Source organism: Francisella orientalis FNO12, from assembly GCF_001042525.2.
GTDB lineage: Bacteria > Pseudomonadota > Gammaproteobacteria > Francisellales > Francisellaceae > Francisella > Francisella orientalis.
In genome coordinates this window covers 1-461,373 of record NZ_CP011921.2, presented here as the reverse complement: position 1 = coordinate 461,373, position 461,373 = coordinate 1, and the positions used below count along the sequence as shown (strand labels likewise).

Sequence of the window (461,373 nt, the reverse complement as noted above, 5' to 3'; positions counted from 1 at the left end):
TATCATCTTTTTTACCAACCATTGGTATTGGCAAGAACTCTTTTAGCTTATCATTAACAGCTACAGGACCAGCACCTGGACCGCCACCACCATGAGGAGTTGCAAAAGTTTTGTGTAAGTTCATATGAAGAACATCAAAGCCCATATCACCAGGACGAGCTTTACCCATGATCGCATTCAAGTTCGCGCCATCATAGTACAATAGACCACCTGCTTCATGGACTTTCTTAGCTATTACAGCAATATTTCTTTCAAATACACCTACTGTTGATGGATTAGTTAGCATGATACCAACTGTCTTTGGACCAAGTACTTTGTCTAATGCTTCTAGATCAATATCACCACATCTCTTAGTTGGAATCTCAATAACTTTTAAACCACAAACTTTTGCAGTAGCTGGATTAGTACCATGGGCAGCATCTGGTACGATGATTTCATCACGTTCGAAATCACCACGCTTGTGATGATATGCTTTAATCATAGCTACACCTGCAAACTCACCTTGAGCACCAGCCATAGGAGCTAATGATACGCCTGTCATACCAGTTAGCTCTTTGATTAAGTCTTGTAAATCATATAGACATTCAAGAGTACCTTGTACACTTTGAGCACTTGCATAAGGGTGTCTTTCTAAAAATCCAGCTAATGAAGCATACTTATGCGCAGCTCGCGGATTGTATTTCATAGTACAAGAACCTAATGGATAAAAGTTTGTATCTATACAAAAGTTCTTGCGTGAAAGTTGTGTATAGTGTCTAACAACATCTAGCTCAGCTTGCTCTGGAAGTATTGGTTTCTTAGTACGTAGCATATCTGTAGGGATATTTGAAACATCACCTTTTTTGCTAGGCATTACAGATGGCGAGTTTTTACCTCTAGTTTTTTCAAAAATAACCATTTAAATTAACCTCCTATCCTAGCTAAAACTTTTTTAGTAGCTTCTATATACTTTTTGATATCTTCAGATGTATGAATCTCTGTAGCACAAACCATAATAGAGTTAGCTAAATCACTATGATACTCACCTAAGAAGTAACCTGCATCTATACCTTCTTTTTCCATCTCTGTAACAAAAATTTCAGCATTTACAGGTAAATCAATAACAACCTCATTAAAGAATATATTATCAAATCTAGCATTTACTCCATCTAGTTTAGATAATTCATTTGCTAGCTTAGTAGTATTTTCATGAGATATACTTGCTACTCTTTCTAAACCTTCTGCACCTAGTAAGCTCATATAAATAGTCGCAGCTGTTACCATTAAGCCCTGGTTAGTACAGATATTTGAAGTAGCTTTCGCACGACGGATATGCTGCTCTCTAGCTTGTAGAGTTAAGCAAAAACCTTCATTACCGTCTAAGTCAACTGTTCTACCAACTATACGACCTGGCATTTGACGTACATGAGCCATCTTACAAGTCATAAAACTAAAATATGGTCCACCAGAAGCTAAAGGTACTCCCAGAGGTTGACCTTCACCACATACTATATCAGCACCATTTTCACCCCATTCTGCAGGTGATTTTAATATTGCTAGTGACATAGGATTAGTCACGGCAATAACCAAAGCACCATGCTTATGTGCCCAATTTGTAATCCCATCAACATCAGCTATTTGACCTAAGAAATTAGGACTTTGGATAACTACAGCTGCATAATTGGTATTCGCAAAATCTTCCAACTTAGTAATATCTGTCTTACCATTTTTAGAATCAAGATTAACGATATCAAACTCAATACCTTGATGCTTTGTAATAGTTTCTAATACTCTTAAATAGGTTGGGTGCAAAGCTTCAGCAATCAAAATCTTTTGGGATTTAGCTTTTTTATTTGAGCGAATCGCCATAAGTACAGACTCTGCCAAAGCAGTCGCTCCATCATACATAGATGCATTTGAAGCATCCATACCTGTTAAGCCAGCCATCATAGTTTGGAACTCATATATAACCTGTAAGCCACCTTGAGAAGCCTCCGCCTGGTATGGCGTATATGCTGTATAGAACTCTCCCCTGCCAACAATATCCCATATAGCAGATGGTATATAGTGACTATATGCCCCAGCTCCTATAAAGTTTGTATTATGATGATTTTTATTAGCTCTTTTTCTCATTTGATTTGCTAGTTGAATCTCATTGATTCCATCTTTAATCTTAAAAGTATCTGCTCTTAACTGGGCTGGAATTTCATCAAATAACTGATCTATAGAGCTTACACCTATAGTACCAAGCATTTTTTCTATCTGCTCAGGTTTATGTGGAATAAAAGACATATTTCCTCCATGTCTTCGTATATAGAATTTTATAAAGGACTAAATAGAAACTCTAAAAGTCTATAATTAGTCTTCAAGAATTTTTGCATAAGCATCTGCAGATAATAGATCTGCCAGCTGAGATTCATCAGAAATTTTAAGTTTGAATAACCATCCATCTCTATATGGTGCATGATTTACTTGAGAAGGATCATCACTTAGAGATTCATTCACCTCAATAACCTCACCATCAAGAGGAGCATACACATCAGAAGCTGCTTTCACAGATTCAACGACACAAGTATCATCACCAGCTGAGAAGTCCTCTCCAATTTCTGGTAACTCAACATATACTAAATCACCTAATAAAGACTGCGCATGTTCAGTAATACCTACAGTAACCTCATCACCATCTACTTTTACCCACTCATGAGATTTTGTGTATTTTAATTCATTAGGAATATTTGACATTTTATACCTCCGTATTGACTACGATTAATTATTGTTGTGAAAATATTTATTTTTTAAATCAAAGATTGCCCATTCTTGACAAACTTTGCCTTAACTAATTCTACCTCTAGTTCCTTACCGCGTATATTGACGACCGGATTGGCACCTTCTTTAGGTACATAAGCTAATGCTATAGCTACTTTAAGAGTAGGTGAAAAACTACCACTTGTTATATACCCTTTTTCGCCATTATCAAAATCAATCTCTTGACCCGCTCTAAGCACTCCTTTTGACTTTAGAACAACTCCTGTCCACTTAGTAGTTATACCATGTGACTTTTTCGCAAGATATGCTTTTTTTCCAATAAAATCTCTATTCTCATCAGATAAATCAACACTCCAACTGAGACCTCTCTCTAGAGGAGTTGTAGCTGTATTCATATCTGATCCATATAGGTGCATTCCTGCCTCTAAGCGCAAAGTATCTCGAGCACCTAACCCTGCCGGCTCAGCACCATTTTCTAATAAATTATCCCAAAAATCTGCTACTTGATCTGCTGGCAGCATTATTTCAAAACCATCTTCACCAGTGTAACCAGTACGAGCAAACATCCAATTACTAAAAAACTTAAATGTAAAAGGCTTTAGCTTAGCTATTTCTTCTGCGATCTCTGTAGTTACAGTATGCTTAACAATCTCTACTGCTTTTGGGCCTTGTACAGCAACTATCGCAAGATTTTGTTGTGGCGTTATTGTAACATCTAAATCTTGAGAGTTCTCTTTAAACCATGCTACATCTGACTCTCTATTGCCAGCATTGACAACTATTCTGAAATTCTCTGAATCAATCTTATATGTAATAAGATCATCAACGATACCTGCTTGATGATTTAGCATACAGCCATACTGTGCTTTGCCTGCTTCTAGCTTAGCAACATCATTAGCTAAGATATGACGCAAGAACTTTTCGGCATCTTTACCTTGAATATCAACAGCTAGCATATGTGATACATCAAAGACACCACAGTTCTCTCTAACATTATTGTGCTCTTGAATTTGTGAACCATAGTTAATTGGCATTGACCATCCAGAAAAGTCTACCATTTTAGCATTTGCTGCTAAGTGTGATTCATAAAGAGGAGTTTTAAGCATTTTCCCACCTAAAATTAGACTCGATAAGCAACACTATACATTTTTTTTAGCTAATTATAAGCATTTTATTTCAAAAAAATCTAATATTAATCATCAATCACTTTGATATATAATTTACCATCTTTTGCTCTCTCTGGTCCATGTATATCTGTATCAAATCCTGGCAGCATTGATCCTATCTTCTCTAACATCAATAAGAAATCTAATATTACCTTAGATTCTTCAGTAACTTTTTCGCCTGGGAATATCACTGGTATACCTGGTGGATATGGTAATATCATCACGGCTGAGGTCTGTCCATATAGCTCTGCTAACGGGACTTTTTTGACTTTACCTTTTAGTAATTTCTGAAAAGCTCTATGAGGATTAAGTTGCTGTTCAGGTAACACATTAAAGGCATGGTACATAAGATTAGGAAGATTAGCTTCTTTCATATACTGGTGTAATCTTTCACTAACTTCTTGGATTCTCATATCTTTATAGAACTTAGGATCTTCAGCATATAATGTTGGTAGCATCTTCTCAACTAATGTATTTTCATCATACATTTGTTTGAATTTATTAAGTACCGATATTAGCCTTACTGATTTTGCTTTTGTAGTGCCTAAACTAAAGATAAACAACAATGAATAAGGTCCTGATTTCTCAACTACAATATCATGCTCATCTAAAAACTTAGCTACTATATCTGCTGGTACACCCCAATCTTGGACATCATTATCTTTTATACCTGGAGTTAAGATTGTTATCTTAATCGGGTCTAATGAAAGAAAATCTCCATCTATATTTTTAAATCCATGCCATTTATCAGCATTTCTTAATAACCACGCCTCTTTATTAGAAATATTATCAGGTTGCCAAACATCAAAGAACCAATCACCAGCCTCTGATCTAAGCTTGACTAGCTCTCGTCTAAAATCTATCGCTAGATTAATAGTTTTATCGATAAGATTATATCCCTGCTCACCCTCCATCATTGCTGCTGCCGTCTCAACACTAGCAACTATTGGATAAAAAGGAGATGTTGAAGTATGCATCATATATGCTTCATTTAAAACTTCATCGTTATAATCACCTTTTATGTGCAACATTGATGACTGACTGAAGGCCGCTAAAAGTTTGTGAGTGGATTGTGTCTCAAAGATTATATGCTCTGGCTTTGGTTCAATCTGCATCGCAGACTTATGCTTATAGATTGGATGAAATATCGCGTATGGTATCCAAGCACTATCAAAATGTAACTTTTTAACATCTAGTTCATGATGAATAGTATCTGTATTATATAAAATACCATCATAAGTTGAATTTGTAACAACAGCATATTCAGGCCATTTATCTGCAATGCTACTATTATCAATTTTTTCTTGGATAGTTTGGTGCTGAAATTCTTCTTTAGGTATACCACCAATTATGCCATAAGCATTTCTTGTTGGTTTTAGATATATTGGATTAACATCTACCATCATCATTAGGTGTGTAACTGATTTATGGCAATTTCTATCAACAAGAATTGTATCGCCATCGGCAACACTATACATACCTACTATTTTATTAGCTGTTGATGTTCCGTTAGTAACAATTAACGATCTATCAGCTTGGAAAACTTTTGCGACATACTCTTCGGCATCTTTATGAGCCTCAGAATGATCTAATAAACTTCCTAGCTCTTTCATTGAAATAGATAAGTCTGTCTTAAAAATATTCTCGCCATAAAAATCATAGAATAATGCGCCTACTGCCGAACGCTGAAAACCGTAGCCTCCTTGGTGACCTGGAGTACAGAATGATGAGTTAAACGATTTAGAATATTTAAACAACTCATAAGTTAAAGGTGGCAAAATATCATTGAAGTAGTTTGTAATAGTTCTATGAATAAAATCAGAATCCTCACCAGCTAAAGCATCATACTGTAAAAAGTTAATATTTAAATTAAAATCACGTAAATTAAGTTTGATACTTTGGCTATAATCAGAAACCACAAATACTGGTAGTTTAGTGTTAAGATGAGCAATATTATGAAATGCTTCAATACTAAAACTAGTTCTATCAAGCACAATACAACATATTCTTGAATTATCCTCAAGAATCTCTACAACCTCAGATAAATCATCTACTGTTAAAGTATGATATTCATAACTTTGTAAATCTTTTTCAATCTTTAGTAAGAACTTTTCTTTATAGGATTTTAAAGTGTCTTTATATACAAATACAATTGTCTTCATCAGCTTTACCACTTATAGACTATATACTTATGCAGTATACTAAAAGTGAATCAGATAAAAATATTTTTTACTAATGAAAATCAATAAATAATGATTTAGTTGGCATGTTCAACTAATTCTAACTCGCCATCTACTAATCTATAGATTTTATTCATACGACTAGCTAGTCTCTCATCATGTGTGACAATTACAAAGCTAGTTCCAAAATCATCACTAAGCTGCTGCATCAAAGCAAATATACTTTCAGATCTTTGACTATCTAAGTTTCCTGTAGGCTCATCTGCTAAAATACAGTTAGGATTGGTAACTAATGCTCTAGCAATGGCAACTCTTTGGCGCTCACCACCCGAAAGCTCAGCAGGCTTGTGATGTGCACGATGTTCTAAACCAACTTTTGTTAGAATTTCATTAGCAAGCTTTATTGACTCTTTTTTTGTATACTTTTTGGTAATAGCTAATGGAATCATTACATTCTCAATAGCTGTAAATTCCGGCAACAAATGATGTAACTGATAGATAAAGCCTAAATGCTTATTTCGCATCTTTGCACGCTTATTAACAGATTGATTATCAAATCTCTCGCCCATAAGCATTACTTCACCTGAGCTACACTTATCTAGTCCACCCAAAACATTTAGCAATGTTGTCTTACCTGATCCTGATAGACCCAATATAGCAACCTTCTCTCCTTTATTAATTTCAAGGTTTACATTTTTTAGTATAGCTATATCTGTTTTGAATTCTATGTAACTTTTTGAGACATTTTTACAACTTAAAACTATATTACTCATATCTAAGTGCCTCCACTGGTTGAACCTTAGAAGCACTCCAAGCTGGATAAAGTGTAGCTAAGAAACTTAAAAACATAGAAACTAAAGTAACCTTAAATGCATCAGACCACATAAGCTCCGATGGAATATAATTAATTAGATACACGCTAGCACTCAAGAATTGTCTCCCTGTAACATGCTGAATGAAATTAACAATCTCTGTGGCATAAGTCGATAGTAAAATTCCCAATAGAACTCCTATAATCGTACCAATTAAACCAATTATAAATCCTTGGTAGATAAACACCGTTATAATTTGTCTTGATGACATCCCCATAGTTCTAAGGATTGCAATATCACTTCGCTTATCAGTCACAACCATAACCAAAGAGGATAATAGGTTAAATATAGCAACCGTAATTATCAGCAATAGGATAAAGAACATCATTGTCTTTTCCATTTTTAAAGCATCAAAGAAAGATTTGTTCTCATCAGTCCAATCACGAGTGAAATAATATGGAGCTATAGCACCATCATTAAGCTTATTTTTTACAAGTGGCGCATCATAGATATTTTTTAGACCTAGCTGAAGAGATGATACTGAATTACCAGTTTCAAATACTTTTTGGGCATTTTTAATATTAATCATCGCATAATAAGCATCATATTGATAACTTACTAAGAATATACCTGATACTGTAAACTGTTTAATTCTAGGAATCATTCCAGCTGGTGTTAAGCTTATTTTAGGAACTATTAAAGTAACTTTATCTCCTATGCTAACACCTAAACTATTTGCTAGTGCACTACCTAAAACAATATTATAGCCCTCATTATCATCCAATGATGATAACTTACCTTCTATGATATGATCACCAATTGGTAACACCTTAGTTTGATATTTTGGTTCTATACCTTGTATCTGTACAAAAGCAGTTGTACTACCACCATTATTTGCACTTAACAATCCTTGAGACTCCACGATAGGAGCTACTGCTGTAACACTAGGCGCACTTTTCTCAACTTCTTTTGCTAATTTTGGCCAATCAGTAACTTGCCCACCCATTTGATATACTTTCAAAGGTGGTACCATCATCAAAATTCTATTTTTGATTTGCTGATCAAAACCATTCATCACAGACATTACTGTAATCAAGACAGTAACTCCCAAAGATATACCCAAAAAAGATATAGCAGAAATAATAGATATAAACCGATTACGCTTCTTAGCACGGATATATCTTAACCCTATAAAAAGAGGAAGACTTCTAAACATTTAAGCTTTGTTTTGCAAATAAAATTACCATGTATAATAACATATTAAGGAACTAAAAACATTTGAAATAACCATAGCCAAATTTATCAAAAAAATTATCTTGGTATCAATTTTTGATTAGCCTTGTTAATTTTTACTAATTGTTGAAATATTTATATTGCTATATTATATGCCTCATTGACAAAAAGACATGTAAGTGAATAGATATGAGAAGAAATTTTAGATCTCAATTTTGTGCTTTACCAATATATTTAGGTGGACTAACTATAGCTTACATAATAACAGCATCGATAATAACTAATTTGTTGTTCTAAATATGGCTGGCTTAGTTAGATTTTGATTTAGAAAGGTTTATGTTGATCCTCCCCCACACAATAGGACACATAAAACTATATAACGAGTCTATGCACAACTAACTTAAAGACTAACTCCGCCAGCTGTATTTAAACTTCTTCAAAGAAAGTAAATATTCTAAATAACAAGATCAAGATGAAAAATTGAAAAAAGGTTTGACGATTACCTACTTTCACCTGGGCGTTGCCAGACTATCATTGGCGTGAGACCGTTTCACTTCTGAGTTCGGAATAGGATCAGGTGGTTCCAGACTGCTATTATCGTCAATAGCCACATATGGTACTCTCATTAATTATTATGTCAACTCTATATTCAAAAGTTTTGTTAAAAAACAAATATCTCTAAATATCACTACCAATAATATAACCACCTATGATTAATGGTATTTCATCACCACAATCTTCATAAGGTTTGATTTCTCCGCTCGCAAATTTTGATTGAAGCTCTTCGTTATCAATATATTCAGTATCAAAATCAACATACACAGAACCATGTAGATGATTGAACTCATGTTGAAATATTACCGCAGCTATAGAATCTAACTTACCTGTAATCTTCTTACCATGCTTGTTATATGCCTCATACTCAATCTCTTTATATGTTGTAAGCTTACCTCTTTTTTCTCCTAAAGCACTTAGACAACCATGCCAAAAACTGACTCTCTTTTTAGACGCTTTTGTAATCTTAGGGTTTATAAATACTTGATAAGGAACATTGTCAAAACTTAATGGATATCTTGCATTAGAGCCATCAAACTCTATCATAAATATTTGATAATAATAGCCAATTTGATTAGCTGAAGTCCTATACCATTACCTTGCATTTTCTCACACATTTCAGCGATAATATTCTGTATTTCAGAACTTTGAATATCTGTTACAGGTTTACATTTTTGATATAAAACTTCATTATTTATGTCATTATATTGTATAAATTGTGATTTCATTTTAAAAACTACTTTTCCTAGCTTTATTTAACTACAGATGCTAAAGGATTGCCATACTTTTTAAGATACTCTTTAGCTATCTCTTGTGATCCCAAATAATTTAGGTGATGACTATCCATATATACTGGTATACCATTTAAGGAAGTCTTACAATAGTGGCTATTACACAAGACTTTTTTAGGATCTATCAAAACTAGTTGAGGATACTTAGCTTTAAGTTTATACATTAACTCCTCAAACTCTTCTTGCTGATCTTGCACATATTTCAATCGAAGCTCACAATGATGAGGATCAAACAGTAAAATGAACCTAGTAGTTGAAACAATACAGTAGTTATTAAAACCTTTTGGTAGTTTTGGAGTATCTAGTATCACCACAGGAATTGCATTATTCTCAATTATTAGCTTTATTGATTCTTCGATACCTGATATATAGGGCTCATTATTTTTCTCAGACCAATCACCACCCAAAACAACATATTTAAAAGACTGTTTTTTTATCAAGTCTTTCAACGCATTGTTTCTATCGATCATTGATACTCCTAATTCTGTATTAGGAAGATTTTCTATAAAAGGAGTACTTCTTTGAGATACTAAGTAGGCACTTTTATGAATATTTGACAACCACACACCTAACATTGGAAACTCTGCACGAGCGTGAGAATCACCAATAAATAGTATATTTGTATCTTTATCTTGCGAAGCATCGCCTATTAAACATTTACTTTCCGGAGGTAACATTTTTGATGTAAACTCTGATGATGCATTTTGTAAAAAACACTTATTCTCATCAACTCTCTCAAAACCATAAATACCATTTAATTTACGAAGATCTACAATTGGTGGTAGAATATTAACAGCAAAGTTTTTGACATATTTAGTACATAAGGCAAATGAAGACGCTAAAAATATTGGAAGTATCCACAATACAACCAATGTTTTAGAAAACGACATTTTAAATCTATATCTAAAAGGTTTCTCTACTAAGAAATAAGTCAGTGTCGCTAAGCCAAAACTAGAGATAAGAATAATAGCCTTGATAAAGTAAGTACTATCAATACTCAGATAATTAACATAAGCAATTATCGGCCAATGCCATAAATATAATGAATATGATATTAAGCCAATTGCAACCAATGGTTTAAGTGAGAAAGCTCTGTGTATGAAAGAGACATTGTTATTATTTAAGCCTACATATATAAATAAAGTTGCCCCAAGACAAGCCTCTATCATACCCAAACCTGGATAAAATACTTTTACAAAAAGTATAGGTACTAGCATCAATACAACAGATATTAATCCCAAGATATTTGCAGTCAACTTGCTTAGAGTAATTTCTTTATTGACTGAATATATTGCCAAAAAGCATCCAAACAATAACTCAAATGCTCTTGTAACTGGAAAATAATAATACTCTGAACTATTTTAAAATATTAAAGAGACTAGCGATAAAATAGTTAGAAGCACACAACCATATAATAACTTCTGATGTGTAGTCATTTCAGCTCTATTTTTGAACTTAACAGGAATATAAAATACCGCTATCAAAAATAATGACCAAAATATGTAAAACTGCTCTTCGATTCCTAGAGACCAAGTATACAATAGAGGTATCAATTCCGAATCAGTACTAAAGTAGCCAAAATTTAGTGAGCTAAAGAAATATAAATTTGAAAATGATCCCAAAGCACTAACTAGCGACTTAGAGTAATCTCTTAAATCTTGAGGTAATAAAATTAACCACGCAAAAACTGTTGAAAATATAAGCACCACAATAAATGCAGGCAAAATACGCCTCATTCTTCTAAGATAAAAGGCCTTGATAGAAAAAGTTTTATTTTCTAGATCACGAATAATGATGATGGTTATTAGAAAACCTGAAATAACAAAAAATATATCAACCCCAAGAAAACCTGATTTAACCCAGCTAATATCTAAATGGAATAACACTACAGCCAATACTGCTAATGCTCTAAGACCATCTATATGCTTATAATACTTCATTATAAAAATCTACTTTTAATCCAGCCAATAAGTATAGTACAAAAATCCAATCAAAGTAATAACTTTGAACCAATCCGTTTGAAGAGTATTTTGCATTTTAGGACAAATTTATAATAGTCTATAAGACTATATTATCACGGTAGGTACCACCTAATAATCTTAACCAATTTGTGAATTTTTATTCAATAAAATAATAAAAATATCACTCTAATGATAAAAAATATTCCAAAGGAGATGTTTTTAAACTATCATATATAAATAATTATTCAAAATAATGGAATATGAAGCAGTTTATAGGTGTATTTTTGATTATTGGTTCGACTATAGGTGGTGGTATCATAGGTTTACCTATTGCTGCTGCTAACTTAGGATTTGTGGGAAGTTTATTGGCAGTATGTTTAGTATGGCTAATAATGACATTTACAGGATTATGTATATTAAAAATATCTTATAACCTCTCAGTTAAGCACAATACATATTTCTCACTATCTACCAAATTCTTAAACTTTAAAGGAGCTAAGGTTACTGTTTTTGGAGGTTATCTATTAATACTATATTTAACACTGACCACTTACATATCTGGCATTAGTTCATCCGTAAGCTTATACTTTGCACAAAACAGTAATTTAAGTTACTTATTATCTGGTGTGATTCTAGTATTTATACTAGGTGGAGTTACAACTTATAACTCTAGAATTATAATCAAGAGTAATGTTATATTTGTCATAGCTAAACTCTCTCTTATTATCATAGCTATATTTCTAATTTTTTATCCTACAAGCAAAATTAATATTAGTATTGATAGCTATCCTATTAGATCAATAGGAGTATTTTCATTCTTATTTGTATTATTTAATGCTTTTGGTTATCACTTTATTATCCCAAGTTTAGTAAAGTTTTATGATAAGCGTATTTCTTTTAAATCTTTTGTTGTGTTACTTATCTTTAGTACAACAGTCATAGCGCTGATTTATATAGCATGGATTTTGGTAATATTCTTTACAATACCAGTAGAAGGTAGTCATGGAATGATGAGTATTTATAATAGTAAAAATCAGCTTATAGCTTTTAATAATAGTATTAGCTTTTTCACTCAGTCATACACTATTAGCAATATGTTAAGCGCTTTTCAATTAATATCTATGATAGGCTCTTTCTGTTGTATATCTATAGGTGTAATCAATGCTTTAAAAGATGCTTTTGGACAAAATGCTTACATTAAAGTCTTAATCTGTACTTATTTACCACCACTAATTTTAATGAGTCTTTCTCAAAATATGTTTTTAATTGCAATGTCATTAGCAGGGATATTAACATTCTATATTGAGGTATTTGTACCAATTTTAGGAGTTAGAAATTATTATAAAGTGTCTAATAAGATAAAAAAACAAATCTTTATTTGCAAATCAATATTCAAAGCTTTTAGTTAGATCTTGAGACAGGTTTAATACAGACAATATTCATTAAGAATTTTATCTTCTATAATATTTTGAAGTTTTTCTTTCAAAGACTTAATAAAATCTTTATAAATAACATCATTACTTTTTAAATGTAAATCTATTGTTTATATTTTTAATACCCACCTATAAGGTGGGAGAGAGTTTTAAATCTTATCCCATCCCATCCACTACAACTTTCCAACCTAATGGTTAATACTACTTATTCATCAAATTAACAAACTTATTTTTTCGCCTCTTCAATATGCTCTTGTGATGAAGCTACATTATCTGTAAGTTTTTGAACTTCTTTATATGCGATATTTGCTAAGTTATCATCTGGATCTGTATTTATAAAACCTAATCTAGGTAGTACCTTAAATGTATACGCTTGCCTACTTAGCTGCTTAGTTTTATTAAAATCTATCGTAATAGATGATACTTTGGGTGGTTTGACTCTTAGTATTATAGTTCTATCTTTGGCATCAATTTTGATATCAGATTTATCAATATTTATCGATAAAGTAGCAGATGCTTTATATCTATATTTTGCAGTATTTTCTACTAATGTACCATTATCAGAAACATATAAAGAATTACCACTGACTGTGACTTTTAATGTAGATAATTAACCGATTTTTTGAACGCTAACAACTGTTGGAACTATCTCATTATCCTTCTTGATTCTAACAAATGATGCTATGATTATCAGTATTGCGATAATGAGGGTATATTTTAGAAACTTAGACATAAACAACTCCTTCAGAGAAAAAGTAAAGCTAGAACAATTAATATTATCTGTATCACTACATATCGCATTTTTTACCTCTGTAATTTTTTATATTATTTGCCCAAGTGTTACGCGCCCTTGTAGCGTTCCATTATATTTACTCGCAAGAATATACACAAATGTCATTGCTAAACTTTTCTTTGGATTCTACGATCAAGTCGTAGAATGACAATCTTTTTACTAAGCCCTAACATATTCCACTAGTCGTCATACTACGGCTCCGACCGTAGTATCCAAAAACCAAAATGTGAAATTAAATCCACTATGCTAAAATACTAGCATACAAATCTAACCATCTAGGATTAAACTTATTTATTAAGTCTAGTTTCCATTTTCTTTGCCAAGTTTTTAATCTTTTCTCACGATAAATAGCGTCTGTTATATTATTAAACTGCTCATAATATACTAGCTTTTTGACCTCATATTTTTTGGTAAAACCATCAGAATAACCCTACTTATGCTCGTAAACTCTTTTGATTAAATTTGATATTACACCTATATAAAGTGTTCCATTACATTTACTCGCAAGAATATACACAAATGCCATTATCAAGCCTTTCTTTGGATTCTATGGTCAAGCCGTAGAATGACTTTATATGTTTTAAACCCCACTCAAACTAACCGTACTTCCCTCAGCTATTAACCTACTAATATCATTAACAAACTCATACACCGAGAATGGCTTTCGAAAATATTCAAACTTAGCATCAACATCATCTAGAGATACTTTTATCTCTAAGACATTTTCTCTTTGAATATCAGTAGTAGCGATATTTTTCTTTAGGTTATCTAATACTTTTTTTAGGTTAGTTGAATTTACATTTTGACTTCTTAAATTCAGCTCAACTTTACTAAAATTCTCATCAATATATTGTGATATTGGTTGTACCTTATCAACACTTAGCTTATTGCACTCTCTTTGATTATCGCGGCTAACTTTACCCTCTACTACAACCACATCATCAACCTGAATATTATCTTTAACTGCAGCAAATACATCTTCACCAATCAAACAATCTGCTCTATCAAACTCATCATCAATATTAATAATATATAGAATTCTACCAGTCTTAGTTTTTCGTCTAGCTGGTGGTGTTATCATACTTGCAATAATTCTTACAGAATTACCATCCATGCTTGGTTTTTGGATTTTCTCAAGATCACTAAAGCTAACATGATTACGCCAATGACTTTCACCATCAATAATATGCCCTGAGAAATACATTCCTAATGCTTTTTTCTCATTAATCAAAAGCTCTCTAAGATTCCACTCTTCTACAATACACTCTCTTTCAAGCTCTGTATCAGTATCACTCTCTTGTTCTGTAAAACCGAATAAATCATTTTGCCCAGCTGCTGCCATTTCATTCACATAACCCGCATTTTTAATAGCTTTTTCAATAGAATTGAAAGCTGTTGCTCTATTTTTAGATATATCCTTGATAGCTCCTGCACAACATAATGCTTCGAGTGCTTTTTTATTAACCTTACGCAAATCTACTCTACGAGTTAAGTCAAAAATAGAACTACACTTACCACCTGCCTCACGCTCATTAAGTATACTTTTGATTGCTTCACCACCTAGACCTTTGATAGCTCCTAGACCCAATAAAATCGTCCCTTTTAAAGCTGCAATACAGTCATAGACACTCTTATTTACATTTGGTGCTAAAACCGTGATACCCATATTCTTAGCATCTAAAATAAATTTAACCAACTGATCTGTATTACCCATATCACCCGACATAAGAGCTGCCATATACTCATCAGGGTAATGAGCCTTCAGCCAAGCTGTTTGGTATGCAATCAACGCATAAGCCGCAGCATGAGATTTGTTGAAACCATAACCAGCAAAGGCTTCCATTTGGTCAAATATCTCATCAGCGAGGCCAGCTTCAATATTGTGATATTTAGCAGCACCTTCTTTAAAAATTTTACGCTGTTGCTCCATCTCTTCTGGCTTTTTCTTACCCATTGCGCGACGCAATAAATCTGCTCCACCTAAAGTATAACCAGCTAGCTTCTGCGCCATTTGCATTACCTGCTCTTGATAAACTGGTATACCATAAGTTTCTCTAAGCACTTCTTCTAGTAATGGATGTAAATAGATAGTTTGCTTTCTACCATGTTTACGATCTACGAATGTTGGAATATTCTCTATCGGACCAGGACGATATAGGGCTACTAGGGCGATAATCTCCTCAAAATTTGAAGTGCCAAGATCTTTGACAATCTGTTGCATCCCTTGTGACTCTAGCTGGAATATACCGATAGTTTTACCAGCCTGTAGTAGTTTAAATGTCTTTTCATCATCAAGAGGAATATCAGAGATATCTAGAGATGATTGATTAGTTGGTCTTTTAGCATTGATACTTGCAATAGTATTTTTGATGATTGTTAAGTTTTTCAATCCCAAGAAGTCAAACTTCACAAGACCAACATCTTCAACATCGCCCTTATCAAATTGGGTAACTATATCTCCACCTTTATCTTCACAATATACAGGAGCAAAATCTGATATCACAGTCGGGGATATCACAATACCCGCCGCATGCTTACCTAAACTTCGTGGTAGACCTTCTAATTTTTGAGCTTTTTCAACAATCTCAGCAACTTCTTCATCTGCCTGCATTTCATCGTATAGAGGCTCACCTTCATGAAGAATCTTCTTAAATGTAGTACCCGGCATTTCTGGTATTAGCTTAGCAATCCTATCTCCAAAACCAAAACTCTGTCCCATTACACGCACTACATCTCGTACCACACCTTTGGCAGCCATAGTACCGTAAGTAATAATTTGCCCAACGCTTTGTTTACCATATTTCTGCTCTACATATTTGATAACTCTATCTCGACCTTGAATACAGAAATCAATATCAAAATCTGGCATCGATACCCTTTCAGGATTTAGAAATCTCTCAAAAAGCAACCCATACGGTAAAGGATCAATATCAGTAATAAGCAGTGAATAAGCTACTAATGAACCAGCACCAGAACCACGCCCTGGACCTACTGGGATATCATTCTCTTTTGACCATCTAATGAAATCTTCAACTATCAAGAAATAACCAGGAAATCCCATATCACAGATAATATCGATCTCGCGTTGCAGTCTATCTTTGTAAACTTTTATAATATGCTCATGTTTATCAACTGGTCTGTTTTCTATAATTTTTGCTAAACGTTTATCTAAACCTTGATAGCATAGCTTTGAAAAGTACTCTCTCTCCGTCAAACCATCTGGAATATCAACAGTTGGCAAACATGGTTTACCTAGATAAAATGTTACATTACACCTTTTTGCTATTGCTAAAGTATTCTCTAACAACACTGGTAGCTCTGAGAAAGTTTGATACATCTCATCAGCTGATTTTAGATACTGCTCTCTTGTAAATTTAGATTTGCGCGACTCATCAAGGATCGTTGTTTTTTCATTGATACAAGCTCTGATTTCATGAATATCATAATCATCTGACTCCAAAAATACCGTCAAGTTTGTCGCTACTGCTATGAGATTATGCTCACTTGCAAATTCGAGTGCTTTCTCGTTGTATAAGCCCTCATTTTCATACTCAAGTTTGTGAATTTCAATAATATAACTATCTCTACCAAAAATTGCGATATTTTCACTAATAATTTCTTCAGCCTTGATATTATCTTTAGCTAAAACAGCTTTGCCTAGCTCACCATTCTGACCACCATTTAGACAGATGATATTTGCCAAATTTATATCTTTTAGCCAGTCTTTGGGGATTAATGGTATTGAACCAAACCTATCAGCCTCTTGATATGCTTTTGAAACTAGATTAACTATATTTTGATAACCTTGATTATTTTCTGCTAATAGTACTAAATCACATACGCCAAATTCTGTATCAATCTTTAGCTCTACGCCAAAGATAGGCTTAATCCCATTTGATAAAGCTTGCTTATAAAATTTAACCGCAGCAAATAAATTACACACATCGGTTAATGCTACTGCGACAATACTTTTATCTTTTGCTCGAGCAAAAAGATCTCCTAAACGAACTGTACTATCAACAACAGAATATCCTGTATGGACACGAAGATGAGAAAACATTTTAGTCACTTATTATTTATAAACTTAGCTACAAATATTACTATAAATAACATTTAAAATCATACCTCTTTGCTATAATAACTTAGTTAATGCACATACTTTATAGCAATTGCTAAGGCTAAAAATAAATTGCATAGCTTTTTTCATTAATCTAAAATCTCTAAAATATTTTCTATATAAAAGTAACAATATATATAAACAAAAAATATTCTTTACTGATACGGATTTTTAAAATACTATTTTTGGCTATCGCCATCATATCTGTAGTAGCCTACGCAAAACCTTTTTTCAATGCTAAATATTTGTCTGATCAAACCTTTAAAAGTATAGAGGATCCGTCTTTAGGCCTCATAAGAAAAAATCAAGTCAGTACTTTTAACAACAAAACCCCGCGCAACTTGTTCACTAACTTTTATTATAAGTCTTTGGGATCTTTGATTGGTTATCATCAATACTACTATGATGCAATAAATTGTATCTCTCCCCAAAATATTAAAGTTAATGACCATACAATTAGTGAACAAGATATCAATGTTAATAAAATGCTTGTAGCACTTCTAAAAACCAACTTTAAACTTCAAGATGTACCTAACAAAGCAACCGGTAACAAACTAGAGATAACCCTAGGCACAGGTGCCGAGAAGCAAACTTTCTACTTGGCAAAAAAAGAAAATGGTGATTGGTACTTTACTCAAGAGAATTTTGATAACAGTAAAACAACTGAAAAATTTATTGAATATAGACAAGAAAAGAACTTTACCATAGATAATATAAAAGATGTCTCAATGCCTATATTATCATATATGAGATTTATTTTTGGAGTCAACCAAAGTTATCGTTTTGACATCCGAGATGCTTTTGCAACTATGGACATTCAATGGGTACCTCAAAATATTAGAGAAGGTTATGCTTCATTTGTTGCCTTTAGTATGAATAAAATATTCAAAAATGCTGATATAACCTTTAGAAATATTCCAGGAGAAGTTCTTCCTGGTAGTAATCTTGTAATGATATATACATCTCCTGAAGTTGGTAAAAGTATATACCTTGAATACGTCAAAGATACCAGTACTGGTAAATATAGCTGGATATTTACCAAACAAACTTTATTAAATGCTGTTGATACCTACCTAAATGATTCGATTGACTCTCCTAGAGACCATTTAAGTTACAGTTTGCATTATACCATCTGGGAAAACATCCCAACTCTTTTGACTGCATATAATCAATTTATATACAGTATGATTATAGGTATCATCTCACTAACGTTATTTTACATCTCTTATAAGCTAGCATTTTGTCTTCTAAGTCCAGTCTTTAGAATCCTTAGTAATATATTTGAAAACAAAGACTTCAAAACCATCAAAAAACTTAATATCGCAATATCATTGATGATATCTATGTATATTGGATATTTCTTCTTTTTTAACTCAATGATTATCTTTGTAGATACCTGTTATTATATTGATCTTGTATTTAGAATTGTGTACGGCATTGTCATTATGTTCTTATGTACAGAAATAGTGAATGTGTTGTGCTCTTTTACAATATCTTCTTACAAAAAAGTCAAAGATCCAAACAGATCAGCAAGATTTGCCTTTGCACCGATTATCGCAAACAAGATAATTAATCTAATTATAATTCTAATTATTACAGGATTCATTATCCAAGAGCTTGGAATTGATATGATTCATTTCTTAGTAGCTCTTGGGATTGGTGGTCTTGCTATTGCTCTAGCTGGTAAAGACACAATTGAAAATCTATTTGGCTCAATAATACTAGCTATAGAAAGACCTGTAAAAATTGGTGATTGGGTAATTATAAAAGATAAAGAAGGAATAGTTGAGAAAATTGGCCTAAGAAGTACTACTATTAGAACATTTGAGGATTCGGCATTAATTATCCCTAACTATGCTTTTGTAACATCACAAATCAATAATATGGGTGAGAGGATATATAGAAGATATATGACCGCTCTTGAGGTTGATGAATTAACACCTACCGCTAAACTTAGATCCTATGTTGATGCTATCAATGAGTTAATCAAGAATACTTCACATATGAGAAAAGAAGGATATTACGTAAGAGTAAATGATCTAAAACCCGCATCTATAAAAATATTAGTCTATGTTTTCTTTATCTCTGCAGATTGGGGAGAAGAGCTAGAGCAACGAGAACAGTTCATTATGAGTATGTTAGACTTAGCTGAAGAGATTGGTGTCAAACTAGCACCATCACAAAAAAATTCAGTTTGATGCTAATTATTCAGACTAAATCATACCCTAAAGTTTTTATTAAATAAGTATGAAAATAAAAAATCTTTTATTCAGCATAATTCTTTTTTTGATAGCTAACCAAGTGTTAGCAAATACTGAGCTTGATACTAATATTAAATCAGATTCCAAAAAACTTGAAAAAGATACCGAGAATCTTTATAGATTACCGCCAAACTACTATAACATTAACGATCTTGACGATATAATCAAGAAGACTTTTAAACCATCAATATATGTCGCGATTAATGGTGGTTGGGGGCAACAAACCAATATGTCTAAAGGTGGTGGAACTGTAGTTGCTAACTTAGGATATAGATTTAGTGAATCTTATGCTGTGGAGTTTATATACCAAAATTTTCTTGTTAGCCAATACAATACGACTCAGGTTAATAACTATTTTGCTGGAGCTGCGAAATACTATTACAAAATAAATAATTATGTAACTGCATATGCTGCTGCCGGACTTGGAATTGGACACACAAGTATTAATGGTATAGCTAATCAACGTAATGCTCCAAATAGCTATTTAGATACAAATAATACATAGGGAGGATTTGCAGTCTTCCCAGTTGGAGTTATGTTTCCAATCAAGTATGTCGATAATCTTAGTCTAAAAGTATCTTATACCTATACAATATCATTTACTGGTGAATCACAAAACTTCGTAACATCTGGCTTATAGTACTCATTTTAAATGATTATGCTTTTTTAGATTAGACTAAATAAATTCTTATAATGAAGAAATTATAATCCTCAAAACCACTATATTTCGCTGAGTTTAATATGTCAAATAACTAACAGAATAGAAATTATTATTTTCTATCTTTTTCAACCACAAAAACTATAATAATCTTCAGCAATAATGCTAAACTAAAACTAATCCTCAAAGCCAAAAGTATAAAATGATAATTTGACATATTTAAAATGTGCCTTCAGAAATCCCCATATTGACATACACAATGCTACTGAAAATGTTATCATCGCAGCAGCAGTACCATGCCCTTTGGTAATATTACTCATAGCAGCACCTGTAGCCATTGGTATAAAAAAGCCTAAAAAATAACATATTAAATGCAAAGTTGTCACAGTACTATATGATGATATTTCTAAAAAACTTTATAGCGCTATAAAGATAAATATAATAGCCAAAATACCTAGATTATAGCGTTTCTTATGACTACTATCTGCCTTAAAAGCGATAACTAAATATCCCAAGAATATATAGTAAAGATGTCACTAAAAATACTATGGTAAAGACATCTATAGACATATTTAACTCATCAACTAACAAACCTTTAAATGAGCTCATCAAGACACCTAGATAAAAAGAAAAGAGTATCGCTACAATCATTACATTTAACAAATATCTAGGCTGAGATAGTGCATGAGCAAAGCCAGAGAGTATTTTAGAAGCTGAAATTACGATTTTCCTTTGATCATCAGCAGTTAATATTTTTATTGAAAATATAAATAATACCATTTCAATTGTTGCCATACAAAAATAAGCTGCTCGCCAAGAAATCGGAATCAATAACAAAGCTAAGTATGTACTAACTATAGGTGCAACTATTATCATTACTGATAAAACCGAATATGCTTTTTTCATTTAGCTATTATTGTCAGCATTACGTGATATTAATGCCCTAGCAATAGATGAGTAACATCCCATGCCAAGCCCTAAACTCACAAAACCAACATATACAGCATAGATATTATCTGATAATCCCAAGCAAATTAAACCAAATATAGACAAGCTCTGTGAAAAAAATAGTACTCTCTTTTCTGTAAAAACATCTGTTAAAGTCGCAAATAAAATCGCAGAAATACTAAACATAAAAAAATGATAGGCTCATGGCTATCTGAGTTACGTAATCAGACAGACTTAAATTAGATGCTAATGATGGTGTCAGAGTCATTGAAATTGTTAGAGTCATATACCCAACGTATGTCAGAAAGTATGCCAATAAATTCTCTCTTTTGATACCACTTATCACACGCATTAGCTTTACGGCAGAACAAAACACTTGATACGATTATATACTATTTAAATTTATAAGAGTTTATTTTCTAAAGCTCTGTTTATCAGATATTTTATAGTCTAAGAAGTTGCTGATATGATTCTTTTTGTCTTTAAATACAAAATTATTATATACAATCATATACATTAGAACCTTTCTAACATAATGACGGGTTTCACCAAATGGAATATTCTCTATCCAAATGGTTGTCGGAACTTCTTTATTATTCAGCCATTTAGCAACATTTCCCGGACCTGCATTATAAGCAGCTATTCCTAATACAGGATTTTTATCAAAGAGCTTCTCTAAGAAATATAAATTAGCTGTACCAAGCTTAATGTTATTCTCAGGTATAAATATTTGACTAGCCATGCTTTCAGACTCATCGCCTATTAGAGGTAACTTATATTTCTTTGCAATAAATTTGGCCGTAGGCTCTGTTACTTGCATTAGTCCCTTTGCACCTGCCCATGATCCTGCTTCAACATCAAACAATGACTCCTTACGCATTATCGATAATACCAGATCTTGGTCTATACCAAATTCTTTAACATTCTTCTTAACTGTATCTAAAAATGCTTTCGGAAACAACATATCAATATTATTGTATTTACCAATTACAGCTATATTAAATATTGCAGCATAGTACATTTTATTATCTTCTGCCAATCTAGCTAACTCTTTGATCTGTGTAATATCTTTATTCTTAAGTTTATTGCGTATCGTCCACTTCCAAAGACTTGTAGAATCCTTAAATTGCTCAATCTGATATAAATCAATTGCCTGTTGAATAGCCTCTTCAGATTCAAGTTTTTTAGCTTCGCTACTATCTAACTTATCAGCATTATCATTACCAAAATTATATGGCTTATCAAGCTTGTCAGATGCTAGGAATGAGTAATAATCTAGAGGAGTCTTAGTTAAATTTACATATATCTCATCCGCTTTTGCTTTTTGACCTACTTGTTCATAACTATATGCTAACCAATATCTCCACGCTTCATCTTGCTGAGATTTCTTAGGTAATTGATTATATGTTTGTATATAATCTTTGAAATTCTCGTTATATAAATCTACTCTCAGCAACCATTCCCATGCTGTGGTATCAAGATATCTTTTATCGACTCTCGCTAACCAATATTTAGCTTGTGGTGATTGTGATCTAGCAAAACTAACAGCTATAGCAGAAATAGATTGTTGCTTAGCTTCATTACTAAGATATCTTTTATTTTTTAAACTATCCCATATTTTTGCATATTGCTCAGGATTCTTTTTAACTAAATTAGTCGATATATTGATGAAGATTTTGTCAAAGTTTCTATAATTATGGAATCTATTTATAAAACCATCCAAATTACTAGGATTTTTTGTAGCATTTTGCCATGCTGATATATAGTTCACATAATCTTTATTATTTTTGACATATGTATTGAGTAACCACAAACTATCATCGAACTTATTAGCAAAAGCCAGAGTATATGCCTTTGTAATTAGATACTCTTTTGATTTATCTTCAGAGTTATCCCAATACTTTTGCATATCATTACATGCTGATGGCATATAGACACGATTTTGCCAAAGCTCTCCATATTCATTTATAGCTTTAGACTTATTACCTGACTCATATTCAGCCTGCATTGACCAACATTTGCCTGATATACCTAAGTCTCCACTATAATATTTCTGAAAATGTTGCCAATCTTTTTTATTGGCATAGTAGTTTGCTAAATCATCTCTAAGTTGACTACTCCAGTAACTGTTTTGATTCTCTTTGAGATAATCATCTATTGTTGCTATCTCAAAGATAACAGGATCTATAGCTATTTCTTTACATTGAAGATACGGATATATGCTTGTATCTTTAAGCTTTGTTTTTAGATAATAGTATAACTTATAATCTTTTTTGTCTAAAGCTTTTATCGCTTGTTGTGAATACTGTATCTGCTGGTTTGTAATACTATAACCAATACCTATTGATAAGAATGCTATACTTCCTATGATAAACTTTTTTTTACTTAACACTTCTAGATATACAAAATTTATTTTGTTAGAAATACTAACATTATTAACAATAAAACCCAATATTATTACTAGACAAAGTTACTTCCTAAAATCAAATTCATTCGAAACATTTGTATTTAGTAAGTCACTCAGTCTTAATTTTTTATTATCCTTTAGAATAACATTATTATATACGATCATATTAACCAAAACCTTTCTTACATAATGACGGGTTTCACCAAATGGAATATTCTCTATCCAAATGGTTGTCGGAACTTCTTTATTATTTAGCCATTTAGCAACATTTCCCGGACCTGCATTATATGCTGCAATAGCTAGAACTAAATTACTTTTAAATAAACTATCTAGAAAATCTAAATTGGCAGAACCAATTTTAATATTTATGTAAGGATCAAATATTTCATCTGATGAATTATTGATGTTATAGCCTAATCTATATTTATAGATATGAAATTAACCGTAGGAACTGTAACTAGCATCAATCCCTTTGCACCCACATATGACTTTGCTTCAATTTCAAATAAAGATTCTTTTCTTATTATTGAGTAAATCAAAGCTTGTTTCAAATCATATTTACTAGATTGCTCCTGCACAATCTCATCAAAAGCATCTAGATATAGTAAATGTACATGATTATCCAAACCCATCACATGCATACTAAATATTGCTTGATAATACATCCCATATAACCAAGCTAATTGCGCTAAAAGAGGTATTTCATTTCTATAGCCATCTGAAAACTTTTTACGAACTATCCATTTCCAAAGTTTTACAGAATCTTTAAACTGAGCCATTTTATGTAACTCTATAGCATGTTTAACATTTTCATCTGATTCAAGTTTCTGAATTTCAGAATAAGATATACCACTAAAATTATTATCACCATAACTATAATTTATATCTAAAACATCAGCAGATAGATATGAGTAATAATTATATGGAATTTTAGCTAGCTCAATATAAATCGGCTGAGCTTTATCAGGCATACCAATTTTCTGATAACTATAAGCTAGCCAGTATTTCCACACTTTTGCTTGTTGTACTTGTTTTGAACTATTAAGATAATCTTCTATATAACCACTGTAGTTAGAATTATATAAATCAACTCTTAAAATCCAATCCTCCGCAACTTTAGAAATATGCTTTTTATCAATTTTCCATAACCATTGCTTAGCATTACTATCATGATTTTGTGCAAGAGCAACTCCTATTTTCTCATCTATCTGTTGTTGCGCTTGATAACTTAGCAGCTTTCTATATCTTAACTTTTACCAAACCTTAGCCATATTTCAAAACATCAATTTTTACATTATTACTGGCAATATCCAAAATCACATCTGTAAACTTTGGATATTCATGATATTTTTTTATAAAACCATCTAAATTGTTAACACTAAGATTATAAGTAACGTACTTCCACTGATTTATGTAATTAGCATACTCTTGATCCTGTTTAACATATTTAGCCAAAAGCTTTGACGAATCATTAAAATCATTAATCAATGCCAGATTATGTGCTTTATCCAATATGCACCGCTTTTCTTTTGGAGTATATTTTTTGACATCTTTATCCAATCCCACACACTCTGGTGCATTAAATTTATTTTTTGCCAATACTTAGCAAAATTCCTGATAGCCTTATTTTTATCTACCTTACTCTGATTATCTGCAACTCAGCACTGGCCTACCGTTTGCAAATCGCCATCATAATACTTTTCAAACATTTTCCAATTTTTCATTTTAGCATAATATATTGCTAAGTCATCACATAGCTCAGATGCTCAATACTCATCCTTATGAGCTTTGAAAAATTGCAGGATTTGTTGTTGAGAGAATTTATCAGGATGTAAAGATATCTCTTTATAATTTAAGTAAGTTTTAGTTTTTTGATCGGTAATGTTGTTTTCATTTTTAACTATCAAATAATCTTGATAGTTTTTTTGTTGTAGCAAATCTATAGTTTGCTGAACATTTTTGATCTGCTGTTCTATTAAGCCATAGCCGTAATTCGATATCAATATTAATATTAACGCTCCAAGTTTATGCTTAAACTTTAAGATCATAACTATTATTTTACTCTATCAACTAATTTCATCACAAAATCAGCTGATCTATTTGCAGCCATTTTAACAAACTCATCAAAGTTCTCTGGAGCATCGCCATCAGCCGTATCTGAGATACTTCTTAGTATGAAACTAGGGATATTCATTTCATTACAAATAAGATTAACGCTAGCTCCTTCCATCTCTATAGCTTTTGCATCAAACTCTTTAACCACGAAATCTTTTCTTTCAGCAGAATGGACAAACTGATCTCCAGTAGCGATTAATCCAGTATGTAAATTTAAATTAAGCTCTTTTGCGATTACTTTAGCTTGTTCTAGTATCCGTGCTGAAGTAGCAATCTCAACTTCAGAAATAGGAATCTTACCATAAGGATGGCCAAAAGCTGTAATATCAACATCATGCTGAACTGTTGCCGTTGCAGCAATCATATCACCTACTTGCAAATCTTGAAGCCCACCAGCTACTCCTGTAAATAGCAATGCATCCACGCTAAAATGCTCTATCATTATCGTTGCTGTTAGACTTGAGAAAACTTTACCAATCTTACTATGAGCTATAACAAGCTCTATGCCATTATAGTTAGCAACATAATATTTATTATTTGCATAATCTACAGTTTCATATTTTTCTAATTTTTGTAATATCGGCTGGATTTCAATTTCCATAGCCCCTAATATCGCTATTTTTTTCATTCTATACTCTCTATATCTATTTTTGTTATCTTTCTAAAACCTTGTGGTAACAATACGCCACCACCAGACGACTTATCTGTATAGTATGTTTCAAAGTTTCTATTATCAATACGAATAAACCTCTTACCTGCATTGAGAGTAAGCTCTTGCTCTGGTTTGAATAGCTCTATAAATTTAAGCTTATCTTTTTTATCTAGTTTAATTATAGTTTTACCCTTACCTTTTTTAAGGACTGCAAAGCTTTCAAAGTCACGAATAATCGCCCTACCTTGCGAACTAACTGCAAGCATCTTGAAATCTTTATCATACGGTATAAACTTAAAGACATCATCAGCATCAAAGATATTTTTACCTGTAATTTTATTTGCTATCAAATCTTCAGCTGGTATCACGAAGCCTTTTCCGCTAGTACTTGCAATTAAGAAATGCTCAGCAACATTAGCAAACTCTATATTAATAATCTCATCCTCTTTATCTAAAGGAATATATGCGGTTATATGCTCACCATAGCCTCTAGCTGATGGAAACTTATCAACATACATCGAATATGCTTTACCAAGCTTAGTAAAGAAAACCAATTTAATATTACTATTGCCAGAGGTTGCCAAATATGGTTTATCTTCAGGCTTATAACTTAAGCCTTTAGGATCGATATTATCACCTTTAGCGCATCTTACCCAACCAGCTTTTGATAAGATAACAGTAACTCTTTCACTAGGCATCAGATCTTTCTCTTCTAGAGCTTGGGCTTTATCAGCTTGAACTATTTTAGAGCGTCTACTATCACCAAAATCAGAAAGAATTTGTTTTAATTCTTTTTTCATTAAGTTTTTAAACTTAACCTCACTATTTAGATACCCTTCAAGTAACTCTTTTTCTTTTTGTAACTCTTTCTGCTCTTTTTTAATTTCAATTTCTTCAATCTTTGCTAATTTACGTAGCCTAATATTCAAAATTGCTTCAGCCTGAATTTCAGAAAGTGCAAATCTACTCTGAAGCTCTAAACTTGGATCATCATAATTTCTGATAATATTAATAACTTCATCAATATTTAAAAAGGCTATCAGCATACCTTCTAAGATGTGTAGCCTATCTAGAACCTTATCCAAACTAGTTTGTAATCTTCTGCGTAGTGTATACCTACGATACTCTAACCATTCATTAAGTATATCTAATAGATTCTTAACCTGAGGTCTATTGTCTAGACCAATCATATTCATATTTACACGGAAACTTTTTTCAAGATCTGTAGTCGCCAATAGATGCCCCATTATTTTTTGAATATTCTTCTTTATCGATGCTGAATATAGGACTATTTTAACGGGCTCTTTATCATCTGATTCATCTTGGATATTTTTAATCCAAGTAATCTTTTGTTGCTTAAGCTGATTAGCAATTTGCTCCATTACCGAAGCACTAGATACCTGATGAGGCAATCGAGTAATTATCACATTACCATGATTATCATACTCATATACAGCTTGCTGACGTATAGAGCCATTACCAGACTTGTATACTTCAGCGATCTCTTCTTTGCTACTAATAATATTAGCACCACCGGGATAATCAGGAGCATCAATTATTTCTAATACTTCTTCAATACTAGCTTTAGGATTAGACAACAAATGCAAGCAAGCATTTATCACTTCTGTAATATTATGAGGAGGTATATATGTTGACATCCCCACCGCAATTCCCATTGCCCCATTTAGGATGATATTTGGTACTTGTGCTGGTAAGAGTTTTGGCTCATCCATTGTACCATCAAAGTTTTTAACCCAATCAACAGTACCTTTTTTTAGCTCATCTAATAATAATACTGCATATTTAGATAAGCGTGATTCTGTATATCGCATTGCCGCAAATGATTTTGGATCATCAATTGAGCCCCAGTTACCCTGCCCATCAATAAATGGATAGCGATATGAGAAATTCTGTGCCATCAACACCATTGCTTCATAACAAGCACTGTCACCATGAGGGTGATACTTACCCAACACATCACCTACTGTACGTGCAGACTTTTTATATTTAGATAAATGACTTAAGCCAATCTCACTCATCGCATAAATAATACGTCTCTGTACAGGCTTAAGCCCATCAGAAATATGAGGTAGAGCTCGATCTAATATCACATACATCGAATAATTTAAATATGCTTGTTCTGAAAACTCCCCTACAGACTGAGTACTTTCTAAGCTCGATAATAAATCCATTTTTATAGAAAAATATAAATATTTATCGATAAATTATATATCAACAAGGCGATCTATACTAGACAAGTAGTATATTGGTATACAAAGAAATAGTTTCTTAGCTTTTTTGCCTTCTCAGATAAGCTATTGTTTCTAGCTCTTTTGAGAACACAAACTTATTCCTTTGTAAAAAATCTAATGTTTTAAGTATGTCTTTAAATCCAGAAAGGACCCAAGCCTGAATACTATAATCAAATACAGTTTTTGCTTTTAAATATCTACTAACACCAGCTCGACACTCTTGCGTAAGAAAATCTGTAGCGGGAAATTTAATAACAATAACCCCTCTCTTATCATACACAGCCACCTTGGCATATCCACCAAGACTTGATAACTGTTCTTTGATTCCTTTAAAGTCTTCCCAAGCTAGCAGCATCTTCTCAGTAGCTTCTTTCTCCATATACTTTATTGACTTAGAGTTATAGCTTTGTTTCAGACTATATGACTCTTCTTTTAGTTCATTATATTTTTCTAATAACTCTTTGTAACGCCTGTCTAAAGTGAGGTTTGCTATTTCTAAACTATCATTTTTATTTGAGATTTCGACTTGTTTTTGTTTTATCTTATTTATGCTTTTTGATATTTCTTTATCAATATACTGCTTTATATTACTACGTAAGCTATAAGCAAGCTTATCCTCTTTAATACCTGATTCTTTGAGAGTAGATTTGATAGCTTCTAGCAACTCGTCTTTAACAACAGTAGTTACTGTCAGCTCCAGCTCTAATTCTCCAGTTGTAATAGCTTGCTTTCTATCATTTTTATATAAAGTAACCTTCTCAACTAAATCAATAATGGAAACACCTTCACCAATAAGCTTTCTAACTTTATTGACTGTGATTTCTTCATTCTGTGAGCGTAAAAGTTCACATTTTTGATTCACGAGCTTTTGAGTTACTTGTTTTGTCATTTTAGCTTCTTTCTTCTTCTCTTAATGTTAGAACTTCGTAACCATCCTTCGTAACTAAGATTGTATGCTCCCACTGAGCTGATAGAGATCTATCTTTTGTTACAGCTGTCCAACCATCTTTTAACACAGATACGGCTCTTTTACCAATATTTATCATTGGCTCAATTGTAAAAATCATACCCTCTTCAAATTTAGCACCTGTGCCAGCTTTACCATGATGCATTACATGTGGAGGCTCATGAAAGCTTGCACCTATTCCATGACCGCAAAAAGCATCAACTATAGAATAGCCATATTTTTTAGCATGCTTTTCTATTACAGCGCCAATATCGCCAAAATGATTACCAGGCTTAACAACTTCTATACCTTTCCAAAGACATTCGTAAGTAACTTCAACTAATTTTTTAGCCATCCCCGAAGGTTCGCCAATCATAAACATCTTACTAGTGTCACCATGATAGTCATCTTTTTTTACAGTAATATCTATGTTTAAAATATCGTCATTTTTTAATTTCTTATCAGCAGGAATTCCATGGCAAACTACATGATTTATAGATGTACAGATAGATTTAGGAAAACCGTGATAATTCAATGGTGCAGGATAAGCATCCTGTTCTTTGACTATATAGTCATGACAGATCTGATCTAACTCAGCTGTTGTTATCCCTTCTTTTACATAGGGAGTTATCATTTCCAAAACTTCTGCTGCTAATTTACCAGCAACCCGAATCTTCTCTATTTCATCTGGAGTTTTAATTATTATTTTACTCATATATTACAACTACTTTTTTCAAAAAATCTAGATACCTCATTATAAACTATCAGTTAATGAATATATAGATACCAAAAACGATGTTAGAATTATTAGCATAAATAAATACATCGCATAAATATGAGAATCAGAAAAGCACAAGATACAGTTGCCGAACTCTTTAAAGAATTACCCACCCTAGACTTGCTAGTTTCATAGCTCTTACTGAAGAGGTTGGTGAATTAGCTAATGAAATAATGCAAAAAGAAATTTATGGAGAAACTAGTGGTAATGACAAAATAAGCTCTGAACTTACTGACGTATTTATAAGTTTATTAGAATTAGCCAATATCTATAATATAGATTTAGAGATAGAATTTGATAAAAAAATCAAAAACTTAGAACCTCAAGTCAATCAATGTCTAGCGCTAAAGATCTTCTTCAATCAAAAAGGACGAAGCTTGACTAATAGTGTTTCAAATATACCTAGTGAGTTTTAAATATTTTCTTCTAAATTGTATCTTTTAGCGCTGTTTTATACTATAATCTATCACGTAAGGAATAGAGAAATTTTTATTAACAGTAAATTTTTCATATTATTTAATTTCAGTTTTTGTTTAATCCCTTAAATTGTTATTTCATAAGTCCATACGGTATAAAATAGCATTGAATATGCTAGAACTAACTAACAAATAACTAAAGAGAATAAAAATGGATAATAAATCACAAGGTACAGTAAAGTTTTTCAACAACCAAAAAGGATTCGGTTTCATCTCTCCTGAGAATGGTGGCAAAGATGTATTTGTACATATTTCAAAACTTAATGGTGAAACACTTGCTGAAGGTCAACAAGTTACTTTTGAAACTCAAGAAGGTAGAAAAGGCCCTGAAGCTATAAATATTGAGGTACTATAATGCCAAGTATTAGAGTAGATGAGCGCAAACCATTTGATATAAGCCTAAGAAACTTCAAGCGTGCTTGCGAGAAAGCTGGTATCAAGCAAGAGCTTAGAGATAGGCAGCACTACGTAAAGCCAACTGAGAAAAGAAAAATAGCAAAACGTCAAGCTGTTAAAAAAGCTAGAATTGCTCAAAGAAGAGCTTACATCTAATTATCTATTAATTTCCCAATCTTTTTTATTTAAAATAAAAACTAATCTTTCTTGAGAAGTATCATTCTCATAAAGTTTAGCTCCTAACTTTATTACTGCTTTTTGAGAACGAATATTTTTATACCATACATCAAAAAATATATTTTCGATAAAGTTAAATGCATAATCTAACATTAGTTTTTTAACTTTTTTATTAAGCTCTGTACCCCAGTATTGCTTAGCACAAAACGTATAACCTACTTTTATTGATTTTTTAATATAGTCATACTCATAATATCTAGTAGAACCTACCAATTCGTTGTTATAAAAAATTAAATAGCAGTTTTGAGGATTTTTTAAACCATCATTAAAATACTTTTAAACCAATCTACTTGACTACCTGATTTATCATTATGCTGAGCCCATATTTCAGGATCTTTGGCTATATTGTATAACCTATCGAAATCTCCTCTAATCATTATTTCAAGTCTAATATTTTCAGATAACAAAGATTTATTAAAATCCATAATGAATACCTTTTATATGAAACAATCCTAGGGAATGCTATCAGAATTTATAGCATTACTATTCTACAGTAACAGACTTAGCTAGGTTTCGAGGCTGATCTACATCTGTACCTTTAATTATAGCCACATGATAGGATAAAAGCTGAAGTGGTATGGTAAATACTATTGGCGCACTAAAATCATGTCCGCCATCTAACTCCAAGACGATACTATTATCAAAGCTAACCTTATCTTTTATTACCTTATCTACAAAAAGAATTAGCTTTCCTCCTCTAGCGTGAACTTCTTGAAGATTAGAAAGAGTTTTGTCCAATAAATCATCATTAGGTACCATAGCAACTATTGGCATATGTTTATCTACTAATGCTAGCGGTCCATGTTTTAGCTCACCTGAGGGGTAAGCTTCAGCATGAATATAAGATATTTCTTTAAGTTTTAAAGCGCCCTCTACTGCTATCGGGTAATACAATCCCCTTCCTAAAAATATTGTATGCTCCTTATCAGAGAAGTATTCACTTATCTCGTCTATTTCAGGATCTAATTTCAATGCACCCATAACTAATGCACGGATGTTATTAAGTTCTTCAGTATATTTTACTATTTCATCGTCTGACAAACTTCCCTTCAATTTAGACATTACAAGTGTAAATATTGCCAATGCTACTAACTGTGTTGTAAATGCCTTTGTTGATGCAACACCAATCTCAACACCTGCTTTTGTCATAAAAGCAATGTCAGACTCTCGAACTAAAGAGCTATTTGGCACATTACAAATACACATACTACCAATGTAGTTTTGCTTTTTACTTTTTCTCAGAGACTCTAAAGTATCCGCAGTTTCTCCAGATTGTGAGATACTGACAAATAATGAGCCATCGACGACTATATTATCTCTGTATCTAATTTCACTAGCTATCTCAACACTACATGGGATTTTTGCATACTTTTCTATCCAGTATTTTGCCGCCATTCCAGCATTATAGCTAGTACCACATGCAACTATACTTATATGTTTAGTTTTCTCAAATAGCTTTTGAGCCTCTCTATCAAAATTATCCAAACTAATCTCACCATCATTTAATGATGCCATTATAGTATTTGATATAGCTTCTGGTTGCTCATATATTTCTTTAAGCATATAATGCTTATAACCATCTTTAGTCGCACTTGAAGATGAGTAGTTATATTCTTTAACTTCTAAATTCTTAGATATTCCTTTACTATCAAAGACTTTAACATCTAGTTTAGATATAATAGCTATATCGCCCTCATCAAGATAAGAGAATCTATTAGTAACTGGTAATAGTGATAACGTATCAGATGAAATAAAATTCTCATCAATACCCACTCCTATAACTAGAGGAGAGCCTGAACGCACAACTACAATCTTATCAGTAAATTTTTGTGAAATTATTGCTAAGGCATATGCTCCTTTTAAAAGCTTAGTTATAATCTTGATATTATCAATAATAGATTTAGAATCATTCCATTCTCTATCTAATAGATGCGCTACAACTTCAGTATCCGTATCTGATTTAAAGAGATAACCCTCACTAATTAATGATTTTTTTAATTCAGCAAAATTCTCAATTACACCATTATGTACTATGCAAAATTTCTCCGAAGCATGTGGATGAGAATTTTCTTTGGAAGGTTTACCATGAGTCGCCCATCTAGTATGAGCAATACCGATATTACCCTTAAAATTTGATAAGCTGTGAACTGCTTTTTCTAACTCAATAACCTTACCTACTTCTTTACATATATCTATCTGATTATGATCATCAATGACTGCCAAACCAGCAGAATCATAGCCACGATACTCAAGTTTTTTCAAACCTTCAATCAAAATATTTGTAACATTTCTTGTAGAATTGGCACCTACTATCCCACACATAATATATACCCTATTTTTTACTTATCGTCTTTTTTGACAGGTCTCTGCCAAGTATCAATATGACGCTGCCTTGCTCTTGAAATAGCAAGATTATCAGCTGGAACATCTTTTGCAATAGTTGATCCAGCACCAATAGTTACACCAGGACCAATATTAACTGGAGCAATTAACTGTGAGTCAGATCCGATAAACGCATAATCTCCTACTGTTGTTTTATGCTTATTAACCCCATCATAATTACAAGTTATTACACCTGCTCCAATATTACAATTAGCTCCGATTTCACTATCACCCAAATATGTCAAATGAGAAGCCTTTGATCCTTTTCCTAAAATAGTTTTTTTTGCTTCAACAAAGTTTCCAATAACAGCACCTTCCTTGACATCACATTCTGGTCTAACTCTTGCGAAAGGCCCAACAATAGCTCCTTCTCGGATAATAGATCCATCAACCATACTATTAGCTTTTACTTTAACATTATCTTCTATAGTACAGTTTTTTAGAATACAGTTTGCTCCAACTACAACATTATTGCCAAGCTTCACATGCCCTTTAATGATTACATTAACATCTAACCAACAATCTTTGCCAACCTCAAGTTTACCGCGTACATCTATCCTACTAGGATCAGCGACACTTACTCCTTTTGACATAATTACTTCAGCAATATGTTTCTGCCACTGTCTTTCAAGTTGTGCAAGTTGCACTCTATCATTAACACCCTGTATTTCAAATTCTTCAACAGGGTGAGTTACTGTTATAGAAATATTATCTTCTCTTGCCATTGCTACTATATCAGTAAGATAATATTCACCTTGCGCATTCGTATTACCTAAATTAGGCAACCATTTCTCCAAGTGATCTCTAGAGACACAATATATGCCTGTATTTATCTCTTTGATCTGGCTTTGTCCATCAGTGGCATCTTTCTCTTCAACAATATGACTTACTGCTCCAAACTTATCTCTTACAATACGACCAAGTCCTGTCGGATTGTTTACAACCGCCGTAAGAACAGCTAGATCATTACTTGCTGATTTAATTAAATTAGCTAAAACTTCTGTAGATATTAATGGCACATCACCATACAAGATTAAGACCTTGTCTTCTTTAATTTGGGGTAAGGCTTTTAATACTGCATGTCCTGTACCTAACTGTTCTTTTTGCTCTACAAAAGTTAAGTTTTTATCAGTTAATTCTTCTTCGACCATATCTTTTAAATGCCCTGTAACAACAATAATATTATTAGGCTTTAAAGGCTCAACGCGATTTATAACATGTCTGATTAAAGTTTCTCCAGCTAAAGTTTGTAAAACTTTTGGCTTATTAGAGTTCATTCTCGAACCCTTTCCTGCAGCTAAAATAACAACTGATAAACTCATAATAAAAAGCTCCTTATACCCCTATACACCACATTCTTCCATTAAAACTGTGATAATTTGATAATGATCTTCTAGCATTTTATCATACATACTACCAATAACTGAATCTATAGATATCCACTTAACCTGATTAGCATCATCGGCCGCGTAAATGCTAGGTAAATCAGCCCATTCCTCAAATATAAAAACTCCAACATGACTTATTGTTATTCCTCGAACAGAGCGATCAGGATAGTCAAAGACTTTTTCACATCTTTTTGCCAAAGATAATTGTTCAATACTAAGATCTATATTTGTTTCTTCAAACAATTCTCTTATTATTGCTTGAGATATAGTTTCATCGCACTCCAAAAACCCACCTGGCAATGCCCATAATCCCTTACCAGGAAATCCTTTTCTTTGAACAAGAAGAATATAATTATTTACTATAACTAGAGCATCTACAGTAACTATATTTGGTTTATATGGCGCATTTCTCCATGAATATTTATAATCTATAACATAGCTATTTTCAGCAACCAAATCTTGATATGTTACACTTTGCATAAAAGCATTTAATAACTTAAATGTTCCTTGATTTGGTGTTGAACTACACATATACTCATCAAGAATTTCACCTTTATAAAAATATTCTCTAAACTCTGTAGCATTATAGTTTTTATAATTATCTACTGGTATATATCCCCACTCTGGAAAACTTTTAATATAATAACTAGAGTCATCTTTAATATGTCCAACTATAGCTATAGTTTCACCTGACTTAGCATGCTTATAGACATTTTGGCGCAAAGACTCTTCCCATTTTTGCTCTTGGTAGAAATAATCTGCTAGCGGCTCAATTTCAACTAAATTTAAATCAATATCCACTACTTTTAAATCCTCTATAATCATTTGCTTTCTAAACTCAAATGAAAATGGATTCTTCATATTTGGAGCATTAAATGAGCTACCTACATTTATGATAATCCTCTTACTATGCTTCAATGCTACTTGTATATTATGCAAATGACCTTTATGAAAAGGCTGAAACCTTCCAATAAAAACTGAAATATCATACATAACTACCACCTATATATTTAGCTCTTCGGCTTGAGTCTGGCTATCATAGACACTATCATCAGATGGCGCAGTAATCTTAGTATAATCTTTCATCTGATTTTGAATCTGATCAGTTTCATCTTGCTGTATAGATTTATCAATAGTTCTATCATAAGAACCAAAACCAAACTTACTTTTTTTAGTAGAACCTAGAAGTCCACCCAAACTTGACTGTCCCTTACTAGAATTAGCATCTGATACTGCCATTTCTGCTTCTGCTTGTTTTGCAATTTGTAAATTATTATCACTTTTTAATTCTGTATTATTTAACTCTTTACGAATATCGCTTAATAATCTTACACCCTCTGAGATATGGTCAGGCGCTTGAGTCTGTCCATCACCAGTAAATACCGCATTTATCTTAACTAAGCTTGAGAGTTCATCAATTTTGCGTGCTTTAATAACGAAATTTATATTTTTTTGACTATCTTTAACTGTTATCAAATGTCCTGATAATACCTCATCTTTCTCAGAAGTTATTGTGTAAATACTAGGAAGGCCTTTAAAGTAATCATCCAAAAGATTAATAGTTATAGATAAAGGCTCTCTAAACACTAGTTTCAATGAGCCTGAATCATCATAAACAACACTTATAGAAACTTTCGATATTTGATCACTAATGATTTTAGCCATATCAAATTTGACAGTGTAATTCGGAGGCAACATTTGTTGATAAGCCTTTGGAACTTGTGATCTAGGATACTTATTATCTCCATCGGGCAAGTTAAGTGCCGGTTTAATTTTTTCACCATTTAAACCAGTAGGAATTATTAATGAAGGTTCTTCTTTAACTTGAACTTTTGCATATTCATATTTTCTGTTTCTAAATATATCCCAGCTAAAGCTTTCATTAGAAAGACTCTCAGCCGAGAAATCATTATCCACATCATTAGTCGCACAGTTTTGCAATAACAAACCAAGACTCACTAAAATGAGTATTTGGAAATTTTTCTTCATCTGCAAATATTTAATAACTAGCTAATTAAATTAACTAAACATTATAACACAGTGCTATACTAATAATTAATAAAAGCTTCAACTGTAAAAAATAAATGAAAAATAAACTTTTTATATTTCTACAACATATTATTCCTCAATCTTTAATATCAAGATTAATCAGCAAACTCGCAGACTCAAAAAATAAACCTTTTAAAAATTACTTAATAAATTTAGCTATCAAAAAATTTAAAATAGATATAAGTGAAGCTAAAGAAAGTGATATTAGCAAATATTCTTCTTTCAATAACTTTTTCATAAGGGAGTTAAAAGATGGATTAAGGCCTATATCCTCAGATAAAAAGGTCATATCATCGCCTGCAGACGGTGTTCTGAGCGAGTTTGGAGATATCACTGATGGTAGTTTAATCCAAGCTAAGGGAAAAACTTTTTCACTGAAAGCATTGATAGCTGACAGTTCAACAACTGATTTCACAAAATTTGCAACGACCTATCTATCTCCAAAAGATTACCATAGAGTCCATATTCCTATCGATGGTAAACTAACAAAAATGGTTTATATCCCTGGTAAGCTTTTTTCAGTAAATCAGATCACTGCTCAAAATGTTGATAATCTATTTGCAAGAAATGAAAGATTAGTTTGTTACTTTAATACTGAAATTGGTGAAGTTGCTGTAATTTTCGTCGGTGCTTTACTTGTTGCTGGTATCGAAACAGTATGGCACGGCAAAGTAGCTCCAAGCTACTATAAAGATATACAAACTTGGGACTACAACAATGACATTTTTAATATAGAGTTCAAAAAAGGCGATACTCTTGGCTGGTTCAACTTTGGCTCAACTGTCATCGTACTGATGCCAAATGAGAATATATTATTCAGTCAGAGCCAAAATAATGTAAAGGTATCTGTTAATCAAGATTTAGCTTTGATTGCTGAATAGAGATTCATATTTATCCAACAACGACTAAAAATATTAGTCTTGTTAATTCTATTTGACTTACACTCATTCACATACGCTATTTCTTTACTTTGTCCAAAACGATCATCATCAAACCGAAATCTAGCTGGTAACTTAATATCAAATCTTTTTGCCCATTTTCTGATTGTCACGTGTTTAAAGCCTAATACTTTTTCAGCTTCTTGATAACTCAAACCTTCTCTCTGACATTTCAACAAAACTTCCTTCGCTGAACAGTTAAATTTATTTTTTACAATTTGCTCAAAATTTCCTGTATATTGATTTGCCATATAACGAGTCTCCTATTAATAAAATGAAACACAAATCGACCCTATAACTTCGTTATATTACCTAGTTTATTGCTGTTAAAAAACCTTTTATACAGCAAATTTAGAAGTTTAATTTTATTAATAAAATCATGTGATTTATAAGACACTTATTTTTAAAGAACTTTTAATAAAATAGATCCAAAAGTATTCAACCTTTAACCTTTAACCTTTAACCTTTAACCTTTAACCTTTAACCTTTAACCTTTAACCTTTAACCTTTAACCTTTAACCTTTAACCTTTAACCTTTAACCTTTAACCTTTAACCTTTAACCTTTAACCTTTAAAGTATTTATAAATCTAACCCAAAGGAATAAATCCAAGTAATAAGTATTTTGTGTACACGCATTTCTATCCATATACTTATTGCCATTAGCATCTAATTTAGTTGGACATTCATGTTTAACAACGCAAGACATTAAAATCATTGAAAGCGCTGCGATAACTGTTATTCTAAGAATATTTTTCTCATAATAATTCTCCTATCTTATTGTTGAGATTGCTTATCTGCAGGCATAGGTTCATATGTAGATACACATGATGCTAATACACAAGATACCAAAATTACAGTTAATAATTTCTTCATACAAACTCTCATTACAAATTTAATAAAATCTAATTAAATACAATATTAATCAGACTACACTTAAATTTATACCATACTAAATATTAAGGGTTTATATGCAGCATTTTATATTTTTTTATTAATTTGACTGTTTAACTTTATATTTACATATCAAATAACTATAACTTCAAAATCAAAATTCTCAAAATATCTCTAATGGATCTTAACCATATTTTAATAACAATTCTAATGGCTTCAATTCCACTAATATTTGCAATAACAATTCATGAAGCCGCACATGGATTTATTGCAAAATATAGAGGCGATGATACTGCATATAAATTAAGAAGAGTAACATTGAATCCAGTATCGCACATAGATCCAATAGAGACAATCATAGTACCTGGATTGATGCTAATAGCATCTTTTGCTTCAGGATTTCCTTTTATATTTGGTTGGGCTAAGCCAGTACCTATAAATTATAACAATCTCAAAAATCCAAAGATTGATATCGCTATAGTTGCAATTGTAGGCCCTTTAGCTAACTTTTTAATGGCAATAATATGGGCGATAGTAGCAAAATATGTAACTCTACATCCTTATATTCAAGGAATGGCTTTTTATGGCATAATGATCAATGTTATATTAATGGTTTTAAACCTTTTACCAATACCTCCTCTTGATGGTAGCAAAGTTCTGACATCCTTTTTACCTAAAGATATAGCCTATAAATATAATAATTTGCAAAAGTATGGTTTTTATATTTTATTAGCGCTAATATTAATTCCAGTTAATGGTTTAAATCTATTATTTTTTATTATGAAAGCATTTATATGCATAATAATAAATATTATTCAAGCAATTGTATTCTAATTAAATATTTGTATTTTTAATGTTTTATAAATTACATCTTAAACTAAATCACACAAAACTTTGAACAAAATTTGGTTTAATTATACTAGTTTAGTAAAATACTGATTAAGGTATATAATATTTTGATGCAAATGCTTAACAATAAACTTTTAAAATTTTTTTGTTATTACTAATATCACTAAGTTATTATAAAAATATATTTGGGTATGTTAGTACCCCTCCTCAAACACCTACAATTGTAAAACCTCTACATTTATAACTGATATCCAAAGTTTAGATGAAGTTAATGAACAATTACAAATCGATGTCATATTTAGATTCAAATGGAATGACCCAAGATTAAAATTTGACAAAAATGAAGAAAAAACTTCATACAAATTATATCAGGGAGATTTTCAATATGATGAAATTTTTGAAAGATGGAGACCACAAATATCTATAATTAATGAAGTTGGATCTCCTCAAATAAAAGCCAGACAAATAAAAATTTATCCTAATGGAAATATTATATATACTGAACAACGCACATTACATCTTGAAACGCCTATGCAACTTGAGAAATTCCCATTTGATAAACAAACCTTAAAAGCATATATAATACCATTTTGATATAACTCAAGCGAAGTAAAACTAGTAGTCGAACCAAACCATCAATTTACAGTACAAGACTATGTGAGAGACCATCTAAATGTAAATATAGCAGAATTTTGCCAAGAAACTAGATATATTTTCAAGGTTTGCGTTTCCAATTACCTATATTTTATTTATATTCACGCTATATATAATATATCTTCGCTAACTTATTATTAAAATATCTTAATGCTCTTAAATAAAGATAAAAACGCAAATATTAATACCTTCAAATAAAGTGTGCCCTATAATCTATCGAGTCTTACAAAGAAAATATTCTTAACTTTAGAAAAGTCATCATAAGATATTTATAAGTTATTCGTTCGAATTTTCTATCATACAAACACAAGTAAGATTTATTACGCTATCTATATTTCTAAAAGAGTAGCTAATTGTAGTAGTCCTACAAACATCTTTGAGAGAAAATATTCAGTAGTTGTAGCTTAGCAATCACATAAGCAGTGAAGACAATTATTCAACATTTTTTTCAATATCTAAGACTTTAAATCTTCTAGAATTACGATAGCTAGAAAATGATTCTTTTGAATATTATAAGACCTAGTACAATCTCGCTGTAAATTAGGTTCTAAGCCTAGTACTTTCTTAAGCTACAGTATCTATCTTATAGGTAAAAATAAAGCAAATTAGTATTGCTTATATAGTTCTAATTCTAGCTCAAATTATTTGGTAATATTTTCTACTGCTTTATTTTTATCACAATACAAGCACATCTTGTATATTTTTTTGTAACTATAAGTTAATAACTTTCATCAGCTAGTCCTTTATATAAAGTTGAATAACTAATGACATAATTTTAGACACTATCTTAGCTTCGATATTTTCATCTTTAAAAGCTATGTTAGATATAAGTGATAAATATAAATATCAGGAGATTATAGATGAAAGTTGCTGTTTAATATAGCAGTAATAGTTTTAAAAATCATGATGTCTATAAATGCAAAAAGCCCCATATTTCTATGAGGCTTTTAAAATGCTTATCACGATAAGTCTTTAATGTAATAAGATGGCGATTACCTACTTTCACCTGGGCATTGCCAGACTATCATCGGCGTTTTGTAGTTTCACTTCTGAGTTCGGAATGGGATCAGGTGGTTCCTACAAGCTATTATCGCCAAAACTGTGTTTTGGATAATATATCTTATAAAGATATTTAACAATTCAGCATAGAAATAGACTTAAGTCTCTCGGATCATTAGTACTGGTAAGCTTCATACATTGCTGTACTTCCACACCCAGCCTATCAACGTCGTAGTCTCCAACGTTCCTTACTGATTTTCATCAGAGAGATCTAATCTTGAAGGAGGCTTCCCGCTTAGATGCTTTCAGCGGTTATCCCTTCCGAACATAGCTACCCGGCAATGCTTCTGGCGAAACAACCGGAACACCAGTGGTTCGTTCACTCCGGTCCTCTCGTACTAGGAGCAACTCTTCTCAAATCTCTAACGCCCACGGCAGATAGGGACCGAACTGTCTCACGACGTTCTGAACCCAGCTCGCGTACCACTTTAAATGGCGAACAGCCATACCCTTGGGACCTGCTTCAGCCCCAGGATGTGATGAGCCGACATCGAGGTGCCAAACTCCTCCGTCGATATGAACTCTTGGGAGGAATCAGCCTGTTATCCCCGGAGTACCTTTTATCCGTTGAGCGATGGCCCTTCCATACGGGACCACCGGATCACTAAGACCTACTTTCGTACCTGCTCGAGCCGTCACTCTCGCAGTCAAGCGCACTTTTGCCTTTATACTCTTGGTACGATTTCCGACCGTACCGAGTGCACCTTCGTACTCCTCCGTTACTCTTTAGGAGGAGACCGCCCCAGTCAAACTACCCACCATACACTGTCCTCGAATCTCTCCTGAGTTAGAACTTCAAATACTCAAGGGTGGTATTTCAAGGATGACTCCACAGCTACTAGCGTAACTGCTTCAAAGTCTCCCACCTATCCTACACATAAATATTCAAAGTCCAGTGCAAAGCTATAGTAAAGGTTCACGGGGTCTTTCCGTCTAACCGCGGGTACACTGCATCTTCACAGCGATTTCAATTTCACTGAGTCTCTGGTGGAGACAGTGTGGCCGTCGTTACGCCATTCGTGCAGGTCGGAACTTACCCGACAAGGAATTTCGCTACCTTAGGACCGTTATAGTTACGGCCGCCGTTTACTGGGGCTTCGATCCAGAGCTTCGCTTGCGCTAACCCCTTCAATTAACCTTCCAGCACCGGGCAGGCGTCACACCCTATACTTCATCTTACGATTTAGCAGAGTGCTGTGTTTTTGATAAACAGTCGCAGCCACCTGGTATTTGCAACCCCCAACAGCTTAGAGAGCAAGTCTCATCACCATCAAGGGCACACCTTCTTCCAAAGTTACGGTGTCATTTTGCCTAGTTCCTTCACCAGAGTTATCTCATAGCCTTAGTATTCTCTACCTACCCACCAGTGTCGGTTTACAGTACGGTCGCTTATACAATATACTTAGAAGCTTTTCCTGGAAGCATGGTATCAATAGCTTCGTCAAACAAGTTTGACTTCGTCTCGTATCTCAGATCAACAGAACACCGGATTTGCCTAGCATTCCTACCTACATACTTTCACCTGGACAACCATTCGCCAGGCCTACCTAACCTTCTCCGTCCCTCCTTCGTTCATATAAGCGGCACAGGAATATTAACCTGTTTCCCATCGACTTCACTCTTCAGCTACGCCTTAGGGGCCGGCTTACCCTACGTTGATTAACATTGCGTAGGAATCCTTGGGTTTTCGGCCAATAAGAATCTCACTTATTTTACGTTACTCATGTCAGCATTCGCACTTCTGATACCTCCAGCATGCTTCTCAACATACCTTCATCAGCTTACAGAACGCTCCCCTACCAATATACTAAATATATTCCGCAACTTCGGTGCATAACTTAGCCCCGTTAAATCTTACGTGCAGGCCGACTCGACCAGTGAGCTATTACGCTTTCTTTAAAGGGTGGCTGCTTCTAAGCCAACCTCCTGGCTGTCTGGGCCTTCCCACTTCGTTTCCCACTTAGTTATGACTTAGGGACCTTAGTTGGCGGTCTGGGCTGTTTCCCTTTCCACTGCGGACCTTAGCACCCGCAGTGTGTCTCCCGTGATTAAACTTCATCGTATTCTGAGTTTGCATCGAGTCAGTAAGGTCGTAAAACCCCCATTGTCGAAACAGTGCTTTACCCCAATGAGTTATACACGAGGCACTACCTAAATAGTTTTCGGGGAGAACCAGCTATCTCCGTGCTTGATTAGCCTTTCACTCCGATCCACAGCTCATCCCATACTTTTGCAACAGTATTGGGTTCGGTCCTCCAGTTGGTATTACCCAACCTTCAACCTGGCCATGGATAGATCGCGCCGGTTTCGGGTCTACTCCTAGCGACTTATCGCCCTATTAAAACTCGCTTTCGCTACGGATCCCTTATTCAGTTATCCTCGCCACTAAAAGTAACTCGCTGACCCATTATACAAAAGGTACGCAGTCACATGACTAAATCATGCTCCTACTGCTTGTATGCAAGCGGTTTCAGATTCTATTTCACTCCCTTTATAAGGGTTCTTTTCACCTTTCCCTCACGGTACTAGTTCACTATCGGTCATTCAGGAGTATTTAGCCTTGGAGGATGGTCCCCCCATATTCAGACAAGGTTCCACGTGCCCCGTCCTACTTGTTCGCATGCTTAGTTCCACTGTGATTATTTCGTATACGGGACTATCACCCTCTATCGTCAAGCTTCCCAACTTGTTCTACTATAATTACAGCTAAATCATACCAGGCTCTTCCCACTTCGCTCGCCACTACTATGGGAATCTCAATTGATTTCTCTTCCTAAGGGTACTTAGATGTTTCAGTTCCCCTCGTTCGCTCTACACTCCATATCGAGTGAGTACCCAGCTTATGCCAGGTGGGTTCCCCCATTCGGAAATCTCCGGATCAAAGCTTATTTACCAGCTCCCCGAAGCTTATCGCAGATTAACACGTCCTTCATCGCCTCTGAATGCCAAGGCATCCACCGCTTGCACTTATTTTCTTAAGTCTATTTCTATACTAAATTGTTAAATATCTCTATCTTCGCGTAAATAAGTATGGTGGAGCCAAGCGGGATCGAACCGCTGACCCCCTGCGTGCAAAGCAGGTGCTCTCCCAGCTGAGCTATGGCCCCAAAATTACTGGTGGGTCTGAGTAGACTCGAACTACCGACCTCACCCTTATCAGGGGTGCGCTCTAACCAACTGAGCTACAGACCCATATTCTATTTACACTAAAATATATTACCTACAAACACTATGCTAAATCACTTGAATATGTAATTAGAGCTTATTTCTATTTTTTCGTATTTTCGTTAAGGAGGTGATCCAGCCGCAGGTTCCCCTACGGCTACCTTGTTACGACTTCACCCCAGTTATGAATCACTCCGTGGTAAACGCCCATTCGTTAAGCTATCTACTTCTGGAGCAACCCACTCCCATGGTGTGACGGGCGGTGTGTACAAGACCCGGGAACGTATTCACCGCAGTATTCTGACCTGCGATTACTAGCGATTCCGACTTCATGCAGTCGAGTTGCAGACTGCAATCCGGACTAAGAGTACCTTTCTGAGTTTCGCTCCAGCTCGCACCTTCGCAGCCCTCTGTAATACCCATTGTAGCACGTGTGTAGCCCTGGTCGTAAGGGCCATGATGACTTGACGTCGTCCCCACCTTCCTCCGCCTTGTCAGCGGCAGTCTCAATAGAGTACCCAACTTAATGATGGTAACTATCAATAGGGGTTGCGCTCGTTGCGGGACTTAACCCAACATTTCACAACACGAGCTGACGACAGCCGTGCAGCACCTGTCACTGCGTTCCCGAAGGCACCAATCTATCTCTAGAAAGTTCGCAGGATGTCAAGACCAGGTAAGGTTCTTCGCGTTGCATCGAATTAAACCACATGCTCCACCGCTTGTGCGGGTCCCCGTCAATTCCTTTGAGTTTTAGCCTTGCGGCCGTAGTCCCCAGGCGGAGTACTTAACGCGTTAGCTGCGCCACTAGATCCTTTACACCGAATCCAACAGCTAGTACTCATCGTTTACAGCGTGGACTACCAGGGTATCTAATCCTGTTTGATCCCCACGCTTTCGTCCCTCAGTGTCAGTATTGGTCCAGAATGTTGCCTTCGCCATTGGTGTTCCTTCTGATCTCTACGCATTTCACCGCTACACCAGAAGTTCCCTATTCCTCTACCATACTCTAGTTTGTCAGTATCAAATGCAGTTCCAAGGTTGAGCCCTGGGCTTTCACATCTGACTTAACAAACCACCTACAGACCCTTTACGCCCAGTAATTCCGATTAACGCTCGGACCCCCCGTATTACCGCGGCTGCTGGCACGGAGTTAGCCGGTCCTTATTCTTTGGGCAACGTCCTTCCTGCAAGCTATTAACTCACAGGCTTTCCTCCCCAACTAAAGTGCTTTACAACCCTAGAGCCTTCTTCACACACATGGCATTGCTGGATCAGGGTTTCCCCCATTGTCCAATATTCCCCACTGCTGCCTCCCGTAGGAGTTTGGGCCGTGTCTCAGTCCCAATGTGGCTGATCATCCTCTCAAATCAGCTATGGATCGTAGCCTTGGTAGGCCCTTACCCCACCAACTAGCTAATCCAACGCAGGCTCATCCATCTGCGGCAGCGCAAAGGCCACCTTTAATCCGCAGATATTATGCGGTATTAACAGTCGTTTCCAACTGGTATCCCCCACAGATGGGCAGATTCCTACGCGTTACTCACCCGTCCGCCACTCGTCAGCATCCGAAGACCTGTTACCGTTCGACTTGCATGTGTTAAGCATGCCACCAGCGTTCAATCTGAGCCAGGATCAAACTCTTCAGTTTAATTCTCAAATTCTGACTCTAACTACTGATACTCAAATTCTTTAACAAAGTGTTTGTATATAATATATCTCTTAAATATCTTAGAAGCCTTAGCTTCCTACCGTTGACATCACCCGTCAGCCGGTGAAGACATATAATACGCATCACTCATCCAAAATGCAACTACTTTTTTCAAAAAAATTAAACTTTTTACAACTTTTTTTATCTAAATATAAAATCATCTATAAAAACCAACGCCTATATACCATTTTTATACACTCTATATCACGTTTTAACGCTTTTGGGACAAATATACAAATATCTAACTTTTCTAAAAAAAATAATACTTTTTATCTATTTATTGCACTTTCAATAAATGTGCTGAATCTAAACACCTCTGTCTCTGTTAATCTAATTACTTATATCAATATACATATCTGCTATATTAACAATTTGATTTAACCAACTTTGGCGATTAGTGATATTATAAAACTCAAAGCAAAACAATAAAGTAAAGAGACATAAGTATTAGATATAACCTCTACTCTTTTTACAAATCTATATATGAAAAATTAGGCAATACAACACTTCCAATAAAAGAAGCACAGGTGCAGCTTAAAAAATAACAATAGAAATATTATTATATATAAAATTTGAAGGGCAAGTTTTGATTAGATTTAGACATAGACACTTCTAAACTTAAATGACTCTTAACCTCAAAGCAAACTAAAAATACGGTTATCACAATTACTTACTAAAAGATATATCTACAACATACTCCTGTCATTAGCTTTTAGCTAATTGCCCTATATAAGAATATTAATCTAAAACCGTTCTATATTTATTTAGCACAAATAATTAAAACACTCTCTATACCGTCAACTTCATAACAAAAGACAAAGCCCAATAGAAGTGATTGCAAAAAATTGAAGACATAAAAAAAGCGACCCAAGTCGCTTTATATTTATTAGTGGTGGGTGCTGAGGGGTTCGAACCCCCGACCCTCGCCTTGTAAGGGCGATGCTCTCCCAACTGAGCTAAGCACCCGATTTTGAAAAGATCGAAAACTTTGGATGGCGGAGAGGAAGAGATTCGAACTCTCGATAGGGTTTAACGCCTATACTCCCTTAGCAGGGGAGCGCCTTCAGCCGCTCGGCCACCTCTCCTAAACCATGTGATAGGATATTATATATATATAAAATAGTGTGTCAAGAGCACATTCGACAATTTTTTGTAGTATCTACTATTTTACCAATATTAATACTAAACAAACTTCAGAAAAAACTTTATAATACGAATATTATTTTAGATATTCATAACCACTAAAAGCACAATAATCATGAGAAAAATTTTAGTTACTAATGCGCTGCCATATGCAAATGGTGATCTTCATTTAGGCCATATGCTTGGATATATACAATCAGACATCTGGGTTAGATTCCAAAAATTACAAGGTAATAAATGTATATTTGTCTGTGGCAGCGATACACACGGCACTCCAATAATGCTTAAAGCTAAAAGCTTAGGTATCACACCAGAAGAACTTGTTGAAAAATACTCAAACAATCACCAAAAAGATTTTTTAAGCTTCGAAATTGAGTTTGATAATTATCATTCAACTCATAGTCCAATAAACAAAGAAATTGCTGAAGATATCTACGATAAGCTGAATGCTCAAGAACTCATATCAAAAAAAGAAATAGCTCAAGCGTATGATCCTGAAGCAAAGATGTTTTTACCAGACAGATTTGTAAAAGGTACTTGTCCAAAATGTAAGGCTGAAGATCAATACGGAGATAGTTGCGAGGTTTGTGGTGCAACTTATGATCCAACAGAACTAATAAACCCAAAATCAGTAGTATCAGGAAAAGCACCAATACAAAAAAATTCTGAACACTTCTTTTTTGATTTACCCTCTTTGGAAAAAAATATCAAAGATTGGATAGAATCCAACAAACTACTCCAACCAGAAGTAGCTAACAAACTAGCAGAATGGTTTGAGCAAGGCTTACAAAGTTGGGATATCTCGCGTGATGCTCCATACTTTGGTTTTGCAATACCAAGTACAAATGAGCAAAAATTCTTCTATGTCTGGTTAGATGCTCCGATGGGATATATTGCAAGTTTTAGAGATTACTGTAACAAAAACAATGTTGATTTTAATGAATTTTGGGGAGATGACTCTTGTGAAAACGAGCTTTATCATTTTATTGGTAAAGATATTATTTATTTCCACGCATTATTTTGGCCAGCAATATTATTATCTACAGGCTACAAAACTCCTACAAGTGTCTTTGCTAACGGATTCTTAACTGTAAATGGCAAAAAAATGTCAAAATCTCGCGGTACATTTATCCAAGCAAGAACTTATCTAGATAATTTAGAGCCTAGCTATTTGAGATACTATTTTGCCTCTAGATTAACATCACGCATTGATGATATAGATTTAAACCTTGAGGAATTTGTCACCAAATCAAATTCAGATATAGTTGGTAAGGTGGTAAATATAGCAAGCCGTTGTGCTGGCTTTATATACAAAAAATTTGATGCCTCCTTATCTGAGGATATTTTTGATCAAGAGTTAGAAATTGAATTTAGTAAGAATCACGATGTCATTACTCAAGCTTTTGAAAAAAGAGAGTTTGCTCATGCTGTGAGACTAATAATGACCTTAGCTGATAAAGCAAATCAATTTATAGACCATCATAAACCATGGCAACTAGCAAAAGAAGAAGGACAAGAACAAAAAGTTCATCAAGTATGTTCACAAGGAATTAATATGTTTAAGGTGCTTGTTGCATATCTTAAGCCAATTATGCCTTCAATTGTTAAAAATGCAGAGACTTTCTTAAATATAGGGCTATCAAAATGGAGTGATGCTCCTGTATTCCTAAAATCTCACAAGATAAACAAATTCAAACCATTAGCAACTCGTATTGAAAAAGAAAAAGTAGACAAAGTTTTAGAGGATACAAAAAAAATGTTAGAAAATGAACAAAACCAACAACCCAAAGAAGAACCTAAACTAGATATCGCTGCTGAATGTACTTTTGATGATTTCATGAAAGTTGATTTACGCGTAGCTAGAATTGCTGAAGCCTCACATGTTGAAGGCGCAGACAAACTACTTAAGCTAATATTAGATCTAGGTGGTGCTACAAAACAAGTATTTGCAGGCATAAAATCATCATATAAGCCAGAAGATTTGGTAGGCAAACATACCGTAATGATAGCTAACTTAGCTCCTAGAAAAATGAAGTTTGGAATGTCAGAAGGTATGGTTCTAGCAGCTGGTGATGGCAAAGGAATATACATACTGGAACCGCATGAAGGTGCTCAGCCTGGTATGCGTGTTAAATAAGCTAAGTATTTAGTAATGAAAAAATCCTACTATAATATTTTAATAATTTTTCTATTATTCTTTTTAGCATTATTAAATTATATTGACAGATCTACTCTAAGTATTGCAAATACAGAAATTGCTAATGCTTTTAATATAACACCAACAGAAATGAGAATATTGTTATCAGCATTTATATGGCCGTATGCTATCGCTAGTCTACCGGCGAGATACATGGTTGATCGTCTTGGTGTAAATAAAGTAACGCTAATAAGTATGGTTGCATGGTCTGTAGCTTGTGTATTAGGAGGCTTAGTAATAGGGTTTTATTCAATATTACTAACACGGATATTACTCGGTCTCGCAGAAGCCCCCTTTTTCATAGTTGCTACTAGAATAATACAACATCGTTTTCCAAGTTCTCAAATGGGACTAATGTCATCAATAGTTGCTCTAGGTCCTAGATTAGCAAACATCCTAGCACCATTAATCCTAGTTGGTTTAATGCTACTGATTAGATTGGCGAGGTATGTTTATTTTGCTAGGTATTATCGGATTGCTAGCTGCGTTAGGTTGGAAACTTCTACATACAGAAGAAACTACTCAATGTAGACCAACTTACAAAAAGACTCAAAAGGTTTCTATCTCTGATGCGCTAAAGAATAAGAATGTAGTTTTTTATGTATAGGAAATCTATGTTCATCTTACGCTTACTGGTTATTTCTAACATGGTTACCTTTTTATTTTATTAAAGTAAAACACCTAAGCCTTTCTCAAATGAGTATAGCAACATCTATATCTTTTATTTCAGGAATGGCTTCAGTAATGTTAGGTGGTATAGTATCCGATCTTATGATAAAAAAAGGATTTACAGCAGTATTTTCACGATTAACACCTATAATCATCGGATGTCTAGTTGCATCTATAGCAATCTTAGCACTACCATTTATAGACAACATCTTTATTACTGTATGTGTAATTAGTGTTACTATTTTCTGTTTGGGGCTACGGATATCTCCAACATGGGCATTAGTCGCTGATATCTCTCCATATAGCTTAGTAGGAACAATTGGTGGATTACAGAATTTTGCTAATTTTGTTGGTGCTGGACTTACCCCGCTTATTACTGGGATAATACTACAATCAACAAATGATAATTTTATATTTGTATTTATATTTAGTGGGGTTATTTGCTTACTTGGCTCATTTATATATATGCTTATTCGTAATAGTAGAGTTCAAACCCAAATAATTTAGTACTCTAACGTTTTTACTCTACCTTTGGTTATATTTGTAATTTCGTCTAAGAAGATAGATTTTTCGGATGTACATATCTTGATAACTTTGGATATCAAATTAGAATAGTTCTCTTTTATAATCTGAATATTATAGCGATTTAGTAGATTATCGATATTTGCTGTTTCTGAGTAATCATATTCTATTAAAATTTCACTCTGCGGCTCTACATCGATAATTTTGGCTAAAGCCAACCCTTCTTTAACGGCCTGCCCATACGCTCTAACAAGTCCACCCACACCAAGCTTTGTCCCCCCCAAATATCTTACGACCACAATCAAAACATTTGATATACCAAGACCTTGAATATGTGAAAGTATTGGCTTACCCGCCGAACCATTTGGCTCACCATCATCACTAAATCTAAGCTGATTATTATCTACCAAAGAGTATGCCCAGCAATAATGATTAGCTCCAGGATAAATAATCTTTGCATTATCTATTGCCTCTAGCACTTCTTCGTGACTAGCTACCTTGTAGACAAAAGATATAAAGGAGATTTTTTTATTGGTGAAATTTCAAACTCTAAATTTTCAAATATAGTTTTGTAAGAGTTCATATTTAACTATCTTATTAATATTCAATATCTATGACATCTAGGATTAGAGATCTATTTCTCCAGCACCTTGTCTTAAAATCTGATATGGCAACTCAAGCATTTCCACAACTGTAGTTGACTCATAACCACAATAATCCGACTCTATAACCACATCTATATAATTCATAACTTCATCATCAATAACTGAGCAATCGGTAATAACATGATCTTGCCCAGGTAAAATAAAGCTCCCAATCACTAATGGCTCACCAATTTCTGCTGATATTGCCTGAAGAGCATAATGCTCACTTACCCTTATACCGACTGTATTTTTAGATTTAGTAACCAATAATGATGATACCTTTTTTGTTGCATTTAAAATAAAAGTAAAAGGTCCCGGTGTATATCTTTTTAGAATTCGATAAGCGCTATTATCAACTTTTGCATATTCAGATATTTCCGATAAATCCTTACAAGATAAAGTAAAATTATGTTTTCCGTCTAATTCACGTATTTTGATGATCTTATCTATAGCCTTTTTTGATTTCATCCTACAAGCTAAAGCATATCCTGAATCAGTTGGTACAGCAAGAACACCATCATTATCCAAAATATTAGCTATCTCTTTTAATTCAGCAACATTATTACCATAACTATATAGTTCAATTAATTTCTTCATTATCTTAACAACAAGAGTTATACTTTTATGACATTATACAACTCTTAACATTAATACAAATGAATAAAATGATTAATGATTTGCTACCAGCAATCGTATTTTTTACAGTTTATAAGATCTATAATATTTTTTATGCTACTGCTGCACTGATTATAGTTACAGTTGCTCAAGTAATTTGGGAGTATATTGCTCATAGAAAAATTGCTAAAGCACAAATTTTAATAGCTGTACTTGTTGTAGTATTTGGTGGAGCAACTTTATACTTCCATAATGAAGAATTTATCAAATGGAAAGTTAGTATAATCAACTGGCTAATAGGAATTGGCTTGATAATATCAACATACACCATGAAAGAAACTCCAATGCAAAAAATTCTCAAAGAAGCTGTAGAGTTAAAAAGACATAAATGGAGAGAAATTAATAATATGTGGGGTGCTTATTTTACAGTATTGGGGACTCTTAACTTATTTGTTGCTTACTTTTTTTCAACTAATATATGGATGAACTTTAAACTTTTTGGTCTTCTTGGTATAACCTTTATTTTCTTAATAATTCAATCTATTTATTTATCAAAACATATCAAAAGATAATTTTAACATTTAATTTGCATTGGAATAATTATCAACTGTATAATTGATACATTACAACGATGTATAAATAATATGAATCAGGAAAGCTTAAATATAAATAAAGAACCCAATCCAGCAAATAGGATCTGTAAATATCGCAATATATTTGGATGTATTTGCCTAATTGCTATACTAGCTATATTTTTTATTACTGAATTAGCTATATTAGTTGGTATTTTTTTGACTTTCGCAGCCTTTTATATATTGATAGCTGGATGTGTAGCGGCCTATCTAATATATCTAGGAATAATGAGATTATCAAAATATCTCAAAGAAAAAAAATAATTTTACTCTACTTTAACTAATCCCGCCGCATAGGTACGCGCACCAATTAGACCGACATCCGTATTCATAATTATATGAACAGGGAAATCTTTCATCATACTAGACATTCTACCTTTATCTCTAAACTTCTCTAAAAACTTACTTTCTTTGATTTGTTTAATAAGTCTAGGTGCAATACCTCCCGCAATGTACAACCCTCTAAAAGGTAAACTTGATAATGCTAAATTACCTGCCACTGATCCATATATACTTAAAAATATATCTATAGTTCTCAACGCAGAGGGTTCTCTATGCTCTATGGCATACTTAACAATAACTGCTGCTTTATCAGAATCTGATACGCTAAATAATTCTCTTCGTAGTGATTGACACTCTAGCTGATCATATAAAGGATTACGTACAACATACTTATATATATTGAAAATGCCATAGCCACTGCAAAATCTCTCTGGTGATATACGATGAAAAGTTCTACGCATAAATCTAAAGAGTTGAATTTGCTCATCATCAACTGGTGAAAAGTCAACATGACCACCTTCTGTTTTGTACACTCTAGGATTATGATCTTTATCATAACTAACTAGACACATACCTAGGCCTGTACCAGCACCGACCACAGCACATAATGTTTTATCATCTTTTTTACCGTCTTGAAGGGTAATGAGATCTTTTTCTCTATCTAAAGATTCTATACCATAACCTATAGCTTCAAAGTCATTTATAACTTTGACTTTACTTTTATCTATCCCAAGACCTTCTGAGATATACTGCTCTGAGACTAACCATGGCAAATTTGTTACTTGAACTTCTCCATTTGCGACAAATCCAGCAACAGCAAGACACACAGAATCAATCTGCCCCACTAGATCAACTTCTAGTAAAAACTTATCAATAATATCAGACAAACAATTAAAGTTCGCTCCTTTATATTTTCTAATAGCAATGCTCTGTGTTAAACCATCTTCTAGAAGAGAAACCTCTAACCTAGTATTAGTTCCACCGATATCTCCAGATAATATATACATAGTCACACTCCCTCCCTTATTTAATGGTATCTTGCCAATACAAATACTTGATATTCTGCTATAATGAAATTATATCTTAATATTATGATTTTAGTTTAAATGTCTAAAGAGAATAAAACAACAGATTTCGGTTTTACAGAAGTACCTTGGGAAGAAAAACAAAAAAAAGTTGCCAGAGTTTTCCACTCTGTAGCAGATAAATATGACTTAATGAATGATTTAATGTCTTTTGGTATTCACCGTATCTGGAAAAAACAAACTATCGCAAAGACTGGGGCGCGCAAAGGAGATAAAGTCCTTGACTTAGCAGGTGGAACTGGTGATTTAGCATATAAATTCTGTCAAATGGTAGGTTCACAGGGTAAAGTAGTTTTAAGTGATATCAACTCATCAATGTTAGAAGTAGGTAAAGAGAAACTTACTAATAAGGGGTGTGTAGGTAATATCGAATATGTTCAGGCTAATGCTGAATGTCTTCCATTCCCTGATAATTATTTTGACTGTATAACAATATCTTTTGGTTTGAGAAACGTAACTAACAAAACTAAAGCTCTAGCATCAATGTGTAGAGTACTAAAACCAGGAGGAAGATTACTCGTACTAGAATTCTCAAAACCTATAGTACCTATGCTATCTAAGGTTTATGATGAATATTCTTTCAAAGCTTTGCCTTTTTTAGGCAAAATCATCACTCAAGATGCTGAAAGTTATAAATATCTGGCTGAATCAATCCGCAAACATCCAGATCAAGAAACGCTAAAACAAATGATGTATGATGCTGGATTTGATAATGTTGAATATCAAAATATAACTGGTGGAATCGTAGCGTTACATATTGGATATAAATACTAAGATGATTCAAATAATAGATAGAGCCCTAATATTATTATCTAAACTTGACCCACAAATGAGTAGCTTGCTACTACCCCTTAATAATAAAACATTAAGGGTAGAGATTATTGACATTGATTTTGCGGTTACATTAAAAGTTGAGAAATCAAAAATCCATGTAACTGATGAGCATTCTAAAAATGTGCTAAAAGGTAAACTTGCTTATATTCTTGAATTAATATTTAATAAAAATCTCCAAGAACTTATAATTGCTAACAAGCTTGATTATCAAGGTAGTCTTAAAGACCTAAATGAGTTTAATAAGTTCATAAGCGCTATTGATATTGATTTAGTTTATAAGATATCTGAGATTGCTAGCCCAGAATTTTCAGCAATAATAGCCAAACCTTTTACTAAAGCGAAAGAATACCTTAAAACATCACGTCAAGAAACTATAGTTTATATTAAAGATTTTTTAACTGAAGAAAAAAGAACATTAATATCACAAAATGAGATAAATATTTTTTATCGTCAAGTTCAAGAGCTAAAACAAACTACTGACAGAATAGAAGCCAAACTAAACTTATTACAAGGCTTATACAATGATTAGAAAATTTCTAAGACTTATATATATTTTTTATATTATAAATAGATACTACCTTCTCAATGAACCAATCCGAGCAACTAAGATAAAAAGTCTTAGGCTTATACTTTTAATAAATCCATTTTACTATTCTCCTAGAATACGCAAACTAGAGCATGGCGTTAGGATTAGAGAGGCACTAGAGAAGCTTGGACCTATATTTATTAAGTTTGGACAAGCGTTATCTGTACGTGCAGATCTCCTTCCTCCTGACGTTATAAAAGAAGTCTCTAAGCTTCAAGATAACGTGCCACCTTTTGATAATAATATTGCATCTCAACAGATTGAAAAGGCCGCAAAAAAGCCTATAGATGAAATATTTAAAAGCTTTGAAAGTGCTCCGCTGGCTTCTGCTTCGGTTGCTCAAGTTCATGGTGCAGTACTTCAAAATGATGAAAAAGTCGTAGTTAAAGTATTACGACCAGGTATAGAAAAAATCCTAAAACTTGATACTTCTTTGATGCTTTTCTTTGCAACACTACTTAGCAAACTAAAAGAAATTAAGCGTTTCAAGCCTATTGAAATTGTCAAAGAAATTAATCAAAGTTTCTTTGATGAGCTTGATCTAGTGCGCGAAGCATCTAATGCATCTCAAATACGCAGAAACTTTGAGGGCTCAACTATCCATTATGTACCTAAAATATACTGGGAATATACTAGCTCTACAGTTATGGTTATGGAACGTGTCAGTGGTGTGAAAGTATCTGATATCGAAACCCTCGATGCTTTAGGAGTAGACCGTCGCCTGTTAGCACAGCGTGGAGTAGAAATATTCTACTCTCAAGTATTTGATAACTGCTTCTTCCATGCAGATATGCACCCTGGAAATATGTTTATAGATGTCACAAATCCAGCAGATCCAAAATACATATCTATCGACTTTGGTATTGTTGGCACACTTAATCGCGATGACCAGCGTTATTTAGCAGGTAATTTTTTGGCTTTTTTTAAACGTGATTATCGTAAAGTAGCCGAACTACACATAGAGTCAGGTTGGGTCCCCAGTGATACGCGTGAAGATGTACTAGAGTCTGCTATTAGAACAGTTTGTGAACCGATTTTTGAAAAACCTATGAAAGAGATTTCACTAGGCTATACTTTGATGCAGCTATTTGCTGTCGCTCGTCGTTTTAATATGAATATACAACCTCAACTTACATTATTACAGAAAACTCTATTTCATGTTGAAGGCCTTGGACAAAAACTATGCCCAGAACTTAACATATGGGAAACATCTCGTCCAATATTAGAGAAATGGATGAAAGAACAAATGGGTTTGAGAGGTTTTTACCATCGTTCGCTAGAAAATATGCCTAGAGTTAGTGATAAGCTACCAGAGCTACCACGTATGGTATTTGATATATTACAACATACACAGATGAATTTAAAAACATCATCACCTAGCCAGGTTAGTGAAACTAAAGAGCCAAAGAAAAGGCACCGATTTGCATTGGGTGCAAGTATTGTGTTAATAGCTACAGGAGCTATAGCAAGTGTAACTAAAGATACTAACTCTCTGACTAAATTAAAGAGTTTAATTACTACTCACAGTACAATCATATTGATAGCAGGTGTTGTTTGTTTAACTTATTATATTTTCAAAAAGGAGAAATAGATGTCTGATTGTATTTTTTGTAAGATAGTTACTGGCGAGATTCCATCAAAGAAAGTTTATGAAGATGAAAATGTTTTTGCTTTTCACGATATCAATCCAGCTGCTGACATTCATGTTTTAGTTATTCCAAAAAAACATATAGCTAGCCTAAATGAGCTAACAGAGCAAGACGAAGAGCTTATGGGTAAATTTATGTTAAGCATTCCTAAGGTTGCTAAGCTTCTAGGTTTGAAAGGATTTAAAAGCGTTTTTAATACAGGTAAAGAAGGTGGCCAAATGGTTTTTCATATTCATGTTCATATTCTAGGTGGTAAAATCAAACTCAAACTTCCTGAGTAGACTTTACTCAACTAATATCATCACTGGTGGTGGAAATGAGCTACTTGAGAAACTGTTTATCTCATGTAAACCACTAGCAAAACTTATATTTATTAATCCTATAACTGAAAATACTGATAAAATTAACTTTTTCATTTTAATATCTTTTTTGTAAACTTTTCTAATTTATAAGAATATTATTACATGACAATTCAACTTTGTTGAATATATTGATTTTATTATTTGAATAAGTTTTTATTATTGGTAGGTGTTTTCAAATCACCAGCTAAATTAGTCGGGACGGACGAGAGTAACTATAGATATTTTATCAATTTGACTACCTTCTTATATAGTTCCTATAAATTCTCTAATCGTTGCCCCTGTCGTTAACACATCATCAAAAACTAAAAGATGCTTAGCTTTTATTGGCTGGTTGAGTTTAAATACATTTTTTATTTGTGAAGCTCTTTTTTGTTTGGATGACTTAGCTTGTGGCTTTGTATATTTGATACGCGAGTAATTTGAAAACACTGTTTTAATATCAGCATATTCTGCCAATTCGCTAGCAAGAAGCTCAGATTGATTAAATCCTCTGTAGATATATCTAAGTCTGTGTATTGGTACTGTAGCAATGGGATCTACATCTTAGAAATAGATATTTGCCATTTTATCCCACCATTTCTGCATAAGCTTATTGAACACCTGTGTCACTAACAAATCTTTTTGAAACTTAAATTTTTGCAATAAATATCTAACTTCTGTAGTATAACTAAGTAGACGATAGTAATCATACTCAATATTAAAATCTAACTTGTACCTCTGTGTATTCAAGTCTTCTTCTAGATTATGTAAACAGTAATTACAAACTATATCTTCCGCTGACTGTCTACATAATAAACTATTCTGAATAGAGAGTATTTGCAGTATTTTTGTTATAATCTTCATACAAATATGTTATTGCGATCACTTATGTTTAATTATAATCTCTTCTTAAATAGAATATCCAACAGAAAGTTATATCGACAATCTTTTATTAAAAATGAGATAGCTCATAGACTACTCAAAAGACTTGACTTCATAAAGCTTAATCCATCAGATATCTTGATAACTGGGTATCGTGATGATGATTATTTAAACAGTTTACAAAGTCGCTTTCCTAATGCAAGAATACATAAAAACCAAGATAAGATCCAATCTTTCGATATAATTATATCAAATAGTATTATCCATCTAACCGATAATTTAGCTCAAGAATTAGATGACTACTATGAGCTACTAAATGATGATGGTATCCTGTTATTTTCGACCTTTGGTAATAAATCTTTTACTACCATGAAAAAAGCTTTTGCAACTATTAGTAAGTCAAAGCATACAAATGATATGATAGATCTTCTAACATGGGGTAATACCTTACAAACTAGCAGATACAAAACCCCTGCTATCGAATCAGATCTTATTACATTTACTTATGAGAACACTAATACTGTCTTTGAAGATATTAGACATCTCAATGAGCCTCTAGCAGATACAAATATGCATACTTGTTTGACTGGTAAAAATATGTGGAATACTTTTATTAATAAATTTAAGCAAAACCTACAATTAGAAATAGAAGCTCTATATGGTTATGCAGTTCGAAAGAGTGAAAATAATAATACTGCTCTACGCGCAAATCCTAACAGGATAAGTCTTGACGAGCTCAAAAAGCAAATAACTGAATTTAAGAAAAACTAAAATACTTCTACTTAACAATACATGATAGACATGGATGATAGCTGTTGCCAGTCATAATCAGGACATTTGGTAGGTTTTTTAAGAGGCTGACAATATGTTCTCCATGTACCACCACCATAAGTCTTCATTATTAAACATTTTTTATAACGCTTTTGTTCTCCATCTAGTAATCCCACTGTAGTTATCTGTTCGATAGGATAACCATCCTTTAGTTTATATTTGAAATTACCATTATCATCTTCATCTATATCATTGAAAGACTCTTCAATATCCTTAGGAGTACTGATACTTTCAAGAAGTCCATCATAATCATAGTTTTTTGGCTTATAATCCTCATAATAGTTTTTAACATTTTCATTTATATAATCACCTGATGATTTTTCTGAATATGTATTATAGGATTTATCAAATTTCTGATCTACTTTCTGCATTTGATTACTATTAACTATATCGCTCGCTTTACTCAAAGTATTACTTGTTATACTTCTAAGAAACCCATCCTTTTCTTTTCTAGATTTTTCTTCTAATTCTTTATTAAAAGCATCAATCTTTTTTTTAGTTTCAGATGGTGTACTATCTGCTAAAATAGCATTTGCCTCAGCAATTAGCTTGTCGTAATTATCATCGCTTGTATCAACCAGACTACTTAACGCATCTCCATAATCATTTGCCTTAGGAACATTATCATCAGCCTGATTTGTTTTACTAATCGGAGTGTTATTTGATGATGCAGATGCCGTATTAATTGCTGAGTCGGTATTTATAGATGTTTTTTGAACATAGTCTCGTAATGGATTATCACTCGTATCTACATCAACTGCTTGATTAGCTTTAGCTGTAATAGTATCGGCAAAAGAACTACCAAAAAATAAAGATACCACAATAAAAGAAGATAAAATCTTTACTTTCATAATCAATTAAAAATATTTTTCCTAAGCAAAGTATATTAGATATTAAACATATAAAAAAGAGCTTTCAACTAAAGATACTAAATAACGATTTGTTCCTCGTGCAATTCGATATTATAATGTTCTAAAATCTGCTGTTTTATAAATTCTATAAGCTGCAATATATCCAGACCTGTTGCATGATCGTTATTAACTATAATTCCACCATGTTTAGGAGATATCTGCGCACCACCAATTTTCTTACCTTTCAGTCCTAGTTCTTCGACCATAACACCTACCGGTACATTTGCCTGAGGTCTTTTAAACACACTACCAGCAGTTGGTTTTTGAGGTAAATTTAATAATCTACGTGAATAAATATCATCAAGTTTTGCCTTAATATCTTGCTTAGACTTCGGTTCAAACTCAAACTCTGCCGATAATATACAAATATTTTTGAGATACTTAAACATAGAGTACCTATAACCATACTCTATATCTTCTTTGAGATATTTTTTTATTTGTTTAGTTTCAAGATCCAAAACTGTAACACTTTTAACATAAGTATATATCTCATCACCATAAGCGCCTGCATTCATAATCAGTGCCCCACCCACGCTAGCTGGAACATCATAAAAAGTTTCTATACCACTTAAACCTGCTTGATAAGTTGCTAATGCAAGATCTTGTAACAAAGCACCTGCCTGTACATCAAGACAATTACCCGTAATAGTGCAAGAGTTAAAATTCTTACAAAAAACCACAAATGCAACATCATCATAATACTCTTTTGATAAAATAATATTACTGCCATTACCAAGAAAAAATACTTGATCATGCTTGTCTATTATTTGCAATAATTCTTGTTCACTACTTGGAAAATAAACATGCTTAGCATAAGATTTAATACGATATGTATTATACCGCTCTAAAGATATATACTCTGACATTTGCTACCTAAATATTATCATCTAAAATCTCAATATGCATAAAATGAGACATATTTTCTATAAGGTTATTATACCCTCTAAAAATTTGATGAGCATTATTAATAGTTGAAAACTCATTCAACAACGAACCTGCCATCAAACAAGCCATGCCCGCACGCAAGTCTTTGACACTCATTACAGCAGAACGTATATTTCTCAAATCATTAATAGGATTAATCTTTATTAGATTATTGTCTATTGAAATATTAAAACCCATCTTACGAATTTGATACACATAATTAATTCGCTCAGGATATACAGTATCCTGAATAGTACTTGAACTATTTGCCATAAATAGCATAACTGCATATATTGGCTGTAAATCGGTAGGAAAGTGCGGAAAAGGAGCTGCGATTATATCATCACCTTTTATAGAACTATCTTTACCAAAAAACTTAATACTACGACTAGACTGATTATACTCCCACTTAGCTCCTATACTAATAAGCTTCTCAAGAGGTTTTTCTATACTATAAGTATCAGGAGTATTGATATTGGTGATTGTAACATTTGTTTTGTACAGATATGCCATAGCAGCATAAGTCATAGCTTGGATTCGATCAAAGATTATCTCAAATTTACACCCTGATAATCTCGATATACCTATAACTCTAATTTTTCTACTATCAGTATCAAAATAAATATTAGCACCACTCTGATTTAGATAATCAATTAAAGTAACAACTTCTGGCTCTAATGCAACATTCTCAAGTACAACTTCTGAACTACCTATGACAGCATACATAACTAAGTTCATAGTTGCTCCGACAGAAGGAAAAGGCATCTTAAACTCAGCATCTTTTTCTTCTTTATAGATAACATCTATATAATCATCAGCTAATTTAACCTCGGCTCCTAGAGCCTCTAATCCATTAAGATGTATATCAAACGGTCGCTTCTCACTAAAGCTACACCCCCCAGGGAAACCAATCCTTACACGGCCTTTTTTCTTCAGCATAGAGCCTAACAACATTAATGAACATCTAGTTTTAGATGTCATCTCACCACAAAGCTCTAAAGGCTCATTTGAGATAGAACTAGTATCAATAGTTACACTCTCGCCTTTCTCAACAACATTTGCGCCAACATTTTCTAATATTTCTTTAGCTCCTTTATAGTCCAAAAGAGTTGTGGGTACATTAGAGAATTTGGTTTTAGTATCAGGAATCAAAGCTGCAAAGATCAAATGCAGAAGAGCATTTTTTGCACCACTAATATTAATCGTTACTTCATCAGCAATTTTATTTAGTTTTTTTACTCTTACTGCCTTCATCTTTTGTTCTCTTATTTTTTCTATCTGCAAAAGGATTTTCTGACTGCTTAAATTCAAATACTATAGGAGTACCACGAAAATCTAAAGCCTCTCTAAAGAAATTTTCTAAATATCTCTTATAAGAGTTAGGCAACCTATTAACTTGATTACCATGTATAACAATAACTGGAGGATTATGCCCACCCACATGAGCGTACTTCAGTTTGATTCTAAATTTGCCAACCATTGGTGGTGAATGCGCCTCTACTGCAAGTTGCATCAGACGAGTTGCATCTGCTGTAGTTACTTTCTTATTCGCACAAGCATATGCAGTATCTATAGACTCAAATACATGACCAACATTTGTACCGTGCAATGCTGAAATAAAGTGAATATCAACATAGTTCTCTAAGAAAAATAATTTTCGCTTCAAATCCTGTTTGACTTGATTACGATCTTCCTCAGTCATGCCATCCCATTTATTTATAGCTAACACAAGCGCTCTACCATTCTTGATAGCAAAATGTATCAAACTCAAATCCTGATCTGAAATTCCTTCTCTAGCATCTACTACTGCAACTACAACATTTGAGTCTTGTATAGCCTGTAGAGTTTTAATCACTGAGAATTTCTCTAGAGTTTGCTTGACCTTACCTCTTTTACGTACACCTGCTGTATCTACGATAGTATATTTATGTTCATGGCGCTCAAATGGAATGCTAACACTGTCAATAGTAGTACCAGGCATATCAAAAACCACAACCCTATCTTCTCCAAGCATCCTATTTGTAAGAGTAGATTTACCCACATTAGGACGTCCAATAAGTGAGAAATGTATACCGTGACGAAGTTGTTCTTTATGTTCTTGTGTTTGAGTATAATCTTGATAAAATCCATTCAAAGGCTTTTTAAGAAACTTATCAAGTAACTTTTGAGTATTTCTTCTGTGAGCTGCTGATATTGCAAAAACCCTCTCAAAGCCTAGCTCATAAAATTCTGCCATTGCTGATTCTTCTTCAACACCGTCAACTTTGTTTACAACGACAACAACTCTTTTGTCTTTTTGACGCAAAAGATTGGCAACGTACTCATCTCCAGATGTCAAACCTGACCTACCATCAACGACAAAGAAAACTAGATTTGCTTCATCTATAGCCATCTGTGACTGTTTTGCCATAAATTCATCAAAGCCAGCATCATGATCTGATATACCACCGGTATCAACTACCAAATAATCCAAGTCATCATACTTAGCTTGACCATATTGACGATCACGAGTTACTCCCTCAAAATCAAAAACCAATGCATCACGAGAGTTTGTTAAAACATTAAAAAGTGTAGACTTGCCAACATTGGCTCTACCAACTATTGCAACTAAAAAAGACATAATTACTCTATTATCTTAAATATTATAAATTTATAACCAATCTTACTCTATTTATCGTTTTTTATAAAGCTAAAGCTTATATTAAACATATACAGATAAATCTATAGTAAATGTATTCATCTTCTGACCATTATATAAACTTTGCCAAGAATACTCTGGACCAACCAAAACATTATCATCAAACAAAGATCTTTGAGTAGATATTAGTATTTGATCTTTAATACCAGAAGCTGTCTTGAATGTTCCTACACCTGCTGACAATGGCATAGGTATATTATCGGCATTATATGAATGCCCATAACTGGCGTTAATATTCTGTCCCTTACCAAACAATTTCATAGTATAAGCAGCCTGCACTGTAAATGCTCCTGCATAAGCATTACTATAGCCATTATACTGTGTACTTTGTGTTGTAGTCGTAGCCCAACCAGCACCAAGATTTAGACTCCCAGGTAAAAAAGGTATACTCTGGAAACTTACTGCCGTATCAATATTAAACTCACCTACACGACTATTTATAAAATTAAATCGACTACTAGCACCTCTAATATCATGTATATAGCCTAAGTTAAAACCAATTTGTGCTAGATTTTCAATTTTTACAGCATCAAAATATGCTAAAGAAAAAGTAGCATAATTCTCCGCATCAAAAAGCGTAATGTTAGCATTTGATGTATCTCCACGATAGTTAACAGCAGCATTGGTTACCCTATTTGGTCTAAACATGTTAGCAGTAATACTATTTGTCCATGGCCCACCACCACCGTATGATCCAACAGAAGGTCTATATTTACCAACAGATACAAACATCGGTGTCGTATCAAGATTACCAAATATAACAAAAGCATCCTGAAGATCATAGTTGTTATTCTGATCTGCAACAAAATCCATATTTGCAGTTACATAATGACCAAGATTTGCCAAAAAATATAGTGTCGCGCTAGTTAAATATACGTTCTCGCCATTACCATTAAAAGTTCCACCAGATCTTGTTGTTATATTACTGCCATTCCATGCCTGAGCATCCGTTTGAATAAATCCACCGAAAAAAATCGCATAATCATCAAAAAAAGCTCTTTGTCTAAGAATACTTGATGCAAAAAGGTTACTAGGTAACTGTCCAATTGGTACCGTGTTATTACTTGAAAATGAACCCACATAAGTAACTTCACCTTGTGTAGTAATTTTAACTTGATCTCCGACATCGACCTGATCGCTATCGCTATTAGCAGGGGCTCCGATAACCATTTGCTCTTGCAAATATTGCTCTCTAACTCTTACATTTTTATCAAAATCACCAAATTCAACATTTGTATTTTTTTGTTGAGAGCTCAATCCAATAGCAACTTCGCTACTTTCTTGTTTATTTAACTTATTAATTTCCGCTTGCAATAATTTAATTTGATTAGCAAATTGCTCAACTTCTTGCTGACTCAACTGCTGTTGCTGATCAAGATGCTGATTCTGATCGTCAGCATAAGATATACTAAAAAATAAAAATACTAATACGACAGCATATATATTTTTCTTAAACATTCATAAAAATATTTTATACGTATACTGCCATATCCAGCGTTATAGTATTCATATGCTCGCCGCTATACAATCTTTGATAAGAATACTCTGGACCAAATAAAACATTATCATCGAAGTATGCTCTCTGGGCAGAGAAAATAAGCTGATCTTTAATACCTGTAGCTATTTGACCAAATGATGGTGAAGCATTTGAAGTGCTCATTGGAATAGCTTGAGCATTATAAGTCTGACCATAAGTCGCGTTAAAGTTAGTATTTCGACCACCAATCATAGCTGCATAGTTAAGTGCTCCATACCATGCACCAGCCAATACATTACCCGTACCGATACCATTAAACTCTTCTGAATTTGTTGTACTTGCCCAACCAGCACCTATCTGGAAAATACCTCCGAAGACACTATAACTTAAGTTCCCGTCAACGTTTAAAGCACCTACAGTATCTCCTGCACGGTTAAGTGCTTTCAATGAATCTTGAATATTGCTATTTTGTGCTCCAGCAATATTATATACATAACCAACGTTTAAACCAGCCGCTAAATTTGGTGTCCAACTATCTGCATAAAACACACCTGCCGAGAAGTTAGCATGCCTATCATCTGAACCAAACACAGCAACCGCAGCGTTCCATACGCTATCTTTATAGTTGATAGAAACGTTTGTAGGTGATCCTGGTTCTAAGAAACCTGTGACACCACTAGTCCAAGGACCACCACCACCATAAGAACCAACTGTCAGTTTATTTCTACCAGCTGTAACAAAGAATGGCGAGGTATCAAGATTACCAAATATAACAAAAGCATTACCTAAACCAAAGCTTCCAGACTCATCTGTATCAAAGTCAAACTGCGCTGTCACGTAGTGGCCTAAATTTGATAAGAAGTATAGCTTAGCATTTGTCAGATATATGTTCTGCCCATTACTAGAAAGTCGATTATTACTAGGATCCCACTTAGAAATACCACTACCCCACCATGCTTGAGCATCTGCTTCAATAAAACCACCAAAGAATACAGAATAATCATCAAATTTTTCTCTTTGACCTAATAGCGTAGATGCAAAAAGGTTAGAAGATATCTGTCCGATAGGAATACTGTTGTTACCGGAGTATGAACCTAAATAAGTTACCTGACCCTGTGTTGTAATTGCAGGACCACCACCAACGTCAATACCACCATTTGAGCTAAAGATACCTCCAGCAGGTTGATCGCCTAAATTAACAATTGAATCACTAGCGCTCACATTCTGCATAATGTCAGATGGATTACTATCTGATACTAAAGCTTTACTTAAATCTCTACTCTCACCATTGCCGCCAAGAGAAGTAGGAGTTTGATTACCATCGACTTTTGAACTGTAAGTAGTGAATGATGACTTGCCATTAGATGTATTTTTTAAACTGCCACCATCTTGTGACTTCAATTGCTGTAACTGACCTTGAAGCTGCTGAACTTGCCTTTGTAAACTTAGTAACAATTCTCTTTCATTGATATTACCACTAGACTGCTGCGAAGAACTTGCTGTGCTAGAAGCTGAATTTGCACTACCTTGAGATGCTTGTTGACCAAGACTTTGATCTCCAATACTTGTTGCTCCCAAAGGCCCACCTTGTGAAACTACTTGAGGAGAGTCTTCAGAATAAGCATAACCATAGCAAGCTAGTAAGCTGCCAACCAACATACAAGTTTTCTTCAATCTACTTACCACAATGAATCTTCCTCTAAAGAAATTTTAACCAGCGACACAGAAAAATCTTCTTGAGAATAGCATAATTTTATAACTAGTTTCAACAATTTTTATGCATTAAAATCAGATAGTGTTTATCAATTTTAGATAGGCATGTATGGAGCGTATGTTGGTGTCCAAGAAGAGAGATTAATTAATCTCTCTACTTCACCATCAAACTCATCTTCAGTAAGATCTTCTAGATCTACATCTACACCATGGACATTTTCCAAAATAGCCTGCTTAGCTACTGCTTTTATTATTTCCTTCGTTACCTCTACCAAGTCAGATATCTTAGCAAGTAACGGTTGTGTTATATCCTCATTGATAACCATCGGTGAAAGTTCACTTAAACGATAACAAGCTGCTCTTATCATACCTTTAGTTAGCACTCTAGCGTACACCGCAACTGAACCTAAGCCTAAACCTGGGAATATAAACGCATTATTACCCTGAGATATACGATACTGACAACCATTATAAGTAACATCTGGAAATGGACTACCCGCTGCTATCAATGCTCTACCTTCTGTCCACTTGATAATATCTTCAGGTAATGCTTCACATAGTGATGTAGGATTAGACAAAGGCATAATAATTGGATAATTATTATTTTTAGCCATTGTTTTAATAATCTCTTCAGTAAATGATCTTGGTTGACCAGACGTTCCAATTAAAATATCACACTTAGTGTTTTTAACAGCCTCTTCTAGTGTTATGTAGTTTGGATCTTCAACTTTCCAACTATCAATCTCTTCACTAGATTTAACAAAAGGTTTTTGCTCTGGTGTAATTCTCTTAGCTCTTAATTTATCGCAAATCAAACCGTACCTATCAACTAGATAAATACTTTTCATAGCTTCCTCTATAGAGACTCTCGCTCTATCTGATATTACATCCGCAAGCTGTATTGCAATACCGCAACCCGCACTTCCGGCACCAAATACAACTATTTTGATATCACATATACTACTTAGAGCTTCTTCAACTGTTAATTCGCCCGCTGCTATTCTTTTGCCATTTGCTGTCTTAACAGCTGCAATACAGTTTGCAGCGGCAACAATACCCGTACCTTCTATATCATCATTAAATGTACATAGTTTATCTTTATATTTCTCAAGAATACGAGTAGCATTATCACGTCCAATGTCTTCCCAATGCAAGAAGACATTAGGGAATCTTGCTTTAACTTGAGTTACAAACTCATCGATGAACTCATCATAAGTCTCACCTGAAACTCTAGGTAACCTAATACCCAAATAACCTTGAGCATTCAACAAAGAATCATTATTTGTGCCCATATCAAGCTGAACTGGCAATACTCTCGCTGGATCTATACCACTAGCAGCAACATACACCATGATCTTACCAATGCCAATATTCATACCGCCAATACCTTGATCGCCTATACCAAGAACCGCTTCACCATCTGTAACAAGCACTAAGTCAATACTGTTGTACTCATATCTTTCTAAAATCTTAGCAATGTGTTTTTTATGACTTATAGATAAGAAAAGTCCACTTTGCTTCCTAAAGGAACTACTATATTTTTGTACCGCCTCACCTACTGTAGGCGTATATATAATCGGCATTATTTCTTCAAGATTTTCTCTGACAAAATGATAAAAAAGAGTTGTATTTAGATCATGCAATCTATTCAAAAAAACATACTTCTCTAGTGCATTTGGCTTGAGTTTTAACTGTCTTTTTACCCTAGCTGCTTGTTCATTAAGACTCTCAACCTTCTCAGGAAGATAACCAATAAGATCAAAAGCAATTCTCTCTTCTTGACTGAAGGCAACATCTTTGTTCAAAACACGATTATTTAACAACTGCCTACCAGTAAGATTTGTTTCAATCGCAAAAACCTTACCAATTTTATTTCTTAATTTTCTAACTCTTTTTTCACCTGCCATGACTAAACCACTCAATAAAATTTGTACTACACGATAACTCTAAATATCTAACAGATAAGTATCTATCAGTAATTGCTTTTTTTCAACAAAAAATGAATACTATACGTTATTATACTCCTAAATAAAATAACTTTAAACCTTCTTTTTATAATGAAAATTATTACAAACTTAAACAAAACTAATAATTCTTTAGCTAAAGCTGTAGCCATAGGGTCATTCGATGGTGTTCACTTAGGACATCAGGCAATTATACAAAAGCTTATATCTATTGCTAAAGAAAACGATCTAGTACCTTATATTATGTTTTTTGAACCTCTACCTAAAGAATTTTTTCTGAAGGAAATAGCTCCTACAAGAATATATGACTTTAGAAATAAGGTTATCAATCTCCACAAAATGGGAATCGAACATATAATTTGTCACAAATTTAATCAAAGGTTTGCGAATATTGAAGCAAAAGACTTTATCGAAGATTTTCTTGTTAGAAAATTAAATACTAAGCATATCATAGTAGGAGATGATTTTAAATTCGGTAGAAATCGGATTGGCGATTACGCTTTACTAAAACAATATTCTCTAACCCATGATTTCACGGTAGATAGAATTTCTACTCTAAATCTTGATAACCACCGTATAAGTAGTAGCCAAATTCGTCAAGCTATTGCCGAACAGGATATTGAACACGCTAATAAACTAATAGGTAGCTCACTAAAAATTAATTCAAGAGTTTTACATGGACAAAAAAATGGTAGAAAAATTGGGTTTCCTACTGTAAACCAGAAACTCCTAAAGAACTCTGTCCTTAAAGGAGTATATTTATCAAAAATTTATATAGATGATCAAGTATTTTTTGGTATTAGTAATGCTGGAACTAGACCTACAATAAATGGTAAAAATAATCTTTTAGAAACACATATTTTTAATTTTGATGAATTTATATATGGCAAACATATAACAACCGAAATTATTGCTTTCATCCGACCTGAAAAAAAATTTAATTCGTTTGATGAACTAAAAACCCAAATATATAAAGATGTCGAGATTGCAAAAAAATATTTTTTCAATTAATTACACAAATTTTTCTTTTAGTCTAAAAATATTAACTAATTTAATTTCTTTGACTAGATAACAAATAAATATAATCATAAACTAAGACATCAAATGAAAAACTCTATTTCGCAACCAACATCATGGATATATTTTATCAGCTGCACTTCTACCCTTTAATGGTGGTTATATCAATGCAGCAACACTAATAAGTTTTCTACAAAACTCAGTAGGTTATGTAACAGGTAATTTAACATATGCTGGTGTATTTTTATCTAATGGAGAGTTTTTAATATTTGCAAGAATGATCTTGCTAGTTATCTTTTTTTAGTAGGTACTATAATTAGTGGATTAATCATAAAAAGTCCTCATTACAATCAAGACTACAGCTACCCTACCAACTTAATATTACAACTACTTCTAATTATTATTGCCATTTTATTTTTAAATTCACATCTAAGCTACTGTGAATATATTCTTGCTATGACAATGGGATTACAAAATGCTATGACAACATACTATGGCTCGGCAATAATTAGAACTACTCACATGACAGGAACTACTACCGACTTAGGACTACCTATTGCTTATAAAACAAAAAATAGAAAAATTGCCACATGGAAACTTAAACTATACATAATATTAATATTATTTTTTTAACAGGTTCTTTTATTGGGACTTTAGCTTTTTAAAATTTTCATGGTAATGCTCTGTACTGCTCTATACTTATTTATTCAATAATGATTATCCTCTATAAAAAGAACCATCAAACAAACTAATTACTATCTATGTTTTTTATGTAATTTATCTATTAACATAATCATCTTTGTACTTTATAATTTAAGCTTAAGTAATTTTAATTTCAAACATAACTTATTTAAATACCTAAGGAATCCAAATGAGTGACTATAAAGACACCTTAAATCTTCCCAAAACTTCTTTCTCAATGAAAGGCAACTTAGCTAGCAAAGAACCAATGATCCTCAACAAATGGGAAAAACAAGGTATTTATAAGAAAATTAGAGAGCATTTTGCTGGTCGCGATAAATTTGTATTACATGATGGCCCTCCATATGCTAATGGGAGCATACATGTTGGGCATACTGTTAATAAAATCCTAAAAGACATAATCGTCAAATCGAAAACATTGAGCGGTTTTAATGCTCCTTATATTCCAACTTGGGATTGTCATGGCTTACCAATAGAATTACAAGTCGAAAAGAAATACGGCAAAGCTGGTCAGAAAATATCTGAAGATGCTTTTAGAAAAGAGTGCCGTAAATATGCAAAACAACAAGTAGAAATACAAAAGAAAGACTTTAAGAGACTTGGTGTATTAGGTCAGTGGGAACAGCCTTATTTGACTATGGACTTTAGCTATGAGGCTAATATGATTAGAACATTAGCTAAAATAATCGAAAACAAACATCTAACAAAAGGATTCAAGCCTGTTCACTGGTGTACTGACTGCGGATCCGCACTTGCTGAAGCTGAAGTCGAATACAAAGATAAAATCTCACCAGCAATTGATGTTAAATTTAAAATCAAAGACAAAGAGAAACTTGCTAAAGCTTTTGGTTTAGAATCTTTAAACCATGATGCTTTTGCAATAATTTGGACAACTACTCCATGGACATTACCTGCTAATCAAGCGATTGTTGTCAATAATCAACTTAACTATAGTCTAATAAAAATCGAAGACTTTTATATTATTTTGGCAGAGAATTTAGTGGAGCAAACACTCAAAAGATATACCATTGAAAACTCTCAGGTTATAGCTAGCACAAGTGGAGATAAACTGATCGGTATTATTGCAGAACATCCCTTCTATAGCCGCCATGTACCTATCTTACATGGTGACCATGTAACTGATGATTCAGGTACAGGGATGGTTCATACAGCACCTACTCATGGTGTTGAAGATTTCACTCTCGGAAAAGAGCATGATTTATCCATGGAGATTTTTGTAAAAGGCAATGGTTGCTATAGTGAAAACACTAAACTATTTGCTGGCGAATTTGTATTTAAAGCAAATGATAGAGTTATTGAACTTCTTGGCGAGAAAAAGCGTCTAATGAGCTTCGATAAACTTAAACATAGCTATCCTCATTGCTGGCGCCATAAAACTCCTTTGATATTCAGAGCTACACCTCAATGGTTTATTAGCATGGAAAAAGAAGGTTTACGAGAAAAGGCTATAGAGGCAATTAAAGAAACTAGCTGGGCCCCTAGCTGGGGACAAGCTCGTATAGAGGGTATGATTAAAGATAGACCAGATTGGTGTATATCTCGTCAAAGAGCATGGGGCGTACCACTACCATTATTCATCCATAAAGAAACTGAAGAACTACATCCTAATACTATTGAGATACTTCACAAAGTAGCTCAAAAGATAGAAAAAGGTGGTATTGAGGCATGGTTTAATGCTGATGATAATGATTTCTTAGCTGAGACAGATGCATATAAACGTGTGAAAGATACATTGGATGTATGGTTTGACTCTGGTTCATCAAGCATGTGTATTTTAGATATAGACAAAGGTTTAAGCTACCCTGCTGATTTGTATTTAGAAGGTTCTGATCAACATCGTGGCTGGTTCCAAACATCTCTATTAGTGGCTATGTCTGCCAAAGGTAGCCAACCTTACAAGAAAGTTTTTACCCATGGTTTTGTAGTTGACGAGCATGGACGTAAAATGTCTAAATCTCTAGGTAATGTAACTTCACCTCAAGATATTTATAATACCCTAGGTGCAGATATACTTCGTCTATGGACAGCATCTACTGATTACAAGAGCGAAATGGCTGTTTCTGATCAGATTCTAAAAAGAACTGCAGATACTTATCGTAGATTGCGTAATACTGCTAGATTCTTATTATCAAACTTAGAAGGCTTTAATCCAGAAACAGATATTATTGAGTTTGACAAACTAGTCAAATTAGATCAATGGGCAATAGCTAAAACAAAAGAATTCCAAGACAAAATAATTGAAGCTTACGATAAATATCAAACTCATACTATAGCTCAATTGATCCACCACTTTTGCTCTATTGAAATGGGTAGCTTCTATCTAGATATTATCAAAGATAGACAATATACTGCAAAAGCAGATGGTCATCCGCGTAAATCAGCTCAGACTGGCATATATCATATAGTACATGCTCTAGTAAGGTGGATGTCTCCTATACTTTCATATACAGCTGATGAGATTTGGGAAGCTACGCCAAAAACAACAGATTTACCTATTCAACTTTGTGAATGGTATACTGATCTAAAATCATGTAATGATCAAGATGAATTAAATCTAGATTTCTGGGCAAAAATTCAAGAAATACGCTCAGAAGTCAATAGAGTACTTGAAATTAAAAGAAATGAAGAAGTAATTAAAGCATCATTAGAAGCAGAAATTATAATATATGCAGATAATGATAATTATAAACTTCTAGAGAAGCTTAGCAATGAACTGAGATTCTTACTTATATCATCAAAAGCAAGTCTGAGAACTATTGAAGAAAAAACAAATGACTCCATTGAATCAAATATCACTGGTCTAAATATTGAAGTGAATAAGATTGAAGAGCCAAAATGTGAAAGATGTTGGCATCGTAGTGCTACTGTAGGTCAAAATCAAGAATATCAAGATATCTGCAGTCGTTGCGTTGAAAATATTACTACTGAAGACGGAGAATCACGTGAATTCGCTTAAACCTAAGCTTAAATATTTTATCCTGGCAATTGCTATTATAATTGCTGATCTATACACAAAGTATTTGGCTAATACACAATTAGAATTTGCCCAACCTGTAAAAGTAACTAGCTTCTTCAATTTTACTTTATTATACAATCATGGCGCTGCATTCAGCCTACTAAGTAATGATCAAACATCATGGCAAATGATTATGTTTGCCACTATTTCATTAATCGCAGCGATCATACTTATATATCTAATCATCAAACAACCTACTAGTGCAAGACTTAACTTAGTTTCATTCTCACTTATATTAGGAGGAGCACTGGGTAACTTCTATGATCGAGCTTTTCAAGGTTATGTCATAGACTTTTTAGATTTTTATATTGGTAATTACCACTGGCCATCTTTTAACATAGCTGATTCAGCAATAACATGTGGAGTAATACTTCTCATCTTTGCATCATTATTTACTAAAAAGTCATAGCGTTTTCTTATAGTTAGTATAAAATTGTCGAGCTTTAAACTCATTACCTCCATAAGAGATACTATATACAGTTTGACCCATTTTTGAATCTTGCTCCATTATAACTCCCATATACTTCATATCAGGAAGAGGTTTATTAAGTTCAGCGATAACAGTAGCTGTTTGAGGCAGCTTCTCATTTATCATAACTGTATAGCCATTATCTTTAAGATACTCTACTAGCTTCTTATATCTGTCATCAAAATCTTTACCATCTAAACAAATAACTTGATCTGGATAATTTGCAACTAAAAATCTAGCACCATCAATATCATTTGTATGCTTACTATAACTAACTTCTTTGGCTTTACTATACCTTGTTAACTTATCGTAGTGATCAATATTATCCTGAATATCTTCTTTTATAGTACAAGAGGTCATAGACAAACCTATTAAACAGACCACAAATATTTTTCTATACATTCTAAACTCAAAACATGAGAACCCTACTAAATTAATTATAACTCTAAAACATCTGTTTTATAAGCTTTTGATATACATAAAAACAATATCCATCAGCATGCTTTATTTATTTATAAAATATTCATACAATATAAAGAAAAAATTCTAAGATAACTATGTCTAAAGGTTCTAGTACTAAGAAATGGATTCAAGAGCATACTTCTGATTACTATGTAGCTCAAGCCAATAAACTTGGCTATCGAAGCAGGGCTAGTTTCAAAATTCTTGAAATACAAGATAAATATAACTTATTCAAGCAAAACATGTTTATAGTTGATCTTGGAGCTGCTCCAGGAGGGTGGTCAGAACAAGTAATAAAGTTTATAGGCAATAATGGTAAACTTATTGCTCTTGATTTACTTGAAATGACTCCTATTGCTGGTGTCGAATTTATCCAGGGAAACTTTTCTAGTGATGAAACTTACGAAAAGCTAAATCAACTTATAAATAACAACAAGATTGACTGTGTAATATCTGATATGGCCCAAAACCTAAGTGGAAACAAAACCTCTGATCAGGCAAGATCAATTTACCTTCTTGAACTTGCTCTAGACTTTGCGACTACAAATCTTAATAAAAATGGCTCTTTTGTTGCAAAGGTTTTTCAAGGTCAAGGAAGTGATGAGTATCTTAAATTAGTGAGAGAATCTTTCAATAAGGTAGTTCAATTCAAGCCCAAATCATCAAAACCCAAATCAAGAGAATTCTACGTTGTGGCAACTGGATTTAAAGGGTAAAAATTAGATATCATGCTTCCACAACTCCAGCATTTTATTTGCCACAACTCTATTAGCCTTCGCAGTGGGATGGCAATAGTCCCAGCATAAATATTTCTCAGGGTCTCCAAGTATGTCTATATCATATTGAATATTACCCAAAGAATCCGCACCACCATAACTATCAACACAAGCATCAGTAACATTTTCAAATCCATATTTTCTTGGAGAATCAATACAATCATTTAATAAGGTAAAAAAGTCAAAAAGCTTAAGATTAACACTTGGAAAAAGCATTTGAAGCTCTGCCACACGATTTCTTAATAATCCATTTTGCAAATTTATATTAGTTTTCAAATATGACTTAAAAAATTTACCAACCCAGTTAGAAAGATACTCTTTGTATCCTGGTGCTCTAGTTACATCTGGAATATTCCACAAGATTATATTTTTAGCACCCATTTTTATAACTTTACGGACAATTTTATTTAAGTCTCTAGCTACTCTAAATTTTGGCATTAGATTTATATATGGTATTTCATTATATACCATAAACATGAAGTTATTTGCTCCACCATTGACAATAACCAAATCATCAGCAGCAAAACGACCTTCTTCATTCTCAAATCTAGCAACTTGATCAGATACTGCAAACGAATGATAACGTAATAGAGATGAAGGATTAACTCCATGGGTCAATGCCCCACCTATTGCATAATTCTTATGTTTAATTTCTTGCATTTTTTGATCTTTAGCCAAGATTTCAGCCAAAACCTCTGTTGAAACAAGCCCATTTGAAAATCTGCCATCATGATATGGTTTACCTGGTATATCTAATGTCTTCATAATATTACCATTATCCAAAAGGCTATCACCAAAGACTACAATTCTACCTATTTGTTGCATACCTAATCCTTATACTCAAAAAAATTAGCCATCTAGTGGGCTATTATTAAACCATTATCCCTAATTCTCAAACTTTCTAAAGCATGATGAAATTCATTTTTTATATCATCTTGGTATTCTTTTATAAGAGTATGATTATGTACTTTTAGCATCTCATGATAAGCCTGTATCCCTAAAATATGATTATTGATGCAAAACATTCGAGCTTTACAATAATCTATTGTGCTTATAAGTTCAGCATCCTTAGGTAGCTCAACTATCATATCTTGATGATAAAATAATAAACTTAGATAGTTATGAAACGGATTCATCCATGGTTTCTTTATTAAAACCTCAACATTACGTACACCTACTGCAAACCCCTTAGGACCTCTCTCTACTCTTCCACCAAGGGCTTGAGCTAAAATTTGATGTCCAAAACAGATACCTATAATCTTTCTATTATGTTTGTAAAGCCTCTTTATTTCAGCTTTTAACTTAATAATCCAACCAAGATCATCAAAAGCAGTAGCCTTACTACCTGTAATAATAAAACCATCATAAATATCATAATTCTCTGGATATTCTTGGATAGTTACATCATAAATATCAAAATCAACAACCACAGACAATTTAAAAAAAAGATTAGCAAACATCTCAGGGTAATTACCACCTGCAACCCCTCGTCGATGCTCTGGAATATGGTCTGTTTGTAATATTGCTATTTTCATCTTAATTTTATTAACTTATTAATGCATCAAATAATATTTTTTTAAATTCTTCTGTTATCTCAAAAGTATAGCTATGATTCTTTGAATCCCCTCTGGCACCCTTTATTATCAGAAGATTACCATCTTTAGAAATATTATTGATATTAATCACATTAATCTTTTCACTATCTAATATCTCAGCTTTACGCTTCCAGTTATCTCTATATCTAGTGATAGCACTACGATATGATCCTGATATTTTATTTTCTAAAACTTTTTGAATAAACTGTTGAGCACCTTCGGGTATCTCTTCTGCGAACTTTTTAAGTTCATATAAAGTTCTTACATCTTCAATAATGCCTTTATTTGATAATTCACGAATGTTATCTTCAGCATCTGCTATTTTTAGACGCATCGATATCCAACTATTATCCCGACCTAGGACTTTGGCTATATCAGACTTTTTAACATTCTTATTTTCAATCAAATCTCTTAATGCATCAGACTCTTCAAACGGTGATACATTCTCTCTTTGATCATTTTCTAAAAGCTGTAATAAAATAATACTAGCATCAGACTCTTCTTGTCTTACAATACACGGTATAGTTGTCAAACCTGCTTTTTGACTTGCTAAATACCTTCTTTCTCCAGCAATTATATGATGTACTCCATCATCTTTTTTAGCAGTAACAATAATTGGCTGAATAATACCATTTTCTCGAATACTTTCCGCAAGAGAATCAATATTATTAAATGTCTTTCTTGGCTGATTAGCATCAGGTTTAACAAGATTCAAAGGCAATTCAAAAAGTTGACCTACTTTGCTTGCTTGATCACTAAGCTCCTGTAATTGCATAGCTCTAAGAATATCTTTTTTTTCTTGGGCTACTGCATCATGAATTTTAGGATTAGTTTTACGGTTCATTAAAGAAACTTTCTTAACCATTATTTTTCTTCTCCAAAAAACTCAATTATTTCTCTAGCGAGTTTTTTAACCTGAATATGTACTTTGCTTTGTTTCGCATAATCACCAACATATACTCCTTCAGCTTCAGCCTCAATGAACTTAACACTTTGAGAGACATAAGCTTCAAAGAAATTTCCATCTTCTTCAAAAAATTCTAGTAAGCTCTTTGCCATATTTGATTGCATTTGCACTCTATTGGCAAAAAACTTGTATGGCTTCTCAGCTGTTAAAGCCAAATCTTTAGCTTCTATCAAACCTGACAAATCCATACCACTTGGAGAACACGGTATAACTACTAAGTCAGATAGCAGTGCTGACTTCAAAGCCGCTGTTTGAAAATTAGGTGGCGTATCAATAACAACAAAATCTAAATTCTGTTTTAATTCCATAACTTTTTCTCTTACATTTTTCTCGTCAAGGTTATAAACAAAATCACTAGCATCACTTTTTTTTGTCATCCACATGTATGCATCTGGTTTATCTTTATCCATATCAACTATAGCAACTTTGTAGCCTTGCTCTTTTAGGCCACACGCAATATTAATTGCTGTTGTTGTTTTTCCTGAGCCACCTTTTTGTTGCAACAAAGACACAACTTTTGCACATTTTTGATTCATTTAAAAAAAACCTTAAAATATATAAATTAACTTATTATATAGAGTACTCAAGAAATTATAGTCTATATTTGCTTGCTATAAAACCAACTTTTATACATTAACTATTGATAAGCTGACTGTTTTCTTATATTTTATTAATTCACTTGCGAGTATTCATAGAAATACTCTTTTTATACAAAATTATTTCAAAGGTTAAAAATGGCAAAAAATTTAGTAATTGTAGAGTCACCAGCCAAAACGAAGACTATAAAAAAATATCTTGGTAACGATTTTAATATTTTAGCATCATTTGGACATGTTAGAGAAATACCTTCTAAAGATACCTCTATTGATGTAAATGATGACTTTAAAATCAAGTTTACAACAAGTGAAAAAAGCAAGAAACATTTAGATGCTATCAAAAAATCTGCAAAAAATGCCGAAAACATATATCTTGCTACCGACCCAGATAGGGAGGGAGAAGCCATATCTTGGCATGTACAAGAAGTACTCAAAAATGCGCGCTTACTAAAAGATAAAAATGTTTATCGTGTCACATTTAATGAGATTACAAAATCAGCAGTAACAAATGCCATAGAGAATCCAAAAGAACTTTCTATGGATTTAGTTAATGCTCAAAAAGCTCGGCAAGCATTAGACTTTCTAGTTGGTTTTAATTTATCGCCTTTGCTATGGCGCAAAATAACTAGTGGATTATCAGCAGGAAGAGTCCAAAGCCCCGCTTTGAGAATGATCGTTGAGCGTGAAATAGAGCGTGAAAACTTCATAAAACAAGACTATTGGAGTTTAACTGCTGATGTTTTTAAACAAAAACAAATATTTGCAAATTTAATAGAGTTTAATAAAACTAAAGTAGAACAATTTACTTTTACTGCTGAAAAAGATGCTGACAAAGCTAAATCTACCATTGTTAAAGATGCAAACGGATTTTTGATAGTTGAAGGAATTACAGAAAAGAAAACTAGAAGAAACCCCTATCCTCCTTTTATAACATCGACACTTCAACAAGAAGCTTCAAAGAAATTAGGCTTCACTGCCCAAAGAACAATGTCTACAGCTCAGAAACTTTATGAAGGTATTGATCTTGGTAATGGTGAATCTGTGGGTCTTATATCTTATATGAGAACAGACTCAACCAACCTATCCAATGATGCTCTAAATGACATAAGAAACATTATTGAGTCTAAATTTGATAATGACATGCTACCATCTAAGCCTAGAATTTTTGGCAAAAAGTCACAAAATGCTCAAGAAGCTCATGAAGCTATCCGTGTAACAGCTGCAAATAGAACTCCTGAATCAATCAAGCAACACTTAACTTCAGACGAGTTTAAACTGTATAGCCTAATATATAATAGAACTATTGCTTGCCAAATGAAGCATGCAACATTAAATAGCGCATCTGTTGATTTAATAACAGAAAACACAAAGCACAAATTCAGAGTTACAGGAACTGTCATTGTCGATGCAGGATTTTTAAAAATCTATAATGTTGAAAAAGATGAAGATGAAAAAGATGAAGATGATGAGCAAACTTTACCGAAGTTTGAAAAAGGTGAAAAAATACCATTAAGTGATATCATAATAAAGGCTCACTCAACTGAACCTCCCCCTCGTTACACCGAAGCATCTTTAGTTAAAGCTTTAGAAAAACATGGTATTGGCAGACCATCGACGTACGCCACTATCATTTCAACATTACAACAAAGAGACTATGTAGAGGTTGATAAACGTCGCTTCATACCTACAGACAAAGGTCGTATTGTAAATAAATTCTTAACCGAGTATTTTAAAAAATATATTGAGTATTCTTATACGGCAGGACTAGAAAAAGAACTTGATGGAATCGCCAATCATAAAAACAATTATTTAACCGTACTAAACAACTTTTGGAAACCTTTCATTGAAAGAATCAATAAAATCTCTGAAGGTATATCTCGTAAAGATGTAGTCCAAGAGGAACTTGATGAAGATTGCCCTGAATGTGGTAGTAAATTATCATCTCGCTTAGGTAAAAATGGTAGATTTATTGGTTGTACAAACTACCCTACCTGTAAATACACTCGTCGCATTGATAATGATGGTAAAGAAATAGAAAAAGAAGAACCTACTATTGTCGAAGGTAGAAAATGCCCAGAGTGCGAATCTGATCTACACATCAAGCAAGGACGTTATGGTAAGTTTATTGGCTGTTCTAATTACCCAACATGTAAACACATGGAACCTCTCGAAAAACCTAAAGATACCGGTGTATTATGCCCTAAGTGCAATAAAAATCACATTGTTGAGAAAAAATCTCGCAAAGGCAAAGTATTTTATGCTTGCTCAGGCTTCCCTAAATGTAAAAATGCTTACTGGTATCCACCAATAAAAGAAGAATGTCCAAAATGTAAATCCCCAATACTTTTACATAAAACAACTAAAAAAGATGGTGAACAAAAAGCATGTCCAAATACAGAATGTGATTACGCTGTACCTTGGGAAGAAAATAATTAATACAAATATTTACATCAGCAAAATTTAAATTTTATAGTTTTCTTGAAGCCAAGCATAATCAATAATTTATAGATAAACCCCCTTAAATAGATAATATTTTAGCCTATTATGTATAAGCAGTATACCTTGCCATCTTGAATTTATTTCAACATGATAAAAATAATTAATCCTTTTAAATTTTAAAATATAGTTTCAACAATATTAATTAAGCCAAAACCTAAATCCACATAGGTGGAAATATAAGAGGTAATATTGTTATACAAAATATACTAACAAATATTAATGTTCCAACTACTATATAGCTTACAACTGACACATCAGTATTCTGCTTAGATTGTTTTACAAAAATAGATACGCAAAAGCCAAATACAAACACGCAACCAAATAATCCTAGCGATGTTTTAAACATAGCATTTAACATGCCATCTATCATTCCAGCTGTTAGCATCATCACAAATATACAGTGATAAGGGTTAACACAAATATCTATACGTTTTTTAAGTAAATTTTTAACCGCAGTAATAATAACTATAATCGCAGCAATAAAAGCTGGAATACCCCATTGCGACCATATTTCTAGTAGTAAATTATGAGGATATCCATCTGGTCGCTTAGTAATTGCAAGGTAATTCCATTGCCCTACTCCTCCAGTAAGAGGATGTTCTACACCTATCTAGAATGCTTTATTCTATAGAGGAATCCTGCCACTAAAACCTCCTCTAATAAGATCTGCTGATGACTTAATATTAGTATTATCAACCGCTGATATAAAATGAGTATAGAACAAGTCTAGTAAACCTCCACAAACCAAAGTTAAGCTAAGTATCAAGACAACTATCTTAAAATACTTACGAGCAAAAATAAAAAGCAAAGGTATTATTAGAATATACTCAGCGAATATTGTTCTAAAAGCATGATTTATCAACACAAACTAAACTATAGTTAATGCTATAAAAGAACCTATCTTGTAAATAGGTCTTAAATCAATAAACCATGGTAATAATAACAAAGGTAAAAACCAACTAAAGTAATTATCCAAAAATCTTGGATTTAGACAATTATATATGAATAATAAAACTTTTTGGATGCTACCTGCAACCACAGCTCCATAGACCGAATAATTAGCCAATGATAGCTGTAAAAATAACGCTCCTCCGAAGAAAATTAAAGAGAGCAATATAATCACATAAAAATATTGTATAGACTTAAAATTATCTCTCACATAACCTGAAATAAACAATACACAGATAAATTGTAAAAATGTTACGCTAACACCTTTGAATGCAATTGAAGGAGAAATAGCAAAAGCCGAAGATACAATACCGAATATAAAAAACATGAAGATTGAATATCTTACTAGATTGCCAAAGCTCAAAAATACTTGTATAAGTTTAGAAAGACTTTGCTTATTAAGCAAAATAGCGACACTAGCAATACAAAGCGTATAGAAAAAAATATAATATCTATCTAAAAACAGATAAATATTCGCACTAAAAGTATCATTAAAATAATGAGTAATCTTACCCCCTGATGACACCGGCACTAAATTTAGTGGGGTATATTTCATAAAAGGCATTAAAAATACTCAAAATAGTGAAATAGCAAGAAAATAAAATATACAGTCGTTAAAATTAATCTTTTTGACAAAGTTTTTCACAATTAATTCTCGTGTTAGAAACTCATGTTAATAAGAAATATTGTAGTATTTGAAATTACTAGAAAAATTTATTTAATCTCAATTGTAGACTTAGCTAGTTCTGAATTATCAGATTTATTAACAACCGTAGCAGTCCAAGTACCATCACAAACCTTATCATCACTAAGAACACTCTGATTGTCTACAGTATAGTCTTGAGCATCTTTAAACTTTGTAATAGGGAAAGATGTACTATAGCAGTTAGTATCTTTAGGTGCTCTCCATGTTAAATAAATAGTGCCTTGTGGTGCACCATTCCAATTTGTTATTATCTTTGCCTCAATTTCATGAGACTCCGACTGATAGTTCAAGTTCAAAGTGGCTGTTGGTTTATCTTCTGAGTTATCTTGAAGATCTTCTTGATCAGGATTATCAAGATTATCATCAGGATTAACTTGTATTGAATCATCCGAACTATACAGCTTATCAACAAATGAGTTATATGTACTACATCCAGCTAAACTCGCAGTTATTAAAGCTAATAGTAAAATCTTTTTCATTATATTCTTATCCATTACTTTTTAGTTTCCTTTTTGCTCAATGACTATCTTATCTTTAAGTTGTTGAATTTCTTGATTCGTTTGCTCAAGATTATCTTGAGTTTGCTTTATTTGTTCTTCTAACTTCTGAGATTTTTCTCTATAAATAGATGCTTTTTTAGTATAGCGCTTAAGTCTTTTTTGAATATGTACAGAATCTTGGGCAGATTTCATTAACTGTGCTTTTAATTCTTGTTTTTTAGCTAATGCTTCAGCTGTATTCTCTTTACTAAGTTTAGCATGCTGAGCCTCCATCTTATCAATCTCTTGCTGTTGCTTATCCAATAAACTCTCATATTTATTAGATAGCTTCTCATATTTATCAGCCTTCTGCTGAACCTTAGCTATTTCCTCTTGGAGGACCACAGTCTGCTGCTGTATTTGTTGCTGATTTTTTTTTGTAACTCAGCTAATTTTTCTGTATGTGAAGTACAAGCTGTTAGCATCAAGGCCATTAAAGAATTTAAGCAAATTAATAAAGTTGATAGATTATTTTTCATATATTAAGTTTATCTGTATAGTCTTATAAACATATATTTTATCAGCTAGACACCTTAAGTAAAGAAGATTAACAACTCAAGATAACAAATATATATATTATTTTGATTTAGACTGAAGCTCTACAATTTGTTGAGCTATTTTAGATGCTTGGTTAGCTTGAGTTTGTGAAGTAGCTTTTAGATTATTTATCTGCGATTGATATCCATTTGCAAGAGTTCGATACTCATTTATTTTCTCATCAATTTTAGCTTTTTGGAGAGTCTTTTGTACTAATTCTTTATTAACAGCTATTGCATTATCATTATTTGGATCACTAAAGTTACTATACGCTTTCTTGAGATCACCGATATCACTGCCTAATTTATCTGATTCTTTCTGTAAATCATCTGCTTGTAACCTATACTTGACTATTTTAGTTTGCAGACTATCGATATTAGCAAGATTCTGAGATGCTTGCTCGCTCAATTGTTTTTGAGTCTGCTGAAGCTGTTAGATTTGTTCTGCACTACATAGATCCACAAGAACTAAGACTTAGTACTGCCAGCAATACCACAGATGCTATTAAAAAACCTTTTTCATAAAACTTATTACCGTTATTATTCCAGAATAATAAAGTATAGCAAAAAGTGCTATTTAATAATAATCTGATTTTCTAAATTAAAGAGTAGATGTTTAAAAGAATTCAGTCAATTTTCAGGATGACTATACAGTGATTGAATCAGAAGCAATTACTTGCTTATCAAAAAGAACGTTTGCTATCCATTTACCACTACAATACTTATTACCCTGTTTAATTTCCACAGTAGCCCAAGTTTTATCATTCTTCTCAGCATACTTAGTGATAGGGAAACTAGTATCATGGCACTTAGATCCTTCTGGAGCTTGCCACTGCAATCTTACACTTCCTTGAGGGTTGTTATTATAAGTAGTATAGATAGTAGCTTTGATATCATCTTGGTTAGTTTTCTTTAGCTTGATCTTAGCCGTAGGCGCTGTGCTCGCAGAAGCTTGAACAGCTGTTGCATCTGAAGCTTGTGGTGCTTGATCTTGAGCAGTAGGCTTATCACCTGATACTGTAGAACAACTAGCAAGACCTGTAATAGACAACGATAAAAGACTAAGTTTAATTATTTTTTTCATAAAATATTACTCCTTTTACAAGTTATATACTCAAAGTCGATTATAACACTAATTACTGTTAAATAAATAGCCGTTTATCAAATAATTATGCAACTGACACTACGATTTTCATTAACAAGTAAATTATATGTCTTACAAGCAGTATCACTTGCCATAAAATCAACACTTCTACCAGCCTTTGCTAGCTTATTAATTATCTCTATTGGAGGTAATAATTGCCTCTTCCCTGTACCAATAATGATGATCTCTGGACTTGTTGATAACACAAGATCAAGATGACCTTGATTAATGCTGTTAATATCACTAATTTTATCTTGATATTCTAACACCTCTGTAGAAGATAGAATCAAAGGATGATTATACTCACCAATATTGAGGATAATTCGCCCATCAATATATTCTTTAAAAAAAACAGGTGCTTGAATTTTTTCTTCTTGTAAAGTCATCATAGCAAAATAACCTTGATTATAATAATATAGTTAGCATATACAAATTATAACTTATCAGTATCATATCTAAACATTATTTTGAGGCTATCATGAATTCAATACTAGAAGAATCTAATTTACCTAAACTTGCTGAGTTTAAAACTGATGAAGTCAAGCCAGCAATAGACTATCTTTTTGAGCAAGCTGAAAACCAACTTCAAAAAGCACTGCAAGAGCAAAATTCTAGCTGGCAAACTATATTATCACTAGAAGAAGACGATGAGAAAATTAGTCAGGCATTTTCTACAATTGCGCATATGAATGCTGTTTGTAATTCTAAAGAATTACGCGAAAGCTACGAATACTCTGTAACCAAACTTACAGAGTACTATACCAAGCTTGGACAAAATAAAGATTTATACAATTTATATAAACAAATCCAAAATCACGATCTTAATTCCGAGCAAACACAAGCTATAAAAAAAGCTATTGTCGGATTTGAGCAATCAGGCGTAAATCTTGACGAATCAAAAAGAAAAAGATTGCAGGAGATCTCGCAAGAGTTAGTCCAGCTAACTACAAAATTTGAAAATAATGTCTTAGATGCTACTATGGACTGGCTCTACACCACAAATGATGAGAAAGAGCTAAAAGGTCTATCTCAAAATACTATTGAATCAGCAATAAATAAAGCTAAACAAAAAAATATTTCTGAAAAATATGCATTAGGAATAGATATTCCAACATACCTAGCAGTATTACAGCAAGCTGACAATCGTAAACTACGTGAGAAATTCTATAAAGCATATTGTACTAGAGCATCAAAAGAAGCAGATAACAAAAACTTCAATAATAATGACAATATTGAAAAAATTCTAAAACTGCGTGCTGAAAAATCGCAAATACTTGGTTTTGATAATTATGCAGAGAACTCTCTATTTACTAAAATGGCTGAATCTCCAAACCAAGTACTTGAGCTACTTAATAATCTTCTTGAAAAATCATTACCTCAAGCAAAGAAAGAACTTAATGAACTACGTAGATTTGCTGAAGATGCGGGACTAGTAGATGCTCTTCAACCATGGGATACAGCATATTATTCTGAAAAACTCAAAAAAGCTAAATTTGACTTCACAGAAGAAGAGCTTAGAGAATATTTCCCATTAGAGAGAGTTTTGGAAGGACTATTCAATATACTTAATAAAATCTATAATTTAGAAATCACAGAAAATACAAACTATACAAAATATGTTGCGGAGCAACAAACTTTCGATTTTTTCAAAGATAGCAAATATATTGGCAGTATAATTTGTGATTTTTTTGCTCGTGATAATAAGCGTGGTGGCGCATGGATGGATGGTTCACGTACAGCATTTATCAAATTAGATGGCTTAGTTCAAAAACCAGTCGCTTATGTTAATTGCAATTTCTTACCACCGTCTAAAGATGGTGCGAACTTAACTCATAGTGATGTCGTAACATTATTTCACGAGTTTGGTCATGCTCTTCACCATATCTTATCACGTGTAACTATTGCTTCAATTTCTGGAACTAACGGAGTTGAATGGGATGCTGTGGAATTACCCAGCCAATTCATGGAGAATTTCTGCTGGTGTGAAGAAGGACTAGCACTTATATCTGGATCACGCGATGGTAAAGCCCTTAGTAATAAACAAATTAATAAACTTGTAGGCACTAGACATTTTCAATCTGCATTGATGATGGTTAGACAACTTGAGTTTGGTATATTTGATATGAATATCCACTATAAGAAATTAACTACCGCGACTGAAGTCCAAAATGAGCTAGATAGTATCAGAGAAAAAGTAAGCTTGCTTAAAACTCCTAGCTACAATAGATTCCAAAATGGATTTTCGCATATTTTTGCTGGTGGTTATGCTGCTGGATACTATAGCTACAAATGGGCTGAAATACTTTCTTCAGATGTGTTTTCACGTTTTGAAAATGAAGGAATCCTTAGTAATGAAGTTGGTAATAACTTGTTAGAAAACATAATTTCAAAGGGTTCTTCACGTAATGCTATGGATAACTTTGTAGCATTTATGAGGCGTAAACCAAATGAAGAAGCCTTGCTTCGACATAGTGGAATTAATTAAAGTAACAAAGCTAAATGTAGCTATAGATCTTTAATCTGCCAATAACATTTATTCGTACAATATATATCACAGTTATAAAACTTCTAGGAATATGAAAACAATTGAAATAGGTAATAAAGCTGAAGAGCAAGCCTCTAAATTTTTACGAACTAAAAACTTACAAATTCTAGCTCAAAATTTTAAAGCCTTACCTTATGGTGAGATCGATATAATTGCACTTGATCAGAACACTCTTGTATTTATTGAAGTAAAATTTCGTAGCAAAACAAAATTCGCTAAAGCTGAAGAAATGCTAACTTACAGTAAACAGCAAAAACTTATTAATGCAGCAAATATTTTCTTACAACTGAATCCTAAGTTTGAAAACTACGAATGTCGATTCGATTTAATAGCAATTAACAAAGAAGATATTAACTGGATAAAGAATGCTTTTATCTTAAACTAAAGCTTTTGAGAAAGTTCTATAAAGCTTTTTAGCTTGTAATAACTGATAAGCATCTGTTTTTATCATTTAAGTAATACATACAGAATATCCTTCTCTTGCTGCTTGAATCGCTGTTGAAGCTCCAATATCTCTACTTGATCCAGTACTAGTAAAACCTTGTTATCCATACTCATACTAAATTTTTCTATGATTATTAAAGAATATACATACAATTAGGTTTTTGAAATACTTTTCAAATATCACATTTTATTTTTTATCAAGATACTAAAGTTTTTGTGACATTATTATTCTATAGGGAATAAAACTTTTAGGAGTACAAAATGGACAAAAAATATCTTTTACTGTTTAACATAGAAGTTCTTTATAAAATTTTACTAAATTATGCAAACTTAGAAGAAAGTATATGTTTTATTGAGTTAAATGAGCTATTAGAGAAAAAGAACTTCAAACTAATTACAACCTCTGAACTAGATTTAGAAATTTCTCATATCCTCTTTCAAAAATATAAATATGTTATTAGTAAACAAAGGGAAATACAAATACAAAAAGGTATTGAGCAAAAAGTTATAGAAGCAAATACTTTTACTTCTCTATAGGAGAGTTTCAAAGAAGAATATTCTAATTTTATTATTACTATTAATGTGCTAGTTATGGATAGAGAGAAAATTAATAGTGATTATCGTCACTGCTTATCTCCTTTTGAAATTAATACAAAGATAACAAACCACAAATCATATGTGTTTTGCTCTTTTGAGTCAATATATAGATATATAAACTATAGCAGAATATCTATAGAAAATATTTTTATAATTTCTGATAATAAACATTTTAAAGAATTCATTAATAAAGAATATAATGGAAAGTGCCAAACATATAGCTGCCTAAAACAAATTATTAGGAAACTTTACTGTTCAGAAAATTAAATCTCTCGACTATAATTAAAGCTCCTCAGAAAGAGTAATTAATTTTTTAGCCTGTAGTAATTGATATTCATCAGTCTCATCATTAAGGTTAAGATTTAGATGCCCTACTTTTCTGCCCTTACGTGGCTCCTTGTTATAGCTGTGAATCTTAACTTTATCAAGCGCTGCTAAATCTTTTGTAGCTGGCATACCACCAATACAATTTAGCATAACCGTCTTACGACTAGTTGTATCACCCAAAATCAATCCAGCGATAGCTCTAACATGATTTTCAAATTGTGAGGTAATTGAACCATCAATACTCCAGTGTCCACTGTTATGCACTCTAGGAGCTATCTCATTAACTATTAACTCATCACCCTTAACAAAAAACTCTATCGCAAGTGTGCCAACATAGCCAAACTCTTTAACTAAAGTTTTTGCAACGTGCTGAGCTTTGGTTTGTAAAACATCATTTTCAAAAGGAGCTTCCGATTCAACTATAATACCTTGTTTATGAATATTTTTAGCTAATGGATAAAAAGCTATATTTCCTTTAATATCCACCGTACATATTTGTGAAACTTCATAATCAAAATCGACAAAAGCTTCATAAATAAGACCATCTGAAGCATTTTTAAGAGCACCCCAAGCTTTTGATACATCTTCTTGAGATTTCATCACAAACTGACCTTTGCCATCATAGCCAAATCTACGTGTTTTGACTATAGCCAGTAATCCATAATCTTGTACAGCTTTTTTAAGCTTGTCTAGACTATCAATATTTACAAATTTAGCAGTAGCTATACCATGATCTTGCATAAAAGATTTCTCAAGTAATCTATCTTGAGAGATAGCAATAGCTTTCGCAGATGGATATACATTCACATCATGATTAATTGCTTTAATAAGCTCGTGAGATATATTTTCATTCTCAAAAGTTATTACATCAAACTGTTTTGCCCATGCAACAACATCATTAACTTGTTCTAAATCAATATCTGTAACACTTTTTACAACCTCTTCGGCGCAATCTCCTGTCTTGCCTAGACAATGAAATTCTAAACCTAAAGGCGTACCTGCTATACTTAGCATCCTTGCAAGTTGACCTGCGCCAATAATACCTATTTTCATACTATTGCTCCCTAGGGTTAGGATTATCTAGAACTGATTGAGTTTGATCTACTCTAAACTTAGTTAACGCTTGACCAACTTTTGAATCTACATGTTGCAAAATACTTGCAGCAAAAAGAGCGGCATTTTTTGCCCCTGCTACACCAATAGCAAAAGTAGCAACCGGAATACCTGTTGGCATCTGCACGATTGATAGTAAACTATCTTTTCCACTTAACGTGCTAGATTTCAAGGGTACACCTAGCACTGGCAGATCTGTTTTAGCAGCAACCATCCCTGGCAGATGGGCCGCACCACCAGCACCTGCAATTATTACTTTTAGGCCTCTAGACTTAGCTGTCTCAGCATAATCGAACATTTTGTCAGGAGTTCTATGAGCTGAAACAACCTCACACTCATAACTGATACCTAGATTTTCTAAAATATCACAACACTCTTTCATTGTACTCCAATCAGACTTAGAGCCCATGATTACACCAACATTTATACTCATATATCATCCCTCCACATTAAAGCTAAATGTCATGCTAAATTCATTCAGCACTGTTGCTTTTATATTAATTGAGCTATTTCTTCCAATTATTAATAACTTCAATCCAGGCTGTACTCTCTAGTGCCTGTACTTTTTCTTTTAAGCTTTCTGCTATATCATCTTTTGTTACATCACATTTTAACTGTAAGACTATATCACCACCATCAACCTCTTCACTTACTTGATGAATCGTGCATCCCGATATACTATCTCCAGCATCAATAACTGACTGATGCACTGCCAAATCGATTAATCCTGCGTGCTTTGGCAATAACGATGGATGAATATTTAAAATTTTACGCTCAAAAGCCTTTATAAATACTGGACTTAAAATACGCATAAAACCAATTAGTAAGATTAGGTCTGGATTGTATTTCTCTATTTCTTCGACAAGAAGCTTATCATAAACCTCTCTTGATAGACCTTTTGAAGCTATGAATTTATTAGCTATATTCTGATTTTTTGCTCTTTGTAAAATATAGGAATCTTGCTTATTAGAAATAACCAAACTTATTTCAGCATCTATTTGCTTATTCGCTATAGCATCCACTATAGCTTGCATATTAGTCCCTCGTGTAGAACCTAATACAACAATTTTAAGCTTAGACATTTCTAAAGCTCCTGATACTTATTACCACGTAATAAATTCATATGCTTAATGCGCTTATTGATAAGCTCTTTAGTGCCAATATCAGGACGATGAAATAACTTACCATAGATATTTTTGACAGCGTTTTCTGCTTTTTGCTCTGCTTCTGCTATCGTATTACCTAAACCTAATACTGCTACTGCTCTAGAACCTGTACCAATTAGTTTACCATCTCTAAAATCTACAGATCCTAAGAAAATTTCAACATTATCAGGGCATTTTGATATATCTATCTCAAAGTTTTTGACTGACTGATTCGGATACCCTAATGGTACTAGATATTTACATACACTAGCTTTATTTTTAAATTCAGCTTTTATCTTATCAAGAGTACCTTTAGTTATTGCTTGTACTATCTCAACAAAATCTGTTTCAAGTAAAGTTAGCAAATTCATAGCCTCTGGATCACCAAATCTAGCATTATATTCAATAACTTTGGTGTCATCTTTGGTAGCCATAAAACCACCGTATAAAATACCTTGATAAGGTTCGCAAAATTTGTCACTCAAGGCTTTTGCAACTTTCTCATTTATCTCTTTTGCTCTAGTTATATCAGAATCTGATAAAAATGGTAAACTATGATTAGCATCTGAATAAGTACCCATACCACCAGTATTTGGGCCTTTATCGTCCTCATGTGCACGTTTGTGATCTTGTACAGCTGGCATATTAATAAAATGCTCACCATCAGTGAAAGATATCAAAGAGAATTCTTGACCAACAAGCTTCTCTTCAATCACAAATTCCTTACCTGCATCTATCAATGACTGACAATGTTTAAGAGCATCGCTCATTGTATGTAAATGATCCCTCCATACAAGAACTCCTTTACCACCCATCAAACCATCTGCTTTTATAACAAACTGATTTCTATATTCTTTGAGAGTCTCTTCTACACCATCCATAGTTGAGAACTTCCTAAAGAAAGGGTTTGCACCTATATCATAGTCACGGATTAGGTCTCTTGTGAAACCTTTTGATGTTTCAAGTTGAGCAAGTTTCTTAGTTGGACCAACCACGCCTATACCATTTGCTTTAAGAGTATCAGCAAGACCAACTTCAAGCGGTGCCTCTGGACCAATAATAGCTATATCAATACTCTCTGATTTTGCATACTCAAGAACTGCTTCACAATCACAGATATTACCAACTTTATATCCTTGAGCTATTCTATCAATACCAGGATTTACCGCTGTGCTTATACAAAAAAGCTGATTCTTAATAGCACTTCTTTTAACTGCTTCAGCTATTGCATGCTCTCTACTTCCTGAACCTATTAAAAGAATATTCACTTGACTCTCCGTATTTAAATAATCTGTAACATTTTTTGCGATTCTATGATTAATATTTTCTATATCCTCTGGCACTTCAAACTTCTGCCCAGTTATCATCTCAAAGAGAGTTATATATTTTTGAGATAGCTCTACCACCAGCTTCTGTGGTGATTGTGGTAAGATATCATCATTGTATGGATCACAGTTTTTTGCAAACCATAATCTAAAAAATTCTTTGTCAATATTTTCTGGCTCTTCACCATTTTCAAATCTTTCAATATAACTATCTTTTAGCCAAAATCTTGAGCTATCAGGTGTATGAATCTCATCTATCAGAATAATTTCGCCAGTCTTTTCATCAACTCCAAACTCATACTTTGTGTCAGCTAATATCAAACCATGTTCTAGGGCTTTTTGCTGACCAAATTCAAATAACTCTAAAGCTTTTTGCGAAGCATAATCCCATTGCTCTTGAGTTAACCAACTCTCCTTGACAATATCATCGGCAGAAATTGGTCTATCATGGTCTTGCTCTTTCGTTGTAGGTGTTAGAATATTTTGTGGTAGTTTTTGATTCTTTTTCAAACCCTCTGGGAGAATATTACCACAGTAGTTACGACTACCATTTTTGTAATGAGTCCACAACGATGTTGAAGTTGAACCAGTTATATAGCCTCTAACCACAAACTCAATTGGTAGCACTTTTGCTTTTCTTGCTACTACGACATTAGCATCTGGAGATGCTATAAAATGATTTTTGACAATATGAGCAGTTTCTTTGAACCACCAAACTGATGATTGAGCAAGAATCTGGCCCTTAAATGGAATGAATCCCAACGATCTATCAAAAGCTGACTGTCTATCAGTTGATATCAAAATACTTTTATCATCAGTAAAGTACATATCTCTAACTTTACCAGTGTATTTATCTTTGATACCCAGATCTGTTGATTTTAAAACATTTTGTATATTATTGATGATGATTTGTTTATCAATCATTAGATAATTTCCACCTTGCCTGTATTTGTAATCTTACCTATTTGATATAGTTTTGTATTTGTGTGCTCTTTAGCTAACTCTTTCATCTTATCAAATTGATCTTGGCTGGCGATTATAGTCATACCTATACCCATATTAAATGAGCGATACATCTCAAATTCACTAATATCGCCAATTCTTTGCATAACTCTAAAGATAGCTGGAGTTTCAAAGCTATCTTTAACAATCTCAGCACCTAACCCTTGTGGTAAAACTCTTGGAATATTCTCTATAAATCCACCACCCGTAATATGTGCCATACCTTTGATATCAATACAATTATCCAAGAAATCGTGGATAATATTAGTATAATTAACATGCGGCTCTAGCAATACATCGCCAATAGTTCTGCCATCTAGCTCTGGATATGTATCAGTGTGCTTGTTGCCAGCTACATCAAAGAATAATTTACGTGCGAATGAATATCCGTTCGTATGCAATCCTGATGAACTAAGACCAAATACTATATCACCTTCTTTGATATTCTCGCCATTGATAACTTTATTTTTATCAACGATACCTGTGATTACACCCACCATGTCAATCTCACCAGCTTGGTACACCCCTGGCATTTCAGCAGTTTCACCACCAACTAAAGATACACCACACTCAGCACACGCCTTTGACATACCCTTGACAAGCTCTTCCATAATCACAGGATCAAGCTTATCGTGAGCAACATAATCTAAAAAAGTGATTGGTTTAGCGCCCATCACGACAATATCATTTGTCGCAGCTGAGAAAAGATCATAACCAAGATTTTCAAACTTACCACACATTACTACAACTTTAGTTTTAGTTCCAACACCATCTATTGATTGTACTAAAATAGGATCATCATAGTTATTGATGATATTTTTTAATGAATAAAGTGATCCAAAACTCCCTAAGCCTGTCAAAACATTCTTTGTAAATGTTTTTTTGACATGTTCTTTCATTCTATTAACAGCTTCATTACCTGCTTCAATATTTACGCCAGCATCTTCATATTTTAAGCTTGCCATGTTATTTCCTTTCTACATAAATTAGTATCCCCGAGCAAGCGGGAATCTTTTCAATTCAACCCATTGGTATAGAGATACCCGCCTACGCAGGTATGACTACCCATCATAAAATCAAATCTATAAGCTACCTATTTAACTCCTGAGCACACTGAAAAGTATTATAAAGAAGCTCTGTAATAGTCATAGGTCCAACACCCCCAGGTACCGGAGTAATCGCAGAGACTTTATCTTTCACTGCCTCAAAATCAACATCACCCACAATTTTACCATCAACATGATTAATACCAACATCTATAACTACAGCACCATCTTTGACCATGTCAGCTGTGATAAAACCTGGCTTACCTACCGCCACGACCAAGATGTCTGCTTTGGTTGTATGAGACTTGAGATCTTTGGTAAACCTATGACACGTTGTAACAGTTGCTTTGGCATTTAATAATAACTGAGAAACAGGTTTGCCGACTATATTACTAGCCCCAACTACTACTGCATGAGCGCCTTCTGTCTGTATACCATACTCTTTAAGCATAGTCAGGATACCTTTAGGTGTACAAGACTCTAGACACTTTTTGTCTCTAAGCTGTAGTCTACCAATATTTGCAGGATGAAAGCCATCCACATCTTTTTCTGGCTTGATCGCATAGATAACTTTTTGTTTATTAATATGAGTTGGTAACGGTAATTGCACTAGAATAGCATGTACACTAGAGTCGTTGTTTAGTTTGTCAATCAATTCTAATAACTCTTGCTCAGTTGTTACTTCAGGAAGTGTTATAACTTCTGAATTTATACCTACTTTTTCACAGGCTTTTTCTTTTGAGCCCACATAAGTCTTACTAGCAGGATCATCACCAACAATTATTGCTACTAACTTAGGAACTATACCTGTTTGTTCTTTGTATTCTCGAAGTTGATCAGCCAATCTCTCTTTTAGATCTATAGAAAGCTTTTTGCCATCGATTAAAGTCATTTTTTGATTACTTAATTTAATGAATAAAAAAGATATTAGATATGATATCAAATTCAGTAGAATCTTTGGAGCTTTTTTAGAAATCTTTTTATAAAAATAAATTAAGAAGTAATTAAATATCTTTAGGGTTTTATTTTTTGGAGGCAACTCCCTATTTAACATCCAATAATATATATATGCGGTACAATAACAACCAAAAGCTACTCCAAAAATCACATCACTTGGATAGTGAGAACCAACTATAATTCTACTACCAGCGAATACAACTATAAGTACGTACCACAAATATCTAAATTTTGGAAAAATATAAAAAAGTGCTATAAACATCGCACCAACTGTTATTGAGTGCCCTGAAGGCATACTTGCAAAATCATAACCTGGAGCATGAAAGTGCTGAAAATAATGCGATCCATATTCTAAGAAAAATTTCGGTCTAGCTCTGCCTATTATAATTTTGAGAACCTGGCCGACAATACCACTTATTGCTACAGTTGCTAGAATAAATCCTGAATATATACAAATCTTATTAAAAGCAATTTTGGTACTCTCAGAAAGCTTATCAATATTGATAAATAGTCTGACTAAAACTATCACTCCACATATTATCAAGATATATTCTGCTTTACCAACATCTGTAATATACCTAAAAGCATTGTCGACAGCTTCAGGCATAGAATGCTCGATATAGTTCTCAACAGGTGTATCAAGATTATAAAATGCAAATACAACCAAAATTAATATTGGCACAAATGTATATTTAAGTTGTAAATATTTAGGTAAATGATAGTTGTGTTGCTTAGGTCTTTTAAAGATTTCTTTGAAGTCTTTAAAATTAGTTTTTAGTACATTTTTAAGCATAGTTGCTCGGCAGTTAGTATTTTATTAGAACTTTAATTATAGCAGAATATTAACCACTCGGATTAGTTATAAATCAAAGCTTTAGTTCTATAACTAATCCGAGTAACTTTTGAAAGACTGTTGACTTTAATAAGGACACACCATCAAAAACAGTAGTCATCCTCGTGCTTAACACGCAGATCTCTTAAATACTTGGCAGATTCCCTCCTTCGCGAGAATGAGTTGATGATTAAATCAACAGCCTTTTCAAAACCATTTTTGTCTTCCTGTGGCTTGCCATAGGATCCTCTTATTATAGGCTTTAAACTTGGATTCTACGATCAAGTCATAGCATAAAAAAGAGAACTTTGTGCATATCTCGCCAAAGTGAGAATCTCTCAAAGATCTAATAGAAATCTCGAATCAAAGAGCAAAATAACAACATTTTTAAGTTTTAGTGGTATAAATCAATATCCTCATGCTTTATCATTGCCGTATAAAAACTAGACTATCAAGTTAAATATTACGACAATTGCTACTAAGTGATAATGAAAATCATTATTTTAGTTAAAATTAAATCTTGGAATATTAAATTAATGCAATAATAATAAAAATACTTGCATCACATAATTTTAAGAATATAATGTAGTTTACAGTGGATTAAATTAATTTACTGGATTGTAAAATTTAAAAGCAATAACATAAAAGGAAAACAAATTATGAAAAAGAAAATGCAAAAAGGTTTCTCACTTGTTGAGTTGATGGTTGTGATCGCAATTATCGCGATCTTAGCAGCAGTTGCTATCCCAATGTACTCTAATTACACTACTCGTGCTAAGATTGGTACAGTATTATCAGATGTTGGTGGTGTAAAATCTGAAATCGCTGAGCGTGTGATGAATAATGGAGCGACTACAGGCGTTTCTTCTTTTGGATCAACATTTAATGGAAGCACTCTTCCAAGTGCGTCAAGCTCTTCTTTAGCATACACTACTGCCGTTGCTGATGGTACGATAACTATGACTTTAACAGCTCCTGTGACAGGTACTATTAGTTTAGCGCCCGTATATAATCCTACTAATGGTGCAATGACTTGGTCATGTACTGGTAGTGCAGTAGCGGGTAATAACGCTATGACTGCATCGCAATTACCTTCTCCTTGTAGTTTTAGTTAATAAATAACCATATCATTATAATTACTCAACTCTTTTTAAAATGATGGAGAGAAATCACTTAGGATTTTCTTTAGTTGAATTAATGACAGTAGTAGCAATTATTGCAATTTTGGCAACTGTAGCCCTTCCGATACTTCTAAACAATAAAGAACGTGCAGCTATTATTGAATCTTTAAATATTATTGGTAATATTAAAACTAGTATTAGAAAGCGACTTAAACCTTAGTAAGGATATCTCCCAACAAAGCTATAACACCCCGACAGGAGTAAGTGTATCAAGTGGTTCAACATCAGGAGCCTCAATAAATATAAACTTAAAAGAAACCTCTCCTCAATATTTTGACAACCCTAATGATATTATTAAACTTGATGCTATAGTTAACGGTAGCACTATACAGTGGACTTGCTCACATAATTATAAATGCCTCAACCTTAACTACGGGCAATGTACCTCTAACTTGTAGAGATACATTTAGCAATTAAATTATTAGTTTTTTCTCTTAAATCAATATATCCCTTTGCATAACCACTAATCGAATTTATTCTATTTTTATATATAAAAAAAATTTTTAATGAATTCTCTTAAAGCATGATTAAATCTTTACACAATAAAGGATTTTCATTCATTGAAATTTTAATAATTATAGCAATTATTAGTATACTTTCCGTATTTGTCATGCCTACATACTCAAACTACGTCACTAGAGCAAAACTTACAGAAGCACCCGCCAATTTAAATAATTATAAAAAGGATGTTCAGGACTATTTTTTTTCGCATGGTGTTTCTACACAAGAACAATTAGAAAACTATAATGTCACAGATGATGTTAATATTGGTGATGCCAATACTAGCGTGATGAGTGATATAGTTGGGCATAACGGTAGAATCGTAGGTGTAAGCAATATCAATGGAAAAACCTATCAGATAGCTCTTTCACCAAGCATTGAAAACAATTCTTTTAAATGGACTTTTCAGTATCTATAGTTGAAGAACAGTCTAGCATTAATGATGGTTATTTTGGACTTAACTTTGAATTTTATAACAATAGCGGTTCTTACATTGCCCCAAGTAGTAGTGTCTTACCAAAAGGATGTAACTCATCTGATGAAAATCAAGACCGTGATTATGAAGCATATAAATCACAAAGAGCAACCCTAGATAGTGATTTAATGAATGGTCATAGCAATGCTGTCACAGCATGGCAAAATAGAACAACAGAAGCTTTAGCACAAGATAGTCAATACAATGACCTTATAAATACTATGAGCTCAGCTGAAAGCAATGCAGACACTGCTTTCAGTGATTACCAAAAATATCAAAACATACAAAGTAATCAATCTAATTTAGACTACTATCAAGAACTAATTGATAATTCTGCAGATGGTGTTGATACAACATCTTGGCAAAATAGTGTCGACTACTACCAAGGTAGAATTGATGATATAGAATCGATGCTGTCTAGCCAAGCAGGTAGTAACTATAATAGCGCTACAGAAGCTGCCGAATACTTTAATCAGCAAAGCAGTATCTATAATACAAATAGACAGGATGCGAATGCAAGATCTTTAGAGATCCAAAATGAACAAAGGAATGTATCTAGTTCAATTAACGGTATTGAAAGTCAAGGATTCAATAGTGACTATAATGGTTCTTATGAGCAATATAATAGTGCTATGGATTCACTGCAATCTAGTCTTAACAGTTCAGTGGATGTTGAGAGATTAGATACTAATCAAGCCGAAGACATATCTCTAAGAGCTTTTACTCAAACTTCTGATAAATATAGCTCTTGGCAGTATAATCAAATCAGAAGTTAAAAGTCTAATAACTACATCTATACAGTTTTAGCTATATAAATCCTTACTTAACTTATAACAATGTTGTATTCACACAGATGAATATCCATGAAATACTATCATCAAGCATTAAGTGACATACTTCCTACACAAATCACAAACCTAAAAGCTCTCTAGCATGAGATAGAGTATTTTCTGAAATATCTACTCCACCTACTATTTTAGCTATTTCTTCAATACGTTGTTGCTGATTTAGCTCTATAATTTTTGATTCTGTAGTATTTTTAAGATACTTCTTAGATATATGTAAATGTGTTTGACCTTGAGCTACAACCTGTGGCTGATGAGTTATACACAATACTTGTAGTCTCTCTGATAGCTTCTTGAGCAATTTGCCAACTTTCTCTGCAGTAACTCCAGATATACCAACATCTACCTCATCAAAGACTAATGTTGGATAAGATCTCTTAGCCGCTGATACTGCCTGTATTGACAACCCTATCCTACTGAGCTCACCACCTGATGCAACTTTTCTAACTGATGCAAGTTGCTCGCCTAGATTGAAGTTAATCATAAATTGACACTCATCTATGCCTTTAGATGTCTTATTCTGAGATGACAAAATCTGTGCCACAAAGCTACCTTTAGGTATATTCAAAAAGCGAATACTTTTCTCAACTTGTTTAGAGAATTCTTTTGCTGCCATTTGACGTGCTTGGCTTAGATCTTTAGCATAATTATCATATTCTTGCTCAAGCTTTTGTTTTTGTTGATTAAGTTGCACTAGCTTCTCACCATCTTGACTAAAATTTTCCAATTCACTATGAAGCTCTTGGATATAATGATACATATAGCTAGGTTCAACTTTATGTTTACGGGCAAATTCATATATCTCACTCATTCTTTGCTCGACTTTCGCTAGCTCTTCTGGATCTTGCTCTAGAGATTCTAGTCTATTCTGTGCCTCATCATAGCTTTCTTGAGCATACACCTTAGTTTGTGAAATCAACTCCTGAAGATTACTGAAAGATACACCATCAAGTTTTGATACCTCTTTTTCAATATCTATTAGCATTGCTCTAACATTAGTATCAGCGTCATACATCAAATTTGAAATATGATTAAGGCTATAGCCAATATCATCTACACTTGAGAGATTTTTTTGACGCTGAGATAACTCTTCAAACTCATTCTCTTCTAGATTTAATCCCACAAGCTCATCAAGCTTATACTCTAAGAGTTCACGCTGGCTATTTTGTCCATCTACATACTCCTGAAGCTCTGATATTTCTGCATTTATCTTTTGTAACTGATAAAAAACACTAGAGACTTTTTTTAAAACTTCATCATTATTTGCAAAACTATCTAATAAACTTAGTTGCGATTTAGGATCTAGCAAATCTTGATGAGAGTTCTGACTATAAATATTTATAAGCTTATCTGAGATTTTTTTGACATCTGTAGCCTTGGCGACACTACCATTTGTAAATAAGCGACTCTGTTTAGACTTATTAATCACCCTTCTAAATGTACATTCATCATTCTCATACTCAACAAAAAGTTCATCCAATAGTCTTTTTGCTTTTTGATTATCTTTGATACAGAATGTTGCCGAAACTTCAGTTACATTACCATCTTGTAAAAACGTTTTTTCTAACCTTGCACCAAGTACAAAACTCAAAGCATCAAGTAAAATTGACTTGCCAGCTCCTGTCTCCCCAGTTAGAACAGTCATACCCTCTCTAAAGTCAATTTCTGTAGATTTTATAATCGCAAAATTTTTAATAGCCAGATGTTTTAGCATACTAATATTACCCGAAATATTGTAACCCCTTCATTATATATACTTTTGTAGAAATTCTAAATTTATTAATAATCGAAAATGGCATTCGATCAAATAGCTGGTAATAAATAATAAGTAACAAGTTCAAATAATTAGCTTATTTTTACTAATTGATAATTTTTTAAGCTTTGAAAATATATTATAATCAAATTGTATATCTTAACCAATATCAAACAAAAAGGATTTACTAAATGCAATTATCAAGAAGAGTTAGGGCGATGCAAGCCTCTCCTGTACGTAAGTTAGTGCCATATTCTATAGCGGCTCAAAAGCAAGGCAAAAAAGTTTACCACCTAAATATAGGTCAACCTGATATCAAAACTCCTAGTGAGTTTATGGATGCTATCAGAGCTTTTGATGAAGAGACTATCGCATATTCAGTAGCTAATGGTGAGCCTAGCCTAATCAAGGCAATCTCAAAATACTACAAAAGATTCGGTATGGATTTTGCTGAAGACGAGATCTTAATTACAAATGGTGGTTCAGAAGCATTAATATTTGCAGCGATTGCTGTTTGTAATGCTGGCGAAGAGATACTTGTACCAGAACCTTTTTATACAAATTACAATGGTTTTACAACTGCGGTTGATGTAGCAATTATACCAATTACTACAAAAGCTGAAGAAGGTTTCCACTTACCTTCAAAAGAAGAGATTCTAGCATGTGTAACTGGTAAAACTCGTGCTATCATGATATCTAACCCAGGTAACCCTACCGGTGTTGTATACTCTAAAGAAGAATTAGAAATTTTGGCAGAAGTAGCTAAAGAGAAAGACTTATTCATAATAAGTGACGAAGTTTATAGAGAATTCACTTATGATGGTCTTATTTGTACATCTTTCGGCAACATCAAAGGTGTTGAAGATCGCGTAATCATAGTTGACTCTGTATCTAAGCGTTATAGTGCTTGTGGTGCTAGAATCGGTTCTCTTTGTACAAAAAACAAAGAGTTCATCAAAGAAGTTACTAAACTATGCCAAACTAGACTATGTGTACCTACTCTTGAACAAATTGGTGCCGCAGCTCTTTATGAAGTATCTGAAGATTACTTAAAAGAAGTAAACACGGAATACCAAAAAAGAAGAGATATAACTTTTGAAGCTCTTTCAAAAATGGATAATGTAGTTTGTGAAAAGCCTACTGGAGCTTTTTATGTAATTGCTAAACTTCCTATTGATGATGCTGAGAAGTTCGCATTATGGTTACTAACAGACTTTGAAGATAATAAAGAAACAGTAATGGTTTCTCCTACAGGTGATTTCTATGCAACTAAAGGTCTTGGTAAAGATGAAATAAGAATAGCATACATCTTAGAAGAAAAAGCTCTAAAAAGAGCTCTTGAGCTTCTAGATAAAGCTATCAAAGCTTATAACAACAAATAAATTTATTCTCTGAATTTTTTTATTTTTTAACTCCTTACTTAACAAATTGATTATCAATATTGGTGATGAACTAACCTAAATATTTCTCTAACTTATAAATATAGCCCACTACTTTTGTATGGTTTTTATGGTTTTAGCTACAATTAAACTAAGAAGAGATACACGCATTTGCGAGAATGACGACAGGAAATACAATATATAGAGTATCTAAAAAGTAACCACTGTTCTTATATTGTTATGCATATTTTCAAAGCCCTTATTAATATCTTCTATCTTAATATTTGAAGTAATAAGGCTATCAATATCAATACGACCATCCATATACCAATCAACAATCATAGGTACATCAGTTCTACCACGCATGCCTCCAAATGTGGAACCCTTCCAAGTACGACCTGTTACAAGCTGGAATGGTCTAGTAGATATCTCTTCACCAGCGCCTGCAACGCCTATTATCACACTTTGCCCCAACCTTTATGAGCACACTCCAAAGCCTGACGCATAACTTTTATATTACCTATACACTCAAAGCTATAATCGGCTCCGCCTCCTGTTAGACGGATTAAATGCTGCACTAAGTCTTCATCAATTTCATTTGGATTAACAAAGTCTGTCATCCCATATTTTTCTGCTAATACTATCACTTATTAGTATCAACACCAATAATCTGTCCTGCTCCAACTAACTTCGCTCCTTGAATAACATTTAGACCAATCCCACCTAGACCAAATACAACAACACTAGCACCAGCTTCAACATTTACTGTTTTAACTACAGCACCAACCTCAGTTATCACTCCACAGCCGATATAGCAAACTTTATCCAAAGGCGCATCTTTACGAATCTTAGCTACAGCAATCTCTGGTAGAACAGTATAATTTGAAAAAGTTGAGCAACCCATATAATGAAAAATCTCTCTACCATCTTGAGTAGTAAACCTTGAACTACCATCGGGCATAAGACCTTTTCCTTGAGTCTCTCTAATTGCCTGACACAAGTTTGTTTTAGGATTTAAACAGTACTCACACTCTCTACATTCTAGAGTGTACAAAGCAATAACTTGATCACTAGGTTTAACAGTGGTTACATTTTTACCAACTGCTACAACTTCACCAGCTCCTTCATGACCTAATATTAGCTGGAAAAAGACCTTCAGGATCTCTACCTGAAAGCGTATATGCTTCTGTATGACATATTCCTGTAGCCTTAATTTCAACTAGCACTTCATTATCCCTTGGTAGTGCTACATTTCCTATCTCTACAGAGAGTGGCTTTCCTGCTTTATATGCTACAGCAGCTTTTGATTTTATAGACATTAAAATTATCTCCAACTATATGAAATTGTTGATTTTATACTTAAGTAGTATTTTAGATGATGAAGAAAAAATAAGTAACTTTTTTAGAAGAGTTTTAGAGAATTAATCACGCTTATATATATCTTCTAAACGTACGATATCATCTTCTCCAAGATAATCACCAACTTGAACTTCAATAATTTGAATGTCACTATCTGTGAAGTTCTCTAATCTATGCACAGCTTCTTTAGGGATAAAGATATGCTCGCCAACATTATATTCTTTGACACTTTCATTAACAGTTATAGTCGGTTTACCAGTTACAACCACCCAATGCTCCGCTCTTTTGAAATGCTTCTGTAAAGAAAGTTGCCCTTTAGGCTTTACAGTGATTATTTTAGTTTGACTCTTATCTGTAAAATTAATTGTTTGATAAGTTCCCCAAGGACGCTCGTAGACTTTACCAACTTCATTTAAATTAGACATACCAAACTCCCGTGTCTAAGGTATTTTTTATCTAAATACCATTATCAAATAAAACTATTATTAATTCAAGTTTTCACTAGGTGTAAATTTTAATTGACAAAATTTAAAACAGGTCTATAATTCGCTCACCTCATACATGAAGTACGTGAGAATACAGAAATCATATCTAAGTATTTTTGTATGAGTTTATTGCTTTGAATTACGATAGCAACTAACTATCCACCAAAATTCAAAGCGCTAAAAAAACCAATAAACAAAAAAATAAAAATCTGTATTTTCAGGTACTTTGTGTAACGATTTTTGGAGGTAGTGTTATGGCGTTGGCTAAAACTCTAAAACCTCGCCACATTGAGCTAATAGCTCTTGGCGGTATTATTGGCTCCTGTTTCTTTTTAGGTACAGGGTATGTTCTCTCAGAAGTTGGTCCAGCTGCTATCATTGCTTATATATTAGCGGGGATCATAGTGTACTGCGTTACGCTATGCTTAGCTGAATTAACGGCAAATTCGCCAAATTCAGGATCCTTTATCCACTATACAGCAAAATACGTCTCTCCTTCGATCGCGTGTGGTATGGGATGGTCATACTGGCTTAACTGGATAATTTATATTCCTTCGGAATGTATAGCTGGTGGAATAATCATGCATACATTTTTGCCTTCTGTACCAACTTACCTATGGGCAACTCTGTTTGGGCTATTTATAACAATCTTAAACCTTACTAAAGTTAAGCTCTTTGGTGAGATTGAGTTCTGGTTAGCTCTTATAAAAATCATAGCTCTTGGCTTATTTAGTGTAGTGGCTATACTTATATTTTTCAATATTATCAATAATGATACTGGTGGTATACTAGGTAGCACTTATATTGTTGGCGAAGAGGGGTTTTTTCCTAAAGGAAAATTGATTCTAATCACAACAATGGTCATACTGCTAGTAAATTTCCAAGGCTCTGAAATCATTGGTTTAGCTGCAAGTGAATCTAATGATGCAGGAAAGCAAATGCCTAAAATTGCTAAACATGTAGCAGTAAGAATTGTAGGATTATATGTAATTCCAGTATTCCTATTAGCAACAATTTTTCCTTGGCAACAAATGAATTTAAGCGACTCTGTATTTGCTACAGCACTACAACACTATCATCTTGACAAATTTGCTGGAGCATTTGCATTTGTAGTACTTGTAGCTGCATTTTCATGTGCAAATAGTGGCTTCTATGCAGCTGTTCGTTCTCTATATGGATTATCTAAAATGCGAATGGCTCCTAGTATTTTTAGAAAGTTAAATAGCTCTTCAATACCGCATTATGCTGTGTATGTGAGCATAGCTGGAGTATGGATATTTTTGATACTTTCATTCAAACTATCTGCATCTGCTGCATTTACAAACTTACTTGCTATGTCAGGATTCACAGCTACAATCTGCTGGATCTGTATATGTTGGTCTCAATATAACTTTAGAAAGCAAATGATACAAAAAAATGCCGTTGAAACAATGGTATTTAAAACGCCATTATTTCCATACATCCCTCTTTTTGGAGTTTGGATACAAGCATTATGTTTAGTACTAACATTATTTAACGAAAATATAAGAGGAGCTTTTTATTTTGGTGCTCTAGCGATGATTATTCCTTGCTGTGTATACTTTTTTATTTCAAAAAGAAAAAGTACAAAAGTAATCAAAGAACTTATTTTTTTGAAAAAGGTATTTTAAGCATACTTAAAAATGGTTGTGTAATTTTAGAATCTCTATAATTGCTTAATCCTATATTCATTTGAATATGTCCTTTCTTAGGTTGAGCAATATAAGTTCCCATGATCTTATCCCACCAAATTAGATTAAAACCGAAATCAGAGTTTGTCTCAGCAGGTATTGTAGAATGATGAACCCTATGAGTATCTGGTGTTACAATAAACAATCTCAAAAACTTATCAAACGATTTTGGCAAGCGAATATTACCATGATTAAACGAAGAAGTACCATTTAGAACAATTTCAAAAATGATAACTGCTAATACAGGTGCTCCAATAATAAATATTGCCATAAATTTTATTAACATTGACAAAACTATCTCTACAGGATGAAAACGTAGTCCTGTGGTAACATCATAATCCAAATCAATATGGTGAACCTTATGAAATCTCCATAACAACGGTAAATAGCGAAATAATACATGCTGAAGGTATATCGTAAAATCTAGAGCTAAAAAAGCTACCATAATCTTAATCCAAGCAGGTATATCAAAAAGGTTCAATAATCCTAAATTATATTGCTGAGAAAATATCACCACTCCAACAGCTGCTGCTGGAAATAAGATTCTTAATATCAAGGTATCTAAAATACCAGCAGTAAGTTATTAAACCAACGAGAGACTTTAGAAAGTTTGAGCTTACGCATAGGAGCTACAATCTCCCAAATAGAAATCCCAAAAAGAATCAGTAGAAAAAAACCTAATCTAGCTATTAGTTCATAACTCATAGTTTAATCCGTAATAACCCCACACCACATTCTAGTACCACCACCACCTAAAGGTTTTGGAGTATCTGAGTAATTATCTCCTCCTTCATGAATCATCAAACTATGACCCTCAAGCTCTTCTAAAGAATCGAGCCTTGGCGCTACCACAGGCTCAGTAGCTGTACCATCTGCATTTACGACTAACTCCGGCAAATCTCCTTTATGCCCATCATCTTTATAGGGACCTAGATGTTTACCAGTATTATCAGGATCCCAGTGCCCTCCTGCAGCCATGCCGTCATCATCACAACTAGGATTAATATGAATATGCATGCCATGCACACTTGATGCTGGTAAGTTATATAAATAAGGAATAATCAACATACCCTCTTGCTTACCATCATGAATATAAGGAGATATCGTAACCGTACCCACTTCTTTTTGAGTTTTAACCTCTTTCATGTGAACAATTAATTCAAAATCATGATTAAAATTATACTGTTTCTTCTCATGAAAAAGTGAACAGTTTGATAGCAAAAACGTACACATGCTTACACCTAACAATTTACAAAAATTACCCATTTTATACACCTCTAAAAATTGTAGTTTATACACAAACAATCATACAAATATTTATTTTTTAATCTAGAGTTTAAACCACAATTAATATTTTAACCGTAAAAAATATTATATAATGTTTAAATAGATAGTTAAAAGTAAAAGGAAGTATTTGATGAGTAAGTTAATATCTGTTGTTTTTTTTGTGCTTCCATTAATAAGCTTTGCAAACATTCCTAGTTGGCAAAACTTTGATAAACAAAAAGCCTTAGCTAACCTTAGCAAGCAACAATATTATGTAACACAACAAGGCGGTACCGAAAGAGCTTTTAATAATGAATACTGGAATAATCATAAACAAGGAATTTATGTTGATGTTGTATCTGGTGAACCACTTTTTAGCTCAACAGATAAATACGACTCTGGAACTGGATGGCCAAGCTTCACAAAACCTATAGATGATTCATTCATTAAAACCAAAAATGACAATAGCTGGTTTATGACTAGAACAGAAGTTCTGTCTAAATATGGAAACTCTCATCTAGGTCATGTCTTTGACGATGGTCCGCAACCTACCGGCAAAAGATATTGTATGAATTCTGCTACTTTAAAATTTATACCTAAAGAAGATATTCAAAAAGAAGGTTATGGTAAGTATCTACAGCTATTTAAATAAACCTTGGTTGTAATTATTTGTTAAAATCTTAATAAGTGTTATATATTAACAACATCATATTTAAATAAAAATAGAGATAATGGACAATTCTTTTTTTGGACAAATTATTTTTAATATCTCTATCATATTATATTGTGGTCAGTTTATTCCACAAATAATACATAATAATAAAAACAAAAACTCCCTATCTAATATTAGCATATTAACTCAACTTGGGATTTTCATCACTGTATTATGTGACGTAATACAAACTATTAGCTTTGGGTATGAGTGGCAATATGCAACTGTTGCTATAATTTACTTAATAGGAGTATCCATACAACAGCTACAAATTTCTATTTTTTACAAGAAATTACCTGAAATAGTTAACTTCAGCTTTATTATTTCTATTTATGCTTGCACTACTTGCGATGGGATCTGATAATGAAAATATCTATAGTTTAATAGAGTATATTGGTTTCGCTGTAAACACATTGTATTGGTTACCGCAGATTTACAAAAATTATAGACAAAAAAGAGCTGATGGTTTTTGCTTAAGTTTTATATTGATCGCATTAATATGAACTAGCCTTTATATAGCAAGTAGTTTTATACTCTCATGGGGACCAACATTTACTCCAAATGCACTAATAATTCTCCCTGCATTAATAATACTTTTGGTACAGTAGTTTTATTACAAAAAATAACTATTATAAATAAGTATTGCAATAGGTAGATTTTAGTTAACTACGGCCATATAATTAAAGATAATAAGTAGTAAATTCAAACAGTTAGCACATGAAACAACTATCGACTAACACTCAAGAACTTAGCGAACTAGTTTAAACATATCACTTATAATATATTTAATACAATTTGTTCCACAAATTATCTATAGCACAAAAAATAGAAAGTCTCTAAATAATATAAGTATGCTTACTCAATTTAGTCTACTTATTTTTACACTTTGTTGTATTGTACAAATAGTTAGTTTAAACCTTGACTAGAGATTGCTAGTTATCGCTATGGGTTACCTAATCGGAATAACGATACAACAATTACAAATATCTTTTAATAACAAAAGAATGCCAGAAGTAATCAATTTAGCTTTTGTGATGCTAATTACAATTGCGATATTAGCTATTCGTTATAAACCAAATGTAATGTACATGTTCACAACAATTTTAGGTATTTTAGCATGCTTTATATACTGGTTACCTCAAACATACAAAAATCACAAACAAAAACTTTTTACAGGATATTGCTCACTATTTATTATTCTAGCTTGGCTAGGCTTTTTATGCCTTCTAATAAATAGTTTCTTACTTTATACTCCACTAAACATAAAAATAGGACTAGTCGTAATAACTATAACCATACCATTATTAATTATTCAAAAACTGCTCTATAGAAACTCTAAAAAAATAGTCTAAACATATTTAAATTAAAATAGCTCAACGCTAGGTACCTATAAGGCGAGTAAAGGCTCGGTCATATATTAGGGTAATATTAGAAACAAAAAACTTTTTATCTAAAATGGATATTAGATTAGACAAATTTAGTTATCATTTATGCTATTATAAAAAAATACACTATTTATTATTGTTGAGTATGTCAGGAAATACTTTTGGTAAAATTTTTACAGTAACAACATGTGGTGAGAGCCATGGCGATTCACTTGCAGCAATTATTGACGGTTGTCCAAGCAACATCTCTCTCTGCGAAGCAGATATACAGTTTGAACTAGATAGACGTAAGCCAGGTCAATCTAAATTTACAACTCAACGCAAAGAGCCTGATGAAGTTAAAATCATCTCAGGTGTTTTTGAAGGTAAAACTACAGGAACGCCAATAGGTCTAATAATAAAGAATCAAGATCAAAAATCAAAAGATTATGGTGAAATAAAAGATAAATTTCGTCCAGGTCATGCAGATTACACATATTTCAAAAAATATGGAATTCGCGATTATCGTGGTGGCGGAAGATCTTCTGCTAGAGAAACAGCTATGCGTGTTGCAGCTAGTGCAATAGCAAAAAAAATATTAAAACATAATGGTATCGAAATTTTTGGTTTCTGCTCGCAAATTGGTGATCTTAAGATTGATTTTGTAGAAAAAGACTTTATTAATGAAAATCCCTTTTTCATAGCAAATAGAGAAGTCATTACAAGTTGTGAAAACTTAATTCATAACATTCGTAAACAGGGAGATTCAATTGGTGCAGAAGTCTCTGTCATTGCTACTGGTCTACAAGCAGGACTTGGTAGACCAGTTTTTGATAGGCTTGATGCTACTATTGCTTACGCTATGATGAGTATTAATGCTGTAAAAGCAGTCAGCATTGGTGATGGCTTTGATTGTGTTAGTCAAAAAGGTAGTGAGCATCACGATGAAATAACTCAAAAACAAGGGTTCTTAACAAACCATGCTGGTGGAGTTTTAGGTGGTATATCCACAGGGCAAGATATTATTACTAAACTTGCTTTTAAACCAACATCAAGTATTTCACAACCTGGTAAAAGCATAGATACCAGTGGGAATGACACTATAGTTGTTACAAAAGGTAGACATGACCCCTGTGTTGGCATTAGAGGTGTGCCTATAGCCGAAGCAATGCTCGCACTAGTTTTGGTCGATGAATTACTAATCACGAATGCTTACGGAAAGTAAACATGACTCAAGCTGAATTTTGGAATCTATTAATGGATTGGGGATATTTAGCTGTAATATTAGCAGTACTAATAGAAGGTGAGATATTTCTGATTATAGTCGGTATAGCAACAGCGGCGGCATTGTTTAATTATCCACTAGTTATTCTAGCAGCGACATTTGGAGCTATACTCCATGACAACACAATATTTACTATCGCTAAACTTATGGGTGAAAGAATTCTTACAAAAAAAGCTTCTTGGCACTACAAAGCTCAAAAATCTCTAGCTATTTTAGATAAACATGAAACATTAGTAATACTAAGTATAAGGTTTCTATATGGCTTAAGAACAGTTACTATCTTAATCGTAGGTATTAGTAAAGTAAAAAGGGCTAAATTTATGACTTTAGATGCTATAAGCAGTTTTATTTGGTCAACTATATATATCTTTAGGATATATTTTTGGTAATGCTCTATTACAACTAGTCAATAAAGCCAATATTAAACTATGGATATATGAACATAAATTCTTGTCATTATTTATCATTATATTCATCTCTAGTATTACATACTATGGTTATAGAAAAATTCGCTCAAAAAGAGCTAAGAGGCATACAAAATGAGTAGATTAAATCTCCTAAAAAAAGCTCTCTCAACTAGTCAAAAAAAAGCTAGTACTAAAAGCAACCCTCGTGGTGGAATGTTAGGACAAAAACCACAACAAAATTCAGATGATTTATATGATGATATATTACTAGAGGATGATTTTGAGAATGATTTAGTTGATACTACGGCTGATGCGTATGATACCAATGATGATATTGATATCGATGATGAAAATGTAAATATTATTGAAATTGATCTTGGAGAAACTAAAGGACTTGATATAGATTCTTCACTTATAAATGAAGAAAATGAGAACAATGAAACTGTTGATGAAGATGATATAAATAGCGGTGAGTCGGCTATCAAAGAAGACAATGTTAGCTCTACTGAAATAGTCGAAGGTCAAATAGGTGTTGACTATAGTGAAGATGACATTAAATTTGAAAAAGAATATTTATTTGATCAGCGTGAGCAACTATATAATCACTTTGTTAAGTTAATTAAAAATGGTGGTATAGAAATTGGTAGCTCAAAACTATTATACTTAGATGATATAGTAAGAATCTCTGTAACTCTGTCTGAATTAAAAGAACAAGTTGGCTGTGAAGCTCGAGTTATTTCTGTTTTTCCACCAAGTATTTCAATTAATGATGAAAATACAGAAAGATATCGCTATATAGTTCAATTCATCGGTCCCAATGCTTCTGAAACTAGAGAGTACTCTCCAAGTATATATTAGGTTATAAGGCAAAATAAACTAAATCATGGCTAAGCAAAAAACAATCTTTATTTGCCAAGAATGCGGAGCTTCTTCACCTAGATGGCAAGGACAGTGTCATAATTGTAGTCAATGGAATACATTTATTGAAGAGATCAAACCTGATCCGAAAAAAACTCCTCAAGCTAGAGCTGGATTTGCTGGCAGTATCTCAAAGGCTACTGCATTATCAGATATCAAAGGTAAAGAACATTCTAGAATGTCTACCAATATATCTGAATTTGACCGAGTACTTGGTGGTGGAATTGTAAAAGGATCTATAACACTAGTTGGTGGAGATCCTGGTATTGGTAAGTCTTCAATATTACTACAAATTATGTCTTTTTTATCTCTAAAAAAGAAAGTTCTATATGTTAGCGGCGAAGAATCTCTTGAGCAAATAGCACTACGAGCAGAAAGATTAAATCTCCCCAAAGATAATCTTCTAGTAATGTGTGAGACAAATATAGAGCAAATCTCTAGCTACATGATAGAACACAAACCAGAAATAGTTGTAATAGACTCAATCCAGACTATGCATAATCCCGATATCTCATCTATGGCCGGAGGCGTCTCACAAGTACGAGAGTCTACAGCTTATATCACTCAAATTGCCAAGCAACATGAGATATCTATTTTTTTGGTAGGACATGTCACTAAGTCTGGCGAGGTTGCTGGCCCACGAGTATTAGAACATATTGTTGATGCGGTAATATTTATAGAATCCCAAGACAATGGCAGATATCGTATGATGCGCGCCCTAAAGAATAGATTTGGTGCTGTAAATGAAATTGGTGTCTTTGCAATGACTGATAAAGGCATGAAAGAAGTCAAGAATCCATCCGCAATTTTTTTGAATAATGGTCGTACTAACTTAATTGGTAGCGTAATAGTATCAGTTTGGGAAGGTACACGCCCTCTACTTGTTGAGCTACAATCATTAGTTGTTGGCAAAAACATCAATCAACCTCCACGAAGATTATGTGTAGGTATTGACGGTAATCGTTTAGCAATGATCTTAGCTATTATTCAACGCTATATGCATATTGACTTATATGACAAAGATGTATTTTTAAATGTTGTTGGTGGAATCAAAATTAGTGAAACAAGTATTGATTTGGCACTAATATTGATTATATATTCTAGTATAAAGGAAATAGAGATTCCTCATGATATGCTAATAATGGGAGAGGTCGGCTTATCAGGTGAAATTAGGCCAGTACCTTATGGTATAGAACGAATAAATGAAGCTAAGAAACATGGTTTTAAGAAAATTATTGTGCCACAAGGCAATGTTTCAAAATCGCTAAAGACTGAAGGAATTGATATTATTGGTATAACAAACTTGAATCAAATTAAAGATATAATAACGGGATAAAAATGGATTTTTTAGCAAGTATTAATTTTTTAGATATCTTATTGGTAATTGTAATTTTAATATTAAGTTTATTTGCTGCTGTCAAAGGGCTTTTTAAAAACATCGTATTACTAATACTTATGGTATTCGCTGTAATAATGTCTGGAATACTAGCTCAAAAAGTACAGCTAGCATATATAAACTCATTAATAGAGGATCTAGCTACAGCTTATATTGTATCATTTATTTTAGTATTAGTCTGCGCATACTTGATCATATTTGGTGTAATGAAAGTATTTATGCGCAATAACAAAGAAAAAAAGAGTTTATCAAATACGCTTTTAGCATTTTTTATAGCTTTAGTGCGTTTTGGCTTTATATTTGCAATCGTTTGCTCAACACTTAATTCTTTCGACTCTGTAAAAGATAATTCACTATGGGAAAACTCTATACTTGTCAAGCCTTTGGTTAAAATAGGAGATTCAGCATTTAATACAAAAGTAAAAATGCAACAAACTAATCTAAAGGATTATGTTCCTGAGCAAGCAGCTGGAGGAGATTAATTTTCATTTTTTAACTGTCTATTCATTAGCTGTCTAACCATATCTTTTGGATCTACATTCTCATATAAAACTCTATATGTAGCAAAGACCAAAGGCATATCAACTCCATGCTTTTGAGCAAGTTTATATACTGCTATAGCAGTAGAATATCCTTCAACAACATTATTTACCTTAAGCAAAGACTTTTCTATAGACATACCTTGACCTAGGTAATATCCAAATCTACGATTACGCGATTGATTGTCTGAACAAGTAAGCAACAAATCACCAAGACAGCTCAAGCCCATAAATGTTTCCACATCGGCTCCAAGCTTAAGCCCTAATTTTTTAATTTCTGCTAGACCTCTTGTAATTAGTGCTGCATGAGCATTAACACCAAAGTCCATACCCGCAGCAATACCCGCAGCAATTGCTAAGACATTCTTGACAGCTCCACCAACCTGAGTACCGATAATATCAGTAGTTGTATAACACCTAAAATTTTCATTGCTGAAAAGCTTTTGTGTGTATTTAGCATACTCAATATCTTTAGACGCTACTACAACAGCAGTTGGAAGTTTATTAGCTACCTCTTTGGCAAAACTCGGACCTGTTAATAAAGCAAACTTTGTATTTGGTATAATATCTTCTGCTATTTCACTCAATAGAGCATAGGTGTCATGACAAAATCCTTTCGTAGCACTAATAATATTTTGATGAGGCAACATACACTCTTTTAGCTCTAAAATAGTCTTCTTAAAGCCTGAACTAGGAGTTGCAACTAATATATCATCAAAATAACCAATACTAGCTTGCCAATTTTGTATAGCTTTTAGTGTATCTGGGAATTTTTCTATGCTCGGTAAATATTTTTGATTATTACCTTCTGCGAGCATTTGATCGTTATGCTCTGCTCTCCAAGAGTTAATTCTTACTTCATGGCCTTTATAAGCTAACTGTAATGCCAGTGCAGTACCCCAAGCACCAGCACCTAAAACAAGTATTTTCTTGTGCATAAACTAAACCTGTTTTCTTTTTATATCTACTATATTCTATAGTTGTTAAACTGTAAACACTTACACATCATAAGTTTTTATTATCAAACTTATACATTTAATATATTTAACATTACGGAAATATGCTGAGATAATACATACATCAAATATTAGAAAGTATTTTAAGGAATGAGAAATGAAAAAGATTATGTTACCAGTGGTAACAATTTTAAGTATTATTTCAGTGTCTAATGCTAGTAACTTACATCAAATAAATAGTTTTTCATCTAAGTCATTTCCAGCGCCCATAATGATTTTAGCAGAGTAAAAGCTACTTTTTAGGTTGTGCTATAACATACATACCTTTTATACCTTTTGAATCCTGCCACATATATTGAAATCTATCTGGATTAATAGCACTCAATCCATAAACTGTTTTCACATTATTAAAATGTGCTGCTGGATCAATCATAAACCATGTATCTTTATCATCATCAATTGTTTTCCCAACTTCTGATATCCTGATACTAATGTCCAGTGGCCTCCCCAATCAATCCAATCTACAAGTACAGGTACACCTTTATCTATACTCTGATAAATCAGTTTGATATCACCATCAGTAGCATATTTTACCTCAAAGCCATGCTTTTCTAACCAGTTGCTATCTGTTGCGCTGTAGTACCATAATCATCATTTGTACCCATTTCTTTAGCTATTTGTAACTCCATTTGATGATTCATTTGAGAATCCTTAAGAACTCCATAATAATTAAGCAAGCTTATAACCGCAGATGGTCCACAAGTATAATCGGTAGTTTGTTGATGATCTTTTATGTCTAGTATTTTTATATTCTTATCTGTTGATAAATCAAATGTTTTGACAACATTTTCTATATAAGTCTTATTAGCATATTCTCCAGAACTATAACTTAAATTCATAGAAAAATTAAAGTTAATAAAATAAAAATCTCTCTTTTAGACATATTATTTAACCCACTAATTTAGAAATTTGAGGGGTTTTAGCATTAACTTTGAAAAAAGAAATTAAAATTGGCTATATCACTTGAATATAATAAATTTTATAGATATCATTTCGCTAATTCGCGAAACATGGTTTTACAAAAATTAAATTAGCAAATATCGTAGATTTTCAAAAAGCATTAGGCGATGAAACTAGAATTAGAATTCTAATGGTTATATGTCAGCATGAACTATGCCTTTTTCATCTAGCTCATATTTTCAAACTTGCAAACTCAACATTATCTAAACATTTAGATATACTTAGACGTAATGCTTTTATACATAAGCGTAAACAAGGCAGATTCCACTACTTTTATTTTAATTCTGCATTCAAAGAGCAATTAAACTGGCTACTAGACAATCTTAATGATGACGAAATTATTCAAGCCGATCAAAAACTAGTCAAGAACTTAATACAAGAAAATCTAGAGCATTTACCAGAGATACATGCAAAGGAGAGTATTGTATGAGTAAACAATATCAAAGCTTTAAAATATATGGCTTAGATTGTATTGAAGAAGTCAATATTATCAAAAAGCATTAAGTAAAAAATCGCCGCAGATAATATGCAATTTGACCTACTTAACGGTAAATTGTCTATTGATAATCAAAATATTTCTGAAAAAGAAATTATAACTCTAATAAAAAAAGCCGGACTAAAAGCAATTACTTGGGATGAGCATATTACAGAAAGTCAAAACATCTGTTTTTTAACTAAACGCTCTCGACTAATTACAACATTACTTAGTGGAGCATTCATCCTTTTTGCATACTTGTATCATAGTATAAATCATGGCTTTGTACACGCATTTATAGATGATGAGAACATCCCTCAAACAGTTCCTCTTATATCTCAAGCCTCTTACTTAATAGCTATCTTATTTGGCAGCTGGTTTATTTTACCCAAAGCAATCTCTTCTATTAGAAGGCTTGATGCTGACATGAACCTCTTAATGTTAACTGCCATAACTGGCGCGATTATTATTGGTCAATTATTTGAAGCAGCCGTAGTAAGCTTTTTGTTTGCTTTTTCACTTTTGCTTGAATCATGGAGTGTCGCAAATGCCCGATCAGCAATAACAAAGCTTATGAAATTAACTCCAGATACAGCTCTAGTTTATTGTTGCCATGATAAACGGTTTGAAGAAAAGCCTCTAGCAGAAATAAATACAGGCAAAACTCTTCTAATAAAACCAGGGCAAAGAATCGCTCTAGATGGGATTATACTTAAAGGTAATAGCTATATAAATCAAGCGCCTATAACGGGTGAATCTATTCCTGTGGAAAAAACGATTGGAGATCAAGTTCTTGCAGGAAGTATAAATGGAAACTCCGCGATTGAGATAAAAACAACAAGTACAGCTGAAAACTCATCGATTGCAAAAATAATCCGAGCTATTGAACATGCTCAATCAAAACGCTCAAAAGCAGAAAAATGGGTTGTTAAGTTTGCTAAGATTTACACCCCTACAATGATATTTTTAGTTATTATAATAGCTACTATCCCTCCACTCTTGCTAAATGAATCTTGGCTTAAATGGGATTATGAAGCTTTAGTAATACTAGTTATTGCTTGCCCTTGTGCATTAGTAATATCTACACCAATTTCAATAGTTTCAAGTTTGGTAAAAGCTGCTAGAAATGGGATCTTGATCAAAGGTGGTGAATTTATAGAAATACCAGCTAAGTTAAAAGCTATTGCCTTTGATAAGACTGGTACATTAACACAAGGCAATCCTTCTATTAAAGAAATAATTGTCACACAAAATTATTCGCAACAACAATTAATCACCATAGCTACGAGTCTTGAGAGTTCTGTTGATCACCCAATCGCTAAGACTATTTTAGACTATGCCCAAAACAACAGCATAACATTTACACAGGCTACAAATATTGAGGTTTCAGGTGGTAAAGGAGTAACAGGAAAAATCAATGATAGTAGCTTTTGGCTTGGAAATCATGCTTTTGCTCATGAGAAACGGCTATGTACTAATGTAAGATCTGCATAGCCAAGCGATAAAACTTGCAAATAATGGTCAAACATTGATTTTCATTGGTAATAATGAAAATATTATTGGTATCATTGCTGTACAAGATATGATAAAAAATAATGTTAACGATGCTCTCAAACAATTAAAAAAACTTAGGATCAATCCAAAGCATATTTTTTGTATTTATACCACTGTCCAATAATTGTCCAATAGTTGTCATACCTGCAGGACCAGCACCAACTACTGCCCACTTATATCTTATAAAGCTTTCCATAATTAACCTAATTTATTTACATAAGATATATTATACTCAATCATCAATATACTGTCTTAATAAATCTTATATATATTGAATATCAGAAAATCTTATAATAAAATCCTGTAATATAAGTATTACTAGAATATAAATATGCGAATAACATTAAAACAATTACAAGTATTTGTAAATACAGCTAAGTCAGAATCCATTAGTGCTGGTGCTGAAAAATGTTTCATCTCACAAGCAGCCGCAAGTATGTCGCTATCTCAACTTGAAAACATGCTTGATACAACATTATTCGACCGTGTTGGTAAAAGAATGAAACTGAATGATAATGGCAAAAATATGCTAGCAAAAGCTATTAAAATTTTAGATGAAATTGAAGAATTTGAATCTTTTAGCTTAAATAGTAACCAATTATCAGGGAAGATAATTATTGGTGCTAGTACCACAATAGCCAATTATGTATTACCAAAATATGTAGCAATGTTTAGAAAGTTACATCCAGATACAGATTTTGAGATTATCTCAGGTAATACAAAAGAAATTATAAATAGTATTGAGTCACTAAACTGTGATGTAGGCTTTGTCGAAGGCGAATGTAATAGTAAAATATTAGAGACTTACCTTTGGGTAAAAGATAGTCTAAAAATAATTTGTCGTATTGACCACCCATTAACTAAGAAAAAAAATATTAAGATAAAAGATCTTTTAGAATATGATTGGGCAATGAGAGAGCAAAGCTCTGGAACATTTGAAATATTTTTTAATGCTCTTGAGGATAAAGTATCAAGCATAAAAAAAGCTATAACTCTACGTAGCTCAGAAGCAATAAAACAGTATATTGCATATAGCGATTGTCTAGCTTGTATATCTGAAGTAATTACAACTCAAGCTTTAGATACTGCTAAATATTGCATACTTGAAACTAAAGAGCTCGATTTATCTAGAAACTTCTACAAACTACTTCACGAGAAGAAATACCACACCGCATTGACACAAGCTTTTTGTAAATTTATAGAAGATGATATCAAATAGCTAAGATAAAACTTGAAAATCTCAGGCTTTAGAGTCATCCTTACATAAGTAACACAAATTCAAATAAACGGAGATAAAAAAATGTCTATAGGAATAATTATACTGATAATAATAGCTATTGCTGCTGTATATATAGTTATGACTTACAACAAACTAATAGCAGAGATCGAAACTGTCAAAAATTCTGAAAAACAAATAGATGTACAGCTTGATCGTAGAGCTAAAGTATTTGACTCATTGGTAAATGTTGTCAAAAAGTATATGGACTACGAGCAAACAACACTAAAGCAGGTTGTAGCACTAAGAAACCAAGCTAATTTAGCGAAAGCAAATGGCGATATTCAAGAAAGAATAAATGCTGAAAATCAAATCTCTAATTTAGCTAAAGGAATAAATGTTCAATTTGAAAACTATCCAGAATTAAAAGCTAATCAAAACGTAATCCAGTTACAAGAAGAAATTACATCTACTGAAAATAAATTAGCTTTTGCTAAACAGGCGCTTAATGATTCAATAGAAAGATACAACGCTCATAAAAAATCATTCTTTGCTGGGATGGTAGTTAATATCTTCAAGAAGCTAAATGAAGAATTTGTATACTGGAATATCTCAGAAGAGAAAAAACAACAACTAGAAGACTCTAGAGTGGAACTATAAGATGTCAAATACTGATAATCTACAATATGGCTCTGTTGACTGGCGTGAAGTTGTTCGCAAAAATACTTATCGCACATATTTTGTCATAGCAACATTCCTAATTGTTTTTTTTCTGCTAGGAATTTTTGTTGATACCTTTTGGCGATATGGTGAGTTTGCGAATGCTTACTATAGTAGATATGGTATTGAGCTACCCATATCAAAAGTATTTTATGCCTTAGCAACATTTCAAATACCTCCTTATGCTACTATGATTATATCTGCTATAGCAGTAATTTGGATATTCATCACTTTTAGTATGTATGACAAAATTATGCTATCTGGCACTGAATATCATGAGATCTCAGCAGATAACCAAGATCTTCTGGCACGCCGTGTATATAATGTAGTTGAGGAAATGAAAGTAGCTGCTGGCATGCGATATATGCCAAAGGTTTTTTTAATTGATACAAATTATATGAATGCTTTTGCATCAGGTTATTCTGAAAAATCTGCAATGGTTGCTATCACAACAAAACTTGCAAATGCTCTTAACCGTGATGAACTACAAGCTGTTATGGCACATGAGTTAACTCATATTAGAAATCAAGATATTAAGCTTAACCTATTTACTATGGTTTTATCCAATATGATGCTTATTATTATGGATTTCTTATTTTACTCAGCTCTTTTCTCAGGAAACAATAATAATAGCAACAATAATAACCGTAACAATAATGCTGCCGTATTTTTTATCATTATTATGATTTTAAGATATGTATTACAAATTTTTACGATATTTATGATGCTGTTCTTAAATCGTACAAGAGAATATATGGCTGATGCTGGAGCAGTTGAGCTAATGCGTACAAATGTACCAATGGCAAATGCTCTACTAAAGATTGCTAGCGATAGTAAAACAGCAGAAGCTCAATATAGCTATAAACATAACAAAAATGAAAATCTACGCCGTGCATCATACATCTTTGATCCACTAAGTGCTGGTATAGGCAGTGGAGATATGTCTGATATGTTCTCTACTCATCCATCTATCGAAAAAAGACTAGCTTCAATTGGTGTGAAAACTAGATAACAATCCAATCCTTTTTAATATAAAACTAATATACTATTACTCAGTAGATAAGCTATAATAATTATGTAGCGTATGGAGTAATTAAGATATATGGCATCAAAAACTAAACAAAAAATTTAGGGTTTTCAATTGTTGAGTTAATTGTAACTATAGCTATAATCGATATCTTAGCTACGCTTGCTAATGCAACATATTCTAATTATGTAATTAGAACAAAAATAGCTACCGAAGTTTCTGTACTAACAACTAGAGCAAAAGAAATATGGGACTTTAAAAGAAGTAATAAAGATTTTTATCTTAATGGTGATAATTCAGAAGTTAATGAATATGCGGCTCTTAAGAAAAATATTGGTACTGTAGGTGGAACAGGTATAGTTAATGGATATGCAGAGATTATGGTGAGACCAGAATTGGTAGGAGAAGATTCTGTGAGATGGCGATGTGTCGTTACTGGTGATATATTAACAGAATCAAATGTCCCTAATCACTGTATTCTTGGCGATGCTACTTTCTTTAGAATATTAAAAGAAAATAATATGATTTTCAGTGAAGACAATTTCCAATATGATCAAACACCTGTGAATAATGATGATTGGAGCAAAGTTGATACTGATAGTGATTTTCTTGGTAAGTGGTATATAACAGGTGGCGATGAGCAAATAGAAATCTAGAGTAACTTTGATAATATTGATGACGTTCGACCAAATGTTGCTGAACTTGATGGTGATAGAGACGAAATTGTAGACTTCTCTCATGATTGAGCATCAAAAGGTTTTGATAGTATGCAGATGTCATTCGACTACTACTCCAGAACAGGTGATAACTCAAGTAATTTTGAAATTTATCTAGGAGATGAACTTGTCTATACGCATGATAGTTTTGCTAAGGGTTAGCAAACTATCAATATTGACTTACAAAATACTAGTGCTTCAGGTAAAACACTAACTCTAAGAGAGTCTGGTAAAGATGATAGCTACGGTGCTTTGATAGATTTAGAATCACTAAGAGTCACTCCAAATAAAATCACCTAAAGATCTAAAACTTGGAACTATAAATTTAGTAACAAATATATTATAATCATTACATTAAATTGTTATTCTTAAACAATTCCAACACATTAGATCTAAAATTTAAATAACAAAGAGATGTAAATGTCAGAACAAGAGCCTCGTAAAAAACTTTCTTTAGGTAGTAGAAAAAAGTTATCAGTAAATAGAACTTCTAATCTAAGTACAAACCTTAAAACTAGACTACAAGCCAAAAAAGAAGATAATATCCAAAACTTTTTTAATAACACTAACAAAGAGCTTCGTGAGCTATATCAAGAAAGACAAACATTAGAGGATCAGATCAAACAAATAGAACAAAGACTTCTTTTTGCAAAAAGTGAGCCATTACAAGAGTTTTTATTTGAATTAAAATCACAAGATTTTGATCTACTAGCTAAGATAAACTCTTATATAAATACTCTTTAAGATTTTATTTTATAAGAATTATGTTTATCATGAACTAGAATATACTTTTAAATATTTCTTTAATACCTTTTTTAGCAAGACCTAGCATTTTAGCAAACTCTCCTTCTGAGAAGTCTTTGCCTTCTGCTGTACCTTGAATCTCAATCATACCGCCATTTGAGTTCATAACCACATTCATATCTGTTTCAGCATTCGAGTCTTCATCATAATCTAGATCAAGTATAGGCTCATTGTTATAAATACCAACAGATATTGCAGCAACTTGAGATATTAATGGATTAGTTTGTTCATCAAGCATGCCATTTTGCTTCATATAATCTATAGCATCCCTAATAGCTAATGATGCTCCGGTGATAGACGCTGTACGTGTGCCACCATCTGCTTGGATTACATCACAATCAACTTTGATAGTATTCTCACCTATTTTCGTTAAGTTAACACTTGCACGTAAAGCTCTACCAATTAGTCTTTGGATTTCTTGTGTTCTACCAGATTGCTTACCTCTAGCAGCTTCTCTATCCATACGAGTATGAGTTGAACGCGGTAACATACCATATTCAGCAGTTAACCACCCCTCACCAGAATCTTTTTTGAATCTTGGTACACCAGCAACCACAGAGGCTGTGCATAAAACTTTAGTATCACCAAACTCTATTAAAACTGAACCTTCAGCATGTTTTGTAAAATTATGTGTAACTTTTAAACTACGTAATTGATCGTTATTTCTTCCACTTGGACGCATTTTGGAATCCTTTTAATTAAATTCTTAAGTTATTAAGTGTATAATTATACAAATCGATATTAAAATAAGAAACTTTAAGTTTAAGGTAATTTCTGATATATGAATATTATTAACAAACAAAATTTATCAAAAGTAGAAAGATACTGGCTTAATGATGCGAAAACCTTAGTTACAAGCCTATCAAAAGGCTATGGTGAAATTATATTAGATAAAATCTCTCAGAGTTTTACAAATGTTAATCAATTAGAAGCATCACTATTAGCGATTAAGACTGCATTAGTACGACAAATAACACTTTCAAGTATTAATGAAACTTTAGTTTTTGCTAGGACAATCATTCCCTGTGATACTTATGATTTTTTTTCACAAGAAGTTGATAATCTTGGCACAAAGCCAATTGGCGATAATTTACTTTTTAAAAAATCCAAGTTTACTCGTGATGAATTTATAATCCGGAAGTTATCTAGTAATGATTTTTATCAAGAAGCAAATAGGCATATTCAGCAAGAAATCTTTTCTCGCAGTTCGATATTTACATACAAAGATAATCAAAAGCTTAAATTTTTAATTACGGAATATTTTCTAGTTTTACCGGAGTTTTATAATGCAGAGTAATACAAAATTCAAAGCATATATTACGCTGATGAGATTGCATCGCCCTATTCCAATACTGCTAATTCTTTGGCCAACTCTTACTGCATTAGTTTTGGCAAGTCATGGTATTCCAGATATTAAATATTTGATTATCTTCATTATTGGTGTAGTTGTAATGCGTACAGTTGGTTGTATTGTTAATGATATCGCAGACATAGATTTTGACAAACACGTAGAACGTACTAATACTCGCCCTTTAACCAGTGGTAAACTTAGTGTCAAGAATGCATTATATTTGTGTCTAGCTCTTACGATAGTTGCTTTTATCTGTGTATTGTTTTTAAACTTATACACAATTTTACTATCATTTGTAGCCCTATTTTTAGCTGTTTTATATCCATTTTGTAAAAGGTTCTTTGCAATACCCCAACTAATCCTTGGTTTAACATTCAACTTTGGTATTTTTATGGCGTTTTCTGCTATACAAAATCATATACCATCTGAAGCTTGGATATTTTATCTATCAACGATATGTTGGACTATAATTTATGATACTATCTATGCCCTAGCCGATCGAGATTTTGATTTAGAAATTGGTATTAAATCATCAGCTGTTTTATTTGGAGATAAAGTATTTAAGTACATCTTTTTATTCAATTTCATATCATTAATACTTTTGATAGCTCTAGGTATATATCTAAGCTTTAATATTATTTTTTACATAGGTGTTATTGTTAGTGCTTTTTTATTTATCAGAAATTATTTCTTATATAAAAAACTAGGTATAGCTAACTGTATAAAAGCTTTTTCTGATAATCATTGGATTGGATTGATAGTTTTCATCACAGTATTACTTCAATATGTATAGGAGATGATATGACTTTAATAATTGGTGCAATCTTAGGTTTTATATCAGTAGCTTTTGGCGCTTATGCAGAGCATGGTCTAAAATCACAAATCTCAGCTGAACACTTTGATTTCATAATAGCTGCAGTTCGCTATAATCAAGCTTAAGCTATCGTAATTAGTGGTATTGGAATAGCTCTTTTAAGTAGTAAGAGCTTAGCACGAAGCTTATCTCTTAAACTAAGCAACTTTTTTTTATAGTCGGCACAATATTATTTAGCTTTAGCATTTATATTTCTGTAGTTTATAATATACCTATTATTTTGAAGCTAGCACCATTAGGTGGCAGCACTCTGATGATAGGCTGGCTAATGCTAATTTTAGCTGCTATTTTTTTGAAGAAGAACCTAAAGAGAAGCATATGAAAAGATATATAATTACACTAGCGTTATGTATATTTATATTATCTGATACTAGCTTTGCATATGCGAAAGATAATCAAGGATATATTGTCAAACTTTACTTTGGCAGAACTATGAAAGATGATAAAAATAATATCTCTTACGTTTCAGATAATATATTCAAAAATTTTGAGAACAAATACATAACTCCTTCTTTCCCTGATGGTTATACTGAAAATGATGCTAGAGGATATTGGCGTAGCCTAACAGGAACTACGTATAGTGAAAAAACCAAAGTTATCACAATACTTGTAGATGATAAGTCAAAACAACTAGAGCAAAAAGTAAACAATCTAGTCAATGTCTACGAAAAATCATATCATCAAGAAAGTGTTTTGGTAACTTATACAAAGACAGATTATTCTTTTATTTAAAGCTGGCGGAGATTAGTTCGCTCCAACCTAACCAACTCCAAACTGAGGTAGTATAGTCATGTTTTTACTCTCTGTAAGCGATTATAGAGGCGTACCTGGAGAGTGTCAAATGAACGATTTTGGATTCTCTGACACAAAACATTGAGTGAGTTTATCGTGTCTCTAAAATTACACTATATGTAACTTTAGGGACATGGCATGAACTATTTGTGATAAATTTCGTCACTTTCTTCATATACAAAAGCACTCGACATCCTATCGCACTCTTGCTTTTCATTCACTCCAAGCAAATAATCAATTTCAAAAAGAGTGGTGGGTAGGCGATTTTGCTATTTTGCCTTGGCCGCCTCAAAACGTCGCATTAGTACACGCCCCCAACGATGATCTGGAGCAGAGTCGCCAAATCCACCAAATAAACTTAAGTTCTGACCTGTATGAAACCCACCTTCCGTAAGCTTTAAAGCTGGTTCAAGTGCAAATCTTTCAGGATGATCAAGCCATTTTTTATCATATTCAAAGGAGGCTCTTTCTTTATTACCCTTTACATGAAACCTCAGCTTTCCAACGCGGATATCTTATGCCCCTAAAGAAACCAAGACAATAACTTCTTTGCTACTCATCGCTTTTCTCATTTATTTTATTAGGGAGACGCACCCTTTGGGGTAAATTTTCATCTTCAAGCCTTCGTCCAACAAGGTCATGCATGCTATCGACTAAATCGCTCAGGCGTTTTTCCATCCCCAGAACAAATAGTACTGCGCCGTAACTACCAATGGAGGTAGTTGGATCTCCCTTTTCAATTTTTCCAATAGTGGACCTTGATAAGCCAGCACGCTCTGCCATAAGCTGGGCGGTGATACGCCTGCGACGCCTTGCATCATTGATATCCTGCCCTAATTTTCGCAAAGCGCTTATTACAGGGATGGGTAAATTTGTCATAGTCTTCTCTTAAGTGTTTTATAGCCATCACAAACATCATTAATGAATAGCATAACAAACATTAAGTTTAAAGTCAAGTCGTATCAATCTAAAGAGTTTTATATCAATCATTACAAATTATAAAGACTAATATAAGCGACATTAAATGTACTGCTGCAGTAGAATCAACTAGATTGAGCATTACTGGATATGCCCATGCTCTCGTTAAGCTAGCTAAAAAGATTTTGTATGATGTTGATGATTCCTAAACAAATGCGTCAAAAACAACTTGATTATATGAATCGTTCCAGAAATGCCATTCTAAAACAGTACTTTTATAAAATGCTTCTAGCATTAAATCCCGAACTTCGTCTGATGCGGACAACGCTACTTCATCAAAAATACTAATAGCTCTTTCGACGCTATCGCTAAACTCCTTGCCAGAATAAGTCTCTATCCATTTTTTATAAGGATTTTGAGATTCCATATCAGTATTTTGAGCAATAGATTGTCCTACGATTTTATAAACCCAAAAACACGGCAAAATAGAGGCGATTGCGATTTCTACTGGTGCCATGCTGCTTACTTGTAACAGATAGCTTGTGTAAGAAAGTGTTGCTGGTGTTAGTTTTTCTGTTTCTTGAAGATTAAAGGTGTGACGAAAAAAGCTATGCACAACTTCTTGCTCTGCTATTAATGCCCCACCTGAAAATGATAGGAAATCTTTTACAAATTTAAGGGGGGCTTTTGAAGCAATCACAGCAAGGCTTCTTGCAAAATCTCTTAAATACAGGGTATCTTGCTCTATGTAATAAGCAAATTTATCCATATTAAGTGATCCATTCGCAAGCTCTTTATTAAAAGGATGGTCCTTTATCGCCTGAATGATAAGCTGACATTTTGCTAATGCTGTTTCTGATAATTTTGTCATTTAGTTTAACCTTAAATTGATTGCTATAAATATTTCCATAAATGGTGAAAATGATGTACCGGGCCATGTCCTTTTCCTACATTGCTGTCTTTGCTATGCAGCATTGCGCCATGCAGATATGACTTGGCTTTTGTGCACGCCATAAAAGTAGAAAAGCCTTGAGCAATAAAGCTTGCTATGCCTGCGGATAAAGTACATCCCGTACCATGAGTGTTTTTAGAATTGATACGCGGTGCAGATAACGTTTCTGTAATGTCATGCGATAAAAATAAATCATCTGAGGTCGCAGCGTCTTCATGTCCTCCCTTCAAAAGAACAGCTCCGCATCCTAAATCGAGTAACTTTTGCGCTAATGTCTTTTTGTCGTAATTTCCTGGTAATAATGTTCTTGCTTCAGGCAAATTGGGGGTAATAATATTTGTAATTGGTATCAATTTTGTTCTTAACGCTTCCACAGCATCAGCTTGCAAGAGAGGATCACCACTTTTTGCCACCATCACTGGATCTAAAACTATTGGAATGCCTTTTGCATGCCTCATTAAGAAAGCAGTCACGAGCTCTATGATCTCAGTAGAGAAGAGCATGCCAATTTTTATCGCATCTGGCCTTATATCATCAAATATAGCTTCAAGCTGCTCATGGATGCATGAAAGCGGGATATCATAACAGCCGCGTACACCACAAGTATTTTGCACAGGAATGGCGGTGAGGACAGTCATCCCATAACATCCTGTTGCAGAAAATGTTTTAAGATCAGCCTGAATGCCAGCACCGCCAGAACCATCAAATCCTGCAATAGATAAACTTTTGTATTTCATAACCTTTCTCCAAAATGCGCAAAATGATTGACCGTAATTTCGACAGGCTTACTGTTTTGTTTGAACGACAAACCATCTCCATCAGTGATATGCCCAACAACCTTTAAGCCATAACCAAAGCTTTCCATAAACCTATGGGATAATTCTTCAAATGCGTCTTGATGAATTGTCACGAGCAATCCATAATCTTCTCCACCTTCCAAAGCAACTTGCACAGACACATTAAGGCGTAAGTGATTTTGCAAAAGATCGATATCGAGGACTGCATGCTTTCCCGCACTTGAAGCTAGACGCTTCAAATCGATATAAAGCCCATCAGAAATGTCCATCATGCTGTTAACAGCACGCAGCTTTCCTAGCCATATTCCTTCTTTAATTTTGGCTTCTGGATGCAAGAAGCTATTGATGTATTTCGTATCTGTAGTCAGAGATTGCTCTAAGCCCAAATGTGCAAAGCCTAAATTTCCTATTATACAAATCAGATCTGAAGCTTGTGCACCGTTTCTATATTTAATATTAGATTCAGGGGCTGTTCCGATGGCTGTTATATTGATAAATAAGCGTTCTTTAGAGGCGGTAGTGTCTCCGCCAATCAAAGTGACGCCAGCATTTTGGCACTTAGCAGTTAATGAATTTAAAAACTTGGGTGCATAGTCCTGCAAGCGACTTGGGATGGAAATTTCACATAAAATATATAAAGGCTCTGCTCCCATAGCCGCTATATCGCTTAAATTGACGTGCAGAGCTTTATGTGCAAGATCTTCTGGGGAAAAGTAAGAAGTGCGAAAATGCACATCTTCTATGAGCAAATCTTTACTAATCACATACCTATTGCTCCCATTTAGATTAGGTAGGACAGCAGCATCGTCACCGATAAACCCATCGGCGCTAGCGGCCTGCAAAGCTTTAATTATTTTATCTTCTTGAATCATACAAATCTCTCATTAATGCAAAATCTGGGTCATGTAATTGATCCAGAAACGCTACCTTGAATGTTCCAATTGATTGCTGCTTTTTTGATGCTATTTCTCCGCAAATAGCAAAGTAATGTGCGGCTATGACAGCAGATTCAAAAGGATCTTCCACAACGGAGACAAATGCTGCGATTACTGCTGTCAGGCTGCAGCCCATACCTGTAACCATTTGCATAAGAGGCGAACCAAATGGCACCTCAATTGATTTATTTCCATCTGTGATAAAATCCACCGATCCGCTAACTATCACAACCGCGTTATTCTGTAGGCTTAAGCGTTTTGCAATGGATACAGCTTCATCTGTCGTATTATTGGCTTCAACTCCATAGGTTGTGTGCGTATTACCTGCGAGTGATATGATTTCGCTACTATTACCTCTGATGAAATTTGAAAAAGGCAGAATAAATTTTGAGGTCTCAGTTCTTATGATCGTGGCACTGCTGCCCACAGGATCAAAGATAAGAGGTTTATTGTGTTCTTTGGCGATCTCTATCGCTTTTTTAGCTAGCGCAATAAAATCATGATCAAGCGTTCCTATGTTGATATAGAGGGCCGATGCCATTTTGACTAGTTCTTCAATTTCATCTTCGCACGTACTCATAATTGGTGCAGCGCTAATGCTGAGTAAACTATTTGCAACAAATTCTACTGTGACAAAGTTTGTAAGGCATAGTATAAGGGGGTTTTTACTCCTAACCTTAGCTAAAGCTTTTTCCATTTTATCTATCATTATTTGCCTCATTGATGATTTTTATTAAATTCTTTGTTGTTAAAAAAGGATCTGCTGCTTGATGAAATGCGCCTATGGCTGCTATTCCGTTCGCACCAGAATTTATAACAGAAAAGGTATTACTTTCATCTATTCCTCCTATTGCTATAATAGGGTGAGATGGAATGAGAGAAGCTTGACGCAGTCCACTTAAGCCCCATATAGTTTCAACATCAGGTTTGTTATTAGTTGGGAAAATGGCGCCTACTCCTATATAATCTATAGGCAGAGTTCGTGAGTTTTGAATTTGTTCTATTGTATTTACGCTTAAGCCAATGATTTTATCTGCCCCCAAGATGGATCTTGCTTTTTCAATTGTCGTATCTGATTGACCTAAGTGAACTCCGAAAGCGCTAAGTTTTATGCAAAGATCAACATTATCATTGACGATTAAAGGAACGTTATATAAATCCAGAAGACGTTTTAATGAGCTGCCAAAATCCAACAAATCTTCTCCTGGCAAGGATTTTTCTCTAAGCTGTACGCATGTGATACCAGCTTTGAGGCACACTTCAATACACTCGAGATAAGGAGCTGTAGGGATATTACCTTTATTTGTGACTAATGTAAGTTGCCAAAAATTTTCTTTCATAATCTTCCTTATATTTTTCTACAAAGGAAGATATAAAAGCACTTAAGAGCCCAGAATGAAAGCCAAACGTGGGAATTCAGATGCTTCACACTCCCTCCGCAGGCATTAACCAGAGCAGGTTTTAGGGTATTTCTCAGCCTTCGAAGCAAATTTATTTCGCCCCTAAAGCACCCCCGGTGAATAAAAATTCTAAGGATATTATACTTAGAATGTATAATTCATCAAGCTAAAAATTGATGATCGAAATACATGCTCAAGTTATGCATTACCTAATTACACCACCATATGTAAAAGTTTAAGTAAGCTGTAAATAGAATCCATGACAGATAAGGAATCATCTGTAGCGAAACTACTTTGATTTTTCGGTAAGCTAGGCAAATAAGCCACAGACCAGAATATCCATGGCGACCAAAACGATGAGGGAAAGTCCCGTGAAGTGATGGTGGAAAAACAAAGGCGCCCTGCTCCAGTTTAAAATGAGCTGGGTCACGTATAAGGTTTTGATCACCCTTAACTTAGGAAATGAAGACGCACGCCAAATTAGCTAGTCACAAGCGCCAATAATGCCGTATAAAATAGTCCAAGCAATTGGAAATACATAATTTGGCGGCGTCAGGGTGGAACGATGTAAGGTGCTATACCAAGTGCTAATCTCTGGCTTGGTAAAAGAGCCAATGACTCCTCCTATCGCGATCAGCGCCACGATCTAGATGATTTAAAAGAAGCGGGTTTTATTTTGCATTTTTCGTTTTAAACTACTTAGGAAATGGATCTGGAAGGTTTTGGTGGATGAGGGGATTTGATAAGTAATCTTTAATAAGGCATGCATCAAGCTGCTTTTTAATCATTGCTTTAAAATCACTTCCATCTGGCCAATTCTTTTTAGGAGTCGCAATCCACCAACGACAAATACCTTGATTGCGTACAAAGGCTCCTGCTTGTGATACTTCCCCTACAAAATCAGGTCGTGTTGAAATCCAAAAGAAACCCTTTGCACGTAAAACACTAGGTCATTCCTCTTTGAAAAAATGATGTATTTTTTTGGGATCAAAAGGCTCCCTTGCCCGATAAACAAAGCTCGTGATGCCATATTCTTCTGTTTCTGGAGTGTGATTTTTAAAATCATATAATTCTTGCGCCCATAGGGGATGATCTTGGGCTTCTTCAAAATTGAATAAGCCTGTATCCATAATTTCACTCAATGATACTCTAGATTCTGATGTCGCTATAATTTTTGCTTTAGCATTCAGACCCCTTACAATAGGTTTTATGTCATGCATTTGCGACTCTGACACAAGATCACTTTTGTTCAAAAGAACGACGTTCGCAAATTCGACCTGTTCAATAAGAAGATCCACAAGAGTTCGTTCATCTTCATCGCCAAGGCTTTCCCCTGTATCTTTTAAAAATTTTGTTGAACTATAGTTTTGAATAAAATTGGCAGAATCCACTATTGTGACCATGGTATCTAAAACAGCAACATCTGACAGACTATGCCCATCCTCATCTCGAAAATCAAAAGTAGCTGCAATGGGTAAAGGTTCAGAAATTCCTGTGCTCTCAATAACAAGATAATCAAATTTTCCCTCATCTGCTAATTCACGCACCTGCAACAGAAGATCTTCACGTAGTGTGCAACAAATACAACCATTGCTCATTTCAACGAGTTTTTCTTCTGTTTTAGAAAGATTGCTGCCGCTACGTTCGACTAAATCAGCATCAATATTCACCTCGCTCATGTCATTCACAATGACCGCGACTTTTAGGCCTTCACGATTGCCTAGAATATGATTTAAAAGGGTTGTTTTTCCTGCACCCAAGAACCCTGACAAGACAGTTACAGGGAGTTTTTTTATTTAAAGCTTGCATTTAAGGATCACCATTTGCTTGATTTATCTAGTGTTATAATATAACACTTTATACAGGATTACTTAAAAACTCAAGAGAATAAATTGCTGAATATACCAAGTGTTTTAGAAGTGAACAGTCTTACTGCACTTTCTCATTTTAAAAAATCACCGCATCAATTAGGTATTATAAGACGTCAAGCACCCAAAAATTATCATGTTTTTTTGAGAAAATCATGCAGTATCCTTTTAATATATTCGATAAAATCTATAAAAAAACTGCTGAAATTGATATTAAGGAGATTCTTTTAGAGGTCATTTCAAATGATCTTCGCCTTGATCCTTGCTATGAGAATTGGATTATGGATATGGGAAATATCACAAAAGCGTTTTGCAACATTCTGGACACTGCTGCTGTGGGATTTTGGCTAGGATCAAAACGTGGATGTAAACGTTATCACGTCGATAATGTCCCTTTGCGCATGCTTGTAACCTATACTGGTACGGGAACAGAGTGGTTGCCTCATGAAACCGTTGATTTAGAGTCTTTTGAAAGGGGAGAACCTAATGAAAAGATTGTCATCAATCAATCAGCTATTCAGTTTCTTAATCCCTGGGATATTTCTGTGTTTAAAGGCGGGTCCAAAGGTATATTACATCGTACACCTGATGAAGCCATGAAAGGATCATCACTTTTAATGAGGCTCGATCATCCTTCTTTTTGGGAGAAGATTAATCAACAAAACCAGAGCCATGTAAGCTCATTGTAGTCATTATGAAAAACAAATGCTTATGGAGATATTATGAAAATCAACCAAGATCTCACTCAACAAGCGCAAATGATTTGCGCAGAGAAAAAAGAGCGTTTAACACAACCAAGGCTAGAAGTTCTGAAAATTATATCTCAAAGTCAAAAGCCTTTAGGAGCTTATGAAATTCTTAACAAATTGGCAGAGGTTCTTGATTCACCAAAGCCCCCTACAGTTTATCGAGCCATTGATTTTTGGGTATAAATGAGCTTTATTCATCGCATTGAAAGTCTTAATGCTTATGTCATTTGTCACGCTGATCACGTCCATCAGGGCGCACAATTCATGATTTGTGATGACTGCGGCACAGTATTAGAAGTACATCTTGATGACATGATTCACCTGTTTCAGCGCCATTTAGATGAGGGTACTTTTCTTCCGTTGAAATGGAATCTTGAAATTCACGGTCAATGCAGTAGCTGTCGCCCTCATTAATTTAAGTGCCACAAAAAGTTTGATAGACACGTTCACTTGGATTTGGTGGCAATGTATAGGATTGCAAAAGGCTTCGGTTGTTATACGGCGATTTAATAACCTCTAGCAGTACATAAAAATCTTTGAAATCACCATTGTTGGCAGATTTTAAAGCCTCTTCTACTTTGTGATTGCAAGGAATAATAGTCGGATTAATATTCTTTTAAAAACTTAAAAATTGAACGGATAAACTTGCATCAAGAGCCCGTCTTTCTTGCCATCGCATATACCAATCCTCAAATGATCTTTGTGCATATATTTTTCCTTAAGGTTTTTTCTCTTCCATTAAATCAAGAAACGTGTTGGTATAATCTGCATGATTTTTCTCCATCCATGTCAATAAGTCTGAGATAAGCTGTTCATCTTTTTCGTGATTTTGATGTAACCCGATCTTAGCACGCATCATTTGAGCCACTTTTGTTGATAAACATCTGCAAATCGACTCATCACTTCTCCTATCATATCTTTGGCTGTATAGTGATTATGATGAATAAAGGGTAATAAAGTTATAGCTAATTTTGTAATATTCCACTGTGCAATTTGAGGTTGATTTCCATAAGCATAACGCCCCGAATGATAAATGGAACTAAAAACAGTATGAGGATGATAGGTGTCCATAAAAGCACACGGACCGTAATCAATCGTTTCGCCCGATACAATCATATTATCAGTATTCATCACACCGTGTATAAAGCCGACACGCATCCATCCAACAATCAAATTGATTTGTTTTTCTATGACAATCTCTAGGAATCTTAAGGCTTTATCTTTGTCCTCAGCTAAAAAGGGATAGTGACGTTTAATGGTACAATCTAAAAGGACTTGTACAAAATTTATGTCCCCTTGAGCAGCCGCAAATTCAAATGTCCCCACTCGAATGTGGGATGAGGCAATACGGGTTAAAACAGCACCAGGCAATAAAGTTTCACGCATAACGGGATTACCTGTAGCAACAACAGCCAAACTACGCGAAGTAGGGATGCCAAAATAATATATAGCCTCCGATACAATATATTCACGCAGCATAGGTCCAAGAGCTGCTTTTCCGTCACCACGACGGGAATAAGGTGTTTGCCCCGACCCTTTAAACTGTATGTCAACTCTTTCTCCTTGTTGTGTAATATGCTTACCCCACATCAAAGCACGACCATCACCTAAATGAGTAAAATGACCAAACTGATGCTCTGCATAAGCCTGTGCAAAGGTCTTGGTGCTACCTGGCATCTGATTGCCTGAGAAGAGCAGCTCCAATTCATAAGGGCTCATATGAGAAAAATTCAGCCCTATGGTTTGAGCTAAATCGGTATTTAGTATGACTATTTCGGGAGACGCACAAGGAAAGGGATCGCAATACGTATAAAACGATCTTGGCAACTGGGTATAGGTTGTTTCGAATTGAAAGCCGCAATCTTTTTTCATAACTCCATCTCCATAACGGTTACTGGGTGAAACTTAAATTCATCCATACCGATTTTCCTCCATCCAAGACGTTCGTAGTATTCTGGTATGGTGGGATCAAAAGCAAACAAGTACAGCTTTTCAAAACCAAGCTCTTTTGCTTTCAGTACAGTCACATCAATCAGCATCTTGCCAATGCCTTGCTTTTGATATTTTGGATCAACGACAAGTGAACCGAGCCAAGGATTAAGATCTGGACGAATGTCATCATTTTCACGCAAAGAGCACATGCCAACCGGTAAATCGCCATCTAATGCAATAAAAGTGATTGACAAAGCTTGGGTCTTCAAATGATCTGCAAATCTTGTGATAACACGTTTGATAGGAATATCAGGCACCCAGATTTTACCCAAGACTTCATGCCAAATGTGAGCGAGGGCTGGTATAGTGTTGGGATGGTTTGTAAGAAGTTTGATTTTGATCATACAATACCTCCTACAAACCACTCAGATGCAATAGATAGACTTTGTTCGCTCAAAAACTTGCGTTTTGGCGGGTCATGAGCACAGCATACAACAAGGGTTTGTGTGGTGCCTTTAGTTTTAGCTGCAGCTTTGAGCCCTTCAATTAACTTATGCCCAACAGATTGCCAAAGGTTCTCGGATTGCACACAGAAATCATCTATCATCAAAGTCAGCCCACCTGGATTATAAACTTCTGGAGCACTTATTAGCTTGCCAATCACAAATCGAAGGATTTCTTTGGCATCGCTTTCTGCAGTGAACATCACATGATTTTCGTCCTCCAGCAGTTCTGTAAACCAATGTTTTTGCGTATTATCTCCTTCCTCTCCAGCATAACGCCAAAATTGTGGTTGGGCCTTTTCATACGCTAACCTCTTGGCTTTTGAGAGTGCAACAATGGTAGAGATATCAGTAATCTCAGATGTACGTACGACAAACTTGGGAATTATATTTTGATGGATGCTATTTTGCGTATCAAACTCAAAAATGATTCTTCGTGGGCAATGCTCATCATATGTAACTTCTTTGATTTTCCTATTAAAAGCGCCATAGGTAAATTCACTGATAGACTTTTCCCAAAACTTTAAGGCTGACTGATTATTAGGGATAACAGAAACTTCCCACCTGCCGGTATGCATATTCCATACCTGTTTAGCAACACGAGTAGCAATGCCCGCACCTTGGAATTTAGCGATAATAAAAAACTCACCCATGTTCCAGGTGCTTGTAGAATTTTCAGTTGCTTGATTCAGCAAAACAAAGCCGGCTATCTCATCATAAACTTTAACTAAATAAGCTTTTCTGGATGGTTCTTCAAAGTAATTTTTAAAGTCAAAGCTCTCATAAAGACCATCTTCCGGAATAGCCCAATCAGATGAGATCGAGCCGCAGTCTCTTGATAAATCATAAACGTAGAAACGCGCCATGTTTTGAATGCGCGGATAATCACCCATAGTTGCTTGAATAATCGAATTTTTTGGCTCAAATTTTTTGATGAGCAAATGATGAAGTTTTCCTGCGCCACTTACATCACCTTCCATCATGAAATCACACACATGTTTGAATCCCGCTTTCATATAAACATGCTTTGCACGTAGATTAGCGCTATCAGGATCAATCAAAAAAGTATCTGCTTTTGGATCGATAGATTCTCTGAAAAAATCGATAAAGTCAGATAATGTTTGAGATCCGTAACCCTTGCTAAAAAATTTAGAATTACCGATCATGTAATCAAGGCCATAGGTATGACCTATTTTAGAAAGTCTTTTGAGTTTTTCTTCGCCTATAATGTGTGGCTCGGTAAGCCAGTTAAATATGGTATCTAAATGAACTCCAGTTACTTTTTCAAATTTAACTTTCATAGATCTTATTCCAAATATAATTTCATGCCTTCGTAGCTAGCTTCGAAGCCAAGTTTTTCATAAAAATGTTTTGCTTTTGGTCGTTTTTTATTCGTTGTGAGCTGGGTGATAGAAATATTATGTCCTTTGGCATAACTAATGGCTTGATCGAACATCCATCTTCCTATTTTCTGCCTCTATATTTCCCTGCGACCCTTACGGCTTCTATTTGCATACGGGTGCTGCCAATAAAAGTGAGTGATGGCATAATGGTGAGGTGGCAAGTACCGATAATTTCATCATCGTTTTCTACAACCATTAAATATTGATTTGAATCAGAATCAATTTCATGAAAGGCTTTGATGTAGTTTTCTTGCACCGCAGCTGATTTTGATTCTCTTGTGCTCCCTAGTTCATCTTCTAAGAGCAGCTCTATAAGACGTGGTAAATCAGCAATTCTTGCCTTTCTGTGAGTAAGATTTTTCATAAATTACCTTTGAATTTTTGTATAAAACGTTCCATATGGGGATCTGACTTTGAGTGAGGCACCTCATCAAGATGGAACCAACGGATGTTATTGAATTCCTCTTCGTCAAACTGATAAGTGGCATGATTATCTCCTTTGAGCACATACCATAAGCTTACATCTGCATGACCCGCTGTTAAGCCTACTGTTGATGTTGACGCGATAAAGAATGGGTCAGGGATCCAAAAATCAGTTTGCGCACCTAGTTCTTCTAAACATTCCCGTTCAACTGTAGTTTTGGATCTTCATCAATTTCTACATGCCCTCCAGAGGGGAGCCAAAGAAGTGCTTTCTTATGATCACATAAGAATATTTTTTGGTGAACGTCATCGAAGAGTACAAAATAAGATACTAAATGTTTATTTGGGACATCAGGCTTTTGAACCCTAAAAATAGGCGCGCCACTTTCAATCCAAGAGAGCGTATCATGAATATGTTTTTGTTCAACATCGTCATAAGGGATAATGGCGCTGATAAGGGTATGAATATGTTCCCTGATGGGGTTACTGTGCAAAGCAAGGTTTGTTGTCATATCATCACGCTCCTACCATTTTCCAATCTGAATCATTATTAAAATGGTTTAGCATATCAATCAGGTCGCCTGCATTTAAAGCAATCGGCACATCTAATAATTGAATATTATGTCGATACCAATCAAACCCCGCGTGACTTCCTCCTAAAAATCCAACCACATCCATGCCAACATTTTGGGCTGCTTTGATCCCTGCCATACTGTCTTCAACAACCAAACAGTTTTGTGGAGAGACTCCCATCCGCTGCGCAGCAAATAAAAACAGATCAGGGAATGGTTTTCCTCTTTTGACTTGAGAAGATGTGAAAATGGATTCTTGTGTAAAAAAGTGATCTTGTTTTGTCTTGGATAAGGATGTAGGTAGTCAAATAATTATCCGGTGCGATTTTTGTGAGCTAAAAGCCTTTTGCTTCCCAAATATCTTGATAATCTGGGTTGTTATACCGCTCGAGTAGCGTTTCTATGACGTCTTGTTTGGTGTAGACATTGCCTGATGCACCAACTTCCCAAAACTCATCACACATTTGGTTTTCGATATCTTGCTTTGTTTTTCCAAATTTTTCAGGATCATAAAAAATCGGCTATCTTGATTTAAGTTCATCAAGGATTTTGCTTTTATCGAACGCTCGTGGCCCTATGCTTATGTTTTCGTTCTCTTCCACATTCACTCGATCATTGTGAGAATCAGGGCATGAGATGACAAGAAAACGAACAGAGTCTTTGGATTTGTTCAATACCTGATGAACGGCCCCGGCTGGAATTTCAATTCCCTGATTATTGTCTAGTTTATATTCGTGATCATCTATCTCAATGTAAAGCGTTCCATTTAAAACATAAAAAACTGTTCTGTTAGATTGTGAAAATGTTTAACCTCTAATCCGCCAGGCGGCATCATTTCTTCGATGACGGTAAAATTACCACCTTTTTTAAGCCACCAACCATCACAGAGATTTCCCCATACGAAATGTTCCACATTATTGACTGAAACGACTTTGTTTTTTTAAAAGCATCCACACCTCTGTAGTATCTGCCTGTTCTGAAACCATTTTGAAACCTGCTTTCTCGTAGCATTTAACGGCAGCAACATTATGGCCTGTTCTAAAATGAAGTGCAACACCTTAAAGTGTTTGTTGAAGAGACAGACACAGAAAGGTATTGCTAATGAAAATATACAAACAAATTGGAGCGGAAGAAAGGGTTAAGATTATCCGAATGAGAGGAGAATGGAAGAGCGTAAGGCAGATTGCCTGCGTGTTAAAGCGTTGTCCATCAACGATTTCCCGAGAGTTGCGTCGCAATTAGGCGCCCCCCGGAGAATATTGGCCGGATACGGCTCAACAATTGTGCGATCAACGTCGCAGGCGCATCAGCCGATTAGATCGAAATTTGGCATTGCAAGATTTTGTGGTCACAAAACTTATCTGCCATGGGTGGACACCCGAACAGATTGCTGCGTGGCTAAAATATCAACAAAAGGAGCTGACATACGTGAGCCATGAGACTATTTATCGGTGGATCTATGCGCCATTCTCCGCCCCAATAACGAACCTCGAGACCGGTTTTGCAAAAGCCCAGTAAAATCAAGGGTTCTGGACATGCGTACCTTGACGACCGACGTTCGCATCTAACGGAGAAATGGAGAATAAAAAGGGATATTTTGGGGTAAAATCGGTGATTTTGTAATTCTCTAAGTATGCATGTGGTAAGCGACTAAAACGTGCTAAAGCCTATGAATACTGGGATTCAGAGGGTGGTTTGATAATTTTAAAAATGACGCCCAAAAAGTTCGAGGGCTGTAAACTGGCGGAGAGGAAGAGATTCGAACTCTCGATAGTCGTTAAACTATACACGCTTTCCAGGCGTGCTCCTTCAACCACTCGGACACCTCTCCAAAGAGATATTAAGTATACAGCAAAAGCTTATATTTTCAACTTTTAGATAATCATCACGCCACCAGAAACAAACATCAAAATTATAAATAAACTCTTTAGAAGCTTAGGTGAAATTATCCCTAAATAATTAACTGCCAAAAGACTACCTGCTAATGCAAATATGCCCGACGATACTAGTAGCGGAATATTTAGATAACCAAGTGTTGATGGTACATTAACGCTAATTCCATAAGTAAGTACAAATACGGCTACTGATGAATTTATAAGCACACAGACACTAGTTATAGCTATAGCTTTTTTGATATCAGTACCAATTTTTATAAAAAACATTGTTGCAAACGTTGTCGAACTTGCCAAAACACTCAAAACACCACAAAAACTAAAAATACTATATCTAGCACTTCTAGGTAATTTGACAACCTTATTATCATTATGCAATATCATCCAGATACCACTACCAAACAATAATATTGCAAAAACTATTTTCAAAAGATCTGTATTTATTTGCTTTGCGACTATTGAGCCTACTAGCGCCCCTACTGATAAATATAATAAGTAATACTTTAATTCCCCCAAGTGTATATTACCCTTACGATAGTGCTTATATGTTGCTATAGAACTTAAAAATATAGACATCCCACAACAAGTTGCTATAGATATTTGCATAGCAAAGTCAGCTCCATAAGTATGTACAATTATAAAATAAAAAGCTGGAACAGCTATTAAACCAGCACCCCCACCAAGTAGTGTAGAAATAAAACTAGCTACAAAACCGACAATTGCTCCTAATATGATTAACATTATTTTTCCCTATGATTATTTAAGATAGTTATAGACAGTAGCTCGACTAATATTTAGTGCATTTGCAATGTATTTACTAGCATTCTTCCCATCTAGCGCGCCTTGTTTTTTAAGTTCTAAAATCAAATTTTTCTTTTGATCTCTAGTTAATTTATCAATTGATAAATTATTATCTATACAATATCTCTGAACAAAATTGTTAATTTTTTCATAAAAAGTATCTATAAAAAGACTCTGTTGCTGCTGAGACATTTGCATATTGTTATTATTTAGAAACACGTTTATTAAGTTTTGATATCTATCAAATACAGAAACATCTAAATTTATACATAATGTTCCAATAACATCATTTGTTGAGCTTTTAATTACAGTGATAATACATTTCATTTTGCGCCCATCATAATTTATTTTGTCGTACGGCCCTATTACAAAATCATTATATGCATCTAAATCTATATGGTCTAAATATGATATATCTCCAATTTCTCTTTTAGAGATAGGATTAAAAATTGCTACTATCTTGTTCTTAGATAAATCATGAATTACAACTTCTGCAAAAGGATGCAAAAGCCTACTTATAGCCTCTGTGACATTTATAAATTTTTCTAACTCAAGATTCATTTTGATATCTAAAACCATATTTTTAGATATATTAGTATATTTTAGACTTTTTTGTCAACAAAATGTTTTAAGAAGATTTAAACTTAGTACTGCGATATATATTTACAAAGTTAACAATTATAGGTCCAATAATATTCTGCCAAATTGCATAAAAAGTTGCAGCAATAGCTGCTTGATTACCAAAGAAGGTCAAAGCTATTACAATCCCTAAACCAACATCTAATATGCTAAACTCAAATAGCAAAGCTAATCTACTATCAAAATCAAGACCCAAAACTTTACCTATTAAATATCCAACACATTAGCAAATATACGAAGGATAGTAACGCTCAAAATAATATCTAAAGGCACAAGTATAATAGCGTCTTTATTTAAAGCTGCTACAACCATTACTATTAGCATAATCAAGAGTATTGGAATACTGGAGATTTTCTTCAAAGTTGAATCATTTAGTTTAGTAAATTTACTAATTAAAATTCCTAAAACAATTGGTAAGATAACTATTATTGTCATTGTTTCAAACATATCAAACCAATCTAACTTAATATTTTTTGCAAAGAAAAAATAAATGATCAATGGCATAAATACTGGTGCTAACAGCGTAGTCAAAAAAAATTAAACTAACAGTAAGTGAAATATTTGCTCTAGCTAATAAAGCCATAACTCCAGAAGCTGTGCCTCCAGGACAAGCTCCTACAATAACTAAACCTATTAAAGCTGTTAAGCTCAACCCAAAGAGCTTACCAATTATAAAAGCTGCTATTGATGTAACAGTTAATTTTAGCACTAATATAATGAGCAGCTTTCCACTTAGGTTAGCGACTTTTACAAAATCTTTTGCTTGTAGATGAAGTCCTATTACCAACATAATAGTAGCCAACAAATAAGTAATATATGGCTTTAATGGTATAAATATGGAAAGTATTGATATCGCTAAAACAACCCCTGCCATAACTATAATCGCAAAATATTTTTGCGATAAAGTTCATTTTTATAGTTATTACCTAATTTTTTCAAACCATTTTATATACTAATTAAAGATAAAAATAGATTTACCTCTTTTATAACATCGAAAATAAGAAACAAGTTTGGAAAACTATAACAGCTTGATATAATGAATTTGTTAGACTATTAATCCATAAACAAACAACAACCTTGTGAGGTAAATTATGATGAAGAAAAAACTAATAACAATCGCAACTCTTTTAGCTGCTTCAGTGGCGATTACATCATGTACAGCCGAAGCTGTAGCTATAACTGGTCTAGTCTTAGCCAGCGTTGCTGTGGGTGCTTTAGCATATAAATGGATGGAAAACCCTGATGCGTACAATGCTTATGCTAAAAATAGAGAAACCGTATTCTCTACTGCCACAGAAGTATTAAAAGAAAATAATTATACTACAAAAGAACAAACAATTGATGAAAAAAAATCTGAAATCAAAGCTGTTTCGCCAACAGGTGATTCTATTAATATAGTAGTTCAATCAGCTAAAAACAATCCTAATCAATCAGCTATTTACATTAAAGATGATAGTAAAACTGATGCAACAATCATACTTAATCAAATTAATCAAAAACTTGCAGATTCAAAGTAAACTATTTTACAAATAAGTTTTACTAAAAAATAATTCTTTTTTTTAGTGAATTTTTTCTATTTTTCATATTAACAAATAGCGACTTACTTATAACTTCGGCTAGATTAAAATATTCATCATGTTTTAATATTTACTTTTTATTTTTTGATCTACGACATTTTTCAGAACAGTATTTTACCTCATCCCATACTTTTGCCCACTTCTTACGCCAAGTAAATAGCAGACCACAAACGATACAATTCTTTGTCGAGAGATGCTGTTTTTTCATATTCGCAAATCCTCAAGAAATTTTTTACTATCTTGCCTAATTAGTTCTTTTTTCTCATCAGTTATCTTTTCATAAGATTTATATATCATTGCTAAGCGTGAATTATTAGCTAGCTTTGTGTTATTTCTCGCTAAAAAATCCCAATATAAGTAATTAAATGGACAAGCATCATCTCCATTTTTCTTACTGACTTTATAACCACAATTATCACAGTAATTAGACATCTTTTTAATATAGCTACCACTTGCAGCATAAGGCTTACTTGCCAAATGTCCACCATCAGCAAAAAGCACCATTCCTGATACATTTGGTAGCTCGACCCACTCATAGGCATCGGCATATACCAACAAATACCTCTCATTGACATACTTAAGATCAATCCTAGCTAATAATGCAAAATTACCCAAAACCATAAGTCTTTGAATATGATGAGCATAGGCATTCTGTTTAGTTTCTTTGATACATTGATGCAGACAATTCATTTTGGTATCAGCATCCCAGTAGAAATTAGGTAGCTTACACGTAGCTTCAAGATAATTCATATCGCGATAATCTGGCATTTTCAACCAATAAACTCCACGCACAAACTCTCGCCAACCAAGAATCTGACGGATAAAGCCCTCAACGGCATTTAAAGGAGCATTGCCATTATAATATGCGCTTTCCGCAGCTTTGATACATTCTAAAGGTAGCAGTAAGCCACTATTGATATATATAGAAATATGTGAATGATACATCCATGCCTGCCCCTCAAGCATTGCATCCTGGTAATCTCCAAAACTGCTAAGTCTTTCTTTAACAAATAAATTTAGTGCTTCGAGCACCCGCTCTCTAGAAACAACATAATTAAATGGCCAATATCTCCAAAATTATCAGCGAATGTTTTCTCGACTAACTTAATTACTCGCTTAGTTATATCATCTGCTTTACTCTTATATGATTTTGGGATTTGCATATCAAAACTTGGTGTTTTACGGTTTTGACTATCATAATTCCACTGGTTACTTCCCGGCTTACCATCACTATCAAGCAAAATATTATGCTTAGTACACATATAACGATAGAAATATTCCATACGTAATTGCTTGTAACTTTTTGACCATTTTGAAAACTCATCTATTGTAGCTAATAATCTATCATCTGTGCGTATTTCAACATCTATTGAAAAATCTTTTTGCCAATTTTGGATATCTTTTAATACTCGATATTCACCTAGCTCAGTTACAATAACCTTTTGTATGCTAAGCTTTTCAACAACCTTCTCAACTTCACTATAAAATGAACCTGTATTTTTTGGATCATCTAGTTTTGTATAACAAACTTTATAGCCTAATTTATGTAACTGCAGTGCAAAATGGCGCATTTCTGAGAAAATGTACACCAGCTTCTTTTTATGATGTTTAACATAGCTAGCCTCTTGCATTACCTCACACATCATTACAACATCATTTGCTTTATCACAATCTCTCAAGCTAGAAATACTTTGTGAAAGTTGATCTCCTAGAATTAGGCGTAAAGTCCTCATTAGAATAATTCTCCTTGTATACTCTCGACCTTGTGTTCCGTAGATTTTATTTTTCTAGGCTTTTTCCTACTAGCATGTTTTTTGACAATATTTTTAGTTTCTTGGCTATTCTTTGAGTCTTTTCGAATTTTATAAATATTATCCGCTGCAAATTTCCGTGCCTGTTTTTCATTAACAATTGGATCAGGATAGTCTACAGCATTATGCTTTTCTAACCATGGAGTATGAATATTTTCATCAGTTACATTTTCTAGCTCAGGTACCCATCTTCTAATAAATTCACCTTTAGGATCTTGATCTATGCTCTGTTTAATCGGATTATAAATACGGATACTATTTATACCAGTAGTTCCAGATTGCATTTGCACCTGTGAATAATGGATACCTGGTTCATAGTCAGTAAATAATCTTGCTAGATATAATGATGTAACACACCAATCCAACCACAAATGATAGCTTGCAAAACTCATAAGCATCGCTCGCATCCGAAAGTTTAACCACCCTGTTGCAATTAAGGCTCGCATACACGCATCTATCATCGGATAACCAATATTACCAGCTTTCCATGCCTCAAAATATTGATAATTTAGCGGCTCTTTGCGTAGTTGATCATAAGCTGAATGCAAATTTTCATATTCAATACTTGGTTGATCCTCTAACTTCTGCATAAAATGACAATGCCAGCGCGGGCGCGATAAAAATGAACGCATTGCACTTAACCATTTTGTTTTATTTTTTATACTACTAGCTTTGATTTCATTTTTACGATGATTAGCTAACTGATACACCTCTCGAATTGAAATAGCTCCAAAAGCTATATATGGAGATAATCTCGAACAGCTTCTAAAAGCTGTCAGAGGTGAAGACATCTCTTTAGTATAACCACAACCTCTTTGATATAAGAAACTATCAATAATTCTAAGTGCACGAATTCGACCGCCTTTTTGTCTTTTGTAACAATTATCATACTCTAAACCAAGGCTCTCAGCAGTAGGTATTTTAATTTAATTTTCGCAAATAAACTTAAGTTTGGTAGGCGCTTTTATAATCTTTTCACTCATCCGTTTATGCCATAACAAAGCCCTGTTATCTCTATCAGCTAAACAACGAACTACTCCATTTTGATATGGTTCGTGTCATGTAATATTATTTTGTTTGAAAAAACTCTCAAGTTTAATATCACGTTGATATGTTCAGTCATTCCAAGTTTCTTGATGCGACCAAACATTCTTGATAGGATGTTTTTGTATTAACTGCTCAAAAACCTCTACAGCATCACCAATCATTAAGATTAAAGGTTGTCCGTATAGCGGTAAAGCATCTCCTTTTTCAGATGCTAAAGATAAGGCTAAGTTATCATTTATGCGTAAATCACGCTTAAACCAAACCACTTGCATTTGTATGATTTAACCTTTTTTGATGTTTTGCAACTCTTCCGGTTACTCTTTTTCGCCAAAGCCTAAAGCTACTCAGCTTAAGATTATTTCGCATAATCTTTATAACCTGAGGTTCTGATAACCCTGTTATATTTTTGATTGCGTCAAATGATGTTTTATCACGCCATGCTATTTCTATAATTTCACTAGTTGTTATATTTCTATCATTCATAATAAAACCTAAAAAATTATAACTATGGAGCAATTTCTTCACCATCCCATACAAAACATTTACCACTATCATCTGCTTTCAAACTATCTAAAACTTCAATTAGCTTACTAGCAGAATACTCTAGCGTGAAAAGCTTGCCCTCAGGCACTCTAGCTTGGAAAGGTTCAGAAAGATAACTATCGACAGTCCATGGATAAAGCCCAACTATCACAGCACTTGGATTTAAACGCTTAGTTTCAATACTTGCTGTTTTGATAAACATATTTAAAGCAGCCTTTGAAGCTCTATAAGCATACTAACCACCAAGCTGATTATCAGATATACTACCAACTCTTGCAGAAATAGCTGCAAATATAGATTTGGTATCTTTGGCTAGTTTTGGGATAAAATGTTTTGCAACAAGAGCTGGGAAAATTGTATTTGCTTTAAAAAGCTCAATAAATTTATCTACCGATAGTTCTTTTAGCGACTTCTCTGGTTTTATATCTTGAGCATGTAATATGCCAGTAGCAACAAATACCAGATTAATAGAATCTGATTTTTCATAAACATCTTTCGCGGCTTTTTCGATTGTTGATTCATCCGAGTAATCAATATGCCCGTAAACTACACCCTCTAAACGATCAGCTACTATAGAACGCGAAAAAGCATATATATTCGCATCTGGGTACAAATATCTCAATCTTTTAGTTATAGCACAACCTATAGAACCAGAAACTCCGATAACAACTAAATTACCACTCATAGCACTCTCCCAAAATTATGCTCTAGTACTACAAGTATACAAATAAGATTATGGATTTTTTATACAGATAAATGAATATTAAGAAAGTTTAATATACAGAAACTAATCATCTATCAGATCATACTCAGTCGACTCTGTAATCTCGACGGTTGCAAATTTACCTACTTTTAGATTTCTTTTTAGAACCTCAGGAGATGAATGTTGTAAAGGTACATCAAGATAAGGAAGTATCTTACCCTGTGCCATAAGCGGCACAATTTTATCAACATGAGGATAAGGGTAAACGTAGTGTAGTCTCGTCCACATACCCAATTCGCCAAGAGCAGTAGCAAGATCTAAAATATTACTTTGATATTCTTTATCATTCCAAATACCTGATTTGTACTTAATATCAACACCATACGCAGAAGTATCTTGAGATATTACAAGTAGGCTCTTTAACACCTGCATTTTTAAGCTTTTCAGCTTCTTTCATGATGTTGTCAATTGAGCGACTTTTTAGCTTACCACGAATATCTGGAATAATACAAAAAGTACAAGTATTGTTACACCCTTCTGATATTTTCAAGTACGAATAATGTCTTGGTGTAAGCTTAATACCTTGTGGTGGTACTAAAGATACAAAATCATTTGCAAATATCGGAACATGAGTATGCACCGCTTCTATCAAGTTCTCATAATCTTGAGGCCCTGTAATACTTAGAGCTTCTGGATGTTTTTCTTTAATAAGATCTGCCTTATTTCCCAGACATACTGTTACTAGAACCTTGCCATTCTCAGCTATTGCTTCACCAATGACTGCCAAAGACTCATCAATAGCAGAGTTTAGAAAACCGCAAGTATTAACTATAACCATATCAGCATTATCATAGCTATCAACTAAATCATAACCTTCAGCTTTTAACTTAGTTATTATACGCTAAGAATCAACAAGGTTTTTTGGACAACCAAGACTCACAAAACCAATTTTAGGAATTTTAATCATAATATTTAATTTAAACAAAAAATTATACGACTATTGTAGAACAATTTGAGATAAAAAAATAGTTAAAGATAAAATTACAAATCGAGATGAAAGGTTATTAATTAGTTTGAAGAATTACTCTCATCACATTTCACACCGAAATCAATTTCCGTTCTTCTATCTAAGTAGAAAGCTTTTTCAGATGCTTTATATGAACACGTATCATTAACACCATCTGTACAGAACTCATCATAGAACTGAGTTGGTTCTGCCGCTGGTTTTAATTTACCATAGCTTACAACACAGATTTGATCTTTATTTACATTTTTACCTAATAAGTAGTTGTATACTGCTTCAGCACGCTTTTGTCCTAGGTTAAAGTTATATTTCTCGCTACCTCTAGGGTCAGTATTACCTGATAATTTGATTGGTTGATCTAGATGCGCTATTAGATAGTCTGCTGTCTTATCTAAGCATTCTTTAGCATCATCAGTAATATTATAACTATCAAAACCAAAGTATACTGATCTACACTTAATATCCATTAGCTCTTTTTTCATTTGCTCAACTTGATCTGAGCTCATATTATCAGAACCATATATTTGCGAAGACATCTCTAAAGCTTGTGAACTATCAACACCAGCGTACTTATCTTTGATTAAATCACTATTATCCAGTCTAGTGCTTGAGCAACTCGCCAACATAAGCATAGAACTTACAACCACTATACTCACAATATTTTTTTTCATCATATTTAACTCCTAATTTTTAGCTATTTTCAAAACTTGAAACCTCATAATTACCACCATCATCTGCATAGCCAGTATAACTTGATCCATAATTTTCACCACTTTTAAGCGTACTGATAAAACCAGGACCACTTGTTTCATTCAAAGATGAACCATCTAAGCTACCATTTGCATTAGCTTGTAAAGGAGGTCCTTTATACCACGTACAACCTGTAATTAATAAAGCTAAAACAAAATAATTTTTAACCAAAAATCTCATACAAGCTCCTTAAAAGTTTTTGGGTGACCAGCTTGGGGACTGAATTAAAATATTACCATTATTAGCTGTGTCAACATTAAAATGATTGTCGCCATCTAACGATACCATATCTAATGAACTATAACCTCTAGAGTTTGTAGATATATACGCAATCATATTGCCAAATGGAGATACTGTAGGTGAACTATCTGATTTACCATTTGTAATATTTGTTACACTTCCATTAGCTAAATTAAAATCCGCTATCTGAGTACAACTTGATCTAGATTGGTTCATGAATACAATATCTTTACCATCTGGAGTATAATTTGGCTCATAGCCTTGATATATTCTACTACTTAGTTTAGATGATTGAGGATATCTTGAGTTAACCGGTGCAACATAGATATTTGGACGACCATCTCTATCAGATGTGAATACTATGCTTTGACCATTTGGTGAGAATTTTGGAGCTGTATTTATACCATTTATAGTTACTCTCTTTAAGGCTTTAGTAGCTAAATTTAATATACAGATATTAGTTTGATCAGAATAACCTTTAGATAAAGCTAAAGCAATTTCTTTGCCATTAGGAGAGAATGATGGCGAACTATTGATCCCTTTAAAGTTAGATATCCTTGTAACTTTTCCGGTAGCTATCTCTAAAGTGTACGCACCCATGCTACCTCCACTATAGCTTGTATAAACTATATATCTTCCATCATTCGACCATGATGGTGTAGCTATTGGATTATCACTCTGTCTAAGAACAGTATGTTTGTTATACCCATCATAATCAGATATCACAAGCTCATAAATTCTGCCATATCTAGCATAAGGATTACTTACTTGCACATATGCCAACTTTGTCAAGAAGAAGCCTTGCTCTCCAGTAAGTTTTTGGTATACATAATTGGCAACCTTATGAGCTAAAGGTCTTACCAAAGTTGTACTTATATTTTTATATGTTATAGATCTAATATAGCTTGTATCATTTCTTTTATATATCTGTACTTCAACAGTGTAGCTATTATTTGAATCTTTTGTATATTTTGTTAAAACAACATAATCAGACTTCAAACTCTTCCAAGGTATATTCTGACTTTGATTAATTTCATACTTAATAGAGTCATCACCTTGTAGCTTACCATTATGATTAAGATCTGAAACTATTATAGAATTTACTTGTTGAGGAAATTGATCTACAACATTATTACTTATTACAGTTACCAATGGTTTTTGAATTACTCCAGTAGTTACAGTAGCAACTAGCTCTGCTTGTAAGCTCGTTAGTAAAAAAATAAAAATACAAAAAATACTAATAATTTTTCTAATCATAATTTTCTTTTACCCTTATTCTGGTTTAAACTCTATACTTAAGTTTTCATTTTGTATTCTTTGTTTCGCCACTGAATTTGTAATCTCTGGCGGCGTCGTATTTTCAACGGCCTCAATTAATGACTGATCGCACACAGGATTCCCAGTAGAACCATCTAGCCTAATAAATTTTCCATCTTTAGTAACAACTTTTGGAAAGCTATATATTCCTCTACAGTTATCCCTAATCCAGTTTGCACCAACCCTATCTGTATATTCCACAAAATACCTACTTAATGCTCTAGTTGCCTGATTTTTTTCCGCCTCGCGCTTAGCTGATGCGATAGCTTCCGCTTTTGCTTTAGCTAACCTTTCTTGACGAGCTTTTTCTTTGGCTTCTTGTTTAGCTTTTAACTCTTGTTGTTTTTTACGTTTTGCTTCTAGCTTTGCCCCTTTCTCAGCTTCTGCTTGTTCTTTTGGTTTTTGTTGATGTCTTATAAGAACCTGTTTTTTTGCTTGCTTGATATCTTCTCTAGCTTGTTTTAATTCTTGCTGGTGATTTTCGTAAGCAGAAATCTGTTTATTCAATTCACTACTACTTATCGATGTTGCTTGGATAATTTGAAGTTGCTTAGGAGCCTTCTGAACCTCAGCACTCAAAGCTGCCTGGCTAGTTCCAAACTTAAGATCACTTATAAAGGCTAGCGTATATAGCAAAATTACCATACCAATATGTACAAGTATTGCTTTTACTAAGAATAGATTTTCATCCACTGCTTTTTTACAAAAACGAATAATTTTTTGATAATTAAGATTTGCCATCTTCAGTGACTAACCCCACTTTATCTACACCTGCTCTTTGAATAAAAGCCATAGCTTTTACTACCTCGCCATAACTTGCACTACTATCACCTCGTACGTATACAGGCTTACCAGGGGATTGCTGAGATAAGCTAACAACTGCATTTGTAAGATCTCTAGCACTTAGTGGTGCTTTTGGATCACTAACTCCTTGATTAACAAAACACTCTCCATCCCTGTTGACAGTAACAACAATAGGCTTACTATCGTTAGAAGGTATTTTCTCAGACTGAGCTTTAGGTAAATCAACCTTTACACCTTGTGTTAATATAGGTGTTGTAATCATAAAAATAACCAAAAGCACTAACATTACATCAATATAAGGTACTACATTGATTTGCACCATTGGTCTTTTTTTTCTAAAAAATCTTCTGTTTCTCTTTTTCATATTCAAAAGCCTTTATTTAAAAGCTTTCTTGATGTTGCTGTTGAACTTCATCTCTATGCGCCTCTTTCAAAAGTAATATACATAGATCATCTTGGAATGATTCATAACTTGACAAAACATCATCAACCTGATTAGACAATCTACTATGACCAATAACAGCAGGAATTGCCACAAAAAGACCAAGTGCTGTAGCAATTAGTGCTTCTGCGATATGAGGAGCAACTACAGAAATTGTGGCCTGTTCTACACCACCAAGTGTATTAAATGACGACATAATACCCCAAACAGTACCAACTAGTCCAATATATGGAGATACAGCACCTATCGTAGCCAAAGCTGGTAATTTTCTATCTAGTTCTTTCGCCTCTTGAGATATGGCTATACTTACTGTTCTTTCCATACCTTCTAGAATAGTATCGCCTCTTAGTATCCCAGTATCTTTAAGATTATTAAATTCTCTCAAACCTGAGCAAAATATTATTGATTTACCAAAGATGTTTTCTTTATGCTGGAGGTAGTAGTCATACAATTTTTGTATATGATGTCCCGCCCAAAATAACTTATCAAATTGAACTTGTTCATTACGATATTTTTTTACACGATTGTTGACTTCAAACATAATAGCCCAAGAGTAAACAGACATGGCTACTAGGCCTAACATGATAAGCTGAACTATAAAGTTAGCATGTAAAATTAATTGAACTAAAGAAATAGAATTATCCATAAATATTCCTGACAGACTTATATCTTCATATATTTTCGCGCGTATTATCGCCAATTATACGTAAACTAATATAAATTATAAACCATTTAATACATCTAAATTAAATATAAATCTGTTATTATTAAGATCAATAATAAAATTTTAGATTTATATATAATGAAAAAAACAACTTTGTTAGTATTAGCTTTTGTCGCTACAGCTTTGATATCGTGCTCAAACTCCGGAGGAGATTCTTTTGGATATGTAATTCCTCCTCCAACTGATCAAAACTTAGACTCTAACGAACCAGGATACATGCAGCAACCAGGAGGAGTATCCGCAGGTATTATAAGTGAACAAGGCCATGCTAGCCACGATGCTTTTGTTACAATCAAAGAATAACTCTACACACTAATCAGCATCTATAATTTTTTTTACCATCTACTACTGAATCTTCATTTAAATCACTATTTTTGATTTTCTGCTTGTACCTATAATGAGATACTGGACCAGACAAAGCGTAACCAATCATTATAAAATAAAGTAATTTATCTGGCATTGTAAATAGCATCAAAATTATTAGTATAAAACAAATAACATATAGCTTACTAATATTACCTTTACCGTCACTATCTTTGAAACTTCTAAATTTAATATCACTAACCATCATAAATGCCAAATATAGCGCAGTAAATGCCGTAAGAACTACAACCACAACACTTAAGAATGTAGAGTCTCCAACCAAAAATCTTTGACTCATCCAGATTAAGCCTGAGATAGTTACAGCCCCAGCTGGGCAAGGCATGCCATAGAAGTATAGACGACATTCTAATACGCTTTCTTCAGAATTATCACTAGCCGGCATAGTATCAAATTTTGCTAACCTCAAAGCAACAGCAAGTAAATATAAAAATGCAATGGCAGCTCCTAAAGCTCCCAAATTATGTAAACTCCAAAAATACATTACCAAGGCTGGAGTTGCTCCAAAAGAAACTACATCAGCAAGACTATCTAATGCAGCACCAAATTCTGTCTGAGTATGGGTATATCTAGCAACTCTACCATCAAATGCATCAGCGAACCCTGCTAACAACATATATACTGCCGATGAGATAAAGTTACCTTGAAAGGCAGCAATAATAGCCAAAAAAGCAAACAACAAACTTGCACTAGTAAATAAACTAGGAAGTATATATTTTGACTTTTTCATATCAATATTTTCTAATAACCACATCACTATAATCCTACTACTTTATTAATAAATCTGGTCTTAATACTTTCGCCCCATGCAAGTACACATGTTTTACATCAATCTGGGACTTAGTTGTATTATATGTCAACATAACCCTAATACAAAACTCTAATGCTCCTTTACGCATCATTTGCTGGCAATCAATCAAAGGAACATTAACTAAACCCACCTCACGAGCTGCAACAGCAGGAAATTCGGATTCAATATCTCTAGTTGCAGTGAATATAATATTAACAATATCTTCTGACTTAATATTATTGAGATCTATCATCTCTTGCAAAAGCTCTCTTGTAGCACTTAAGACATTCTCTTTAGTATCTTTTTCTATCGTTGTCGCACCTCTAACTGACCTCTGCATAAACTCTCCTCAATTAATGCTAATAATTTTCTGCTTTAGTAATCTAGGAAGAGGAAAATACACTTCTTCCTTGATACCATCAAACTCCTCTACAGCAACATCTCCTTCACAGATCCTAGATATCTCTGTAATTATTTGCTGAACAAGATATTCAGGTGCAGATGCTCCGGCACTTACACCACAAACTTTCTTATCGTCAAACCATGCTTTCCTAATTTCCGAAGGATTATCAACCAAATAAGAATCAATACCTTCTAGTGTCGCCAGCTCTTTAAGCCTATTAGAATTCGAGCTATTTTGTGAACCTACAACAACTAAGATATCTATTTCTTTAAGCATTGATTTTATTGCAGTTTGACGATTCTGAGTTGCATAGCAAATATCTTCTTTTTTAGGTCCTTTGATATTTGGATATCGACCCTTCAATGCTTCTATAATAGACTGGGTCTCATCAACTGATAGAGTTGTTTGTGTTGCATAATACAGATTCTCAGGGTCTTTTATATTCAGCTTACTTACATCCTCTTCGCTTTCAACTAGGTATATAGCGCCTTTTATACTACGGTACTGGCCTATTGTGCCCTGAACCTCAGGATGTCCCTTATGCCCAACCAAAACACACTCAGCATCATTATTACTAGCTAGTCGAACACCTCTATGAACTTTAGTAACTAATGGACATGTCGCATCATATAAGACAAGATTTTTTTTAGCTGCAGATTCTTCGACCTGTAGCGAAACACCATGAGCACTGAATATACATACAGCATCATCTGGAACCTCATCAACATCTTTAACAAAGACTACACCCTTTTTCTTCAAAGAATCGACAACAACTTTATTATGGACAACTTCATGACGCACATAGATAGGAGACTTTTCAACTTCTAAAACTTTTTCTACAGTTTCTACAGCTCTGCTTACTCCTGCACAAAAGCCTCTGGGATTAGCTAATAATATCTTCACCTAAATCTTCCTCTTTTTCTGCTATATCTAAAATCTTAGCTTCAAATACAATTATCTGACCTGATAATGGATGATTGAAATCTACTGTAACATCATTTTCATTAATTTCGGTAATCAAACCCGGTAGCTTAGAGCCATCTTTTTGGCTAAATGATACAATTAAACCTTCTTCTAACTCCATATCCTTTGGAAATCTATACTTTGGTACGGAGTATATACTTGCTGGATGTTTTTCACCAAATGCTTCTTCTGGCATTAAAACGACTCTTTTGCTGTCACCAATAGATGCCCCCTCCAGCTCGCTTTCAACCTTATCAGTAAAACATCCTTGACCCATCTGAAATATAAAAGGTCTATTATAGTTTTCTGTATCTTCAGCTATAGAACCATCTTTCAATCTAAATTTAAAGTGTATTTTTAAAAAGCTATCTGAAGTTATTTTCATATAAATTCTAATTATAGTTTTTGAACTACAAGATACCATATTTACAGATTTTATTCATCTTTTGTTTACATGACAAACTGATTTTGTAGAGATAAGTTAACAACCTTAGCTACAAATACTATTCTCAACAATAACTTTATAGTAAAATCCTACTAATAAGATTATAAGCTTTATTTATCCCATATGAAAAAACTATTAAACATTGGTGCAATATTAATATTGGTGCTTGCCATTACAAGCTGTGAAACTTTTACTGGTAGTGAGAATCCTAGCGATGAAAACCTCTCCTTTCCAACACTGGAGCCATGCACAAAAAAATTAATAGAATCTAACCCGTCTTTCATATGTTTAAAAGAACAACAAGGTCCAGATCTAATTCAAACAAATATAAAATTTGATGCTGATAGCTATAACCTTAATGATCAAGCCAAGCAAATTCTCAATAAACTCTATGCTTACCTAAAACTTACGGACACTACAACATTTACAATAAGAGGATATGCAGGAAAAGTTGAGTCAAAACTTCTAACTGATAAACAGATCCTGACGGAATACAATATTAGACTATCTCAGAACCGTGCAGAAAGTGTCGAGGAGTATCTTGTTAGGAGAGGGCTAGATAAAAATAATGGTATTATAATTAAAGCTCTAGGCTACCAAGACCCTATTGCCCCAAATGACACAAGCTCAAATAGAGCAATAAATCAAAGAGTTGAAATTACTCTAAAAAGTAGACTTATCGAGCAAATAGATAATATAGAACAAAATCTAAAACATGTAAGGCTTGCAGATTATACTAAATTCTTTTCAAATGTTTACCTACTAAATGGTAATGAGGTTGATAATGTATCAAGAATATACGATTCTAGCGAAAAAAGGCCTGTACTTAGTATAGGCTTCAAGATTTTTGCCAATAAAGAATATCCTCAAAATGTTGATAACAAAAACTTTATTATTATTTCAGAACCTAAACCTCTATCCTCATTTAATGACGATACAAAATACTATAGGCTAGGAACTGCAAAATATGACCATACTTATAAAGGCATTACAGCTCTTACGATTACCAATCTAACTAGAGAAGCTGGCGTTGGCAATTATGTAATACCCGATGCTATTGTAGATCAAAAACTTCCAAATGAAACATTTAGAATGGCCAGCAAAGTAACTGTTAATGTTCTCGAAGATGTTATGAATACAAACACATTCTCATCATCTTATAATAGTATTCTACTTAACAAAGGAGCTACTGATGGCCTAAAACTAGGAGCAGAAGTTATATTATACGAACCAGAGAGTAGAACTGATGTCTTTCCTATACCACCTAAATATATAGGTTATGGTTTTATATATAGAGAATCTAACAACTACTCTATAGCAATAATTGTAAATTCACTACAGGAAATTACTAGCAACACGATGGCAACAACTAGATTGTAATGAACGATGTCATTAATTTCATAATTGCTCTTTCATCCACTCCATATTTTGGTAATAGCCGTCTTTTGAGAGCATTAGAACTTAACATTAGCTTTAGGGAGATTGTCGATAATCCAAGCGAATTTATCAAAAGCTTATCGTTACGTTCTGAGAGTATAGAGTATCTCAGCAATAGAAAATATCAAAGCTATCTAGATAAAATTAATAACTGGCTAGAAAATAGCAATAACAAGTTAGTAATATACACAGATCAAGATTACCCAGAAAGTCTTAAACATATTAGTAACCCTCCTTTTGTTATTATATTGTACAGGTAATACAAAGCTTTTAGAGACTGCTCAATTAGCAATTGTTGGTGCAAGAAATAACTCTACTTATGGAAAGAATGCTACTTACAAACTTTGCAAAGAACTCAAAGACTCAAATATCACTATAATAAGTGGGCTAGCATATGGAATAGATACATTAGCTCATAAATATGCTCTCGAAAACAGTTTAAACACTATAGCAGTAGTAGGTACAGGAGTTGATATTATATATCCAAGTTCGAATAGAGAACTATATAGCAATATTATTTCCAATAATGGATTAATAATATCTGAGCTACCCCTAGGAACAACGGTTTCACGTTACACTTTTCCTCAGATAAATCGTATCATTAGCGGACTATCTAAAGAAGTTGTTGTAATCGAAGTAGCTAGCAAAAGTGGCTCATTAATAACTGCTCAACATGCTCTTGAACAAAACAAAGAAGTATTTGCAGTACCAAGAGGTATTTTTAGCACATCAAGTCAAGGCTGTAATGAATTAATCAAACAAGGAGCAAAACTAGTTTGCGATATCAATGATATTCTAGAAGAGATAAATATCAACCCAAACAACTTGTTACAAGAAACTTCTACAAAAATAGCTGTTGATAATATAAACCTGAGTGACCCCGAAAAAGTAATTCTAGATATTATCGGACAAGAGCTCGCAACGATTGATAAAATAGTTACTGAGTCGAAACTTCCTTACATCGAAATAACCCCCTATTCTATTTGAACTCGAACTCAAATCGCTGATTGAGTCAGTACCAGGTGGATATATAAATACTCAAAGAATCGCAACTCCGTAATTTATTATACCTATTAAGGTCTGCTATACTTTATGTATACAGTCATACTGAGATTCAAAATGGTTCTACAGTTAGTACTCAATACACTCAAAAACCCTCTCATAACACTATTTTTAACGATAAGTATTGGTTATTTACTCGGAAAAATTAAGTACAAGACTTTTGTATTAGGTGGTATTTCAGGATCTCTAATAATTGGAGTAGTCATAGGACAACTTAATATTATGATTCCACCAGAGATAGGCTCTTTGTTTTTTGTTTTATTCATATATGCTGTTGGCTATCAAGGAGGGGCACAATTTTTTAGATCACTAAACAAAAGTACTATTTTGTTATTAACTTCCTCAACTATAACATGTTTACTAGGATTAATATGTGTATTAGCTTTTGCTTGGATATTCCAATTAGATAAAGGTACGGCAGCTGGACTAGGTGCAGGAGGACTAACTCAATCAGCCATGATAGGCTCGGCAAATAATGCAATAGCTGCAATAAGCTCACTACCAGAATCGATTATTCATACAATGCAAGCTAACGTTGCTGTTGGATATGCCGTATGCTATATTTTTGGATCTTTTGGGCCAATTATTCTATTAGCTACAATCTTCCCTCTTATAATGAAATGGGATATCAGAAAAGAAGCTATTAAACTAGCGACCGAACAATCAGATGGTAGCTTGGATTTAGAAGCTGGTCAATTCTCTGCTTTTAGCGAATACACTACTCGAGCATATAGAATTAGTCACAACTCAGAACTACTAAATAGATCAGTTATAGAAATATATAAAGCATATGAGTATAAAGTCGTGATAGAAAATATCATTCGCGATAATCAACTACTAACTATAACCTCTGAAACCACCCTAAATACTAATGATATAGTAGCCATAACCTTCTACGAAGATTTAGACATACAATCTATCATTTCAAATGATGATGAAATTACCAAACCTCCGCAATTCAATTTCATTGAAGAAAAAAGATCTTTCATCTTAACAAACAAGAATCTTTTCAACAAAACTATCCAAGAAATCAAAACTATAATTCAAAACAAAAATTACTACGGAGTCTTTTTACAAAAAATTATTCGTTCTGGTCAGAAGCTTCCTATTTCTGACAATCTAAAACTAAGAAGAGGCGATGAAATTGTCCTAGTAGGCAAACCAGAAGATCTTGACAAAATTAGCAACAAGATAGGGACTTATATTTCTGAAGCTCTGATTACTGATTTTATTTTCTTTGGTTTAGGAATGGTTTTAGGTTATCTTTTGGGCCTAATAAGTTTCAATATCTTTGGTATTTCAATAACTTTAGGAGCTGGTGTTGGTTGCTTACTATCAGGCTTGATTTTTGGTTGGATCAGATCAGTGAAACCTCAATTTAGCAATCTACCATTAGGCGCTTCTAATTTTATCAGAGACTTAGGTTTAGCAATATTTGTAGCTAGTGTTGGAATTACTGCTGGACCTCAAGCTATAATTGCCATCAAGGAGCACGGACTTACACTATTTTTCTTGGGTATTGGCGTAACTATCATACCTCAAGTAATTTCTTTTTATATATCGTACTATTTACTTAAAATCAAAAACCCAATTATATTATTAGCAACTATTGCTGGTGGTAGAAGCGCAAACCCTGGTTTTGCTGCTTTATTAGAACGAGCGGGCAACGCTACCCCTGTAATTCCATTCACATCATCTTACGCTTTAGCAAATATATGGCTGACACTATGGGGTCCTATTATAGTTGCATTAGTAACAATCATACCTAATTAAAAGGATATTTTTATGAGCCAACAAGATTTAAGTCCGTTTGAATTTAAGGATGAATTAATAAAATTAGCAACAAGTAAAGCCGATAGATTAATGTTAAATGCTGGTCGTGGTAATCCTAATTTTTTGGCAACCGTTCCAAGACATGCTTTCTTACATCTTGGAGACTTTGCACTCAAAGAATCTGAAAGATCTTATTCCTGTCTTGATAACATCTTTGGTGGCTTACCTGAAAAAAAAGGTATGTTAGAAAGATTTGATTTCTACTGTATGGCTAACGATAAGCTAGATGGAATTAGTTTTCTTAAAGCTGCAATCTCTTTTGTTGATGATCACTTAGGCATTAATAAAGAAGATTTTTTATATGAAATGACTAATGCATATCTTGGATGTAACTACCCTTCGCCACCAAGGATGCTTTCTATAACTGAAAAAATTGTAATGCACTACCTACGCGAAGAGCTCTATAAAAATACAGATATTCCACTAGAGTTTGATATTTTTGCAACAGAAGGTGGGACTGCTGCCATGACATATATTTTCCAATCTGTAAAAATAAATGGATTGCTTAATGCTAATGATAAAATAGTGATGATTAGCCCTATTTTTTCACCATATCTTGAAATTCCAGAGCTTCCAGAATATAACAATACTATAGTTCACATCTATGCTGATGAACAAGCAGACTGGCAAGTTACTGACAAAGAGCTAGAAAAACTATTAGACCCTACTATCAAAATTCTTTGCTTAGTAAATCCAAGCAATCCACCATCTGTCAAAATTAGTGACGCTGTTCTAGAAAAAATAGCGAAGATCATCGAAGATCATCGATCTGATTTAATGATTATTACCGATGATGTTTATGCAACCTTTTCAGATGACTTTGAATCATTATTCTCAAAATGTGGATACAACACCCTTTGTGTTTACTCATTCTCCAAGTACTTTGGAGCAACTGGCTGGCGTATCGGTACAATTGCTCTACACAAAGATAATATTTTTGACAAAATGATTAGCGAACTTGATGATAAAAAATTGCAAGAGCTTGATAAGCATTACAGCTCTCTTACAACAAATTCAAGAACATTAAAGTTTATTGATAGATTAGTAGCTGATAGTCGCTCTGTTGCACTAAATCATACTGCTGGAATCTCACTACCTCAACAATTACAAATGAGCCTTTTTGCACTTTCTAGCTTATTAGATAATCAAGATATTTATCGTAAAGAAGCAAAAAAGCTTATCAGAAGACGCTACAATATCTTATTTAATTCAATATCACCTAAGATACAGCACCGTTATAATTCAGATAATGTTGGATATTATACACTTCTAGATTTAGAACATCTCTCAACTGTAATTTATGATAAGTTTTTTTCTAAATGGTTAATACAAAATCATAGTGTCAATGATATGCTAAAAACTCTGGCATCTGAAATGGGGATTGTACTTCTACCTGGTAATGGCTTTGATGATCTACATCCTTCTGCTAGAGTCTCTTTAGCAAACTTACGCGAATGTGATTATAGAAATATAGGAAGCAATATTAGACAACAATTAGACAACTTATATTCTAAATATAAAAAATCTTGCTAAACCTCAAAACCAAATAGACTTTTGTCATACTAATTACTACAATATAACTTTTAGTGATTTAGCTGTAAAACATGTTGAAAACAATAGAATCATTCCTTGATCTAAAAGCAAATAACGCCTCAATAAAAAAAGAATTCCTAGCAGCACTAGCTTCCTTTCTAGCGATTTCTTATATCATTGCAGTAAACCCAAAAATACTAACTGCTGCTGGTATGCTCAGCAATCCTTTGGTAACAAGCGCAATCTTAGTATCTGCTTTTGGTAACATAATCATGGGGTTATTTACACGCAATCCTTTTGTAGTAGCTCCTGGTATGGGAATGAATATTTTCTTCTCATACACCGCAGTATCAGTGTATCGCCTACCATGGCAAACCGTATTAGGCGCAACATTTTGGTCAGGGATAATATTTAGCTTATTAGTAATTTTAAATATTCGTACAAAAATTATGCTAAGCCTCCCTAAGTCAATCAAGCAATCCCTAGGAGCTGGCATTAGACTCTTTATTGCATATATCGGCTTTATAAATAGTGACTTTATTACTTCTAACGAAGGCCTATTAACTTTAAATAGCATCAATCCACATACCGTATTATTTATGGTATGTTTAATATTATTAGTGATACTTTTCATAAAAAAATTCCTGTACCAATTATTATAGTAATCATAATAGGCTACATATTATCTATACCTTTAGAGCATTTTTCTCATGAAAAAATAATAGCTCTACCAACTACTATAGTAAGTGCTCCTGATTTCTCTTTGATAAGTCAAATAGATTTCATAAGTGGCTTAAAATTCGCTATTTTACCAACAATATTAACATTCTGCTTTTTAAGTCTTTTTGATGGTACTGGAACCATATATAGCTTATATGGAAGTATGCAAAAAGAGCATAATCATAGAGATAAAGAACTAAAAAAACCTTCCTTGCTGATGCTACAAGCGCTATAGTATCTAGCATACTAGGCTCTAGTCCTTCTACAGTAGTTGTAGAATCTGGTGTAGGTATTGCCCAAGGAGCACGTTCTGGTCTTACAGCTATCTTTGCGGGGTTAATGTTTTTACCATTTTTATTTCTATCACCATTAATTAGCTCTATCCCAATAGAAGTGATTTCTCCAGCATTAGTTCTAATAGGTATAATGATGATGCAACAAGTAGCAAATGTTAACTGGAATGACTTCATTCAAGCTACTCCTGCATTTTTCACCATGATAATGATGACTCTTGCATCATCAATATCAACAGGTATTGCTACGGGTATTTAGTCTGGTTCTTAATATCTGTTTTTTGCAATAGAAAAGAACTAAATATTACTGTAGGTATTATTACAATTTTCTGTGCAATCATGTTTCTTCATGCTGTTAATTTATTCTAAAAGCACTATCACTAGGAATTCTCCATCACTAGCCTAAGATATAATCACTAATTTTTAATAAAAAATTAACCATTTAGTATTTACTAATAATTATTGATTTAGCATAACTAAAATAATACCAATTAATTTGTGTCAATTTGATTTTAATAACTGTTAGGAGAAATAACCAATGGCTATAAAAAAACTATCGGCAATATTACTTACTTCTGTAGTATGTGTAAGCTTACTTGCTTCATGTGGGCCAAACAAAAAAGAACGTGCATTACAAGATCTAGAACAACAACAAAGCCAATTAAACGAACAGGCTAAACAGGATCAATTAGAAGCTAATACACTAACAACTGATGCTGGAAATCTTAATAAAGAAGCTAGGGCTGATATTTCTAAGTCTCAATATGACAAGGATCAGGCAAATGTCCTAGATGCGGAAGCTCAACAAAATCTTTCAAAAGCTGCTAGCCTAGATGCACAAATTGAGAAAGCAAAATCTGACGCAACAGAATAAAACAAGTCAAATTTTAAATTATTCTAACCCCATTTTTCTTCGTATTCTTTTTTATTCCAGCCAGTTCTAGCATAGTTGCTATCTACAACTAGAGGTCTTTTAAATAATAGGGCGTCGGTAACTAAAAGCTCAAAAGCTTCTTGCTCTGACAAGCCATCAATTTTTTCTTTAAGACCCATTTCCGTAAAAAGTTTACCTTTAGAATTGAATAAGTCTATTATTTGAAAATCACTAATTTGTTTTATCTCTCTCATTTCTCGCCAAGTAGGTTTATTTTCTCTGAGATTTATATATTCAACTTTCTTGCCTTTTTCTTCGAAAAACTTAAGAGCATTTCTTACGCTTGTACAATTATTTATCCCAAATACCTTTATCATATTATTCTCCTTCTTAAACTAATAAAAGAAACCTTTGATTCCATCAAAAACCATTTCTACCGAAATAGCAACTAGCATCAAACCCATAATTTTCGAAATAACATCTATAACGTGCTCTCCAAGAAATACGGATATCTTAGGCAAATACCTAAAAAAACAGCCTCAACACAGTTGCCACGAACAACAAACATAAATTTGCAATAGTTTTTGACTCGATAGTTGCAAAATATTCATGTGAATCTGTAATTACAGTAGCTATTGTCCCTGGACCAGCTAATAGTATAGCTAAGAGCACAACTGTTAAATCTCTAGCAGAAACACTTTTACTGTAGTATCTGATACTGGCTGTGCTAATACTCCCAAAATTCTCAAGCCAAAGAATAAAACAATTACCCCACCACCAGCACAAAAGCATCTTGGTTAATACCAAAAATAGATAAGATATCATTACCAAACCATACCATTAGACTAGTACAGCCAAAAATGCTAATATTATCGTGAAAACAATTGTATTCTTTTCTTTTTGATCTGATTGTTTTACAGTATCAAGATATATTCCAGCTAATGAAAATGGATTAATTATTGCAAATAAGCTAACAATAAATTTAAAATAATTGCTATTTTGACTCCTAATATCACGACATAATGGTTAATTTATAAATCATTACTCAAATACTATTTATCTAATAACTAAATGTAAACCCTCAATATACAATTTTTATTCAAAATAAACAGTATCATCCTTATATGTCTTCAATATAATATCCAACTCTTCTTTTGTAAGCTTATGCGATAATCTTGGCAACTCATTAATATCAAAAAAATCTACTTTATTAACCTCAAAATTTGGGCTATTCTCGCCACCTACAATTTCTGCTACAAATACCAAACTATAAACATTATAAATTTCACTTTGAGTATAATTATTTCTATCCATAAGCGCTAAAAATTTAGTCACCTTAATCTTATAACCAGTCTCTTCTTTAACCTCTTTGATACATGTTTCAACTGGTGAAAGATCAATATCACACCAACCACCTGGAATAGTCCATTCATTTGGAGTATCCACATCTTCAGCCATTAGAAGTTTATTATTTTGAAAAATAACCACTCGCACACCTGGCTGCGGTGTTGGATAATACATATCCCTGTATATATCATAAGGTTGCACATCAGACTTGATATACTCATGTAACATCTTTGAGCTCAGCTCTAATAGCTCATGGTAATTATCCAAGGCATATGGGCATTTAGAATAAACAATACCCGTATGAGATATTGCTTGGACTTTCTTTATAAACTCAAATATTTTATCTTTATGCATCAATTTATTTTTTCAAAACAAATAAAGTAAAATATATCACATATGCAACTTAAGATTAATGGCTAAACTTAGCTATAATATTATTTACAAGGCATTAAAGCAGTCACAATATATGAGAATAGAACATATTGCAATTTGGGTTAAAGATATTGAACTAATGAAAGATTTTTATTGTAAATACTTTAATGCAAAACCAAATGATAAATATATAACCCCCATAAAAGGCTTTTCTTCTTATTTCTTATCTTTTGAATCTGGAGAAAGATTAGAAATTATGCACTCAAAAAAACATGAACAATTTAAATCTCGATAATACAGAAAGATTTGGTTTAATTCATCTTGCTATATCAGTAGGATCTAAAGAAAAAGTAGATCAACTAACAGAACAACTAAGAAATGATGGTTTTAAAATTACAGGTGAACCTAGAATCACAGGCGATGGATATTATGAAAGCTGTGTATTTGACCCAGAACAAAATTTAATAGCAATCACAATCTAACAAAAAATCGCTATACCAAAAAATCAAAATCTACTATAAATTAATCTTTTTTGTTTTTATGTTTTTTACCACCATGGACTTTACATTTCTTTAGATCATCTTTTGAATTAGCTTTTTCTACACAGGCTTGTTTTTCTTGCAACATTTTAAGAATTTCTTGCTTTTTAGCCTCAAATTTTTGTTGCTTTACTTGTTTGATTATCTACATTTATATTCGAATCTTTTGCACTATCTGCAGCAAAAATAAGTACTGGAGAAGCCAATAGCGACATTAATAACATTTTTTTCATATATTGCTCCCTAAACTATCAAAAATGAAAAGAATTATAGATTTAATATACCACACATATATTCGTATTATCACTATAATACTTGTCACTAAATTCTAATTCTTTGAACATTAAGATATCGTAAATCTATTACCTCTATACCTTATAGAAATAAAAAATGACTAAACTACTGAATATGTAAATATATAGTAAAAATTTACACAATATACAGAATGATACAAATAGAATTAACCTTTTTTGATTTCAGCAATCTTAGCTTTCCAAAACTTAGGACCTTGCTTATGCGCTGAAACACCAAGAGAGTCTACAGCAACAGTTACTGGCATATCTTCTACTTCAAATTCATAAATAGCTTCCATACCAAGATCTTCAAAAGCGACAACTTCCGCTTTCTTGATTGATTTAGAGATTAGGTAAGCAGCGCCACCTACTCCCATAAAATAAATAGCATTATTTTTTGCAATAGAGTCAATAGTAGCCTGACCTCTTTCTGATTTACCGATCATACCGGCAATGCCTGCTTTCTCTAACATAAATGGTGTAAATTTATCCATACGCGTAGCTGTAGTAGGACCTGCAGGGCCAACAACTTCATCACCAACTGGATCAACTGGACCTACATAATAGATAAATCTACCTTTAAGATCTACAGGGAACTCTTCGCCAACATTATACATATCCTGTAAACGCTTATGCGCTGCATCACGACCAGTCAAGATCTTACCTGTCAATAAAACATTATCACCAGATCCAAGAGCTTCGATTTCTTCTTTAGTAACTGTATCAAGATTGATTTTCTTAACATCATCATTTTGTGCTTGCTCGATTACTGGCCAATCTTCGATCTTAGGTGCTGGCAAATCAACAGACCCAGAACCATCTAATGTGAAATGCACATGACGAGTAGCCGCACAGTTAGGAATAAGAGCTACAGGCTTACATGCTGCATGAGTTGGGTATTCATTAACCTTAACATCAAGCACAGTTGTCAAACCACCAAGACCTTGAGCACCTATACCAAGAGCATTAACACGATTATAAATATCTAATCTTAGTTGCTCAGTCTCATTTTGAGGACCATTTTTGATGATATCTTGCATATTAATCTCTTCACCTAGAGATTCTTTTGCAAGAAGCATAGCTTTCTCAGCTGTACCACCAATTCCGATACCAATAATTCCTGGTGGGCACCAACCCGCTCCCATCTGTGGAAGCATCTCTTCTACCCAGTCGATAATGTTATCACTAGGATTTAAAACTTTAAATTTTGACTTAAACTCAGATCCACCACCTTTTGCAGCGATATCAATCTCAATCTTATCACCATAAACCAAATCAATATGTACAATTGCTGGTGTATTATCTTTTGTGTTTTTTCTAGCTCCATTAGGTGGGAAAACCATAGATGCTCTCAAAGGGTTATGTGGATCATTATAGCCACGACGCACCCCCTCGTTAACAAGCTCTGTAATTGTTCTATCAGTTTTATCAAGCTTAGCATCCATACCAACTTTTACAAACGCACACACCATACCTGTATCTTGACAGATTGGACGCTTACCCATAGCAGACATTCTTGAATTGATAAGAATCTGTGCCATCGCGTCTTTTGCTGGCTTTGATTCCTCACGCTGGTACGCTTCATACATTGCATCAATAAAATCTTTCGGGTGATAATATGAAATATATTGCAATGCTTCTGCAACACTATTTATTAGATCTTCTGTCTTGATAACAGCCATTAGCTAATCCTCTTGTTTTTAAATACAATATTCACCTTTATTATACCAATATTAGCGAATGTTTTTTTAAGTTTATAATCTTATTATATCCATTTGCTATAGTTCTTAAAGCAACCAAGTAAGCCTCAAATATTTATGATTAGCACATATGAGAAACTACTTACACAAAAAAACACTAAGCCAACGATAACTCCATTAATAACTTTATCTTTCTTAGATTTAAGTGTTCCTTTCCTAACACTTTGCTTATACAAAGTCCTAACAACTACCACCGTAGCTATCAAACCAATTAAAATTGCAACCACACTAGCCAATAACATAATAATTACACATCCACGTAATTCACTCTTTGCTTAAACCACTTATCCACCAATTTCTTTTTTAGATGTGGATATTCACTTTCTACTATAGCTGTAGCACTAGATATTTTATCATAATTATCATAATACTCATTTATATCAAAAGTCTTAAATGTTGACACTCCTGACTGCTCTTTACCTAAGATATCTCCCGCTCCGCGTATCTCGAGATCTTTCTCAGCCAAATAAAAACCATCTTGCGACTCTCTTACAAGCGATAGTCTCTTCTTGCCAACTTCACTTATCCTATCACTATAAAGCAATATGCAATAACTCTCCTTTGCCCCTCTACCAACTCTTCCTCTTAGCTGATGAAGCTGAGATATGCCCAATCTTTCGGCATTATCAATAATCATAATACTAGCATTTGGTACATCTACTCCAACCTCAATCACTGTAGTGGCAACCAATACCTTGTACTTTTTGGCTTTAAAATCACTCATCTCTTGTATTTTATCTTTTGATTTCATACTGCCGTATACAAGACCCACATTTTCCTTGCTCAAAGCTTCTGCTAGTTCTTTATGTAAGGTTTTGACATCCTGTAAAAAGTCCATATTTTCAGACTCTTCAACCAAAGGACAAACCCAATATACTTGTTCGCCACGAGATACTGCTTCTTTAATCTTACCTATTAAACTTTGTTTTTTAGCTCTATTTAAGACCGTTGTTACTATAGGCTTACGATTAGGCGGTAACTCATCAAGTATTGATAATTGCAAATTTCCATACAGAGTCATCGCTAGAGTTCTAGGAATAGGTGTAGCTGAAATTATGAGCTGATGAGGCACCAAATGCCTATCGTTTAGAGATGATTTATTAATTAAAGCTAAACGCTGCTCAACACCAAACCTATGTTGCTCATCAACAACTACCAAACCCAAATTACAATATTCAACACGCTCTTGAAACACAGCGTGAGTTCCGACAATAACACAATCTTTTTTAGACTTAATAACCTCTAAACTTTCTCTAGTTTGCTTTGCAGTTAACTTACCTAATAGTGGTACAACCTCAATATCCAAATCTGCCATATATGATGCAAAAAAACTATAATGTTGCTCAGCCAAAATCTCTGTAGGCGCCAGCACAACTGCTTGATATCCTGACTTAACTGCAGTATACACAGCCATAGCTGCCACAATTGTTTTACCAGCGCCAACATCACCTTGCAGAAGTCTTATCATTGCACTTGATTGACTTATATCCGTTAAAATCTCTGTGATTGTACGTTGCTGAGCTGGGGTTAATTGATAAGGTAGCTTTTTATAAAATTCAATTTGCTGAGACTCTTCTAAAGACAATCTTGGAGCACTACTATTTGTTATGCTTTTACGAATACTCTCCTCAGCAAGTTTGTAGGCAAGCATTTCTTCAAACTTTATGGAAGATCTAGCAATATTTATAAGTTTGTCATCTATAGAATCTGTAAGAGCATGAACATAATACAAGGCATCACTAAAACTCATCAAACCAAATCCACGCAATAGCTGTCTTGGTAAAATATCTGCAACACTTTTACTTTTAAGGCAAGATAAAATTATTCTAGACACTACTTTATCAGAGACCTTTTTTAACCGATAAACTGGTGAAAACTCTTTTTTGATAGCACACATACCATCTTTTATAACTGCCCATTCTGGATGAACCATTTGTGGATTCAACGATAAATCGACTTTACCATAACAGCGCACATATTCAGCATTTTCAAGCACAACTATTTGATTAGGGTAAAATTTAAACATTACAATAGTACAAATTCCAGTCTCATCATTTACTATAAAGCGTAAGAATTTCTTACCAAACTTCTTGTATGTTAAATTGGTTATTCTACCCTCAATGAGATACTTCTTATCTGTCACCAAAGAACTTATGGTGCTGACAAAACGAGTATCTTTGCACTCTTTAGGAAAGATTGTCAAAAGGTCATCCGGATTATACAGATTATATTTAGCTAACGCTTTAATAGTTGCCTCACCAACACCTTTGACTTCATTAAATTGCATAAACTTTTAAATCAGAAAGTCGACTGAGTTGAATTTTAACATCTCAAAAGTCAAATTAACAATTCAATTGCTAATACAATCATTTATTGTTAAATTTGAATAATCTATTTATAACTAAAAAGCATAAACATTATGAAACAAAAAGTTTTTATTGCGATTTCGATTACATCAATTTTAGGATTAACTACATGTGGACAGACTGGAGCTTTATACTTACCAGATGAAAAAAGTGCAAGCTCCGGTTCTACTATTGCTACTTCAGGCTCTAGCATAATGAATAAATCCAAACAACAAAACTCATCATCAAACAATGCCAATGAGAAAATAGATTACGATCCGAGCACTCCGTCAAGATACGTTAACCCAACTACTGCTCAAGCTTATGAAGGAGAAGGCCACTTTAATTACAATAGCAATATTTTGGATTCAGAGCAAGCAGGCGGAACTCCCATAATATAAACTCGAAAGTTATTATTCACAGACAAAACAATAAAACTTATTTATATTACAGGTTTACTTTTTATACAAAAAATAATAAAATCTTCGAGATATTGTATAATAAATAATAAATAAATTTGCCCAGGGAGGGTTTCTAGATGTCTAAAGTTTGTATAGTTACAGGTAAAAGACCTGCTACTGGTAATAATGTTTCTCACGCACAAAACAAAACAAGAAGAAGATTTTTACCTAATCTTCATACTCATAGATTTTGGGTTGAAAGTGAAAATAAATATATCAAGCTAAAAGTTAGCTCAAAAGGTATGAGAATCATTGATAAGAAAGGTATCGATACTGTTCTTAGTGATCTTAGGGCTCAAGGCCACAAAATTTAATCAAAGTTTTTTATAAAAAGGAATAAAAAAATGAGAGAAAAAATTAGATTAGTTTCTTCTGCTAAAACTGGACACTTCTATACTACTACTAAAAACAAAAGAGAAATGCCAAATAAAATGGAAATCAAAAAGTTTGATCCTTTTGTTCGTAAGCATGTAATGTATAAAGAAGCTAAAATCAAATAAGATACATTCTTAAACTTTTAAGGCCTTACACTATGAAACAAGCTTTTCATTTTAAAGGTGGTAACTATACTATCAGTGCCATTAATATTAATGTAACTGAAATTACACAGATTGAGAGTTTACTAAACTCTAAGCTTTCGCAGTCACCATCCTTTTTCCAAAATACTCCTTTTGCGATTGATATTCGTGATATAGACAAAAGTGAAAAGTGCACTATCAACTTCCTAGAGAAAGTTATTGAATCATTCAAATCCAATGGTATGGTTCCTATAGGCTTTGTAGTTGATAATAAGGAAATAAAAACTCAACTAGCTAAAGCTGGACACAACATACTCAAAGGCGGGAAAGCTAAAGATGCTAACGCCGAGGATGAAAAACAGTCTTATTCAACAAAAATAATCACCTCTCCTGTTCGAACTGGCCAATCAATCAATGCTCGTGATGCTGACGTAATTGTTACTGCCAATGTCAATAATGGCGCCGAAATCATTGCTGATGGTAGCATCATTGTATATGGTAGAGTTGGTGGTAGAGTAATTGCTGGTAGCTCAGGAAATAAAGATGCTAAAATAGTTTGTAAGGACTTAAAAGCGGAGTTAATATCTATTGCGGGTAAATATGTTACACTTAATAATGAAAGTATACCTGTTGACGATTCTAAAACTGATGGATATATAGTGTACTTACAAGATGACAAAATCCATATAGAAGGTTTATAAAATTTTTAATAAGAGGCTTAAGCTAAAATGAGTGAAAAAAAGCAAGGTAAGGTTTTCGTAGTTACTTCAGGTAAAGGCGGTGTTGGTAAAACAACTTCAAGTGCAGCTATTGCATATGCTTTTGCAAAAAGAAACCTTAAAACAGTTGTTATTGATTTCGATGTTGGTTTAAGAAACCTCGACCTTATTATGGGTTGTGAAAGAAGAGTCGTTTATGACTTGATAAATGTTGTAAGAGAAGAAGCTACTATAAATCAGGCTATTATTAAAGATAAAAGAATTGATAATCTTTATCTTATTCCCGCATCTCAAACTAGAGATAAAGATGCACTGACCGAAGAAGGCGTAGATAGAGTAATTGAAGAATTAAAACAAGCCTTTGATATAGTTATTTGTGACTCTCCTGCAGGTATTGAAAAGGGTTCTCTAATGGCTATGAGATGTGCCGATGCAGCAATCATAGTAACTAATCCTGAAGTTTCATCTGTAAGAGACTCTGACAGAATATTAGGTATGTTATCAAGCAAGACTCTAAAGGCTCAAAAAGAAGGCGAATTCAAAGAAATCCACCTACTTCTTAACAGATATAATTCAGCTAGAGCGAAAGCAGGAGCTATGCTAAAAGCTGAGGATGTTAGTGAAATATTATACACACCTATCGTAGGAATAATTCCTGAATCTAAAGATATCCTTGAAGCTTCAAATAGTGGGCATCCTATAACACATCTTGATGATACTATAGCTGCCAAAGCATATTTCGATGCTGTAGATAGAATACTTGGTAAAGATATACCAATGAGATATACAGAACAGAAGACAAGTTTCTTTAAAAAATTAATAGGTAAATAGTAACCATGTTAGCTAAACTTTTTGGATTAGGTAAAAAACAGCAAAGTGCTTCTTTAGCAAAAGAAAGACTTCAGATTATTGTTGCTCATCAAAGAAATGAATTACATCCAAGATCTTCAAAAATCAGTAGTCATTTACTTGCTGAACTTAAAGATGAGATTATTGAAGTTGTCAAAAAATATGTTGCTTTATCTGAAGACAATATCCGCGATATTGATATAAAAGTTGAGGATAGTAGCAAAAACTCAACAATTGAAGTTAATATCCCATTCAATTAATTATTCATAATAATGAACAATATTAGTTTCAAGAATGTTTCCTTTTACAGAGGTGAACGTTGCATCTATGATGATATCACAATCTCAATCCCAACAAATAAGATAACAACTGTTCTAGGTCCATCAGGGGCTGGTAAAACTACTATATTACAACTTATTGCCGGACTAATTAAACCTGATTTTGGTGAGATACATATCGCTAATAACATTATCAAAAAAAACACAAAAGAAAAACAGCTTGCTCAACTACGTAAGAAGATGGGTTTTCTTTTTCAATCCGGAGCACTTTTTACTCATCTAAGTGTATATGATAACATCGCATTTCCTTTACGAAAAAATACCAACCTAAGCGAAAAACTAATTAGAAATATAGTTTTACTCAAACTGCAAGCAGTTAGATTAGCTCATACTATTGATATGATGCCCAGTGAACTATCAGGAGGAATGGCACGCAGAGTCGCATTAGCAAGATCTATAGCGATGGATCCAGATATTATGATGTATGATGAGCCATTTACAGGTCAAGATCCCGCTTCTTTTAACAAGTTGTTAGAGCTTATTTCAACACTAAATGAATCATTAGGAATGACTTCTTTAATTGTCTCACATGATATACAAGAATCATTGAGTATTTCTGATCACATTATAATAGTCGGCAACAAAAAAGTCATAGCTAGCGATACTCCTGAAAATATAAAGAATAGTAAAGATAAACAAATACAAGATTTTTTGGCTGGTAGGTCTCTAGAGAATAACAGTAAAAACTCTATAGATAAAAACTTCTTTTATAAAGAAATTTTGAGGTAATTATGTCAGTTTTTAATAATATATATAAACTTACAATTTCACTGATATATAGTTTTTTAAAATCTATTGATATTGTATTAAGAATAGTTTTTAGCAAATTAAGCATAAGAGATTGCATAACTCAGATAAAAGCAGTTGGTGTTAACTCTGTTATTATCATAGTAACATCTGGGATTTTTATAGGATTAGTATTAAGCCTACAAGGTTATTACACATTGTCAAAATTTGGGGCTCACTCGCTACTAGGTGTGATGGTTGCATTAAGTGTTCTAAGAGAATTGGGTCCTGTAGTTACAGCAATGCTTTTTGCTGGACGCGCTTGCAGCTCAATCACATCTGAAATAGGGCTAATGAAGGCTACAGATCAAATCAATAGCCTAAAGGTTATGAATGTTAATCCAATTAGCTTTATATTATCTACAAGATTTTGGGCATGTGTAATTAGTGGACCAATCTTAGCTCTTATCTTTGCAACAGTCGCAATACTTGCTGGGTTTGTACTCGCAGAAGCTGGATTAGGGATAAGTTATGGAGAGTTCTGGAGCAATATCCAATCATCTGTAACAATCTCAGATATTACAAATGGCATTATTAAGAGTTTGGTTTTTGCATTCATAACTGCATGGATAGCATTATACCAAGGTTATTATTGTATTGCTGATTCAAACGGCATAGCTAAAGCTACTACAAAGACAGTCGTATATTGCTGTATGAGTGTCTTAGGTGCAGATTTAATTTTGACATCAATCATGTTTGGGGGAATTTAATGAGGAATAAGCATTTTGAAACCTCTGTAGGGATTTTTATCATTATAGGTGTTTTATGCCTTATATTTTTAACATTCAAAGTAAGTGGAACCTCTTTTAAATCCTTTGGATCAAATGAATATACAATTGAAGCGGATTTTAAAAATGTGGGATCTCTACGCACAAATGCTTCTGTAAAAATTGCTGGTGTAGAAGTAGGTAGAGTGACAAAAATTTCATTAGAAAAAACCTATAATGGCTTTATGGCAGCAGTCTCTATAGCAATAAATAGCGATAAGAAAATTCCTGCTAACTACTCTGCTGCAATAGCAATGTCAGGCATTTTAGGAGATAACTATGTTGCGCTAACTCCACCTAGTGAAGATATAATGTCTATAGCAGGTATTGGTCATACCGAGATCAACTCCGAGCAAGATAAGTATCTACACCAAGGTAGTGTGATAGAGCTAGAAAATACACAATCTGCTTTAGATCTAGGATCATTAATAAATACCTTTGTCGCAGGAAAGGATGACGACAAAGGTAAGTGATAAGATTTGCTACTTTTAAATATATTATTTTTGTATTAAAATCTATGCTCGTAAATTAAATCTAGGGAAACTGAATATGCTACGTAAAATTTCAATTTTATTTATAATTATGGTATTGACTATATCAAGTGCTTGGGCTATAGAAAATCCAGTTGATATGCTCAACAGAACTATAGTACAAACTCAAGATAAGCTAATCAAAAATGCTGATGAATACAAACAAGACCCATATAAATTATTGCGTCTTGTTGATGCAGAAATTATTCCAATAGTTGCGCCTAAAGTGATTGCACAACTTGTAGCTGGTACTCCAAAATGGAAACAAGCGACTCCAGAGGAACAAAAACAATTTATACGTTCGGCAACTGAAATGTTAGCATTCATGTATGCTAAAAATGTTGCCTACGCTGGAAAATATAGATTGACACTATTCCCATTCAATAAGGATGATAATAGCTGGGAGAAAAAACCTATAGTTGTTGTAAATGGTAAAATTACTAACATTGATAACAATCAAAGCTCAGACTTTGCAGTAAAAATGTTCCAAAAAGATAATCAATGGCATATATATGACTTTGATGTTGCTGGCGTAAGTATTCTAAGAACATATCAACAACAATTTGCAGCCTACAAAACTGTTCCTGAGATGACAGAAGCTGCTCAAAAAGTTACTCAAAAAATCAAAGAAAAAACATATCCGAAACTTTTAGACATGAACTATAATCTTCAAAGTATAGAATGATAAAGATAAATAATAATAAATGGGTTATAGAATCAGAATTGATACTAAAAACAGTTTCTCAACTCTATAAAACATATAAAAAAGAACTAACTACGCTAGGCGACATATGGATTATTGATTTTTCAAAATGTAAAAAAATCGATAGCTCAGGTTTATCACTAATCATTGAATATATAAAATGTGCTAAAAAAAATAATATACAACTAAAGCTAGAAAATATTGATCAAAAAACACTTTCTTTAGCGAAGGTTCATGGTGCAAATACTATATTAAAAGAATATATAATTTAGTAATATTGGGAGAAAATATGACAAAAGAACAACTTAAAGATATTTTAGAAAATTCACTAACAAACTGTAACGCCGATATTCAAAGTGATGATAATGTACATTTTTCAGCTACTATAATTGCTGATGATTTTAACGATATGAAAAGCAAAGTTAAAAGACAGCAATTGGTTTACTCTAAAATAAACGAGTATATCATTTCTGGTGAACTTCATGCTATAGCAATGAAAACTATCGCTACTAATGAAGTTAAATAATTACCATACACCATAGCATTGAATCGCGTCATAGGTGATAATGAACTTATTGTTCTAGCAGCTTCCTCAACATCAAACTACTATAAAAATTTAAGACAGAAATAATGTAGTAATTAATACTTATCAGATAACAACTACTCATCAAGATTAAAAACGAATATATCTAGTTCTTACCTAATATTAAAATCTCGGAGATAATCATTACTTCATACTGCGAAGCTAATACTTATGATAAGGATTTTAGCTCCGCATTTGGTTTGTACGTAAATATACTAGTTACAAAGCACAACATATATCTTACACAATGTCATATAGACAGTGACATTATTGCTATTAGCCAGTTAAGTAAAATCACTTCAAAAATATAATTCCCATTGATTGCTCTTATATCTATGAGCTAGCTGAGGCCGTTAGATGTATAGTCTCTATAACTAAGAAATGAAAATAAAGATAGATTTATAATTTTTTTAAAAGAATATAACAACTTAGCCTTGTTCAGCAAGAGTTTGTAAAGTAGCTGCTGGAGAATCTGCGTCTCCTGGTAAGTCAGCTTTAGCATCATTAATTTGAGTTTGAGGTTTTTCTGACTCAGTTTCTATAGTGTCATCTTTATCAGTGTGAGCCAAGTCAAGAGCAGTACTATCTTTTGAATAAGTCTGATCAAACGCTTCTTGAACTTGAGTAGCTTTATTAACAGTACCAATATTACTCTTAAATATAACTGGTGGCTCTGAAGACTTAGCAGCTGCTGAACCCGTCGTAGCAATTTTGCCTTCTATATTATCATTATCCATTCCTAATACACCAAGTACTGCCATATCTGTCTGAAGTGCTGCATCATCTTTACGTAGATTTTGCTTAAGCACTTTAGCTATACCATAGTCATAACTTTGTAGATAAGCATTTCTCATTGCTATATATGGATCTACTGATACCTCTTTCAGATTCGAATAAGAAGGTAAGTATGATACACCTTGGTTTACATAATATGTACCAGTAGTACCAACACTCACACCCCAAGAAATAGCTGGTGCTACAGGCGCGAAGAAGAATATATACGTCAATGGATTGAATAAAGCATCTACACCTGTTGTAACATCTTCTAAAGTACCTGGTCCAATCAAAGGCCATACAACATAAGGAGATGCCTCATTATCATCATATACACCCCACTTATGTAGAGTAACAGCAAAGCTTTGGTGATATCTCATTGGCTTATTGAACCAACTATCAGCGACATCAAAATAACCTACAAGACCTAAAGTTGTATTTGTTAAGAACCTTACACTATCATCGCCAGCATAGTCTAATTCACCTTGGAATAAATCATTCATAATTCTCGCAGGTTCTGCTAAGTTCTCGAATATATTAAATATACCACTTTTGAACGAATCCGGAACAGTAGCATCATATGCATTTGCTGCTGGAGTTAATGTCTCATATGCTTTATCATTAAAAGCATACATTGATCTATTATAGCTCTCAAAAGGATCGCGATTATCTTTAGTTGCTTTCATGCTAGAACAACTACCCAAAGTTATCCCCACAATAGACAACATTAAAATATTCTTAACATTTGATTTCATTAAAATTAGTCTCTTATTTCAGGTTGGTAAAAATATACAGACCCTATTATAGTAAATTAGTATCAAAAACTCTAATAAAAATTTTCTTAGATACTATATCTTTGATATTATTTAAAAAATATATATCTAATAAAAAATAATAAGCATGAGCAATATAGATAATAATGAAGTCGATAAATTTTCTCGTTTAGCCAGTGATTGGTGGAATCCAAATGGAAAATTAAAAACCCTACACCAAGTAAACCCTTTAAGATTAGAATTTATCAAAAAACATATAAACTTAGATGATAAGAAAATTATTGATATAGGTTGTGGTGGTGGAATTCTAACAGAATCATTAAAAAAACAAACTAATGATACCTATGGGTTAGATGCTTCTTCACAAGCTATTAGTATAGCTAAGGAGCATGCCAAGCTAAGTAATATTGAGATAGAGTATATAAATTCCACTATTGAAGATTTTGTTACTAACAGTAATACTCAATTTGATGTTGTAACTTGTATGGAAATGTTGGAACATGTTCCAGACCCTGAAAGTATTATTGCTTCTATTTCAAAACTTACCAAAAAAGATGGGCTATTTTTTGCATCAACATTAAATAGGAATCTTAAGTCATATTTATTATCTATAGTTGCTGCCGAACACATCTTAAAAATGGTACCTCAGGGAACACATCAATACACTAAATTTATTAAACCTTATGAACTTATAAAAACAGCTGAGAAATATGGTTTTAGTGCCATCGAAATAACCGGTGTACACTATAATCCACTCGCTGATAGCTTTAAGCTTGGTAAGGATACCAATGTTAACTATATTGTCGCATTCAAAAAGGTATAAATATGCAGTATAACTATTTTAATTATCCCAATGAGAAGCTCCCTCCATATGGATCGGTAGTTTACTTTGCATATCGTAAACTTAGTACAAAAAAACAAGAGATTCTTTATCTTCTTGATCAAATAAAGTCTCAAATAATTTCATGCACCGAGCTATACAATAATATTGAGATTGCTAATGAAAAAATGAATTGGTGGCTTAAAGAAGTAAATAACTTAAATAATGATAAAAGTATTTCATCTCCTCAACTAAAAAAATTAGCTGAAGTTTTTGATGCTAAAACTCTATACAAGCATTTAGCAGATGATATAAGTACATCTATAGATAATAGTAGTGCTACAGAAATAGATTTTAAGTGCCATATATCTAATAATTTCCTAGGTATAGAAACTTTGAAAATGATGTATCTAAATGATTTTGCAGCAACTGATGAATCTTTGATTAAACAAGTTAATATTAATAATGAGATAATAAGACATATTTTCTGTATGCCTAAACATTTTTATAATCAAATTTCGTTTGATAATAAGATTACTCCTACTATGTCTAATGAAGATTTTAGAAATATAGCTAATCAATGGTTACAACACTATAAAAAGATAAGCTTGAGCAAAAAACTTAAATCATTAGAGAAAATCAATAATATCCATTATAGAATGGTAAAAAAATATATTAAGAAAGTTGATAATCCCTTTAGAGAGACACTACACTTCTCTCCCTTAAATTTACTATTTTACTCGATTTAAGCATAGTAGTAGATGATACATAGATATAAACTATTTATATTCTTTTTATACTTCCTTAGCATAAATCTAGCTGTCGCAGTCCCATCTCTCTATCCTTACACAGGATTTACAGAGCAACCTAACTTCAGGTATGATAAAAATCTAAGCCCTTATATTAGCAACTATGGTCCTCTCTATAATCAACAATATAAACCTATTAAAACAAACTCATCCCCATATCAAGTTGATATTCAAGGTCAGAATAGCTCCGGAGGATTTTATACTGGTATTAGCAAAAACTTTACCTTCTAATTTTTCAGTTTAACAAATAACTCTATTGCTAAATGGCTCGATTAAAGTGTATATTCTAAATTACCTGTGTTTTTTAAAAATAGGGAAACTTATAATGGGGACGATTAATTCGAAGAAAATATCTCTACTGAGTGCTGTACTTATTGGGGTGACATCCATGGGTTGGCTCCGAGTGGCTATTTAGTGCTCAGCTTACAGCAAAAGCCGCTGGGAACTGGGCATTTTTAGCATGGGTACTAGCATCAATTGTGATTATGATGGTTGAACTATGTCTAGCAAAAGTTATTTCGGTATTTCCGGTAAGAGGAGCTACTACAAGATCTAGCGCTCTTTCCCATAACAGCTTATTCGCAATGCCTTTTGCCTTTGCCAACTGGTTTGGTGTTGTGGTCATGATTTCTACAGAGGCTCAAGCAACTACTCAATATTTAGCAGGATTAAAAAGTTTTAGCTGGTTAATAGATGGAAGGGTATCTCAACTTATGGAATGATATTATCTCTGTTTATTCTTTTTCTTTACCTAATCATTAACTTTTATGGTGTAAAACTCCTATCTAGTGTTAATAATAGTATAACTATATTCAAGATGACTGTGCCCGCGCTTATAGTCGTTATATTTATTGTTTATGCGTTTACACATAGTGGTGAACATCATAGCCTATTATCTCCAGAGATACCTAACAATAACTTTACAGCTTATAATGCTCTTACTGCAATTGTTGCCGGTGGGCTTGTGTATACATTTAATGGTTTCTAGATAGTGGTTGCTTACAGTAGTGAAATCAAAACCCCTTCTAGAAATGTTCCTATAGCAATAATACTATCGCTAACAATAGTTTTAATACTCTATATTGCTTTACAATATGCCTTTATGGAAGCTGTACCGCATAGCTACCTTATTGAAAAAAGTGGTTGGGCTGGACTAGATTTCGAGTCTCCTTTACTACAGGTTGCAACAATGATAGGACTAGGATATATTGCCGTACTATTAATCATCGATAGTATTGTTAGCCCTTCTGCAACTGGATATAGTTATCTTGGTGCTTCTTCTAGAATGTTATACGCGATGTCTGCTGAAGGTCAAATGCCAAGATTTTTTGCTAAAATAAATCAAAAAGTTAATATTTCGAGAAAATCACTTATTGCTAACTTTATTTTATGTGCAATCTTCTTGATGTTTGCTGATAACTAGGCTGCTTTGATGCTATTTGTTACAGGTTTCAATATTATCGGTTATATGGCTGCTCCTGTTAGTATGGGTGCTATAGCTCCTAGATTAAGAATATTCGGTCTAGTTGTATTTGTACTTTTAACACTCCTATTAAATACTGTTGATATCTTATCTAATATTTATCTCGGCGTGATTCTCGCTGTACTGGTTATTATATTCTGCTTTTTGAATATAAACGTGTCAGCATCAAAACTCTAATGATACTGGTACTTCCTTTTATAATATTTATATGTGCTAAAGCTCCTGTAGAAAACTATATAATTAATGCAATTGCTGGAGCTATATTCTATATTGTAGTTACTGATAAGCGCTATGTGGCATACTGTAAAGAAACTGCTAATAAAGATAATATTGTTGAAGATTAAAATATCTCAATTATTTGACTCAAATCTCTTTCCCTCTAACTTGTTATAATCAAATATTTTAGCTAAACTCTAGATCAAATTGATATTTTGAATAGCTAAGAAATGTTAGTAGATAAGCTAATTAACCTTAAAACTGCTACAGATATAGTTAATAATAATAAACACAGCTCTTTTGGTTACGCTATAAAAAATGCTAAAGGACAAGTAATAACTTGTAATCACATGTTCTTAAAGTCGACAGAAGTAGCTAGTCTAAAAGAATTGCAAGGCCTATCAGATCAAGATATAGAATTGTGGAAAGATGATGTCTATGATTATGCTATCGGAGAGAAAATATCAATTGATTCAAAATCGTACTATCTTTCAACTGAATCACTAGCAAATTAGACTGGTATTGAACCAGCAACGATTCTAACAGAAAAAATACCATTTTATGATGAGGATGGTAAAAACTATATTTTGGTTAGAATTAAGATTCTACAAAATAATGATTTAATTAAATGTAGAATTTACACGCTCAACGATGCACCAATAATTGAGTTTAAATATTATTTTGAAACACTTAAATTCACAGCTAAAGAATACCAGACTCTTAAGTATCTAATTGAACATAATCTAGAATATAATCAAATAGCAAAACTAATGAATTATACATCAAGCTCAATAAAAGCATGTATTTCAAAGATGTACGTTAATCTTAATATATATTCAAAAAATTATAGAAAACTAAATTTTTTACGCTCACTATTAAAGTACATGTTCCTGCCAGAGCTAAATAGAGAAATTTCAAAAATTATAAGATTTTGATAAAATGTGACTGAAAAATTACAAATTATACACATAAATATTTTATAATTGATCTCTGAAATGATTATTTCGCTAATAAACAAAAAGCATAAATAATGAGCAAACAAATAAGAATCCACATAAATATAATCCTGCATAAGTCAATGAATCGATACTTATCAAATTCTTCGGCATGACAAACCCTGCTATCATAGCAACTAGGATACCTAAAATACCCATAACACATAAACTATAAAAAATTAGCTCATTGTGTATAATATTTTTTTAGCTGTTTTTCTAAGTCGTAACGCTGCTAAAAACATCAAAATATACATAGTCAAATATACTTCTGTATTAAGTGATATTAACACCCAATAAAAAGAATTCATATTATTCACCATAGTTGTTATCAATGATAATCCAACAACAACTAACCCTTGTACATATAAAATATTACTAGGAACGCCATAACTGTTATTAGTAGAAAATCTCTTTGGTAAGTAGCCTCTTTCAGCAGCTTGGCGCAAACTCACAGCAGGACTTAAAGCCCAACTGATAGCCGAGCCAAATGCTCCTAAAACTAAACCAATACTAATCAAAGGCATTGCGGCTGGTAAACCTAGTCTTTCAAAACCAATCTTAAAAGTCTCAAAAAGACCATTGTATAAACTTATAGAACCAGCTGGAATTAGAAAAGCTATAGTCAAAGCTCCCAAAAACATCATTAATACAATAAATATTACTGCTAAAAAAATTGCTCTAGTAAATGTTTTCTGAGGATCTTTTAGCATCTGAACATATACTAAACATAACTCTATCCAAAAAAAAGAAATAATAACCACAGTTAATGCAGATATATCTTTCAGCGCTGATAAATTAAATGATATCTGAGATATTTTGAGCTCTAGAGGATAGCCCTTAACCAACCAAAAACCAATAAATATAAAAAGTACCAAAACAGGAACTACTACTCCAAGAATCATACATATAAAAGATACTACCGCAGATTCTTTGATACCAAAATGATTAACAACCATTATCAACAAATACACAGTTACCATAATACTAGCTATAGCTAGAGGATTCACGAAACCAAACACAGAATATATAGTGGATGACATAAATAGCAAACTAGCAGGAAACCAGATTACATTACTACTCCATTGTGCCCAAATTGCAAACATACCAGCATTATCATTAATATCCTTTGAACACCACTGAAAGATCTGATTTTGATGTTGATCGGCGAAGTTTGCACTAAGTTCAGCCGAAATAAATGATACAGGTATAAGAAAAAATACAACACCAATTATAAAAAATAATGGCAAATACTCACCAAATACAGCTAAAGAAGGCAAATTTCTCACAGAATCTACTAATATAATTATCAAACCTGTTAATATTAATAAAGATAGATTATTTTTCATCAACATTGATCTTTTATAAATTTAAGTCCTATAGTAGAAATAAATAGCAAATTAGTAAAGTCAAATATTGAGTATCTTCGTAATAAAAATCCTCACTCAAAAATAATGTTTATCGTCAAAGCTAATGCCTATGGTGTAGGTATAGAAAACATCTATAAGGTAATTAATGATTTAGTTGATGCTTATGGCATAGCTCGTATAGAAGAGTATTATGTTCTAAAGAATTTGGGCTGTACAAAAGATATAGTTTTCCTAAGTGGTATATATGCAGAATGCTTTAACTTTAAGATACCTAAAAATGTTATTCCTATACTTAGTAATGAATTACTAATCAAAGACTATATAAAGTATGAAGATGATAAGTCAAAACCAATTATGCTTGATTTTGATTGTGGTATGGGAAGGTTTGGTTTTTATAGAGATGACTTTATAAAACATCTTGATACACTAAAAAGTTCCGGATTTTCAAACATAATATTATTCTCACATATTCCAACGGGATATAACGGCTATAATAAATCTAAAAAATATATTAATAAAATTCTTTCGTTAGCTGAAGAAACCAAACTTAAATACACTTTCTCTAACTCACCAGTTTCTCTTTTTGATACTGATTTTCAACAAGAGTATATCCGTTCTAGCTCTGCAATATTAGGCTATGATCAAGAACCTAAAGAAATCAAGTTTAGTTTATCTCTTAAAGCTTGTATTATCTCTATCAGAGATATCCCCGAAGGAGAATATATAAGCTATGGTAATGAATATTTCTGTAATAAAAATACGACTGTAGCTATTTTAAATATTAGCTATGCCGATGGACTAGGTTGTGAAATTCATCATGATTCATATCTACTTAGCAATGCTACTAAGTGCTCTATCCTATCAATAAATATGGATTATTTATACGTAGATATATCAGCTATTAAACATCAGCTAAAAATGCTTGATATGATTGAACTATTTAGACCTAATAGCCTAAGCTTAGAACAACATGTCAATATGTACAATATAACTAAAGATGAAGCACCCACCAGGCTTAATGCTCTAAGAGTAAGAAAGCTAGTACGATAAAAGAATATAAATTCGAAGCTTTGTATATTTGACAAACATTAAATGATAGCTGAATATTCGGCGTAATATAAATAATTCACTCCAGAGAACCGCCGTAGATTTTTGATTTGAATTATAAAATAATTAGAATTTATTTGTCAATTTTTGACAAGCCTTATCAAACTCTAACATACCTACACACCGATTACTTAATATATAATTAATAAAAAAATAAATAAAAAATATTTGAGCTAAATAAGTAATAATAACTACTTAATAATTACTAAATAATATTAAAATTTATAAGGATATTGAAAATGAATAATAAGATAAAAGTCTTATCAGCATTTACCTTAACTTTAATGGGATCTTTAGCTTTTGCTAATTGCAAACTAGAAGATGTACAAAAAGGTTGGATAGGTAAAATAACGTTTAGCTGCGATAAAAATACAAATCTAGAGGAAAATCCTATCTCATTTAAATTGAGCAATGGTGTAGAAGTTGGAAGTATTTGGGGTATTGGCAATGCTAGCATGACCCAGTCAAATGGAGGAGTTATATCCATTACTTCTAAACAATGGAGTGGTCAGCCAACTATTGTTACAGCTGGTAGTACAGCAAGCTTCAGCTTCTCTCCAAGCGCTGCTGGGTGGGCTTATGCTCCAGGTTCTGGTACTGCTTGGGAGACTGCTTGGGATTTATACGATCCTAGCAATCCTGATGAGCCGGTTGATCCGACTGATCCTACAGACCCTGATGAGCCAACTTCTGATAAATATGTTGCGACTCAAGCTAAACTTGATGCAAAAGAAGCTGAATTAACAAGTGGAACAGTTTTAAGCCGAGTGAAAGAGTCCATTAAAACTAGAGATAACAGCGTGGTTGAAGCTGTAACTGTAGGTAACCCAAATAATCCTGATAATGTTAAAAGAGTTGAAAAAATATTCGCAGAAGTAGCTATAAAAGATAATGCCATTGAAACTAAATCTGCTGAAGGTGTATGGAATTATATGTTCCCAGAACGTTCGCCAGAATATACATATGAAAACTTCCTAAAGGCAGTGGCTAAATTCCCAGCATTCTGTGGTACTTACACAGATGGTAGAGATTCAGATGCTATTTGTCGCAAGTCTCTAGCTACCATGTTTGCTCACTTTACTCAAGAAACAGGCGGACATACTAGTTGGTGGGATGTACCAGAATAGTGTCAAGGCTTAGTCCATGTACGTGAAATGGGATGGGATGAAAATATGCGTGGTGGTTATAATGGTGAGTATAATCCAGATGTATGGCAAGGTCAAACTTGGCCATGTGGTAAGTTTGAAAATGGTGACTTCAAATCTTACTTCGGACGTGGTGCAAAACAATTAAGTTATAAATATAACTACGGACCATTCTCACAAGCAATGTTTGGTGATGTAAGAGTATTACTAGATAATCCGGATATGGTTGCTGATACATGGTTAAATTTAGCATCTGCGGTATTCTTCTTTGTATATATCCACTGCCACCAAAACCATCTATGCTACATGTTATTGATGGTACTTGGCAACCAAATGCTGCTGATAAAGCAAATAACTTAACTCCTGGGTTTGGAGTAACTACGCAAATCATTAATGGTGGTGTAGAGTGTGGTGGTAGTGTAGAAGTTGCCCAATCTATGAATCGTATAGACTATTATGGTAATTTTATGAACTATCTTGGCTTAAATATTCCAAGCACTGAAGTTCTGGGTTGTAAATTGTATGGAGCAATTTGATGCTAATGGTGCCGGTGCTACTGAGATTTACTGGGAGCAAAACTTTGATCATTATGCTGATAACCCAGGTGGTAAATCGTTTACCTGTAAATTGGTTGGTTATCAAACACCATACTCAGCATTTACGGAAGGTGACTATACTAAATGTGTTAAGGCTCACTTCCCTAATATTGTTATAGAAGGATAATCTTTTCTTAAATCTCAATCTCCATTGAGATTATCTTCCATTTTTCTTTTAAACTAGGAATATCAATATATTCTTCTATAGTTTTCTCAAATCCTATAGCTTCATAACATTTAATTGCTGAGCTATTAAAATCAAAAACTTTCAAGCTTATGTTTTGTAAACCAATAGATTTAGCAAATTCTAAAAGCTTTTTGATCATTAACTTGCCAAGACCCCTTGCCCTATATTGTTCATATATTAGTAACCTACCTATAGAAGCTTTTTTGTTAGCCTGATCTAATCTAATTATTTGACAATGTCCAATAGATTTATTTTTATCATTTACAACATTAAAGAGTAAGTTTAGTTTATTATCCATAGTTTGTTTTATCTGAAGGTAATCAAGAGGAAATTGATAATTAATACCACCAAACTGATATAAAAAACGAATATCATACTTCTTTAACTCAGACAAAAGATCCGATATATTGTTTTCTGTAAATTTTTCTAATTTAATCATATACGCCTAATTTACAAAAGTTTTTTAAGATCAATTATTTTTAAAATCACTATCAATAATGGTGGTACCATCATTAATAATCCAAATAAAAATTGATTATTAAGGCTAATACTAGAAACAAGTGATGATGAAATAGTAGTTATAGCTATCTGTATAAATCCGAATATTGCTGATGCTACGCCAATCTCTGTGTATATCCTTATAAGCACAAATGTAAGTAGCTGTATATTGAAAAACATTCCCGCAAAAGGCTAAAGCACATAATACAACAATTGCCTTAGCATCTAATCCAAAAATAAAATATGATAAAGCCAGTAATATACCACTTAGTGCAGAAAAAGATCCACAATAAAGTATTACCTTATCCATATATAGTTTACTAATCTTATTTTTAAAGATTATTAAAAATATTGCTGAGGGTATAATTACTGCTGCTGATAAAATGAAAACTCAACAGCAGAAAATCCTAATTTTACTTGGAAGAAAAATGGTGAAAGTGTTGCAAACACAAAACAAGCGATAATGTCAAACCACTACATATTGCATTAAGAACAAAGACTTTATGAGATAATATTCTCTTATATGACTCTAAAAGCTTATAATTACTTTTTGGTATAGCCTCTAGATGTAAGTACTTGATAATCAAAACTGTAATAGCAAATGCCACTATTGAATGCAAAGCAAAATTACCACGCCAACCAATAGTCTCTTGGATAATTCCTCCAGTAATCGGAGCTAGATAGAGGTGGAGTTAATGAAACTATACTAGTGATTACAAGACTAGCTTTTGCAAGTGATTGGTTATCACTAAAAACATCTTTCATAATTGCACGAAAAGATACAAAAGAACTACCCATTCCGATACCCTGTAAAAAGCGAAAAAATAACAACAGCTTTTCACTTTGAGCCAGCATACAAAAAATACTTGCGATGCAAAATACCAAATATCCAGCTAATAATGCTTGTTTGCGACCATATTTATCAGATAAGTAACCAAATCCAAGCATTGAACATGTCATACCGAAAAAGTATATCCCAACAGTTAGTTTAATATCTTTGGCAGCTGCATGAAAATAATCAGCGATATGTGGTAGTGATGGTGTGAAGCTGTCAGTAGCAAATTGTGACATCAAACCAAAAAGACAAATTATGAGAATAACCGTTTTATCAGATGATATTTTTTTAAAAGGATCATTAGACATAATGCCAATCCCAATTTTTTTTTAAAAGATTAAATTTTGAAGAGATTATAGACTAAATATTAGCTTTGGAAATATTTTTTAAATGAATCTTTATATTTAACTAGTTCATCATAAGTAAGTAAAAACACACCATCTCCACCATCAGCAAAGCTTAACCATGTAAATGGAATATCAGGATACATCTCCATAAGAGCATACTGACTATTGCCTACCTCAACTATCAATACTCCTTTCTCTGTCATATACTGGTCAGCTTCAAGAATTATTTTTTTTGCTAAGTCTAAACCATCATCTCCAGCTTCTAAAGCAAGTTTAGGCTCATAATGATACTCTTGTGGCATACTGCTTAAATCTTCTCTATCAACATAAGGAGGATTTGAGACAATCAAATCAAATTTTTGACCATGAAGATTATCAAATAAATCAGACTTCACAGCTTTTACCCTATCACTTAACTGATGCTTTTTGATATTATGATTTGCTACAGCTAAAGCATCATCAGATATATCTACCAAAGTTATATTTGCATCTTCAAAGACATTACTACAAGCAATACCTATACAACCACTACCTGTACACAAATCTAATACATTAGTAACATCATCAATATCATTAATCCATGGTGAAAACTCATTACGTATAAGCTCTGCTATTGGAGAACGAGGAATAATAACTCGCTCATCAATATCAAACTCCATATCTGCAAACCATGCTTTCTTTAAAATATATGGTAATGGCTTACGTTCACATGTTCTTCGATATACATAATTTATGATTTTTTGCTTTTCTTCTTTTAAAAGTCTTGCAGCAACCATATTACTATCAATATCATGAGATATATTTATTGCACTAAGTACAAGATGTACTGCCTCATCCCAAATAGACTCTGATCCATGACCAAAGTAAACATTATTTGTAGTCATTTCAGAGATACTCCAACGGATATAATCTCTGATTGTATGTAGATTATCTATAATATCTTGTTGCTTTTCGTTTGAATACATTTATTAACCTTTCTTCCATGTAGTACCAGTTGCACTATCTTCTAATATTATTCCTTGATTTTGAAGCTCATTTCTAATCTCATCAGCTCTAGCATAATTTTTGTCTTTTTTAGCTTGAGCACGTTCTGCTATAAGCCTCTCAATTTCACTAACATTGACACTATCACCCTGCTTGAAATACTCTTCTGTATCCGTAAATAAAATACCTAATACATCACAAAGCTTACGTAACAAAAACGCATAACCACTAGCTTTATATTTATTTACTGTCTTAAGAGTATTTATTTCTTTAGCTAGACTAAACAAAACAGCTAAAGCTTCTGGGGTATTAAAATCATTATCCATAGCTTTGATAAACTTCTCTTCATACTCATTAGCATCATCTGGTAGATTTACCTCAACTGGCTCTATATCTCGAAGAGCATTAAAGAATCTCTCTACCGATGCTCTAGCGTTATCTAGATTTTCTTTTGAGTAATTAATCTCACTTCTGTATACAGTAGAAGCTAATAAGTATCTAATAACTTCTGGATGATATTCCTCTATGACCTCGTTGATAGTGAAGAAATTATTCAAAGATTTTGACATCTTTTCAGCATTAACTTTTACCATACCCGAATGTAACCAATAATTAGCAAAAGTACATTCATTACAAGCTTCAGATTGAGCTATTTCATTTTCATGATGTGGAAATCTAAGATCAGATCCACCGGCATGGATATCAAAAGTATCTCCTAGAAGCTTCTTTGACATTGCTGAACATTCTATATGCCAACCTGGGCGACCCGCACCCCATGGCGAATCCCAAGCTGGCTCACCTTCTTTTGCCATTTTCCAAAGCACAAAGTCCATTGGATTTTCTTTTTCTTCAACAACATCAACCCTTGAACCCTGCTCAAGTGCTTCAAGGTTTTGTTTACTTAATTTGCCATAATCAGCAAACTTAGCAACTCTATAAAACACATCACCATTAGTACCTTGATAGGCGAATCCTTTCTCAACAAGAGTTTGAATCATAGCTATCATTTCAGGGATTGTTTGAGTAGCCCTTGGCTCTTTTGTTGGTCGAAGAATATTTAACTTATCAAATGCATCATGCATTGATTTGATAGTTCTCTCAACTAACTGATCTATAGTTTCACCATTTTCATTGGATCTTTTGATAATCTTGTCATCGATATCTGTAATATTACGCACAAAAGTAACATCAAAACCACGATACTTGAAGTATCTATTAATAACATCAAAGGCTATATTTGTGCGAGCATGTCCAATGTGGCAATCATCGTAAACCGTAATACCACAAACGTACATCTTGATTTTGTTAGGTTCAATTGGCTTAAATTCTTCTTTTTTACTAGATAAAGAGTTATAAAAAATCATAAACTAAAAGTCCATTTCTAGAATCTTATAATATAAGTTATCAGTATAACTAAATTTTAGTATTTTTGGAAAAAATCTTAATAACTGAAGTTTTTATAAACTATATTCAAATATGGTGAAACATTATTAAGCTCAGTCATTGCATCACAACCACCGCTATATGCTCCACATCCACTATCAAGATAAACCTTAGAAGAAGTATTACATTGCCACTGATAGTACAAGTAAAACCATCTGGCATTGCATAAATCCTACTACTATCTCTAACAATTTGATAATTTGCTCCATATTTAGCCACGCGGCTTATCAGTGCTGAATTTTGGACATCTTCAACATATATATTATTAGTGATAATAAATAATGCCCCATATTTAGCTATAATTTTTTGAATTGTCTGTCCAGAAAAAATATTAGTCAACACTAGTGATGGTGAAGATACTCCATAACTATATAGATATTTATAGACAGTATTATTATTGAAATAGACTATATAAAACTGTGTTGCATTTTTATTGATAATAACTGGCTTATTGGTAACATTAGCTGTTAAAACTGGTTTAGTTGAACCTACTCCATCATCTAGTGTATAAGGAGCATCATAATTAAAATCTATAACATTAGTACCTTGAAAAATTAATGGTACTGCACCGAATAGTGTAAATAAACTATCAGGGACTAGTGTGAAAACCTCTTTATCATTAAAATTGGTTGAGCCGGTGACAAATCTATCTGTTAGCGTAGCTGCGTAAGTTTTAGTAATTGAGGCATATGTTGTCCGATAGACATCTATATCGTAACTACCACTTCTAAGAAATTTCTCCAAAATCATTAACTTCGGTACATCTTCTACATTATCAAAGTACCATGTCACATTAACAATATCACCATCAAACTCTTCTAATCCAGAGACCTCTTTCCAGTTTGATAAAGATACTTCCGCTGTTGATGGATTATTCTTGATATCATTGAGAGTAGCTGAAGAAGTATAAACTCTGTCCAAATCATAACAGCTAAATACAAAGTCCATTGACCACCATCAAGACCCCAACCTATACTAAAATGATAATAACTCAAAGCCAAAATATCAGGGAAAGTCATAGTAAGAGTATTACCATATATGTTGATAGTAAAGCTGCGTGAACTATTTAAACAAGGTCCTCTATAGTCACCATGATCATGGTGAGCATCCCAAGAGTTCTCTGATACAACTATTCTATTTCCACCATCCTCTGGCTTATGACATAAAATATACTTTATATTACCATTACCTTGATCAACAATATAATCAGACTCTAAACCTGTGCCATCATAGCCATCTATTACCGGTTTTCGTAAATATCCAATATAGCCACCCTCAACTGGAACTGCATTTTGACTTCCAATTTTATAATTATATTCTGCTTGACTCATAGCTTCAGCATTAACATATGGTAGATTTAGAGGAATAACTGACCTGTCATACTGAGTCATAACAGAAGAACCTGGCAATATATTATAGATGAACTCTCTTACATACCTATTAATTTCTCCCTCAAAAAATCGATGGGTATATTTATAACTAAGTAGATACTGCTCTGATTCGTATAAACCAGCATTACTATCTTCATACAAAAATTTCAGACTCGAAGAGTCAATAGTTGTCTGAAATTTATAACTACCTATAGTTTCTTCTTTATCTTGTGAAGTATCTAAATTACCTATAATACTACCAAAATATCCTTCATCTACACCTATATTTTGCTTTTGTTCTAGTATAGTACTAACGGATAAGGAGTCCATTCTATAGTTATACGCAAGTGCTGATATTACGACTAATATTAAAGATGCTAATAGCGTAGAACCTTTGATTTTTTGTCATTATGAATAACCTATAAATTAATTATCTTATAAAATGTTTGCCCATCTAAATCAAAAGATACCTTAAGTGATAGATAATTAGAAGCTCTGACATCTATATCAGTAGAAACACTATTCCATGTTACATTACCATTACTAACTGTTGCTAATTCAACTATTAGATTATCAACGCCTCTTACAAGTTCATGAGATACACCATTAGAATTACTATCTTTGATAAAAGCATATAACGAATAGATGCTTTGGCCATTATCATCTATCACATCACTATCTCTAACATACAAAACTTGTAAAGAATATTTACCAACATAGTCTCCAGGATAATAATCACCGCCCTGAGGGCTCTTGAGAGATAAACAATACTACTTCCACTATTAATACTAGTCGCTTTCACAAGATTAATATGCTTTTTATTACACGGAAACGAATAATCTCCAGCAGATATATCTTCTACTGAAGTAGTATGTAATTCTGAACTAGAAGAATTTATTTGTGTAAGATAAGCACGATTTTCTTCTTTCTTAATCATTATGTAGTCTGTACCACTTTTAAAGCACTCTCCTGAGCATCCATTTTCTAAAGTCTCTGATAGATGATCAGAAGTTGGTAGAGGCAACTGGCCTACTTGAATCATTGCTGAACTATAAAAAAGTTATCAAGAGAGTCGGAAGTACTATCATAATATGTTTGATTTAAACTACCAAAGTTACAAGCAAAACCAATATCTTTGATAAAATCATATAAAAAGTTCTTAACAAGTAATTCCTTTGCTTCTGTAGTTGTTTTATCCTTATACTCTGTTTAGCTATGCTTAACTCCCATATATGTGTTAATCAATGCAGAAAGTGCAATTACTGCAATCACCGTAGCAACTAATAGTTCTGTTAAAGTGAAGCCTTTTTTATTTCTTTTGTTCAAAATGCTAGCATCTCTATCCTCTACTATAAAACACACCAAGAAGGAAGCAAATCAGAAGCTAAAATAAAAATAGATATCCATAAGGCAGATTTTAGTTTTAATATATTATTTATCTATATTTGAATCGTTTCAATTCGCTGATTATTAAAATTTTCTATATATACTTCGCTACTGGTAACTATAAATTTTAAACCGTATTTAACTATTATACTCTGGATCTTCTGTTTAGGATATACTACTGGATTTGATATATTTATGAGCTTGGTATTAGTCGTATATAAGTACTGATAATAATGATCTCCTTTATAGACTAAAAATATAGTTACTGTACTGATCCTTTCTCACAATTATTGGAGCATTTTCTATAACTCTATCTAAATTCACTTGTTTTTTACTAGTATCAAAAGAGTTTCCTAAACCATATACTACAAGTTTATTCCCAATAAAAGATATAAAAAACTTTTTGCTAGATATAAAAAACTTTTTGCTAAAGTTCTTGTTGGATCTAATACTTGCACATAAACATTATTATCGCTAATCTCTGCTCTAGCATCTATGATATATCTTATTGAAAGGATATATCTACTGTTAGACTGATCATACTCGACATCTTGGACAATTACATTTATATTATCTGCGTTATCTTTACGCGTAGACAAAACTACTAGACTTGGTGTTGACTCATCTGACTGATAATACCAATCTAATGTTACTATATCTTTTGGTATATCAGTCACTTTGATTGGTGTTGATAAAATCTAAGACCGCCTTAGATAAATTATTTACTAGATTAGTTAGCTTGGTTTTGAATATGTATAAATGTTGTTTATCATATATTGCCAATAACATTTGCCAACTACCCTTACTAAGTTGCCAACCAATTTTTAAGCTATAGTTTTCGGAAAGATCTAAGTTTTTTAGATTTATTATTTGAATATTCTTGTTTACTGATATTAATAGCCAGTCATACTCTTTCTTAAGAAAACCAATATAACCTCGCTCTGTATCACTAATATGCCCACTTGAATTAAGTTGTAATATGTTCTGTATATGATAACTCCCAAAGCTAGTATCTCCTGTAGCAATAGTACCTTTTTGAGATATTTCTTGGATATATTGTTGTTCTACTGTTGATGCTATCTCTTGTGATTGCAAACTTTTTATACTTAATAAATTATATCTAACAAGATAGCTAAGACTTGATACTGCAATTAATACCACAAAAGCAAATATCATCGCAGGCATCAATGATGATCCTGTTTTTTCTAAAAGTTACTAAGCAAAAATAACTCATATTAGCTCTACTTTATCATAATATTGATTGTTGGATTGAAACGATATTTTTAGAGCTTTTGCATCTATTTGATCAATATTAATGTCTTGCAATATTTCTTTCCAACTAAGTTTATCTTTATCTAATATTGCATAAGCCAACTTAAGGTTAGAAACGCCCTCCACAAGAGGATATGTAACTGCATTGTTATCACCTCTTTTAACAAACATATATAAAGAATAAGTATATTCACTTAGATTCTTTAGAGTAGCTACCGCAGCTGTATAAAAGATTTGGATATTTATCTTACCTGCATAATCACCTTTATTAAATTCGTTAGTTGGTGCTGAAACCAACTTAATCGCTTTTGTAGTATTATCAGCTTTTAGTACTTTCACAATATCAATATAATCATTATTACAAAGTGCTAAATAATCTCCCTTTTGCCACTGCTGAAAATCCTGTAAATATAAACTTAAATTTAATGGTTTTTGAGCAAGCTCGCTTGATGAGCTGTCTGTTTTAATCATTAAGTAATTTGTATTCGGTTAATACAAAAATTTTTGCTTAGTATATATAGACTGTTGAAGAAATCTTTCTATCGAAGATATTTTTCCCACTCTAACTGATGAAGCATCATACAAAAACTTAAACTCTTGAGGATTTTCTCCGGTTCGATTTATGTAAGTCTGGTGATTATCTCCATATTTACATGATAGTCCAGCATTGATGATAGCATCTGACAATACTTTCTGAGCAGAAATAATTTTTATATTTTGCTCGGTATTGAGCTTGGCTTTGTTGTAACTTTTTTTGGTAGAAATATATATTAACAGCGATTGTAATTACAATAATCGAAATAGTAATGCCAACCATAAGCTCGACTAACGTAAAACCCCAAATAACTCGGTTTCTATAAGTTTGAGCCATATTTGATAATTTCCTTAGAGATACATAAATTGGAGTCTTTATTTTTAGCAACAAACTTAGTTAACTTAGAATCATTAACTTTTTCTGAAAGAAATAATCATCATCGATAGTTTTTGTATTAAATTTACCTGTTAGAATATAATCCGCTATCTTTTTATCTAGTTGCTGCGTTAGCTGTATTTTCTTCTCCGCTATTACTGAAGTAGTTATTGATGAATTTATTATCAAAAATGATGATAAAACAAACAAAATCAGCCCTGACGAAACTATACTCTCGACTAGAGATGCCCCTTTTTGTTTATTCGCATTATAAAACTTATACTTAATCATTCAGTCATTTTTTCAAAGGTTTAATTTTTAATATCTTACTTAAGTTTTAAAATAACTTCTTCTAAAGAGTCGTTTTCAAAACGATATGGTTGAACGATGAACATTTGTTGCTACCAAATATCATCTATAGATGGATAGTGCCCGAATAAATTAGTTAATAAGTCAATAACTGTATCTACCAGATATTCAGATAGGTCAACATCTGCTAATCTTTCTATTGCGTACACAGGTACGTTAGCTTTTATCAAAAACTTATTATTTGCTAAGGTTATCCATGGCTCTCTAACAAGATGGAACTCATCTGAAATTCTACCAATCATTATTGTCAATAAGTTATCTAATGTAATAAAGCCTATAAGCTTGTTCTTTTTGTAAACTAATGCAAAGTGTGGTTTGCCTTGTTGAAATTTACGTAAAACATCAATCAACTGATCATGATGAGATACTTTCAATATTGGTCTAAGACTCTCTTGTTGTAAATCATTATCTAAAGCACAAAGGATATCTTTTGTATGAATAACTCCAATAATATTATCTTTATTTCCTTGATAAACAGGATATCTTGTGTACAAGTTTTCTTTAACTACTTCAAGCTTTTCTCTATTTGATAGACTATAATCAATCACAATCATCTCTTCGATAGGTCTCATAGCATCAATTGCTTGTAGATGCGAAAACTCAACCATCCTAAGCAATATATCTCTATGCTCTTCTGTAAGTGGCTTCTTAAGATGGCTACTCTTTAGGATAATTTTAACTTCATCTGTAGTATAACCATATTCAGCCTCTGCTACCGTATCTAACTTAAACAACTTTAGAAGCTTATTTGCTGTAATATTTAGTACCCAGATAAAAGGAAACATTAACCAGTAAAATACATACAATGGTATACACGTCAATAAGGATAGTTTTTCTGTTTGTCTAATAGCCATCGATTTAGGCATAAGCTCACCAATCACTATATGCAAAAATGATATAATCGCGAACCCAGTTGCAAAAGCAATGATTTTTGACAGACTCCCTGTCACTCCAAAAAACATAAAAATAGGTTCCAAAAGTTCAGAAAAAGCAGGCTTACCAATCCAACCCAAACCCAATGATGCTAGTGCGATACCAAATTGACAAGCTGAAAGATAAATATCGATATTAGTATGAACTTTATAGAGTATCTTACCTTTTAGCCCCTTTTTCTTACTTAAAATTTCAACCTGAGAGCTTCTTATTTTAACTAGTGAAAATTCAGTGATAACAAAAAAAAGTATTAAGTAAAACAAAGCCAAAAGCAACCATTAGATAAACAACATTATCATATTCAATCATTAATATTTCTCTAGTATCTCGCTCTACCTAATACCAGCACACATAAAATAGTATTCAAAAAAAGTAGTATACTTGGCAACATACATAACATATACAAATAAAAGTCAGTTTGAGAATAAAGTGTAAAAATAGAATAAATAGCTATAATCAAACCAACAAAAGAAAAGCTTAACTTACCGATATTATCATATATAACTTGTGCCCAGCCTTCAACTTTATCAAAGACTTTACTTGTTGGTTTCCAGCCCTGAGGCTTATTTAGATAATAATTTATTTCTGCTTTTATACCACACCAAAACACAAATGATGACAACATAAACATCGCAATATAAATTTGAGAAATTTTACTTATAAAACTACCTTTTATGTCACCGTATAAATAATACCAAACACTTAGGATAAGCAACGGAATAAGTGTCACATTTACTATCGACACAAAAGCTATATTGTTTCTCGGAAAAATAACTAATAATAATGCAAATATTGGAAAGCCTGAAGCTACAACCTTAAATAATAAATACAACATATCAAGCTTCACTCTAAAGTTCAGACTAGAAGAGCTTATAATATTTGACATATATTTATGCATTACTTGCATACCACCAAAAGACCATCTTAACCACATTTTCTCAAACTCTTTGAGAGATGTAGGAACCCACTCTCCTGTTTTAAGAAAAATAGGCGCACTATTAAACCCTGATTCATAACACCTAAATCCAGCTGCAATATCTTCTGTGACCATAACTTGAGATTTATAATATTCTTCCCATTTAGATGTTGCTTGTAGTGCTTGTTTACTCCAAATACCATTGTGCCCCTGATAATTACAATAGCCATATTTACCTACAAATTCATTAAAATAGCGAATTGTATTTTGGAAAATACTAGCGACCTTAGTAACTAAATTAGTACTATAGTTAGTACTTTCTATCAAGAAACTAACAAAACCAAGCTTAGAATCTTTTTTAAACTCTGGTAACCCTACTTTTAACGCACTTTGAGGTAAAGTTGAATCAGCATCGAGAAACAATACATAATCAAAATTAATATGTTGCATTGCAATATCAAGATTACGTGGCTTAAAACCTTCTGTCCCATTTCTATGGATAAACTTACAACTTATACCTTCTTGCATATTATGCTTGTTAACATAACCTTGCCATTTCAAGAAGTCTGGATGATCTAAATCACTATTATCAACAATTATTATCTCGATTTTACCAGTAGGATAATCAAGCTGATATGCCGAATCAAAAGTTAATTTACAAACATCGAAAGGTTCATTACGTGTAGTTATAACGACAGAACATCCTAGCTCTTCATCAGTTTCCTGAAAATTCTTATTTTTACCAAAAAGACTATCAATGAAACAATGAACACTTAAAATGATTCTATAACCAAGTAAAAAGAAAGTTGGTAACAATATACACAATATCAACATTGATATAAATGGATGAGAACTATAATCAACGCTCAATATCGCAATTGTAGTAAATACCACAAAAATAAAGCTTAATAATACATATATTATCGTTATAAGATTTAGCTTACGAGACTTAGATGTCACGAATAGATAGATAACAAAACAACACAAAAAAGATAATAGCGCTATACTTGCAAAAGTCTCTCCAACCTGTGAAAGACCATAAAGAACAAGTAAAGCTGCTATAAGAGATAACAGTTTTTTCATAAAAAATCATAGAATCCAAATGATGAGAATTTTACTCCAAAAAAGTACCACTAACAATAAGTAATTATAATGATTGTTTATATTTTTGATATTCTAACTGCACAGATTCTTCTGGCTTCGAGCTTAATAAACTAAATACCACTATACAGATACTGCTCAAAGCAAATCCTGGAACCATAGCATAAACATTAAACCAGCCACCTAAATGACCAAATAGTAGCCAAACTAAAACTGTCAATGAGCCCACAAGGATTCCAGCAATAGCACCATTTTTATTCATCCTAGACCAAAATAATGAAAATATCACTACTGAACCAAATGAACTACCAAGACCAGCCCAAGCAAAACCTACCAAATTCAAAATACTCGTTTCAGGATTATATGACAAGATAATTGCGAATATTGCCACTAATAACACGATCAAACGACTTACATTTAGAAGCTCTCTATGAGATGCATTCTTTCTAAGAAATTTGGCATATACATCTACCGAAAAAGCACTAGATAATGATAGTAATTGTGCTGATGATGTACTCATTACAGCAGATAATACTGCGGCAAGTAAAATTCCTTCCATCCAGGGATTAAAAAATACTGATGATAATTTCAAAAATACAGATTCTGGATTAGCTAAACTATCACTATAATATGCAGCACCAAGTATACCTACACAAGTAGCCCCCATTAATGCTAATATCATCCATATCATACAAATCCACATAGCTTGTGATGTCTTGTTTGGGTCTTTTATTGCCATAAATCGCACAATAATATGAGGCTGACCAAAGTATCCTAAACCCCACGCAAGTAATGACACTATAGTGATCAAAGGAACTCCAGAAGTAACATCGAAGAAACCATCTGCTTTTATATTTGATAACGCAGCTGAAATATCTGTACTTCCCAAATTGAAATAAACAACTGCTGGTACAATCAACAAGGCTAAAAGCATCAAAGTTCCTTGAAAGAAATCAATCCATGATATTGCTAAAAAACCACCCACACATGTATAAATAAATATAATTGTCGCTGTTAGAAGCAAAGCTTCATGATAAGAGATACCAAACATTGAACTAAACAATACTCCTCCAGAAACAAATCCTGCTCCTGTATATATTGTAAAGAAAATAACAACTACTACTGCCGTTAATGATCTTATTATACCCCTATCATCATGAAATCTATTTTCAAAATATGCAGGAATAGTTATCGAATCCTTAGCAATTTCTGTATAAATACGTAACCTTCTAGCGATAACGCTCCAGTTAACAAAAGCTCCTAATGATAAACCTAACGGTAACCATATTTGATTAAACCCAGAAACCATAAATGCTCCTGGTAGAGCTAACAGTAACCAAGATCCCATATCAGAAGCACCAGCGCCTAGCGCTGCTATTGGTGCACCTAAAGACCTACCTCCCAACATATAATCAGAAACTTTTTTTGTTTGAAAGTATGAATATATCCCTATACCAAATATAATTAAGATATATATTATAAATGTAACCCAAAGTATGCTGTTTTGACTCATTACCTAATGACTATTAAAAAATACATTCTATAAACTTAACATTTTCAGATGCTATTTAAAAGTTTACAACAGAAGTTTAAATGAGAGAATCTCTTGACAAAGTATTTTAAAATACTAATTTAATAATATTTACCAGCAAGTTAAATAAAAGAAAATTACAATATTCAGATAATTATTAAGACATAAATTTTTCAACACCATCTTTAAAATCAAAGCTATGCTCTGCGGTAATATGTCTAACTGTTTTAGTTGTTGAACGCATAACTACACTATGAGTAACTGCATATGAGCCTCTGCGAGTACTATTAACCCTCTTAACACCCCTAAGCATATTACCATCTGTAACACCTGTTGCCGCAAAAACGATATCACCAGATGCTAAATCATCAATATCATATTTTTTATCAAGATCTGTTATGCCTAATCTATGAGCTCTTTGAATCTCTTCATCACTATTAAATTCTAATCTAGCTTGCATTTGACCACCTAGACACTTAAGAGCTGCTGCAGAAAGGACTCCTTCAGGAGCTCCTCCAGTGCCTATAAAAACATCTATACCCGAGCCTTCTGTAGCTGTAGAGATAACTCCTGATACATCACCATCATCGATAAGAACAACTCTAGCACCGCTTTCACGTGCTTCTTTGATAATATGTGCATGACGAGGTCTATCCATAGTACAAACAACTAGTGCCGACATATACACACCCTTAAACTCAGCAACTCTTCTTAAATTTTCTGTGACAGAATCATCTAAGTCGACAATACCTTTAGGAGCTCCAATACCGCCAACTGCAATTTTTTGCATATATACATCAGGCGCATTTAAGAATCCACCCTTATCAGCTACTGCTAAGACAGTAAGAGCATTTGGACCACCTTTGGATGTTATAGTCGTACCTTCTAGTGGATCTAGAGCTATATCCACTTCACAACCACCTGAACCTACTTTCTCACCTATATACAACATCGGTGCTTCATCTAATTCACCTTCACCAATAACAACAGTACCATCGATTGCTACTTCACTTAATGCTTTTCTCATTGCATCGACTGCTGCTTGGTCTGCAGCAATTTTATCACCCCTACCCATCTGGCTCCATGATGCTAGAGCCGCTAGCTCAGTAACTCTTACTGCTTCTAGTGCTACATTTCTATTCATTTGCTTTGGTCCTTTTTGTTTTATAGTTTATCTACAATTGGTATAAGAAATTTTTCTATTTCATCTTTTAACTGTATAAGCTTACCATGAAAAAAATGCCCAACCTCGGTCATTTTAACCAATGTCAACTCAGATTTAACTGTTTTAAGAGTAAAATCAAAAACAGAATTAGGGTTTACAGTATCATCATCTATACCTTGAATGACTAACCATGGAAGATTCTTAGGCTCATCAAATTTAGTCAAATCAAATCTATCAACTGCTGGCGCTATAGTTATTAAACCCACAACATCATCTATCTTATTTAAACTCATATATGCTATGACACCACCAAATGAAAATCCACACAATATAATTTTTTTAAAATTGGTATTTTCCCTAATCCAATCACAGACAGAAATCAGATCCTCTAACTCACCATCTCCCTCACCATACTCACCTTGACTATCTCCAACTCCTCTATAGTTAAATCTATATGACTCAATGTCAAGTGTTTTCATAGCTCTAGAGATAGTAGTTACAACCTTATTGTGCATACTACCTTGATATAATGGATGAGGGTGACACACTACAGCCACGACTTCTTGACTAACATCTTTGACTTTATCATAAGCTGCTTCAATCCGGCCGGCCTTACCTTGAATAAAAAAAGTGTTCATAATAACTAAAACTATTACTCTCCTGAAAGATCACAATCCTCTAATTTTATCAGTTTCGTCTTTTTAATAAACTTATATGCAAAATATAGTATCACAAATGCAAAGAAACCTACATAAGTTGATAGAAACTCAATTATAACACTCGACCAACTTCTACCTTCCATTGTCAGCATAGTTACACCTTGTCCAACTATAACAACAGAAACCAAGATTAATGCAATAATAGGTGCCCAAGGAAAAAACTTGGCTACAAAAGGTAAGTCACTTAGACTCTTACCTTGTTTAATATATGCTCTTCTAAAACGATAGTGACTCAAAGCAATTGTAAACCAAGCTATAAATCCAGCTAAGCTCGATACATTAACTAACCATGTAAATATTTGTCCACTACCAACAAATGATACAAAAAAGAATGAACTACCAATCAAAGCTGTAATTAAAAGAGCGATCATTGGCATACCTTTTGAATTAGTAGTTGCAAAAAATTGCGGTGCTTGCTTAATCTTACCTAAATGCCACAAAACTCTAGTTGCACTATACATACTAGCATTACATGCAGATATTATCGCTGTAAGAATAATCACATTCATAATAGTAGCTGCTGAGCTTAAGCCAACGCTCTCAAAAACAATCGTAAACGGACTAACCGAAATATCATCACCAGCCCTAGACTGTATCAAAGAAGGATTATTGTAAGGAATCAAAAAGCTTATTATTACTACTGCTAATATATAAAATATAAACAAACGCCAAAAAGTTTGTTTAATAGCCTTAGGAATAGACGTATCAGGATCTTTAGCTTCACCAGCTGCCACACCTATAAGCTCACTTCCTTGAAATGAAAATCCCGCAATCATAAACACAGAGATAAATCCCCACCAGCCATTATGAAATGGTGCATCGCCTATACACCAATTTTCAAAACCTACACTGCCATGATTTCCAATCATACCAAGAATCGATAAGAAACCAACTATAATAAATATAATAACCGTTGAAACTTTAATAAATGATAACCAATACTCGACTTCACCGTATACCTTCACTGAGAATATATTCAAAGCAAATACGAGTACAAAGAAAAATGCACTCCATAATAATATAGAGCTTCCTGGAAACCAGTATTGTATAATTATCGCAGCTGCAATTACTTCTGTTGCTACAGTTATCGCCCAATTAAACCAATAACTCCAACCTGTACTGAAACCCAAAGCAGGATCGACATAACGAGTAGCATATTCGCAAAATGTTCCACTAACAGGACTATGAGCAGCCATTTCACCAAGACTAGCCATCAAAAAATAAACCATTACAGCAATTATAATATATGCTAGAACTGTACCACCAGGTCCTGCATCTACTATGGCTCCACCAAGTGCTACAAATAAGCCTGTACCTATACAGCCACCTAAGGCTATCATTGACATATGTCGAGTATGTAATCCACGTTTGAGCTTTTGTGACATCTACTATTCTTCTCCCAAAGGCATTATTAAAAATTCAAAGAGCCAAAAGTAATAACTTGCTCTTCATAACTAAGATTGATATCCAGAAAATTTAAGATTTTAAAAGCGATTGGAGTAGATAGAGCATTAGAGACAATTTTCTAATTTCTAAATATTCCAAACCTCTGCCATAAAAATAAAACCTAAATCCATAATACTGCTCCAATCAATATCTTCAATTTTCAATTATGTATGTTTACAATATATAAATCAATGTTATTTTTCCCGATACATAATCGTATAAACGATCCATGTGCATATATAGACAAATATGCCACAGAATACCACATCACTAAAAAAATGCCCCCCCTGAGCTATTCTCATTAGTCCTAAACCTCCCCCAGCAAAGATTGTAGCTGCGAATACAATGGCTTTTTTTCTACGTGTAGCTACTAATGGCATAAATGCAAACAACCAAAAGCCCATTGATGGATCACCACTAACAAAAGAACAATTTTTATCACATTGTGATGATATTACAAATGGTGGTTGGAAAACCTTATCACTATTGAATTCTTGCACCATAACAGGTCTAGGCCTACCCCAATGATCTTTAAACACATAGTTAACAATCAATCCAGGACCAATCCATAAGCATACTGCAATAAAAAAAATAGCCTTTCTATACTTAATCTTAAATTTATCTATAAATAGAGAACCTATTAAGAATAAAATTACTCCTATAGAAAAAAATATCGGAAAAAACCTTGCAAACCAATGCAAAAATCCTAAAAAACCATCATATCCACCAATAAACTGATGCATAGATGAATCATAAAAATAATTTGCTATCTGTATATCTAAATGAGGAAATATTAAAAAGAATATCCAAGCAAAGAAACAAACTACAAACCCCAATATAATATGAAATCTAGCCAAATCTTGCCCCTTTAAAACGTTAAGCTTAATAATTTAGTAGTATAGTCTAACATTTTTAGAGTTTTTTTTGTTAGAATTGTGAATTGGTTTTTATCATTAATTTTTAAACATTTTACAAAATCATGGCTGACAATAATATAAATAAAACAAATCATGCAGTAGGTAGACTAAAGATAACTCTTGTAGTTATATTAACTGCTATAATAATATATCTTTTCATAGCACTATTTAGCTTTAACATAAATGATCCTGGTTGGAGCAGTATATCTTCTGAAACTACAATCAAAAACTACGCCGGCCCTGTCGGAGCATATATATCTAGTTTTATACTAGCCATTTTTGGGATTATTGGCTTTGTTTTACCTTTTTTACTTATTGATTTTGTTAGAATCCTGCTTCTAAAAAGGAAACAAGAAAGTCTAGGCTATTTAATGTTTACTGTTAAAACTGTTGGTATTATTACTTTTATACTTTCTTGCTGTGGATTATCTGAGCTTTACCTAAACTTTTTTAATTACTGGGTACCTCAGCGCTCTGGAGGTATATTAGGATATGAAACAGCAAAATTTATTATAAAATACTTAGGCACAGTAGGCAGCTCTTTCATACTACTGATAACATTGTCTATCGGCTTAATACTATATTCAGGCACCACATGGATATATATTTTCAAAAATATAGTAATGTTTTTAGGTCGAGCTCTAAACTACTTAACAAAAGCTAAGCCTAAAGATGATAAAGATATTCCAGACATAAATGATTTTGATGCTTTTGAAGGACAAATAACTACAACAAAGAATCTTGAAAAAAACAATCATCAAGAAGCCTCTATTAGCTTAAGAAAAGATGAAAATCCTAAAAAAAACGATACATTCCGTGATGTTTTAGAAAATACTAAAGTTGATAATGAACTGTCATTTAAAGATCCTAAAAAAGAATCAAACACAGATATATATGAAGAAACCATCTCAGAACTTTATATTGACTTTGATGATAATGAGGATATCAATCCGCTTGATTCAGAGTCAACTTCATCACCACAAATGACCAAGGAAGATTTAAGAGTAATCACTCAAACTCAACCTATTGTCAAACCTCTGAAAAAAGCAGATTTACCATCATTAGACCTACTAACGGAACTTGAACCAAAGCAAACTGTTATTTCTCAAGCACAGCTTAATGAAACATCTTCTTTACTAGAGCAAACACTAAATGACTTTAACATAAACGCTAAAGTTGTCGCTGCTTATCCTGGCCCTGTTATCACTAGATATGAAATAGATTTAGCAAGAGGTACAAAAGTTAGCAAACTTACAAATATCGCTCAGGACTTGGCTAGAGCATTATCAACCAGAGCTGTTAGAGTTGTTGAAGTGATACCCGGTAAACCATACGTAGGTCTAGAATTACCAAATCCAACTAGACAAATGGTACGCATTAAGGAAGTACTTGCCTCACCTGAATTTATGAAATCCAAAGCCCCTACCCTAATGGGAATAGGTGTTGATATATCTGGCAAGCCAACCTTTGCTGAACTTTCAAAGATGCCTCATTTACTAGTAGCTGGTACAACAGGATCTGGTAAATCTGTTGGTGTGAATGCGATGATCCTCAGCATGTTATACAAGTGTAGTCCTGATGAGCTTAAATTTATTATGATCGATCCTAAGATGCTTGAGCTTTCTATCTATGATGGTATACCTCATTTACTAACACCAGTTGTTACAGATATGACAGAAGCTGCTAACTCTTTGCGCTGGTGTGTAAAAGAAATGGAGCGTCGCTATGCACTAATGTCTGCTGCTGGAGTTAGAAATATCGCATTACTTAATGACAAAATTGAGCAGGCTGAAAAAGCTGGCAGACCTCTTAAAGATACAATGTTTATCAAAATGAATCCAGAAAGAGCTCACGAAGCTCCAACTCTTACAAAAATGCCATACATTGTCGTTGTTGCAGATGAGTTTGCCGATATGATTATGGTTGTCGGTAAGAAAGTTGAGGAGCTGATTGCAAGACTTGCTCAAAAAGCTCGTGCTGCGGGGATTCATATCATCTTAGCGACTCAAAGACCTTCTGTAGATGTTGTAACAGGACTAATCAAAGCAAACATTCCAACAAGGATGTCATTCCAGGTATCTTCAAGGATTGACTCTAGAACAATCCTTGACCAGCAAGGTGCTGAGCAACTTCTTGGACAAGGCGATATGCTATATTTAAAGCCTGGCTTTGGAGCTCCTATGCGTATTCATGGTGCCTTTGTTGATGATAATGAAGTACATAGAGTAGTAGAATCATGGAAAGAATATGGCGAGCCTGACTATGTACAAGATATTTTAGAAGCCTCTGAGGATGCTGATAATAGCAGTGGTGGCTCTGGTAGTAGTGGAGATAGTGAAGACCCTTTATACAACGAAGCTGTAGAAATTGTTATCAAAACACAAAAAGCATCTATATCTGCTGTTCAGCGCAAATTAAAGATAGGTTATAACCGCTCTGCAAGATTAATGGAGGAAATGGAAGAAAACGGTATTGTTTCTGAAATGAACCAAAACGGCTTGCGTGAAGTTTTAATTAAAAGAGATTCTTAAATGAAAAAAATAGTTTTACTCGTTACTCTTATATTTAGCATCGACTATAGTTTTGCTAATGCTAGTGATGATCTTATAAATAAAATCAAAAACATTCACTCAATGAGCGCAAGCTTTGATCAAAAACTCATTAATGGTGGAAGAGCTACTGATAATATTAGCTCAAAAGGCTATATGAGTTTAAAAAAGCCTAAGTTCTTTAGATGGATAACTACTTCTCCTAATAATCAAGAAATCATCTCAAATGGATCAAAGCTTTGGATATATGATGGCGACTTAGAACAAGTCATCATAAAAAAAGTATCTAACAATATCTCACAATTCCCTTATCTCATTTTGCTTTCTAAAAACACCGACAATATAAATAAACTATTTACTGTTAGAGAACTAGATAAGAACACATACCTACTAAAACCCAAGAATGATCAAATGATTGATAGTATACAAATTAAATTCTCTGATAATGAAAATCTTGAATACCTAGCGATATCTACTTCTTTAAATCAATTTACTAAAATCTCTTTCTCAGATGTGAAAACTGATATTGACATAGATAATACTAAATTTAATTTTGACATTCCTAAAGATACTGATGTAATTGATGAAACTAAAGATTGATAGTTTTATTTTATATACTTCTTAAATATCACTCCGAAAAAAAGATAGTAGTAAATAGCTAGCAGTACTGGTAATGAAGTAATCCACACAAAAGATGCTACCTGAGCTAAACTATGCACTCTGATAACATCTAAAAATTTAAAAAATATTGTTGAATTTTGCACTCTAGCAAACACATAACTATAAATTACAACACCAATAAAAAAAGTTATAACAAAAACAATCAATAGCAATATTTTTATAAAAAAATTCTTATTTAACATTATTTCATATCCTAGCTTTTAGTTAACCAACAGTTTCACAAGTAACACTTTTAAAACTATAAAAATTAGCATAAGCTTGATTATTATAAAGATCTTTATTAGGTGTAATATCATCAATAAAAACAGTTGGTGATATATAATCAACTATACACGGTAATGTTGGATCAGTAACTCCGGAATGTTGATATTGAGCTACTAAAACATCACGCTTCCGCTCGAAGTTGTAAAAAAACAAACTCATACTAAATATTAAATATAATTGTGCTACTAACAATAAGACAAATATCGGACTTAGCTTCTTGAGAGCGGCATATAGTTTGATAACAAATGAACTACTATGACTATAAATTTGCATATAAGCAGCCATAAAAAATATTGCATAATAAATAAGCAATACTCTTTGATTTAGATCATACGATTTAGCCACAGGCACTAATACAAACAGTGATAATACAAGTGCTGCGGAATATACAACTACTGATAGTATTTTGAAATTTTTATTAGTGAAAGCTAATATTGAAAAGGTCACAATCATAATCAACAGTATAAGTGTATATTGTGGCGTAAATATTAGCTCACTTATCAAACGAGTAACGTTTTGTAATAGTGATGACTGAACTCCTGATGATAAATGATCTAGCCTTGCATAGTTTCCAGGTGCTGTTATTAGTACAACACCTCCGATTCCACACGCAACAAAAAAAGCAACAAGCGTATCATTTATAACTTTCTTTGTAAGCACTCTTTCAAAAAAGCATGCTAGACAAAGTAAAATACTAACACATACAAATATCTCATTATATAGACCAACAATGGATCCAATAAATAAGCCAAGTAACATACTGTTTTTATTTTTGACTATGGAGAAATAGTATAAAACAGTAAGTAATGTTAATCCCAAAAAGTACTGAATAGCCCCTGTTTTCCATAGGATATTTGCCATAAACCCTGTCTGATAAAAGACAAAAACAAAGAAAAAACTATATATAACAAAATCTTTAGATAATATTCTACCTCTATCATAAGTGATTATTTTGAAAGTCAGTAGCATAAATACATAAAACGCTATCGAATTAATCACATTGACTATAAATAGTGACAAAGTTATATATGTTTTACTCATAAAGAAGTAGATTAAAGCCTGTGCAGAAACTCTGCCTGTCCACGTAAAATAATCAGCATGAATAGAGTGAACCATAATTATTAACCCTTTTGCTAGGGTATCTGTATTAGCTCTACCAAAATCATCTGCCCTCATTGGTTGCAGATAATTTAAAAGCAAAAAAAACGCAACTATAAAAACTGATATAGCAGCAATAATAAAATACTTCTTTTTCATAACTGACTAATAATCAAAAAGATACACAAATATACTCTAAGTGTATTATATTTGAGATGCTAATAAAAGCTGATTGTAAATGTAGAACTAACTAAGAGTGTATTAAGTTACTTTTGTAAAAAAAACTAACCATCAAGAAAATCAGTTTTAGGCTTAGCCTCTCTTTTGTAGATATTTCTATGCTTTAATATTTCTTTTTTTTGCGATTCTGACTTCTGTGGGTTAGCCTTATCGAACTCTTGCAAAAACTGGTCTATTTCACTCACATAAGCTCTGTCTTTTTTGTTATCGAACAAGTGAGCCAAACGCAATATAAGCTTCATCATACGACGACTTCTCCTAAAATACTAAATATAAATTATCTTGTAGCTTGTGTGTAATTATACTAAACTAAACATCAAAGTCATATATAAAATATTAAGCTTTTAAGTATTAGCAGATTATGTTGAGTCAAAAACCAAAGATAATTGGTATATTCTTAATGTTTTTAAGCATCACTATGCTTAGTCCATTATTAGTTGACTACATATATGCCGAAAAAAATGCTTATCCTTATATTTTAAGCTTTGCTGTGACCTTTTCTTGTGGCTTCTTTTTGTGGTTCATCTCTAGAAATACCCAAAAGAAACTTTCTAATAGAGATGGTTTTTTAATAGTAACATTAGTTTGGATGTTTGTGACCGTTTTTGGTGCCATTCCCTACATGTCCTTTCCGGGCTTAAACCTTTCATTCACTGACGCTGTATTTGAATCAGTCTCTGGCTTTACAACTACAGGTGGTACCGTAATTGAAGGACTAGACAAACTGCCACACAGTATACTATTTTATCGTCAACAAACTGAATTTTTTGGCGGTATGGGGATTATTGTTTTATCAGTTGCCATCTTACCACTTTTAGGTGTAGGTGGTATGCAGCTCTATAAAGCTGAAATATCTGGGCAATGGAAAGATGACAAAATCGCTCCAAAAATTTCAAGTACTGCCAAAGCTCTATGGCTAGTATATCTATTGCTAACATTCTTATGCTTTATTTCTTATTTATTGGTTGGTGTAGATCCTTTTAATGCTATATGCTATACATTCTCTACCGTATCTACAGGTGGTTTTGCACCATCTGATTCAAGCATGGCTGACAAGCCTTTTGGAATGATTCTAGTTTGTGGAATCTTTCTTTTCTTGGGAGCTACTAGCTTCAAAGCTCACTATATAGCTTTATCTAAATTTAAAATAAGCCACTATTTCAAAAATGTTGAACTCAAAGCATACTTTTACTTCGTATTTTTTGCTTCTTTCATAGTATGTATAACTATGATTGCCCATACTGATGACTTGTCAAATGTCTTTAGTATAGTTACAAACAGTGTTTTTCAAGTTATATCTATATCCTCAAGTGCTGGCTTTGTTTCTGATACAAACTACTATTTATGGCCTAGTTTCTTACCAATAATGCTAATGTTTATTGGAATAATTGGTGGTTGTGGTGGCTCGACTGCCGGCGGTTTGAAAATGATTCGCGCCATTCTTTTCAAAGAAAAGGCTATCCTAGAAGCCAAAAGAGTAATCCACCCTCAAGGAGTCTTCACTGTTAAACTTGGAGATATTCATATATCTGAACAAGCTTTAAATAGGGTTTCTGGGTTTATTTCTGTTTATATCATAATCTTTGCCGGTGGTTGGTTAGCACTGCTAGGTTGCGGCTTAGATGTAACTACAGCGTTCTCCACTATCGCAACAACACTATCAAATGTCGGTCCAGGACTAGGAGAAATTGGTTCTAACTTCAAAAGCTTACCCAAAGAAGCTCTATGGATATGTGACTTCGCAATGATTGCAGGACGTCTTGAGATATTTACAATCCTAGTGCTATTCATGCCAGATTTTTGGAGAAAATAAAAATACTTACAAACCTCCCAAAGCAGCTAAGTAAGATAAGTTCCCTACCTTGTCATACTCAACATTATTAGCATAAACGACAATCTTATAGTCAATGTTAGAGTCTTCACCTTTACACTCTAATTTCAGCAACTCATTACTACCTGATAAGTATGATACAAAAGAACTAGTTTTAGTAATCTCTTCTTTTTTACCTTCTTTATCCATAGTATAAGTAAACTTACAACCATAATTATCACCAATATATACATTAACCAAAAACTCAGTAGGTTTTTTATCAAGAATGTTATAAATACTACTAGGAGTATTTTCAAACTTAAAACCATATATATTATAAGCCGTCTGTTTTTTCTTTGAATGACCATGCTTTATAATCGGCAGTACTTGCCCTTGATAACCATCACCAGTAGTAGAACAACTACTCAAAATAAATAATACTGATAGAAGCAACACTACCAAAAACTTTCTAGAAAAAAATATTTTTTTCATACTGTCAGATAATCAGATTTGATAATTCATGAATAAAAGAATAAACCTAAAAAGCAAAAGAGGCAATAATTTACAGTGATTTTAAAAACTTATTCTTCAGTATCTACTTTTTCTTCTTGTTGCTGTTTTTTGTACTCGTAATAATCTTTCATAGTCAAGCCCTTTGCTCTAAACTCAGCTTTCTCAGCGATTTCATCAAGACGCTTTTTAGAATACTCAACGTGTTCATGAGAGTAATCTTCGACTGGTTGACCTTGTAGATTAAATCTTTGCTTGAGTTCAAAAACAGCCTTATGATAACGTGTATCACCAACATAGCGACGCAACACATTTCTAAGAACCATTTTATCTACAGGAGCAAAGTGCTCATTTTGATAAAAAATTTCAATTTCTTCACTTATACCAATTTTAAGTGGCTTCTTATTGATTGGATCGAAACATTTAGGAAAACGAAGACACAACCATTTGAACAGTTTTGCTTCTTCTTTTTGTCTTTCTTTCTCAACATCAACAGTTATCACGATTTCTTGAGCATCCTCTAATTGAGGATTCCGCAATTCATCTACTGTTTTATTGTTTATTCTATGGCCATACTGTGGAATACGGATAAAAGAAGTATCTCTTTCCTCAACCCTTTTAGCAGGAGCTTTCGGAATATTTTTAGTTTTAGAAATATTTTTATCTCTAGCTTGTCTCATTCTAGAAGTCTTTTCTTCTATTTTAGATGGCCCACCTAACAATGATTGTAACAATGAAAAATCGTTTAATTTATTTCTACCTTCAGACATTTCTTTATTTCATTAATAGTTATATAGGGTAAACCCTGTGTATACTTGCTTTATATCGTACTACAAAACTAATATATTTAGCAAGCAATAAAACATCCGTAATATTTTTTTAACATCAATATGAATTAATATTGACAATTTTTATAAATTACATATAATAAATCTCATCTTTCGTGGCTATGTAGCTCAGTTGGTTAGAGCACAGCATTCATAATGCTGGGGTCACTGGTTCAAGTCCAGTCATAGCTACCACAACTTTTTCCCTAGACCAAATACTTGTTAAGTTCATACACTCATATGGAACTGCATTACAGAAACAATTTTATAGTAGAAAATTAGTATTTTACTAATATCACAAATTCAACTTGAACTTTGCAAAATAGCAATACCGATATGGTAATATTACTTCTATATATTTTTTTCATTCATGAAATACTAATATGCAATAATCATATTTAAAAAAAAATTACATATCTTTAACAGCAGACAAAGCACCTATCATTTCTGAAGTTAGATTATTGAAGCCTTTTGGTGAATTTGGAGTAAAAATTACATTTGATTTGCCAGATTTTGTCATATTCTCTAATGTATCTAAATATTGATACATCATTACTAGAGATGAAATATATTCAGAAGAAATATTCCCACCAGTACCTTCTTTAACATCTTCTATAGATACACGCAGACCTCTTGCTATTGCCTTACGCTGCTCTGCTATACCTTCACCAAGTAGCTTCATTGACTCTTTTTGCCCTTCTGCTTCTTTGATTTTGATAAGCTTCTCTGCTTCTGCTTTTGCTTTTGTAGCTTCAAGCTGTCTTTGTGCGGCATTGATCTCGTTCATCGAACGTTTAACATTTTCCTCAGGATTAATATCAACAACTAATGATTTAATTATCGTATATCCATAAGTACTCATCTCTTCTGATAGCTCTTTTTTGATGTCTAATGCTATTGCATCTTTATTCTCAAAAGATTCATCTAAGCTCATACGTGGTAATGATGATCTAATCACATCAAAAACATACGATTCCATTTGAGCTCTAGCATTCGTTAGTTTATAAAAAGCATCTACAGCCTTCGACTCTTCAACTAAAAATTGTACCGATACTTTCATATGCACAAATACGTTATCTCTTGTTTTAGTCTCCGCAACGATATCAAGTTGCTGAACTCTCAAACTAACTCTACCAGCTATTCTCTCGATAAAAGGTATTCTAAAGTTAAGTCCTGCTCGTTGGATTCTCACAAACTTACCAAATCTCTCTATTATATTCACAGACTGAGTCTCAACTATACTTATTGAGAAAGCCAGTAAAAATATAGAAATTATTACCAAAAATATTAAAAAAAACATAAATATCTCCCTATATTACATAAGTTACGACTGTGGAAAATCGACTATTATATTATAGTTATTTTCACTATCTTTTCGCCAAACAAGTAAATCATGTCCTGAAGTAACTTTGCCGTCAGAACTTGTCCAAATAAACTTTAATATGACTAGCTGATTATTTTCATCAAGGTTTCTACAATACTCATAGTTAAGTTTTGACTTACCCATATCTCTTTTACCAATTTTATTTACAGCAAATCCATCAACGTAATGCTTTAATACAGCATCTTTAGGTGTATAAGGTTTACCTCCGCTCATATACATAAAATCATTACTATAAAAGGAAACTACTTTTTCAAAATCTGCAGAATCCCAAGCTTGTTCCATTTGTCTAGCTTTAGCTCTTATTGAATCAAAGCTTTTATCACTACAATCCATAGCTGTTGCACTTAAAGCAATCAACATTGTAGATATCATTATCAATATTTTTTTCATATATACTCCTAGTCCAAAAGTGATAATGTCGTCACATCTTTTGTTAAAATCTTAGGGTATTCCTCAAACGGTCGAAAACACTCAAAATGCAATACAATTTTATGAGGCACTTTTCTAAATTTATTAGTAAGTTTAAGTTTAAAATTATCCATACCGCCCCACTTTGAATTTTCAATATCAACACTCTCATGAGTATAATCAGTATTATCTACATAATCATAATCAGGTGGGATAAGAAACCATCTATATCCATCTATTGAATCTACAGGCAACTCGATATTAAAAGTATACTGTTTACTATCTAGAACAATAGGTTTTGTATATATCTTATCTATCTCCGCCTGAGTCATCTCTGCTAGCCCTAGATATGAAAAAAACAACAAAAACACTAATATTCGATACATTCTCAAAGTATAAAATCACGATCTATATAAGATAATTATATACACAAAAGCTGACTAAATGCATAACTTTGTATCAATCAGTATATATGCTATATCCTAATGACTTAGATTTTGTAGATATCTATATTTCTAGGTATTTTGGGTATATAATTACTGCTGTTGTAAATCATAATAGTTTTAAATAAAATGGCTTTAGAAAAATTTGAACTTGAATTAGTTTCTTTTAAAGATATCACTGATAATGTTAGACACTTTGCATTTAAAAGAACTGATGGTAAACCTCTAAACTTTATCGCAGGACAATTTATTACCTTTTTACTTACTGATGAAGAAGGCAATCTTAAGCGTAGAAGTTATAGCTTAGGCTCCCTACCCGCTGACAATATGCTTTTAGAAATAGGTATCACTTATGTAAAAGGTGGTATTGCAACTGATACATTCTTCAATATGAAAGTTGGTGATACAGCACCAGCTATGGGGCCTGCTGGTAGACTTGTCCTAAAGGATGAGCAAATAAACAAACTAGTTCTGGTTGGTACTGGTACTGGTATCGTCCCGTACAAATCGATGTTCCCAGAGCTACTAAAGAAAGCTGATAATACTGAAATTCATATTCTTCTAGGTGTTCAATATCGTAAGGATGCTCTTTATCAAGATGAATTTGTAGAGTTTGTGAAGAAGCATCACAATATTCATTTTAAACTTTGCCTTAGTAGAGAAACACAAGATCTTAAAGATTATGAAATCTCTGGATATGTACAAAATCAATTTGATACTATAGGACTAAATCTAGAGACTGATGTTGTTTATGTTTGTGGTAATCCTAATATGATCGACCAATCTTATGAGATGCTGACAAATGCCGGTTTCAATCCTAAAAGCGTACGTAGAGAGAAATACATTTCTTCTAATTAAGCTTGATACTGTGGATAATTTAAGCTACAATCTCTGAGCTATTCTAATAAGGGATATGGTGCTTAGATGGGATAGTCTAAGTGGCGATGTCAGATTATAAATATAAGGAAACTATAAAAATGAGACAAGAAATTCATCCTAAGTATACTGAAGTGTCAGTAACTTGTAGTTGTGGAAACACTTTTGTTACTAAATCAACTATCGGTAAAAATGATTTAAATATTGATATTTGCTCAGAGTGTCACCCATTCTATACAGGTAAGCAAAGAATCGTTGATACAGCTGGTCGTGTTGATAAGTTCAAGAAGAGATTCGGCGGTATCAAGAAAGTATAATTGTACTTTACTTGTATCAAAATATCTAAACCGGCTTTATGCTGGTTTTTTTATATCTAATGATTTACAAATAATAAAGACAATCATAGTTTAAGATAATTAATAACATCCTTTTGATGATTGATAGTATCGACTAATATATTCATCTAAAGATATATTATCACTTGCTACCAATTCTTTTTCTGCAACTATCGTTGCAGCGACTTGATTTTGTAATTTAGTTTCAACATCTGTAGATAATTTATAGTTTCTAAATTCTTGAGATACTTTTTGAGACATATCCAGTGCAAAATCTTTATATCCTTGCTCTTGTGCAATTCTAACTATTTTAGCAGATGGAGTTTTATTAACATCTAAGATTTTTTGCTTCTCTAGTTTTACTGCTTCAGCATACTCTGGCAGCATTTTACTTGCTACCATCTCAATTTTACTGAATAACTCTAATGCATAATCTTTTAGTAAGATTTCACTATAATCTCCAAGTTTATTAAGCCTAAGATCCGGATCACGTCCCACTATTGCTACAGCTGTCAAATTCTGCTTAGCTTGTTTAATTTGCTCTTTGTCATATCTTATACTACCTTCGACTAAACATGTCATTAGCATTACTTCAACAAAAAGAGCTGTATTTCTATTTATCCCAATAGGAGTAAAAGGGTCGACATCTAGAACCCTAACTTCAATATATTCAACACCACGATTATATAAGGCACATGCTGGTCTTTCGCATCTTTTAGCAATTTGCTTAGGCCTAATCGCACTGTAACATTCGTTTTCTATTTGTAAGATACTATCATTAAGCTGCATTCTTTGACCGCTAGTGTCATACAGACCTAATTTTTTATAATCACTAAAAGTGTCATCTGTAGCATGTATTAAATCTTTAACATAAGATTTAACATCATTATAAGATATAGCTAAATCTTTTTGTGCTGGACTTGTATAGCCAAGGTCACTCATCCTCAAACTTGTAGCATATTTACCAACATAAAACTCTTCATTTAGATCCGATAAATAACTAGGCTTACTTTTAACTGAAGTTTTAGCACATATTGGACTAGAACCAAACAAGTATGGCAATAGCCACATAAATTCAAAATAATTATTTAGAACATCAAAATAAACATCAGAGGTTGAAATCTGCTTTTTATCCGCAATACTTTCTATTAATTTCTTATCAAAAGAAAAATTATAGTGTATACCTGATATTATCTGCATAATCTTACCATATCTTGCAGATAATCCCTTACGATAAACTCTTTTCATTTGCCCAGAGTTTGAGTTACCAAAATTAGCTTCTTGTATTTCACTTTCATTAGCTGATAATGGCATACTAGTATTAAGTATAATCTCATCATTAGCCATATTAGCTAAAGTAAAAGCTAAAAGATTATATAGCTCACAAAAAGCACTTTCAATACTATCATGAGGCTTTGTGATTAACTCAAGGAGATTCTCTGAGAAATCTACTGTTATACTACTATTAGTTAGTTTATGCCCTAGAGCAGATGGATGATTAGATCTAGCAAGGGCTCCATTATGACTAACTCTTAGGGTTTCTCTTTCTACTCCTCTAAGATTATTTATTTTTTTAAAATCGTACATTTTTATCCTAAATAAATTTGTTCTGATAACTTAATAAGCTATTCAACTAACTCATTGTTTCAATTCTCTAAAAGACCCCAAGCCTCCTAGTATTATCATAATCACAGAATAAACGAACACACCAGCACAAACTATTAGAGCTATACTTTTGAGTCTATCAAACATTGATAAAGTAATCCAATAACTATCACTCAGATTAAATGATTTTAATACTAAAATCATACATATACTCGCAATTATTATTCTAAAAATTGTCATAAAGTGTAAATAACTTCTAGCAAATAATCTAATACTAAAATCACAAAGAACCCACAGCTGGATAACCAAATTTAACAATGCTACAAATGAGCTTACTAATGCTAAATATAAAAATGCATGATCATCGCTTGCAAACAAATTCACAATTAACATATCAGCAACTATAGTAATTATCAGACAGATTAAACCAATATAAAAAACTATTGATATTTTATTCTGTGTATAAAGTGCGGAGACAATCACTCTAACAAGCACAAAAAAAAATAGTGATACAAGATATCCTAGCATAGCCAAATAAGTGAAATCAACATCCTTAAGACTAAATTTACCATAAAAAAACAGTGAGATAACTACTGGCTTAGCCAAAATAAATAAACCCAATACGGCAGGAACCGTAACTATCAAAGTAAATCTTATAATTAATCCCAATGTTTGAAAAAATTTTTGCTTATCCTTTTTACAACTAATTAAGTATGGAATCATAACCGTTACAATTGCTGTGCCAAACACTCCATATAAAAACTGATTAACTCTATCAGCATAATACAACCAAGCTAAACTTCCTGATATCAAAAATGATGCAAAAAATGTTTCTATCAATCCATTTATCTGCAATATTGCTGTTCCAAAAAATGCTGAAGGAAGCTTTTTGAGAAAAGCCCTTGCTCGTATATCTTTGACCAAAACTATATCTTGATCAAGCTTAAACTTGCCAATTAGCTTGATAAGACTATATCCGCCAATAGCAACTTGAATTACTCCTGCTAACAATATAGCATAAGCAACTGCAAATATAGGAATACTAAATTTAGGCGATACGACTATACCGATTATCATGACAATATTTAGCACTATCGGTAACATTGATGATATAAAATATTTACTATAACTATTTAATACTGCCGATATTACACCCATAACACCATTAAACAGCAAGTATGATATCATGATAATAAACATACTTCTAACTAAACTTAGAGTGTCACTATCATCGACTAAACCATACGCATATATCTCTACCCAAATATTACTAAATACTATTGCTACAACAGTTATAACCAACAACAATAATGCTATAGAATAAAGTACAGTTATAATAAATTTTTTATTTCTATCGTTAGCATTACCATCAAGATACGGATTAAGTATTTGTGTCAAAACTCCAGATGAAGTAACTTTACGCATAAACTCAGGAAATCTAAAAGCTACCAAAAATGCTTGTAAAGCAGATCCACTACCAAAAAAGCTAGCTAACAATAAATCCCTGACAAAACCTAAAAGTTTCGATAAAAATAAAAATATAGATACAATTAAACTATTTGAGAAGAACTTTTTCATTTTCTAAAATCACAAGCCTATTCATTAAGATTGACTTGATTCCACTTGTGTTTTTTCACTCGCTTGCTGCAGTGGCTGAGAAGGTTTTTGCGCTAGTTGATCTTGCTTAACATTAGGATTCCAGTACACTTCTAAACTCTCCTGTTCTTTTATTGCCAAGTCTTTTTCCTCCGGTGTAAGCTTTATTTTAGCTAACTCCTGCTCAGCTTTCTTTAGTCCTCGCTTATCAGAAAGATTTGGCATACAGTAAGGATTAAACTGACGCCAGAAACTAACCAACGGATTGTTATACAATTTTATAGCTTCTGATAAATAAACATACTTAGCAACTTTGTTATCAGTCAATTCTGCCATAATAGCAAATGCTGGTGCATATGGTTGTGTTATAGCTTCACGCGCATACTTATATGCTCGTTGTTTATCATCTTTGGCAACAAGTGCTTCTGCCATTCCTGCATGCTTAAATGCATGTTTACCATGATTAATATTCTTATACTCATTATAATACGCTTCAGCCAAGCCAGCTTCTATCTCAGCGGAATGATCTAAATTATATGCTTTCTGATACCATTTAATAGCATAATCAGGACTCTTTGGAAGACCTCCAGTTCCTTTTAGATAAGCATCGGCAATAAAAGCCCTGCCAAGAGACATACAATATGGATATTCCTGAATAAATTTTTGCTGATTATTAATCAAATAAGCTCCTCTAGCCTCTAAGCTACCATTAGCTATAGCTAGCTTATACCACATATAAGCCTTAGCAACATTCATACCAGGCATTTTATCATTTCTTACATATAGCTTGCCTAGCTGATTTTGCGTAACATCATAACCCAGATCCGCTGATTTAGTTATATACTCAATGCCTTTTGGCTGATCAACATCAACACCTTCTGAACCAAAGAAATATAACTCACCAATCAAATATACCAAATATGAATAAGACCTAATTCCTTCAGGATCAGTTGGAGCACCATTTTTTTCATAAAAATCTGAAGCCCACAACGCATAATCTAGCGCATCTTTATCGCTCATATCAAGCTGAACATTAGCTTCAGCTAATAATCCAGTAGCTCTAGCATCAGTTTTAAGATACGGCTTACATGATTCCAAAACTTTTTCATACTCTTGATCAACACCATCTTTATAGCACTCTTTTAGAGTCGCATATGATGAACCAAAGAACATTACTGATAAAAAGGCAATTACAAATCTAACTTTCATCCCTCTCTCCCACAGACAAGTAATATAAATACAAGTATTTTTAACAGTATAATATACTTTCGTACCATATTTGTAGAGATTTTTAACAAAAATCTACTTGCCTGCCTTCCGGCAAGTATTTTATATATATATCAATACTATTTTTTGGTAAAAATCCCCTACCTTTTTCTGGCCACTCCACAAAACAAATAGCGTTATCATTTAAATAATCTCGAATACCTATCCACTCCAACTCTTCTGGATCGGCTAATCTATACAAGTCAAAATGATAAATATTAAAATTATCAAACTCATAACTCTCAACCAAGGTATAAGTTGGACTTTTGACATTACCTTTATAACCCAAAGACTTAAGCACTCCTTTTACAAAAGTAGTTTTACCAGCACCTAAATCCCCATGTAAATATATAATCTGACCTGCTTGGAGTTTCTTAGCATACTCTTGAGCAAACTCAAACATCTGCGTTTCACTTTTCACTATTATGCTTTTCATACTACTTTATAAATTCTCTAGCTAATACAAATGATCCAAAAACAACTGTTACTGTGTCTTTTTTTGACAAATATATACTACTTAGGTCTTTGTTAAAATCAACTCTCACAATTTGTTGTGACTTAAACTCTCGCTTTATTTTATCCAAACCTGCTGCTCGATTATCTAGATAACTAAGATCAACGATATCCCATTTATATACATGAGATTTTGCAATATTTAATATTTCATGCAGATCCTTACTTGCCAAAACTCCAAATACCGCCTCATATCTAATACCTTTATCACCAAATTTTGAATCTAAAAGTTCAAACAGATGTCTCACAGAAGCTGGATTATGTGCAACATCTACAACAATATAACTATTATTTATAGAATCATTTTTCAAAGTTGCAAATCTTGCTTTAGCCCTTATACCTTCTAACTTTGGAATATAGGATATCAATAACCGGTCAAAAAGATAATTAGCTATACTTACAGCTATATTATAACTATGCACAAAGCAATCTCTAGAGCTATACTCATGAGTTTCTTCATAAATGATTGCTCCACATGCTTGTGCATACTCATAAACACTATTAGGCATTTTTGTACCTAAAAATAAAGGAACTTCTTGCCTAGCTATACCAGCTTTTTCACGCCCTATTTTATCTAGAGTATCACCAAGAATCTCGCAATGATCAAAATCAATATTAGTAATTGCCGTAATATCAGCATCTATTATATTTGCAGCATCTAAACGCCCACCTATGCCGACTTCTAAAATCAGATAATCAATAGCAACTCTTTGAGAATACATACAAGCACATAAGAAAGCTATTTGATAATAAGATAGTCGATACTCAGGAGTTATTTCCTCTAATCTTTCTAATAGCTCCAAAAGAACATTATCTGCTATTGATTGCTTATTTAAAGAAATTCTTTCATTAAATTTGGAAACATGAGGAGATGTATGACTTAATACTTGTTTGTTATTAGACACTAATAGCTCTTCTAGCATAGCTACTGTAGTACCTTTACCATTTGTTCCAGCAATGGTTATTACTTTAAACTTCTTGTCAAAGTTAAATCTATCAAGGATAAGAAGTAAATCTAAAAGATCACAATTGCAAGCATCTGACTTAGCCATTATTTTAGCTATTTTAACTTCGATGCTCATGATTGTTAAGAACTACACTTGTTGCTCAGATTTGTATTCTAGAGAGTGATTATGGTTGATTTTAGTCAAATTAGGCATAAGTTTGTCTATCAGCTTCGCAACTTCTTCTCTTAAGTTTCTACGATCAACGATCATATCAACCATACCTTTTTCTACTAGAAATTCACTTCTTTGGAAGCCTTCAGGTAATTTTTCTCTCACTGTTTGCTCAATTACTCTAGGTCCAGCAAAACCTATCAAAGCTTTTGGCTCAGCAAGATGTACATCACCAAGCATAGCTAGAGATGCGGATACACCACCTGTAGTAGGATCTGTCAGCACAACTAAGTACAGTAGCTTAGCTTCTACCAACTTTTGTAAAGCAGCACTAGTTTTCGCCATTTGCATTAATGAGAATAATGATTCTTGCATTCTAGCTCCTCCACTTGCGGTAAAACATACAAAAGGAACTTTCTTCTCAATAGCAAGCTTAACTCCTCTTACAAACTTTTCACCAACAACTGAACCCATAGATCCACCCAGAAACATAAAGTTAAAAGCTACAGCAACTACTGGGAATCCTTTAACAGTTCCCTCCATTACAACTAACGCATCTTGCTCTTCAGTTTTTTTCTGCGCTTGAGATAGTCTATCTTTGTAAGATTTTGTATCTTTAAACTTAAGCATATCTACAGGAGATATATTCGCAAAATGCTCTTTTGTGCTCTCTCTATCAAAGAATAGATTTAATCTGTGTCTAGCAGATATTCTATAATGATAGTTACAACTTGGACATACTGACTTATTGTTATGTAATTCTTCAGAATATAATGTTACTCCACAGCTTGGACACTGACTCCAAACTCCTGTAGGCATATCTTTTTTCTGCGCTTCTAAACCAAGACTTCTGCCAATTACTCTAGTTAACCAACTCATTATCAATCTCCTCCTAGGTATTATTCGATATAGACTGGCTTAGCCAACAATCTCTATATCACTAAAGAAATATTTAATTTCTTGTGCTGCTGTTTCTGGAGCATCTGAACCATGAACAGCATTAGCATCAATACTATCAGCAAAATCAGCTCTAATAGTTCCCGCTTCTGCTTCTTTAGGGTTTGTAGCACCCATTAATTCACGATTCTTAACTACAGCATTCTCACCTTCTAAAACTTGTATCATCACAGGACCTGAAATCATAAACTCTACAAGAGCACTAAAAAATGGTCTATCCTTATGTACCGCATAAAAACCTTCTGCTTCTGCTTTTGACAAATGTTTCATTTTAGCAGCAACAATTTTCAATCTAGATTTTTCAAAACGTCTATAGATTTCACCAATTATATTTTTTTCTACCGCATCAGGTTTGATAATAGACAAAGTTCTTTGTTTACTCATTTTAATTAATTCTCCAATTCTTAGTTAATTCAGATTATATCACTTTTATTGACAAAATTTCAAAACTAGGGATTATTTATTAGATTTTACAACTGCAGCTTGAATATATGATTCAAATAATTTATGCCCATATCTAGGAGTAGATGTAAATTCAGGGTGAGCTTGGCAAGCTATAAACCATTTATGTTTTGGGATTTCTATGAGCTCCATTAGTTTATTATCTTCGGATCTTCCTGAGAAAATCAAACCAGCATCTTCTAAACGCTCAACATAGTTATTATTAACTTCATATCTATGACGATGTCTTTCAATCACCTCATCCGCTTGATAAATTTCTCTAGCACGAGAGCCTTCTTTTAATACACATTTATATCCACCTAGACGCATTGTACCACCTAAGTCTGAGTCTTGTGTTCTTTGGTGTATAGTACCATCCTCTGCTTGCCATTCTGTTATTAGACCTATAACTGGATTAGTAGTTGATGGGTTTAATTCACTCGAGTGTGCATCTTGTATGCCTAACACATTTCTAGCATACTCTACAACTGCCAGCTGCATCCCTAAACAAATACCCAAGAAAGGAATCTGATTTTCTCTAGCATATTTAATTGATGCTATTTTACCCTCAACGCCTCTACTACCAAAACCACCTGGAACCAAAATAGCATCAGCATCTTCAAAGAATGATCCCACATTAGTATCATTAATCTCTTCAGAGTCAACAAATTTTATTTTGACTTTAACACCCTTCTTATACCCTGCATTATAGAGTGCTTCATTTAAAGACTTATATGCTTCTGTTAAAGAAACATATTTACCAACCATTGCAACTGTTACTTGTCCTTTAGTATTTCTGATAGTGTTTACAACATTTTGCCATTCTGATAGATCAGCTTCTTTTGTATTTAGATTCAAAAATTCGACAAGCTTTGCATCAAAACCTTGTTGATTATATCTAAGTGGTACCTCATAAATTGTATCAACATCTTCAGCTGTGAATATACAGTCTCGATCAACATTTGTAAAAAGAGCTATTTTACGTTTCTCACTATCCTCAAATCTTTTCTCACAACGACATACCAAAACATCTGCTTGAATTCCAATACCTCTTAACTCTTTGACAGAATGCTGCGTTGGCTTTGTCTTTAATTCTCCAGCTACTCTTATGTACGGTAGTAAAGTTAAATGTACAAATAATGTTCTATTTCTACCAAGCTCAATTCTTAGTTGTCTTATTGCCTCCAAAAAAGGCTGAGACTCTATATCACCAACAGTTCCACCAATCTCAACAATTGCCACATCAACATCTTCAACAATCCCTTCACATACTCGTCTTTTTATTTCATCTGTAATATGCGGTATTACCTGTATAGTAGCTCCAAGATAGTCTCCTTTACGCTCTCTTCTTAGAACACTTTGATAAACTTTACCAGTTGTAAAGTTGCTTGCTTGAGTCATTTTATTACGAATAAAACGCTCATAGTGACCCAAGTCAAGATCAGTTTCTGCTCCATCTTCGGTTACAAATACCTCACCATGTTGTAGCGGACTCATAGTACCCGGATCAACATTTATATACGGATCGAGCTTCATCATAGTTACATTTAAGCCACGACTTTCTAAAAGAGTAGCCAAAGAAGCTGCCGTTACACCTTTACCCAACGATGATACAACACCGCCTGTTACAAAAATAATTTTAGTATTAGGATTCATTTGAACACATGAAAGTATAAAAAATTATGGAACACAATAATAACATTCTTAAAGGCATGTTGCTATTTGAAAATATGACAATCTTTGTTAATTTTTATACCTACTTTTTATCAAATACTGATAATCTAAATAAACACTCATAATAAAATTATTCCATAGATGAGAAGTCAAAAAAAATACAAATGCCTGATACTTTAGTGATACTATTCTGTATCGCGATCCTCGTAGCTATCACAAGCTATTACATACCTGTTGGTAAGTTTGATGTAAAAAGAATCCAATACTCTTCAGATGGCCAAACCTATTCTAGAAATGTACTAGTTGCTGATAGCTTTCAATATAAATTAGATTCTCAAGGCAATCCAGAAACATCGCCCGTCAAAATCTTTGCAACTGAAAATAGTCAAAGTCGAGGTTTTACCAATTTCATCTATGATGGTATAACCTCAGGATCAAAAGATGGTAGCGCTCTTGCAATTATAGCTTTCTTATTAATTATAGGAGGCTCTTTCGGGGTTCTTCTTAAAACAAAAGTTATTGACCAATCAATTCTTAGAGTAGTGAATAAATTCCAAAATAACAAAATCATCCTACTACCCGTTTTATGTTTTATTTTTTCTTTAGGTGGCGCTGTATTTGGTATGGGAGAGGAAACTATTCCTTTTATAATGTTGCTTTTGCCAATTTTTGTACTTATTGGCTTTGATGCTCTGACTTGCACTGTGGTTATCTACTTAGCAACTCAAGTAGGATTTGCAACTTCTTGGATGAATCCTTTCTCAGTTAGTATTGCTCAAGGAATTGCAGAGATTCCAATATTATCAGGTAGTCTTTTTAGGATTATTATGTGGTTTATATTTACTTTATCTATAAGTATTTTTGCAATCATCTATGCACTAAAAATACAAAAGAAACCTCAATCCTCACCTATGTATATTTATGATAATTTCTATAGAAACTCTGATGAGCATAGTTTAGAACAAACACAAAAAATGTGTATCCACTCATGGTTAATACTCTTAAGTTTAATCGCTACGATAATATGGCTAGTGTATGGTGTAGTAGAGCTAGGCTATTATATCCCCGAAATTGCAACACTTTTCACAATAATAGGGCTATTAACTGGACTGTTTGCTATAGTTGGTAAAGTAAATGGTATGAATTTGAGTATTGCTATTGATGCTTTCAAAAATGGTGCGAAAGATCTTTTACCTGTTTGTTTAATCATTGGTTTTGCTTATGGTCTGATATATCTTATGGGAGGCTCTAATCCTCAAGATTACACAATGTTAAACACTATACACTATGCTTCAGAAGCTATATCAGGTACCAATGAGTATGTATCTGCTATAGGGATGCTTTTCTTCCAATCAATATTTAACTTCTTTGTCACCTCAGGCTCAGGTCAAGCAGCTCTTACCATGCCAATTATGTCGCCATTAGCAGACCTAACGGCCTAAGTAAGCAAATTGCCGTCTTAGCTTTCCAACTTGGTGATGGCTGGACACATTGCTTAATGCCTACATCAGCTACACTTATGGCTGTGCTTGGTGTTGCTAGGATACCTTATGGATTATGGCTAAAATTCATCTTTAAATTCTATCTATATCTGATGACTTAAAGTACTATTATGATAATTATAGCTGTGTATATAGGGTACAAATAAAGCCACAATCATACAAATATTTATTCATTATAGCTGCAATAAAATCCTTTATGTCGAATATTGATTTGATAAAATGAATAAATATTTAAAATAATTGGTAATTAAAATGTCTATCTCATATCAAAAAGTCGCAAGTCATGAAGCAAAAAAAGGTGATTTTACACGTTGTCTTCTATTATACTCAGGTGGTCTTGATACATCAATTATGCTCAAATGGATTCAAGAGGAATATGGTGTTGAAGTTATTGCTTTAACTATAAATATTGGTCAAGTTGCTGATAATCTAGAACAAATAAAACAAAAAGCTATCAACTTAGGTGCGATAGATGCTGTGGTATATGATGCCAAAAATCGTTTTGCAGATGAGGTTATAAGCAAAGCTATTAAAGCAAATGCTGATTATCAAGGTGGCTATACTCTTTCAACTCCTCTTGGCAGAGTTATTATTTCAGAGATAGCTGTTGAAGTAGCTAAGAAATATGATTGCCAAGTGGTTGCCCATGGCTGTACAGGCAAAGGTAATGATCAAGTTCGTTTTGAAAGCTATCTAACAACATTAGATGAAAATATAAAAACAATTGCTCCTGTTAGAGAATGGGGAATGGGTAGAGAGCAAGAATTAAAATATGCCGAAAAACATGATATTCCAGTTAAGCAACAAAAAGACAAGCCATACTCATATGATGAAAATATGTGGGGCAATACCGCAGAAGGTGGCGAAATAGAACATTCAAATTTAATTGCTCCTAAAGAGGCTATCTTACAATGGTGTAAGACTCCCGAAAATGCCCTTGATAAATCACAAAATATTACCCTAGAGTTTGTCGAAGGTATACCAACCAAACTAGATGGAAAAGCTATGCTTTTAGCCGAGCTAATTATGCAGTGTAATAAAATAGGTGGCGAACATGGTGTTGGGGTATTTAACCTTATTGAAGATAGATTGATTGGTCTAAAAGTTAGAGGTATTTATGAAAACCCAGCTGCTAGCATTATAATAGCAGCCCACAAAAAGCTAGAACAACTTGTCTCCACCCGTCAAGAAAATGAGTTAAAAACATTTATGGACAACAAATGGGCTTACCTTGCTTATGCCGCTGAATGGTATAACCCTGTTATGAATAATATCCTTGCATTTATCGAAGAGCAAAATAAAAAAGTAACGGGAAAAGTGACTGTATCTTTATATAAAGGTAATATAGAAGTATTAGCAGTCGAATCACCATTTTCTATGCTAAAATCTGAGTTAGCAACTTTTGAAGCTAGTGGCGATTTATTTAATCATAATGCCTCTGCTGGATTTATAGAACTTCATAGCTTAGCTCAACGTACAGCATATTCAATAATGAAAAATAAGAAGTAATATTATGAGCAAAAAACTTTGGCAAACAGAAACAGATAAGCTCTTACCTATAGTTGAAAAATATACTGTAGGTCAGGACTATATACTTGATCAGAAACTATTAAAATACGATCTACAAGCTAGTTTAGCTCATGCAAAAATGCTTTATAAGATGAAAGTCATTACTAAAGATGAACTTAATCTTCTCAAAAAAGGATTACAAGAAATACAAGAGCTCCTATCTAGCAATGAATTTAGAATAAATCAAGATCAAGAAGATGGTCATACTGCAATTGAACAGTATTTATGTACGCATTATGGTGAAGTTGGCAAAAAGATACACACAGGTAGAAGTAGAAATGATCAGTCATTAGTGATGCTACGTCTTTTCATGATAGATAAGATTCAATTCTTAGAAAAAACTATTCAAGAGAATATCTACACTCTTCGCTCTAAAGCTAGTAAATTCAAAAACATACTCATGCCTGGCTATACACACATGCAAAAAGCAATGCCAACTACGGTTGCAACTTGGTTGGGCTCTTTTGCTGATGCGCTAGCAGACACTCTATTATTAATATCAGCTACTAGCAAAGTTATTAACCAAAACCCCCTAGGATCAGCATCAGGATTTGGTATCAGCAACTTCAAACATGATAAAGAATATACTACCGAACTACTTGGCTTTAATAGAACACAAGACAACCCTATTTATTGTGCATTCTCTAGAGGGTATTTTGAAAAACTGACGCTACAAACATTCTCAAACCCTATAAGCATTTACTCAAGATTTGCTAATGATATGATGTTATTTACAATGGCAGAATTTGATTACTTTAGTCTAAACAACTCATATACGACAGGATCATCAATTATGCCTCAAAAGCGTAATTATGATTTATTTGAAATTATGAGAGGCAATGCAAAACTATATCAAGGTTACCTCCAACAAATCACTTCTATAATTGATAGTGTCCCTAGTGGTTATAATCGTGACTACCAACTAACAAAACTACCATTCTTTGAAGCTATAACTCTAATCGAAGATACCGCTTTATTATTTAACTCAACAATCAAGGATTTGAATGTTCATATAGATAAACTAGAACAAGCAATGACCCCTGACTTGTATGCTACCGAAGAAGTATATAAATTAGTAGAACAAGGTCTGTCTTTCCGTGATGCTTATGTAGCTATCAAACTTAAACTAAATAAATAATTCTAGTATTTTTGCAAAAAATAGATATATTTTTCTGAAAAGCTTATAATTGCGATATCTCAATATCGTTAAAATAACGAAAGCTGAAGTTAGTTTATTTAAGGAAAATTTATGGATAAATCTGATATTTATAACGATTTAAGACAGCTCATTCTTAGCAAAGAATTTTCTTCTCAGAACGATATCTGTGATACTTTGGGGGGCTTAGGCTATAGTGCTAGCCAGTCAAAAGTTAATAGAATGCTCAAAAAAATTGGTGCAGTTAAAGTCAAAAATGAAAAAAGCGCTCTAGTATATAAAATACCTAATGAGCCAGCTCCTCCGATAATGACTGATAATATTTCATCATTAGTTATCAAGATTGACGCAAATGAAGCTGTTGTAGTAATAGATACTGCTCCAGGTGCCGCACAATTGGTTGCTAGAACTTTAGACTACAACAAAAATAGCTTTGAAATAATCGGTATAGTAGCTGGAGATGATACAATTTTTGTTGCTCCATCATCAATCAAAAATATTAAAAAACTAAAAGCAAACATAGAAAACTTCTTATTTTCAAAGTTTTAGATTTTTTAATATATTTATAGCTTCAACAAGAGTTTCTCTGTCTATAGTTAGTGGTGGCAATAAACGAATAGTATTATTTCTAGTTTTTACAGCAAGTATACCTAGATTTAAAAGCTCTTGATAAAAACTCTCAAAATACTGTGGACATATCTGTAAAGCAATAAATAAGCCTTTTGCTCTTATTTCTTGGATATATTTAGAATTTATTTTTTTTAACTGATCTACAAATAAGCTTCCTAAAACTCCTGCTCTCTCAGCTAAAGCTTCTTCATCCAAAATATTAAGAGCCTTATACGCTACAGAAGAAGCTAATGGGTTACCACCAAAAGTACTGCCATGATCACCAGGATGTAACACTTCCATAAGATCTTCTTTGCCTAGAAATAGTGAAATAGGTAAAACTCCTCCTCCCAAAGATTTCCCCAATGTCATCCCATCAGGATCTAAACCATAATGCTCTTTAGCAAAATTTTTGCCAGTATGTCCCATACATGTTTGTATCTCATCTAGAATAAACAACACATTATTCTTTTTGCAAATTTCTTGGCACTTATACAAATACTCCTCATTTGGAATAATCACTCCGCCCTCACCTTGGATAGGCTCAATAATTATTGCTGCTGTATTTTTTGTAATAGCTTTTTCAAGGCCATCTAAGTCATCATAAGGTATTGAGATAAAACCTTGAGGCATAGGGCCAAACTTATCTTTATACGCATGATTCGATGATGTACCTATTGCCGTTATTGTTCTACCATGAAAGCTATTATCAAAAGTTATTATCTCTACCAAACCATCTGGAATCTGCTTTTTTACATATCCCCACTTTCTAGCTACTTTTATTGCAGTTTCTATAGCTTCAGCACCACTATTCATAACTATAGCCTTATCCATATTTGTTAGCTCACAAGCTTTTTTTAATAAATTTGCCAACAGCTCATTGTGAAAAAGTCTTGGCACAACTGAAATTTTATTCACTTGCTCAAACAGAGCTGACAAAATTTTAGGGTTATTATGTCCAAAATTTACAGATGAAATACCTGTTGCCATATCAATATATTTTTTACCCAAACCATCATATACGTAAGCATTTTCCCCTTTAACTATATTTATAGGCATGGATGCTACTATATTTGCACCATACTGCTTTGTAATGTCAATAACTGATTTTATACCTTTCCCCCCATGATAAATGAATAAATAAACAAAAATTGATCTTTATTTAAAATTTTTATTCTTTTTTATCAAATAATTATTCACATAAAGTTTTTAAAATGTTACAGTGTTCATCAAATATTATTAGTTGTGGATAAATAATGATTTCGAAAATATGCATAGCTGGAATAAATGGTTACACGGGACAGCTTCTTAAAGAATTAATAAGTAAACACCCAAATTTTGAATTAGCTGGGAGCTTAGGAATATCTAAGCAAGAAAATAAAGAATACACATATTCTTTGGATAAATTAAGTGCTGAAAACTTCGACGTGGATTTTTTATTATTAGCTACACCAGCGGAAATTTCTATAGAGAGACTACAAAAGCTCTATGAGAAGAATATAAAAACAAAGGTCTTAGATTTAAGCGGAGCTTTTAGACTAGATAAAGCTTTATTAGCATCTTGGTATGGATTATCTCACTCTATTGAAGGAATAGAACAAGGTGCAAAATATGGACTTTCCCCATATGTTAAATTTACTCAGCAAGATACCATAATAGCGAACCCTGGATGCTATGCGACATGTGCATTATTATCACTACTCCCTCTACTAAAGCATAATCTAATAAAACCCAACAATATAATTATAGATGCCAAATCGAGAGTCTCTGGAGCAGGGAAAAAACCTAGACAAGATCTAATGTTCTCAGAGATGCTTAACAACTTTTTTCCATATAAGATTAGCAAACATCAACATATTCCTGAGATTCTAAAAGCTTTAGCAGAGTTTGATATTAAAGAAGATGAGCTTTATTTCAACACAAGTATGTTACCGATTCATTCTGGCATTGCGATGACAATTTATGCTGATTTAAATTTAGAAACTACAACTTCAGAAGAGAATATTAGTGATTTAGTTAGCGATGCTTATAACAAAGAATATACTGAGTACTCTTTATTTAAATTCATTGATATAGCAGCAGAGACAGATAGTACAGAAGTATCATCATTTTTATCAATTAAAAGTATCGTTGGTACACCCAACACTCATTTAGGATTTTCGATTAAAAATAATAAAATCATAGTTTTTTCTTTTATCGATAACTTACTAAAAGGCGCTGTTACTCAAGCAATTGAGAATTTAAACAGTTATTACGGGCTTCCTATAACCACAGGATTATAAAAAAGGAGATAGACATGGAGAGCTTATTTAGAACAAAATTACCAAAAGGATTTTTAACAGGTGGTGTAAATTGTGGTGTTAGGCTCTATCGTCCAGATCTAGGAGTTATAATTTCAGAAAAAAACTGTAAAGCTGTAGGAGTTTTTACAAAAAACAAATGTAAAGCCGCACCAGTTAAATATTGTATGAATTTGTTACCAGCAGGTAATATCAAAGCAATCATAACAAATAGTGGTCAAGCTAATGCTGCTACAGGAGAGATAGGCGATAAACATAACCAGCAAGTAGTTGATAGTTTAGCAACAGAACTAAACTGTTCATCTGAGCAAGTCTTGATTGCCTCCACTGGTGTTATTGGTCAGCAAATGTCTATTGATAAAATAACATCTGCTATACCAAAACTAGTAAATAGCGTATCAAATATTGCCGATAAATTTGCGATCTCAATACTAACTACAGACCTATTACCCAAATCAGTTTACAAGAAAATACAGCTATCCACAGGGGAAATAACTATTACTGGAATTTGCAAAGGCTCTGGAATGATAAACCCAAATATGGCAACAATGCTTGGATATTTTCTAACAGATGCTTATATAGATATTCATTTAGCTCAAGAAATCCTTAGAGAATCAAGTGACAACAGTTTCAATATGATCTCAGTAGATGGTGATATGTCTACAAATGATTGTGTACATGAAATAGCTGTGATTTTAGCTAAAAATATTGCTCGTGATGGCGAAGGAGCAACCAAGCTTATCGAGGCAAAAGTTACAGGTCTAAACGATGAAACACTTTCCAAAGAGTTAGCAAAGAAAATAATCTCTAGCTCTCTAGTCAAAACAGCAATATATGGCGAATCTCCAAATTGGGGAGGAGTTTTAGCAAAAATTGGCGAAGTTGATATAGATGAGCAAACTCTAGAAAGTTGCCAAATATTTATGCAAGGACAAAAGATCTTTGCTAATGGCTTACCTGTATCAGATGATTTAACAAATCTTAAAAATACCATGAAAGAAGATACTATAACTATTGATGTCAAATTTTCTCAAGGGAACCAACAAGCAATAGCATGGGGCTGTGACCTAACTCAGCAGTATGTAAACATAAATGCGGAGTATTTATCGTGAAAGAATTAGCAAATAAAAGAATCCTAATAAAACTAGGTGGCTCAGTACTTGAAGATGAAAAAGTTATAATAAATCTATGTATTGATATAAAAAACCTAAAAGAAGCTGGAGCAGAAATAATCATTGTCCACGGTGGTGGTAAATTTATAACCAAGTGTCTAGAAAAGCACAATGTTCAAACAAAATTTCTAGATGGTTTACGAGTTACTCCAAAAGAACATATGGAAATAATTCAAATGGCTCTATATAGAGTTAACAAAAAGCTCTCGCAAATGTTTAGTAGTATCAATTTAGATGGTATTAGCATATCTGGTGAGGATAGTAACTTAATTACTTGTAGCCTAATCGATAAAGATAAATATGGTTATGTCGGTTTAGTCAAAGATGTTGATCCTACAGTTATCCTAAAAGCTCTACCACAAGGGCTAATACCTATAGTTGCAACGATTTGTCTTACCGATAAATTTGAGTCAGTAAATGTCAATGCCAATAATGTTGCATCTGAGCTGGCTATTATTTGTGATGTCGATGAACTTATCTATATAACCGATCAAAATGGTGTACTTGATAATAATGGTAATCTAATCAAAAGCCTATCTGTAAAAGATATTTCAAAACTAATTGAAAATAAAACAGCTATTGGTGGAATGAGCATCAAACTTGACTCAATAAAAAACTTTTTAAATTGCTCAAAAAAAACCATCTGCATACTAAATGGTAATCAAGAGAAGATTTTAACCAAAAAAATATTATTTAATGCAGAAGAACTAGGAACAACTTGTGTATTTGGAGGAGGAATATGAAAAACTTATCTTTTAATCATCTACTTTCTGGATCAGAAATAACAACTAATGATTTTGAAAATATCATGCAAATAGCCCAAGATATGAAAACTAATCCTCAAAAATATAACCATGCCTTAAAAGATAAGATAATTGCTCTGATTTTTGACAAGCCATCTCTTAGAACTCGTTTTAGTTTCTCTGCTGCTATTATCGAAATGGGTGGTAATCTAATTGAGAGTGTCTCAACTTCGAGAAAGAATGAACAGCCCAAAGATTTTATTAGAGTGATACAAAACTATTGCTCTGCTGTTGTGATTAGAACATTTGCTGATAGCGATGTTGAGGAAATGGTTTTTTACTCTAAAGTTCCTATTATAAATGCTCTAACAGACTTATATCATCCTTGCCAAACATTAGCAGACTTACTAACTTTAAAAGAAGTTCTTGGTGGTTTAGATTCTCTAAAAATAGCTTATATAGGTGATTCTAATAATATCTTATACAGTTTGTTATTATTAGCTAATACTATCGGCTTAGAGGTACATTATGCATGTCCTGAAGGTCATAAACCAGACAAAAAGATTTTAGATCAACTTCATGATCTAAGTATAGTTAAAGGTTTTCATGATCCTAAAGAAGCTGTCAAAGGATGTGATGCTGTATATACTGATGTTTGGTGTAGCATGGGCTTTGAACCAACAGCAGAAGATGCTTTTGTAGGATTTCAGGTAAATAAAGGGCTAATGTCATACGCAAATAATAATGCTATCTTTATGCATTGTATGCCGATGGAAAGAGGTAAAGAAGTTAGCGAAGATCTCCCTGATGATAAATGTTCTGTTATTTTCCAACAAAGCCTAAATAGAAAATTTGTCCAAAAAGCACTTTTGTATATGCTTCTAGGAAAACATGTAGCAGAGTGAATTATCTAAACTAATCCTTTAACCTTAATAATTTCCTAATCTGTAAAGCCATAAGAAAGACTAACAAATAAGAAACTATCATTAGAAAATTTACAAATATCTGTAACAGTCCATTATCAAGCATTTCAATTTCTGGTTTATGAATAGTTGCTAATAGTGGTACTGTTACTAAAAGAGCCTGTTTAATAGAAAATAGCACGGAATAACTAGAATATACTATTACTCCTGTTGATTTAACGGACATTACTAATTTTATACTTAATGATAAGAATATCAGATATGTAAATAGCCAACAGTATAAAACACCTATAAAAGGCTTAAGCAAACTAGTCCCACAACCATTTACCAAACTATAAAACCAAACCCAAAACTTTAAACCATAATTTTTAGACTCTTTAGCTTTTTCCAACAAATAGTGTCTATGTAGCGGCTGTGCTTCCATATAAGCATTATTACGATTAAAAAATTCTGCTAGTCGGCTAAACTCTAGTGAGCCAGCTTTTTCTATATTTAAAAGATTATCAAAAGATTTTTTGTCAATATCTACAGAGTTCTTTATTGACGATTTATCGTCGAAATTAGGCAATGATTTAAATCTACTATTTATTATATTTAGTTTATCTATTTCCAAATTATTAAGTATAAGTTTACCGATCTCTCCAGATATCAATAATTTCATATCTTCCGTAACATCACTTATTTCGATAGATTTTATATTACTAGCATTAATACTAGAACCATTATAAAAACTCATATTACGATTTCTTTTACCTAAATCATAGTCATTAGTACTTTTGAGAATTTTCTGATTATTAACTATATTTACGAATTTCAAATCAGTGAATTTACCATCTATATAGATGTGGCAAGGAAACGACCTATTCTGAAATGTTAAATCTGCATTTCCTTTAAAACAAAATTGTGGAGACTACTCTTTTCTATTACCTTCAGTTCCTACACAAATTGAGTTAATAAATCTCCAAATAACTAATTCTTTTTGATCGTTATTATATTCAAAACTATATTCCTTATTGCCATAAAACTTACATTCCTCAAAATCAAATAAGTATCGTCCATATGCTTTGACCAAGGAAATCTCACATCTTATAAAATTAAGAGGCGGGCAATATTTGTCTAAAATACTTAAATTAATCTCCAAATCATCCAAATTCCCAAAATAAATGGCTGATATAGATTCTTTTGAAAATTCATCTAATAATTCATTAATAAAATCATTATCTATAATACTATTAACTTGAGATATTTTAATAGATCTACCTTCCGAAGTAGCTTGAAACTTACGACTATTTATAATATATCCTCATTTGTATATTAAATATGATATACAAATAGTTATCTTTGTGACAGTTACTTGTGTAAAGATCAAGGCTTATTACAAGTTGTGAATGTATTTTTAGAGTTTATTATAAAATATTTAGAGAAAAAACTATCTAATATATTTATTTACAAGCTTAACAAAAGCCATTGGATCTTCTATCTTAGCACCTTCGACAAACATTGCCTGAAGAAGTAAAAGCTCAGATAAGTCAGCAAATATTTCTGTATCTGCTTCATTTTTAAGCTTTTGAACTAAATTATGCTCTGCATTAAGCTCTAAGATAGGCTTCATACCCATACCAGGCATAAACCCTTGACCAGCTTCTTCCATCATCTTTTGCATATGTAGGCTCATACCATAGTCATTTACAACCACACAGCTTGGAGAATCTGTCAAACGCTTAGACAAACGTACTTCCTCAACCTTATCTTTTAAAACTTCTTTGATTTCTTTTAAAACACTTTCAAAGTCTTTCGCTTCTTTCTCGAATTTTTCTTTGTTCTCTGGAGTCTCAAATTTATGAAGATCGATATCACCTTTGATAATAGACTTCATATGCTTACCATCAAACTCAGTCAAAGTAGACATCATCCATTCATCGATTCTATCTGTCATCAAGATAACTTCGATACCTTTCTTCTTGAATGCTTCAAGTTGCGGATTATTTACAGCAGCCTTATAACTATCAGATGTAATATAGTAAATAGTATCTTGACCTTCTTTCATGCGTGAAATGTAATCAGCTAATGATACAGTCTGCTTAGCATCACCACTTTCAGTAGTCGCAAATCTTAATAAGCCTGCGATCTTTTCTTTGTTTGAGTAATCATCAGAAACACCTTCTTTCAGCACCTGACCAAAACTATCCCAGAACTTTTGATATTTTTCTGTATCTTTACTAGCTAGCTTCTTAAGTTCGCTTAGAATTTTAGTTGTTATCGCTTTTTTAATCTTATCAATAACTTTATTATGCTGTAATATCTCACGCGATACATTAAGTGGCAAATCAGCAGAATCAATCACACCCTTAACAAATCTTAAATATGGAGGTAATAATTCCTTATTCTCCATAATAAAGACTCTACGCACATATAGTGATAGTCCATAATCCTTATCTCTATTCCAGAAATCAAAAGGCTTATTCTCAGGAATATACAACAAGCTATTATACTCAAGATTACCTTCTACTTTGTTATGTATCCACATTGAAGCATTTGCAAAATCATGAGAAATATATTTATAAAACTCTTGATACTCTTCATCAGTTACTTCTTCTTTTAATCTTAACCAAATAGCCTTAGTATTGTTTATTGTCTCATACCCATCTTTGATAGTTTCTTTACCATCTTTATCGTGCTCAACTTTTTTCATTTGAATCGGAGTATTGATACAATCTGAATACTTATTAACCAGACCTTTAAGCAAATGAAACTCAAGTAAATCTAAGTGCTCTTCTTTAATATGAAGAGTAATCTCTGTACCACGCTTCTCTTTTGTAATAGTCTCAACTGTGAAGCCATTTTGAGCATCTGAAACCCATTTAGTAGCTTGAGATTTATCTTGACCTGCTTTTCTAGTTCTAACTGTAACTTTATCAGCAACGATAAATGATGAATAAAAACCAACACCAAACTGACCAATTAAGTCATTATCTTTACTTTTATCACCAGTTAAGCTTTCTAAAAACTTCTTAGTACCTGATTTTGCGATTGTACCAAGGTTCTCAATAACTTCTTCTTCAGTCATACCAATACCATTATCACTAACAGTAATTGTTTTTGCATCTTTATCAAAATCAATTCTGATAGCATAATCATTATCATCTTCATTCAAAGCTGCATTTGAGATACTTTCATATCTTAACTTCTCGATAGCATCAGAGCTATTAGATACAAGCTCCCTTAAGAAGATTTCTCGATTTGAATATAATGAATGGATCACAAGATGAAGCAACTTATCAACTTCTGTTTCAAATGTATATTTTTTCTCTGACATTTATAGAACCCTCTTTTGTTATACTTTTCAAATAACTTTATGACAAATATGTATATGAGAGTTATTACTATTTTTTCAAGACTTTTTAGTATATAAAAAATGCTTTTTAGATAATTATTATACTTTTCGTTTATTTTTAGCAGCTAATTCTCTTTCTTAATGTATTTCGTCAATAAAAGCGCCCCCAATCAAACTACTTGGGATAGCGAAAACGCCAATTCCCAACATAGAAACTATTACTGCTATTAACCTGCCTAAAAGTGTGATAGGAAACATATCTCCATAACCTACCGTAGTAAGAGTAATAACACCCCACCACAAAGTATTGGATATAGATGAAAAAACCTGAGGTTGAGCATCATGCTCAGCATAAAACATCCAGATACAAGATATTATCAATATTACAAAAATTAAGCAGTATGATACCAATAACTTGAGATAGATTTTTTTAAATACATTAATTAATCTATTCATAATTGCTGTATTCTGGAAAATTTTGAATACTCTTTGTAACCTCAAAACTATTAACTCATGAGAATTAATACCAAACAATGATAATATTAATGGTAAAAATATAGCTATAAAATCAATAACATTATAAAAGCCGAAAATAAAAACTAGTTTTCTACGAGCAATAATTAATCTAACAATATACTCAATAGAAAATATAGCTGAGAAAGTTATATTAATATAATTTAGATAATCAATATCACCTTAATCGATCTGAGCAATTAAAGTAAAAGAATCTATAATAACAAGAACAATTATTATACTCTGATAAATTTTTTGTAACATATGATAATTTTTCATAACTCTTTTATTAAGAGTTTAGCAAAATTTATAAGTATAGGTTAAATTTAAAATAGAAATATTTGTTAAAGATAAATATAGAAAAGGGATTATTATTCTTCGTCAGCTGATTCTTCAACTTGAGGTCTATCAACCAATTCAATGAAAGCCATAGGAGCTTTATCACCGAATCTATAACCACACTTAAGAATTCTAGTATAACCACCTGCTCTTTTAGCATAACGAGCACCAAACTCTTCAAAAAGCTTAATTACAGCAGCTTTATTTCTTAAGAAGTCGAAAGCTTGTCTTCTAAGAGCAACTGATTGTGCTTTAAACTCATTAGAATTAACATCTAATTCATTTCTTAATTTATATTCTCTTTTAGCTAATGTTACTAGAGGCTCAACTATAGTTCTTAACTCTTTAGCTTTTGGTAAAGTAGTTTTAATAAGCTCATGATTAATCAAAGATGCTGACATGTTCTTAAACATAGCTTTTCTATGACTACTAGTTCTGCCGAATTTACTACCTTTTTTAAGATGTCTCATAGTAATTACTCCTTTATAGTTAATATTATATGATTACTATATATGTTTATTTTCCTTCAACTAATTCTCTAAAATTATCAATTTGAACACCTAGAGATAAGTTGTTATCTATTAATATTTGCTTGATCTCATTTAGAGATTTTTTACCTAAATTAGGTATCTTTATAAGCTGTGATTCTGAATACTGTACTAAGTCACCTAAATACTTGATATTTTCTGCTCTCAAACAATTAGATGATCTAACAGTTAACTCTAGGTCATCAATTGGTTTAAGCAATATAGGATCAATATTAGAATCTAATAAAGCATCTCCAGTTTTACCATTGCTAGGTACTCTAAGAGATACAAATACCGATATCTGCTCACAGAAATACTTAAGAGCTTTTGTAACAGCTGCTAGTGACTCAATAGTACCATTTGTTTTCACAAATACTTCTAGAGTCTCACTAGCACCATTATCAAAGATTTCAAAAGCAACTCTTTTTATCGGATTAAAATCAGCATCAACTGCTATATCTCCAACTTTTTCAAGTTCGGTTGGTAATGCTGAAAGGATTCCAACATTTCTACCTACACTGACGGTAGCTACTAAGCTGAATTCTCTTTCATTAGTTAGAGTAGCAATAGGTTGATCCTTGTTAATTATTTCAATACCTTGAGTAGTTTTGAAATCGCCAGCAGTCACAACACCAGACTTAGTTACTGATAGCTCTAATTCTACTTTTGATACATTTTTATCAAGTTTTATTGCAACCTTCTTCAGATTAGAAACAATCTCAACAACGTCTTCTTTAACATCTTCTAAAGTCGAGTATTCATGTAGAACACCACTAATATTGACTTTAATAATAGAAGCACCTGACAATGAAGATAATAAAAATCTTCTAATAGAGTTACCAAGGATATGAGCCATACCTTTTTCTACAGGAGAAACTTGAATTTTATATCCAAAAGCCCCTAACTCTTCTTTAAGCTGTATATTAGGTACAAATTCCTGATTTGAATTATTATTACTCACTAAAAAAATCTCCTTGAAATAAGGCTATATACGAGTCTTTAAAAAAATAATAAAATATCACTTAGAGTAAAGCTCGATGATTAACTGTTCATTTATGTCTGCAGATAATTCTGATCTGTCTGGTGAAGACTTCATAGTACCTTCTAAAGAATCAGTATTAACATCAATCCAAGAAAGTTCTTTTCTATGCTTAGCAAGCTCAACAGCATTTTGAATTCTTAACTGCTTTTTAGCTTTTTCTCTAACAGCAACTACATCACCAGCTTTAACTTGAGCTGAGGGAACATTACAAGTATGTCCATTAACTAAAATACCTTTATGCACAACAAGCTGTCTAGCTTCAGCACGTGTAGCAGCAAAGCCCATTCTATAAATAACATTGTCTAACCTTGATTCTAATATTTCTAACAAAGTAGCACCAGTGTTACCTTTTCTTCTATTAGCTTCAACATAGTATTTTTTGAATTGACCTTCTAAAACACCGTACATACGACGAACTTTTTGCTTTTCTCTTAACTGTAAACCATAGTCAGATAGGCGCGCTCTTCTTGCTCCATGTTGACCTGGTGCAGTATTCATTTTACATTTTTCGTCGTTAGCTTTTACGCCACTTTTTAAAAATAAGTCTGTACCTTCTCTTCTAGAAAGTTTACATTTTGGTCCTAGATATCTAGCCATTATTAATTTCCCTTTAAAATATTAAACACGACGTTTCTTAGGAGGACGACAACCATTATGAGGTAATGGAGTCACATCTGTTATGCTTGTTACTTTTAAGTTTTTAGCATTTAAAGCTCTAACAGCAGAATCTCTACCTGAACCAGGTCCTTTTACTAAAACATCTACGTTTTTTACACCGTACTCAAGAGCCATATCAGCGGCTCTTTCAGCAGCTACCTGAGCAGCGAAAGGTGTACTTTTTCTTGAACCTCTAAAGCCACTACCACCAGAAGTAGCCCAAGATAAAGCATTACCTTGTCTATCAGTAATAGTTACTATAGTGTTATTAAAAGATGAGTAAATATGAGCAACTGCATCAGTCACTACTCTTTTTACTTTTTTCTTTGATGATCTAACAGACTTAGCCATATAATCTACCCTTTAATCTTTATAGTTATAATTGTATTACGCCTTTATTGGCTTTCTTGGACCCTTACGAGTACGTGCATTAGTCTTCGTTCTTTGTCCTCTTACAGGAAGGCTACGACGATGTCTTCTACCTATGAAGCAACCTAAGTCCATAAGTCTTTTTATGTCCATAGAAACTTCACGGCGTAAATCGCCTTCTACCGTAAACTTAGCAACTTCTGTTCTTAAAGTTTCAATCAGTTCTTCAGATAAATCTTTAATCTTAACAGTTGGATCTACTTTGCAAGATTGGCAAATTTGTTGCGCTCTTGTTTTACCTATTCCATAAATTGTAGTTAATCCTATCACTGTATGTTTATGAACAGGAATATTAACACCAGCTATACGAGCCATCTCTACTTCACTCCTAATAATTATTCTTAATTTAGTTGCCATCTGTTGCATTTTGTAACTTGCTAGGATAGCTTTTTAAAAACAAATAATCAAGCTTTATTTAATTTGCTTGATCGATTAACCTTGTCTTTGCTTATGTCTAAGGTCTGTACATATCACACGAACAACTCTATTACGTTTGATAACTTTACAGTTTCTACACATTTTTTTAACTGAAGCTCTAACTTTCATTATATTTCTCCAAAAATATTTCTCTATTTTCTCTTACCACTAAGATTTGCTTTCTTTAGTAAAGAATCATACTGTGTTGACATCATATGAGATCTAACCTGAGCCATAAAGTCCATCATTACAACTACTACAATTAGTAAAGAAGTACCGCCAAATGTAAATGATAGTCCTTGAGCAAAGAACTTAACCACAAAAATTGGCAATAAACATATTGCTGTGATGTACAGTGAACCAACCAAAGTTAGTCTAGTCATAACTGTATCAATATACTTAGCTGTTTGCTCACCAGGTCTCACACCAGAAATGTAAGCACCAGATTTTTTAAGATTATCTGCTGTTTCTTTTGGATTAAAAACCAATGAAGTATAGAAGAAACAAAAGAAAATAATTGTCGCAGCGAATACTACAGTATATACAATACTACCAGGCTGTAATAGTTCTGCAACATCAGCAAACCAATCAAGTGAATTATAGTTAGACAACCAACCAAGCAATACACCAGGCACCATAAGTATAGATGATGCAAAAATTGCTGGGATCACACCTGCCATGTTTAGTTTCAATGGCAAATGACTAGTTTGAGCAGCAAACATTTTTCTGCCCTGCTGTCTCTTAGCATAGTTTACTGTAATTTTTCTTTGAGCACTTTCCATAAATACCACAAAAGCAATTACTAGCAAAAGAAGTATCAATAGAACCCAAACAGATAAGTAAGATATTACATGTTGGTTGGCCTGTGATAGCGTATTAGAGATCTCAAATGGTAAGTTCGCAACAATACCAGAGAAGATTAGTAGTGATATTCCATTACCTACACCTCTTTCTGTAATTTGCTCACCTAACCACATCAAAAACATACTACCTGTAGTTACTGAAACAATAGTAGTTAAATAAAATAACCCCATATTGTTTGTGGTAACCAAACCATCCTGATGCAATACAAACGCAACAATACCAAATGATTGTACTATAGCCAAAGCAAGAGTTAAGTATCTTGTATATTGAGTTATTTTCTTTTGACCAGATTCGCCTTCTTTTTTCAGCTCTATAAACTTAGGATATACAGCAGAAAGCATCTGAAAAATAATAGATGCCAAAATATAAGGCATCACACCCAAAGCAAAAATACTCATTTGAGTAAGAGCACCTCCAGAGAACATATTAAACATACTCATCAAGCCACCTGTTGATGAGTGTTGATTTGATATAATCTCAACTAATTTAGTAGGATCAATATTAGGTATAGGAATATATACACCCAATCTAAATACTAATATCGCAATAACTACAAAAATTAGTCTTGATTTCAATTCACCTGTTGTACCAGAAGCACTATTATACTTTGACATATCTTAAATCTTACTCTACCTTACCACCAGCTTTTTCAATAGCTTCTTTAGCACCTTTAGTGAAAGCTATACCCTTAAGGCTAACCGCTTTTTGGATTTCTCCACTAACTATTATTTTTACTGATTTGATATCTTTTCTTATAAGAGTAGAATCTTTTAAACTATCTAATGTTACTTCTTCAAGAGCTACATTATTTAATTCATGCAACCTAATTTCAGCAACAAATCTTTTAGACGCGGAAGTAAAACCAAATTTTGGCAATCTTCTTTGTATAGGCATCTGACCGCCTTCAAAACCTACTTTATGATAGCCACCTGAACGAGCTTTTTGACCTTTATGGCCTTTACCAGAAGTTTTACCTAAACCACTTCCAATACCACGCCCTAGTCTTTTAGGAGCATTTTTAGAGCCAGCAGCAGGAGCAATTGTATTTAATTTCATATTTATACTAGCCCTCTATCTTAACCATATAATATATTTTGCTTGCCATACCACGATTCTCTGGAGTATCTAATACTTCAACAGTGTGGTTTATTTTTCTTAGGCCTAAACCTCTAGCTGATGCTATATGGTTTTCTTTACGACCAATTAGGCTTTTTACTAAAGTAACTTTAAATGTTTTAGCTTGAGTCATTTCTAATTACCCCTGAATCTCTTCAACAGATAGACCTCTTTTATCAGCGATCTCTTCTGGTGATTTAATTTTTGCTAAACCTGCAATTGTTGCTCTTACAACATTAGCTGGATTAGTTGAGCCGTATGTTTTTGCTAAAACGTTGTGTACACCAACAGCTTCAAAAACTGAACGCATAGCACCACCAGCAATAATACCAGTACCAGCAGAAGCTGGCTGCATAAATACTTTTGAAGCACCATGGTTAGACATTACAGGGTACCATAACGTATCATTATTTAAGTTAACTGATACCATGTTCTTTTTAGCGTTTTCCATAGCCTTTTGGATAGCAGCAGGTACTTCTCTCGACTTACCTCTACCCACACCAATTCTACCTTTACCATCACCTACAACAGTCAATGCGGCAAAGCTCATAATTCTACCACCCTTAACTGTCTTAGAGTGTCTTTTAACACTAACTAACTTTTCAATCAGTTCCTCGTTTTTTTTCACTTCATTAGACATAATGAATAATCATCCATATTTTATTTATTAAAACTGAAGACCATGCTCTCTAGCAGCTTCTGCTAAAGCTTTAACACGTCCATGATACTTATATCCAGATCTATCAAAAGCAACCTTAGAAATACCCTTCTCTTTACATCTATTAGCGATAATTTCACCAACGATTGCAGCAGAGTTAACATTCCCAGTATATTTACACTTCGCTTTTACATCTTTCTCTACAGTAGATGCCGCGGCTAATACAGTAGAACCATCACCAGATATTACCTGAGCATACACATGTCTAGGCGTTCTATAAACACATAGTCTAGTATGACCAAGCTCTTTTAGTTTAATTCTAGTACGCTTACTACGACTTAAACGAGCTGTTTTTTTATCCATAATTTACTATCCCTTACCTAACTACTTCTTCTTAGCTTCTTTTTTCGCTACGTATTCATCTTCATAACGAACACCTTTACCTTTATATGGTTCAGGTTTTCTATATTCTCTAATTTCAGAAGCTACTTTACCTAAAACCTCTTTATCAGCACCTTTTAGAATAATTTCTGTAGGAGCTGGAGTTTCAGCTGTTATGCCCTGAGGTAAATTATAAACAACTGGGTGTGAGAATCCTAGCGTAAGATTAAGTTCATTACCTTGAGCTTTAGCACGGTAACCAACCCCTATAATCTTAAGCTTTCTTTCAAATCCCTTGCTTACACCCTCAACCATATTGTTAAGTATAGCTCTTGCAGTACCAGACTGAGCAATAGCATTCTTACTATTATTCTTAGGTGATACAGTTGCTACTCCATCTTCAATACTAAAAGTTACATCTATAGAAAAAGTCTTATTTAAAGTCGCTTTAGTGCTCTTAACTTCAACCTGATTACCAGCAGCAACATTTATCGTAACGCCACTTGGGATAGCAACAGGTTTTTTACCTATTCTTGACATATCAAATCTCCTTGCTAACTTAAGCTACGTAGCCGATAATTTCACCACCAACACCAAGATCTCTTGCTTTTCTATCACTGACTAAACCTTTAGACGTAGAAATGATAGCAACACCAAAACCACCATATACTATTGGTAGTTCTTCATGAGACTTATAAATTCTCAAACTTGGTCTAGAAACTCTTTTTATCATTTCAATCACAGGAGCGCCAGCATGATACTTAAGCTTAATTTCAATTGAAGGATGATCAGCAGCAGTTGTACCTTTTGTACAACCTTTAATATAACCTTCGTTAACTAAAAAGTTCGCGATTTCCATTTTCATCTTAGAAAATGGTACAGAAATAACCTCTTTCTCAGCAGAAAGACCATTTCTAATTCTTGTAAACATATCCGCGATTGGATCTTGCATACTCATAACTTAAATTCCTTATTACCAACTAGCTTTTTTCAAACCAGGAACATCACCTGCCATTGCATACTCTCTAAGCTTATTACGGCATAAGCCAAACTTTCTGTATACAGCATGTGGTCTACCTGTAACCTTACATCTTCTTTGAACTCTAGAAGCTGAAGAGTTTACCGGTAACTTTTGCAGTTTAATTTGAGCTTCCCATACTTGTTCTTCAGTAGAATTTATATCAAGAATAATAGCTTTAAGCTCAGCTCTTTTTTGAGCATATTTAGCTACTAATTTTTCTCTCTTTAATTCTCTCTGAATCATTGATTTTTTTGCCATTTAAAACCCCAATTTAAATTAAGACTTAAAAGGAAAACCAAATGCTTTAAGCAAAGCTCTTCCTTGATCATCATTTTTAGCTGTAGTAGTTATCGAAATATCTAAACCTCTGATAGAGTCAATTTTGTCATAATCAATTTCAGGAAAAGAGATTTGCTCTTTTATACCTAGACTATAATTGCCTCTTCCATCAAAGGATTTAGCACTTAAACCCCTAAAATCTCTAATTCTAGGAATAGCAATTGTTATAAGTCTATCTAAAAATTCGTACATACGCTCACCACGTAAAGTAACTTTAGCGCCTATCGGCCATCCGTCACGAATTTTGAAACCAGCAATCGATTTCTTAGACATAGTAACAACTGGTTTTTGACCAGCAATAGCTGTCAAATCATTTAACGCAAAAGTCATTATTTTTTTGTCTTTCGCAGCATCACCAACACCCATATTAAGAGTAATTTTCTTAATAGAAGGCACTTCCATTATATTATCTAGATTTAGCTCAGACTTTAACTTAGCTACAAGCTCTTTTTGATAATAATCTTTTAATCTTGCCATAAAAACTTAGTCCTATAAGTCTATAAGTTCGCCATTAGATTTAAAGTAGCGAACCTTTTTCTCATCAACAAACTTATAACCCACTCTATCTGCTTTCTCAGTAGCAGGGTTAAAGATAGCAACGTTAGAAGCGTCAACAGGAAATTCTTTTTCAACAACCCCACCTTCTACACCTCTATTAGGGTTAGGCTTAACATGTTTTTTAACAATATTAATACCTTCCACCAAAACTAAAGAACCGCCCTTAGCGAATGACTTAACAACGCCTCTACGACCCTTATCTTTACCAGCGATAACTATTACATCATCACCTTTTTTTAATCTATTCATTATCTACACCTCAATAAATATGACTATAGTACTTCTGGTGCTAAAGATACGATCTTCATGAACTTTTCCGTACGTAATTCTCTAGTAACAGGACCAAAGATACGAGTTCCTATAGGTTGACCATTATTGTTTAGAAGCACAGCTGCATTATCATCGAATCTGACTTTAGAACCATCTTTTCTACGCACACCTTTAGCAGTTCTTACAACAACAGCATTATATACAGATCCTTTTTTAGCTTTACCTCTTGGAGCAGCTTCTTTCACAGTAACTTTTATAACATCTCCTATAGATGCATATCTACGGTGTGAACCACCCAAAACTTTAATACATTCAACTCTCTTAGCGCCACTATTATCAGCAACTTGAAGTTCTGTTTGCATTTGAATCATACAAATAACCCTTAATTATTATTATACAGGACTGCTGTGTATTTTGCAGTCCGATAAATATACCAATAAACTATAATAAAATCAAATTTATTATTTTTCTCTATTGATAATATCAACTAGACACCATTTCTTAGTTTTTGAATATGGTCTAGTTTCTTTGAATTTGATAACATCACCTTCTTTACATTCATTATTTTCATCATGAACATAGTATTTTGTTGTTTTTTTAACAAACTTACCATATAAAGGGTGCTTAACATATCTTTCAGCTTTTACAACTACAGTTTTATCCATAGCTACGCTAGAAACTTTACCTTCTAACAATCTAATTTTATCGCTCATCTTCAAGGCACCTATTTATTCTTTTCTGATATTATTGTATTTATACGAGCAATATCTCTTTTAGCACTTTTGAACAAGTGATTTTTCTTTAATTGCCCTGTACCCTTCTGCATACGAAGAGAAAATAACTGTTGCAATAACTCTATTTTCACTTCTTGTAATTGGTCAATACTTTTATCTCTAAAATCTTTTAAAGTATCATTTCTTTTCATTACATCACCTGCTTTTCAACAAAAGTTGTCTGCACTGGCATTTTAGCTGCCGCTCTAGCAAAAGCTTCACGCGCTAGTTCTTCTTTTACACCAGTAATTTCATATAGTACACGACCCGGCTGAATTTGAGCAACCCAATATTCAACTGAACCCTTACCTTTACCCATACGAACTTCAAGAGGCTTTTGAGTAATCGGCTTATCAGGGAAGATCCTAATCCAAACTTTACCACCACGCTTGATATGACGGCTGATCGCTCTTCTTCCTGCCTCAATTTGTCTAGCAGTAATCCTACCTCTAGATGTCGCTTGTAGACCAAACTCACCAAAGCTTACCTTGTTACCTCTGTGAGCCAAGCCTCTATTACGCAACTTCTGCTGTTTACGAAACTTTGTACGCTTAGGCTGTAGCATTATTTAGCTCCTTTTTTATTATTTTTCTGATTCATTTGACCAGGAAGAACTTCACCCTTATAGATCCAAACTTTAACACCTATAATACCATAAGTAGTTAAAGCTTTTGATGTTGCATAATCCACATCTGCTCTAAAAGTTTGTAGCGGAACTCTACCATCTCTAGCCCACTCAGAACGAGCAATCTCAGCACCACCTAAACGGCCGCTTACCATTATCTTGATACCTTTAGCACCAGATTTCATAGCAGCCTGCATAGCTTTTTTCATAGCTCTTCTGAACATTACTCTTTTTTCTAGCTGCTGAGCTACGCTATCTGCCACTAACTTAGCATCGATTTCTGGCTTACGCACTTCTTCGATATTAATTTGAACAGGTACACCCATCAACTTATTAACATCAGCACGTAACTTCTCAACATCCTCACCTTTCTTACCAATTACAATACCAGGTCTTGCTGTATGAATTGTAATCTTAGCATTTTGAGCAGGTCTCTCAATCTGGATTTTACTAACTGCAGCTGCTGCAAGCTTTTTATGCAAAAACTCTCTAACCTTGATATCTTCATTAAGCTTAGTAGCGTAGTCAGAAGAGTCAGCATACCAAGTTGAATTATGCTCTTTTACTATGCCTAATCGAATTCCATTAGGATTTACTTTTTGACCCATTTTTACTACACCTCTTAATTTTTCTCAGCAACTTTCACGGTAATATGTGAAGTTCTCTTTAAAATACGATTACCTCGACCTTTTGCTCTAGCTTCAAAACGCTTCATAGTAGGACCTTCGTCAACAAATACAGTTGAAACAAATAAAGAATCGACATCCATACCATCATTATGCTCTGCATTAGCGATTGCTGAACTTAAAACCTCTTTAAATAACACTGCTGCTTTCTTATTGCTAAAAGTCAAAAGATTAATAGCTTTTTCTACAGGTAAACCCCTGATTTGATCAGCGACCAATCTACATTTTTGAGCTGAGATTCTTGCAAATTTTAATTTAGCTTGTACTTCCATGTATCCTAACCCCAACTATTTCTTCTTAGCTTTTTTATCAGCTGCATGACCACGGTAGTTACGAGTAACAGCAAACTCACCTAATTTATGACCTACCATTTCCTCAGTCATAAGAACAGGCACATGCTGCTGACCGTTATGTACAGCTATAGTTAAACCTATCATATTTGGCACAATCAATGATCTTCTTGACCATGTTTTGATTGGCTTTTTAGAATTACTTTCTTGCGCTTCAAAAACCTTCTTTAAAAGATGATGATCTACAAAAGGTCCTTTTTTTAATGAACGAGGCACAACTTTCTCCCTAATTACTTACGTTTTTGAACAATCAACTTATTAGAACGCTTATTTTTACGCGTCTTATAACCTTTAGTTAGGATACCCCATGGTGTAACTGGATGTCTACCACCAGATGTACGACCCTCACCACCACCATGTGGATGATCTACCGGGTTCATAGCCACACCTCTAACAGTAGGTCTTATACCTCTCCAGCGCTTAGCACCAGCTTTACCTAAAGACTTCAAGTTGTGCTCAGAATTAGAAACAACACCAATAACCGCTCTACAATCTAAAAGTACTCTTCTCATCTCACCTGATCTTAGACGAATAATTGCGTAAGCATTATCCTTACCAACCAACTGAGCAAAAGTACCAGCACTTCTAATCATTTGCGCACCTTTTTTAGGCTTCATTTCGATATTATGAATAACAGTACCTAGAGGAATATTTCTCAAAGGCATACAGTTACCAACTGCAACATCTACTTTTTCACCTGAAACAACAGACATATCCTTCTTTAGACCTTTAGGAGCAATGATATATCTTCTCTCACCATCAGCATACAATACTAATGCGATATTTGCACTACGGTTAGGATCGTACTCGATTCTCTCAACCTTAGCTACGATATCATCTTTATTTCTCTTAAAGTCAACAATACGATAATACTGCTTATGTCCGCCACCTTGATGACGAACTGTAATTCTACCAGTATTATTTCTACCAGCTTTACTTTTCTTAACCTCTACTAAACCTTTGAATGGCTTACCTGTATGTAATTCTGTATTCTTTACGCTCACTACATGGCGACGGCCAGGTGAAGTAGGTTTAGCTTTTTTTATTTCAATCATGATTATAAACCTTCTTTAAGTTACTCTGCACCAACAAAATTGATGTCATGTCCTTCAGCAAGTTTTACATAAGCCTTTTTCCATGCTTTTGTTCTACCCTCAACACGACCAAATCTACGCGCTTTACCCTTAACGTTAAGGATATTCACAGACTCAACTTTTACCTCAAAAAGCTTCTCTACAGCACTTTTCACATCCTGCTTAGTTGCGGTTCTAGCTACTTCGAATACTATAGTTGAATTAGCATCTGAAAGACCATAAGTTTTATCAGAAATGTGAGGTCTAACAACAGTTTTTAATAATTTTTCTTGAGAATTCATACTAGCTTCTCCTCTATTTCCTTGATAGCTTGCTCAGTGAAAACTACATTTTCAAAACAAACCAAAGAAACTGGATTAATTTCCACAGAATCACATACTGCTACATTCTTAAGGTTTCTAGAAGATAAGTATAAATTTTCATTAAACTCTTCCACACCAACAACAAAAAGAACGTCTTTAACGCCTAAAGAATCAACTATTGATTTGAATTCTTTTGTTTTAGGAGTTTCTAATTTCAATGATTCAACCACAGTCATTCTATCTGATCTTACAAGCTCAGATAATATAGATTTAACTGCACCTGAGTACATTTTACGATTTACTTTTTGCTTATAGCTTTTAGGCTTAGCTGAAAATGTAACACCTCCCTTTCTGAAGATAGGCGAACGGATAGTACCTGCTCTTGCTCTACCCGTACCTTTTTGTCTCCAAGGCTTAGCTCCACCACCAGACACTTCTGATCTAGTTTTTTGAGCCTTAGTACCTTGACGAGCGCCTGCCATATAAGCAACAACAACCTGATGAATCAGAGATTCATTATAGTCCGCTGCAAAAACTCCGTCTGCAACACCTACTACACCAGCCTCTGAACCAGCTAAAGATTTAATATTTAAGTCCACAACAACTCTCCGGTATAATTAATATTTATCTACTAACTTTTAACAGCTGGAGTAACGACAATATCTCCACCAACTGAACCTGGAATACCACCTTTCAAAAGCAATAAACCATTTTCCGCATCCACTCTCAGCACTTCAAGTGACTGAATAGTAACATTCTCGCTACCTAAGTGACCAGCCATCTTTTTGTTCTTAAACACCCTACCTGGAGTCTGATTTTGACCAGTAGAACCATGAACTCTATGAGAAAGAGAGTTACCATGAGTAGCATCTTGCGTAGCAAAGTTGTGACGCTTAACACCACCTTGGAAACCTTTACCTTTAGACACACCTCTAACATCAACCTTCTGGCCTGCTTCGAAAATTGTAGCATCTATAGACGCACCAATTTCATACTCAGAAGCGTTATCAATAGCAAACTCCCACAAACCTCTACCAGGCTCAACACCAGCTTTCGCATAATGGCCTGCTGTAGGTTTGTTTACATTAGAACGCTTTTTAAAACCAGTAGTTACTTGGACAGCATTATATCCATCTGTTTCAGTAGTTTTAACTTGAGTAACTTTATTAGCCTCAACTTGAACAACTGTTACAGGAATAGAAACACCATCTTCAGTAAATATACGAGTCATACCACATTTGCGACCAACTAATCCTAAAGACATTATTATATCCTCTATTATTATTATATTAACTTCGCGATTACGATTGACCGCGAAGACCTAATTGATACTATTTTTGAAAAGTTTTCAAAAAAAGTAACGTATATACTAGCTTAAACTGATCTGAACATCAACACCTGATGCTAAATCTAGCTTCATTAGAGCATCGACAGTTTTATCTGTAGGCTCTACAATATCAATCAATCTCTTATGAGTTCTGATTTCATATTGATCTCTTGCTTTTTTGTTTACGTGCGGAGAAATAAGAATTGTAAACTTCTCTTTACGAACCGGTAAGGGGATTGGCCCTTTAACTTGCGCCCCTGTTTTCTTAGCTGTATCAACAATTTCTTGAGTAGAAATATCGATAAGCTTATGATCAAAGGCTTTCAATCTAATTCTGATACGCTGATTATTTATAGCCATTTTAAATTTATCCTTTTAATTATGAGTTACGTGATTTGATGATTTCATCTGCAATATTGTTTGGCACTTCTGCATACTTCTTAAATTCCATAGAGAAAGATGCTCTACCTTGACTCATAGAACGAACGTTAGTAGCATAACCAAACATTTCAGCAAGAGGAACTAGAGCACTAACCACTCTACCACTTGGATTCTCATCCATACCTTCGATTATACCTCTTCTTCTGTTAAGATCACCCATGACATCACCAAGATAATCCTCTGGAGTCACAACCTCAACCTTCATGATCGGCTCAAGTATACAAGCGTTAGCTTTCTTTGTACCTTCTTTAAGAGCCATAGAGCCAGCAATTTTAAATGCCATCTCAGATGAGTCAACATCATGGTACGAACCATCAAATAGAGTAGCCTTAACACCAATCATAGGATATCCAGCCAACACACCATTAGTCATTTGCTCTTCGATACCTTTAGCAACAGGACCAATAAATTCTTTAGGTATCACACCACCAACAATCTCATCAACGAACTCAAATATTTTTTCTTCGCCAGCATCATTAGTAGAGACCTCTAAAGGCTCAAACTTAACCACAACATGACCATACTGACCACGACCGCCCGACTGACGAACAAACTTACTATTTTGCTCAACAGTTCCGCGAATAGTCTCTCTATAAGCAACCTGTGGGTTACCTACATTAGCTTCAACCTTAAACTCACGTCTCATACGATCAACAATAATATCTAAGTGAAGCTCACCCATACCAGAAATAATTGTTTGACCCGACTCTTCATCAGTCTTAACTCTGAAAGACGGATCCTCTGCAGCTAACTTACCTAAAGCTATAGACATTTTTTCTTGGTCTGCTTTAGTTTTTGGCTCAACAGCAACAGAAATTACTGGCTCTGGGAAATCCATTCTCTCAAGAATTACTGACTTATCAAGATCACAAAGAGTATCACCTGTAGTTACATCCTTAAGACCGATACAAGCAGCAATATCGCCAGCACGAACTTCCTTAATCTCTTCACGCTTATTCGCGTGCATCTGTACGATACGACCTACACGCTCTTTTTTACCTTTAACAGGATTATATACAGCATCACCAGACTTAAGCACACCAGAGTAAATACGAATAAACGTTAAGTTACCCACAAACGGGTCTGTAGCGAGTTTAAATGCCAAAGCTGCAAATGGCTCATCATCAGATGAAGATCTAGAAGCTGGTTCGCCATCTTCAGTCTCACACTTAATAGCAGGAACTTGGTTTGGAGCAGGCAAGTAATCAACAACACCATCAAGAACCGCTTGAACACCCTTGTTCTTAAATGCAGAACCACAGAATGCTAAAACAATCTCATTCGCAAGAACTCTAGTACGTAAACCTTGCTTAATCTCCTCATTAGAGAGCTCACCTTCTTCAAGATACTTATCCATTAGCTCTTCAGAAGCTTCAGCTGCTGCTTCCATCATCTCCATACGAAGTTCTTCAGCTCTATCTTGAAGTTCAACTGGAATTTCAACAAGATCGTAAGTAAGACCTTGATCTACCTCATTCCACATAATTGCCTTCATTCTAATAAGATCTACAACTCCTTTGAAGTCTTCTTCTGCTCCAATATTCAACTGAACAGGAACAACATTAGCCTTAAGACGAGTTCTGATTTGGCCACAAACTCTCTCAAAGTCAGCACCTGATCTGTCCATCTTGTTTACAAATACAATTCTTGGAACACCATATTTGTTAGCTTGGCGCCATACAGTTTCTGACTGAGGCTCAACACCTGATGAACCACAGAACACAACAACCGCACCATCTAGTACACGAAGAGAACGCTCTACTTCAATAGTGAAGTCAACGTGACCCGGAGTATCAATAATGTTTATATGATGCTTTTCAAACTGCTGATCCATACCAGACCAGAAAGTAGTTGTCGCAGCAGAAGTAATTGTAATACCTCTCTCCTGCTCTTGCTCCATCCAGTCCATAGTAGCTGCACCATCATGTACCTCACCGATCTTATGAGATAACCCTGTATAGAAAAGGATACGCTCTGTAGTTGTTGTTTTACCAGCATCAACGTGAGCACAGATACCAATATTTCTATATTTTTCTAAAGCTGTATTACGAGGCATTTCTAATCTCCTATTACCATCTAAAGTGAGCAAATGCTTTGTTAGCTTCAGCCATCTTATGAGTATCTTCTCTTTTCTTGACAGCAGCGCCTCTACCCTCTATAGCTTCTAGAATCTCCGCAGCAACTCTATCACTCATAGTACTTTCTTTTCTCTTACGCGCAGCATCTATAATCCATCTCATACCTAAAGTTTGACGACGCTCTGGTCTAACTTCTACAGGAACTTGGTATGTAGCACCACCAACACGGCGTGACTTAACTTCTACCATAGGACTAACACTATCTAAAGCCTTTTCAAAAACTTCAACTTCATTAGCAGAAGCATCTTTAGCTTTAATCTTATCAAACGCACCATATACAATCTTTTCTGCAACAGATTTTTTACCATCTAGCATAATATGGTTTACAAACTTAGCAACAACCTGACTCTTAAACTTAGGATCAGGTAGAATATCTCTTTTAGGAGCTCTATTTCTTCTAGACATTTTTACACCTTCTTCAAATGTTAAACTTTAAACACAAATTAAGACTTAGGACGCTTAGTACCATACTTTGAACGACCGTGCTTACGATTATTAACACCTGAAGTATCTAAAGCACCCCTAACAATGTGGTAACGCACACCTGGCAAATCTTTAACCCTACCACCTCTAATAAGCACAACACTATGCTCTTGCAGGTTATGACCTTCACCACCGATGTAGCTTGTCACCTCAAATCCACTCGTTAATCTTACACGAGCCACTTTTCTAAGTGCTGAGTTAGGCTTCTTAGGAGTTGTAGTATACACTCTTGTACACACACCTCTTCTTTGAGGACACGCCTTTAACGCAGGAACCTTAGACTTAACAACCGATCTCTTGCGAGGGTTGTTCACCAACTGATTTATAGTTGCCATTAGTTATTATTCTCCGTTTTTATCAGTTTTTTTTGATTTAAATAGTTTCAAATGCTAAGCACTGGTAGTACCTATGCAAAAATAGCATTAGACAGACATAATAACAAAAAAGCAAAAAAAAGAAAAGAAAAAGTATTATTTATGAGAACTACCAAAAACGGATTTAAATGCAACATAAAGATAATTACACATAGAATAAACAGTAAGAATCACCGCCACGTAAAGCATCAAAAAGCCCAAAAGAATAAACCAAGTATTAAAACTAGAGCAATCTAACGAATATCTAAAATCTATTGCGGGCTTAATTAAGAATATAAAAAGTGCTGCCATCTGAGCCGTAGTTTTGACCTTACCCCATATACCAACCTTAACAACACTTCGCTGCCCAAGCTCAGCCATCCACTCTCGCAATGCAGAAACAACAATCTCTCTACAAATCATCACAATTGCTGGAATAGTTGCCCACCAGTATGGATACATTTCAATAAATAAACAAAGAGCCATAGCAACAATCAATTTATCAGCAACAGGATCTAAAAAAGCACCCAACTTACTTGTCTGCTCCCACTTGCGCGCTAAATATCCATCCAACCAATCAGTAGCTGCACCCAATAAAAACAATGTAGCCGCAATACCATGATGATGAGGAAATTCAAAATAATAACACACCACTATAAAAGGAATTAAGGTCAAGCGACCAAAAGTCAAAATATTAGGGATATTAAAAAACATAATAACTAAACCCCAGTATGTCCGAACCCTCCAGCAGCCCTAATAGTCTGCTGAGAAAACTCCTCTACAACATCAAATCTTGCTTGAACCACAGGAACAATCACAAGTTGAGCAAATCTCATCAAAGGCTCGATCTCTACAACCTCTTGAGAGCGATTAAAACAAGACACTATCAACTCTCCTTGATAGTCAGAGTCAATAAGACCAGTACCATTACCCAGCACCAAGCCTTTTTTATGCCCTAAACCAGATCTTGGTAAGATCATTGCTGCATAGTTTGGATTTGCTATATTGATAGCAACTCCAGTACCTATCAGCTTACATTCACCAGGATTTAAAAACTCTACTTGTGATATACACGCCCTAAGATCGACGGCCGCTGAGCCTTCTGTACCATACATAGGTATTTCTTTAACAATCTCTCTATTCAAAATCTTCAATTCTATATTCAAAATAAATCCCCTATATAACAAACACGCCAGCCAAATAACCAAGAGTCACGAAAATAGGCAGTGCAGGCATATAACCATCCAACCTATCAAGCACCCCACCATGACCTGGCAATATATTTCCACTATCCTTAACTCCCGCGATACGCTTCACCATACTCTCAAAAACATCTCCAATAGCAGATAAAGCAGCCACTAAAGCAGAAATAACAACCATTGATAAATATTCAAAAATATCCAAATTCATAAACAACAGAAATATTACAGCGATCACCACCGCACAAACCATCCCTCCTAATAAACCCTCGATAGTTTTATTTGGACTTAATCGCGGAAGCATCTTACGCTTACCAATAGCATTACCTGTAAAATATGCCCCGCTATCAACACCTGCAACAACCAATATAAACATAAATATCCACGCAACCGAATTACTATGAAGCACATATAACGATGCTGCAAATGGAGAAATTGCAAATAAACCAAGTATCAACATCTCATTAACAGATAACGCATCAAATTTTTGACGCTCATATCCGCTAAGTCTATAAATCGCATATAGCCAAAATATAGGGAAAACATACTGAATATAAACAAAGAACTCTGAAACAACAAACAGCACTATCATAAATATCACAAGATAATTTATTGTCTCTTGTTGACCAACCTTTGTAAACTTAAGCCATTCATATGCTGAAAGCATAGCAACTAAAAATACCCCAACACCAAAAAGATAGTCATTTGCATACACAAGTCCTGCAAAAACAAAAACTACCAACAATATCCCTGTTATTATCCTTTCCTTCATACATTCCTCTTTTAAAGTTGTTCGCCACTCTTGCCAAACCTTCTCTGGCGCGAGTAAAAATATTCTTCTGCTTTCCGAAACTCCGACTTTGTAAACTCAGGCCACATAACATTAGTAAAATACATCTCAGCGTAAGATAACTGCCACAGCATAAAATCACTTAATCTAACCTCTCCACTAGTTCGAATAAGTAAATCCACCGGCATATCACCTGCAATTGTATAACTGCCAAAATTATCTTCTGATATATCATTCAATGCTATCTTACCACTATCTATCTCCGCAACAATAGACTTCACAGCGTGAACAATATCCCACCGCCCAGCATAATCAACTGCTAGTCTAAGCTGAAGTCCCGTATTACCCTCAGTAACCGACTCGCAACGCTCAATCATTTGCACAAGCTTATCTGATAATCTACTCCTATCTCCAATAACTTTTAAAACAACATTGTTTTCATGTAATTTTGGAGTTTTATCTTTCAAAGTTTTATAAAAAAGATCCATCAAATCAGAAACTTCTTTAGCTGGCCTAAGCCAATTATCTCGACCAAATGCAAAAAGAGTCAACATTTGAATATTACGCTCAACACAGTACTCTATAGAAGCATCTACACTAGATATCGAATTCCTGTGACCAAATATTCTTGGCTTTAGCTTACTTTTAGCCCAGCGCCCATTACCATCCATTATTATAGCAACATGCTTGAGAGCATTTTCCTTAGCCAAGCTCATAATGAGTAAATATAAAGTTTAAACTAGATAAATAATAAGAAAGAATAAAGAGAAATACAAGTTTTATTAAGAAATCTAATAATTAGACCTCCATTAGATCTTGTTCTTTTTTAACAGCAAGAGCATCTGCCTGAGCGATCATCTTATCTGTAATTTTCTGAATATTATCTTCTGCTCTTTTAGCTTCATCTTCTGTTATCTCTTTTTCTTTAAGAAGCTCTTTGATGTCGCTATTAGCATCACGGCGTATATTTCTGATAGAAACTCTACCACTCTCAGTCTCAGACTTAACAAGTTTAACAAGCTCTTTTCTACGTTCTTCATTCAGCGCAGGCATAGGAACTCTCAAGCTATCACCTAAGTTAGTTGGATTAAGACCCAAGTCAGAAGTTATTATAGCTTTCTCAATCTTACCTGCAAGACCCTTCTCCCAAGGAGTAATACCTAGCGTTCTAGCATCAAGAACAATGACATTAGCTACTTGAGTAATTGGCGTAGCAGAACCATAATAATCTATAGTTACATGAGCTAAAATATCAGGATGAACTCTTCCAGTTCTAATTTTAGCTAAATCATCAGCTAAAACCTCTAATGTTTTACTCATTCTATTTTCAGCATCTTTTAGAATATCGTTTATCATAAAAACTATTCCTTTTAAAAAAATTAGTTAGTCTAAAGTAACCCAAGTACCATGCTTTGAATCAATAACAGCGTCAACCAAAGCATTCGGCTGAGTCAAATCAAATACATATATTGGAATACCAAAGTCTCTACACTGGGTAAATGCTCCCAAGTCCATCACACTCAACTCTTTACTAACCACCTCTGAAAAAGTAACTTTATCAAAGCGCTTAGCATCTAGGTATTTATTTGGATCTTTATCATACACACCATCTACAGTTGTAGCCTTTAACAAGGCATCTGCACCAATCTCCACCGCTCTAAGGCTAGCTGTAGTATCAGTTGTAACAAATGGATTACCAGTACCACCTGCAAATATCAAGACCTTGCCTTTTAAAAGCTCTTGATTAAATTCATGCGCACTAGCAACTCTTAACAAACCATCAATACCTTTTGCCGAAAAAGCCTCAGTTTTGACACCTTCGCTAATAAGCATATCACGAAGAGCCAAAGCATTAATCATAGTAGCAATCATACCCATAGAATCTGCAGTAGCTCTTCTAATTTTATCACCAAAGTTAGCTCTGCCGCCACGAAGGATATTACCACCACCAACGACTATCGCTAGCTCAACACCTGAGTTAACGAGTGTTTTGATTTGATTTATGATAGGTGCAGCAGACTCAACATTTATACCGAAACCCTGATCTGCCGATAAAGACTCTCCACTTAACTTAAGAAGAACTCTCTTAAGCTCAGGAGCATTTTGAGAACATTCTAACGAATCATTAGACATATATTAACCTTTGATTTGGCTCATCACCTCTGCTGCGAAATCTTCTTCTTTCTTCTCGATACCTTCACCAACATCTAGACGGATAAAGCTAACTACTTTAGCCCCCTTGTCTTTAACAAGCTTTTCAACTTTGATGCTAGGATCTTTGACGAAATCTTGACCTAAAAGAGCAACTTCATCTAAGAACTTACGAATTCTACCAACAATCATTTTCTCAATAATTTCAGCAGGCTTACCACTTTCTTTTGCTTGAGCCGTGAAAATTTCTTTCTCTTTTGCCACTACATCAGCAGGAACCTCATCACCAGATACAACCATAGGATTAACAGCTGCTACGTGCATTGCAACATCTTTAGCAAGCTCTTCATCGCCACCCTCTAGAGCAGCAACAACACCTATCTTACCACCATGAATATAAGCACCCAAAGTATTAGCCGCTACAGTCTCAACTCTACGAACCTGAATGTTCTCACCGATTTTAGCAATTAGTAATTTACGTGCTTCTTCAACAGTTTCACCAGTTGAAGTTTTAGCAGCTAAAACTTCTTCGATAGTCTCTGCTTTTGCTGCGTGAGCTGCTTTTACAGCTTCTTGAGCAAACTTCTTGAAAGTCTCATCTCTAGCAACAAAGTCTGTCTCTGAGTTGATTTCAAGCAAAACAGCTCTACCATCAGCAGCATAAACTTCGATAACTCCTTCAGCTGCAACACGTGAAGCTTTTTTGTCAGCTTTTGCTTGTCCAGAAATTCTCATTTCTTCAGCAGCTTTTTCAATATCACCAGCAGCTACAACAAGAGCTTTTTTACACTCCATCATCCCAGCACCAGTTCTTTCTCTAAGTTCCTTTACTAATTTAGCAGAAATATTTGACATTGTTTTATCCTTGTTTGTTTCTTATGCTTCTGTAGTTTCTTCAGCTTTTGCTTCCACTGCTCTGTCTAAACCTTGAGCATCAATAACAGCATCTGCAAATTTCTTCATATAGAAAGATATTGATTTAACAGCATCATCATTACCAGGGATGATGTAATCAATACCTTCTGGGTTTGAGTTAGTATCTACGATAGATACAACTTTGATACCTAATTTTTGAGCTTCTTGAATAGCAATATGCTCTTTGTTACTGTCGATAACAACGATAGCATCAGGTAAGCCACCCATCTTTTTGATTCCACCAAGAACCTTTTCTAGCTTCTCGATAGTTCTGATATTTTGAAGCATTTCTTTCTTAGTTAATGAATCTAAAGTACCATCTTCTTTCATCTTCTCTAACTGAGCAAGTCTTTTGATAGATTGTCTAACAGTTTTGTAGTTAGTAAGCATACCACCTAACCATCTATAGCTTACAAATGGCATACCACATCTTTTAGCTTCTGCTTCTATGATATCTTGCGCTTGTCTTTTTGTACCAACAAAAAGAACTTTACCACCGTTAGCTACAGTTTTACCAACAAAGTTAACTGCCTCTTGAAAAAGAGAAACTGTTTTCTCAAGGTTTATAATATGTACACCATGGTTAATACCAAAGATGTATTCTTTCATTTGAGGGTTCCAGAAAGCTTTTTTGTGTCCGAAGTGAACACCAGCAGATAACATTTCTTTCATTAAAGACATTTTGATTTTCCTTATTTGGGTTATATCTAGTATCTTAGTTATGCCAAATATCCCTAACAGACACCCTTTGACACAACTTCTAACTTTGAAGATACATGATTTATTAATTAAACATTAGCCCATATATAATACAAGCCGTAAAATTTTATCACATTTAATTTATAAATTACAAAAGGTATTTTATATTTATTTAAAATGCTAAAATGTCCCAAAATAAATTAAAAACAGAGATCAAAAATGATTTCATTAATCGTTGCTTATGATAAAAATCTTGGTATAGGTAAAGAAAATACTCTAGCATGGAAGCTTTCTGAGGATCTAAAAAACTTCAAAAAGATAACTGAGAATAACTATATCGTAATGGGTAGAAAAACCTTTGAATCAATTGGTCGCCCCCTCCCTAACCGTAAAAATATTATCCTAACTAGAGATAAAGATTATAAGCAGGATAAGTGTTTAATAATCAATAGTGTTCAAGAAATTCTGGACTTCGCGCAATCAAAACCGCATTATGAGATTTTTATAATTGGTGGCGCACAAATTTACAAAGAGTTTCTAGGATATGCTGACAGGCTATACGTAACCGAAGTAAATACAAAAATGGCTGATCTTGATACCTTCTTTTCTCAATGGAATAAGTCCCAATTCAAAAGGATTGGCTTTAGAGAATACGATAAAGATGATAAAAACCAGTTTGACTTCGCGTTTAGCGTATATGAAAAAACCTATATCTAATCTTCCGCAAATAAAGCTGTCGATAAATACCTCTCAGCACTAGATGCAAAGATAACTACTATAAATTTGTTCTCATTCTCAGTACGTTGCGCTATCTCAATTGGAGCCTTCAACGCTGCACCGGATAAAATACCAGCCGGCACACCTTCTTCACGCGCCACTAAACGAGCATACGCCAAAGCATCCTCATCACTGACTGTAACAATATCATCGATTATGGATGTATTTAGAATCTCAGGTATAAATCCAGCACCTATCCCTTGAATTTTATGTGGACCAGATTTACCACCAGATAAAACAGGACTAGACACAAGTTCTACTGCTACCGCCTTAAAACTAGATTTTTTGTGCTTGAGGGCTTCAGCAACACCTGTAATAGTACCACCTGTACATACACCTGCAACTAGAATATCCACCTTACCATCGGTATCTTGCCAGATTTCTAAGGCTGTTGAGTTCCTATGCACTTCTGGATTAGCAGGATTAGTAAATTGACCCGATATAACACTATCTTTTAATTATTTTAATAAATTATTGGCTTTAATGATCGCTCCGGTCATACCCTCTGCCACTGGGTTTAAGATAAGCTTGGCTCCAAAGTGTTGTATTAACTTTCGTCTTTCAATCGATACAGTCTCTGGCATGGTAATGATCAGATCATAGCCCTTTGCAGCAGCAATAAATGATAGTCCAATCCCAGTATTGCCCGATGTTGGTTCTATCAAAGTTGTAATACCAAGCTTTATATCACCAGCCTTTTCAGTATTTTCCATAAGATTTAGAGCCACTCTATCCTTAACAGAAGACAGCGGATTAAAGAACTCCAATTTGGCAACTAACTTAGCTTTTAAACCAAATAACTTCTCTATTTTATGCAATCTCAACAATGGCGATCAATAGTTTCAGCAAAATTGTTACATATATTCATATCCATAACCTTTTATATTCATACAATAACCCGGTGCCGTTTTATCTTATTTTAATAGCCAAAACATTGGTTTTATAATAGTATAGTAAAATCAAAACAACGCTTTGGAGTCTTATGATTAAACTAATACGATACTATCAACAACAAGACCCCGCTGCACCAAGCATCCTTGAAACAATATTTGCATATCCTGGACTACACGCAATATTACTTCACAGACCTGCAAATCTACTATGGCACTGTAAATTGAAATTTTTAGGTAGATTATTATCACACATCACGCGTTTTTTAACAGGAGTCGAAATACATCCTGGAGCAACTATCGGCTCATACTGTTTCATTGATCATGGTATGGGATTGTAATTGGTGAAACAGCAGTAGTTGGAAATTATGTATCTCTGTATCATGGTGTAACACTTAGGTCATCTGGAAATCCAAAGCTCAGACATACAAAACGTCACCCAACAGTTGAAGATGAAGTAATAATCGGAGCTGGAACTAAAATTTTAGGTAATATAACTATCGGTAAACACTGTCGAGTATCACCAAATAGTGTATTAATGGAAAGTATGGAGCCGTATACCACTGCCTTACCTATACAAATAAAGATAGTTCACCAATTAACTCAAAAAAATTAATTCAGCCATGTGAAATAAATAGAACAAACATCCCTTGCTGACATAAAAAATCAACTTAAGGTGGCTTTTAAATTTGGCATCCCGTAGGGGATTCGAACCCCTGTTGCCGCCGTGAAAGGGCGGTGTCCTAGGCCTCTAGACGAACGGGACTTAAGACTTTTAATCACTATCTTCAGCAATATGATGTGTATTATAATGACTTTTATAACTTAGTCAAGCCCTTTTGTTAATATTTTTATTTTTTATGAATTGCATAGTTCTTTTATTGCTCTTTGTAATCTAGATAGCACTTTTTCTTTCCCAAAAAGCTTCAAAGTAATACCAATATCTGGTGACTGGCCTGAGCCAGTGATAGCTATACGCAACGGCATACCAACTTTACCCATACCAACTTCACACTGCTCTGCTGTTGATGCGACTACGTTATGCAAAGTATCTGGATCTTGCCATTGCTCCGCAGATAAAGCTTCGAAATTTTCTAAAAGCTTAATAAATATCTTGCCTGTTGTCGTTTTAACATGCTTTTTGACTGCTTTTTCATCACAGGAGATATCATCACTATAAAAGTAGCTCGATTTCTCTGTAAGCTCTACTAGAGTATCAACTTTTTCTGCCATCACAGCTACAAGCTCTTGAAGATCAGGACCATTAGCAATATCCAAACCTGCTTTGGCAAAATGATATTCAACCTCTGCTCTAATATCTTCAAAGTTAGATTCTTTAATGTAGTGCTTGTTTAACCACTTAAGCTTGTCAAAGTCAAAACGTGAAGGCGAAGCATTGATGTGCTCTAAATTAAAAGACTCTATCATCTCATTTATAGAAAAAATCTCTTGATCTCCATGCGACCACCCAAGTCTAACTAAATAGTTAAGTATAGCCTGAGGTAAATAACCATCTTCACGATATTGCATAACATTGACCGCACCATGTCGCTTAGACAACTTTGCTCCATCTGAACCAAGAATCATTGGCACATGTGCAAATACCGGAACATTAGCATTTAAAGCCTTATAAATATTAATCTGTTTAGGAGTATTATTAACATGATCATCACCACGAATAATATGCGTAATAGCCATATCAATATCATCAACAACCACACAAAAATTATATGTCGGCGAACCATCTGTCCTTTGGATAATCATATCATCAAGTTCATGATTCGAGATTGAAATTCTACCCTTTACAGCATCGTCCCAGCTGACAACACCATCTTGAGGATTTTTAAAGCGTACTACAAAACCCTCTCCTTCTTGAGGAATATAGTTTGCATCACGGCACTTACCATCGTAACCAGTTTTAAGATTATTTGCTTGTTGATGTTCTCTTAACTCATCTAATCTTTCTTTAGAACAGTTACAATAATATGCTTTACCTTCTGCTATCGATTGCTTAATAACTTCATGATATCTATCAAATCTTTTCGTTTGATAATAGATCTCTTCATCATTTTTTAGACCAAGCCAGCTCATACCATCTAAAATAGCGTCTACAGCAGCTTGCGTAGATCTCTCAAGATCTGTATCTTCGATTCTTAATAAAAACTTACCATTATTGTGTCTAGCATAAAGCCAACTAAAAAGTGCTGTACGCACCCCACCAACATGTAGAAAACCTGTTGGACTTGGTGCAAATCTTGTTGTAATCATAACAAAATACCTTGAATATAAAATTGCTTAAAGGTTAAACTAGAAACGAGCTTCTTGCAAGGGTTAAAGTAAATGATTAATAAGTGTTAGCATATCTAATCAAGATGCTATTTCTTGAAAAGAATTACTCACTACAAGATACCACCTTTTGTCATTTTGTATGGATCAACTACTTTATTAAAGTCCTCTTCAGACAAAAAATCAAGAGCTTTATTTGCCTCAACTAATGATGAGTTATTACTATCTGCATAATGCGCCATTTTAGAAGCTTTATCATAGCCTATCACAGGACTAAGAGCTGTAACAAGCATTAATGAATTTTTGAGATAAAAATCTATTTTGTTATAGTTTGGTTTCAACCCTTCTAAAAGATATTTTGTAAAGTTTACACAACTATCTGAAATAATCTTAATCGATTGAATAATATTAAAAATAATCAAGGGTTTATAGACATTCATTTCAAGATATCCTGCAGAACCACTGATACCAACAGCAACATCATAACCCATTACTTGAGCTGCAACCATTGCCATAGCTTCACATTGTGTAGGATTAACCTTTCCTGGCATAATGGATGATCCCGGCTCATTCTCAGGAATTAATAACTCATAAAACCCAGCTCTTGGACCACAGCTTAATAAGCGAATGTCATTAGCAATCTTAAATAATGAATTTGCTAAAGTTTTGAGCTGCCCCATAATCGCAACTAAAGCATCATGTGAACCTTGTACTTCAAATTTATTAGTAGCTGTAACAAATGGCAGGCTTGTAATAGTAGCAATCTGTTTCGCTACAATTTCAGCAAAGCCATTAAGTGCATTTAAGCCAGTACCAACAGCTGTTCCACCTAAAGCAAGCTGATATACATCTTTTAGAGATTATTTAATTCTTCCAATATTTTTCTCAAGTAACGCCGCATAGCCTGAAAATTCCTGTCCAAGAGTTAGTGGCACACCATCTTGCATATGAGTTCTACCAATCTTAGCGATAGCTTGCCAATCGTTGCTCTTTCTTTTTTAGATCCTCATGCATGTATTCGAGAGCTGGCAATAATTGCTTATTTATCTCAAAAGCAGTAGCAATATACATTGCACTTGGAAAGGCATCATTTGATGATTGTGACATGTTGACATCATCACTTGGATGAATAGGAGATTTACTACCCTTTTTGCCACCTAGTAGCTCAATCACCCTATTTGAAATAACCTCATTGACATTCATATTTGATTGCGTACCACTGCCGGTCATCCAAACATGAAGTGGAAAGTGATTATCAAACTAGCCAGAAATTATCTCATCACAAACTGTAACAATGATATCTCGCTTATTTGTAGGCAAAATACCTAGCTCATTATTGGTAATTGCCGCTGCTTTTTTGATAATAGCTAAAGCCTTGATAACTTCTATAGGCATCAAATCCTTGCCTATAGAAAATGCTCTATAGATCGCTGAGTTTGAGCACCCCAATAATATCTGTCATCGACTTTGACTTCTCCCATACTATCAGTCTCTATTCTATACAAAGCCATCACCCACAGTGAGTATCCTGATAAATCTAAGATAACATCAAAAACACTAAAAACAAACTTAACAAATAGCATAAATAGATCACTATTGAATTTAGCAACTAAAGAATATTAAATATTGCTTATAGGCTAATTATGGATATCTGTTGTCATGGAATTATTTGAGTTTTTGATTGATCCTAACTATAAGTTACTGTTAGTTATCCCTGTAGCAATACTCTATTATGCACTTAACTTTTTATTTGGTGAAACTGGGAAAGTAAATGTCTTTAGTCATCATAAGATAAAAGACATGGCTGAAATAATAGAGAAAATAAACTCTACAACAGACCCCATTGCTAGAGCAGCTTTGTATTTACAATTTAAAATAGATCTTAAAAACTTCCTCAAACGAGAATTTTCGATAGTTCCACCAAGGTTTAGAGATATTTATTTACTAAATAAACTTACTGAATATCTTTCTTTCCAAGAGATAAAAAAATTAAATAGACTAAAAGCCGTTGTTTTTGATAATAAAAAAGATACTTTTTATATTACTCCAAGTTCAAAGATCCTAAAGAAAGTAATTACTAGCTTTATCACATTTATATTTTTAATACTGTTAGCATTTTTAGTATTAATAGTCTTTGATAAAATTATCTATCTAAACTTTGAAATAAAAGGTAGCATAAAAATAATGAGATACTTCTATGAAACTATGATCTCAATATTCATGCTATTGATGTATATAAAAACTTTAAGATCAATTTCACTAATAATATTTCTAAAAAAAGATTTCCTAAAAATAATAGCTAAGTTACCAGAAAATTTTAACTAGAAATATACTGTAAGGGTTAATTGCTAAATAACTTTATGATGAATCTATAAATCAAAAAAACATTGTTGTATATTTTTGAATCAAATATACTAAGTTAATCTTTTGATAAAATTTTACTTTTTAATTATGAATATCGTCGAATATGCCAAAACTCGCTACACTACAAAAGCTTATGATCCAACAAAAAAGTTAAACTCTGAACAAATCCAACAAATAAAAGACTTGCTAAGATTCACTCCATCAAGTGTAAACTCACAACCATGGCATTTTATCCTAGCGACGTCTGATAAGGCAAAAGCCAAAATTTCAAAAGCTGCTGAAAATATACACCCAAAAAATGTAACAAATATTAAAGATTGTGCTTTGGCTATCGTATTTTGTCTAAAAACTGATATTGATGATAAATATCTAGAGCTACTTCTTGATCAAGAGCGTAAAGATGGTAGATTCCCTACCTCAGATTTTGAGAATATGCAAAGAGATGTACGCAAAAAATTTGCTATAGCATACAAAGACAAACCTCAAGAATTACAGATTTGGACAGAAAAGCAGCTTTACATCGCCCTTGGTAATATTCTATTAGGATTATCCACACTGAAGATAAATGCTACACCAATGGAAGGTATCGAAGCTCATATAATAGACGAAGAATTTAATCTAAGAGAAAAAGGTTATAAAACATCCGTGGTTGTAACTGTTGGTTATGCTTCAGAAGAAGGTTTTCATGCTAAATTACCAAAATCTAGACTACCAGAAGATAAGATATTTACAGAAATTTAGCTTATTACATAACCACTACAGTTTTGATAAGAATATCATTATAATTGAGAAAGCTTTTATGAAAAAAAATCTACTAAAAATCACATCTCTTGATGATATACGTAAAATTTATCATCGTAGAGTTCCTAAAATGTTTGTTGATTACTGTGAATCAGGCTCATGGCAACAAAAAACTCTAGAGTATAATCAAAAAGATTTTGATAAATACTTTTTTAAGCAAAAAATACTAACAGATATCCAACATCGATCATTAAAAACCAAAATTCTTGGACAAGAATACAGTATGCCTTTAGCATTTGCTCCAGTTGGTCTACTAGGGATGCAACATGCAGATGGCGAGATTCATGCTGCCAAAGCAGCTGAAGAATTTGGTATTCCTTTTATATTATCAACAATGTCTATATGCTCCACAGAAGAAGTAGCTAAGCATACAACAAAACCATTTTGGTTTCAGTTGTATATGATGAAAGATAGAAAGTTTATGGCAAATCTTATAGCAAGCGCAAAGCATGCTGGTTGTAGTGCCCTAGTACTAACTGCTGACCTACAAATGCTAGGTAATCGTCATGCTGATATAAAAAATGGCTTAACAGTACCTCCAAAGCCTACTCTTAAAAATCTAATTAACCTAAGTACTAAAACATATTGGTGCTTGAATATGTTAAAAACCAAAAATAGAACCTTTGGTAATATTGCAAATCACACTGAAAATAGAGGTGGCTTTGCATCTCTGGGTAAATGGACAAATGAACAATTTGATTTAAGCCTAAATTGGCATGATGTTGAATGGGTTCAGAGACAATGGAATGGTCCTATGATTATCAAAGGGATTATGGATACACAGGATGCTATTATGGCCCAAAATACTGGAGCAGATGCAATAGTGGTCTCAAATCATGGTGGTCGCCAATTAGATGAAGCACCTTCTAGTATATCCATGCTTGAAAAGATAGTTGGTGCAGTTGATACAAAGCTTGAAGTTCTAATTGATAGCGGTATTCGTAGTGGTCAAAATTTACTCAAAGCAAAAGCCCTCGGCGCTAAAGCTGGACTAATTGGTAGACCAATGGTTTATGGTCTAGGTGCTTATGGCGAGCAAGGTGCTCATAGAGTACTTGAAATTTTCTATCAAGAAATGGATAAAACCATGGCATTTTGCGGTTTCACAGATATCAATAATGTAGATAAATCTATATTAATAAAATAAAAATCATTATTAGCAATGATATCTCGTTTAAAATCTTATAATCACATGATCCAAAATCTCTATCTGATAGCTTATTTTCAGTTTAAACTACCTTTAAAGTACATTAGGTTCTAATATATGAGTATTTCACTATTTTTTAGAGATAATTCCTTAAGCTTAGATAAGCTTAAATTACCAACTCGTTACTATCATTTTAATGAAGAACAAAACTATATTAAGCTTTTAAATATCGGTGAAGGAATTTTTCCAGCAGATAGAATTTCAACAAAAATAAACTTATCAAACTCAGATATAATTATTACTACTGAGTCTGCAACGAAAGTATATCCCTCAACAAATAAGTTTGGAATAAGTAATATAAAAATAAACCTAGCTAACTCAAACATAGAATTTATAAATGATGAGTTGATTCTTTATAAAGAGTCTAAATTTTTACAATTTTTAAAACTAACAATAGATGAATCATCTACTTTCTTCTATGGAGATATCCTTAGTTACGGAAGAAGCTTTGAAAGCTTCGATTTTAATACAATAGCTATAAAAAAACTATTTTTACATAAATGGGGAAGTAGAGTATTTAGAAAAATATATAAGATCTGGAGAGCAGCTAAATGATTATATAAAAAGACATGACGCTAAAAACTCTATCTTTGCAAAAATATATTTACGCTTAAAAAATAATGAAACATTCTTAGAACATCTAAATTCTCTCAATTTAGATAGTTTTACTTTAACTATGAATAAAAAAATGATTCTTGGTGTTTTAAATGACAAAAATATGGACTCATTAAAAACCAAAGTTTTAAAAGTTTGGGAACTTTATAGAAAAGTGTTACACAAAGGTAAATTTAACTTGGGAAAACAGTAACTAAAATTATTACTAGTATTAAGGAAAAATCATGTTTTTAACAAATCGTGAACAAGAAAAACTAATGATCTATACCGCAAGTAAACTAGCCCTAGAGAGAAAGCAAAGAGGTTTAAAGCTAAATTATCATGAAGCTATAGCTATTAGTAGTTTTATAATAGAAGGTGCTAGAGAAGGAAAAAGCGTTGCCGAATTAATGGTAGCTGCTACAAAAGTGCTCACTGCTGATGATGTCATCGATGGTGTAGCTAATATGATCGAAATGGTACAAACAGAAGCAACTTTTAATGATGGCACGAAACTTATTACAGTACATAGCCTATTCAAACTAAAAATAAAGGTATAATCACTGGAGAATACATTATTGATGATGGGGAAATTGAGCTAAATTCCCAAAAGCAAAAATTTAAAATAGATGTCAAAAATAATGGCGACCGTCCGATTCAAGTAGGATCTCACTATCATTTCTTTGAAACAAACCCTGCTCTAAGTTTTGATAGAGCATCTGCTTATGGAATGCGCTTAAATATTTTAAGTGGAACATCGGTAAGATTTGAACCAGGCTCTATTAAGAAAATTGAGCTAGTAGCATACAGTGGTAAAAGATATATTAGTGGATTTAATGGTCTTGTTGAAGGATATCTTGATGACGAGAAAGTAAAAGAAAAAGCTTTCATTAATTTAGAAAAATTTTTAAAGGGGAATAAATGATAGCTTTTATCAGTAAGAAAAAATATGCCTCTATCTATGGCCTACTACTGGTGACAGATTTAGACTTGCTGACACTCAACTTATAGCAGAAATTGAGAAAGATTTTTCAATCTATGGCGAGGAGAGTAAGTTTGGTGGTGGTAAAACTATTCGAGATGGGATGAGTCAAAGCCCAACAGCTGGAAATGAAGTAGCTGATTTAATTATTACAAATGCTATAGTCATAGATTATACAGGTATTTACAAGGCCAATATTGGAGTCAAAAATGGAAAAATATCGGCTATTGGCAAAAGTGGTAATCCAAATAATTGTGATGGTATCACAAATGGACTAGAGATAGGCGCTAATACGGAGATTCTCTCAGCAGAAGGCAAGATAATAATAGCTGGAGGAATCGATTCTCATATCCACTTTATTTCTCCTGGACAAATTGATGAAGCACTTCATAGTGGCATAACAACAATGATAGGCGGTGGTACAGGTCCAAATACTGGAACAAACACAACCACTTGTACCCCAGGCGAATTCAATATACAAAAAATGATCGAATCAGTAAATGATTTTCCTTTGAACTTTGATTTCATGGGGAAAGGAAATTCTAGTAATTATGAAGCTTTAGCCTCACAAATAAAAGCAGGTGCAATGGGACTTAAACTTCATGAGGACTGGGGAAGCACACCCAAAGCTATAGATACCTGCTTAAAAGTGGCAGATGATTATGATGTCCAAGTGGCTATTCATACTGATACGTTAAATGAATCTGGTTTTGTAGAAAATACTATAAATGCATTCAAAGGAAGAACTATCCGTACTTTTCATAGTGAAGGGGCTGGTGGCAGTCATGCTCCAGATATCATAAAAGTAACTGGAATTGAAAATGTTTTACCATCTAGTACAAATCCAACCCTACCATATACCAAAAATACGATCGAAGAACATCTTGATATGCTTATGGTTTGTCATCATTTAAGCGCCAACAGCTTCTGATGTTACGAGTATTACTTCATAGCCTTGATTATGAAGGTCTGCTAGCTGTCTAACAAGTTTCTCTATACGATTAATATTTAACAAGCCTGTTTGGTGAGTTAAAGTGCTAGTACCAACTTTTATAACAACTCTCTTTACTATTTTTAGCAGATCTTTTCTTTGCATATTTTTTGATAATTTATTTATCACTTTGATCAAGTCTATACTAGCTTATAAATTTATTTAAGAAAATTGCGAATCATAATAAGAATAAAATACTAAATTTTTAAAATATTTAGATTTGCCATTCACCACTTTTGTACTTAGCAATAACCTCAAGTACAGCTGGTGCAACAAATTTTATATCATTAAAGTCAAACCACTTGATTGCTGAGATCTCAGCACATGGTCTAATCTCTTGATTAATATCAGCTGTAAAACACTCTAAAGAAACTATTGTGGTTCTATCATGATTATCTGTAGTTATATTACCCAAATAGCGCATATCATCTGTTGTTAGCTCTAGACTTAACTCTTCTTTTAGCTCTCTTACAATCGTTTGGATAGGTGTTTCATCTTGCTCGATTTTACCACCTGCTTGATACCAAATAGTATTATCGCGAGTCTTAGTCAAAAGAATTTTATTATCTTTGATAGCTACAAATGCTGCTGCATAAATCATTAATTTACTTCCCTAACCATTTAAATGACTTTTTAAGAAAGTCTACAGCATTTATTTCAATATTTTTACCATGAGCGACAATTATTCTCTCAGGTCGTCAAGCTAAGATTCTCTCAAAACACTCTCGAGCCTGCTTCTTACCGAAAAAGAAAGACATTCTCCAATCTATAAGAGTTTTACCATTTGGGGCGACTATACCTGATAACTTTACTATCAAACCCTTAAATCCTGTAAAGTAGTTCTCATCAAAATTCTCTATAAGATCTATAAGTATCAAAGCTTTAGAAAGCTTATGAAAGAACACAACCTCTTGCATTACCCTACTACCTTTAAATATTAGCTGGTCAATTTCATCTTGCCACTCAGGTTCTGGAGAATCTTTTAAATCAGCAGTAAAGTTAATATCTTTTCTTTTGTCTCTAAGCCCAGGCGATGCATATATCTTAGCATCAGGAAAAATCTTTGCCCAATCTTGCAAAAACAAATGGTGAATTTTATTCGGTGATATTAAAAATTTTACATTACCAATCTCAGATACCTGTGAGATTAACTCAGAATCAGCCTTAACTGGTGAATGAATAAATAAATCGTTATCCTCAAGTCTTATAATCGTCATTCTTGTAGTATACGGAAGACCAAAAAAAGGAACTGCTCCGCCATCTACAACCCAAATATTTTCAGCAAGTTGATTCAACATAGTTTTATGCTAAACAATGTAAAATACAATGGGGCAACGCATATTGAATAAAATATAAAACAGCAACGGTAGCTATCATCGTTATTATCAAAAACTTTTTATTTTCATTAAATACAGCAAAAATAATACTAAGAACTCCGAAATCTTAATAGCTCCATATATTGACATCCAAACAAAGCCATAATACTTTAGAACACTATAAACATATTCTGATGCTGCGAAGCTTACTGCTAAATAGCCAACAAAAAGACCGGCAACAAACCAAAATATTGCCATAAATAAGTTTTTTCAAAATATAGTCAAGCAATACATATGCTTTTTTCATACTTACAAATTCTCAATCTATAATGCAAATAAAATTGTTTTGAGATTAAACTAGAAATTTGATGGTTTCAAGATAGTTATTCAATAAGAGCTTACAAAAATACGAAAAAGACTAAAAACTAATAAATATCCCAACACACAAACATTCTTGGACGATTTAGTCAAAGTAAAAAATGTCGCAGATAGTGAATATAACTCTTTGTTTGTTGATAAACTAGATAATCTCATCCTAAAGGTCAAAATTTTCGGCTTTCATTTTGCTAAATTGGATATTCGCCAAAATGCCAAAATACATAATCAGTTTTTTAATGAACTTTTTAGTGATAAATTTAAACTAGATGATCTTCGAGCTATCCCTTACGGTGCTGCTTGGACACAAATGAGACAGAATATCTTGGCATTTTATGGCTTAGGAACAGCTATAAGTACCGTAGTGACAAAAGATAACAACAATCTAACCGCACTACAAAAAATATATAAACGCTCTCTTATAATCAAAGGAATATTTGATAATGCCCTACAAAGTATTGCTCAAACAAACTTCAATATTACAAAGCATATAAGTAAAGATCCTAAATACAGTGCATTTTGGCAACAACTATTTGTTGAGCATCAGTTAGCTAAAAAGTATTTGTTAGCTGTAACTGAAAAGGATGAAAATTTCTTGCATGCAAATCCTGTCAAAGAGAGATCTATCAAAATGAGAGATGATATAACTCTACCTTTGGTTATATTGCAACAATATGCGTTAGACTGCTTAAGAAAAAATCCTAATCATAAGCATAAAAAGCTTCTGAAAACTATAATCAAAAAATCTCTAGCAGCTAATATAAATGCTAATCAAAATTCTATATAGAAATTATAAAAAGTACTGGTTACTTAAATTCTCCTAAGTATAAGAGAGTGCCTCAGTAACCCGCCCTTCTGAAGCCATTGAATACTAAACTTTGGATTCTTTTTACTTTTATATGCTTGATATATCTCATATAACCCCTGCGCCTCAAGTAGTGATATATTAATATCAGGATCTAGTTCAGCATGCTCAATAAAATCATCTGTAAAATCAGAAGCTATTACTAAAACTTGTGTTACGTTTTTCCATATTGTTCACACAACTTTACATATGATTTTGTTTGTCTAGCAATTGATGAATATCTGCTATATCCACCTCCCTTATGCGTTTTCATCTCTCCAATTATCACATCATCATCACTTGTTGATATTATAAATCAACTTTGTCTTTAACTGTATTAATTTCTTTTCTTAACTCTTCATCAACATTAAGTCCAAGTTGCTCTAGTATACTTCTAGTTGCCTCTTCAAACTTAGTTCCTATTTCAGCTTCACTTAAGCTTAAACCTTTGGCATTTAATGCGTTAATATCTCTATTAGCCAACAAATTATAATTCTCTATTAACTTATCAGGACATCATTAAAACTACCTATAATATTAGCTCTAATATTTCCTCTATTACTCAAACTAAAATACTTAGCAATCTCTTTTATATCATGATTATCAACAATATAAAGAATATCATATGGTGTTATTGATAGTTGTCTTAGTTTATTAGAATCAATTTTTTCAACATCCTCAATTTCAAATTTTTTTCTTATTAAATTTAAAAAAAGAGTCTTCAGACCTATGTTTATTGAAAAATTCATTTATTTTTTCAAGAAATGCATCATAACCAGCCGAGCTAAGTATATTTGACTCAATTTTAGATATTCTTTAGACTATCAATTATAATATTTATTCTGGAATCTACAGTAGTTCCCATAACCTTAGTATCAATACTTAAATCCTCAATTAATATTTTGAGTCTTTCTTTTCTCTCATTCTGGGTAACATCATCATTAAACATATATAAAGAAAGTATTTTTCTAATATCCAATCCAAGATGAACAATATTATTGATCTTGCTAGTTCTCTCAATTCCTCTTATTTTTTGGTTTTGACTTTTTAGTATATTTGATAGCTCTGCATCAGTTAAGGATCTGAGTATCCTTATCAGATATTTATCAGAAATAGATTTCCCTTTAATCTCATTTAATATTTCAACAGTTTCATCTGCTACATATATAGTCTGTTCCTTATTTTTTATAAAAATAATACCGAAACTTATTAACTCATTTAAATAATCTAAAATTGAGTGCTACTTATCACAAGGTCTTATCATATACTCAATAACTACTTTATCATCATTATTTATATTAAGCTTGCTAGATAAAACATTAAGAATACATCTTTCATCATCATTTATTTTCGGCTCTTGGTTATTTCTAATATCATTATTATAAGCCTCGCTAAGATAGGAGTAATATATGTGCATCTTCTCTTCATATTCAGAAAAGCTGTCGCTGTCTCTCTCTATAATCGATAATTCTTTTGCCTTTTGCTGTAGTCTCTCTAAATCTTTATAGTACAGAGTTTCCATCTCTACTTAAAATATCTGTAAGTATGCTTATACTAGGATTTATATAGGATAGTCTTTCAAGAAGAAATCTATGAAAATAAGATTTTGACTCTTTAAATAATGCTACTATTTCATTATTTGTTGCCTGTTTAATTTGATTATACTGTTTTGATATATTATTTTCTTGGATAATATTATCAATCACATTAATAAACTTATTTTTCTCTACCTGATTCAAATTTGACAACACATTTTCTAATTTCACAAAAATCTCCTTAAATGACTAATACTAATTATCCTAAAAACTCTTTCTTCTCTAAAGTTTTAGCATATAACTCTTGATACTTAGCTAACTTTTCTTGCTCTGCAGCAACTACTGCTTCTGGAGCATTTAAGACAAATCTTTCATTAGAAAGTTTCTTTTGTACTCTATCAACTTCGCCTTTTAGCTTGTCTAGCTCTTTATCCAATCTTGCTTTTTCAGCATCAATATCAACCAAACCTGCTAACGGAATATTTAACTCAAGCCCTTCGACAATCTGTGATAAAGATGTTGGTGGATTATCATTAAACTCAATATTACTTACTCTTGCTAGAGCCTTTATAAATCCTTCTGTTTGAGCAAGATATTCTTTGTCTGTATCTGCGACATCTTTAACAATTAAAGAAATCTCTAAAGATGGTTTGATACCTACTTCACTACGCATATTACGTAGAGTTGTAACAACATTTTGTAGCCATACGATAGCTTTTTCAGCTTCTGGAGCTTCTAAAGCTTGAGTAGATACAGGATAAGATACATCCATAATTGTATCTTTAGCATCATTTAAATGTGCTTTTAACTGCTGATAAATACTCTCAGTAATAAATGGTATAAGAGGATGTGCTAAAGCAAGGATATTCTCTAGAACTTTAGTAAGAGTATATTTAACTCCATTTTTTTGTTGCTCAGATAGTGAATCATCTTTTAGAGCAACTTTTGCAAACTCAACATACCAGTCACAATAGTTATTCCATACAAGATCATAAATAGTGTTTGCTACTAAATCAAAACGATAGTTAACAAGATGTCTATGTACATCAGCAGTAGCAGTGTTTAACACACTCAAAATCCACTTATCAGCCACACCTAACTCATAGTTACCACAAACTTTATAATCATCAAGGTTCATCATCACAAATCTTGAAGCATTCCAAAGCTTGTTACAGAAGTTACGATAGCCTTCTACCCTAGCAGTATCGAAACTGATATCACGCGATGTAGAAGCTAATGCCGCATAAGTAAATCTCACCGCATCAGCACCATACGCGCTGATACCTTCAGGAAATTCTTTTTTAGTCGCTTTCTCAATTTTAGCTTTCATCTGTGGTTGCATTAGACCAGTAGTTCTCTTTTTCAGAAGCTCATCTAATGATATACCATCTATCAAATCTACAGGATCTAAAACATTGCCTTTAGATTTAGACATTTTTTGACCTTCGCTATCGCGGATAAGACCAGTGATATAAATATCTCTAAATGGCACATCATTCATAAAGTACATACCAAACATCATCATTCTAGCTACCCAGAAGAAGATAATATCAAAACCAGTTACAAGTACGCTTGTTGGATAGTATTTTGCTAACTCAGGAGTTTTCTCAGGCCAACCTAGTGTACTAAATGGCCACAATGCAGATGAGAACCAAGTATCAAATACATCTTCGTCTTGTTTGATAGCGATATCATTAGCCAAATTATATTTAGCTCTAACATCTGCTTCATCTTCGCCGACATAAGCATTACCTGCTTCATCATACCAAGCTGGGATTCTATGACCCCACCATAACTGACGAGATACACACCAGTCTTGAATATCTCTTATCCACGCAAAATAAGTATTTTTCCAATTATCCGGAACAAACCTTACATTGCCCTTTTCAACCGCTTCAATCGCTGGTTTTGCAAGCACATCAGCTTTAACAAACCATTGTTTAGTTAGATATGGCTCAAGAATTTCTCTAGTTCTATCTCCAGTTGGCACTTTTAGCGCATGTGGTTCTATCTTATCTAAAAGACCTAGTTCATCCATATCAGCGACTATTTGCTTACGTGCTTCAAATCTGTCTAAGCCTTGATATTTTGATGGCACATTTGTATTTAATGTCGCATCATCAGTTAAAATATTTAGCATTGGCAAATCATGTCTTTTACCCATTTCATAATCATTAAAGTCATGAGCAGGAGTGATCTTTACACATCCTGTACCAAAATCTTTCTCAACATAATCATCAGCGATAATTGGAATTTGTCTATCTGTAAGTGGTAGATTTATCATCTTACCAACTAAGTGAGTGTATCTTTCATCTTCTGGATGCACTGCGACCGCCATATCACCAAGCATTGTCTCAGGACGAGTTGTTGCAATTATAATCTTCTCATCACTATCAGCTACCTGATATACGAAATGCCAAAGAGAACTTTGCTTATCTACTTGAGCAACCTCAAGATCTGAAACAGCTGTCTTTAGTTTAGGATCCCAGTTTACTAACCTCTCACCGCGATATGCTAAACCATCTTCGTATAGTTTGATAAAGCACTTCTTAACTGCATCAGATAAGCCATCATCCATTGTAAATCTCTCACGATTCCAATCTGGAGAAGCTCCTATTCTACGCATCTGTGATGTAATAATGCCTCCTGATAGCTCTTTCCATTCCCAAACCTTGCTTACGAAATTCTCACGTCCTAAATCATGTCTTGAGATACCTTGAGCATTTAACTGTCTCTCTACAACCATTTGTGTAGCAATACCCGCATGATCAGTACCAGGTTGCCAAAGCGTATCTTTGCCAGACATACGATTATAACGGATCAAAATATCCATCAATGACATCTGGAAACCATGTCCCATATGCAAAGTACCTGTTACATTCGGTGGTGGTAGCATGATTGTATAAGTATCTTTTGAATTTGAGTTACCACATGCAAACTTACCTGAAGCTTCCCAATTTTGATAATTAGACTGTTCGATTTCTTTTGGATTATAGTTTTTATTCATCTCTTGAGTCATTTATAATGCCTAAATGTATAAGTTTATAGAAAAAATTAACACTGATAATTTTAACAAAGTTCTTTAGAAAGTACTATTAGTCACTAGTTAAATAATACTAAGGTTTATCATCAATAAGCTAGCTATGTCCGATAACAACACTAACTCTCTTTGGTAGTAGTTATTTCTAAATTTGAGTTCTTATAGTAAACATACTTCTTACGCGAAGCCTGCAAAGCTCTTTCTTCCTGATAAACAAACTCTTTTAACTCTTTGATTTTTACTCGTTGAGGATCAACTACTACTTCCATAATATTAATCAAAACATCATAACCTGAAGTGATAAATAAATTATCTGTGATAAGAATCAGAATATTTTTATATTGATTATATTCTCTAGCAGCTATAGCACAATGATGCGGTATAAAAGAATCTTGACCATCTTGCCACAAATCATTATCAAGTTGTTTTGCAATACCTGTAGGAGCAAGAACTGCTATTGTTTTGCGCTCGCTATACTCTTTGATAATTGTAGCAATCAACACTTTTAGCATTTGGTTAATATCTGGCGTTTGTAAAACTCTAAACTCTACTTTCATCACAAATATTACACTCCAAAAATCACAATTTAGCTATCTATCAAAATACACAACCATAATAATACAAATAGAATCTATAGACAAATGACTAGATACTATTTATCTACTGAGTCTGACTTTATAAAGACTCCTAAAGTATAACTATTAGTCCTAAAATCATCATAACTAGTATACGAAGAAAGCTCCACTTTATCAGCTGATTCTAGCCTTAGTATATAATATCCTTTCGACCAATCAATATCATAACTAGCAATAGCCGATACCTCTTTTTTAGATGCTACACTATCTCCATATAACACTAGTTTATACGGTCCAATATCACAAAATGTTGGTGAACAATTTCCCTTTAGACTAATCAAAGGATTACCTTTAGCATCGGCAGTTATTTCAAATTTAACTATGGATCGAGTGTTTTTATCCACATTAGTCCAAGTCCCGAGAAAATTAGAATAATCTAACTTTTATCTTTTGCATAAAGACTAAAAGGTAGTAGCACTAGAGTTAAACAAACTATTAACTTAAATCCATGAAACATATCTTGTATCCCTTAGTTAAATCATGCTTAGTTATTGTACCTAAATACTGATTTTAATTTACTGATAAAGTCACCACCTAAGACAAAAAAACTAGCCATAAAAATAATATCCCCACTGAACAAGATAAGCATCATATTTAGTTACCCAACTTGATTAATTTTATCAAAAATAAGTATCATCTCAAGTAATAATGTTAGATATACTAAGCTAGCGAAGAACATTACTAAACCAATCCTATGCCTTGTACGACCAATCAGCTTCTGTGTTGTAAAAGCTGATTTAAAAATTGTCTTAATCACTGACTTTATCGTATCAATTATTACTTTACCTAAAAGCATAACTGATATCAGAAAGATTCCCTCTGCACTAACAAGTAAAACTGATGAGATCGCCAAATAGCTAGATGTAGATAACCCTAAAAAAAGGCATTATGCAAAAAACCACAATATAAGGCACAAATGATAAGATAAATAACAACAATCCTAAATAATATTTCCAATCTTTTGTCATGTTAGCTACCCGTGCTTAATTAATGACTCTTGTATAGCAATCTTTAATGCTTTAGTAGCATCATTAGTGCTCATACTAGGTATATCGGCTTTATTTACAACTTGCTGTGGTGCATATGGCACATGTATAAATCCAACTACCTTATTAGGATATGTCTCTAGCAAGTGATATATTACATGATTACAAACATATGTTTCCGCACTATTAGATATATATGCCGGAATACCCTGCGCTTGGATTACATCTTGGATTTGATAAATTGGTAACTTAGAGAAATAAGCATTATCACCATTTGTTGATATTTTGACATCCTTAGGCTGATAGCCATCATTATCTGCAATCCTAGCGTCATCGACATTTATGCTACTCTTTCGATAGAGATTGCTGCTCTACCTCCAGCTTCGCCAATTGCAATAACCACATCAGGATTATATTCTTTGATTAACTTATCTAGCTCATTAACAGAGCCTTTGAATGTAACCGGAATTTGTCTTTTAATAACCTTAACACCTTCAATAGAGTCTGGAAGCTGTTTAACTGCTTGCCAAGATGGATTTATCTTTTCTCCACCAAAAGGACTAAAACCAGTTACAAGAACAGCTTGTAAATTCACTGAAACAGCAAAAGTCAAAAATATAAATATACTTATTTCATGATCCCTACATATTCATACAAACCTTTAACTAGTGTATTAGATTTAGTATTTTTTGTTGTACTCTTAATTAAACTTAACAGTTCTTGGTAATTACTAAAACTTTTTCCTGCATATATACTTGCATTTAACGACTTTAATTGCTCTTTTAATTGTGGGAATATCTCGGCAACCTCTAATAATGAAAAGAGTTGCTTATCACTTTTTGTATTAGCCCAACCAATTATAGCTTTTTGAAGCTGTATATTATCTTTATTAACACATGCTTTTTTAATATCTTTTATGCTTGCAGGATTTTTATCATCTGTAACAAACTTTTCTTCAGTTATATTTTTAGCTTTTCGAGTTAGTTTACACTTTATGAGTAGCATAAATGTAATCAGCCATAATACAAAAAGCCCTATAGCCACATTCCGCCAAAAAGTATCCTCAACAACCTTTTTTATAACTTGTGGTGTAGCCTGACTATTTGCATTAAAACTTGTACTTGGTATAGCACCTTTTTTGACATCAAATGTTTTCGCAGCTATTGTCGCAAGCTGTGATTTACTATTATCAATATCGAACCATTTTAATATAATAGCAGGAACTGTCGTTTTACCTTGCTTAATAGGCATATAACCAATCTTGTAAGTCGCTGTACTTATTAGCTGACCACCTTGCTCAACATCCTCAAGTACTGGCTTTTCAGGATAAACATTAAAAGCATCCGAAGATTTAAATTCTAATTTAGGAATATCTTCACTTAAGACTCCTTTTGCCTTAATAGTTACAGTCCTAGTTAGTAGCTCGCCCTCTTTCAAAGTATCTCCTGCTGACCAGTTATCACTAATTTTAACATCTGATGCAGGGAACCAATCTTTAATAGCGATTTTCTCAGGAATTGGCTTAACTCTTAAGAATTTAGCATCGGTAGAGAAGCTCTTGACCCGAGTCTTGACCCGAGTTCCTAACTGACCAAATGTATTAGGAATAGTCGCTTGCATTGCGATAGCTGGGATAGCAATAGTTCCTGTTCTATGTGGAATTATCAAAAAACTTTCTTCAACAACATCATACATTTTACCATTAATGCGTTTTTGATAAGTTCTTCTATGATTGGTTTGTTTTATTTCAGAGTTTTTTATATCAAAATTTCTGGGATTTAGACTCAAAATAGGTGTCGAATAATACAGCTTCAGAGTATACAACACAGGCACATTAACATAAGTTTCGCTTGTAGCTAGTGTTCCTATAGCAAATATATCCTGATAATTACTTGCTTCTTCGCTTGAGAGTTTTTTATCTACTTTTATAGAGATTGGTTTTGTTGACTGATTACCAACCTCAATTGCAGGTATTGTCAAATTACCCGATCTATTTGGCATAAGCGTGACAATCATCTCAAATTGTGAGCTTGATTTACCATTTATAACAGTAGTCTTACTACTGGTACTAGTGTTATAAACTGTAAAATCCTTATCTAAAACATCTAAATCAGGTTGGGTGTCAAAATCATCTAGATGGAGTATTAGCTCAAAAGTTTCTCCATACTCAAGATGAGTATTATCCACACTAGCTGTGACATTAGCATAACTAATATTCAATCCAGCGATTAACAGCAAAAGCATACTTACTAATTTTAATAATTTAGTTCTCACGCTTATCTCCTATCATCCTCTGGTAGTCACGCGCAAATTTATTTCTAAGAAGTCCCCCTGGATTATCATTTATCACAGCTAGAAGCTTATTCGCCTCTTTGTCATTTAGTTCTTGTTGGCGCTGATCTGCAGTATCTGATTGCTCAGGATTATCTTTATTATCTTTATTATCTTTATTATCTTTATTATCTTTATTATCTTTATTATCTTTATTATCTTTATTATCTTTATTATCTTTATTATCTTTATTATCTTTATTATCTTTATTATCTTTATTATCTTGAGAATTCTGCTGATTATCTTTTTGCTTATCTAGCTCTTTAGCTACTTCTAAGTTGTTTTTTGCATCTGCAAAATCTGGCCTTTTTTGTATAGCTTTTGTATATGCATCTATAGCTTTCTTGTATTCGCCCATATGCGTTAAGGCATTACCCTGATTATACAACCCTTTAGCTGAATCATCTTTTTTAAACTCTTGATATGCGTTCTGATAGTCTCCAGCCTTATAGTATGAAGAACCTTTCCAATTACTATTTTCAAAAGCTTCAGCCGCCTTTTTTGCATTACCACTATCATAATAGTTCATACCTTGTTGATCTCTTGTTTGCCATAAATCATTCCACTTATTCGAAAAACAAAAACATGGTAATAATAACAAAGCAAATATTAATCTTCTTAGCGACATATTCTCTCCAAAATACCTCTTCTAAAAAATAGCAAACTCATAGCTACCAGTAACCAAATAAAATAAATCCCCTCATCTTGCCAAAAGATATTTGCCGACTTTTTATCTGATTTCTTTTTACCATTACCTTGTGTATCTGATAATAACTTTTTAACATCAGTATTATTAGCAGTTAAAGTCTCTAATTTTCCAGATCCAGCTTTTGCTAATGCTTCAAGTTGATTCATATCTATACCAAAATACTGGATATTGCCTCCATCATCTTTTATATAATTACCCTTGTCATCTTTAGCGATACCCCCCTTCGGAGTTCCTATTGCATATACATCAGTATCTATACCTTGCTCTGCTAACTGTTTTGCTTTAGCGATGGTATCAGCTGATGGTGTTGAATCTGTTATCAAAATTATCTGACCTTTTTTTGCACCAGCCTGAGTGATTAACTGAGCAGATTTTTCTATAGCTTTATAGATATTATTACCCTGCACAGGCACGATATCTGAATTAATAACAGGGACAAGGTTCTCAACAGTATTTGCATCAGATGTTAATGGCGAGACAACAAATGGCTCACTTGAAAATACTATCATCCCAACCTGACCTTCTTTTATTCTACGCAAAATATCCAAAGTCTTATATTTTGCCCTCTCAAGTCTAGTTGGAGAAACATCTGTAGTATCCATAGATTGTGAAACATCTAAAGCAATAACTCGCGAAACATTTTCTTGATATACCGGCACATCTTTATATTTCCATGTAGGACCTGCTAATGCTAGCACAGATACAATCCACAAGCACAAAAATAAAAATGGTACTAATGACTGTTTAGTTTTTGACTGCTTACCTACAACTATATGCTCTAATAAATGACTATCACAATACTTAGCCCAACTATTTGCTTGTGAGAAACTTCTAAAAAGTAAAATAACAAAAACTACAATAGGCACTAATGCTAACAGCCACAACGGACGCAGAAAATGAAAATCCATACTAATATCCTCTCCTACGCTTCAACCATACCATAGTCATTACAAAACTTAACAACAATGCAAAACCAAGACTCCAAGGATATAGATATGTAACTGGTCTAACCACTGTTTTGTCTGACTCTATCGGCTCTAGCTGATCTATCGACTCGTATACTTGTTTTAAATCAGTACTATTTTGAGCTCTAAAAAACTTCCCTCCTGTCATTGTGGCAATTTTTTGTAATACTTCTGTATCTAGATCCTCTGATGTATTAACTAATCTTTCACCAAAAGTAGTCTTAACTATCATTTGTCCGCCACCTAATCCTATGGTGTATATTTTTATACGATATTGTTTAGCAAGTTCCGCTGCCTGCAAAGGTTGTAACGCTCCAGAGTTATTTTCACCATCTGTTAGCAAAACAAGGGCTTTAGAATCACCTGGGTATCTTTTAAGCTTCTTAACTGCTAAACCTATAGCATCTCCTATCGCAGTTTGTGGACCTGGTAAAGCAATACTAGCATCATCAAGCATTTTTTTGACAGTTGGAATATCAAAAGTCAACGGCGTTTGTAAATATGCCCAAGTACCAAAAAGTATCAAACCTACTCTATCTCCTTGACGGATATCTAAAAACTCATTAGCAACACGCATTACAAGATCAAATCTTGACTCCATATTACCATTTGACCTCTGCATATCTTGGATAGCCATACTACCAGATAGATCAATAGCCATCATAAGATCCCTACCACTTTGCGGTAAGCTAACCGGTTTGCCTAACCACTGGATACCAGAACCTGAAATAATCAATAATATCCAAATAGTGCTTAGAATATATTTAAGATAATTTGCTTTGGAAAAGTCTCCGTTTTTATTACCTCTCAACTGAGATTTTAACTGATCAAAAAATGGTGTTTTTAGTGCCAGTTGCTTATCATGTTTTACTCTTGGAAATATCCAATAACTTATAACAGGTAAAATAATCAAAACCAAAAACCAAGGATATTCTATATTAATCACAATACTCTCCTTAGCCACTGCTCTGCCACAGTCAAAATTTCATTTAGTGTTTGTTTATCTAATTCAATAGCTCTATAACTGTTTGCTAACATATTGGCTTTGGTATTTTTGAAATTTTGATGTTTCATTTTAGAGTCAAGAAACTCAAGCCATTGCTCACCATGTAGGGTTTTAATTTGTTGATTTGGAAATTTTTGTAATGCTACTCTTTTTAGATATACAGAAATATTCTGCAAAACCTCTTTCGGGTTATTTTGTTGAGTCTCTTCTATTGCCATTCTAAAATCATTAACAATAGAATCCTTGTAACTATTTCTCTTTTTTCTGAAGTGTAGAATAATCAAGAAGATAATAAAAGCTAGTACAATCAAACCTAAAAGCAACCACCTCCCATAAGCCAAAGGCCACCATTGAGAGACCTTCGCTGGCAAATAAATATCTTTTAATTGAGCCAAAAGATCATTAGTTTGCATAATTAGCTATCCCATAGTTTATTGCTTTAACCAAATCATCATTCGTTGCTATCTCAATAAACCCTGTCTTATTCTTACGTGAAAAATCTTTTATCGTAGTATATCTTTCGTGATAAAGGCTTTTATAAACACTTCTTTGTTTCTTACTTGCAGCATCTAATACGATACGATGCTCACCATCACTAAAATAATATGTATCTAAAGCAGGTAACTCCTTTTCTATAGGATCATAACTAAAGATATTTATAACCTCATTTTTAGCTCTCAATAATTTAAGATACTGTTTTGCTTGCTCATCAAAACCACTATAGTCACTAATAATAATTATCACACTATTACTACGAACTTTCGCATACAGAAACTTTATAACATCCGCTAGTTTCTTTTGAGATTTAAGCTGATAATCTTTGTGATCCATCGTTATAAAATTAAACATTTTGATCAGCGCTGATTTATCTTGTTTTGCAGGATAGAAATTATAACCTTGATCATCAAAAATGATACCACCAACCTTATCATACGCCTCTAATGCTCCAAACCCCAACAATGCTAGTGTATTGGCAGCCTTAACACACTTAAAGCATTCCCTTGTACCAAAATTCATTGTACTATTCTGATCAACAATAAAATACAGACTACGTTCACGCTCTTCATGATAAACTTTAGTATATGGCTTACCAAGTCTTGCTGTAAGTGACCAGTGCATCAATCTAATATCATCGCCAGCTTGATAATGTCTTACCTCATCAAAGTCCATACCACGACCTTTAGCATTAGAGATATTCGTACCAGCATTAGTCGTATTAACTTTCTGATTAGCAAATAATTTTAGTGACTTTGCCTGATAGCGATGATTCAAAAGCTCTTGAATATCAGCCTTAACACCTTTATAACTTTTCATTGAAGATACTCTAAGGGATTGGCACAGCCTTTAGCAATTCAGTAATCACATCATCACTTTTAATACCATCAACATCTGCTTCAAATGTTAATAATATTCTGTGACGTAGGACTTCATATATAACTGCATGGACATCTCCAGGAGATACATAGTCATTGCCAGATAACCAAGCATGTGCTCGAGCTGCCCTATCTAACGCTATCGTTCCTCTAGGACTAGCGCCAAAGGCAATCCATTTTTTGATACTTGGACTATATTTTGATAGATCTCTAGTAGCAAGAATTAACTCGATAATATATTGTTCAAGAGCTGCTGACATCTGAACATTCAATACTCCCTTTTGTGCTGCAAAAATTGCTTCTTGAGAAATATTTGGGTAGCGCAACTTATGCCCTAGCGCTTCACCTCTACTTATAGCTAGAATCTTTGCTTCAGTTTTTGGATCCGGATACTCAATCTTCACAAAAAGCATAAATCTGTCTAATTGTGCTTCTGGAAGTGGATAAGTACCTTCTTGCTCAATTGGGTTTTGCGTAGCCATCACCATAAAAAGATTAGACAAAGGATAAGTCTTCTTACCAACTGTAATCTGCTTCTCTCCCATAGCCTCAAGCAATGCTGACTGAACCTTTGCAGGGGCTCTATTTATCTCATCAGCAAGTAACAAGTTATGAAACAATGGCCCTGACTGAAACTCAAAGCTCTGTTGTTGAGGTATATATATATCTGTACCTGTCAAATCTGCCGGTAAAAGATCCGGTGTGAATTGTACTCTATGATAAGAGCAATCTATACTTTCTGATAGTGTTTTAATAGCCGTTGTCTTTGCAAGTCCTGGTGCACCTTCTACAAGCAAATGCCCCCCAGCTAATAATGCTATCAACAAACGTTTATTTAAATTTTCTTGACCAACAACACAATTGTTTAAAAACTCCAATAATTCTTCAAACTGATTATATACAGACACAGCGTCTCCAAAACCTCTTATCTTCTTTTGTAGAGTATAGGGGTTGTTATTAATTTTTCAAGAGCATAGGCTCGATATAGCTAATTTACAAAGACTAAATACTACTATAAAATTTAAGCTATTACCCTATAGATTAGTATAATCCTCATGAAAACTCTTAAATTACGGATTTTTATACTAGTAAGCCTAGCTCTTACTAGTTGCTCTAACAACACTGATTTATCTAACGATCTAAATGCAACTAGAGACTCTATTGTGAGCCTTGTCAATGGTACTCTTAGTGCCGAAATCAATAACACAAGCCTACAGAGTGTCTATAATGCAACTCTTCTAGCTCTAAATAATAACAGTGATAAGGTAAAGACTAGTAATATAAGCAATGATTCTGCTAGCATTACAGGTACATATATCGTAGACAAAGGCTTCTTCAATAAAACAGGAATAGATAATTTTAATATTAGACTACTCAAAGGCAAGGACAGTTCTGTAAACCTATTTATCAAAATGGGAAAATTTGGAGATCAGGAAGCATCAGTCAACTTATTAGCAGATATCAGAAGTAATTCAGGATTATAATATGAATGCAAGTATCCCCAAAGTATTGTCTATACAGTCTCATGTCGCATATGGTTATGCGGGCAATAAAGCCGCTGTATTCCCAATGCAGCGACTTGGTATAGAAGTTTCTCCAATATATACAGTCCAACTTTCGAATCACACTCAATATGATTTTTTTAAAGGGTCTTTTTTTAGTGCTGAAGATATCCACAATGTTATTGATGGAATGATTACCAATGGTTCCTTAGAAAAACAAGATGCTATATTATCTGGTTATATTGGCAATGTTGATATTGCTAAGGTTATTGCAAACACAGTTTCTTTACTTAAAGAAAAAAATAAATTTAGCATATACTGTTGCGATCCTGTATTTGGCGACAAGTACGATGAAGATGAAACAGGACATATTTTTGCATCAAGTGATCATCCTAAAATCTTCTTAAAACACCTATTACCACTGGCTGATATAATCACGCCAAACCTATTTGAGCTAAGTGTACTTAGTGATACAAAAATAAGTAGCTATAGTGATATAGCTAAAGCATGCCAAGAGCTAATCACAAAAACAAAAAATAATAAACAGATAATAATTGTTACTAGCGTCTCATTTGATAAAACTAAAACTGGAATAGCGATATATCAAAATAATAACTTCTCGTATATCGAATCTGCCAAATATAAAGTTCAGCCTAAGGTTAGTGGCTCCGGAGACATTACCGCAGCAATGTTTTTAAGTTATATTTTGAAAGGTAAAACACTAGATGAAGCACTAAATTCGGTTACTAAATGCTTAGATGGCATTTTCAGAGTTACACATGAACTGAATACTGATGAGTTAGCTCTGATCCAAGCACAGGAGTACATTAAATAATGAATCGTTACAGTAAAATTACAGATGTTCATCGCTACAAAAGAGAAATTGTATTACTAAAAAGTCGTCCTTGTGCTTATGGAAAGTGTACATTTTGCGACTATATACTAGATAACTCAAAAAATATTGATGAAATCAACTCTACTAACTTTGATGTTTTAAATAATATCACTGGAGAATTTGGTATTCTGGAAATAATAAACTCGGGTAATATCTTTGAGCTTCCTCAAGCAACCAAAAATCGTATCAAAGAGATAATCAAAGAGAAAGATATCAAATTATTATTTGTTGAAGCGCATTGGATGTACAAAGATCACCTACATAGAATCAAAGATTTTTTTGAAACTGATATTTTTATGAAAACAGGTTTAGAAAGTTTTGATAATGAATTTAGAGAAAAAGTTTTAAACAAAGGATTTTTTCATAGCTCTCCAAAACAATTAAGTGAGCTGTTTGACTCTGTTTGTCTTTTAATTGGAGTCATAGGACAGACAAAAGAAATGATAAAAAAAGACATTGAGATAGCTAAAAAATACTTTGATCATACAACTTTGAATCTATACGTAAATAATACAACATCAATAAAAGCAGATGAAGAGCTTAAAAAATGGTTTTTAGAAGAATACAATCATATATTTAATGACCCTCAATTTGAAATACTTGCTAGCAACACTGATTTTGGTGTTGGTGATTGATGCAGCTTTAGTTAATATCAAAATACACTTAAATATGCTATCTTTGTGGCACATAAATATTAATTAGGTGAAGATGTTGCAACACTCTCTAAAACAAATTTCAGATATTTTAAAAGTAAAAATAATTAATGAACCGTCTAATGAAATTACTATTTCAGGTCTTAACTATGCAGAATCTGCAAAAGAAAATGACCTAACTCTTATCGATCAAAATGAGCACATAAAAACTCTGGAAAAACTCAAAAGCTGCTGCTATAGTCAGTGATAAGATTAGCAGTGAGTTAGCACAAATTAATAATAAACCGTTGTTAGTGGTAAATAATGCTGATTTAGCTATGGCTAAAGTATTAGAACTTTTTTCTGTACCATCTCTAGAACAGAATGGCTTTCACGAAAGGGCTGTCATAGACTCAACAGCAAAAATCGGCAAAAATGTCTCAATCGGTCCGGGAGCATATATTGGTAAGAATGTTGAGATTCGAGATAACACCATAATCTACGCTAATGTATGTATTTATGACGATACAAAGATTGGTACTAATTGTATTATATGGCCAAGTGTTACAATTCGAGACAGGGCTATTATAGGACATTATTGTAGACTATATTCTAACTGTTCTATAGGCACAGATGGCTTTGGCTACAGACCTTCAGAAGATGGTAGAAGCATAGTTAGAATCCCTCATATAGGTAATGTTGTAATTAGTGGTTTTGTAGATATTGGTTCAAACACATGTATTGACAATGCTAAATACGGCTCAACAATAATTGGTGATTATACGAAAATCGACAACCTAGTTCAGATAGGTCACAATGTCATTATAGGTAAGGGCTACATGATATGTGGACAAGCAGGTATCAGTGGTTCTGTGACAATAGGGGATGGTGTGGTAATAGCAGGCTGCTGGTATCAAAGATCATACCAAAATAGGTAGCGGAGCTCGAATTGGTGGCAAGGCTGGCGTGATGTGGGATGTACCTGCTGGCGAGAGTCATATGGGATACCCAGCATACAAGGATACTGAATCAGCTAAGCAATGGATTGCTATCAGAAAACTTCCAGAAACCATGAAAAAGCTCAAAGCGCTAGCAAAAGTCTAAAAATTGATCTATAGCTCTACATTAACTTTTTTGCTTATTTAAATTTCTAATATTGCAAATAAGAATTTTTAATATCAGACTTAATCACATTACAACTCAAACTATTTATTTCTCATAAAAACTACTCTGAAAGCTAATGTCCACATTAATTTTGATCATTTCACATCTTAAATTTTAAATAAATACTATACTATTTTAGTATACTCAAAGCCTTTATTTTCAATATTTTGACACGAATTTATTTTTTGATTTAGACTATTAGTATGTTACAATTTAAACTGTGTAATTAAAGGTAAGAAAAGACCTCTGAATCGTTAAGTTATAAGATTTTTTCTTTCCTCTTCTTTTACAAAAAGGAAACAACACTAAAATACTAGAACTATAAGGAGAAGCAACATGTTACCAACGCTCATGTCTGTTGACTTAGCAAGATTGCAGTTTGGTTTAACAGCATCATTTCACTTCTTATTTGTTCCTCTAACATTAGGTCTAACGTGGATTTTATTCACAATGGAAGTAATGTACGTAAGAACAGGTAAGCAGGTATATAAAGATATGGTGAAGTTTTGGGGTAAATTACTCGGTATAAACTTCGCTCTGGGGATTATTACTGGTCTAACTATGGAGTTTGAATTCGGTACTAACTGGTCATACTACTCTCAATCAGTAGGTGATATTTTTGGTACGCCTCTAGCTATTGAGGGCTTAGCAGCATTTATGCTTGAGTCAACTTTTGCTGGTTTATTCTTCTTCGGTTGGGATAAATTATCAAAGAAACAACACTTACTGTCTACATTCTGTTTAGCAATAGGTTCAAGCTTCTCTGCTCTACTAATCTTAGTTGCTAACGGTTATATGCAGCACCCGGTAGGTTCTGAGTTCGTTGCCTCTACAATGAGAATGGAAACTGTAAGCTTACTTCAAGTATTCCTAAATGAAACAGCTCAAACAAACTTTGGTCACGTGATAACAGCTGGATATACAACTGGTGCGACTTTTGTAATCAGTATCAGTGCTTTCTATCTACTAAAAAATCGTGATAATGGATTCGCTAAAAGATCCTTAAGTGTTGGCCTAGGTTTTGGTATCGTTGCTTGTACTATGGCAATGTTCTTTGGTGATGCAAACGGTGTAGATGCATTTAAAGTACAACCATTAAAAATGGCTTCAATAGAAGCTGAATGGGATACTTCTAAAGCTCCTGCTGCTTTCAATGCTGTAGCTATCCCGAGCAATGCTGATCAAGAAAACCATTATGCTGTAGAGATCCCAGCTGTACTTGGTCTAATCGCTACTCACTCTACAGATGTAGAAGTCCCTGGTATCAAAGCTATCCTTTATGGAAAAGCAGATACTAATGGCACTAGAGATCCTAATCTTGCATACTATAGAGATATCGTAACAGGTGAAACTGCTGATGTATCTCCAGAAGTAGCTGCTGCTAACCCTGCTAAGTACGAAAAAGTACCTGCTGCGATAGTTATGATTAGAAATGGTGGTTTAGCGTATGCAGATCTTCTAAAATGGAGAGAAACTGGTCACGAAGGCGATACTCCAGATGGTAGTTATGCTAACTATAACAACCCTGAATATCAAAGATACATGGGCTTCGGTAAGTTACTTGTACAAGTAGCTCAAGAAAAATATGGTAAAGCTGACTCTGAAACTATAGCAAAAGTTGCTAACGATCCTGAATTAGTAAAAGCAGCAGCTACTAATATGGTTCCTGAAGTTGTTAGCATATTCTGGGCATTTAGAATAATGGTTGCTATTGGTTTACTATTATTTGCTCTAATGTTTGTTGGGTTAATACTACTTGCTAAAAACTCATTAGGTGGTACTAAATTCAACAGATTCGTACTAAAAGTAATGTTATGGTCAATTCCATTACCATTTATTGCTTGTTCAGCTGGTTGGTTCGTAACAGAGCATGGTCGTCAGCCTTGGACAGTATATGGAGAACTTCCTACTAGTATAAGTTCTTCAGCTCTTACTGCAGCAGATGTTGGTACTTCTATGGCAATCTTCTGTCTAATAGACTTAAGCTTATTTGCTGTATTAGTTTTCTTAATGTTCAAGTATGCAAGACTAGGTCCTAGCTCGTTAGGCACTGGTAAATACCATTTTGAACAAAACAAAAATGATAAATAAGGAGAGATAAATGTTATTAGATGTTTTACAAATTATCTCTTGGCTAGTTGTAGGAGTTCTAATATTCTTAGTAGCTGCTACTGTTGGTTTTGACTTTGGTGTAGGTATTCTTGCCAAATTTGTTGGTAAAGATGACTACGAAAAAAGAGCTATCATAAATACAGTTGGCCCTACTTGGGATGGTAGCCAAGTTTGGTTTATTACAGCTGGTGGTGCTATATTTGCTATTTGGCCGCAAGTTTATGCTACAAGCTTCTCAGGTTTATATATTGCTATCTTACTAGTGCTATGGGGACTTTTCTTAAGACCTCCTGCTTTTGAGTACAGAAAGAAGATAGACAATCCTACATGGAAAAACTTCTGGGACTGGATACTTTTATTAGGAAGTGTTATCCCTATAGTTGTTATGGGTGTAGCTGTTGGTAACTTATACTTAGGTTTCCCAATCTCATATGATGATACTGCAAGATTAATATACGGCACAGTTACTGATAGTCAATATCAGTCTATGTGGGTTACTTTAATACACTTATTGACTCCATTTGCACTATTATTTGGTATATTTGCTCTGAATATGTCACTAATGCATGGTTCAGCTTATGCTAAGCTTAGAACTGATGGTGTCCTAAGAGATAGATTTAGAAAAATCACAAATGTTACAGCGACTATCTACTTAGTTTTATTTGTAGTTGCAGCTATTTGGATTGTTCTAATACCAGGATATCAGTACTCTACCGGTGCAAGCTGTACATACGCATCAGAAGCATTACAACATCCGTTTAGCGCTAGAGTTATTACTAATGACCATTCTTGGTATTATAACTTCACACAAGCTAAAACTATTTGGATGTGGTTTGCTCCTATCCTAGCTTTTGTTGGTGCATTACTTGTTATCAAGTTTAACAACAAAGATAAAGATGGTGCTGCCTTCATAGCTAGTATGGCTTCTCTACTAGGCGCTGTATTAACAGTTGGCTTTGCATTATTCCCTTTCATTATGGTGTCTAATGTAGGTAACTTCCAATATAGCTTAACTGTATTTAACGCGAGTAGTAGCCAAACTTCTCTAATAGGTATATTATGTGCAGCTGTTATTATACTTCCAATCATCTTCTCTTATACATTCTTTGTGTATAAGAAAATGTGGGCAAATGGTCGTAGATTATCTGCTGAAGAAGTTAAAGCAAACTCTCACGAGTTATACTAAGAGGAGACTAGTATGTTTTATTTATTATGGATTACATCTGCATTTGTAGCTGTTGGCGCTGGTTGTTTCGTAGCTAGCAGAATCGACAAAAAAGAAGACTAATTTTCTATCTGCTATTTTCTTTTATTTTATTTCTTCTCTTTGATATAAAATTTTTTCATTCAAATTTTATTTGTTTGAAAAAATGAAAAAAATAATATATCTAACTATCGCTTTATTTTTTGTTATAACATCTAATTGTTATGCAGATATTATTGTTGGAACAACTGGAGATTATGCTCCTTTTTCAATTTATGATAAAAACGATAATAAATTCTCTGGGAAGGATATTGATCTCATAAAAACTTTTGCTAAAGCAAATAATGAAGATATTAAATTTATTAAAACGACTTGGGCAACTACAGAAGGTGATCTAAAAGATAGTAAATTTGATGTCTTTGTAAGAGGTATGACAATAACTCCTACTCGTCAAGCAAAATTCATATTCTCAACTCCACTAGGCTCTTTTAGTAAGGCTACAATGACTAACTGCAAAAACTTATCTAAATTTAAGAGCTTTGCAGATATAGATAATCCAAACACTCTAATCATCGAAAATAGAGGTGGAACAAATGGGAACTTTGCTTTACAGAAAATCAAAAATGCTCAATTATTAATTATCGCTGATAATAAGCTTGCGGTTAAATCTATCACCGATGGCATAGATGGTATATATCCAGATATAATGTTTACCGATTCGCCCGAAATTGCGTATCAGCACTCTATAAATCCAAATATTTGCCAAGTACCTATTAAAGTTGATGATAATATTTCATATAAGGCTTTTATGTTTAATAATACACCAGTAGGAAAAAGCCTCGCGAATAAATTTAATGACTGGATAAAAGACAACCCTAAAATTCTTCACCAATATTTAAATTCAGAAAAATAATAGTCTGCTAAATCAACCTAACTCTATTGGATCAATATCAAAATACATCTTAACTGAGTTCTTTAAATTAGACATTATCTGAGTATTAACAACCCATTTAATTATTGAATTTATCTGACTACGAGAGTTTGAAGTTAAAAGTATACTATAGCGATATACATTATTTTTTTTCAGATGAAGCGCTGGTAAAGGTTTAGATACTTGTACAGAAGAGCTATCTTCCAAGCTCAAATATATTTGCTCTAAAATATTTAATACTTTATTCTCATTTTTTGATTCAGCTATGATTTGTGCTTGATAGGTATATGGTGGATAGCTCGCGTACTTTCTTTGCTCAAGAAGATAGTCTAAAAAGTCAAGGTAGTCACTGTTTACTGATAACTGTAAAAGTTTATTATCAGGCTGATATGTCTGAAGTATTATCCTTCCAGGTTTATCCGCCCTCCCAGCTCTTCCAGAGACTTGAACTATCATTTGCGCTGTTCGCTCTATTGCATGGAAATCAGTACTATATAAACCAGCATCAATATTAATTAACCCTGCTAAGGTAATATTCTCGAAATGATGCCCTTTTGCTATCATCTGAGTACCAACTATAACATCAACTTGCTTATCATTTATCATCTGATTGATGCTATATAGGTCATTCATAGTTTTGATATTTGATCTATCAAAGCGCACTATATTATTATATGGAAATCTGGCTTCTATTCTTGATTGAACTTTCTCAGTACCACTACCATAAGCAAACAGTTCTTCAGTATAACAATTTGGACAAGCTGTAACTATCTGCTTACGAGAACCACAAAAATGGCATTCTAAGTACTGATATGGATGTATATGTAATGTATATGGCTTATCACATCTCTTACACTCTACAGCCTCGCCGCAGCTTTTACAGACCAAAGCCTTAGCAAAACCTAATTTATTGATAAATATTAATGATTGCTGATGACAGTTAATATTCTGCTCAATCAATGAAAAAAGAGTATTACTAATACCATTATCGACAATACTTAATTTTAGATCTAATAATTCAATCGTATTCTGGTGTGAGTTTAGCGCCCTATTATTAAGCTTGAGCAGGCTATACTTACCAATCACATAATTATAGTAACTTTGAATAGATGGTGTAGCACTACCCAAAACTACTGGTATATCAAGCTGACTAGCTCGAAATATAGCAACATCACGAGCATTATAGCGAATAGTTGTTGTTTTTTGTTTGTATGAACTATCATGCTCTTCATCAACAATGATAATTCCAAGATTCTTAAAATCAGCCAAAACTCCACTTCGAGTAGCAATTACAATATCAGCTTCGCCTTTTTTTATCTTTAACCAGTTAGTCAGTCTAGCTTTATCACTTAACTTAGAATGCAAAGCAACAACACTTTTATCTACAAACCTTTTTTCAAATCTTTTGATTGTCTGTGGTGTGAGATTTATTTCTGGCACTAAGACAAGAACCTGTTGAGACTTTGTTAGAAATATCTGAATGGCATGCAAATAAACCTCCGTTTTGCCACTTCCAGTTACTCCATAAAGTAAAGACACCTTAAAACCCGATTGTGATGTAATTTGCTCAAAAGCGTATTGCTGCTCTGAATTAAGCAGCTTGGCTAAATCTGATTCTATAGCATTATTGGACTGTCTTAACTTATAAGTTTTTTTAAGGATGTTTTTATCAAGCAATTTATTAATAACATAGCTAGAAGTTAATTCTTTTAGATCCTCAAAACGAAGCGCTTCATTATTAGCAAAAATTTTTAGAACATCTTGCTGTTTTGAAGTCAGCTTATGTTGCTGTAATTCTATTTGATCCAAGTATACATAGGTATCTTTCTGAGGAGAAACTTTCTCAATTTTCAAAAAATCATTTGGTAAAGCCAAACGTATAGCATTATATAAATTACAACAATAATATTGTGATAACCACAAAATAAGTCTTTGTACAGCATCGCTAATAGGTTGATCTATAATCTTTATAATAGGTCTTACTCTTGTAAGCTCATAGTCAATCTTTATATCTTTAGCCACAATAAAGCCTATAAGTTGACGCTTACCCACCTGTACCAAAACTCTGCTAAATAGCCCGGCATTAGTATCTTTAATAAAGTAATCAAGCAAGTAACTTGGAGGTACTGCTAGAGCAACCTTAACGATCATTATATAACTTCTACAGTTTTTGTATTTTTATACCAGTAATAAAAACCATACACAGCTGTAATAAAGAATATGAAGTTCTGTAGCACTTGACCATATAATTCTTGTTGATACATAACTACAACAAAGTATAAATCGGAAATCATCCATACAATCCAATTTTCCATAAACTTCTCTATAGTCATGATAATTGCTGTAAATGTAATACCAGTAAGCATTCCTGTAGATATAATGTCTGCAGAGCCAGTGATATAGTTAAATACAATACTAAAAATGCATAATATTATTAGATAGACAATATAACGAAAATAGTCAACTCTCTTCATCCACTTAACAGTCTTATGTTCACCATCTATACCTTGTGTATACCACTTATACCAACCATAGCTGAAGAATATTACATAAACAAATTGGAGCAATACCAGTGAATATGTACCCCTCATTGTAAACAAAAATAACAAAAGTATCGCACCTACTATACCTAAAGACCAAGACCACACTTTAAGCCTTGCCAAATATATCGTATACAATACATTTATAATCGATGCAGAATAATCAAGAGTCTCAAATATCATTACATAAATCCTTATACGCCTAAAAACACTCGTATAATTTTATATCAAGATCTTTGTATAAGTCAGACTTTATTACATTAATTTTTCTTATAGAGCTTGTTTTGAAATTAATTGTTGGATTACATGCCAAATATATCTCATACAAGTTGATACTAAAAACATCACAGTTTAAATAACAAACATCTTGAGCTGTTATCCTAATAATATTTACCATTTCTAAATCATATAAAATTTTCTTAACCTTATCATAATTAGCAACAGCCATTTTTTGATACATCTGATCAATACTAATTCCATTTCTTAGCTCTCTTTGAGCTATATGCAATTCTTTAAGCATGCACACACTAATACTTAAATCATCTCTTTTTACTTCTTTCTTAAAGTCTAGTGTCACTTCCATATATTGTATAGCTTTGATCATTACAGCTCCTAGAAGTGTAATCTGCCAAGCAACAAAAACCCATAGTATAAAGATAGGTATCAAAGATAATGAACCATAAATCACTGAATAAGTAGGTACATAAAACATATATAGTGCAAAAATCTTCTTCGCAATAGAAAAAACTATAGCTACCAAAAATGCTACTATTAATGCCGTTTTTGAATTAATCCTTGTATTAGGTAATATTTTATAAAAAACAAAAAATCCTGCTATTAAAAAAATTAAAGATAATCCGTTTAAAAGATATTGCTCAATACCAATATCTTTTACAAACCAAGCCATAGAAATAAGATATGTACTAGAAATAAATACAAAACCCATAAGTATAGGCCCCATTGTCATCAAAGCCCAATAAACCAATAAACTCTGAACCAGCGGTCGTTGTTTATTAACATAAAAAACTTTATTTAAAGTAATTTCCAACCTTTTGATCATTAGAAAAATAACAACCAATAAAACTATAACTGATGTAATTGGCAAATAGGTCATTTTATCAGAAATACTTGTGATGTACTGCTGAACTGTCGCTGCAGTCTCGGGAAGCATATTCTGAAAAAGAAAATTCTGTAAATTTTTAGAAAGAGAACTAAATGCGTTAAAAGCATTCAAAATATTTATTATAATGAAAAAAGCTGGTACGATAGCAAACAAACTCGTAAGAGTTATAGCCGCAGCTACTGTTGGACAATCTTTACGAAGATATTCTTTGAAGACCCAGATCCAATAGTTTTTAAATATTGACAAATATTTTTTGTATAATTTGATATCAAACATAGAAAAACAACAATGAAAAACATACTAATACTATACTACAGCCAAGGTGGAAGTACAAAGAAAATGGCTTATACTATAGCCCTAGGTGTAGAAGCTACAGGTGCTACAGCTATAGTCCGTACGGTACCAAACATCTCAGCAAAAACTGAGCAAATTGACTCTAAAATTCCAGATAATGGCGATCTATATGCTACAAAAGAAGATCTTGCCAATTGTGATGGTTTGATAGTTGGAAGTCCCGCATACTTTGGCAATATGGCATCACCTTTGAAATACTTTTTAGAAATTCATAGTGATATATGGTTCAAAGGCAGTCTAATCGGCAAACCTGTTGGCTTTTTTACCGCGGCTTCAGGAATGCACTCTGGCCATGAAAGTACACTACTATCAATGATGATCCCTTTTATACATCATGGTTGTTTAATTGTTGGTGTACCATATAGCGAGCAAGCATTAGAACATACTCGTACAGGTGGCACTCCATATGGAGCATCTCACCTAAATACATTTTCACCAAACAAAACCATGTCTGACGATGAAATAAAAATATGTAAAACACTAGGTAAAAGAGTAGCTGATATTGCAAATAAACTTTGTTGTTAGGAGAATATTATATGAAAAATATTTTTTATACTTTAATATTTTTATCACTCTTGATATTGAGTGGTTGTAGTACATCAGAGCCAAGCTATTCGGCTAGCTCTATAGGTCAAGTATCTCAAGTCAAACAAGGTAAAATCATAGATATTCAGCAAGTTCATATCAAAGGTTCTGACAATGTAGGTGCTCGTGTAGGTGGTCTTGGTGGAGCTCTAGCAGGTAGTGGTAATATGCTTACTAGTATTGCTGGTTCTATTGATGGCGCTGTAGTTGGTGGTATTGCAGGTGGTGCTACAGAAGATGCCATAACATCTTCAAAAGGATATCAATTTACAATACAGTTGAGCAATGGTGAAACACTTGTCATATTACAAGAAGATAAACATGGCTTAAATATTGGCGATGAAGTGACTATATATATGTCTGGCAACAATACTAGAATTGTTCCTGCAAAAAACTAAAAATCAATATTAAAAATAAGTAAAATTTGCTTTCACAATAGTTATCGTTTACTATATGTTTTTGTCATTCTTATAATGCTTAGTCCTAGTCTGTCATCACTAAGCAATTTTTTGATAAAGAGGAATCTAATAAAATGTATAAGAAAAAAGTTACCGCTTTAGGATTAAGTATATGGTTCGCGTGTGCGTTTTTTTATGCCCTTGAATATTTCGTAAGATCATCGACAGGAGCTCTGCTTGATGGCTTTACAGAAGAGCCATATAACCTTACTCTTGCAGCAACTGCAATGTTTAGCTCCTCTTTCTACTGGAGTTATATAATTTCACAAATCCCAGCAGGTATTCTTGTAGATAAATTCGGGATTAAACGAGTCATGATAGTAAGTTCTGCAATATTTTTAGTAGCGATGTTAATCGCCACTATAGCTCATAACGAATCAATGCTTTTAGCTTATAGAATACTAGCAGGTTTCGGTGGTGGATTTGCTATTTTGTGTGCTATAAAAGCGATTGCTATCTGGTTACCAAACCGATTATTCCCTACATTTACAGGCTTAACTCAATTTGTACTATACGTTGGAGCTACTCTTTCAGCTGCTCCTTTAGTGTTCTTGGCTAGACATTTAAGCATTTCAAAAATTATGGCTTTAATATTCATAATTTCTGTAATTTTATTACTTGTCAGTATATTTATAATACGTGTACACCCTGACTATTCTAAGCGAAACAAACAAAACGAGCAAAAGACAAGTAATCTAAAAGATATTATTACCGTATTCAAAAATAAACAAATTTGGTTTAATGGTTTTTATTGCTTTACCATCTATGGAACTACTGTTCTTTTTGCTGATTTATGGGGAATAAAATACCTACAGCTGACTGGTTTCTCTCAGGCCAACGCTGGTTATTGTACTTCACTAATTTTTATTGGTGTAGCTATATCTAGTCCAATATGGGGAGTTATTGCTTCTGTATTTGATGGTGAGAAAAAATTCTTATTAATTACACCTGTTTTTGGATTTTTTATTGTTACATACTTATTATTTTTCAATACGAGTTTCCCTGTGGCTATGATCTTATGCATCCTCTTTGGTGCTGTACAAGCTGTTCATGTTCTTAATTACTCTGCTTTGAGAAATACTGTCTCTGCGACACAGATAGCAACTGGATTAGCAGTAGTAAATATGTTCTTACCGCTAAGTGGTGGAATACTGCAGCCTACTACTGGAGCATTAATAACTCATCTTAAACAGTCACATGAGACGCTGTATGCTTTCCAAAGTACATTAATAATTATTCCTATATTAATGATTCTTTCTTTTATAATAGCTTTATTCATCAAAGATTCAAATAACTAAAATATATACTGCTTTACTCTAACTTTTTTTTAATCTATTATTTGTTATAAAATTTTGAACCTATATTAAGATATGAAAAAATTAATAATTGCTGTAGCTGCAGCGATAGTCATTATAGCTTTTGTAGCTGCCAACTTTTTGACAAAAGATACCCCTAAACCACAAACAGTGAAGGGATCTCATGATATAACTGTCGTTGCCGCTGAAAACCAGTATGGAAGTATAGCTCAGCTTATAGGTGGTAGTAATGTTAAAGTAACAAATGTCATAAATAATGCCGATGGAGACCCGCATACTTTTATATCATCTGTTAAAAATGCCAAGCTTCTGGCTGAAGCTGACGTAATTATTTACAACGGTGCCGATTATGACTCATGGATTATACCTATTCTTAAGAGTAACAAACACGCTACAATCATTAAGGTACTAGATCTTATAGACTATCCGGAAACTCCAAAATTTGGCATTAATCCACATCTTTGGTATGATCCAGATACATTCCCTGCTTTAGCTAAGAAACTGAAAGAAGTATTATCTACAGAAGATTCGATTGATAATAATTTATTTGAAAAAAACTATGTTAATTTCGAGCATAAATATCAACAAGTCTACGACCTTGTCAAGCAGATTAAGCAGGCTAATACAGGCACTCCAGTCACTGCTACTGAGCCATTATTTGGTTATATGGCAAGTGCTTTAGGTTTAGATATGAAAGGTCTAGCATTCCAGTGGGTCATCATGAATGAGTCTGAACCTAGCCCTAAAATGATGATTGACTACCAAAAATTATTCAAGGATAAAGAAGTCAAAGTTCTTTTCTATAATAAGCAAGTTACTGATAATGTCACCAATAAAATGTTAGAACTAGCAAAAGAAAACGATATACCTGTAGTCGGTATTACAGAAACAATGCCTACAAATGAAGATGCTATCACATGGATGGTAAAATCATTACAAAAAACGGCTGAAGCACTAGATAAAACGATCCAATAAAATGATCAAATGTTCTAACCTAACAATTGGTTATAATAAGCCAATTACACAACCTCTTAACCTTGAGATTCCGACTAATGCTTGGGTAGGTATAGTAGGTAAAAATGGTGTTGGTAAATCAACTTTTTTCAAAACACTTTTAGGCAAGATACCAAGCATATCTGGTTCTATCACTATTAACAATGCAAAAGTTGATATTAATAATATTAGCTATATACCACAAGAACGAGAGATTAATTTTGAAGAAAAAACATCTGGCTATACTCTAGTAAAATATAGCTATAAGCCAAATTCATGGGGATTACCCTTATTTGATAAAAGCTTCAAAGATAAATTAGAATATCTTATAACACTAACTCAAACACAAGAGTATATACACAAACCTTTTAAGAATCTCTCAGGAGGTCAAAAAAAGCGTATATATCTAGTTCAAGCTCTCATAAATAACCCTAAAGTACTACTTTTAGATGAACCATTATCTGATCTTGATCCAGATGCAAAGCAAAGATTCTTGGCATGCTTAAAAGCAATTCATAAAAAAGAAATGATTACATTACTACTAATCTCTCATGATATGAAAGAGATTAGCTCACAACTAGATGCTTTTATTCACTTTAAGGACGGTCAATGTCACTATTGTAATGAGATGCCATGTCTACGGGAGGATATCTGTGTTTAATTATACTTTCATGCTCTATGCTTTTATAGCAGGAACCATAATTGCTCTTATATGTGGTATTATTAGCTTTTTTGTAATTATCAGAAGATTATCATTTGCATCCCACGCTCTAGGACATATTAGTCTTACCGGAGCTTCTGGAGCAGTTCTACTAAATTTATCTGCCATGACTGGACAGCTTGTCATAAATCTAGTCGCAGGCCTACTTATGGGTGCTTTTGGTGACAAAATCAAAAAAAATGATATCGCAATAGGTATTGTTTTGACTTTCTTTTTGGGTCTTGGTACTTACTTCCTATTTTTATATCAAAGTGGCTATTCAGGCTCAGTGATGTCCATCCTTGTTGGTGATATCCTCACTGTGACATTAGAGCAGATATATATACTACTTATTCTCGCTATATTTACCATAGCTCTTTTAGCTGTGATTGCTAGACCATTATTTATATCCTCAATTGACCCAATATTTGCTGAATCAAAAAAGATTCCCAATAAACTGCTGTCTATCTTACTTTTCATCTGTATTGCGATTACTGTATCTATGGCTTGTCAGGTTGTTGGTATACTATTAGTGTTCTCACTACTTATAGGTCCGGCCGCGATTGCTACGCAATGGACAGATGGCTTTTATAAACCTATATTTCTAAGTACAGTTATATCCATCTTGACTGTTTGGTCAGGGATTGTAGCTGCCTATTATATCGATGTTCCTATTAGCTTTTTTATCACTACTATTATCTGTATTTTATATCTAATATGTATCATAAAAAATAAATTCTATTAATTTTTGCTAATCTAGCAAGTTGTCACTATACCGAAACATTATTTACGATTATAATTATGCTAATTTTAGTATACTTAATTAAAAAATGATAATAACCAAAGAAATTGAATACTGTGGTGATGGTGTTTTATTAAAAGGCTTTTGTGCATATCCTGACAGAGGGGCTCATTTACCAGCAGTTTTAGTAGCTCCAACATGGGCAGGTAGAGATAATTTTGCTTGTGAAAAAGCAATCGCTATGGCAAAAAAAGGCTATTTAGGTTTTGCCATAGATATCTATGGAGAGGGTAAGGTAGGTAGTTCTAAAGAAGAAAATACAAATCTTATGAATAGTCTACTTGAAGACAAACACGCTCTTATGACTAGACTTAGGTCTACATACAATATTGTTAGAAAGATGCCTCGCGTAGATAAGTCAAGTGTTTCTGCTATAGGTTTCTGCTTTGGTGGTAAATGTGTTCTAGATATGGCTAGATCGAACTTTGAATTAAAAGCAGCTATCAGTTTCCATGGCTTACTAGAGTCTAATATTATAAAAGAACAAAACATAGATACAAAAATACTTGTGCTACATGGTTATAATGACCCTATGGTACCACCAGAACAAGTCAATAGATTTCAACAAGAGATGAATATGCGTAAAGCTGACTGGCAACTACATACTTTTGGTAATACATATCATGCTTTTACTAACCCTAATGCTAATGATCCTGAGTTTGGTACTGTATTTAGCAAAGAATCAAACAAAAGAGCTTGGAAGTTTGCTGAAGATTTCTTGAGAGAGACTTTTGTCAGTAGTTATTTTTAATAACCATCTTAGCAAATTCAAACTCTTTAAAAAAAATCCTCTTACTCCTGAATAACTTGTATATTTATAAGTAATTAATTATTATCATTTTATGGTCTACCAAATTGATATTAATTAAAGATCATACATTATATGTAATTATAAGAATTAAGAAGGAAAATACATATGAAAAAGCTACTAATAATACCTATTATGCTAATAATTATGACTACACTTGTAACTAGCTGTCATCATCATAAAAAAACCAGAAACATCCGCTTCATCTAGTTACTAACATACTCTATAAAGTACAGAGTATTAAAGACTATCTATTGAGTACTTCAAAGTTATAAAATAACTAATAATTACATTTCGTGAATATATCTTTTAAGAAAATTTTACTTAGTATCTTTCATGATACCAATATAAGGCAATTGGCGATATCTATCGTTATAGTCTAAACCATAGCCAACTATAAACTTATCTTCGATTTCAAAGCATATATAGTCGAGGTTTACCTCTCTTTCTAACCTAGCTGGTTTAAATAATAAAGTCGCAAATTTCAAGCTCTTTGGTTCTAATTCATTTATACCATCCATAAGTTTATGGTAAGTATGACCAGTATCGACAATATCTTCGATTATAATTACGTTTTTACCATGAATATACTCTTTTTTCAAAGAACCTATTGTAGAGATTACTTTACCTGAGCTAATAGTACCAGAACCATAAGATGAAGCTGTTACAAAGTGAGTTCTAAGATCAACTTCTAGCTTCCTAGTTAGGTCTGCAAAAAACATAAAAGAACCTTTCAATACACAAATCAATACAATTTCTTGACCTGCATAATCTTTATTTATTTTATCAGCTAGCTTTGTGATCTCAGTTTCTAGCTGTTGAGCATTTATATATACTTCTGTATTATCTTTAGCAAAACTCATAATTAACCCTTTTTGAAATAATCTTCGAAGAATAAAATCTGTTCTCTTGATGGACCATAAGCTAATGAAGATATTGGAATACCAATATGATTTTCTATAGTTCTTAAATATGTTTTAAGAGCTGTTGGCATATTTTCTTTTGTTACAACCTCATCAAGAGAGAACGGCTCCATATCTACCAATATAGACTCAACCTTGTATAGATCTATGCCAGGATAAGCACAGAATATTTCTTTGCCTTCATACTTATAGCCTATACATATCTTTAGGGTATCTAAATCAGAAAGAACATCAACTTTTGTCAATGCTATAGACGTTAGATTTGAACACTTAGCAGAATACTTAAGCAATGGTAAATCTAGCCAACCACATCTACGAATACGACCTGTTGTTACACCAATTTCACCACCTTTTTTCTGTATAAATAATCCCGTATCATCAAATAGTTCAGTAGGGAAAGGACCTTCACCAACTCTAGTAGTGTAAGCTTTTGTGATACCTATTACATGATCAAGATTGTGCCCTGCTGTTGTTGCACCTGAGTACACTCCAGCTACGGATGTATTTGAAGATGTTACAAATGGATATGTACCATAATCAATATCTAAAAGCACACCTTGCGCCCCTTCATATACAATATTTTTACCTGCAGAAACTGCTTGATCGATGATAGAGAAAGTATCAGCCGAATATTGCTGAAGCTTTTGTCCTAGAGTATACAATCTCTCAAACTCTTCTTCCAAAGACGGATACTCTACTTTATATAGGTCTCTAAATAGCGTCTCTTTTTCTGATAACGAAAGTACTAATCTTGATCTTAGAACATTCTTATCAAATAAATGCTTAAATTTGATACCTTTACGTGATACTTTGTCTTCATAAGCAGGTCCGATACCTTTACCAGTTGTACCAATCTTCTCAGTAGTACTATTTTCTCTAACAGCATCTAAAAGTTTATGATATGAAGTAATAACTGTACAAGATTCTGAGACAAACAGGTTATCTGCAGATATCTCAATACCTGTATCTTGTAGACGTGTAATTTCTGTATCTAGAGCTATAGGATCAACAACTACACCATGACCTATTACACACTTTGTATGCTTATGCAAAACACCTGAAGGAATCAAATGAAGAAATGTTTTTTGACCATTTACTACTAAAGTATGGCCAGCATTATTACCACCCTGATAGCGAACAACTAAATCTGACTTTTCAGCTAATGTATCGGCTATTTTTCCTTTGCCTTCATCGCCCCACTGTGCACCAACGATTACAATATTTGACATATTAAATTGAATATCTAAAGATTAACGTCTGATACTAAATATACTAATATATTAGTGAGTATTTTACTAGTAAAATATCCTATAAACAAAAGCGTTTTGACTAAGATTTTGTGATTAAAATTGTTATAATAAGATTTTAATTTTAAGTTTTAACACACTATTAACAAGGAAAAATCATGTCAAAAATAAAAAGGGTTCTAATATCCGTATCTGATAAAACAGGTATTGTTGAATTTGCCAAAAAATTAAGTAAATATAATGTCGAAATACTTTCAACAGGTGGAACATCAAAAACCCTTAAAGAAGCAGATATAAATGTAAAGGATGTATCTGATCATACCCAATTCCCAGAAATTATGAATGGTCGTGTAAAGACTCTTCATCCACTAATTCATGGTGGAATCTTAGCAGATAGAGATAACTCAGAGCATCTACAAGCAATGACAGACAACAATATTGGTCAAATTGATATGGTTGTAGTTAATCTATACCCTTTTGTTAATACTTTTAAATCAGGTGCTGACTTTAACACTTGTATCGAAAATATCGATATAGGTGGGCCGTCAATCGTGCGTTCATGTGCAAAAAATCATAAGCATACAACTATCGTAACAAATCCTAACCAGTATGAAATAGTTGCAAAGGAAATGGCAGACAATGATGGTCAAACAACTCTAGCTACTCGCCGTAAGTTTGCTAAAGAAGCGTTTGCTCATACTGCTGAGTATGATAGCCATATCGCAAATTGGTTCAGCAAAGAGTTAGATGAAGAATATCCGGAAAAATTATTCTCAGTAAGTACTCTAAAGCAAGTGCTAAGGTACGGTGAAAACCCTCATCAGAAAGCAGCCTTATACTCTACTGATACTGATTGTATTAGCATTACAAATGCTAAGCAATTACAAGGGAAAGAACTATCATACAACAACCTAAACGATGCTGATGGTGCATTTGAGATGGTTTGTGAATACTCAGAACCCTCTTGTGCGATTATCAAACATGCAAACCCTTGTGGCATCGCTTCTGGTAAAAATGCTTTTGAAGCTTGGACAAAGGCTTTAGCTTGTGATCCAATTTCAGCATTTGGTGGTATTGTTGCGTTTAACTGCGAGGTTGACAAAGAATTTGCAGAATCTCTAGGCAAAATGTTCCTAGAAGTAATAATTGCTCTAAGCTATACTCAAGAAGCCCTTGAAATCTTAGCTGCTAAGAAAAATCTAAGAGTATTAGAGACAGGCAAAGCATTTGATACAAAATCATCACGCATGATTAGCAAAAATATTCATGGTGGAATATTATCTCAATCTTATAACAACGGTGGTGTTGACATTACTGATTGCAAAGTTGTTACAGACAGAGCTCCAACTGACAAAGAATGGGCTGATATGATGTTTGCTTGGAAAGCTGTTAAATATGTTAAATCCAATGCTATCGTCTATGCTAGAGATACTCAAACAGTCGGTATCGGCGCTGGGCAAATGTCTCGTGTTGACTCTGCTAGAATTGGAGCAGAAAAAGCACAAGCTCATGAAGGTGCTAAAGGTTCTGCTGTAGCTTCAGATGCCTTTTTCCCATTTGCTGATGGTTTAGAAGAGTGTATCAAAGCTGGTGCAACTGCTGTAATCCAACCAGGTGGCTCAAAGAATGACCAAGAAGTTATCGACGCTGCTAACAAAGCAGGTATCACTATGGTCTTTACAGGAATGAGACATTTTAGACATTAATCTTTTAAAAAGCATATATCCTGTTTATATCTATCGATTTACATCTTCTAATTGTATAGTCACTATTTTTAAGATAATGCCGATGTCAACAATGGCGATATCACTAATATTATTCCAACAAAAATAACAAAATAGATACTTTTAGTTCGATATTTCTCAAGACTCGGTGTTTTAAAAACAATATATGCTGGCACTAAGCAACCCAATATACCAAAGACAGGACCAGATAAAGGTACTAATTTATACACAGGAGCATCAAAAACTATTGAAAGCCACGTTAATAGAAAAATTATGACTACTACAAGTGTATTTAAACTAAAAATACTCTTAGAGTCTTCTTTTAATCCTAATTTGATAGCACTATTTCTAAATAGTCCTCTTAGAGATTCCTCCATACCTGCTAACACACTCAAAAAAGATGTCAAAATAGCGCATAAGCTAATAATAATTCCGCATCCATATATTAGCATATTTGATATGTGCTGTTTCTCTAAAAGTATAAATGCTGATTGATTATTTTGTGTTGCCTCTAAAGCATCGGCTCTAGGGATAACTAACGAAAATGATAGAACATAAAAACCAATAATAATAACCAATATTACAAATGCTAAAGTCATTGTTTTTAAAGTTTTAGATAAAACAAAGTCCCTATCTTTATTGTGATAATACTTACGGTAACCAATAACCATCGGACTTAGTGACTGTATAAATAATATTGATGTCAAAGAAAATGGCAACATGATGATACTCTTAGCCACAAACTCACTGCTAGTTGTAGGTATTTCCACAACATTCTTAAATGACCATAGCGGAATTAAAGATATAGACACTAATACAATCGCTATAATTAATATAAATACTAAAAAAGTTGATACTCTTACAAAGAGCTTTTGGCCTTTCATTCCAGTCAAGATTAAAACTATCATTAATACAGCACTGTATAACACATTTTGTTCTAAATGTCGATTTGAGCTGAGATTAAACATGTATAGATATGCTGCTAGAGACTTTGCTACAACCTCAGCATATATAATAGTCCATGTTAGCATCATCAATAAATATACCGCCCCTAAAAAAACAGCCCATTTATTGCCCAATAATTCGGCTACAATCTCTTTATATGGCTTAGGTTGTTTTGCAGCAAATAAAGTCTCTATGTATAACTTTTGAAACAGATAAATACCAGGATAAGCTATCAGTATTGACACTACAAAGACTGTAAAACCAACAACCCCAACACTCACAGGCACTAGTACAATCCCTGCACCAACAGCCATACCAATACTAACGACTAGCCAACCAAAATCAAATCTATTGAAATCTGTCAATCCTTTCATCTTCTAAAAATTCTAATAAGAATAGGTATATTTTAGCCTTTTTCTGTTAGATTAAAAATGTGGGAATAGAAGGTTTATGAAGATTACTTTGTTTTGAGAGCAACTATTGCTTAACCCATACTAGATTATTAGTATCAAAACATAGCGATTTAGCTTTTTTGATAAAATCATCTTTAACGCTTGGTGGTACAGTTTTAGTTCTAGATAACAACCATAAATAATTCTTATTAGCTCCAGCGACATACGCATACTTATAATCATCAAGTTTAAATACTACATAAGCTCCATAAAATGGTCTAAAGAACGACACTTTAAGATATCCTTTATCATCTCCATCTACAAATTTAGCGATGCCCGTTGCATAACTTCTCTCACCAGTCGCTGGAGTAATGCCACTATTTACCACTTTTATCGAACCATCAGGATTTAGGCTATACTCAGCATATACTTCTGTCATACCCTTCTCAAAACTATTATCAAATCTAGCTATCTCATACCATTTACATAGATATTTTTGTGCTTGAAAATTCTCAACCGGCTTAATATTATCCGGTTTTGTTACACAACCTGTTAGTAACACTGCAAGTAAAACCAAAGTTATTGATAATATTTTTTTCATATTGTACGCTTTTAGTTTTTTATCTATTAACCAGTATAGTAAACTAAATATGATATCCAACTATAATTAAACTTTTTTAACATTATGCAACTAAGTTATTTTGATCTACTCAAAAAAAATGATTTAACAGAATATAAGCTTTTCATAATCACAGGTGATGAACCGTTACAGAAGCATAATATTATAGAAAAAATAATAGATCAGTTTAAAGCAAAAAGCTATGAGATTTCATACCATGATTTAAATGAGCAAAACTTAGATGTATTGTATGGTGAAGTTGATAGTTTAAGCCTATTTTCTATGGATAAACTTATTCAGTTCAACTTCGATAAACCTCCTCAGAAAAAACTCCAGCAAGCATTAGCTGATAAATTAACAAATGAAGATGATAATGTTTACTTGCTAGTTTTCAGTGGTATGAAAAAACAAAACCTCTCAGCTAAGTGGTTCCAAAGTTTAGAGCATCGTGCTATACATATTAGAATATTCGACCCTAATACTGATAACGCCATAAACATAATAGACTATAAAGCTAAACAACTTGGGCTAACTTTGACTAAACCAGCAATTCAGCTACTCGTCAAAAAAACAGAGGGAAATCTCATTGCTTCTAAACAAATTATCAAGCTACTATCACGCCAAAGTACTCAAACTTATGATGAAAACACAATTCGTCCATTTATACACGAACATGCAAGCTTTGATGTATTTGATCTTTCTGAAGCCCTTCTCTCTCAACAAAAAACTAAAGCGCTAAAAATTCTCAATAGTATTTTAACTGAAAATGACAAACCTCCTCTAGTGCTATGGGCTATCAAAAGAGAATTAAGAATAATCTCACAGCTCAAAAATACACAACAAACATATCACCAAAAGATATTTAAAGATAATAATATCTGGCCTTCAAAACAGAAATTCTATATCAGTTTAGCAAATAAGACTAGTGCTGAAAAAATATCAATAGGTCTTGAGAAATGCCTACAGACTGATTTATATATTAAAGGCGCACAAAAGGGTAATATTAAGCTTAGGCTTAATGAAATAGTCTTTGAAGTTTTGTAACACAGTTTTGAGATTTTTTATTGTGAGGCTATAAGTATTATTTACTTTTTTTAGACAATTGATATCATTAATCAGGATTAATCAATCGATGTTAAGGAATATGTTAAAGATATGAAAGTTGTGACCGCTGAATATATATGGATTGATGGTTCAGATCCTGTACCTGGACTTAGGTCTAAAGGGAGAGTTCTACCATTTAAAGATTTTGAGACTGCTGATGACTTTCCTGAATGGAGTTTTGATGGTTCTTCTACGAATCAGGCTACAGGTGATAATTCAGACTGTATTCTAAAGCCTGTCAATTTTGTAATCGATCCTTTGAGAGAGTGTGGATATCTTGTTATATGTGAAGTTTATAATCCAGACGGAGAGACTTCACATGCCACAAACAATAGAGCTAAACTAAGGGCTCTACTAGCAAGCGCTGACTGCCAAGATATGTGGGCAGGATTTGAACAAGAATATACAATGTTCAAAGATGGTAGACCACTTGGATGGCCTACTACAGGATTCCCAGGGCCACAAGGTCCTTATTATTGTAGTGCTGGAAATAGCAAAGCCTACGGTCGTGATTTAGTAGAAGCTCACATGCAAGCTTGTTTAGATGCTGGAATACTATTTTATGGTATAAATGCAGAAGTTATGCCTGGACAGTGGGAATTCCAAATTGGCTACAGAGGTGTTGAAGGTGAAGATGCTGGGATACTAAACATATCTGATCATACACACTTAGCAAGATGGCTTCTAGAAAGACTAGGTGAAGAGTACGGTATAGACATATCGTTTGATAACAAACCTATCAAAGGTGATTGGAATGGTGCGGGTCTTCACACTAACTTCTCTACAAGCAAAACAAGAAATCCTGAAACAGGAAGAGAAGCTATCAAGAAAATATGTACATCATTAGAAAAAAATCATAAAAAAGATATCTTAAACTATGGTTACAATCTTCATGAAAGATTAACAGGTAAGTTAGAGACTTCTGACATGAACACTTTCCGTGTCGGAGATGCTGATAGAGGATGTTCTATTAGAATCCCTAGACCTGTTGCACTTAAAGGTTATGGTTACCTTGAAGACAGAAGACCTGGAGCAAATGCAGATCCTTATGTAGTTGCTATGGCTCTAGCAAATGCTGCTATTAACTAATATTATCTTTATATCAAATCTTTCTTTTTTTTCGGTATAATACAATCTACCTAATTCTAGATTAAATCCTCTAAATGAAAAATAAACCAATTAGAACTAGATCTTCTGGCGATGAGTATTATAAAAATATTTTCAATGCTATCTGTAACAACGATGGTTTTTTAACCAAGTTCGACATCATAGCTATTCTAGATGATGCAGGTATAACTAATGATGATCCACGCACTAAGAAGTTAAGAGCTGAGTTAGATAAATTAACTATTATAGACAAAATTGACTTTAAAAAATTCAAAGAAATAACTTCTGATAGTAGTGGTATAATTGAGAAATCTGTCAACAAAGGATTTACAATTCCAAATTTTAAAGATTTCCGTAAAGAGATTGAACAAATATTTGAAGAAACTAAAAAAAATAATACTGGCAAAAATGCTACATATATTCCTCAATTAGCAAGAGTAGACTCCGAACTTTTTGCTGTTACTTTTTGTAGTGTGGATGGTCAGATGATTACACTTGGTGACTTTGAACATCCATATTGTGTTCAATCAACAGCTAAGCCTATCACATATTGTATCGCAACAGAGGAGAACGGAGAAGATAAGGTTCATAAGCATGTTGGTAGAGAACCTAGTGGTATTACGTTTAATGCAATAGCACTAAACAAATATGGCCGCCCTCACAACCCGATGATAAACTCTGGTGCAATAATGATGTGCTCATTGATTAAACCAGAGTGGAACCTTGCTGATAGATTTGAATATATAACTAATGTTTGGGAGAATCTAGCTGGTGGTGAAACTATAGGTTTTGATAACGCTGTGTATCACTCTGAAAAAGAAACAGCTAACAGAAACTATGCCTTAGCATACTTTATGAAAGAGGTTGGAGCATTTCCACAGAATACAAATATTGACACTTCTTTAGATTTTTATTTCCAAACATGTTCTATACAAGTAAATGCGAAAAAAATGTCCAAGATTATGAGCTCAATTGCTAATGGAGGTATATGTCCTTTCACACACAAAAAAATATTCTCTCCAACAACAATTCGTAACTGCTTATCAATGATGTACTCATGCGGAATGTATGATTTTTCTGGTGAATATGCATTCTCAGTTGGATTACCTGCTAAATCCGGTGTCTCAGGAGCACTAGCTATAGCTATTCCTAATGTTGGCGGATTCGCAATTTTTTCTCCACGTTTAGATAATAATCATAACTCTGTCAGAGGGGTTGAGTTTAGTAAAAGATTGGTAGAAAAGTTTAGTTTTCATAACTATGATCATATTGCTCATTGCGATAAGATCAATCCAGTTGAAGGTAGAGGAACTATAGATTCAAACCTAACTCTTGAACTAATTTGGGCAGCTAGCAATGGTGACTTACCAGAAATCAAAAGAGCTGTAGCGTTGAGCGTAGATATTAGCAAAGGAGACTACGACAAAAGAACTGCTCTACATCTAGCTTCAGCAGAAGGTCATGAAGAAGTAGTCAAATATCTTATACGCAAAGGTGCAAATCCTAACGCTAAAGATAGATGGAGTAAAACTCCTCTTGAGGATGCTAAAGCTAATAACCATTCTCATATAGTTAAACTATTAGAAAAAGTCTCTTCGTAAAGAGATACTTAATTTTTCATACCATATTACTTATCATATATTATTTGATAGTTGTTAGTTGCTTTTAAGTTTTGTCTAAGATATCTTTACTTACGGAATAATTAATTTAAAACCTCTATAAGGATTCAGCTCATGAGTAGATTCATAAATAAAATACTATCAATAATAGAAATGTTTATATTTGGAATTCGTTGGCTTCAAGCACCAATCTATTTGCTTTTATCATTAGTTTTATTTGGGTTTATCTATGAGATATATCATGAACTTCATCATTTATTCACTGCTTATAGCAGCATTGATGAAGATCAGCTTATTATATTAGCTCTGACACTATGTGATGTTGTACTAGTAGCAAACCTTGTAGTCATTGTAGTCATAAGTGGTTATGAGAACTTCGTAAGTAAAATGAACCTTGATAAAAAAGGTGGCGGTCAGCCTGTTTGGATTAAAAAGCTATCTCCAAATGCTGTTAAACTAAAGATTGCTGGCTCTATCATAGGTATATCTTCTATTTCTCTTTTAAAGAAGTTTCTAGAAGTATCTCATTCATCTGACAGAGACTTAGCATGGTCAGCTGCTATCCACTTAGTATTTGTGGTATCAGCATTACTAATCGCGTTTACTTCATATATAGAGGGTAAATCTCATAAAGCTAGTTATGATGATGATCACTAGGTAACTTTCTTTTCTTCCATCCTAATACTTTCTACGCCCTAGATCTTCATCCTCGGGCTTGCCTTGGATAATTATAGTACGCTCATCACAAGAAACTAACATATCTTCATCAAATTTAAAGAAAGCATGAACTTCAGCTATTAGGTTACGATTATCTAGCTTCATATTGGCATATACTCTATGTAAAGAGGCTACCATATCACCCTCTTCTACTAGATAAATAAACTCAAATCTAACACTCTCAACAACCTCACGTTGTTTTTTGATGTGCTCAATAAAACCCTCGTAATCAATCTCATGACCATCAACAACTTGTTTATAGTCTAAGCGTACAAATTTTTGAATAAACTTTTTGGGATTAATATCTGGATTATAGATATTTTCAAATAAAGATTTTAATAAGCTTTTTTCGACACTTTTTACTCAGGCTTCATGTGTGGGAACAATATTACATCTCTGATAGACTGTGAGTTTGTCAGATACATTACTAATCTATCAATACCGATACCCTGCCCTGCAGTAGGAGGCATACCATACTCTAGAGCACGGATATAGTCTTTGTCATAAGGCATAGCTTCATCATCACCAGATGCTGCTGCTTCAACCTGCTTTCTAAAGCGTTCTGCCTGATCTTCAGCATCATTTAGCTCAGAGAAACCATTAGCAATCTCACGCGCACCTACAAAGAATTCAAATCTATCAGTAAACTCAGAATTACCATCTTGTCTACGCGCTAAAGGTGAAACTACAGCTGGATAATCTGTTATAAATGTTGGATGAATTAGTTGATGCTCAACAGTTTCTTCAAATATTTCATTTATTAGGTGACCAAGCTCATGGCAAGCTTCTACTTTTATCTTCAATTTCTTAGCAAGTGCTTTTGCAGATTCAAATGTTGCTAAATCTTCTTTAGTAATATCATCATTATATTTGACAATTGAATCAACCATTGAAATACGCTCATACTTACCACCAAAGTTAATTTTATATTCACCATACTCAAGTATTTCACTACCCATAACCTCTTGTACAAGCTTAGATAGCATATCCTCTGTTAGATCCATAAGATCATTATAATCAGCATACGCCATATAGAACTCTAGCATTGTAAATTCTGGATTATGACGTGAAGATACACCCTCATTTCTGAAGTTACGGTTTATCTCATACACTCTCTCAAGGCCACCAACAACTAGTCTTTTTAGATAAAGCTCCGGAGCTATACGCAAGTATAATGGCATATCCAAAGCGTTATGATGTGTTTTAAATGGCTTAGCCGCTGCACCACCTTGTAAAACATGCATCATCGGAGTCTCTACTTCCATAAAATCCAATTTATCAAAATAGTTACGGATAAAGCTGACAACTTTTGAACGAACTTTAAAAACTTCACGAGCTTTTTCATTTGTGATTAAATCAACATATCTTTGACGATATCTCATCTCTTGATCTGCTAATCCGTGGAACTTATCAGGTAAAGGTCTGATAGCTTTTGTCAAAATCTCAAAGTGACTAGCCTCTACAGAAAGCTCACCTGTATTAGTCTTAAACATAGTCCCAGTAATACCAACAATATCACCTAAATCACATAGATTCTTAAAAGTTTCATATTGTCCTTCTGGTAAATCACTCTTTTTTAGATAAACCTGTATTCTACCTGAATAATCCTGTAACGTAATAAAAGAAGCCTTACCCATCACACGACGAAGAACTACCCTACCTGTGATATTGTATTGCTTTTTATCCTCAAGCTCCTCAAGTTCTTGTTTTGAATATTGTGCATATTGATTTTGTAAAGCATGAGCAACAACATTTCTTCTAAAGTTATTTGGATGACTGATACCATTATTTTGTTCAGCTAGTGCTTGTAATTTCTCTTTTCTTAATGTTATTTGTGAGTTTTCTTGCATATCTGCTATATGCTTTTTAACAAGAGTTTTTATTTGCTCTACAACATCATCATTTATTTCACTCACTTGACCAAGAGACTCGCTAATCTGCTCTCTAATCTTACCTCTAACAGCATCTTTTACTGTTATCTCATTTGCATCTAAATATTCTTTAATCGAATTTTTTATTAAATTTTTTAATTTACTACTCATCTTTTCACCCTATATTTTTTACACTTTTATGGTTAGCTTTTGCTAATGATAATGCAAATAAGCAGTAGCAAGTGCTAGGTAGTTGTTCATACTTTTCTGCCATAAAAAAACATATCGCTAAAACTTACGAAGTTAAGTAGCGAATTTTATTTATAATAACTAATTATTATAACCCACTTTTTAAGCTAGCCTCAATAAACTTATCTAAATCACCATCTAAAACTGCTTGAGTATTTGTATTCTCAACACCTGTTCGCAAATCTTTGATTCGAGACTGATCTAGTACATAAGAGCGAATCTGACTACCCCAACCAATATCGGCTTTTGAATCTTCAAGATCATTTTTTTCGGCGTTACGTTTTTGTAGCTCCATCTCATACAGTTTTGACTTAAGCTGTTTCATTGCACTATCACGGTTTTTATGTTGTGATCTATCGCTTTGACTTTGTACGACTATATTTGTAGGAATGTGAGTTATTCTCACTGCAGAATCAGTTTTGTTGACATGCTGTCCACCAGCTCCTGATGCTCTATATGTGTCAACACGCAGATCTGCTGGATTAATCTCTATATCAATATCATCATCAACTTCCGGAGATATAAATACTGACGCAAAAGATGTATGACGTTTACTATTTGAGTCAAATGGTGATTTTCTCACTAATCGATGAATACCAGTCTCTGTGCGAAACCAACCATACGCATATTCACCCTCAATTTTGAGCGTACATCCTTTGATACCCGCAACATCACCATCTGATACATCATCAACAGTTACCTTGAAGCCTTGACTATCTGCCCAGCGCATATACATACGCATTAGCATCTCAGCCCAATCCTGTGCTTCTGTACCACCTGAACCTGATTGAATATTCAGAAAGACATTATTAGGATCCATCTGTCCAGAAAACATTCTACGAAACTCTAGTTTCTCAATTTCAGCTGTGACATCTTGAGTATCCTTTGCAATTTCTTGTATTAATGATTCATCTTCTTCAGCAAGCTCAAGTAGCTCTGTCAAAGTTTCTAGTGTTTCTGAAATATGCTCACAATTGTGTACAACATTCTCAAGCTCTACTTTTTGTCTGCCCAAGTTTTGTGCATACTCTGGATTATCCCAAATTGAGCCATCTTCTAGCTCCATCAAAACTTCCGTTAGCTTTTCTTTTTTGACATCATAGTCAAAGATAGTCCCGTAAAGATTCAATACGAGCCGTTAGATCTTTTAATACAATCTTATAATTTATAGATTCCATTTTTATAGATATTTATTGGTTAGATTTTGTGTATAGATTTTATCTTGTTTAATGCATAATTCAAATAGTCATGCTCCACTAATTTTGATCCTTATATAACTTACATTTCTAACTTTTTAATCCTATTATAATTTTCTGTCAACATTTTTGATTTTAATTTATCCAACTTTTTGAAATTGAATTTATTACTTTTAAGTATGAAACTCAAACTATCTAAAAATTCAATCATATCATCAATTATCTTTTTAGTATCTAGTGATGATATATTATCAAGATGACTACACTGTGTGACCCTATAATCACTATGAGATAAACATCTATCCCGATGTTCTTTCAACAAATTCATAATATCTTAATAATTAGACTGATTCATTAAAAAATTTTCAGTTTCACTATCTATTAATACAATATCTTTTTTAGAGAAGAGATGTTTATTTTTTTATTTTATCTATTAGATTTGGTACTGATACAAGCTTATTTCTTGATGAACTCTCTAAAAGTTTTAATAATACAATAAAAAAACTATCTCTTAAGGACCTCATATTAACATTTCTACTCATGGATTCTAGATTAAGTCTCTCACTAAACTTCTTTACATCTCCAGATGTTGTTATAAGATTTGATGTTTTGTATAAGAAATATTGATACTCTATTATATAAGCTTTAAGACAATTATTTTGTAGCTTGTTAACATGATCTGCTATACTTTGCTGCATACAATTTTAAACCAAACCATAATAAAAAAACTGTACCATAATTAGTAAAAAAATGTACTATAATTACTACTTTCTTTTAACTCAAATACATAAATGACACGCTACAAGGAATAGAAAACTAATAGAGTATCATAACGAGCATATCCAAATTAATCAAAAGAGATAATATTTACTATTTCGCTCAAAACTTTGTTATTATTTAATCTAAAGATTTTATATAAAATACTGTCACAAATGTCATATCAAGCATTAGCTCGTAAATATAGACCACAATCATTCTCAGAAGTTGCAGGGCAACAGCATGCACTTAATAGTCTAGTACATGCTCTAGAAACACAAAAAGTTCATCATGCCTATTTATTTACAGGCACTCGTGGTGTAGGTAAAACAACACTTGGTAGATTACTAGCAAAATGTCTAAACTGCAAAACTGGTGTTACAGCAGAACCATGTAACAAGTGCGAAAACTGTCTGGCGATTAATAATAATAGTTTTATAGATTTGATTGAGATTGATGCTGCATCGCGCACAGGAGTCGAAGAAACAAAAGAAATTCTAGATAATATCCAATACATGCCATCTCAAGGTCGCTACAAAGTATATCTAATAGATGAAGTTCACATGTTATCCAAACAGAGCTTTAACGCTTTACTAAAAACATTAGAAGAGCCTCCTGAATATGTCAAGTTTATATTGGCAACCACAGATTATCATAAAATACCCGTCACAATACTTTCACGTTGTATTCAACTACATCTAAAGCATATCTCACAATCAGATATCAAGGATCAGCTAAAAGTAGTTCTTAATAAAGAAAATATAAGCTCTGATGAACAATCACTAGACTATATCGCATACCATGCAAAAGGTAGCCTTAGAGATGCTCTAAGTTTACTTGATAAAGCCATAAGCTTTTGTAGTGGTGAACTTAAGCAAGCACAAATTAAACAAATGCTTGGAATTATAGATAGTGAAGAAGTCTATAACATTATCGAAGCTATTATCGAAAATAACCCAAGTGCAGTATTACCTGCTGTAAAAAATTTAACTCTTACAGAAAGCAATGCTGATGCAGTGCTAGATAGAATCGCTGAGATATGGTTTGCTTGTTGTATTTATAGTTTTACACAGTCTCTGGATGCTATTAATGATATTGATATAGATATTATCAATAAGGTTCTTGATAAAATTTCTGTTGAACAAGCACACTTTTTATACCAACTAACAATTACTGCTAAAAAAGATATATCCCTAGCTCCTAGTTTTGAAACTGGTGTAACAATGGCTGTACTTAGACTGATAGCCTTCCAAAAAAAAAACTTAACTAGTAATCATTCATTAACTACTACTCCGAAGATCTCTTCAGAGACAAAAAATGACATTAAAGCTCTAAAGAATGCTTTACAGCCACAGCCACAGCCACAGCCACAGCCACAGCCACAGCCACAGCCACAGCCACAGCCACAGCCACAGCCACAGCCACAGCCACAGCCACAGCCACAAAGGCAGTTTAGCGAATCTAACAGTCAAAACAATACTTCAGAAGAATCTTTGGATAAAAAATGGTTTAATCTGCTAAATGCAATCAAACTAAAGGGTTTTACAAAGACCTTAGCATTTAACAGCCACCTAATAAATGAAACTAATGACACATTTGAAATTCAACTTAATGAAGATGCCAAGAAAATTCTTGAACTTGAACCTCAAAGTATAGCAAAGCTGCAATCAGCTATTAGTCAGCATTTAGATAGCCTAGGCTTTAGACTAGATATTAAAAATCTACCAACTTCTAATAACTCTAATCACAAATCCCCCGCTGAAATTAAGCGTGAGAATGCAATTGAGAAAATCCATAATGATCAAAATGTTAAGCTAATTAGAGAATCATTAGCAATAGAAATAATGGATAGTGATATTATCTTAACCAACTAAAAAATTAAATTAGCGCATCAATTTGTTGCTTCATTCTATTAAACTCGTTATTAAATGAATCATTAGTTTTTAACGTACTATATGCTGCATTAGCCATAATTCTTCCTGCTTGAATATCGCTTCTCCAATGAGCTCCACAAATAACTCTACTATCTCCATAATCCATACCTCGAGCCAAAATTTGAGTTCTATATTGAGATGGTAAAAGATCTGCTATAGTATATGCTACTACCATACCTCTCGTAGAGTGTCAGATGGATATGAATGATGAGGGTCTGGATCGCCCGTACAAACAGCTTATTATAAAATGAATAAGGGCGTTCTCTAGCATAAGCATCTTTTGCAGCTTCTGTAGAATTTTTACCATCATAAGTTACTTTTTTGATTAAATCTGGATTATTTATTAATAGCAGTTTAATACTTTGCTTATTTGGAATATCCAAAGGATCTATAAACGCATTAACAAAAGTATCTACGTCAGTATCAGCATCGCTTACAGCTTGATCTAATCGAGATTGTGAAATTTGCTCACCATTGAAAAAGGTTTTTTCTATAAATATAGAGTTAGATATCTCTTGATCTTCTGCAAATGCTAGGTATGACACATTTGAACCTACCATCGGAGTCATAACAGGTGGTGGAGGTAAGATAGCTAAGCTATTTGGTAACTCATCCTTCGATAAAAAACCTTCTCCTGCGAAAGCTATAGTCACACAAACAAAAGAAAGTAATATTATTATTTTTTTCATATTTTTGTATTTCCCTATTTTTATAAATATTCAGGAATTATACAAAAATGAATAAATAAGATTAAATATATACTATTGATAAGGTTAATAAGAAAAACTTATAAAAATCAGATATGTCCCCATGCTTCTTTATCTGCAAAAATAGCATGTAAAAGTTTATTATTAAGAGTATGACCAGATTTAAAGCAATTGAAATGTCCCAATATGTAACCACCAACATAAAAGTCACCAATTGCGTCTAATAGTTTATGTCTTACAAATTCATCTTCGTAACGTAAGCCGCCTTCGTTAAGAACACCATCATTAGTAATTCCTACCGCATTATCTAATGAGGCACCTTTTGCCAAATTATTTTGATGCAAATATGCAAGCTGTTCATAAAAACCAAACGTTCTCGCTTTTGAAACCATTTTGATATATTCATCAAGGCTATACTCAAATACGATATGATCGTTTGTTACAGCGATTACTGGATGATCCCACTCAATCTTAAATTCATACTTAAGAGTATCACTAGGTAAAACTTCTGCAAATTTACCTTCATGTTGAACTTTTACAGGCTTTAGAATTTTGATTCCTTTACGGTCAGTCTCTTGTTCAACAATACCAACTTCTTTTAACAGCTGTGTAAACTCATAAGAACTACCATCCATTACTGGCAACTCTAGAGCATTAACTTCGATTAGAACATTATCAACTTCAAACATTGCAAATGCCGACATTAAATGCTCAATAGTAGATACAGACAGACCCTGATCACCATCCTTTGTCAATAAAGTACACATTATCGCTTCTTTAATATTAGATGGCGCAACCTTGATATCTACTACAGGACTAAGGTCAGCTCGGCGAAATACTATCCCAGTATCAACACTAGCTGATTTAACAGTCATCGAAACATCTACACCAGAGTGTAGACCAATACCTGTAACAGAGAATTCTTTTGCTATAGTTTTTTGCTTCATTCTTAACCTCTCTAACTATATACAATCAAATTGTTATAGAAAACCTGTCTAAATACTCAATATATTTCGACACGACATCCCATACATAACTGTATACGCAAAACATCAATACCTAAATTATATATATCAAAGAAGCATATTGATATAGAATCAATCAGATTTTAAAGCTATAACAATATATTTAAATTATTTTGATAATAAGGAAAAATTATAAGAAATTATCTTCTTCTAAGGAAACTTGGAATATCTGACTTATTTACATCTTCAGATTCTATTTTTGGAGCACTAGCAGAACTAGACACGTCTTCGCTTCTTGAGAAAGATGGAGAAGGCTTGCTCGAGAAACCTTGTGATGGGTTAGATGTTGTTTTCTCTACACCAAAGCCTCTTTTCATAGCTACTTTCTCAATACCTGTAACTACAACAGTTACTTTCATAGAGTCAGTCATATCAGGATCAATAACCGTACCTGCGATTACGATAGCTTCATCAGAAATAAATGACCTAATTACTTCACCAACTTCTTCGAACTCACCAATAGACATATCCATACCAGCTGTAATATTTACGATTACACCTTTAGCACCATCAAGATTAATATCTTCAAGTAATGGACTAGAAATTGCAGCTTCTGCCGCTTCTCTTGCTCTATTTTCACCGTTAGCTTCACCCATACCCATCATAGCTAGACCCATATCAGTCATTACAGCTCTAACGTCAGCAAAGTCAACGTTGATAAGACCTGGCTTAGTAATAAGCTCAGAAACACCTTTTACAGCATTTCCTAATACATCATTTGCAGCATTAAAAGCATCAATTAATGATGCACCCTTGCCAAGTACACTTAGTAACTTCTCATTTGGTACAGTAATGATAGAGTCAACATGTTGAGTTAGCTCATCGATACCATACTCAGCGGCTTTCATTCTTCTTGGTCCTTCAAACGGGAAAGGTTTAGTGACCACAGCTACAGTTAGTATACCCATTTCTTTTGCTACTTCAGCAACTACAGGCGCACCACCAGTACCTGTTCCACCACCCATACCAGCTGTGATGAAAACCATATCTGCACCTTCTAGAAGTTGCTCGATCTTCGCTCGATCTTCAGTTGCTGCTCTTTTTCCAATCTCAGGATTTGCACCAGCGCCTAAACCCTTTGTAAGATTAGTACCTATTTGCAATATATTTTGTACTTTTGACTTAGATAATGCTTGACCATCCGTATTCAGTGCAAAAAACTCAACATCAGTAACATCTTCACACATGTGTTGAACAGCGTTACCGCCACCACCACCAACACCAACAACTTTAATTATGGCATTTGAAACCATTGAATCATTAAAATCAAACATATATTTACTCCTTTACTTTCGATTAGTTACTACTTAACTTAAAAATTATTTGAAAACCAGCCTTTAACTGATGATATTATTTTTTTCTTAGACTTTGCTGTATTTTCGTCTATTTCCATAACATCATCATCAATCTTTTGATCGCTTGTTTCATCACTATTTTCTGCAGCATACTTTAGTAATCCCACTACTGTAGAATATGATGGATTATGCACAACCTCACTTGCACCAGAAACCTCAATAGGACCACCTACCCTTACAGGAAGTTTGAACATATCTTCAGCAAGCCTTGCCAATCCTTTTAGTTTCGCACCACCACCAGTGAAGACAATGCCAGAAGAAACGACTTCTAACAAACGATTTTGATCTAACTCACGGTATAGAGATTCAAATATCTCTTCAACTCTAGCCTCTATTACCAAAGATAAATCCTGCAATGATATTCTTTTCTTAGCATTCCCTAGTGAGTTTGGTATATCTATTTTCTCATCTGGATTTTTGAGGTATTTACTAGCTGCATAGCCAAACTGTAATTTTAAACTCTCAGCTGCTTCAATAGGCAGTCTAAAAACTTTAGATATATCAGATGAAATACTTCCACCACCAGTTTTAATACTTGACGTATAACAGATACCTCCATCTGCAAATACAGAGAAGCTTGTTGAATCAGCGCCGATATTTACAAAACAGACGCCCATTTCTCTTTCATTATCAGTAAGAGTTGCACTACTAGCGGCTAAATGTTCTACAACCAAATTTTCTATTGCATAACCACAGTTTGAAACACATTTACGCACGTTCTGTAACATTCTAGATGATGCCACTATAATGTGTACGTTAGACTCTAGCCTGACCGCAAACATACCGATCGGTTCTGTAACCCCTGGCTGACCATCAACTATATAATCTCTTTGTAGAACATGAAGCATTTCAGTATCTGCTGACATTGGCACAGCTTTTGCCGTCTTAATAGCCATCGCCAAATCTTCTAGACTTACTTCTCCATTCTCGACAGCTGCTAAACCATAGGAGTTAAAACCACTAATACTAGGAGCACTTACTCCAAGAGTAACCTCTCTAACATCAACTCCTGCTATGCTTTTTGCCTCATCCAGAGCGACATTTAATGTCTCGATAGCCATTTCAAGATTAATTACAGATCCCTGCTTAATACCTTTTGATTGTTTTTGGCTAACTCCTAATATTTTTATACTGTTATTTTCAGCAAGTTGTCCAATTGCAACGGTTATTTTGTGAGATCCCAAATCTACCGCACAAAAATTACTATTCCCAAAACCCATTTATAAAGCCCTAATCTAAGACAGATATTTTTTTACTTTCATACACTTATATTACATTATATGCTTATTATCATAGAAAACCAATAAAATAAATCTTTTTCTAATTATAACTTTACTGCAAAACCATCACTGTATCTCATATCAAAATATTTCGCTAATTTATAGTTCTTAACCTCTTCATATGACTTAAAAAATAGTTCTAATCGTTTTTTTAGTTTTACTGAACCTAGAACCACTTCAATATCATCTGAAAGCAAAATACTAAATTGATTCCCTCTATAAGATATTTTGACTATTTGCATATTATTGTTCTTAGCTAGCTTATTTAACTCTAGCAAAGTTTCATAAATATAGTCTTTACTAGCATCATCATTACTATCTATATGTGGTAAATTTTTATCATAATCAAAAACAACCGGAGTAATAATATCCATATTATCAAGCAAAATTTGATTATTATTCCAATACGCCACAGGCTTATGATCATAAATATACACAACTAGAGTTGATGGCCATACTTTCTTTACTAAAGTATAATCAACCCCCTGCATATTATAAAAATACTTCTCCACAGTATCGATATCTAGATCAAACCATTGTTTGCTGTTTAAGCTTATTATTTTGTCGATCAAATCTTGTTTTGAAATATAGACTAGACCATCATTAGAAACCACATCTACTCTTGAAATTTTCTTATCCGCTTTGCTAACAATAAAAACCGTAGCGCCTAAGATTATTACAAAAATAAAACCTAGTATAAAAAATTTCTTAAAAATCTTTAGCATTGCGCCTGTTCTAGTATTAATTTAACAAAGCTGTCAAAATCAATACCTTCAGCCGCCGCACACTTAGGAGATAGACTATTCTCTGTCATTCCTGGAGATGAATTAATCTCCATAATATAGAAATCTCCCTTATCATCATATATAAAATCTACTCGAGCATGACCTTTGCAGCCCAATAGATCATAAGCTTTTTTAGCCAACTGTCGAACCTCTAGCTCTTTTTGCTCACATAATCCACTTGGTGCATGATATATAGACTTGCCGCTATATTTTGACTCGTAGTCACAAAACTCGTTTAATGGCTCTATCCAAACAGATGAATAAACATCATTATTAACAATAGCCACCGTTATCTCCTTACCAGTGACCCACTGTTCAATCATTACTTCACCATACTTTGATGCTTGTTCATAAGCATTTTCAAGCTCTTCAAAGCTTTTTACTTTGAAAGTAGCTATACTAGATCCACCACTACTTGGCTTAACAGCAACAGGAAAACTAATCTCATCAGCATCCACTAACTTATCAGTAAGAAATTTTGCCATCGGTGTAAGCATACGATGATGCATCCATATTTCCTTGGAAATCATTTTATCCATAGTTACAACGCATGACTTCATAGTCGAACCAGTGTGCCTTATGCGTAACATTTCAAGTAATGCAGCAACTCTACCATTTTCGCCATCTTCGCCATGCAGTGCGATAAAACATTTATCAGGATTTAACTCCAAAAGCTTAACAACCAAATCTTTTGAGCTTGCATCTAAACCAACCGCGTTATAACCTTGATTTAGTAAAGAGTCCAAAACTGCTTTACCAGATATTAAAGACACTTCCCTTTCTGGAGAATCTCCACCATATAAAACGACAATTTTTTCTTTTTGCATAAAATACCTAATTTCTTTTTAATTTAAAAAAATCTCTCAAGAGCTTACTACACTCCTCAGTCATCACGCCAGATGTTACTTTAAGATTATGATTAATATTCTTATTTTGATGTAACTTCTCACGAGAGAAAATTCCAACACGAGTATCATCACAAGCATAAATCAATTCAGAAACCCTAGCCTGAATCAAACCACCCAAACACATTATACATGGCTCCAAAGTAACATACAATTTTGTATTAACCAATCTATAGTTTTCGAGCTCTTTGGCTGTTTCACGTAAAACTAAAATCTCGGCGTGAGCTGTTGGGTCGTTGAGCATTATAGTTTTGTTAAAATCTTGGACTACTATTTGACTATCATTAACAAGAACTGCTCCTATAGGAACTTCTCCAGCCCTATAAGCCAACAATGCTTGCTCATAAGCTTTCTGCATAAAAAAAATATCATCTTGTGAATAATTAGACATAAGTTTTAGTAATTTTATCTTGAAGAATTTGAGTCTCTTAGATAAGATAATACATTACATGATTGTTTGCTAGTACTTTTATATATAAACCAGTGGGTACTTGTCAAACTATGTATAACCAACCACACTGGAAATGGAAATCAAAAAATGTCAGAAAATTTCAAAGAACTATTTGAGCAGTCTCTGAAACAAACAGAGATGAGAATAGGTAAAATCATCGAAGCAACTGTAGTAAGCATAGACAAAGAATTTGCAATGATTGATGCTGGTCTTAAATCAGAATCTTTTATTCCAGTTTCTTCTCTAAAAAACAGCAACGGCGAACTAGAAGTAGCTGCTGGTGATAAAATCAATGTTGTTTTAGAAGCTCTAGACAACAGCTGCGGTGAAACTAGACTATCAAGAGATAAAGCTAAGAAAATCGAGCTTTGGGATAGAATCGAAAAAGCATTCGAAAACAATGAAACTGTTCTTGGTAAAATCACTAATCACGTTCGTGGTGGTTACACTATGGATGTTGAAGGTTTAAGAGCATTCTTACCTGGTTCACTAGTTGATACAAGACCTATCAAAGATGTAGCTCATTTAGAAGACAAAGATATCGAATTAAAAGTTGTTAAAATCGATACTAAGAGAAATAATATCGTTGTTTCTAGAAAAGCTGTTATCGAAGAAAACAATTCTGGCGATAGAGATGCTATGTTAGAGAAAATCTCTGAAAGTAGTGTTCTTCAAGGTATCGTTAAAAACATCACTGATTTCGGTGCGTTTATTGATCTTGGTGGAGTCGATGGTTTATTACACATCACTGATATCTCTTGGAGCAGAATCAGCCACCCTACAGATGTACTATCTATCGGCCAAGAAATCGATGTTAAAGTAATCAAGTTCGACAAAGAGAAACAAAGAATATCTCTAGGTATCAAACAACTTGGTGAAGATCCATGGTTGAATATCGCTAACGAGCTTCCTGTAGGTGCTAAGCTTATGGGTACAGTGACTAACATTACTGACTATGGTTGTTTTGTTAAGTTGAAAGAAGGTATCGAAGGTCTTGTTCATACTTCAGAAATGGATTGGACTAATAAGAACGTTAACCCTCATAAAGCTGTATCAATAGGTCAAGAAGTTGAAGTTATCGTACTTGAGTTAGAAGCTGATAATCACAGAATCTCTCTTGGTATCAAACAATGTAGAGCAAATCCTTGGAATGAGTTTGAGAAAAACTACAAGCCTGGCGATAAAGTAACTGGTAAAATTAGATCAATCACTGAATTTGGTGTATTCATCGGTTTAGAAGGTGGTATCGATGGTCTTGTACATATTTCAGATGTTGCATGGGATAACCCAGCTAAAGCAATCAAAGAGCTTAAGAAAGGTGATGATGTAGAAGCTGTATTAGTTTCTGTAAATACTGATCTTGAGAGAATCGCTCTTAGCATGAAGCAACTTTCTGAAGATCCTTTCAAGAACTTCATAAACATTCACCCTAAAGGTTCTTTAGTAAAAGGTAATGTTACTAAACTACAAGACAACGGTGCAGTAGTTATGCTTGATGCTGATAACAACATTGACGGTTTCATCAGAATTTCTGAAATTTCTGCTGAGCATACAAAAGATGTTCGTGATGAGCTAAGCGAAGGACAAGAAGTTGAAGCTAGAATCATCAACATCGACGCTAAGAAGAGAAGTATTGCTCTTTCTATAAAAGCTGTTGATGAAGATAATACTGCTGCAGGTAAGTCTAACTACAAAGTAGAACAAATGACTCCTACAACTCTTGGTGACCTAATCAAAGAGCAATTAAATAAGAAGTAATTGGACTTCGATCTTTAAAAATCTAAATCTACAAAAAACCTATAGGCTATTTATAGTTTATAGGTTTTTTTATTTATAAAATGTAATAAACTATGTCTAGTTTATAAACCACCAATAACATCAAATATGCTTACAAAAGATTTGGATAAAATCATATCTGAGATTACAAGTAATCAAGTTGTTAGTATTCCAACAGATACAGTGTACGGTTTAAGCTGCAACATATATAAAAACGCTATCGAAAAAATTATTAATCTAAAAAAGAGAGACTCAAGCAAAGGGTTTATAATAATCTCCCATAACTACAAACATTTACTTGAATATGTGGATACTACTAAACTTTCTAATGAACAAATCGATAAAATATGCTCTAAGCAGCCTCGACCAACAACTTGGATAGTACCAGGTAAAATAGATATTCAGTGGTTAACTGGAGGTAAAACAACTATTGCAATAAGATTAGTCACTACTGACATAATAACCAATATCTGTTCTAAAATTAATAATGCAATTATTTCAACTAGTGCAAATATATCTAGGCAAGACTTTATCAACGATTCTCATTCGATTAATGAAATTTTTAATAGTATCTATATACTAGAAACAGAAGTTAAGTCTTCACAACCATCTACAATTATTGATATAATCACTAGAGATAGATATAGATGATTATAAAGTATTAAAAGTTTGATAATCGTCTTAAAATATAATAGCATTAAGGTTGTAAAATTCTTTTGAACTGATAGATAAAAAAGGAACAAAATGGAAAAAATTAATCATAAAGATATACAAGATAAATTATGGAGCAATGATGACGAAAGTAATTTATCTAATGAGAAGTACAATCAACTGCTAATAGAGCAATATAGAATATATGTTGAATTAACAGATAGAACTAGTTATAGAAGAATTGTAATTAACTTATTTTTCTTAGTTTTCAACCTTGTTCTTGTAGGTACAGTTGCTTTGGCAATTAGCAACAATATCAATGTTGAAAATCCACCATCAGGTATTCTTGTTACTATACCTTATTTTGCGGGATTGGTATTCTGCTATGCTTGGTGGAAAATAATTAGATTTTTTAGACATCATATACAAATAAAAAACAGCATAGTGTCATCTCTTGAGAAGCGACTTCCTTCAAAAGTATGGTTAACTGAAGAACATATTGCTGAACAAAAAGGATCTTTCAAGCCGATTAGAATTCTTGAGATTTATATGCCTTTTATTTTCATGGGTATTTATTCAGCGCTATTCTTATTTGTTGAGCTTAACTGGCTTCCGCATACATTAAACTAATTTCGATTTCTAAGAAATTTTCTCATAATCATATCTCAAAATAAACTATTTTTTAGACTGCCTGTCGCTTAGTTTGGTTAACTAACTATTTTATAGCCAAAACATTATAGGCATAAAATAACTTTGAACTAGTGCAATCGTGAAAGCTACTAAAATAAATTTAGCATAGTATTTTTATAGCTGCGATTATATAGAATTTAATAAGAATGAGGTTGATAACTAGTAAGTTATTTTCTTTGCATCTTTAGAAATATACTCATCATTAGTTTGCCAAAGTTTATTTAACCAAACTTGAAAATACTCCTTATCTGTTTCACTAGTAAAATAATCACCCATAGGCACTTCTGATATTGGAATAAAATCGACTTTAACTTTGATTTTTTTTGTCTTTCTAATCATATAGTCCCACAAAGTTTGCTTTGGGTTATCATAAACTATAGTGGTATTTAAAACTCCTACCATTCTATCTGAGAGACTTTTTAAAATAACTGCTATGCCACCTGCTTTGGGATTAAGCAAATTTTTATAAGCACTTTTAAGAGCTTTCTGAGAAGTATATCTAGTACCCTCAACAAAATTAACGATAGTTGTCGGTCTAGAGGATAATTTTTTACAATACTCAACTGTTTTCTTAAGATCTTCACCTTTTTTCTCAGGATGCTTTTTAAGATATTCTTTTTTATAGCGTTTCATCGCAGGAAACTCTAAAGCCCAGGCAATCAAACCTAATACAGGTATGAAAAAAACCTGAAATTTCATAAAGAATTTAGGAAAGGCTATTTTTTTGTGAAAAATCATCATCAATACAAAAGTGTCAAGCCAACTTTTATGATTACATATAATAAGATATGAACCACTTTTATCTAGCTCTTTATTTTGTTCAATCTCAATTTTGGTAGGTGAAAAAAACTTAGCAATTAGAATAACAAAACTTACCCATAAGCTCACAGAATATTGAACAGCTGATGTACATAAATACCTTATACTTTTTATAGGTATCAAAAGCTTAACTAATGAAAAAATAAATACTGGTATAAAAGCAATTATAGCTGTAGACATCAAACATACCAGCGAAAATAATCCATAGTAAGCGTACTTAATAAAATTTATCATTGAAGATTGTTTAACTTATTGACTGTTAACTTAAATCTTACCATTAATAAAAACTTTTTTGAAAGACTATAAAAAATATTAATCACTTTTAGCTAATATTTTTAAATAAAGATCTTATTTTTAAGGTATCATCATTATTGATAGTAATAGTTATAGCTCCGTTAGTATATGTATCAAATACCCTTATGTTAATGTTTTTATAAGTCTGTGGATTCAATAGCTGATCTGAGATGTATATAAGATGCTCACTATTATGTTTAAAAAACTTAGTATCAATCACTAAAGGACTAATCACTATACTTGGATTAATAATTCTATTATACAAAGTGTAAATTTGCTGCTGATCCTTAGCATTTGAATTATCTGTAATTTAAAACTCCTCGTTATTATATTTAATTAAGATAAAACAACTTGTACCATTTGAGAGGAGTTTAACTTTTGTATTTTGACTTAAATTGAAGCTATTATTATAATTACATTTTTGAAATGGCTTCTCTGTCTTTAAATTTGTAATAATAGTTTTAATAGGAACTATCTGTCTAATAAAATTAGAGTTAAAGCTATCATCATCAGCATCAACTACAATCATATAACTAATTCGTTTAACCCCTATTAACCTTAAATAACTACCTAAGGTATTTGATAAAACATAATCATTAGCTAGATTTTTGCTGAGATGTATAAAATATTTTGACCATTTTCCTCAATTAGCACCATTTAATTTTTAGTATCAAAAACATGGATTCGAAAATATTGATTCTTTTGTGAAGTATTTTCTGAAGATTGCAAAAACACTAAGCATAAAGCTAACCCAAGTAGTCTAATTGAATTACTAAACGGGAAAATTACTAAAATAATTCCAAAAATAATAATTATAAGACCAAAAAATGAAAAATAACTCCAATACTCAATAAAACCAGCATAGCTTGTCAAAAAGCTTAAATAAGCAATTAATAATTTAATAACTAAGCTAGGAACTATCCAGAAACTTAGTCCAACATAAGATAGCAGTAAACACACTAGCAACAATGGCACTATAACAAAACTAACTAAAGGAATTGCAACAATATTTGCTAAAATCGAAACGACAGAAAAACCGCCAAAATAATAAACTGAAATTGCCACTAAAAATATCGCTAGATAAATTTGTGCAAATAATGTTTTTGCTAATTTTGACTTATATTGTTGTAGTACTATAGAGATAATAACCAAAAGCATAACAGCTGAAAAACTCAACCATAAGCTAACGCTATATATTGATTCAAAATCAACCAATACTATAATACCTAAAGCTATACTCAGCGACTTAACTATCGAAATACGCTTACCCAACAGCCATAAAATAGCTACTACTAAAAGCATTATCGATGCTCGTTGTGTTGGTAAGCTAAAACCTGCTAATAAACTATATAAAAGCCACTATCACAGAGGCAATAACACCGATATACTGTGCTGGTAATTTGCGACATAAGCGTGGTGATAATGACCATAAACCTCTAAAAAGAACAAAAGCAATAAATGTCAAAAGCCCAATATGTAATCCTGAAATTACCATAAGATGCGATGTACCAGAACTTATCAACAAATTTTGCTGAGATTGACTAAATTCTTTATCGCCAATAAGTAATGGTAGAATATAAGGTTTAAGTTCATTTCCTTGCAAATCTTTTCTAGCTTATTAAATAAGTAATACCTTATCCTTTCGGGCAAGTATAAGCTTGCTGTACCTTTGTAGATGATTTCAGTATCATCCACCATCCACCCTATGGCAACAATATCGTTATGATCCAAATATTCAGAATAGTTAAAAGCTTCTACATTATCATATTCGTGAGGCTTATGTACTTTTGCTTCTAACTCTAGATTGTTTGCTGGTATCAAATAATGTCGATATGACTTATTAGCCTTTAATAAGATATTCTGATTATATTTAAAATCTTCAATTTTATCGTATGAATAGCAAGGGCAAAAACTTACAAATAAAAGTATTACCAGCAAACATTTTTTGTATAACATATGACAAATAAACGACTATTCCCTTATTTTTATATTAGCTTAATTCAACGATAACTAATAGCTCAAAAATACTAAGTTTAATCATAATAAAAACTCTTGCATTTTATAAAAAAAGCAGATAATACGCTCGCATAAATCTCAACATAAGGTTATATGAAGCCCTTAAAATACTTATTGATAATCAAGATACATGGTCACCATACTATCCATATTCAAACTTAGAAACTACACATCAATATTTACAGAACATTAGTAACAAGCCCAACTATATCATTAATTTATCTGAGCAAATGAATTATCTTGAGCAAGGCTATTATGCTTGTCTTTTGGCACACTCAAATAAAGATACTATTATACCTACTGTTGAAACACTCAACAGTATTAGTCACTTTGAGGAAACTCCGTTATCTAACTTAATTAATAGTAGAGAACACAAAGCGCTAAATGCTTTAAATACAAACCTATTAGCTATTAAGATTTTCTTTGGAATAGCTAACCTACAAGGTACAGAAAAAATTGCTAAAAGGATATTTGAAAAATATCCAACACCAATATTAGAAGTAACTTTAGAGAAGCAAAACTCATTATGGAAAATAAAAACTATTAAGATTGGACATATTTCCTCTCTAAATGATAATGAGCAGACTATATTTGCAAATGCTCTTAACAATTTTAGTAGCAAAGTTTGGCGTAAACGAAAAATCAAAAAAAATTATTCTTATGATTTAGGTATTTATACTGATCTAATTACCAAAGATGATTATATGAGTCTGCTTGAATATGACGGACTTTTCATCATAACAACAACATCTATTAATCACTATAGTTATAGTTTTTCTAAAAAAGCTGAGGACAATAACTTAGTAGTTATTGATGATACAAAATCCATAACTTGCTGTACCAACAAGGTTTATTTACATAACCTAATGATTAAAAATAAAATACTAACCCAGGAAGGTAAACTTATTTTTAAAGATGATAGCTTTGCAGCTGAAGAATTAATCAGTGAGTTAGGTCTTCCTATAGTTTTGAAAATTCCAGATAGTTCATTTTCAAAGGGTGTTAAAAAAGCTAATTCGGCAGAGGAGCTCAAGCAAATTCTAGATATCATGCTTGAACAATCTTCGATCATAATAGCTCAAAAATATTACTATACTGATTTTGACTGGCGTACTGGTATATTAAACAATAAGCCAATATATGCGTGTAAATATTTCATGGCGAAAGGCCATTGGCAAATAACCAATCATAATAAGAAAACTACTCAGCATGGAAACTCTGAAGCATTTGCTATCCATCAAGTTGATAAATCTGTGCTAAGAATAGCTCTTAAAGCTGCAAAAACTATCGGCAATGGACTATATGGTATTGATATAAAAGTTGTAGACAATAAACCTATTATCATAGAAATCAATGACAATCCATCTTTAGACTCTGATATTGAAGATACTTATATTGGCGACCAACTCTATACAACTATAATGCTAGAGTTTCTAAATAGAATGAACTACAAGAAGTTACCTTATGCAAATATCTAAGCCCCAATTAAGTGATGTTCAAACACTTGCAGAACTTGAGAACTCTACTTTTTTGTCTGATAAAATTTCAAAAAAGCAATTTATCCATAATATTAATAAGCAAAAATACTTTTTTGTAGCTAAAATCAACAATGAACTTGCTGGATATATTTTATGCTTTGAGTATAAAAAAAACTATTAGAATACATTTTAAACAACTCTGACAAAAATATTTCACTAGAAGTAAATACAAACAATCTAATAGCTATTTCTTTATATCAGAAGCTAGGATTTGTTATAAATAAGCAAATTAATAATTATTATGAGGATAGTGATGCTGCTTATAAAATGATTCTTATGAGAAAAACTTAAATTAATCCACTCTTTCTAAAGTAACTACTACAAAATCTGCTAAAACATATTGCAAAACATACTTTATAGCGCTAGAATGTTCGCAAAATAAACGTTACCGTAGTAGCAACCTCTCACAAGGAGGGATCAAATGTTTATAACTTACACACCACAACCTCCGAGTTGTTAGTCACAACTAACTTCATATAACTAATTTTGTGTAATCAGTTTAAGGGTGATTTTTTTAACCAAAGATATCCTTAGATTGACTGTATAGGGATAGTTGTATCTAAAGCTAAATTACTTAAAAGTAGTATATAGCTCCCACATATCTGTAGGTTTAATTATCTAGTGATAAATATACTATTTCTATAGCTATTAGAATTTACAAAAATTACAGATACTCTATAACTTTACATAATCACAAAATTAATAACTCTAAGATAACTTGATTCGATTACTAAGGAGAATAATAATGTTCGCAAGTTATACAGTAACAAAAAAGAGATTTCTACCAAATAAAGCTGATGTGATTATAGTAGCTTTAATATTAGTTATTAGCGCCTAGCTTATTATGCTTGGAATAATATGCATCGATCATTTATTGATGCATCATCAGTTTCAGCTATATCACTTGATCCAAGTCATTTACCATATTACATGTTGCGTACTACTATGCGATTGATTATAGGTATGATATTTTCATTTGTTTTTGCATTGATAGTTGGATATGCATGCGCTAAGAATAAACACTTTGCTAGAGTCTGCTTACCAATCATAAATTTTCTAGAATCGACACCTTTATTATGATTTTTGACATTTACCACCGCGTTTTTTCTTTTTCTATTTCCTCATTCAATTATGGGTTTAGAAGCTGCAGCAATTTTTGAGATATTTACATCTCAAGCTTCGAATATGGCACTAATCTTATACCAAACTATACGAATGGTCCCTGCAGAGCTAACAGAAGCTGCTACTGCCTTCAAACTCAACGCATGGCAAAAATTTTGGAAGATCGAACTACCTTATTCGGTACCTAGTTTACTTTGGAATATTATGGTTTCTCAATCAGCTGCTTGGTTCGCTATCACAGGCGATGTTAGCTTACCTGGTATAGGCTCGTATATAGCGCTGGCATTGACTGACTCAAATATAACAGCTATCTTATATGCTCTTGTGGCTATTATCATTAATATAGCTCTATTTGATCAGCTACTTTTTAGACCTTTAGTTAAATGGTCAGAAAAGTTCAAATATGAGTCCATCAACAATAAAACTACTGATAGTCCTTGGCTTTATCGCTCATATAAGAAATCTCAATTTGTAAATGCTATAAAGCCAATTTTTAGCACTATTGTATTTTGGCTAATTAATGGCGCTAGCTTTTTAAGTAAAAAAATTAATCTCAAATCACCGACTAGAGATATCAAGATATTGAAAAAACTTGGTTGTACTGCTTGGTATATAGTAATTATCTCAGCATGTATATGGACTGGTAATGCTCTGTGGCTCTTCTTCCCAGATGGTGATATAAGTTACCTGATACCATTAATGGTAGAAATAACTGTTCGTGTGACTATCGCCATGATGATAAGTGTCGCTATATGCACACCACTAGGTATATGGATAGGTATGTCAAGCAAGCGGACAAAAGCTATCCAGCCAATAATACAAATAGGTGCAGCAATACCACAACCGATATTTTCCCGATTGTGGCTGTACTTATATTAGGTGGTGGATCGCCAAATGTTTGGTGTACCCCATTAATAATGACCGGAACATCTTGGTATGTACTTTTTAATGTCATAGCTGGTGTCTCTAGCTTACCTACAGAAATAATAGAAATGACAAAATCTTTCCATCTAAAAGGTTGGAAATGGTGGTTTAAGTTTGCAATACCTGCTGTATTTCCATATATAGTCTGCGGAATTATTAGTGCTGCAAGTGGCGCTTGGAACTCGGCAATTGCAGCTGAATTGGTAATATGGGGCTCAAATACTATTAAAGTAGATGGAATTGGCGCACTGGTATCTACCACAACAGGTAATAACCAACTTCATGAAGCAGCCCTAGCGGTAGTTGCATTGTGCTCATTAGTAGCTTTGTGTGTAATATTTATCTGGAAGCCATTATATAAACTTGCTGAAACAAAATACAAATGTAACTAATCCATAAATGTCTAAAAGGAGAGTAAGCATGACTGAATTTAAAAATAACACGTTAATAAATTGCTACGATATTTACCTAGATTATAAGCAAGATAAAAAGAATATAAAAAGAGTAGTCGAAAATCTAACTTTAAAAGTAAGAGAAAATGAGATAATCGCTATAGTTGGCAAATCAGGAGCAGGAAAATCTAGTCTTGTAAGAATATTAAGCGGACTATTAAAACCAACTTCTGGAAAACTTTTTTATAAGGGTTCGGCTATTGATAGCCCTTTAGAAAACATCGGTATGGTTTTTCAAAACTTTGCACTGCTACCATGGCTAAATGTTTTAGAAAATGTTCTTTTTGGTACAGACTCTCTTGGTATACCTAGATCACAAAGCAAATCTAAAGCTCTTGAGATTATCAAAAAGATTGGCTTAAATGGTTTTGAGGATGCTTATGTAAGCGAACTCTCTGGTGGCATGAAACAATGCGTAGGATTTGCTAGAGCATTAATGATTGAGCCAGAGATATTATTTCTTGATGAGCCTTTCTCATCTCTTGATATAGTCACTGCCAAAACTCTAAGAGACGATATTATGCATCTATGGCATACTGGTCAAGCTAAAACAAAAACTATTATTCTTGTTACACACAATATCGAAGAAGCTGTAAATATGGCAGATAGAGTAATAATTCTTGATAGTAATCCAGGACGTATAGCATCAGAAAAAACTATCAAACTAGAATATCTTCGTGATCTCGAATGCGATTCAACTAGAATAGTTATTAAAGATATCAGCTCGACTCTACATGCTATTAATCAATAGTGAAAAAACTGCGCAATAATGCTTTGTATGAATATCTGAATACAAAATAGACCAATTAATACAATAATTGGAGAAAAATCAAATCCTGAATTTATTGGTTTGATTATATTTCTAGCTCTTGATAATAATGGCTCTGTAACTTGATATATAACCATAATAATTGGATTATAGCCTCCTTGAACAAACCAACTAGATATTGCTCTTATTATTATCAAATATACATACATATTAATAACTGCAAAAATTATATCAATCAGCGGTTTAAAGAAAATAAACATCAAATTAAGACCTATCCCATTTAATAAACCTACAAGTAAGTTCCGCGCCACAAACACAATATACACAGCTACTATACATGACCAATCTAGATTCAAAAATCCTGGTATAAATTTTCTTAGATGTAATATAGCAGCATTTGTCGCACGCATAATCATCTGACAAATTGGATTATAAAAATCTGCTTTTACCCATTGTAAGAAAAATCTAAACAGTAGTATAAAAGCATAAATGCCAAAGACAATATCTATCAAAAAAGTCGCTACATTAATCAAACCATTTAACATTTATATTTTCCTTTTATTTTTGCTGGCTAATAAAGTTCAAACCTGCAACTATCGTCGCTACTTGAGCAAGTATACATTCTTGAGGATTTGTTCTTGGACTATCTGGATAAACCTCAGTCGTAGTTGTATACTCAGCTTTTGATAAAGACATGCATAATTTTTCTTTGTCTGAATCACATGCCATAATTCCATCTCTGATAATATCATCACCTAATATATTTATGCTAGGATCAGTAGGAGCAATATGAGTAACTTTTGCTACTACATTAATTATATATTTCTGGAAGTCATAGTGTGGATTTCTATTGTTAGCAACTAAATAAAATCCATCTGGAATACCCCATTTATCTATAGTTATACCCTCACGAGCTACTAATGCTGGTCTAAATTCACTATCATCAGTATCTGTTGTCTCATGCAAATCTATATGCATCAGAAGTTCAATATTCAATGAGTTAATATATTTCATTGCAAAAACCGACTCATCACAACCACTCTCTAGATAGAACGATCTATTAGGATCCATAGCATTAGGATTCCAGCGGTTAATTGTTTCATATCCCCAAGGACTTAAGCAAGGTAGGATCAAGATATTATAATCACTTGTAAACTCTCTTACTCTAGTTGCAGCAAAACTAATAGTTCCTTGTACACCACTTGTTTCATAGCCATGTACTCCACCTGTAACTAAAATATAAGGCTTACTAGCATCCCAGTTTTTTGTCTTAAGTGCATATAACTTATAACTGCCTACTGGATAATCAAGCTCTCCATAGACATCGATATCAAAATCATTTGATAGTGCCAAAATCTTTTTTTCAGCTTCTTCTTTGTATGATCTTTTTTTGCTTTGCTCTGATAACCATTGGACTTTTTCTTCAGAGCCCCACTTTTTACCAGGTGTTCCAATATGATATTGTGTAGACATATTAATTCTGTATAATAAAATTCATTTATGCAAATAGTATAACGATTAATAGCCTATCTCTGCAAAATTTTATTTATTATTTATCAAAAACTTATAAGTTCTGACTTAATTTAGAAAATTAAAGAAAAACACTTTATTATCTTTAAAATTTTAATCTTTATGAGGAATTTTTATGGCTGGGCTACCAGGATTCGAACCTGGGAATGACGGGATCAAAACCCGTTGCCTTACCGCTTGGCGATAGCCCAACATAGACACTAAAGAAAGTTAGTACGTACAGTTTAATGTTTTGACTACCCATTTGTCAAGAGATTTATCAACTTTTCTTGCAAGTTGTTGTAGTTTATTAAGATCTTTAGAAAGTAGATAAAAGCATGAGCCTGTACCTGTCATTCTAAAGTCCTGATCAATCTCATCTAACAGGCTTTTAAATTCAGGATATTTTGCAAAAAAAACATTTTCAAAATCATTATGCATAACATTAGTATCAAAACTTAAATCTCTCGGTAGCATATTCTTTGTCTTGGCTAAACTTTCGCTCTCAAAGAACTCTTTAGTACTAATATGAATATTAGGTTTAACTAACAATACATATTGCGGTTCAAAATGCTTAGGATATAAAATCTCCCCAATTCCTTCAGCCCATGCTGACCTACCATATACAAATATCGGCACATCTGCTCCAAGCTTCGTAGCTAATGGTATTAGTTGCTCGTTTGATAGTTCTGGTAAGTAATAATCACGTAATGCTATTAAGGTTATTGCAGCATTTGAGCTTCCTCCGCCAAGACCAGCACCCATTGGTATATTTTTGATAATATCAATATCAACACCAACACTATCTATTTTATAGGCTTTTTGAAACTCTTTGACAGCTTTATAGATTAGATTATCTTCTTTTGAGGCTATCTGTATATTACTTGTGATTTCAATCTTACTAGAGTTATTAAATCTAAAGCTAAGATGCTCTTTTAGATCCAAGAAAGTAAACCAAGTTTGTAAATTATGATATCCATCGTCTCGCTTATTCAATATATGCAAAAACAAATTAATTTTTGCATAACTTTGATAGTTCCTAGGTTTTATATTTGCCATGATTTTATAATGATCTTTAATATTAGGTTCTCTCTAGTCATTCTAATTTTAGCCGGCAACGGATACTTAGAATCAACTAACTCATAATTTTGATAGGAAATATCCCAACCATTTTGAGATAATTTACTTAGTAGTCCTTTTGAATTTAACTCTGAGTTATGTTTAGTATTTGGTATAGCTACAGCTTTGATCCAATACTTAAGTCCATCAACAGGAACATACCAACCTAATTGCTCCAGCATTAAAGTTTTAGCCTCTTTAGCCGTTATCTTCTGACCTTTGCTATTTTCAAGCGATACCTCATCAGCATCTCCTTTTATTTCAACACTTCCTATACCCAAAGGACCATACAGACTAATACTGAAATTATCACCATCTTGAGTATATACATAATTAACAGACTCTACCTGATTATTATAAATAATCCCAATAACTCCTTTTGCCTGCCACTTATTTAACTGCAAAAGCTCTTCAGATGTCAATTTTTGATCAAATATAACATTATTAGCTATTGGAGTAACATTAGATTGCATACTAGCACATGATACTAATAAAGATACGAATATTAGAACCAATATTAATCTAATCTTGAGCTTTATATCTATTTTTGACTTTAACATAATGCTCAGCATTTTCTTTGATAATTTGTCTCTCATGATCACTAATTGGTCTAATTTTTTTGACTGGCGAACCTAAATACATATAACCTGACTCTAGAACCTTACCTGGAGGAACCAAACTTCCTGCTCCCAAAAAAACCCAAGGCTCAACAACAGCTCCATCAAGAATTATAGATCCCATACCTATTAGACAATTATTTTTGATCTCACAACCATGTAATATCACACCATGACCTACCGTTACATCATCTCCAATGGTTAGTGGATATCCTTGACCTGAATCTTTTGGATATTCTGTGGTGTGTAGTGTACTACAATCTTGAATATTAGTACCCTTTCCAATAGTTATTGTCAAAAGATCTCCTCTAACACTAACTTGTGGCCATACAGATGCATTCTCTTTTAAAATAACATCTCCAATTACAGCTGCTGACTCATCAACATAAGCAGACTCATCAACCTTCGGCACTTTGCCATTAAAACTTCTTATACATCTAGACATAATTGATCTCTAGTCTTATTAACATCATCCCTTAATGATACCAAACTATAGCTATCAAATCTTAGTCTTTTATCTTTATCAAACGGCTGAGCATCGCCATTATCATCAATAATAAAGAGTGCTACAGCATTAGGATTATCTTTAAAGAACTTCTCGAGTGGATAGTTAGGGGTAATATTCGTACTTCTAATTGAAGCTCCTTGATTTAGCCTATCTATCAAGGTATTAAAATCGACACCTTCATCAAATAGCAAGTTTGCTAGATTAGTTTCTATCGATCCAATACCTTTATAGCTTTCTTTCTGAGATGCCCTTAATACAAAAACATTATTTGATCCGAACTCATATTTATACTTCATTGCAGACACAGCATTTACATACTCACTTGTAGATAGTCCTAGCATCGCCCCTATACCTACCAAATTAATACTCCAATCAGCATGAGCTGATACAGGACTACCATAATAAGTATTTAGACCCAGCTGACGACACTTCTGGACATTTGCCCATGATGAATCAGTAATTATAACCTCAATATCATTCTTGACAAACACCTCAGCTAATTCGCGGGCAAACCTATTTCCACCGATTATCAAAAATCCTTTACCTTCAGGCTCTGTAACCTTGAGTCGTTTTGAAATATATGGAGTGAATATACTCTGAAAAACTACTGTAAAAACTATTATCATAAAGACAAAAAATACTAAAGTATTTGCTTCACTATATAGCTCAGGGTGTGATTTAGTAATTCTGACAGCAACTAATGCTGCTACAGATGCCGCAACAATACCACGAGGATATATAATCCCCATAACTATTCTTTCTGCAAAAGTTGTTTTAGATTTGATAGAGCATAATAAGACAACAATTGGACGTAATATAAACTGCAAAAATAAGAAAACCTCTATTAGGTCTAACCAATAATCTTTGAATAAACTAAAGTCTATCTCCGCTCCTAATACAATGAAAAGAACCGAGATAATAACGATGCTTAGATTTTCTTTAAATGACAAAATATCAGACATCTTTATATCTTTCATATTAGCCATCACAAGACCAGCAACCGTTACCATAAGTAGTCCCGCACCATGCATCATAGCATCAGTTATTATAAAGCCTACCACTATTACAGCTAAAACAAAAAAGCTTTTTAGATACTCAGGAATATAGTGTCCTCTGAAACTCAAGCCTATAAGATAACCAAAAACAAAACCTGAAGTTATCCCTAAAATACATACAAAAATTATATATGCTATAAATATACTTGTTCCATTAGGCTGATTTGCATAATTGCCCCCTATAACAAACCATGCTAACATGAATACAACTACTAAAGCTCCTATAGGATCTACAAGTATAGATTCCCATTTTAGAATACTTGCAATATGTCTTTTAGGTCTAACAGTTCTCATTAATGGTGGTACAACAGTTGGCCCACTTACGCATGTAATACCGCCTATAAGCATAGACAATTCTAAATTTAAACCAATGACATAATAACAGAACATTGCCGTAAGTATTACAGTAATCCCCAACCCTACTGTAGTCAAAAGTATCACAACACTACTGACACTCTTAATTTTACTAAAGTTAAGAGATAAACTCCCTTCAAATAGAATGATGGCCACACAAATTGATACAAATGGAGACAATGCTTCACCAAAAATGATAGTACCTTCTACGAGCTTAAACCCTTCTTGAAATATCACTTCAGATAAAGGTCCTAGAAGAATCCCACTAAGAATCAGAAATAATATCGATGGAAGTTTCAACCTCCATGATAAAAACTGAGATACAATCGCGAAAAATAATATTAGACCTGATGCTAATAGAATATAGTTAGATGAATGTTGAAATAGTTGCAAACTATTATCCAAAGTAGTAGCCCTTAATCAATTATTAATAATAGGATTTTAAACATTATAGCCTTATTAGCTTTTTTATCAATGACATAACATACTATCGCTTGCTCTAATACTACAAAAATCAAATATTTGCATCGTATTTATGTTATATCGCCTTCTATATATACCGATAAATCCCATATTAACGTATTCATATGCTCGCTATTATATAACCTCTGGTATGAATATTCTGGGCCAAATAAAACATTATTGTCAAAATATGCCCTTTGTGCCGATGCAATCATCTGATTTTTGATTCCTGAAGATGTAAGGCCTAATGTTGGAGATGCATTTGATGTTGGCATAGGTATATTCTCAGCATTATACGATTGCCCATACCTAATGTGAAAGTTAGTATCTCTTCCACCTAGTGTAAGTGCATATGCTACACCTAAATACCACGCACCAGTATTTACACTAGAACTGTTTTGGTGAAAATCTTGTTTATTTGTTGTAGCTGACCATCCACCTTGCAACTGCCATATTCCTCCAAGCATTGAATATGCCATAGTACCATCAAAGTTTAGCACGCCAATGGTTTTTTCACTCTCTCCAATATTATCCAAAAATTGAGAGATACTTTCATTACCAGCACCAGCAATATTAAAAACATATCCAGCATTAAAACCAACAGATAAATCTTGAGTCCAGGAATCTGTATAGAAAAATCCAGCTGAAAAATTAGCTCTTTTATCATCTGAGCCAAAAACTGTAATATTAGTGTTTATAATATCATTCTTATAATTTAACGAAACGTTAGTAACTTTATCGGGAGATAAAAACTCATCTATAATACCACTAGTCCAAGGACCACCACCATATGACCCTACTGAAAGCTTAGTCCTACCAGCAGTTACAAAAAATGGAGATGTATCTAAGTTACCAAAGATGACAAAAGCATTCCCTAAACCGAATCATCCTGTTTCATCTGTATCAAAATCAAATTGCGCTGTTACATAATGACCTAAATTAGATAAAAAATATAGCTTCGGATTAGTTAAGTAAATATTTTGACCATTAGCTGGAAAATTCGGAGCACCTCCTGTTCTACTTATTTGACTCCCAAACCATGTTTGAGCATCTGCTTCTATATAGCCACCAAAAAATACTGAATAATCATCAAAAGTATCTCTTTGTCCTAATATTGTCGATGCAAAAAGATTACTTGAAATCATTCCTATAGGTATACTGTTATTACCAGAATATGAGCCTAAATAAGTTATTTGACTTTGTGTCGTAATCGCAGGTGTTCCACCTACATCAATTCTACCATTTGATACAAAAACTCCTTGAGAGCCTGCACTATCTCCTAAGGATTGGCCATCATTAGCTATATTAGAAGCTATATCTTGAGGAGTTACCCCTCCTAGCTCAAGTTGATTAAAACTATCATTGCTTATTTTCTAGCGATAAGTACTAAATTATGACTTATTATTAACTTCTACACTTTGAGATTGAACTTTACCAATTTCTTGTTTAAGTATAGAGATTTGCTGTTGAAGATCAGAGATTATTTGCATTTCTTGCTTTGATAGGCCTGATTGTTCAGTAGACTCGCCAGCATATACTTTTATTGTGATAAAAAGAAATAATATAAATACTAATTTAGAAAATAGTTTCACATAATCAAATCTTTGAATAAAAGTCGAGATAGATTACTCTATTTATAATAATCGCTAAATATTAATATTTAATGGCAGATATCAATTATTGATTGGAAAAAGAAGTTACATTTACATTTTTTTAATATATTCCGCAGCATTATCATCTAATGAGATGACCCCAGTATTAGCATCATAATAAACCAGCTCTGCATAACGAGCCCAGTCAATGAATGTATCAAAGACACGTTCTGCTACTTCCATTGGATAATAATCATCAAGCTCCGCCAAGAATCTACTCTTAGGCGCTGATTGACTTTCTCTCTCACTTAAAACTTTAACAACATGACGAGCCAATGGAATATACTTTAAGAATAATCTTCCAAAAATAAATTTTCTATCATCTATATTTGAATCAATAAACTTACGCCCCATTGCAGTCATTTTGATATCACCATCAGATACTTCTGCAAATCTTAAAATTGATAGAATCTCAATAATCGGGAATAAATCATCAATATCTAAGTGAAGATCATCCGCCAATTGTGGTAAATCTACGGCTTCAACATCTTTGATCTCTGCCATCTCATCTAAAAGACCATTCATCTCTGAAATATCCACATCTGGCAAACGATAACCAATAGTTATAGCAGTCTTCTTATTCATACGCTCAGATAGTTCTTTAGTTTGGGCAGTAGTCATCATACGATAAACCTGATCTACTAGATCAGCTACGCTAGGATCTTGAGAGCTTCTTGGATGAGGAATATCTATCTTCAGCTCACCACGTATAAACCCTGGGTTACTCCCAAATATAATAATTCTATCTGCCGTCAAAACAGCTTCTTCAATACTATGAGTAACATACAAAATACCTTTCATTGCCTCATTATTTTCCCAAAGGTCAAGTAAATCTTCTCTAAGGTTCTCCGCAGTAAGAATATCAAGAGCAGAAAAAGGTTCATCCATTAACAAAACATCTGGCTCTAATACAAGAGCTCTGGCGAAGCCAACACGCTGCTTCATACCGCCAGAAAGTTCTTTTGGATAAGCATTTTCAAAACCGTCAAGACCTACCATATCGATCGCTTTCAACGCTCTTTTTTTACGCTCTTTAGCTGGAATGTTACGTGCTTCAAGACCTAGTTCAACATTTTGTAGAACTGTAAGCCAAGGCATAAGAGCAAAGCTTTGAAAAACCATTGAAATATCTGGAACAGGGGCAGAAACTTTTTTACCTCTATACATTACTTCACCTGAACTTGGGCTTAATAGACCTGCAATAATTCTAAGTAAAGTTGACTTACCAGAGCCAGATTTACCAAGTAATGCAACGATCTCACCTTCGTGTAAAGTAAAGTCAATATTATCTAGTACTTTAAGTGTATGACCACCTTTGATGTTAAATTGCTTATTAACTTTTTCTACTGTAAAAATTTTTTTTGAACTCATTTTCTAAAAATCTCCTATGCTTACATATTCATACTAAAGCGATTTTCTGCATAGTTATATAATCTGCGCCAGTACAGTTTATTAGATGCTACAACCAATACACACATTACTATCACACCTAGCAGTACATTTGCCGTATGATCACCCTGCAGGTTTGTATAATATGTAATATAATCTCCAAGACCTGATGCTTGAATTATTGACTGATCTCCAGTTCCCCAATTGATGTATTCACACACAATACTAGCATTCCATGCACCACCGGCAGCAGTGATTGCTCCTGTGACATAATATGGCATAACTGCTGGAAACAAATATTTACGCCATTTCATAAAACCTTTTAGCTGCATATTCTTAGCCGCCAGTTTCAATTCATCTGGAATTGCTGAAGCACCTGCAATAACATTAAACAAGATATACCACTGCGTTCCAAGAACCATCAGCAAAATACACCAAATATTAAAATTAAGGCCTAAAGTTATCACTAATGTTCCAAAGATACCATATAAAACGTTAACTGGGAACGCTGCAGCCATCTGCGCATAAGGTTGTACTTTTTGAGCAATTCTAGGTCGCATACCAAACCAAACACCTATTGGCACCCAAATTATCGAAGTGATAAGAATAAGCACAACTACTCTAAAGCCTGTTAATAAGCCATATCCAAAAACTTTAAAAGTTTCTGATAGACCAATATTTGAGCTACCGCCATATACTGCTTGGTAAGCAAAGTAAAATAATCCAACAACTATCATCAAAGTAAATACTGTCCATAATATTTTCTGCAATAGCGTTTCTTGTTTCTCCTGTTTTTTATGTCTTGGTTGATTATAAACTTTATTTAAATTTTTCTTAAAAAATCTTATATTAACTAAAGCTGAGCTTATACCTCCAAACACACTAGAGAAGAGTTTAGTTATTGCTGACTTTTGCAATATCTTCAAAAACCAAGACTTACTATAAACTTCTGACTGGTTTTCACCTAGCACAAATTTTTCTGACCATACAACCAGTGGTCTGAACAATAATTGATCATACAATATGATAGTAACTAACATCATCACTATTGCTGCACCAACTGCACCAAAATCTTGGGCATTATTTGCTGCATCTATAAATGATCCTATACCAGGTAAGTTAATTGGTATCGACTGCGAAGCACTAAAGTTAACAATGATTGTCTCTGATGCAACTATCATAAACCAACAAGCAGACATTGACATCATAGTGTTCCAAACAAGTCCTGGCATAGAAAATGGCACCTCTACTTTCCAGAATCTTTGCCATGCTGAAAGCTGATACATATCTGCCACTTCAACCAGTTCTTTAGGTACAGTTTTTAAAGACTGATAAAAACTTAATATCATATTCCATGCTTGAGCCGTTATAATTCCAAATATCACTGCTGATTGAGCCCCCCATAAGGAGCTTGGGAATAAAACCAAAAAAACAGTAACAGTAATAGCGAAGAACCCTAGAATAGGAATAGACTGTAAAATATCAACTGCTGGAATAATTATACTTTCCGCTCTTTTACTTTTGGCTGCTAACGCTCCGAATATAAATGTAATTAGTAGAGAAATACCCAAACCAATAAACATTCGCATTACTGTTTCTGCTGTATAATACGGCAAAAGCCAAAGATTCAAAGAAACTTCTGAGTACTGTTGAACACTTGCTTGATTTGTATAATCTATACTCCCACCCAAGCCTGAGGTGGACCATACAAATATACTTAATATTAAAAGTATAATTGATAAAGCTAAAATATCCCACTTAGTGCGAGAAACCTTTGCTGACATATTAGAATTGTATAACCTTTTCATATGTCAAAACCCTTTGGTTTTTTTTCAACAACTCCTTTAGTATATGCTATTTAGCTTTGTTTTTGTATTATAAGTTTGATAATATTTTGCTATAATCATTGTTAAATTGCCAAAATGAAAAAAGAACAAAAAGTTATAAAAGTAAATCCTGGTGAAAGAGTATCTTGCCCTACTAAATATCATGAAAATTGGAACTTACACCCAAGAGTATATATAGACATTAAAGATAAGAAAACTAATACTTGCCCATACTGTGGCACAGTTTTAAAAGTAGAAAAATAATCAACCTTTTTTTGCCTTTGCATCTTTTTTGTTATCTTTATCTAACTGTTTGATAAAGTATGTCTTTACATCTTTGTATTCACTTTGATAAATATCTACTTTTTCCCCTAAAGCATATTTAACATCTGTAAACTACCCAAATGTTATTGGTGAAGATTTACCATCCTCTAAAACTTCAAACGGATATTTGCCTTTTATTTTATCTACATCTTTAGTAGATGCATAAATATAGCTACCTCCTGCCCCTACCAAGCCACCTGTTCCTGCTCCGATAACAGCAGACCCAGACCCAGACCCAGACCCAGACCCAGACCCAGACCCAGACCCAGACCCAGACCCAGACCCAGACCCAGACCCTGTACCTGTACCTGTACCTGTACCTGTACCTGTACCTGTACCTGTACCTGTACCTGTACCTGTACCTGTACCTGTACCTGTACCTGTACCTGTACCTGTAAGAGCATCATCCTTAGTATCTTCTTTTTTTATTTCTTCCTTCGTCAACAGCTGCTTCTCAGAAACAATTACCTCAGGCCCTACTTCTATAATTTTTGGGTTACTTGAACATCCTATTAACAATATTGACAAAACTATTACTGAATACTTCTTCATAATGCTCCTTATTTATTACAATCCATAATAACTCTAATTTAGCGCCTATATCTTAACTAGCTACTACTCCGTCATAAATGTCGAATACTATAATGGAGCATATAGTATACTTAACGTTATAACACTCCAGATTAATCCTAAAATAGCTCCTACGATACCACCAACTAAGACTCCATTTTTGGAATTTGAATTATTATGTATAGTTACATAAGAAGTGATAGATACTATCAATACTAATACAAATAGTTTTTTTATAAATTTCATAACTTATCACTCCATATTTATCAACTTAGTAAAAGCCCAAGATAGCCATAAATTTTGACATATTAAAAACCAAACTTTAGTTTACTTCAAATTGATATTTCTTATTTTGCATATAAGTTTTTCTGATATATAAGATATAGTTGAATCTAACCCCTAAAAAAAATTTTAAGAAATAGAAATTATTAAATGATAGTTTTTAATTATTATCTTGTTGTAAATTATTCAATACTAAATCCTGAATATAGTAGATAGCTTGCATGTTTCGCTTAGCCTGACCCTGTTCGCCCATACTAACTTCTAAGTATACGCCGCCATTTCTTTGAGTTGCTTCAAATGTAACAGGTTCTTTATACTTATCACAATAAGTCCACACCGTAGATTTTTGATCTCCATAGTCATCACCTTTTACTTCAAACTGATCAGGATACTGTTTTATAGCTTCTTTGATTGCTTCATAAACCTGCTTAACCGTGACGCCTTGCTGCATTTGAATACCATATCTACCACCATCAGCCTCGAATCTATTATCTTGTACCACCATATTACCACCAAGGAACGGTATACAACTTGAAATAAAAAAAGATACTAAAATTAATACCATCAATTTCTTTTTCATCTGTAAACTCCCATTATAAGATAAAATCCTAAGATTACTGCTATTAAAGATACAATTACACTTACTAGAATATAACCAATTGCCAATAATGCCTCACCACGTTGCAACAAATTGAGAATGTCTAAACTAAAGCTAGAAAAAGTAGTAAATCCTCCTAGAAAACCAGTAACAAAAAGAGATCTAACATACGTAGAAATATCCTCATTAAAAAGTTTGGTTTGTATCAAAAATGCTGCCATCATACCTATAATTAATGAACCAATAATATTACACATCAAAATTCCTATAGGAATTTGCTTAGAAATATTTGCTGTTGCTTGAGCCAAGGCAAATCTTGACATAGCACCAAGCCCACCACCAATACCAACTAATATCAATAAAAGTCCCTTTTTTTATTTCTCCAATATTGTATATGCCCCTAGCTCTATCATTTCTTGAGCTAGTAATTTACCGAGTTTAATAGGATCATCTCCCATAAGTTTTCTTTTTAAGATGTTTTTACCATTACTACTTGCAACCATTCCTGTAAGAGTTATCTGGTTACCTTGTAACTCTGCATATGCGCCAATTGCAACATGACATCCTCCTTTTAGCTCTTGATTGAATGCTCTTTCAGCGGTCGCGACACAAAAACTATCACCACAATTTAACTTTTGTAACTTTTCTAAAATTTCACCACTTTTATCCAAAGCCTCTATAACTACTATACCCTGACCAACTGCTGGTAAAGATATTTCTACAGGAATAAGCTGTATTATTCTCTCATTAAGTCCTAAACGAATAAGCCCAGCACTTGCTAAGATAATCGCATCATATTCACCATTATCAAGTTTTGATAGCCTTGTTTGAATATTTCCTCTTAAATCTCTAATTATAAGATCGTCCCTATAATGAAAAAGTTGAGCTTTACGGCGCAGACTTGATGTACCAACGATCGCACCTCTCGGTAAATCATCTATAGAAATATATTTATTAGATACAAAAGCATCTCTAGGGTCTTCTCTTGGCATAAAGCTTGCTAGGCAAAAGCCTTCTGGCAATTCATACGGAACATCTTTAAGAGAGTGTACAGCAATATCAGCCTTATCATTAAGCATCGCTATTTCTAACTCTTTCATAAACAATGCTTTACCACCAATCTTATTAAGTGGTTTATCCAGAATAATATCGCCCTGCGTTTTCATAGTACTTATTTGACAAGGAATGTTTAGCTCTTGTTGAATTCGATCTTTGACGTAATTTGTCTGCCACAATGCTAGTTTGCTTTCGCGACTAGCTATAACTATTTGTTTCATATTTTAAATGTCTTTGCGATAAAGTTTGAGATATCTTTTATTTCTTCCATACATACAGCGTGTTGCATACCCACATAGTGTTTATACTCATTAGCAAAACCATTAGCTTTTAGCTTATCTGATAAATCATGACCAAGAACTTCAGGTAGTACTTGATCATCGGTACCATGGCAAACTAGTATAGGTAATCCTTTATTTATAGATGTAATCTTATCTTTAAAATCATCCCATGCTGGTAAGTATGTAGATAAAGCCATAATACCTCCAAGCCTCCTTTGAGATGTAATAGCTGTATAAGTTGCAATTACACCACCTTGAGAAAAGCCGGTCAAAATAATATTTTCACTAGCAATACCTTGATTGATCTGACTATCTATTAACTTGTTAACTTTTACTATGGAACCATTAATACCTTCAACATCCACCACTCTATTTAGGCTATTTGTATCAAGTGACTTGATATTATACCAGGCACGCATCTGCATCCCCATATTTATAGTAACAGGCATAACATCAGCATGAGGAAAAACAAATTTAATTTCATCCAATGAAACATCAAAATAATTGATAACATCAACAAAATCATGTCCATCTGCACCCAGACCATGTAGCCAAATAACGCAAAATTTTGACTGCTTTGGTGACTCAACAAGCTCGTAATTCATAAAATTTCTAATTCTTCTAATATTAATTAGAATGATACATTAATTTAAAAAATTTATTAATATCTAAAAAGTTAAACAATCCTCAAAGCATTGCACGTTAAGTAATTCAAGCTGTGAAAGAATAATATCAACACCAATTGTGGATAAGTTTGTTTATATCTATATGAAATTTTTGTTAAAAATGTTGATTTACTAATTTAGTAAAGATTTATTACATACCTCAAGCCTTTGACATACAATAGTTTTACAACTTTAAAAGTACTTATTCTTTTATTTACAGCTATTTTTTACATCCTGTGGATAAAACTGTTGATTTATTGTTAGAACTCGGTTAATTCTCTTCAATAACCTTAAAGAAAGCCTCTTGTGTAACAAGGTTTACAGAGGTGTTTTGTAGTTTTATTTGATCATTTAAATCATACTTGCCACTAACTGCAAGTTTTTTAGTCATTGCTAAATCTGCGATAGAAACCATTAAACGACCTTTATCTAGTTTTTCGATAACCGTTGCTTGGAACTCTAAATTAGGATTCTGCATTAGATATACTAATTTCCAATGTGAATTAGAAAAACGCTCCGTTTGTCTATTTGACTTAATAGGAATATCTACTTGAGCAATTATATTATCGACATCTTCAACACTAATCATTTGCTTATTTTCTAAGAAATTACGTAATTGGTAATGAACAAGCAAATCTAAATATCTTCTTAGAGGACTTGTCACTTGTACATAAGAGTCTAACCCCATACCTGCGTGAACATCAGGTTCTGTAGAATATTTACCTCTTTGGAGCTTTTTACGTGTTGCAAACATATCGGCTATTGAGTCAATATTCTCTAAATCATCTTGCTCAAGATCATGCTCTGGTTGTGTTGAAAAAGGTACACAAATATTATTTTCTTTACAAAACTGTCCAATAGCCACTCCAGCCATTAGCATAGTATCACGTACCAATGTTCTTGAGTTTAAGCGTGGTAAGTCAGTTAGTTTGACATTATTATCACTATCCAATGATATTTTTATCTCAGGAAAATCAAGCTCTACTGCTCCCTTTGTCAAACGCTTATTAGTGAAATATTTAGCATAAGCCCCTATGTCTCCAAGCTCTAGAGCAGAGATATTTTCTTCAACGAACTCATAAGAATATCTAGTAACTTTTATGTTACTAAAACATATTTCAATATCATGAATATCACTTGACTCATTAAGTCTAAATCCTACTGACAAAGCTGGAGAAACTTCTTGTAGGCCTAAACCTAACTTTTGTGTTGCTTGAGGTGGCAACATTGTGATTATATGCTCTGGCACATATAAATTAGAACCTCGCGCTCTAGCTTCAAGATCTACTTCATCGCCAAAATTTATGCTAGAAGATGGATCAGCTATATGAACCCACATTTTATTTTGTTGAGTATCCCAACTAATCGCATCATCAGGATCATTACTACCCTCATCATCTATAGCATAAGCAGTCAGATGTGTTAGATCGACACGCTGACTATCTGACCCAGAATTATATTTAAATTCCGCAGGATTACTTTCTAACTCCGCACCATATCGATATAAATAAGGATTAAAAAATTCATCCCAATAACCAATATCCAAGAGTAACTTATACGCACTATTCTCAGACTCTTCCATATTTAAGTATTTAAAGAAACGACATTTTGTACTTTTAAGTGTTGCTAAAGCCTCTATTTCTTTAAGAAATTTTGTGTCTTCGATATTAAAAGTTTTATTATTAAGACACTCTATAAAATCATTTAGTTCTTGTTCTTTTTTGAGCTTCTCTTGTTTATCGCTAACTATTTGATCTTTTTGCTCTTGTGAATGAATATTAATAGTAAAGTCTTCATTAAAGCTAAAATACTCTCCCTCAGAAACTAAAAGCCATACAGTATAAGCTTGATTAGCTCCTACGAATTCAAAAAGAAGCTCTCTTAACTCATCAATTGATGTTTGTTGTTGCTCTTGTAATAACTCCCATGTTAACTCTAACTCAGGAATTTCTAATTTCTCAAGTTTAGCCAAATCAAAATCATTTGCTAAAACTGTAAGTATTTGGACATTTTTTGCAGGTAACTTTATATTCTTACTATCTAAAGTTTCTATTTCTATTTTTTTATCTAATATCTCTACAACCTTTGCAGGTTTTGATTTAAAAATTACTAAGGCATTTTTGATGCTCTGATTTTCAAGTAACATAAAAAAAGTTCGGATGTTATAATGATGAGATTATAACATTCAATAGTTTATATTTTTATGCTAAATGTCGATATTATAAGTAGTAGATTTATCAGAATTATAGGAAATATAGTCAAGCTAGTATCCAAGCTTTTTCATAAGATATTCCCAAAAAAAAGATTTACTCTGTCAAGCTACAGCAAACCACTTATAAAAATAAAAAAAGAATCAAATGTCCCTAGAATTATTTGGCAAACAAACTTTACTAATAAAGTAACTCTACCACTATATGTAAACTATTTGTTTAATCGTTTTATGGCTCCGTGCTATGAGTATAGATTCATGGATAATGATGCCGTAGATAAATATATTGCCGAAAATCATCCAGAAGCTCTAAGTGCGTATAAAAGGCTAACAGTTGGAGCAGCTAAAGCAGATCTTTGGAGACTATTGGCTATCTACAAAAATGGTGGTCTATATATAGATATGGATGGCTGTCTTGTAGCTAGACCTGAGAAATTCTTGAAAAAAAATAACGAAATGTTTATAAAAGCTAAGCATAGAAAAGAAACAGATGAGTCTAAAAAGTACTACGCAACTAACTATTTTTTAGCAGCGGCTCCAAATAATTCAAAGATTAAAGAGTACATTGATATTATCCTTAAAAATATCGAAGCTAATAGATCTGATTTAGGTGTTTGGTACTTAACAGGTCCTGGTGTGATGGAAGCAATCATGAATGATGAAAATACTACTTTTAGACATAGTAGAGAAACTTGTATACAAGGAGCTTTTACTAACGATTATTTTCAATATATTGACAGACCAAATGCTCACTGGACAAAAACTGAAAATAAAGATATTTTAGAATCTTAAATTACTGAATAACTTTATCTTAGATAACTAGCAAAAATCAATAATGTTAATTTTGAGAAAAATTGAATTAACTTAGAGATTATTTATCTTCTTTCTTAACAGCTATACCCAGCTCATTTAATTGCTCAAGAGAAACATTAGATGGCGCTTCTGTCATCAAACAGCTAGCTGTCTGAGTTTTAGGAAATGCTATCACATCACGGATATTTGTAGTATTTGTAAGTAGCATAATTAATCTATCCACACCAAATGCAATACCCCCATGAACCGGCGTACCATAAGATAACGCATCTAGCATAAAGCCAAACTTCTCACGAGCTTCCTCATCAGAAATACCTAATAAGTTAAATACTTTAGCCTGCATATCTTGTCTATGAATACGAATAGAACCACCACCAACTTCATAACCATTGATAACCATATCATAAGCTCTTGAAAGTAGATTTTTAGGATCTTTAGTAAGCTCTTCAACAGTATCAACCTTAGGAGCTGTAAATGGATGATGAACAGCATATAAACGATTACCATCTTTCTCAAACATAGGAAAATCAACAACCCATAATGGTGCCCAGTCTTTAGTGAATATTTCAAAGTCTTCACCAATTTTAGCTCTCAATGCTCCCATAGAATCATTAACAATATTAGCTTTAGCTGCGCCAAAGAACAATACATCACCGACTTGAGCACCTGTTTTTTCAATAACCTTGAATAGTGTCTCTTCAGAGATATTTTTCACAATCGGAGACTGTAAACCATCTTTACCTTCAGATAGTGAATTAATCTTGATATATGCAAGCCCTCTTGCTCCATAGATACCAACAAACTTAGTATACTCATCGATTTTCTTACGGCTAAGCTTATCATTACCACCTGGCACACGCATAGCTACCACACGAGCTTCCGGATCATTTGCTGGTCCAGAAAACACCTTAAACTCTTCATTTTTCATATCTTCTTTGATATTTACAAACTCAAGAGGAATTCTTAAATCTGGCTTATCTAAACCATACTTATCCATAGCTTCTGCATAAGTCATTACTTGGAACGGAGTATTGAATTTCACGCCGATAGTAACATCAAAAAGACCAATAATCATTTTTTCCATAGTAGACATAATGAATGCTTCATCTATAAATGAAGCCTCGATATCTATTTGTGTAAATTCTGGCTGTCTATCAGCTCTTAAATCTTCATCACGAAAACATTTAACAACCTGATAATATCTATCAAAGCCCGAAACCATCAAAAGCTGTTTGAATAGCTGAGGAGATTGAGGAAGAGCATAGAACTTACCATTAAAATTACGACTGGGTACAAGGTAGTCTCTAGCACCTTCTGGAGTTGCTTTTGTCAAAAATGGCGTTTCAATATCTAAAAAGCCATTATTATCTAAGAAATTACGCACATATCTAATAGCTTTAGAACGTATAATTAATTTGTTTTGCATTTCTGGACGACGTAAATCAATATAGCGATACTTAAGTTTGACATCTTCACCAGTTAATTGGAAATCATCTAACTGAAACGGGATAGTTTTAGACTTATTTACTATCTCTAGATCTTCACCAATGATTTCTACTTTACCACTAGCAAGATTTTTGTTCTCTTGACCTTCTGGACGTAGATTTACAGTACCTGTAGCTTTGATTACATACTCACCTCTTAGGCTATCTGCTACTTTAAAAGCCTTACTCTCTGGATTAAAAACTAACTGGACTAGACCAGTTCTATCTCTAATATCTAAGAAAATAACACCGCCATGATCGCGACGTCTATGCACCCAACCACAAATTGTTACTTTTTGATTTTGTAACTTCTCATTAACATCTGAACTATAATGTGTTCTCATTTAAATCAACCCTTCAAAAGTTTTTAAAAAATAAATAGACAAATTTAATCACAATATTATAGCAAGAAATAATAAAGAAGACTAAGTTGATGCAAATAAAAAGTTAGATAATTATGAAAATTTAATACGCTTGCGATAGCAAATTAAATTTGATCAAGGGATTTACAAACTAAAGTTTATAGTAATATACCTTGTATTAACTATCTTTTTAAACTCAAACAACTAAAAAATGGTAAATGTAGAAAATATCAAACTTGATTACTTAAGCCCAGATGACTATCAAGAACTTAAAGAGGCTATGATAGAAGTTTACAATATTAGAAACCCTTACTGGGAAGATCACCAAATAGATACTCTAATAAAGAAATTCCCAGAAGGACAAGTCGTCATAAAAGTTAATGATCAGTTAGCTGGATGTGCTTTATCAATTATCGTTGACTACAAAAAATTTGGTCATAAATACACTTATAAAGAAATCACTGGAAATGACACATTCAATACCCATGATGATGAAGGTGATGTACTATACGGTATAGATCTATTTGTTAAGCCTGAGTTTAGAAGTATGCGTCTAGGTCGTAGACTTTATGACTACAGAAAAGACTTATGCGAAAGACTAAATTTTAAAAGCATTATTATCGGTGGCAGAATACCTGGATATCATGAATATGCTGATAAAATGACTCCCCAAGAGTATATCAACAAACTTAAAAGACAAGAACTACAGGATCCTGTTTTACGCTTTCAGATGAGTAATGATTTTCAACCAATTAGAGTTGTCAAATCATATTTAGAAGGTGATACCGAATCTAACGACTTTGCAATATTACTAAAATGGACAAATATCTATTATGAAGAAGAAGCAAAAGAAGCAGCTCCCATAAAAAGAGATGTCCGTCTCGGACTAATTCAATGGCAAATGCGTCCATATAAAGGCTTAGATGAGCTAATGCAACATGCTAAATACTTCGTAAATGCCGTATCCAACTATAGATCTGATTTTGCATTATTCCCAGAGTTTTTCAATGCTCCATTAATGGCTGAGAACAATCATTTATCAGAACCTGAAGCAATTAGAGAGCTTGCAAAACATACTCAAATAATTACTGATAAATTCTCAGAATTCGCTATAACTTATAACATCAATATCATTACAGGAAGTATGCCTGAAATGAAAGATGGAAAGCTATATAATGTTGGCTATCTATGCCGTAGAGATGGTACTGTAGAGAAATATGAAAAACTTCATGTAACTCCTGATGAGGCTATGGTTTGGGGACTTCAAGGTGGTGACAAACTTGAAGTATTTGACACTGATTGTGGTAAAATTGGTATATTGGTTTGTTATGATTCAGAGTTCCCTGAATTAAGTAGAATACTTGCAGAGGATGGTATGGATATTCTTTTTGTACCATTTTTGACAGATACTCAAAATGGCTTCTCAAGAGTTAGAAACTGCGCCCAAGCGAGAGCTATAGAAAACGAGTGTTATGTTGCTATAGCAGGTAGTGTAGGTAACTTACCGAATGTACACAACATGGATATCCAGTATGCTCAATCTATGGTATTCACACCTTGTGACTTTGCCTTCCCTCCTACTGGTATAAAAGCTGAAGCCACCCCAAATACTGAAATGATACTAATAGTAGATGTTGATATTGATCTACTTCGTGAACTAAATCAGTTTGGTAGTATCAAAAACCTAAGAGATAGACGTAAAGATTTGTATACTCTTAAACGAAGAAGCTAATAAGATATTCACTGAAATTAAGCTTTATCCCCATATTCTTGCATATGCTTAGCAATACGCTTATTTGTACCATACATAAAGTGGTTTTCCATTTTTTCTTTATATTTACTACTAGGAACAGTTAAACCAACGGCATCTGCAACTTCTCTAATCAACATAGGACTTGCTCCACAACAAACTCCTAAATAATTAACCCAAAAATCATAAGCTTCTTTAGCAAATTCTCTAATCTCATAGCGATTACAATACAATGGATCTAATGCTATTGGAAAAGTTCTTCCATGAGGTGCTGGACAGCTACAGCCATTATTATCTGGTAAATTTAAAAATGCAGGATGTTCATTAGTAGTCCTATATGGAATAGGAAGTCCCGCAACATGACACTTAACTGCTTCACGGATTTTCTTTAGATCAGGAAGCATAGTTTGAGGGCCTCTAAAACAGTTTAGACCAACAACATCAGCTCCTAACTGTTCCAACTCTTTACATGTATCTACAATACTCTAACCATCACGCATAGTATTTTGAGCCATTGGTGCTATAGTTAATACCGTTGGGAGATTTGCTTTTTTCATAATCTCTAGAGCCCTAAAAGCTTCCTCTGCATAATAGAATGTTTCACCAATCAAAATATCCGCACCTTCTTCGGCAGCCCAAGTAATCATCTCATCAAACATCCTAGTTACTTCCTTTTGAGACTCTTTATCGCCTTGCTTCCAAATATTTTGAGTTAGAGATATTACCCGCTAATAGATTCGGCTGAACTCCTTCAGGTGTTGTATCGGCAACTTTTTTAGCTATTCTAAGTGCTTCTCTATTTAGCTTCTCAAGCAAATGCTCTTTACCTATAACTCTTATCTTTTCTCGATGCTCATTATAGGTAAAAGCCTCTACAATATCTGATCCAGCATGTTGAAAATCCCTATGTAAGCTTTCTAAAACTTCAGAGTGCTCCAAAGACACCATAGGCACAAACTCACCTGATGACATATAGCCATGACGCTAAATCTCAAATAGGAAACCTTCTGCACAGATTACAGGACCTTTGTTTAGTCTCTCAAGTAGATTTTCTTTTTTCATTAATTGGAAATCTCCATGTTTTAGTTAATAAACAAACTTTTTGATTATTAGCAAAAAGTCTCCTACTAAAACGATGGGGGTTCAAAACTTAAAAGAAATGTTCGTTTTAGCAGAATTTATAAAGCGCTCGCAAGTTGAAATAAATCAGCGCTATAAAATTAAACCACATGATTCTAAATACAAGAACAACCTTTTACAGTAAAAAACACACTTATATTAGAAAAACAAGAACAGATAATAAATGCCTAGATAAAATTTTGTAAACTATACTTAGCTTCCAAAAACTCATAAATACCATCATCAGACCCTTCTCTACCAAGACCTGATTGCTTGACTCCGCCAAATGGTGCTTTTTCATTTGAGATAGCTCCTGAATTTATACCTACCATTCCATAAGCTAAAGCATTTCTCACTCTTCTAATCTGATTCATATCACTACTGAAGAAATAGCTTGCTAAACCATACTTAGTATTATTGGCTCTTTGGATAACTTCGTCTTCAGACTCAAAACTAAAAATAGCTATAACTGGTCCAAAGGTCTCTTCGCAACTGATAATCATACTATCCTGCATATTATCTAAGATAGTAGGCTCATAAAAGTTACCTCCCAAATTTTGATTTACTTTACCACCACAAACCAGCTTCGCTCCGTTATCTAAAGCATTATCAACATGAGACTGTACTTTCTCGACAGCTGCAGCATTAATCAAAGGCCCCACTTTAATACCTTCATCTAAACCATTACCTTGCTTAAGATCAAGAACAGCTAACTTCAATCTAGCAATAAAATCTTCTTTTATAGAATGATGAACAAAAACACGATTTGGAGCCACACATACTTGACCAGCATTTCTTATTTTCGATGCTAGCAAACCTTCAATAGCCTTTTCGATATTAGCGCTTTTAAAGACTATAAATGGTGCATTACCTCCCAGCTCTAGAGAAACTTTCTTAACAGTATCCGCTGCTTGCTGCATTAGAAGTTTGCCAACTCTTGTTGATCCTGTAAAAGTGATTTTTCTAACTAAATTACTCTTCTGAAACTCATGGCCTATGACCTTTGAATCACCACATACTATCTGTAAAAGATTCTCATCAGCTCCAACCTCTATAAAAAGTTCGCGCGCAGCAAAAGCTGTCAAAGGCGTTAACTCAGAAGGTTTGACAATGACACTACATCCAGCAGCTATTGCAGGAGCTGCCTTACGAGTAACCATCGCAAGAGGAAAATTCCAAGGTGTAATTGCAGCAACCACACCAACAGGATAATAGTCCACCCTCCCCTCAGAATTACTAATATTTGGATCAAAAATACGTGAATCTATTCTTTTTGCCTTTTCTGCATACCACTTGATAAAGCTAGCTCCATATCGAACTTCTATTTTTGCTTCAGCGAGAGGCTTACCACTCTCTAGTGTGATAATCTCCGCTAAATCATCAGAATTTTCTATTATCAAATCAAACCATTTTTCTAATAACTTCGATTTTTCGCTTGAAGGAATATTTTTAAATATATTTTTTTGTGCATGTTTAGCTACTAGAATACTATCCTCAACATACTCTGACGATTTCTCTTCTAAACGACAAATTGACTTATTTGTAGCAGGATTAACTACATCAAAACTTTTTGCACTAGAAAAAGAGTATTTATCTATCACTTTTTTTAGAAGCTTGTTAGACATATTTGCCTCCTAGTTTTATATTGCTTGAATAGCTGTTATCGCAATTGTATAAGTTATATCCTCTACAGTTGCCCCTCTAGATAAATCATTAACAGGCTTATTTATACCTTGTAACACAGGTCCTATACTTAATACATTTGCACTTCGTTGGACTGCTTTATAGACAGTGTTACCTGTGTTCAAATCAGGGAATATTAGTACAGTAGCTTTACCTGCAACTGGACTATTTGGAGCTTTTTTCTTTGCGACACTCTCGATCATAGCAGCATCATATTGAAGTGGTCCATCTACCAATAAATCAGGAGCACTTTGTTTAAGTAGCTCTGTAGCTTTACGCACCTTTTCAACTTGAACTCCAGAGCCTGATGAACCTGTACTATAACTAATCATCGCAACACGAGGCTCGATGCCAAACTTCTTAGCGGATTCGGCACTTTGTATTGCGATGTCAACTAACTGCTCTGCTGTAGGATCTTGATTAACAGCACAATCTCCGAATACTATAACTTCATCAGGCATACACATAAAAAACACTGATGATACTAGTGATGAGTTTGGCTTAGTTTTGACTAATTGTAATGCTGGTCTAAGAACATCTGCAGTAGTATGCTCAGCACCAGACACTAATCCATCAACTTCACCCAAATAAAGCATAAGTGTTGCTACAACTATTGGATCTTTTAGCGCATCTCGAGCCATACTTTCAGACAAACCTTTATGCTTTCTAAGCTCGATCAATGTTTTTAGGTATTTTGCCTCAGCTTCATCGACAACAGTTACAACTTCGATACTCTCAGGTAAACTAAAACCGTTCATCTCAGCCACTTTAAATATTTTATCTCTATCTCCAATAAGTGCACACTCAGCCAAACCTTGCTCATGACAATTTTTAGCCGCCTGTAAAGTTCTTGACTCATAACTCTCTGGTAAAATAATTCTCTTTTTGGCTTTTCGAGCCATCTTCAAAAGATGATATCTAAATGCTGGAGGTGACATAACTTGATGCTCAGTGATATCTGACGTAATAGATCTAACTATTGTGTCTCTGTCTAATGATGAAGATATTACTTCTTTGACTTTTTGAATACGCTCTTTATCATCAATTGGTATTCCCATTAGATCAATACTTGCCAGTTTTAAAATCATATTTACACTTTTATTTTTTGTTGTCAGAATTGCCAACCCTGCTTTCTTAGCAGTTTCTACACATAGCTCTCTAACTTTACTATCAAGATATTCTTCCGCTGTTAAAATAATACCTGCTATCTTCATACCATTTTTTGCAGCCAAGCAAACTGTTACCAATATATCAGATCGATCAGCAGCAGTTATAATCAAAGAATTTGGAGTCAAATCACTTATAAAATTATCAACTCCTCTTGAACACATCATTACTCTATCAACTCGAGCTTCTAAACCAACTTCTGATATATGATTTAGCTTAAGAATATTTTTGATATCTAATATCCTTGGTGAGGTTCTTTCCTTATCCCACTCAATCACACCCAAAAGAGCTAATCCTTTTTGTTTAAATACTGATAATTCTTTAAGCTCATCTATACCAACATGTTGCTGCTTATCATAAGTAATATCCTCTTCAGTCAAGCTAAAACTAACTCTTCCATCATCGTCATAAGGTGCGTTTAATTTTGTAATTACAGCACCCATAATATTAATCTGCTTTGGTAAACTACGCATAGCATAATCAAGTTCATCGTTGATATCATTTATAGGTTTATTACCATGGTATGAGACTATTATTACTTCCGAACCAAGAGCTTTTATAATCTCTATATTCAATTCATCAACAATCGCATTTAATGGATATAACCTATGGTAGTTATTACCTTGTCTAAACAATCCAGATATTACAGCAAAATCTGAATCTTGGCATTTTTCATAAAACTTGCTCAGAACTATCTCAACATAGTCTTTTACACGATTATTAAGCAAATATGATTCTATTTGCTCGATACTCATATCCATATCGTAAATAGGATGAAATGAGTCAACTTTTAACCCTTTCTGCTGTAACGCATATACCACACTACTTGCCAAAATTCTAAGACCAGTATGTTTTGATATCGGAAGGATAAGTATTGATTTTTTCATGGTAAACTCTTATATCAAATTTTGTGTTTCTTGAGCTATCATCAGCTCTTCATTAGTTGCAATAACCATTATATTATGACTATTTTCCACATTTATAAATGTTTCTGATTTCATATTTTTAGCATCATCTATTTCAAAGCCTATATTCGCTAACTTAGAAACTAAACTTTTGCGAATATTAGTGGCATTCTCACCAATACCTCCTGTGAAAACCAAGCCATCAAACTCTTTAAAATAAATCATATAACTACCAACAAACTTGGCAATCCTATGGCAAAATATTTCAATAGCTAGCTTAGCTAGTTTATTGCCATTATCAGCAAGCTCAGAAACCTCTCGCATATCACTATGACCACAGATTCCTAATAGACCACTTTTTTTGTTTAGCATATTTGTGATATCTGCAATATTCCAGCCAAGATTATCTGAGATATATGCAAAAACACTAGGGTCTATACAGCCAGAACGAGTTCCCATGACAAGTCCATCTAATGGAGTAAGCCCCATACTTGTATCAATGCTTTTACCATTAACAACAGCTGTGATACTACAACCATTGCCCAAGTGAGCAAGTATCACATTGGCGACATCTTTATTTAATATTTTCGCAGCCTGTTGAGAAACATATTTATGTGAAGTTCCATGGGCGCCATATTTACGTATGTTATGCTCACATGTCAGCTCTCTAGGTATCGCATATTCTGCGACGTACTCAGGCATAGTTTGATGAAATGCTGTATCAAATACTGCTACTTGAGGTAAATTAGGGAATATTTGCTGACAAAATAGCATCCCCTCAATATGTGCTGGATTATGTAAAGGCGCTAGAGGTATACAATCTTTTATCTTCTGTAATGAATCTTTGTCTATAATTACAGATTTTGAAAAATACTGACCACCATGAACTACCCTATGACCAATCGCAGAAATTTTTTCTAAATAATTATTTTCTACTAAAAAATCTTTTAAAAGCTCAAATATATCTTTATACTCACCATTTTCTATATGCTTATGAACTTTCTGTTGAGTTTTAAAAGTTACCTTGCAGTTGCTAGCTCCAATATTTTCTGCAAGACCTGTAACAAGTGATTTTGAGGTTTTGGGATTCATTAGTGCAAATTTGACTGATGAACTTCCACAGTTTAAGACTAATATGTATGACATAAAGCAAATGAAGAATAAAATAAGAAGTGACTATATTATATAATAATATAACAAGTAGTGACAGTTAGTATACTATATTTTAATATGGTTCTGTATATGGCTAGAATGGTATATCATCATCAAAATTTGATGAATTAATCTCAGCGAAATCTAGCATTTTATCCTGTTTTGGAGCAGGCTGGTGATTATTTTGAGGATAGTTATTATTTGGCTGCTGATTAAAATTCGGATTGGGGTTATTTTGATAGTTTGAACCACCCTGAGAATTACCTCCGGCAACAAACTGGAAATTACTAGCAACAACTTCTGTAGTATATTGCATATTACCATTTTTGTCTTGCCATTTGTTCGCACGAAGTCTACCTTCTATGAAGAGCTGTGTACCTTTATTTGCATATTTTTGAATCGCCTCTGCAGACTTGCCAAAAACAACTACTCTATGCCATTCTGTAGTTATATTTTCACCCATACCATCATTAGTAGCGATACTTAATGTTGCTACAGTAGTGCCATTTTGCGTAGTTCTAACTTCTGGATCATTACCCAATCTACCTAACAAAATAACCTTATTAACTGTTCCTTTGGCCATTTCTAACTCCTATATTTTTTTCAATCTTGCTAGTACTAAATATTACAGTAAAAAAGTTTGAGAATAAAACTTATCTACTTAAATTTCCCCACTAATTGCAAAATTTATCTCAGCAAAATTAAAGCCATTATACAAAAGATAATTAACTGCTTTTTGCTTTAACTTCAAATCTGATTGTAACTTATCTAAATCTTTATATTTTTTCTGCAAACACTTCTGACAGAGCTCAAACCAATCTATCTCTGCCTCATGCAAAAAGCACTCCACTAATTCTTGTGATAAGCCTTTTTGGTAAACAGCTGTATTTACAATTCTTCGCTCGCCTCGATATTTAGAAATTTCACTTATTATAAATACTCGTGCAAACCTCTCATCAGACAGCCATTTATGCTTCTCAAACTCATCCAAAAGCGTAACTATTTCGTCATTTGAAATATTCTCACGGGCTGTAAGTTTATCAAAAAGTTGTTTACGTGAATAATCTTGTTTAGCTAGCAGATATAATAGATAATTTTTTTCTTTAGATAAGCTCATCTTGAGTAGATTGTTCTGAAGACTGCTTTGATTTAGATTCTAGTTGTACTTGCTCTTGTACAGCATATTTCTGAGGCAATAGAAGTTGCAATAACGCTTTTTCTATCTCATCACGCTCAAGAGTGTTTTCTTTTAGGTACTCTTTTGACTTTTCTTTACCTTGGCCAATTTTTTTACCTTTATAACTATACCAAGCCCCAGACTTCTCTATAATCTCATGTTTAGCACCAAGATCTATAAGTTCTGCCTCAAGAGATATTCCCTCTCCATAAATAAGCTCAAAATCTGCTTGCTTGAATGGAGGTGCTACTTTGTTTTTGACAATCTTAACTTTTATCTCATTACCACTAACATCAACACCATCTTTAATTGCGCCACCTTTTCTAACTTCTAACCTTACAGAAGCATAGAATTTAAGAGCATTACCACCAGTAGTAGTTTCAGGGTTACCAAACATTACTCCGATCTTCATACGTATTTGGTTAATAAACATTACCAAAGTATTTGAGCGTTTGATATTTGCTGTTAATTTTCTAAGAGCTTGTGACATCAGTCTTGCTTGAAGACCCATATGAGAATCACCCATATCACCTTCAATCTCGGCTTTTGGTGTAAGTGCTGCAACAGAGTCTATGACAACGATATCAACACCTCCTGAGCGAACTAGCATATCTGCAATCTCTAAGGCTTGCTCACCAGTATCTGGTTGAGAAACTATTAGATTATCGACATCTACCCCCAAAAGTTTAGCGTATTTAGGATCTAATGCATGCTCTGCATCAACAAATGCTGCTGTGCCACCTTGCTTTTGACATTGAGCAATTGCTAAAAGAGTAAGAGTTGTCTTACCTGATGACTCATGTCCATATATTTCAATAATACGTCCCTTAGGGTATCCACCTATCCCTAATGCGACATCAAGAGCAATAATCCCTGAAGGAATAACCTCTATATCATGAGCAGTTTCTTGGTCACCTAATCTCATGATAGAGCCTTTACCAAACTGCTTCTCAATTTGAGAGAGAGCAGATTCTAGAGCTTTTTCTTTACTCATAACTAACTAAAACTCCTATAAACCTTAGTGTTGCTTACCATCTACTGACTTTTCTAAAGAGTCTTGGTACATAGCATCAAAATTCACAGCTGATAGACACAATTGAGGAAAGCCTCCTCTACTAACTAAGTCAGAAATTGCTTCGCGTGCATAATGATATAAAATGTTTGGACAGAACGCTTTTTTTGCATGCTCAATTTGAGCTTCTTGCATATTTGATACTGTAAAAATTCCAGCTTGCTTTACTTCTGCCTCGAAGGCAACTACACCCTCATTTTCAACCTTGACTTCAAGAGTTAGAACACTTTCATAAGTATTTTCTTCAGGAAGGTCAATAGCTTCTATTTTTAAATCAGTATGTAGCTCTGGCTTCCATGCTGTAGTCCATATCTTATCTGAGCTAGGGATAGAAAAAGACATATCTTTCACATAAACTTTCTGAATTTGAAATTGAGGTTGTGCTTGCTGATCCATTCTATGATCCTTAATAATTTTTATAATTTTTCTTATTTTGATAATGATTTAACAGGGTAACTTGCTTGTAACCATGCTGCTAAACCACCTTTTAGTACAAAAACTTGTTCAAAACCTTCTTTACGCAAAGCTTGCATCGCTTTTTCTGGGTTATCACCGTATATAACTATAGGTTTAGATTTATACTTAGCTAACTTATTTTGTTTTTGAACTATCTCTTCTAGCTTAATATTGTGCGCTCCGATAATATGCGCTTTAGCAAAATTTTCTTGATCTCTAGTATCTAGATATACTCCCTTACCTCTATTAACAGTGATCACAGCATCTGCGACTGACAAAGTATATTGAGCTTTCTTAGTTTGAGTCAACTCAAAGACTATATAAATAGCTAATAATAATATAAACGACAAGCAAAACATTAAGTTCTGCGATACAAAATAGCTCAAATTTTCCATAATTTAAATTTTCTTTTTTAATTAATTATTTATATCTAAGCTAAGATTATACATAGCTTTATAATTAAAAAAAAGCGACTTTTAAATGTTAATAAGTTTAAAAGAGTTTTAGAAAAAAGATATCGAGTTTTTATTTGTAGAATCGAAACTATTGCATTTTAGCAATAACGTCTTTAGTAACATCAACACTATCAACGTTATATAAACTCATTTCAGCAGGTAAGATAGCATCTAATTGCTTATCTTTAGCTACTTGAGCAGAAGCCTTAGTTAAAGCATCTTTAAATGCATCAGCATCATCAGAAGCCATCTTCTGAACTTGATTCATTAAATTCTGATAATCTCTCATTGCTTTTTCAAGATCAGCTTGAGCTTCTACTTTATCAGCTGCTTGAGCATCTTTAGTATCACCTTTAGCATCATCTGCCCGAACATCATCTTTCTCTTCAGTATAAGCATTAACTTTTTGCTGTAAAGCTGTAATATTTTGCTTAAGCTGATCCATTTGAGGCTTAAGTTTCTTCTCATCTGCAGTAACTTTTGCTTTACCTAAAGGTGAAGTCTCGAATATATCTTGAACGTTAGCGAAACCTACACCACCAGCCATAGCAGTAGTTGCAGATACCATTAGACCACCAACAATCATTGCACCTAATATAGTCTTTTTCATAATTTCCATTCCTTAGTTATGTTTAGTTTAGAAACTTAGTTTAATATCGATTATAATCATGGTTATTATATGTTTCAACACTTAATATATTTATTTTAGACTAAAACTTGTTTCCGAAAGCGCTTTATAGTAGACACTATTACCAAGCTTATTTGACACTGCTGTCAAAAAATCTAATGGCTGCGTGTAATCAACGATATCTAAATTATTAAACTTATCACGCTTAAGTTGATTAACTGAAGCAAAGCCATCAATTAGTCCCATCCTTTGTGCTTGAATACCACTAAAAGGCTCTCCTGAAAATGTTGTATCCATAGCCTTATATTTCAATCTGTCACCTCTCGATTGCTCAACTGCTGTTATAAACACTTGATGTGTCTCATCTAAGAGCTTATTAAATTGCTCTGTTTGCTCTGGTCTTTCTGGAGAAAAAGGATCTAAAAAATCCTTATTAGAGCCTGATGTATATGTCCTACGCTCTATACCTAGCTTGTCCATAAGCTCGGTAAAGCCAAAACCACTGCCTATAACACCGATTGAACCAACAATTGTCATCTTATTAGCATAAATATCTTTTGCACCAGCAGCAATATAGTATCCTCCGCTAGCACAAACATCTGTACATACAGCATACATAGGAATATTTGGATATTTTTTCTGCAAATATCTCATATGCGAATATATCTCATCAGATTGTACAGGTGAACCTCCAGGGCTATTTATCTCAACAATCACACCTTTAACTGCCTTGCTGGCATAAGCATCATCCAAACTTTTATTAATTCTTTCTGCATTTGCTTCTGCATCTTTGGCTATTACACCATCAACGTTGACTAACCCTATGTGTGATGTAAGCTCCTTTGATGAACTAAATAAGCCAGGGATAATTATCACTAAGACAACCAAAATAATTATAGATCTAGTAAAAAATTTCCAACGTCTCTTACTTTTGATATCTCTTAGATAAGCTCGAGCTAACTTTTCTAGTGTTTCTTTGGAAATGTTCTTTTCCATTTTATCTCCATATTTGTTAATATTTTCTCAATAATTTTAAATCTATTTATAATAAAATTACACTGTTTAAATTTAAGGGTAACTAAAATGTCAGCATCACTCGAAACCAAAGCAAAAAAACTAGGCCTAGATAATATTGAAAAACACATACTCCTATTATAGATCAAAGACATACAGTCTAAGAGTTTGTCAAAATGGTCCAATAGCAGTAGTACAGCCTGATAATGTTTGGTATCACTCATGTACTCCAGAAGTTTTAGAAAAAATCATTCAAAAACATCTAATTAATGGCAAAATAGTTAAAAAATACGCTTTTGCAAAAAGAGAATCTTAAAATACCAAGTTCCTGCTTTGACAACACCTTGCACAAAAATCTCTCTAAAATAACTTCTTAAGTTAAGCTATCTTTTTAAAAAAATATCGTTATCAAATTATTGCTATACCTATAAACAAAGGATATGCTGAAAGTGATTTTAAAATTTATTTTAACTAAAAGAGGGATTTATGAGTAAGAATATTAATGGTAAAAAAGTTTTCGATACCGCTAAAGATGCTACTAATGTAGCTGAATATGTAGTATCAAGATTAGTAGATTTAGGAATAGATTATTCATTTTCAGTACCTGGAGATTTTGCATTTGCATTAGATCACGCACTTATCAATAACCCAAAACTTAATAATATCGTAAATGCTAATGAGCTTAATGCTAGCTATGCTGCAGATGGTTTTGCCAGAGTCAATGGAGCCGCTATCTTATGTACTACTTATGCTGTCGGTGAGTTGAGCGCTCTAAATGGTGTCATGGGCTAAAAAGCAGAGAACTTAGTTGTTTTTCACTTAGTTGGTAGCCCAAATGATGCAGCGGTTGGAAAGAAAAAGCAAGTTCACCATACATTAGGTGATGGCGTTTTTGGAAACTTTTTTGATCTATCAGCTTCTGCAGCCTGTGTCTCAGCGGTTATCACTCCTGAAAATGCTCGTAGAGAAATGAATAGAGTCATCGCAGAAGCATTCTAAATATCGTAAGCCAGCTTATATAAGTGTCTCATTAGACGGTGGTAGTCGACCTGTCACAGATATAACACCAGATGATATAGACTGTAGTTATCTAAAGACCAATCCGCATCAGCTTGAGTTAGCTGTAAACCTAATGCTAGAGCATCTAAGTAAGGCTAAAAAAGTCGTAGCTATCCCTGCTATCAAATTAGATAGATTTGGCATAACTGAGAAAGCTATTAAACTCATAGAAAAGTTAAATATCACTTTTGCTATTATGCCTCATGATAAGAGCGTAATATCTGAAACACATCCTAACTATATAGGATTTTATGTTGGCTTACTATCAGACACAAATACAGCCGAAATAGTTGAAGATGCTGATCTTGTGATTAATTTAGGTGACGCACTATGGTCTGACTTTAACACCGCTGGGTTTACTAATAATTTAAATTTAAACAAGGTTCTAAATTTAGGGCCTTTATTTGTTGAAGATAAGAAAACTTATCTAGCCGATGTTTATTTATCTGAGTTACTTGATGCATTATTAGAGAAAGTTGAGAGTATAAACTATCGTCCTGAATACTCTAGAATGACTATACAAGATACTCCGATAACTCAAGAAAACTTAACACTTGGTGTGCTATATGCCCAAGTTTTAAAATTCTTAAAAAACACAGACAGCCTTGTAGTAGAAACTGGTTCTTCATCACTTAATATGCCAAAACTACCATTCATTACTTGAGGGTGTGAAGTACTATAACCAAACTTTGTGGGGCTCTATCGGCTGGGCAACACCAGCTACTCTTGGCGTAGCACTAGCCAATCCTGATTCTAGAACAGTATTAATCACAGGTGAAGGATCTCATCAATTAACTCTTAATGAATTAGGAGTTATGGGAAGATACAGAGTAAACCCTATCATATTATGTATAAATAATGATGGTTTTATGGTCGAAAGAGCGTTAGAGTTAGACCCTAATCCAAGCTATGATGATCTTGCTCAATTAAACTATAAAGACTTACCAAAGGCTTTTAGCTGTAATGATTGGTTAACTATCAAAGTAAAAACAGGTCAAGAGCTAGCACAAGCACTCAAAGAAGCTAGAGAGCATAAGAGTGGTATATATATAGAAATTATTACCGGCAAGTATAACTATGGTAATGCTCTTGATTTCTTTAACAGCCATCTAAAAGAAATGTATGGCTAAATCTACTACAGTTATACTATTTCTTAGCATAAGCTTTTTCTAAAACTTTCCTAAAAGAAATACCTTGTATAAATATTGATAACAATACAGCCACATAAATAATCGATGAAGTATGACTGTATCTATGCTCAAGAGGTATACTTAAAACCAATGCAATCGACACGCCTCCTCTCAGACCTGCCCACGTCATCACAAGATTATTTCGCCAAAAATTATTTTGAGTTGTCTTATATACCATCAACATCGAAACAAAAACACTCAAATATCTAGCTATAAGTACAATAACAAACAAGATACACCCCGCAATCATAACCTCATTCGAGAAAGTCATATTTAAGGCTTCTATACCTATCAAAACAAATAAAAATGTATTTAGAAGCTCATCAATAACCATCCAAAAGTTAGTAAGAATAGTTTTTGACTCTACTGAGAGTTTTCCCTGTGGACGTGAGTTTCCTATAACAATTCCTGTAATCGCCATAGTAATAGCTTCCGATACATCTAAGTGTGTCGCAAACCAAGAGCCAAAACTCACTAATGCCCATGATATTATAATAAGAGTATATCCATCATCTAATTTACTCATCAAAGACTTGTCTAGATAACCTAATATAATACCAAGTAAAGCTCCACCTACTCCATCTTGTATAAATAGTAGTACGAGCTTGATCGAGCTTGTGTCTTGCTTGCCATCTATAACAATAGATAAGAAGAGCAAGAATAATACGATTGAGAACACGTCATTGAATAATGCCTCTCCTGATAAAATAGTTTTCACTTTCTTTGGTACATTTTTATTTTTCTTAAATACGTCAAATACTGTAACTGGATCCGTTGGTGAGAAGATAGTACCAATCATAAGACAACGGACATAGTCAACATGAATTCCCAGTATATATGGTGCAGCAATCCAGCATAATGTACCTATTGTAAAAGTGGATATTACGACTCCTCAACTAGAAAGTACAAATATACCATACGAGTTTCTTTTTATTTCTATAAAATTTAGGTGCATCGCTGATGCAAAAACAAGATAACCAAGAAGTACTTCTAAAACTACTTCCTTAAAATTAACATTGTACAATAATGAGTATATAGGAAAGAGAGATTTATGATCAATCTTCAATAACAGTGCTATCAAAGCACTTAAAACAGTTAACCCTATAGCTTTTGGCAACCTAAGATACCTATAATTAACATAACTAGAGAAACCTGCGATAACGCATAATATTACAAATATATAATACTGATTCACTTAAGTTCCACACAGACATTCATTCATACAATTATAATATTGATTATTAATTTTGCATATTTTATTTAAAAACTTTCTTACTATATAAAGTTTAGAAATGTTATAATTCAAAGATAATCTTCAGGGCAGGGCGAAATTCCCTACCGGCGGTAACTGTCTAATTACAGAAGCCCGCGAGCGCTTTTTAGATACTAAAAAGGTCTAGCAGATTTGGTGTAACTCCAAAGCCGACAGTATAGTCTGTATGAAAGAAGATTGAAGAAATTCAAAAACGGAACTTGGTAATAGCAACCCCTCTTGTAGCGGGTTTTGCATATTATCATGTTTCGACTATCCCTGCCCTAAATGTAACTAAAGATTTTGGATGGGCAAATGAAAAATATTGAAAACTACTATATGAAACAAGCACTCACTCTAGCAAATAGAGGTAGGCTATCAGTATCACCAAATCCTATGGTTGGATGCATAATAGTAAAAAATGGGGCCATTATTTCAGAAGGTTGGCATGAAGCTGTAGGAGAAGCTCATGCAGAGATTCATGCACTGAAAAAAGCTGGAGACAAAGCAAAAGGCGCTACTGCATATGTAACTTTAGAGCCATGTTGCCACCATGGAAGGACTCCGCCCTGTACAGATGCATTAATTAAAGCAGACATACAAAAAGTAGTAGTCGCAACACTTGATCCTAATCCTTTATTTGCTGGTAAAGGCATACAAAAGCTCAAAGATGCTGGAATAGAAGTCAAAATTGGAGTCTTAGAAAAACAAGCTCTAGAACAAAATAAAATATTTTTTCACTACCAAAAAACTCAAAGACCTTTTGTCTATGCAAAATGGGCAATGTCTCTTGATGGTAAAATAGCTGTAAATGGTAATGATTCAAAAAAAATCAGCTCTAAAGAAGCATTTGTAGATACTCACAAACTCCGCAATATTTGTGATGCGATATTAATTGGAAAGCAAACTCTAATTGATGATAACCCAGGTCTTGATGTACGAATACAGCTAGGCAGAAAGAAACACCCTGTTAGATTTATTATTTCTAATAATCTTTCCGAAATAGATAATAGTTGGAAAGTTCTAAATCAAAATCATGCAAAAACTATTTTTGTATGTTCAAAAATTTCCGCTCAAGTTGCTAACGAACTAGACAATATTGGTATCGAGTACTGGCTACTACCAACATTCAAAGGACAAATGTGCTTAGATAGCCTTTTAAACAAGATGGGGCAAACTGGGATAACAAGCCTTTTGGTTGAAGGTGGTAAAAAGACTCTAGAAAATTTTATAAATCAAAAACTAATTAATGAATTTGCAACATATTTATCACCTGCTGTAATAGCAGGTTGTAATCCTAAAGAGAAACTCATATTTCAAGACGTATCTTTTTTAGGCGAAGATTTACTAATAAACTCATATTTTAAGGAAACTACTAATGTTTAGTGGCATTGTCCAAGAACTAGGGACGGTAGAAGATATAACAAATAAAGGCAATATAAGAACTTTTTGTATAAAGTTTAACAATAGTATAAATTGTAATATTGGTGATAGCGTTGCTATCAATGGTACTTGCCTTACAGTAACTGAGATTAATAAACAAAATTCAACAGCTAATTTTGATGCAGTTCCAGAAACTTTACAAAAAACCAACCTAGATGTTCTAGTAGAAAATCAGTTAGTGAATACCGAGCTTGCTATACGCTATGGTGAGCATGTCGGTGGACACATGGTACAAGGTCATATTGACGAAACTGGACAAATTATAAGCATAACAAATGTCGGTGGAGCATGGCTAGTTGAGATTTCAGCATCTAAAGAGTTACTTAAATATCTAGTCACAAAAGGATTTGTGACTATAGATGGTATGAGCATAACTGTAATCGATACATTTGATGACTCCTTTACAGTAACTTTAATACCACATACTATTGAGATCACTATTGCAAAGAACTATACTAAAGGCTCTATTGTGAATCTTGAGGCTGATGCAACGGGCAAGTATATCTACAAATATATACAAGGATTTAAAGAAAATGTTTAAGCAAATAAAAGAAAATATTGGAAATGCAATACAAGCTCTCAAGCAAGGGAAGCCTGTGGTTGTTCTTGATGATTACGATAGAGAAAATGAGGGAGACTTAATTCTCCCAGGTGAGAAAGCTACGGAGGCTAATATTGCTTTTATGCTTGAATATACAAGTGGTATTGTTTGCTTAGCAATGGATTCAAAAAAAGCAAAACAGTTAAATCTGTCGCCGATGGTAGCAGCTAATCAAAACAATAGCGCGCTTACTACTTCATTTACTATAACGATAGAGGCCAAAGAAGGTGTAACTACAGGAGTATCTGCGAAAGATAGAGCACATACAATACAAGTAGCCTCAAAAACCAATGCAAAAGCTGATGAATTAGCTAGACCAGGGCACATATTCCCGCTTTTAGCGAATGATAAAGGTGTACTTGGAAGAAATGGTCATACTGAAGCAACTGTTGATCTTATGAAGCTCAGTGGCTTCAATAGTGCTGGTGTTTTATGTGAGCTGATGAACAAAGATGGCACAATGATGAAAGCTCCTGAATTAGAAGCATTTACCAAAAAGTATAACCTGCCTCTTTTAACTATTGCTGAACTTTATCAATACCGTTTAGCAACTGAAATTTTTGTCACAAAAATGGCAAGCTCTACGATACCATTTAAAAAGATTGGTGAATTAGAAATGAGCGTCTATAAAGATAATTTTAGTGATGATGAGGTTGTTGTTTTATCTAAGCCTTACACTGGTAATAACCCTCTGGTTAGGATGCACTCATCTTGCATAACAGGGGATATTTTTGGATCACTACGTTGTGACTGCCAAGACCAGCTACATAAAGGAATCGAAATGATTAGTGAAGAGGGAGGCTTTTTTATATACCTTGATCAAGAAGGTAGAGGTATAGGCCTGACTAATAAGCTCAAAGCATATAATCTACAGATGAATGAAAATATGGATACTATTGAAGCAAATTTAGCTCTTGGATTACCTGCAGATGCTAGAAAATATGATTTAGCCGTGCAAGTTCTAAAATATAATCATGTAGATCAGTGTAGATTGATATCAAATAATCCTGAGAAATTAGCAGCTCTTAGAAATGTCAACATACACGCCGAGCCTGTATATTGTGAAGCATTTGTAAACTCACATAATAGAAACTACTTAATAACCAAGAAAACTAAAGCAAAACATACAATTAAAGGGATATAGAGTATGAAAAAACTAGCTATTGTCGTAAGTGAATTTAACTCATTGATAACGGATAAAATGCTTGAAGGGGCCTTAGAAGAAGCTTATGCTCAAGGTCTAAAAGATAGTCAAATATATATCAAAAAAGTTCCGGGTGCTGTGGAGTTGCCTTATGCTGCCAAACTGTTAGCAGAGACTAACCAAGTTGACGCTGTTGTACTTCTTGGTTGTGTGATTAGAGGTGAGACAGACCACTATGATTATGTTTGCAACCAAGTAAGCTATGGTACGCAAAGAGTTATGCATGAGTATAATCTTCCTGTGATTTTTGGTATATTAACTACACACAATAAAGAACAAGCCTTAGAAAGAGTCGGCGGTAAAAAAGGACACAAAGGTAAATACTGTGTCCAAGCTGCTCTAACTATGGCAAAAATGAAAAAAGATATATTAGAACAAGGAGTATAAAATATGTCTTTAGGGATTCTAAAATATCCTCATCCTATACTCAAAGAAATTGCGCAAGACGTCTTACTAGAAGAAATCAATGATGATTTTCGAGCAACAATAGCTGAAATGACTGAGTTAATGATAGAAGCAAATGGTGTGGGATTAGCTGCAATACAAGTTGGTATCAAAAAGAGATTTTTTATAATGCATAATAACTTAGAGAGCGAGACTCCTGAGATAATTACAATCATCAATCCTAAGATAATCGACCAAGGTGGTAAGATAGTTGATGAAGAAGGCTGTTTATCATTTCCTGGAGTTTCTGCTAAAGTAAATAGAGCAACTAAAGTTAAAATAAAAGCGCTTAATGAATTTGGTGAAGAGATTGAAATTGAAAAAGATGGATTTTTAGCTAGATGCATCCAACATGAAATAGATCATCTTAATGGTGTTACTTTTTTTGATCATCTTGGTTCGCTTAAGCGTAAAATAATAGAGAAAAAATATAAAAAATTGATTCAAGAAAATGCCAATGCTTAATTTTTAGTATTTTCCTATATATAATCAAGGCTTTACTTTTCAGCGTCACTAAGCAAGAATTATGTCTTGAAACTGTTTGTTAAATCATGGAATTCAAAATATGCGTAAAATACTCAGTAAAATATCACTATTACTATTAATTTTAGCTGTTGCCTCATGTGGAGTGTTATCTAATGACCAGTTCGTTTATCTAGGTCATAGTGATAACACTCCTGATTATCAATTATATTATGATAAAACTAGAAAACTTTTTGTACTAATAGATAAGAGAAATAGTTGTTTCCAAAAAGATGGTACAGGAACATGTCTTGCGTTTGATCTAAAACAAACTAGAGAATTTAGAGAAAGAGTGCTTGCTAAAATGATTGAGATCGATCTTAGACTAGCCAAGGATAATTATGGTGATCGTACTTTGGCAGAGCTTCAAAAGGCAGGTATCACAACTATTAGTAAACCAATAAAAACTGAGAATGTATATGCAACTCCTGTCAGACAAATAGTATTAGATAGAAAACAACAATATCACCTAGTTAGAAAGGACTATAAAATAGACGCTGATCTTGTTGCGATGCTAATAACAGATAGTAACGGCAGAAAACGTATCAACGTAGCATATACCGTTAATTTCCCAGAGCTAGAGAAGGAGTACAACACTTCGCTTAGACCTTATATTATTGATCCTGAATATCTATACACGCACATGACTATTGATACCGTTCATGAAGCTCAGTTTATGCAGAGAGACGTTCTGAAAAGTCAAAAAGATGTTAAAAAAGAAGTTGGAGTTTATTTGAATGATATAGTTGATACTACTACTAGCAAATCTAGCTATACACGCCAAGAAATCTCAAGTGATACTGCAACATTAGATCATGAGTTGGTTACAAAAGCGGATCAAGATCAGGATGCTGATGATATTATAGCTAATAGAGGTAGTACTTTAAAAACCGCTACAAGTGGTAGCTCCATCGCCAGCCCAGCTCAAGAAAAACAAAATGATGTCACAGACACTCAAAAACAACTCTAGCAAGTGACAATAATTAATAATAAATATTGATAGAAATCTAAATAATTATACCCCCCCCTAAACAAACATCATTGTCATAAAAGACCACAGATTGTCCAGGAGTGATTGCTCTTTGTGAATCATCAAAAACTACTTTAACTGAACCATCATGATTCACGTGTACATTACAAGTCTGATCTTTTTGTCTATAGCGAACTTTAGCACTACATCTAAAACTATCTGCTGGAGCTTTACCTGCTACCCAGCTAAGATCTATAGCTTGTAATGTATCTTTGAATAGCATTGGGTGATCATGGCCCTGAACAGCAATCAAAACATTGTTTTCTAAGTCTTTTTTGGCTGCGAACCATGGTATCTCAGGACGATTTTTCACACCACCTATACCAAGACCCTGTCTTTGTCCAATCGTATAGTACATAAGCCCATCATGCATGCCAATCTTGATACCGTTTTCATCATGTATCTCTCCTTTTTGAGCTGGCAAAAATTTCGATAAAAAATCTTTAAACTTACGCTCGCCTATGAAACATATCCCAGTACTATCTTTCTTATCGAAGGTTACTAGATTATTCTCTTTGGCTATCTCACGTACTCTAGATTTTTCAATATCACCAATAGGAAACATCGTCTGTTTTAACTGCTCTTGACCAAGTGTGTATAAGAAATATGTCTGATCCTTACTATCATCAAGACCTTTGACTAACTGTACCGAACCATCATCAGCCACTCTAGTACGAGCATAATGCCCTGTAGCAATATAATCGCCCCCTAATAGGTGTACATAGCTCAAAAAAGCTTTGAATTTAATCTCTTTATTGCATAAGATATCTGGATTAGGTGTTCTACCAGCTTTATATTCTGTTAGAAAGTGTTCAAAAACATTATCCCAATATGCTGCAGCAAAGTTTATTTTCTTAAAAGGTATACAGATAGAATCACAGACTGCTTGAGCATCAGCAATATCTTGTTCTGCTGAGCAAAACTCATCGGTATCATCTTCTTCCCAGTTTTTCATAAATACACCAGTTACATCATAGCCTTGCTGTTTTAAAAGCAGAGCTGAAACAGATGAATCAACACCTCCTGAGATACCTACTATTATTTTTTTATTTTGCATATTTAAATATCTATACCCTTTTGTAGTCACAGCACAGCGTGCCTTACGGTAGAATCAATATAAGCTAACAGATCAATGATCTGTTACTACAAATAGTAATAACTATAAATACTACTTCTTCAAAACTGACAAGAAAGCTTCTTGAGGAATCTCTACAGAACCGATATTCTTCATTCTCTTTTTACCCTCTTTTTGCTTCTCTAACAGCTTTTTCTTACGCGAGACATCACCACCATAACATTTTGCTAAAACGTTCTTACGCAATGCTTTAACAGTACTTCTGGCAACAATAATTCCTCCTATAGCTGCTTGAATTGCAACTTCAAACATTTGTCTTGGAATTAGTTCTTTAAGACGCTCAACCAGCTCTCTACCTTTATACTTAGCTTGATCTTTATGCACAATACTTGCTAGAGCATCAACTTTATCGCCATTGATAAGTACATCTAAACGAACCATATCCGCTGCTTCATAGCGAATTAACTCGTAGTCTAAAGATCCGTAACCTTTTGTAACAGATTTAAGGGTATCAAAAAAATCCGATACCACTTCAATCATAGGTAAATCATAAGTTATAGAAACCTGACTACCAACATAATTAAGGTCAACCTGTACACCTCTTTTCTCAACACATATTGTAATTACACTACCAACATAATCTTTTGGCACAAGAATATTCGCTCTTACAATTGGTTCATGTATCTCTGCTATTGCACCTGGCTCTGGCAATTTTGATGGGTTATCAACATCTATAGTCTCACCATCCTTTTTGATAGCCTTATAAACAACTGTAGGAGCTGAAGTAATCAAATCAAGGTTATATTCTCTCTCTAATCTTTCTTGGATAATCTCCATATGTAGCATACCTAAGAAACCACATCTAAAACCAAAACCTAGAGCTTGTGATACTTCTGGCTCGAAAAATAATGAAGCATCATTTAGACTTAGCTTATCTAAAGCTTCTCTAAAATCAGGATAATCATCAGAGCTTATAGTAAACATCCCTGCATAGACTTGTGGTTGAACTTTTTTAAATCCTGGAACAGGCTTATCAGTTGGATTGTGCGTATGAGTTAAAGTATCACCTACCGGAGCTCCATGAATGTCCTTAATACCTGCAACAATAAAACCAACCTCACCTGCTTTTAAATGATCTAGGTCTTTCATCTTAGGTGTAAATACCCCAACTCTATCAACTTGATATGAAATCCCCGTTGACATAACCTTGAATTTCTCACCTTTTTTGAGAGTACCATTTTTGATTCTTACAAGAGAAACAACTCCAAGATAATTATCAAACCATGAGTCTATTATTAAAGCTTGTAGTTTTGCATTAACATCACCCTCTGGCGCTGGAACTTTAGCAACAATCGTTTCTAAAACATCCTCAACACCTATACCTGTTTTAGCACTACATGTAGTTGCTCTAGTGGCATCGATACCAATAATTTCTTCAATCTCTTCTGCGACTCTATCAGGCTCTGCGGATGGTAAATCAATTTTATTTAAAATTGGTATCACTTCCAGATTCTGATCAATAGCAGTATAACAATTAGCCACTGTCTGAGCTTCAACACCTTGCGCAGCATCTACAACCAGCAGAGCACCCTCACAAGCTGCTAATGAACGCGATACCTCATAAGAGAAATCCACATGTCCAGGAGTGTCAATAAAATTGAGCTGATATGTTTGACCATCTCTAGCCACATAGTCTAAAGTTACAGACTGTGCCTTGATTGTGATTCCACGCTCTCTTTCTATATCCATTGAGTCTAAGACTTGCTCTTTCATTTCACGCTCACTAAGACCATTACACACCTGTATAAATCTATCTGACAAAGTCGACTTACCATGGTCAATATGTGCAATTATCGAAAAGTTTCTAATGTTTTTCATAATATTTAAGCTCTTTTTGTTACTAAGAAGTAATTTTTTATTTAATAAATCTAGATACCTATTATGCTATAAAATGAGTCTAAAATGTAGTGATTGCGATATTTAAATAACGAAATATTCATTAATAATATTACAAATTCTGTTGACAAAAATGTACAATATATGCAAAATACTTTAGCTATTAAATTTATATATTTGTGTTTCTCACGTATCCCCTAGAGAAGCCTAAGGTTATAAAAAGTTAAAAAATTAAAACTGGAGAATTAAATTGGCTAACTCAAAACAAGCAAAAAAGAGAATTATTCAAGCTGAAAGAAATCGTCAACATAACGTTGCACGTCGTTCTATGATGAGAACTTTCCTAAAGAAAGCTTCTTATGCGATCGAGAAAGGTGATATTGAAGCTGCTAAAGAGAACTTCGCAAAAGTAGTTCCTATTTTAGATAAATATGCTTCTAAAGGTCTAATCCACAAGAACAAGGCTGCTAGACATAAGTCTCGTTTAAGTGCTAAAATCAAAGCTCTTTCTACAGCTGCTTAATTATTTCTTTTTTATCAAATTTCTTCTATAAATAATACTCCGCTCACTTGTGTTATTATTTTCTGTACTAACAGAGGATTGGTTATTTTATGACTACAATTAAAATTCACTATACAGATAATATTAAAATCTCGGATAAATTAGATGACTTTTGTAGAGACCTACACTCTACACTTGTTGAAGTTATTAATACAGATATACATACATGTAGAACTCTTATATACCCATGCAAAACTTATGTAGTTGGCGACAGTTCGAGTAACTTTGATGGTTTTATTCAACTTGAGATTGACATTCTACCTGGTAGAATTCCTGAACTAAGGAAATTATTAGGAAATATTTTATTGAATGACTTGAAATCTTTATGTAATGATTCTGATGTCTCTATAGATTATCGTGTAATTGTAAATGAAACAGATACTGAGTTTTATTTTGGTTTAGAACAATAATTAAAACACCGGTTCATCAGTTGGTGGAGCGTAGTTACCAGATATACCTATTAACCTGTCTTGGTTATTAAAGGTAAGTATAAGCTTTAACTCACTAAAATCAGTGTCTGTCATGTGTTTTTTATATGTATTTATATAAATGTACTGGTTTGGATTAAAAGTATCGATAATATCTGGAGAACCTAATATATAAACAACCTCGCCTTTAGTCATATTAGGCTTGATATCAAAAAGTTTTTTATTCTTGATTTCTTTACCTTGAGGTACAGGAGCTGTATAAGGCTCAATAACTCCACAAGCAGATAAGCTTAGGAAAAACGAAACTATACACAAACTCTTTAATACAAATTTCAATATCATTATAATTAATCTTCTAAGCCTACGAATAATTTCTGATCTATAATATCACACAAGCAATGAATTATAAGGAAATGATTCTCTTGAATATTTGCTACATTATCAGAAGGAACTCTTAACTCGATATCGTCTAGATTATACATAGTTTGTAGCCTACCACCATTTGCACCGGTTAATGCTACAACCTTCATGTCTAGATCATGAGCTTCTTCAACAGCATTTATAATATTTTGCGAATCGCCATTAGCCGAGATTACCAATAAGATATCATCCTCATTACCCAACGCCGCTACTTGTTTAGAAAAAACATGAGCAAAGCCATAGCGATCTCCAATAGCTGTAATAGTTGCAACATCGGCTGTTAATGCTATCGCAGGAAGAGGTGGTCTCTCCATATCAAAATGGTTCAGAAGTTTAGATGTGAAATGCTGGGCTATAGCAGCTGAACCACCATTGCCACACACCAAGATCTTACCACCCTTTTCTAGGCAAGATACTATAGCTTTTACAGCCTGTGCAATAGCTGGAGGTAGCACATTAGCTGTTTCAATTTTTGCTTGGATGCTACTTTCAAAATAACTATTAATCTTATCTAAAGAAGTCATGACTTTCACTAAGCTTATCTATTAAAGAAAATTTTACTATATTAGATTTTTGATAGCTAGAGAATAGCTACAATTTTATTTTTTATGCTGACTTTGAGATAGTTATAAAAATCAATAACAGACAAACTAATGGTAATACTAAACAAATCAATATAAAGCTCCTCATATATGCAAGAGGAATATATCCCATAATTGTAACACCTATCACAGCAGTTAACATATTTACAAAATTCATTGTGCTAGAAGCATTTGCTCGACACTCTATGGCATTAGATGCTAAGTGAGATGCAGCTGGATAAATAAAGTTAGCGACAAAATACATCAATGTTGCTAACCCAAAAAACACAATTGGTGTAACAGCTCCCAAAAAATATAGTAGAGCAAGCAATATAAACAATACCATAAGTACTATTAGAGCAATTATAAGTATACTTTCACTAGTATATTTATTAATAATTCTAGCAACCATAAAAGAACCTACTAAAATACCCACGATAGTCATAGTATTCCATAAACCATATTTAGTACTACTAAAACCAAACATTTGATGTGTAATAAATGGGTTAGCTATAGAATAACTGTAACTAAACACTGCCATAACACCAATAGTAAGAGCAAAAATTATCAATTTTTTATTGCTAAGAGCATCACTATAACCCTTTAAAATATTAGTAATATTTAGTACATAACCGAGATCTTTATTATTTTGATACATAAAGCTACAACCTAACATAACCAATCCATGGATAAGCAATACATAAAAACAATAATTCCAATTAGTATAAGTACTAATTACTCCTCCAATTAAGACAGCTAAACTTACAGATAATGCAAAAGATATCGTTGCAAAAGATAATGCTATCTTAGCCCTACTAGGCTCAACAGAATTATTTAATATGATAAAAACCTGCAGAGGATCCTATTGCTGTTATAAACCTACCCACTAGTAATATAGGCATTGATAATATATATCCACCAAACAAACATATTATGATACCAACTATATTTATTAGAAGACCTATCCTTAGAGTATTAACATCTCCATAACGCTTAGCTAATGGACCATATATTATTTGACTCATTTTTACAAATACAGCGAATGCTCTTGGTATAACAAAGCTGCTGTAAGTCATACTATTAAACAATTAGAAAAAGAGCTCAAAGTTGACCTACTCATTAGAACAACCCGTAGACTGTCTTTGACACATGAAGGTAAGCTCTTATTTGAATATTGTAAAACACTGCAAAATGAAATTGAAAACATTCATGATTTAGCAGAATCTTTTCATAGCGAGCCATCCGGCACGCTAAAGATAAATACTTCCTCATTTTTTACCAAGAGTGTTCTAATAGGTCTTATCAAAGAATACTCTGAGAGATTCAAAAGGGTTAAAATCGAAATAAATATTAAAGAGAGAATGCCTAACTTTAAAGCTCAAGAAACGGATATAATTCTCGGTGTTAATTGGACGCCTCCTGAAGATATTATTGCACGTAAAATAGCTACAACAAGATACATACTATGCGCAAGTCCAATATACTTAGAGCATAATGGTATCCCATCTAGCTTATCTGATCTAGCAAGTCATAAATATATCCCTCATAAGTCTAGAACTACAGCTCTTGTAAGTATCAAAAAAAATAATTTAAATCCTCAAATATTACCCTACGATCTATCTACCAATAATATTGAATTTATAAAAGAATGTGTCTTAAATGGTTTTGGAATTGCTCAATTTCATGAATATATAGTAAAAGATGAAATACAAAACGGTAAACTTGTGGAGTTTTGCTTAGAGACGAGTTTTTGGATCAACAAGATATCTATGTTTGCTATGCCAAAAACAAATTTGTGCAGCCCAAAGTTAAAGAGTTTGTAAATTTAGTAGTATCAAAACAAATACTATAATACGAATTAATCTTATTTTCTAATACCAAAAAGACTACTTCCAATCCTGACATCTGTACTGCCATACTGTATAGCTAATTTATAATCAGCACTCATTCCCATTGACAGTCTCGATAGTTTTAGCTCATTAGCTAAACTAGCGTTAATAGTGCCAAAAAATACCTTCATTTTTGCAAAGCTCTTCTCCGGAGAGTTTGATTTTTCAGGTATACACATTAGTCCAACCACCTTTAGATTACCGAATTTTTTCGCTTTAACTATAGCTTCAACAACATCCTCTAATTGAGTTGATTTAAAACCAAACTTATTAATATCATCATCTATATTTATTTGTAAGAAAACATCTATATGCTTATTTTCATTAATGGCGGCTTTATTTATTTTCTCAAGATGCTCTATTTTCTCTACACTTTGAATTGAATCAACATATTTGACAATATGCTTTATTTTACGCGATTGCAGTGAACCAATAAAATGCCATTTTAGATCTGGTAATTGCTGGGCCTTCTGCTCTAACTCTTGAAAATAATTTTCGCCAAAATCCAACTGTCCAAGACTTGCTAAATATTCTATTTTCTCGATAGACTGATACTTACTTACAGCTAGTAATCTAGCTCTTAAATCTATATTTTTGATGATACTCGTATATGAGTTTTGAATAAACTCTTTATCAATCATTACTTTTTTCTCATTACAATAAGGTTTCTCTCAGCATTCAAGAAAGGAACTTTTATGCTATGCTTTTCAATATCCAACAGCAAAGATACTAAGTTCTGCTCTTCTAAATCCGGACCTTTCATAGCTAACATCTGATTATCTTTAGTTAAGAAATGCTTACATAATTCATAAAATGTATCAATTGAGCTAAATGCGCGCGATATAATATTATCAAAACTACCGTCTAAGTTTTCAATGCGTATATTTAATAGATTAATGTTATCCAAGCCTAAGCTTTTTTTGACATTTTTGAGAAACATGATTTTTTTGCCAACACTATCAACTAGAGTAAACTGATGTTGCGGATATAATATCGCCAAAACCACTCCTGGTAATCCTCCTCCAGTACCAACATCGACCGTTGAGCTACCTTTGATATACTTGGCTACAGCAAGACTATCAAATAAGTGCTTAACTAACATATCATCAATCTTCTTAATAGCAGTCATATTATAAACTTTATTCCACTTCTCAAGAAGTTTTAAATACTCTAGCCATTGCTCTATCCGCTCTTCTGTTGCTAGAATATCAAGCTCAACCAAAGCTTGCCTAATTTTATCCTTCATACTATCCATTTTGTAGAAATAACAATCTTATCGGCTATAATAAATATATTATAAGCTTTAAATGGTAGAGTTGGGATTTAAAATTCCAGTTTTTTATACAATCTAATATGTTTTTATCAAGAAAATTTGGCGCAGCAATGATTATATCCGGCACATGTATTGGTGCTGGTATGTTAGCAATTCCTGCAACTGTAGCGAGTTGTGGCTTTTTTATAGGTTCTATTTTAATTATCAGCATATGGGCTTTGATGACTTTTACGGCTCTAATATTGGCAGAAGTTAACCTAAAAATGGAAGATAGCGCTAATTTTGTAGAAATGACAAGACAAACCTTAGGTCCTGTTGGTGTTGGTGTAGTTTGGATTTGTTATATCTTATTGCTGTATTCTCTAGTAGCTGCATATACTGTCGGGGGTGGCTATTTAATTTCGACAACCCTAGGAAGTCTTGGTTTTAATATCTCAGAAAAACTCACAGGGATTATTTTTATATTGGTACTAGGAGTCTTTATATATATCAGCACAAGGTTAGTTGATCATGTAAACAAAATCATGTTTACAGGCAAGCTTTTAGCATTTTTACTACTAGTTACGGTTCTTATCCCACACATTTCTGTTGATCATCTAAGTTATCAGATCAAAAATCCTAATTTTATTTGGGCAGCATTTCCCATACTTCTAACCTCATTTGGATTTCATCATATAATCCCTACGTTGAGAACCTATGTAGGATCAAATAGAAGATCTCTACGCCAAGCTATTATAATTGGTAGCACAATACCGTTGATAGTTTATCTATTATGGATTTTTGCCACTCTTGGCTCACTTCCCGTTGCAACACCTACTGGTATCTTAGGTAAGCAATCTGGTGAAATTACATCAGTTATTATTGATCACTTCAGTACTAGTTCTGGATATATCTCGACAATATCTTTTTTATTTGGTTTTTTTGCCTTAGCAACATCGTTTCTTGGAGTTGCATTAGGACTTTTTGATTTTAATAGAAATACTTACAAAATAGCTGAAAACTTACACAAACATAAAATCCTTGCCTTTGTGATAACATTCTTACCAGCTTATATTTATGCGATCGCCTATCCAGATGGCTTTAAAACAGCTCTTGGCTATACAAGTATTTTTGTTGCTGTACTTCAAGTTGCTTTACCTGTTATGATGCTATGGGTTATAAACTACCGTAAGCAAAAAGTTCTAGTTAGTTCTTCTGTAATAGCTATATTAATAGTGCTTATTGCAATTGCAATTATCGCTCTACAGATTTTGAGCTCTTTTGATTTACTACCAACATTAAACTAAAGACTATGATTTTTAACCTTCATATTATAGGTTAGTAGAATCACGATACCTACAAAAATTGGTAATATAACTGAAGGGAAAAGCATCAAAGTAAAATACTCTCCTGTAATCTCAACCCAAATCACACCCACAGCATTACCAACTACAAACATTGTCATACATACAGCAAAAAATGGTATTTTCCATAAATTATCTGTTTTGCCTCGTAAAGCTCTACCAATTTCAATACCCAAGTCAGTAGTTGTACCTGTCATATGAGTTGTTCGAGCAAAACCTCCAAAAAACAGCGTAGTGAAACTATTCTGCATACCCATTGCCATAGCCAAAAATAAATCATCAATAACACGATGATTACTAAAGATATCTATCAGTAATGTACCTGTAAGCATTACTACACTTTGTAGGACTAGTGTCTTAGTATGATCTTCTGAGATAACATAAGCATCTGTTTTCATAATGACACCATTAATCGCAGCACCAACTATAAAGCCAAAAACGAGTATCGCTACCTTGTACATAAATACCCAGTCAGATCCAGCGATACTATGTCCTAAAATCCTCAAGTTACCAGACATAACCGCCACACTGGCACCAAAAGAGTTGTAAAGAACTATACTGTCAATCCAGCCAGAATTAAAAATCAATATAACTGTAATAAAATAAGTGAAAGCCATTTTCTCCGTAAACACTTTCTTATCTCCTTTTCTAGTGTTTAGAAACTATTATATAGCTTTGATAATAAAAATCATTTTTTAATTTTCTTTTCTTCAGCACTCTTTGTGGTAGCTTGAAAACCTTGAGGCTTCGTACTAAGAGTTTTAGCTAAAGAAACTTTTTTTGCAAATACTCGCGCTAATTTCATATTTACCCTCCTTTTTTATATAAAACTATTATTTCATCCAGACTCAAGATAGAGAGTCGGACAATATACAAATAAGACTATTATTTGTCAAGTACTTATTACTTATACTAGCTAGTAGGTTTGACTTTGTGTGGACACAAAAAATAAAGTATTATAAATACAGGTATAAATATAAATTTGTAACAGGCAGAATTTATGCAAACATTACAAGCTATTAAAAGTCGTAAGTGTGTCAGAGAGTTTCTTGATAAACCTATAAATAAAGAGACTCTAGAAAAACTTTTTGATGCCGTAAGATGGACACCGTCAAGTAAAAACACTCAGCCATGGAAAATTGCTATAGTAAGTGGCAAAAAGAAGAAAGAATTAATGAATAAAATACTATCTGCCTGTGATAATCGAGAACCTCCAAGGATGGAGTATGGGTATGATGGTAATAGTCCATTAGAAGGAGAACTCAAAGAACGTGCTGTTAAATGTGGCCATGATTTATACAATGCTCTAGGTATCGCTAGAGAGGATAAAGAAAGACGTATCGAACAATGGGAAAAAAACTATTTATCATTTGATTCACCTTCAGCTATATTTATATTTAAACATCCTGATACAGGGATTAGTGGCTATATGGACTGCGGAATGCTTATCCAATCAATATTATTAGCTGCTATTGACCTAGGGCTTGCCACATGTCCACAAGCATCTTTAGGACACTATCCAGATATAGTCAAAAAAGAACTACAAGGATTTGATTATTATACTTTACTATGCGGTATAGCAGTTGGTTATGAAGATTCTAGCGCAACCGTAAATAACTATCGTACGGAAAGAGAATCTCTCGAAAGTTTTGTCACCTTCTTTTAATACTTCTGTAATACTACTCATAGTGATATTATAACTATAACCTCATTATTAATTTTTTATACATAAGATGAGTGGTATTAACAAAGATATAATAGAAGCAACGCGTTACTTTCTTAAATTAGTGGAATTAGGGTCTTATAGTTCAGTTAAAAAATATTATTCTGTAGAATTAAACACTATAAAGAATAAAATAGATGCTCTAGAAAAATACCTTGATCTAAAATTAATTCGAAATGTACAAAATCGTATATCTCCAACTAGTGATGGGATGAAATATTTTCATTCTTGTAACAAACTGGTTACAGATCTAGAGAATACTATTCATATTGTTAAACAAAGTAGTTTTAGACAACGTCAATCTATCAAGGTTCTTGGTACTCCACTATTTATCAAGATAATAATTGATCTAGCCTTACCACAGATACAACAAATTAACAATGATGCATTTAACTTTGCTTTAGATAGCTATCAAGCAGATAATATTAATGGTAGTCAGTTTCAGTTTGACTCTTACAATGTTATACAAATATTTAATAAACATCTTGAGTTTCTTGATTTAGATGATTGGATAGTTTGTACATCTGTAGATGCCGTTAAGCTACCTGCATACTCATACCGAAATAAAGAGTTTGTAAAAGATCTACATAATAATCCGGAGAAGGTTCTTGAAGCTCCTCTAGTATTTAACAGGTACGACTTTTCTCAAGGCACAAATGAATTTAAGCATGATAATAAAAACTACAAAATTAATCTTGATAAAATTAAGTTTACTGTTGATAACGAGATCCAAAAAGCTAACTTATTGATGAGTGAAAATACTATTGGCTTTATGCCAAAATTTTATTATGATGCTGTCCTTAAGGAATGTGAAGATGTTGTCAAAATAGAGGACTTTGAAATAGATTTTCCTTTAGAGTCTCATTTGATACTTATATACAAGCACTCTAAATATAAAGACGAGCTTCTAAAAATTGTTAGAGAAGGTATCAAAAAAATACAAGTCCAATATCAGTAGATTTTAAGCTTTTCTACTACGAATGATATAATACTCTGTAATTGCTACTATTGCATGAATAAATATTACAGCTAACCCAATATATGCAAAAACTTCATGGGTTTCTTTGAGCCTAACTACACTATCTCTTGAGAGTACATCTGTAAAAGCTGGTAAACCAAAAGGAATAACATAGGTTCCTTTTGCACTTATCAAGCACCAACCTAATATTGGCATAGTAATTAACCAAAAATATAAAAATGTGTGTACTAAATTAGCTACTACAGTCCTAAATCTATTATACTCAAGTCGTTGTCCTATAAATGGAAAAATTACAAACTTTCTTATAGCTAACCTTAAAATAGTGATAAACAGAACCAAAAAACCAATATATAAATGTGATGTTTTCATAACATCATGAAATATAGAATGTTTACCAAATATACTTCTAAACTCTATTGATATAAAAGCTAGAAATATCAAGATAACTGTGATCCAATGAAGATAAGCCATAAACTTATTGATCTTTGTTTGCATTTAAGTATTAGGTAGTAAGTTTAATTGCTTTGAATTATAGGCTTTTTATTTATTTAAAAAGATATTTATAGTATATTAACTCTTAGAAAGATCCAAAAATTTTAAAAAGAGTCATGTATATAACACTAGTAACAACTATACAAGCAGGGATTGTCAAAACCCAAGCTGTTGCCATTTTTCTAACAACTTTCCAATTCACACCAGCATCGGCATATCCTGCGCCCACAATAGAACCTGATGCCACTTGAGTAGTACTGACTGGCAAACCCATATGCGAAGCCCCCAAAACCAATATACCCGAGCTTAGTTCTGCAGAAACAGCGTTAACAGGCTCTAGTTTTGATAACTTTGCACTTAGAGTCTTAATTATCTTTTTACCTCCTGATAGCGTTCCTAAGCCCATCGCAACACCACATAAGATAATAACCCAATTAGGAACCTGTGTAGTTTGTACAATCCCTGCACTTAGCAGTGCTAGAGTTATTATAGACATGGTTTTTTGAGCATCGTTAGAACCATGAGAAAAAGACAATAAACTAGTAGATAGTACCTGCATTTCTCTTATGTATTTATTTGTAGTTCTAACCATAAAAAATCGCATGAAAATATTCAGCAAGATAATACATATTATCAAAGCTAAGAAGAATGCCATAATGGGTGAACTTACCATTGGAATCAATACTTTATGAACTACAGTAACATAATTAACATCCTGATAACTTGCACTAATAATCACCGCACCAACCAATGATCCTATCAAAGCATGTGACGAACTTGATGGAATACCAAAGCTCCAAGTAAAGAAGTTCCAACTAATTGCACCAAGTAACGCTGATATTAGGACAATATCAGTAACAACACTTGTATCAACTAAACCTTTTGATATTGTTGCAGCAACAGCTGTTCCAAAAAAAGCACCTAAAAAATTAAAAAATGCCGCTAGTCCAATTGCTTGATAAGGCGTTAATGATTTTGTTGCAATTGGTGTTGCAACCACATTTGCTGCATCATGAAAACCATTTGTAAACTCAAAAAACAATGCAATTACGATGATGGCTATAAGCACTGATGTAATCATCTTTATATTTACCCTTGTTCGTTAGACTTCTTTTACATACAATCTCATAATTGACTCTGCTACAGATGTACATGTAGATATAGCACTTTCTATAGCCTTATAAATATCTTTAACTTTCATGATAAATATTATATCTCCCTCATCATAATGAGAGAATTTCTTAAGCGCATGACCTAACTCTTCAAGCACATTTTCATCCAATGCTGTAATTCTGATATAAAAATTTTTAAGTTCTTTATTATCGCCACTAACAAAAGCTTTCATCATATCATCAAGTACTTTTGTCATTTTACGTAATGTCTCAACACTATTAGCTAAGTATATATTTACATTCCCGCGCTCTTCTTCCATCAATATCTGCATATATCTATGAATTTTGACGATTCTTCTATTTAATTTTAGAAGTAAAGTAGTGATGTTGTGTAGTTCCACCCTATCCACAGGAGTTACAAAATAACGAGCTAGCTCATGATCCATTTTGTTAGCTACTTCAACAGTTACAGTTCTTGTCAATCTTAGCTCTTCTGATAGCTCAGATATCGTTAAGTTATCTTCTTCTTTAACAAGTTTGTCAAGAATTCTAGCAGAGTCTTCTACAGCCTCAGTAGCTTCTATCATCAAATCAAAAAAAATCTTATCCTGACTAGGAACCAAACTTTTAACAAGTTTACGTAGCATTTATATAATCTCCCTAACTACTTATTTTAATATTTATTTTAACACTCAAAGTCTACAACAAAAAACTAAAGAATAGCAACAAGAAATCACTTTAAAAAATATATCTAAAAAAGCATTGTTTTTGTGGCATATTTATTATATAATTCAAACCCATTTTTCTAAAAGCCAAACTTTTTTATAAAAAAAAACATTATATAATAAATATGCAAAAAAAATAAATACTTTATTTATTAAACTTTTGTACAACTCTAATGATAAAAATTCAGATAAATAATCATAATCCAAATAATTAGCTCTATTACAAAAGATACAAAAACCAAAGCTGAACCTGCATCTTTAGCTTTCTTTGCTAATATGCAATAGTCAGTCGTAACTAAATCAACTACTCTTTCAATAGCACTATTTATAATCTCTGCATAAATTGGCAACATTGATACAATCTGTAAAACAAACTTTGAAACTATACTAAAAGGTAATACCCGAATAGTCACTGTCAAAATTATAAAAAGAAGTAACTACAGACGAAAAGATTTTTCATTTTTGAAAATATCTACTAAGCCACTTAGTGCATATAAAGTATTCTTAAAAAGCGTATATTTAGGCTTATTTAACATCGAATTTACTCACTATCTCTACAGTTTGCAAAAATATCTAACTTTGGACTATATGTTGCTGTCTTGATATTCATAAGTCCCAAGAATGAGTCAAAAACATTATCTTGAGAGAAAGTATCTTCCCTCTTAGCTTCTTTAACTAAACAAGCTTTATTAAGTTTATTATCTTTTAAGAAATCTTTAGAGAACCACATAATCCACGGCACTCTTTTTTGATACAATGGGGCTATACCATAAGGTGCAGCATGAAGATATAAACCATCCTCTCCTAAAGACTCTCCATGATCAGATATGTAGACCATTGCACTATCATATTTAGTGATCACTTCTTTACTATCTAGAGTATCAATAACTTTTGATAATATATAGTCAGTATAACGTATAGTATTGTCATAAGTATTTACTAACTTTTCTCTACTACAAGCATTTATATCACCCTGATCACATGTTGGCGTAAACTTCTTAAACCCTATAGGATAACGCTGATAATAAGTTGGTCCATGGCTCCCAACTAAATGTACCTTCTTGAGCAACATCTTGGAAAAACTTTATAATAAGTGGAATGTTATATACATAACCAAAAAGAATACTTAGAATAACTGTAGCTTTATAAACCCTTATCTGCTTCGGGAATATTTTTTTATCACGAGCACAATACCTTACATTTTTTGATTTCTCTGAGAATAATATACTTAATTACAAAGCATTTAAAGAGCAGTAACATCAGCTGATATTTTGATTGAGAAGCTTTTTAAATATAAAGTTATCTTCATAAGCTTCTTCTAGCGAAACTAACTTAAACCTTATTTTAGAGCCTGGTATATATTGTGATAATTTATTAATATCTGCTTCAATAACATTTGCAATCCGAGGATATCCCCCTACTGTTTGTCAGTGTCGTAACAACACTATCGGACCACTTGGAGCTAGCTGTACTGTGCCATCCGTCACAGGTTGAGAGATCATTTCAATTTTTTGTGTATCAAGAGGAATTCCCTCTAAAGGTAACCCCATCTGACTTGAGTTTGTTAAAATAGTCCAGGTATTTTCAAAAAAAACACTATCTTTTAAAATATCATACTCAGGCCCTTTGATTACTCTTATGAAGCTATGACGATAATTTTGGTTTATATAACCTTCTAATTCTGATGATCTTTGTTTGCCGACTAACCCAATAGTTTTTGATTGTTTTTTTACTGCAAAAACTATTGTGCGAAAACCTTTTTTTGAACCTTTGAACTCTAACTTTTGGCCTCTATTAAGCTCAAAAACTTGATTATAATTTACACAAATATTTTCATCGATAAATGTATTCTGATAACTTGCCCCACACAGATAAATCAATATATCATCAACTGCCATAATCTCAGTCGGATAAATCATTTCAATAGCTTGAAAATCTGTAGATTGGTTAAAGATATTATAAGCTGTCATAAAGCTTAATTGATCTTGAGCGCCCTTAGGAGATACTCCTTTGTCTTGATTGCCATACTCTCGCAATGAAACAGCAAAAAACAATCCTCCTTTAGTCGAAAAGATATTCTCCATAACTTTAGTATCTACTCTCATACAATTGCAGTGCTAATTCTAAAGCTATCTTATTATCAGAATGTATACATATAGTTTGTGACTCAAACAAAATATCTTGATCGTCTATAGTAATAAACCCTTGTTTAAGCTGATTATATTGTTCAACCGCCTCCATTACATTATGTATTTCAGCATTTGGTTGGCCTCGTGGTATTAGCATAGGATTATTAATACTATCAAGCATGTAGCCTCTCTCTGCAAAACTCTCTTTAACAGTTTTTATACCATTTTCTTTAGCATACTCAGCAACTATACCAAAAGGACTAACCACCAACTCTTTGATATCATTTTTAAGACACAATTCAACAAAAACTTTTGCTAGTTCTTGATCAACATTTAGTTCATTATATAAAGCTCCATGCGGTTTAATAGCTTTAACCTCTCCATCAAAAAGTGCAAACTGCTCATCAAAAGACGCACATAAATTACCATAATCGATGTCTATAACTTTTCTACCAAAGTTTTCCCTATCAGGGTAGGAAATATGTGCTGTAATTTTGACATTGCAATCTCGACATAGCTTCACATAATAATCAACACTTTCTTTATTACCTGCATGACCTCCACAAGCGATATTTGCAATATCTATATATCCGACTAACTTATCATCAATAGGATGAGCAATACCTCTCTCTCCTAAGTCACAATTTATCAAAAGCATCACTTCTCCCTAAAAATTATCTTATCACCAGCACTAAAGTTAGAGAAGTCTCTAAAATCAGATACCCCTATAATATTCCAACCACTCGGCGATTGCTCAGGAAAAATTGTTGTTTGAGAGCCCCCAATTGCAACAGACCCTGTAGCTATTCTATTTCGTGGAGTTGCTAAGCGAGGCACACTTAAACTTTTATCAAGACCAAGTAAGTATGGAAAATATGGTTTAAAGCCTAACATCGCAATATGATATTCAACTTGAGTATGTCTTTTGATAATCTCAGCAATATCTAGCTCTAATACTTGCGATACTTTAGCTAAGTCTTCACCATTATAATCTACATATACATAATGAATTTTTGAATCTATAGCTTCATTGAGATCTATAGATTCAATTCTAGCTAAAATAGTATTTTGTAAATAATCAATATCCATATATTCAAAATGAAAAGCTATTGAATTATAAGTCGGAACAATATCATAGATACCATATTTATGACAAAAAGCTCTATCTATAATAAAAGACTTATAGATATTTAAAATTTTGAGATTATCATCTAATGATAATTTATTACTGATATTGTAAATAAAGCTGTTTTCACTCAAAAAATAATAACTCATTAGCAACTACCTTAAAGTAACTCTCTGAGTACTAGTTATTGTTTATTATAGACTTTTTAAGATTTTCTGGCTCAAATTTATATAGCGTTATCAAACCAACAATCGCACTTATACAAATCATACCCACCGCCATATAATCAGATATAGAGTAAGCTAAGAAGAAACATAAGAATGGCAATAAACCACCAAACACTCCAAAACCAATATTATAAGCTAAAGCCAATCCAGTATAACGAATCTCTCTAGGCAAACACTCTGTGAACAATACCATAATATTGCCATAGAATATTCCAAATATTGCTCCCATAGTCACAAAGAAGACAATCAATAAGTCACTATTAGCCTTATATAGCGCATACATTGGTAATGACAATATAAGCATCAAAACAAGACCAAATGCAGTAATCGTTTTTATTTTAAAATACTTAGTAAGTCTAGCGGCAATATTACATGTAATAATAAACATGATAATACTAATAGTTGTCAATACTGCGACATTAACATCCGCATGACCTAATATTTTCTTAATGATATTAGGCAGAATTGTAATCTGGAAATAAGCCACAACAGCACCAGGAAAGCATAATAAAATCATATATATTAAGCTTTTATAATTTTTGAGTATTACTTTTGTTAAACTCACATTTGATTTTTCAGGTTCTTTTTCATCACCACTATGCTTGATAAAGAATGATAATACAACAAGTATAATCGCTATCCCAAAAAGTATTCTCCAGCCACCATTTGCCATAGTCTCATCTGGAATTAGATACCTAATAACTTGAAAAGTTACAATTGCCAACAATATCCCAACAAAAGCACTAGTTATAACATTTACACCAGCTTTAGCCTTACCGAGTAATGTTGACTCTGCCTCTACAAGAATAACAACTGAACCACTATACTGTCCACCTATCGCTATACCTTGCAAAATTCTAAAAGCGACTAATAATAAAGGCGCCAAAATACCTATAGTTGCATACGATGGTAATAATGCCATCCCAACAGTAGGTACCCCCATAAAAAATGCCGCTAATGCCAAAGCAGTAGAGCGACTTTTTTTGTCCCCGATATAACCAAATATTTATTCCACCAAGAGGTCTCGCTAAAAATCCTGCAGCAAATGCCCCGAAGGCAGCTAAGAACTTTATAAAATGATCACCAGGGAAAAATGCTACGCCAATATATGCCGCACAGAATGAATATACAGTAAACTCATACCACTCTACTGAGCCTGCTAAAAGCACTAATAATTTTTTCATAAAAATAATATTATTTTTTACACGATTCTTTAATTTAAGTATATTTTTCAAAAAAAATACACTTTTTTGAGTCTTTTTATGATTTTTTTAGAATCTAACTGTAACGAAAAAAAGAGAAAATAACGATTATTTAAGTCTAACTACTAAAACATCAACATTAGCTTCATGTAAGATGCTATTTGCTGTAGAGCCTAAGAAAAATCTACCAATAGCACTTCTTCTATGACTTCCTACAACGATCAAATCATTTTTATTCTCAGCTGCTTTTTCTAATAAACTATTAGCAATACCTCCAATCATTACTGACTTCTCTCCGGTGATACCATTTTTCTCAGCAAACTTCTCTATTGTCTGCTCAACTTTCTCAGTTTCACATGTCATCAGTGAAATACTGTCATTAGGTATAACAAAAGCAGTGTCAATTTTTGAACCATAAAGTTTTGCTATATCTTTTGCTTTCTCGACCACTATACATGAATCATTTTCAAGATCAGTAGGTACAAGCAGTCTTTGATAGTTATGCGCTTTACTTACTTCTTTTTCATTCTCACCAACTCTCACAGTTAGCACGTCACATTTTGCTTTATGTAGAACAGCATTCGCTACTGAACCTAGAAGTAAGTTTATACCATGAGTTGCATGAGAGCCTAAAGCTATCACATCGCAACTACTCTCTTCAGCATAGTCAACGATTTCAACAGCCGGATTACCAACAAGTACTTCATGTTCAACCTTGATACCTGAAATTTTAGCTACAAGCTTATCCAAAGCTTCTTTTGCTTCTTGCTCTATAGAGTGTTGGAAATCAACTATAGATGGTGCAAATGGAGCTACACAATCAATAACAGTAACAACCTTTAAAACTTCTGTATTGTTCTTTTTAGCGAAATCTACCGCAGAGTTAATAACAATGTCTGCATTCTCATAAACATTCACAGCTAATAAAATTTTTTTGTATGCCATTAGGACTCTCCAAATTTGTTCTTCCTTCAATTTCCATTATAACAAACAAAAATAAAAAATCATTTAATTAAGCATCAAATCTTGGTTTTATAAACAGCTTTAAAATAATGCCAAATTTCATTTGTTAGCGGCTTTTCTAATTCAAAAATATACTCAACAAACTTTTTTTCAGTGATTATTTCTTTGGCAACTAGACACTTGGCAACTATACCAAGATAAATATAGCTATTTTCTTTATTTACTCGTGCAAAAACATAACTTTTATATCGATTTTGACTAAGTGCCTTTTCTAAACGATCACTAAGAGTTTTACCTTTTTTTAAGTAATACGAAAAAGTCTGTTTTGAGAGAAACTTATTATCATATATATCAAATTTTTTATTCTCATCAAAAGTCATAAACAGTAGTACTTTATCCTCAAAAGATCTATATCCAGCAAGATTAACTCCTCCATTGGCATAATCTTGATTAAATAGATGAGCAATCTCTTTTTTAGAGTATTTTGCATATAACGATAGTCCATGAGACTTATTTAGACTATATTTTTCAAAAAAAACTTTTTTATTATAGTCTATTAAATCTTTAACTTGCTCATACAAAAATCTACTTTCATCAATAACATCTGATATCTGTAGCTTAATCTCTTGCCCATCTACAGATATTAGAGGCTCATAATCTACTCTACCTGCATTTACTGTGAATATTTTCAGAGATAAATGCTTTAGTACATTTGCAAAACTTATGATATCAAAATCATCCAAACTATCACGTAACACTGCTTCTAAATAAGCTTTACTAATAGCTTTAGATTTCAAAAGCTCCTCTAAAATTAAAATCTCATAAAGCCTTTTTGCTGGAGTAAACTCTTTAGAAATAAATTTTATAATATTGTATTGTCGTTGATTTAAACTTTCTACCTCTTCTTTAAAAGCTTGCAAAATATCGTAGTAAGTATCTTTAGTAGATAAAATAACCTCTGGTGAGATAAAGTTATACTGCTGAAAGTCTACTAATCTAGGAATTCTGCCTAGTTCCTTCTTTAACTGAACATAATCTTTTTTTATATTTTTTAGTTGCGAGAAGTTTGTCCTTTGGATATTTTTATAGATTATTTCCTTAGCAATATTACTAAAGGTAATTGTGCTTTCACCAGCTAAATAGTTATTTGGTGAGACTACAAACTTTTTAAGCTCGTCCTTGTCATAACTATTATCTCCACTTAATGCCACAGGAATGAGAAAATTGTTATTATAATTTGCGATAAAGTCCAAAATCACAACAAAGTCTTTAGACTTATACTTACGCAGTCCACGCCCTAATTGCTGTATATAGACTATAGCGCTTTGAGTAGGCCTTAGAAGGATAACCTGATTAACAGATGGAATATCAATACCCTCATTAAAAATATCAACTGTAACAATAATCTCAAGTAACCCTCTCTCAAGCTCACCAATTGTTTCTTGCCTTACACGCTCTGAGTCTTGACTTGATAAAGCTTTAGCTTTGATACCTCTTTGACTGAGCTTAGTCACAAGCTGTACTGCCTCATCAACATTACTAACAAACATTAAAGCTGATCGCGATTTGCCACTATAACCATAGAAATTAGCTTTATCAATAATATGCCCTACTCGTTGGTCACTAATTAATTTAGAAAAATCCTTCGCAAAAACCTGCTCTGATTCTAAATAAAAATCCTCTATAGCAAAATAGTGAAATGGACAAAGAAAATTATATTCTAACGCCTGATGAAGCCTGATTTCATAAGCAATGTTATAATCAAAAAGCTTAAAGATATCAGCATTATCACTCCGCTCTGGAGTAGCAGTCATCCCAAGTAAAAATTTTGGCTTAAAGTATGATAAAACTTTTTTATAACTTTGTGCTTCTGCATGATGAACTTCATCAACTATAATATAGTCAAACTCATTTGTCTCAAAGCTTGCTAATGTTTTATGGCTTTTTAGAGTTTGTACCGTAGCAAATAGATAATCTGCAGGATCTTTGATTTCTCCAGTATACAGACCAAGTGTTTTATCTTTTATTACTTTTTCAAAAGTCTCTTTTGCCTTTATTGCAATATTTGTACGATGCACTACAAACAAACACCTTTTCGGCTTTACTTTTGATACATCAAAAGCACTTAAAAAAGTTTTTCCAGTCCCAGTGGCACTAATTATTAATGCTTTATTTTTGCCTTGCTGTCTTAATCGATCCAGATTCTCTAATGCATCTTGCTGAATCTTATTAGGAGATATTTTAGTATCGATAGGTCTATAACTAGCGATATTGCTACTTATTTGTTGATATATTTGACTATATTGCTGAATGATATCTCTAGCATATTCTGCTTTAGCAAAAAGATAATCAAATTCTGCTAAAATTTGCTCCGTTGTTGAGTCATTATTAGAAGTTTCAAAAAGCAGATTCCATTCGTTATTAACTGTAAGTGCTGACTGAGTAAGGTTTGAGCTACCTAGAATTATTCGCCAACTATCCTTATTACGAAAAAAGAAACCTTTAGCATGAAAATTATCATCACTAAGAACTTTTAACTCGATATTATTAAATTCCATGAGCTTCTCAAGAGCTTTAGGTTCTGTAAAATTTAGATAACATCCAGTTAAGATTTTTCCCTTTACTCCTTCAGCATTTAATTGACGTAAAGTCTCTAAAATACAAATAACTCCACCTAAAGTCACAAAAGCAACACTTATAACAAACTCCTCACAGTCTTCAAGTTGATTAATAATTTCAGTAAGTATCTTAGAACTTTTAGAGTTTGTGAGAAATCGCTTTGTATTGTGAGACATTTGTGGTTACATTTTTACAGGTACAGTTGAATCGAGATTTCTTTGACCATTTTGACTTTTACCCTAACAATACAGATCATTTGCATCTTTCTCAATACCACAAGTATAGGTAGTTGCCATGCTTAATCTACTGAACTCGACATCCGTCTGAACCTTCTGAGGCTTATCAAAAAGACATTTTTCACCATTAGTACCATCACCCCAGCAATAGACATCTTTTTTATCATCAAGCGCACAATTAAAATCATCACCTTTACTTACATCTTTAACATCTTTAACATCTTTTAGCTTCTTGTAGTGTCGTGATATATTTTTTGCTGCATCTTTATCAGTATGCTTAGAGCTAGTATTTATATTATAATTTCCACACTTTAACTCTCCAGAACCATCAAATCTACAGTTGTAACTATTAGAGTCATCTTTAGAGAATTTATTGTTATACTTCTGTATTTTTCCATCATCTCTATAGCTATTATTTTCATATGCAAAACTACTATCTGTTGAATGATCATAGTCTCCAAAAAAAGATTGTGTAAATGTAGTATTAGCAAAAGCCATACACAAAAATGACATCCAGACTGTCGAAATAACAATTATCTTCATAAATAAATTTTAATTTAAAGCTACTAATATAATATTAAGTAATAATCAAATAAAATACTAGTGATTACGCTTTAGGTAGAAATGTTTTTTGCTCACAATAGCGAAGAAAACTAAAGAATCTCTCTTCTTTTGTGTAGTTATCTCTATCAACATAAGGCCTTGTTATCAGTATCGGGTAACAACCCGCTATCAAGCAAGCAAGACATCCTGTTAGCAACCTATCATCAACAAGCGCTAACTCATTAGGCTGGCAACCAAGCAGATCAATTATTTTTTCTAGACCATCTGGGTATGGTTTTTTTGCAACACCTGATATAAACCTTATCTGTGGAAAATATTTTTTAAAGTATTCTAGTCGCTCTTGAGTAGGTTTATTAGAAAGAATGAAAACTCTATCTTCTGAAAAATTAGTAACAAATTTCGTAAGCCAACTCAAAACTTCAGGATGCATTTCAGGCTTACCATGACTTGCCAAAACCCCATCAAAATCTAGAGCAAGATATTTAACCTGATTCTTAGTCAGCATCTCCGGAGTTAAATTTATTATAGTCTCTAGATAATTAGTATCAGATAACTTTAGAGCTTTTCGATACTTAAACATCTGCCTTAGAGTATAAAATGCTCGCTGTAGCATAATATTTTATTTTTATATAGTTTTATATTTATAGTATAGCAACAAAATAATCTATTAGCACAAATGTGTTTTTTTTAATTTATGCTAACTAAAATTCTTAAAAATTTGTATATCCCTCTAATTTGTCTACTAAGCATATCTTTAGATATCAGCTCACAAATAGTAAATACTAACTCTCAAGACTACTACAATAACGCTGTAATTTTTGCAAAAGAACTCAAAGATAAAAATATCTGTGGTATGGATGAAAAATATTCTTTAGAGGACTTCTATAAAGGCCTAAAAGATAAAATAAATAATCAAGATAACTTTTTGCTAAAAAAACATGATAATAAAAAAATTAGCCTCTCGATAGGATATAAAACCGGAATGAGTAGTCTTAAGAAAGGCTTTCTTTTTAGTTCAAGTCCAACCAAACTATACAATCCTAAAATAGTTTTATCTGGCATCTCTGATCATTACAGCAATACAAAACCTAAATTTAAGCTCATAGAAAGCACTAAGCTTCAAGAAATTCTCAATAGTGATTCTCAGACTCTTCCTAAAGATATTAGTGCTGATCAGTTTAATTATAGCTTAGGTTTTAATTTATTTGAAATACCAAAAACTATAGCTCATCAAATATTGTAGACAAGAAATCTTTCATTGAAGGTATGAAAGCAGGTCTAAACAATGAGAAATATAATCTCTCAAAGCAACAAGTAGCGGAATTTAGTTATATCATGGATACTTTTTATAGCAATAACCTAGAGAGTGAACAAGATAAAAATGCTTTTTTAGAGGGATTTAAGAGCGAACTACCAAAATAACCACAGAAGTTCGATAAAGTTTGAAGCCTAGGAATTAGCTATTAAATATCTTTTTTGACAGCCAATGCTCTCTCATAAATGTCATTTTTTTTAGCTCCTGTGAGCTTAACCACTAACTTAACTGCTTTTTTAACAGGCATATCCTCTAGCAAATCTTTTAGTAAATCATCAATATCAACATTTAGGTTACTCTGATCAGTAATATCATTGGTATTATTACAATCAATAATAACAACGAACTCTCCTCTTATAATATCAGGATTACTTTTAAAAAAATCATAGACTTCCTCTACAGAACCAGCTACAAATTTCTCAAACTGCTTTGTAAGCTCCTTAGCAACAACAATATTGTTATGAGGCATTATCTCTAACAGATCATCTAAAAGATAAGTAATTCTATGTACAGATTCATATATTATTACTGTTGCATTTGCTAGTTGCAGGTCACGAATTTGCTGTTGTCTTTTAGCCTGTTTCGCTGATAAAAATCCTTTAAACAGAAAACTATCCGAAGGTAAGCCTGCCGCAGATAATGCCGTTATCAATGCACTAACACCTGGTACAGGTACAACCTTATGTCCGCTGTTACGTAAGCTTGCAACTATCTTATAACCTGGATCTGAAATTAATGGTGTCCCTGCATCACTTACCAAAGCTATGCTATTATCATTGCTTAAAAGCTCTTTGACATACTCAACTCGTGACTCCTCATTAAAATCATGACATGAGATCAACTTCTGATCACCACGAATATTGAGATTCGTCAATAGCTTAATAGTCATACGCGTATCCTCTGCTAAAATCACATCAGCACTACTTAGAATACTCACCGCTCTATAAGTTATATCTTGCAAATTCCCAATAGGCGTTGCTACGACATAAAGAATTCCTTTTTCTATACTATTCACCTATCATACCCACCAAATTTGTAACATCTCCCGCTCCTTGAATTAACACAACCGTATTATCATCAACAAGCTTCTCTAAGAAATAGAGCACGTGATCAAAACTATCAGCCAAAAGTGCCTTGGGAATATTTTTGACAAGATCTTGACTCTCAGCCCCTTGTATAACTTGCTCTCCCGCTGAATATGTTGGAAGTATTATTAGCTGATCAGCTAAAGATAATGCTTTTGGCCAGTCTATAAGCAAGTCTCTATTGCGAGTGTATCTATGTGGCTGAAAGACATGTATTATTTTTTTATTAGGATACTTATCTCTAACAGCTCCAAGACTGCTTGTAACTTCTACAGGATGATGTCCATAGTCGTCAATAACAGGAATTTTATGACTTGATATCTGCTTATCATAAATATCAAACCTCCTTGCAACGCCTTTTACAGTAACTAGTGCATCATAGATATCTTCATATCTAAAACCTAGATCCAAACATGCTACTACACATGCGGTAGCATTTTGAACATTATATTTACCAGGTAATTCTAGTTCAAAATCATACTTACCCGATTTGTACTCAACAGTGAAAGTAGTTAAATTATCACTCACTCTATAATTATATATTCGAGCATCTGAATTTATCGCGAAACCATAAGATACAATATTTCCTAATACTCGCGAACGATATTTTTCTAGCAAATCATCACAACCATGATCATCAACGCACAAATATATATTTTCGACACTCTCTTTCATCAAAAAATTTGCAAAGTTCTCAAGTAAATTGTCATAACTATTTTTATATGTCGACATATGATCAAGATCAATATTCGTAACTATTGCAACATTTGGATTTAGATATAAAAATGAAGCATCACTTTCATCTGCTTCTATAACCAATTTATCTGTACCATTTACCTGAATATTTGAGTCTGCATATTTGACCACGCCACCAACAACAAAACTGCTAGTTGTATCAAGTTTACATAGCAATGTCGCTAAAATACTTGATGTTGTAGTCTTACCATGAGTTCCCGTAACTGCAACACTATATCTAAAATCTATCATTAATAATGCTAGAAACATAGCTCTTTGTAAGCACCTCACTCCCAAAACACGCGCTTTTGATAACAAAGGATGGTTATCAAGTATAGCACTTGAGTACACCACCATATCGTAATCTGAAACATCGACACTATTATGACTAGAGAATATTGAAATACCCAAAGACTCTAGCTTAATAGTTAATTTATTCGGAATACTATCATAACCGGCAACATCAGCACCAAGTCTTTTAGCTGCAATAGCTAACGCCGAGACACCAATACCGCCAACACCAAGGAACAATATTTTTTTCTTCAATCTAACTCTCAGAAGCAGTTATGCTAGTAGTTACTATTTATGAATATTTTAGCACAACGACTATTTTAAGTCATAATCCTCGCCAATACTTAAATACTGCGAGACTGAGCTCTTTCAACATTCCTTTACCATCTGCAGCCTCAATACCATTATCTTCGCACCATTTTGTAAAAATAGTCCCACCATCTGAACTATACATCAAATCATAAGCAAATGCGCTTTTATTAAAGTTTGTTTTTTTTAAAGGAAGTAATTCACCATAAATACTTGATGATGTTGAATTAATCACGACATCAAATGACTCTTTGATATCATCAAAATCAATCACATTTATTTTAGCTTCTGATTTTAATAAATCTCTTATCACGTCTGCTTTTGCTTTAGTTCTATTAGTAATACTTACAGATAATGGTGACTCTTTAACAATCGCAGCAACAACCGCTTTGGCAGCTCCTCCAGCCCCTACTACAAGAACTTTTTTAGCCCTAAAATCTATTTTATAGTTATTCTTAATATCATTAACTATACCCAAACCATCATAGTTTAGAGCTATCATTTTACGATCATCAGTAAAAACAACATTACTAGCAGCTTTAACTGCCTTAGCAGTATCATCGGCATCATCTGCCAAACTATATACTTTTTCTTTATGTGGTACAGTTACACTTAACCCTTTAATTTGAGAATTATCACGGAACTCCTGAATCTTTGTTTCTAAATCTTCTGGATTAACTTCAACAGCTGTAAAAAGTATATCTTGATTATATTGCTCTGCTAACTCCATTTGAATTTTAGGAGATACGCTATGCTTAACCGGATAACCGATTACATGATATAAATCTGTCATACAACAAAAAAACTATTTATAAAATTTATCGAAATTATACCATAGTAACTATCATTAGCTTGAATACTGAAATGAAAATAAATATTATAGAAGAACATAATTAAATATACTTATTATCAAAAATGAAAAGAATATCTCTGCTGCTTGTATGTGGTTTCTGCTTTGCTAATAGCTTTAGTGCAAACATAACTGATACTAACTCAACAAACTCAGTAGTAAGCGGATCTACAATAATAATGAACTCTGCAACTGATACAAAAAAAAGTAGCACTACACCTATTCCAATGAACGCAACACCTTCTCCTTTAAGTAAAGAAGCTAAAGAAGGTACTATACCAGCTATAGATCAACCCAAGCAACAAGAGCAACTAGTCGGCTCAAACTCAGCAACTTGGACACCTGCGTATCTAAGTGTCAAAAAATTCAAAAAATGTTTGGCAGTTGAAAACTATCGAGGTTGGCAAGGTTACTGCTTACCGTCTGAGAAACCTAAAAAATGTCCTAATGAATCTTGGGATCAATTGTCAGAAATGAACCTAATACCCTGCACCAACCCTAGCAATTAGTATTTGACTAATCTAGTTTTTTTCTATACAATACCGAAACTATTTCTGTAATGTATTAAATAAAGATTAGAATTTTAAAGAGGAAACTAAAATGAAAAGAACATTCCAACCTTCAAACTTAAAAAGAAAAAGAACTCATGGCTTCCGTGCTCGTATGGAGACACTAAGCGGAAGAAAAGTTATTAGAAACAGAAGAGCTAAAGGTAGAGCTAAGCTTGCAGCGTAATTTTTGCTTAACAAAGCAAAATATACTAGGTAAAAGTGAGATTAAACAAGCCTTTGACAATGTAGATACAAAACTTGGAACTCTAAATTTCACGTTCCTTTTAAGTCACAGAACTCATAAAGAACCTGGCATGTGTGCAATCTTACCCAAAAAAAGCATTAAGAAAGCTACTAAAAGAAATCTTTGTAGAAGAATTATTAAAGAATCTTTTCGCTTACACAAAGATCTCTTAGAACACAAAAGCTTGATAGTTTTAAGTAAAAAAACAGCATCTCAAGCTACTAAGGAAGAATTGTGGCAATCGATAAAAAATTTCGAAAATTTTTTAAGAGAATTACACTAGCTCCTTTTATAGCTCTAATCAATCTATATCGCTATTGTATAAGTCCCTTTATACCTGCTAGATGCAGATATTATCCTACTTGTTCAGAATATGCTCTAGAAGCTCTAAAAACTAATGGTATACTAAAGGGATTATATTTAAGTACCCGTAGGCTCTTAAGATGTCATCCGCTTGCAAAAAGAGACTACTACGATCCGGTTCCTTGTAAAAATAAAAAGGTTAATAATAAACAATGAAAGCTAATCATATAAGAATACTACTGTTAGTCACGATAGCTATAATGCTTATCTCATTGATGGGTAGATGGGAGCAAACTTTCCCATCAAACAGCAGTCAATCACAAACGACTCAAGCTCAACAAGATAATAGTCACTACAACAGTGATACTCCTGCCACAACAAATGTATCAACATCTGATGCAAAAGCATCTTTAACGAAAACCACGAGTTTCTCAAAGTATGATGATGCTAAAAGCGTGATTATTAACACTGACGTATTCAAAAACCTTAAGATCGGCTTACTTGATGGTGCTATCATATCTGCATCATTAGAAGATTATAGTGTAAGTCTTGATGATAAGACACCAATGGCTTTACTTACTGACGAACAAGGTTCAGAGTATATTGCTAAAAGCACCATTGTTATTAACAAAAAGCCTGTTGACATCAATTTTGAGAGCCAAGGAATCAAAAAAGAAAATGGTAAACAGGTACTAACTCTTACTGGAAATGTTGATGGCCTAAAAATAACTAGAACATACACTTTTGATGATGCTAAATACAATATTTCTATATCTCAGAATATTAAAAACACCTCATCAGAGCCTGTAAATGTTATTATTGATGATTCATTAGCAAGGGACTTTAATCCAGCGGGTGATAGCTTTAGTCTATTAAATGCTCACAGTTACACTTTTACTGGTGTTGCTTACTCTACAGCTAATGATTCTTTCAGAAAAGAATCTTTCAAAGATATTTCAAAGACTAACGACCAACCTATAGTTATAAATAGTCAAGGTCTAGGCTGGGTTGCATTTATACAGCATTACTTTGTAAGTGCTTGGATTCCACAATCAAATGACTCAAAAATATACTATAAAAACCTAAACAATGATGTCTTTGAAGCTGGGGCTTACACTGGATTCTCGATCGCATCTGGTCAATCAGAAAATATAAATTCTGTACTATATAGCGGACCAATCATCAAAGCTAACTTAGTAGATTTAGCTCCTAATCTAGAAAAAACTCTAGATTACGGAATGTTATCATTCTTCTCAGAAATAATCTTCTGGGTGATGAATCAAATACATTCACTTGTAGGTAACTGGGGCTTAGCAATTATTCTAGTTACTTGCTTAATCAAACTTATATTCTACCCTCTTTCTGCTAAGAGTTATCGCTCTATGGCAAAAATGAGAATGCTACAACCTAGAATCAAACGCTTACAAGAAACATATAAAGATGATCGTCAAGCTCTAGGCAAGAAAATGATGGAGATGTATAAGGAAGAGAAGGTAAACCCTCTAAGTGGTTGTTTACCTATGCTTATACAGATTCCTATTTTCATTTCACTATACTGGGTATTACTTGAGTCTGTAGAGTTAAGACAAGCTCCATTTATCTTCTGGATTCATGACTTATCAATGAAGGATCCTTACTTTGTATTACCTATACTTATGGGTATATCAATGTTCTTACAGCAAAAATTATCTCCAGCATCTGCAGACCCTATGCAAGCTAAGATAATGATGTTCTTACCTGTGATATTCACATTCTTATTTGCTTCATTCCCATCTGGTCTAGTACTATACTGGTTAACTAACAACGTAATTAGTATCTTACAACAGTGGATTATCACAAGACACTACCAAGCCACTCATAAAAAATAATATGGATAGATCTCTACTTAAACCAAAATACTGGGGACTTTGGATAATAGTTGGCCTATGTAAGGTCATTGTAAATATCTTACCATATAAAGCTCTAATGCGACTTGCTCTTGGCATTGGTTTTTTAGCAAAACCCCTAGCAAAAAGACGTAATCAAATAGCTATTACTAATTTAAAAATCGCTTTCCCTGAAAAGTCAGATCAAGAAATAAAAAAACTTGCTAATGAAAGTTATAAATCGGCATGTATGGCTGGATTTGAAAGCTTAATAGCTTGGTTTATGTCAGATAAGAATTTTAAAAAAATAAATGTAGATGAAACGGAATTTCAATCGTTTATTGCTACTCATGAAAATTTAGATAGACCCTTAATGTCTCTAGGTTTTCACTTTCACACATTAGAGATAGCAGGTAGATATTGTGGAGACAAATTTAAGCCATTAAGCCTTATGTATCAGAAGCATAAAAACCCTGTAATGGAACACATAATAACTTCATCTCGATTAAAATATGTAGATAAATGTTTTGAGCGTAAAAATATGCTTACCTTGATAAAAAGCTTAAGATCGAAGGCGACTCTTTGGTATGCTCCTGACCAAGATTTTAAAGAGCACAGTATTTTTGTACCTTTTTTTGGAAAACTTTGTTCTACATTAGTAGTCACCCCATGGTTAGCTCGGAAAACCAAATCTATAGTAATCCCTACATATTACGTTAGAAATAAAGACTTATCTGGATATAAACTCATATCTAGCGAGCCAATGGAGTTTTCTGGGGATGATTATAAAGATGCATTGCTTATTAATCAGTTTCTTGAAAGAACTATTCGAAAATACCCTGAACAGTACTTATGGCAACACCGTCGATATAAGACAAGACCACCAGGAGAAGAAAAGATTTATTAATGTTTATGATTAAAAAAGTGTATGTTAAAATAGATTTAACATTTTAATTTAAAGATACTAATGAAAAATAACAAGCTTGAACCTAAAAACTGGAGCATTTGGATTATCGTAGGAATAATGAATTTTGGCTCTAAGTTACCGCTTTTTACTCATAAGTATATAGTGCTTGCTATTGGTATTATTATTAAGCCGTTCTTAAAAAGTAGGAATGAAATTGCAAGAGAGAATCTTAAAATCGCCTTTCCTGAAAAATCTACCAAAGAAATTAATAAACTAGTTAATAAAAGTTATTACTCAATGGTTTTATCAGGAGCTGAAACTACTGCTGCTTGGTTTTTATCAAAAAAAAGATTCAACAAAATAAAATTTGAATGGGAAGGAGATTCATTAAGCATATTCAAAAAATATCATGAAAATCCAAGTACAAATGTTATCTTCTTAGGATTTCACTTTCATTGTATCGAAATAGTGGGTCGTCATGTTGCTGAGAGCCACCCTCCTCTTACAGTAATGTATCAGAAAAATACTAATCAACTCCTGGAGGAATTAATCAAAAAATATCGTGAAAAAAACATATATAGATGCCTTGATAGTAAAAATTTAATAAGTGTTATAAAAAGTATAAAAAGGGGGTACTCAATGTGGTATGCGCCTGATCAGGATTTCGGCTTAGAAAGCACAGGTCTTGAGAATTCAGTATTTGCTCCTTTTTTTGGAACTCTGTGCTCAACATTAACAGTAACTCCATGGTTAGCTGAAAAAACAAATGCTATAGTATTGCCAGTCTATTATGTTAGAGAAAAATGTTTAAAAAAATATAAGATAGTTATAGGCGAGCCTCTGGAATTTGCAAATGATGCATATAGAGATGCTGAAATGACAAATAAATTCCTCGAAGATGCTATAAGAAAATGTCCAAAGCAATATTTATGGCAGCATCGTCGTTATAGAACTAGACCAAATGGCGAACCTCAAATATATTAAGAGTACCATTAGTATGCTAGCAGATAAGAAAAATGGATTTTCATTGGTTGAACTAATGGTTGTAATTGCAATAATAGCAATTCTCGCCTCTATAGGCTTACCGATGTATAACAACTATATACTAAGAAATCACCGAACAGAAGCAACATCTGAACTGCTTTCAGCAGCGAGTGCAGCTGATAATTTTGAGATCCGTTTTGGCTCATTTCCTTCTGGTAGTAGCATAAATAACTTCTATCATGAGAATACTGCAAATAATTACTATCTACTTTCATATTGTTCTGGGGAACCTGAATGTCCTGATGTAAGCTATGTAATAACAGCAACAGCACAGAACTCACAAACAGCTGATACCCCGTGTAGAAATATAGAGCTTGAAGTTGATGGTGGTATCGTAAATAAAACTCCCTCCGAATGTTGGAATTAAAATATTACATCAAACTAAATAAGGATTAAAAATGGCTAGTTATAGTACAAATGAGTTTAAAGGTGGCTTAAAGATTCTAATTGATGGTAACCCAATGGTTATTGTTGAGAACGAGTTTGTAAAGCCAGGAAAGGGACAAGCATTTAATAGAGTTAAATTAAAAAACCTATTAAATGACAGAGTAGTTGAAAAAACTTTTAAATCTGGAGAATCTGTTGAAGCTGCTGATGTTGAAGAATTAAATGCTGTTTACTCTTACTTTGATGGAGATAGCTATGTTTTTATGCATCCAGAAACTTTTGAGCAATATATGGTTTCTCAAGAAGCTCTTGGTGAAACAAAGAAATGGCTCGAAGACCAAGATGAATATCAAATAATACTATTCAATGGTCAGCCTATTTCAATAGTTGCTCCTAACTTTGTTAATCTTGAAATTGTTGAAACAGATCCCGGTCTTAAAGGTGACACAGCAGGTACAGGTGGTAAACCAGCAACATTATCAACAGGTGCTGTGGTGCGCGTACCTCTTTTTGTACAAACTGGGGAAATTATAAAAGTTGATACTAGAACTTCAACTTATGTATCTAGAGTAAAGGATTAGACGCATGCAATCTACAGATAATCTAGTATGGATTGATCTTGAGATGACAGGTTTAGATGTTGATAGTTGTAGAATTATTGAGATAGCTGCAATTATCACAGATAAAAATATAAATATAATTGCTGAAGCTGAACCAATTGTAATTCATCAGTCTGATGAAATTTTAAACTCAATGAATGAATGGTGTATAAAAGTTCACGGTGAAACTGGTCTAACTCAAAGAGTCAAAGATAGTAAAACCTCTTTGAAGCAAGCTGAGCAAAAAATTCTTGAGTTTATAAAAGAGTATGTACCATTCCAAAGTTCTCCTTTGTGCGGTAACTCAATATGGCAGGATAGAAGATTCTTAGCAAAATATATGCCTGATATTGATAACTATTGTCATTACAGAATGCTTGATGTTACGAGCTTAAAGCTTCTCCATGAGTATTGGGGTGATGGCGAAAGTTTCTATAAAAAATCTACACATAAAGCTCTAGATGATATACGTGAGTCTATAAATGAATTAAAATTCTATAGACAAAAACTTCTGTTCAAATAAATTTACTTGATAAACCTATATCATTTTTTATTACAAAGGTTTAGTTATATTTTTTCGTAAAAATTTATTTTCATATTTTTTTAAAATTTATTATCCATAATTTCTGTTAATTATGTTAAGATCACAACTATGTATGCTTGAGAGTATGCTTAGTTTCAAATTAATTTTATGAAAAACTTGAGAGGAGTTTTTATGTCGAAGTTTGTCTATGCCTTCAGTGAAGGTAATAAGTCTATGCGTGATTTGTTAGGTGGTAAAGGGGCTAATCTAAGTGAAATGCTTAACAGTGGATTACCTGTACCAGATGGTTTTACAGTAACTACAGAAGCATGCCTAAAATACTATGATGACCGTCAAAAACTAAATGATCAGGTTAAAGAACAAATTTTTGCAAATGTTGCAGATTTAGAAAAAAGAACAGGTAAAACTTTTGGTGGTGGAAGTAATCCGCTACTTGTATCCGTGCGTTCTGGTGCTAGAGTTTCTATGCCAGGTATGATGGACACAGTTCTAAACCTTGGTCTAAATGATGAAGTTGCAAGAGCTATGGTAGCAAAGACAAATAACGAGCAATTCGTTTACGACAGCTACAGAAGATTCATAATGATGTTTGCAGATGTTGTTATGGACTGTGAGAAAAAACCTTTCGATAAAATACTCGATGATAAAAAAGAAAAAAGAAATTTCAAAAATGACTGTGATCTAAGTGCTCAAGACTACAAAGATATTGTTGCTGAATATAAGAAAATCTACAAAGATCTAGTTGGTAAAGAATTCCCAACGAATCCTGTCGAGCAACTTTTAGCAGCTGTTGAAGCTGTATTTAGATCATGGAATGCTGAAAGAGCAATCATATATAGAGAAATCAATAATATCTCAAATAACTGGGGAACTGCTGTTAACGTTCAAGAAATGGTGTACGGTAACTCCGGTAATAATTCTGGTACAGGTGTTGCTTTTACAAGAAATCCTTCTACTGGTGAAAATGAACTTTTTGGTGAGTACCTAATCAATGCTCAAGGTGAAGATGTAGTTGCAGGAACAAGAACACCTGCACATATCTCAACTTTGAAAGATAAAATGCTAGAAGTTTTTAATGATTTTGTAAAAATTGCTAAAAACTTAGAAAAAGTATACAAAGATATGCAAGATATGGAGTTTACTATCGAAGATGGTAAGCTTTTCATGTTACAAACAAGAAATGGTAAAAGAACCGCAAAAGCAGCTTTGAAAATAGCAGTTGATATGGCTAAAGAAGGTCTAATCACAAATCAAGAAGCTGTGATGATGGTTGAACCTCATTTATTAGAGCAACTACTACATCCTAAATTTGATGAGAAAGCTCTTGCTTCTAAGCGCCCTCTTGGTTCTGCATTAGGTGCCTCACCAGGTGCTGCAAGTGGTAGAATATATTTTAATGTTGAATCTTTGCTAGCTGCAAAAGCTCGTGGTGAAGAAAAAACTATCCTAGTAAGAATCGAAACATCTCCTGAAGACATAGCGGGTATGAATGCTTGTCATGGTATCTTAACTCTACGTGGTGGTATGACATCTCACGCTGCTGTAGTAGCTCGTGGTATGGGTAAATGTTGTGTATCTGGACTAGAGACAGCAAGAATCGACGAAGATAAGAAAACTATTACATTCGAAAGAGGGCAAGTATTCTCTGAAGGTGATTATTTATCACTTGATGGGACAAAAGGTACTGTATATAGAGGTATTATCAAAACTGTTGATCCTGAGGTTACTCAAGACTTTGAAGAGTTTATGAAATTCGTTGATAGCGTACGTAAACTTCGTGTCAGATGTAATGCTGATACTTATAAAGATGCATCTATTGCAAGAGCATTTGGAGCTGAAGGTATTGGCTTATGCCGTACAGAACATATGTTCTTTGAAGAAGATCGTATCTCTTATGTTAGACAAATGATCCTAGCTAAAGATAAAAAAGAAAGACAAAGAGCTTTAGATAAGCTACTTCCAGTACAGCAACAAGATTTTGAAGAGCTTTTTGAAGCTATGGATAATTTAGCTGTGACTATTAGATTTATAGATCCTCCTTTACATGAGTTCTTACCTCACGAAGAGGATGAGATTGATGATTTAGCACGTGAGTTCAACATTAGCTATAGTGAGTTAGAAGCTCGTATAGAAGCTCTAAGCGAGATGAACCCTATGATGGGTCATAGAGGTTGTAGACTTGCTGTAACATATCCAGAAATTATTGAGATGCAAACTAAAGCTATCATTTATGCAGCAATATCAAGTAAGCGTATGGGAATTGAAGTTAAACCTGAGCTTATGATTCCACTAGTTAGTACATTAGGTGAATTCAAACTGCTAAGTGGTATTGTTAGAGAAGTTGCTGATACAATTCTTAAGCGTGAAAAAATCGATATTGACTATAAAGTCGGTGTAATGTTAGAAACTCCACGTGGTGCTATTGGTGCTGGTATGCTTGCTGAAGCTGGTAGCGAGTTCTTCTCATTTGGTACAAATGACTTAACTCAGATGACTTTTGGCTTCAGTAGAGACGATGCTAACAAGTTTATTAAAGACTATCTTGAAAAAGGTATTTTAAGCTTCGATCCATTTGCTAGACTAGATCCTAAAGGGGTTGGTAAGCTAATGGAAATCGCTAAAGAAGGTGTCAAAGCCGTTAATCCTAGTGCTAAAATGGGTATATGTGGTGAGCATGGTGGTGAACCATACTCTGTTGGTTTCTGTCATGACCTAGATCTTGATTATGTATCTTGTTCTCCTTTTAGAGTTCCTATAGCAAGACTATCTGCTGCTCAAGCAAAAATTTATGCTGACCGTAGATAATTAACTATCTTTTAAATTCTTCTCTTTCAAAAAATTTCACTAGTAAAGCTAAATCAAGGTTTACTCTAAAATATTATATGGCTACAATAACTATATTAAGTTTTATATAGTGATATTTTAAATGAAATATCCTTTAATCAAAAGCTAAGGGAAAATGCATAAAAAGTAGATTCATGTATGCAGATACGAAGACAAAAAGGGAGTAATTTCTCTACTGTCGAAGCATTCGGCAGTGGTGGTTTATCCACTGCTATGTTTTCTCAAAAAATCAAATCTCAAAGTAACTCTTCTCAAGCACTCCTCTCCCTCAGCACAAAACTCCTCTGTCTATAATTTTAGACATTGTTGCATAAAAATATATTTTAAATAATTACAAAATATCGAGGGTCAATATGATAGATAAAATTTGGAAAAATGGCGAGATAATCTCCTATGAGGATGCAAAAGTTGGTATAAACACTCATTCTTTGCACTACGGTTCATCTGTATTTGAAGGCATACGAGCTTATGATACTCCTAATGATGTAGGTGTCTTGAAGCTAAAAGAACATATGCAAAGATTCATGTACTCGATGAATGTCCTAGGTATGACATGCAAATATACTCTTGATGAGCTATGTCAAGCTGTATTAGATACTGTCAAATCTAGCGGCAAAAAATCTTGCTATATAAGACCTTTAGCATATTTTGCTGAGGGCGGCGTTAGTGTTTTACCTGAGAAAGACCATCCTGTTGATATTACTATCTATTGTATTGATATGGGTAAATATATGGCTGCTGATAAAGTAGATATCAAAGTTAGTAAATATATTAGAATTCATCCACGCTCTACTGTCTGTGATGCAAAAATTGGTGGCCACTATGTCAATAGTATATTAGCCTCTAGGGAAACTCTTGGTACACATTACCATGAGTCTCTACTTCTAGATGCTGATGGCAATGCGGCTGAAGGTGCTGCAATGAATGTCTTTTTTATAAAAGATAATGAAGTTATAACAACTCCTTTGGGAACTATATTAGATGGGATAACTCGCAAGCTTATAATCCAAATTGCTAAAGATCTAGGTTATAAAGTTACAGAACGCTTATTTAAAGTTGATGAGCTAATAAATGCAGATGAAGTGTTTTTCTGTGGAACTGCTGCTGAAATCACCCCTGTGGCAAGTATTGATGATAATAAATTAAGACGCTCAGATTACACGATAACAAATCAAATAAAAGAAGTATTTGAGAAGTTAAAACAAGGACAAGTTTACAAGGAAGCTATAACTTATATATAAGGAGTCCACTATGGATAAGCAGAAAATTTATATTTTTGATACAACTCTTAGAGATGGGTAACAGTCTCCTGGAGCTGGTATGTCTTTTGAAGATAATATTGCGTATGCAGATCTTGCAGATAAGCTAAATATCGATGTCCTAGAAGCAAGCTTCCCTTCAGCAAGTAATACAGATTTTGAAATAGTAAATACTATCTCAAAAAGAATGGCTGAGAAAAACTCTAATATGGTTATTGCTGGACTATGTCAACTTAGAAAAAATCAAGTTGAAATTACTATGGATGCATTACGTCCATCATTGGCAATAGGTAAAGCTAGAGTTCATATGTATTTGCCTGTAGATCCAAATCTAGCTCAAGCTAGTCTTGGTAGCAAAAATGATAACGAGCAAAATATCAAAAATGTTTATGAGTTAATTAAACTAGCTAGTGATCAAGACTTTGAAGTAGAGTTTAGTGCAGAGGGATACTCAAGGCTAGGCGATACTTTTGACTATGTTACTGATGTTTTTAGAGCTGCGGTATCTGCTGGAGTTACAGTTATCAACTGTCCTGACACTATTGGTGGTGCTTGTGAGCGTGAAAATGATAACTACTTTGTCAAAAATATGACTAAACATGCTGAAATCATCAAAAAAGAATTCTCTGATAAAAATATAATTTAGTCAGCGCACTGTCATAATGATTTAGGATTAGCTTTAGAGAACTCAATGAACGCTGTATTTAACGGTCCTGCAACACAAGTAGAGGGCTGTATCAATGGTGTTGGTGAAAGAGCTGGTAACGCATCATTAGAACAATGTGTGATGTTTATAAATCTTTTTGGTAAACAAAAAGATTGTCATTATATATAATGATATTAATATTGCTAATTTTAAAACTATTTCAGATGTTATTGGCAAGAGAATGTTATCTAGACAACCACCACCCTATCACAGGTCTAAACTCAGCACGACACGCTTCTGGTGGGCATACAAATGCCATATTGAATAATCCTTTAGCATACCAGCCATTTCACCCAGAATCTGTCGGTAATGAAATTAGCTTTATTTTTGGTCCATTATCAGGTGGTAATCATGCTAAAAAGATTATCGAAGAAAATGGTTATATTTGTGATGATAAAGAAAAAGCAGCTATAGCTCAGCAAATAAAAGATATTTATCATGAGCGTAGAAAAGGTATCACAGATGAAGAGCTAATACAGGCTTATAAATAGATTAAATCTCCGATTCATGTATCAGCTATAGATTATGGGAAATCTAATAGTGAAACCTATGTTGAGATTAAAGGAAGATTCTTTGGTAATACAGACTATAGAATTACAGATCGTGGCGAAAACTCTGCTCTTTCAGCATTACTAAAAGGTATTCAAGAATATATCCCTGAAGTGAATATTTCAGATTACTTCTCTAGATCATTAAAAGATGCTGGTATTAACTCTAAATCTGAAACAACTATTATAATCAAAACTGGTGAAAATAGTCTAGTTGTTGGAGGGGTTGCTGTAGATCAAGATATTGAGATATCTTCACTTAAAGCTTTAATCACTGCTACTAATAAACTATATATAGAAACAAATTATAGGAAATAAAATGGAAAAAAATATTATTGATAAAATCTGGGATGCTCATGTTGTAAAACAAATACCTAATTTTCCAAATATTTTATATATAGATAGAATGCTAATGCATGAAGTAACTTCTGCACAAGCTTTCGATAGAATTAGAGAACTAAATATTCCAATAAATAATCAAAAATCAATCATTGCAACCGTTGATCATAGTATCTCGACATCGCCTATCAATCGTCTAGAAATGAAAGATAAAGTTGCTCAAGCTCAAGTAGAAAAACTGCGTAGTAATGTTAAAGAATTTGTATTGATTTTTATGACTTTGAAAGCCAACATCAAGGGATTGTCCATGTAATAGGTCCAGAGCTTGGTTTCACATTGCCTGCTTCGACTCTTGTATGTGGTGACTCTCATACTTCAACTCATGGTACATTTGGAGCTTTAGCGTTTGGTGTTGGAACATCTGAAGTTGGACATGTACTTACTACTAACTGTATTTTGCAATACCGACCTAAAACAATGAAAGTAGAGTTTGTCGATAAACCCTCAAAGTCAGTTACAGCTAAAGATATTTATGAAGCTAATTGCTAATATTGGTATTGGTGGTGCTGGTGGTTATGTCATCGAGTATGTTGGTCAAGCAATCAAAGATATGACTATGGAAGAGCGTATGACACTATGTAATATATCGATAGAATGTGGTGCAAGAGCCGGTTTAGTTTCTCCTGATGAGAAAACTTTTAGTTATCTAAAAGGTAAAAAAATATGCGCCTCAAGGTAATGACTTTGACAAATCTGTAGAATATTGGAGTAGCTTCATCAGTGATGAAAATGCTCACTATGACAAAACTATCAAAGTTGACATTGAAGGACTTGAGCCAATGGTTACATGGGGAATAAACCCTCAACATGCTATCAGTATCTCAGCTAAGATTCTAAGCTTGAAGGATATACCTACTCATCAACACAAGCTAGCTCAACAAGCTTATGACTATACTAAATTTAATACCGATGAAGATATCCTAGGTAAGGAGATTCAATGGGCATTTGTTGGTAGCTGTACTAATGGTCGTATAGAAGATATGCGCGCTGTGGCTAATATTTTAAAAGGCAGACAGGTTGCTAAAAATGTGATTATGTATATAGTGCCTGGGTCAGAGCAAGTACGAAATATTACCATAGCTGAGAGGTTAGATAAGATCTTTGCTGATGCTGGTGCTGAATTTAGAATGCCTAGTTGCTCAATGTGCTTGGCAATGAATGATGATAAAGTTCCTGAAGGGCAAAGATGTATTGGTACTTCAAATAGAAACTTCATCGGTCGTCAAGGTAAAGGAAGTATAACTCATCTTGCTTCACCACAAACAGTTGCTGCTAGTGCTGTTATGGGTAAGATTTGCAGTGTTGATAAACTATAAGGAGTCGTAAGAAATGCAAGCTTTTAAAAAAACTAATATCTAGCGCAATTCCTTTATGGCTAAGCGATATCGATACAGATATGATTATTCCTGCAAACTTTCTAACCCAAACAACTAAAGATGGCTAAGGCAAAAGTTTATTCCATAACTTAAAGGAAAAAGATAGTAGCTTTGTTTTTAATAACCCTGACTATTCTAATTCTGAAATATTGATTGCTGGAGATAATTTTGGCTGTGGTTCATCGAGAGAGCATGCTGTTTGGGCATTAACTCAAGCGGGTATCAAAGTTATAATTGCGCCATCATTTTCTGACATATTTTTCAACAATGCTGCTAAAAATGGCTTATTGTTAATCTCATTAGACAAAGATACTGTCAAAGAATTATGTGATAAGGCAGAAAATCCAAACTTTAGTATGACTGTTGATATACAAGAGCAAATAGTTAGTGCTGATGGTAGTATTTATAGTTTTGATTATGATCCTTTCCGTAAAGATTGTCTTATTAGAGGACTTGATGACATGACCTATCTTGTCGAGCATCTAGATATAATCAAACAATTTGAATAATCACAAAGAGGCTAAAATGGAAAAAAATATTGCTATATTAGTAGGTGATGGAATCGGCCCTGAAGTAATGGAGTCAGCAATCAAAGTTCTTGATGCTATTGCTAAAAAATATAATCATAAATTTAACTATATAGAGGCTTTAGTTGGTGGTGCAGCTTATGATAAATATAAAAGCCACTGTCCAGAAGAAACTTTAGAGATATGTAAAAACTCTGATGCAATACTTTTTGGCTCTGTTGGTGGACCTGTTGAAGCTCAAAATGAAGAAAAATGGCAAGGTTATGAGGCAAATAGTATTCTAGCTCTTAGAAAACACTTTGGTTTTAATATAAACATCCGCCCTAGCCAGATTTTTCCAGCACTCAAAGAAGCTTGACCACTAAAGGATAGTCGTATTGCAAATGGTGCAGATATTGAAATCTTTAGAGAGCTATCTAGAGATATCTACTTTGGTGAGCATAGAACTTTTACAGATGAACATGGTGTAAGATGTGCAACTGATATTGCTAAGTATGATGAACATACGATTAGAAATATTGTCGTGCAAGCATTTGAAAGAGCTACCCAACGATCAAATAGACTTACATCTGTGGATAAGGCTAATGTCTTAGATACATCTCGACTATGGAGAAATATTGTCAATGAAGTAGCTAAAGATTATCCAAATGTAAACGTTAATCATATGTATGTTGATAATTGTGCGATGCAAATGGTACTTAATCCTAGTCAATTTGATGTAATGGTTACTGGTAACCTTTTTGGTGATATTATTTCTAATTTAGCATCTGTATTACCTGGTTCTATTGGCTTAGTACCTTCTATAAGCCTAAATAAAGATGGCTTTGGACTATATGAGCCTTCTGGTGGTTTTGCTTATGATATCAAAGGTCAGGGTAAAGCTAATCCAATCGCACAGATATTGTCTGCATCATTAATGCTTTCTTATTCATTTGTCTTAGTAACAGAAGCTGAAGCTATTACAAGTGCGATTAATAAGACTCTTGAAGATGGCTTTAGAACTTCAGATATATACACTCAAGGAACTAAACTAGCCTCAACAATAGAGTTTACCGATAAGATTATAAATAGACTGTAAAATTCTTATTATCTCTTTATCCTAAAGAAATGTTATTCTTCTTGGCTATACTGGTAGCTAATCTAGCTACCAAAGCATATACGATACCTAAAATGATAGTTATTACACCTAGCCATAAAAAGTAATTTTAATAGATATTTAAACTCATAATAGGATCAATCTTACCTTCTGGCATAGCTACAAGCTAACCTAGCTTACCAGATAATGCACCACCAAAAGCTAATGCAAGCATAAAAAAGCCCATGCCTAGCGTAACTATCTCTTTTCTAAAATAAATCGCTATCAAAGAAAAACCTAAAGCAGCAACTAACAATTCTGCTAATGCTTCAAAGAAGAAGTAGATAATCATCCAATTACCATCAATAAAGCCATTTTTCTGCGTTAGCATAATGACTAAGTATAATGTTAATGGAGCTAACCCAGCTATCACTGTACCTATAGAATATTTATAAGGGATTGATAAGTGACTCACACTCTTCTTATACAGTATTGCCAAAATAGGACTTAGAACCACTAACCAAAAAGAATCTAGTGCCGCATAAGTTGCTGGAGAAACATTAAATCCAATCAAATTAATATTTACATTATGGTTAGCAAACAAAACTAGTGTAGAAAACATTTGGTTATAAATAATAAAATAGATAACTGCTTCAATTACTAAAATCACACCTATTATCTGTAGTATTTTTTCTTTTTTACTCGAAGTATTTTCTGCATCATTCAGCATGTACAAAAAAGTTAATAAACAGACAACTATTATCAGATACAGAGATATATCCGTCATCTGAAATAAAGCATAACAGATAGCTATTTGTAATAAACATTGCAATGAGACTAAAGCTTTAGTCTTATTGGTTATTTTTTTATTTTCCGGTTCAATATCTTTTAATAATCTTGCACGCCAAGCGTAGTTTGATAGTGCTAAAATCATACCAATAACACAAATTATAAAAGCATATGAATAACTAGTATATTTTGCAATAATAGGAGTAAATGCTGAATGTGACTGTGCAGGATTGTCATTAAAAATCTTTGAAATTAACGCTGTTGGAGCAGGCTTAAATAAACCATTACCAACAATAATTAATGATAACGCCTAACTGATATGCTTAAGATCATTAGACATTGCTAATACAACATAACCTAATAACAGTAGTATTGCTCCAATAACTAAAGCATTTTTTATGCCGATAACTTTATCAGATATATATCCACCTATGGTTGGCATAATATAAATTAATGAAGCAAATATACCAAAAATTAGATATCCTTGTGACTCACTAATATGACTAGTTGTTATAAAAAGCATATCTCTCCCATAACTCTATAAACCACGATACTGAAAACTGTCTAACCTTTATATCTTTTATCAAAACCAATTCTCTTTACTAAATTTATAACAATATAATCTATAACACATTGTGCAAAATAGTAAGCATAATTTTGTTTTATTGATTATAAATTGACTATAGATATTCAGTCACTTAAACTTTTCTTATATACCTCTTTACTGTTTTGAAAATGCTTATAACAAAACTCGATGAAAATTCTTTTAGCCTGAATGTCAAAACTAACTGTGTAATATCTTTTGACTATAATACTAATCAGCATGGGCAATTTAAGCTCTATCACAACAATGTGGTTATAGAATGTCATCCAATCCAAACTACCATATTAAAAACTAAGTATTATCATGTTGAATGGCTACTAGAAGCTCATAAAGAATACACTCTAAAAATTGTTTGTGATACTCAAAATGTAAGTATACAAAATGGTTGGCTGTATGATGATTCTTTGCTTGAGCGAGGAGGTATCTGCTTTAGTCTAAAACATGGTAAATGTCTGTCATGTCATTCTCATGATAATTAAAATATAAGAAATACTGTGCGTATACAATATCACTTTACTGCAAAAGAAGCTTGGTTAAATGATCCGAATGGCTTAGTTTACTTCAAAGGTAAATATCATATGTTTTACCAACATTATCCTTATGGTAAGCATACACCAATGCTACACTGGGGACATGCTGTATCTGAAGATATGATACACTGGCAACATTTACCTATTGCTATTTACCCTCAAAATGATCTTAATGATAGATATATTGGTGGCGCCTTCTCAGGAAGTGCTACAGTTGTCAATAATGCGCTTTTTCTAACTTATACAGAGCATTTTGAAGATTTAGACAACACTCCAAATGTTTTTATAGAAAAACAAAATCTCATCAAAAGCAAAGATGGTATTCACTTCTCAAAACCCAAAACAGTAATAAATCGTAAGCCAGATTTTTGTTCTTATAATTTTAGAGATACTAAAGTGTGGTTTGATGAAAAATTTAACTGTTATTACCTAGTTATTGGTACTTATGCAAATGGATATCCAAGCGTTGTACTGTATAGATCTGATGATGATGAAAACTAGGATTATCATAGTATCTTATTTCAAGAAAAAACTCTCTTAGGTAGAACATTAGAATGTCCAGATCTATTTTACCTTGATGGTAAATATGTTCTTATTTTGTCAATATTTGAAACCAAAGACAAAGAAGATTTTGCAGGTGCTATGAGCTTAATGAGACAGTTTAGAATAAACAAAGATAAACTTTTATCTTATCCTGTAGATAACTATAAAAATCTTAGTGTAGTGCTGATTGCATTAGCGATAATGATTTATGTATATATCGAATATATTGTTTCGTATTGGTTCTCACCATATTTACAAGAAGCTAAGCATCCAAAAGTCACAGATGTTAGTCTTATTATCGGCTTATTTTGGGGTATTATTGCCATTTCAAGATTGATTGTAGGACTATTCGCACTTACAAGGATTAAGCCTACTGTTTATATTATGATAAGTTCATTTATTACTTTGATAGGATTTATAATATTCTTGATTGCTGAGAGTCTTTATGGATTTATATTAGGTGGTGTAGTCTTAGGATTTGGATGTGCGGCGATGTTCCCTACACTTCTAGGCTATGGTATAAATAATGCTAATTACTCAAGTCCTAAAGTATCTTCTTTCTTGATAATGTCAGGTTCCATCGGCGCTTCAATCTGCTTGTTTATTTCTAGATTCTTAGGTCAACATATAGACAAACAGGTTCCCATTATACTCGGACCAATTTTATGTGTGATTATTATAATTATAATTTTTATGGTACATATAAGAAAGTCTACTTCTCAACAAAATAGAACGTAAAAGGTTTCTCTTGAGGTTTTATTTTATCTGTTAATTGTACATTTTGGCACGTCTTATATATCACATTATAGCCTAGTGTTTTAATATCATTATCTATATAACCATATTCACCACCACAGCCAAGGAAAACCATAACCATAGAACCTTTAGAATCTAATTTATACCATTGCCTTACAAACTTAGGATGCTCTCTCATAAAGACAGTCAAATAAAGTCCATAATCCCAACTTCCTGATGCATATTCTGGGTAAGCTAAGTGATTATCTTTAATTAAATTATCGGCTACTACAGCAATACTATTACTAATATTATTATGCCCTATTTTATTATTTGTGAAAGTACCAATATTAAATGCAATAAAATAAATTAAATTCACAATCAAACCAAGTACTACTACTTTATATAGAGAAATATTTGAGATTTTTAGTCTAAATAATATGTATATAGCAGGAATAAATAATGTTGTCGCACACACTAACCACTCTGTTGGTAATGCCCCATTAAACATCTCCAATAAACAAAAGATTATATATGGAACCATTTCTATATAAATTATAGCTTTTTGGTTATTGGATAGTTTAGAGTGTATTCTTATTATATTTTTTCTAAAAGCTAAATATATAAGAATAACTATAGCAACAGCGAAGTTAAGTAGCTGAAATATACTATCAAATAAGCCATTACATATATTAAAGAACATACTAGAATTAGGTTCTGCAACTCTAGCTGCTGCATAATGTATAGTGATAAAATTAAGCTCATACAAAGAAACCATACCTGGTATTAGTAATACAAAACCAAATACAGCTGATAACAAAATATTCTTAGTGTAACAAACTTTGTAATTAAATATTAAATATTCCAGCATTGCTACTGCTACTATAGCTATTTGAAACTTAGCATACACTGCTAAAGCAACTATTAAAGCAGTTAAGAGCCGATAGATTATTTTATTAGTATCTATAGCTTTTATAAAAAATAAGCACTTGCCGTCCAAAATGGTAGCCGTATTATATTTTGATTATATTGAAGAAAAAATTCTCCCATATAAAAAAAGCTTAATAATGATAGTAAGGTAACAAAGATAGCTTCTTTATGCTCAAAATATAGCCTCATTATCTTGTATACATAGAGCCAAGTAACTACTATACAGATAGATGTTGCTAGTAGATTCGCTAATAATGGCGAAAAAAATAATACAAATGGTCTAAGGAATAGTGCTCCTAAACCAGGATGCTTATCATACATTAAACTTGGATGCATACCCCACATAATATTTTCTACAGTATCAGGAGGAATACTATTAGGAGAGTGAATCAAAAGAGTTAGCCCATCCCATATCAAAAGATACAAAATAACAAAAAGAACTAGAGGAAATATTTTTTTCATTTAGAAATTTTATTTAACAAATATTTTTGTAAGAATATACAACTGTTTTTGATACAATTTAAGGATTGATTTAACAAAAATAATATATTGATATGCTTAGTATCATACAGAGAGTAAACTGCGCAAATGTAATAGTTGATGGTCAAAAAGTTGTTGATATAAATAAAGGTATCTTAGCACTAGTATGTGTTGAGAAAGAAGATACTAGCCAAAACTTCGAAAAAATGGCTGATAAAATCATCAAGTATCGTATATTTGAAGATGATACAGGCAAGATGAACCTATCTCTAGCTGATATTGATGGAGAGATAATTCTTGTACCACAATTTACACTTGCTGCAGATACAAAGAAAGGTAATAGACCAAGCTTTAGTAGCGGTTGTCCTCCGGAGATAGCAAAAGAAAAATTCAAAGAATTTGAAGACATATTCAAGAATAAACATAATAAAGTCCAATCTGGAATATTTGGTGCTGATATGAAAGTGTCTTTGACAAATGATGGTCCTGTAACTTTTACTTTTAAGGTATAAATATGCAAAAAAGAATTTGTATAATTGGTGGTAGTGGTGAAATGGGTCAGATGACTCAAAATATCTTTAGTAAATTCCTACCTGAATATGCACTAACTATCTTTGATGTAAGTGATTGGCAAACGCCCGAACAAAAACTTGCTAATCAAGACATTGTTATATTATCTGTACCAATATATTTAACTGATGAAATTATCAAAAAAAACAATACCCTATCTTTCTGAAGGTACTATCTTAGCTGACTATACCAGTATAAAAAAAGAGCCTCTAGATAGTATGTTAGCAAATTATGACGGTCCTGTTGTCGGTCTGCACCCAATCTTCGGTCCAACTATTAGCTCTCCCGAAAATCAAGTAATTGTAGTCTGTGATGGTAAACAGCAAGATAAGTATCAATACTTTATAGATGATCTAGCGAGAATTGGCTTTAGTATCGAAAAAATGACTGCCCAAGATCATGATGAAGCTATGACGTTTATCCAAGGAATTGAGCATTTTAGTGTGTACTGTTTAGGACTGTTTCTTAAACACAAGAATGTTGATATTCAAAAAATGCTAAAGTTAGCGAGTTCTGTATATAAAATGGAATTAAATATCGTAGGTAGACTTTTAGCCAAGGTCTCGGCTTATATGCTGATATTATTATGTCAGATAAGCAAAGACAGCAAACTATTGCTGAATTTGTAAACTCTAATGCTGAGAAAATATCGGATGGTGATAAATAAACTTTTATCGAAAATTTCAAAGCTGTCAAAGAATGGATGGGAGATTTTGCACCACAATCTTATAAAAATACGGATAAGCTACTGCTTAAAAAGAAAGGCTACTAATCTCTTTAACTAGATTTTTACCTCTAATAGGATTAAACATTATAGAGCTTAGCGATAAATGGTCTGCTCCAGCCTCGATATATTTCTTAGCATCATCTAAAGTGTAAACACCTCCGCCACCAATTATAGTAATACTATCACCAAACTCTTCTCTAGCTTTTTTGATAGCTGGCAAACTATACTCATGTAATGGATAACCTGAAACACCTCCCTTAGCTGTAGGGATAGTATTACATAAATGAAAAGTTGTAATACCTACTGCAAGATACTCTCTAATCTTAGCATTATGATCTACAGTTGGTGGCATTTTGATACTAATATTTCTATCTTCAAATAAAGACGCTAACTCAGCTGGAAAATCAACAATACTAGCATTAGGACAACCTATATTTATCTCAATATTTTTATGATTTGCAAACTTTGGTAACTTCAAAGTCTCTGCAAAGATATGCCAGTCTGACATCTCTAATGCTGCTAGAGATATTATATCCCGAGCTCTTTTGGGTGGATTTGCATTTGCCAATCCTGGATTACGTAGACCTATCTTATTACGCCAAGCATTTTTTTCTACTTTACGAATAGTTTTTATCGCTTGCTTGATAAGCCCCCAACGTCTATTAACTGTAAAAGAACCATAAATATTAGAGGTTTCGGTAAATTTAAGATATTTGCCAAATGGTGGCGAGATTATTATTCTTTTAAGATATTGATTTTGCATCTTAACACTCAAACTCTTTTAGCTTCTCAACAATATCATCAGCACGAAGTAGAGGTCTACCGACTATAATATAGTCAACACATAGCTCTTTGGCTTTTTTAGGTGTCAAAGCATTAAAGTGATCATCACTTAAGTCACTCTCAAGCCTCACACCTGGTACATATAATTTAATTTTATCCCCAAATTTTGCTCTAACATCTACAACTAAATGTGGATGACATATGAAGTTTTCCACACCTAAATCCACACATCTCTCAAATTTTGCTAGACTATCTGTCTTATCAAAATTAGCTTCACTACTAAGAGTAATCACAGCTAATGGTATTGCTTGTGTATCTGCTGTAAGTGCAGCTTTGATCATTTCATCACTAGCAGTACCATGAAATGTGAAATATTTAAAGTTTGGTATTGCTTTTGAATAATTTTCAATTGCGGTTTTAACTGTATTAGGAATATCGTGTAACTTAAAATCCAAAAAAATATCTTTATCGCCAACTAGTTCATGAATTTCTTTAAAGGATAGCGTTGAACACAGAATATGACCAATTTTAACACAGTCAACATACTTTGAAACAGTGACTGTTTTCTCTAAATCAGACTTAGACATACCATCTGCTGAGAACATTATTTTCATTAAGTTTCTCAAATGATTAATCGATGTTGAAACTATATATTAGTTTAATTTATGGAGATAGTAAACTATATTTTTAGCTTCTCATTTTGATCTATGTCAAATTATGATAACTGTGTCTAATAGTCTTTGGTTGATTTAGTTTTTTCCAATTTTTAATTTTATATTTTTGAAAAATTTTTAACTCAAGATCTAACTTACTTTTTATAAAATCCTTAAAATTATGTATTATTAGATTATAGAAGCATAAAAGGTAGGTTTATTATGGCTTTAAAAGTAGTTATTTCTCATAGAACTCAATATAAGTATGATAAGAAAGTTTCATTATCTCCGCATATTAATAAGATTAAGACCTGCTCCTTATAGCAGAACACCTATAGAATCTTATTCACTCAAGATTAAGCCAGAGAATCATTTTATTAACTGGCAACAAGATCCATTTGGAAACTATTTAGCTAGATTAGTCTTCTCTGAACGAACTGATGAGTTTAGTATTGATGTTGAAATTATTGCTGACATGATTACTATTAACCCTTTTGATTTCTTTGTTGAAGAAGGGGTAAAGGACTATCCTTTTCAATACAAAAAAGATTTGAAAAAAGAGTTAGCACCATATATAGAGTTAGAAGATCGCTCAAAAGAGTCAAGAGACTTCGTCGCTTCTATAAATAAATCTAAAAAACCCATAATAGACTTCTTAGTAGAGATAAATCAGAAAATATATAATACTCTTAACTATACTATCCGACTTGAACCAAGTGTTCAGACTCCTAAAGAGACTCTTGATAAAAAACTAGGAAGTTGTAGAGACTTCTCTTGGCTATTTGTACAAGTTTTAAGACATCTTGGTCTTGCAGCAAGATTCGTATCAGGCTATTTAGTACAACTAAAAGCTAATGTTGGGTCATTAGATGGACCTAATGGACCAGAAGAAGATTTTACAGACTTGCATGCTTGGACGGAGGTTTATATACCTGGAGCCGGCTGGATTGGTCTTGATTCTACTAGTGGACTTTTTGCTGGAGAAGGTCATATCCCTCTGGCGTATACTCCTCACTATAATAGTGCTCATGCTATTGAAGGCGCTACGGATGTCTGTGAAACGGAATTCTTCTACGAGAATAAAGTCACAAGAATATTTGAGTCTCCAAGAGTTACCAAACCATATATAGAAAAGCAACGGCAAGATATTTATAACTTAGGATTTAAAGTTGATAGAGATCAAGTTGAAAATGATGTCCGACTAAACTAATGGAGGTGAACCAACTTTTGTATCTATAGATGATATGGAATCAGCTCAATGGAATACAGAAGCTGATGGACCACATAAAAGAGAGTTAGCTAATAAGTTATCTAGAAAATTATTATCATCCAATACTAACGGTGGATTGTTACATCATGCTCAGGGTAAATGGTATCCAGGAGAGCTCTTCCAAGGTGGCAGACTACTGTTTACTGGCGAAAAGATGGTAATCCGGTATGGAGAAACCCAGAATTATTAGCCGATATGAATAAATCATATCCATACAAAACTGCTGATGCTAAAAAATTCCTATCTACATTATCTTTGGTTTTAGGAGTTAGTGATCAAAATATCGTAGCTGCTTATGAAGATCTTATTTACTACATAATTAAAGAGGCTGAGCTTCCGATAGATGTTGATCTAATGAAATATAATCTCAAAGATCCTTTAGAAAGACGTACTATAGCTGAGAAATTAAGCTTTGGACTAGATGAAGAAGTTGGTTATGTACTTTAGATTTTGGTAAAACAAAATGGATAAGCTCTAAATGGGAATTTAGAAGAGGAAACCTATTTTTATTAGCTGGTAATTCTCCACTTGGCTTTAGACTTCCTTTAGACTCATTAATTCTTAAGCCACATGTCGAGATTGAAAAATCTGTCGAAACAGACTTGTTTGCATCATACCCTAACCTTAGGGACTATATAACATCGGTTGAGCAAAGAGCAAAAGAGATTAACTCAAATACCTCATAATACTTATAGTGCATTTGTAAGAACTGCTATTTCTACAGAAATTAGAAATAATAAGCTATGTATATTCTTACCACCGATAAATGATACTGAAGTATTCTTAGATCTGATAGCCTCTATAGAAGTAAATGATAAGAAACTAAATATGGCAGTTATTATAGAGGGTTATGAACCACCTCAAGATAATAGAACAGATAGAATAAAAGTAACTCCAGACCCTGGTGTTATAGAGGTAAACATACAGCCAGCACACTCATGGAAAGAGCTAAGTGATAATATACTTGGATTATATGAAGATGCTAGACAGTGCAGACTTGGCACAGAGAAATTTGCAATTGATGGTAAACACACTGGTACCGGTGGTGGTAACCATGTCACACTAGGTACTGCCAAGCCAAGTGATTCACCACTATTAAGAAGACCTAATTTGCTTAGAAGTTTGATAACATTTTGGCAACATCATCCTGGTTTATCATACTTATTTAGTGGTGCATTTATTGGTCCTACTTCTCAAGCACCAAGAGTTAATGAAGGCAGATTAGAAAATCTATACGAATTAGAAATAGCCTTCTCACAAATACTCGATGATGACTCAAATATACCATTCTGGTTAGTTGATAGATTGTTTAGACATATGCTTACTTATATTACTGGTAACACACACAGAAGTGAGTTTTGTATCGATAAACTTTACTCACCAGATAGTAGCTCTGGCAGATTAGGTATTTTAGAGCTTAGAGCATTTGATATGCCTCCTCACTCTCAGATGGCACTATTGCAAATGTTATTAGTAAGAGCGTTGGTATCTTGTTTTTGGAAAAAACCATACAAGCATGACTTAGTACGCTAGGGAACAAGACTACATGATAAGTTCTTATTAGAGCATTATGTAAAAGAAGATATCAGAGAAGTTGTACAGTTCCTAAATGATGAAGGCTATGAGTTTAAACTTGAATGGTTTGATCCATTCTTTGAGTTTAGATTCACTCTATATGGTATGACTACTATCAACAATATGCACTGCGAGATAAGAGCTGCAATAGAACCATGGCATGTATTAGGTGAAGAGTCTAGCTCTCAAGGAACTGCAAGATATGTTGACTCTTCTGTAGAGAGATTGCAGCTGAAAATCCAAAACTTTAACGATGAAAGATATGCTGTAACATGTAATGGTGTACAAATTCCATTATCAAAGACAAATGTTGAAGGCGAGTATGTCAGTGGTGTTCGATACAAAGCATGGCAGCCGTGGTCAGCATTACATCCAACTATTGGTTTTGATACTCCATTAACTTTTGATATCGTTGATAAATGGAATAATAGATCTATAGGCGGCTTTAACTACTTTGTTTCTCATCCAGGTGGTAGAAGTTATAAGACATTCTCTATTAACTCATACGAAGCGGAATCACGTAGAATTAATAGATACTGGGACTTCAATCACTCACAAGGCGATCTTGTTGAAAATGATCCTGTTGTATCAGCTACTGGTAATACTGCTTACAGTAATGAGACTAAGAGATTATTGTAGATAAAAAAGGGTAGCTCTAAGCAGTTTAATTACCACCAAATGCATAAGAATAAAGAATATCCATTTACTTTAGACTTAATACAAAAATGGATAAAAAATAACTAATCTCTTAAGATTTTCTCTTTTTAATTCTCTAAATCAACTTATTGAGCTACTTTGATACTTTGCAAACTATTTGCTAATAACTCTATATAATTTGGATTTTGAGGAATACCTTTGATCTTTTGTTTTTTCACAAGCTCACTAAGCTTTTTAGTTAAGTCTTTATCTTTATCAATTTCGCTGATGTTTTGACTTATTGCCGGATAGAGTTGTTCATCAACTTTTTTAATCTTATCTCGATATATAGATAAACAATCAGGGCTTTGTTGCTCAAGCTGTTGCTGAGTTGCATTTTTTGCATAATAATCTTCTATTTGCTTAGATAAATCCATTTGTAATTGGATAAAAATCAGAAATGAGCTAGATTCTAAATGATTCTTTTTTGCTAAAGCTTGAGCATTTTGTAGTACTCTAAGCTCTTGATCTGCATCATATAGAGGACTATTAAGCTTATGCTTACATATTCCGACACCTTGCATCAAAGAAGCTCTTTTCACCAAAAGATTAAGTGGCTTTTCAACCGAAGCATAAGAAGCCCCTATCATAACAGCAAGTAGCGCTATTATTTTGAGTAATTTAGTCATATTTAAACCTTATATTTATTTAAGTTTTGCACAATTATAACAACTTAACCTTACAAAACTTTAACTTTTAGATAACCATATTATGCTTTATAATTATAAATATAGATATCTTTTACAGCAATTCCTAAGGGGTGTAAGATATGTTAAAAAAGCTTTATCGGTAATATCTGCTTTAGCACTATCATCTTGTAGAAATAATTGGAATCAATAATATTCCTCAAGCTAAATATACAAATATTAAAACAGATGATAATTTCTCTGTTAGAGTTTATGCTCCTCTTACTGAAGCTCAAGTAACTGTGGAAGACTCTGACTATAAGTCTACTGTCAACAAAGGTTTTGGCTACTTGTTTAGATACATAACTGGTGCAAACATTACTAAACAAGATATACAAATGACTGCTCCTGTCAAAATAGAACAATCATCACAAAAAATTCAGATGACTGCTCCAGTAATGATAGCTGAGGATGATAAATCATGGACTATAGCTTTTGTATTACCAGCTCAATATACTCTACAAAATGCTCCAAAACCAACTAGTGATAAAATCAAATTGGTTGAGAAACCTGAAACTAAAATGGCGGTAGTTACATTTAGTAGTTTCCTAGACAAAGACTCTATAGATAGCAATACGACTAAACTTAGAACATGGATAAAAGCAAACAATTACGAAATAGTCGGTCAACCTGAAGCTGCTGGCTATAATCCGCCATGGACAATACCATTTTTACGTACTAATGAAGTTATGATACCGATAAAATAATAGTTAAACTTAGAGAATATCTACATTCTTAAGCAAATATTCTGCAAGAATACGTCTCTTATCTTGTTTTGATGTTTGTAAAAAATAGCAATACAACTTAACATCTTCTTGGGCTTCATCCATCTTAATTTCTATCAGATCTCTAGAATTAACCTCTTGTCTAACTAAGGGGTCAATCGACCAAATAATTCCCAGTCCGTGTATGGCTGCATTTTTTAACTCATCTGTTGAGCTAGATAAATAATCATAGTTCAGATTTACAGATGATTTACCAAACTGCCAACCTTTGGGGTGAGTGAGGGTATTTACTAAAGTATTATGATGAGACAGATCTGATAAAGATCTAGGGATTCCTTTTTTCTCAAGATATCTAGGTGATGCATACAATTTACGCTTAAATGAACAAAAAACATATTTAACCAGTCTAGGGTCAGCAACATCTATAGAACTTATGGAGACATCACATGTGCCTTCTAAGACTGTAAGTGGGGAATTAATATTATGTATATTGAGCTTTACTTGATCATATTTTGATAAAAAATTAGCAAAATGCTCAATAAAAAAAGCGGCATTAAGTCCTGCTGTTATCGAGACTGCTATCTCACCTCTTGGTTGTATATCTCTATTCTCAATATCATTTTGTGCGCCTTCGACACGCTTTACAATATCTTGCGCGTAGTCAAGAAATACTTCTCCTTTAGCTGTTAACTCTACTTTTCTTGTAGTACGTATAAAAAGTGATGATGATAGCCATTCTTCAAGAAAATTAATCTGCTTACTAACTTTTGCTAATCCAAAACCTTGTTTTCTAGCGGCTACTGTAAAACTAAGATTCTTAGCTACTAGAATGAAACTTTTCATGCAATCAAACCTATCCATACTATTTCCAATTTGAAAATACATAATTATTATTATATATGTTTTTCAAAGATAATTTTAGTGTGAAAATATATATTAGAAGTTTTTTATAAAAATCTGCGATACATAGGAAATGAACATTATGAAGAACTATTCCAAATCATTGTTAAGAATAATTGTAATAATACTTATAACTGTCATTACTACAAGCTGTGCCTCGATTGACAATACCAAGTATGAAAATGGATACTACATTGCAGAACTTAATCATAGTTTTGACAAAGTCTATCAGGTGATAATCAATAGTATCAAGGCAGGTATTACTTATGATGAGAATGGTCATGCTTACGATTTAGTAGAAAATAGTCAAACTAATGACAAAGCAACTATAACAGCTATAAATAATAAGAATCATAGTGATCGAATAGAAATAATCATCCACAGAATATCCAAAAATATCACAAAGATTATGATCAAATATGATAGTAACGGAGATTATATTAGATCTTCTGCTCTGCTAAATACTCTTAAAGAAGGATTAGCCGTATAGCAAACCATAATTCTTCATAAGATTTGCACTTCAAGTTTGTTGTAGCTCAATCAAAATTAAGTAAAAGAGTTTTTACGATGAAAATATCAAAACTAATGGCTGTTGTAATAATACTATTTATTATTATTTTTCTTATATGTATTTTTTTATACTTTGATGCTAGCTTCGAAAGAGATGCTTATTTATATGCCAACTTTACCAGAGTAAATAGTGTAGAAAATGGACAAGTTCAGAAGATATACATCAAAAAAGGATCATATGTAAACAAGGGGGATACATTATTTGAACTAGATTGCAGATACATAACAAAAGAGCTCAATATACTACAGTCTCAAGATAAAAAGATAGCTCTAGAACTTAAAGATATTGTCATAAAAATAAAACTTGCTGAAAAGCAAAGAGATTTAGCTAGAGAAAGTCTAATTGTTGAGAAAAGAAATTTTGAGAGATATAAACTTCTAATAAAAGATGGTGCCGTATCTGATCAACAAAAAGACTTAGCTGAAAAAAACCTAATATCTAGTGAGTCTCAATTTGTCAAAGCGTGTCAGAATGTAGATAACCTAAAAATCAGACAAAATGATCTTCTATCTGATGAGAAAATAACTCAATCAAAGATTGGTCAAAAAGAGTACTCTTTGAGTAGATGTTCCATCAAAGCCACAACAGATGGATATATTTCAAACTTTATATTACAAAAGGGCGATTTCATTAATAAAGGAGAAGATTTATTTTCTATCGTTGATACTCATAAATGGTATGTTGTGGCAAATGTCAAAGAAAGTAATATTAGATATTTATCTGTTGGCCAGACTATTAGTATGACTACAAGCCTAACAGGATTTAAGAAATATACAGGTAGAATAGTTGATATCGAAAAAGGAATCACAAGACCCGAATATAATAATTTCTCTGCTCTCTATCATATTGAAAGAAATATAGACTGGGTTAGATTGGATTATAGATTTCCTGTACTTATAGAAGTTTTATCTAAAGATACAAAAGAATTTAGACTTGGTGGAGATGTCCATGTATGGTTCTAAGTTATATGATATCAAAAAAGAAGAATCTCTAGAGATATTGCTAATATCTATAGCGATTTCTATATGTGGTGTAATAGCAATTATTATTAATGATGTTCTAAATTTTGATTATCCTTTTTGGGCTGCTACAGCTGCTATCGTAATATTCTCAACAGGATCCTCTCTTACTATCTATAAGTCGTTGAGAAGAGCTATTGCTACAATTATTGGTTCTATTATAGGTTTATACTTAAGTATACTTTTTGTTGAATTTTCATTTGTAGGCATACTTATTATTTTTATAGTAGGAGCTATATTCTTATTTTTTTCAAAAATCTATCCTCAAGAGGGCTATTTTCTACTGTTCATTGGCTTACATATATCTTTTATAGGGGCTAGCTGTATCGTAGAGCCTACTAATGCTTTTTATTTAACAGAGTATCGAATACTCACCAATATTGTTGGTGTTTTATGCGCCTTAATATTTGTGCTTATATTACCAATTAAAAAAGGAAAAAGCTTCTCACCACCACCACCACTATCAAATCAAGACGCTCTATTAAATACAACTAGAATATTTATTGCAATGAGTTTGGCTGTACTGTTTTGGATGTTTGTAAACGTTCCCGGTGGCTCAGTCAATATGATTATAACTATCGTAATTATATCCGGAGTTGAGATAAATAAAACTGTCCTTGTATTTCATCGAAGATTCTTTGGATGTTTACTAGGAGTATCATGCGGTATTGCTTGTATTGTAATATCAAGCTATTTACCAATTATTATATTTCCATTATTTATAATTTTCTCAACAATCTTTACGTACTTTGCATTACAACATCCATCGTATGGATATGCTTATGAGCAAGCAAATAGAGCATTTATGATAGTCTGTTTCTCGACAAAACTAGAGTTTTTTAGCTTCTCTGATGGTACATATAGAGCTTTAGGAATCTTTATCGCATTATTTATACTATTGTTGATTGAGGTTAGTGAAAGAGCTCTAAACATAATATCTGAGTCATTGGGTGATTATATTATTAGACAAGTATTTGTATAAAAATCAGTAATTATAAGTTAATTAGCCAGCGGACTTTTAGCCTTAAATATCAAAACACGATTTTAACAAAACTTTAACTTTATCTAATCCTAGCTCATTCATCAAATCAATATTTCTTTGCGGTATATCATCAGGGTCTGGATAGTTTGCTATTGCTCTCTCAAGAGACTCTTCACGAATCCAGTGCAACATCGGATAAGGCGAACGGTTTGTATAATTCTCAACATCATTTAAGTCTATCCCTTCAAACTGATAATCAGGATGAAAACTTGCTATCTGATAAACTCCTTCTAATGACATATCAATCAAAAGATTATCTGTATCATATAGAAAGTCATTGTAGTCGTAGAAGTCTTGTAAAATATACGGATGAATAACTAAAGTTGTCTCAATATTCGTGTCACTCTCTAATAGCTCTAGTTCTGTCTGTATTTCTGCTAATAATTGCTCTGTGGTTGTTGCTTCTGAGACAAAATAACGAACTCTATTTTTAACAACTTCACGCTTAGCAAATGGACAAAGATTCATTCCTACAACAAATGTCTTGACCCAATTTTGTGTAGCAGTAATTATTTGCTGTTTATCCATATCCAATATCAATAATAAGATTTACTTACCATTATACTCTTTTGTCATAATAAGTTTGTATATAAAAATCTCTTCTGTAAGTTACATAGCTTAATTTCTGCTAAAATAAAGTTACACAAGTATATAAACCGACAAATAGAAGAAATATGGAAAAAGTAAACTTCACATCTCATGGATGTAATATATCAGCACAGCTATATAAACCTGAAAACTTTGATCAAAATAGTAAATATCCTGCGATAGTTTTATGTCATGGTTTTGCTGGGTTTAAAGAAGTATTGTTACCGGCATATGCTGAAGCTTTTGCAAAGGCTGGGTATGTTGTACTTAACTTTGATTATAGAGGCTTTGGCGAAAGCGAAGGCGAAAGAGGTCGACTAGTGCCAAAACTACAAATTGAAGATATTCACTCTGCGATTGACTATGTAGCTAGTCTAGACTTTGTTGATTCTAATAAAATTGGACTTTGGGGTACTTCTTATGGTGGTGCTAACGCTATCACAGCAGCTGCACAAAATAATCTCGTCAAATGTCTATCAGTTCAACTAACTTTTGGAAATGGTGAGAGAGTAATCACAGGTAATATGTCAGGTGAAGAAAAAGAGAAATTCCTTGGCATGATTGACAAAATGTTAGCTAAAAAAGAAAAAACTGGTAAAGAGATGATGGTACATTTACATAAGGTACTAACAGATGAGCAATCTATAGGCTTTTATGAGAGATATATTAAAGAGTATGATGCTTTTGATATTAAAATTCCGTTTCTTACAGTTAATGAAACGATATCGCATAAGCCTGAGAACTATATTGGCGATTTAAAAATTCCTGTACTAATAGTTGCTTCTGATACTGACTCTGTAAACCCAGTTGAAGAGTCGCATATATTATATGAAAAAGCTAATGAGCCAAAAGAGCTAATGGTTCTAGAGGGTATTAGTCACTATGAATGCTATGAAGACAAGCCTCTACAGAAGATATTGGCTAAGCAAATTGCTTGGTTTGATAAGTATGTAAAATAGTGAAAATACTACCCTGTCTTGCTTCGCAATCCACCCCCACAATATTTGAAAAGGAATCTCCGCACATTAGCGGTTAGTAGCTTCAAAAGCAAATAATAAGAAAATAAAACTGTCTGAACGAAGTGGGTTTTTTATTTTCCATTTGATTTTGGCTACGATAGCGTAGTGCTAGGCAGTTTTGCATACTTTTTCTGCCATGAAAAAAGTATGTCGCTATAACTTACGCAGTTAAGTAGCGAAAAACTAACTTTCGTGAGCAGAATATTTTTTATCAATTCCATTATTTATTATGTATTCGGCTAAGTTAAAAATATCCCCTTTTAAACAACCTTCTTTAAATATAGCTTTTGCATGGTTACTAACTTTCACCTTTACATCACTAGGTAAAGACTGGCAACTTTCTACTAATTCATTAAATCTTTCTATATCTATAACTGTCAAAACATTTTTAGAAGCAGAGAAAGATAAGCTAACTTTTAGCCTATTTAATCCAAACATATATAACCTACTAGCTATATCAGCAATGTTCTTTTACTTAACCTCTATATCCTCTTTAATTTCTTTAGTTTTGAGATAAATCGTAAAAGCTTATTCTCAAGCTTTAAAATCTTGAGTTTTGATATTAAAGTCAAAAAAGTTTTTTCACAATTTTTACGATAAATAAACGATAAAAAATAAACATGAGGATAATAAAATTATATCCTTTAGGATTAACAAAGATCTGCACCATAATTAAGAATAGTGGCAGTATCAAGCTAACCCACTGTTTTCTATCAAAACTCATGATTAAACTCTAAACACTGCCCTCTTTGATCGCTAACAACTTTGCCTTTATGATATTTAACTACACCATTTACAATTGTAGTCTGAATCTTTGATTGGAAAGTAATACCATCAAACGGAGTCCAGCCACACTTATAATGACAACCTTCATCTGTCACAGTATGTAGACCATTAAGATCTACTAATACCAAATCAGCATGATATCCTTCACGGATAAAACCACGATATTTTACTTTATAAACTATAGCTGGAGCATGAGCTGTCTTTTGCACGACTTGCTCTAAAGTTAAGAAACCTTTGTGATAATGCTCTAATACTGAGGTAAGAGCTTGCTCAACAAGTGGTAAACCAGCTGGCGCTTTAAAGTAAGTACCTTGCTTTTCTTCCCAAGTATGTGGGGCATGGTCTGTAGCAATTACATCAATAGTATCATTAGCTACACATTCTAGAAGTTTCAAACGATCACTCTCTTCTTTAACTGCTGGATTACATTTAATACGTGAGCCTTTATCAGCATAGTCTTTACGTGAGAAGAATAAATGATGAGCACAAACCTCTGCTGTGATACGCTTTTCCTCTAATGGAATAGTATTATCAAAATGTACCATCTCTTCTGCTGTAGTTAGATGTAATACATGTAATCTTGATTTATATTTCTTTGCTAGACCTACTGCAAGCTCAGACGATTTAAAACATGCATCACGTGAACGAATTTCTGGATGTAAGTCAAAAGGTATATTTTCACCATATTTCTCACGTGCTTTATTTTCATTCTCGGTAATCATTGGCGTATCTTCACAATGCGTCACAATTAGTAACGGACTATCTTTGAAAAAGCCTTCTAATGTCTCAGGATTGTTCACTAGCATATTACCAGTTGAAGCACCCATAAAGATCTTAATAGCACAAGCATCATTTGGTTTTAGACGTTTTAGTTCTTCGACATTATCATTTGTCGCACCTAGATAGAAAGCATAGTTTGCATGTGATCTAGCTGCCGCACGCTCTTTTTTATCATCTAACCGCTCAACTACTGTAGTAGCTGGATTTACATTTGGCATCTCCATATATGATGTGATACCGCCCATTACAGCAGCGCGAGATTCTGACTCAATATCTCCCTTGTGCATAAGGCCAGGCTCTCTAAAATGTACCTGATCATCTATCATACCTGGTAGTAGATGAAGGCCTGTCGCATCTATAATTTTATCTGCTGATTTGTCTATATTTGCAGCAACTTGAGCGATCTTGCCATTTTCAACCCAAACATCAGATTTAAATGTTTTGCCTTCATTTACAACTGTAGCATTTTTGATAAGTAAACTTTGATTTGACATTCTTTCCTCCTTTATAATCTACCGAGATTATAAAGAACCATAGTATAAATCGCCATATTTAAAAGTAATATTTATCTAATCGTTCATGTTAATATGTCTAATAGGTTAATCACTACCAATTAGAGATAGTATGAATAAAGTTGAGCCTAATAATAATCAATACTGGTTAGATAGATGGCAAAATAATGATGTCGATTTTTGTCAAGAAGCTCCTAATGAATTCTTGGTTAAACACTTTTCTAGATTAAATATAAATAGCTCTTCAGTATGTCTGGTGCCAATGTGTGGCTGTAGTATAGATATGCTGTACTTTTTGTCTAAGGGTGTTAAAGTAGTCAGTATCGAACTTTCAGAAAAAGCTGTTTTATCATTTTTTAGCCAAAATAATATCAAATATGAAATTACCGAAGAGAGTGACTACAAATGTTACTAAAGTAATGATATTAAGATATATGTAACAGATATTTTTAACTTACCTAAAATAGCTAAAAATTTACTAACTTTTGACATTTGGTACGACCGAGGTGCTTATATTGCTTTGCCAGAAGATATAAGAACTAGATATGCAAATATGATGCTAGAAGTTTGCCCAGATAAAACACAAATATTACTCCTAGTAATGGAGCATGACAAAAAAATCTCGGACTCCTCCATATAGTGTTACTCAAGCTGAGCTAATAAAGAGCTTCTCTCCAAATATAGAGTTTGAGCTAATTGATAGTAAGCCAAGAGAATGTATTCCTGATTACAGAAAGGTTGAAGGAATGGCAGAACAATATTACACTGCTTATCTAAGAAAATAATTAAATCTATTTTTTGAATTTATCGTTGATGTTTTGCATATATTTATTTAGAGCATCTAGTGTACAACTGTCATCCTTATCCATAATTGGTAATTTAACATATTCACCATTATATCTAAGTTTAACTTTGTAAATATCATCATCTTTGAAAAGCTCAAACTGTAGATTGCTTGCATAGCCTGGTGCTTCTTCTAGAGGTACTCCTAACGCTCCCATAACCTCCAAAAGAGTCAAATCATGACCTGAGTAATAAGTCATTTTATATTTAGATTTACCATCAGCGACATTATTTAAATCTTCAATTATTCTATTAGTAAGCTCGCCACCCATAATATAAGCAACTTTTTGTGATTTGAACTGTTGTGCCAAGCCCCAATCTGTAAGAGCAATTATCTGATCCGCATCTTCTTGAGATAATCCTTTTGGTAAAGGTTTACCATGCGCTTTGGCAACTATCAAGACATCTCCTACTGTAATAACATCATTTAAACCTGATATTTTATTACCTAATATTTGCTGCCATTTTGCAAAGTTAGGTTCTGTTTCTTTAGTTTTATCTTGCCATATTTTAGAGTTATAGATATATTCTCTCAACACAGCTAGATACAGCTTATAAGGAAACTGTATAAGCTTAGATTCAGCCGATAAAGTCATAATTGGAATCGGTTGGAAGCCTCCATTAATAGCATATTGTCCGTTATCTAAAACTGGACCTGTACCGGCTTGATATAACCCCATTAATAAACTTTGTGCACTCTCTACAGTTCGATTAGTATGGCTAGCTAATACAAATATACTCTGATTCTGATATTTGCATGGCAGTAGTTTAAAGTTTTTGATGTATCTTTTTCTGAGCTGACCACCTAGATTAAACTCTTGATTCATACCAATTGGAGTAAGTTCAGACAGTCCTATTCCCCAATCATATTCAGCATTTTTGATATTGGCAAAAGGTGCTCTATCACCATGGCGTGTAATCATCGATACAAAAACTAGCTTACCTTCCGAGTAACCTAGTGGTATCAATAAAAATAGTAATGTGAAAGTCGCAATAATTTTTTTCATAACTTTGTCGAGAAGTCTTTTTAAATAATTCACATATATTAACATTTTAAAAAATGAAAACTATGATTTTATAGGTTGATACTGTTATTTGTCAGAGCAACTTAGATAAATACTCAATATCAAAATATCTTATATATTAAATCAAAATAACATATTTTTATTTATAAAAAAACTTTGTAATAATAGTCACATCTCGATACAGAACATATTTAAAAAGGTAATTAGAAATGAGAAAAGCAGTCTTAGTAATCACAATTAGTTTAGCAACTTTAAATTTTGGTTTTAGTTTATATAAAGTTAGTGGTATGAGTTCTAACTCTTTCCCACCTCCTGTTATGCAATTAGCATAGTTTTTTACACTAAATTTCCCAAAAACTCTCTCCCGTTAATATCCAATACAAACATAAACCAAAGATCACAATTCCTACAGCAGATATTTAAATATGTATTTTTATAATAGGTATTTTCAGACTATGAAAGTGAAAAATCAAAAGATATAAAAATTAATTATAGTATAAAAATAGCTTTAAAACTAGACCAAAATCAACTTTAGTTAAAACTTGAGAAAACAACCTTTACATATAGGTCTCGAATGCCTACAATACTTTCAATTTGCCTATTAACTTTGTAAAAAGTAATGACAGAAAAGTTTTTCAAATATTTTTTCTTCCAATTCAATTCATCACAAAAAGGTTGTTTTTATTATGATATTAGCTAACGATATGACTAATGCTTTATTGGTTTTTCCAGATGGTACATACTATCTTGGTAGATCAATAGGAGTTCGTGGTTGGACAGACGGCGAAATTTGTTTCAATACATCAATGACAGGTTATCAAGAAACTCTTACAGACCCTTCTTATGCTGGTCAGATAATCACATTTACATTCCCTCACATAGGTAATGTAGGTATCAATAACGAAGATAACGAATCACTAGGTGTATTTGCTAAGGGTCTAATTGTTAGAGAAAATCTAACTAGCCCATCAAATTTTAGATCAAAAAAACATATAGATACATGGCTAAAAAATAGAAATATAGTAGGTATCTGTGGTGTTGATACGCGTGCTATAGTACGTAAAGTACGTAAAGAAGGTGCAGTAAGAGTTGCTATACTTTCGGTCAAACCAGGTGAGTTTTTGGATGCAAACTATGTCAGATCTCGTATCAAAAACAAATCAAACCTAAACGGTAGAGACCTTGCAATCAGTGTAACTACAAATAGAGAATATGATTGGAATGAGCATACATTCTCACTAGGTCAACAAGTGTACAAACAGCAAGAAAGCTACAAGTATAGTGTTGTAGTTATCGATTATGGCGTCAAATACAATATTCTAAGAAACCTAGTAGATGCTGGTTTTAAGGTAACTGTAGTACCTGCAGATAGTACTTATGAAGATATTATGAAACACAATCCTAATGGGGTGTTTTTGTCAAATGGTCCTGGAGATCCATTTGCTACCTCTGACTACACTATGCCTGTAATCAAAAAACTTCTAGAAGTTAAGATGCCAATATTTGGTATCTGTTTAGGTAACCAACTACTAGCTCTAGCAGCTGGTCTAAAAACTAAAAAAATGCACAAAGGTCATCGTGGTGTAAACCAACCAGTACTCGATGCCGATACTAAGAAAGTTCTTATCACAAGCCAAAACCATGGTTTCGTGGTATGTGATGATGTAGTACCAGATAATTTTGAGATTCATATGAGCTCACTCTTTGATGGTACAGTTGAGGGCTTAAGATTCAAAGACAGACCAGCTTTTGCGGTACAGTATCACCCAGAGAGCTCACCTGGTCCGCATGACTGCAAATATCTATTTAATGAATTTGCCGAGATAATAGCAGATAGTAAAAAAGGGAATTAATAAAATGCCAAAAAGAACCGATATAAAAAGTATTTTTGTTTTAGGCGCGGGTCCAATTGTTATCGGTCAAGCATGTGAGTTTGACTACTCAGGAACTCAAGCATGTAAGGTTTTGAAAGAAGATGGCTACACAGTCTATCTGGTTAACTCAAACCCTGCAACAATCATGACAGATCCAACAACCGCAGATAAGATCTTCATTGAGCCAATTACGGTTGAGAGTGTTGGCAAAATCATAGCTAAAGAAAGGCCCGATGCAATCTTGCCTACAGTAGGTGGTCAGACAGCACTTAATTGCGCTCTAGAATTAGATAAAGCTGGCATCCTAGAAAAATACAATGTCGAAATGCTTGGGGCAAAGGCTGACTCTATCGATAAAGCAGAAAATAGAGAAAGATTTAACAAAGCTATGGCAAAAATTGGCTTAGAAGTACCTAGAAACGTTGTAGTACAAACGATAGAACAAGCTTATAAAGCACTAGAAGATATCGGTTTACCAGCTATTATCAGACCATCATTTACACTTGGTGGAAGTGGTGGTGGTATCGCTTATACAAAAGAAGAATTTGAATCAATTGTAAAAAATGGCCTAAGCCTATCACCTACAAATGAAGTACTAATAGATGAGTCAATCTTAGGTTGGAAAGAGTATGAGATGGAAGTTATCCGTGATAAAGCTGATAACTCAATCATTGTCTGCTCAATTGAGAATATCGACCCAATGGGTATTCATACTGGTGATAGTATAACAGTAGCTCCAGCACTTACTTTGACAGACAAAGAATACCAAATCATGCGCGATGCTTCTATTGCTGTACTTAGAGAGATTGGTGTCGAAACAGGTGGCTCAAATGTACAATTTGCAGTAAACCCAGAGAATGGAAAGCTTGTTGTAATCGAGATGAACCCTAGGGTATCGCGTTCATCTGCATTAGCATCAAAAGCTACTGGTTATCCTATTGCAAAAGTTGCAGCAAGACTAGCAGTTGGTTATACCCTTGATGAGATTGATAATGATATTACAAAAGTTACACCTGCTTCATTTGAGCCAACTATTGACTATATCGTTACCAAGATTCCTAGATTTACATTTGAAAAATTCCCTACTACACCATCAAATCTATCTTCACAGATGAAGTCTGTTGGTGAGGCTATGGCAATTGGTAGATCTTTCACAGAAAGCTTACAAAAAGCTCTGGTATCACTTGAAACTGGCTTAACAGGTCTTGATCAAATCGAAATAGCGGGTGTAAGTGAATCAAATACCAAACAAGAAAACCAAGCAGCTATCCTAAAATCATTAGAAGAGTTATCTCCCATGAGAATACTAAGAGTAGCTCAGGCTCTTAGATATGGTATATCTCAACAAGAAATTTATAATGCTTGTAAAATAGATCCTTGGTTTATTGAACAAATTGCAATTATTGTAGATGCTGAAGAGAAGCTTAAAAAAACAGGTCTACCAAATAGCAAAGAAGAATTCTCTGTTTATAAAAATCTAGGTTTCTCTGATGCAAAAATTGCTGAGCTTGTTAGTAGAACTGAGAGATATATTAGAAACTTCCGTTTCGGTAAAGAAACCTACCCTACTTTTAAGAGAGTAGATACTTGTGCTGCTGAATTTGACTCTAAATCATCTTATTTATATTCTACTTATGAGCACTATAGCTACGAAGAAATCGTTCGCGACTGTGAATCAGAAATTTCTGACAAAAAGAAAGTTATAATATTAGGTGGCGGTCCTAACCGTATTGGTCAAGGTATTGAGTTTGATTATGCTTGTGTTCACGCTGCTAAATCTCTTAAAGAAGAAGGTATCGAAACTATCATGATTAACTGTAACCCCGAGACAGTTTCTACAGATTATGATACTTCTGATAAATTATACTTTGAACCATTGATGGCTGAAAATGTTCTTGATATTATCAAAAATGAAATGCGTAAAGGCGAAGTACTAGGTGTAATTGTACAGTTTGGTGGTCAAACTCCTTTAAAACTTGTATCAGCTCTTCATGAAAACAACATCCCTATACTAGGTACAGATCCAGATAAAATTGATCTAGCTGAAGATAGAGAAAGATTCAAAGAACTACTAGATAAAGTTGGCTTGAAGCAACCTCTAAACACTATTGCCTATACGATTAATGAAATTAAGAAAAAAATTGTAAATGTTGGCTACCCTGTTGTTGTAAGACCTTCTAATGTATTAGGTGGCAGAGCAATGGAGATTGTTCATTCAAAAGAAGAACTTGATGCATATATTAAGACTAATGCTAAATGTATTCTTGAAGGTCCTATTTTGATTGACAAATTCCTCAAAAATGCAACTGAACTAGATGTTGATGCTTTAGCTGATGGTGGTGATCGCGTATTTGTTGCGGGTATTATGGAGCATATTGAAGAAGCAGGTATTCACTCTGGAGATTCAGCTTGTTCTATCCCTACTCGTTCATTATCAGATGAACAAATCGAAGAGGTTAAGCAGGCAACTATCAAGTTAGCTAGAGAACTAAATGTAATAGGTCTAATGAATATCCAATTTGCATATCAAAATGGTGAGTTATATGTAATTGAGGTAAATCCAAGAGCATCAAGAACTGTACCATTTGTAGCAAAAGCAACGGGTAATAGTATCGCAAACATTGCTACTAAACTTATGCTTGGTAAGAAGCTATCTGAGTTTATCTTAAACAACCCTATCCCTAGACATTTCTCTGTCAAAGAGGCGGTATTCCCATTTGGTAGATTTGCTGATGTAGACTGCTATTTAGGCCCTGAGATGAAATCTACAGGTGAAGCAATGGGTATAGATAGATCTTTTGGAATAGCATTCTATAAAGCTCAAGAAATGTCTTTTAATAAGCTACCATTAAAGGGCAATATTCTAATATCTGTAAGTGATGCTGATAAACCAAAAATAATAGAACCTGTTAAAGAGCTGTTAGAACTAGGATTTAACATCTTTGCAACAAAAGGTACTGAGCGCTTCTTAAAAGAAAATGGTATTGAGTGTAAGCTTTTTGATAAAGCTTCGGATAATATTGGTAACAATCAAGTACACAGTACTGTCAAAGCAATCGAAGCGGGTGAAGTTGACTTATTGGTTAATACATCAATAAGGCAAGGACTGAAAATAAGTTTAGCATTAAGAAGAGCTGCTATTATGAGTAGAGTTTCTTATGTCACAACAATTGGAGCTTTTGAGGCTTTTGTAATTGCTGTTAAAGATATGCGCAAAATCAATAATGATTTTGATGTTAAAACTGTTAAAGAATGGATTAATAGTTAAAGTATGTCATCCTATGGCTTGACCATAGGATTCATTGCTTTTTTAAAAACTACCCTATTCCTCTCTTGAGAGGGGTACCGATAGGTGAGTTGTGGTGTCTTCAACTGCCACCCCTTCGTAGTACCAAAGGAGAATAATCTTCTGGAGTATCAAAATGCTATCATTTCAAAAGCTATTACGTGGTGATCAAATTACTAAAGATGATTTAAATAAACTATTCCATCAAGCTGATATTTACAAAGATAAACTAGCTAATTCAGAGCCTATCAAAGATTTAGAAGGCAAAATATTAGCTTCTTTATTTTTTGAACCTAGCACTAGAACAAGGTTTTCATTTGAGTCGGCGATGAATAGACTTGGTGGTAAAGTAATATCATTAGAAAATGGCTCTTCTAGCTCTACTCAAAAAGGCGAAACCCTTGATGATACAGGTAGAATGATAGATCAGTATGCTAATATTATCGTGATGCGTCACCCTAAGCCTCACAGTGTTGAAGAGTTCTCCAAATATGTCAACTCACCTGTGATAAATGCTGGTGATGGCAAGAATGAACACCCTACTCAATCATTGGTTGATTTATATACTATCTATTCTGAGAAAGGCTCTCTTGATAATCTAAAAGTTGGTTTTTTAGGTGATCTGAAATATGGTCGTACAGTTCATTCACTAACCAATATCCTAACTAAATATAATGCTACATTTAAATTTATATCTTCAAAAGAACTGCAAATACCAGAGAAACTTAGAGATTTTGTTGAAAAAAATGGCAATTCTTTCATAGAACTAGAACAAGTAAATAGTGATGTCTTAGAAGATTTAGATGTACTATATGTAACTCGTGTTCAAAGAGAGAGATTTCCAAATGAAGAGAGTTATTTAAAAAATAAAGATTTATGCTACTTAGATAGAAAGCATATTTTAGCCTCTAGTAACTTCATAATCCTTCATCCTCTGCCAAGAGTTGATGAGATGGATAGATCTATTGATGAGCTTGAATGTACAAAATACTTTGAACAAATCAAATATAGTGTTCCTATGAGAATGGCTCTATTATCATTACTTCTAAAGTCACAAAACTAAATTTAATTAGATATTTATAGCTTTGTTTTTTTGACAATCTCTTCTTTTTACATTAAATTTTATTAATTATTTTTGAACTTAGTTTATAGATTGCTGAATATAGCTTTCTGTAAATACTATTTTTATATTTTTAACTAGATATTTACTATGAAAAGAAATGTAGACTTTATGTGGTCACTTAGCCTGTTTGGTACGGCTATTGGAGCTGGCATACTTTTTTTACCAATTCAAACTGGAATTTCAGGAATTATACCAATACTTGTAGTATTAGTTTTTATTTTTCCAATGGTGTTTTTGTCACATCGAGCATTGTGCAGATTTGTAATATCTAACCCAAATACTGATTCTGACATTACTGTAGTCGCTGATGACTATTTTGGTAAGTTTGGTGGTATTATTTTTAATGTTTTATATCTATTTGCCATATTGCCGATACTATTAGTTTATAGCGTTGGTATTACAAATACTCTAGTTAGCTTTTTTAAATATCCGCTCCACTATGATATACAAAATAGATTCCTTTTAAGCTTTTTTACTATACTTTCGTTAGTATTTATAATTAACTTTGGTCAGAAACTAATTATTCGTGTAATGAGCTTTTTGGTCTTCCCATTCATCATAGCATTATTAGTGCTTTCACTATGGATGATTCCATACTGGAATATTAATATTCTACGCAATAGCTTTGAGTATAATCACTCTTTTTCGGGTATTTTATTAGCTATATGGATAATCATGCCGATACTAATATTCTCATTTAATCACTCGCCAATTATTTCATCGTTAGCTGTTTATGCAAAAATAAAATATAAACAAGATGCTGATAAAAAAGCATCGAGAATTATTGCTTTTAGTAATATTCTAATGATTGTTACAGTAGTCATATTTGTATTTAGTTCGATGCTAACTCTGTCTCCTGATGACTTAATAGCTGCAAAAGAAGAGAATGTTTCAATATTATCTTATCTAGCAAGCCATTTTGATGACTACTCCTTAGATTATATAGCTCCATTAGTTGCTATAGTCGCTATGAGTAAGTCTTTTTTTGGTCATTATTTAGGCTCAAAAGAAGGTATAGACGGTATAATTTGCAAAATCTCAAAAAACTCAATCAGTCAAAAAACTATAAAACCAATTACACTATCTATAGTATTTTTGTCATGTTGGTTAGTTGCTTATTTAAACCCAAATATACTAGATATGATATCTAGTATTGGCGGTCTTATTTTAGCTGTAATACTATTTATTATGCCTATCTATAGTATCTATAAAATCAAATATCTAAAGCAATATAAAAATCTACTAGCTGATAGTTTCATACTTTTTGTTGGTATTGTTGCATTATCTTCAGCTATCTATGTTTTATTCTAGAATCATACTTAAGATTTGACATTTATAATAATAAAGTATAAATTGTATCACACCCAAATGGGGGCGAATATGGTTTCGACATGAATGTCAAAATCTAAGGTGCATGTCGAGGAAGTACCGTAACCTCGTTAATAACAGTACAAATGCCAATAATAACTGGCAACAAAAAAGCAAACCGCGTAGCGGCTAACGACAGCAACTTTGCTGCTGTTACTAAAGCTGCCTAGTCTAGCTTAATAACCTAGAGACGCACGGATATGATAGTCTTTCTTATGACACTATCTTTACATCCGTTCATATTCTGCATAAGACGGTCTTTGCTTTTTGTCTGGGAGTTAAGGCCGTATTTAACAGACTCGCTAACTATTACCCTGGCTAATTGGAGAGTAGTCAAGCTAAACTCAAATAGATTAGCCTAAGCATGTAGATCCAAGGATAGAGAGTTTGTGGACGCGGGTTCAAGTCCCGCCGCCTCCACCAGTTGTATTCAATTTTTTTTGAATAATAATTTAAAATAGTTATTATTTAGATATAAGGACTCAGGTACAAATTTTAATGAAAAAAATATTAACTTTTGCTCTCATTATTATATTATTAGAAGCTGTACCTTGATAAATGATAGAAATATAACTTCTAGCGCTACTCCTCTTGTACAGAGACAACAAAGTTCCTTACTTACTAATAAAACCTAAGGTAACAAACCATTTTTTGATTTTATCAAGTATGCCTAACTACTAACTTTGATTTTTATATTCATTAAAAAGTTGATGTGATTGGTTAGATACTTGTTGTTTGTTTTTACTACTACTTTGTTCTGTATTCTGATTTGCATTTCCAATATTTTGTCGCATAAGCTCTAAATTTTTAGCGTATATTGAATTAAATGACAATATAACGATAAAAGTAATCAAAAAATTTTTTATATTAGTTATCCTTTTTATAAAACTGTTAAATAATAACTCTAACCAAGAAAATATAAACATGCAACTGATATTTTTTACAATAAAAAGTTTATTCTTTGTGAAAATATTTTATAGAATAGTCATCAATTATTAATTTAAGATATTTATAAAAATGATTAAAAAATATTCTTTACTATTTGCTATAGGACTTATTTGGGGATCATAATTTCTAGACATACCACCAATTTTGATTGCTTTTGCTAGATCATTTATTGGTTGTTTGATTCTTTGTTTTGTTTGTTATTTTTTAGGTTTAAAATCTAAATCATTCAAAAAAGATTTTGCTATTTACTCCTTAATTGCTTTTCTTGAAGCTACAATGCCTTTTATGCTAATACCATGGGGTCAAAAATTCACTAGTCCATCCATTACCGCTATTTTGACAGGGACAGTGCTATTTTTTTTGTTGTTTTACTTGGACCATTAGTAGTTAAATCTAGAATAACTTTTGCTAATACTTTAAGTATTTCAGTCGGATTTATTGGTTTATTAGTATTATTTTATCCAAATTTAGTAGCTGATAATCATTCAATAAATATATATGGGATATTAGCAATACTATTAGCAACTACATCCTTTGCTCTAGCTTTATTACTTTTAAGTAAATCTTGTTTCCACGATAATCCTATTATTGTTTCAAGAAATATTCTTATTGCTTCAACCTTACAGTTATCTATCTTATTGATTATATTTAAACCAAGCTATGCTAGCATTCATTCTTCTACTTTTGCACTATCTTCTTTAGTATATTTAGGTATATTTTGTGCTGGTATTGTATATTTTCTTTATGCTTCTTTAATAAAGGTTGCAGATCCAGTTTTTACCTCTTTTACTAATTATCTAGTACTTTTTTTGGAGTTATTTTTGGTATATTAATAAACCATGATCCTTCTAACATAACTGTTTGGATATCTTTAATCATCATCCTATCTGCTGTTAGTCTTAACTACATAACTAAACACTAATCATTATTTATCATTTATTATTTTCTATGCTAGATCACTACTTCTTTGATAAAATATAAATGCCATTAAAAATCTTAGGAGAATAGAAATGAAATGCTCATTTAAGAAAATGATTCTTGCTGTAAGCAATTTTAGTTTTGTGCGTTAGCTGTTTTTTTTAACAGTTTTAGGAGTTGCTGTCGCTTTGAAAATTATAATGCTGATTTTATGTATATTTCCTGGTTCTGTACACGAAAATATATGGCTTGTAGTTATATCTATTGTTTTAGTACTATTTTCCGCTAAATACCATAAAAAAGGTCACTGTGGCTGTGGTTCTAAATGCGACTATCCTTGTAACAAAAATCAAGCTAATAAATGTTGTGACTCAAATAAGGAAAATTTTGCTGAATAAATCTTCGGAAATCTATTTTTTATAACTAATTATTATATTTATGCCTTATAATATTTATATATCCAAATTCTATTTTCTATAATTTCTCAATGCAATATTTAGAGCAAAACTGTAAATTAACATTAATCGAGAGTTTAGAAGAATATAATAAAAATTATTCTTTTTTAAACTCAAATGATGGTCATGATGAAGCCAGCAAATGGTTTAGAAATCATGATATCGCACATATTTCATATGGGACCATTCCTTTTGAGATTAGAGGTGAAGCTATAAATGATACTTGGACTTTAGTAGGTACTAATGTCACACTCAAGGGTTACAAAAAATTTTTTAATTTTGTTAATTATAAAACTGTTATAAATAGTTACCTCAAAAAATATAAATATAAGTCTATTGTCTACTTAGTAATGATTAAACATATTCCAGTATGTTTATTAACTGTGTTTAAAGCTTATAGAATGTCAAAAAAATGGGATTGGTATAATTATGACAAATATCTAAATACTCCTCTATCAGACATAAGAAAAGAGTTTAATATAAAGGTAATAAAACCTTAGTTTTAAAACCATTTTAATTTCTTAAACAAATATACTTGTAATATTACAATAAATAACAAGATAGCTAAAAATATCCAAAAAGCATATTCATTTTGTGATCCTGGTATTCCAGCAACATTTATTCCTAATAATCCTGTTAAAAAACTTAAAGGCAAAAATATAGCAGCAATAATAGATAGAAAATACATTTTTTTATTAAGTTTATCACTTAAAGTATTACTGACTTGATCTTTTACTACTTGTAATCGATCACGTGCTTCATCCAAATCCTCTACGTACCTCATTACATAATTATATATTTCAACTAAATAGCGTTTATGTGAGTTCGATAACCAACTTAAACTACTTAAACGTAATTGCTCAATTACGTCTCTTTGTGGAACTATATACCGCCTAAAAATTATTGTCTGTTTTCGTAAATCTGCTATAGATTCTCTTAGGTCTATATCAATTATATCTACACTTTGCTCTTCTATATATATGAGTCTATCATCAATATCAGCTAAGATAGACTCCATACGAATGGATAATTTTGCTACTAATACAGATATAAAATCAGCTGAATTTTTAGGACCTGTTTTATCTTCAAAACTTTTTTTAATATCATCAAATAAGTTTAAAGATCTAAATCGTGTACTAATTATACGATTTTTATCCATCCATAATCTTATTGAAATCATATCTTCCGGAGACTCATTTTTATTAGGATTCATTCCTCTTAAAATAACTAACATACCATCATTTATCTGGGTAAATCTAGGTCTTGTTTCTTCAGCAAGCAGCGCATCGGTAATAAAAGGATCTAAAGAATATAATTCTTTATTTAACCATTCTCTACTCTGAGGATTTTTAGCATCTAAATGCGTCCAAATAATTTTTTGATTTGTATTATTTAGTTGATTTGTATGTGGTTCTAATAAAGCTGCTCCACCTCGACCATCTAAAACATAAGAAAACAAAATATGATCCATAGTTGTACATAAAATATATTAACTCTACATACTATAAATTTTAGCAGTATAAATTGGTGTCTATAAAGATATATTAACTTTTTGATAAGTAACTTTTTTGATTTATCAATAAAATGTATAAAACAGCAGATATAACTACAAATACTAACGCAAATAAGTTATAAGAAGATATATTTTCATATATATACCCAAATACTAATTCAGATACTAAATATGCAAAAATAACCCATGATGAAGCAAATGCTTTTGTGATTTTAGAAAAATCTCCTTTGCTATCTATATATGCATATATTATGAAAAATACTATGTGTAGAACTAGAGCAACTGTTAAATTAAGCACTCCTGCAATCATCAATAAATATGTCAAAAACATATATACCAAAAAGGCAATAGTTCTAGAAAAAGGTAGATAGCTCAAAGGTAAAGGATCAGCTTTGTTAGCTTTAATTTTTGCGTATGCAATAGGTAGAGCTATGCATGATACTAATATAAAAGTCGTTGTTAAAGAAGCTATCATCTGCCAGTTTCTAAAGAAAAATATCAAAATCAAAGAGCAGATAAATGAAAAAATTAATGAAGTACGCGAAACGTTTACACCCTCAGTTACTCTAGCAAAATAACCAGGCATTTGCTTTGCTTTTGACATTTCATTTAACATACGAGTACTAGCACCTAGATAGATAATACCTGTTCCTGATGGACTAATTAGAGCATCTGCATAAAGTACCAAAGCTAAAGCATTTAAACCTAATACTCCTGTTAATTGAGCTAAATGAGATTCAAAATTTAAGCCACCCCAACCATTTTCTAGCATTTTTTCAGGTACACCACCAATAAATGATATTTGTAATAATAGGTATATGAATAATACTATCAATACACTACTAACTAATGCTATTGGAATATTTTTTCTAGGATTATCTAGCTCTGCTGAGAAACTAGCTGTCATCTGAAATCCTAAAATGAATAAAATATGCCTCAAGTAACAATAGCATTAAAAATACCACTAACTCTATCTGGCATAAAACGAACATTTTCACCACCAAAATTACTTGAATGAAATGCTGCTATCATTATTATCACAGATGTAGCTATGGGTATGATTATCTTCAAAGATGTTAATGAGTTACTAATTTTTGATAGAGATTTGATACCCAATAATTTATCAAAGTATACAGTAACATAAACACTGCAACTACTAAAACTCCTACAAAAGTAAGTTCACCATTACTAAATACATAAGGAATAATTGGCTCATATATAGAAGAAATATATTGTGTTGTAGCCATAAAGGTACAATTATAAGCCCTAGCGTCCAGTTTGATAATCCTGTTACAAAACCAAAATGCTGATTATGCGATATAGTTACTAATCGCGTAAATAATCCATTTGTAGGATATTTCACAGCTAGTTCTGATAATAAGAAAGCTATTAAAAGAACTATAAAAGCTCCTATAATCCATGAGAAAATTGATGAAGCTCCTATTGCTTGTGAGGCATAATAAGAAGAATATTTTAGATATTAAAAATATGGTAATTGCTGATACTGATTCAAAAAACCCATCCACTATATGCTTATCAACTTCAAGTAATATTTTTATAGTACATAAATCTTCTATGGGTTCACAAGCTTTAAGTGCTTCAAAAAATGTTATTTTTATTGCTAAAAATACATATAAGAATAGTGCTATTGATTACGGCTTAGCTGATCTAGCTTATTTCCCTAAAGATATAATTAAAAGTATAAAGAAAAACTATAATAAAGATACCGATGACAACTTCTATATTACTTATGGAATCCCTAAAGACTCTATAAAAAGCTTTATTAATTCAATTTTAGATACTACTAAATAATTTAAATTTTCATTGGCATAATAATAAACAAGCTATTATCTTTTTCATCTTTAACTAAAGCGCTCATATTAGGATTATCAAGATAAATAGTCATAGTTTCTTCACTTAAAACATTAATAATGTCTAAAAGATATTTGTAGTTAAAACATATTTCCATATCATTATCATTATATTGAACTTCTACTTTATCTTCAGCCTTTTCATTATCAGGATTATTTGCAGATAAAAGCACTTGTCCTTGAGATATATTTAAACGTACACCTTTGTATTTATCATTAGCTAGAATAGATGTTCTTAACAATGAATTTTTCAAAACTTGCTTATCTACAGCAAGAAGCTTTGTGTTATTTTTAGGGATTACTTTTTGATAATCTGGATAACGTCCATCTATAAGTTTTGATATAAATGCATAATTACCAAACTCTGCTTTAAGATAGTTCTTACCTAAACATATTTTGATATTTTCTTCTGTTTTGCCAACTATCTTTTTAAGTTCTAAAATAGCCTTTTTAGGAATTATTGACTGCGAATCACTATCTAAAACTTTACTATCTATTATAGACTCTGTAATAGACATTCTGTGTCCATCTGTAGATACTGCTCTAAGTAAGTTTGAGTTAATTTCCCAAAACATCCCATTTAAGAAATATCTAGTATCATCATTAGCCATAGAAAAATCTACTTTTGAGATAATATGATGAAAGTCTTGTTGAGAAATATCAAAACTTGCTTGCTCATTAATATTACTATCAATTAAAGGATAATTATCAGCATTTAGCGATATAAGGTTAAATGTACTATTATTAGAAATAATTGTAACTTTATTATCATCAATTCTAAAGTCGATCATAGAGTTATCATTTAAACTTCTAACAATGTTGTATATTTTGTCCGCATTTAACGCTAATTTTACGTTTGTATTGCAACTAACAGCTATATTACATGATATCTCTGTATCAAGATCAGAAGCTGTAATTTTAAGATTATTGTTATTTATATCAAACAATATACATGATAATAAAGGCATTGTACTTTTACTATTAGCCACTGATAACATTGACTGTAAAGGCTTTAGTAAGTCATCTCTATTTAGTACAAAATTCATTTTTAAAAACCCCTTTGATAATAGTTCCTATTTTTATTTAACGAGAAATCTTGTCTAAAAGCAACTCATAATCATCAGATATTGAAGTATTGCTTTGTCTTAATTTAGTTATAGCTTTGACAGCATGCATAACTGTAGTGTGATCTCTACCACCAAAGGCATTACCTATCTCTGGTAAGCTATGTGATGTCAACTCACGTGCCAAACTCATTGCTATTTGTCTTGGTCTAGCTATATTTCTACTTCTTTGATTAGAAGTTAAGTCTTTTACCCTAATTCTATAAAAGTCAGCAACAACCTTTTGGATATTATCTATTTTTACTTTCTTTTCTTGTATTTTTATAACATCTCTTAAACAAGCTTGCGCTACTTCTATAGTAGGATCTTTATGATTAAATTTAGAGGTTGTTAGCACTCTATTTAAAGCGCCCTCTAACTCTCTAACATTTGTACGTACATTTTCAGCTATAAAAGCTGCTGTTTCATTAGGTAGTTTTTGTCCTAAGTCATGTGCTTTTTTGAGCAAAATAGCTATTCTAGTTTCTAAATCTAGCATATCTACAGAAACTGTTAGACCATATCCAAAGCGTGAAACTAATCTTTCTTCCAAACCTTCTATTTCATTTGGATACTTATCACTAGTCAGGATAATCTGTTTACCATTTTCATACAAAGCATTAAACGTATGGAAAAACTCTTGAGCTGTACCTTCTTTACCTGCAATAAATTGAATATCATCTATGAGAAGAATATCTGCAGATCTGTACACTCTTTGAAACTCATCTTGATCTTGTAATCTAATTGAATTTACATAATCTTTAATAAACTGTTCTGAGTTTGTGTATATAATTCGAGCATTTGGATTAACTTCTCTAGCATGATTACCAATAGCCTGCATCAAGTGAGTTTTACCAAGTCCGCTACCACCGTATATAAATAATGGATTATGCAATTTACCAGGATTAATAGATACTTGCATAGCCGCTGCTCTAGCTATTTTATTTGCATCACCAACGACAAAACTATCAAAAACATATTTTTCTTTTAGTGGTAAACCAAAAGAATATTCTTGATCATCTTTATCTGTGATAAGCATAGCTTCATCAAAACCAAACAACTCTTGGGAAGCCGTTTTTTTAGAAGATGGTTTTTTTTGATTCTTCTTAGGCTCTTGATTTAGACTTATTTCTTCAGAATCATCTTTTATTTCAACATTTTTCTGATTAAAAAAGTTTGCTTGTGGCCCAACCGAAGCTACTCCCGAAGCTTTTTCTCCAGAAAACTTTTTATTAGAATATTCTATAAGCAAATCACCATTATGAAACTCTTCTATTGTTGATGAAATAAGATATCCATACTTAGATTTTATATGTTTTTTAAAATATTCATTATTACAATAAATTGTGAATAAGTTACTATTTTGCTCTACATGAATAGGTTTAATCCATGTTTTATATTCAAACGTAGAAAGGTTTTTTTTTATCTTTTTTAAACACTTATTCCATGTAGTCATAATAAAAAAACGTCCCA

455 protein-coding genes, 8 tRNA genes, 4 rRNA genes, 1 other RNA gene, 59 pseudogenes and 2 riboswitches (1 of these 529 only partly in view) are annotated in these 461,373 nt (G+C 33.2%); of the genes and pseudogenes, 200 read left to right on the top strand and 327 right to left on the bottom strand.

The window, feature by feature from the left end:
- From gcvPB to FNO12_RS11850, 11 genes and pseudogenes are all read right to left on the bottom strand, one after another.
- A protein-coding gene (gene gcvPB / locus FNO12_RS02510; protein WP_014715049.1) for an aminomethyl-transferring glycine dehydrogenase subunit GcvPB crosses the window boundary here: on the bottom strand, positions 1-898 show its 5' portion. 548 nt of this gene lie to the left of the window's left edge; 898 of the gene's 1,446 nt are visible here — the first part of the coding sequence; its start codon is at positions 896-898; its stop codon lies beyond the left edge, outside the window.
- 5 nt (positions 899-903) lie between these two features.
- Positions 904-2,271 carry an aminomethyl-transferring glycine dehydrogenase subunit GcvPA gene (gcvPA, locus tag FNO12_RS02505; RefSeq protein WP_014715048.1) on the bottom strand — a complete coding sequence of 456 codons (1,368 nt, stop codon included), beginning with the start codon at positions 2,269-2,271 and terminating at the stop codon, positions 904-906.
- Positions 2,272-2,337: 66 nt separating this feature from the next.
- Positions 2,338-2,721, bottom strand: a complete 384-nt coding sequence (gene gcvH / locus FNO12_RS02500; protein WP_014715047.1) for a glycine cleavage system protein GcvH — start codon at positions 2,719-2,721, stop codon at positions 2,338-2,340.
- A gap of 53 nt (positions 2,722-2,774) precedes the next feature.
- Positions 2,775-3,851, bottom strand: coding sequence for a glycine cleavage system aminomethyltransferase GcvT (gcvT, locus tag FNO12_RS02495; RefSeq protein WP_014715046.1), 1,077 nt, complete (start codon positions 3,849-3,851; stop codon positions 2,775-2,777).
- A gap of 86 nt (positions 3,852-3,937) precedes the next feature.
- A complete protein-coding gene (locus tag FNO12_RS02490; protein ID WP_014715045.1) occupies positions 3,938-6,073 on the bottom strand; it encodes a lysine decarboxylase LdcC in 2,136 nt (711 codons plus the stop codon).
- Between the two features lie 95 nt (positions 6,074-6,168).
- Complete coding sequence (gene lolD, locus FNO12_RS02485) at positions 6,169-6,864, bottom strand: lipoprotein-releasing ABC transporter ATP-binding protein LolD (protein WP_014715044.1); 696 nt, start codon at positions 6,862-6,864, stop codon at positions 6,169-6,171.
- Positions 6,857-8,119: a lipoprotein-releasing ABC transporter permease subunit gene (locus FNO12_RS02480; protein ID WP_014715043.1), complete on the bottom strand. Its 1,263-nt coding sequence runs from the start codon at positions 8,117-8,119 to the stop codon at positions 6,857-6,859. Before FNO12_RS02480 ends, lolD begins: the two co-directional genes overlap by 8 nt.
- A 507-nt stretch (positions 8,120-8,626) precedes the next feature.
- Positions 8,627-8,741, bottom strand: a 5S ribosomal RNA gene (gene rrf, locus FNO12_RS02475).
- 73 nt (positions 8,742-8,814) lie between these two features.
- Positions 8,815-9,419, bottom strand: a pseudogene (locus FNO12_RS02470) (peptide deformylase).
- A 23-nt stretch (positions 9,420-9,442) separates the two neighbouring features.
- On the bottom strand, positions 9,443-10,780 hold the full coding sequence (locus FNO12_RS02465) for an acyltransferase family protein (protein ID WP_231138808.1): 1,338 nt from the start codon (positions 10,778-10,780) through the stop codon (positions 9,443-9,445).
- Positions 10,781-10,843: 63 nt separating this feature from the next.
- Positions 10,844-11,422, bottom strand: coding sequence for an acyltransferase family protein (locus FNO12_RS11850; protein WP_231138807.1), 579 nt, complete (start codon positions 11,420-11,422; stop codon positions 10,844-10,846).
- Positions 11,423-11,703: 281 nt separating this feature from the next.
- Between FNO12_RS11850 and FNO12_RS02460 the strand changes: the two genes are divergently transcribed.
- On the top strand, positions 11,704-12,852 hold the full coding sequence (locus tag FNO12_RS02460; protein ID WP_014715042.1) for an aromatic amino acid transport family protein: 1,149 nt from the start codon (positions 11,704-11,706) through the stop codon (positions 12,850-12,852).
- 449 nt (positions 12,853-13,301) lie between these two features.
- Complete coding sequence (locus FNO12_RS11705) at positions 13,302-13,490, top strand: hypothetical protein (RefSeq protein ID WP_030003372.1); 189 nt, start codon at positions 13,302-13,304, stop codon at positions 13,488-13,490.
- Here FNO12_RS11705 and FNO12_RS10155 read toward each other — a convergent pair.
- From FNO12_RS10155 to dnaE, 3 genes and pseudogenes are all read right to left on the bottom strand, one after another.
- Positions 13,487-13,609 carry a hypothetical protein gene (locus FNO12_RS10155; protein ID WP_014715041.1) on the bottom strand — a complete coding sequence of 41 codons (123 nt, stop codon included), beginning with the start codon at positions 13,607-13,609 and terminating at the stop codon, positions 13,487-13,489. The two genes, FNO12_RS11705 and FNO12_RS10155, sit on opposite strands and share 4 nt — an antisense overlap.
- 301 nt (positions 13,610-13,910) lie before the next feature.
- Positions 13,911-14,195, bottom strand: a pseudogene (locus FNO12_RS02450) (GIY-YIG nuclease family protein).
- Between the two features lie 54 nt (positions 14,196-14,249).
- Positions 14,250-17,729, bottom strand: coding sequence for a DNA polymerase III subunit alpha (gene dnaE, locus FNO12_RS02445; RefSeq protein ID WP_014715040.1), 3,480 nt, complete (start codon positions 17,727-17,729; stop codon positions 14,250-14,252).
- Between the two features lie 302 nt (positions 17,730-18,031).
- Here dnaE and FNO12_RS02440 point away from each other — a divergent pair, with 302 nt between their 5' ends.
- Together FNO12_RS02440 and FNO12_RS10150 are read left to right on the top strand one after the other, a co-directional pair.
- Positions 18,032-19,984 (top strand): mechanosensitive ion channel family protein, encoded by a 1,953-nt coding sequence (locus FNO12_RS02440; RefSeq protein WP_233418146.1) that lies wholly within the window; start codon positions 18,032-18,034, stop codon positions 19,982-19,984.
- A 103-nt stretch (positions 19,985-20,087) separates the two neighbouring features.
- A complete protein-coding gene (locus tag FNO12_RS10150; protein WP_234393962.1) occupies positions 20,088-20,552 on the top strand; it encodes a hypothetical protein in 465 nt (154 codons plus the stop codon).
- A 329-nt stretch (positions 20,553-20,881) separates the two neighbouring features.
- Here FNO12_RS10150 and FNO12_RS10145 read toward each other — a convergent pair whose 3' ends face one another.
- The 13 genes from FNO12_RS10145 to map all read right to left on the bottom strand — a co-directional run bounded on the left by FNO12_RS10145 (position 20,882) and on the right by map (position 30,740).
- Positions 20,882-21,043 (bottom strand): hypothetical protein, encoded by a 162-nt coding sequence (locus tag FNO12_RS10145; protein WP_030003371.1) that lies wholly within the window; start codon positions 21,041-21,043, stop codon positions 20,882-20,884.
- 151 nt (positions 21,044-21,194) lie between these two features.
- On the bottom strand, positions 21,195-21,611 hold the full coding sequence (locus FNO12_RS10140; RefSeq protein WP_030003370.1) for an MFS transporter: 417 nt from the start codon (positions 21,609-21,611) through the stop codon (positions 21,195-21,197).
- Positions 21,612-21,839, bottom strand: coding sequence for an MFS transporter (locus FNO12_RS10135; RefSeq protein WP_030003369.1), 228 nt, complete (start codon positions 21,837-21,839; stop codon positions 21,612-21,614).
- The gene (locus FNO12_RS10130) at positions 21,832-22,005 is read right to left on the bottom strand and encodes a hypothetical protein (protein WP_231138804.1); all 174 of its coding nucleotides are present in this window, start codon (positions 22,003-22,005) and stop codon (positions 21,832-21,834) included. Before FNO12_RS10130 ends, FNO12_RS10135 begins: the two co-directional genes overlap by 8 nt.
- 60 nt (positions 22,006-22,065) lie before the next feature.
- Positions 22,066-24,045, bottom strand: a complete 1,980-nt coding sequence (locus tag FNO12_RS02425; protein ID WP_041257498.1) for a lytic transglycosylase domain-containing protein — start codon at positions 24,043-24,045, stop codon at positions 22,066-22,068.
- Positions 24,046-24,123: 78 nt separating this feature from the next.
- Positions 24,124-24,423: a transglycosylase SLT domain-containing protein gene (locus FNO12_RS10125; protein ID WP_250637402.1), complete on the bottom strand. Its 300-nt coding sequence runs from the start codon at positions 24,421-24,423 to the stop codon at positions 24,124-24,126.
- Between the two features lie 50 nt (positions 24,424-24,473).
- Positions 24,474-25,073, bottom strand: a complete 600-nt coding sequence (locus FNO12_RS10120) for a transglycosylase SLT domain-containing protein (RefSeq protein WP_250637396.1) — start codon at positions 25,071-25,073, stop codon at positions 24,474-24,476.
- 250 nt (positions 25,074-25,323) lie between these two features.
- Positions 25,324-25,659, bottom strand: coding sequence for a hypothetical protein (locus FNO12_RS10115; protein ID WP_231138803.1), 336 nt, complete (start codon positions 25,657-25,659; stop codon positions 25,324-25,326).
- A 167-nt stretch (positions 25,660-25,826) separates the two neighbouring features.
- Positions 25,827-26,063, bottom strand: a complete 237-nt coding sequence (locus FNO12_RS10110; protein WP_234388552.1) for a hypothetical protein — start codon at positions 26,061-26,063, stop codon at positions 25,827-25,829.
- Between the two features lie 50 nt (positions 26,064-26,113).
- A complete protein-coding gene (locus FNO12_RS02415; protein ID WP_014715036.1) occupies positions 26,114-26,803 on the bottom strand; it encodes a 5'-methylthioadenosine/adenosylhomocysteine nucleosidase in 690 nt (229 codons plus the stop codon).
- Positions 26,800-29,019 (bottom strand): DNA topoisomerase IV subunit A, encoded by a 2,220-nt coding sequence (parC, locus tag FNO12_RS02410; RefSeq protein WP_014715035.1) that lies wholly within the window; start codon positions 29,017-29,019, stop codon positions 26,800-26,802. Before parC ends, FNO12_RS02415 begins: the two co-directional genes overlap by 4 nt.
- Positions 29,020-29,116: 97 nt before the next feature.
- Positions 29,117-29,968 (bottom strand): hypothetical protein, encoded by an 852-nt coding sequence (locus tag FNO12_RS02405; protein ID WP_014715034.1) that lies wholly within the window; start codon positions 29,966-29,968, stop codon positions 29,117-29,119.
- Between the two features lies 1 nt (position 29,969).
- Positions 29,970-30,740, bottom strand: a complete 771-nt coding sequence (gene map, locus FNO12_RS02400; RefSeq protein WP_014715033.1) for a type I methionyl aminopeptidase — start codon at positions 30,738-30,740, stop codon at positions 29,970-29,972.
- Between the two features lie 120 nt (positions 30,741-30,860).
- Between map and FNO12_RS02395 the strand changes: the two are divergent.
- The 3 genes and pseudogenes from FNO12_RS02395 (at position 30,861) to rpsU (ending at position 31,831) form a co-directional block, all read left to right on the top strand.
- A pseudogene (locus FNO12_RS02395) lies at positions 30,861-31,188 on the top strand (MazG nucleotide pyrophosphohydrolase domain-containing protein).
- A 242-nt stretch (positions 31,189-31,430) separates the two neighbouring features.
- Positions 31,431-31,634 carry a cold-shock protein gene (locus FNO12_RS02390; RefSeq protein WP_014715031.1) on the top strand — a complete coding sequence of 68 codons (204 nt, stop codon included), beginning with the start codon at positions 31,431-31,433 and terminating at the stop codon, positions 31,632-31,634.
- A complete protein-coding gene (rpsU, locus tag FNO12_RS02385) occupies positions 31,634-31,831 on the top strand; it encodes a 30S ribosomal protein S21 (RefSeq protein WP_014715030.1) in 198 nt (65 codons plus the stop codon). The genes FNO12_RS02390 and rpsU overlap by 1 nt, the downstream gene beginning before the upstream one ends.
- On the opposite strand, the pseudogene FNO12_RS02380 reads toward rpsU, so the two are convergent.
- The 5 genes and pseudogenes from FNO12_RS02380 to FNO12_RS02360 all read right to left on the bottom strand — a co-directional run bounded on the left by FNO12_RS02380 (position 31,832) and on the right by FNO12_RS02360 (position 37,671).
- Positions 31,832-32,337 (bottom strand): annotated as a pseudogene (locus tag FNO12_RS02380) (GNAT family N-acetyltransferase).
- A gap of 58 nt (positions 32,338-32,395) precedes the next feature.
- Positions 32,396-34,234 carry a glutamine--fructose-6-phosphate transaminase (isomerizing) gene (gene glmS / locus FNO12_RS02375; protein ID WP_014715029.1) on the bottom strand — a complete coding sequence of 613 codons (1,839 nt, stop codon included), beginning with the start codon at positions 34,232-34,234 and terminating at the stop codon, positions 32,396-32,398.
- A gap of 17 nt (positions 34,235-34,251) precedes the next feature.
- Positions 34,252-35,616 carry a bifunctional UDP-N-acetylglucosamine diphosphorylase/glucosamine-1-phosphate N-acetyltransferase GlmU gene (gene glmU / locus FNO12_RS02370; RefSeq protein WP_014715028.1) on the bottom strand — a complete coding sequence of 455 codons (1,365 nt, stop codon included), beginning with the start codon at positions 35,614-35,616 and terminating at the stop codon, positions 34,252-34,254.
- Between the two features lie 21 nt (positions 35,617-35,637).
- A complete protein-coding gene (locus FNO12_RS02365; RefSeq protein WP_014715027.1) occupies positions 35,638-36,675 on the bottom strand; it encodes a bifunctional nicotinamide-nucleotide adenylyltransferase/Nudix hydroxylase in 1,038 nt (345 codons plus the stop codon).
- A 9-nt stretch (positions 36,676-36,684) separates the two neighbouring features.
- Positions 36,685-37,671 carry a hypothetical protein gene (locus FNO12_RS02360; protein ID WP_014715026.1) on the bottom strand — a complete coding sequence of 329 codons (987 nt, stop codon included), beginning with the start codon at positions 37,669-37,671 and terminating at the stop codon, positions 36,685-36,687.
- A 95-nt stretch (positions 37,672-37,766) separates the two neighbouring features.
- Between FNO12_RS02360 and asd the strand changes: the two genes are divergently transcribed.
- Positions 37,767-38,612, top strand: a complete 846-nt coding sequence (asd, locus tag FNO12_RS02355; RefSeq protein ID WP_014715025.1) for an archaetidylserine decarboxylase — start codon at positions 37,767-37,769, stop codon at positions 38,610-38,612.
- Here the strand turns inward: asd and fevR are convergent.
- Positions 38,585-38,920, bottom strand: coding sequence for a transcriptional regulator FevR (gene fevR, locus FNO12_RS02350; protein WP_014715024.1), 336 nt, complete (start codon positions 38,918-38,920; stop codon positions 38,585-38,587). The genes asd and fevR overlap by 28 nt on opposite strands.
- A 306-nt stretch (positions 38,921-39,226) precedes the next feature.
- Positions 39,227-39,385: a hypothetical protein gene (locus FNO12_RS09615; protein WP_014715023.1), complete on the bottom strand. Its 159-nt coding sequence runs from the start codon at positions 39,383-39,385 to the stop codon at positions 39,227-39,229.
- Positions 39,386-39,738: 353 nt separating this feature from the next.
- On the opposite strand from FNO12_RS09615, the gene FNO12_RS02340 reads away from it, so the two are divergent.
- Both FNO12_RS02340 and FNO12_RS02335 read left to right on the top strand, forming a co-directional pair.
- Complete coding sequence (locus FNO12_RS02340) at positions 39,739-40,395, top strand: site-2 protease family protein (RefSeq protein WP_014715022.1); 657 nt, start codon at positions 39,739-39,741, stop codon at positions 40,393-40,395.
- Positions 40,396-40,549: 154 nt separating this feature from the next.
- Positions 40,550-41,103, top strand: a pseudogene (locus FNO12_RS02335) (ligand-gated ion channel); the annotation flags it as partial.
- A 944-nt stretch (positions 41,104-42,047) separates the two neighbouring features.
- Here FNO12_RS02335 and rrf (FNO12_RS02330) read toward each other — a convergent pair.
- The 7 genes from rrf (FNO12_RS02330) to FNO12_RS02300 all read right to left on the bottom strand — a co-directional run bounded on the left by rrf (FNO12_RS02330) (position 42,048) and on the right by FNO12_RS02300 (position 48,084).
- A 5S ribosomal RNA gene (gene rrf / locus FNO12_RS02330) occupies positions 42,048-42,162 on the bottom strand.
- A 55-nt stretch (positions 42,163-42,217) separates the two neighbouring features.
- A 23S ribosomal RNA gene (locus tag FNO12_RS02325) occupies positions 42,218-45,104 on the bottom strand.
- 50 nt (positions 45,105-45,154) lie between these two features.
- Positions 45,155-45,230: transfer RNA gene (locus tag FNO12_RS02320), tRNA-Ala, on the bottom strand.
- An 8-nt stretch (positions 45,231-45,238) separates the two neighbouring features.
- A tRNA-Ile gene (locus FNO12_RS02315) sits at positions 45,239-45,315 on the bottom strand.
- Positions 45,316-45,411: 96 nt separating this feature from the next.
- Positions 45,412-46,939, bottom strand: a 16S ribosomal RNA gene (locus tag FNO12_RS02310).
- The 16S, 23S and 5S rRNA genes sit together here with 2 tRNA genes alongside, the layout of an rRNA operon.
- A gap of 950 nt (positions 46,940-47,889) precedes the next feature.
- Positions 47,890-47,965, bottom strand: a tRNA-Val gene (locus FNO12_RS02305).
- Positions 47,966-47,992: 27 nt separating this feature from the next.
- A tRNA-Ser gene (locus FNO12_RS02300) sits at positions 47,993-48,084 on the bottom strand.
- A gap of 173 nt (positions 48,085-48,257) precedes the next feature.
- On the opposite strand from FNO12_RS02300, the gene metG reads away from it, so the two are divergent.
- Both metG and FNO12_RS02290 read left to right on the top strand, forming a co-directional pair.
- On the top strand, positions 48,258-50,279 hold the full coding sequence (gene metG / locus FNO12_RS02295) for a methionine--tRNA ligase (protein WP_014714527.1): 2,022 nt from the start codon (positions 48,258-48,260) through the stop codon (positions 50,277-50,279).
- 15 nt (positions 50,280-50,294) lie between these two features.
- Positions 50,295-51,515, top strand: a pseudogene (locus FNO12_RS02290) (MFS transporter).
- Here the strand turns inward: FNO12_RS02290 and FNO12_RS02285 are convergent.
- Positions 51,512-52,113, bottom strand: a pseudogene (locus tag FNO12_RS02285) (YigZ family protein). The pseudogenes FNO12_RS02290 and FNO12_RS02285 overlap by 4 nt on opposite strands.
- Before the next feature lie 43 nt (positions 52,114-52,156).
- Complete coding sequence (locus FNO12_RS02280) at positions 52,157-52,771, bottom strand: L-threonylcarbamoyladenylate synthase (protein WP_014714525.1); 615 nt, start codon at positions 52,769-52,771, stop codon at positions 52,157-52,159.
- Positions 52,772-52,830: 59 nt separating this feature from the next.
- Between FNO12_RS02280 and FNO12_RS02275 the strand changes: the two genes are divergently transcribed.
- A complete protein-coding gene (locus FNO12_RS02275) occupies positions 52,831-53,361 on the top strand; it encodes a septation protein A (RefSeq protein WP_030003368.1) in 531 nt (176 codons plus the stop codon).
- A gap of 72 nt (positions 53,362-53,433) precedes the next feature.
- Complete coding sequence (locus FNO12_RS10105) at positions 53,434-53,685, top strand: hypothetical protein (RefSeq protein WP_004286390.1); 252 nt, start codon at positions 53,434-53,436, stop codon at positions 53,683-53,685.
- 2 nt (positions 53,686-53,687) lie between these two features.
- On the opposite strand, the gene glk is transcribed toward FNO12_RS10105, so the two are convergent.
- Positions 53,688-54,710, bottom strand: coding sequence for a glucokinase (glk, locus tag FNO12_RS02265; protein ID WP_014714523.1), 1,023 nt, complete (start codon positions 54,708-54,710; stop codon positions 53,688-53,690).
- Between the two features lie 99 nt (positions 54,711-54,809).
- Here glk and ubiE point away from each other — a divergent pair, with 99 nt between their 5' ends.
- Genes ubiE through FNO12_RS02245 form a run of 4 tightly spaced genes read left to right on the top strand, consistent with a single transcriptional unit; the run spans position 54,810 to position 58,138 of the window.
- Positions 54,810-55,562: a bifunctional demethylmenaquinone methyltransferase/2-methoxy-6-polyprenyl-1,4-benzoquinol methylase UbiE gene (gene ubiE, locus FNO12_RS02260; protein WP_014714522.1), complete on the top strand. Its 753-nt coding sequence runs from the start codon at positions 54,810-54,812 to the stop codon at positions 55,560-55,562.
- A 1-nt stretch (position 55,563) separates the two neighbouring features.
- Positions 55,564-56,151: a ubiquinone biosynthesis accessory factor UbiJ gene (locus FNO12_RS02255; protein ID WP_014714521.1), complete on the top strand. Its 588-nt coding sequence runs from the start codon at positions 55,564-55,566 to the stop codon at positions 56,149-56,151.
- On the top strand, positions 56,144-57,799 hold the full coding sequence (gene ubiB / locus FNO12_RS02250; protein ID WP_014714520.1) for a ubiquinone biosynthesis regulatory protein kinase UbiB: 1,656 nt from the start codon (positions 56,144-56,146) through the stop codon (positions 57,797-57,799). The genes FNO12_RS02255 and ubiB overlap by 8 nt, the downstream gene beginning before the upstream one ends.
- Entirely contained in the window at positions 57,800-58,138 is a 339-nt protein-coding gene (locus FNO12_RS02245; protein WP_014714519.1) for a histidine triad nucleotide-binding protein, read from the top strand.
- A gap of 3 nt (positions 58,139-58,141) precedes the next feature.
- On the opposite strand, the gene FNO12_RS10100 is transcribed toward FNO12_RS02245, so the two are convergent.
- Both FNO12_RS10100 and FNO12_RS11460 read right to left on the bottom strand, forming a co-directional pair.
- Entirely contained in the window at positions 58,142-58,273 is a 132-nt protein-coding gene (locus tag FNO12_RS10100; protein ID WP_014714518.1) for a hypothetical protein, read from the bottom strand.
- 189 nt (positions 58,274-58,462) lie between these two features.
- Positions 58,463-59,062 (bottom strand): annotated as a pseudogene (locus tag FNO12_RS11460) (ComF family protein).
- Positions 59,063-59,086: 24 nt separating this feature from the next.
- On the opposite strand from FNO12_RS11460, the gene FNO12_RS02230 reads away from it, so the two are divergent.
- Positions 59,087-59,851: a methyltransferase domain-containing protein gene (locus FNO12_RS02230; RefSeq protein WP_174805267.1), complete on the top strand. Its 765-nt coding sequence runs from the start codon at positions 59,087-59,089 to the stop codon at positions 59,849-59,851.
- Positions 59,852-59,862: 11 nt separating this feature from the next.
- Here FNO12_RS02230 and FNO12_RS02225 read toward each other — a convergent pair whose 3' ends face one another.
- The 7 genes from FNO12_RS02225 to FNO12_RS02195 form a co-directional block, all read right to left on the bottom strand.
- Positions 59,863-60,762 carry a hypothetical protein gene (locus FNO12_RS02225; RefSeq protein ID WP_014714516.1) on the bottom strand — a complete coding sequence of 300 codons (900 nt, stop codon included), beginning with the start codon at positions 60,760-60,762 and terminating at the stop codon, positions 59,863-59,865.
- Between the two features lie 77 nt (positions 60,763-60,839).
- Positions 60,840-61,688, bottom strand: a complete 849-nt coding sequence (gene murB, locus FNO12_RS02220; protein WP_014714515.1) for a UDP-N-acetylmuramate dehydrogenase — start codon at positions 61,686-61,688, stop codon at positions 60,840-60,842.
- 7 nt (positions 61,689-61,695) lie between these two features.
- Complete coding sequence (locus tag FNO12_RS02215) at positions 61,696-63,000, bottom strand: UDP-N-acetylglucosamine 1-carboxyvinyltransferase (RefSeq protein WP_014714514.1); 1,305 nt, start codon at positions 62,998-63,000, stop codon at positions 61,696-61,698.
- Positions 62,969-64,366, bottom strand: a complete 1,398-nt coding sequence (der, locus tag FNO12_RS02210) for a ribosome biogenesis GTPase Der (protein ID WP_014714513.1) — start codon at positions 64,364-64,366, stop codon at positions 62,969-62,971. Before der ends, FNO12_RS02215 begins: the two co-directional genes overlap by 32 nt.
- Positions 64,367-64,447: 81 nt before the next feature.
- Positions 64,448-65,902 carry a DUF3573 domain-containing protein gene (locus tag FNO12_RS02205; protein WP_014714512.1) on the bottom strand — a complete coding sequence of 485 codons (1,455 nt, stop codon included), beginning with the start codon at positions 65,900-65,902 and terminating at the stop codon, positions 64,448-64,450.
- Between the two features lie 13 nt (positions 65,903-65,915).
- The gene (locus FNO12_RS02200) at positions 65,916-67,607 is read right to left on the bottom strand and encodes a DUF3573 domain-containing protein (protein WP_041257280.1); all 1,692 of its coding nucleotides are present in this window, start codon (positions 67,605-67,607) and stop codon (positions 65,916-65,918) included.
- A 122-nt stretch (positions 67,608-67,729) separates the two neighbouring features.
- Positions 67,730-69,541 (bottom strand): NAD-dependent malic enzyme, encoded by a 1,812-nt coding sequence (locus tag FNO12_RS02195; RefSeq protein WP_014714510.1) that lies wholly within the window; start codon positions 69,539-69,541, stop codon positions 67,730-67,732.
- A 150-nt stretch (positions 69,542-69,691) separates the two neighbouring features.
- On the opposite strand from FNO12_RS02195, the gene ribF reads away from it, so the two are divergent.
- The 4 genes from ribF (at position 69,692) to lspA (ending at position 74,763) form a co-directional block, all read left to right on the top strand.
- Positions 69,692-70,609, top strand: a complete 918-nt coding sequence (gene ribF, locus FNO12_RS02190; RefSeq protein ID WP_014714509.1) for a bifunctional riboflavin kinase/FAD synthetase — start codon at positions 69,692-69,694, stop codon at positions 70,607-70,609.
- A gap of 273 nt (positions 70,610-70,882) precedes the next feature.
- Positions 70,883-71,248, top strand: coding sequence for a DUF1275 family protein (locus tag FNO12_RS10095; RefSeq protein ID WP_306668693.1), 366 nt, complete (start codon positions 70,883-70,885; stop codon positions 71,246-71,248).
- Between the two features lie 238 nt (positions 71,249-71,486).
- Positions 71,487-74,294 (top strand): isoleucine--tRNA ligase, encoded by a 2,808-nt coding sequence (gene ileS, locus FNO12_RS02180; RefSeq protein WP_030003366.1) that lies wholly within the window; start codon positions 71,487-71,489, stop codon positions 74,292-74,294.
- Entirely contained in the window at positions 74,281-74,763 is a 483-nt protein-coding gene (lspA, locus tag FNO12_RS02175; RefSeq protein ID WP_014714506.1) for a signal peptidase II, read from the top strand. Before ileS ends, lspA begins: the two co-directional genes overlap by 14 nt.
- On the opposite strand, the gene FNO12_RS02170 is transcribed toward lspA, so the two are convergent.
- Positions 74,758-75,225, bottom strand: a complete 468-nt coding sequence (locus FNO12_RS02170; protein ID WP_014714505.1) for a hypothetical protein — start codon at positions 75,223-75,225, stop codon at positions 74,758-74,760. The two genes, lspA and FNO12_RS02170, sit on opposite strands and share 6 nt — an antisense overlap.
- 155 nt (positions 75,226-75,380) lie before the next feature.
- On the opposite strand from FNO12_RS02170, the gene FNO12_RS02165 reads away from it, so the two are divergent.
- Positions 75,381-76,001, top strand: coding sequence for an RlmE family RNA methyltransferase (locus FNO12_RS02165; RefSeq protein ID WP_014714504.1), 621 nt, complete (start codon positions 75,381-75,383; stop codon positions 75,999-76,001).
- Between the two features lie 3 nt (positions 76,002-76,004).
- On the opposite strand, the gene FNO12_RS02160 is transcribed toward FNO12_RS02165, so the two are convergent.
- From FNO12_RS02160 to FNO12_RS02145, 4 genes are read right to left on the bottom strand one after another with little or no spacing between them, the layout of a single operon-like run.
- Positions 76,005-76,886 carry an SGNH/GDSL hydrolase family protein gene (locus tag FNO12_RS02160; protein WP_014714503.1) on the bottom strand — a complete coding sequence of 294 codons (882 nt, stop codon included), beginning with the start codon at positions 76,884-76,886 and terminating at the stop codon, positions 76,005-76,007.
- A 32-nt stretch (positions 76,887-76,918) separates the two neighbouring features.
- Positions 76,919-77,596, bottom strand: a complete 678-nt coding sequence (locus FNO12_RS02155; protein ID WP_014714502.1) for a glutamine amidotransferase-related protein — start codon at positions 77,594-77,596, stop codon at positions 76,919-76,921.
- Positions 77,597-77,606: 10 nt separating this feature from the next.
- Positions 77,607-78,521 carry a ParB/RepB/Spo0J family partition protein gene (locus tag FNO12_RS02150; RefSeq protein WP_014714501.1) on the bottom strand — a complete coding sequence of 305 codons (915 nt, stop codon included), beginning with the start codon at positions 78,519-78,521 and terminating at the stop codon, positions 77,607-77,609.
- Entirely contained in the window at positions 78,521-79,159 is a 639-nt protein-coding gene (locus tag FNO12_RS02145; RefSeq protein ID WP_014714500.1) for a ParA family protein, read from the bottom strand. Before FNO12_RS02145 ends, FNO12_RS02150 begins: the two co-directional genes overlap by 1 nt.
- Positions 79,160-79,357: 198 nt before the next feature.
- Between FNO12_RS02145 and topA the strand changes: the two genes are divergently transcribed.
- Positions 79,358-81,655, top strand: coding sequence for a type I DNA topoisomerase (topA, locus tag FNO12_RS02140; protein ID WP_014714499.1), 2,298 nt, complete (start codon positions 79,358-79,360; stop codon positions 81,653-81,655).
- Positions 81,656-81,872: 217 nt separating this feature from the next.
- Here topA and FNO12_RS02135 read toward each other — a convergent pair.
- The 6 genes and pseudogenes from FNO12_RS02135 to FNO12_RS02110 all read right to left on the bottom strand — a co-directional run bounded on the left by FNO12_RS02135 (position 81,873) and on the right by FNO12_RS02110 (position 85,980).
- Positions 81,873-83,312 (bottom strand): annotated as a pseudogene (locus tag FNO12_RS02135) (O-antigen ligase family protein).
- A gap of 68 nt (positions 83,313-83,380) precedes the next feature.
- A complete protein-coding gene (gene lpnB / locus FNO12_RS02130) occupies positions 83,381-83,851 on the bottom strand; it encodes a TUL4 family outer member lipoprotein LpnB (protein WP_041257449.1) in 471 nt (156 codons plus the stop codon).
- 21 nt (positions 83,852-83,872) lie between these two features.
- Positions 83,873-84,256, bottom strand: a complete 384-nt coding sequence (locus tag FNO12_RS02125; protein WP_231138684.1) for a hypothetical protein — start codon at positions 84,254-84,256, stop codon at positions 83,873-83,875.
- A 231-nt stretch (positions 84,257-84,487) separates the two neighbouring features.
- A complete protein-coding gene (locus FNO12_RS02120) occupies positions 84,488-84,856 on the bottom strand; it encodes a hypothetical protein (RefSeq protein WP_014714497.1) in 369 nt (122 codons plus the stop codon).
- Positions 84,857-85,093: 237 nt separating this feature from the next.
- Positions 85,094-85,531 carry an outer member lipoprotein TUL4/LpnA gene (gene lpnA, locus FNO12_RS02115; protein WP_014714496.1) on the bottom strand — a complete coding sequence of 146 codons (438 nt, stop codon included), beginning with the start codon at positions 85,529-85,531 and terminating at the stop codon, positions 85,094-85,096.
- A 77-nt stretch (positions 85,532-85,608) separates the two neighbouring features.
- Positions 85,609-85,980 (bottom strand): Mth938-like domain-containing protein, encoded by a 372-nt coding sequence (locus FNO12_RS02110; protein ID WP_014714495.1) that lies wholly within the window; start codon positions 85,978-85,980, stop codon positions 85,609-85,611.
- A gap of 89 nt (positions 85,981-86,069) precedes the next feature.
- Here FNO12_RS02110 and FNO12_RS02105 point away from each other — a divergent pair, with 89 nt between their 5' ends.
- The 3 genes from FNO12_RS02105 (at position 86,070) to FNO12_RS02095 (ending at position 89,117) form a co-directional block, all read left to right on the top strand.
- The gene (locus tag FNO12_RS02105) at positions 86,070-88,076 is read left to right on the top strand and encodes a M3 family metallopeptidase (RefSeq protein WP_014714494.1); all 2,007 of its coding nucleotides are present in this window, start codon (positions 86,070-86,072) and stop codon (positions 88,074-88,076) included.
- A gap of 91 nt (positions 88,077-88,167) precedes the next feature.
- Positions 88,168-88,521, top strand: coding sequence for a YraN family protein (locus FNO12_RS02100; RefSeq protein WP_014714493.1), 354 nt, complete (start codon positions 88,168-88,170; stop codon positions 88,519-88,521).
- Positions 88,522-88,841: 320 nt separating this feature from the next.
- Positions 88,842-89,117 (top strand): hypothetical protein, encoded by a 276-nt coding sequence (locus FNO12_RS02095; RefSeq protein ID WP_030003364.1) that lies wholly within the window; start codon positions 88,842-88,844, stop codon positions 89,115-89,117.
- Between the two features lie 342 nt (positions 89,118-89,459).
- On the opposite strand, the gene FNO12_RS02090 is transcribed toward FNO12_RS02095, so the two are convergent.
- The 7 genes and pseudogenes from FNO12_RS02090 to lpxE all read right to left on the bottom strand — a co-directional run.
- Positions 89,460-90,557, bottom strand: coding sequence for a 5-(carboxyamino)imidazole ribonucleotide synthase (locus FNO12_RS02090; protein WP_014714491.1), 1,098 nt, complete (start codon positions 90,555-90,557; stop codon positions 89,460-89,462).
- A 1-nt stretch (position 90,558) separates the two neighbouring features.
- Entirely contained in the window at positions 90,559-91,050 is a 492-nt protein-coding gene (purE, locus tag FNO12_RS02085) for a 5-(carboxyamino)imidazole ribonucleotide mutase (RefSeq protein WP_014714490.1), read from the bottom strand.
- Positions 91,051-91,123: 73 nt separating this feature from the next.
- Positions 91,124-91,699, bottom strand: a complete 576-nt coding sequence (gene purN / locus FNO12_RS02080; RefSeq protein ID WP_014714489.1) for a phosphoribosylglycinamide formyltransferase — start codon at positions 91,697-91,699, stop codon at positions 91,124-91,126.
- 2 nt (positions 91,700-91,701) lie between these two features.
- Complete coding sequence (locus FNO12_RS02075) at positions 91,702-94,011, bottom strand: phosphoribosylaminoimidazolesuccinocarboxamide synthase (RefSeq protein ID WP_014714488.1); 2,310 nt, start codon at positions 94,009-94,011, stop codon at positions 91,702-91,704.
- A complete protein-coding gene (gene purM / locus FNO12_RS02070) occupies positions 94,011-95,054 on the bottom strand; it encodes a phosphoribosylformylglycinamidine cyclo-ligase (RefSeq protein ID WP_014714487.1) in 1,044 nt (347 codons plus the stop codon). The genes FNO12_RS02075 and purM overlap by 1 nt, the downstream gene beginning before the upstream one ends.
- Positions 95,055-95,178: 124 nt before the next feature.
- Positions 95,179-96,027 carry a bifunctional methylenetetrahydrofolate dehydrogenase/methenyltetrahydrofolate cyclohydrolase FolD gene (gene folD, locus FNO12_RS02065; RefSeq protein WP_030005798.1) on the bottom strand — a complete coding sequence of 283 codons (849 nt, stop codon included), beginning with the start codon at positions 96,025-96,027 and terminating at the stop codon, positions 95,179-95,181.
- A 144-nt stretch (positions 96,028-96,171) separates the two neighbouring features.
- A pseudogene (gene lpxE / locus FNO12_RS02060) lies at positions 96,172-96,885 on the bottom strand (lipid A 1-phosphatase LpxE); the annotation flags it as partial.
- A gap of 698 nt (positions 96,886-97,583) precedes the next feature.
- Here lpxE and FNO12_RS02055 point away from each other — a divergent pair.
- The 3 genes and pseudogenes from FNO12_RS02055 to FNO12_RS02045 all read left to right on the top strand — a co-directional run bounded on the left by FNO12_RS02055 (position 97,584) and on the right by FNO12_RS02045 (position 99,857).
- Positions 97,584-98,039 carry a pilin gene (locus FNO12_RS02055; RefSeq protein ID WP_014714485.1) on the top strand — a complete coding sequence of 152 codons (456 nt, stop codon included), beginning with the start codon at positions 97,584-97,586 and terminating at the stop codon, positions 98,037-98,039.
- Positions 98,040-98,082: 43 nt separating this feature from the next.
- Positions 98,083-98,522 (top strand): annotated as a pseudogene (locus tag FNO12_RS11455) (pilin).
- Between the two features lie 106 nt (positions 98,523-98,628).
- A pseudogene (locus FNO12_RS02045) lies at positions 98,629-99,857 on the top strand (prepilin-type N-terminal cleavage/methylation domain-containing protein).
- A 133-nt stretch (positions 99,858-99,990) separates the two neighbouring features.
- Here the strand turns inward: FNO12_RS02045 and recN are convergent.
- Positions 99,991-101,640, bottom strand: a complete 1,650-nt coding sequence (gene recN / locus FNO12_RS02040; RefSeq protein WP_014714483.1) for a DNA repair protein RecN — start codon at positions 101,638-101,640, stop codon at positions 99,991-99,993.
- A gap of 230 nt (positions 101,641-101,870) precedes the next feature.
- Here recN and FNO12_RS02035 point away from each other — a divergent pair, with 230 nt between their 5' ends.
- The gene (locus tag FNO12_RS02035; RefSeq protein WP_014714482.1) at positions 101,871-103,061 is read left to right on the top strand and encodes a pyridoxal phosphate-dependent aminotransferase; all 1,191 of its coding nucleotides are present in this window, start codon (positions 101,871-101,873) and stop codon (positions 103,059-103,061) included.
- Positions 103,062-103,268: 207 nt separating this feature from the next.
- On the opposite strand, the pseudogene FNO12_RS02030 reads toward FNO12_RS02035, so the two are convergent.
- Both FNO12_RS02030 and FNO12_RS02025 read right to left on the bottom strand, forming a co-directional pair.
- A pseudogene (locus FNO12_RS02030) lies at positions 103,269-104,377 on the bottom strand (S-(hydroxymethyl)glutathione dehydrogenase/class III alcohol dehydrogenase).
- Between the two features lie 102 nt (positions 104,378-104,479).
- A complete protein-coding gene (locus FNO12_RS02025) occupies positions 104,480-104,842 on the bottom strand; it encodes a phosphomannose isomerase type II C-terminal cupin domain (protein WP_014714481.1) in 363 nt (120 codons plus the stop codon).
- 314 nt (positions 104,843-105,156) lie between these two features.
- Between FNO12_RS02025 and FNO12_RS02020 the strand changes: the two genes are divergently transcribed.
- Entirely contained in the window at positions 105,157-106,551 is a 1,395-nt protein-coding gene (locus FNO12_RS02020; protein WP_014714480.1) for an amino acid permease, read from the top strand.
- On the opposite strand, the pseudogene FNO12_RS02015 reads toward FNO12_RS02020, so the two are convergent.
- Positions 106,526-107,316: pseudogene (locus FNO12_RS02015) on the bottom strand (sterol desaturase family protein). The gene FNO12_RS02020 and the pseudogene FNO12_RS02015 overlap by 26 nt on opposite strands.
- Before the next feature lie 3 nt (positions 107,317-107,319).
- On the bottom strand, positions 107,320-107,877 hold the full coding sequence (locus FNO12_RS02010; protein ID WP_014714479.1) for a superoxide dismutase family protein: 558 nt from the start codon (positions 107,875-107,877) through the stop codon (positions 107,320-107,322).
- Positions 107,878-108,028: 151 nt separating this feature from the next.
- On the opposite strand from FNO12_RS02010, the gene msrB reads away from it, so the two are divergent.
- From msrB to FNO12_RS01970, 9 genes and pseudogenes are all read left to right on the top strand, one after another.
- Positions 108,029-108,529, top strand: coding sequence for a peptide-methionine (R)-S-oxide reductase MsrB (gene msrB / locus FNO12_RS02005; RefSeq protein WP_014714478.1), 501 nt, complete (start codon positions 108,029-108,031; stop codon positions 108,527-108,529).
- Between the two features lie 79 nt (positions 108,530-108,608).
- Positions 108,609-109,197: pseudogene (locus tag FNO12_RS11450) on the top strand (PQ-loop repeat-containing protein).
- Between the two features lie 159 nt (positions 109,198-109,356).
- A complete protein-coding gene (locus FNO12_RS10070; protein WP_306668692.1) occupies positions 109,357-109,515 on the top strand; it encodes a PQ-loop domain-containing transporter in 159 nt (52 codons plus the stop codon).
- A gap of 18 nt (positions 109,516-109,533) precedes the next feature.
- Positions 109,534-109,941 (top strand): PQ-loop domain-containing transporter, encoded by a 408-nt coding sequence (locus FNO12_RS10065; RefSeq protein WP_014714477.1) that lies wholly within the window; start codon positions 109,534-109,536, stop codon positions 109,939-109,941.
- Positions 109,942-110,119: 178 nt separating this feature from the next.
- Positions 110,120-111,178, top strand: coding sequence for a chorismate synthase (gene aroC, locus FNO12_RS01990; protein ID WP_014714476.1), 1,059 nt, complete (start codon positions 110,120-110,122; stop codon positions 111,176-111,178).
- 2 nt (positions 111,179-111,180) lie between these two features.
- Positions 111,181-111,781: pseudogene (locus tag FNO12_RS01985) on the top strand (DedA family protein).
- Positions 111,778-112,520 (top strand): annotated as a pseudogene (locus FNO12_RS01980) (PilZ domain-containing protein). Before FNO12_RS01985 ends, FNO12_RS01980 begins: the two co-directional pseudogenes overlap by 4 nt.
- A gap of 8 nt (positions 112,521-112,528) precedes the next feature.
- Positions 112,529-113,899, top strand: a complete 1,371-nt coding sequence (gene radA, locus FNO12_RS01975) for a DNA repair protein RadA (RefSeq protein WP_014714473.1) — start codon at positions 112,529-112,531, stop codon at positions 113,897-113,899.
- Between the two features lie 2 nt (positions 113,900-113,901).
- Positions 113,902-114,441 carry a CvpA family protein gene (locus FNO12_RS01970; RefSeq protein WP_014714472.1) on the top strand — a complete coding sequence of 180 codons (540 nt, stop codon included), beginning with the start codon at positions 113,902-113,904 and terminating at the stop codon, positions 114,439-114,441.
- Here the strand turns inward: FNO12_RS01970 and FNO12_RS01965 are convergent.
- Complete coding sequence (locus FNO12_RS01965) at positions 114,438-115,436, bottom strand: NAD(P)H-dependent glycerol-3-phosphate dehydrogenase (protein ID WP_014714471.1); 999 nt, start codon at positions 115,434-115,436, stop codon at positions 114,438-114,440. The two genes, FNO12_RS01970 and FNO12_RS01965, sit on opposite strands and share 4 nt — an antisense overlap.
- 175 nt (positions 115,437-115,611) lie before the next feature.
- Between FNO12_RS01965 and FNO12_RS10060 the strand changes: the two genes are divergently transcribed.
- Positions 115,612-115,743, top strand: coding sequence for a hypothetical protein (locus tag FNO12_RS10060; RefSeq protein WP_014714470.1), 132 nt, complete (start codon positions 115,612-115,614; stop codon positions 115,741-115,743).
- A gap of 3 nt (positions 115,744-115,746) precedes the next feature.
- On the opposite strand, the pseudogene FNO12_RS01955 reads toward FNO12_RS10060, so the two are convergent.
- Positions 115,747-116,397, bottom strand: a pseudogene (locus tag FNO12_RS01955) (C39 family peptidase).
- A 141-nt stretch (positions 116,398-116,538) separates the two neighbouring features.
- Here FNO12_RS01955 and FNO12_RS01950 point away from each other — a divergent pair.
- Together FNO12_RS01950 and FNO12_RS01945 are read left to right on the top strand one after the other, a co-directional pair.
- Positions 116,539-116,904: an ArsR/SmtB family transcription factor gene (locus tag FNO12_RS01950; RefSeq protein WP_014714469.1), complete on the top strand. Its 366-nt coding sequence runs from the start codon at positions 116,539-116,541 to the stop codon at positions 116,902-116,904.
- A 96-nt stretch (positions 116,905-117,000) separates the two neighbouring features.
- The gene (locus FNO12_RS01945; protein WP_014714468.1) at positions 117,001-118,443 is read left to right on the top strand and encodes an HAD-IC family P-type ATPase; all 1,443 of its coding nucleotides are present in this window, start codon (positions 117,001-117,003) and stop codon (positions 118,441-118,443) included.
- 124 nt (positions 118,444-118,567) lie between these two features.
- On the opposite strand, the gene FNO12_RS10055 is transcribed toward FNO12_RS01945, so the two are convergent.
- The gene (locus FNO12_RS10055; RefSeq protein WP_014714467.1) at positions 118,568-118,699 is read right to left on the bottom strand and encodes a hypothetical protein; all 132 of its coding nucleotides are present in this window, start codon (positions 118,697-118,699) and stop codon (positions 118,568-118,570) included.
- 135 nt (positions 118,700-118,834) lie between these two features.
- On the opposite strand from FNO12_RS10055, the gene FNO12_RS01940 reads away from it, so the two are divergent.
- The 5 genes from FNO12_RS01940 to FNO12_RS01920 all read left to right on the top strand — a co-directional run bounded on the left by FNO12_RS01940 (position 118,835) and on the right by FNO12_RS01920 (position 122,926).
- On the top strand, positions 118,835-119,722 hold the full coding sequence (locus FNO12_RS01940) for a LysR substrate-binding domain-containing protein (RefSeq protein ID WP_014714466.1): 888 nt from the start codon (positions 118,835-118,837) through the stop codon (positions 119,720-119,722).
- A gap of 81 nt (positions 119,723-119,803) precedes the next feature.
- Positions 119,804-120,379: a LemA family protein gene (locus FNO12_RS01935; protein ID WP_014714465.1), complete on the top strand. Its 576-nt coding sequence runs from the start codon at positions 119,804-119,806 to the stop codon at positions 120,377-120,379.
- A gap of 1 nt (position 120,380) precedes the next feature.
- Positions 120,381-121,451, top strand: coding sequence for a zinc metalloprotease HtpX (htpX, locus tag FNO12_RS01930; protein WP_014714464.1), 1,071 nt, complete (start codon positions 120,381-120,383; stop codon positions 121,449-121,451).
- A 395-nt stretch (positions 121,452-121,846) separates the two neighbouring features.
- On the top strand, positions 121,847-122,122 hold the full coding sequence (locus tag FNO12_RS09605) for a hypothetical protein (protein WP_030003358.1): 276 nt from the start codon (positions 121,847-121,849) through the stop codon (positions 122,120-122,122).
- 480 nt (positions 122,123-122,602) lie between these two features.
- Positions 122,603-122,926, top strand: a complete 324-nt coding sequence (locus FNO12_RS01920; protein ID WP_014714462.1) for a hypothetical protein — start codon at positions 122,603-122,605, stop codon at positions 122,924-122,926.
- 34 nt (positions 122,927-122,960) lie between these two features.
- On the opposite strand, the gene rph is transcribed toward FNO12_RS01920, so the two are convergent.
- Positions 122,961-123,668, bottom strand: a complete 708-nt coding sequence (gene rph / locus FNO12_RS01915) for a ribonuclease PH (protein ID WP_014714461.1) — start codon at positions 123,666-123,668, stop codon at positions 122,961-122,963.
- 99 nt (positions 123,669-123,767) lie between these two features.
- Here rph and FNO12_RS01910 point away from each other — a divergent pair, with 99 nt between their 5' ends.
- The 4 genes and pseudogenes from FNO12_RS01910 to FNO12_RS01895 all read left to right on the top strand — a co-directional run bounded on the left by FNO12_RS01910 (position 123,768) and on the right by FNO12_RS01895 (position 125,943).
- On the top strand, positions 123,768-124,283 hold the full coding sequence (locus FNO12_RS01910; protein ID WP_014714460.1) for a chorismate--pyruvate lyase family protein: 516 nt from the start codon (positions 123,768-123,770) through the stop codon (positions 124,281-124,283).
- Positions 124,273-125,130, top strand: a complete 858-nt coding sequence (ubiA, locus tag FNO12_RS01905) for a 4-hydroxybenzoate octaprenyltransferase (RefSeq protein WP_014714459.1) — start codon at positions 124,273-124,275, stop codon at positions 125,128-125,130. Before FNO12_RS01910 ends, ubiA begins: the two co-directional genes overlap by 11 nt.
- Positions 125,131-125,138: 8 nt before the next feature.
- Positions 125,139-125,533, top strand: a pseudogene (locus FNO12_RS01900) (DUF423 domain-containing protein).
- Complete coding sequence (locus FNO12_RS01895) at positions 125,530-125,943, top strand: DUF3574 domain-containing protein (RefSeq protein WP_014714457.1); 414 nt, start codon at positions 125,530-125,532, stop codon at positions 125,941-125,943. The pseudogene FNO12_RS01900 and the gene FNO12_RS01895 overlap by 4 nt, the downstream one beginning before the upstream one ends.
- A gap of 329 nt (positions 125,944-126,272) precedes the next feature.
- Here the strand turns inward: FNO12_RS01895 and FNO12_RS11700 are convergent, their stop codons facing one another.
- From FNO12_RS11700 to FNO12_RS01845, 9 genes and pseudogenes are all read right to left on the bottom strand, one after another.
- Complete coding sequence (locus tag FNO12_RS11700; protein WP_168711765.1) at positions 126,273-126,500, bottom strand: HipA N-terminal domain-containing protein; 228 nt, start codon at positions 126,498-126,500, stop codon at positions 126,273-126,275.
- 55 nt (positions 126,501-126,555) lie between these two features.
- Complete coding sequence (locus tag FNO12_RS01885; RefSeq protein ID WP_014714456.1) at positions 126,556-126,882, bottom strand: helix-turn-helix domain-containing protein; 327 nt, start codon at positions 126,880-126,882, stop codon at positions 126,556-126,558.
- Positions 126,883-127,126: 244 nt separating this feature from the next.
- A complete protein-coding gene (tenA, locus tag FNO12_RS01880) occupies positions 127,127-127,792 on the bottom strand; it encodes a thiaminase II (protein ID WP_014714455.1) in 666 nt (221 codons plus the stop codon).
- 23 nt (positions 127,793-127,815) lie between these two features.
- Positions 127,816-128,610, bottom strand: a complete 795-nt coding sequence (thiD, locus tag FNO12_RS01875; RefSeq protein WP_014714454.1) for a bifunctional hydroxymethylpyrimidine kinase/phosphomethylpyrimidine kinase — start codon at positions 128,608-128,610, stop codon at positions 127,816-127,818.
- Entirely contained in the window at positions 128,607-129,542 is a 936-nt protein-coding gene (gene thiL, locus FNO12_RS01870) for a thiamine-phosphate kinase (RefSeq protein ID WP_014714453.1), read from the bottom strand. The genes thiD and thiL overlap by 4 nt, the downstream gene beginning before the upstream one ends.
- A complete protein-coding gene (gene thiM, locus FNO12_RS01865) occupies positions 129,526-130,314 on the bottom strand; it encodes a hydroxyethylthiazole kinase (RefSeq protein WP_014714452.1) in 789 nt (262 codons plus the stop codon). The genes thiL and thiM overlap by 17 nt, the downstream gene beginning before the upstream one ends.
- A complete protein-coding gene (thiE, locus tag FNO12_RS01860) occupies positions 130,304-130,945 on the bottom strand; it encodes a thiamine phosphate synthase (protein ID WP_014714451.1) in 642 nt (213 codons plus the stop codon). Before thiE ends, thiM begins: the two co-directional genes overlap by 11 nt.
- A 73-nt stretch (positions 130,946-131,018) precedes the next feature.
- Positions 131,019-131,130, bottom strand: a riboswitch (TPP riboswitch).
- Positions 131,131-131,315: 185 nt separating this feature from the next.
- Positions 131,316-131,648, bottom strand: a pseudogene (locus FNO12_RS11695) (TspO/MBR family protein).
- Positions 131,649-131,700: 52 nt separating this feature from the next.
- A pseudogene (locus tag FNO12_RS01845) lies at positions 131,701-132,801 on the bottom strand (GTP-binding protein).
- Between the two features lie 227 nt (positions 132,802-133,028).
- Here FNO12_RS01845 and FNO12_RS01840 point away from each other — a divergent pair.
- A complete protein-coding gene (locus FNO12_RS01840) occupies positions 133,029-133,562 on the top strand; it encodes a DUF1826 domain-containing protein (RefSeq protein WP_014714449.1) in 534 nt (177 codons plus the stop codon).
- A gap of 33 nt (positions 133,563-133,595) precedes the next feature.
- A complete protein-coding gene (locus FNO12_RS01835; RefSeq protein WP_014714448.1) occupies positions 133,596-133,805 on the top strand; it encodes a helix-turn-helix domain-containing protein in 210 nt (69 codons plus the stop codon).
- Between the two features lie 535 nt (positions 133,806-134,340).
- Here the strand turns inward: FNO12_RS01835 and FNO12_RS01825 are convergent.
- The 9 genes and pseudogenes from FNO12_RS01825 to FNO12_RS09515 all read right to left on the bottom strand — a co-directional run bounded on the left by FNO12_RS01825 (position 134,341) and on the right by FNO12_RS09515 (position 139,466).
- Positions 134,341-135,494: pseudogene (locus FNO12_RS01825) on the bottom strand (protein adenylyltransferase SelO).
- Complete coding sequence (locus FNO12_RS01820) at positions 135,491-135,958, bottom strand: GNAT family N-acetyltransferase (RefSeq protein ID WP_014714445.1); 468 nt, start codon at positions 135,956-135,958, stop codon at positions 135,491-135,493. The pseudogene FNO12_RS01825 and the gene FNO12_RS01820 overlap by 4 nt, the downstream one beginning before the upstream one ends.
- Positions 135,955-137,358 carry a GNAT family N-acetyltransferase gene (locus tag FNO12_RS09735; RefSeq protein ID WP_014714444.1) on the bottom strand — a complete coding sequence of 468 codons (1,404 nt, stop codon included), beginning with the start codon at positions 137,356-137,358 and terminating at the stop codon, positions 135,955-135,957. Before FNO12_RS09735 ends, FNO12_RS01820 begins: the two co-directional genes overlap by 4 nt.
- Before the next feature lie 5 nt (positions 137,359-137,363).
- Positions 137,364-137,824, bottom strand: a pseudogene (locus FNO12_RS01805) (GNAT family N-acetyltransferase).
- On the bottom strand, positions 137,821-138,045 hold the full coding sequence (locus FNO12_RS09725; protein ID WP_231138697.1) for an NUDIX hydrolase: 225 nt from the start codon (positions 138,043-138,045) through the stop codon (positions 137,821-137,823). Before FNO12_RS09725 ends, FNO12_RS01805 begins: the two are co-directional and overlap by 4 nt.
- 29 nt (positions 138,046-138,074) lie before the next feature.
- On the bottom strand, positions 138,075-138,395 hold the full coding sequence (locus FNO12_RS09720; RefSeq protein WP_041257279.1) for an NUDIX hydrolase: 321 nt from the start codon (positions 138,393-138,395) through the stop codon (positions 138,075-138,077).
- 4 nt (positions 138,396-138,399) lie between these two features.
- The gene (locus tag FNO12_RS01790) at positions 138,400-138,705 is read right to left on the bottom strand and encodes an HAD family hydrolase (protein WP_080574382.1); all 306 of its coding nucleotides are present in this window, start codon (positions 138,703-138,705) and stop codon (positions 138,400-138,402) included.
- A 271-nt stretch (positions 138,706-138,976) separates the two neighbouring features.
- On the bottom strand, positions 138,977-139,201 hold the full coding sequence (locus FNO12_RS11690; RefSeq protein ID WP_371806990.1) for a cupin domain-containing protein: 225 nt from the start codon (positions 139,199-139,201) through the stop codon (positions 138,977-138,979).
- Positions 139,202-139,286: 85 nt separating this feature from the next.
- On the bottom strand, positions 139,287-139,466 hold the full coding sequence (locus tag FNO12_RS09515) for a hypothetical protein (RefSeq protein WP_155105470.1): 180 nt from the start codon (positions 139,464-139,466) through the stop codon (positions 139,287-139,289).
- A gap of 90 nt (positions 139,467-139,556) precedes the next feature.
- Here FNO12_RS09515 and FNO12_RS11685 point away from each other — a divergent pair, with 90 nt between their 5' ends.
- The gene (locus FNO12_RS11685) at positions 139,557-139,697 is read left to right on the top strand and encodes a helix-turn-helix domain-containing protein (RefSeq protein ID WP_080574380.1); all 141 of its coding nucleotides are present in this window, start codon (positions 139,557-139,559) and stop codon (positions 139,695-139,697) included.
- Positions 139,698-140,196: 499 nt separating this feature from the next.
- Here the strand turns inward: FNO12_RS11685 and FNO12_RS01775 are convergent.
- The 4 genes and pseudogenes from FNO12_RS01775 to FNO12_RS01760 all read right to left on the bottom strand — a co-directional run bounded on the left by FNO12_RS01775 (position 140,197) and on the right by FNO12_RS01760 (position 142,698).
- Positions 140,197-140,286, bottom strand: a tRNA-Ser gene (locus tag FNO12_RS01775).
- Between the two features lie 43 nt (positions 140,287-140,329).
- Positions 140,330-141,088 (bottom strand): sulfite exporter TauE/SafE family protein, encoded by a 759-nt coding sequence (locus FNO12_RS01770; protein WP_014714439.1) that lies wholly within the window; start codon positions 141,086-141,088, stop codon positions 140,330-140,332.
- Between the two features lie 15 nt (positions 141,089-141,103).
- Positions 141,104-141,727 carry a helix-turn-helix transcriptional regulator gene (locus FNO12_RS01765; protein WP_014714438.1) on the bottom strand — a complete coding sequence of 208 codons (624 nt, stop codon included), beginning with the start codon at positions 141,725-141,727 and terminating at the stop codon, positions 141,104-141,106.
- Positions 141,728-141,776: 49 nt separating this feature from the next.
- Positions 141,777-142,698, bottom strand: a pseudogene (locus FNO12_RS01760) (bile acid:sodium symporter family protein).
- A 180-nt stretch (positions 142,699-142,878) separates the two neighbouring features.
- Between FNO12_RS01760 and FNO12_RS01755 the strand changes: the two are divergent.
- The gene (locus tag FNO12_RS01755; RefSeq protein WP_014714436.1) at positions 142,879-143,304 is read left to right on the top strand and encodes a DUF3568 family protein; all 426 of its coding nucleotides are present in this window, start codon (positions 142,879-142,881) and stop codon (positions 143,302-143,304) included.
- A gap of 130 nt (positions 143,305-143,434) precedes the next feature.
- Here the strand turns inward: FNO12_RS01755 and FNO12_RS01750 are convergent, their stop codons facing one another.
- The 12 genes and pseudogenes from FNO12_RS01750 to tolQ form a co-directional block, all read right to left on the bottom strand.
- Positions 143,435-143,572, bottom strand: a complete 138-nt coding sequence (locus FNO12_RS01750; protein ID WP_014714435.1) for a DUF2256 domain-containing protein — start codon at positions 143,570-143,572, stop codon at positions 143,435-143,437.
- Positions 143,569-145,097 (bottom strand): annotated as a pseudogene (locus FNO12_RS01745) (cryptochrome/photolyase family protein). The gene FNO12_RS01750 and the pseudogene FNO12_RS01745 overlap by 4 nt, the downstream one beginning before the upstream one ends.
- A pseudogene (locus tag FNO12_RS01740) lies at positions 145,097-146,494 on the bottom strand (cryptochrome/deoxyribodipyrimidine photo-lyase family protein). The pseudogenes FNO12_RS01745 and FNO12_RS01740 overlap by 1 nt, the downstream one beginning before the upstream one ends.
- Positions 146,475-146,705: a TIGR03643 family protein gene (locus tag FNO12_RS01735; RefSeq protein WP_014714434.1), complete on the bottom strand. Its 231-nt coding sequence runs from the start codon at positions 146,703-146,705 to the stop codon at positions 146,475-146,477. The pseudogene FNO12_RS01740 and the gene FNO12_RS01735 overlap by 20 nt, the downstream one beginning before the upstream one ends.
- Positions 146,706-146,727: 22 nt before the next feature.
- Positions 146,728-147,450, bottom strand: a pseudogene (locus FNO12_RS01730) (SDR family NAD(P)-dependent oxidoreductase).
- 174 nt (positions 147,451-147,624) lie between these two features.
- Positions 147,625-148,435, bottom strand: a pseudogene (locus FNO12_RS01725) (radical SAM protein); the annotation flags it as partial.
- 101 nt (positions 148,436-148,536) lie between these two features.
- Positions 148,537-149,166, bottom strand: a complete 630-nt coding sequence (locus FNO12_RS01720) for an OmpA family protein (RefSeq protein WP_014714431.1) — start codon at positions 149,164-149,166, stop codon at positions 148,537-148,539.
- A gap of 16 nt (positions 149,167-149,182) precedes the next feature.
- Positions 149,183-149,422, bottom strand: coding sequence for a hypothetical protein (locus FNO12_RS01715; RefSeq protein ID WP_014714430.1), 240 nt, complete (start codon positions 149,420-149,422; stop codon positions 149,183-149,185).
- A 9-nt stretch (positions 149,423-149,431) separates the two neighbouring features.
- Positions 149,432-150,736: a PD40 domain-containing protein gene (locus tag FNO12_RS01710; RefSeq protein ID WP_174805278.1), complete on the bottom strand. Its 1,305-nt coding sequence runs from the start codon at positions 150,734-150,736 to the stop codon at positions 149,432-149,434.
- Positions 150,737-150,754: 18 nt separating this feature from the next.
- Positions 150,755-151,540, bottom strand: a complete 786-nt coding sequence (gene tolA, locus FNO12_RS01705; RefSeq protein ID WP_014714428.1) for a cell envelope integrity protein TolA — start codon at positions 151,538-151,540, stop codon at positions 150,755-150,757.
- Positions 151,527-151,967, bottom strand: coding sequence for a protein TolR (tolR, locus tag FNO12_RS01700; RefSeq protein ID WP_014714427.1), 441 nt, complete (start codon positions 151,965-151,967; stop codon positions 151,527-151,529). Before tolR ends, tolA begins: the two co-directional genes overlap by 14 nt.
- Positions 151,968-151,983: 16 nt before the next feature.
- Positions 151,984-152,691: a protein TolQ gene (tolQ, locus tag FNO12_RS01695; protein ID WP_041257278.1), complete on the bottom strand. Its 708-nt coding sequence runs from the start codon at positions 152,689-152,691 to the stop codon at positions 151,984-151,986.
- A gap of 156 nt (positions 152,692-152,847) precedes the next feature.
- Between tolQ and FNO12_RS01690 the strand changes: the two genes are divergently transcribed.
- Positions 152,848-153,072: a hypothetical protein gene (locus tag FNO12_RS01690; RefSeq protein WP_014714425.1), complete on the top strand. Its 225-nt coding sequence runs from the start codon at positions 152,848-152,850 to the stop codon at positions 153,070-153,072.
- Positions 153,073-153,085: 13 nt separating this feature from the next.
- On the opposite strand, the gene FNO12_RS01685 is transcribed toward FNO12_RS01690, so the two are convergent.
- From FNO12_RS01685 to fkpB, 4 genes are read right to left on the bottom strand one after another with little or no spacing between them, the layout of a single operon-like run.
- A complete protein-coding gene (locus FNO12_RS01685; protein ID WP_094888829.1) occupies positions 153,086-153,910 on the bottom strand; it encodes a CDP-alcohol phosphatidyltransferase family protein in 825 nt (274 codons plus the stop codon).
- Between the two features lie 7 nt (positions 153,911-153,917).
- The gene (gene aroH / locus FNO12_RS01680) at positions 153,918-154,280 is read right to left on the bottom strand and encodes a chorismate mutase (protein WP_014714423.1); all 363 of its coding nucleotides are present in this window, start codon (positions 154,278-154,280) and stop codon (positions 153,918-153,920) included.
- A gap of 9 nt (positions 154,281-154,289) precedes the next feature.
- Positions 154,290-155,246 (bottom strand): 4-hydroxy-3-methylbut-2-enyl diphosphate reductase, encoded by a 957-nt coding sequence (gene ispH, locus FNO12_RS01675; RefSeq protein ID WP_014714422.1) that lies wholly within the window; start codon positions 155,244-155,246, stop codon positions 154,290-154,292.
- On the bottom strand, positions 155,227-155,691 hold the full coding sequence (gene fkpB, locus FNO12_RS01670) for an FKBP-type peptidyl-prolyl cis-trans isomerase (RefSeq protein ID WP_030003355.1): 465 nt from the start codon (positions 155,689-155,691) through the stop codon (positions 155,227-155,229). Before fkpB ends, ispH begins: the two co-directional genes overlap by 20 nt.
- Positions 155,692-155,874: 183 nt before the next feature.
- Here fkpB and FNO12_RS01665 point away from each other — a divergent pair, with 183 nt between their 5' ends.
- The 7 genes and pseudogenes from FNO12_RS01665 to FNO12_RS01640 all read left to right on the top strand — a co-directional run bounded on the left by FNO12_RS01665 (position 155,875) and on the right by FNO12_RS01640 (position 163,503).
- Positions 155,875-157,131: an OmpA family protein gene (locus FNO12_RS01665; RefSeq protein WP_014714420.1), complete on the top strand. Its 1,257-nt coding sequence runs from the start codon at positions 155,875-155,877 to the stop codon at positions 157,129-157,131.
- Positions 157,131-157,448 carry a hypothetical protein gene (locus FNO12_RS10050; RefSeq protein ID WP_231138678.1) on the top strand — a complete coding sequence of 106 codons (318 nt, stop codon included), beginning with the start codon at positions 157,131-157,133 and terminating at the stop codon, positions 157,446-157,448. The genes FNO12_RS01665 and FNO12_RS10050 overlap by 1 nt, the downstream gene beginning before the upstream one ends.
- Positions 157,426-158,175 carry a DNA-processing protein DprA gene (gene dprA / locus FNO12_RS01660; RefSeq protein ID WP_231138677.1) on the top strand — a complete coding sequence of 250 codons (750 nt, stop codon included), beginning with the start codon at positions 157,426-157,428 and terminating at the stop codon, positions 158,173-158,175. Before FNO12_RS10050 ends, dprA begins: the two co-directional genes overlap by 23 nt.
- Positions 158,176-158,307: 132 nt before the next feature.
- Positions 158,308-160,023, top strand: a complete 1,716-nt coding sequence (aspT, locus tag FNO12_RS01655) for an aspartate-alanine antiporter (protein ID WP_014714419.1) — start codon at positions 158,308-158,310, stop codon at positions 160,021-160,023.
- 12 nt (positions 160,024-160,035) lie between these two features.
- Entirely contained in the window at positions 160,036-161,616 is a 1,581-nt protein-coding gene (locus FNO12_RS01650) for a bifunctional aspartate transaminase/aspartate 4-decarboxylase (protein WP_030003354.1), read from the top strand.
- Positions 161,617-161,687: 71 nt separating this feature from the next.
- Positions 161,688-162,998: pseudogene (locus FNO12_RS01645) on the top strand (NCS2 family permease).
- 169 nt (positions 162,999-163,167) lie between these two features.
- Positions 163,168-163,503 (top strand): hypothetical protein, encoded by a 336-nt coding sequence (locus FNO12_RS01640; protein ID WP_014714418.1) that lies wholly within the window; start codon positions 163,168-163,170, stop codon positions 163,501-163,503.
- Positions 163,504-163,526: 23 nt separating this feature from the next.
- Here FNO12_RS01640 and FNO12_RS01635 read toward each other — a convergent pair whose 3' ends face one another.
- From FNO12_RS01635 to FNO12_RS01625, 4 genes are all read right to left on the bottom strand, one after another.
- Complete coding sequence (locus FNO12_RS01635; protein WP_014714417.1) at positions 163,527-163,880, bottom strand: arsenate reductase family protein; 354 nt, start codon at positions 163,878-163,880, stop codon at positions 163,527-163,529.
- A gap of 18 nt (positions 163,881-163,898) precedes the next feature.
- Positions 163,899-164,024: a MarC family protein gene (locus FNO12_RS10045; protein WP_231138676.1), complete on the bottom strand. Its 126-nt coding sequence runs from the start codon at positions 164,022-164,024 to the stop codon at positions 163,899-163,901.
- Between the two features lie 4 nt (positions 164,025-164,028).
- Positions 164,029-164,328 (bottom strand): hypothetical protein, encoded by a 300-nt coding sequence (locus FNO12_RS10040; RefSeq protein WP_231138675.1) that lies wholly within the window; start codon positions 164,326-164,328, stop codon positions 164,029-164,031.
- 270 nt (positions 164,329-164,598) lie between these two features.
- Positions 164,599-165,204, bottom strand: a complete 606-nt coding sequence (locus FNO12_RS01625; protein WP_014714416.1) for an NUDIX hydrolase N-terminal domain-containing protein — start codon at positions 165,202-165,204, stop codon at positions 164,599-164,601.
- Between the two features lie 112 nt (positions 165,205-165,316).
- On the opposite strand from FNO12_RS01625, the gene FNO12_RS10035 reads away from it, so the two are divergent.
- A complete protein-coding gene (locus tag FNO12_RS10035; protein WP_231138674.1) occupies positions 165,317-165,517 on the top strand; it encodes a VOC family protein in 201 nt (66 codons plus the stop codon).
- Positions 165,495-165,704, top strand: coding sequence for a VOC family protein (locus tag FNO12_RS10030; protein ID WP_231138673.1), 210 nt, complete (start codon positions 165,495-165,497; stop codon positions 165,702-165,704). Before FNO12_RS10035 ends, FNO12_RS10030 begins: the two co-directional genes overlap by 23 nt.
- Positions 165,705-166,221: 517 nt before the next feature.
- Here the strand turns inward: FNO12_RS10030 and FNO12_RS01610 are convergent.
- The 3 genes from FNO12_RS01610 to FNO12_RS01600 form a co-directional block, all read right to left on the bottom strand.
- The gene (locus FNO12_RS01610) at positions 166,222-167,736 is read right to left on the bottom strand and encodes a fumarate hydratase (protein WP_014714415.1); all 1,515 of its coding nucleotides are present in this window, start codon (positions 167,734-167,736) and stop codon (positions 166,222-166,224) included.
- Between the two features lie 125 nt (positions 167,737-167,861).
- Positions 167,862-168,056 (bottom strand): hypothetical protein, encoded by a 195-nt coding sequence (locus FNO12_RS01605; protein WP_014714414.1) that lies wholly within the window; start codon positions 168,054-168,056, stop codon positions 167,862-167,864.
- Between the two features lie 5 nt (positions 168,057-168,061).
- Positions 168,062-170,101 carry an ATP-dependent DNA helicase RecG gene (locus FNO12_RS01600; protein ID WP_014714413.1) on the bottom strand — a complete coding sequence of 680 codons (2,040 nt, stop codon included), beginning with the start codon at positions 170,099-170,101 and terminating at the stop codon, positions 168,062-168,064.
- A gap of 132 nt (positions 170,102-170,233) precedes the next feature.
- Here FNO12_RS01600 and FNO12_RS01595 point away from each other — a divergent pair, with 132 nt between their 5' ends.
- The 12 genes from FNO12_RS01595 (at position 170,234) to FNO12_RS01540 (ending at position 176,356) form a co-directional block, all read left to right on the top strand.
- Entirely contained in the window at positions 170,234-170,560 is a 327-nt protein-coding gene (locus tag FNO12_RS01595) for an LptM family lipoprotein (protein ID WP_014714412.1), read from the top strand.
- Between the two features lie 137 nt (positions 170,561-170,697).
- Entirely contained in the window at positions 170,698-170,934 is a 237-nt protein-coding gene (gene rpmB / locus FNO12_RS01590; RefSeq protein WP_004286518.1) for a 50S ribosomal protein L28, read from the top strand.
- 30 nt (positions 170,935-170,964) lie between these two features.
- Positions 170,965-171,120, top strand: coding sequence for a 50S ribosomal protein L33 (gene rpmG / locus FNO12_RS01585; protein WP_014714411.1), 156 nt, complete (start codon positions 170,965-170,967; stop codon positions 171,118-171,120).
- A 32-nt stretch (positions 171,121-171,152) separates the two neighbouring features.
- Complete coding sequence (gene minC / locus FNO12_RS01580; RefSeq protein WP_014714410.1) at positions 171,153-171,839, top strand: septum site-determining protein MinC; 687 nt, start codon at positions 171,153-171,155, stop codon at positions 171,837-171,839.
- Positions 171,840-171,866: 27 nt separating this feature from the next.
- Entirely contained in the window at positions 171,867-172,688 is an 822-nt protein-coding gene (gene minD / locus FNO12_RS01575) for a septum site-determining protein MinD (protein ID WP_014714409.1), read from the top strand.
- Between the two features lie 5 nt (positions 172,689-172,693).
- A complete protein-coding gene (gene minE, locus FNO12_RS01570; RefSeq protein WP_012279974.1) occupies positions 172,694-172,966 on the top strand; it encodes a cell division topological specificity factor MinE in 273 nt (90 codons plus the stop codon).
- A gap of 12 nt (positions 172,967-172,978) precedes the next feature.
- The gene (locus FNO12_RS01565; RefSeq protein ID WP_014714408.1) at positions 172,979-173,773 is read left to right on the top strand and encodes an ABC transporter ATP-binding protein; all 795 of its coding nucleotides are present in this window, start codon (positions 172,979-172,981) and stop codon (positions 173,771-173,773) included.
- 2 nt (positions 173,774-173,775) lie between these two features.
- Positions 173,776-174,540, top strand: coding sequence for an MlaE family lipid ABC transporter permease subunit (locus FNO12_RS01560; RefSeq protein ID WP_014714407.1), 765 nt, complete (start codon positions 173,776-173,778; stop codon positions 174,538-174,540).
- The gene (mlaD, locus tag FNO12_RS01555) at positions 174,540-175,070 is read left to right on the top strand and encodes an outer membrane lipid asymmetry maintenance protein MlaD (protein WP_030003349.1); all 531 of its coding nucleotides are present in this window, start codon (positions 174,540-174,542) and stop codon (positions 175,068-175,070) included. The genes FNO12_RS01560 and mlaD overlap by 1 nt, the downstream gene beginning before the upstream one ends.
- A 76-nt stretch (positions 175,071-175,146) precedes the next feature.
- Positions 175,147-175,812: an MlaC/ttg2D family ABC transporter substrate-binding protein gene (locus FNO12_RS01550; protein WP_030003348.1), complete on the top strand. Its 666-nt coding sequence runs from the start codon at positions 175,147-175,149 to the stop codon at positions 175,810-175,812.
- Positions 175,809-176,102 carry an STAS domain-containing protein gene (locus FNO12_RS01545; protein WP_014714404.1) on the top strand — a complete coding sequence of 98 codons (294 nt, stop codon included), beginning with the start codon at positions 175,809-175,811 and terminating at the stop codon, positions 176,100-176,102. Before FNO12_RS01550 ends, FNO12_RS01545 begins: the two co-directional genes overlap by 4 nt.
- Before the next feature lie 17 nt (positions 176,103-176,119).
- Positions 176,120-176,356 carry a BolA/IbaG family iron-sulfur metabolism protein gene (locus tag FNO12_RS01540; RefSeq protein WP_014714403.1) on the top strand — a complete coding sequence of 79 codons (237 nt, stop codon included), beginning with the start codon at positions 176,120-176,122 and terminating at the stop codon, positions 176,354-176,356.
- Between the two features lie 485 nt (positions 176,357-176,841).
- Here FNO12_RS01540 and FNO12_RS01535 read toward each other — a convergent pair whose 3' ends face one another.
- Positions 176,842-177,942 carry an MlaA family lipoprotein gene (locus FNO12_RS01535; RefSeq protein ID WP_014714402.1) on the bottom strand — a complete coding sequence of 367 codons (1,101 nt, stop codon included), beginning with the start codon at positions 177,940-177,942 and terminating at the stop codon, positions 176,842-176,844.
- A gap of 145 nt (positions 177,943-178,087) precedes the next feature.
- Between FNO12_RS01535 and ubiG the strand changes: the two genes are divergently transcribed.
- The 4 genes and pseudogenes from ubiG to FNO12_RS10025 all read left to right on the top strand — a co-directional run bounded on the left by ubiG (position 178,088) and on the right by FNO12_RS10025 (position 181,803).
- Entirely contained in the window at positions 178,088-178,783 is a 696-nt protein-coding gene (gene ubiG / locus FNO12_RS01530; RefSeq protein WP_014714401.1) for a bifunctional 2-polyprenyl-6-hydroxyphenol methylase/3-demethylubiquinol 3-O-methyltransferase UbiG, read from the top strand.
- A 2-nt stretch (positions 178,784-178,785) separates the two neighbouring features.
- Positions 178,786-179,529: a hypothetical protein gene (locus tag FNO12_RS01525; RefSeq protein WP_014714400.1), complete on the top strand. Its 744-nt coding sequence runs from the start codon at positions 178,786-178,788 to the stop codon at positions 179,527-179,529.
- Between the two features lie 385 nt (positions 179,530-179,914).
- Positions 179,915-181,416 (top strand): annotated as a pseudogene (locus FNO12_RS01515) (APC family permease).
- 102 nt (positions 181,417-181,518) lie between these two features.
- Complete coding sequence (locus FNO12_RS10025; RefSeq protein WP_231138672.1) at positions 181,519-181,803, top strand: hypothetical protein; 285 nt, start codon at positions 181,519-181,521, stop codon at positions 181,801-181,803.
- Between the two features lie 492 nt (positions 181,804-182,295).
- Here FNO12_RS10025 and FNO12_RS10020 read toward each other — a convergent pair whose 3' ends face one another.
- Together FNO12_RS10020 and FNO12_RS01505 are read right to left on the bottom strand one after the other, a co-directional pair.
- Entirely contained in the window at positions 182,296-182,442 is a 147-nt protein-coding gene (locus FNO12_RS10020; protein ID WP_200146890.1) for an amino acid transporter, read from the bottom strand.
- A 20-nt stretch (positions 182,443-182,462) separates the two neighbouring features.
- Positions 182,463-183,629: an APC family permease gene (locus tag FNO12_RS01505; RefSeq protein ID WP_162494793.1), complete on the bottom strand. Its 1,167-nt coding sequence runs from the start codon at positions 183,627-183,629 to the stop codon at positions 182,463-182,465.
- 15 nt (positions 183,630-183,644) lie between these two features.
- Here FNO12_RS01505 and FNO12_RS01500 point away from each other — a divergent pair, with 15 nt between their 5' ends.
- The 5 genes from FNO12_RS01500 to FNO12_RS10000 all read left to right on the top strand — a co-directional run bounded on the left by FNO12_RS01500 (position 183,645) and on the right by FNO12_RS10000 (position 186,625).
- The gene (locus FNO12_RS01500) at positions 183,645-184,700 is read left to right on the top strand and encodes an alanine racemase (protein ID WP_041257276.1); all 1,056 of its coding nucleotides are present in this window, start codon (positions 183,645-183,647) and stop codon (positions 184,698-184,700) included.
- A gap of 296 nt (positions 184,701-184,996) precedes the next feature.
- Positions 184,997-185,884, top strand: coding sequence for a lysozyme family protein (locus FNO12_RS10015; protein WP_014714397.1), 888 nt, complete (start codon positions 184,997-184,999; stop codon positions 185,882-185,884).
- A gap of 27 nt (positions 185,885-185,911) precedes the next feature.
- On the top strand, positions 185,912-186,262 hold the full coding sequence (locus FNO12_RS10010; RefSeq protein WP_014714396.1) for a glycoside hydrolase family 19 protein: 351 nt from the start codon (positions 185,912-185,914) through the stop codon (positions 186,260-186,262).
- The gene (locus FNO12_RS10005; protein WP_231138671.1) at positions 186,202-186,438 is read left to right on the top strand and encodes a glycoside hydrolase family 19 protein; all 237 of its coding nucleotides are present in this window, start codon (positions 186,202-186,204) and stop codon (positions 186,436-186,438) included. Before FNO12_RS10010 ends, FNO12_RS10005 begins: the two co-directional genes overlap by 61 nt.
- On the top strand, positions 186,425-186,625 hold the full coding sequence (locus FNO12_RS10000) for a hypothetical protein (RefSeq protein WP_014714395.1): 201 nt from the start codon (positions 186,425-186,427) through the stop codon (positions 186,623-186,625). Before FNO12_RS10005 ends, FNO12_RS10000 begins: the two co-directional genes overlap by 14 nt.
- 7 nt (positions 186,626-186,632) lie before the next feature.
- On the opposite strand, the gene FNO12_RS01490 is transcribed toward FNO12_RS10000, so the two are convergent.
- From FNO12_RS01490 to lpxF, 18 genes and pseudogenes are all read right to left on the bottom strand, one after another.
- Positions 186,633-187,124: a GNAT family N-acetyltransferase gene (locus FNO12_RS01490; protein ID WP_014714394.1), complete on the bottom strand. Its 492-nt coding sequence runs from the start codon at positions 187,122-187,124 to the stop codon at positions 186,633-186,635.
- Between the two features lie 11 nt (positions 187,125-187,135).
- A pseudogene (locus FNO12_RS01485) lies at positions 187,136-188,326 on the bottom strand (MFS transporter).
- Positions 188,327-188,385: 59 nt separating this feature from the next.
- On the bottom strand, positions 188,386-189,330 hold the full coding sequence (gene prmB / locus FNO12_RS01480; protein ID WP_014714393.1) for a 50S ribosomal protein L3 N(5)-glutamine methyltransferase: 945 nt from the start codon (positions 189,328-189,330) through the stop codon (positions 188,386-188,388).
- 3 nt (positions 189,331-189,333) lie between these two features.
- The gene (gene cysS, locus FNO12_RS01475) at positions 189,334-190,713 is read right to left on the bottom strand and encodes a cysteine--tRNA ligase (protein WP_014714392.1); all 1,380 of its coding nucleotides are present in this window, start codon (positions 190,711-190,713) and stop codon (positions 189,334-189,336) included.
- Positions 190,714-190,849: 136 nt separating this feature from the next.
- The gene (locus FNO12_RS09995; protein WP_231138670.1) at positions 190,850-191,740 is read right to left on the bottom strand and encodes a hypothetical protein; all 891 of its coding nucleotides are present in this window, start codon (positions 191,738-191,740) and stop codon (positions 190,850-190,852) included.
- 841 nt (positions 191,741-192,581) lie between these two features.
- Positions 192,582-193,491, bottom strand: a pseudogene (locus tag FNO12_RS11445) (PilW family protein).
- 422 nt (positions 193,492-193,913) lie between these two features.
- Entirely contained in the window at positions 193,914-194,225 is a 312-nt protein-coding gene (locus tag FNO12_RS11845; RefSeq protein ID WP_231138667.1) for a hypothetical protein, read from the bottom strand.
- Positions 194,218-194,733, bottom strand: coding sequence for a hypothetical protein (locus FNO12_RS11840; protein ID WP_231138666.1), 516 nt, complete (start codon positions 194,731-194,733; stop codon positions 194,218-194,220). Before FNO12_RS11840 ends, FNO12_RS11845 begins: the two co-directional genes overlap by 8 nt.
- Positions 194,734-194,778: 45 nt before the next feature.
- Positions 194,779-195,291, bottom strand: coding sequence for a hypothetical protein (locus FNO12_RS09965; protein WP_231138665.1), 513 nt, complete (start codon positions 195,289-195,291; stop codon positions 194,779-194,781).
- 18 nt (positions 195,292-195,309) lie between these two features.
- Positions 195,310-195,507, bottom strand: coding sequence for a hypothetical protein (locus tag FNO12_RS09960; RefSeq protein WP_231138664.1), 198 nt, complete (start codon positions 195,505-195,507; stop codon positions 195,310-195,312).
- 244 nt (positions 195,508-195,751) lie between these two features.
- The gene (locus FNO12_RS01450) at positions 195,752-196,021 is read right to left on the bottom strand and encodes a hypothetical protein (RefSeq protein ID WP_014714391.1); all 270 of its coding nucleotides are present in this window, start codon (positions 196,019-196,021) and stop codon (positions 195,752-195,754) included.
- A gap of 35 nt (positions 196,022-196,056) precedes the next feature.
- Positions 196,057-197,341: pseudogene (locus tag FNO12_RS01445) on the bottom strand (hemolysin family protein).
- Positions 197,342-197,351: 10 nt separating this feature from the next.
- A complete protein-coding gene (locus FNO12_RS01440; RefSeq protein WP_014714389.1) occupies positions 197,352-199,031 on the bottom strand; it encodes a glycosyltransferase family 2 protein in 1,680 nt (559 codons plus the stop codon).
- A 64-nt stretch (positions 199,032-199,095) separates the two neighbouring features.
- Positions 199,096-200,562: a sodium/proline symporter PutP gene (putP, locus tag FNO12_RS01435; protein WP_014714388.1), complete on the bottom strand. Its 1,467-nt coding sequence runs from the start codon at positions 200,560-200,562 to the stop codon at positions 199,096-199,098.
- A gap of 175 nt (positions 200,563-200,737) precedes the next feature.
- Positions 200,738-201,724, bottom strand: coding sequence for a class II fructose-bisphosphatase (gene glpX, locus FNO12_RS01430; protein ID WP_014714387.1), 987 nt, complete (start codon positions 201,722-201,724; stop codon positions 200,738-200,740).
- Positions 201,725-201,744: 20 nt separating this feature from the next.
- Entirely contained in the window at positions 201,745-202,383 is a 639-nt protein-coding gene (locus FNO12_RS01425; RefSeq protein ID WP_030003337.1) for an alpha/beta hydrolase, read from the bottom strand.
- Positions 202,384-202,397: 14 nt separating this feature from the next.
- Positions 202,398-203,849 carry an amino acid permease gene (locus FNO12_RS01420; protein ID WP_030003336.1) on the bottom strand — a complete coding sequence of 484 codons (1,452 nt, stop codon included), beginning with the start codon at positions 203,847-203,849 and terminating at the stop codon, positions 202,398-202,400.
- Positions 203,850-204,104: 255 nt separating this feature from the next.
- On the bottom strand, positions 204,105-204,767 hold the full coding sequence (gene lpxF, locus FNO12_RS01415) for a lipid A 4'-phosphatase LpxF (protein ID WP_041257437.1): 663 nt from the start codon (positions 204,765-204,767) through the stop codon (positions 204,105-204,107).
- Between the two features lie 122 nt (positions 204,768-204,889).
- On the opposite strand from lpxF, the gene FNO12_RS01410 reads away from it, so the two are divergent.
- Entirely contained in the window at positions 204,890-207,358 is a 2,469-nt protein-coding gene (locus FNO12_RS01410; protein WP_014714384.1) for a DNA translocase FtsK, read from the top strand.
- Positions 207,359-207,976 (top strand): outer membrane lipoprotein periplasmic chaperone LolA, encoded by a 618-nt coding sequence (gene lolA / locus FNO12_RS01405; protein WP_014714383.1) that lies wholly within the window; start codon positions 207,359-207,361, stop codon positions 207,974-207,976. It abuts the gene before it with no gap.
- 5 nt (positions 207,977-207,981) lie between these two features.
- Here lolA and FNO12_RS01400 read toward each other — a convergent pair whose 3' ends face one another.
- The 3 genes from FNO12_RS01400 to FNO12_RS01390 form a co-directional block, all read right to left on the bottom strand.
- A complete protein-coding gene (locus FNO12_RS01400) occupies positions 207,982-208,239 on the bottom strand; it encodes a hypothetical protein (RefSeq protein ID WP_014714382.1) in 258 nt (85 codons plus the stop codon).
- A 22-nt stretch (positions 208,240-208,261) separates the two neighbouring features.
- On the bottom strand, positions 208,262-209,578 hold the full coding sequence (locus FNO12_RS01395; protein ID WP_014714381.1) for a DUF6056 family protein: 1,317 nt from the start codon (positions 209,576-209,578) through the stop codon (positions 208,262-208,264).
- Positions 209,579-209,703: 125 nt separating this feature from the next.
- Positions 209,704-209,904 carry a CBU_0585 family protein gene (locus FNO12_RS01390; protein ID WP_004286565.1) on the bottom strand — a complete coding sequence of 67 codons (201 nt, stop codon included), beginning with the start codon at positions 209,902-209,904 and terminating at the stop codon, positions 209,704-209,706.
- Between the two features lie 113 nt (positions 209,905-210,017).
- Here FNO12_RS01390 and FNO12_RS01385 point away from each other — a divergent pair, with 113 nt between their 5' ends.
- Positions 210,018-211,472, top strand: coding sequence for a potassium transporter TrkG (locus FNO12_RS01385; RefSeq protein WP_094888828.1), 1,455 nt, complete (start codon positions 210,018-210,020; stop codon positions 211,470-211,472).
- A 6-nt stretch (positions 211,473-211,478) separates the two neighbouring features.
- Here the strand turns inward: FNO12_RS01385 and FNO12_RS01380 are convergent, their stop codons facing one another.
- Positions 211,479-211,961: an FTL_1709 family lipoprotein gene (locus tag FNO12_RS01380; RefSeq protein ID WP_014714379.1), complete on the bottom strand. Its 483-nt coding sequence runs from the start codon at positions 211,959-211,961 to the stop codon at positions 211,479-211,481.
- An 89-nt stretch (positions 211,962-212,050) separates the two neighbouring features.
- On the bottom strand, positions 212,051-212,749 hold the full coding sequence (locus tag FNO12_RS01375) for a ProQ/FINO family protein (protein WP_030003335.1): 699 nt from the start codon (positions 212,747-212,749) through the stop codon (positions 212,051-212,053).
- A 175-nt stretch (positions 212,750-212,924) separates the two neighbouring features.
- On the opposite strand from FNO12_RS01375, the gene FNO12_RS01370 reads away from it, so the two are divergent.
- Positions 212,925-213,001: transfer RNA gene (locus FNO12_RS01370), tRNA-Met, on the top strand.
- A 214-nt stretch (positions 213,002-213,215) separates the two neighbouring features.
- Here FNO12_RS01370 and FNO12_RS01365 read toward each other — a convergent pair.
- Genes FNO12_RS01365 through FNO12_RS01355 form a run of 3 tightly spaced genes read right to left on the bottom strand, consistent with a single transcriptional unit; the run spans position 213,216 to position 214,984 of the window.
- Positions 213,216-214,112 (bottom strand): SPFH domain-containing protein, encoded by an 897-nt coding sequence (locus FNO12_RS01365; RefSeq protein ID WP_174805277.1) that lies wholly within the window; start codon positions 214,110-214,112, stop codon positions 213,216-213,218.
- A gap of 18 nt (positions 214,113-214,130) precedes the next feature.
- Entirely contained in the window at positions 214,131-214,580 is a 450-nt protein-coding gene (locus FNO12_RS01360; protein WP_014714376.1) for a DUF4440 domain-containing protein, read from the bottom strand.
- Positions 214,581-214,588: 8 nt separating this feature from the next.
- The gene (locus tag FNO12_RS01355; RefSeq protein ID WP_014714375.1) at positions 214,589-214,984 is read right to left on the bottom strand and encodes a hypothetical protein; all 396 of its coding nucleotides are present in this window, start codon (positions 214,982-214,984) and stop codon (positions 214,589-214,591) included.
- A 186-nt stretch (positions 214,985-215,170) separates the two neighbouring features.
- On the opposite strand from FNO12_RS01355, the gene FNO12_RS01350 reads away from it, so the two are divergent.
- Complete coding sequence (locus FNO12_RS01350; protein WP_014714374.1) at positions 215,171-215,899, top strand: ferredoxin--NADP reductase; 729 nt, start codon at positions 215,171-215,173, stop codon at positions 215,897-215,899.
- A 119-nt stretch (positions 215,900-216,018) separates the two neighbouring features.
- Positions 216,019-216,234 (top strand): 50S ribosomal protein L31, encoded by a 216-nt coding sequence (gene rpmE, locus FNO12_RS01345; RefSeq protein WP_014714373.1) that lies wholly within the window; start codon positions 216,019-216,021, stop codon positions 216,232-216,234.
- Between the two features lie 99 nt (positions 216,235-216,333).
- On the opposite strand, the gene gshA is transcribed toward rpmE, so the two are convergent.
- The 8 genes from gshA to pyrG all read right to left on the bottom strand — a co-directional run bounded on the left by gshA (position 216,334) and on the right by pyrG (position 225,404).
- Positions 216,334-217,839, bottom strand: coding sequence for a glutamate--cysteine ligase (gene gshA / locus FNO12_RS01340; protein ID WP_014714372.1), 1,506 nt, complete (start codon positions 217,837-217,839; stop codon positions 216,334-216,336).
- Positions 217,840-217,890: 51 nt separating this feature from the next.
- Positions 217,891-219,435, bottom strand: a complete 1,545-nt coding sequence (murJ, locus tag FNO12_RS01335; protein WP_014714371.1) for a murein biosynthesis integral membrane protein MurJ — start codon at positions 219,433-219,435, stop codon at positions 217,891-217,893.
- A 24-nt stretch (positions 219,436-219,459) separates the two neighbouring features.
- Entirely contained in the window at positions 219,460-220,662 is a 1,203-nt protein-coding gene (locus tag FNO12_RS01330; protein ID WP_014714370.1) for a tetratricopeptide repeat protein, read from the bottom strand.
- 82 nt (positions 220,663-220,744) lie between these two features.
- The gene (tsaE, locus tag FNO12_RS01325) at positions 220,745-221,155 is read right to left on the bottom strand and encodes a tRNA (adenosine(37)-N6)-threonylcarbamoyltransferase complex ATPase subunit type 1 TsaE (RefSeq protein ID WP_030003332.1); all 411 of its coding nucleotides are present in this window, start codon (positions 221,153-221,155) and stop codon (positions 220,745-220,747) included.
- A gap of 1 nt (position 221,156) precedes the next feature.
- Positions 221,157-222,314, bottom strand: a complete 1,158-nt coding sequence (locus FNO12_RS01320; protein WP_041265061.1) for a bifunctional folylpolyglutamate synthase/dihydrofolate synthase — start codon at positions 222,312-222,314, stop codon at positions 221,157-221,159.
- Between the two features lie 12 nt (positions 222,315-222,326).
- Entirely contained in the window at positions 222,327-223,229 is a 903-nt protein-coding gene (gene accD, locus FNO12_RS01315) for an acetyl-CoA carboxylase, carboxyltransferase subunit beta (RefSeq protein WP_014714367.1), read from the bottom strand.
- 39 nt (positions 223,230-223,268) lie between these two features.
- Positions 223,269-223,691: a nucleoside-diphosphate kinase gene (gene ndk / locus FNO12_RS01310; protein WP_014714366.1), complete on the bottom strand. Its 423-nt coding sequence runs from the start codon at positions 223,689-223,691 to the stop codon at positions 223,269-223,271.
- A 72-nt stretch (positions 223,692-223,763) separates the two neighbouring features.
- Positions 223,764-225,404 carry a CTP synthase gene (gene pyrG, locus FNO12_RS01305; protein ID WP_014714365.1) on the bottom strand — a complete coding sequence of 547 codons (1,641 nt, stop codon included), beginning with the start codon at positions 225,402-225,404 and terminating at the stop codon, positions 223,764-223,766.
- A 182-nt stretch (positions 225,405-225,586) separates the two neighbouring features.
- Between pyrG and yfcC the strand changes: the two genes are divergently transcribed.
- From yfcC to FNO12_RS01285, 5 genes are all read left to right on the top strand, one after another.
- Positions 225,587-226,864, top strand: coding sequence for a putative basic amino acid antiporter YfcC (gene yfcC / locus FNO12_RS01300; protein ID WP_014714364.1), 1,278 nt, complete (start codon positions 225,587-225,589; stop codon positions 226,862-226,864).
- Positions 226,843-227,025 carry a hypothetical protein gene (locus FNO12_RS09955; protein WP_306668691.1) on the top strand — a complete coding sequence of 61 codons (183 nt, stop codon included), beginning with the start codon at positions 226,843-226,845 and terminating at the stop codon, positions 227,023-227,025. Before yfcC ends, FNO12_RS09955 begins: the two co-directional genes overlap by 22 nt.
- A 151-nt stretch (positions 227,026-227,176) precedes the next feature.
- Entirely contained in the window at positions 227,177-228,433 is a 1,257-nt protein-coding gene (locus tag FNO12_RS01295; RefSeq protein WP_014714363.1) for an argininosuccinate synthase, read from the top strand.
- A gap of 4 nt (positions 228,434-228,437) precedes the next feature.
- Positions 228,438-229,631 carry an argininosuccinate lyase gene (argH, locus tag FNO12_RS01290; protein WP_014714362.1) on the top strand — a complete coding sequence of 398 codons (1,194 nt, stop codon included), beginning with the start codon at positions 228,438-228,440 and terminating at the stop codon, positions 229,629-229,631.
- Between the two features lie 111 nt (positions 229,632-229,742).
- Complete coding sequence (locus FNO12_RS01285) at positions 229,743-230,198, top strand: arginine repressor (protein WP_014714361.1); 456 nt, start codon at positions 229,743-229,745, stop codon at positions 230,196-230,198.
- Here FNO12_RS01285 and rocD read toward each other — a convergent pair.
- Positions 230,187-231,317, bottom strand: a complete 1,131-nt coding sequence (rocD, locus tag FNO12_RS01280) for an ornithine--oxo-acid transaminase (RefSeq protein WP_014714360.1) — start codon at positions 231,315-231,317, stop codon at positions 230,187-230,189. The two genes, FNO12_RS01285 and rocD, sit on opposite strands and share 12 nt — an antisense overlap.
- Positions 231,318-231,514: 197 nt before the next feature.
- Here rocD and argC point away from each other — a divergent pair, with 197 nt between their 5' ends.
- From argC to argF, 4 genes are read left to right on the top strand one after another with little or no spacing between them, the layout of a single operon-like run.
- Complete coding sequence (argC, locus tag FNO12_RS01275; RefSeq protein ID WP_014714359.1) at positions 231,515-232,540, top strand: N-acetyl-gamma-glutamyl-phosphate reductase; 1,026 nt, start codon at positions 231,515-231,517, stop codon at positions 232,538-232,540.
- Positions 232,541-232,554: 14 nt separating this feature from the next.
- Complete coding sequence (locus tag FNO12_RS01270) at positions 232,555-233,670, top strand: bifunctional ornithine acetyltransferase/N-acetylglutamate synthase (RefSeq protein WP_014714358.1); 1,116 nt, start codon at positions 232,555-232,557, stop codon at positions 233,668-233,670.
- Positions 233,667-234,473, top strand: a complete 807-nt coding sequence (gene argB / locus FNO12_RS01265) for an acetylglutamate kinase (protein ID WP_014714357.1) — start codon at positions 233,667-233,669, stop codon at positions 234,471-234,473. Before FNO12_RS01270 ends, argB begins: the two co-directional genes overlap by 4 nt.
- On the top strand, positions 234,470-235,378 hold the full coding sequence (argF, locus tag FNO12_RS01260; protein ID WP_014714356.1) for an ornithine carbamoyltransferase: 909 nt from the start codon (positions 234,470-234,472) through the stop codon (positions 235,376-235,378). The genes argB and argF overlap by 4 nt, the downstream gene beginning before the upstream one ends.
- 10 nt (positions 235,379-235,388) lie before the next feature.
- On the opposite strand, the gene FNO12_RS01255 is transcribed toward argF, so the two are convergent.
- The 43 genes from FNO12_RS01255 to rpsB all read right to left on the bottom strand — a co-directional run bounded on the left by FNO12_RS01255 (position 235,389) and on the right by rpsB (position 262,169).
- On the bottom strand, positions 235,389-236,213 hold the full coding sequence (locus tag FNO12_RS01255; protein ID WP_014714355.1) for a hypothetical protein: 825 nt from the start codon (positions 236,211-236,213) through the stop codon (positions 235,389-235,391).
- 93 nt (positions 236,214-236,306) lie between these two features.
- A complete protein-coding gene (locus tag FNO12_RS09715) occupies positions 236,307-236,468 on the bottom strand; it encodes a hypothetical protein (protein WP_155105469.1) in 162 nt (53 codons plus the stop codon).
- A gap of 357 nt (positions 236,469-236,825) precedes the next feature.
- Positions 236,826-238,712 (bottom strand): molecular chaperone HtpG, encoded by a 1,887-nt coding sequence (gene htpG, locus FNO12_RS01245; RefSeq protein ID WP_014714354.1) that lies wholly within the window; start codon positions 238,710-238,712, stop codon positions 236,826-236,828.
- A 156-nt stretch (positions 238,713-238,868) separates the two neighbouring features.
- Positions 238,869-239,363, bottom strand: a complete 495-nt coding sequence (locus FNO12_RS01240; protein ID WP_231138696.1) for a potassium channel family protein — start codon at positions 239,361-239,363, stop codon at positions 238,869-238,871.
- Positions 239,364-239,614: 251 nt separating this feature from the next.
- Positions 239,615-240,052 (bottom strand): 50S ribosomal protein L17, encoded by a 438-nt coding sequence (rplQ, locus tag FNO12_RS01235; RefSeq protein WP_014714352.1) that lies wholly within the window; start codon positions 240,050-240,052, stop codon positions 239,615-239,617.
- A gap of 46 nt (positions 240,053-240,098) precedes the next feature.
- Positions 240,099-241,070 (bottom strand): DNA-directed RNA polymerase subunit alpha, encoded by a 972-nt coding sequence (locus tag FNO12_RS01230; RefSeq protein ID WP_014714351.1) that lies wholly within the window; start codon positions 241,068-241,070, stop codon positions 240,099-240,101.
- 57 nt (positions 241,071-241,127) lie between these two features.
- Positions 241,128-241,748 (bottom strand): 30S ribosomal protein S4, encoded by a 621-nt coding sequence (gene rpsD, locus FNO12_RS01225; RefSeq protein ID WP_014714350.1) that lies wholly within the window; start codon positions 241,746-241,748, stop codon positions 241,128-241,130.
- A 21-nt stretch (positions 241,749-241,769) separates the two neighbouring features.
- Positions 241,770-242,159, bottom strand: a complete 390-nt coding sequence (gene rpsK, locus FNO12_RS01220) for a 30S ribosomal protein S11 (RefSeq protein ID WP_003021583.1) — start codon at positions 242,157-242,159, stop codon at positions 241,770-241,772.
- A gap of 36 nt (positions 242,160-242,195) precedes the next feature.
- A complete protein-coding gene (gene rpsM, locus FNO12_RS01215; RefSeq protein ID WP_014714349.1) occupies positions 242,196-242,552 on the bottom strand; it encodes a 30S ribosomal protein S13 in 357 nt (118 codons plus the stop codon).
- Between the two features lie 117 nt (positions 242,553-242,669).
- Positions 242,670-242,783, bottom strand: a complete 114-nt coding sequence (gene rpmJ, locus FNO12_RS01210) for a 50S ribosomal protein L36 (RefSeq protein ID WP_014714348.1) — start codon at positions 242,781-242,783, stop codon at positions 242,670-242,672.
- A gap of 23 nt (positions 242,784-242,806) precedes the next feature.
- Positions 242,807-244,132 (bottom strand): preprotein translocase subunit SecY, encoded by a 1,326-nt coding sequence (gene secY, locus FNO12_RS01205; protein ID WP_014714347.1) that lies wholly within the window; start codon positions 244,130-244,132, stop codon positions 242,807-242,809.
- Positions 244,133-244,142: 10 nt separating this feature from the next.
- Positions 244,143-244,574 carry a 50S ribosomal protein L15 gene (gene rplO, locus FNO12_RS01200; RefSeq protein ID WP_014714346.1) on the bottom strand — a complete coding sequence of 144 codons (432 nt, stop codon included), beginning with the start codon at positions 244,572-244,574 and terminating at the stop codon, positions 244,143-244,145.
- 7 nt (positions 244,575-244,581) lie between these two features.
- Positions 244,582-244,767, bottom strand: coding sequence for a 50S ribosomal protein L30 (gene rpmD / locus FNO12_RS01195; protein ID WP_014714345.1), 186 nt, complete (start codon positions 244,765-244,767; stop codon positions 244,582-244,584).
- A 6-nt stretch (positions 244,768-244,773) separates the two neighbouring features.
- The gene (rpsE, locus tag FNO12_RS01190) at positions 244,774-245,274 is read right to left on the bottom strand and encodes a 30S ribosomal protein S5 (RefSeq protein WP_014714344.1); all 501 of its coding nucleotides are present in this window, start codon (positions 245,272-245,274) and stop codon (positions 244,774-244,776) included.
- Positions 245,275-245,301: 27 nt separating this feature from the next.
- Positions 245,302-245,655 carry a 50S ribosomal protein L18 gene (gene rplR / locus FNO12_RS01185; protein ID WP_014714343.1) on the bottom strand — a complete coding sequence of 118 codons (354 nt, stop codon included), beginning with the start codon at positions 245,653-245,655 and terminating at the stop codon, positions 245,302-245,304.
- A gap of 21 nt (positions 245,656-245,676) precedes the next feature.
- Positions 245,677-246,213 carry a 50S ribosomal protein L6 gene (rplF, locus tag FNO12_RS01180; protein WP_014714342.1) on the bottom strand — a complete coding sequence of 179 codons (537 nt, stop codon included), beginning with the start codon at positions 246,211-246,213 and terminating at the stop codon, positions 245,677-245,679.
- A gap of 19 nt (positions 246,214-246,232) precedes the next feature.
- Entirely contained in the window at positions 246,233-246,631 is a 399-nt protein-coding gene (gene rpsH, locus FNO12_RS01175; RefSeq protein ID WP_014714341.1) for a 30S ribosomal protein S8, read from the bottom strand.
- A 15-nt stretch (positions 246,632-246,646) separates the two neighbouring features.
- Complete coding sequence (rpsN, locus tag FNO12_RS01170; RefSeq protein WP_004286604.1) at positions 246,647-246,952, bottom strand: 30S ribosomal protein S14; 306 nt, start codon at positions 246,950-246,952, stop codon at positions 246,647-246,649.
- 18 nt (positions 246,953-246,970) lie between these two features.
- The gene (rplE, locus tag FNO12_RS01165) at positions 246,971-247,510 is read right to left on the bottom strand and encodes a 50S ribosomal protein L5 (protein WP_014714340.1); all 540 of its coding nucleotides are present in this window, start codon (positions 247,508-247,510) and stop codon (positions 246,971-246,973) included.
- 12 nt (positions 247,511-247,522) lie between these two features.
- Positions 247,523-247,840 carry a 50S ribosomal protein L24 gene (gene rplX / locus FNO12_RS01160; protein WP_014714339.1) on the bottom strand — a complete coding sequence of 106 codons (318 nt, stop codon included), beginning with the start codon at positions 247,838-247,840 and terminating at the stop codon, positions 247,523-247,525.
- Positions 247,841-247,863: 23 nt separating this feature from the next.
- Positions 247,864-248,232, bottom strand: a complete 369-nt coding sequence (gene rplN / locus FNO12_RS01155) for a 50S ribosomal protein L14 (RefSeq protein ID WP_014714338.1) — start codon at positions 248,230-248,232, stop codon at positions 247,864-247,866.
- 90 nt (positions 248,233-248,322) lie between these two features.
- The gene (gene rpsQ, locus FNO12_RS01150) at positions 248,323-248,574 is read right to left on the bottom strand and encodes a 30S ribosomal protein S17 (protein ID WP_014714337.1); all 252 of its coding nucleotides are present in this window, start codon (positions 248,572-248,574) and stop codon (positions 248,323-248,325) included.
- Between the two features lie 11 nt (positions 248,575-248,585).
- A complete protein-coding gene (rpmC, locus tag FNO12_RS01145; protein WP_014714336.1) occupies positions 248,586-248,786 on the bottom strand; it encodes a 50S ribosomal protein L29 in 201 nt (66 codons plus the stop codon).
- Positions 248,786-249,199 (bottom strand): 50S ribosomal protein L16, encoded by a 414-nt coding sequence (gene rplP, locus FNO12_RS01140; RefSeq protein WP_014714335.1) that lies wholly within the window; start codon positions 249,197-249,199, stop codon positions 248,786-248,788. Before rplP ends, rpmC begins: the two co-directional genes overlap by 1 nt.
- Entirely contained in the window at positions 249,199-249,867 is a 669-nt protein-coding gene (gene rpsC, locus FNO12_RS01135) for a 30S ribosomal protein S3 (RefSeq protein WP_014714334.1), read from the bottom strand. Before rpsC ends, rplP begins: the two co-directional genes overlap by 1 nt.
- A gap of 14 nt (positions 249,868-249,881) precedes the next feature.
- Complete coding sequence (gene rplV, locus FNO12_RS01130; protein WP_014714333.1) at positions 249,882-250,217, bottom strand: 50S ribosomal protein L22; 336 nt, start codon at positions 250,215-250,217, stop codon at positions 249,882-249,884.
- A 15-nt stretch (positions 250,218-250,232) separates the two neighbouring features.
- Positions 250,233-250,511, bottom strand: a complete 279-nt coding sequence (gene rpsS, locus FNO12_RS01125; protein WP_014714332.1) for a 30S ribosomal protein S19 — start codon at positions 250,509-250,511, stop codon at positions 250,233-250,235.
- A gap of 14 nt (positions 250,512-250,525) precedes the next feature.
- Positions 250,526-251,350, bottom strand: a complete 825-nt coding sequence (gene rplB / locus FNO12_RS01120; RefSeq protein WP_014714331.1) for a 50S ribosomal protein L2 — start codon at positions 251,348-251,350, stop codon at positions 250,526-250,528.
- A 20-nt stretch (positions 251,351-251,370) separates the two neighbouring features.
- Entirely contained in the window at positions 251,371-251,670 is a 300-nt protein-coding gene (gene rplW / locus FNO12_RS01115) for a 50S ribosomal protein L23 (protein WP_014714330.1), read from the bottom strand.
- A complete protein-coding gene (rplD, locus tag FNO12_RS01110; protein WP_014714329.1) occupies positions 251,667-252,290 on the bottom strand; it encodes a 50S ribosomal protein L4 in 624 nt (207 codons plus the stop codon). The genes rplW and rplD overlap by 4 nt, the downstream gene beginning before the upstream one ends.
- Before the next feature lie 32 nt (positions 252,291-252,322).
- Complete coding sequence (rplC, locus tag FNO12_RS01105; protein WP_014714328.1) at positions 252,323-252,955, bottom strand: 50S ribosomal protein L3; 633 nt, start codon at positions 252,953-252,955, stop codon at positions 252,323-252,325.
- A 105-nt stretch (positions 252,956-253,060) separates the two neighbouring features.
- Complete coding sequence (gene rpsJ / locus FNO12_RS01100) at positions 253,061-253,378, bottom strand: 30S ribosomal protein S10 (RefSeq protein WP_004286618.1); 318 nt, start codon at positions 253,376-253,378, stop codon at positions 253,061-253,063.
- 19 nt (positions 253,379-253,397) lie between these two features.
- Positions 253,398-255,515, bottom strand: a complete 2,118-nt coding sequence (gene fusA, locus FNO12_RS01095) for an elongation factor G (RefSeq protein ID WP_014714327.1) — start codon at positions 255,513-255,515, stop codon at positions 253,398-253,400.
- 13 nt (positions 255,516-255,528) lie between these two features.
- A complete protein-coding gene (gene rpsG, locus FNO12_RS01090) occupies positions 255,529-256,002 on the bottom strand; it encodes a 30S ribosomal protein S7 (RefSeq protein ID WP_014714326.1) in 474 nt (157 codons plus the stop codon).
- Between the two features lie 38 nt (positions 256,003-256,040).
- Entirely contained in the window at positions 256,041-256,415 is a 375-nt protein-coding gene (gene rpsL / locus FNO12_RS01085; protein ID WP_003035357.1) for a 30S ribosomal protein S12, read from the bottom strand.
- 135 nt (positions 256,416-256,550) lie between these two features.
- A complete protein-coding gene (gene pgsA, locus FNO12_RS01080) occupies positions 256,551-257,147 on the bottom strand; it encodes a CDP-diacylglycerol--glycerol-3-phosphate 3-phosphatidyltransferase (RefSeq protein WP_014714325.1) in 597 nt (198 codons plus the stop codon).
- 5 nt (positions 257,148-257,152) lie between these two features.
- Complete coding sequence (dut, locus tag FNO12_RS01075; protein WP_014714324.1) at positions 257,153-257,599, bottom strand: dUTP diphosphatase; 447 nt, start codon at positions 257,597-257,599, stop codon at positions 257,153-257,155.
- A gap of 10 nt (positions 257,600-257,609) precedes the next feature.
- Positions 257,610-258,404 (bottom strand): phosphatidate cytidylyltransferase, encoded by a 795-nt coding sequence (locus FNO12_RS01070; protein WP_014714323.1) that lies wholly within the window; start codon positions 258,402-258,404, stop codon positions 257,610-257,612.
- 11 nt (positions 258,405-258,415) lie between these two features.
- Positions 258,416-259,138 carry a polyprenyl diphosphate synthase gene (gene uppS, locus FNO12_RS01065; RefSeq protein ID WP_030003328.1) on the bottom strand — a complete coding sequence of 241 codons (723 nt, stop codon included), beginning with the start codon at positions 259,136-259,138 and terminating at the stop codon, positions 258,416-258,418.
- An 82-nt stretch (positions 259,139-259,220) separates the two neighbouring features.
- Positions 259,221-259,778, bottom strand: coding sequence for a ribosome recycling factor (gene frr, locus FNO12_RS01060; protein ID WP_014714321.1), 558 nt, complete (start codon positions 259,776-259,778; stop codon positions 259,221-259,223).
- A gap of 27 nt (positions 259,779-259,805) precedes the next feature.
- The gene (pyrH, locus tag FNO12_RS01055) at positions 259,806-260,555 is read right to left on the bottom strand and encodes a UMP kinase (RefSeq protein WP_014714320.1); all 750 of its coding nucleotides are present in this window, start codon (positions 260,553-260,555) and stop codon (positions 259,806-259,808) included.
- A gap of 3 nt (positions 260,556-260,558) precedes the next feature.
- Positions 260,559-261,428 (bottom strand): translation elongation factor Ts, encoded by an 870-nt coding sequence (tsf, locus tag FNO12_RS01050; protein ID WP_014714319.1) that lies wholly within the window; start codon positions 261,426-261,428, stop codon positions 260,559-260,561.
- Between the two features lie 21 nt (positions 261,429-261,449).
- The gene (gene rpsB / locus FNO12_RS01045) at positions 261,450-262,169 is read right to left on the bottom strand and encodes a 30S ribosomal protein S2 (protein ID WP_014714318.1); all 720 of its coding nucleotides are present in this window, start codon (positions 262,167-262,169) and stop codon (positions 261,450-261,452) included.
- A gap of 237 nt (positions 262,170-262,406) precedes the next feature.
- Here rpsB and FNO12_RS01040 point away from each other — a divergent pair, with 237 nt between their 5' ends.
- A complete protein-coding gene (locus tag FNO12_RS01040) occupies positions 262,407-262,904 on the top strand; it encodes a dihydrofolate reductase (protein WP_014714317.1) in 498 nt (165 codons plus the stop codon).
- On the opposite strand, the pseudogene cysK reads toward FNO12_RS01040, so the two are convergent.
- A pseudogene (cysK, locus tag FNO12_RS01035) lies at positions 262,901-263,782 on the bottom strand (cysteine synthase A). The gene FNO12_RS01040 and the pseudogene cysK overlap by 4 nt on opposite strands.
- Positions 263,783-263,946: 164 nt before the next feature.
- Between cysK and FNO12_RS09950 the strand changes: the two are divergent.
- Both FNO12_RS09950 and FNO12_RS11440 read left to right on the top strand, forming a co-directional pair.
- On the top strand, positions 263,947-264,195 hold the full coding sequence (locus tag FNO12_RS09950; protein ID WP_231138663.1) for a serine O-acetyltransferase: 249 nt from the start codon (positions 263,947-263,949) through the stop codon (positions 264,193-264,195).
- Positions 264,189-264,470, top strand: coding sequence for a serine O-acetyltransferase (locus FNO12_RS11440; protein WP_306668690.1), 282 nt, complete (start codon positions 264,189-264,191; stop codon positions 264,468-264,470). Before FNO12_RS09950 ends, FNO12_RS11440 begins: the two co-directional genes overlap by 7 nt.
- Positions 264,471-264,544: 74 nt before the next feature.
- On the opposite strand, the gene FNO12_RS01025 is transcribed toward FNO12_RS11440, so the two are convergent.
- The 3 genes and pseudogenes from FNO12_RS01025 to fumC form a co-directional block, all read right to left on the bottom strand.
- A tRNA-Glu gene (locus FNO12_RS01025) sits at positions 264,545-264,620 on the bottom strand.
- A 92-nt stretch (positions 264,621-264,712) separates the two neighbouring features.
- The gene (gltX, locus tag FNO12_RS01020) at positions 264,713-266,122 is read right to left on the bottom strand and encodes a glutamate--tRNA ligase (RefSeq protein WP_014714315.1); all 1,410 of its coding nucleotides are present in this window, start codon (positions 266,120-266,122) and stop codon (positions 264,713-264,715) included.
- A gap of 131 nt (positions 266,123-266,253) precedes the next feature.
- Positions 266,254-267,645 (bottom strand): annotated as a pseudogene (gene fumC / locus FNO12_RS01015) (class II fumarate hydratase).
- A gap of 154 nt (positions 267,646-267,799) precedes the next feature.
- Between fumC and FNO12_RS01010 the strand changes: the two are divergent.
- From FNO12_RS01010 to FNO12_RS00980, 7 genes are all read left to right on the top strand, one after another.
- A complete protein-coding gene (locus FNO12_RS01010; RefSeq protein WP_014714314.1) occupies positions 267,800-268,465 on the top strand; it encodes a hypothetical protein in 666 nt (221 codons plus the stop codon).
- Between the two features lie 126 nt (positions 268,466-268,591).
- Positions 268,592-269,245 (top strand): oxygen-insensitive NAD(P)H nitroreductase, encoded by a 654-nt coding sequence (nfsB, locus tag FNO12_RS01005; RefSeq protein ID WP_014714313.1) that lies wholly within the window; start codon positions 268,592-268,594, stop codon positions 269,243-269,245.
- A 58-nt stretch (positions 269,246-269,303) separates the two neighbouring features.
- Positions 269,304-270,452: an alpha-hydroxy acid oxidase gene (locus tag FNO12_RS01000; protein ID WP_014714312.1), complete on the top strand. Its 1,149-nt coding sequence runs from the start codon at positions 269,304-269,306 to the stop codon at positions 270,450-270,452.
- Positions 270,453-270,569: 117 nt separating this feature from the next.
- Positions 270,570-271,067, top strand: a complete 498-nt coding sequence (locus FNO12_RS00995) for an urease accessory protein UreD (RefSeq protein ID WP_014714311.1) — start codon at positions 270,570-270,572, stop codon at positions 271,065-271,067.
- Positions 271,068-271,351: 284 nt separating this feature from the next.
- A complete protein-coding gene (locus FNO12_RS00990) occupies positions 271,352-271,666 on the top strand; it encodes an urease subunit gamma (protein ID WP_014714310.1) in 315 nt (104 codons plus the stop codon).
- Complete coding sequence (locus FNO12_RS00985) at positions 271,642-272,031, top strand: urease subunit beta (RefSeq protein ID WP_437438074.1); 390 nt, start codon at positions 271,642-271,644, stop codon at positions 272,029-272,031. Before FNO12_RS00990 ends, FNO12_RS00985 begins: the two co-directional genes overlap by 25 nt.
- Positions 272,032-272,053: 22 nt before the next feature.
- Complete coding sequence (locus FNO12_RS00980) at positions 272,054-273,019, top strand: urease subunit alpha (protein WP_148663976.1); 966 nt, start codon at positions 272,054-272,056, stop codon at positions 273,017-273,019.
- On the opposite strand, the gene FNO12_RS00975 is transcribed toward FNO12_RS00980, so the two are convergent.
- The 4 genes from FNO12_RS00975 to FNO12_RS00960 all read right to left on the bottom strand — a co-directional run bounded on the left by FNO12_RS00975 (position 272,999) and on the right by FNO12_RS00960 (position 274,653).
- The gene (locus FNO12_RS00975; RefSeq protein WP_048349207.1) at positions 272,999-273,184 is read right to left on the bottom strand and encodes an amino acid kinase family protein; all 186 of its coding nucleotides are present in this window, start codon (positions 273,182-273,184) and stop codon (positions 272,999-273,001) included. The genes FNO12_RS00980 and FNO12_RS00975 overlap by 21 nt on opposite strands.
- A 109-nt stretch (positions 273,185-273,293) precedes the next feature.
- Positions 273,294-273,680 (bottom strand): NUDIX hydrolase, encoded by a 387-nt coding sequence (locus tag FNO12_RS00970; protein ID WP_014714306.1) that lies wholly within the window; start codon positions 273,678-273,680, stop codon positions 273,294-273,296.
- A gap of 97 nt (positions 273,681-273,777) precedes the next feature.
- Positions 273,778-274,377, bottom strand: a complete 600-nt coding sequence (locus FNO12_RS00965) for a DUF4336 domain-containing protein (RefSeq protein ID WP_014714305.1) — start codon at positions 274,375-274,377, stop codon at positions 273,778-273,780.
- 87 nt (positions 274,378-274,464) lie between these two features.
- Entirely contained in the window at positions 274,465-274,653 is a 189-nt protein-coding gene (locus FNO12_RS00960; RefSeq protein WP_014714304.1) for a hypothetical protein, read from the bottom strand.
- A 196-nt stretch (positions 274,654-274,849) separates the two neighbouring features.
- On the opposite strand from FNO12_RS00960, the gene FNO12_RS00955 reads away from it, so the two are divergent.
- The gene (locus tag FNO12_RS00955) at positions 274,850-275,557 is read left to right on the top strand and encodes a phosphoenolpyruvate carboxylase (RefSeq protein ID WP_014714303.1); all 708 of its coding nucleotides are present in this window, start codon (positions 274,850-274,852) and stop codon (positions 275,555-275,557) included.
- Between the two features lie 52 nt (positions 275,558-275,609).
- Here the strand turns inward: FNO12_RS00955 and FNO12_RS00950 are convergent.
- From FNO12_RS00950 to FNO12_RS00885, 14 genes and pseudogenes are all read right to left on the bottom strand, one after another.
- Positions 275,610-276,479: pseudogene (locus FNO12_RS00950) on the bottom strand (normocyte-binding protein 1).
- Positions 276,480-276,560: 81 nt separating this feature from the next.
- A pseudogene (locus FNO12_RS11435) lies at positions 276,561-277,380 on the bottom strand (hypothetical protein); the annotation flags it as partial.
- Positions 277,381-277,408: 28 nt separating this feature from the next.
- The gene (locus tag FNO12_RS00940) at positions 277,409-280,168 is read right to left on the bottom strand and encodes a valine--tRNA ligase (protein WP_014714299.1); all 2,760 of its coding nucleotides are present in this window, start codon (positions 280,166-280,168) and stop codon (positions 277,409-277,411) included.
- 140 nt (positions 280,169-280,308) lie between these two features.
- Positions 280,309-280,746, bottom strand: a complete 438-nt coding sequence (locus FNO12_RS00935) for a DNA polymerase III subunit chi (protein ID WP_014714298.1) — start codon at positions 280,744-280,746, stop codon at positions 280,309-280,311.
- A 95-nt stretch (positions 280,747-280,841) separates the two neighbouring features.
- Positions 280,842-281,168, bottom strand: coding sequence for a hypothetical protein (locus FNO12_RS00930; RefSeq protein ID WP_014714297.1), 327 nt, complete (start codon positions 281,166-281,168; stop codon positions 280,842-280,844).
- A gap of 140 nt (positions 281,169-281,308) precedes the next feature.
- Positions 281,309-281,792, bottom strand: a pseudogene (locus tag FNO12_RS00925) (transporter suffix domain-containing protein).
- Between the two features lie 5 nt (positions 281,793-281,797).
- Positions 281,798-282,441, bottom strand: a pseudogene (gene pcp, locus FNO12_RS00920) (pyroglutamyl-peptidase I).
- A complete protein-coding gene (locus FNO12_RS00915; RefSeq protein ID WP_014714295.1) occupies positions 282,438-284,084 on the bottom strand; it encodes a BatD family protein in 1,647 nt (548 codons plus the stop codon). Before FNO12_RS00915 ends, pcp begins: the two are co-directional and overlap by 4 nt.
- Positions 284,074-284,769 (bottom strand): tetratricopeptide repeat protein, encoded by a 696-nt coding sequence (locus FNO12_RS00910; RefSeq protein ID WP_048349401.1) that lies wholly within the window; start codon positions 284,767-284,769, stop codon positions 284,074-284,076. Before FNO12_RS00910 ends, FNO12_RS00915 begins: the two co-directional genes overlap by 11 nt.
- Complete coding sequence (locus FNO12_RS00905; protein ID WP_014714293.1) at positions 284,760-285,758, bottom strand: vWA domain-containing protein; 999 nt, start codon at positions 285,756-285,758, stop codon at positions 284,760-284,762. The genes FNO12_RS00910 and FNO12_RS00905 overlap by 10 nt, the downstream gene beginning before the upstream one ends.
- A 1-nt stretch (position 285,759) precedes the next feature.
- Positions 285,760-286,761 (bottom strand): vWA domain-containing protein, encoded by a 1,002-nt coding sequence (locus FNO12_RS00900; RefSeq protein WP_014714292.1) that lies wholly within the window; start codon positions 286,759-286,761, stop codon positions 285,760-285,762.
- Positions 286,758-287,234 (bottom strand): DUF4381 domain-containing protein, encoded by a 477-nt coding sequence (locus tag FNO12_RS00895; RefSeq protein WP_014714291.1) that lies wholly within the window; start codon positions 287,232-287,234, stop codon positions 286,758-286,760. Before FNO12_RS00895 ends, FNO12_RS00900 begins: the two co-directional genes overlap by 4 nt.
- Positions 287,224-288,135 carry a DUF58 domain-containing protein gene (locus FNO12_RS00890; protein ID WP_014714290.1) on the bottom strand — a complete coding sequence of 304 codons (912 nt, stop codon included), beginning with the start codon at positions 288,133-288,135 and terminating at the stop codon, positions 287,224-287,226. The genes FNO12_RS00895 and FNO12_RS00890 overlap by 11 nt, the downstream gene beginning before the upstream one ends.
- A gap of 10 nt (positions 288,136-288,145) precedes the next feature.
- A complete protein-coding gene (locus FNO12_RS00885) occupies positions 288,146-289,102 on the bottom strand; it encodes an AAA family ATPase (protein ID WP_014714289.1) in 957 nt (318 codons plus the stop codon).
- Positions 289,103-289,249: 147 nt separating this feature from the next.
- Between FNO12_RS00885 and FNO12_RS00880 the strand changes: the two genes are divergently transcribed.
- From FNO12_RS00880 to FNO12_RS00845, 8 genes and pseudogenes are all read left to right on the top strand, one after another.
- Positions 289,250-289,678 (top strand): DUF3568 family protein, encoded by a 429-nt coding sequence (locus FNO12_RS00880; RefSeq protein WP_014714288.1) that lies wholly within the window; start codon positions 289,250-289,252, stop codon positions 289,676-289,678.
- A gap of 1 nt (position 289,679) precedes the next feature.
- Positions 289,680-290,531: a pyridoxal kinase gene (gene pdxY, locus FNO12_RS00875; protein ID WP_014714287.1), complete on the top strand. Its 852-nt coding sequence runs from the start codon at positions 289,680-289,682 to the stop codon at positions 290,529-290,531.
- The gene (locus tag FNO12_RS00870; RefSeq protein WP_014714286.1) at positions 290,531-291,226 is read left to right on the top strand and encodes a radical SAM protein; all 696 of its coding nucleotides are present in this window, start codon (positions 290,531-290,533) and stop codon (positions 291,224-291,226) included. Before pdxY ends, FNO12_RS00870 begins: the two co-directional genes overlap by 1 nt.
- A 76-nt stretch (positions 291,227-291,302) precedes the next feature.
- Positions 291,303-292,327: pseudogene (lpxD, locus tag FNO12_RS00865) on the top strand (UDP-3-O-(3-hydroxymyristoyl)glucosamine N-acyltransferase).
- Positions 292,328-292,723: 396 nt separating this feature from the next.
- Complete coding sequence (locus FNO12_RS00860; protein WP_014714285.1) at positions 292,724-294,478, top strand: cytochrome ubiquinol oxidase subunit I; 1,755 nt, start codon at positions 292,724-292,726, stop codon at positions 294,476-294,478.
- A gap of 10 nt (positions 294,479-294,488) precedes the next feature.
- Positions 294,489-295,685, top strand: a complete 1,197-nt coding sequence (cydB, locus tag FNO12_RS00855; RefSeq protein WP_014714284.1) for a cytochrome d ubiquinol oxidase subunit II — start codon at positions 294,489-294,491, stop codon at positions 295,683-295,685.
- A gap of 12 nt (positions 295,686-295,697) precedes the next feature.
- On the top strand, positions 295,698-295,787 hold the full coding sequence (locus tag FNO12_RS00850; protein WP_030003323.1) for a hypothetical protein: 90 nt from the start codon (positions 295,698-295,700) through the stop codon (positions 295,785-295,787).
- 82 nt (positions 295,788-295,869) lie between these two features.
- A complete protein-coding gene (locus FNO12_RS00845; protein WP_014714283.1) occupies positions 295,870-296,616 on the top strand; it encodes a transporter substrate-binding domain-containing protein in 747 nt (248 codons plus the stop codon).
- 12 nt (positions 296,617-296,628) lie between these two features.
- Here FNO12_RS00845 and priA read toward each other — a convergent pair whose 3' ends face one another.
- From priA to FNO12_RS00830, 3 genes are read right to left on the bottom strand one after another with little or no spacing between them, the layout of a single operon-like run.
- A complete protein-coding gene (gene priA, locus FNO12_RS00840) occupies positions 296,629-298,785 on the bottom strand; it encodes a replication restart helicase PriA (protein WP_014714282.1) in 2,157 nt (718 codons plus the stop codon).
- Positions 298,785-299,357, bottom strand: coding sequence for a nicotinamide riboside transporter PnuC (gene pnuC, locus FNO12_RS00835; protein ID WP_014714281.1), 573 nt, complete (start codon positions 299,355-299,357; stop codon positions 298,785-298,787). Before pnuC ends, priA begins: the two co-directional genes overlap by 1 nt.
- 19 nt (positions 299,358-299,376) lie before the next feature.
- On the bottom strand, positions 299,377-300,573 hold the full coding sequence (locus tag FNO12_RS00830; RefSeq protein ID WP_014714280.1) for a YihY family inner membrane protein: 1,197 nt from the start codon (positions 300,571-300,573) through the stop codon (positions 299,377-299,379).
- A gap of 12 nt (positions 300,574-300,585) precedes the next feature.
- Between FNO12_RS00830 and wrbA the strand changes: the two genes are divergently transcribed.
- The 7 genes from wrbA to FNO12_RS00795 all read left to right on the top strand — a co-directional run bounded on the left by wrbA (position 300,586) and on the right by FNO12_RS00795 (position 306,256).
- On the top strand, positions 300,586-301,176 hold the full coding sequence (gene wrbA / locus FNO12_RS00825; protein WP_030003322.1) for an NAD(P)H:quinone oxidoreductase: 591 nt from the start codon (positions 300,586-300,588) through the stop codon (positions 301,174-301,176).
- An 11-nt stretch (positions 301,177-301,187) separates the two neighbouring features.
- Positions 301,188-301,634 (top strand): outer membrane lipoprotein, encoded by a 447-nt coding sequence (locus FNO12_RS00820; RefSeq protein ID WP_030003321.1) that lies wholly within the window; start codon positions 301,188-301,190, stop codon positions 301,632-301,634.
- A 134-nt stretch (positions 301,635-301,768) separates the two neighbouring features.
- A complete protein-coding gene (locus FNO12_RS00815; protein ID WP_014714277.1) occupies positions 301,769-302,992 on the top strand; it encodes an MFS transporter in 1,224 nt (407 codons plus the stop codon).
- 72 nt (positions 302,993-303,064) lie between these two features.
- Positions 303,065-303,985 carry a metal ABC transporter solute-binding protein, Zn/Mn family gene (locus FNO12_RS00810; RefSeq protein ID WP_030003320.1) on the top strand — a complete coding sequence of 307 codons (921 nt, stop codon included), beginning with the start codon at positions 303,065-303,067 and terminating at the stop codon, positions 303,983-303,985.
- Between the two features lies 1 nt (position 303,986).
- The gene (locus FNO12_RS00805; protein WP_014714274.1) at positions 303,987-304,664 is read left to right on the top strand and encodes a metal ABC transporter ATP-binding protein; all 678 of its coding nucleotides are present in this window, start codon (positions 303,987-303,989) and stop codon (positions 304,662-304,664) included.
- Positions 304,585-305,448, top strand: coding sequence for a metal ABC transporter permease (locus FNO12_RS00800; protein WP_041265060.1), 864 nt, complete (start codon positions 304,585-304,587; stop codon positions 305,446-305,448). The genes FNO12_RS00805 and FNO12_RS00800 overlap by 80 nt, the downstream gene beginning before the upstream one ends.
- 85 nt (positions 305,449-305,533) lie before the next feature.
- On the top strand, positions 305,534-306,256 hold the full coding sequence (locus FNO12_RS00795) for a dienelactone hydrolase family protein (RefSeq protein ID WP_014714273.1): 723 nt from the start codon (positions 305,534-305,536) through the stop codon (positions 306,254-306,256).
- Positions 306,257-306,633: 377 nt separating this feature from the next.
- Here FNO12_RS00795 and hpt read toward each other — a convergent pair whose 3' ends face one another.
- Together hpt and FNO12_RS00785 are read right to left on the bottom strand one after the other, a co-directional pair.
- On the bottom strand, positions 306,634-307,176 hold the full coding sequence (hpt, locus tag FNO12_RS00790) for a hypoxanthine phosphoribosyltransferase (protein ID WP_014714272.1): 543 nt from the start codon (positions 307,174-307,176) through the stop codon (positions 306,634-306,636).
- A gap of 2 nt (positions 307,177-307,178) precedes the next feature.
- Complete coding sequence (locus FNO12_RS00785) at positions 307,179-308,465, bottom strand: adenylosuccinate synthase (RefSeq protein ID WP_014714271.1); 1,287 nt, start codon at positions 308,463-308,465, stop codon at positions 307,179-307,181.
- A gap of 176 nt (positions 308,466-308,641) precedes the next feature.
- Between FNO12_RS00785 and purH the strand changes: the two genes are divergently transcribed.
- On the top strand, positions 308,642-310,189 hold the full coding sequence (gene purH / locus FNO12_RS00780; protein WP_014714270.1) for a bifunctional phosphoribosylaminoimidazolecarboxamide formyltransferase/IMP cyclohydrolase: 1,548 nt from the start codon (positions 308,642-308,644) through the stop codon (positions 310,187-310,189).
- A 68-nt stretch (positions 310,190-310,257) separates the two neighbouring features.
- Here purH and FNO12_RS00775 read toward each other — a convergent pair whose 3' ends face one another.
- On the bottom strand, positions 310,258-311,526 hold the full coding sequence (locus tag FNO12_RS00775; protein WP_014714269.1) for an aromatic amino acid transport family protein: 1,269 nt from the start codon (positions 311,524-311,526) through the stop codon (positions 310,258-310,260).
- A gap of 103 nt (positions 311,527-311,629) precedes the next feature.
- Positions 311,630-312,145, bottom strand: a complete 516-nt coding sequence (locus FNO12_RS00770; RefSeq protein WP_014714268.1) for a lipocalin family protein — start codon at positions 312,143-312,145, stop codon at positions 311,630-311,632.
- 84 nt (positions 312,146-312,229) lie between these two features.
- On the opposite strand from FNO12_RS00770, the gene holA reads away from it, so the two are divergent.
- From holA to FNO12_RS00750, 4 genes are all read left to right on the top strand, one after another.
- Positions 312,230-313,207, top strand: coding sequence for a DNA polymerase III subunit delta (gene holA, locus FNO12_RS00765; RefSeq protein ID WP_014714267.1), 978 nt, complete (start codon positions 312,230-312,232; stop codon positions 313,205-313,207).
- Between the two features lie 111 nt (positions 313,208-313,318).
- On the top strand, positions 313,319-314,356 hold the full coding sequence (locus FNO12_RS00760; protein ID WP_014714266.1) for a glutamine synthetase beta-grasp domain-containing protein: 1,038 nt from the start codon (positions 313,319-313,321) through the stop codon (positions 314,354-314,356).
- 74 nt (positions 314,357-314,430) lie between these two features.
- Positions 314,431-315,975 carry a glutaminase A gene (gene glsA / locus FNO12_RS00755; RefSeq protein WP_014714265.1) on the top strand — a complete coding sequence of 515 codons (1,545 nt, stop codon included), beginning with the start codon at positions 314,431-314,433 and terminating at the stop codon, positions 315,973-315,975.
- Between the two features lie 132 nt (positions 315,976-316,107).
- Positions 316,108-316,650: a TIGR00645 family protein gene (locus FNO12_RS00750; protein WP_014714264.1), complete on the top strand. Its 543-nt coding sequence runs from the start codon at positions 316,108-316,110 to the stop codon at positions 316,648-316,650.
- A gap of 21 nt (positions 316,651-316,671) precedes the next feature.
- Here FNO12_RS00750 and FNO12_RS09930 read toward each other — a convergent pair whose 3' ends face one another.
- The 5 genes from FNO12_RS09930 to FNO12_RS00725 form a co-directional block, all read right to left on the bottom strand.
- Complete coding sequence (locus FNO12_RS09930) at positions 316,672-316,848, bottom strand: hypothetical protein (RefSeq protein WP_014714263.1); 177 nt, start codon at positions 316,846-316,848, stop codon at positions 316,672-316,674.
- Positions 316,849-317,069: 221 nt separating this feature from the next.
- Complete coding sequence (gene lysS, locus FNO12_RS00740) at positions 317,070-318,752, bottom strand: lysine--tRNA ligase (protein WP_014714262.1); 1,683 nt, start codon at positions 318,750-318,752, stop codon at positions 317,070-317,072.
- 166 nt (positions 318,753-318,918) lie between these two features.
- Positions 318,919-320,008, bottom strand: a protein-coding gene (gene prfB / locus FNO12_RS00735) for a peptide chain release factor 2 (protein WP_096738016.1) whose coding sequence is annotated in 2 segments (ribosomal slippage) — positions 318,919-319,935 and positions 319,937-320,008 — 1,089 coding nt in all. Because the reading frame shifts where the segments join, the coding sequence is not laid out codon by codon here.
- A gap of 100 nt (positions 320,009-320,108) precedes the next feature.
- Positions 320,109-320,354, bottom strand: a complete 246-nt coding sequence (locus FNO12_RS00730) for a hypothetical protein (RefSeq protein ID WP_030003317.1) — start codon at positions 320,352-320,354, stop codon at positions 320,109-320,111.
- Positions 320,355-320,439: 85 nt separating this feature from the next.
- Positions 320,440-320,724, bottom strand: coding sequence for a hypothetical protein (locus tag FNO12_RS00725; protein WP_014714260.1), 285 nt, complete (start codon positions 320,722-320,724; stop codon positions 320,440-320,442).
- A gap of 234 nt (positions 320,725-320,958) precedes the next feature.
- On the opposite strand from FNO12_RS00725, the gene dnaX reads away from it, so the two are divergent.
- Positions 320,959-322,656, top strand: a complete 1,698-nt coding sequence (gene dnaX, locus FNO12_RS00720; protein WP_048349205.1) for a DNA polymerase III subunit gamma/tau — start codon at positions 320,959-320,961, stop codon at positions 322,654-322,656.
- 4 nt (positions 322,657-322,660) lie between these two features.
- Here dnaX and FNO12_RS00715 read toward each other — a convergent pair whose 3' ends face one another.
- The 8 genes from FNO12_RS00715 to tadA all read right to left on the bottom strand — a co-directional run bounded on the left by FNO12_RS00715 (position 322,661) and on the right by tadA (position 329,164).
- Positions 322,661-322,834, bottom strand: coding sequence for a phosphatase PAP2 family protein (locus FNO12_RS00715; RefSeq protein ID WP_155244564.1), 174 nt, complete (start codon positions 322,832-322,834; stop codon positions 322,661-322,663).
- A 10-nt stretch (positions 322,835-322,844) separates the two neighbouring features.
- Positions 322,845-323,405, bottom strand: coding sequence for a phosphatase PAP2 family protein (locus FNO12_RS00710; RefSeq protein ID WP_014714257.1), 561 nt, complete (start codon positions 323,403-323,405; stop codon positions 322,845-322,847).
- A gap of 107 nt (positions 323,406-323,512) precedes the next feature.
- On the bottom strand, positions 323,513-324,370 hold the full coding sequence (gene lpxC / locus FNO12_RS00705) for a UDP-3-O-acyl-N-acetylglucosamine deacetylase (RefSeq protein WP_014714256.1): 858 nt from the start codon (positions 324,368-324,370) through the stop codon (positions 323,513-323,515).
- Positions 324,371-324,588: 218 nt separating this feature from the next.
- Positions 324,589-325,722, bottom strand: coding sequence for a cell division protein FtsZ (gene ftsZ, locus FNO12_RS00700; RefSeq protein WP_014714255.1), 1,134 nt, complete (start codon positions 325,720-325,722; stop codon positions 324,589-324,591).
- 38 nt (positions 325,723-325,760) lie between these two features.
- The gene (gene ftsA / locus FNO12_RS00695; RefSeq protein ID WP_014714254.1) at positions 325,761-327,023 is read right to left on the bottom strand and encodes a cell division protein FtsA; all 1,263 of its coding nucleotides are present in this window, start codon (positions 327,021-327,023) and stop codon (positions 325,761-325,763) included.
- Between the two features lie 104 nt (positions 327,024-327,127).
- Positions 327,128-327,808, bottom strand: coding sequence for a cell division protein FtsQ/DivIB (locus FNO12_RS00690; protein WP_014714253.1), 681 nt, complete (start codon positions 327,806-327,808; stop codon positions 327,128-327,130).
- Positions 327,802-328,695 carry a D-alanine--D-alanine ligase gene (locus FNO12_RS00685; RefSeq protein WP_014714252.1) on the bottom strand — a complete coding sequence of 298 codons (894 nt, stop codon included), beginning with the start codon at positions 328,693-328,695 and terminating at the stop codon, positions 327,802-327,804. The genes FNO12_RS00690 and FNO12_RS00685 overlap by 7 nt, the downstream gene beginning before the upstream one ends.
- Before the next feature lie 7 nt (positions 328,696-328,702).
- Positions 328,703-329,164 carry a tRNA adenosine(34) deaminase TadA gene (tadA, locus tag FNO12_RS00680; protein WP_014714251.1) on the bottom strand — a complete coding sequence of 154 codons (462 nt, stop codon included), beginning with the start codon at positions 329,162-329,164 and terminating at the stop codon, positions 328,703-328,705.
- Positions 329,165-329,311: 147 nt separating this feature from the next.
- On the opposite strand from tadA, the gene rpsA reads away from it, so the two are divergent.
- The 3 genes from rpsA to FNO12_RS00665 all read left to right on the top strand — a co-directional run bounded on the left by rpsA (position 329,312) and on the right by FNO12_RS00665 (position 332,281).
- Positions 329,312-330,982: a 30S ribosomal protein S1 gene (gene rpsA / locus FNO12_RS00675; RefSeq protein ID WP_014714250.1), complete on the top strand. Its 1,671-nt coding sequence runs from the start codon at positions 329,312-329,314 to the stop codon at positions 330,980-330,982.
- 126 nt (positions 330,983-331,108) lie between these two features.
- A complete protein-coding gene (locus tag FNO12_RS00670) occupies positions 331,109-331,651 on the top strand; it encodes an L-threonylcarbamoyladenylate synthase (RefSeq protein ID WP_014714249.1) in 543 nt (180 codons plus the stop codon).
- Positions 331,652-331,744: 93 nt separating this feature from the next.
- Positions 331,745-332,281: an intracellular proliferation membrane protein RipA gene (locus FNO12_RS00665; RefSeq protein WP_014714248.1), complete on the top strand. Its 537-nt coding sequence runs from the start codon at positions 331,745-331,747 to the stop codon at positions 332,279-332,281.
- Positions 332,282-332,500: 219 nt separating this feature from the next.
- On the opposite strand, the gene yihG is transcribed toward FNO12_RS00665, so the two are convergent.
- Together yihG and FNO12_RS11430 are read right to left on the bottom strand one after the other, a co-directional pair.
- The gene (yihG, locus tag FNO12_RS00660; protein ID WP_030003315.1) at positions 332,501-333,394 is read right to left on the bottom strand and encodes a 1-acylglycerol-3-phosphate O-acyltransferase, YihG family; all 894 of its coding nucleotides are present in this window, start codon (positions 333,392-333,394) and stop codon (positions 332,501-332,503) included.
- A gap of 88 nt (positions 333,395-333,482) precedes the next feature.
- Positions 333,483-335,410, bottom strand: a pseudogene (locus FNO12_RS11430) (ComEC/Rec2 family competence protein).
- Between the two features lie 290 nt (positions 335,411-335,700).
- Between FNO12_RS11430 and FNO12_RS00645 the strand changes: the two are divergent.
- From FNO12_RS00645 to FNO12_RS00630, 4 genes and pseudogenes are all read left to right on the top strand, one after another.
- Positions 335,701-336,948, top strand: a complete 1,248-nt coding sequence (locus FNO12_RS00645) for a RimK family alpha-L-glutamate ligase (RefSeq protein WP_014714245.1) — start codon at positions 335,701-335,703, stop codon at positions 336,946-336,948.
- A pseudogene (locus FNO12_RS00640) lies at positions 336,935-337,299 on the top strand (GNAT family protein). Before FNO12_RS00645 ends, FNO12_RS00640 begins: the two are co-directional and overlap by 14 nt.
- Before the next feature lie 454 nt (positions 337,300-337,753).
- Positions 337,754-339,446: pseudogene (locus FNO12_RS00635) on the top strand (ABC transporter permease subunit).
- A 28-nt stretch (positions 339,447-339,474) separates the two neighbouring features.
- Positions 339,475-340,257 (top strand): ABC transporter ATP-binding protein, encoded by a 783-nt coding sequence (locus tag FNO12_RS00630; protein ID WP_014714243.1) that lies wholly within the window; start codon positions 339,475-339,477, stop codon positions 340,255-340,257.
- Here FNO12_RS00630 and FNO12_RS00625 read toward each other — a convergent pair.
- The 11 genes and pseudogenes from FNO12_RS00625 to FNO12_RS00580 form a co-directional block, all read right to left on the bottom strand.
- Positions 340,251-340,820, bottom strand: a complete 570-nt coding sequence (locus tag FNO12_RS00625; protein ID WP_014714242.1) for a YggT family protein — start codon at positions 340,818-340,820, stop codon at positions 340,251-340,253. The two genes, FNO12_RS00630 and FNO12_RS00625, sit on opposite strands and share 7 nt — an antisense overlap.
- A 13-nt stretch (positions 340,821-340,833) precedes the next feature.
- Positions 340,834-341,748 (bottom strand): M14 family metallopeptidase, encoded by a 915-nt coding sequence (locus FNO12_RS00620; protein WP_014714241.1) that lies wholly within the window; start codon positions 341,746-341,748, stop codon positions 340,834-340,836.
- Between the two features lie 173 nt (positions 341,749-341,921).
- Positions 341,922-341,996 (bottom strand) — tRNA-Gln (locus FNO12_RS00615).
- 19 nt (positions 341,997-342,015) lie between these two features.
- Complete coding sequence (gene ispE, locus FNO12_RS00610) at positions 342,016-342,843, bottom strand: 4-(cytidine 5'-diphospho)-2-C-methyl-D-erythritol kinase (RefSeq protein WP_014714240.1); 828 nt, start codon at positions 342,841-342,843, stop codon at positions 342,016-342,018.
- Positions 342,831-343,475, bottom strand: coding sequence for a lipoprotein insertase outer membrane protein LolB (gene lolB / locus FNO12_RS00605; RefSeq protein ID WP_174805265.1), 645 nt, complete (start codon positions 343,473-343,475; stop codon positions 342,831-342,833). The genes ispE and lolB overlap by 13 nt, the downstream gene beginning before the upstream one ends.
- A complete protein-coding gene (locus tag FNO12_RS00600; RefSeq protein WP_014714238.1) occupies positions 343,426-343,965 on the bottom strand; it encodes a gamma carbonic anhydrase family protein in 540 nt (179 codons plus the stop codon). Before FNO12_RS00600 ends, lolB begins: the two co-directional genes overlap by 50 nt.
- Positions 343,950-345,830, bottom strand: a complete 1,881-nt coding sequence (locus FNO12_RS00595) for a cation:proton antiporter (RefSeq protein WP_371806948.1) — start codon at positions 345,828-345,830, stop codon at positions 343,950-343,952. The genes FNO12_RS00600 and FNO12_RS00595 overlap by 16 nt, the downstream gene beginning before the upstream one ends.
- Positions 345,831-345,970: 140 nt before the next feature.
- Positions 345,971-347,251: pseudogene (locus FNO12_RS00590) on the bottom strand (DUF3573 domain-containing protein); the annotation flags it as partial.
- Between the two features lie 39 nt (positions 347,252-347,290).
- Complete coding sequence (locus tag FNO12_RS09915) at positions 347,291-347,491, bottom strand: hypothetical protein (RefSeq protein ID WP_030003312.1); 201 nt, start codon at positions 347,489-347,491, stop codon at positions 347,291-347,293.
- 111 nt (positions 347,492-347,602) lie between these two features.
- A complete protein-coding gene (locus FNO12_RS00585; RefSeq protein WP_014714236.1) occupies positions 347,603-348,922 on the bottom strand; it encodes an ABC transporter ATP-binding protein in 1,320 nt (439 codons plus the stop codon).
- A 20-nt stretch (positions 348,923-348,942) separates the two neighbouring features.
- The gene (locus tag FNO12_RS00580) at positions 348,943-350,748 is read right to left on the bottom strand and encodes an ABC transporter permease (protein WP_014714235.1); all 1,806 of its coding nucleotides are present in this window, start codon (positions 350,746-350,748) and stop codon (positions 348,943-348,945) included.
- A 114-nt stretch (positions 350,749-350,862) separates the two neighbouring features.
- Between FNO12_RS00580 and FNO12_RS00575 the strand changes: the two genes are divergently transcribed.
- On the top strand, positions 350,863-351,030 hold the full coding sequence (locus tag FNO12_RS00575) for a zinc-finger domain-containing protein (RefSeq protein ID WP_014714234.1): 168 nt from the start codon (positions 350,863-350,865) through the stop codon (positions 351,028-351,030).
- Here FNO12_RS00575 and FNO12_RS09585 read toward each other — a convergent pair.
- The 7 genes and pseudogenes from FNO12_RS09585 to FNO12_RS00540 form a co-directional block, all read right to left on the bottom strand.
- Positions 351,031-351,642, bottom strand: a pseudogene (locus tag FNO12_RS09585) (hypothetical protein).
- An 87-nt stretch (positions 351,643-351,729) separates the two neighbouring features.
- The gene (locus FNO12_RS09500) at positions 351,730-351,906 is read right to left on the bottom strand and encodes a hypothetical protein (RefSeq protein WP_014714232.1); all 177 of its coding nucleotides are present in this window, start codon (positions 351,904-351,906) and stop codon (positions 351,730-351,732) included.
- Positions 351,907-352,102: 196 nt separating this feature from the next.
- On the bottom strand, positions 352,103-352,522 hold the full coding sequence (locus tag FNO12_RS00560; RefSeq protein WP_014714231.1) for a hypothetical protein: 420 nt from the start codon (positions 352,520-352,522) through the stop codon (positions 352,103-352,105).
- A complete protein-coding gene (gene crcB / locus FNO12_RS00555) occupies positions 352,519-352,863 on the bottom strand; it encodes a fluoride efflux transporter CrcB (RefSeq protein ID WP_048349225.1) in 345 nt (114 codons plus the stop codon). The genes FNO12_RS00560 and crcB overlap by 4 nt, the downstream gene beginning before the upstream one ends.
- A gap of 51 nt (positions 352,864-352,914) precedes the next feature.
- Positions 352,915-353,817, bottom strand: coding sequence for a hydroxymethylbilane synthase (gene hemC, locus FNO12_RS00550; protein ID WP_014714229.1), 903 nt, complete (start codon positions 353,815-353,817; stop codon positions 352,915-352,917).
- A complete protein-coding gene (locus FNO12_RS00545) occupies positions 353,814-354,482 on the bottom strand; it encodes a dienelactone hydrolase family protein (protein WP_014714228.1) in 669 nt (222 codons plus the stop codon). The genes hemC and FNO12_RS00545 overlap by 4 nt, the downstream gene beginning before the upstream one ends.
- A gap of 331 nt (positions 354,483-354,813) precedes the next feature.
- Positions 354,814-356,688, bottom strand: a complete 1,875-nt coding sequence (locus tag FNO12_RS00540; protein ID WP_014714227.1) for a ribonuclease catalytic domain-containing protein — start codon at positions 356,686-356,688, stop codon at positions 354,814-354,816.
- 57 nt (positions 356,689-356,745) lie between these two features.
- Here FNO12_RS00540 and FNO12_RS00535 point away from each other — a divergent pair, with 57 nt between their 5' ends.
- Complete coding sequence (locus FNO12_RS00535; RefSeq protein WP_014714226.1) at positions 356,746-357,543, top strand: glycosyltransferase family 32 protein; 798 nt, start codon at positions 356,746-356,748, stop codon at positions 357,541-357,543.
- A 79-nt stretch (positions 357,544-357,622) separates the two neighbouring features.
- Here the strand turns inward: FNO12_RS00535 and aspS are convergent, their stop codons facing one another.
- Positions 357,623-359,392, bottom strand: coding sequence for an aspartate--tRNA ligase (gene aspS, locus FNO12_RS00530; RefSeq protein ID WP_014714225.1), 1,770 nt, complete (start codon positions 359,390-359,392; stop codon positions 357,623-357,625).
- A 229-nt stretch (positions 359,393-359,621) separates the two neighbouring features.
- Here aspS and FNO12_RS00525 point away from each other — a divergent pair, with 229 nt between their 5' ends.
- On the top strand, positions 359,622-361,142 hold the full coding sequence (locus tag FNO12_RS00525) for a carbon-nitrogen hydrolase family protein (RefSeq protein ID WP_014714224.1): 1,521 nt from the start codon (positions 359,622-359,624) through the stop codon (positions 361,140-361,142).
- Positions 361,143-361,159: 17 nt separating this feature from the next.
- On the opposite strand, the pseudogene FNO12_RS09910 reads toward FNO12_RS00525, so the two are convergent.
- The 12 genes and pseudogenes from FNO12_RS09910 to FNO12_RS00470 all read right to left on the bottom strand — a co-directional run bounded on the left by FNO12_RS09910 (position 361,160) and on the right by FNO12_RS00470 (position 371,970).
- Positions 361,160-361,807 (bottom strand): annotated as a pseudogene (locus FNO12_RS09910) (homocysteine S-methyltransferase family protein).
- 37 nt (positions 361,808-361,844) lie between these two features.
- The gene (locus tag FNO12_RS09905; protein WP_014714223.1) at positions 361,845-362,132 is read right to left on the bottom strand and encodes a homocysteine S-methyltransferase family protein; all 288 of its coding nucleotides are present in this window, start codon (positions 362,130-362,132) and stop codon (positions 361,845-361,847) included.
- Between the two features lie 335 nt (positions 362,133-362,467).
- Positions 362,468-363,904: an NAD-dependent succinate-semialdehyde dehydrogenase gene (locus FNO12_RS00515; RefSeq protein WP_014714222.1), complete on the bottom strand. Its 1,437-nt coding sequence runs from the start codon at positions 363,902-363,904 to the stop codon at positions 362,468-362,470.
- 15 nt (positions 363,905-363,919) lie between these two features.
- A complete protein-coding gene (gene pta / locus FNO12_RS00510) occupies positions 363,920-366,016 on the bottom strand; it encodes a phosphate acetyltransferase (RefSeq protein WP_014714221.1) in 2,097 nt (698 codons plus the stop codon).
- Between the two features lie 9 nt (positions 366,017-366,025).
- Positions 366,026-367,180 carry an acetate/propionate family kinase gene (locus tag FNO12_RS00505; protein ID WP_014714220.1) on the bottom strand — a complete coding sequence of 385 codons (1,155 nt, stop codon included), beginning with the start codon at positions 367,178-367,180 and terminating at the stop codon, positions 366,026-366,028.
- Between the two features lie 100 nt (positions 367,181-367,280).
- A complete protein-coding gene (locus FNO12_RS00500) occupies positions 367,281-367,769 on the bottom strand; it encodes a single-stranded DNA-binding protein (protein WP_014714219.1) in 489 nt (162 codons plus the stop codon).
- A 78-nt stretch (positions 367,770-367,847) separates the two neighbouring features.
- Positions 367,848-368,303: a regulatory protein RecX gene (locus FNO12_RS00495; protein WP_014714218.1), complete on the bottom strand. Its 456-nt coding sequence runs from the start codon at positions 368,301-368,303 to the stop codon at positions 367,848-367,850.
- Complete coding sequence (recA, locus tag FNO12_RS00490) at positions 368,290-369,357, bottom strand: recombinase RecA (RefSeq protein ID WP_014714217.1); 1,068 nt, start codon at positions 369,355-369,357, stop codon at positions 368,290-368,292. The genes FNO12_RS00495 and recA overlap by 14 nt, the downstream gene beginning before the upstream one ends.
- Before the next feature lie 24 nt (positions 369,358-369,381).
- A complete protein-coding gene (secB, locus tag FNO12_RS00485) occupies positions 369,382-369,831 on the bottom strand; it encodes a protein-export chaperone SecB (RefSeq protein ID WP_014714216.1) in 450 nt (149 codons plus the stop codon).
- Between the two features lie 32 nt (positions 369,832-369,863).
- Positions 369,864-370,286: a rhodanese-like domain-containing protein gene (locus tag FNO12_RS00480; protein ID WP_014714215.1), complete on the bottom strand. Its 423-nt coding sequence runs from the start codon at positions 370,284-370,286 to the stop codon at positions 369,864-369,866.
- A 148-nt stretch (positions 370,287-370,434) separates the two neighbouring features.
- Positions 370,435-370,956 (bottom strand): OmpH/Skp family outer membrane protein, encoded by a 522-nt coding sequence (locus FNO12_RS00475; RefSeq protein WP_041257271.1) that lies wholly within the window; start codon positions 370,954-370,956, stop codon positions 370,435-370,437.
- Positions 370,957-371,046: 90 nt separating this feature from the next.
- On the bottom strand, positions 371,047-371,970 hold the full coding sequence (locus tag FNO12_RS00470) for a S49 family peptidase (RefSeq protein WP_014714213.1): 924 nt from the start codon (positions 371,968-371,970) through the stop codon (positions 371,047-371,049).
- A 136-nt stretch (positions 371,971-372,106) separates the two neighbouring features.
- Between FNO12_RS00470 and FNO12_RS00465 the strand changes: the two genes are divergently transcribed.
- Both FNO12_RS00465 and FNO12_RS00460 read left to right on the top strand, forming a co-directional pair.
- Positions 372,107-372,304, top strand: coding sequence for a (2Fe-2S) ferredoxin domain-containing protein (locus FNO12_RS00465; protein WP_014714211.1), 198 nt, complete (start codon positions 372,107-372,109; stop codon positions 372,302-372,304).
- A 170-nt stretch (positions 372,305-372,474) separates the two neighbouring features.
- Positions 372,475-374,177: pseudogene (locus FNO12_RS00460) on the top strand (alpha-keto acid decarboxylase family protein).
- 16 nt (positions 374,178-374,193) lie between these two features.
- Here FNO12_RS00460 and FNO12_RS00455 read toward each other — a convergent pair.
- Together FNO12_RS00455 and FNO12_RS09900 are read right to left on the bottom strand one after the other, a co-directional pair.
- Positions 374,194-375,069 (bottom strand): cation:proton antiporter, encoded by an 876-nt coding sequence (locus FNO12_RS00455; protein ID WP_231138694.1) that lies wholly within the window; start codon positions 375,067-375,069, stop codon positions 374,194-374,196.
- Between the two features lie 60 nt (positions 375,070-375,129).
- Entirely contained in the window at positions 375,130-375,432 is a 303-nt protein-coding gene (locus FNO12_RS09900; protein ID WP_231138661.1) for a hypothetical protein, read from the bottom strand.
- Positions 375,433-375,544: 112 nt separating this feature from the next.
- A riboswitch (FMN riboswitch) is annotated at positions 375,545-375,692 on the top strand.
- A 112-nt stretch (positions 375,693-375,804) separates the two neighbouring features.
- On the opposite strand from FNO12_RS09900, the gene ribD reads away from it, so the two are divergent.
- From ribD to FNO12_RS00425, 6 genes and pseudogenes are all read left to right on the top strand, one after another.
- Complete coding sequence (gene ribD, locus FNO12_RS00450; RefSeq protein WP_014714208.1) at positions 375,805-376,875, top strand: bifunctional diaminohydroxyphosphoribosylaminopyrimidine deaminase/5-amino-6-(5-phosphoribosylamino)uracil reductase RibD; 1,071 nt, start codon at positions 375,805-375,807, stop codon at positions 376,873-376,875.
- Entirely contained in the window at positions 376,868-377,473 is a 606-nt protein-coding gene (locus FNO12_RS00445; RefSeq protein ID WP_014714207.1) for a riboflavin synthase, read from the top strand. The genes ribD and FNO12_RS00445 overlap by 8 nt, the downstream gene beginning before the upstream one ends.
- Positions 377,466-378,677, top strand: a complete 1,212-nt coding sequence (gene ribB / locus FNO12_RS00440; protein WP_014714206.1) for a 3,4-dihydroxy-2-butanone-4-phosphate synthase — start codon at positions 377,466-377,468, stop codon at positions 378,675-378,677. Before FNO12_RS00445 ends, ribB begins: the two co-directional genes overlap by 8 nt.
- 3 nt (positions 378,678-378,680) lie before the next feature.
- Positions 378,681-379,124: a 6,7-dimethyl-8-ribityllumazine synthase gene (gene ribH / locus FNO12_RS00435; RefSeq protein WP_014714205.1), complete on the top strand. Its 444-nt coding sequence runs from the start codon at positions 378,681-378,683 to the stop codon at positions 379,122-379,124.
- Between the two features lie 3 nt (positions 379,125-379,127).
- Positions 379,128-379,646 carry a peptide deformylase gene (gene def / locus FNO12_RS00430; protein ID WP_014714204.1) on the top strand — a complete coding sequence of 173 codons (519 nt, stop codon included), beginning with the start codon at positions 379,128-379,130 and terminating at the stop codon, positions 379,644-379,646.
- Positions 379,647-379,746: 100 nt separating this feature from the next.
- Positions 379,747-380,690: pseudogene (locus FNO12_RS00425) on the top strand (FTN_0109 family protein).
- Positions 380,691-380,710: 20 nt separating this feature from the next.
- Here FNO12_RS00425 and mnmA read toward each other — a convergent pair.
- Positions 380,711-381,790, bottom strand: a complete 1,080-nt coding sequence (gene mnmA, locus FNO12_RS00420) for a tRNA 2-thiouridine(34) synthase MnmA (protein ID WP_030003309.1) — start codon at positions 381,788-381,790, stop codon at positions 380,711-380,713.
- 111 nt (positions 381,791-381,901) lie between these two features.
- Positions 381,902-383,686 (bottom strand): translation elongation factor 4, encoded by a 1,785-nt coding sequence (lepA, locus tag FNO12_RS00415; protein WP_014714201.1) that lies wholly within the window; start codon positions 383,684-383,686, stop codon positions 381,902-381,904.
- A gap of 268 nt (positions 383,687-383,954) precedes the next feature.
- Here lepA and rpsT point away from each other — a divergent pair, with 268 nt between their 5' ends.
- Together rpsT and FNO12_RS00405 are read left to right on the top strand one after the other, a co-directional pair.
- The gene (gene rpsT / locus FNO12_RS00410; protein WP_030003308.1) at positions 383,955-384,227 is read left to right on the top strand and encodes a 30S ribosomal protein S20; all 273 of its coding nucleotides are present in this window, start codon (positions 383,955-383,957) and stop codon (positions 384,225-384,227) included.
- Between the two features lie 89 nt (positions 384,228-384,316).
- Positions 384,317-384,676 (top strand): 5-carboxymethyl-2-hydroxymuconate Delta-isomerase, encoded by a 360-nt coding sequence (locus tag FNO12_RS00405; protein WP_014714199.1) that lies wholly within the window; start codon positions 384,317-384,319, stop codon positions 384,674-384,676.
- Here the strand turns inward: FNO12_RS00405 and FNO12_RS00400 are convergent, their stop codons facing one another.
- The 4 genes from FNO12_RS00400 to FNO12_RS00385 all read right to left on the bottom strand — a co-directional run bounded on the left by FNO12_RS00400 (position 384,677) and on the right by FNO12_RS00385 (position 386,720).
- Positions 384,677-385,036: an outer membrane protein assembly factor BamE gene (locus FNO12_RS00400; protein WP_014714198.1), complete on the bottom strand. Its 360-nt coding sequence runs from the start codon at positions 385,034-385,036 to the stop codon at positions 384,677-384,679. It lies immediately after the preceding gene.
- Positions 385,037-385,041: 5 nt separating this feature from the next.
- Positions 385,042-385,638 carry a D-sedoheptulose-7-phosphate isomerase gene (locus FNO12_RS00395; RefSeq protein WP_014714197.1) on the bottom strand — a complete coding sequence of 199 codons (597 nt, stop codon included), beginning with the start codon at positions 385,636-385,638 and terminating at the stop codon, positions 385,042-385,044.
- An 82-nt stretch (positions 385,639-385,720) separates the two neighbouring features.
- Positions 385,721-386,479 carry an MFS transporter gene (locus FNO12_RS00390; RefSeq protein ID WP_231138693.1) on the bottom strand — a complete coding sequence of 253 codons (759 nt, stop codon included), beginning with the start codon at positions 386,477-386,479 and terminating at the stop codon, positions 385,721-385,723.
- 46 nt (positions 386,480-386,525) lie between these two features.
- Positions 386,526-386,720: a hypothetical protein gene (locus tag FNO12_RS00385; protein WP_064504909.1), complete on the bottom strand. Its 195-nt coding sequence runs from the start codon at positions 386,718-386,720 to the stop codon at positions 386,526-386,528.
- 1 nt (position 386,721) lies between these two features.
- Here FNO12_RS00385 and FNO12_RS00380 point away from each other — a divergent pair.
- Positions 386,722-387,547 (top strand): annotated as a pseudogene (locus FNO12_RS00380) (LysR family transcriptional regulator); the annotation flags it as partial.
- 12 nt (positions 387,548-387,559) lie between these two features.
- On the opposite strand, the gene FNO12_RS00375 reads toward FNO12_RS00380, so the two are convergent.
- Positions 387,560-388,225: a YggS family pyridoxal phosphate-dependent enzyme gene (locus FNO12_RS00375; RefSeq protein ID WP_014714193.1), complete on the bottom strand. Its 666-nt coding sequence runs from the start codon at positions 388,223-388,225 to the stop codon at positions 387,560-387,562.
- On the bottom strand, positions 388,225-388,839 hold the full coding sequence (rsmG, locus tag FNO12_RS00370) for a 16S rRNA (guanine(527)-N(7))-methyltransferase RsmG (RefSeq protein ID WP_014714192.1): 615 nt from the start codon (positions 388,837-388,839) through the stop codon (positions 388,225-388,227). The genes FNO12_RS00375 and rsmG overlap by 1 nt, the downstream gene beginning before the upstream one ends.
- 98 nt (positions 388,840-388,937) lie before the next feature.
- Here rsmG and FNO12_RS00365 point away from each other — a divergent pair, with 98 nt between their 5' ends.
- Positions 388,938-390,143, top strand: coding sequence for an amino acid permease (locus tag FNO12_RS00365; RefSeq protein WP_014714191.1), 1,206 nt, complete (start codon positions 388,938-388,940; stop codon positions 390,141-390,143).
- Here the strand turns inward: FNO12_RS00365 and FNO12_RS00360 are convergent.
- Complete coding sequence (locus tag FNO12_RS00360; RefSeq protein ID WP_014714190.1) at positions 390,140-390,832, bottom strand: YoaK family protein; 693 nt, start codon at positions 390,830-390,832, stop codon at positions 390,140-390,142. The genes FNO12_RS00365 and FNO12_RS00360 overlap by 4 nt on opposite strands.
- A gap of 368 nt (positions 390,833-391,200) precedes the next feature.
- On the opposite strand from FNO12_RS00360, the gene FNO12_RS00355 reads away from it, so the two are divergent.
- Both FNO12_RS00355 and FNO12_RS00350 read left to right on the top strand, forming a co-directional pair.
- On the top strand, positions 391,201-391,866 hold the full coding sequence (locus FNO12_RS00355; RefSeq protein ID WP_014714188.1) for a nitroreductase: 666 nt from the start codon (positions 391,201-391,203) through the stop codon (positions 391,864-391,866).
- A 67-nt stretch (positions 391,867-391,933) separates the two neighbouring features.
- Positions 391,934-392,881: a LysR family transcriptional regulator gene (locus FNO12_RS00350; RefSeq protein WP_014714187.1), complete on the top strand. Its 948-nt coding sequence runs from the start codon at positions 391,934-391,936 to the stop codon at positions 392,879-392,881.
- Between the two features lie 3 nt (positions 392,882-392,884).
- On the opposite strand, the gene FNO12_RS00345 is transcribed toward FNO12_RS00350, so the two are convergent.
- From FNO12_RS00345 to FNO12_RS00280, 13 genes and pseudogenes are all read right to left on the bottom strand, one after another.
- Positions 392,885-393,397: a cytochrome b gene (locus tag FNO12_RS00345; RefSeq protein ID WP_030003307.1), complete on the bottom strand. Its 513-nt coding sequence runs from the start codon at positions 393,395-393,397 to the stop codon at positions 392,885-392,887.
- An 82-nt stretch (positions 393,398-393,479) separates the two neighbouring features.
- Positions 393,480-394,475, bottom strand: a complete 996-nt coding sequence (locus tag FNO12_RS00340; protein WP_014714185.1) for an inorganic phosphate transporter — start codon at positions 394,473-394,475, stop codon at positions 393,480-393,482.
- 21 nt (positions 394,476-394,496) lie between these two features.
- Entirely contained in the window at positions 394,497-395,153 is a 657-nt protein-coding gene (locus FNO12_RS00335; RefSeq protein WP_014714184.1) for a hypothetical protein, read from the bottom strand.
- Positions 395,154-395,401: 248 nt separating this feature from the next.
- Positions 395,402-395,644: a diacylglycerol kinase gene (locus FNO12_RS00330; RefSeq protein WP_231138660.1), complete on the bottom strand. Its 243-nt coding sequence runs from the start codon at positions 395,642-395,644 to the stop codon at positions 395,402-395,404.
- Between the two features lie 128 nt (positions 395,645-395,772).
- Complete coding sequence (locus FNO12_RS00325) at positions 395,773-396,303, bottom strand: phosphoethanolamine transferase (protein WP_014714182.1); 531 nt, start codon at positions 396,301-396,303, stop codon at positions 395,773-395,775.
- A gap of 187 nt (positions 396,304-396,490) precedes the next feature.
- Positions 396,491-397,315, bottom strand: a pseudogene (locus FNO12_RS00320) (5-oxoprolinase subunit C family protein).
- A gap of 4 nt (positions 397,316-397,319) precedes the next feature.
- Positions 397,320-398,018, bottom strand: coding sequence for a 5-oxoprolinase subunit PxpA (locus FNO12_RS00315; protein ID WP_014714180.1), 699 nt, complete (start codon positions 398,016-398,018; stop codon positions 397,320-397,322).
- A complete protein-coding gene (locus FNO12_RS00310) occupies positions 398,018-398,635 on the bottom strand; it encodes a 5-oxoprolinase subunit B family protein (RefSeq protein WP_014714179.1) in 618 nt (205 codons plus the stop codon). The genes FNO12_RS00315 and FNO12_RS00310 overlap by 1 nt, the downstream gene beginning before the upstream one ends.
- A gap of 31 nt (positions 398,636-398,666) precedes the next feature.
- Positions 398,667-399,897, bottom strand: a pseudogene (locus FNO12_RS00305) (MFS transporter).
- A gap of 126 nt (positions 399,898-400,023) precedes the next feature.
- A complete protein-coding gene (locus tag FNO12_RS00295; RefSeq protein WP_014714177.1) occupies positions 400,024-400,860 on the bottom strand; it encodes a universal stress protein in 837 nt (278 codons plus the stop codon).
- A 74-nt stretch (positions 400,861-400,934) separates the two neighbouring features.
- Positions 400,935-403,673 carry a DUF3427 domain-containing protein gene (locus tag FNO12_RS00290; protein ID WP_030003306.1) on the bottom strand — a complete coding sequence of 913 codons (2,739 nt, stop codon included), beginning with the start codon at positions 403,671-403,673 and terminating at the stop codon, positions 400,935-400,937.
- A 63-nt stretch (positions 403,674-403,736) separates the two neighbouring features.
- Positions 403,737-404,276, bottom strand: a complete 540-nt coding sequence (locus FNO12_RS00285; RefSeq protein ID WP_048349204.1) for an RCC1 domain-containing protein — start codon at positions 404,274-404,276, stop codon at positions 403,737-403,739.
- 64 nt (positions 404,277-404,340) lie between these two features.
- Positions 404,341-404,910 carry a YqeG family HAD IIIA-type phosphatase gene (locus FNO12_RS00280; RefSeq protein WP_014714175.1) on the bottom strand — a complete coding sequence of 190 codons (570 nt, stop codon included), beginning with the start codon at positions 404,908-404,910 and terminating at the stop codon, positions 404,341-404,343.
- A gap of 81 nt (positions 404,911-404,991) precedes the next feature.
- Here FNO12_RS00280 and FNO12_RS00275 point away from each other — a divergent pair, with 81 nt between their 5' ends.
- Positions 404,992-405,540, top strand: coding sequence for a hypothetical protein (locus FNO12_RS00275; RefSeq protein ID WP_166687627.1), 549 nt, complete (start codon positions 404,992-404,994; stop codon positions 405,538-405,540).
- A 23-nt stretch (positions 405,541-405,563) separates the two neighbouring features.
- Positions 405,564-405,719 carry a hypothetical protein gene (locus FNO12_RS09890; RefSeq protein WP_166687626.1) on the top strand — a complete coding sequence of 52 codons (156 nt, stop codon included), beginning with the start codon at positions 405,564-405,566 and terminating at the stop codon, positions 405,717-405,719.
- Between the two features lie 41 nt (positions 405,720-405,760).
- On the opposite strand, the gene rsmI is transcribed toward FNO12_RS09890, so the two are convergent.
- The 3 genes from rsmI to aroE all read right to left on the bottom strand — a co-directional run bounded on the left by rsmI (position 405,761) and on the right by aroE (position 408,825).
- Entirely contained in the window at positions 405,761-406,627 is an 867-nt protein-coding gene (rsmI, locus tag FNO12_RS00270; RefSeq protein WP_014714174.1) for a 16S rRNA (cytidine(1402)-2'-O)-methyltransferase, read from the bottom strand.
- Entirely contained in the window at positions 406,620-407,978 is a 1,359-nt protein-coding gene (gene murC / locus FNO12_RS00265) for a UDP-N-acetylmuramate--L-alanine ligase (RefSeq protein WP_030003305.1), read from the bottom strand. Before murC ends, rsmI begins: the two co-directional genes overlap by 8 nt.
- Before the next feature lie 70 nt (positions 407,979-408,048).
- Entirely contained in the window at positions 408,049-408,825 is a 777-nt protein-coding gene (aroE, locus tag FNO12_RS00260) for a shikimate dehydrogenase (RefSeq protein ID WP_014714172.1), read from the bottom strand.
- A gap of 122 nt (positions 408,826-408,947) precedes the next feature.
- Between aroE and FNO12_RS00255 the strand changes: the two genes are divergently transcribed.
- From FNO12_RS00255 to leuB, 17 genes and pseudogenes are all read left to right on the top strand, one after another.
- Positions 408,948-409,391: a hypothetical protein gene (locus FNO12_RS00255; protein ID WP_014714171.1), complete on the top strand. Its 444-nt coding sequence runs from the start codon at positions 408,948-408,950 to the stop codon at positions 409,389-409,391.
- A 91-nt stretch (positions 409,392-409,482) separates the two neighbouring features.
- The gene (rpmH, locus tag FNO12_RS00250) at positions 409,483-409,617 is read left to right on the top strand and encodes a 50S ribosomal protein L34 (RefSeq protein WP_014714170.1); all 135 of its coding nucleotides are present in this window, start codon (positions 409,483-409,485) and stop codon (positions 409,615-409,617) included.
- Positions 409,607-409,960 (top strand): ribonuclease P protein component, encoded by a 354-nt coding sequence (gene rnpA / locus FNO12_RS00245; protein WP_030003304.1) that lies wholly within the window; start codon positions 409,607-409,609, stop codon positions 409,958-409,960. The genes rpmH and rnpA overlap by 11 nt, the downstream gene beginning before the upstream one ends.
- Complete coding sequence (yidD, locus tag FNO12_RS00240; RefSeq protein WP_030003303.1) at positions 409,912-410,196, top strand: membrane protein insertion efficiency factor YidD; 285 nt, start codon at positions 409,912-409,914, stop codon at positions 410,194-410,196. The genes rnpA and yidD overlap by 49 nt, the downstream gene beginning before the upstream one ends.
- The gene (gene yidC / locus FNO12_RS00235; protein ID WP_014714168.1) at positions 410,193-411,848 is read left to right on the top strand and encodes a membrane protein insertase YidC; all 1,656 of its coding nucleotides are present in this window, start codon (positions 410,193-410,195) and stop codon (positions 411,846-411,848) included. Before yidD ends, yidC begins: the two co-directional genes overlap by 4 nt.
- A gap of 1 nt (position 411,849) precedes the next feature.
- Positions 411,850-412,752 carry an LpxL/LpxP family acyltransferase gene (locus FNO12_RS00230; protein WP_014714167.1) on the top strand — a complete coding sequence of 301 codons (903 nt, stop codon included), beginning with the start codon at positions 411,850-411,852 and terminating at the stop codon, positions 412,750-412,752.
- Positions 412,753-412,812: 60 nt separating this feature from the next.
- Positions 412,813-413,736, top strand: coding sequence for a lysophospholipid acyltransferase family protein (locus tag FNO12_RS00225; protein WP_014714166.1), 924 nt, complete (start codon positions 412,813-412,815; stop codon positions 413,734-413,736).
- A gap of 13 nt (positions 413,737-413,749) precedes the next feature.
- Entirely contained in the window at positions 413,750-414,163 is a 414-nt protein-coding gene (locus tag FNO12_RS00220; RefSeq protein ID WP_014714165.1) for a type IV pilin protein, read from the top strand.
- Between the two features lie 31 nt (positions 414,164-414,194).
- Positions 414,195-414,764 (top strand): elongation factor P, encoded by a 570-nt coding sequence (gene efp, locus FNO12_RS00215; RefSeq protein ID WP_014714164.1) that lies wholly within the window; start codon positions 414,195-414,197, stop codon positions 414,762-414,764.
- Positions 414,765-414,768: 4 nt separating this feature from the next.
- The gene (gene orn, locus FNO12_RS00210; protein ID WP_014714163.1) at positions 414,769-415,305 is read left to right on the top strand and encodes an oligoribonuclease; all 537 of its coding nucleotides are present in this window, start codon (positions 414,769-414,771) and stop codon (positions 415,303-415,305) included.
- A 192-nt stretch (positions 415,306-415,497) separates the two neighbouring features.
- A complete protein-coding gene (gene ppdK, locus FNO12_RS00205) occupies positions 415,498-418,131 on the top strand; it encodes a pyruvate, phosphate dikinase (RefSeq protein WP_014714162.1) in 2,634 nt (877 codons plus the stop codon).
- 392 nt (positions 418,132-418,523) lie between these two features.
- Positions 418,524-419,411, top strand: coding sequence for a branched-chain amino acid transaminase (locus FNO12_RS00200; protein WP_014714161.1), 888 nt, complete (start codon positions 418,524-418,526; stop codon positions 419,409-419,411).
- Between the two features lie 10 nt (positions 419,412-419,421).
- Positions 419,422-421,001, top strand: a pseudogene (locus tag FNO12_RS00195) (hydroxymethylglutaryl-CoA lyase-like TIM-barrel protein).
- Between the two features lies 1 nt (position 421,002).
- Positions 421,003-421,761, top strand: a pseudogene (locus FNO12_RS11675) (aconitase family protein).
- A 37-nt stretch (positions 421,762-421,798) separates the two neighbouring features.
- Positions 421,799-422,398 carry an aconitase family protein gene (locus tag FNO12_RS11670; RefSeq protein ID WP_367888647.1) on the top strand — a complete coding sequence of 200 codons (600 nt, stop codon included), beginning with the start codon at positions 421,799-421,801 and terminating at the stop codon, positions 422,396-422,398.
- A pseudogene (gene leuD / locus FNO12_RS00185) lies at positions 422,395-422,967 on the top strand (3-isopropylmalate dehydratase small subunit). Before FNO12_RS11670 ends, leuD begins: the two are co-directional and overlap by 4 nt.
- Positions 422,968-422,983: 16 nt before the next feature.
- Positions 422,984-424,063, top strand: a pseudogene (gene leuB, locus FNO12_RS00180) (3-isopropylmalate dehydrogenase).
- Between the two features lie 184 nt (positions 424,064-424,247).
- Here leuB and FNO12_RS09885 read toward each other — a convergent pair.
- Both FNO12_RS09885 and FNO12_RS09880 read right to left on the bottom strand, forming a co-directional pair.
- On the bottom strand, positions 424,248-425,102 hold the full coding sequence (locus tag FNO12_RS09885) for a POT-type proton-dependent oligopeptide transporter (RefSeq protein ID WP_231138692.1): 855 nt from the start codon (positions 425,100-425,102) through the stop codon (positions 424,248-424,250).
- 57 nt (positions 425,103-425,159) lie between these two features.
- Positions 425,160-425,372: a hypothetical protein gene (locus FNO12_RS09880; protein WP_231138658.1), complete on the bottom strand. Its 213-nt coding sequence runs from the start codon at positions 425,370-425,372 to the stop codon at positions 425,160-425,162.
- A 212-nt stretch (positions 425,373-425,584) separates the two neighbouring features.
- On the opposite strand from FNO12_RS09880, the gene FNO12_RS09875 reads away from it, so the two are divergent.
- Positions 425,585-425,932 (top strand): hypothetical protein, encoded by a 348-nt coding sequence (locus FNO12_RS09875; RefSeq protein WP_041257269.1) that lies wholly within the window; start codon positions 425,585-425,587, stop codon positions 425,930-425,932.
- Positions 425,933-425,935: 3 nt separating this feature from the next.
- A pseudogene (locus FNO12_RS00170) lies at positions 425,936-427,264 on the top strand (MFS transporter).
- Here the strand turns inward: FNO12_RS00170 and FNO12_RS00165 are convergent.
- Together FNO12_RS00165 and FNO12_RS09870 are read right to left on the bottom strand one after the other, a co-directional pair.
- Complete coding sequence (locus tag FNO12_RS00165) at positions 427,239-428,261, bottom strand: glycosyltransferase family protein (protein ID WP_231138657.1); 1,023 nt, start codon at positions 428,259-428,261, stop codon at positions 427,239-427,241. The pseudogene FNO12_RS00170 and the gene FNO12_RS00165 sit on opposite strands and share 26 nt — an antisense overlap.
- The gene (locus FNO12_RS09870) at positions 428,234-428,653 is read right to left on the bottom strand and encodes a glycosyltransferase family 39 protein (protein WP_231138656.1); all 420 of its coding nucleotides are present in this window, start codon (positions 428,651-428,653) and stop codon (positions 428,234-428,236) included. Before FNO12_RS09870 ends, FNO12_RS00165 begins: the two co-directional genes overlap by 28 nt.
- Positions 428,654-428,745: 92 nt before the next feature.
- On the opposite strand from FNO12_RS09870, the gene dtd reads away from it, so the two are divergent.
- From dtd to FNO12_RS09860, 3 genes are read left to right on the top strand one after another with little or no spacing between them, the layout of a single operon-like run.
- Positions 428,746-429,183, top strand: coding sequence for a D-aminoacyl-tRNA deacylase (dtd, locus tag FNO12_RS00160; protein ID WP_014714158.1), 438 nt, complete (start codon positions 428,746-428,748; stop codon positions 429,181-429,183).
- A 2-nt stretch (positions 429,184-429,185) separates the two neighbouring features.
- Positions 429,186-429,407 (top strand): hypothetical protein, encoded by a 222-nt coding sequence (locus FNO12_RS09865; protein WP_231138655.1) that lies wholly within the window; start codon positions 429,186-429,188, stop codon positions 429,405-429,407.
- On the top strand, positions 429,370-429,870 hold the full coding sequence (locus FNO12_RS09860; RefSeq protein ID WP_231138654.1) for a prephenate dehydrogenase/arogenate dehydrogenase family protein: 501 nt from the start codon (positions 429,370-429,372) through the stop codon (positions 429,868-429,870). The genes FNO12_RS09865 and FNO12_RS09860 overlap by 38 nt, the downstream gene beginning before the upstream one ends.
- Positions 429,871-429,993: 123 nt before the next feature.
- Here the strand turns inward: FNO12_RS09860 and FNO12_RS00150 are convergent, their stop codons facing one another.
- Complete coding sequence (locus FNO12_RS00150) at positions 429,994-430,731, bottom strand: diguanylate cyclase (protein WP_041257421.1); 738 nt, start codon at positions 430,729-430,731, stop codon at positions 429,994-429,996.
- 1 nt (position 430,732) lies between these two features.
- Positions 430,733-431,365 (bottom strand): orotidine-5'-phosphate decarboxylase, encoded by a 633-nt coding sequence (pyrF, locus tag FNO12_RS00145; RefSeq protein WP_030003302.1) that lies wholly within the window; start codon positions 431,363-431,365, stop codon positions 430,733-430,735.
- A 261-nt stretch (positions 431,366-431,626) separates the two neighbouring features.
- Here pyrF and FNO12_RS00135 point away from each other — a divergent pair.
- Positions 431,627-434,993 (top strand): annotated as a pseudogene (locus tag FNO12_RS00135) (transglutaminase family protein).
- Between the two features lie 38 nt (positions 434,994-435,031).
- On the opposite strand, the gene FNO12_RS00130 reads toward FNO12_RS00135, so the two are convergent.
- Positions 435,032-435,574: a chorismate mutase gene (locus FNO12_RS00130; protein ID WP_014714155.1), complete on the bottom strand. Its 543-nt coding sequence runs from the start codon at positions 435,572-435,574 to the stop codon at positions 435,032-435,034.
- A gap of 82 nt (positions 435,575-435,656) precedes the next feature.
- Here FNO12_RS00130 and FNO12_RS00125 point away from each other — a divergent pair.
- Positions 435,657-436,338: pseudogene (locus FNO12_RS00125) on the top strand (SOUL family heme-binding protein).
- A 9-nt stretch (positions 436,339-436,347) separates the two neighbouring features.
- Here the strand turns inward: FNO12_RS00125 and FNO12_RS00120 are convergent.
- The gene (locus tag FNO12_RS00120) at positions 436,348-437,217 is read right to left on the bottom strand and encodes a LysR family transcriptional regulator (protein WP_041257268.1); all 870 of its coding nucleotides are present in this window, start codon (positions 437,215-437,217) and stop codon (positions 436,348-436,350) included.
- A 121-nt stretch (positions 437,218-437,338) separates the two neighbouring features.
- Between FNO12_RS00120 and FNO12_RS00115 the strand changes: the two genes are divergently transcribed.
- The 3 genes from FNO12_RS00115 to FNO12_RS00105 all read left to right on the top strand — a co-directional run bounded on the left by FNO12_RS00115 (position 437,339) and on the right by FNO12_RS00105 (position 439,828).
- Positions 437,339-437,746 carry a DUF3568 family protein gene (locus FNO12_RS00115; protein WP_014714152.1) on the top strand — a complete coding sequence of 136 codons (408 nt, stop codon included), beginning with the start codon at positions 437,339-437,341 and terminating at the stop codon, positions 437,744-437,746.
- 77 nt (positions 437,747-437,823) lie between these two features.
- The gene (locus FNO12_RS00110) at positions 437,824-438,789 is read left to right on the top strand and encodes an HlyD family secretion protein (RefSeq protein ID WP_014714151.1); all 966 of its coding nucleotides are present in this window, start codon (positions 437,824-437,826) and stop codon (positions 438,787-438,789) included.
- A complete protein-coding gene (locus FNO12_RS00105; RefSeq protein WP_014714150.1) occupies positions 438,776-439,828 on the top strand; it encodes an FUSC family protein in 1,053 nt (350 codons plus the stop codon). Before FNO12_RS00110 ends, FNO12_RS00105 begins: the two co-directional genes overlap by 14 nt.
- Positions 439,829-439,870: 42 nt before the next feature.
- Here the strand turns inward: FNO12_RS00105 and FNO12_RS00100 are convergent, their stop codons facing one another.
- On the bottom strand, positions 439,871-440,416 hold the full coding sequence (locus tag FNO12_RS00100) for a DUF1415 domain-containing protein (protein ID WP_014714149.1): 546 nt from the start codon (positions 440,414-440,416) through the stop codon (positions 439,871-439,873).
- Positions 440,417-440,562: 146 nt separating this feature from the next.
- On the opposite strand from FNO12_RS00100, the gene uilS reads away from it, so the two are divergent.
- Entirely contained in the window at positions 440,563-441,435 is an 873-nt protein-coding gene (uilS, locus tag FNO12_RS00095; RefSeq protein ID WP_014714148.1) for a UilS family quorum-quenching N-acyl-homoserine lactonase, read from the top strand.
- A 243-nt stretch (positions 441,436-441,678) separates the two neighbouring features.
- Here the strand turns inward: uilS and FNO12_RS00090 are convergent, their stop codons facing one another.
- Positions 441,679-441,933: a hypothetical protein gene (locus FNO12_RS00090; RefSeq protein WP_014714147.1), complete on the bottom strand. Its 255-nt coding sequence runs from the start codon at positions 441,931-441,933 to the stop codon at positions 441,679-441,681.
- Positions 441,934-442,208: 275 nt separating this feature from the next.
- On the bottom strand, positions 442,209-443,555 hold the full coding sequence (locus FNO12_RS00085) for a dihydroorotase (RefSeq protein WP_014714145.1): 1,347 nt from the start codon (positions 443,553-443,555) through the stop codon (positions 442,209-442,211).
- 130 nt (positions 443,556-443,685) lie between these two features.
- Here FNO12_RS00085 and FNO12_RS00080 point away from each other — a divergent pair.
- A pseudogene (locus FNO12_RS00080) lies at positions 443,686-444,358 on the top strand (thiopurine S-methyltransferase).
- Positions 444,359-444,364: 6 nt separating this feature from the next.
- Here FNO12_RS00080 and FNO12_RS00075 read toward each other — a convergent pair.
- Complete coding sequence (locus tag FNO12_RS00075) at positions 444,365-445,423, bottom strand: histidine phosphatase family protein (RefSeq protein ID WP_174805263.1); 1,059 nt, start codon at positions 445,421-445,423, stop codon at positions 444,365-444,367.
- 227 nt (positions 445,424-445,650) lie between these two features.
- On the opposite strand from FNO12_RS00075, the gene FNO12_RS09855 reads away from it, so the two are divergent.
- From FNO12_RS09855 to ssrA, 6 genes are all read left to right on the top strand, one after another.
- Positions 445,651-445,773, top strand: coding sequence for a hypothetical protein (locus FNO12_RS09855; RefSeq protein WP_014714143.1), 123 nt, complete (start codon positions 445,651-445,653; stop codon positions 445,771-445,773).
- A gap of 354 nt (positions 445,774-446,127) precedes the next feature.
- Entirely contained in the window at positions 446,128-447,294 is a 1,167-nt protein-coding gene (gene carA, locus FNO12_RS00070) for a glutamine-hydrolyzing carbamoyl-phosphate synthase small subunit (RefSeq protein WP_014714142.1), read from the top strand.
- Between the two features lie 4 nt (positions 447,295-447,298).
- Complete coding sequence (gene carB, locus FNO12_RS00065; protein WP_014714141.1) at positions 447,299-450,583, top strand: carbamoyl-phosphate synthase large subunit; 3,285 nt, start codon at positions 447,299-447,301, stop codon at positions 450,581-450,583.
- Between the two features lie 154 nt (positions 450,584-450,737).
- Complete coding sequence (gene pyrB / locus FNO12_RS00060; protein ID WP_014714140.1) at positions 450,738-451,664, top strand: aspartate carbamoyltransferase; 927 nt, start codon at positions 450,738-450,740, stop codon at positions 451,662-451,664.
- A gap of 147 nt (positions 451,665-451,811) precedes the next feature.
- Complete coding sequence (locus FNO12_RS00055) at positions 451,812-453,035, top strand: aromatic amino acid transport family protein (RefSeq protein ID WP_014714139.1); 1,224 nt, start codon at positions 451,812-451,814, stop codon at positions 453,033-453,035.
- Positions 453,036-453,094: 59 nt separating this feature from the next.
- Positions 453,095-453,515, top strand: a transfer-messenger RNA (tmRNA) gene (gene ssrA, locus FNO12_RS00050).
- 254 nt (positions 453,516-453,769) lie between these two features.
- Here ssrA and FNO12_RS00045 read toward each other — a convergent pair.
- The gene (locus FNO12_RS00045) at positions 453,770-453,946 is read right to left on the bottom strand and encodes a hypothetical protein (protein WP_231138653.1); all 177 of its coding nucleotides are present in this window, start codon (positions 453,944-453,946) and stop codon (positions 453,770-453,772) included.
- A 1,200-nt stretch (positions 453,947-455,146) separates the two neighbouring features.
- Here FNO12_RS00045 and FNO12_RS00035 point away from each other — a divergent pair.
- Together FNO12_RS00035 and FNO12_RS00030 are read left to right on the top strand one after the other, a co-directional pair.
- Entirely contained in the window at positions 455,147-455,356 is a 210-nt protein-coding gene (locus tag FNO12_RS00035) for a hypothetical protein (RefSeq protein WP_014714137.1), read from the top strand.
- An 89-nt stretch (positions 455,357-455,445) separates the two neighbouring features.
- Complete coding sequence (locus tag FNO12_RS00030; RefSeq protein WP_014714136.1) at positions 455,446-455,913, top strand: hypothetical protein; 468 nt, start codon at positions 455,446-455,448, stop codon at positions 455,911-455,913.
- A gap of 2 nt (positions 455,914-455,915) precedes the next feature.
- Here FNO12_RS00030 and FNO12_RS00025 read toward each other — a convergent pair whose 3' ends face one another.
- The 4 genes from FNO12_RS00025 to FNO12_RS09840 all read right to left on the bottom strand — a co-directional run bounded on the left by FNO12_RS00025 (position 455,916) and on the right by FNO12_RS09840 (position 458,340).
- Positions 455,916-456,884, bottom strand: a complete 969-nt coding sequence (locus FNO12_RS00025; protein WP_014714135.1) for a zinc transporter ZntB — start codon at positions 456,882-456,884, stop codon at positions 455,916-455,918.
- Positions 456,885-456,957: 73 nt separating this feature from the next.
- Positions 456,958-457,833, bottom strand: a complete 876-nt coding sequence (locus FNO12_RS09850) for an APC family permease (protein WP_231138651.1) — start codon at positions 457,831-457,833, stop codon at positions 456,958-456,960.
- 169 nt (positions 457,834-458,002) lie between these two features.
- On the bottom strand, positions 458,003-458,173 hold the full coding sequence (locus FNO12_RS09845; protein ID WP_231138650.1) for a hypothetical protein: 171 nt from the start codon (positions 458,171-458,173) through the stop codon (positions 458,003-458,005).
- A complete protein-coding gene (locus FNO12_RS09840) occupies positions 458,092-458,340 on the bottom strand; it encodes a hypothetical protein (protein ID WP_231138691.1) in 249 nt (82 codons plus the stop codon). Before FNO12_RS09840 ends, FNO12_RS09845 begins: the two co-directional genes overlap by 82 nt.
- A gap of 35 nt (positions 458,341-458,375) precedes the next feature.
- Between FNO12_RS09840 and FNO12_RS00015 the strand changes: the two genes are divergently transcribed.
- The gene (locus FNO12_RS00015; RefSeq protein WP_174805288.1) at positions 458,376-458,738 is read left to right on the top strand and encodes a hypothetical protein; all 363 of its coding nucleotides are present in this window, start codon (positions 458,376-458,378) and stop codon (positions 458,736-458,738) included.
- Position 458,739: 1 nt separating this feature from the next.
- On the opposite strand, the gene dnaN is transcribed toward FNO12_RS00015, so the two are convergent.
- Both dnaN and dnaA read right to left on the bottom strand, forming a co-directional pair.
- On the bottom strand, positions 458,740-459,843 hold the full coding sequence (gene dnaN / locus FNO12_RS00010) for a DNA polymerase III subunit beta (protein WP_014714133.1): 1,104 nt from the start codon (positions 459,841-459,843) through the stop codon (positions 458,740-458,742).
- A 37-nt stretch (positions 459,844-459,880) separates the two neighbouring features.
- The gene (gene dnaA, locus FNO12_RS00005; RefSeq protein WP_041257418.1) at positions 459,881-461,356 is read right to left on the bottom strand and encodes a chromosomal replication initiator protein DnaA; all 1,476 of its coding nucleotides are present in this window, start codon (positions 461,354-461,356) and stop codon (positions 459,881-459,883) included.
- Positions 461,357-461,373: the final 17 nt, after the last annotated feature.

Coding starts and splice junctions, on each gene's coding strand:
- gcvPA (WP_014715048.1), bottom strand. CDS start 2,271: ATGTCTTTTATTCCACATAAACCTGAGCAGATAGAAAAAATGCTTGGT.
- gcvH (WP_014715047.1), bottom strand. CDS start 2,721: ATGTCAAATATTCCTAATGAATTAAAATACACAAAATCTCATGAGTGG.
- gcvT (WP_014715046.1), bottom strand. CDS start 3,851: ATGCTTAAAACTCCTCTTTATGAATCACACTTAGCAGCAAATGCTAAA.
- FNO12_RS02490 (WP_014715045.1), bottom strand. CDS start 6,073: ATGAAGACAATTGTATTTGTATATAAAGACACTTTAAAATCCTATAAA.
- lolD (WP_014715044.1), bottom strand. CDS start 6,864: ATGAGTAATATAGTTTTAAGTTGTAAAAATGTCTCAAAAAGTTACATA.
- FNO12_RS02480 (WP_014715043.1), bottom strand. CDS start 8,119: ATGTTTAGAAGTCTTCCTCTTTTTATAGGGTTAAGATATATCCGTGCT.
- FNO12_RS11850 (WP_231138807.1), bottom strand. CDS start 11,422: ATGAAGTATTATAAGCATATAGATGGTCTTAGAGCATTAGCAGTATTG.
- FNO12_RS02460 (WP_014715042.1), top strand. CDS start 11,704: ATGAAGCAGTTTATAGGTGTATTTTTGATTATTGGTTCGACTATAGGT.
- FNO12_RS10155 (WP_014715041.1), bottom strand. CDS start 13,609: ATGTCTAAGTTTCTAAAATATACCCTCATTATCGCAATACTGATAATC.
- dnaE (WP_014715040.1), bottom strand. CDS start 17,729: ATGTTTTCTCATCTTCGTGTCCATACAGGATATTCTGTTGTTGATAGT.
- FNO12_RS10145 (WP_030003371.1), bottom strand. CDS start 21,043: ATGGCTACAGGTGCTGCTATGAGTAATATTACCAAAGGGCATGGTACT.
- FNO12_RS10140 (WP_030003370.1), bottom strand. CDS start 21,611: ATGAAAAAAGCATATTCGGTTTTATCAGTAATGATAATAGTTGCACCT.
- FNO12_RS10135 (WP_030003369.1), bottom strand. CDS start 21,839: ATGTTTAGTATTTCTGCGATTTTATTTGCGACTTTAACAGATGTTTTT.
- FNO12_RS10130 (WP_231138804.1), bottom strand. CDS start 22,005: ATGCGTGTGATAAGTGGTATCAAAAGAGAGAATTTATTGGCATACTTT.
- FNO12_RS02415 (WP_014715036.1), bottom strand. CDS start 26,803: ATGAAAAAAATAGCGATATTAGGGGCTATGGAAATTGAAATCCAGCCG.
- parC (WP_014715035.1), bottom strand. CDS start 29,019: ATGGATTTATTATCGAGCTTAGAAAGTACTCAGTCTGTAGGGGAGTTT.
- FNO12_RS02405 (WP_014715034.1), bottom strand. CDS start 29,968: ATGACAAAACAAGTAACTCAAAAGCTCGTGAATCAAAAATGTGAACTT.
- map (WP_014715033.1), bottom strand. CDS start 30,740: ATGAGTAAAATAATAATTAAAACTCCAGATGAAATAGAGAAGATTCGG.
- FNO12_RS02390 (WP_014715031.1), top strand. CDS start 31,431: ATGGATAATAAATCACAAGGTACAGTAAAGTTTTTCAACAACCAAAAA.
- rpsU (WP_014715030.1), top strand. CDS start 31,634: ATGCCAAGTATTAGAGTAGATGAGCGCAAACCATTTGATATAAGCCTA.
- glmS (WP_014715029.1), bottom strand. CDS start 34,234: ATGTGTGGGATAGTAGGTGCCAATTCTACAAGAAATGTTACAAATATT.
- glmU (WP_014715028.1), bottom strand. CDS start 35,616: ATGAGTTTATCAGTTGTTATTTTAGCTGCAGGAAAGGGTTCGAGAATG.
- FNO12_RS02365 (WP_014715027.1), bottom strand. CDS start 36,675: ATGTATGATATTTCAGTTTTTATTGGAAGGTTTCAGCCTTTTCATAAA.
- FNO12_RS02360 (WP_014715026.1), bottom strand. CDS start 37,671: ATGAAGAAAAATTTCCAAATACTCATTTTAGTGAGTCTTGGTTTGTTA.
- asd (WP_014715025.1), top strand. CDS start 37,767: ATGAAAAATAAACTTTTTATATTTCTACAACATATTATTCCTCAATCT.
- fevR (WP_014715024.1), bottom strand. CDS start 38,920: ATGGCAAATCAATATACAGGAAATTTTGAGCAAATTGTAAAAAATAAA.
- FNO12_RS09615 (WP_014715023.1), bottom strand. CDS start 39,385: ATGATTTTAATGTCTTGCGTTGTTAAACATGAATGTCCAACTAAATTA.
- FNO12_RS02340 (WP_014715022.1), top strand. CDS start 39,739: ATGGATCTTAACCATATTTTAATAACAATTCTAATGGCTTCAATTCCA.
- metG (WP_014714527.1), top strand. CDS start 48,258: ATGAGAAAAATTTTAGTTACTAATGCGCTGCCATATGCAAATGGTGAT.
- FNO12_RS02280 (WP_014714525.1), bottom strand. CDS start 52,771: ATGAAGAAATTAATTGAACTATATAGTTATGGTAATAATGTTGCTGAA.
- FNO12_RS02275 (WP_030003368.1), top strand. CDS start 52,831: ATGAATAAAATGATTAATGATTTGCTACCAGCAATCGTATTTTTTACA.
- FNO12_RS10105 (WP_004286390.1), top strand. CDS start 53,434: ATGAATCAGGAAAGCTTAAATATAAATAAAGAACCCAATCCAGCAAAT.
- glk (WP_014714523.1), bottom strand. CDS start 54,710: ATGTATATATTATCTGGAGATATCGGTGGAACTAATACTAGGTTAGAG.
- ubiE (WP_014714522.1), top strand. CDS start 54,810: ATGTCTAAAGAGAATAAAACAACAGATTTCGGTTTTACAGAAGTACCT.
- FNO12_RS02255 (WP_014714521.1), top strand. CDS start 55,564: ATGATTCAAATAATAGATAGAGCCCTAATATTATTATCTAAACTTGAC.
- ubiB (WP_014714520.1), top strand. CDS start 56,144: ATGATTAGAAAATTTCTAAGACTTATATATATTTTTTATATTATAAAT.
- FNO12_RS02245 (WP_014714519.1), top strand. CDS start 57,800: ATGTCTGATTGTATTTTTTGTAAGATAGTTACTGGCGAGATTCCATCA.
- FNO12_RS10100 (WP_014714518.1), bottom strand. CDS start 58,273: ATGAAAAAGTTAATTTTATCAGTATTTTCAGTTATAGGATTAATAAAT.
- FNO12_RS02230 (WP_174805267.1), top strand. CDS start 59,087: ATGTTTAATTATAATCTCTTCTTAAATAGAATATCCAACAGAAAGTTA.
- FNO12_RS02225 (WP_014714516.1), bottom strand. CDS start 60,762: ATGAAAGTAAAGATTTTATCTTCTTTTATTGTGGTATCTTTATTTTTT.
- murB (WP_014714515.1), bottom strand. CDS start 61,688: ATGTCAGAGTATATATCTTTAGAGCGGTATAATACATATCGTATTAAA.
- FNO12_RS02215 (WP_014714514.1), bottom strand. CDS start 63,000: ATGAAGGCAGTAAGAGTAAAAAAACTAAATAAAATTGCTGATGAAGTA.
- der (WP_014714513.1), bottom strand. CDS start 64,366: ATGTCTTTTTTAGTTGCAATAGTTGGTAGAGCCAATGTTGGCAAGTCT.
- FNO12_RS02205 (WP_014714512.1), bottom strand. CDS start 65,902: ATGTTTAAGAAAAATATATATGCTGTCGTATTAGTATTTTTATTTTTT.
- FNO12_RS02195 (WP_014714510.1), bottom strand. CDS start 69,541: ATGGCAGGTGAAAAAAGAGTTAGAAAATTAAGAAATAAAATTGGTAAG.
- ribF (WP_014714509.1), top strand. CDS start 69,692: ATGAAAATTATTACAAACTTAAACAAAACTAATAATTCTTTAGCTAAA.
- ileS (WP_030003366.1), top strand. CDS start 71,487: ATGAGTGACTATAAAGACACCTTAAATCTTCCCAAAACTTCTTTCTCA.
- FNO12_RS02170 (WP_014714505.1), bottom strand. CDS start 75,225: ATGTATAGAAAAATATTTGTGGTCTGTTTAATAGGTTTGTCTATGACC.
- FNO12_RS02165 (WP_014714504.1), top strand. CDS start 75,381: ATGTCTAAAGGTTCTAGTACTAAGAAATGGATTCAAGAGCATACTTCT.
- FNO12_RS02160 (WP_014714503.1), bottom strand. CDS start 76,886: ATGCAACAAATAGGTAGAATTGTAGTCTTTGGTGATAGCCTTTTGGAT.
- FNO12_RS02155 (WP_014714502.1), bottom strand. CDS start 77,596: ATGAAAATAGCAATATTACAAACAGACCATATTCCAGAGCATCGACGA.
- FNO12_RS02150 (WP_014714501.1), bottom strand. CDS start 78,521: ATGGTTAAGAAAGTTTCTTTAATGAACCGTAAAACTAATCCTAAAATT.
- FNO12_RS02145 (WP_014714500.1), bottom strand. CDS start 79,159: ATGAATCAAAAATGTGCAAAAGTTGTGTCTTTGTTGCAACAAAAAGGT.
- topA (WP_014714499.1), top strand. CDS start 79,358: ATGGCAAAAAATTTAGTAATTGTAGAGTCACCAGCCAAAACGAAGACT.
- lpnB (WP_041257449.1), bottom strand. CDS start 83,851: ATGAAAAAGATTTTACTATTAGCTTTAATAACTGCGAGTTTAGCTGGA.
- lpnA (WP_014714496.1), bottom strand. CDS start 85,531: ATGAAAAAAATAATTAAACTTAGTCTTTTATCGTTGTCTATTACAGGT.
- FNO12_RS02110 (WP_014714495.1), bottom strand. CDS start 85,980: ATGATGACTTTACAAGAAGAAAAAATTCAAGCACCTGTTTTTTTTAAA.
- FNO12_RS02105 (WP_014714494.1), top strand. CDS start 86,070: ATGAATTCAATACTAGAAGAATCTAATTTACCTAAACTTGCTGAGTTT.
- FNO12_RS02100 (WP_014714493.1), top strand. CDS start 88,168: ATGAAAACAATTGAAATAGGTAATAAAGCTGAAGAGCAAGCCTCTAAA.
- FNO12_RS02095 (WP_030003364.1), top strand. CDS start 88,842: ATGGACAAAAAATATCTTTTACTGTTTAACATAGAAGTTCTTTATAAA.
- FNO12_RS02090 (WP_014714491.1), bottom strand. CDS start 90,557: ATGAAAATAGGTATTATTGGCGCAGGTCAACTTGCAAGGATGCTAAGT.
- purE (WP_014714490.1), bottom strand. CDS start 91,050: ATGAGTATAAATGTTGGTGTAATCATGGGCTCTAAGTCTGATTGGAGT.
- purN (WP_014714489.1), bottom strand. CDS start 91,699: ATGTCTAAGCTTAAAATTGTTGTATTAGGTTCTACACGAGGGACTAAT.
- FNO12_RS02075 (WP_014714488.1), bottom strand. CDS start 94,011: ATGATTGATAAACAAATCATCATCAATAATATACAAAATGTTTTAAAA.
- purM (WP_014714487.1), bottom strand. CDS start 95,054: ATGGCAAGCTTAAAATATGAAGATGCTGGCGTAAATATTGAAGCAGGT.
- folD (WP_030005798.1), bottom strand. CDS start 96,027: ATGACTTTAATCGATGGCAAAAAGCTTTCTATAGATCTAAAAGAGAGA.
- FNO12_RS02055 (WP_014714485.1), top strand. CDS start 97,584: ATGAAAAAGAAAATGCAAAAAGGTTTCTCACTTGTTGAGTTGATGGTT.
- recN (WP_014714483.1), bottom strand. CDS start 101,640: ATGCTAAAACATCTGGCTATTAAAAATTTTGCGATTATAAAATCTACA.
- FNO12_RS02035 (WP_014714482.1), top strand. CDS start 101,871: ATGCAATTATCAAGAAGAGTTAGGGCGATGCAAGCCTCTCCTGTACGT.
- FNO12_RS02025 (WP_014714481.1), bottom strand. CDS start 104,842: ATGTCTAATTTAAATGAAGTTGGTAAAGTCTACGAGCGTCCTTGGGGA.
- FNO12_RS02020 (WP_014714480.1), top strand. CDS start 105,157: ATGGCGTTGGCTAAAACTCTAAAACCTCGCCACATTGAGCTAATAGCT.
- FNO12_RS02010 (WP_014714479.1), bottom strand. CDS start 107,877: ATGGGTAATTTTTGTAAATTGTTAGGTGTAAGCATGTGTACGTTTTTG.
- msrB (WP_014714478.1), top strand. CDS start 108,029: ATGAGTAAGTTAATATCTGTTGTTTTTTTTGTGCTTCCATTAATAAGC.
- FNO12_RS10065 (WP_014714477.1), top strand. CDS start 109,534: ATGGGTTACCTAATCGGAATAACGATACAACAATTACAAATATCTTTT.
- aroC (WP_014714476.1), top strand. CDS start 110,120: ATGTCAGGAAATACTTTTGGTAAAATTTTTACAGTAACAACATGTGGT.
- radA (WP_014714473.1), top strand. CDS start 112,529: ATGGCTAAGCAAAAAACAATCTTTATTTGCCAAGAATGCGGAGCTTCT.
- FNO12_RS01970 (WP_014714472.1), top strand. CDS start 113,902: ATGGATTTTTTAGCAAGTATTAATTTTTTAGATATCTTATTGGTAATT.
- FNO12_RS01965 (WP_014714471.1), bottom strand. CDS start 115,436: ATGCACAAGAAAATACTTGTTTTAGGTGCTGGTGCTTGGGGTACTGCA.
- FNO12_RS10060 (WP_014714470.1), top strand. CDS start 115,612: ATGAAAAAGATTATGTTACCAGTGGTAACAATTTTAAGTATTATTTCA.
- FNO12_RS01945 (WP_014714468.1), top strand. CDS start 117,001: ATGCAATTTGACCTACTTAACGGTAAATTGTCTATTGATAATCAAAAT.
- FNO12_RS10055 (WP_014714467.1), bottom strand. CDS start 118,699: ATGGAAAGCTTTATAAGATATAAGTGGGCAGTAGTTGGTGCTGGTCCT.
- FNO12_RS01940 (WP_014714466.1), top strand. CDS start 118,835: ATGCGAATAACATTAAAACAATTACAAGTATTTGTAAATACAGCTAAG.
- FNO12_RS01935 (WP_014714465.1), top strand. CDS start 119,804: ATGTCTATAGGAATAATTATACTGATAATAATAGCTATTGCTGCTGTA.
- htpX (WP_014714464.1), top strand. CDS start 120,381: ATGTCAAATACTGATAATCTACAATATGGCTCTGTTGACTGGCGTGAA.
- FNO12_RS09605 (WP_030003358.1), top strand. CDS start 121,847: ATGGTGAGACCAGAATTGGTAGGAGAAGATTCTGTGAGATGGCGATGT.
- FNO12_RS01920 (WP_014714462.1), top strand. CDS start 122,603: ATGTCAGAACAAGAGCCTCGTAAAAAACTTTCTTTAGGTAGTAGAAAA.
- rph (WP_014714461.1), bottom strand. CDS start 123,668: ATGCGTCCAAGTGGAAGAAATAACGATCAATTACGTAGTTTAAAAGTT.
- FNO12_RS01910 (WP_014714460.1), top strand. CDS start 123,768: ATGAATATTATTAACAAACAAAATTTATCAAAAGTAGAAAGATACTGG.
- ubiA (WP_014714459.1), top strand. CDS start 124,273: ATGCAGAGTAATACAAAATTCAAAGCATATATTACGCTGATGAGATTG.
- FNO12_RS01895 (WP_014714457.1), top strand. CDS start 125,530: ATGAAAAGATATATAATTACACTAGCGTTATGTATATTTATATTATCT.
- FNO12_RS01885 (WP_014714456.1), bottom strand. CDS start 126,882: ATGACAAATTTACCCATCCCTGTAATAAGCGCTTTGCGAAAATTAGGG.
- tenA (WP_014714455.1), bottom strand. CDS start 127,792: ATGACAAAATTATCAGAAACAGCATTAGCAAAATGTCAGCTTATCATT.
- thiD (WP_014714454.1), bottom strand. CDS start 128,610: ATGAAATACAAAAGTTTATCTATTGCAGGATTTGATGGTTCTGGCGGT.
- thiL (WP_014714453.1), bottom strand. CDS start 129,542: ATGATTCAAGAAGATAAAATAATTAAAGCTTTGCAGGCCGCTAGCGCC.
- thiM (WP_014714452.1), bottom strand. CDS start 130,314: ATGATAGATAAAATGGAAAAAGCTTTAGCTAAGGTTAGGAGTAAAAAC.
- thiE (WP_014714451.1), bottom strand. CDS start 130,945: ATGAAAGAAAATTTTTGGCAACTTACATTAGTCACAAATAAAGGTAAT.
- FNO12_RS01840 (WP_014714449.1), top strand. CDS start 133,029: ATGCAGTATCCTTTTAATATATTCGATAAAATCTATAAAAAAACTGCT.
- FNO12_RS01835 (WP_014714448.1), top strand. CDS start 133,596: ATGAAAATCAACCAAGATCTCACTCAACAAGCGCAAATGATTTGCGCA.
- FNO12_RS01820 (WP_014714445.1), bottom strand. CDS start 135,958: ATGATCAAAATCAAACTTCTTACAAACCATCCCAACACTATACCAGCC.
- FNO12_RS09735 (WP_014714444.1), bottom strand. CDS start 137,358: ATGAAAGTTAAATTTGAAAAAGTAACTGGAGTTCATTTAGATACCATA.
- FNO12_RS09720 (WP_041257279.1), bottom strand. CDS start 138,395: ATGACAACAAACCTTGCTTTGCACAGTAACCCCATCAGGGAACATATT.
- FNO12_RS09515 (WP_155105470.1), bottom strand. CDS start 139,466: ATGCTACGAGAAAGCAGGTTTCAAAATGGTTTCAGAACAGGCAGATAC.
- FNO12_RS11685 (WP_080574380.1), top strand. CDS start 139,557: ATGAAAATATACAAACAAATTGGAGCGGAAGAAAGGGTTAAGATTATC.
- FNO12_RS01770 (WP_014714439.1), bottom strand. CDS start 141,088: ATGTTAATCATATTAGGAGCAATTGTCGGTTTTGTAGCTAGTTTTATT.
- FNO12_RS01765 (WP_014714438.1), bottom strand. CDS start 141,727: ATGGTTTTAGATATCAAAATGAATCTTGAGTTAGAAAAATTTATAAAT.
- FNO12_RS01755 (WP_014714436.1), top strand. CDS start 142,879: ATGATGAAGAAAAAACTAATAACAATCGCAACTCTTTTAGCTGCTTCA.
- FNO12_RS01750 (WP_014714435.1), bottom strand. CDS start 143,572: ATGAAAAAACAGCATCTCTCGACAAAGAATTGTATCGTTTGTGGTCTG.
- FNO12_RS01735 (WP_014714434.1), bottom strand. CDS start 146,705: ATGAATGATAGAAATATAACAACTAGTGAAATTATAGAAATAGCATGG.
- FNO12_RS01720 (WP_014714431.1), bottom strand. CDS start 149,166: ATGATGAAAAAAAATATTGTGAGTATAGTGGTTGTAAGTTCTATGCTT.
- FNO12_RS01715 (WP_014714430.1), bottom strand. CDS start 149,422: ATGAGATTTTTGGTTAAAAATTATTTTGTTTTAGCTTTATTAATTACA.
- tolA (WP_014714428.1), bottom strand. CDS start 151,540: ATGGCAAATCTTAATTATCAAAAAATTATTCGTTTTTGTAAAAAAGCA.
- tolR (WP_014714427.1), bottom strand. CDS start 151,967: ATGAAAAAGAGAAACAGAAGATTTTTTAGAAAAAAAAGACCAATGGTG.
- tolQ (WP_041257278.1), bottom strand. CDS start 152,691: ATGGATAATTCTATTTCTTTAGTTCAATTAATTTTACATGCTAACTTT.
- FNO12_RS01690 (WP_014714425.1), top strand. CDS start 152,848: ATGAAAAAAACAACTTTGTTAGTATTAGCTTTTGTCGCTACAGCTTTG.
- aroH (WP_014714423.1), bottom strand. CDS start 154,280: ATGCAGAGGTCAGTTAGAGGTGCGACAACGATAGAAAAAGATACTAAA.
- fkpB (WP_030003355.1), bottom strand. CDS start 155,691: ATGAAAATAACTTCAGATAGCTTTTTAAAAATACACTTTAAATTTAGA.
- FNO12_RS01665 (WP_014714420.1), top strand. CDS start 155,875: ATGAAAAAACTATTAAACATTGGTGCAATATTAATATTGGTGCTTGCC.
- FNO12_RS10050 (WP_231138678.1), top strand. CDS start 157,131: ATGAACGATGTCATTAATTTCATAATTGCTCTTTCATCCACTCCATAT.
- aspT (WP_014714419.1), top strand. CDS start 158,308: ATGGTTCTACAGTTAGTACTCAATACACTCAAAAACCCTCTCATAACA.
- FNO12_RS01650 (WP_030003354.1), top strand. CDS start 160,036: ATGAGCCAACAAGATTTAAGTCCGTTTGAATTTAAGGATGAATTAATA.
- FNO12_RS01640 (WP_014714418.1), top strand. CDS start 163,168: ATGGCTATAAAAAAACTATCGGCAATATTACTTACTTCTGTAGTATGT.
- FNO12_RS01635 (WP_014714417.1), bottom strand. CDS start 163,880: ATGATAAAGGTATTTGGGATAAATAATTGTACAAGCGTAAGAAATGCT.
- FNO12_RS10040 (WP_231138675.1), bottom strand. CDS start 164,328: ATGATATCTTATCTATTTTTGGTATTAACCAAGATGCTTTTGTGCTGG.
- FNO12_RS01625 (WP_014714416.1), bottom strand. CDS start 165,204: ATGCATAAAGATAAAATATTTGAGTTTATAAAGAAAGTCCAAGCAATA.
- FNO12_RS10035 (WP_231138674.1), top strand. CDS start 165,317: ATGAGAATAGAACATATTGCAATTTGGGTTAAAGATATTGAACTAATG.
- FNO12_RS10030 (WP_231138673.1), top strand. CDS start 165,495: ATGAACAATTTAAATCTCGATAATACAGAAAGATTTGGTTTAATTCAT.
- FNO12_RS01610 (WP_014714415.1), bottom strand. CDS start 167,736: ATGGCTGTTATCAAGACAGAAGATCTAATAAATAGTGTTGCAGAAGCA.
- FNO12_RS01605 (WP_014714414.1), bottom strand. CDS start 168,056: ATGTTATTGGCTAGTGTGGTTGCAATTTTAATTGGTTTGATAGCTACG.
- FNO12_RS01600 (WP_014714413.1), bottom strand. CDS start 170,101: ATGCAATTTAATGAAGTCAAAGGTGTTGGTGAGGCAACTATTAAAGCG.
- FNO12_RS01595 (WP_014714412.1), top strand. CDS start 170,234: ATGAAACAAAAAGTTTTTATTGCGATTTCGATTACATCAATTTTAGGA.
- rpmB (WP_004286518.1), top strand. CDS start 170,698: ATGTCTAAAGTTTGTATAGTTACAGGTAAAAGACCTGCTACTGGTAAT.
- rpmG (WP_014714411.1), top strand. CDS start 170,965: ATGAGAGAAAAAATTAGATTAGTTTCTTCTGCTAAAACTGGACACTTC.
- minC (WP_014714410.1), top strand. CDS start 171,153: ATGAAACAAGCTTTTCATTTTAAAGGTGGTAACTATACTATCAGTGCC.
- minD (WP_014714409.1), top strand. CDS start 171,867: ATGAGTGAAAAAAAGCAAGGTAAGGTTTTCGTAGTTACTTCAGGTAAA.
- minE (WP_012279974.1), top strand. CDS start 172,694: ATGTTAGCTAAACTTTTTGGATTAGGTAAAAAACAGCAAAGTGCTTCT.
- FNO12_RS01565 (WP_014714408.1), top strand. CDS start 172,979: ATGAACAATATTAGTTTCAAGAATGTTTCCTTTTACAGAGGTGAACGT.
- FNO12_RS01560 (WP_014714407.1), top strand. CDS start 173,776: ATGTCAGTTTTTAATAATATATATAAACTTACAATTTCACTGATATAT.
- mlaD (WP_030003349.1), top strand. CDS start 174,540: ATGAGGAATAAGCATTTTGAAACCTCTGTAGGGATTTTTATCATTATA.
- FNO12_RS01550 (WP_030003348.1), top strand. CDS start 175,147: ATGCTACGTAAAATTTCAATTTTATTTATAATTATGGTATTGACTATA.
- FNO12_RS01545 (WP_014714404.1), top strand. CDS start 175,809: ATGATAAAGATAAATAATAATAAATGGGTTATAGAATCAGAATTGATA.
- FNO12_RS01540 (WP_014714403.1), top strand. CDS start 176,120: ATGACAAAAGAACAACTTAAAGATATTTTAGAAAATTCACTAACAAAC.
- FNO12_RS01535 (WP_014714402.1), bottom strand. CDS start 177,942: ATGAAATCAAATGTTAAGAATATTTTAATGTTGTCTATTGTGGGGATA.
- ubiG (WP_014714401.1), top strand. CDS start 178,088: ATGAGCAATATAGATAATAATGAAGTCGATAAATTTTCTCGTTTAGCC.
- FNO12_RS01525 (WP_014714400.1), top strand. CDS start 178,786: ATGCAGTATAACTATTTTAATTATCCCAATGAGAAGCTCCCTCCATAT.
- FNO12_RS10025 (WP_231138672.1), top strand. CDS start 181,519: ATGTTAGTAGATAAGCTAATTAACCTTAAAACTGCTACAGATATAGTT.
- FNO12_RS10020 (WP_200146890.1), bottom strand. CDS start 182,442: ATGGGTATTTTAGGTATCCTAGTTGCTATGATAGCAGGGTTTGTCATG.
- FNO12_RS01505 (WP_162494793.1), bottom strand. CDS start 183,629: ATGAAAAATAATCTATCTTTATTAATATTAACAGGTTTGATAATTATA.
- FNO12_RS10015 (WP_014714397.1), top strand. CDS start 184,997: ATGAATAATAAGATAAAAGTCTTATCAGCATTTACCTTAACTTTAATG.
- FNO12_RS10010 (WP_014714396.1), top strand. CDS start 185,912: ATGGGATGGGATGAAAATATGCGTGGTGGTTATAATGGTGAGTATAAT.
- FNO12_RS10005 (WP_231138671.1), top strand. CDS start 186,202: ATGCTACATGTTATTGATGGTACTTGGCAACCAAATGCTGCTGATAAA.
- FNO12_RS10000 (WP_014714395.1), top strand. CDS start 186,425: ATGGAGCAATTTGATGCTAATGGTGCCGGTGCTACTGAGATTTACTGG.
- FNO12_RS01490 (WP_014714394.1), bottom strand. CDS start 187,124: ATGATTAAATTAGAAAAATTTACAGAAAACAATATATCGGATCTTTTG.
- prmB (WP_014714393.1), bottom strand. CDS start 189,330: ATGTATTCAAACGAAAAGCAACAAGATATTATAGATAATCTACATACA.
- cysS (WP_014714392.1), bottom strand. CDS start 190,713: ATGATTTTTTATAACTCTTTATCTAGTAAAAAAGAAGAATTTAAGCCA.
- FNO12_RS09995 (WP_231138670.1), bottom strand. CDS start 191,740: ATGGACTTTGTATTTAGCTGTTATGATTTGGACAGAGTTTATACTTCT.
- FNO12_RS11840 (WP_231138666.1), bottom strand. CDS start 194,733: ATGCCTGCGATGATATTTGCTTTTGTGGTATTAATTGCAGTATCAAGT.
- FNO12_RS09965 (WP_231138665.1), bottom strand. CDS start 195,291: ATGATTAAAACAGACAGCTCATCAAGCGAGCTTGCTCAAAAACCATTA.
- FNO12_RS01450 (WP_014714391.1), bottom strand. CDS start 196,021: ATGATTAAGTATAAGTTTTATAATGCGAATAAACAAAAAGGGGCATCT.
- FNO12_RS01440 (WP_014714389.1), bottom strand. CDS start 199,031: ATGAAAAAACTGTTATCTCTTATAGCAGCTTTACTTGTTCTTTATGGT.
- putP (WP_014714388.1), bottom strand. CDS start 200,562: ATGAGTCAAAACAGCATACTTTGGGTTACATTTATAATATATATCTTA.
- glpX (WP_014714387.1), bottom strand. CDS start 201,724: ATGAATAGAAATGTAGCACTAGAAGCAGTAAGAGTTACTGAGCTAGCG.
- FNO12_RS01425 (WP_030003337.1), bottom strand. CDS start 202,383: ATGAACACTTTTTTTATTCAAGGTAAGGCCGGCCGGATTGAAGCAGCT.
- FNO12_RS01420 (WP_030003336.1), bottom strand. CDS start 203,849: ATGTCACAAAAGCTCAAACGTGGATTACATACTCGACATATGTCAATG.
- FNO12_RS01410 (WP_014714384.1), top strand. CDS start 204,890: ATGGCTGACAATAATATAAATAAAACAAATCATGCAGTAGGTAGACTA.
- lolA (WP_014714383.1), top strand. CDS start 207,359: ATGAAAAAAATAGTTTTACTCGTTACTCTTATATTTAGCATCGACTAT.
- FNO12_RS01400 (WP_014714382.1), bottom strand. CDS start 208,239: ATGTTAAATAAGAATTTTTTTATAAAAATATTGCTATTGATTGTTTTT.
- FNO12_RS01395 (WP_014714381.1), bottom strand. CDS start 209,578: ATGAAAAAGAAGTATTTTATTATTGCTGCTATATCAGTTTTTATAGTT.
- FNO12_RS01390 (WP_004286565.1), bottom strand. CDS start 209,904: ATGATGAAGCTTATATTGCGTTTGGCTCACTTGTTCGATAACAAAAAA.
- FNO12_RS01380 (WP_014714379.1), bottom strand. CDS start 211,961: ATGAAAAAAATATTTTTTTCTAGAAAGTTTTTGGTAGTGTTGCTTCTA.
- FNO12_RS01375 (WP_030003335.1), bottom strand. CDS start 212,749: ATGTCTGAAGGTAGAAATAAATTAAACGATTTTTCATTGTTACAATCA.
- FNO12_RS01360 (WP_014714376.1), bottom strand. CDS start 214,580: ATGAAAAAAATATTGATAATGATATCTACAATGTTGATTGCTTTAAGT.
- FNO12_RS01355 (WP_014714375.1), bottom strand. CDS start 214,984: ATGTATCGAATATTAGTGTTTTTGTTGTTTTTTTCATATCTAGGGCTA.
- FNO12_RS01350 (WP_014714374.1), top strand. CDS start 215,171: ATGGCTTTAGAAAAATTTGAACTTGAATTAGTTTCTTTTAAAGATATC.
- rpmE (WP_014714373.1), top strand. CDS start 216,019: ATGAGACAAGAAATTCATCCTAAGTATACTGAAGTGTCAGTAACTTGT.
- gshA (WP_014714372.1), bottom strand. CDS start 217,839: ATGTACGATTTTAAAAAAATAAATAATCTTAGAGGAGTAGAAAGAGAA.
- murJ (WP_014714371.1), bottom strand. CDS start 219,435: ATGAAAAAGTTCTTCTCAAATAGTTTAATTGTATCTATATTTTTATTT.
- FNO12_RS01330 (WP_014714370.1), bottom strand. CDS start 220,662: ATGAAAGTTAGATTTGTAATTGCCTTTTTATCAGTAATGTTCTTTGGT.
- tsaE (WP_030003332.1), bottom strand. CDS start 221,155: ATGAAAAGCATAATAGTGAAAAGTGAAACGCAGATGTTTGAGTTTGCT.
- FNO12_RS01320 (WP_041265061.1), bottom strand. CDS start 222,314: ATGAGCATCGAAGTTAAAATAGCTAAAATAATGGCTAAGTCAGATGCT.
- accD (WP_014714367.1), bottom strand. CDS start 223,229: ATGAGTTGGTTAACTAGAGTAATTGGCAGAAGTCTTGGTTTAGAAGCG.
- ndk (WP_014714366.1), bottom strand. CDS start 223,691: ATGAGTAAACAAAGAACTTTGTCTATTATCAAACCTGATGCGGTAGAA.
- pyrG (WP_014714365.1), bottom strand. CDS start 225,404: ATGAATCCTAATACTAAAATTATTTTTGTAACAGGCGGTGTTGTATCA.
- yfcC (WP_014714364.1), top strand. CDS start 225,587: ATGCCTGATACTTTAGTGATACTATTCTGTATCGCGATCCTCGTAGCT.
- FNO12_RS01295 (WP_014714363.1), top strand. CDS start 227,177: ATGTCTATCTCATATCAAAAAGTCGCAAGTCATGAAGCAAAAAAAGGT.
- argH (WP_014714362.1), top strand. CDS start 228,438: ATGAGCAAAAAACTTTGGCAAACAGAAACAGATAAGCTCTTACCTATA.
- FNO12_RS01285 (WP_014714361.1), top strand. CDS start 229,743: ATGGATAAATCTGATATTTATAACGATTTAAGACAGCTCATTCTTAGC.
- rocD (WP_014714360.1), bottom strand. CDS start 231,317: ATGCCTATAAATATAGTTAAAGGGGAAAATGCTTACGTATATGATGGT.
- argC (WP_014714359.1), top strand. CDS start 231,515: ATGATTTCGAAAATATGCATAGCTGGAATAAATGGTTACACGGGACAG.
- FNO12_RS01270 (WP_014714358.1), top strand. CDS start 232,555: ATGGAGAGCTTATTTAGAACAAAATTACCAAAAGGATTTTTAACAGGT.
- argF (WP_014714356.1), top strand. CDS start 234,470: ATGAAAAACTTATCTTTTAATCATCTACTTTCTGGATCAGAAATAACA.
- htpG (WP_014714354.1), bottom strand. CDS start 238,712: ATGTCAGAGAAAAAATATACATTTGAAACAGAAGTTGATAAGTTGCTT.
- rplQ (WP_014714352.1), bottom strand. CDS start 240,052: ATGAGACATCTTAAAAAAGGTAGTAAATTCGGCAGAACTAGTAGTCAT.
- rpsD (WP_014714350.1), bottom strand. CDS start 241,748: ATGGCTAGATATCTAGGACCAAAATGTAAACTTTCTAGAAGAGAAGGT.
- rpsK (WP_003021583.1), bottom strand. CDS start 242,159: ATGGCTAAGTCTGTTAGATCATCAAAGAAAAAAGTAAAAAGAGTAGTG.
- rpsM (WP_014714349.1), bottom strand. CDS start 242,552: ATGGCTCGTATAGCTGGTGTTAATATTCCTGTTCATAAACATACAGTG.
- rpmJ (WP_014714348.1), bottom strand. CDS start 242,783: ATGAAAGTTAGAGCTTCAGTTAAAAAAATGTGTAGAAACTGTAAAGTT.
- secY (WP_014714347.1), bottom strand. CDS start 244,132: ATGTCAAAGTATAATAGTGCTTCTGGTACAACAGGTGAATTGAAATCA.
- rplO (WP_014714346.1), bottom strand. CDS start 244,574: ATGAAATTAAATACAATTGCTCCTGCTGCTGGCTCTAAAAATGCTCCT.
- rpmD (WP_014714345.1), bottom strand. CDS start 244,767: ATGACTCAAGCTAAAACATTTAAAGTTACTTTAGTAAAAAGCCTAATT.
- rpsE (WP_014714344.1), bottom strand. CDS start 245,274: ATGTCTAATGAAGTGAAAAAAAACGAGGAACTGATTGAAAAGTTAGTT.
- rplR (WP_014714343.1), bottom strand. CDS start 245,655: ATGGATAAAAAAACAGCTCGTTTAAGTCGTAGTAAGCGTACTAGAATT.
- rplF (WP_014714342.1), bottom strand. CDS start 246,213: ATGTCAAGAATAGGTAAAAAACCTGTTGCTATCCCAAGTGGCGTTACG.
- rpsH (WP_014714341.1), bottom strand. CDS start 246,631: ATGAGTATGCAAGATCCAATCGCGGATATGTTTACAAGAATTAGAAAT.
- rpsN (WP_004286604.1), bottom strand. CDS start 246,952: ATGGCAAAAAAATCAATGATTCAGAGAGAATTAAAGAGAGAAAAATTA.
- rplE (WP_014714340.1), bottom strand. CDS start 247,510: ATGGCAAGATTAAAAGATTATTATCAAAAAGAGCTTGTAGCTAAGTTA.
- rplX (WP_014714339.1), bottom strand. CDS start 247,840: ATGAATAGATTAAAAAAAGGTGATGATGTAATAGTTATCGCTGGTAAA.
- rplN (WP_014714338.1), bottom strand. CDS start 248,232: ATGATTCAAATGCAAACAGAACTTCAAGTTGCTGATAATAGTGGCGCT.
- rpsQ (WP_014714337.1), bottom strand. CDS start 248,574: ATGAGCGATAAAATTAGATTGTTAGAAGGTAAAGTTTCTAGCGTAGCT.
- rpmC (WP_014714336.1), bottom strand. CDS start 248,786: ATGAAAAGAAATGATACTTTAAAAGATTTTAGAGATAAAAGTATTGAC.
- rplP (WP_014714335.1), bottom strand. CDS start 249,199: ATGCTACAGCCTAAGCGTACAAAGTTTCGTAAACAGCAGAAGTTGCGT.
- rpsC (WP_014714334.1), bottom strand. CDS start 249,867: ATGGGTCAAAAAGTAAATCCTAATGGAATTCGATTAGGCATAGTAAAA.
- rplV (WP_014714333.1), bottom strand. CDS start 250,217: ATGGAAGTACAAGCTAAATTAAAATTTGCAAGAATCTCAGCTCAAAAA.
- rplB (WP_014714331.1), bottom strand. CDS start 251,350: ATGATTGAAATAAAAAAAGCTAAACCTACTTCACCTGGCCGTCGCCAT.
- rplW (WP_014714330.1), bottom strand. CDS start 251,670: ATGAATTCTCAAGAAAAATTATTAAAAACTGTTGTTAGACCTCACATT.
- rplC (WP_014714328.1), bottom strand. CDS start 252,955: ATGTCTTTAGGATTAGTTGGTCGCAAATGTGGTATGACTCGTATATTT.
- rpsJ (WP_004286618.1), bottom strand. CDS start 253,378: ATGGCTATAAATAATCAGCGTATCAGAATTAGATTGAAAGCCTTTGAT.
- fusA (WP_014714327.1), bottom strand. CDS start 255,515: ATGCCTCGTAATACAGCTTTAGAAAAATATAGAAATATTGGTATCTGT.
- rpsG (WP_014714326.1), bottom strand. CDS start 256,002: ATGTCTAGAAGAAATAGAGCTCCTAAAAGAGATATTCTACCTGATCCT.
- rpsL (WP_003035357.1), bottom strand. CDS start 256,415: ATGGCAACTATAAATCAGTTGGTGAACAACCCTCGCAAGAGATCGGTT.
- pgsA (WP_014714325.1), bottom strand. CDS start 257,147: ATGTTTTTTAATATCCCTAATATTTTGACTTTTGGTCGCTTGACCTTA.
- FNO12_RS01070 (WP_014714323.1), bottom strand. CDS start 258,404: ATGAAGGAAAGGATAATAACAGGGATATTGTTGGTAGTTTTTGTTTTT.
- uppS (WP_030003328.1), bottom strand. CDS start 259,138: ATGAGCTTGGCTAAGGAAAATGCTCTCAAGCATGTTGCTATAATAATG.
- frr (WP_014714321.1), bottom strand. CDS start 259,778: ATGATAAACGATATTCTAAAAGATGCTGAAAATAGAATGAGTAAAACA.
- pyrH (WP_014714320.1), bottom strand. CDS start 260,555: ATGTCTAATGATTCGTTAGAATGTTCTCAAAATGCTCCTGAGCTTAAG.
- tsf (WP_014714319.1), bottom strand. CDS start 261,428: ATGTCAAATATTTCTGCTAAATTAGTAAAGGAACTTAGAGAAAGAACT.
- rpsB (WP_014714318.1), bottom strand. CDS start 262,169: ATGTCTTTAATGAAAGAAATGTTATCTGCTGGTGTTCACTTCGGACAC.
- FNO12_RS01040 (WP_014714317.1), top strand. CDS start 262,407: ATGATTTCATTAATCGTTGCTTATGATAAAAATCTTGGTATAGGTAAA.
- FNO12_RS09950 (WP_231138663.1), top strand. CDS start 263,947: ATGATTAAACTAATACGATACTATCAACAACAAGACCCCGCTGCACCA.
- gltX (WP_014714315.1), bottom strand. CDS start 266,122: ATGATTACAACAAGATTTGCACCAAGTCCAACAGGTTTTCTACATGTT.
- FNO12_RS01010 (WP_014714314.1), top strand. CDS start 267,800: ATGGAATTATTTGAGTTTTTGATTGATCCTAACTATAAGTTACTGTTA.
- nfsB (WP_014714313.1), top strand. CDS start 268,592: ATGAATATCGTCGAATATGCCAAAACTCGCTACACTACAAAAGCTTAT.
- FNO12_RS01000 (WP_014714312.1), top strand. CDS start 269,304: ATGAAAAAAAATCTACTAAAAATCACATCTCTTGATGATATACGTAAA.
- FNO12_RS00995 (WP_014714311.1), top strand. CDS start 270,570: ATGAGTATTTCACTATTTTTTAGAGATAATTCCTTAAGCTTAGATAAG.
- FNO12_RS00990 (WP_014714310.1), top strand. CDS start 271,352: ATGTTTTTAACAAATCGTGAACAAGAAAAACTAATGATCTATACCGCA.
- FNO12_RS00975 (WP_048349207.1), bottom strand. CDS start 273,184: ATGCAAAGAAAAGATCTGCTAAAAATAGTAAAGAGAGTTGTTATAAAA.
- FNO12_RS00970 (WP_014714306.1), bottom strand. CDS start 273,680: ATGATTTATGCAGCAGCATTTGTAGCTATCAAAGATAATAAAATTCTT.
- FNO12_RS00965 (WP_014714305.1), bottom strand. CDS start 274,377: ATGTTGAATCAACTTGCTGAAAATATTTGGGTTGTAGATGGCGGAGCA.
- FNO12_RS00960 (WP_014714304.1), bottom strand. CDS start 274,653: ATGGCAATATTTTGGTTTGTTGCCGGTCTTTTTGTTGGCTATTTAGCA.
- FNO12_RS00940 (WP_014714299.1), bottom strand. CDS start 280,168: ATGACTCAAGAGATGAATAAAAACTATAATCCAAAAGAAATCGAACAG.
- FNO12_RS00935 (WP_014714298.1), bottom strand. CDS start 280,746: ATGAAAGTAGAGTTTAGAGTTTTACAAACGCCAGATATTAACCAAATG.
- FNO12_RS00910 (WP_048349401.1), bottom strand. CDS start 284,769: ATGTCGCTAAGAAGATTAATATTTGCTTTGTTATTATTACCATGTTTT.
- FNO12_RS00905 (WP_014714293.1), bottom strand. CDS start 285,758: ATGGATTTTCATTTTCTGCGTCCGTTGTGGCTGTTAGCATTAGTGCCT.
- FNO12_RS00895 (WP_014714291.1), bottom strand. CDS start 287,234: ATGCAAACTAATGATCTTTTGGCTCAATTAAAAGATATTTATTTGCCA.
- FNO12_RS00890 (WP_014714290.1), bottom strand. CDS start 288,135: ATGAAAAGTTATAAAGGTGTTAAGGCTGATATTCAAGAGCTTTTGAAT.
- FNO12_RS00880 (WP_014714288.1), top strand. CDS start 289,250: ATGAAAACTCTTAAATTACGGATTTTTATACTAGTAAGCCTAGCTCTT.
- pdxY (WP_014714287.1), top strand. CDS start 289,680: ATGAATGCAAGTATCCCCAAAGTATTGTCTATACAGTCTCATGTCGCA.
- FNO12_RS00870 (WP_014714286.1), top strand. CDS start 290,531: ATGAATCGTTACAGTAAAATTACAGATGTTCATCGCTACAAAAGAGAA.
- FNO12_RS00860 (WP_014714285.1), top strand. CDS start 292,724: ATGTTACCAACGCTCATGTCTGTTGACTTAGCAAGATTGCAGTTTGGT.
- cydB (WP_014714284.1), top strand. CDS start 294,489: ATGTTATTAGATGTTTTACAAATTATCTCTTGGCTAGTTGTAGGAGTT.
- FNO12_RS00850 (WP_030003323.1), top strand. CDS start 295,698: ATGTTTTATTTATTATGGATTACATCTGCATTTGTAGCTGTTGGCGCT.
- FNO12_RS00845 (WP_014714283.1), top strand. CDS start 295,870: ATGAAAAAAATAATATATCTAACTATCGCTTTATTTTTTGTTATAACA.
- priA (WP_014714282.1), bottom strand. CDS start 298,785: ATGATCGTTAAGGTTGCTCTAGCAGTACCTCCAAGTTACTTGCTTGAT.
- pnuC (WP_014714281.1), bottom strand. CDS start 299,357: ATGATATTTGAGACTCTTGATTATTCTGCATCGATTATAAATGTATTG.
- FNO12_RS00830 (WP_014714280.1), bottom strand. CDS start 300,573: ATGTTTGATATCAAATTATACAAAAAATATTTGTCAATATTTAAAAAC.
- wrbA (WP_030003322.1), top strand. CDS start 300,586: ATGAAAAACATACTAATACTATACTACAGCCAAGGTGGAAGTACAAAG.
- FNO12_RS00820 (WP_030003321.1), top strand. CDS start 301,188: ATGAAAAATATTTTTTATACTTTAATATTTTTATCACTCTTGATATTG.
- FNO12_RS00815 (WP_014714277.1), top strand. CDS start 301,769: ATGTATAAGAAAAAAGTTACCGCTTTAGGATTAAGTATATGGTTCGCG.
- FNO12_RS00810 (WP_030003320.1), top strand. CDS start 303,065: ATGAAAAAATTAATAATTGCTGTAGCTGCAGCGATAGTCATTATAGCT.
- FNO12_RS00805 (WP_014714274.1), top strand. CDS start 303,987: ATGATCAAATGTTCTAACCTAACAATTGGTTATAATAAGCCAATTACA.
- FNO12_RS00800 (WP_041265060.1), top strand. CDS start 304,585: ATGCTTTTATTCACTTTAAGGACGGTCAATGTCACTATTGTAATGAGA.
- FNO12_RS00795 (WP_014714273.1), top strand. CDS start 305,534: ATGATAATAACCAAAGAAATTGAATACTGTGGTGATGGTGTTTTATTA.
- hpt (WP_014714272.1), bottom strand. CDS start 307,176: ATGAGTTTTGCTAAAGATAATACAGAAGTATATATAAATGCTCAACAG.
- FNO12_RS00785 (WP_014714271.1), bottom strand. CDS start 308,465: ATGTCAAATATTGTAATCGTTGGTGCACAGTGGGGCGATGAAGGCAAA.
- purH (WP_014714270.1), top strand. CDS start 308,642: ATGTCAAAAATAAAAAGGGTTCTAATATCCGTATCTGATAAAACAGGT.
- FNO12_RS00775 (WP_014714269.1), bottom strand. CDS start 311,526: ATGAAAGGATTGACAGATTTCAATAGATTTGATTTTGGTTGGCTAGTC.
- FNO12_RS00770 (WP_014714268.1), bottom strand. CDS start 312,145: ATGAAAAAAATATTATCAATAACTTTGGTTTTACTTGCAGTGTTACTA.
- holA (WP_014714267.1), top strand. CDS start 312,230: ATGCAACTAAGTTATTTTGATCTACTCAAAAAAAATGATTTAACAGAA.
- FNO12_RS00760 (WP_014714266.1), top strand. CDS start 313,319: ATGAAAGTTGTGACCGCTGAATATATATGGATTGATGGTTCAGATCCT.
- glsA (WP_014714265.1), top strand. CDS start 314,431: ATGAAAAATAAACCAATTAGAACTAGATCTTCTGGCGATGAGTATTAT.
- FNO12_RS00750 (WP_014714264.1), top strand. CDS start 316,108: ATGAGTAGATTCATAAATAAAATACTATCAATAATAGAAATGTTTATA.
- FNO12_RS09930 (WP_014714263.1), bottom strand. CDS start 316,848: ATGGTAGCCTCTTTACATAGAGTATATGCCAATATGAAGCTAGATAAT.
- lysS (WP_014714262.1), bottom strand. CDS start 318,752: ATGAGTAGTAAATTAAAAAATTTAATAAAAAATTCGATTAAAGAATAT.
- FNO12_RS00730 (WP_030003317.1), bottom strand. CDS start 320,354: ATGAATTTGTTGAAAGAACATCGGGATAGATGTTTATCTCATAGTGAT.
- FNO12_RS00725 (WP_014714260.1), bottom strand. CDS start 320,724: ATGCAGCAAAGTATAGCAGATCATGTTAACAAGCTACAAAATAATTGT.
- dnaX (WP_048349205.1), top strand. CDS start 320,959: ATGTCATATCAAGCATTAGCTCGTAAATATAGACCACAATCATTCTCA.
- FNO12_RS00710 (WP_014714257.1), bottom strand. CDS start 323,405: ATGAAAAAAATAATAATATTACTTTCTTTTGTTTGTGTGACTATAGCT.
- lpxC (WP_014714256.1), bottom strand. CDS start 324,370: ATGAAGCAAAAAACTATAGCAAAAGAATTCTCTGTTACAGGTATTGGT.
- ftsZ (WP_014714255.1), bottom strand. CDS start 325,722: ATGTTTGATTTTAATGATTCAATGGTTTCAAATGCCATAATTAAAGTT.
- ftsA (WP_014714254.1), bottom strand. CDS start 327,023: ATGGGTTTTGGGAATAGTAATTTTTGTGCGGTAGATTTGGGATCTCAC.
- FNO12_RS00690 (WP_014714253.1), bottom strand. CDS start 327,808: ATGCTAAAGATTTTTAAGAAATTTTTTATACTAGGTTTTATTTTTGTA.
- FNO12_RS00685 (WP_014714252.1), bottom strand. CDS start 328,695: ATGCAAAAAGAAAAAATTGTCGTTTTATATGGTGGAGATTCTCCAGAA.
- tadA (WP_014714251.1), bottom strand. CDS start 329,164: ATGTCTAATTATTCACAAGATGATATTTTTTTTATGCAGAAAGCTTAT.
- rpsA (WP_014714250.1), top strand. CDS start 329,312: ATGTCAGAAAATTTCAAAGAACTATTTGAGCAGTCTCTGAAACAAACA.
- FNO12_RS00670 (WP_014714249.1), top strand. CDS start 331,109: ATGCTTACAAAAGATTTGGATAAAATCATATCTGAGATTACAAGTAAT.
- FNO12_RS00665 (WP_014714248.1), top strand. CDS start 331,745: ATGGAAAAAATTAATCATAAAGATATACAAGATAAATTATGGAGCAAT.
- yihG (WP_030003315.1), bottom strand. CDS start 333,394: ATGATAAATTTTATTAAGTACGCTTACTATGGATTATTTTCGCTGGTA.
- FNO12_RS00645 (WP_014714245.1), top strand. CDS start 335,701: ATGAATTATCTTGAGCAAGGCTATTATGCTTGTCTTTTGGCACACTCA.
- FNO12_RS00630 (WP_014714243.1), top strand. CDS start 339,475: ATGACTGAATTTAAAAATAACACGTTAATAAATTGCTACGATATTTAC.
- FNO12_RS00625 (WP_014714242.1), bottom strand. CDS start 340,820: ATGTTAAATGGTTTGATTAATGTAGCGACTTTTTTGATAGATATTGTC.
- FNO12_RS00620 (WP_014714241.1), bottom strand. CDS start 341,748: ATGTCTACACAATATCATATTGGAACACCTGGTAAAAAGTGGGGCTCT.
- ispE (WP_014714240.1), bottom strand. CDS start 342,843: ATGGCAAATATAAAACCTAGGAACTATCAAAGTTATGCAAAAATTAAT.
- lolB (WP_174805265.1), bottom strand. CDS start 343,475: ATGCTGAGCATTATGTTAAAGTCAAAAATAGATATAAAGCTCAAGATT.
- FNO12_RS00600 (WP_014714238.1), bottom strand. CDS start 343,965: ATGTCTAGATGTATAAGAAGTTTTAATGGCAAAGTGCCGAAGGTTGAT.
- FNO12_RS00585 (WP_014714236.1), bottom strand. CDS start 348,922: ATGAGTTCAAAAAAAATTTTTACAGTAGAAAAAGTTAATAAGCAATTT.
- FNO12_RS00580 (WP_014714235.1), bottom strand. CDS start 350,748: ATGAAAAGGTTATACAATTCTAATATGTCAGCAAAGGTTTCTCGCACT.
- FNO12_RS00575 (WP_014714234.1), top strand. CDS start 350,863: ATGAAAAAAGAACAAAAAGTTATAAAAGTAAATCCTGGTGAAAGAGTA.
- FNO12_RS09500 (WP_014714232.1), bottom strand. CDS start 351,906: ATGAAATTTATAAAAAAACTATTTGTATTAGTATTGATAGTATCTATC.
- FNO12_RS00560 (WP_014714231.1), bottom strand. CDS start 352,522: ATGAAAAAGAAATTGATGGTATTAATTTTAGTATCTTTTTTTATTTCA.
- crcB (WP_048349225.1), bottom strand. CDS start 352,863: ATGTCAAGATTTGCCTTGGCTCAAGCAACAGCAAATATTTCTAAGCAA.
- hemC (WP_014714229.1), bottom strand. CDS start 353,817: ATGAAACAAATAGTTATAGCTAGTCGCGAAAGCAAACTAGCATTGTGG.
- FNO12_RS00545 (WP_014714228.1), bottom strand. CDS start 354,482: ATGAATTACGAGCTTGTTGAGTCACCAAAGCAGTCAAAATTTTGCGTT.
- FNO12_RS00540 (WP_014714227.1), bottom strand. CDS start 356,688: ATGTTACTTGAAAATCAGAGCATCAAAAATGCCTTAGTAATTTTTAAA.
- FNO12_RS00535 (WP_014714226.1), top strand. CDS start 356,746: ATGCTAAATGTCGATATTATAAGTAGTAGATTTATCAGAATTATAGGA.
- aspS (WP_014714225.1), bottom strand. CDS start 359,392: ATGAGAACACATTATAGTTCAGATGTTAATGAGAAGTTACAAAATCAA.
- FNO12_RS00525 (WP_014714224.1), top strand. CDS start 359,622: ATGGTAAATGTAGAAAATATCAAACTTGATTACTTAAGCCCAGATGAC.
- FNO12_RS09905 (WP_014714223.1), bottom strand. CDS start 362,132: ATGTCATCAGGTGAGTTTGTGCCTATGGTGTCTTTGGAGCACTCTGAA.
- FNO12_RS00515 (WP_014714222.1), bottom strand. CDS start 363,904: ATGTCTAACAAGCTTCTAAAAAAAGTGATAGATAAATACTCTTTTTCT.
- pta (WP_014714221.1), bottom strand. CDS start 366,016: ATGAAAAAATCAATACTTATCCTTCCGATATCAAAACATACTGGTCTT.
- FNO12_RS00505 (WP_014714220.1), bottom strand. CDS start 367,180: ATGTCATACATATTAGTCTTAAACTGTGGAAGTTCATCAGTCAAATTT.
- FNO12_RS00500 (WP_014714219.1), bottom strand. CDS start 367,769: ATGGCCAAAGGAACAGTTAATAAGGTTATTTTGTTAGGTAGATTGGGT.
- FNO12_RS00495 (WP_014714218.1), bottom strand. CDS start 368,303: ATGAGCTTATCTAAAGAAAAAAATTATCTATTATATCTGCTAGCTAAA.
- recA (WP_014714217.1), bottom strand. CDS start 369,357: ATGAGTAAAGAAAAAGCTCTAGAATCTGCTCTCTCTCAAATTGAGAAG.
- secB (WP_014714216.1), bottom strand. CDS start 369,831: ATGGATCAGCAAGCACAACCTCAATTTCAAATTCAGAAAGTTTATGTG.
- FNO12_RS00480 (WP_014714215.1), bottom strand. CDS start 370,286: ATGGAAAATTTGAGCTATTTTGTATCGCAGAACTTAATGTTTTGCTTG.
- FNO12_RS00475 (WP_041257271.1), bottom strand. CDS start 370,956: ATGAAAAAGACTATATTAGGTGCAATGATTGTTGGTGGTCTAATGGTA.
- FNO12_RS00470 (WP_014714213.1), bottom strand. CDS start 371,970: ATGGAAAAGAACATTTCCAAAGAAACACTAGAAAAGTTAGCTCGAGCT.
- ribD (WP_014714208.1), top strand. CDS start 375,805: ATGAAAAATATTGAAAACTACTATATGAAACAAGCACTCACTCTAGCA.
- FNO12_RS00445 (WP_014714207.1), top strand. CDS start 376,868: ATGTTTAGTGGCATTGTCCAAGAACTAGGGACGGTAGAAGATATAACA.
- ribB (WP_014714206.1), top strand. CDS start 377,466: ATGTTTAAGCAAATAAAAGAAAATATTGGAAATGCAATACAAGCTCTC.
- ribH (WP_014714205.1), top strand. CDS start 378,681: ATGAAAAAACTAGCTATTGTCGTAAGTGAATTTAACTCATTGATAACG.
- def (WP_014714204.1), top strand. CDS start 379,128: ATGTCTTTAGGGATTCTAAAATATCCTCATCCTATACTCAAAGAAATT.
- mnmA (WP_030003309.1), bottom strand. CDS start 381,790: ATGCAAAATAAAAAAATAATAGTAGGTATCTCAGGAGGTGTTGATTCA.
- lepA (WP_014714201.1), bottom strand. CDS start 383,686: ATGAAAAACATTAGAAACTTTTCGATAATTGCACATATTGACCATGGT.
- FNO12_RS00405 (WP_014714199.1), top strand. CDS start 384,317: ATGACTACAATTAAAATTCACTATACAGATAATATTAAAATCTCGGAT.
- FNO12_RS00400 (WP_014714198.1), bottom strand. CDS start 385,036: ATGATATTGAAATTTGTATTAAAGAGTTTGTGTATAGTTTCGTTTTTC.
- FNO12_RS00395 (WP_014714197.1), bottom strand. CDS start 385,638: ATGACTTCTTTAGATAAGATTAATAGTTATTTTGAAAGTAGCATCCAA.
- FNO12_RS00385 (WP_064504909.1), bottom strand. CDS start 386,720: ATGAGTCAAATAATATATGGTCCATTAGCTAAGCGTTATGGAGATGTT.
- FNO12_RS00375 (WP_014714193.1), bottom strand. CDS start 388,225: ATGATTGATAAAGAGTTTATTCAAAACTCATATACGAGTATCATCAAA.
- rsmG (WP_014714192.1), bottom strand. CDS start 388,839: ATGGATAGTATGAAGGATAAAATTAGGCAAGCTTTGGTTGAGCTTGAT.
- FNO12_RS00365 (WP_014714191.1), top strand. CDS start 388,938: ATGTTTTTATCAAGAAAATTTGGCGCAGCAATGATTATATCCGGCACA.
- FNO12_RS00355 (WP_014714188.1), top strand. CDS start 391,201: ATGCAAACATTACAAGCTATTAAAAGTCGTAAGTGTGTCAGAGAGTTT.
- FNO12_RS00350 (WP_014714187.1), top strand. CDS start 391,934: ATGAGTGGTATTAACAAAGATATAATAGAAGCAACGCGTTACTTTCTT.
- FNO12_RS00345 (WP_030003307.1), bottom strand. CDS start 393,397: ATGCAAACAAAGATCAATAAGTTTATGGCTTATCTTCATTGGATCACA.
- FNO12_RS00340 (WP_014714185.1), bottom strand. CDS start 394,475: ATGATTACATCAGTGCTTATAGCCATCATCGTAATTGCATTGTTTTTT.
- FNO12_RS00335 (WP_014714184.1), bottom strand. CDS start 395,153: ATGCTACGTAAACTTGTTAAAAGTTTGGTTCCTAGTCAGGATAAGATT.
- FNO12_RS00325 (WP_014714182.1), bottom strand. CDS start 396,303: ATGTTGCTCAAGAAGGTACATTTAGTTGGGAGCCATGGACCAACTTAT.
- FNO12_RS00315 (WP_014714180.1), bottom strand. CDS start 398,018: ATGCTTTTGATAAATTGTGACTTAGGAGAGAGAGGTATTGCTCATCCT.
- FNO12_RS00310 (WP_014714179.1), bottom strand. CDS start 398,635: ATGAGTTATTATTTTTTGAGTGAAAACAGCTTTATTTACAATATCAGT.
- FNO12_RS00295 (WP_014714177.1), bottom strand. CDS start 400,860: ATGGCATACAAAAAAATTTTATTAGCTGTGAATGTTTATGAGAATGCA.
- FNO12_RS00290 (WP_030003306.1), bottom strand. CDS start 403,673: ATGTCTCACAATACAAAGCGATTTCTCACAAACTCTAAAAGTTCTAAG.
- FNO12_RS00285 (WP_048349204.1), bottom strand. CDS start 404,276: ATGAAGATAATTGTTATTTCGACAGTCTGGATGTCATTTTTGTGTATG.
- FNO12_RS00280 (WP_014714175.1), bottom strand. CDS start 404,910: ATGCTACAGCGAGCATTTTATACTCTAAGGCAGATGTTTAAGTATCGA.
- FNO12_RS00275 (WP_166687627.1), top strand. CDS start 404,992: ATGCTAACTAAAATTCTTAAAAATTTGTATATCCCTCTAATTTGTCTA.
- FNO12_RS09890 (WP_166687626.1), top strand. CDS start 405,564: ATGAAAGCAGGTCTAAACAATGAGAAATATAATCTCTCAAAGCAACAA.
- aroE (WP_014714172.1), bottom strand. CDS start 408,825: ATGACAGATTTATATCATGTAATCGGTTATCCGGTTAAGCATAGCGTA.
- FNO12_RS00255 (WP_014714171.1), top strand. CDS start 408,948: ATGAAAAGAATATCTCTGCTGCTTGTATGTGGTTTCTGCTTTGCTAAT.
- rpmH (WP_014714170.1), top strand. CDS start 409,483: ATGAAAAGAACATTCCAACCTTCAAACTTAAAAAGAAAAAGAACTCAT.
- yidC (WP_014714168.1), top strand. CDS start 410,193: ATGAAAGCTAATCATATAAGAATACTACTGTTAGTCACGATAGCTATA.
- FNO12_RS00230 (WP_014714167.1), top strand. CDS start 411,850: ATGGATAGATCTCTACTTAAACCAAAATACTGGGGACTTTGGATAATA.
- FNO12_RS00225 (WP_014714166.1), top strand. CDS start 412,813: ATGAAAAATAACAAGCTTGAACCTAAAAACTGGAGCATTTGGATTATC.
- FNO12_RS00220 (WP_014714165.1), top strand. CDS start 413,750: ATGCTAGCAGATAAGAAAAATGGATTTTCATTGGTTGAACTAATGGTT.
- efp (WP_014714164.1), top strand. CDS start 414,195: ATGGCTAGTTATAGTACAAATGAGTTTAAAGGTGGCTTAAAGATTCTA.
- orn (WP_014714163.1), top strand. CDS start 414,769: ATGCAATCTACAGATAATCTAGTATGGATTGATCTTGAGATGACAGGT.
- ppdK (WP_014714162.1), top strand. CDS start 415,498: ATGTCGAAGTTTGTCTATGCCTTCAGTGAAGGTAATAAGTCTATGCGT.
- FNO12_RS00200 (WP_014714161.1), top strand. CDS start 418,524: ATGATAGATAAAATTTGGAAAAATGGCGAGATAATCTCCTATGAGGAT.
- FNO12_RS09880 (WP_231138658.1), bottom strand. CDS start 425,372: ATGCTTTTTATAACAACTAGTCATATTAGTGAGTCACAAGGATATCTA.
- FNO12_RS09875 (WP_041257269.1), top strand. CDS start 425,585: ATGCTTATAACAAAACTCGATGAAAATTCTTTTAGCCTGAATGTCAAA.
- FNO12_RS09870 (WP_231138656.1), bottom strand. CDS start 428,653: ATGAAAAAAATATTTCCTCTAGTTCTTTTTGTTATTTTGTATCTTTTG.
- dtd (WP_014714158.1), top strand. CDS start 428,746: ATGCTTAGTATCATACAGAGAGTAAACTGCGCAAATGTAATAGTTGAT.
- FNO12_RS09865 (WP_231138655.1), top strand. CDS start 429,186: ATGCAAAAAAGAATTTGTATAATTGGTGGTAGTGGTGAAATGGGTCAG.
- FNO12_RS09860 (WP_231138654.1), top strand. CDS start 429,370: ATGAAATTATCAAAAAAAACAATACCCTATCTTTCTGAAGGTACTATC.
- FNO12_RS00150 (WP_041257421.1), bottom strand. CDS start 430,731: ATGCAAAATCAATATCTTAAAAGAATAATAATCTCGCCACCATTTGGC.
- pyrF (WP_030003302.1), bottom strand. CDS start 431,365: ATGAAAATAATGTTCTCAGCAGATGGTATGTCTAAGTCTGATTTAGAG.
- FNO12_RS00130 (WP_014714155.1), bottom strand. CDS start 435,574: ATGACTAAATTACTCAAAATAATAGCGCTACTTGCTGTTATGATAGGG.
- FNO12_RS00120 (WP_041257268.1), bottom strand. CDS start 437,217: ATGGATAGGTTTGATTGCATGAAAAGTTTCATTCTAGTAGCTAAGAAT.
- FNO12_RS00115 (WP_014714152.1), top strand. CDS start 437,339: ATGAAGAACTATTCCAAATCATTGTTAAGAATAATTGTAATAATACTT.
- FNO12_RS00110 (WP_014714151.1), top strand. CDS start 437,824: ATGAAAATATCAAAACTAATGGCTGTTGTAATAATACTATTTATTATT.
- FNO12_RS00105 (WP_014714150.1), top strand. CDS start 438,776: ATGTATGGTTCTAAGTTATATGATATCAAAAAAGAAGAATCTCTAGAG.
- FNO12_RS00100 (WP_014714149.1), bottom strand. CDS start 440,416: ATGGATAAACAGCAAATAATTACTGCTACACAAAATTGGGTCAAGACA.
- uilS (WP_014714148.1), top strand. CDS start 440,563: ATGGAAAAAGTAAACTTCACATCTCATGGATGTAATATATCAGCACAG.
- FNO12_RS00090 (WP_014714147.1), bottom strand. CDS start 441,933: ATGTTTGGATTAAATAGGCTAAAAGTTAGCTTATCTTTCTCTGCTTCT.
- FNO12_RS00085 (WP_014714145.1), bottom strand. CDS start 443,555: ATGTCAAATCAAAGTTTACTTATCAAAAATGCTACAGTTGTAAATGAA.
- FNO12_RS00075 (WP_174805263.1), bottom strand. CDS start 445,423: ATGAAAAAAATTATTGCGACTTTCACATTACTATTTTTATTGATACCA.
- FNO12_RS09855 (WP_014714143.1), top strand. CDS start 445,651: ATGAGAAAAGCAGTCTTAGTAATCACAATTAGTTTAGCAACTTTAAAT.
- carA (WP_014714142.1), top strand. CDS start 446,128: ATGATATTAGCTAACGATATGACTAATGCTTTATTGGTTTTTCCAGAT.
- carB (WP_014714141.1), top strand. CDS start 447,299: ATGCCAAAAAGAACCGATATAAAAAGTATTTTTGTTTTAGGCGCGGGT.
- pyrB (WP_014714140.1), top strand. CDS start 450,738: ATGCTATCATTTCAAAAGCTATTACGTGGTGATCAAATTACTAAAGAT.
- FNO12_RS00055 (WP_014714139.1), top strand. CDS start 451,812: ATGAAAAGAAATGTAGACTTTATGTGGTCACTTAGCCTGTTTGGTACG.
- FNO12_RS00030 (WP_014714136.1), top strand. CDS start 455,446: ATGCAATATTTAGAGCAAAACTGTAAATTAACATTAATCGAGAGTTTA.
- FNO12_RS00025 (WP_014714135.1), bottom strand. CDS start 456,884: ATGGATCATATTTTGTTTTCTTATGTTTTAGATGGTCGAGGTGGAGCA.
- FNO12_RS09850 (WP_231138651.1), bottom strand. CDS start 457,833: ATGACAGCTAGTTTCTCAGCAGAGCTAGATAATCCTAGAAAAAATATT.
- FNO12_RS09845 (WP_231138650.1), bottom strand. CDS start 458,173: ATGGCTACAACACAATATATTTCTTCTATATATGAGCCAATTATTCCT.
- dnaN (WP_014714133.1), bottom strand. CDS start 459,843: ATGAATTTTGTACTAAATAGAGATGACTTACTAAAGCCTTTACAGTCA.
- dnaA (WP_041257418.1), bottom strand. CDS start 461,356: ATGACTACATGGAATAAGTGTTTAAAAAAGATAAAAAAAAACCTTTCT.